Source organism: Curtobacterium poinsettiae (assembly GCF_025677645.1).
GTDB classification, from domain to species: domain Bacteria; phylum Actinomycetota; class Actinomycetes; order Actinomycetales; family Microbacteriaceae; genus Curtobacterium; species Curtobacterium poinsettiae_A.
In genome coordinates, this window is the sequence record NZ_CP106879.1 from 454,568 (window position 1) to 909,306 (window position 454,739).

The following is a 454,739-nucleotide window of genomic DNA, read 5'->3' on the forward strand; positions in this document are numbered from 1 at the left end:
GAAGACCATCCGCACGTCCTTCGTCAACGCCTCGCGCAAGGAGGTGTCCGACCTCACCCTGCCCGCCGGCTTCGAGACGCTCGACTGGGACGCGCTCGACTACCTCGGCTGGCGCGACCCGAAGATCGGCCGGCGTGCGTACGCCGTCGTGCCGACCCTGGACGGCGAGCTGATCGGCATCCTGTTCCGGCAGGCCGAGGCCTCGCCCCGTTCCCGCGCACAGTGCTCGTGGTGCCAGGACGTCAAGCTGCCGAACGACGTCGCCTTCTACAGCGCGAAGCGGTCGGGCCCGGCCGGCCGGAACGGCAACACGGTCGGCACCCTGGTCTGCCAGGACTTCCAGTGCTCGCGGAACGTCCGGAAGCTGCCGCCGCCGGCCTACGAGGGCTACGACGTCGAGGCCGCGCGCCTGCAGCGCATCGAGGACCTGCAGCTCCGCGCCGCGTCCTTCGCCGCCGAGGTCTGAGACGCGACCGACGACGGACGGGAGGCCCGTGACGGATCCGTCACGGGCCTCCCGTCCGTCAGGTGGTGCGTCTACCGGCCGATGGTCGACATGTCGGGGTAGCGGTCACCGGTCGGGACCGGCAGCGCCGACAGGCGCGACAGCTGGTCCGCGGTGAGGGTCAGGTCGGCTGCACCGACGTTCTCCTCGAGGCGGGAGACCCGCTTCGTGCCGGGGATCGGGACGATGTCGTCGCCCTGGGCCAGCAGCCAGGCGAGCGACACCTGTGCCGGGGTGGCCCCGGCTTCGGTCGCGATCTCCTTGACCGCGTCGACGATGCGCATGTTCTGCTCGAACGCCTCCTGCTGGAAGCGCGGGTTCGCCAGGCGGAAGTCGTCGGAGTCCAGGTCGGACGGCTTCGTGATGGCACCCGTCAGGAAGCCGCGGCCGAGCGGCGAGTAGGGGACCAGGCCGATGCCGAGCTCGCGCAGGGTGTCGAGCACGTCGCCCTCGGGGTCGCGCGTCCACAGCGAGTACTCGCTCTGCAGCGCGGTGATCGGGTGGACGGCGTGGGCCTTGCGGATGGTCTCGGCACCGGCCTCGGACAGTCCGATGTGCCGGATCTTGCCCTCCTGCACGAAGCCGGCCAGCTGGCCGATGACGTCTTCGATCGGGACGGCCGGGTCGACGCGGTGCTGGTAGTAGAGGTCGATGTGGTCGGTGCCGAGGCGACGGAGGGAGCCTTCGAGCGCCTCGCGGACGGACTCGGGCTGACTGGAGATCCCGCGCTGCTGCGTCGGCGTCTCCTCACCGGCCTCGTGGCGGTACAGGCCGAACTTGGTCGCGATGACGACGTCGTCGCGACGGCCCTCGAGCGCACGGCGCAGGAGTTCCTCGTTCGTGTAGGGGCCGTACGCCTCGGCGGTGTCGAACAGGGTGACGCCGAGGTCGATCGCGCGGTGGATGGTGCGGATCGACTCGTCGTCGTCGGTGCCGGCGCCGGTGTAGAAGGCGCTCATGCCCATGGTTCCGAGGCCGATCGGGCCGACCTCGAGGTCTGCGAGCTTGCGTGTCTGCATGCTGCAGGTCTACTCCCGGTCTCCGGGGCGGCGGGAGGCACTGGCTGTACCCGCCTCCGCACCGCTACGCTGCGGGGGACGGGGCAGACGCCCCGGGCTCGGGGGAGTGTCGTGGTCGTCATCTGGATCGTCATCGCCGTGGTCGTCGTCATCGGCGCCCTGCTCGTCGTGCTCGAGGTGCAGAACCGCCGTCGGCGGCGGGCGCTCGAGGAGCTCGACGACCTGTCGGGCCCGTGGGACGGCGCACGTGCCACCACCGACGCCGAAGCCGCGCACTCCGTGACCGAGGGGCTCGCCAAGTCCGCACACCCCGGCATCACGGGTGCCGGCGGCGGCTTCCCCGGCTGAAGCGACCGCGCCCACCGCGCCGCTGTTGTCGAGAGCGGCTGATCGTGCGTCGACGTCGCCCGCCGGCTTCGTGAGGTTCCTCCAAGGTGCTCGCACGAGTCCTCCGCGCACTGGTGTGATCGACCCGTGAACCTGTACTTCCGACTGCTCCTGCTGCAGCTCCGCACCCGCCTGCGCGCTCGGGTCGGGGGACGCCGCCGAGCGTCGCTCTGGGACGAGGTGCGGACGCCGTTCCGGGTGGTCCCGACCGACCTCGACCCGCTGCGGCACGTCAACAACGGCAAGTACCTGTCGATGCTCGACCTCGGTCGGCTCGACCTGATGCTCCGCTCCGGCTACTGGGCCGCGCTGTCCGAGCACGGCTGGTACCCCGTCGTGTCGGCGCAGACGATCACGTACAAGCGGTCGCTGACGCTCGGGCAGCGGTTCGAGCTCCGGACCCACGTGCTCGGGGTCGACGACCGTGCCGTGTACCTGGAGCAGACGTTCGTGCGACAGGGTGCCGTGATGGCCCGCGCCGTGGTGCAGGCCCGGTTCCTGCGGCGTTCCGGCGGGACGGTCCCGACCGCGGACCTGCTCGAGGCGGCGGGTGGGGCCGACCGCGACCTGACCGTGCCCGACTGGGTGCACGACTGGGCGAGCGCGACCCGGATCAGCAGCAGCGCGGCCTGAACGGTGCTGATCGGCGAGGTCGGCCGGTCCGGACCGACGTCGCCGGCCGGTCCTACGATGACCGCATGGACATCGTCGACCTGGTGCTGCCGGACACCGCCGCGTGGCGTGCCTGGCTCGACGACCACGAGCACGAACCCGACGGGGTGTGGCTCGTCCTGGCGAAGAAGGGCGTCACGGAGCCGACGACCCTGACGTACGACACGGCCCTCGACGAAGCCCTGTGCTCCGGCTGGATCGACGGGCAGCGGCGCGGACGCGACGACACCACCTACCGCCAGCGGTTCACCCCGCGCCGGAAGGCTTCGCTGTGGTCGCAGCGGAACCTCGGCCTGGTCGCCGCACTCGTCGCCGAGGGGCGGATGCGGGAGCGCGGGCACGCCGAGATCGAGCGCGCCAAGGCCGACGGCCGGTGGGACCGCGCCTACGCCGGGTCGGCCACCGCCACGGTGCCGGAGGACCTGCAGGCCGCGCTCGACGCCGCGCCCGCTGCCGCCGCGCTGTTCGCCGAGCTCGACGCCACGAACCGGTACGCCGTGCTGCACCGCATCACCACCGCCCCGAACGCCACGGTGCGGACGAACCGGCTCACCAAGCTCGTCGGCGGACTCGAACGCGGCGAGACCCCGTACCCGCGGCCCACCCGTCCGGAGACCCCTGCGAACCCGGGCAGCGGTCGGGGGACACCGACTCAGCGACCGGCAACGCACCGGGCGTAGACCGGGGTCATGACCACAGGCACTGACACCACGAACCGTCCGGCCGCGTCCTCCGGCACCTTCCGCATCGGCGGCGACCTCGAGGTCAACCGGCTCGGCTACGGCACCATGCAGCTCACCGGCCCCGGCGTCTGGGGACCGCCGAAGGACCACGACGAGGCGATCCGCGTCCTCAAGCGCGCGGTCGAGCTCGGCGTGAACTTCTTCGACACCGCCGACTCGTACGGCCCCTACGTTGCCGAGGAACTCCTCAAGGAGGCCCTGCACCCGTACGGCGACGACGTCGTCATCGCCACGAAGGCCGGCCTGACCCGCACCGGCCCGAACGTCTGGCCGCCCGTCGGCCGCCCGGAGTACCTCCGGCAAGAGGCCGAGATGAGCCTCCGCCGCCTGGGCCTCGAGCGCATCGACCTGTTCCAGCTGCACCGCATCGACCCGAAGGTCCCGCTCGAGGACCAGGTCGGCGAGCTGAAGAAGCTGCAGGACGAGGGCAAGATCCGCCACATCGGCCTGTCCGAGGTCTCCGTCGACGAGGTCAAGGCCGCGCAGGAGATCGCCACGATCGTCTCCGTGCAGAACCTCTACAACCTGCAGAAGCGTGATGCCGAGGAACTGCTCGACTGGTCCGAGGAGCAGGGCATCGGCTTCATCCCGTGGTTCCCCCTGGCCACCGGCGGGTTGACCGGCGACGACTCGCCGCTCACCGAGATCGCCGAGCGCAAGGGTGCCACCCCGGCGCAGCTCGCGCTCGCCTGGCTGCTCAAGCGCTCTCCGGTGATGCTGCCGATCCCCGGCACGTCGAGCGTCGCGCACCTGGAGGACAACCTGGCGGGTGCCACCGTCGAGCTGACCGACGACGAGTTCGAGGAGCTGGCGAAGCTGGGGCACTGACCCTCAGGACGCGACCGCGGGTCGCGAACGCGACGACCGGTCGGACGGGAGGCGCGGTGCCAGCTGGCACCGCGCCTCCCGTCTGTTCCCAGTCCTGTCCAGATCCGCGCTTGCGGAGGCATACCGGGTATGTGCATACTCAGTATGGCCACGGTGGCCCGGAGACAGGGGAAGTGTCATGAGCGTTCGGATGGGCGTACTCGCGCTGCTGGTGGGGGGACCCGGCTACGGGTACCAGCTCCGGGGGGAGTTCGAGCACCGCACGGGCGGGAGCTGGCCGCTGAACATCGGCCAGGTCTACACGACCCTGGACCGCCTGGAACGCGACGGCCTCGTGGCCCGCGGCGACGCCGACGACGACGGACACGTCGTCTACACGGCGACCGACGCGGGTCGCGCGGAGGTGGCGCGCTGGTTCAGCGAACCCGTGCCGGCCAAGCGCGGCCGCGACGAGCTGGCGATCAAGTTCGCCCTGGCCGTGACCGTGCCCGGGGTCGACGTCGCCCGGCTGGTGCAGGTGCAGCGCGGTGCCGCGATCCGGAACCTGCAGGACCTGACACGACTGAAGCGCACGACCGACCCGTCGACGGACCTGGCGTGGTCGCTCGTGCTCGAGTCGATGGTGTTCCAGGCCGAGGCCGAGGTGCGCTGGCTCGACCACGTGGAGTCGAGTGTCGCGCGGTACCGGCCGGACGAGCACCCTGCGGCGCCTGCCGGTGCCGACACGGCCGCTGCCGCTGCCTCTGCCGCTGCCCGGAGCGCACGGTGACCGCCGCCCCGCTCCTGCAGCTCGACGCCGTGAGCGTGCACTACGGCTCCGGTGCGAAGGCCGTCACGGCCCTGGCCGGCATCGACCTGCGGGTCGAGCGTGGCGAGATGGTGGCCGTGATGGGCACCTCCGGCTCGGGCAAGTCGACGCTGCTCGCCTGCGCCGGCACCCTGCTGCCGCCGACGAGCGGTGAGGTGCTGATCGACGGCGCCTTCGTGTCCGACCGTCCCGCCAGGGAGCTCGCAGCGCTGCGCCGCCGACTCATCGGGTTCGTGTTCCAGGACTTCAACCTGATCCCCTCGCTGACCGCGGTCGAGAACGTGGCACTGCCACTCGAGCTCGACGGGTGGAAGGCCTCGCAGGCCCGCCGTGCCGCGGAGCTCGCGCTCGACAACGTCGAGCTCTCGCACCGCGCCGACGCCTACCCCGACGACCTGTCGGGCGGGCAGCAGCAGCGCGTCGCGATCGCCCGTGGGGTGGTCGGCGAGCGCCGGCTCGTGCTCGCTGACGAACCGACCGGTGCCCTCGACTCGCAGACCGGCGAGGTCGTGCTCCGCATGCTCCGTCGGCACGTCGACGCCGGGGCCGGTGCGCTCCTGGTGACCCACGACGCCCGGCACGCGGCCTGGGCGGACCGGATCGTGTTCCTGCGCGACGGTCGGGTGGTGGACGAGACCGTGTACTCGGGCGTCGAGGCGGCGCTGACGGACCGGACCGCCTCGTGAGCCGGGGTCGGCGTGCCGGGACCGACCGGACGCCGTTCGCCCTGAGACCGGCGCTCCGTCTGGGGCGTCGACTGGCGTTCGCCAAGGCGGGCCGCGCGGCCCTGATCATCGCGCTCATCGGGATCCCGACCGCCGGGTTCGCCGCCGTCGCCGTCGTGGTGCAGTCGACGCAGGCCACGGTCACCGAGCGGCTGGACTACGACCTCGGCCAGGCATCGGCGCAGATGCGCGTGTCCGGCCCGGACCTGCCCGGCATGGTGCAGGACCCGGTGCAGTGGGAGTTCACGGACTCGGAGCGGAACAGCCCCGTCACGGAGTCGGACGAGGACTCGCCGTTCACGAACATCCTGGCCCACGTACCCGACGGCGCACTCTCGATCCCGGTGGGCAGCACGCCCGTCGTGCTCCAGGGGGAGAACGGCCCGGTCGGACTGACCGCTGTGGAGGGCAGTGTCTGGGACCCGTCGCTCGAGGGCCACTGGCACCTGCTCGACGGTTCCGCGCCGACCACGCGCAGTGGGCTCATGGTCACGCCGGCCACGCTCGCACGCCTGGGGGCGCGGATCGGCGACACGGTGGACCTGACCGACCCGGTCACCAAGCGCTTCACGATCACCGGCACGATGACGGACCTGGGGACGGACCCGGGGTCGCAGGGGGTGTTCCTGCCGTGGGGCACGACGCTCGCGACGACCGACACCACCGACGACGTCGGGCTCACCGACGTCACCGTGTACCTGCCGTCGGACGCCCCGACGTGGTCGGAGATCCGGCAGCTCAACGCGCACGGCATCGTCGTGCAGTCGCGTCCGGTCGTGCTCGACCCGCCGGACGCGCGGCTCCCCGGTGGCACCGCGAGTTCGACGCTCGGCTGGTACCTCGGCGCGATGGCACTGCTCGGTGTCTTCGCGATGTTCGAGGTCGCCCTGCTCGCCGGGGCCGCGTTCCTGGTCGGCACCCGGGCGGACACCCGCTCGTACGCCATCGTCACGAGCGTCGGTGGCGACAAGCGGTTCGTCCGCACGATCGTCGCCGGGTCGGGCCTGGTGCTCGGGCTCGTCGGCGCGGTCCTCGGGGTCGCGGCCGGCACCGGGATCGGCGTGCTCGCGTTCCGGCTGATCGACAACGGCAACGTGGCGTCGTTCCCCGGGTTGCACGTGCCGCCGCTCCTGCTGCTGTCCATCGCCGCCGCCGGGGTGCTCGCCGGACTCGTCTCCGCGCTCGTCGCCGCACGGTCGGCGACCCGCATCAACGTGCTCGCGGCGCTCCGGGGCTCGCTCCGTCCGGTGCCCGTCAGCCGGCCGGCCCGCCGTCGTCGGCGTGTCTGGGGGCCGCTGCTCGTGGTCCTCGGCGCCGTGATGACGCTGGCGTGCGGCGTCGGGGTGCTCATGCTCAACGACCGCCCGGTGCAGCAGGACCGGTGGGCCTGGGTCGTCGGTGCCGGCGTCGCGATCGGGCCGTGCCTGATGCAGCTCGGCATCGCCGTCTGCTCGCCGTGGCTGCTCGCCCTGGTCACCCGGCTCACCGCCCGCGCGGGGCTGTCCGCACGACTCGCCGCCCGCGACGCCCGCCGCAACCCGGTCCGCACGGTGCCGGTGCTCGCGAGCGTGATGAGCGTCGTGTTCGTGGCATCGGTCGTGATCACGTGGAGTGCGTCGAGCCACGCCCAGTACGTCCGCGGGTACGAGTACACGACGGCGGTGGGGGTGGCGACCGCCGAGGTGCTGACCGAGACGAAGGAGGGTGGGAGCACCGGCCGCCACGACGCGGAACTGGCGGCCCACGCCGCGAAGGTGGTGTCCGGGGTCTTCGACCAGGACCGCATCCGGGTGCTCGGTGTCGCGCAGGAGCAGCCGGGCGACACCCCATCGACCATCACGATCCCGCACCGCTGGAGCGCGTACGACTGCCCCGCGAACGACACGACGAGCTGCTCGTACTACCTGGACACCGCGAGCGCGTCGACGCCGCACATCTGGACGGGCACCGAGGACGACTACGCCGTGCTCACCGGACACCGCCCGTCAGCCGCCGTCCGGAGCGCGCTCGAGGACGGTCGGGCGGTGTCGCTCTGGCCCGAGTACGCCCACGACGGTGCGGTCCGGATCGACACCTTCCACGACCGGACCTGGGACAGCGAGCCCATCACCGAGCGGAGCCGCCCGACGGCCAGCGTCTCGATCCCCGCGGTGCTCGACGTGCAGACCCCGCGGATCCAGGTCGGCGTCTTCATGACGAAGGCGACCGCCGAACGGTACGGCGTCCCCGTGGTCGACGGCATGCTCGTCACGACGCTGCCCCACGACATCCAGCCGGCCCAGTGGGACGAGCTGAGCTCGGCGTGGCAGAGCTTCGGCGGGGACGACCGTGCGCGGTGGAGCGGCCCGACGTTCACCTACGAAGCCGGTCCGGTCGACAACGGGGCGATCATCCGGGCGATCGTGCTCGCACTGGCGGCCGCCGTCACCATCGGTGCGACGGCGGTCGCGATCGGGCTCGCCCGGTCCGACGGCCGGCGGGACGACGAGGTGCTCGACGCCGTCGGCGCCGCACCACGCCTGCGCCGAGGGGTGTCGACCTGGCAGGCGGCGATCCTGGCCACGGTCGGCTCGGTGATCGGGACGCTCCTCGGACTCCTGCCGATCCGCGCCCTGACCCTGCGGTTCACCGAGAGTCCGGTCGGGGTGAACCACATGCCGTTCGTGCCGGACTGGCCAGTGCTGGCCCTGCTCGCGATCGGCCTGCCCCTCGTGGTGACGGCCGGGGCGTGGCTGACGTCACGGGGTCGGCGACGCCCGGCCGTGCGACGGGCACGCTGACGCGCACGCTGCGCTTCGCGTCTCGCTCCGTGCGCTGCGCTTCGTGAGCAGAAGATGTCGGGTCGGCTGCTCGGACTCGACGTCTTCTGCTCACGAAGTGACCGGCGCCTTCGGGATCGGCACCTCGGCCAGCACGACCTCGTCGTCCATGGGGATCGGGCGTGCCCTGGTCCGCGCCGGAGCCGACCCCGACACGGCCGCGGAGCTCTTCACCGTGCTGCTCGGTGAGCTCCACCGGCAGCGGCTGCTCGGCCTGGCCGTCGCTCCCACGCGTGCCGAGGCGGCAGCGCGCGCGGCGCGCGTCGTCACCCTGTTCCGTCCGTGACCCCGGGACGGACTGGAGGCCCGTGGCGGCGTCGCCACGGGCCTCCAGTCCGTCAGGGAGTGCGCAGAAGGCGACGGGTCGCGTCTCCGGACCCGTCGCCTTCTGCTCACTCGATGCCGCTCACGCGAGCTCGGGCAGCGCCTCCGCGTAGGTGCGGAAGTCGCCGCGCTCCGTGTGGATCGCCCACAGGCGGTCGGCGATGGACTCCCCGGAGTGCTCGGGCTGCCCGTCGTCGATGCCGAAGGGGATGATGAGCTGGCCGACGTGGACGTCCTCGTCGCGGACGGCGTCGTGCAGCAGCTGCGCGTAGGCGCTCTCGGCCGCGAAGGCGACCGACGTGCCGGTGACCCGGGCGCCCGGTCGGACCGCGCTGCCGCCGTTGACGAACAGGATCGTGCCGTGGCCGATCGCACGCATGCCGGGCAGCACCTGGCGGACGGCGTTGACCGAGCCGTAGACCGAGAACTCGATCGGGCCGACCAGGTCGTCCGCGGTCGTCTCGAGCACCGGGCGCATGTACTCCTTGGCGGGGAGCGGGCTGTACTGCAGCACCTCGATGGGGCCGAGCTGCTCGGTGGCGCGCTCGAGTGCGGTGCGCAGGGAGTCCCCGTCACGGACGTTCGCGGCGAACCCGGCTGCGGTGTGGCCGCGCTCACGCAGTTCCGCGGCGAGGCCGTCCAGGCGGTCCTGGTTGCGGGAGATCAGGGCGACGGCGAAGCCCTCACGGGCGAAGCGCTCGGCGACGGCGAGGCCGAGGCCCTTGCCGGCCCCGACGATGGCGATGGTGGTCATGCGGTGTACTCCTCGTCGCTCACGTGCTCGAGCCAGGTGGTGGTCGTCGCCGGGTCGTCGGCGGCCTCGAGCATCGCGAGGTGTTCCATGTAGTCGGTGGGGGTCGCGCCGTGCCAGTGTTCCTCACCGGCCGGCGTGTAGACGGTCTGTCCAGCCTGCACCTCGATGACGCGGCCGTCCCGGGTGCCCATCCGCGCGACGCCCTCGGTGACGTGCAGGGTCTGACCCTTGGCGTGTGCGTGCCACGCGGTGCGGGCGCCGGGCAGGAACCGGACCTTGGCGACGGCCATCGTCTGACCGGGCTCCTTCGGCGAGGCGATGGCGTCGAGGTACACGTCGCCGGTGAACTGCTCGGGCGGGTTCTTGACGGTCGGCTGCTTCGGTTCGATCTGCATGTCGACGACGGTAGGCCGCCGTGCGCGCCGTCGGGAGGTGCCGACAGACCCCCTCAGGGGTTTCCCGAACGCAGCGTGTGTGATCGACCCACGACCCCGGGAGGATCATCGTGGACACACCCGTCGGAACGCCCCGCAGCCGCCGCCTCTGGTCGGTGGCAGGCCTCGCCGCCGTCGCCGCACTGGCCCTCACCGCCTGCACGAGCGGTGACGGAACCGAGCAGGACGGATCCGACCGGGGCGGCGGTTCGCCGTCCGCGCGTGCGACCGCGCCAGCCGACCTGTCGGCCGGTCAGGTGGCACTCGACGGCGACACCACCGACGTGGTCACCGGCCTGGAGGCCCCCTGGTCGGTGGTCCTGACGGGTGACGACGGCGACGCGCTGGTCAGCGAGCGCGACTCGGCCCGGGTGCTCGAGCTGCGGTCCGACGGCACCACCCGTCGGGTCGGCACCGTCGAGGGGGTCAGCCACGGCGGCGAGGGCGGCCTGCTCGGGCTCGCGCTGCACGACGACGACCTGTTCGTCTACTCCACGGCCGGCGACGGCAACCGGATCCAGCGGTACGAGCTGACGGGGAGCGCCGGATCATGGGGACTCGGCGAGGCGACGACGATCATCGACGGTCTGCCGAAGAACACGTTCCACGACGGCGGCCGGATCGCGTTCGGACCCGACGACATGCTCTACGCGAGCGTCGGGGACGCCGGCGCGAGCACGGACGCACAGGACGAGGACTCGCTCGCGGGCAAGATCCTGCGGCTCACCCCGGACGGCGACGTCCCCGCCGACAACCCGATCGACGGCTCGCCGGTGTGGAGCCTCGGGCACCGCAACGTGCAGGGCATGGGGTGGTCGTCGGACGGCACGATGTTCGCGTCCGAGTTCGGCGAGGACACGAACGACGAGCTCAACGTGATCGAGCCCGGGTCGAACTACGGCTGGCCCGAGGTCGAGGGCACCGGCGGCGAGGACCAGGGGTTCGTCGACCCGGTGCAACAGTGGTCCACCGACGAGGCGTCCCCGAGCGGCCTCGCCGTCGTCGACGACACGGTGTTCGTCGCGAACCTGCGGGGCGAGGTGCTCCGGGCGGTCCCCGCGGACGACCCCGGCACGGCGACCGAGTACTTCGCCGGTGACTTCGGTCGCATCCGCACGGTGCTCGAGGGCCCGTCGGACACGCTCTGGTTCGTCACGAACAACACCGACGGCCGCGGGACGCCGTCGAGCGGGGACGACCGGATCGTCTCCGTCCCGTTCACGCGCACGTGAGAGGGGTTCCCGCAGCCCCTCGCTCGTGCCGAACAGGGCGAAGTACCGTGACGGCATGAACCACCGCGACGAAGCGCGCGACTTCCTCTCCAGCCGTCGCGCACGCATCACCCCCGAGCAGGCCGGTGTCGAGACCTTCGGCACGCGCCGCCGCGTCAGCGGGCTGCGTCGCGAAGAGGTCGCACGCCTGGCCGGCGTCAGCATCGATTACTACACGCGGCTCGAGCGCGGCAACCTGCAGGGGGTGTCGGACAGCGTGCTCGACGCCATCGGCCGGGCCCTGCAGCTCGACCCCGCCGAGCAGGAGCACCTGCGCGACCTGTCGCAGCACCAGAACGAGACCCCGCGTCGCGCCGGTCGTGTCGTGCCCGTCGCTGCCGTCCGGCCCGAGCTGCAGTACCTGCTCGACGTCGTCACGGACGCCCCGGCGATGATCATCAACAACCGGCAGGACATCGTCGCCGCGAACGCGCTCGGCTTCGCGATGCACTCGGACCTGGTCGCGGCACCCGCGCGGCCGATGAACTTCTCGCGCTTCATCTTCCTCGACCCGCAGGCACGGAACTTCTACCAGGACTGGCAGCGGGCCGCGCACACGAACGTCGCGATCCTGCGCCGCGAAGCGGGCCGGACGCCGAACGACAAGGACCTCGCCGCGCTGATCGGCGAGCTGTCGATGCGGAGCGACGACTTCCGCGAGCTCTGGGCAGCGCACGACGTCCGACGCCACTACGCCGGCGTGAAGTCGTTCCGGCACAGCGTCGTGGGGCCGCTCGAACTGCACTTCCAGACGCTCGAACTCGCCGAGGACCCGGGGCTCGCCCTCACCATCTACCCGGCGACGCCGGGCAGTCCGACGGCCGACGCCCTGCGGGTGCTGGCCTCGTGGGCGGCGACCGAGGGCATCGCGGAGCGGGCGCGCCAGCTCGCCTGATGCGGTGGCCGTGTCGCACGCCGTGCCGGGTGTCCACAGTCACCAGAACGAAGGGTGCGATCAGCGCATGAACGACATCGAACCCCTGCGGACCGCCGCCCCCGCGAGCCCGCCCGGTCGCCTGCAGCGCCTGCGGTTCCGGCTGCGCGCCGAGCAGGAGATCCACGAGCTCACCCGTGACCGCGAACTCGAGGACCGGGTCCGAGCCGAGGCGGCCGTCCGGCTCGCGCCCGGGCCGTGGCACCTCGGGGAGCTGTTCCGGCGTCGGTGACGGCTGAGGGGTGAGGACAGCACCTGTCACGGTTCCGCGGTCGGCCCTAGCGTCGAGGACATGACGTTCGCCGACACCGACCCCGAGTTCACCCGGTACCACGCCGACTTCGTGGACGAGACCCTGCGGAACGCATCACTCAGCGAGCACGACCGCGCGGTCGTCCAGCTCGGTGCGACGATCGCGGCCGGGGCACCGACGGCGTTCCGTGACCTGCTGGAAGCGGCCCTCGACGGCCCGCTGTCACCCACCGAGGCGAAGGAGGTCGTGTACCAGGCGGTGGCCTACGTCGGGTCCGCACGCGTCGGCGACTTCCTCGCGATCGCCAACGCCGTGCTGGTCGCCCGCGGGGTCACCCTGCCGTTGCCCGGGCAGTCGACCACGACCCCGGCGGACCGACTCGAGCGCGGCCGAGCGGTGCAGGGCTCCGTCGTCGGTGCGGACCGCGTCGACGCGATGTACGAGAACGCCCCGGCGGACGCCGTGCACTTCCAGCGGTTCCTGTCCGGCAACTGCTTCGGGGACACCGTCGGCCGTGACGGGCTGTCGCTGCCCACCCGTGAACTCCTGACCTTCGCGCTGCTCGCGGCGCTCGGCGGTGCAGACGCCCAGGTGCAGGGGCACGTGGCGGGCAACCTGAACGTCGGGAACACCCGCCAGCAGATGCTGGACGTCCTGACCGTGCTCGTCCCGCTCATCGGCTACCCGCGCACGTTGAACGCCCTGGCCACCGTGGACGAGGGAGCACCCGCAGCATGACCACGGACCACTCGATGTCGACCGGCCGGACCCTGCTGTTCGCCGTCGCCGGGGGAGCAGCGGTCGGCAACCTGTACTGGTCACAACCGCTGCTCGACGACATCGCATCGTCGCTCGGCACCTCGGCGTCGCTCGCCGGGCTGCTCGTCACCCTGACCCAGGTCGGCTACGCCGTCGGCATCCTGCTCGTCGTGCCGCTCGGGGACGTCCTCGACCGCCGGCGCCTGATCCCCTGGGTGCTCGTCGCCTCCGCCGTCGCGCTGCTGCTCGCCGCGATCGCACCGACCTTCGCGACGCTCCTGGTCGCCCTGGCGCTGGTCGGGATCACCACGGTCGCCGGGCAGCTCCTCATCCCGCTGGCCGGGGACCTCGCCGACCCCGCGCAGCGCGGACGCGTGATCGGCACGATCGCGTCCGGGGTGCTCACCGGCATCCTGGTATCGCGGACGATCAGCGGTCTGGTCGCGGACGCGTTCGGGTGGCGCGCGATCTACGCGCTCGCCGCCGTCGTCGCGGTCGTCCTCGCCGTGCTGCTGCGGCGGGCCGTCCCGGAGCTCGAGGCCCGCGGCGGGGTGGCGTACCCACAGCTCATCCGCTCGGTGTTCCGTGCCGTCCGGACGCACCGGACCGTCCAGGTCACGCTGGTGATCAGCTCGTCGGTGTTCGCCGTGTTCACGATGTTCTGGACCGCACTGACGTTCCTGCTGAGCAGCGACCCCTACGACTTCTCCACCAGCAGCATCGGGCTGGTCGGCCTGGTGGGGCTCGCGGGCGCGGTCGCGGCGCAGCGCGTCGGGCGGCTGCACGACCGCGGGCTGTCGGTCCCGGTCACCGGGGGAGCGATCGTGCTCCTGCTCGTCTCCCTGGTCGTCGCCGGGATCGGTGCGCGCTCGATCGTCGTGGTGCTGCTCGCCGTGCTGCTGCTCGACGTCGCCGTGCAGGCCGCGAACGTGCTCAACCAGACCCGGCTCTTCTCGGTCGACCCTGCCGCGCGGAGCCGGCTCAACACCGCCTTCGTCACCTCGAACTTCATCGGTGGGGCGATCGGCTCCGCGCTGGCGTCGGTCCTGTGGAACGCCGGGGGCTGGACGGCGGTCACGATCGGCGCCGCGGTGCTGGCCGGGTTCGCCGCGACGGTCTGGGTCGTGCACCGGAACCGAGGGCTCGTGGTCGAGCCGGAGCGGGCCTGACCGCGGGGATCAGCGGAGCAGGGCGTTCGCGACCTCGAGGTCACCGTGGTCGACGAGCCAGCGCACGGCGTCCAGCACGGTCTCTTCTGCGGTGAACGCCGGTGCGTAGCCGAGCAGACGACTCGCCTTCTCGGTGCTGAAGACCTGGCTGCGGGACAGGTGCTCCCAGCTGGCGTCAGCGTGCTCTGGAGCCGTGGTCTCGCGGAACCGGTCCCACGTGACGGGGTCGAGCCGGGCCTCCTGGCCGAACCACGACGCTGCCAGGTGGGCGTACCCGCGTGCGGTGAGCGCTGTCGGAGCCGTGACGAAGAAGTCCTCGCCCGCTGCCGCTTCGCGGTGCTCGACCGCGAGCTGGAACGCCTGCGCGACGTCGTCGGCGTGCACGTGGGCCATCGTCTCGGCGCCGAGACCGGGGACCTCGAGCGGTTCGCCGGCGGACAGCTTCGTCAGCACCGAGGTGTCGAGGTTGCCGAGCGGACCGATCGGCGTCCAGCCCGGACCGCTGATGTGACCGGGGTGCAGCGACGTCGTGACCAAACCTCCTGACGCGGTTTCTTCCTTGAGCATCCGGGCGATGGCGTCCTTCTGGACGCCGTAGTCACCGAACGGCGCGGTCGCGTTCTGCTCGGTGATCGGCAGCACGTGCGAGACGCCGGCCCGCCAGATCGAGCCGCAGTGCACCAGGTGCGTGCCGGTGCCGCGGAGCGCGTCGACCAGCGCCGCGGCGGAGGACTCGGTGAAGCAGACCAGGTCGACAACGGCGTCGGCACCGAGCGCGGCGATGCGGCTGCCGAAGGTGCCGTCGCGGTCCTCCTGCTCGCGGTCGGCGGTGATCCGCTCGACCTGCTGCCACTCCGGGGCGTCGGCGTACGGGCTGCTCGTGCCGCGCGTGACGGCGACGACCCGGTGACCCGAGCGGACGAGACGGGGGACGAGGAACGAGCCGATGTGGCCGGTGGCTCCGATGACGACGATGTGCATGGGGCCACCGTAGGCCGAGGCGTGCAGATCGTGAGCAGGAATGGTCGAGTGCGGCGGTGCGACCCGACCGTTCCTGCTCACGAAGCGAGCCCGCGGCACGCTCAGTCGGCGGTGATGACCTGCACGGAGCCGGCGATGGTCGCGGCGTCCTCGGCGAGCGCGACGACCGGGTCGGGCAGGCCCGCGCCCCCGAGGGCCTTGCGCGCACCCCAGCCGACGAAGCTGCCGACGAGGGCACCGACGCCACCGAGGATCGCTCCCTCGATGCGCAGGTCGCGCTTGCCGGTGGTGCCGAGGGCGGCACCGGCGAGGGCACCGGACGCGACACGTCCGAGCAGCGCGGAGGGGGCGATGCGGTTCGGGGTCTTCGGCAGCTTGTCGCCGATGAGCTCACCGACGGCGGACGCCACGAGCAGCCCGCGCCCGACCGGGGTGCTGAAGACCTTCCACTGCTGCCACGAACCCTTCAGCGAGGACCGGTCGTGGTTCAGTGCGAGGACGGCGAGCGGGGTGGCGCTCCGGCCACCGCTCATGATGCCGAGGACCAGGGTGCGGACCAGGGTGTGCTGCTCGTGCTGCTTGCTCATCGTGACTCCTGTCGTGTTGCCCCTGACGGTACGCACGGTGACCTCGGGTGTTCCGAGCATCGCGGGCGACGATCCGACGTCCGACGTTCCCTGGGCACGGAGCCGACCCGAGTAGCGTCCGGCGCATGAGCAACGTCATCGTCCTCGGCGGCCACGGCAAGGTCGCACTCCTCGCCACCCGCATCCTGTCCGAGCGCGGACACACGGTCACGTCCGTCATCCGGAACGCCGACCAGTCCGACGAGATCCGGGCGCACGGCGGCGAACCGCAGGTCGCGGACATCCAGCAGCAGTCCCTGAACGACTTCGCCGAACTCGTCCGCGGGCACGACGCCGTGGTGTGGTCGGCCGGTGCCGGTGGCGGGTCCGTCGACCGGACCTGGGCCATCGACCGTGACGCCGCGGTGCTGTCGATCCAGGGGGCGAAGCAGGCCGGCGTCGACCGGTACGTGATGGTGTCGTGGTCCGGCTCGCAGCTCGACCACGGGATCCCGCAGGACCAGGACTTCTTCGCGTACGCGCAGTCGAAGATGATCGCCGACGCTGTGCTCCGCGACTCGGGGCTGCAGTGGACGATCGTCGCCCCGAGCACCCTGACGGACGACGAGCCGACCGGCTCCGTCGACTGGGACGGCTCGTCGACGCAGGTGCCGCGTGGTGACGTGGCGCACGTGGTCGCCGACGCGGTCGAGAACCCCGGCACGGCCGGCAACACCTTCCGGTTCAACACGGGGTCGACCCCGGTGGCGGAGTTCCTGCGCGCCGACGCCGTCTGACCTGGGCCGACAGACCCGCAGCCCCACAGACGAACGGGGTCGCAGCGGTCATCCCGCTGCGACCCCGTCGCTGCGTCAGTAGAGCGTCGAGATGCCCGTCATGTCCCCACGGCCGAGCGTGCGGCCCTCGAGCTCGCAGTAGCCACCGGACGGCTCCATGACCTGGCCGGTGCCGGTGGCGACGTGGTCGAGGCCGTACAGGTGGCCCCACTCGTGCGTGGCGACGACCTGGGTGTCGAAGCGCGCGCCCGAGCAGGTGGCCGTCGAACTCCACTTGAAGCCGGTGGCGTAGCGCTGGTCGGCCTCACGAGCGTTGCCGTTGCCGTCGAACCAGACGCACGTCACGCCGAGGGTTCCGGTCGGGAGCTTGCCCCAGCCCATCACGTTGTAGCCGTTGTTCCGCGAGCAGCCGCCCTGGTCGGTGAGGTTGGGCTTCTGGGTCGCGAGACGCAGGTAGTCGTTCTTCGCCGTCGACGTGACGGTGCGGTCACACGCCGAGATCGTGCCGTTCCAGGTGTTCGCCGCCTTGCGCAGGGCGTCCTTGGCGTACGAGGACTTCTGGTCGGTCTGGTTGTAGTACCACTTGACCGTGCTCAGCCAGGTGTAGCCGGACGCCTCGTACGCCGTGCTCGTGCACTTCGTGGTCGCAGCGGTCGTCGCGGCGGGGGCTGCCTGTGCCGTCGCGGCCTGGCTCTGCGCACGTTCCTGCTGGACGGCGGGGGCCGAACCGGTCCAGGCCTCGTCGACGCGGACGGCGACACCGGCGGAGCCGTTGTTCGCGATGAGGACGTCGGCGAGCTCGGGCGCCCCGGGGGCGGCCGAGCTGCTCGCCATGACGCTCTCACCCGGCGCGGGGAGCGCGAAGGTGCGGCCGTCGGGCGTCACGACCGTGCCGGAGGTCGCCGTGCAGCCGCTCTCGAGCGTCTGCACCGACAGGGTCCCGGGGGCGCAGCTCGTGCCGGCCCCCGGGGTCGCCGCCTGGGCGGGTGCTGCGGTGATGGTGAGACCGGCGAGGATCGCGACGATCGCCCCGGTGCTCAGCGCGTTCCTGACAGGACGCATGGTTCCCTTCCAGCGGCAGGCCACGTGCCCCCCGCTCCTGATCGGGGTCCATGCTCGCCGATGACCCCGCACCGGGTCCAGGACTGCGCTGCGGGGACACGCCCCCAGTCAGGGGCGACGCTCAGGCGAACTGCGCGGAGAAGCGCTCCGGTGCATCGGCGAGCGACGCCTTCACCATCCGGCTCCAGTCGTCGACCAGCACCTCGGCCGCGCCGCGCTCCACACCGTCGAGTGCCGCACGGGCCACGTCCGTCGGGTCCATCTTCGGGCCGTCGTAGTCGCCCATCATGTCGGTGTCGGCCGCGCCGAGGTGGAGCCCCTGCACGCTGATGCCCCGATCGGCGAGCTCCAGGCGGACGGCGTTCGTCATGTTCCACTCGGCCGCCTTCGCCGCGGCGTAGCCACCCGCACCGGGCGCCGCGAACCACGACAGGGCCGACAGCACGTTGACGATCGCGCCGCCGCCGTTCCGCTCGATCACCGGTGCGAAGGCGCGGATCATCGACAGGCTGCCCCAGAAGTGCGTGTCCATGGCCTTCCGGACGATGGCCAGGTCGTCGGTCACCAGGGATCCCTGCGTCGAGATGCCGGCGTTGTTCACGAGCAGGGTGACGTCGCCCGCGGCGGCGGCCACCGCGTCGACCGAGGCCTGGTCGGTGATGTCGAGGGGCAGCGCGACGACACCCTCGACGTCGACGAGTTCGGGGCGGCGTGCGGTCGCGTAGACCTTCGACGCCCCGCGCTCCAGCAGCTCCAGGGCGAAGCGGCGTCCGATGCCCCGGTTCGAGCCGGTGACGAGTGCGACCGATCCAGCGATGTCCATGGTGTCTCCTCCTGCCACGCGGGTGTCTCCCGCAGCGGCTCGGCTACGCTAAGACCTCACATCCATGTCAGGGGCAAGCCCGGATCGGAGCACACGTGCGCATCGGAGACCTCGCGGCGGAGACCGGCGTCAGCGTCCGCTCGCTGCGGTACTACGAGGAGCAGGGGCTGCTCACCGCGTCGCGCACCGCGAGCGGGCAGCGGGTCTACGCGGACGCAGCCGTCGAGCGGGTCCAGCTCGTGCAGCAGCTGTTCGCCGCCGGGCTGGCGAGCCGCACGATCGTGCAGCTGCTGCCCTGCGTCGATCGTGGGGAGTCGACGCCGGAATCGTTCGCGCTGCTCATCGCCGAGCGAGACCGGATCACCGCGCAGCTGGCCGAACTCCAGGCGGTCCGGGGGCGGCTCGACCAGGTCATCGCGATCACCGAGCACCCGACCGCCGAGCACTGCCCGGCGCTGCGTGACCGACCTGCGGAGCCGGTCGCGGCCTGAGACGGACACCGGGACGGACTGGAGGCCCGTGGCGGGTGCGCCACGGGCCTCCCGACCGTCAGGTGGTCGCGGACAGGGCCGCTGCCACGGCCCGTTCCTGTCGCGTGTGCGCGGCGAACGCGTCGGCGACCGGGTTGCGGCGACGGTCGAGGCCGCCGGCGCCGTCCTCGACGAGGTCGAAGAGGCCCATCGTGAGCAGGTGCTCCTGGCGTGGGGCGTCCGTGTGCCGCACGGTCCACTCGTACATGTCGAACAGCGGCCACCAATGTGCTTCTTCATCGAAAACCTGCCATCCGTCCGGCACGTCGGTGTGCGGACCTCGTCCATGCCGTATTTACACCGGTGTAAATGTGGACAGTAGCCGGTGCTCGACCGCCCGGTCAAGGGGTCGTGGGGGCCCGTCGTCACCGGGTCAGGCGGGGACCGAACGCAACGGTCCGGACGACGCCCGGACGACGAGTGCGTGGGGCGAGCGCAGCACCACCGGTGCCGCCGGGGCGCCCTCCTCGAGCTGGGCGACGAGCACGCCGACCGCCATCGCCGCGACGCGGTCCAGGTCGGCCGACACCGTCGTCAGCGCCGGGGTCGAGTACGCCGACTCCTCGATGTCGTCGAACCCGACGACCGCGACGTCGTCCGGCACGGTCCGGCCCGCGAGCTGCAGGGCACTCATCGCCCCGAGCGCCAGCGCGTCGTTGCAGCAGACGATCCCGTCGACCGGCACCCCGGCGTCGAGGAGCTGCCGTGCAGCCGCCGCCCCCTCGGCCCGGTGCCACAGCGCGGTCGGCACCACCCGCTCGGGTGCGAACGGCATGCCGTGGTCGTCGAGCGCCTCGCGGTAGCCCCCAGTCGCTCCTGCGCCGTACGCACGGGGCCGGACGGGTCGGAGCCGATGAACGCGATCGACCGGCGGCCGGCGTCGAGCAGGTGGGCGGTCGCGTCCCGCAGCGCGTCCGCGTTCGACATGGCGATGAACGGCACGGGGGCGTCCGGGATCGGCTCACCGAGCACGACCAGGGGGAACTTCACCTCGAGCGCGGCGGCGTCGCTCGGCCGGACGGTGAGCGGGCTGTAGATGATGCCGTCGATGGAGTGCTCGCGCATCCGGGTGATCGCGTCCGCCTCGCGCACGCCGCTCGCGGTCTGCTCGATCAGCACCGTGTAGCCCACGGCTCCGGCAGCGCGGATGACGGCGTCGGCGAGTTCGGCGAAGTACGCCTGCCGCAGTTCCGGCACCGCGAGCCCGAGCACCTTGGAGCGTCCGGCGCGGAAGTTCCGGGCCGAGACGTTGAGCTCGTAGCCGAGCTCGTCGACGGCGGCCATCACGCGGTCGCGCGTGCGGACGAGACGTGTTCGTAGCCGGACAGCACGTTCGAGACGGTCTTCTTCGAGACACCCGCCACGGCGGCGACGTCGCTCATCGTGGGCGGAGAGCGGTGCCCCTGCGCCATCGGGCGCCCCCTCTCACGTGCGGACTACGTTCGGCAGGAACCTACCGCACCCGCGTGGTCCGGACCGGACGGGAGGCCCGTGGCGGGCCCGCCACGGGCCTCCCGTCCGGTCGGTCGCCCGTCCAGGGCCCCGCTCAGTCCGCCAGGAACCGCAGGACCGCGAGCACCCGCCGGTTCTCGTTCGGCGTCGCCTCGAGCCCGAGCTTGGTGAAGACCGCGGTGACGTGCTTCTCGACGGTCCCGCCGGACAGGAACAGCGTGTCCGCGATCGCGGCGTTGGACCGGCCCTCGGCCATCAGGCGCAGCACGTCGGTCTCGCGGGCGGTGAGCGAGTCGAGCGGGCCGCTCGTGGCGCGCGGCGCCTGGACCAGTGCGGCCGCCACCTCGGGGTCGAGCACGACGTTGCCCGCGGCGACCTGGTGCAGCGAGTCGATGAAGGTGCCGACCTCGGCGACCTGGTCCTTGAGCAGGTACCCGACACCGACGGTGGCGACGTCGAGCAGCGCCCGCGCCCACTGCGCCTCGGCGTACTGCGAGAACAGGAGCACCCCGACGTCGGGCCGGACGTCCTTCACCCGCACGGCCGCGCGGACGCCCTCGTCGGTGTGGGTCGGCGGCATCCGGATGTCCATCACCACGACGTCGACCGCACCGTGCGCGACGGCGGCCACCGCGGCGTCGCCGTCCGACACCGGCACGACCTCGTGCCCGCGACCGCGCAGCAGGGACGTCAGCCCCTCGCGCACGATCGTGTTGTCGTCGGCGACGACGATCCTCACCGTTCGGCTCCGCTCGGCATGCGCATCCGGATGCGGGTCGGGCCGCCGGCGGGGCTGTCCACCTGCAGGTCGCCGTCCACGGCGCGCAGCCGTTCGAGCACCCCGGCCAGGCCGGTGCCGTGACCGTCGGGGGTGCCGAGCGCGACGTGGGCCCCGCCGTGGCCGTCGTCCTCGACCTCGACGAGCAGGTCGGTGCCGAGCATGCCGACCCGGACGGCGGTGGCCGAGGCTCCGGCGTGCTTCGACACGTTCGTCAGCAGCTCGAGCACCCCGAAGTACGCGATCCCCTCGACAACGCGGGACGGCCGGACGGGCAGGTCCACCGACAGCGCGACGGGGAACGGGGTCCGGGAGCACGCCGAGGTCAGCGCGGCCTCGAGCCCCTCGTCGAGGACGGGCGGGTGGATGCCGCGGGCCAGGGCGCGGAGCTCGACCAGCGCTTCTTTCGTCGACGCGTGTGCCCGGTCGACCAGCGCGGTGACCGCATCCGGGTCGGCGCCGGTCTGCAGGCGGTCGCGGGCGTCGCCCAGGGTCATCGCCAGGCCGACGAGCCGGGCCTGGGTGCCGTCGTGCAGCTCCCGCTCGATGCGGCGCAGGGTGGTGTCGGCGTCGAGCACGGCGGCGTCGCGCGAGGCCGTGACCTGGCGGAGCCGCAGGTCGCGGGCGGTGGCCCCGAGCAGAGCGCGGATGACCACACGCTGCAGTGCCGCGAGCCCGTGGTTCACCGCGGGCCAGAGGAACAGCACGATGAGCAGGCCGAGCACCGCGAACGCGACCTGCAGCGGCGGGGTGTCGACGTACACGCCGAGGAACTGCGCACCGCTGTGGAGCTCGCCGTCCGCGCCCCGCTGCGCCGGCAGGAAGTGCCCCCACGCCGCGTGGGTCATCGCGCCCAGACCGCTCACGAGCACAGCGGTCGAGACGGCGAACGTGGTGGTGGTCAGCACGAACCCCGCGAGCAGGTACGCGAACGCCCGCCAGGTGGGGCCGTCCGACAGTCGGGCGAACGCGGTGCCGAGCGGCGTCGAACCTGCACGGGGCGGTGCCGGGGCGACGACGACCTGCCCGAGCAGCGCGGCGGACATCCGGCGGGTGACCGCGGCGAACCAGTGCGACCCACCGAGCAGGAACGCGGCGACGACCAGGCCGACCCAGGTCAGCGACACCGGGATGCCGACGGCCGGCACCACGACGAACCAGGCCAGCGCAGCGATCGCGATCGGCAGGTGCGCGGCGTGGAACGCGAAGGCCCGCCAGGTGCTGCCGTCGGCGACGGCTCGGAACGGTCGGAACCGGGGGACGGTGGTGGGTGCGCCCGGGGTGGCGACGGCGGTGTACATGCGGACCTCTTCGTGTCGGTGACGAGCTTATTGCCCGACACCAGCCTCGCCGCGGGGGTCCGCCCGCACACCGGTGCTGCCCCCCGTCGTCGGTGGGGAAACCCCGCGATCATCGTCAGCAGGCTCCGGTCAGGACCCGGTCTGCTCGGTCGGTGCGGCCACGGGCTTCGACTGGCTCGACCCTCGTTGCCGCAGGGACACGGTGGCGATCACCATCACCGAGATGACCAGGAACTCCGACTGCCAGTTCTGCATCGACTCGAACCAGAACTGGCTCGTGCCCAGGTAGCCCCACGCCGTGACGACATTGCCGCCGTGTTCGAGCCGCTCCTCGTTGTAGGCCGCCGCACCACCGATCAGGTGCCCCACGACACTGCCGAGGAACAGCACCGCGAACAGGATCAGCAGGGAGTTCTCGTACAGCACGAGCACGATCCCGCCCCGGCGCACCGGCCACGGGGCCTTCGGGTCGTCGGCGTGCTCCCGGGGGTCCTCGTCCTGCGGGCTCTGTTCGTCCAGGGGCTCGGACTCGCTCGACCCCTTCTGGAACAGGAACACCGTGAACACGATGTACGCGCCCATCTGCAGGAACTCGCTCTCCCAGTTCTCGAAGGTGGCCTCGGCGAAGTCGCCGCTCGTCAGGAAGCCCCAGAGCGACACGGCCGCCTCGCCGTGCTGGAGTGCGTCCGCCGTGGACACCCGCCACCCGGCGAACACCATGCCGACGAAGCACACGACGAAGACGGCGACGTTCGCGAGGAGCAGGCCGTGCCGTCGCACACGCTGCCACCCACTCGATCCGTTGTGCAGGCCGAGGGTCACCGGGTCCTCCGTTCGTCGTGTCGAGCCCATCCTGGTCCGGTCGCCACGAACGCCTTCGCAGGAGCACCCGACCGGTCGCGCCGGTCCGTCAGCGACTCAGAGCGTGACGCCGGTGGCCGTCGCGAGCGCGTCGAGCAGTGCGGTGCGGAACCGCTGGTCGGCGACCGCCGGGTGCGGCTCCTGCCGCTCCCCGTGGAACCAGTAACCACCCGTCGCGGTTTGGTCCGGGTCGGTCGCGAGCATCTCCTGCGTGCGGTGTCCGAGCTCGAAGTCGTCCGGAGCGCCGGCCCCACCCATCTTGGTCGCCACCCAGCCCGGGTCGACGGCGTTGCTCAGCACGCCCGGGCGTCGGAGCGGCACCTCGGCGGCGAGTGCCGTCACGAACAGCTTCGTGTCGGAGTACGAGTTCGTCTCCGAAGCGCCGGTCCAGTCGACGGTGTCCAGGCGCGGACGGCCGCCCCGGTGCATCCCGCTGCTCAGGTACACGTGCCGCCCCGGCGAGCGCAGCAACGCGGTGAACAGGTACGGCGCCACGACGTTCACGGGCACCAGGGAACGGCCCGAGATCACGCCGGCGTTGTGCACGACGGCGTCGAGCGGGGTGCCGGCGTCGAGTTCCCGGGCGGTGGCGATCACGGCGTCGCGGTCCGCCAGGTCGGCGACGACGAGTTCGGCGCCGCGCTCCACCAGGTCGGCGACCGCCTCGGCGCGAGCCCGGTTGCGCGCGTGGACGACGACGTCGTGTCCGCTACGGAGCAGCGAGTCGGCGGTTCCCCGCCCGAGGCCGTCGGTGGATCCGGTGACGAGGATGCGTGCCATCCGCCCATCATGCGCCCGGCGGCTGCGGCGGGTCCGGCATGTGTACCGGCAACGAGCGGACGGGAGGCACGGTGCGTGCCCGCCACGGACCTCCCCGCTGTTCACAACCCCGTCACACCTCGGCGGCGGCCCGCAGTTCGAGCGCCACGGCGTTCAGGCCCACGATCAGCTCGTCCGCCCGGTCGGCGTACTCCGGAGCAGGCGCTCCCGCATCACGCGCCTTGCCGCTCGACCACGGTGCCCGGACCGGCGCGGCGACCGTCAGCAGGTCGTCGCGGTCCCATCCGTGATCGAGCAGCCCACGCGCATGGTCCATACGCTCCTGCACCCGCACCACGTGCGGATCGCCGTGCTCGCTGAGGAACGCGATGAGCCGGTCGCCGCGGACCACGTACCGCCGGAGCTGGTCACGTCGGTCCCGCGCGCTGTACCGGCCGCCGTGCAGCAGGTGTCGGCGCAGCCATCCCATGCCCCGATGATCCCACCGCCCCGTTCAGCCCGCTGGTCCTGTACGTTTCCTGTGTAGACATTCCCCGATCAGAGAGGACGCGGCGCCATGAGTGACGGCACGCCCCAGTACAACCAGCAGAACCCGAACCCCTACGCCGCCGGCGGCCAGCCCTACGGCGCTCCGATGCAGCCGTCGTCCGACCGCTTCAACGTCATGGCGATCGTCGGGTTCGTCCTGGCCTTCGTGGTGAACATCGCCGGCCTCGTGGTGTCCATCATCGCGCTCTCGCAGATCAAGAAGACCGGGGAGCGCGGCCGCGGCCTGGCCCTCGCCGGCGTCATCATCAGCGCCCTGTCGCTCGTGTTCGGCATCATCTGGATCATCTTCGTGGTCTCCGTCGTCGCGAACGCTCCGGCGGGCAGCACCGGCGGCTACTGACCGTCGTCAGCACCGCACCGGAGGCCCGTGGCAGCTCGCCACGGGCCTCCGGTCTGTCCGGGGTCCGTCCCGGACATCGGCCTCAGCCGATGACGCCGGTGTGCTCCAGCACGATGTTCAGACCGATCAGGATCAGGACGACGCCACCCGCGATCTCCGCCGGCTTGCCGAAGCGGGCACCGACACGGCGACCGACCAGGACCCCGACGAACGACAGCACCGCGGTCGTGATCCCGATGAGCAGCACCGCGCCGCCGATCGACACGGGCAGGAACGCCAGGGTGACGCCCACCGCCAGGGCATCGATGCTGGTCGCGACCGCCAGCACGAGGAGTTCGCGAACCGGCAGTCGATCGGTGTCCTGCTCGGTGTCCTCGTGCTTCGAGAACGCCTCCCACAGCATCTTCCCGCCGATCAGCGCGAGCAGCGCGAACGCGACCCAGTGGTCGAAGGCCGCGATGTACTGCGCGAACGCCGACCCGAGCAGCCAGCCGAGCAACGGCATCACCGCCTGGAACACCCCGAACGTCAGCGCGATCGCGATCGCGTGCCGCACGTCGAAGCGCTTCATGTGCAGGCCCTTGCCGAGGGCGACGGCGAAGGCGTCCGCGGAGACGCCGAGCGCGATGAGGAAGAGGGCCCAGAACGACATGGGAGCGGCGCCTTTCGAGACGGTCGGATGGAGACTCCGACGTCTCAGGACCTGACGATCCTGGCACGATCCAGGGGACGAAAAGGCCTGATCAGCGGGATTCGTCGCCCCGAATCCGCGGGTTGGTGGGCCCGGTCCGCCAACCCGGCCCACGTTCTCGACGTGACCAGGGGACGGACGGGAGGCCCGTGGCGGGGCCGCAATGCGCCTCCAGGCCGGCAGTCAGTGCGTCAGGAACCGGCGGCCGCGTGCGCAGCCACCTGACTGGCCGTCAGTTCGGTGCCGTACACGGCGGCGTACCGCATCGACCCGGTGAAGTACGGGTTGTTCGTGGAACCCGGCCAGCCGCTGACGACGTCGTAGCCGACACGGAAGTACCCGGTGAAGTTCTCGGGGCTCGTGAAGGCCGCGTTCGACGCGACGAGCTTGCCGTCGACGTACAGGCGCATGCCGTTCGTCGGCGACATCGTCGACACCGCGTGGTGCCACGCGCCGTCGTTGAGGGCCGTCGGCGAGGTGATGACCTGCGTGGTGCCGTTGTAGGAACCGAACGAGAGCTGCCCCGTGGTGGTGAGGTAGAGCTTCCGGTCGTGCTGCCCCGACGCGCCGGTCTGGCTGCTGCCGAAGCCGATGAGCATGCCGCCGGCGACCGTGGTGCGGAACCAGACCTCCTCGCTGAAGGTCGTGGGGTTGGCGTACGAGCGCGGGGTGGAGACGTAGCTCGTGGACCCGTTGAGCGCGTAGGCGCTCCCGCTGTCGCGCGGGCAGGCGTTCGGGCTCGGCGTGGTCGCGGTCATCGCGCCCTGGTAGGTGCCGTTCGCGCCACGACCCGACCAGTCGGTGGCCGTCTTCGATCCAGAAGCCTCGGTCAGGCGGTAGGCGAACAGGGCGTTCGCGGTGTCCGCGCCGACGGCACCCGTGCACGTGAAGTACGGGGCGGTCGCGGCCGTGTTCGCGCTGTTGGTCACGCGTGCGGTGTACGCCGAGCGGGTCGGTGCGAACTGGTTCAGCAGGACGACGACGGCCAGGGCGACCACGAGGAGGACGGCGACGACGCGACCGTCGCGCAGGCGGCGGATCACGAGGGGCGCACCGCCTCGACGCGGCCGACCGCCAGGCACGCCACGAGCGGCACGAGGCACACGGCGATCAGGGCGACCCAACCCAGGGGATCGAGGTCGATGTTCGACATGAGCTGGTAGTGCCCGTTCTTCGTCAGCTCGTGGATGACGACCTTGCCCATCTCGCCGTCGACCAGGTGGATGCTGTTGCCGCCGTGGGCGTCGACACGGACCGGGAAGATCCCGGACGAGATCACGGTGGCCTCGACGCCCGTCGGGCTCGAGGTGTTCGTGATCGTCGTCACGTTGACGAACGGCTTAAACACGAACGCCGCGTACGAGACGGTGAGGGCGCTGCCCGCGATCCGCAGGCACGTGCGGGTCACCCGGTCGGTGAACGCGCTGGTCAGGGTCAGGATGATCAGCGTGCCGATGAGCAGGATCGGGGCGGCACGGAGCAGCCAGCCGATGCGCGGGACCAGGAGCGCGGGGGTGCCGATCACGTCGGCCTGGGTGAGCGTCCACGGGTCCGTCGCGCCGTTGACGTCACCGCGGGTGTGGATCCCGCCGTCCGTGTCGATCGAGACGATGCGGTGCGTGTAGACGACGTCCGGGTTGGCGGAGGTCTCGAACGAGACGATGTCGCCGACACTGAGCGTGGCGACGTCCACCGGCAGGTCGAGCACGAGGGTGCCGACGGGGGCGGCTTCGCCCATCGAAGGCGTCTCGACGACGAACCAGCGGCCGCCGGCGGAGAGGAACAGGACCGCGGCGGCGAGGAGCACCGCGGCGATCGCGGCGACCGACCAGGCGAGGACCGTCTCGGAGCGGGTGACCTGACGGCCGCGGAGGACCGGGCGGTCGAGCATGCCGCTGAGCGGGATCGCTGCGGTCTGGCTCATGGGCGCTGCTCCGGGAGGTCGGGGTGGGGCGTTGGTGGGGCTGGTCTTGCTGGTCTTGCTGGTCGGGCTGGTCCTGCTGGTCTTGCTGGTCGAGCTGGTCCTGCTGGTCTTGCTGGTCGTGCTGGGGTGGCGACGCTCGGCCGGAGGGGGGTCGGCCGAGCGTCGCCGGTCTGGGGGAGGGGTGATGGGGGTCGGATCAGGCCGTGAAGGTCCAGGTCATCGGGACCGAGGCGGCGAGGCCCTGGTAGGTGTTGCCGGCCGAGGAGTCGAGGGTCACCGCGAAGTTGAACGGGACGCTTGCACCGGCGGCCGGGGCCTGCGGCATCGTGAAGGCCGACGCCGCCGCACCCTTGAAGCTGGCGAGGGTGCCGCTGAACACGGTGGTGGAGCCGGAGGTGATGACGAGGTTCATCTTGGCGCAGAGGTCGGTCGCGGTGCCGTTGGCCGAGCCGTTCGCGGACTGGGTGCACGTCGCGCCCGGGTTGAGCGTGAAGGTGCTGGCGTTCGCGGTGCCGGTGTTCTTGATCGAGATCGCGGTGTTGACCGTGTTGCCCGGGGTCATCGTCGTGCTGCCGCCGAACTTGTTGATCGTCGAGCAGGTCGCCGAGTTCGTCGAGACCGAGCCGCCGTCGGTGCTGAGGCAGGTGACGGTCGCGCCGGCGTTCTGCTCCTGCATGATCAGCGTGCCGCTGCCGGCGGTGTTGCTGCTGTTGGTGATGCTCGCGGCGAACCCGGAGAGGGTGCCGGTGAGGGAGAGGGAGAGCAGGACGGCGGCGAAGATACCCGCGAGGAGGGCCACGGGGGCGAAGCGGATCCGCTTCAGTGCGGAGGTGCGGAGCTTGGTGGACACGGGGTACCTCTTCGTTCGGTGGTGGTTGCAGGAGATCGGGGGGAGCAAGACGTTCGGGCTGTTTTGCTTCAATGGATAAGATAGTCAGTGGTTGATCAAGTTGGCCACTCGTATACTTGCCCCAGTACGGGGGACGCACTTGTCCCCCCGAGAACCGACAAGAAGGAAGACTCCGTGGCAGCAGCACGCAACGACGACGCGGCCGATCTCATGGCCGCGTTCGACGCCGTCGTGCGTGCGAACGCGAGCCTGGTGAGTCAGCTCAGCGCTCGCGCGGGCGTGCACGAGAACGCCCTCCGAGCCCTGGTGCTCATCAGCGACACCGGGTACTCCACGCCGACCGAGGTCGCCGGGTACCTGGGGCTGACCTCGGGCGCGGTGACGAACATGATCGACCGGATGAGCACCGCCGGCCTGCTCGAGCGCGCGCCGAACCCGGCCGATCGCCGAGGCTCGCTGCTGCGGCTGCTGCCCCCGGGCGATGTCGTCGTGTCGGACTACCAGGAGCGGTACGCAGCGATGCTGCGGGCCGTCGACGGGGCACACAAGGGCGAACTGCACGAGGTGCTCAACGACCTGGCGACGAGTCTGTACGAGCAGGCTGCCGCTACCTCCTGATCTCCCTGGTGTGGACCGCGCGTCGAGCTGGTGTGGATCGCGCGTCTACCCGGTGTGGATCGCGCGTCTACCCGGTGCGGATCGCGCGTCTACCCCGTGCGGATCGTCCGTTCCGCTGTCGGGGTGAGGCCGGCACGGCGTTCCCGATCCGTCCCGCGGGCACGCTCGTCCTCGAGTACCCGCACGACGGTGTCCCGGAGGGGTCGGGTCACCCCGCCGGCGTCCGTGAACGCCACCGCGGAGCGCTGCGCGAACCCGGCCTCCGACACCGGGATCCACAGGGGGAGTGATCGCGGTCCGGCCCAGTAGGCCACGTCGTGTGCAAGCAGGACGTCGTCGTCGACCGCGACCAGCTCGTCGTCGAAGCCGGTGACCTCGGCCACGCACCGGAAGAAGTCCTGCATCGGCGTCGGAGCGCCCACGGCGTTGACCGTGCCGACGAACCCGTCGCGCCCGGCACGGACGAGCCAGGCGGCGAGGTCCGCGACGTCGATCACCTGGACGAACCGCTCCGCCGTCGTCGGCACCAGCACCGGCCCACCGCGGTCGAAGCGTGCCGGCCAGTACCCGAACCGGTCACTGGGGTCGCCGGGCCCGACGATCAACCCCGGACGTGCGACGAGCAGCCGCGACCCGAGCCGGAGCCGTGTCGTGCGCTCGGCGAGGACCTTCGCGTCGGCGTACTCGGACGGGTCCGTCGGCTCCACCAGCCGGGCGGACTCGTCGGCGCCCGGTTCGTCGTTGTCGGCGTACACCGAGACCGTGGACACCAGGGTCCAGTGCGCAGTCCGGTCGGCGAGGGCGTCGAGCGCCGGGGCGACGAGCTCGGGAGCGTGGGCGAGTTCGATGACCTCGTCCCAGGCCCCGGTGGCTTGTTCGAACGCGCCGGGCAGGGCTCGATCCGCCTGGACGAAGCGCGCTCCCTCGGGGACACCGCCGGTGACGCCCCGGGCGAGGCAGGTGACGTCGGCACCCTCGGACAGGAGCTCGTCGACGATCGTTCGCCCGAGCCAACCGCTTCCGCCGAGTACCAGGACGCGTCGCACGCGCTGCGGCATCAGACGGGCTGGAGGGGCCGTCGTTCACCGTCGGGGAGCTCGACCCGGATGCGATCGCCCGGCCGGACCGTGCCCCCGGTGAGCACGACGCTCATCACGCCGCCCTTGCGCTCGACCGTGCCGTCCTCGGCGCGCCCCAGCACCGCACGCAGGAGTCCCGGCTCGAAGCCGTTGATCTGCTGGCACGGGTTCCGCAGGCCGGTGACCCGGACCGACGCGTCGTCACCGAGGTGCAGCACTGTCCCCTCGGGGAGCCCGAGCAGGTCGACGCCGCTCGTCGTCACGTTCTCGCCCATCTGGCCCGGTTCGACGTCGTACCCTGCCTCGGCGACCTCGTCGAACAGCTCGGCGTGCAGCAGGTGGACCTGGCGCAGGTTCGGCTGCGAGGGGTCACGGGCAACCCGGGAGCGGTGCTGCACGGTCGTGCCGGCGTGAGCATCACCTTCGATGCCCCACCCCGCCACGAGCGTCACCGCGTCGACCAACGGCTTGCTGAACCGGTGCTCATCGTCCTTGCTCACCGCGACCACGCGCGGCTGGTCCATGTCGTCCCCGCTCATGGGGCCGATTCTGCCCCATGGTCGCGGCCGCGCGAGTGCAGCGTCGGTCAGCGGGGCTCCCGCAGGCCTGTTCAGCGGCGCGTGCGGAGCGCGTTCGTGGCCCACAGCGAGACGGCGATGAGCACGGGCTGGAACAGCAGGCGGACGAAGCGCTTGGTGTCGGTGTCCAGACCGAACCCGTCGCGGTGGTGCATCCACTGCGCGATGTTGCCGGGGAAGACCGCCAGGAAGAACACCGCGACGACCCAGCCGACGGTCACCTGGCGCCGAGCCAGGAGCATCAGCGCAGCCCCGAGCGAGATCTCCACCACGCCGGAGGCGATCACCGTGGCATCCGTCGGCAGCGGCACGAACTTCGGCACCTGCGCCTGGAACTCCTCGCGCGCGACGGTCAGATGGCTGATGCCGGCCCACGTGAGCATCGCGCCGAACAGGATGCGGACGATGGTCCGGGGGCGGGTGGAGCGGACTGCGGGGGTGCGGGTTGCCATCGGGGTGGTGCCTTTCACGGTCGTGGTGGGATTCGGTGGATCGGGAGCCGAGGTCAGCGGCTGCGGAGGAGGCGGCGTCGGCGTGCGGCCTCGAAGGTGATCACGGCAGCTGCGGCACCGAGCGTCACGATCTGGGCGACCGGACGGCCGCGGGTCGAGGTGAGCAGTCGCAGCACGCCGGCGAGTGTGAGTGCGGCAGCACCGCCGGTCGTGCTCGTCACCGAGCCGTCTTCGCGGTCGATCACGAGCCGCGTGCCACCGAGGGCGGTCGCCACGACGGCGGACCCAGCGCCGACCAGATCGCTTCCTGGAGCAGGACGGAGTGCTTTGGTCGCGAGTCCGACCCCGGAGAGGACTTCGAGGCCGGGGATGCCAAGAGCGTGTGGGACACCCGGTTCGAATCCACGTCGCTGCATCTGCTGGGCTCGCGCGTGCAGCGGGGTGCGGCGAACCGTGGCGATGCCGTGCCCGGCGAGCAGGCCACCGGTGACGAGGTCGATCCAGCTGGTCAGTTTCACGTTGCGCTCCATTAGGTTGTGCACAACCTAACACGCCCCGACACCGGGAACCAGACCTCGGGTCCTCCCGGCGCGGGATCGGGTACGTCTAGGGCGACGGTCGGCGGCGAAGCGTTGTCGACGGCGGTTCGCCGAAGGTGCCCGCGTAGTACCCGGCGAACCGGCCGAGGTGCTGGAAACCCCAGGCTCGAGCGATCTCGCCCACGGTGGTGATGTCGGCGTCGGCGGCGCTCAACGCTGCGCGCACCCGGTACAAGCGGACTTCCCGAAGGAAGTGCATCGGCGATCGTCCAGCGTGGCGTTGGAACGACGACTGGAGGGACCGTACGGCCACTCCCGCTGCGGCGCACACATCCGTGATCGTGATCGAACGGTGCGCGTTCGCGACCATCCACTCTTGCGCCAACCGCATGGTCGCGGGTCCGGCCAGCAGCGGCATGTCCAGCGCCGGGAACGCGCGGAACGCGTCCGACACGGCCTCTGCGAGGACGACGTTGCTCGCCGAACGCGACGCCTGGTCGAGTGCCGGGTTGAGCAGTTGCGGAGCGACGGCAGTGATCGTCGTCCGCAAGCGTTGCAGCACCGCGGGATCGGTGATCGCTTCGAAGCGGAGAGGCGCCGGAACCGTCTGCGCTCGAGCGGCGGCGACTGCCTCGAGGAACGCGCCGTCGAAGCGGATCAGGTGCTGGGTGGTGGGGAGCGCGTCGAAGGTGAACTCGCGACCGCCCAGGAGGTGCGGTGACGGACGCACCGCACCCCCTGTCAGGGGCCCTGGGACACCAGGGCCTGCGAGGTCAGCTGCGGATGAACGCGAGGATGTCGGGGTTGATGACGTCCGCGTGCGTCGTCAGCATGCCGTGCGGGTAGCCCTCGTAGATCTTGAGCGTTGCGTCGCTGAGGAGTTCGGCCTGCTTCAGCGCTGCGTCCTGGTACGGCACGACCTGGTCGTCGTCGCCCTGCAGGACGAGGACGGGCACGGTGATGGCCTGGAGGTCCTCGGTCTGGTCCGTCTCGGAGAACGCCTTGATGCCCTCGTAGTGTGCGACGGCACTGCCCGTCATGCCCTGACGCCACCAGTTCGCGATGACCGGCTCCGACGGCGTCACGCCGTCACGGTTGAAGCCGTAGAAGGGGCCGGACGCGACAGCCTGGAAGAACTCGGCGCGGTTGGCGGCGAGTGCCTGGCGGAATCCGTCGAACACCGAGATGTCGGTGCCCTCGGGGTTCGCGTCGGTCTTCACCATCAGCGGCGGCACGGCGGACACGAGGACCGCCTTCGCGACCCGGTTCTGGGGCTGGCCGTACCGCGCGACGTAGCGAGCGACCTGGCCGCCACCGGTGGAGTGGCCGATGTGGACGGCGTCGTGCAGGTCGAGGTGCTCGACGACCGCGGACACGTCGCTGGCGTAGTGGTCCATGTCGTGGCCGGTGCCGATCTGCGACGAGCGGCCGTGACCGCGTCGGTCGGTCGCGATGACGCGGAAGCCCTCGGCCAGGAAGAACAGCATCTGCGCGTCCCAGTCGTCCGAGGACAGCGGCCAGCCGTGGTGGAAGACGATCGGCTGCGCGTCGGCGTTGCCCCAGTCCTTGAAGTAGATCTCTGCACCGTCATCGGTGGTCACGTAACCCATGGTTGCTCTCCTGTGCTGTTCTGCGGTTGTGGTGGTCGGTGGGTGGTCAGTCGAGTTCTGCGACGGCGTCGGTGATGAACGCCGCGACCTCGGTGGGGTGCGTCTGCATCACCAGGTGCGGTCCGTCGATCTCGATCACCTTGCGGACGCCCGCGCGCCGGTAGCCGAAGCGCTCGACGTCCGGGTTGATGGTGTGGTCGGCGCTGGAGACGATGCCCCAGGACGGCTTGGTCTTCCACGCCGCGACGGACGCGGGCTCGCCGAACGCGACGGCGGACAGCGGACGCTGCGACACCGCGAGGACCCTGGCCCGGTCGAGGTCGAGGCCACCCGCGAAGACGGCCGGGAAGGCGTCGACGGCCACGGAGACGTCGGTGCCGGGCTCGGCACCGTCGATGGGGTAGGGCGCGTAGACGAGGTTCTCGGCGAGGTCGCTGTCGGGGAACCCTCCCTGGAGGGCTCCGAGGCTCTCGCCCTCCTCGAGCGCGTACGCCGCGACGAAGACGAGCCCGACGACGTTCTCGGCGACGCCGGCGACGGTGAGGATCGCGCCGCCGTAGGAGTGCCCGGCGAGCAGGACCGGTCCGTCGATCTGCTCGACGAAGGACTTGATGTAGGCCGCGTCGCCGGACAAGCTGCGGTTGAACACCGGCGGGACGAGGACCCTGTGGCCCTGATCGAGCAGGAGCTTCGTGACGGGCGCCCAGCTGGCGGCGTCTGCGAAGGCTCCGTGGACGAGGACGATGGTCGGTGATCCGGTCACGGTGGGGTCCTTCCCGGTCCGTAGCCGCTGCTGCGGACCTTCGTCGGTGAAGGGAGGGTGTGCTCCCGTCCGAGACGGTAGGGGCGGGGACCAGCGGTGCACATCAGTCGTGATGACCGAGATGTGCTTCCGTGTGACCTAGTCGGTCGCCGGACGGTCAGTCGGTCGCCAGCTGGTCCGCTGTCGCTGCTGCGGCCTGCGGCCCCAGCACCGACGGCAGCTGCTGCCGGGTCGAGACGCCGAGTTTCTGGAACGCCGCGTACAGGTGGGCGCCGACCGTCCGGGGCGAGACGAAGAGGTGTTCGCCGATGGCGCGGTTGCTCAGGCCTCGGGCTGCGAGCGTGCAGACCCGGAGCTCCTGCGGGGTGAGCCGCTCGATGCTGTGTTGCCCGGTCATCGGTACGCGCTCGCCCGTCGCGCGGATGGCGTCCCGTGTCCGCTCTGCCCAGGTCCGAGCGGGCATCGCCTCGAACAGGTCCAGGGCGGCGTGCAGGACGGCACGCGCGGTGGTGCTGCGGTGCAGACGACGCAGACGACGACCGAGTCGCAGGAGCGCTCGGGCCTGCACGTACGGGATCGGCCAGCGCTCGTGCTGCAGGGTCGCCCAGGTGGCCTCGTGGGCGTCGTCGGGAAGGAGCGCGGTCCGGGCGTAGTCGACGGCGGCCCGCACCATGGGGGCATGCCATCGTGCGTGGAGTCGCTCGAGGTCCACCAACCGCTGCTCGGCATCCGCCCGGTTGCCGGACTCCAGCGCGGCGTCGACGTAGTCGTGGGAGGTCAGGACGGCGAAGGACGGGTTGAAGGCGTCGTCGTCGGCGTCGAACAGGCGTCGCAGGGGCCCGAGCGCGTCCGCTGCCCGGCCGGAGAGGAGGTGTGCCAACCCCGTCGCGCCGAGCAGCGTGGCGCGCATCGCACTCGAACGGAGCACCTGTGCGCCGGCCGCGGTCCCGCCGGCGATCCGCTCAGCGTCGGGGTGTTCGCCCTCGAGTGCGTCGAACCACGCGAGCGCACACCGCGCCGCTGCGGAGAACCCGGCGTCGCCGAGGTCACGGCCGAGTGATGCGGCTTGCTCCGCCAACACCCGTGCCCTGGCGACGTCCCCGGCCAGGTAGGTGGTCATGGAGGTCCCCATGAGCGCCTGCGGGAACGTCCGCAGTTCACCACGTGACCCCATGCTCGCGAGGGCACGATCGAGCAGGACACGGGCCGTGTCGATCTCGCCCACCAGGTTGAGCGCGTAGCCGAGGAGCCACGCCGATGCTTCGTCGTGGGCAGTCGGCGCCGCTGCCAGCGCGAGTTCCCGGACGCGATCGCCACGGGCGACCGGCTCGGTCCGGGCCGCGAGCAGCAGCGACCGCGGGTCGTCCTCGGGCAGCGCGAGGGCTTCGACGACGACGAGCATGGGGTCGCCCGGGTCCGCTTGGGCGGTGTGGTCCCAGGCGAGCGCGGCGAGGTGCAACAGTGCGTCGGTGGCGTGCTCGACGGCGCCGGCTGCCTGCATCTCGGAGACGGCGTGGAGCGCCGGACCGAGGTCGCCGACGGCCAGGCCGGTCCGCCCCGTGGGCAGGGTCTCGGCGATCCACGCGGCCCGCGCGGCGCGCAGCCGGTCGGGTGCCTCGTCGCGAGCTCGCTGCACCAGCAGCGACGCCTCGGACGTGCGGCCTGACAGTCCGGCGAGTTCCGCAGCGACGATGCGCCGTTCGACGCGGTTGACCACATCCGAGGTCAGTTCGGCGGCACGCTCGTAGGCGCGGCTCGCGACGAAGGTGTCCGACATCGCGGTCCGTCCCTCACCGAGCGCGGCGATCTCGTCGGCGAGTGCGTCGTCGTGTCCGGTGGCGAGTTCGGCGCGCCACCAGATGGTCCGCGCCGGGTCGTCCTGGTGTTCGAGCACGAGCGACCGCAGAACCGCGGTACGTTCCGACGGCGAAGCCGCCAGGAGGACCGCCGACTGCACGAGTGGGTGTCGGAACCGGATCGCTCGCGGTGGGACCCACTCGAGGAGCGACGACGCCGAGGCCTGCTCGGTCCAGGTCGGCGTCGGGAACCTGCCGATGGCACGGGCAGCGACGCGAGCCGCCTCCTCTGGGCTGGTGCCGCCGGACAGCGCCACGGCGAGTATCGCCAACCGGACGGACTGGTCCAGCTCCGCGTACCGAGCGGCGAACTCCTGCTCGACCCGGCCCACGACCGGGCGGTCCCGAGTGCGATCCGCCGTCGCGGCCGACCGACCGAGCTCGTGCAGTGCGAGCGGGTTGCCCTCGGCGCGCAGCACGAGGTCTCGACGAGCAGGCCCCGTGGGCGCTCCGGAGATCCCGTCGAGCAATTCGTCGGCAGCCGATTCGTCGAGTGGGCCGAGGTGCAGGCGTTGGATGCCCGGGGTCTCCACCATGTCAGAGTTCCGCGTCGTCATCAGGATCACGACCGGGTCCTCACCGACACGTCGAGCCATCATGCGGAGCGCCCACTCGGACGACGCGTCCATCCAGTGCAGGTCCTCGGCGACGACCAGGAGCGGACGTTCGGCCGCGGCATCGGAGAGCAACGTCAGCGCCGCGAGTCCTGCGAGCAGCGGCGAAGGCTGGACCCCAGTCACCACACCGAACGCGACGTCCAGAGCACGGCGCTGCGGTGCCGGCAGGTTCGTGATCCCGGCTCGCAACGGGTACAGGAGCATGTGCAGCGCGGCGTACGGTTCGGCCGCCTCGGCCAGGGTGCCGGTGGTCGTGATCGTCCGGACGCCGAGGCTGTTCGCGTACTGGAGCACATCGGCCACGAGCGACGACTTGCCGATCCCCGCTTCGCCGTCGATCACGAAGGCCGAACCACCACCAGCCACGTCACGGATCGCATGCCGGAGTGCTGCCGTCTCCCGCTCACGCCCGATGATGGGCTGCGCCATCGTCACGGTGTCAGTATGGCAGCGGTTCGGCAGTCGCAGTGTGCTGGTGATCGGCTCTGGCCACCGATCGTCCGGGAGTCACCTTCGGCACCCACGAACCCCGCTCGTGGTGCAGCCGGGTCCCGCGCTGCCCCGTCGGTCAGCGGTCTCGCTGTCGGAGTGTGTGGCTCGGCTGTTCGCCGAACCGTTCCGCGTAGGTCCGTGCGAACCGGCCGAGGTGGCGGAACTGCCATTTCCGGGCGATGTCCGCGACCTTCGTCGCGGCGCCGTCCTCGAGGTCGCTTCGAGCGCCGTCGAGACGAACGTTCCGCAGGTACTGCATCGGGGTGACCCCGTAGGTGCGCGCGAAGGCGCTTTGCAGACCGCGCATGCTCATGCCCGATGTGGCTACGAGGTCTTGGAGCGAGAGCGGAGTGGGCGCTTCGCGGTGGATCAGGTCCACGGCGCGGGCGAGTGGTGTGGTCGCGCCGTTCCGCGTGACCCGTACGCGGAAGGTGTCGATGATGGCGTCAGCGATTCGTGCGTTCAGTGCCGCCCGTGTGTCGCCCTCGACTGCGGCGTCGACCAGTTCGGGTGTGGTCTGGCGGAGCGTTTCCCGCAACCGTCGGAGCGCGTCGAGGTCATCGGCTTGTTCGTCGAACAGGAGCGGGCTTCGCAGGTAAATTCCGCGGCTGTTGAGACGTCGGTGGAGCAGACGGTCGGACAGGTGCAGCATCGAGATCTTGCGGGTGTCGGCGTCGAAGTCGTAGACGATGCTGCTCGAGAGGAACATCGGCCGTCCTGGGATGGCGGTGATGGTGTCGCCGGCTTCAGTGGTGATGGTCGCGATGCCATCCGCGATCCAGAACACGATGTGTTCGAGGCGTGGCCGCATGCGGCCTGTCCGGGTGCCGTCCACGACGGCCCCGCGCATCGACACGTCCGCATCGCCGGCGCTGATGTACTGGAACTGGTCGAGGGAACCCTCGACACCATCCGCGAGGCCGTACGTTTCTTCGAGCTCGGTGCCGCGGTGTTCACTGACCGCCACCACTCGCATCTTCCGGAACGTGGGCGGCCGTTCCGGGAGCGGCGTCGCCGTCACCACGTCATCGTGACATCCCGTGAGCCGGACCCCAAGTCCGAGGCGAGCAAGCGCTGCGGCATGCGGATACAACAGCGATCTGCAGTCCAGGACCGCGCAGTGCGGTGCAGCAGGGTCCTCAGCTGTGGACGACTGACTCGGTGTGGTTGCCCGCAACTGCGGACCGCTGCCGAAGAGCTGCTTCGGCCGTCCCGTTCGGGGCAACGGAGTCGTGCTGCAGTTTCGCCGCAGCCCCGGCGCGTTGAGCGGTAGCTGGACGAGTGGCTCGGCGGCCGTCAACACCTCGCCTACTGCGGCATGTCGACGAACCGCGAGAACATCCCGTGGAACGCCACGGTGATGGTGTCCGTCGGTCCGTTCCGGTGCTTCGCCACGATCAGGTCCGCCTCACCCTGACGCGGGTTGTCCTTCTCGTACGCCGACTCGCGGTGCAGCAGGATGACCATGTCGGCGTCCTGCTCGATGGAGCCGGACTCACGGAGGTCGGAGATCGCCGGCTTCTTGTCGGCACGCTGCTCGGGACCACGGTTCAGCTGCGACAGGGCGATGACGGGGACCTGGAGCTCCTTGGCCATCAGCTTCAGGGCACGCGAGAACTCGGAGACCTCTTGCTGGCGGCTCTCGACCTTCTTGCCCGAGGTCATCAGCTGCAGGTAGTCGATGACCACGAGCTTCAGGTTGTGCTGCTGCTTGAGTCGACGGCACTTGGCGCGGATCTCGACGAGCGTCATGTTGGGGGAGTCGTCGATGAAGAACGGGGCGTCGTTGATGCGGCCGCGGGTCTGGGCGATGGTGGTCCAGTCGCGGGAGTCCACGGTGCCCTTGCGCATGTTCTGCAACGGCACGCTGGTCTCGGCGGAGAGCAGACGCATCGCGATCTCGGCGCGACCCATCTCGAGCGAGAAGAACGCGGCGGTCTGGTCGTGCTTGATCGCGGCGGCGCGGCACAGGTCGAGCGCGAGGGTCGACTTCCCCAGGGCGGGGCGGGCGGCGACGATGATGAGCTGTCCGGGGTGGAAGCCGTTCGTCAGGCCGTCGAGCTGCGCGAACCCGGTCGGCACGCCGGTCATCTGGCCGTCGCGGCCCTTGGCGGCTTCGATCTCGTCGAGCGCGGCGGAGATGGCGTCGGTCAGCGGGACGTAGTCCTCCGTCTGCACACCACCGGCGACGTTGTAGACCTCGGCCTGCGCGCTGTTCACGAGGTCGGTGACCTCACCCTCCGACGCGTAGCCCATCTGCACGATGCGGGTGCCGGCGTCGACCAGGCGACGGAGGACGGCCTTCTCGGCGACGATGCCGGCGTAGTAACCGGCGTTCGCGGCGGTCGGCACCATGCTCGTGACACTGTGCAGGTACTCGGCGCCGCCGGCACGGGACAGCAGACCGGTCTTGGTCAGCTCGTCGGTGACGGCGATGACGTCGGTGGGCTCACCGTGCGAGTAGAGCGACAGGATCGCGTCGAAGATGACCTCGTGCTTGGGGACGTAGAAGTCCACACCGCGGGCGGTCTCGATGACGTCGGCGACGGCGTCCTTCGACAGGAGCATGCCGCCGATGGTCGACTGCTCCGCGAGCATGTCGTGCGGCGGGGTGCGTTCCATGCCGCGCTCCGCGTAGTCCTGCGGTGCGGGCTCAAGATGTGCGATCGGCACACGCTCTCCTCTGTTGACGACGCGGACCTGGACCGACGAGACAGCACCCACCGGCCGGAACCCGCACCCCTGTTCCTACCCCCGGCGACCGACATCCCCGAGTCGCTGGGCCAAGCTACGGCCCCGAAGTTATCCCCAACAAACGGCCCTGTGGATAACTCTGTGGACAGCCTGCGGAACACGCCGGACCACTGTGTGGAGAACTGTGGACGAGCCTGTGGAAAAAGGACCGTACGAACACACTTTCGACCGCTTGACCTGGGCTTTTCTGGTTCACACCGTGTGTGGAAAAGTGGGCTTCAAGTACCCCTTGAAGGTTGCGATTTGACACGTTTCCACTGTGTAAAACGACTTGACAAGCACCCCTCCTGTGGGGAGAGTTCTCGGCCCGTTCCCAGCCAGCGCGACCCTGTCTGAATCGTAACCAGCCAGCCCGAGTCGAGCCGCGCCTCCAGGCCCCCGACCATCTCGGCGACAGCCGTAGGACAAGCCGCGCGCGCGCTGCTGGAACGCAACGACGGGCGGGCCTCCCGGAGGAGACCCGCCCGTCGTGGAGCGGAACGTCAGTGCTACTTGGCAGCGACGACCTTGAGCGAGATCACGGCAGTGATGTCCTCGCGCAGGCGCACGGTGGCCTCGTGGTCACCGACGGTCTTGATGGTCGCGGGGACCTCGACCTTGCGCTTGTCGAGCGAGCCGACGCCCTGCGCCTGGACGGCGTCAGCGACGTCGCCCGGACGAACGGAGCCGAACAGACGACCGTCCTTGCCGGCCTTGACCGACAGGGTGATGGTCGCGTTCTCGAGCTTCATCTTGAGGTCCTGTGCCTCTTCGATGGTGGCGAGCTCGCGCGCGGTACGCGCTGCACGGATCGACTCGACCTGCTTCTCGCCGCCCTTGGACCACGCGACAGCGAAGCCCTGGGGGATGAGGTAGTTGCGGGCGTAGCCGTTCTTGACGTCGACGACGTCACCGGCGGAACCGAGGCCGGAGACCTCGTGGGTGAGGATGAGCTTCGACATGTGTCGACCTCCGATCAGCGGCCGGAGCCGGCGTAGGGGAGGAGCGCCATCTCACGGGCGTTCTTCACGGCACGGGCGATGAGGCGCTGCTCCTGGACGGAGACGCCGGTGATGCGACGGGCGCGGATCTTTCCACGCTCCGAGATGAACTTGCGAAGGGTCGCAACGTCCTTGTAGTCGATGACGCCGACCTTGATCGACTTCGCGGGAGCAGCGTTCTTGCCGCCCTTGCCGCGAGGCTTCCGGCGGTCGCCGGTGCTCTTTCCAGCCATAGTGATTTGTCCTTAGAAGAAAAGTTGTGTGTCCGTCGGAACCGGGAGGATCAGTCCGGAACTCGCAGTTGCCGCTGTGAGGCGGCGCTGCGTGCTCCGATCAGAACGGGGTCTCGTCGTCGAAGTTGCCACCGGGGGTGCTCCACACGTCGTTCGACTGTGCGTTGCCGCCACCCTGCTGGCCGCCCTGGGGAGACCAGGGCGCGTCCGACTGACCGCCACCGTTGTTGTTCCAGTTGCCGCCGCCGTTGCCCGCGGGGGCGTTGCCGCCACCGCCGACCTGGCCACGACCGCCGCCACTGCCACCCGCTGCGCGGGTGATCTGTGCGGTCGCGTAGCGGAGCGACGGGCCGATCTCGTCGACCTCGAGCTCGATGCTCGTGCGCTGCTGGCCCTCACGGTCCTGGTAGGAACGCTGACGCAGACGACCCTGCGCGATGACGCGCGAGCCCTTCGTCAGCGACCCCGCCACGTGCTCGGCGAACTCGCGCCACACACTCGCGCGGAGGAACAGCGCATCGCCGTCCTTCCACTCGTTCGCCTGACGGTCGAACGTGCGAGGGGTCGACGCGATGGTGAAGTTCGCCACGGCGAGCCCGTTCTGCGTGTAGCGCAGCTCGGGGTCCGCGGTGAGGTTGCCCACCACCGTGATGACGGTTTCGCCGGCCACGGGTTACTCGGCGCTCGCGGTCGCGGTTGCTGAGGCGTTGGCGGCCTTGCGGGCCGCGCGAGCCTCGTCACGCTGCTTCTGGGCGGCGACCTGCGCGATGCCCTCTTCAGCGCGGAGGACCTTCGTGCGGAGCACGGCCTCGGAGAGACCGAGCTGACGGTCGAGCTCCTTGGCGGCCTCGGGCGACGACGTGAAGTCGACGACGGCGTAGATGCCCTCGGACTTCTTCGCGATCTCGTAAGCGAGCCGGCGACGGCCCCAGACGTCCACGTTGTCGACGGTGCCACCCGCGTTGCGGATCACGGCCAGGAACTTGTCCAGGCTGGGAGCGACGGTGCGCTCATCGATCTCGGGGTCGAGGATCGCCATCAGTTCGTACTGGTGCATGCGGAACCCACCTCCTCTGGTCTCAGCGGCCCCGGGCGGTTCCCGGGGCAGGAGGGTTGATGCATGTGCCCCAGACCACGCAGGTGCGCGAGGGGCAACCTGGGTAGCCTACCGGACTGCCTGGAGGCGCGCCACCGGCCTGTGGAGAGCGGTCCCGCCCGTCAGGCGGTCGCGTCTCAGGCACTGGTGTCTCAGGCGCTGGCGTCGCCTCGGGCGCTCCACCACTCGCGCAGGCGCTCCTCGGCCGTCTCCGGTCCGAGGGGCCCTTCGTCCATCCGGGCCTCGAGCAGGAACCGGTAGGCCTCGCCCACGGCACGCCCCGGCGGGATGTCGAGGATCCGCATGATGTCGTCGCCCGTCAGGTCCGGACGGATCGACTCGAGCTCCTCCTGCTCGGACAGGGTCTTGATGCGGTCCTCGAGGTCGTCGTAGGCGAACGCCAGCCGATCGGCCTTGCGGCGGTTGCGGGTGGTGACGTCCGATCGGGTGAGCTCGTGGAGCCGTTCGAGCTGGGGTCCGGCGTCGCGGACGTAGCGGCGGACGGCGGAGTCGGTCCAGGCGCCCTCGGTGTACCCGAAGAAGCGCAGGTGCAGCTCGATCAGGCGGGACACCGCGGCGATGGTGTCGTTGTCGAAGCGGAGGGCGCGGAGGCGCTTCTTCGCCATCTTCGAGCCGACCAGGTCGTGGTGGTGGAAGCTCACGGCGCCGCCGGGCTCGAGCTTGCGCGTCGCCGGCTTGCCGATGTCGTGCAGCAGCGCCGCGAGCCGGAGCACGGTGTCCGGGGGATCCCCGGCGTGCCGCTCGGCCTCGTACCCGATGGCCTGCTCGAGCACGGTGAGCGAGTGCTCGTAGACGTCCTTGTGGTGGTGGTGTTCGTCGACCTCGAGCCGCATCTCGGGCAGCTCGGGCAGGAACCGCTCGGCGAGCCCGGTGTCGACGAGCAGCCGGAGGCCGGGGACCGGGTCGTCCGTGTTGAGCAGCTTGACCAGCTCGTCGCGGACCCGCTCGGCGGACACGATGTCGATCGACGCGACGAGCTCCTGCATCGCGGCCCGCACGTCGTCGTCGACGGTGAAGCCGAGCTGGGAGGTGAACCGTGCGGCGCGCATCATCCGCAGGGGGTCGTCGCGGAACGAGACGACCGCGGTCTGGGGCGTCCGGAGCCGCGCGGCGAGCAGGTCCTCGACCCCGCCGTGCACGTCGACGAGCTCGCGGGCCGGCAGTCGCAGGGCCATCGCGTTGACGGTGAAGTCGCGACGGAGCAGGTCGTCCTCGATGGTGTCGCCGAACGCGACCTCGGGCTTGCGGGTCTCGCCGTCGTAGACGTCACTGCGGTACGTGGTGATCTCGACCTGCTCGCCGGCGACCCGTGCGGCGATGGTGCCGAACTGCCGACCGACGTCCCAGGTGGCGCTCGCGATGGGTTCGACGATCCGCAGGATGTCGTCCGGCCGGGCGTCGGTGGTGAAGTCCAGATCGGTCACCGGACGGCCGAGGAACGCGTCACGGACGGGGCCGCCGACGAGGGCGAGTTCGTGTCCGGCGTCGGCGAAGGCCCGAGCGAGGAGGTCGACGGGCTCGGTGGTGGCGAGTGCGTCGAGTCGTTCGACGGCCTGGGCAACGGACTGCATGACGGTGCTCATCCTCCCAGATCGAGGCCCCGAGTTCTCCACGAGTCGCGCGCGCACGGGACCTGTTCATGGTCGCGCCTCATACACTCGTGCTCGGCCCGAACCGACCCCGTGGCCCGCTCCCCGTATGCAGATGCTCCGCACCACGCTCGCCGCAGCCGCGTCGACCCTCGTCGCGCTCGGCCTGGTCGTCGCGCCCGTCGCCACCGATCACGCCTCGGCCGCCGAGATGTCCGCAGCCAAGAGCCACGTCGCCGATCCGGCCGCTGCAGATACGGGCAAGGCGACCATCTCCATCGCCCCCGCGAACCGCGGCGTCGTCCAACGCGACCAGGACCTCACCCTGTCGGTCACCGTCACGAACGACACCGACGCAGCACTGCCGGCCGGTACCGCGGAGTTCGACATCTTCCGCTCGGTGAGCACGCGCGACGTCCTGGCGAGCTGGCTCAGCGACACCACCACGACGGGTTACCTCGGCGCCCCGATGGACTCCGTGGACATCCCGGCGATCCCAGCGCACCGTTCGATCACCATCGACTCGGTCGAGATCGTCTCCGGCAACGTGGCGCTCGGCGGGTACTCCTCGTTCGGTGCCCGGCGCATCGCGGCCGAGTACACGGCGGGCGACGCCTTCGCCGTCGACCGCTCCGCCATCACCTGGTACCCGGACTTCGAACAGGCCCCGGTCAGCGTCTCCGTCGCCATGCCGATCACCGTGCCGAAGTCGACCGACGGCATCCTCACCGCCCCCGTGCTGGCCGCGGCGACCTCGGTGGACGGCACGCTCACGCAGCAGCTCGACGCGGCCGAGGACCACAACGTCGCCGTGGCGGTGGACCCGAGGATCATCGCCTCGGTCCGGATCCTCGGCGACAACGCTCCGTCGAGCGCGATCACCTGGCTGCAGCGTCTCGAAGCACTGCGCAACGAGACCTTCGCGCTGTCCTACGCCGACGCCGACGTCACCGGCCTGCGCCAGGCCGGGTCCGACGGCATCCTGTCGCCGATCTCCCTCGACCAGTCCGTCAAGTCCGAGAACTTCCCGGGCGCCGAGACCCCGGCGCCGACTCCGACGGCCACACCGGGGCAGACCTCGTCACCGGCCCCCACCGCGGCCTCGAGCGACGGCACCACGGCCGACGACGGCGCCGACGAGGCGCAGGAGACCCTGCCGACCACGGAGTCCCTGCTCGACTTCCCGTACTCGATGGACTCGATCGCCTGGCCCACCGAGGGAACGGTGTCCTCCGCCGACCTGCCGGCCCTCGAGCGGGCCGGCACGAAGACCACCATCGTCTCGAGCGGCAACACCTCGGCCGGCGCGGACACCACCATCACCGCGTCCGAGAAGATCGGCGACGACCACGTGCTCGTCTCGGACCAGTCGATGTCGTCGATGCTCCGTCGAGCGGCGAACGCCACCGACCGGCAGACCTGGTCGTCGACGATGTCCGAGCTCACCGCGACGCTGGCCACCTCGGCCCGGGCAGCAACCGCCACGGGGCCGATCCTGCTCACCCTCGGGCGCGAGTGGCCGTCCGACTCCGCGCGGCTCAGCCAGGCGCTGGACGCCCTCGAGAGCACCGCCTGGGTCGCCCCGGCCGACCTCTCCACCGCTTCGAAGGCCGTCGCCGGGTCACTCACGCTCGCGAGCGCGTCCACCGGCGAGGCCCGCGTCGACCAGCTCCAGCGACTGGTCCGAGGGGAACAGGGGCTCTCCGCGTTCGCGACGATCCTCGGCGACCCGAACCAGCTGACCGCCCCGGCCCGGCTCCGTCTGCTCGCACTCGCCTCGAATGCGTGGCGCGACGACGACCAGGGACTCGCCGCCGCGGTCGAGGCGCGCACGGCCGCCTGGGCGAAGAGCACCACCGAGGTCGGGATCGTCGACTCGAGCAGCCTCACCCTGCTCGGCGACCGGTCGTCCCTGCCCGTGTCGATCCGCAACAGCTCCGCCTACCCGGTCACGGTGCACCTGTCCGTGCAGCCGTCCAACTCGGCGCTGCGGGTGGTCCGCAACGACATCGTGGTCGAGATCCAGCCCGACTCCTCCACCCGCGCCACCGTCCCCGTGCAGTCGGTCGCGAACGGCAAGGTCGAGCTGACGATGTCGCTCTCGAGCCCGACCGGCGTCGCCGTCGCCGAGCCCGCGACCGTCGAGCTGAACGTGCAGGCCCAGTGGGAGACGGTCATCACCGCGGTCGCCGCGATCGCCCTGATCGGCATCTTCGGCTTCGGCATCTTCCGCAGCATCCGCAAGCGCATCCGCCGCCGGAACGGCGAGATCGACGACGAGGACGACGACCCGAACCGCCCCCTGGCGGTCCAGCCGACGATCGGGGGCGCGCAGGCGGCGACCAACCAGCCTGGAGGCGCGGATCACCCCTCCGGAGCGGCCCCCGCACCCAGCGTGGCCGCGTCCACTGCCGGGCTGGCGACCGCAGCGCCGGGTGCAGCGCCGACCGCTGCGCCGCCCGCTGCGGTGCACCAGGACCCCCTGCAGGACGCCATCGCACGCGCCGGAGCCGAGCCGCGCCTCCCGTCCGACGCCACACGCAGCACCGTCGCGGACGACCGCGACCCCGAGGAGCCGACCATCAGCGCCAGCCAGCCCCAGCCCGACGTCGACGCCGAGCCGGTCGCCGAGCGCAGCCTCGGTCGGGCGAGCGCGATGCTCGCCGCCGGCACGATGCTGTCGCGCATCCTCGGCTTCGCGAAGACCTTCGTGCTGGCGTACGCGATCGGTCAGACGCAGTCACCGGCGGCGGATGCGTTCGCGGTCTCCAACCAGCTCCCGAACAACATCTACGCGCTGATCGCGGGTGGCCTGTTGTCCGCCGTGCTCATCCCGCAGATCGTCCGTGCGATGAAGCAGCACACCGACGGTGGCACGGCCTACGTCAACAAGATCGTGACGCTCGGCGGTTCCCTGTTCATCGTCATCGCCCTCGTGGCGACCCTGATCGCCCCGCTGCTCGTGCAGGTGTACGCGCAGACCGCTTCAGGCGAGGGCAAGGGGTTCACGCCCGGTCAGATCGACCTCGCGGTGGCGTTCGCGTTCTGGTGCCTTCCGCAGATCCTCTTCTACGCGATGTACTCCCTGCTCGGCGAGGTCCTGAACGCCAAGCAGGTGTTCGGCCCGTTCACGTGGGCGCCGCTCATCAACAACGTCATCTCGATCGCCGGGCTGGTGGTCTTCATCGCCATGTTCGGTGGCAGGGCCGCGAACTCCGGCGTCGACGACTGGACTCCGCTCAAGATCGCCGTCCTCGCCGGCAGTGCGACCCTGGGCGTGCTCGCTCAGGCCGCCTTCCTGCCGTTCTTCTGGCGCCGGGCTGGCCTGAGCTTCCGACCCGACTTCCGCTGGCGCGGCGTCGGCCTGAAGTCGACGGGCACGGCGGCCGGGTGGCTCTTCGCGATGATCCTCGTCACCCAGCTGGCGGGCATCGTGCAGTCGCGCGTCGCATCGCTCGGATCCGGTGCCGCGGGCAATGCGGTGCTCCAGAACGCGTGGCTGCTCTTCATGCTGCCGCACTCGATCATCACGGTCTCCATCGCGACCGCGTACTTCACACGGATGAGCCACGATGCCGAACGCGGCGACCTCGGCGCCGTCCGGAAGAACCTGTCGCTCTCGCTGCGGATCGTCGGACTGTTCACGGTCTTCGCCTCCATCGCACTGATGGTCGTCGCCGTTCCGTTCGGACGCATGTTCTCCAACACCTTCGACGGGGCACTGTCGATCGGCGCGGTCCTGCTGGCCTACATGCCGGGGCTCGTGCTCTTCAGCATGTTGTTCATCATCCAGCGCGTCTTCTGGGCGATGCACGACCACCGCACGCCGTTCCTCATGCAGTGCGTCCAGTCGGTGCTGTTCGTGATCGGCGCCCTCGCGGTCACCACGCTCCCGAACGAGGCGATCGGTGTCGCGATCGCAGCGTGCACCACACTCGCGGGCACCGCGCAGACGATCGTCGCCCTGGTCCTCGTCCGCAAGCGGCTCGGTGGCATCGAAGGACCGGTGGTCACCCGGTCGCACGTGCAGTTCGTCATCGCCGCGCTCATCGCGGGCGTCGCGGGACTCCTCGTCGTGAACTTCTTCGGGTCGTTCTCGGCGAGCGGCTTCGCGATGGCCGACTTCACCGGAGCGCTCATCACCCTCGTCCTCGCCGGCGCGGTGATGGCGGGCGTGTACTTCGGAGCCCTCGTCGTCGCGAAGAACGGCGAGATCGGCAACGCCGTCCGGATGCTCCGCAGCAAGCTCGGCCGCTGATCCCTGCCGGGCACCCACGCTCACGGGCCGTGTGGAATGCCACGCCGGTACGATGGGTTGACCCGGTCAGACGCAACGGAAGGGCAAACAGGCATGCGCCAGCTCATCATCATCGGTTCCGGCCCGGCCGGGTTCACCGCCGGCATCTACGCAGCGCGCGCAGAGCTCAAGCCGCTCATCGTCGCTTCCAGTGTCGAGACGGGCGGTGAACTCACCAAGACGACCGAGGTCGAGAACTTCCCCGGCTTCCCCGAGGGGATCCAGGGCCCTGACCTCATGATCAAGATGCAGGAACAGGCCGAGAAGTTCGGCGCCGAGGTCCTGTACGACGACGCCGTCTCCGTCGACCTCACCGGCAAGGTCAAGAAGGTCACGGTCGGCTCCGGTGAGACGTACGAGGCCCTCGCGGTGATCTACGCCACCGGCTCGGCGTACCGTCACCTCGGCCTCGCCGACGAAGAGCGCCTGTCCGGCCACGGTGTCTCGTGGTGCGCGACCTGCGACGGCTTCTTCTTCCGCCAGAAGAACATCGCCGTCGTCGGCGGTGGCGACTCCGCGATGGAAGAGGCGACGTTCCTCACCCGCTTCGCCGACAAGGTGACGGTCATCCACCGCAAGGACTCCCTGCGTGCATCGAAGATCATGCAGGACCGCGCGATGAACGACCCGAAGATCGAGTTCGCGTGGAACAAGGAGGTCACCGGCATCACGGGCGACTCCGCGGTCGAGGGCGTGACGCTCAAGGACACCGTGACGGGCGAGGAGTCCGAGCTCGCGCTGGACGGCCTGTTCATCGCGATCGGCAACGACCCGCGCACGCACCTGATCCACGGCCAGATCGACATCGCGCCCGAGGGCACGATCGCCGTCCAGGGTCGCTCGTCGAAGACCAACCTGCCGGGCGTCTTCGCCGCCGGTGACGTCATCGACCCGACCTACCGTCAGGCCATCACGGCTGCCGGTTCGGGCACGGTCGCCGCGCTCGACGCCGAGAAGTACCTCGCCGAGCTCGACGACGCACTGACGGACGAGGCCGAGGGCGTCGCCCCGGCGGAGCCCGCCATGGTCGACGTCATCGCCGCCCGGGCCTGACCCGCCTCGGAATACCACGACGGCTTCGCCGTTGTACCCCCTGAACGACTTCTCGAAGGAGCACACATGTCCAACGCCAAGGCTGTCACCGACGCCACCTTCTCGGACGAGGTCCTCAAGTCCGACAAGACGATCCTCGTCGACTTCTGGGCTGAGTGGTGTGGCCCGTGTCGCGCGGTCTCGCCGATCCTCGACCAGATCGCCGAAGAGCACGCCGGCAAGATCGAGATCGTGAAGCTCAACGTGGACGACAACCCCCAGTCGGCCATGAACTACCAGATCACGTCGATCCCGGCGATGAAGGTCTTCAAGGGCGGCGAGGTCGTCAAGACCGTCATCGGTGCCAAGCCGAAGCCCGCGCTCGAGGCCGATCTCGCCGAGTTCCTCGCGTAGGTCGCCCCACCTGAACGGCCCCGCTCTCCCCAGAGAGCGGGGCCGTTCTCGTCCGGAGCCACCGGATGACGATCGGCCCCGTCGCGGAACCCTGGTTCCCGGGGCCGATGTCGTAGTGTGGCGGGAATGTCCCACTGAACGGAGCACTCGATGACGAACGGCAACAGCCTCGACCCCTGGTACGACTCCTACGCCCAGCGCACCGCCGGGCTGAGCGCCTCCGAGGTCCGAGCCCTGTTCGCCGTCGCCTCGCGCCCCGAAGTGGTCTCGTTGGCTGGCGGCATGCCGTTCGTCTCCGCGCTCCCCAGAGAGCTCGTCACGGGCTCCCTGGACCGTGTCATGACCGAGCACTCCGCCATGGCGCTCCAGTACGGCGGCGGACAGGGCCTGCGGTCCCTCCGCGAGCACATCGTGGACGTCATGAGCCTCGAGGGCATCCGTGCCAGCGCCGAAGACGTCGTGGTCACCACGGGCTCGCAGCACGCCCTCGACCTCGTCACACGGCTGTTCATCGACCCGGGTGACGTCGTGCTCGCCGAGTCGCCGTCCTACGTCGGCGCGATCGGCGTCTTCCGGTCGTACCAGGCCGAGACGGTGCACGTGACGACGGACGAACTCGGACTCGTCCCCGAGGCGCTGCGCGAGGCGATCGCGAACCTCCGCACCCAGGGCAAGCGGATCAAGTTCCTCTACACGATCCCGAACTTCCACAACCCGGCCGGCGTCACGATGAGCCGCGAGCGCCGCATCGAGGTGCTCGACATCTGCCGGTCCAACAACATCCTCGTGCTCGAGGACAACCCGTACGGGCTCCTGTGGTTCGACGAGCCGGCGCCGCAGGCCATCCGATCGATCGACGAAGAGGGCGTGGTGTACCTCGGCTCCTTCTCGAAGACCCTCGCACCAGGGTTCCGCGTGGGCTGGGCGCTCGCGCCCCACGCCATCCGCGAGAAGCTCGTGCTCGCCAACGAATCGGCCGTGCTCGCGCCGAACTCCTTCGGCCAGTACGTCGTGAACGCGTACCTCGACGCCGCGGACTGGAAGGGCCAGGTCGACACCTTCCGAGGGATCTACGCCGAGCGCCGTGACGCCATGCTGTCGGCGCTGGGAGAGTTCCTGCCGGACCTGTCCTGGACGAAGCCGAACGGTGGCTTCTTCGTGTGGCTGACCCTGCCCGAGTCCCTCGACTCGAAGGGCATGCTGCCGCGCGCGGTCAAGGAACTCGTGGCCTACACGCCCGGCACCGCGTTCTACGCGGACGGACGCGGGGGCGGACACATCCGTCTGTCGTTCTGCTACCCGACCCCGGAGCAGATCCGGGTGGGGGTCAAGCGCCTGGCCAACGTCGTCAACGACGAACTCGAACTCATCGAGACCTTCGGCCCGACGACCCGACCGAACACCGTGGTCCGCCAGACGTCCACGGTCAGCGCACCGCCGCCGAACATCTCCTGATCAGCGCTTTTCCTCAGTGCTGCTCGCACAGCACCGCAGTTCCACACCGGAGGACCCCGCATGGCCGAGCTCACCCGTCGTCACGTCGTCGTCGTAGCCGGAGGCATCTCGCACGAGCGTGACGTCTCCCTCCGCTCCGGCCGCCGGGTCGCCGACTCACTGACCGGCTACGGCTGGCGGGTCGACCTGTGCGACGCCGACGCGATGCTGCTTCCGGCTCTCGCCGAATCACGCCCGGACGTCGTGTGGCCGGCACTGCACGGCGCCTCCGGTGAGGACGGAGCCCTGCGGGGCATCCTGGAGGCCGTGGACATCCCGTTCGTCGGCTCACGTTCGACGTCAGCCCGGTTGGCATGGGACAAGCCGACGGCGTCAGCGCTGGTCGCCCGCGCCGGCGTCCGCACCCCTCGTTCGGTGACACTCTCCCACGACGTCTTCCGTGAGCTCGGCGCCGTCGGGGTCCTCGCGGCCATCGCGACCGAGCACCCGGTGCCGCTCGCCGTGAAGCCGGCGCGAGGTGGGAGCGCACAGGGCGTGACCCTCGTCGACGACGTCAAGGACCTGCCCCGGGCCATGGTGACGGCGTACACGTACTGTGACGACGTCGTGGTCGAGCAGCTCATCCGTGGGACCGAGGTCGCCGTGGGCATCATCGACACTGGAGACGGCCCCGTGGCGCTCTCCGCCGTGGAGATCGTGCCGCGCAACGGCATCTACGGGTTCGAGGCGCGTTACAACGCGGGGGAGACGACCTTCTACACGCCCGCGCGACTGTCCGACGAGTTCGCCGGAGCAGCCGCGGAGGCAGCGGTCGCCGCGCACACAGCGCTCGGACTCCGGCATCTGTCCCGTGTCGACCTGATCATCGACGGGGCCGGGACGCCTTGGTTCCTCGAGGCGAATGTGCTTCCCGGCCTCACGGAGACGTCGCTGCTCCCGCAGGCGCTGTCGGCGTCCGGCTTCGATCTTGGCTGGACCTACGCCGAGCTCGCCGAGCAAGCGATTCGGGACCACCGAGTCTGAGCGGTCACCGCCCATGTTCCACGTGGAACATTGACACCCGGCATCCGTGCGCGCCGCGATTTCGGTGCGATGTTCCACGTGGAACGTCTCTCGGAGACAGTCGTCGTTCAGCGCCATGCAGTGGCCCTCGGCGCGGTCGGCGGACTCCGAGGTACCGGCACGGCGTCAGCAGACGATCCCAGCGTCTCGGCGTCGATCTCCCACGGCCGGACGCCCTTGTGCACAAGCGGGGAAGCTTCGACTCCGTCAACAGACACGCTGAGTCTGAACGTCGGTTCGCCCGATCTGCAGGAGCGGCCGGTGAAACGCGATTCCGCGAGGGTGAACTCACGGAACCACGGGTCGGAAACGCGGACGATGTCCCTGCCTCGCTGTCCTGAAGGGCGAGCCGATGGTGATCGTCACCACCACCTCACCGGGCGCTGACCACGCTCCACGTCGCAATCACGACGTCGGACACCCTGTGTTGCCACCAGAGCTGTCGGGATGAGTCCGACGGGCGCGAGCCGCAGCCCGGGCGTCCCGGGGCCGCACAGCGCCGCACAGCGCTGCGCTGAGGCTGCTCAGCCCTCGAGGTCCTCCACCCCGAGCTCGCCGAGGATCCGATTGAGGTCGTCGCCGTTCGCGAAGTCGATGGTGACAGAACTCTTGCGGGCACCGACTGCGATCTTCACACGCGTGTTGAGGCGATCGCCGAGCCGCTCAGCGAGATCGTTGAAGTGCGCCTGACGCTTCGACGGCTCGGGCTTCGGCTTCGCCGCGGGCGTCTTGGCTGACAGCTGCTGCGCGATCGCCTCAGCCGCGCGGACGGAAAGGTCCTCGTTGACGATCTTCTCGGCCAGGTACTCCATGGCCTCCGCGTCGGGTGCGGCGAGGATGGCCCGAGCGTGCCCGGCGGAGAGCACGCCTGCGGCCACACGCCGCTGGACGGGGGAGGGGAGTCGCAGGAGTCGGATCGTGTTCGTGATCTGCGGACGCGACCGTCCGATGCGCTGGCCGAGCTGCTCCTGCGTGATCCCGAAGTCCGCCAGGAGCTGCTGGTACGCCGACGCCTCTTCCAGGGGGTTGAGCTGTGCCCGGTGGAGGTTCTCCAGCAGCGCGTCGCGCAGCATCGCGTCGTCGGGGGTGTCCTTCACGATCGCCGGGATCGTGCTCAGGCCGAGTTCCTTCGTGGCACGCAGACGGCGTTCACCCATGATGAGCTCGTACTGGGGCTCGGTGCCCGTGGCGCCCGGGATCGGCCGGACGACGATCGGCTGCAGGACACCGATCTCACGGATCGAGTGGACGAGCTCTTGGAGCTCCTCCTCGCGGAACTCCTTCCGCGGCTGCTGGGCGTTCGGGATCACGTCCAGCGGATTGAGGTTGGCAAGTCGTGCACCGGGCACGGCTACCAGCTCGTCCGCGGTCGGAGCGGATGCCGGCGAACCACCGGTCGGGAAGAACACGTCGACGGGACGGTCCTGCTGATCGGTCGCGGTCGGGATCAGGGCGCCGATGCCTCGGCCGAGTCCGGTTCGCTTCGGTGCCATCAGTGCTTCGCTCCTCGTGCTGCGATCTCGGCGGCCGCTTCCAGGTAGGACAGCGACCCGGTGGAGTTCACGTCGTAGGCGACGACGCTCTGCCCGTAGCTCGGTGCTTCGCTCACGCGGACGGAGCGGGGGATCATCGCCTTGAGCACCTGGTCACCGAAGTGCTCACGGACGTCGTTCGCCACCTGGTTCGACAGGTTCGTGCGGCTGTCGTACATCGTCAGAAGAATCGTCGAGACGCGGAGGTTCGGATTGAGGTGGCGCTCGATCAGTTCGATGTTCCGTAGCAGCTGGCTCAGACCCTCGAGTGCGTAGTACTCGCACTGGATCGGGATGAGTACCTCTTGTGCGGCAACGAACGCGTTGATGGTCAACAAACCCAGCGACGGCGGGCAGTCGATGAACACGTAGTGGTAGGGCTCGTCCAGGGACTGCAGGTACATGTCGAGTGCAGTCCGGAGCCGCTGTTCTCGTGCCACCAGGGAGACGAGTTCGATCTCGGCGCCGGCGAGGTGAATCGTTGCCGGCACGCACCAGAGCGTGTCCGACTCGGGGGAGGCCTGCACGGTGTCGGCCATCGGAGCCTCGTCGACGATCACGTCGTAGATGCTCGCGACTTCCGCCTGGTGGTCCACGCCGAGTGCCGTCGAGGCATTGCCCTGCGGGTCCAGGTCGATCACCAGTACACGAGCACCACCGTGAGCGAGACCGGCGGCCAGGTTGACGGTCGTCGTCGTCTTGCCGACGCCACCCTTCTGGTTCGAGACGGTGATGATCCGTGTCTCAGCAGGCAGGGGGAACTGTTGCGTGGCGATCGCACGCCGGCGACGGTTCAGGTCGGCGATCTCGCGAGCGAGCGGTGTCGACGCGTCGTAGTCGGTCGATGAACTCAACGAGTGCCTCTTCCCCGGTTCGATGTTTCACGTGGAACGCGGAGCCACTGGCGGCCGGATGACCCGGCCCGAGCCGCAGCGTCAGTCAACTGTAGCCCGGAAGACGCGGGTGGTCTCCGCAACCACACCGTCTCCGAGCTCGAGTACCTCGACATCGGAGAGGCGCTTCCGGAGGATGACCTTCCGTGCCTTCTCGATCTCTTCGTCGACCCGCGCACCCTTCATCAGGATGAGCTGCCCACCCGAGCGGACCAGGGGAACGGTGAGGGGAATGAGCTTCGACAGCGCACTGACGGCCCGTGCGGTGACCTGGTCCACGACGACGTCGTCAGCCACGTCCTCAGCACGGCCGCGGAGCACGGTGACGTTCTGCAGGCCGAGACGGTCGGACTCGTTGCGAAGCCAATCCGTCCGTCGCTCCATCGGCTCGATGAGGACGAACTCAACGTCCGGCCGGGCGATCGCGAGCACGAGACCCGGCAACCCTGCCCCCGAGCCGACGTCTGCAACGCGACCACGGGCCTCCAGGAGCGGTGCCAGCAATGCAGAATTGAGGATGTGTCGTGTCCACAAGCGGGGAAGCTCGAGCGGGCCGATCAGGCCCAGCTCCTCACCCCGTCGCGCGAGTTCGTTCGTGAACGAGCGCGCGACCTCGATCCGGTCACCGAAGAGCCCTGCGGCCGCGATGGGCTCAGCCTCGAGCACCGGTGCAGCCTCCGTCGGGACGGGTGCCTCCGTCATCGGGTGACGACCGTGTGGCGGTCCCGACCCTCACCCTCGGACTCCGAGTGGAAGCCCTTCTCTGCGACCAGGTCGTGCACCAGCTTGCGCTCGTAGGACGACATCGGGGGCAGCGCAGCCGACGACGAACCGGCTTCGATGCGCTCGACGGCGGTGTCCACGAGCCGCTGCAGCTCGTCAGCACGGGCGTCCCGCGAGCCACCGACGTCGAGGATGAGCCGGCTGAACTCGCCGGTCTCCGCCTGCACGGCGATCCGGGTGAGCTCCTGCAACGCCGTCACGGTGTCCGGCTTCGACAGCACGCGGAGTGCTTCGCCGTCATCGGTGACCGACAGGTACACACGACCGGCGCGCTCCTCGATCTCGATGTCGCCGTCGAGGTCGCAGATGTCGAGGAGCTCCTCGATGTAGTCCGCCGCGATGTCCGCTTCGTCGCGGGCGTCCTCGGTCTCGGTGTCCATCGTCTCGGTGTCCGTCGCCTGGACGGCGGCTGCGGTGTCCTGCTCGGTCACTTACTTCTTCCCGTTCTTCTTCTGGCGCTGCTTGCCGACCGGCTGCTGACGCTGGGTGGTCACGCGCACGGGCTCGATCTCCGTCGCGCCGGCGCCGGCACCGGCCTCGGCGAGGACCGGGGTGGCGGTCCCGCGACGCTGTGCCTTCTTGGCCAGGCGGGCTTCACGGGCCAGTGCTGCTTCGGAGCCGGGCGTCGGCATGCTGCGGATGACGAAGTACTGCTGCGCCATCGTCCAGACGTTCGAGGCGAGCCAGTAGAACATGACGCCGAGGGGGAAGCTCAGGCCCGAGATCACGAAGACCAGCGGGAGGATGTACAGCATCATCTTCTGCTGGCGGTACATCGGAGACTCCTTGGTCTCCGGCGACATGTTCTTGGCGACGAGCTGCAGCTGCGTGATGAACTGCGACGCCGTCATCACGACGATCATGAAGCCCGCGATCGCACGGACCTCCCACCCGGAGGCGTTCGTGAACGTCTCGTGCAGGGGAGCACCGAACAGGGCCGCGTTGCCGAACGACGCCGCGAGGTCGTTCGTGAGCAGGCCGATGCCCGTCTTGTTGATCTGGGCCTCGTGCAGCACCGAGTACAGCGAGAAGAAGATCGGCATCTGCAGCAGCAGCGGCAGGCAGGAGCTGAGCGGGTTGGTCCCGGTCTCCTTGTAGAGCGCCATGGTCTCGCGGCTCATGGCCTCACGCGAGAACTGGTCCTTCTTGCCCTTGTACTTGTCCTGGATCTTCTTCAGCTGGGGCGCGACCTCGAGCATGCGGCGCTGCGACTTGATCTGCCGGACGAAGATCGGGATCAACGCCGCGCGGACGACGAACGTCAGGAAGATGATCGAGAGCACCCACGTGATGCCCTCGTTCGGGTCCATGCCGATGCTCTCGAAGATCCAGTGGAAGCCGACGAGGATGGCCGAGACCACCCATTTGAGCGGCCAGAGGACGAATCCGATGATGTCCATGGGGACGGCTACGCCTTTCGAGTGCGCTGGGGGAGCAGGACCGGCCGGGCCGTTCCGACCGCGGGGTGCGGCTGCTGCGGGATCGGCGCGAGGACGAACCCGAACCGGTTGACGACGAACGGGTGACGACGTTCCCTGACGTCGTCGATACCACCAGCAGCCCAGGGGTTGCAGCGGGCGATGCGCCAGGCGCCCATGGCGGATCCGCGCACGACGCCGTACTGCTGGATCGCCTCGAGGGCGTACCGGGAGCACGACGGGTGGTAGCGGCAGACGTTGCCGTACAGCGGGGAGATCACCGCACGGTAGGCCCGGAGCACGACGACGCACGCGTTGCGTGGGAGCAACGCGATGACCCAGGCAAGCCGGGTCCACAGAGTGCGGTTCATGCTGCCTTCTCCACCCCGCGCGCGAAGGAGCGCGTGACGTCTTCGAGCAGGGTAGGCCATCCGGCCTGCGATGCGGCTGGCAGTACACGGACCACCACGTCGAAGCCCTGAGGGCGCTCGACGAGCAGGTCGTGCGCGATCGCCTTGAGCCGCCGCCTGATCAGGTTCCGGGTCACGGCGTTCCCCACCGTCTTCGCGACGATGAAGCCGAACCGCGTCGGTCCGTTGCGGTCGGCCGGTTGACGGACCACGGAGACGACGACGTGCGCCGTGGCGCTCTTGCGACCACGACGCACGACGTTCCGGTAGTCATCCCCGCGCACGATGCGGTTGGCGCTGGCCAACACTGCGACGCCGGGGTCAGACCGATGACCGGATCAGGCGATGAGCCTGATCAGGCCGAGAGCTCGGTACGGCCCTTGGCGCGGCGCGCCGACAGGATGGCGCGGCCGGCACGCGTCCGCATGCGGAGGCGGAAGCCGTGCTTCTTGGCGCGGCGGCGGTTGTTCGGCTGGAAGGTGCGCTTGCTCATGATGTTCTCCACACGGCTGCTCGCGGCGAGCCGTCACGTATGTGTAGCCGTCCGGGTGTCGAACGACGCAGATGGGCGCGACCAAAGGGCCGCAGTCAACTGGTTAACGGTACGTGACAGCGGCGAGCAGGTCAAACCCCGCCCGGAACGGCCGCGCCGTCGCCGTCGGGTCTGACGTCCCTCGATCCCATTCTCCACATTGGGGACAACTTCCGTTCGGTGGGACGCGGTCCGGTCCTTTACAGTGGTGTGATCGATCCCCCCGATGGCCGGTACGACAGGGAAGTGCTCCTGTGCGACGGCTCGAGGTGGTCGTGGACAACACTGTGGACAACCCTGTGGGAACCTCCGCGGCAACGAGGCGTCGACGAAGCCCCCGGAGCCACCGACGATCCGCCGGCGACGACCTGGTCCCGAGTGCGGTCGCCGAGGACGCCACGGCACGTCCGACCCCGCAGGACGCACCCTCGTCCGGCAGCGAACGCACGACACGACCCCTGGAGACGAGCGCGACATGACGATGCCGGCCGACCCCGTCGAGGACCTCTGGTCATCCGTACTCGGACTCCTCGCCGAGGACCCCCGCATCACGCCGCAGCTCCACGGGTTCCTGAACCTGGTCGAGCCGAAGGGCGTGCTCGCCGGCACCCTGTACCTCGAGGTGCCGAACGACCTGACCCGGGGCATGCTCGAACAGCGCATCAGGATCCCGATCACCGAGGCGGTCGGTCGCATCGGTGACGACTCGGTCGCGAACTTCGCCATCACCGTCAACCCGGACATGGCATCGGAACCACGGGTGGACCCGAACGTCCCCGAGTACGCCGAGCCGGTGCAGGAAGCCGTCGAGCAGAGTGCCGCTCCGCGCCAGTACATCGAGGCGCCGTTCGTGCCGAGTCAGATCGACTCGCCCGGCACCAGCGGTCGGCCCGAGTCGCGACTCAACCCGAAGTACAACTTCGACAACTTCGTCATCGGCTCGTCGAACCGGTTCGCCCACGCCGCAGCGGTCGCCGTGGCCGAGGCACCCGCCAAGGCCTACAACCCGCTGTTCATCTACGGCGACTCCGGACTGGGCAAGACCCACCTGCTCCACGCCATCGGGCACTACGCCGAGAGCCTCTACCCGGGGATCCGCGTCCGGTACGTGTCGAGCGAGGAGTTCACGAACGACTTCATCAACTCGATCGCGAACAACCGCTCGAACCAGTTCCAGCAGCGGTACCGCGACATCGACATCCTGCTGATCGACGACATCCAGTTCCTGCAGGGGAAGGACTCCACCCAGGAGGCCTTCTTCCACACGTTCAACACCCTGCACGACCACAACAAGCAGGTCGTCATCACGTCGGACGTCGCGCCGAAGCACCTGACCGGGTTCGAGGACCGGATGCGGTCGCGCTTCGAGTGGGGCCTGATCACCGACGTACAGGCGCCCGAGCTCGAGACGCGCATCGCGATCCTCCGCAAGAAGGCTCAGTCCGACCACCTGCAGGTGCCCGACGACATCCTCGAGTTCATGGCGTCGAAGGTGTCGAGCAACATCCGCGAGCTCGAGGGCACCCTGATCCGGGTCACCGCGTTCGCGAGCCTCAACCGGACGGCCGTGGACATGGCCCTGGTGCAGACGGTCCTCAAGGACCTGATCACCCTCGACGAGGACAACGTCGTCGCGCCGACGGACATCATCAACCACACCGCGGAGTACTTCAAGCTCTCCGTCGACGACCTGTACGGGTCGTCCCGCTCCCAGGCGATCGCCACGGCACGACAGATCGCGATGTACCTGTGCCGTGAGCTGACGAGCCTGTCCCTGCCCAAGATCGGGCAGCTGTTCGGCAACCGCGACCACACCACGGTGATGTACGCGAACAAGAAGATCACCGAGCTGATGAAGGAGCGTCGGTCGATCTACAACCAGGTCACCGAGCTCACCAGCCGCATCAAGCAGGACCGCCGCTACCGCTGAGATCCGCCCGTTCCCGCCCGCATCCACCATCTGAGACGGTTCCATGGGCCGGAGTTCTCACAGTGTGGATAGCCTGTGGATAACTGTGGAGGACACGCCGCCGGGTTGTACACAGGTGGGGGGTCGCCTGTGGAGACTGGGGATGGAAGTGGATAGATGAGTTTCATTCATCCCGTTAACGCTCACACACCGCTCACAAGTCACAACCGTGTAGTTCCCTACTGCGGAGCGGGATGCACAGGGTTATCCACAGTGTGCACAGGCGTTAACACCATTACTCCTGGTTAACGATCAATCTCCGCGGGACAACCTTGTGGACGGCGGGATGACAAGAAATCCGGCCCCCGTCCGCCTGTGCCAGAATGGGGCGGCCGGACAGTCCAAGCCGATCGACAGGGGTTCCAGCTGTGAAGTTCGAGGTCAACCGGGACGTCTTCTCCGAAGCCGTCTCCTTCGCAGTGAAGCTCCTCCCGCAGCGCACGACCCTCCCGATCCTCTCGGGCGTCCTGATCCACGCCGACGGTGATCGCCTGACGCTCTCGTCGTTCGACTACGAGGTCTCGGCGCAGACGTCCATCTCGGCCCAGATCGACGAGCCGGGCACGGTCCTGGTCTCCGGTCGCCTGCTGAACGACATCGCGAGCCGGCTGCCGAACGCCCCCGTGTCGTTCACCACCGAGGACGCGAAGATCTCCGTCTCCTGCGGTTCGGCGCACTTCACGCTGCTGTCCATGCCGGTCGAGGAGTACCCGACGCTGCCCGAGATCGGCCCGCAGACCGGTGTCATCCCCGGCGACGCGTTCTCCGAAGCGGTGTCGCAGGTCGCGGTCGCGGCCAGCCGCGACGACGTCACCCCCGTCATCACCGGCGTGCAGCTCGAGGTCGGCGACAACGACCTCTCCCTGATCGCGACGGACCGCTACCGCGTCGCCGTCCGCACCATCGCGTGGGACTCCGGCCGGGTCGGTTCGGACCCGCTGCACGCGCTGGTCCCGGCCCGCACCCTGCAGGAAGTCGGCCGCACGTTCGGTTCCGCGTCCACGGTGTCGGTGTCGATCAGCGGCAACTCCGACCGCGAGCTCATCGCGTTCCACGCCGACGACAAGACCGTGACGTCGCTGCTCATCAAGGGCAACTACCCGCCGGTCCGCCGGCTCTTCCCCGAGACCGTCAACGACCACGCGGTGATCAACACCGCGGAGCTCGTCGAGGCGGTCCGACGGGTCTCCCTCGTCCTGGAGCGCGAAGCAGCGCTCCGGTTCTCCTTCACGGTCGACGGGCTCACGCTCGAGGCGATCGGATCCGAACAAGCGCAGGCGTCAGAGTCGATCAGTGCGTTGTTGACCGGCGAGGAAACGGTGGTCTCGTTGAAGCCCGCCTTCCTCCTGGACGGGCTGAACGCGGTGCACTCCGAGTTCGTCCGCATCTCCTTCACCAAGACGGAGAACCCCAACAAGCCGGGCCCGGTGCTGATCACCGGCCAGACTTCGCAAGAGGCCGCAGCGACCGATGGATACCGGTACCTGCTGCAGCCGAACCTGCTGCTGCGATAGGCGCAACAGGCAACCTGCGCTGGCGCACACCACCGGCAGCATCAGCGCGACGACGAACAGAAGAGGAAATCATGCACATCGGTCTTGTCGGCCTTGGTCGCATGGGCAACAACATGCGTGCCCGTCTCCGCAACGCAGGGATCGAGGTCACCGGGTACGACGCGAACCCCGCCGTCTCCGACGTCGCCGACCTCGGCGCCCTCGCCGCTGCCCTCCCGGAGGGCAAGCGACTCGTGTGGGTCATGGTCCCGCACGGCAAGATCACCGACGACGTGATCACCGACCTGGCCGGCGTCCTCGGCGAGGGCGACCTGGTGATCGACGGCGGCAACTCGAAGTGGCTGGACGACACCAAGCACGCCGAGCAGCTCGGTGCGCGCGGCATCCGCTACATGGACGTCGGCGTCTCCGGTGGTGTCTGGGGCAAGGACAACGGGTACGGCCTCATGGTCGGCGGTGACGCCGCGGACGTCGAGTTCGCGATGCCCGTCTTCGACGCGCTGCGCCCCGAGGGTCCCCGCGAAGAAGGCTTCTCGCACGCCGGCCCGATCGGCGCCGGTCACTACGCCAAGATGGTCCACAACGGCATCGAGTACGCGATCATGCAGGCGTACGGCGAGGGCTACGAGCTCCTCGAGGCGAAGGACATCATCACCGACGTCCCCGCCGTGTTCGCCGGTTGGCAGCGTGGCACGTCGTTCGTTCCTGGCTGCTCGACCTGATGGTGCTCGCGCTGAACGAGGACCCGAAGCTGGACGCGATCGAGGGCTACGTCGAGGACTCCGGCGAGGGCCGTTGGACCGTCGAAGAGGCCATCGAGCACGCGGTCCCGATGCCGACGATCTCGGCGTCGATCTTCGCGCGCTTTGTCTCGCGACAGGGCAGTGCTTCGCCGACGATGAAGGCCGTCGCAGCGCTCCGCAACCAGTTCGGCGGTCACGCCGTCAAGAAGTCCTAGGACTTCCCGGGGGAACCCGGACTCGGCCCGCGTGCACGTCGACCATCTCCAACTGACCGACTTCCGGAACTACCGGGAGGCGGACGTCGACCTCGCACGCGGGCCGAACCTGTTCGTCGGCCGCAACGGGCAGGGTAAGACCAACCTGGTCGAGGCCATCGGGTACCTCTCCACGCTCGGCTCGCACCGCGTCCCCACCGACGCGGCCCTCGTCCGTCAGGGGTGCGATGCCGCGATCGTCCGAGCACGGCTCTCCCACGAGGAACGCAGCATCCTCGCCGAGGTGCAGATCAACCGCACCGGCGCGAACCGAGCGCAGGTCAACCGGTCGGCGATCAAGCCGCGGGAGCTGCCGCGCTACTGCACGAGCGTGCTCTTCGCTCCGGAGGACCTGGCCCTCGTCCGCGGTGAACCGGCCGGGCGACGCCGGATGCTCGACGAGCTGCTCGGCCAGATCGCACCGCGGATGCAGGGCGTGCTCGCCGACTACGACCGCACGCTCCGGCAGCGGAACACCCTGCTGAAGTCGGCCCGCGCAACCGGCGCGAAGGCGAACGCCCTGTCGACGCTCGACGTCTGGGACGATCGGCTCGTCGGACTCGGCGCCGAGATCGTCGCGGCCCGCGACCACCTGACCCGGCGGCTCGCGCCCTTCGTGGCCGACGCCTACGCGACCGTCGCCGGCGAGCACCACGACGCCTCGATCTCCGGTGTCCTGTCGATCCGCGGCGGCGACCCCGAGTCCGCGGCGGCCACCGATCCGGTGCTCGGGACCCCGGACGAGCCCGTCACGGTCGCGTCGGCAGCCGAGGCGTTCGCGGCCGCCCTGGAGCGACGTCGCCGGGACGAACTCGACCGCGGACTCACCCTCGTCGGTCCGCACCGCGACGACGTGCTGTTCCAGCTCAACGGGTTACCTGCACGCGGGTACGCGAGTCACGGCGAGTCCTGGTCCTTCGCGCTGGCGATCCAGCTCGCAAGCGCCTCGATCCTGCGTGCGGAGTCGAACCTGGGCGACCCGATCATCATCCTCGACGACGTCTTCGCCGAGCTCGACGAATCACGGCGGGAGCGGCTCGCGAACGCTGTCGCCGACTACGAGCAGGTGCTCATCACGGCCGCGGTCTTCGGCGACGTGCCCCAGAAGCTGGCGGCGCACACGGTGCGGATCGAGGCGGGCACGATCGTGACCGACGAGGCGGACGCGACCCGGGCCTCCAGTCCGACGACGGACGTGACGGACGCGACGGAGCCGACGGACGCGACGGAGCCGACGGACGCGACGGAGCCGACGGACGCGACGGACCGGACTGCAGCGACGGACGCCGACGCCAAGGCGGACCCGACCGACGCCCCTGCCCCCACCGAAGCCGAAGCCGACGCCTGATGCCGAAGCCCCGCAAGCCCACCGAACCCTCGCAGGTGTACCGCCACCTGCGCGCGGTGTTCGGCGACCCGTCCAAGCGCGGCACCGATGCCCGCCGCCGCCGCGCCCGCGAGTTCGACGCCGACACCGTGCCGTACGGGCGCGGCCGCGAGCCGAAGGGCCTCGCGGACATCGTCGGATCGCTCGCCCAGGAGCTCGGTTGGACGGAACCCCTGGCCCGCTCCGAGCTCTTCGTCGACTGGCCGAGCGTCGTCGGTGAGGAACTGGCGAAGCACTCCCGCCCGGTCACCATCGACGACGGCGCGCTCGTCATCCGGTGCGATTCGACGGCCTGGGCGACCCAGCTCCGACTGATGCGCGCGACGGTCACGACGACCATCGCGGAACGGCACCCCGAAGCGGGGGTCCAATCGATCAGGGTTTCCGGCCCGGACGCCCCCACGTGGAAACGCGGCCCCAGGACGGTCCAGGGGCGCGGTCCTCGCGACACCTACGGTTGAGGCGACGAAATCATCCTGGAGTGCCAGAAAAGCCCGTCTGAGGGGCAGATGCGCCCTCGAAAGAGGGGGCTCTGCGGTAGACTGGGAGGTGCAGTGCGCGGGCGTTCCGCGCGCAGGCAGGAGCACGCTCGACATGGCAGCAGAATCTGAAGACGACCGGCAGAATCCGCTCGGTGCGGAGACCCCGCAGAGCGAACCGTCCTACGGCGCAGACCAGATTCAGGTGCTCGAGGGGCTGGAAGCCGTCCGCAAGCGCCCCGGTATGTACATCGGTTCGACCGGCCCGCGCGGACTGCACCACCTGGTCCAGGAGATCGTCGACAACTCGGTCGACGAAGCCCTCGCCGGGTACTGCGACACCATCGATGTGAGCATCCGCGAAGACGGTGGCGTCCGCGTCGTCGACAACGGCCGTGGCATCCCGGTCGACGTCCACGCGGCCGAGGGGGTCTCGACCCTCCAGGTCGTCCTCACCGTCCTGCACGCCGGCGGCAAGTTCGGCGGTGGCGGCTACGCCGTCTCCGGTGGTCTGCACGGCGTCGGTTCGTCCGTCGTGAACGCACTGAGCTCCGAACTCGACGTCGAGGTCCGTCGACAGGGCCACGTCTGGCGGCAGAGCTACACCGACGGCGTCCCCGTCGCGCCCGTCTCGAAGGACGAGGCGACCGACGAGACCGGTACGACGATCACGTTCTGGCCGAACGCCGAGATCTTCGAGTCCGTCGTCTTCGACTACGAGACCCTGCGCACGCGCTTCCAGCAGATGGCCTTCCTGAACAAGGGCCTGCGGATCAACCTGCGCGACGAGCGCACCCCGGAAGAAGGGGAAGAGGCCCGCAACGACACCTTCATGTACGAGCGTGGCCTCGCCGACTACGTCGAGTTCATCAACGCGCAGAAGAAGGCCGACCTCGTCCACCCCGACGTCATCGGCTTCGAGGCCGAGGACCCGGAGCGCAAGATCGCGCTCGAGGTCGCGATGCAGTGGAACACCTCCTACCAGGAGAGCGTCCACACCTTCGCGAACACGATCAACACGCACGAGGGCGGGACCCACGAAGAGGGCTTCCGCGCAGCGCTCACGACCCTCGTCAACCGCTACGCGCGCGAGGCGAAGATCATCAAGGAGAAGGACGACAACCTCACGGGTGACGACATCCGCGAAGGACTCACCGCCGTCATCTCCGTCAAGCTCGGCGAGCCGCAGTTCGAGGGGCAGACGAAGACCAAGCTCGGCAACACCGAGGCGAAGTCCTTCGTGCAGCGCGTCGTCGGCACCGAGCTGACCCACTGGTTCGAGAGCAACCCGACGCAGGCGCGCGACGTCGTCCGCAAGGCGATCCAGGCGTCGCAGGCGCGGCTCGCTGCCCGCAAGGCGCGCGAGACCACCCGCCGCAAGGGGCTGCTCGAGTCGGGCGGCATGCCCGGCAAGCTCAAGGACTGCCAGTCGAAGGACCCGACGGTGTCGGAGATCTTCATGGTCGAGGGTGACTCCGCCGGCGGTTCCGCCGTGCAGGGCCGCAACCCGATGACCCAGGCGATCCTGCCCCTGCGCGGCAAGATCCTGAACGTCGAGAAGGCCCGGCTCGACCGCGCCCTCGCCAACCAGGAGATCCAGTCGATGATCACGGCGTTCGGTGCCGGCATCGGTGAGGACTTCGACCCGGACAAGGCCCGCTACCACAAGATCGTGCTGATGGCCGATGCCGACGTGGACGGCCAGCACATCACGACGCTGCTGCTCACCCTGCTGTTCCGCTACATGCGTCCGCTCATCGAGCACGGCTACGTGTACCTCGCGCAGCCGCCGCTGTACCGCCTGAAGTGGTCGAACTCGGCGCACGAGTACGTCTTCAGTGACCGGGAGCGCGATGCCCTGATGCAGGCCGGTCTCGCCGCCGGCAAGCGCATCCCGAAGGACAACGGGATCCAGCGCTACAAGGGCCTCGGCGAGATGGACTACAAGGAGCTCTGGGACACCACGATGAACCCGGACACGCGCACGCTCCTGCAGGTCACGCTGGAGGACGCGGCAGCTGTGGACAGCGTCTTCTCGACGCTGATGGGCGAGGACGTCGACGCACGTCGCCAGTTCATCCAGCAGAACGCCAAGGACGTCCGCTTCCTCGACATCTAACGGCCAGGAGGCGCGGCGTGAGCCGCGTCGACCAGTCCTGACCACCTGTGGTCGCGCCCGGCGCGACCAACGGAACCACAGCCTCCAGGCTGTCCAGAAAGGGAACGAAGCCACATGGCTGACGACAACGAGAACGGCGCCGACGAGCTGCCCGAGATCGTCCACGGCGACAGCGGGGACATCGTCGTCTCCGGTGACCGCATCTCGCAGGTCGACCTGCAGCTCGAGATGCAGCGCTCGTACCTCGACTACGCGATGTCGGTCATCGTCGGTCGTGCCCTGCCGGAGGTCCGCGACGGCCTCAAGCCGGTGCACCGCCGTGTGATCTACGCCATGTTCGACGGCGGCTACCGCCCGGACCGGGCGTTCTCGAAGTGCTCCCGCGTCGTCGGTGACGTCATGGGTCAGTTCCACCCGCACGGTGACTCCGCGATCTACGACGCCCTGGTCCGCCTGGTGCAGCCGTGGTCGCTCCGGTACCCGCTCGCGCTCGGCCAGGGCAACTTCGGTTCGCCGGGCAACGACGGCGCCGCCGCCCCGCGGTACACCGAGACGAAGATGGCGCCGCTCGCGCTCGAGATGGTCCGCGACATCGACGAGGACACCGTCGACTTCCAGGACAACTACGACGGCCGCACCCAGGAGCCGGCGATCCTGCCGGCCCGGTTCCCGAACCTGCTCGTCAACGGGTCGGTCGGCATCGCGGTCGGCATGGCCACGAACATCCCGCCGCACAACCTGCGCGAGGTCGCCGAGGGCGCGAAGTGGGCACTCGACAACCCCGATGCCACCCGTGAGGAACTGCTCACCGCGCTCATGCAGCGCATCAAGGGCCCGGACTTCCCGACGGGTGCGCAGGTGCTCGGCACCAAGGGGATCCAGGACGCCTACCGCACCGGCCGTGGGTCGATCACCATGCGTGCCGTCGTCTCGGTGGAGGAGATCCAGGGTCGAACCTGCCTCGTCGTCACCGAGCTGCCGTACCAGGTCAACCCCGACAACCTGGCGATCAAGATCGCCGAGCTCGTCAAGGACGGCAAGCTCGCCGGTGTCGCCGACATCCGTGACGAGACCTCCGGTCGCACCGGGCAGCGCCTGGTCATCGTGCTGAAGCGCGATGCCGTCGCCAAGGTCGTCCTGAACAACCTGTACAAGCACACGCAGCTGCAGGAGAACTTCGGCGCGAACATGCTCGCCATCGTCGACGGGGTGCCCCGCACCCTGCCGCTCGACGGCTTCATCTCGGCGTGGGTCGCGCACCAGGTCGACGTCATCGTCCGCCGCACGCAGTTCCGTCTGCGCGAGGCCGAGAAGCGTGCCCACATCCTGCGCGGCTACCTGGCTGCGCTGGACGCCCTCGACGAGGTCATCGCGCTCATCCGTCGCTCGCCCGACGTCGAAGAGGCCCGCACCGGCCTGATGGACCTGCTGTCCGTCGACGAGATCCAGGCGCGCGCGATCCTCGAGCTGCAGCTCCGTCGTCTCGCCGCCCTCGAGCGGCAGAAGATCCACGACGAGGCCGAGGAACTCGAGCGCAAGATCGCCGACTTCCAGGACATCCTCGGTTCGGAGAGCCGTCAGCGCTCGATCATCCGTGACGAGCTGAGCGAGATCGTCGACCGCTTCGGCGACGACCGACGCACCGAGATCATGCTCGGCTACGACGGCGACATGTCGATGGAAGACCTGATCCCCGAAGAGGAGATGGTCGTCACCATCACCCGTGGTGGTTACGTCAAGCGCACGCGAAGCGACCAGTACCGCTCGCAGCACCGCGGCGGCCGGGGTGTCCGCGGTGCTCAGCTCCGCGCCGACGACATCGTCGAGCACTTCTTCGTCACGACGACGCACCACTGGCTCCTGTTCCTCACCGACCAGGGCCGGGTCTACCGCGCCAAGGCGTACGAGCTGCAGGAAGCCGGCCGCGACGCGAAGGGCCAGCACGTCGCGAACCTGCTCGCGATGCAGCCCGACGAGCAGATCCAGCAGGTGCTCGACATCCGCGACTACGAGGTCGCGCAGTACCTCGTGCTCGCGACCGAGCACGGCCTGGTGAAGAAGACCGCGCTCACCGAGTACGACACGAACCGCACCGGCGGCATCATCGCGATCAACCTGCGCGACGGCGACAAGCTCCGTCAGGCGCTGCTCGTCGACGAGCACGACGACCTGCTCCTGGTGTCCCGCCAGGGCATGTCGCTCCGGTTCACGGCGACGAACGACACCCTGCGCCCGATGGGTCGTTCGACCTCGGGTGTGAAGGGCATGTCCTTCCGCGACGGCGACTCGCTGCTCGCGGCCCGGGTCGTCTCCGATGACGGCTTCGTCTGGGTGATGACCGAGGGAGGCTACGCCAAGCGCACCGCGGTCGACCAGTACCGGGTGCAGGGCCGTGGTGGCCTGGGCATCAAGGTTGCCAAGTTGGCGGTCGACCGAGGCGATCTTGTGGGCGCTCTCATCGTCGGCGAGGACGACGAGGTGCTCGTCGTGCTGCAATCGGGCAAGGTGGTAAGGTCTGCCGTGGCCGAGGTCCCTGCCAAGGGCCGTGACACGATGGGCGTCGTCTTCGCGAGGTTCGCGGAGAACGACCGGATCATCGCGGTGGCCCGGAACACCGAGCGGAACCTGGACGACCAGGACGACGCCGAGATCGAGCCCGCGGGCCCGGTGGAGACGGTCAGCCCAGCCGAAGCGGCCCCGGATTCCACTGATCCCATCGACACCGAGCCCGTCGCAGACGAGGCCGGAGAGGACCAGTCAAGCAATGAGTAGTGTCGCCGAGAAGCTCCAGAAGAAGGCGAAGCGTCCCGTCGGCACCCGCCAGGTGCGGTTGCGACTGGTCTACGTCGACTTCTGGTCGATGGTGAAGCTGAGCTTCCTCATCGCCCTGGCCGGCAGCATCGTGATCGTGGTCGCCACGGCACTGGTGTGGGTCATCCTGAACCAGACGGGTGTGTTCACCCAGGTCGACGCCCTGTTGAAGGACGTGACCGGTCAGAACAGTTACTCGATCATGGACCAGTTCTCGCTGGGCCAGGTCCTCGGGTTCTCCATCGTCGTGGGCATCCTCAACGTGGTCGTCGGCACCGTGCTCGGCGCCATCGTGAGCGTGCTCTACAACCTCAGTGTTCGGATCACGGGCGGTCTGCTCGTGGGCTTCACGAACAACTGACACACCCGGGTCGGATGGGCCCACTGCTCGATTTCGTTCCGACGAGATCGTACGGTAGGCTTTCATCCGGTCTGAGGGGCTATAGCTCAGGCGGTTAGAGCGCTTCGCTGATAACGAAGAGGTCCAAGGTTCAAGTCCTTGTAGCCCCACCAGTTCTCCGGAACACCACGACAATTCCATCCCGTCACCGATCACCTCGGTGGCACTCGGGGCCTTAGCTCAGTTGGTAGAGCGCCTGCTTTGCAAGCAGGATGTCGGGAGTTCGATTCTCCCAGGCTCCACTCGCATCAGCCCCTGGTTGCCGACTTCGTCGTCTGCCCAGGGGCTTCGTTCTGTGCCCGTGCGCGCCGCCGCCCCTGCGGCGCGATCGTCGGGGGGGGCGTCGCCGTGTTCGTCTGCGCGCCTTCGGCGACGCGCCGCTCCGCGATTGCTGCGTCCGGCACTCGCCACGCCGCGTCATCTTCGTCGAGTGGTCACGACATGCCGCGTGCCGTTCGCCGAGGTGGCTGGAACTGTCGTCTGCGCGCTGTCCGGGCGACAGGTTGCGACCTCTCGGTCGCTGGCGGGGGGGCGCGTTGCGTGAGCGCGTGGCGGACGGGAGGCGCGGTGGCGGGCCGGCGCGTGCCTCCAGGCAGATGGATGGGTGCGTTCAGAGCAGGCGGCGGGCGGGTGCACGAACGTCAGGACCCGGGAACGACGAAGGGCCCCGGCGACAGCCGGGGCCCTTCGTACGAACCGGGAGGTCAGGCGGCGGGCTTCTCCGCCGTGTCAGCGTCGTCGGCGACCCAGAGGTCGTCGTCGGCGCGGAGCGTCTGGTACGCGGCGTACGCAGCACCGGCGACGGCGACGACGCCGACGATGATGAGTGCGACTCCGCCGAAGCCGAGACCCTTCTTCTGCTGCGACGGGACGTACTTCGCAGCAGCCTTCTTCGCGCTCTTGCTCTTCTTCTGCGCGTTCTTCACGATCTTCTTGACCCGGGGGTCCTTCGCGAGGTCGGTCACACTCAGCACCGAACCGGCGGTCGAGACGAGTCCGGGGACCACCTCGGACTGGAACTTGTGCGAAGCGCTCTGCGCTGCCGAGGTGGCAGCGTGCACGCCGGTCGCGAACGCGGGACGGATCCCGTTGTCGATTGCGTTCTGCACCCGGGGTGCGATGTCCTTGCGAGCTGCGTCCGCGGCGTTCGACCGGGCCTCGGCCAGGATCGCGTTCGCGTGCTCGAGGACCTTGCGCTGCTCGCCGAGGAGCGAGGCGGTCTGGCCCTTGAGCTTCTTGATCTGCTTCCGACGCTTTCGCGGGATCTCGATCGTCGTCATCTGGTACCTCCATCGGATCGGCGTGACCCCATCCTGCCACCACACTGCCTGACAGGTCACGGAACCGCAGCTGTGCAATCCGTCCGCGGTCAGGAGTACATGCGAGAATCGGAACATGTCTCTGCACACCGCTGTCGCAACGATCCACACCAACAAGGGCGACATCCGCGTCAACCTGTTCGGCAACCACGCACCGAAGACCGTCAAGAACTTCGTCGACCTCGCCACGGGCCAGCAGGAGTGGACCCATCCCGGCACGGGCAAGGTCTCGACCGACAAGCTCTACGACGGCGTGATCTTCCACCGCATCATCAAGGACTTCATGATCCAGGGCGGCGACCCGCTCGGCCAGGGCATCGGTGGCCCCGGGTACCGCTTCGACGACGAGATCTCCCCGGAGCTCACGTTCCAGAACCCCTACATCTTCGCCATGGCGAACGCCGGCATCCAGGGCGGCCGCGGCACCAACGGTTCGCAGTTCTTCATCACCACGGTGGCGACGCCGTGGCTGCAGGGCAAGCACACCATCTTCGGTGAGGTCGCCGACGACGAGTCCCGCGCGGTCGTCGACGCGATCGAGGGCGTCCCGACCGACGGTCGTGACAAGCCCGTCGAGGACGTCGTCATCCAGAGCATCGACGTCGAAGGCGTCTGACCCGCACGTGACCGACCAGGCGTACAACCCGAACAACACCTGCTACCGGCATCCGGACCGGCAGAGCTTCGTGCTCTGCCAGCGCTGTGGGCGGACGATCTGCCCGGAGTGCCAGACGCCGGCGGCAGTCGGGGTGCACTGCCCGGAGTGCGTGCGTGAACAGCGCGCACAGTTCGCAGCGAACCGCCGAGCGTCCGGAGCCCCCAGCGGGTTCACGGTCGCTCGGCGGCGTTTCGCCATGCTCGACCAGAAGGGCACGACCGTCATCGTGGCGATCACGGTGGCGATCTGGTTGCTCGACCAGGTCAGCGGGCGGTTCTTCACGAGCTTGCTCGCCTACAACTCGTTCCTGCTGCCGACGCAGCCCTGGCGTGTGGTGACCTCGCTGTTCGTGCACTCGGGCATCTTCCACATCCTGTTCAACATGTGGGCGCTCTGGATCTTCGGTCGCATGCTCGAGAACATGCTCGGTACCTGGCGGTTCGTGGCCCTGTACTTCATCACGGGGATCTTCGGGTCCATGCTCGTCACCTTCCTGGCGCCGGGGACGACCGTGCTGGGTGCTTCGGGTGCGATCTTCGGGCTGTTCGCCGCGTTCTTCGTGCTGCAGCGCAGCCTGGGGAACAACGCCGTGCAGCTCCTCGTGCTCATGGGACTGAACCTGGTCATCGGGTTCCTGCCCGGCGTCAACATCTCGTGGCAGGCGCACGTCGGCGGCATCATCGGCGGCTTCCTGATGGGCTTCGTCTTCGCACAGACGCGCAACATCCGGAAGCGTCCGCTGCAGATCGCGCTGATCATCGGCGCGGCGGTGCTCGGCATCGCGCTCACCGCCGTGGGGTACGCGGTCACGATCGGCTGACACCGCCACGACGCTCCCCGAACGCCCCGTCGCACTGCGGCGGGGCGTTCGTCGTTCCCAGGGCTGTCCGTGTCCTGCTCATCCACAGCTGTCCACAGCGCTGCTGCGGGTTATCCACAGGTGTGGAGAAGTCGGTGAGTTACACCAGTGTGATTATCCCCACTGTGGAATCGGTTGTGGATAACTCCGGGGTCGGGGTGTGGATGACGGTGTGGAGAGTGGGGAGAAGTGTGGACAACGGCCGGATCCTCGAGGATGTGCGTTCCCGGAACGCCCGCGCTTGTGGAGAACGACGACGCCCGCCGCACCTTGTGGTGCGACGGGCGTCGGGGGAACAGCGAGCTGGAGGTCAGCGCCACCGGGTGGTCATGAGGAAGCCGACGAACATGATGCCGAAGCCGACCACGATGTTCCACGAGCCGAGGCTCGGAACCGGCAGCGTGGCGTTCGAGATGTAGAAGACGATCACCCACACCAGACCGATGAGCATGAAGCCGAACATGACCGGCTTAAACCACACCGGGTTCGGGGCGTCCCCGGCGGTGTCGACCGAGTCAGCTCGGGTCGTCCGGGCGGGCTTGGTGCGGTCCTTGTCCTTGGCCATGGCCGGTATCCTACCGTGACCACGTGTGTGGATCGGGCCGCGTACCGCCGCACACATCCCCCACGAGTACGGTGAACCGCCATGACCAGGATCCTCGTCGTCGACAACTACGACAGCTTCGTCTACACGCTCAACGGGTACGTGCAGCAGCTCGGTGCCGAGACCGACGTCGTGCGCAACGACGCCTTCCCCGAGTCCGAGATCGCCGACCGCATCGCGGAGTACGACGGCGTCCTCCTGTCGCCCGGTCCCGGGACACCGGCCGCCGCCGGCGTCTCGATCCCCACGGTGCACGCGGCCATCGCTGCCGAGACCCCGCTGCTCGGCGTCTGCCTGGGGCACCAGGCCATCGCGGAGGCACTCGGTGCCACGGTCACGCACGCCGAGGAGCTCATGCACGGCAAGACCTCCGAGGTCGACCACGACGACAGCGCGCTCTTCGCCGGCGTCCCGCACCCCTTCACGGCCACGCGGTACCACTCGCTCGCGATCGTCGACGGCACCGTCCCCGACGAGCTCACCGTGACCGCACGGACCGAGGGCGGTGTCATCATGGGCGTCCAGCACCGCGCGCACCCCGTGTTCGGCGTGCAGTTCCACCCGGAGTCGGTCTTGACCGAGGGTGGCTACCGCATGGTGGGCAACTGGCTCGAGACCACCGGGCTGACCGGAGCCGCCGAGCGCGCCGCCGACCTCGGCCCGCTCATCGCGGCCCACCGCGCCTGACGAACGCACCCGGGCGGCAGACGCCGTCGTGTCATCGAGACGCCTCCGGATCCGGGGGCGTCTCGTGCGTTCCGGGGCGTCGTGCCGACACGACGGCATCTCCTGGGCACTGGACCGGGCCGTCTGCATGACCAGCGTTTGAAGGCGGCCGTGCGCCGGGCCTCCAGGCCGGCGTGGCCAACTGAGGACAGGCGGCGGCGAGCAGACGTGCCTGTCGGCACTGAGAACGGACTGGAGGCCCGTCACCCGTCCGTCAGGACGGTCGCGTCAGCAGAGCGGTCGGCTCAGCGGCCGTCGTCACCCTGGTCGTCACCGCGGTCGTCGTTCCCGTTGTTGCCGCCGCTGTCGTTGTTCGAGGTCGGGGCCTTCGACGGCGCCGCGGAGCGTGCGCAGTAGGTGAGCGTGACGGCACTGCCCTGGGCGACGTCACCGGCAGGGGTGTCCTGCTGGGTGACGAGTCCGCCGGTGCACGAGTACGACGGCGCGGGGTTCACGGTGAGCCCGAGCTGCTCGACCGTGGCCTTCGCCGCCGAGAACTGCTGCTGCGTGACGTCGGGCAGCTGCACCTTGCCGTTGGAGATCGTGAGGTTGATCACGATGCCCTTGGTGTGCAGGGAACCCGATTCCGGGTCGGAGCTCAGGACGGTGCCCTCGGGGACGTCGGCGGAGTAGTCGCTCGAGATCGCGCCGAGACGGAATCCGGCGTCGTCCAGGGACTGTTGCGCTGCCGCTTGCGATTGCCCGTTGAGCTCGGGCACGGGGACGCGTTCCGGCCCGAGCGAGACCACGACGTTGACGTTCTGGTTGCGTCCGACGTTCACCCCGGAGCCCGGGTCCGTCCGGATGACCGTGCCCTTGTCGACGCTGTCGGAGTTCTCCTCGACCTTGACGGGCTTGAGGGACTTCTTCTCGATGGCACTGGCCGCGGCGCTGTAGGTCGAGCCCGCGACGTTCGGCACGCTGACCGAGGACGACACCGGCGGCTTGCCCGGCTGGAGGTTCGCGACGAAGAACACCACGGCGACGATGACCGCGACGGTGAGCAGGATGCCGACCCAGATCCACGCGACCGGGGGGCGGTTCTGCGTCCGCTGCGGTCGGTGCTCGGCGGTGTCGTCGTCGAGCTCGCGGAACGCTGATGCGGCGTTGGTCGTGGTCCGGGGGTCGACGCCGAAGAGCACGGTCGAGGCGTCGTTCGCCGCGTTCTGCTGCTGCTTCTTCGTGGACGCGGGCACCCGGCCGGCTGCAGCCTGCTGCAGGTCCGAGCGGAACTCGGCCGCGTTCTGGAACCGGCGCGTGCGGTCCTTGACCAGGGCGTGCAGGGTCACGGCGTCGAGGGCCGGGGACACGTCGGGCGAGATCGTCGACGGTGCGACCGGCTGCTCGCTGACGTGCTGGTAGGCGACCGCCACCGGGGTGTCCCCGAGGAATGGTGCGCGACCGGTGAGGAGCTCGAAGAGCACGACACCGGTGGAGTAGAGGTCGGTGCGGGCGTCGACGGTCTCGCCGCGGGCCTGCTCCGGCGAGAAGTACGAGGCGGTGCCCAGGATCGACGTGGTCTGCGCGACCGTCGCCGAGGTGTCGGTGATGGCCCGGGCGATACCGAAGTCCATGACCTTGACCTGCCCACTGTGCGTCACCATGACGTTCGCGGGCTTGATGTCGCGGTGGACCACGCCGGCACGGTGCGAGTACTCGAGCGCGGTGAGGATGCCCTCGGTGATGCGCACGGCTTCGTCCGGGGCGACGGCGCCCTCGGCGATGATGTCGGAGAGCGGACGGCCCTCGACGTACTCCATCACGATGAAGGGGACCTGCACCTCGGCGCCCGACGGCTCGGACACCGTCTCTTCGCCGGCGTCGTACACGCGGACGACGGTGGGGTGCGCCATGCGTGCAGCGGCCTGGGCTTCCTGCCGGAACCGCGTGCGGAAGGCCGGGTCGTTGGCGAGGCTCGGCTTGAGGAGCTTCACCGCGACCTTGCGGCCGAGGCGGGTGTCGTTGCCGAGGTGCACGGTCGCCATGCCGCCCCGACCGATGACGTCACCGATCTCGTAGCGATTGGCGAGGAGCGTGATCCCCGCGGTCACACCTTCTGGCACGTACTCCTCCGTCTGTTCGTCCGGGCTAGTGTACGGCAGCACCACCTGGTGAGACGCTGGTCACGGAGCGGTCGACCGAACCGTTACCGAACGGTGTCGACAGTCCCCGTTCGGGGGGCGTTCACAGGTCGTCTTGCGGGGTCTCGGTGGGGTTGATCCCGTCGTCCGGGTTGGTCGTTTCCTGGTCCGTGGGCTCGGCCCACTCGACCTGGGCGCCGGGCGAGGAGGCGGAGACCACCGAGGAATCGGACTGCGGCGACTTGCAGGTCACCTTGTACGACAGGGTCACCTTGCCGTACTGGGCGCCGGCGACGGTCACCGCGGTGCCCGAGGTGGAACCGGAGCTGCTGCCGTTCGAGGGGACCGTGCCGTTGTCGATCGTGTACGTGTAGCTCACGTCCGAGTACCCGGCGGGGCAGCTCGTGTACGCGGGCCAGCTGAAGGTCACGCGCCCGGACTCGCTGACGGTCCCACCGGTGGCACGCTCGGGCGCCGGTGCGGTCAGCACGTCGCCGAACGCCTTGACGGTGACGAGCGTGCCGGGAGCCAGGCTGCCCTCGGGGCTGAGGGACTCGACAGTGCCGACCTGGTCGGACGACGTCGCGTTCGACCCGGCGACGACCTCGGCCTGCAGGCCCTGGGCGCGGAGCTGGTTCGCGACCTGCTCGGCGTTCTGCCCCTGGTAGTCGGCCGCCGAGACCGTGACGCGGGTCTCGGTCGGCTCGGGGGACGGGGTCTGCGTGGGCGTGCGGGTCGCCTTCGGCGTGCTCGAGGACTTCGTGGGCTCGGGTTCCGGGGCGTTGTTCGCGTTCAGGGCGTACGCGGCGCCGCCGGCGATGGCGAGCACGACGATGATGCCGACGACCCACCAGATCCAGGCGCGCTTCTTCTTCGGTTCCTCGGGCTCGTCGGAGACGGGCGAGCGGGGGGTACCCGGTCCGCCGGCCATCGCTCCGGACTGGGTGCCGATGAGTGCGGTCGCTGCGTCGTTCCCCTGGCCCTGGGGCGGGTTGAACGCGACGGTGCCGTTCTGCGCGATCGCGGGGACGGCCACGGTGGCCGCGGCGACGTCACCACGACGCAGCGCCTGTGCGGCGCGGGCGAGGTTCGCGGCCGTCGCGGGACGGTCGGCCGGCTTCTTCGCGATGCACGAGATGACCAGGGCCGAGACCGGCTCGGGGATGTCCCCGGGCAGCGGCGGCGGCTGCTCGTTGATGTGCGCCATCGCGATCGCGACCTGCGACTCACCCGTGAACGGACGACGACCCGCCAGGGCCTCGTACGCGACGATGCCGAGCGAGTAGATGTCGGTCGACGGCGAGGCGGGGTGGCCGCTCGCCTGCTCGGGCGACAGGTACTGCACCGTGCCCATCACCTGACCGGTCGCGGTGAGCGGGACCTGGTCGGCGATGCGGGCGATGCCGAAGTCGGTGATCTTGACGCGACCGTCGGGCGTGATGAGGAGGTTGCCGGGCTTGATGTCGCGGTGCACCAGGCCGACCGCGTGCGCGGCCTGCAGGGCGTTCGCGGTCTGCGCGACGATGTCGAGCACCTTGTCGACCGGGAGCGTGTGCTCACGCTCGATCATGGTCGACAAGGCCTCGCCGGGGACGAGCTCCATCACGAGGTAGGCACTGCCGTCCTCCTCGCCGTAGTCGAAGACGTTGGCGATGCCCTCGTGGTTGACGAGGGCGGCGTGCCGGGCCTCGGCGCGGAAGCGCTCGAGGAAGCCGGGGTCACCGAGGTACTCGTCCTTGAGGATCTTGAGTGCGACGGTCCGGCCGATGACGAGGTCGGTCGCCTGCCACACCTCGCCCATGCCGCCGATGGCGACCCGGGAGGAGAGCTGGTACCGCCCACCGAAGGTGAGTCCGCTGGTGGGTCTCATTTGTTCAGCACCGCCTCCATGACTTTCTTCGCGACCGGGGCCGCGACCGTGTTGCCGACTCCGGACTGCCCGAGCCCGCCGCCGTTGCCGACGACGACCGCGACGGCGACTTCCGGGTCCTTGGCGGGGGCGAACCCCGTGAACCAGAGCGTGTAGGGATCGCCGGTGCCACCTTCGGCCGTGCCGGTCTTGCCGGCAACGTCGACACCGTCGATCTTGGCATTGGTACCGGTCCCCGCGCTCACGACGCTCTGCATGGCCTCGGTGAGGTCAGCGGACTCGGAGGACGACAGCGGATCACTGTACTGCTTCGGGGAGAAGGACTCGACCGTCTTCAGGTCGCTGGTGGTGATCGAGTCGACGAGCGAGGGCTGCATGACCTTGCCGCCGTTCGCGATGCCGGCCGACACCATCGCCATCTGCAGCGGTGAGACCCGCACGCTCGCCTGGCCGAAGGCGCTCAGCATGAGCTGGGCCGTCGAGTCGACGTCGGGGTACTGGCTGGCGGTCGCCGCCATCGGGATCTCGATCGCGTCGCCGAAGCCGTACTTGTCGGCCATGCTCTTGATGGCGTCGTACCCGAGCTTCTGGCCGAGTTCGGCGAAGGGGATGTTGCACGAGTACTGGATGGCCGTGCGGAGCTTGACCTTGTCGCCGCCGCCGCAGGTGCCGCCCTCGGCGTTGTTGATGTACGAGCTCGTACCGGGCAGCTGCAGTCGCGACGGGTTCGGGAACGTGGAGTCGAGGTTGTACTTGCCACCCTCGAGCGCCGCCGACGCCACCACGAGCTTGAACACCGATCCGGGGGTGTACAGGTCGCCGCCGATGGCACGGTTCTGCAGCGGGGCGGTGTCGGCCCCGAGCAGCGCGTCGTACTGCCGCTTGACCTCGGCGGTGTCGTGCGAGGTGAGCGAGTTCGGGTCGTAGCTCGGCTTCGACACCATCGCGAGGATCTTGCCGGTCTTCGGCTGGATCGCGACGACGGCACCGCTGTTGGTGCCGAGCGCGTCGTACGCGGCCTGCTGCACGTCCGGGTCGATGGTCAGGTTGACGTTGTCGCCCTGGACGTCCTGGCCGGTGAGGATCGAGTTGAGGTTCTGGAAGAACGAGGCGTCCGAGTTGCCCGAGAGCACGGTGTTCTCCGCGCTCTCGATGCCGGTGTTGCCCTGCCCGATCGTGAAGTACCCGGTGACCGCGGAGTAGAGGTCGCCGTTCGTGTACTTCCGCTGGTACTGGTACTGGTCGTCCACCGGGGTCGACTCGGCGATCGGGCTGCCGTCGACGAGGATCGCGCCACGCTTGGTCGAGTAACTGTCCAAGATGGTTCGAGAGTTCCGGGAGTCGGCGCGCAACGAGTCGGCCGCGAAGAACTGGATCGACGTCGTCGACACGAAGAGTGCGACGAACATGAGCACGATGACGGTCGAGACACCGCGGAGCTGTCGGTTCATCGACGACGCTCCTTCCTGGTCGCGCGCGCAGACCGCCCGCTCGCGGCGGGGATCGCGCCCTGCTGGACGCGTTGTTCGGCTGGGATGGAATCGGTCAGGCGCAGCAGCATCGCGGCGATGATCCAGTTGGCGATGAGCGAGGAACCACCGGCTGCCATGAACGGCGTGGTCAGACCGGTCACCGGGATGATCCGGGTGATGCCGCCGACGACGACGAACACCTGCAGGGCGATGATGAAGCCGAAGCCGACACCGAGCAGCTTGCCGAAGTCGTCCTGCGCCATGAACCCGACGCGGATGCCCCGCGACGCGAACACGATGAAGAGTGCGAGGATCGCGAACACGCCGATCAGGCCGAGCTCTTCACCGAGCGACGCGACGATGTAGTCGGCGTTGGCGACCGGCGTGATGTACGGCCGGCCCTGCCCGAGCCCCGTGCCGGTGATCCCGCCGTTCGCGAACCCGAACAGGCCCTGCACGAGCTGGTAGCTCGCCTGGGTGTCGCGGCTGAAGACCTCTTGGTTGAACGGGTCGAGCCACTGTTCGAAGCGGCCGCGCACGTACTCCAGGACGCTCTGCGCGACCAGGGCGCCACCGATGAACAGCGTGAGACCGATCGCGACCCAGCTGATCCGTGCCGTGGCGACGTAGATCATCACGAGGAACAGGCCGAAGTAGAGCAGGGCGGTACCGAGGTCACGCTGGAACACGAGGACGGCCATCGCCGCGCCCCACATCACCAGGATCGGGCCGAGGTCGCGGGCGCGCGGGAACGTCATGCCGAGGAACTTCTTGCCGACGATCGACAGCGAGTCGCGTGCGGTGACGAGGTACCCGGCGAAGAACAGCGCCATGGTGATCTTCGCGAGCTCACCGGGCTGGAACGAGAACGGGCCGATCTTGATCCAGACCCGCGCACCACCGATGTTCGTGCCGATGCCCGGCAGCATCGGCAGGAGCAGCAGGACGATCGTCAGCGCCATGAAGATGTAGCGGTACCGCTGCAGGAACCGGTGGTTGCGGACGGCGACGAGCGTGATGATCGCCAGGACCATCGCGAGCATCGTCCAGACGATCTGCTTCACGCCGATGGCGTCCCAGCCGGACAGGCCGTTGTGGACGTCGATGCGGTAGATCTCGGCGATGCCGATGCCGTTCAGGACGAGCGCGATCGGCAGGATGAACGGGTCGGCGTTCTTGGCCACGACCCGCAGCACGACGTGCATGACCAGCGCGAGGCCGAGGATGCCACCGCCGACCCAGAGCACCGACTGGTCGAACAGTCGGCCCTTGGTGCCGAGCTGCACCAGCACCATCGCTCCCGCGCAGATGCCGCACGCGATGACGAGCAGGAAGAGCTCGAGGTTCCGCGCGCGTGCGGGCTCCCGGAGCTTGATCGTGATCGCCTGGGTGAAGGACTGGGCGGCCGTGGCGTTGCTCATCGCGGGCTCCGCGTCGGGCTCGGCGACGGCGAACGGGTCGGCGAGGGCGACGGTGACGAACTCGCGGCGCCGTCCCCCCCGGTGCCGGCCTGGTCCTCGCCGGTCGCGGCGGCCTTGCGCAGGCGGTCGACGATGTCACGGGCGTCGGTGAGCGACTGCGCGTTGATCGTCGAGCGGACGTTCTCGCGGGTGTAGTCCGGCAGCGACGAGACCGTGATGTCGGTGTCCTCGTACACGTCCGACAAGGCCAACGGACCGATCGACTGCTGCACGCCCTTGTAGATCGCGACGGTGCCGCGGTCGGTGCCGACGTAGTAGTGGTCCTGCGTGATCCGCCAGCCGACGAACACCGCGCCGACGAGCACGGCGACCGCGACCACGAGCGCGACGGTCCAGGACACCCGACGGCGGATGCGGCGCCGACGGTCCTCGGCGATGAGCTCGGCGAAGAACTGGTCGGACTCCGGCTCGAAGTGCGAGTCCTCGGGCGCGGTGGTGACCTTGAGCGGATGCAGCAGGATCGTGGGGAGGCGGATCGGCTTGCGGCCGGTCGACGCCTCGAAGGTGAGCGGTGCCGCGGCGGAGCCGACGGTGGTGGCCGCGTCGTCGTCGTCTTCGGGTTCGGTGTCCGTGACGTCCATCACCACGACGGTGACGTTGTCGGGGGCGCCGTGGTCCAGCGTCTCCTTCACCAGGCGCTGCGTGACCTGGTTGGCGTCCATGTTCGACGCCAGGGCGTGACGGATGCGCTCCTCGGCAAGGTACGAGGACAGGCCGTCGGAGCAGAGCAGCCAGCGGTCGCCCGGCTGGATGTCCATGATCGCCGTGTCGACCTCGGGTGCGGCGTCGACGTCGCCGAGCACGCGCATCAGCACGGAGCGACGCGGGTGGACCGCGGCTTCCTCCGGCGTGATCCGACCGCTGTCGACGAGCCGCTGGACGAAGGTGTGGTCGGACGTGATCTGCTGCAGCTCGCCGTCGCGGTGACGGTAGATGCGGGAGTCACCGATGTGCGCGATCGCGATCTGCTCGCCGACGCGGATCATCGCGGACACGGTGGTGCCCATGCCGGTGAGCTCCTGGTGCTCGAACACGGTCTCGGTGATCAGCTGGTTGGCGGCGATGAGTGCCGACTGCAGCGCGAACTCGGCGTCGTGCGCCGACGGGAACTCGCGGTCGACCTCGCGGATGCGTCGGATCGCGATCGCCGAGGCAACGTCACCGCCGGCGTGGCCGCCCATGCCGTCCGCCACCGCGAACAGGTGCGCCCCGGCGTAGCCGGAGTCCTGGTTGTTCGCGCGGATGCGCCCCACGTGGGACACAGCAGCGCTCAGCGTGCGAGCGGTCATGCCGGGTTACCGCCGCAGCTCGAACGTCGTCGTCCCGATCGTGATGGGCGTGCCCTCTGCCACGAGGACGGGAGCGCTCACCTTCTGACCGTTGACGAAGGTGCCGTTCGTGGACTCGAGGTCGGTGAGGAGCCAGCCGTCGGCGCGGAGGTCGAGGCGGGCGTGGTTGGTCGAGGTGTAGTCGTCACGGATCACGACGTTCGACTCGCTCGAACGTCCGATCGTGATGGGGCCGCCACCCAGCGGCATCTCCATGCCCTCGCGCGCGCCCTCGGTGATGACCAGGCGGGACGCGGCCGGCGAGGCGGGCCGCTGACCACCACTCGGTTGCCCGATCACATCGGTGAACGCACCGCTCGAGGCGGGCCCGGGGGCCGCGGCAGCGGGGACGGTGGGGGTGGTCGGTCCGGACGGCGCCGACTTGGGATCGGTCGGGATCGTGCGCACGCGCTGACCGAAGAGATCGCTGCGCAGGGCGAACACGATCACGAAGACGAACAGCCAGAGCACCGCGAGGAACGCGAAGCGCAGGACGAGCAGGGTCAGGCCTGTGGTCATCGAGCACCTCCGTCGTTCTCCGGGATCACCCGGAACACCATACGGGTACGACCGATCTCGATGGTGGAGTCCGGCTCCACGATCGCCTGCTGGAAGTGCTGACCGTTGAGTTTCGAGCCGTTCGTGGAGCCGAGATCGGTGGCCTGGGCGTGCTTACCGTCCCACAGCACCTCGACGTGCTTCCGGCTGGTCCCGGTGTCCGCGATGGTGATGTCGGCGTCGCTGCCGCGCCCGATCACCGTGCGCCCGCGGTGCAGTCGGTGTCGCTGCGAGCCGATGTCGAGCACCGGGATCCAGGCCACGTCGCGTTGGACGGTGGTGGAGTCGACCTGCAGGATGCCCGTCGAGAGCGTGCCGTCCTGCTGCAGCCGGATGGTGACCGGGCCGGAGAACGAGTAGTTCTGCGCGACGGCGTGTTGGTGCACCATCTGGGTCAGTTCGTCGATGAGTGGGCGACCGACGTCGTTCATGCGCGTGCAGTCCGGCGGCGCCAGGCGCACGGTGAACTCGTTCGGCACGAGGATGCGTTCCCGGGAGACCACCGCGGCCTTCGTGTCGAGCTCGCGCCGCAGGGCGCTCGAGATCTCGACGGGCTGCACCCCGGAGCGGAAGGTCTTGGCGAACGCGCCGTTGACGGCGCGTTCCAACCCTCGCTCGAAGTTGTCCAGCAGGCCCATGCGTCTCCCGTGTCGTCGGTCGTCAACCACTGCATGGTAGTGGTTGGCGTTGACACCCGTCTGTGCGTGGTAGTGTTTCGGGGCTGGCGCGAGTGGCGGAATTGGTAGACGCGCACGGTTCAGGTCCGTGTGCTGGAAACGGCGTGGGGGTTCAAGTCCCCCCTCGCGCACCAGGGGTTGTTAGGAAATACCACCTGATATGTCAGGAAAACCTAGCAACAAGAGAGGCCGCTGTCCGAAAGGGCAGCGGCCTCTTCTGTATCCCACGCTCGGCGGCCTGCGCCGACCCACGCGGGTCAGGCGTGTGGTGCCTCGTTGTTGTTGATGATGGTCTCCTCGATCAGTTGGTAGCCGCCGGCGATGAAGGTGGTCGCTTCCTCCTTTCGCGCGGGCGGGGTCCAGCGGTAGTCATCGAGGCGGTCCCGTCGACGGGTCTTCGGGGGTTCGATGATGTTGACCTGTTCCCACTTGTAGGTGTTGATCCGTCGGAGGTTGGCGGCGAAGATCAGCATGCTTGCGATGAGGAACTGCTTTGAGTGGCCTCGGAGGCGTCGTCGTCCTGCGACGCCGAGGGCGATCAAGCCTTCGTCCTTGATGAACGCGTTGGTCGACTCGATGAAGTTCCGGGCTCGTGAGTACAGCAGGTCCCACGCTTCGGTGCCGAAGCGGAGGTCTTGCAGGAACTTGGCGCCTGCGGTGGGTGGGAACACGACGGAGTGTTGGTTGCAGACCTGGCCTGGGTGGGAGACGGGGTTTGGGATCTCCCAGAGGTCTTTGCTGGCGTTGCGTTCTGCGTCTTTCGGTTTGTGCGCGCAGGTGACGGTGGCGTTGGGTCCGGCGGCGGGGCACATCATGGGCGTGTACCCGTCGGCGTCCGGCTTCTCTTTGCGGCGGAAGAGGTAGAGGGCGCGGCGGTCGATGCGCTTGAGGCGAGTTTCTTCGTCGATTCTCTTCTCGCGACTGTCGATGGTTGCTTCGATCAGCGCCTTGGGCATCGCGGGGCAGTAGAAGGCTCCTTCGATCTGGAGGGCTCCGGCGTGGTCGCCGTGGATCCCGAGCTGGTCGTCTCGGTAGTCGGTGACGATGCCCATCCCGAGTGCGCGTACGGGCAGCTGAAGGGTCTCGGGCTTGGCGTTGGCGAAGTAGCCGCGGTCTGCGATGACGAGGCCGCCCCTCATGTACTGCTCGTAGCGGGAGAACATGTTGGTGAGAGCTTTGAGGCCGTACGCGGGGGGTTCGAAGCTGGGGCGGGTCCAGGAGATCCCGAGGATGGGGCGGCAGAAGTCTTTCGTCTTGTTCTGTCCGGCGTTGCTGATCCTGGGGGTGTTGTCGGCCGGTGTGACGAGGTGCATCTCGTAGCCGAAGAAGGCGATGCGTGCCTTCTTGTCGTCGGTGGGCACCTCATGGTTCTGGTCGCGGCGGTACCAGGCAGCGTCGGTCTCGATACTGGCGTAGGAGCGGCTGTGGCCGCGCTTGCTGTAGACGGCGATGGCAGTGGCGTCCATCGTGACGTTGCCCTCCCACCCGTCGAGTATCGAGGGGTCGGCGAGGACAGGAGCACAGATCAGTTGGTTGCAGAGCCACTCGAGCTCGGTCTGCTTCTCAGCGAGCACGCTTGCGTCCTCAGCTCTGCGCGCTTCGTTCTGCTGCTGTTCCTCCTTCGTCATCCGACGGTGGTACTTCGCCGGCTTCGGGTCGATCGGCGTGAGCATGCGGCCAATCGAGTGCTGGACCCGGTCGTAGCACTGAGCGAGCGTCGGCTCGTCGGTGAGCTGAAGCAGATCTCGCGACGCCGGCTCGAGGCGTTCGAAGAGGATCTCCGCAACGACTGAGGCGTACATCGGCAGGCCTTCCACCGCGGCGGCGCAGAAGAGCGTGAGCGCTGCTGCGTCGGAAAGTAGCCGGGGTCGTCCTGAGCCGGTTTTGCGTTCCCGGTTGTGGTGCTCTTCGAACTTCTGAGGGATTCCGGCGCGGTGGAGGAGTGCGTCGATCATGACGATGCGGCTGTGTGGGATGAGGTGCTTCGATCCCGTGAGTCCGGGACCGTGGGCGTCGAGCGGGTTCTGCTCGTCGGGGGTGCGGCCGTTGATAGGGGAAGGGTCGTTTGGGTTGCGGTGGAGCATCAGCTGGTCCTTTCGTGTGTCGTCGTTCGCAGGACGTGTTGCGCCTCGGATGCGGTGACGGTTGGGAGGAACGGAATGAGGGGTTCGAGTGCGGCGCCGTGGGCGATGCCGTAGCTGCGCATGATTTCGGTGAGGGCGGGGAAGTGGGATGCACGGCGGCAGAACCAGGTGGCGCGCATCCGGTTGACTGTGGGGATGAGAACGCCCGCACGTGCGCGGGAGCGGATGTTTGTGAGGAACACCGTGATGTCTCGCGCAGTCGGGTAGGGGAGGAAGGTCTCGTCCTCGCGGTACTGCAGGACGAGCTCGCGAAGGTCCTCCTCGTAGGCGAGGTCGCACCAAATGAGTCGGTCAGGCAGGGAGATGGAGATGCCGTCGACGCCGTGATCGATGAGCGATGCGCGAGTGGTGCTGACCATGTCGACGGCGCGGAGGCCGAAACCGAAGCCCAGCACGCTGATCGCGGTTGCCTTGCGTCGGGTCTGAGGATGTGAACGGGAGCGCGCCCAAGAGAAGATCCGTGCCACTTCGGACTCGGTATAAGGCGGGGAGGGGCGAGGTGCGTGTGGTCCGCCGGTGCGGGCGGCGAGGTCGTTGCGATCGTGGTAGCGCTGCATGATGTCGTCGAAGCGGAGCCGCGAGGCCGCGACCCATGTCGCGGATCTGGTCTTCGCCCACTCCTTAAAGAAGGCCCGCACTCTGGCGTCCGTCAGGAGCGCGTCATCGGGGGCGGATCCGTCGATGAGCACGCACCAGTTGACGAAAGCGGCGACGAGGGCGAGGTATCGCTGCGCGATACCGGGGGTCTCCGGGGAGATCGTCAGCACGACGTGCCGAACGAAATCGGCGATGAGGGCCCACGTCCGGATTTGCCGTGCTGGCCGGTATCCGGCAATGCAGGCCACGACCTCGTCGCCGACCTCACCGCTGGCAGCAACCATGCGGTGCACCGCGGCGGATTAGTCGAGCCCTGGGGGAGGATGTTGCCCCCGGCGCGCCCCCCACCCGAGGCCTCGAGCCGGGAAGCACCCGGACGCAGATGTGACCCTCGTGCTTGGTGTGAGCAAAAGCAACCTCGGACGCAACTCGGCACAGGAGCCAGGCGTCAGCTCGCGGGTCCCCCATCGAAGGCGCCTTCGAGCTCCCGCCTAGGCCGTCGGTATCGAAAACGCTGTAGAACTCGGTCAGAAGACCAGCGCGTGCACTCGGGAGCGCTGGGTGGGATCCCAGCTGACCCGGGAAAATTACAGGCTTGTAGTTCATGGCAGTGACCGTACGGCTGTATAAAATCATGCAAGTCGCGTGTCTCGAACGCGGAAGAGCCCGCCACCTTGGAGGTGGCGGGCTCGGGTCGTGTCGACGGTGTCGTGTCAGCGGCGGCGCGGTGGGTCTCCGCGGTCAGCCTTCGCGGTGCGGATCCAGTGCGTGAGGGTGCCGAGGGGTACCCCGATCCGGCGTGCAAGTTCGCGCTGGGTCACCCCTGCTTCGTTGAGGTCAAGGATCATCTGTCGCAGCCGCTTCTGTTCGCTTTCGTTCCTCCGGATCGTGTACCGAACCTCTGCGATGAGGTCGTCGTCGAGGGGTTCGGGGCCGGTCGGCGCTGTGCTCGAGGCGGGGCTACGCATTTCGTGCCCCCCGGATGGGGGGAGGACGCTTTTCGGTTCGTGCGTGTGCGAATGGCAGCCGGGTGTGGTCGATGGAGAGCGACGCTCCTTGCCTGACTGTCCATGCGACCCCATGCATCTCACTGTACTTGCGGTTGCACATGTCGTTTGCGGCGCAATGCAGGGCGCTTGTTGTGGTCTTCTCGAAGCCTGTCATCACCATGTCATGCGTCCTTGTCCCGCCTTCGGTCTGAGGTTTGGCGGATCGTCCGGCGAGCGCGTGGCGATGCTAGAGCGCTCCGCCGACATCCGATCTGGGCTGAACCTGTTCAGGAGCTCGGGTATCGCAGCGCGCGTTCCGCTTCGAGAGTGGGTGTGGCGTCGATGAACCTCTCGAAGCGGCCCAGCGCGTCTAGGGATTCCAGGCCTGCCGCTGCAGTGAGGACCCGCAGGGGTGTCCGGGCATTCAGGTGACGCACGATCCACGTTGCACGCATCCGCTGGGACTGCGGTCGGATGCTGCTGGTCTGTGCGCCGCGGGTGATGAAGTTCGAGATCGCGTTGATGTACGTGTCGGACCTGCCCGGCCGGAACGCGAACGCATCGCCGTCGTACTGCGATTGCTCAGGCATCATCTGGGCGTACTCCTGGATCATTGGTACACGTCGGACCCGACCAGTCGTCAAATCGATATCGATGTGGTCGCCGTCTCTGTGTACGTCTCGGACGCGGATCGCGATGATTTCCTGCGCGGAGAGTCCGGCTCCAAGGCCGAGGGCGATGAGGACATGAGCATTCATGCGGCGCGCTGATGTCGTCTGCCCGCGTGCCCAGCTGATTGTGGAGAACAACTCGCGCTGCGAATACGGCTCAGACGGATTACTTGGAGGCATCGGTGGCAACCGCTTGTAGCCGGTGTTTACGAGATGCTCTGCGACCCGTAGTAGTAGCGATCGACGGTTCCCGCGGGCAGCTGCCGTGAGGTGGCCGCAACCGACCTGCGCGTAGTACGCGATGACGTTCCGATTGAACAGTCCTGGCACCTCGAGTGGCAGCGCAGCGCTCTGCCAGCCCCAGAGCGTGAACTCGCTGATGGCGTTGTAGAGCTCTCGCGTCTTGTAGGGCACTTGCGACTCGCTGCGTCCGACGACGTCGTAGACGAACTCCCGGATCACCGCCCACTGCGCGGGGTCGATACGCGCCTGGTAGGAGTGCTGTCGTGGTTCACGCTCTTCCATTTGCTCAAAGTAACGAGCGTCTGTAGTGTTGCTGTGGCAAAGCACGGCGTGTTCGTTGATTCGGTTGCTGTCGCGTTGGCCGCACCATCCCGGTGTCGCCCTCTACTGTTGGGCGTATGGGTCGACCGTCGCGCTTGGTGCCAGCGCAGCTCGCGGGTGACCCATGGCCTGAGGTACCTGCCGATGATCCCGTTGCGGAAGTGGCGCGCCTGTTCGTCATCAATGTCCGAACTGCCATGGACGGGCAGAGCATCCGCTCGGTGGCTGCGCGGGTTGGGATCGGCAACGTGACCCTGCTGACGGTGCTCGCTGGGAAGGCGTGGCCGGATCTTGCCACCATCGCCCGCCTCGAAGCCGGCCTCGGTCGCGAGCTATGGCCGCGGCAGCGCTAGTCTGCGCGCCGACGACGCCGTTCCTCTTCAACAGTCCGCTGCATCGCTGCGCGTTCTTTGAGCGTTCCGAGCGGCTTCGGCACGGACCACGCTGCTCCCGCGGCCAGGGCGATTGTCTGCAGCTCCGACCATGACGCCGGATCGCTCGCGTACATTCGTGAGCGCAACTTAACCCGCGCCATCGGCCTGCCGAGGTCGAAGCGGTCGCGATCATCAGCTAGCCGCCGGAGCGCGAGCATGAGATGTCTCCGGGGTGCTCCGACTCCGCTGACGTGCAGCACACGCTCGCGCGTTCGGAGGTCCATCAGTAGCCAGGCCACCGCAGCAGGCCGGCAGAGTCGAAGCGACAATCGCGTCGGTGACTCCCACGCCCAGATAGAACAGCGCGCAGGCAAAGACACCGCTACAGGCCAAGACAGCTCGGGGACGGCAACTCGCCTTTGAACCCGTAGCGGGATCTGCTTTCCTCGCGGCCGCACGCTCATAGTTACGAGCGTAACGGGTCGGGTGGCCCGATCATCTCGACGGTGGTCCCTTCGTTTGAGGGAACGCACCGTCCTGTCGCAGGTGGTCCTCGATCCCATGCTCAGATTGTTGGGGTCGAATGGTCCGACTTGGCGAGTGAGGGTGATCTGGCCGTCGCTGCGTTCGACGTGCCGTCGGAGCAGGCCTGCTTGCCGTCGGCGCTCGCGGTCTGGGCAGACCGGAGCAGGTGAATGCGATGGTGCGGTGCGTGTCGGCGGCGAGGCGTATCAGCGGTGCCACGCCGGCCCTAGGCCCACCAGGACCAAAGGAGCGCCAGGCTCGTCCTTGTTCGCGAACGGCCGTGACGGGTCCGACAACACCAGCTGCAGCTAACTCGTCGCTGCGCCCACGATCAGCCTGGTCCGTACCGAAGCGAGGACTCTTCCGTTGACTCTGATCTCGAGCTCCGTGCTGCCGACCGCGTCCAGCACACCGCCGGCGAACCTGGACATTGCTGAACGTTGCGGCATCGCCGCCCGACGGACGGACGAGCGCCTCGACCCTCCTCGAAGGTGAAGGCGATGGAGGCGCTCTCGTGGACCCACACGCACAGAGCGCGTCGATCTCCTCTCCGACTAGGGATTGTGGACCGTTGCTGCGCTCCGGCGGATCGGAACGACAAAGCGGTGCGGCAGGTCCGCTGCGAAGCTGCCGCACCGCTCTTGACGTGGTTACTGCTGGTGGGCGCGGACCGTTCCGAGCAGTCGCTGCAGCCTGGTTGAGCCGATCGATGCGACGAAGCTTCACGCGCTCGTGGACGGCCTTTCGCTCCACATCATCCTCAACCCGAAGGCCGACCTCAACGAGGCGCGGGCAGCACTCCACGCACACCTCGCTGAGCGAGTGGTATTGCCGATCCCCAACCTGATCAATCACGGCGTCGTAGACGCGCGGTGTCCAACCTCCGGTGCAGGTACGACAACGTGCTGAACAGATCAAGTGCATCGTCCTCACGCACCTCCCACTCTGTCCGTGTTGCATGCGCCGTCGGATTACGGAACGTGCCCATCACACCTTTCAACATGGTCGAGAAGCCGACATGTTCACTTGCTTCGGACTTCGTCTCAAAGTCGTTGATGCGAACCATCGGACGCCGTTCCTTGGTGGAGAACACCTCGTCGATGAGTTCCGCGCCGTCGGTCGTCGCACCCGTCATCATTCGAAGACGTGACGCCAGGCCCTTCGTCGCCTCAGACACGGCGTGGAAAGTGGACCTGCGGATCAGTTCCTCCCGGCAGTACCGGATGACCTCCTCGTGCACGTTCCTGCGCTGCAGCTCCCGGAGGAGCCGCCCCGTGAGCGCCTGCACCTCGTCCAACGTTTCCGCGGCCTTCGCTTTGCCGACCCGTCCATCGTCGCGGACTCGCAGACCAGCCAGGGCGAGAGCGGGATTGAGCAGCTCCCGAAGCTCCTCGAACCGTTCGGGTCGGCGAACGTAGTTACCGACGCCCATCGCCGTTGTGATGAACGCGATGACGCAGTTTCCCGCCTGATCCCGCGCCTGCTTCTGCTGGAGCGCTGTCGCCAGCCGGTGACGCTTGGTCAGCGTCGGCACCGGGTCGGGGATACCCGTTTGCGCTAGAGCTCGTCCGATCTCTGAACCCGAGAGGCCGAGCTCGGTGTCACCCAGGGCATCAGCGATCGCGATCACGATGTCGCGTCGGAACTGCGGGTGCATCACTGTGGCCACGGCCATAGTCTGCGGCAAGCAGCCAGCGCCGTACAGTCGAACCGTGACCGCAAAGAACCGGATCAGCGCTCAATCCCGAACCGACCTGTCGGAATGGCTCACCTCACTCGGCTACCACTGGGCTGGCGCCCAGAACGAGGACGCGTTCCTTGCTCGGTTGTACGACCTGCGGGATCTACCCACGACGGATAGTCGACGGTCGCAGTTCCCGACGGCAGCGGAGGACATCTGGCAGCACCGCGTCAACAACAGTGACTGGGACGACGACTGGGTCTTCACTGATCCGCGGTTCAACTTGCTGCACTGCCCCGATGAGAAGTTCCTGGCGTTCCTCACGGCGACAGTCCGGCCCGCCGCGCGGCAGGATGCAACAATCTCCGCAGAGATGGTCGCCGGATACAACGAAGTCTTAGTCCCGCTTGGATGGGAACTGTTCGAGCAGCGACGCGTGGGCGCCAACGTCTACTACGGAAGTCGCGAGATCGGCGGCGTCCACGATCCGCGCACCGTCATCGTTGCCGCTCCTGACGTGGTGGACCGGGCGGTCCTTGACCAGCAGCTCAAGCGTCTGCGACGGGACATCGACACCGACCCCGCCGCTGCAATCGCACACTGTAAGGAACTGCTCGAGTCCCAGGCCAAACTCGTTCTGCGCGGGTTCGAGGTGGATTACTCCGACCGTGACGACCTGCCGGCACTCTTCGGCGCAGCAGCGCGGGCGCTCGGCATCCACGCGAACTCGGTACCGGAAGACTCACGCGCGTCAGACGCGCTCAAGGGGATGCTGCGCAACCTGCAGTCTGTGGTGAGGAACGTCTCGGAGGCACGGAACGCAATGGGAACCGGGCACGGACGTGCGCACGCCAGTCCCGCTGAGCGTCGGCATGCCCGCCTGGTGTTCAACGCAACCGTGGCAGTGACGGAGTTCGTTGCGGACACGTGGGCAGCGCATCCAGGCGTTGCGTGATTCGCGCCGCGGTCATTCTCGTCCCACTTGCCTCGCCCACCGCTGAGGAACTTCTCTTACAAGTCGGTCAGGTCGGTCAGACGCCGTAGTCCACTTCCCACCGAAGCGTTTCAGCAATCTCCAACAGCTCATCCCGGATGGCGGGGTCCGTCAGCGACCTCGAGAACGATGGCAGCGTCGGCCACACTGGGGCAACTTCAGCGTGGGTGAACAGAGCCGCGCACGGCAGCCCGGTCTTCTTCGCCGAGTAGATGATGCCGTCCATGTCCGGCCATTGCAGGTGAGCGAGCCGGGCCCAGGCCCGTGTGACGTCCTTTCGTGCGGAGCTGAAGACCGCGGACGCCTTGTTCGCGTTGCCGAACGTTGTTCGCACATCGAGTAGCCGCAGCGGGCGAATCGGCTCCCACGCCACGGCGAGCCGCGTGCTGTCGTGCAGCGGGATGGTCCGGTTCGTCTGGAACACCTCACCGATCGCGGCGAGCATCGAGGAAGCGACGTACTGGACACCTTCAGGCTTCCCATCCTCTTCCGGGAGTTCCTGCGGGTCGAACCGCTGCCCGGAAGCGGGGCCGAAATGGCGCAGCTGATTCCAGTCGGGCCTGCCCTTCTGCTGCTTGTGGATTCTCCAGGCCGGTCCTGACCAGTTCTTCCAATGCTCGTCGTCAGCAGTGAGCACCGCAGGGGGGAGCGGGAGCTCCTCCTGCGCGTCGTCGTCCAGGGTCACCAAATGGCACCGAGGTCAGCAACAAGCGCAGCGACCGGCGCCGGGTCGCGCTCATCCAGCAGCCACTGCAGCGGCGACACGGGAGCGCCATCGATGAGCAGTTCGTCCTGCTCGGTTCGCATGAAGCCCTCCATGGACAGCGCTGTCGTGTCCGCAGGGATAGACGGCACCACCTTGTCCAAGCCACGCAGCGCCTGCACCTTTGCCGGAGCGTTCACTCGGCGGGTGCCCTTCTTGAACCGCACGCCCGCCGGCGCCGGATTCCCGACGTTGGAGGCCGTGACTTCACCAACGGTGGACCGCGCCGTACGGACGGTGGCCCCGTGTGCCCAGCGAGGCTGGGGGTGCGGGACGTCGACGAACTGCCAGTTCGGGATCCGGTTCTTGCCGTCCACCGCAACAGACCAGAGCTTGCCGTCGGCTATGCGGTGACGCACCGCTGACGCTCCGATACCGAGAGCGGTTGCAGCGTCATCCGTGGAAAGCGACGCCGCGAGAAGATGAGCTCGCTGTTCGGCGGGACCAACCTGCGCGCGGCGACGACCCTCACGGTGCGCCTCTTCCAGCTGCTCGGGCGTGAGGCCGGAAGCGCTATCAAGGAAAGCGCGCTCAGCCGCACTCAGCGGAGGAGTCGGAGCAGGCTCAGACGACACCGTGGAATCGAAGAGCCACTGAGCAAGTTGCTCCACGTCCATGTGCAGAGCGATCGCGGAGCGCTCGAGCTTCTCCCGCGCGGACACGCTGATGCCTGACGCTTCCTGCTCGGTTTTCGTGACCATGACACCACCTCTGTTCACGGTCAATCCTACGGTGCAGGTGGTGTGAACGGAATGGATCCCGCGGCCGCCCTGCCCCCAACTCAGGGAGGACACGGGGCCCTGGCCACCAGGGAGCGGGTAGGCCCATCTCTTCCTCGTGAACGCCTCATGCAACGTGCGGTCGCCGGCTTCATGGTGCTGACCGGATGCCGTCTCGATCGCCGATCCACGACCGGGCATCGGCGCTTGATTGACTGGCGCGATGACACTCGATGTCCGCAACGCAACGCCTGGTGACGCCTTGCAAATGACCGCGGTGCACAAACGCTCGCGTGAGGCCTACTACGCAGAAGCTCTCGATCCGGTCGACGCAGCTCACGATCGGTACCCGATGTGGGTCGACACGTTGACCCGGACCGACACCTGGTGTGTCGTCGCCGTGCAGGACGGCGACCTGGCCGGTTTCGTCGCCGCTCACCTCGTGGAGCGTGACGACTCGCCTGCTGAGCTGTTGAGCCTTTACGTCGACCCTGACCGGTTCGGTTCGGGCATCGGCAGTGTGCTTCACAACCGGTTCGTCGAGGTGGTGCCCTCGGGTACCGCCGAGCTTGAGGTGTGGGACGGGAACGACCGGGCCAAGAGCTTGCACTCGCACCGAGGCTGGCGACCAACTACACGAAGCAGGCCGGGCGTCGCCGGAATGCCCTTCGTCACCTGGACCCTCGACCTTCGCCCCAGCGTGCGACCGAACACCGTCCGATAGCCGATCGGCTACCGGACGCGGTAGCGAGCCGCCGATGGGGTGGCGGGTACTCTCTCGAAGCCGCTTATGTTAGGGATATGCCCTTTACTGGCCTTCACCGCGCGGCGGGAGCTGCTTCCGGGCCGCTCGCCGATTCGCTACTTGATGACGCCGTCGCCGCAGGCGCACGAGAATCAGTGGATCTTGATTGGAAGTCAGAGCTGCCGCCGATCAAGAACCTCTCTCAAAGCGACTTCCCGAAGGATGTTGCAGCGATGGCCAACGCTGGCGGGGGCGTGATTGTCTACGGCGTCCGTGAAGCGGATAAGGCTGCGACCGGGCGGGTACACGTTGCTGAGTTCCACGAACGGTACGAGAGCGCGCTTGTGAGTGCTGCAGTCACGGCGATCTCGCCGCCGGTACTCGGACTGCGCGTTCACAGCCTTGGGCAGGAGCCACGCGCGGTTGTTGTGGAAGTTCCGTCGAGCGTCGATGGACCGCACTTGATCTACCGCAACGACTTCTTCGGGGCTCCGCTCCGGAACGACTCCGACACCGTGTGGATGAGAGAGCGCGAAGTCGCGCGAATGTACCGCGCTCGCTTCGATGAGCAACGTCGCGCTATCGAGGCCCTCGGCGACCTCTTCGCCTACGAGGCAGATGGTCGCGACGTCGAGAATCGCGCATGGCTGGTGGCGGTTGGGCTGCCGCGCCGCGTGGACTCGTCGAAACGCATCTCACGCGATGACACAGTTCGGCTCATCGGGAGCGCAGAAAGCCTGTCGAACGGATGGACGAGGCGCGGGATGCACCCTTTGGCTTCGACCGATCGCTACAACGTGCGGCCCGGCCTGCGTCGATGGATCGCGCCGAACAGCGCGACAGGCAACGCTGCTTGGCGTGAGGCGTGGGTGAGCGTTCACCACAACGGCGCCGTGTCGGTCGCCGCAGCAGTCGGAGGGCACCGGAACGTCATGGGCGAGCACTCCCAACCCTGGGTGGTTGAGTCTGTCGCAGTAGAGAACGCCGTCTCGGACTTTCTGGCGTTGATACGAACGGTCGGCCTTCATCTGGGCGGAGATGAATATGACATCCGCATCGGAATCGAATCCCGCGGGCTGCAACCCCTCCGGTTGGCAACCATCGATTCGACTGGCTACCAGTTCATGGGTACGTCCACCGCACTCCACCGTTACGCGCCTGTCGACGCAACGATCCAGGTTGGAATCGACGATCGCTCGTACGAGCAGCAGCTCATTGATCTCGCAACCGACTGCATCAATCAGGGCGGCATCACATACCTGCAGTCCATATCGGAACCGGGCTAAGCATGTCGGTGATATGAGGGCTCCCCGTAGGTCCGGGGCACCGATGTCCGGTAGCCGATCGGCTATCGGACGGTCCGAGCGGCGGCCCACTCGCGATCGAGCATGGCGTACTGGTACCCGTCGACCCAGCCCAGGTCGGCGTGCCAGGAGTCCTCGATGCCGTGCTGCTCGCGTCGCATGCCGTTCTTCTCGAGGACGCGGGCTGAGGCGACGTTGTCGGCGTTGCAGCTCGCGGTGACGCGTCGAAGCCGGAGTACGTCGAACGCTGCGGTCAGGAGACCGTGCGCCAGGTCTGTTCCCAGTCCCCGTCCGGCGAGGTCGGGTTGCAGCATGTAGCCGATGACCCCTTGCGTGCCTTCGGGCATCCCTGGTTGTCCGAGGCCGTCGACAACGTCGAGGAACCCCAGGCCGGCGAGCTGGCCGTCCAGCTCCGCGATGCACGAAAAGTCGGTGTCGCTGTCGGGGATGCTCGCCCACTCTCGGGCGTAGGCGTCCGGATCGACGTGGGTGCGGAGCATGAACCGGTTGACGACCGGGTTGTTCCGCAGCGTGACGAGCTGGTCCGCGTCCTCGGGTTGAGGGTCGCGGAGGAGGAGAGCCCCGCTATGAGCGGGCCACGGAGAAGTGCGCACCCCGTCATCCTCGCAAGAGTCAGGCTCGGTGATCGATCGTCTTACGGGACGGTAGCCAAGTTCACGCAGACGGGTTGACTTGGCCCGGTTCGACGGGTACCAGGGGGCCAAATTGGCTGCCCACCGTAGCCCGCAACTGAATCTAGGGTCGAGCGATGACAACATGGGCGCATGTCGACTCCCTCGCTCCGCTTGTTGGGGGCGTTCCGCAGGGCACGCCAGCGCGCGCTAGGGCACATGCTCGATGCCGAACAGTCTGGCTTCGCCTGGGGGGAAGAGACGGTGACCGAGCTGCTCCTACTAGCGGCGGGCCCCGAGGTACGAGCCTTCCCGTTCAACAAGCGACAAGAAGGCGGCAAGGACGGCACTGGCGCTGACTGGCTGTGGTGGTGGATCGGCGACGGGGGTGTGTCCTTTGGCGCCCTGGTTCAAGCCAAGCGCCTGAAGAAGAAGCCCGGCGGACGGTGGGACCTGGACTTCGACTACAACGGGGGTAAGCAGTGGGCGTCGCTCATGAGGGCCGCCCAAGCCCTGCAGGTGGCGCCCACTTATGCCCTCTACATGGGGAGCCCTCGCTACCGACACCCGGTGGCTTGCACCAAACGTCAGCACCCCGAAGACTTCACCCTCTGCCTCCGGTGCATCAGGAAGACCGTTACGCTCCTGCCGGCACTTCTCTTGGCCCCGGGCAGCGCACTCGGCAGCGACCCGGCGTGGGCATATGACCTCGCAGTACCAATGGAAGACCTCGTAGACCCTCGCCGCTATGTAGCTGCGACGCCGTCCTATCCGGGTCTCGAACTGGGTCCGGATCTGGAGCGCTTCCTGTTCTCGGCACAGACGGGCCCAAAGCGGGTGGCAAAGGAGCTCGTCGAACAGATTCGCCGTGTACGCGCTAGCCAATACGGTCTCGCAACCGCTGACCCGGTGGATATGACGAGTGAGGAGTACACCCTCCCGACTCTTCCGGATGATCGCCTACACGTGGGTGAGCCGTACTTCCCCAACATCTTGCGCGGGCTGCGCAACTCGCCACCCGGCTACCTGCTCGAGCTGCTTGTAAACGATGATCCGGAGACGGTCAGCGAACTCGCGCTCGGGCTTGACGACGTGAGTCTTGCTGGCGTCGTCATCGTCGACCAACGGGACCGTTGACGCGCACGCATGCAGCAGACGGCCCGAAGAGCTACCGCCGGGCTCCCTGGCACCTTTGCAACTTGCTGGAACCGCCGCGTGAGCAGGAATTCAGGGTGTCTTCCTCCGGTGGTCGGGGTGAGGGCCTTTCCCCTTCATCGGCCCTCAGCTCTGCTGTCTCCTCGATCAGCCCTTCGCCCCGATGGGCGATCGGCTATCGCGACAGCTTGCGCAGCCATATACTGCTCGAATGGATGACATTCTCTCGCTTATCAATGAGCTCCCAGGCGTCGAAGAAGCATGGGAGGAGAGGCGCTTCAGGGTCTACCGGAATCGCCGTGCTCTGACTGTCACCGTGTCGGATCAGGGCCCTGTCGGTGGCTCGCATCGGTACTCGGCTACGGCGGAGGCCGACGACGACGTGACCGCGGTCAGCCACGGTAACCCTGAGGCGACCATCGAGGATGCCCTCGACGCCGTGCACTGGTGGGAATTTGACTGAACGCAGCAAGCTTCTCGTTGCTCGATGAGTTGTGGCTCCGAGGGGACATGCTGACGCACATGAAGGAACGCAGGCTGCGAAAGGAACTCGACCGGAATCGCCTCCTGGTTGAGGCCCTTGCCCGCGAGGTTGACCTGCGCCGAACATTCGTGGCGGAGCGACACACAGCCATGACCACGAAAGCATCCATCCTGGTTGCGTCAGCGAGCCTAATGACCGCCCTGCAGTCTGCTGGGCTGCATGGCGATCTGATCGGGTGGGCGATCGGCTTCTCTGCGGCAGCTGCGGTCTTCGGCGTGGGAGTTCTTGTCCCGCGGATCGGTCGAGAACCCGGTTTGGTTTCTATGGAGGAAAATTTCTGGGATGACGGCGAAGTGGCCGCCATCCGCAACATGACAGCGGACAAAAACCGGGTACTAGAGCAAGACGAGCGGGCACTGTTCTGGCGAGCTGCAGTCGTCATGCTAGGTTTCGCTTCACTAGCTGCATCGCTTGTGATCGCCGCAATAGCTTTCGTTTCTCATTGAACTATCACGATTGGATCGATGTTGGCAGACAAGAGCCCCAAGAAGCCACCGCCCGTCAAGCCGCCGAGCCAGACGCAGAGGGTCATCAAAAACAACCCCTCGACGTTCGGCAACAACCCTCCTCCTCAGCGTCCCGTGCCAAAGCAGGACAAGGGCTGATCGATACGGGATTGGCCAGCGGGCACTGTGACGGCGGGTGCCCGCGGCCGTCGGTCTGGGGCAATTTTTCACCACGACCTTTGGCCACACGAAGGCGGCCACCGCGCAAGAGGAGACGTTGCCTTTGTGGGACCGAAGGTCCGGGCGATGACATACCACGCTGACGGCAGACGTGATGAAGACTCTCGCGTTTGTCAGCTTCACGCGAGTAGCTTGGTTGGATGACGCGATACTTCGAATTCCCCACCGGCGGTGGTTCATGGGTCAAGGAAACTGTAGACAGGACCAACTCTGGCGACTTACTCACCCGTCGTCAATACACAGGTGACCCCAGGGTGGAGAGCGATCACGCACGCCTGGACAATGTTACTCAGTTCAACGCGGAGACCGAGGAATTGGCGACCCGAATGCGCCAGGGATTCGTCTTGGCTAATGGTCAAGTCGATTGGCAGAACTGGGAGCCCGTGTGACATCGCGGTGCAACGGGGAAGTGAGCCGGCGCACTATGCCGCAGTCTGTGATGCCGTAGTCATCAGGGACCGCGCGTTGCTTGCGCTGCCCTGCTGCTAGGGCACCGGTCGACGGCTTCGGCTGAAAGGTCCCGCCCGTACAATTCCGCGTGGCCGCGCGCTCCGTGTAGCTGACCGCATTGGGGCCGATCGGGGCCCGTACCTGGCCGCCGATGCGCGCGAGCTCGAAATTACCGGCTGAGCGCTCGAGCTACCCCCCCCGTCCACCCGGAGGGGGTCCCACGCTGTCCAGGTCAAACGGTGGCATCTCGTCACCCGGCATTGTCTACTGCGCACCCTAGGCCCGCGCTCCAGGTCGCCCTGTCGGTCCGACGGAAACTACAATCTCCCATCTGGCTCAGGAGCAACGTGGTGGCCGCCGCGACCCATGCCTTGACACTGTCAGATGCTCCGATTCTCGCCGACTCCGCTACTTCCCAACGACACCGTGAACTCCATGCAGCGCCCGCTTCACCGCACTGAGCTTGTCGGCTTCACGCGCAGCGGTCGTAGCGTCCACTAGCGCTTTCTCAACCTCCTCGAGCTCCGCAGACCCGAGCGCCTCGCGCGGCAAGGTTGGGACGGATCTCGTTCAGAGCGCTGAGGACCGCTGGGAAGTTCGCTTCGTGGTTGATCTGTTGCAACGAGTTACCGGCGCCAACAGCGAACTGGTTGACACCGCCGTGCACGACAATGCGAGGCTCCGCGAAACGGCGTGCAACCTGCCTCTTCTCGACGAGCTGCGCCTCCCAGTGATCATGTCCGTGCCCAAACGGGTCCTTGCTGAACTCGTAGCGATCTATCGTGTACTCGAACACACCATTCCGCGGATCGTCGCGTTCGACCACATCCCCTTCGTGAACGGGCGCCGCGGGCGGGAAGGTTGCGATGGCACCGGGCAGAAGCACCTCAATTTCAAACGCGAACTTCTTCGGATCAATAGGCCGAACGACTACGTCCTCGCCGCCCAATGGGCGTGGAAGCTGCTAGCTGCCCGGATGCCCGAAACGCGAGGAAGTTCATCACTAGATTCCATGACCGGAGTGCGTGTACAGCGTCCGACGCCGGCCAGCGTCCGATAGCCGGTCCTTTGACGGAAGCGCCGGCGAGGTCTGTCCTCGCGGCGACCTGATCAGTCTCAGATGGCTGGTCCGGAAGCCATTCCGGTGATGGGACGCTCTGCGAACGTCGGCGCCGGCTTCTACTGTCGCGAACATGGGTCGTCGTCGTTCGGATCGCTGGGTGCCCGGTTCGCCGTTCTCGCTTGAGGAGGATGCTCGCGGGACGGAGGTGCGTGAGTTGCCGGAGCCGTTGCCGGTGCATGCGTGGTTCCAGTTACCCGACCGGTTGATTCGTCGAAGTGACGCTCAGGCGTACCGCCTGACCCGAGATGCTGTGTGGGTCGAAGCTGGTCGCGGTGAGACCAAGCTGGCTGCCTGGGTCTGGCGCAGTTCGGTGAAGCACCGACGGCAGTTCGGTGTTACACCGACCTGATCCCCCGGTTTTCGTTAGTTCGGAAGGTTGTGGCGGAGGTCGTAGCCGGTGTCGGCGAGGAACTGCAGCCGGTTCCGCACCTCCTCGAGCGATGCCGCGTCGTCGGCGTTGCGGTAGTCGGCGCGGAGGAGCGTGTTGGCGGTGATGATGTCGTCGGTGCGGTCCGTGTAGCGGGCGGTGTCTGCGGTGAGGAAGATGGTCGGGTCGGCGGGCCGGATGAGTTCGGTGCCGGCGAAGCCGATCGTGTCGGGTTCGAAGCCGAGCGCGCCCATGTCGACCTCTTGCTCGGTGAACGCGACGACCCGGTACGGCATCTCGCGCTTGCTGATGGCGGGGTAGCCGGGCCGTTCGGAGATGGCGCGCCCGGAGATGCGACAGCCCGCACCTATGAGCCGTTCCGCCTGCTCGGCCAGCGGCAGGTCGGACGTCCATCGGGTCTTGACACCGCCTGGTCCGGGATAGCACGCGATCGCGAAGTCCACGAGACCACCCACAGCTCGGGACTCCCACCCGATGTCGGTGCGGTGCACGCGCTTCCCGAGGCGTGCGAGCCCGTCGTCCACCTGCCCGGGAGTCAGCCCTGCCCGCACCAGCCGGTCGAAGGTCGCGCCGTTGACGGCGAGCATGCGGGCTACGGCGAAGGTGACGTATATCGGTGCCGCGTCCTTCCACCGTTCCTTCGTCCCGAGGGCCTGCTCGCCGTCGATCCAGACGCGGCGCCGGTCAACGTCGACCAGCAGCACCGTCGCGGTCTGCTCCGCGAGCGCGATCTGTGACGCGGTGACAGTGCGTCGTGCCAGGAGGAGCAGTTCGGCGTCGTTCGGGTCCTCATCGCGGGGGCGTTGGGTGAGGGTTGGGAAGCGTGCGCGGCGGCCGTCGGCGAGGCGGATCGTGTCGTGCGACTCCACGACCGCGCGAAGCCCCGCGAGTTTCAGGACGGCGAGCGTGTTGGTGAGGTCGGTGGTGTCGCCGAGTCCGTACGGCATCGTGATCTGCGGCCTGCCGGAGTACGCGGCATTGACCCATTCGAGGCCAGGCATCATCAGCTGCGTTCTTCCGGGGTGTCGGGTTGGGTGAGGGCGATGAGCCAGCGGGTTTCCTTGAGGAATGGCTCCCATCCGGTGCGGGTATCACCGTGGGCTGGTTCGCAGATGTTCCCGGCGTCGGTGCTTCGGATGATGACCTGCCGCAGCTCGCTGCTGGGTGGGTCGCGGAAGAACACGTGCCCGTGCACGCCGGTGACGTCGTAGGCGACGTTGAGGAGGAACAGGTCGGGCCGGCGGTTCATGACCGCCACCGTCGTCCGCGGAACAGCGCGATGATCGTCGTCAATGGCCGTCCTTCTCGCATCCAGTCGAGCGGTGTCAGGACTCGGTCGTCGACGGTGAGGAAGTTCAGGGGTGTGGTCATGAACTCCGTCATCGCTGCTGCGTCGAGGAGCGGCTGCGGTGCTGCCGCGTAGAGGACGTCAAGGCCAGGCAGCAGCGACGACGGGTCGCCGAACTCGGGGAGTGCTGGCTTCACGAGTTGCCAGTCGGGGATGCGTTCTTCGCCGTCGAGGTCGAAGCTCGTCAGCCGGTTCGCTTCGAACAGCTCACCGACCTCGTCGATGCTGACCTGCAGGGCTGCAGCGACTTCGGGTTCGGTGAGGGTCGTGTTGAGGAGGTTCCGGCGGATGCGGGCTTGTGTGGTCTGCCACCAGTCCTCGGGAACGTCCGCCGGACCGACGGCGGATTGGTCGGGGGCGCGGGGGATCTGTCGGCCTTCGTCCGCGTACGCGGACAGTTGTTCGCGGGTGACTTCCCCGCGGGCGTACATCCACAGCTGCGACTGCCAGGGCATGTCGTCCGGGAACCCTTCCAGGTAGCCGGAGTGGATCACCGCTCGGACGGCTTTCTCCCGTCTGGCGATCTCGGAGGCGGGGATGAGGAGGGTCTGCACGATGCGGTTCGCTTCCCGCACCGCCGGCACGCTCAGATCCGACAAGACCGCGTTGGTCCTGTCGTAGAGCTCGTACCCGGGCTCGACATCCATGGAGCGGACGAGGATCTGCGCCAGGTGCGCGTCCGGATTCTCGGTGTCCTCGAGGAGCACGTGCCCCCAGAGGATCCGGTCGTTCGACAGGTGCAGTGACACCAGACGCATCATCAGCAACTACCTCCAGGGGGAAAGGGTGCGAGCAGGGCGGGTCAGAGCTGCGGAAAGTCCGCGGGGGTTCGACCGATGCGCTCGGGCGTGTAGTGAAGAAGGAACCGCATGATGTGGTCCGCTTCGACCATCGCCGGCACCGTCGGGTCCTGACCGTCTGGGTCGACGTTGGTGAGGCGGAACCAGGGCGGTTCGTCGGCGTGGTCGATGAGGACCGTCGCAGGCTTGTCGTCTGGGTGGTCGGGGTCGGTGAACATGACGGAGCCGAAGAACCGGGTGTCGTCGTAGGCCAACGTCAGCGACAGCAGCTGCGGTGTCATGAGTGGGCTTCCGTCAGTTGCTGTTGGGGTGCCAGCGGAGGTCGTGGGCGAGGTCGGATTGGAAGTGCAGCAGCTGCCGCAACCCGTTCACCGCGTCCGTGTTCGCGGCCACCCAGCTGTCCTCGTAGAGGACGTGCGCGGTGATGAAGTCGTCCGTGCAGCACCCCTCCGCGCTCGTGAGGACGGTGGTGTCCTGCGGGATGACGACCGACACCGTCGCCTCAGTCACTGTCGCGGGCTCGTAGCCGAGCGCTGCCATGTCCGGGTGTTGGGCGAAGAATGCCGTCAGCCGGTTCGGTGGGACGACGACGCCGGACTGCTGCGCCGCCCACCGGTCCGACATCACCCCACCCAGCGCAATGAGCTGGTCCGCTTGCTCGTCGATGGTGGTGTTGCGGCGCCAGCAGGTCCTGATTCCGCCGACACCGGGGTAGGCCGCCAAGGCCCAGTCGCAGAGGGCGGCCTGGTCGGCTGCTTCCCACCCGATCGGCGTGTGGAAGACGTTCGCCCCGAGCGCGGGCATCGAGGCGCGCACGTCGTCGAGTGGGATGCCGATGCGGTCCGCGATAGCGCGTGTGCCGCCGCCGTGGAGGGCGATGGTGCGGGCGATGGCGAACACGGTCCGCCACCCCGGTGTCGCGTCCCGCTCCATCGACGACCCGTGCACCTGCTTGCCGTTCGCCCAGACGCGTTGCCGTTTCCCGTTCACGAACACCAGGTCCGGGTACCGGCGGGCGAGCGAGAGCACGCCGCCTTCTGACCCGCCGGGCAGGACGATGAGGTCCTCGGTGCGTTCGGCCGGTGTGCCGTCGTCGTTGATCGTTGCGGTCGGGTTCGGGGTCGACAGGAACCCGGACCGGCCGTCCTCGAACCGGAGTCGGTCGAACGCCTCCACACGAGCGGGCATGCCAGCAGCCTCGAGCGCGACCAACGTCTGCGTGATGTCGATGGTCCATCCCAGTCCGAACGGCAACGACAGGATCGTCTGTTGGTGTCGGATGTCCTGCACCCACTGCCGGTCACTCATCAGGGCTGCCCCGGCTCGGCCTTGACGGCGGGCGCTCATCACGGCCGGCGAGCCTCGGGTCGTCATCTGAGAGCCGCTCGAGTCCGAGTCCGGACGCGTCGAGGATGGCGTTCTCGGACTCCTCGGTGGCGACGAACGACCCGATCTCCGCGTTGACCGCGACAAGAGTCCCTATTCGACTGCGCGCGTCCAACACCACCGCGGCGATCTCCTCGTCCGTGCAGTCAGACGTGAACTCGGGCTTCGATGGATGGAGGGCGGGGAACTCGAGCTGCTGCACCGGCGGATGCCACTTCACACCTATGCGGAGGACGCGGTCGTCGGCATCGTTGCGGTAGAACATCGACCCGAACGGGCGACCTTTGTCGAGGGTCAGGTCCGCACCATGAAGGGTCCAGCCGGTGGCCGCAAACCGCGGCTCCCACCGTTCGACGAGCAGGGCGCCGACCCCCATCCGGAGGCCCGGGATGAGCGCCTGGCCGTCGGCGACCTCTGTGTACAAAGCATCGGGCTGCAGCCGTGGCTCCTCACGCAGACGGGCGAGCGGGATACGACTTATCCCACGGATCGCGTCGAGCTGCCGTCTACGGCGAACTTCTGGGTCGTCATCTTCTGAAGGCGGCTCGCGCGTCTCCTGCATGCGCTCATTGTAACGAGCGGTGGTTTGGCTGTCTACCTCGCCTTCAATGGTCCGTGCAGCACGCCGTCACGGCGCTCCTTGCGGGATGTAGGCAAGGGCGATCAACGCGGCGATGCTCACTGCGGCGATCAGCCCGCAGGTCCACGCTGCCGCTTTTGCTCCCATGACTCCGCGGTGCCCGAAGGCGGCAGCTTCCCGCGCCGCGCGACGACCCAACAGGACACCGAACGGGAAGAACGGCACTGCAACCCATGACCAAAGCACTAACCGTCCCAGCCGTGCACGATGCTGCTGACCGGGTGCTCGTTCCAGCCGGTCGAGCCGTCGCTGGAGAACTAGCCGCACATCGTTGATGATAAACCCGCCTCGGCGGTCGCTCCTCCGCGCAGCGAGCCCCATCACAGCAAATGGGAGAGCGGCAACACAGACCCACATCCCAAGGAGCCCCCGAGCAAGATCGGTGGTCGTGGTCGTGGTCGCCGCGCCGTGCAGTTGCAACTGTGCCTGTAAGACCACGATGAGGAGTTCGCCGGCGAGGAGTATTCCGAACAGGACGAGGCCGATCAGCAGACCCGGTTGCCGATCGAAGAGTGCTTGCATGAACAGCAGCACCATCAGCCATGCGGTGGCAGTCACTAACACGATGATGCTGAACCGTCCGACAAGCTGAATGGTGTCGTGAGCGGGGAGGAACACGTCGCTGAGAGCCGTACACATCACCGGGGCGACGACAAAAGCAGCGAACCTCTGCGTCCAAACGGTTCGCCGTCGACTCGGCGGGGGAAAGCCGGTTCGCACGACATGGCGCAGCAACTGCTGCCGTCGATGCTGGAGGAGCTCCCGCACCGCCCCGGCCACCGGATACTGAAGTAGCACATGCGTCTCAGCGGCGATGAAGGCGAGAAATGTGCTTGTCAGGAGGGCGCCGACCACGCGCGTGACATCGAGATGCGGCAGACGTGCGTACCAGATCGTTGCCAGACACCCCAGGAGGACCGCGGCGAAGAGGGCTCCGGTCGCGAGGGCGCGGAGGAAGTTGCGTTGCACCACGCTTCGCGCGGTGGTCCGCAGGTCCGAGCCTTCTGCGGCGATGACGGACCTCGCCCCGAACTGCAAAGCGACGATGACACCGCCGAGGCCGGCGTAGACGCCGACGATGGTCGCACCGGAGAGAGGATGTACCTCGAACATTGGTTCGTTCTCGGTCGGATTCTGTGTCCCGAACAGAGCGGCAGCGAGCCAGAGGTAGAGCAAGAGCCCGACGGTGACGAGTGTGGCGCGAAGAACCAGTGATTGCACTGCTCGGCCGTACAGCCGGGATTCTCGAACGACCTGCGAGGCGATCAGTTCCCCCGGAGAAGGTTCTTCAATCGCGTCGATCGAGTTCGATTCCCGCGTCCACCACGGCATGGTTCCCCCTGAGCGTTCTCGGCAACCCCGATCAGTTGCGGACACCACCGTAGAAGAGGGCGCAGACAAAACCGGCGTATGCCACCGTGGGCCGGGGGGCTAGATTGCTGCGCATGCGTTCCGTTGAATACTCGCAAGCCGATGCGATCTGGCTCGTCGCCGGTGAGGAGCGGGCGGTGGACTGGGAGGGGTACCTGCAGCTGTTCAAGGACGAACTGCAGACGCTCGTCGCAAGCGACCTCCGCGACGGTCTCATCGCAGAAGCCGGGACGATGGAACCGAGTCACGCGAGGGCGTATGTCGTATCGGTGCCTCGTGGGTATGAAGAGGAGTACGGGCCGTACGAGCCGGTGCACTTCGAATGGGATGGCGTGAATCTCACCGTCGTCATGTTGCACACCGGCCCGTCCGACGGAATCCACGAGGACGTCTTCGTCGACCGGATACGGGAGCTGCTGCAGCCGTTCGTCGACTACTGCGACGGGACAGACCTGGACGTCGAGTTCGCGTACGAATGGGCTGGGGCCCTCGACTCTGCGGTGACGATCCGCTTCGCTGTGCCGATCGCAGATCGGAGCGTCGCGGACATCCTCAGCGACGGAATGGACGCGCTCCGACTCTGCCATGCCTTCTCCGCGAGAGCGATCACCCGCGAGAGCGTCGGGAACCTCGTCCGAGGTGGTGCGGCGCACCTACTCGTCGGACAGGAAGAAGGGAACTGGTTCGACGCAAAACAGATGCTCTACGAAGACACCCTCACTGGCCACATATCCCTAGCGCAGGACGTCGCACGATTCTGCAACGCCGAGGACGGCGGTCTCATCCTCATCGGAGCGAAAACCAAACCCATCCCCGGTGGGGAAGTGGTCAAACGAATACGCGGAGTCGAAGCGCCACTCGGGATCGACGCTCGCTACAGCGGCATCCTCGACCGGTACCTGTACCCGCTACCGGCGGGCGTGCGTATCAACAGCGTCCCGCTGCCCAACGGCAAGAGTGTCGTCGCCGTCGACGTCCCGCCGCAGCAGGAAACGCAAAAACCGTTCCTCGTCCATGGGGCCATCCGAGCGGATGGCGAAGTCGAGGGAGCGTTCATCAGCATCGTGCAGCGACGAGGTGAAGCGAGCGTGCCGATCACCGCCCCAATGATCCACGCCACACTCGCAGCCGGCCGTGCCCGGCTCCGAGGGGAAGATAGCCGCAGCAGCTGAGCGCCCTACTTCGACCATTTGCGCATGAACGCTGGAGCACGGGAAGAGTGCGAGGGCAGTCGTGCATCCCGCCACTTCCTCGGCGTTGTCCTGCCAACGAGGGAGTGACGGTGGCACCTTGAGCGGAGTGAAGCCAGCGTCAGTGGCGCTTCGGCGAGGCGCACCGAGCCGACGCGACGCTGCTGTTGAATGAGGGCGTATCAACTACAAGACCGGGGGAGAACGCCGTGTCCTACGAGCTGACCTATCCGCAGGACCAGGATCGGATGGGTCAGGGGACGGTCCTCGACGACGTTTACGCGTTGTGGAAGCGGCACTCCGCGACCCTCGGATTCTTACCGTTCACGGCATTCAACGACCGTGCCGCTGCCCGGCAACTCCTCGCAGCCCGCCGCGATGACATCGTCGTCGGGTACGTCCTATTCGACCTGCCGAGAACCGGGCAGATCATCCTCCGACATGTCTGTGTGGCGAAATCAGAGCGTGGTCGCAGCCTCGCACGCTTCATGACCGACCGGATCATCGCCGACCATCCCGAACGTCTCGAGATTGCAGCGGACTGTCGGGAAGACTATGGTCTGCATGGCTTCTGGACCAGGCTCGGGATGACGCCCCGAGCGGAACGACCGGGCCGGCGCCAACTTGGATCAGTCCTCACGAGGTGGCGGCGCTCGCTCGGCCAATTGGATCTCATCGAAGCAGCGCTCCTGGCATCGCCGTTACCGCTGGCGGTGCTCGACTCGAATGTAGTCACCGACCTGTGCAGCGCAGCCCACGTACATCGTGATCGTGTTCAGGAATCCGCCGGGTTGAACGCTTCGTGGCTGCAAGACCATCTCGTCTACGCGGTGTCAGGCCAACTCGACGAGGAGATTCGCCGCACTGCTGACGTTGCGCAGCGCGCCGCATTGCGAACCGGATCGCAGCACTGGGTGCGGCTACGAACGACCCGGCCCACCGATACCTCCCTTGAAGACGAGCTCCTTGAACGGCTCGGTCCCGCCGCAAAGCGAGACAAGTCGTTCGCTGACGACGTTCTGCACGTCGCCGACGCCATCCGCGCCGACGCTGCATACTTTGTCACCAACGACGACAACTTCATCGGCAGCACCGACGGATGGCTCCGAGCGGACTACGGCATTGAAGCCATCCGACCGCACGTGCTCATCGGCCGGATCCGCAGCAACATCGGACAGCCTTCCTTCATCCCGAGGCTGATCGACTCCGTCAACCTCGACTGGGTGACTCCGGAGCGCCTAGACGCTCAGACCACCCAGAACGCCTTCGCCGCGCATCGTGCCGGTGAACGTGGTCGCTCCCTCCTGCAGCGCCTTGCGGACGCGCGCAGCCATCCGCAGAGCACACGAGTGCAAATTCTCGTCAACGGCGGGTCGCCATGGGCTCTCCTCGCGGAGCGGCGCGACGGTGACGAACTCGTCGTACCGCTACTGCGTGTCGCCGCCGGTCCACAAGCATTGACCGTCGCGTTGCAGCTCGCCCGTCACCTGCGCCGCCTTGCCGTGAGGAGTGGTTGCGTGAGGGTGCGTGTCACCGACATCACTACCGACGCGACAACCGTCGGTGAAGCGCTCCGCGAAGATGGGTACACCATCGACGAAAACGCATTCGTCGTCAGTCCCGTCGGAGGAACGCAGTATCTGCCCGGACTAAGCGCGGTCGAAGTCAGCGACAGGGAACGACTGCACTATCCGTTGGCGGTCGTCGGTGCAGACATGCCCGTGGCAGTGGTGCCAATCCAGCCCCGATTCGCCGAAGGTCTCCTCGGATACGCTGCTGACACTCTGTTGCAGCTACGATCGACGGCCTTGGGTGTCCTCCGTCAACACGTGTACTTTCACAAGCCGTCAGGATCGCCGTTGACGGTCCCGTCGCGGCTGCTCTGGTACGTCACCGCCGACGACCTAGCCGTGACTCGTCGCCTCGTAGCTCGATCACGGATCATCGCTAGTGAGGTGCTACCAGCCGAGGAGGCACATGCCATCTACCGGGAGCTGGGCGTCCTGCCACTTCGAGAGATCCGCGCCGCGGCGAACGGTAACGGTGACGTGCATGTCATACGGTTCGAGGACACTGAACTGCTAGAACGGGAACTCAGCCGCCGGCAGGTGCTGCAGCTCAACCATGAGCACGGTATCAACGGCAACTTCCAGTCAGTCCGAGCCGTTCCATCCGCATACTTCGACGATGTGATGCGTCTACAAGAAACGGAGCACGGATGAGCGCCGACCGATGTGTCCTGCTGTCCGTCCGGCCCCAGTACGCACACGCCCTCCTCGCCGGTACCAAGACGGCCGAAGTGCGACGCCGGTTCCCTGACCTCGACGCCGGCACCATCCTCTTCGTGTACTCAAGCTCCCCAGAGCGGAAAGTCATCGGAACGCTCCGTCTGAAGGCAGTGCATCAGCTGCACCCCACGACGGTGTGGCAACGCTTCAAACGCATGATTGGCATCGACCAGGCATACCTCGACGACTACCTCCGAGGGGCATCCAATGCCGCAATAGTCGAGGTGGACGAACCGCAACAATGGTCCGAGACGGTGACCCTCCAACAACTGCGGGATCACCTCGGACTGGAACCCGCGCAAAGCTACCGGTACCTCGACCTGTGGACAGCCGAGCAGCTCGAGGAGATCAGAAGCCTGGACTCGGGTGTGACGAACACGACCAGCCCCGCGTGGACTGCGGCCTGACGCAACAGCTGCCCCAGGAAAGGCAGATCGCCCGACCAACATCACAACGCTCGCGGCAACGGCTGACCCCGGGATGGCGTCTAGCCGGCCAGGACCGCCGACCGCCCGTATCAACGCAGGCCGTCGCGTTCTTGCCGTGCCACACGCAGCCAGCTCGTCAGCGTTCCGAACGGAACACCAACACGGGCAGCAGCATCCCGCTGCGTCACCCCAGCATCAGTCAACGCCAACAGCTGCGCACGCGCCATCCGCGCATCCGACGCGCTCTGCCGCAGCAGGTACCGGACCTCCACGAAGCCCTCATCAACATCAGCCTTGTCCACAACGTCTCCAACCGACTACCGATACGGGATACTGATCGACAGCGGACTGCACCCGATGCGCCAAGCGACAAGGGTCTCGGGAGTCCAGAGGATTTCAGTGGAGCGAAGAGAGGATATGACTGTAACAGGTCAGAAAACTAGCCTGCAAACAGGCGCTGATCAGGTATTTTCCTAACAACCCACCAGGCGAGAACAGGAAAGGCCCCGGAGGAATCCGGGGCCTTTCCTGTTTCTCCGGGGTCTTCCTCGGAGTCGTCCGCGGTTCCTGGCTGTCAGGCCCGGTCGGCCTCCGTCGTGTGGTCGGCATCCGGCCTGGAGGCACGGCTCGGCCCCGACACGCCGGTTCCGTCGAACCCGTGGTCGGTTCTGCGGGCCTGCTGCGGAGCGAAGAACAGGCGCGCGCTGGGCAGGAAGAGCAGGACCGCGGCGACGACCGACAGCGCGATCGTCAGGACCGCGAGTTCGCCGCCGGTGACGCTCAGGAGCGCGCGGAAGGCCGCGACGACGACGAGCACGGTGCGCGCGACGCGGGAGCCCGCGGCCATCCGGAACACCGCCCACGTCACCAGGGCCCAGAGGACCAGGGCGACGATCCCGGCGAGGACCGGCGCCCGGCCGACCGCCGCGTCCGTCGCGAAGAACTGGAGCACCGTGGCGGCGACGCAAGCTGCCACCCACACCAGCCACAGCACGAAGGACACGGTGACCACCTGCGGTCGGTCCGGTCGTCGGAGGATGAACGTCCTGGTCATGCTGCACCGTCCTCTGCCGCTCCCTGGTGCGGCACGTCGAGCGTACCGAGCGGACGGGGTCCTGCCGAGGTGCCCGGCTACGGTGACCGGGTGACCGACGAACGCACCACCGTCCAGCGTCCCGGAGTGGACGTCCCCGACGACCGTGGGCGGACGGGCCTCGACGCCGTGGGCCGTGCCCTCGACCGCAACCCCGACGTCGTCGTGCGGGACGTCGAGGTGGTGTCGAACGGGTGGCACGTGCTCCGTCGTACGACCCTCGACGTCCGGCGCCGCGACGGTCGCTGGGACCGGCAGCAGCGCGAGACCTACGACCGCGGGAACGGCGCGACGGTGCTGCCGTACGACGCCGAGCGCGGCACCGTCCTGCTCACGCGGCAGTTCCGGTGGCCGGCGTACGTGAACGGACACCCGGACGGCATGTTGATCGAGGCCGCGGCGGGACTGCTCGACGAGGACGACCCCGAGACCGCGGTCCGGCGTGAAGCCGCCGAGGAGCTCGGCATCCGGCTCGGCGTGCTCGAGCACCTGGGCGACGTGTTCATGAGCCCCGGTTCGGTCACCGAGCGGGTCCACTTCTACCTCGGCGCGTACACGCCGGCTGACCGGGTCGAAGCCGGTGGCGGCGTCGAGGACGAGGGTGAGGACATCGAGGTGCTCGAGGTGCAGCTCGACGAGGCGCTCGCGATGGTGGCGGACGGTCGGATCGCCGACGGCAAGACGATCATGCTGCTGCAGTGGGTGGCACTGCGGTCGATGGCGCTGCGGCGGGTGTCACCGCGACAGGGCTGACCCGTCCAGGCCCACCGCTCGCGCGATCGTCGTGCGGACCAGGGCCTCGCGGGTCGGGCGGTCGAGGTAGTCGACCAGGGCGTACCCGTTGGTGGCGTCGACGAGCGCGAAGAGCAGGCGTCCGACGCCGTCCGGGTCGTCGGTGTGCAGCACACCCGCGCGGACCCCGTCGACGACGACCGTGGTCGCGAGGAGCTGCCAGTCGTCCATGACGTCCCGTGCCGCGGTCGCCAGTGCCGCGTTCGTGCGGCCGATGCTCCACGCGTCGGCCCACAGGGTGGCGACGTCGTCGCGGGCGGGATCGGCGATGCAGCCGAGCAGGGTGCGGAGGCCGGAGACGGGGTCGGGCGCAGCGGCGACGATCGCGCGGACCTCGGCGACCTCGGCGTCCGCGACGGTGCGGAACGTCTCGCCGACCAGGTCCTCCATGCTCGGGCGGTAGTGGGCGACGAGCGAGGGCGCGACCCCGATCACTGCGGCGACACCGCGGAGGGTGACGGCCGCGAGTCCCTCGGCGCGGGCGACGTCGATCGCGGCGGCGCTGATCTGCGCCTCGCGTTCGGCCGGACTCAGGCGCCGGCGGGCCGGTGTCGTCGGCATCGTCCCACGGTATCCGCGCGTCACGCGCCCTCGACCACGAAGGCCGCCCAGAGGTCGGCCCGCGTCGAGAAGACGGAGAGGTCACGGTCGAGGAGTCGACCGGCGTGCTCGACCCGGGCGCGGGCGGTGTGCCGGTGGATGCCGAGGACCCGTGCGGTGCGGTCGTACTCGCAGTCCTCCTGCAGCCAGGTCCGGACGGTGCCCGTGAGTTCGGTGCCGGCGGTGCGGTCGTGGTCGAGCAGGGGCGCGAGGAAGGCGCGGGCGACGGCACCGGCGTCCACGTCGACGTGGGCGAGGTGGGCGAGCACCCCCTCTCGGGCCAGGTCGCCGAACTCGGTGGTGCCCGGGCGTCCTTCACGGCGACGGTCGAGTGCCTGCACGGCCTCGGTGCGGGCGCGTCCGAACGACCGGTACGCGGCACCGTCGGACAGGCCGGCGCGCAGGTCGAAGCGGTCGACGAGTGCACCGACGATCCCGGTGTCGTCCGCGTTCACGCAGAGGAACACGGCGTCGTCGACCGCGAAGAACAGGCGCCCCGGACGGTCCTGCACCCAGAGTTCGAGCAGGTCCACCACGGTGTCGAGGTCGTGGTCGGGGACGTCGACGGCCGCGATCCGGACGGGTTCGGCGGGCAGTGGCCCCCACACCTCGCGGGACGTCGCCTGCACCACCTCGGGTTCGCCGACCGACAGCATGGTCAGGAGTCCGGTGCGCAGGAGTCCCCGGGCACGGGCGAGCTCGCGGTTCTGCTGCAGTGCGAGGCCGGCCAGGGCGATGACGGCCGTGACGACCTCGCGTCCGGCCCGGTCGAGGGCTCCGCCGTTCGCGATCGCGAGCACGCCGCTCAGGTGCCCGCCGCTGCCGAGCGTCTGCAGGGTGTACCCGACGCCCCGGTCCGTGGCGACCGGCAGGCTGGCCCGCTGCCCGGAGCGCAGCAGCCGCAGCGCCTCGGTCCGCAGGAGGTCGAGGTCGGCGGCGGGGAGACCGTCGGCGGGGTGTCCGCGGTCGAGCCGCCCGGAGACGTCGAACAGGCCGACCCACCCGTCGAGCTGCCGGGACAGCTCGGCGATGGTCGCGCCGAGTCCGTCCGGTCGCATCGCGGCGAGCGAGATGGCACGCTGCGCGGCGAGGGCCCAGGCGCCCCGCGCGTTGGCGTCCCGCGCGACCGCTTCGGCGTTGGCCTGCGCGACCGCGATGAAGGAGGTCTCGTAGGGCACCTCGAACAGCGGCAGTCCGTGCCGGGTGCAGGCGGCGACCAGGGCGTCGGGGGTGCCGGCGCGGACCACCTCGGTGCCGAAACCGAGCGCCACGACACCGCCGTCGACGAGCCGCCGGACGTAGGCCTCGGCGACGTCGTCACGCACCTCGGCCTCGGCGCCGAACTGCGTGCCGGTGGTGAGCAGCCCCTGACCCTCGGCGAGGAACGGGGTCGGGTCCTCGAGGTCCGAGCTGTGCAGCCAGGAGAGCGGGGCGTCGAGGGCGTGCTCGTCCGCGTCGGTGAGCGGGCGCAGGTGGAGTTCACGCCGGTGCAGCAGGGAGCGCAGCGTTGCGGGCATGCCGTCACCCTATCCACCGGGTCGATCCATCCGGGGGTCGATGTACGCCGTGGACAGTGGGAGGACACGGCGGTGACTCCTACCATCGCGGCATGTCCTCCACCGCAGCGTCCGCGACCCGAGCGACCACCGGCGGCCCGTCGCTGCCCCAGGAACGGCGGCTCGTCACCGCCGTGCCGGGTCCGCGATCGCAGGAGCTGCTCGCCCGGAAGGCCGGCGCCGTCGCGGCCGGGGTCGGCGTCGCCGTGCCCATCGCGGTCGTCGCGGCCGGTGGCGGCGTGGTGGTCGACGCCGACGGCAACTCGTTCGTCGACCTCGGGTCCGGGATCGCCGTGACCTCGGTGGGCAACGCCCACCCCGGCGTGGTCGCCGCCGTCACCGAACAGGTCGCCGCCTTCACGCACACGTGCTTCACCATCGCCGCCTACGACGGGTACGTCGCCGTCGCCGAGGCGCTCAACCGTCTGACCCCCGGCGACCACGAGAAGCGGACTGCCCTGTTCAACTCGGGTGCCGAGGCCGTCGAGAACGCCGTCAAGATCGCCCGGAAGCACACCGGTCGGCAGGCCGTCGTCGTCTTCGACCACGCCTACCACGGCCGCACGAACCTGACGATGGCGCTGACCGCGAAGAACCAGCCCTACAAGAACGGCTTCGGGCCGTTCGCACCCGAGGTCTACCGCGTCCCGATGTCGTACCCGTTCCACGACGGGCTGTCGGGCACAGAGGCGGCGAAGCGTGCGATCAGCCAGATCGAGAAGCAGGTCGGCGCCGAGAACACCGCCGCGGTCCTGATCGAACCGATCCAGGGTGAGGGCGGCTTCGTCGTCCCGGCACCGGGGTTCCTCACCGCACTGTCCGAGTGGACGACCGCCAACGGCGTCGTGTTCATCGCGGACGAGGTGCAGACCGGGTTCGCCCGCACCGGCGCGATGTTCGCCAGCGAGCACGAGGGGATCGTGCCCGACGTCGTCACGACCGCGAAGGGGATGGCGGGCGGACTCCCGTTGTCCGGTGTGACCGGGCGTGCGGCGATCATGGACTCGGCCCACGTCGGCGGCCTCGGCGGGACGTACGGCGGCAACCCGATCGCCTGCGCCGCAGCACTCGCGGCCATCGACGCCTTCGAGCACGACGGACTCGTCGAACGCGCCGGGGCCATCGGCACGGTCCTGCTCGACGCCCTGCGCAGCGCCCAGGCCGACGACCCCCGCATCGGCGACGTCCGCGGCCGCGGTGCCATGGTCGCGATGGAACTCGTCGACCCCGCCACCGGTGATCCCGACCCGGGCCTCACCGGACGGGTGGTGCGGTACGCGTTCGAGCACGGGGTCATCGCGCTCACGGCCGGCACGTACGGCAACGTCGTGCGCTTCCTGCCGCCGCTGTCGATCGACGACGACCTGCTCCGCGACGGCCTGACCGTCGTCCTCGACGGGCTGGCCGCGTCGTGAGCGCGACGATCCCCGCGACCGCGTGGCCCACCGTCCCCGACGCGACCGGACCAGCCGCCGAACAGGCGGTGCTCGACCGCGTCCCCACGGGCCTCCTGGTCGGCGGTGTCTGGCGGCCGGCGGCCGACGACGCGACCTTCGCCGTGGTCGACCCTGCGACCGGCGGAACACTCCTGCACATCGCCGACGCCTCACCCGAGGACGGCCGGAAGGCGCTCGACGCCGCCGTCGCCGCACGGCACGGGTGGGCGGCGACGCCGCCGCGGCAGCGCGCCGAGGTGCTGCGCCGCGCCTTCGACCTGCTGCAGGAGCGACGCGAGGAGTTCGCGCTCCTGATGACGCTGGAGATGGGCAAGCCCCTGGCCGAGGCCCGCGGCGAGGTCGCGTACGGCGGCGAGTTCCTCCGCTGGTTCTCGGAGGAAGCGGTCCGGATCGGCGGTTCGTACGGCACCAACCCGGAAGGGACCGGCCGCGCCACCGTCTCGCACAAGCCCGTCGGACCCGCGTTCCTGATCACGCCGTGGAACTTCCCGTTGGCGATGGCGACCCGCAAGATCGCACCGGCGCTCGCCGCCGGCTGCACCGTCGTCGTGAAGCCGGCCGAGCTGACGCCGCTGACCACCCTGCTGTTCGCCGACCTGCTCGTCGAGGCCGGTGTGCCCGCGGGCGTCGTCAACGTCGTCCCGACCACCCGGGCCGCCGCCGTCTCCGCGCCCGTGATCGCCGATCGCCGCCTGCGCAAGCTGTCCTTCACGGGGTCCACGCCGGTCGGACGCACGCTGCTCGGTCAGGCGGCACAGAACGTGCTCCGGACGAGCATGGAACTCGGGGGCAACGCCCCGTTCCTGGTGTTCGCCGACGCCGACCTCGACCTGGCGGTGGAGGGCGCCCTCGCCGCGAAGTTCCGGAACACCGGCCAGGCCTGCACCGCCGCGAACCGGTTCCTGGTGCACGAGGACGTCGCCGACGAGTTCACCCGCCGGGTCACCGAGCGGGTCGCCGCGATGCGGGTCGGCCGGGGGACCGAGGACGGCGTCACCATCGGGCCGCTCATCGACGCCCGCGCCGTGGACAAGGCCCACCGCCTGGTCACCGACGCGGTCGAGCGCGGAGCGACGGTCCGGACCGGCGGACACCCGGTCGACGGGCCCGGCACCTTCTACGCGCCGACGGTCCTGACCGACGTGCAGCCCGGCAGCGCGATCCTCGACGACGAGATCTTCGGGCCGGTGCTCGCGATCCGCACGTTCCACTCCGAGGACGAGGCCGTGGCCGCCGCGAACGACACCGAGTACGGTCTGGTCGGCTACGCGTTCACCGACGACCCGGCACGCGGGCAGCGCCTGATGGAGCGGCTCGAGACCGGCATGCTGGGGCTGAACACCGGGGTCGTGTCGAACGCCTCGGCACCGTTCGGCGGCGTGAAGCAGTCCGGCCTCGGTCGCGAGGGCGGCGGCGAGGGCATCGCCGAGTACCTCGAGACCATGTACACGCTGACCCCGGACCCGTTCCGGCACACCGACAGCACCACGACCGCACAAGGAGCAGCTCGATGATCGAGAAGGACGTCGTCGTCATCGGAGCCGGTGTCGCCGGTCTCACCGCCGCGAACCGCCTGCGGGCCGCAGGCCTGCGGGTCGCGGTGCTCGAGGCCCGCGACCGGGTGGGGGGCCGCACCTGGACGAACGACATCGACGGGGTGAGCCTGGAGATCGGCGGGCAGTGGGTCTCGCCCGACCAGACCGCACTGCTCGAGACCCTCGACGAGCTCGGCCTGCAGACGTACGACCGGTACCGCGAGGGCTCGAGTGTCTACATCGACGCGGACGGCACCCGGACCGAGTACACCGGCGACATCTTCCCGCTGCCCGAGGCCACGGCGAACGAGATCGAACGGCTCGTCGCCGTCGTCGACGAGTACGTCGCGAAGGTCGACCCGGCGCGCCCCTGGGAGACCCCGGACGCGGCCGCCCTCGACGAGGTCTCGTTCCGTGCCTGGCTGCACACGCTCAGCCCGGACCGTGTCGCCACCGACAACGTCGAGCTGTTCATCGCCGGCGCGATGCTCACGAAGCCCGCGCACGCGTTCTCGGCACTGCAGGCTCTGCTGATGGCGGCGTCCGCCGGGAGCTTCACCAACCTGGTCGACGCCGACTTCATCCTGGACAAGCGGGTCGTCGGCGGCATGCAGCAGGTGTCCGAGCGGCTCGCGGAGCGCCTCGGCGACGACGTGCACCTGAACGCCCCGGTCCGGACGCTGCGCTGGGGCGACGACGGGGTCGTCGCGCTCGCCGACGGCGGGATCGAGGTGCACGCCCGGCAGGCCCTCGTCGCGGTGCCGCCGCCCCTGTACTCGCGGATCTCGTACGAGCCTCCGTTGCCCCGACGCCAGCACCAGCTCCACCAGCACCTGTCGATGGGCTTCGTGATCAAGGTGCACGCCGTCTACGACCGTCCCTTCTGGCGTGCGGCGGGCCTGTCCGGCACCGCGTTCAGCCCGTACGAGGTCGTGCACGAGGCGTACGACAACACCTCGCACGGTTCCGAGCAGGGCACCCTGGTCGGGTTCGTCTCCGACCAGCACGCCGACGACCTGTTCGCGCTGTCCACCGAGGAACGGCGTGCCCGGGTGCTCGCCTCGCTGGCGCACTACTACGGCGACGAGGCCCTGTCGCCGGTCGTCTACTACGAGAGCGACTGGGGCACCGAGGAGTGGACGCGCGGCGCCTACGCCGCGAGCTTCGACCTGGGCGGGCTCGTCCGCTACGGCGCCGACCAGCGTGCCGCGGTCGGTCCGATCCGGTTCGCCTCGAGCGACCTGGCCGGGCAGGGCTACCAGCACGTCGACGGTGCCGTGCGCATCGGGCGCGAGGTCGCGGAGGAGATCCTCGCGGTCGTTCCGCAGACCACTACTGCGCGGTAACCGTATTGGTGGGTCACGGCTGGGTGCCGTGTCCAGGCGCTGACGTACCCAGGCGTTCGCGCGTACCGTCCGGGCCATGAGTGACGCAGCGAACGGGTCCAGCGACCCCAGCGAGGCCGAAGAGCAGTACACCGAGGACCTGCCAGACGGGTCGCCCACGGGCGACGCGACGGAGGACCCGCAGCAGGACAGCGACACCGACTCCGGCGGCGAGCCCGCCGACCCGCAGCAGTAGCGGCGACCGACGGACGGGAGGCGCGGTGCCAGCTGGCACCGTGCCTCCCGTCCGTCGTCACCCGGGTCCAGGGCGTCCGTCAGCCGATGCGGATCAGCTTCTTGTTCACGAACTCGTCGGCCCCCAGGGGGCCGAGCTCGCGGCCGAAGCCGCTGCCCTTGACGCCACCGAACGGCAGCTCCGGGCTGTCCGCGCCGACGATGTTCACGTAGACCATGCCGGCCTCGAGCCGGTCGGCGACCCGGAGTGCCTGGTCGGCGTCGGTGGTGAACAGGTACGAGCCGAGCCCGTACGGGGTGTCGTTGGCGAGTGCGACGGCGGCGTCCTCGTCGGCGACCCGGTACACGGCGGCGACGGGGCCGAAGAACTCCTCGCGGTAGGCGTCGTTGTCCGGCGAGACGTCCGTCAGGATCGTCGGCACGAAGGCGTTGCCCCGGCGATCGCCGCCGGTGACGACGGTCGCACCCTGCGCGACGGCGGATGCGAGCTGCTCCTGCAGCCGGTCCGCGGCGGTCGGTGACGACAGGGGGCCGAGTTCGGCACCCGGCACGGACGGATCGGTCGGCGAGACCGCCGACATCGCCGCGGTGAACTTCGCCAGGAACTCGTCGTACAGGCTGTCGACCACCAGGAAGCGCTTCGGGGCGTTGCAGACCTGCCCGTTGCCCTCGAGGCGGGTGGTGACGGCGGACTCGACGACGGCGTCCAGGTCGTCGGTGGACAGCACGATGAAGGGGTCCGATCCACCGAGCTCGAGCACGACCTTCGTGAGGTTCCGGCCCGCGATCTCGGCGACGGCGGCACCGGCGCGGGCGGACCCGGTCAGCGAGACGCCCTGCACGCGCGGGTCGGCGATGACGTCGGCGACCTGGTCGTTCGTCGCGAACACGTTCGTGTAGGCCCCGGCGGGGAAGCCGGCGTCGTGGAAGATCCGCTCGATGGCCAGGGCGGACTCCGGGCACTGCGGTGCGTGCTTGAGCAGGACGGTGTTGCCGATGACCAGGTTCGGGCCGGCGAACCGTGCGATCTGGTACGCGGGGAAGTTCCACGGCATGATGCCGAGCACGACGCCGATGGAGGCCTTGCGGATGAACGCGGACCCCGCGGACCCGTCCGCCAGGGTGATCGGCTGGTCGGCCAGGAACGCCTCCGCGTGGTCCGCGTAGTAGTCGTAGATGTCGGCGCAGAAGTCGACCTCGCCCTCGGCCTGGTCGATCGGCTTCGCCATCTCGCGCACGATCGTGGCGGCGAGTTCGGCGTGCCGCTCCCGGTACAGGTCCGCGACCCGGTGGAGCAGGGCTGCACGGTCGGCGACCGTCGTCGTCCGTGACCACTCGGTGTGCGCGCGGTCGGCGACTGCGACGGCGTCGTGCAGCTCGGCGTCCGTGATGGTCGGGTAGGTCTCGAGGGTCGTGCCGGTGGTGGGGTCGGTGACGGCGTACATGGCGTCCTCTCGTGGTGGCCGGTCAGGCCTGGTCGCTCTCGTGGTGGCCGGTCAGGCCTGGTCGGTCAGCTGCTTGTTCACACCGGTGACGGGCTGGTTCTCGTCGAAGCCCTTCGGTGCGACCCGGAAGCCCTTCGTGATGACGAGCAGGTAGACGAACCCGATCGCGGCCCACACTCCTCCTGCGATCAGGGCGTCGGCATGGAGCTGCGACCAGAGCACCCCGGTCAGGACCATCGCGAGGCCCGGCAGCACGATGTACTTCCAGCGGTCGCCCGCCGTGTGGCGACGGCCCTGCCGCACGGCGAAGTGCACGATGACCGTGGCGTTGACGAACGTGAACGCGACGAGGGCACCGAAGTTGATGTACGCGGCGACCGTGTCGAGCGAAAAGCTCATCGCCAGCAGGGTGACCGCGCCGACGAAGACGACGTTGAACACCGGGGTGTGCGTGCGGGGGTGCACGTAGCCGAAGACCCGCTTCGGCAGCACGTTGTTCCGGCCCATCACCATGAGCATGCGGGCGACGCTGGCGTGCGACGCGAGCCCCGAGGCGAGTGCGGCGACGAACCCGGCCGACACGAGGACCGCCTGGAACACCGGACCGCCGACGAGCAGGCCGATCTGGGGGAGCGGGTCGTCGGTGAACTCGCCGAACGGTGCGTTGGTGGGGAAGCGGAGCTGGGCGAAGTAGGCGGAGACCAGGAAGATCGCGCCACCGAGCAGGACCGTCAGCATGATGGCCTTCGGCATGATGCGGATCGACTTCGCCTCTTCCGTGTACATCGTCACGGCGTCGAAGCCGATGAACGAGAAGCACACCACCGTCGCACCGGTGAGCAGGGCCGACATCGTCACCCCGTCGTGCACGAAGGGCTCGGCGCTGACGATCGTGCCCGCACCGGCACCGTGGGTGAGCTCGATGACGGTGAAGACCACGAACGCGATCATCGCCAGGACCGCGCCGATGAGCAGCACCATGTTGAGGTTCGACGTCCCGCGCATCGACAGGCAGATGACCGTCGTCACGAACACCGTGTAGACGACGACGGTCACCCACGGCGGCAGGCCCGGGAACACCTGCTCCAGGTAGAGCCGGATGATCAGGGCGTTCACCATCGGCAGCAGCAGGTAGTCGAGCAGCGACGCCCAGCCGACCATGAAGCCGAGGTTCGGGTGCATCGACTCCCGGACGTACGTGTACGCCGAACCGGCGGCGGGGTAGACGCGCACCATCTTCCCGTAGCTGATCGCGGTGAGCGCCATGATGACCAGGGCGATGAGGTACGCGCTCGGCACCGCGCCGTCGGTCTGCCCGGACACGATGCCGAAGGTGTCGAACACGACCGTCGGGGTCATGTAGCCGAGGCCGAGTCCGACGATCGCCCAGAGCCCGAGGCTCCGCTTCAGCGACCCGCCGCGCACCGGTGCTGCCGGCGCGGTGACCGCGATCGGTGATGCCATGTGACTTCCCTGCTCTTCGGGGCCGGGCAGCGGTGCCCGGATCAGTTCGGAGCACCATACCGACGGGCCGGCAGTGGGTGGACCGGCCGCGGTGTACAGGCGATCAGGGCCCGCTGTACACCGCGGCGGTGGTTCAGGCCGCCGGTTGCTGCTGTGTGATGCAGTGCAGCCCACCACCCCGCGCGAACACCTGTCGCGCGTCGATCGAGCGGACCTGTCGGCCCGGGTACGCCTCGGCGAGGATGCCCCTGGCGCGGTCGTCAGTGACCGGGTCGCCGAACGCGCAGGCGATCACGGCGCCGTTCACCACGACGTGGTTCACGTAGTTCCAGTCCACCGGTCCACCGTCGTCGTCCGTCAGGGTCGACGGTGCCGGTAGTTCGACGATCGTCGCGTCCGTGGCCTGCTCGAGTGCCCGACGGATCTGCGGCATCACCAGGTGGTCCGGGTGGCCGGCATCCGGCTGGGCGTGCAGCAGGACCGTGCCCGGGTCGGCGAAGGTCGCCACCATGTCGACGTGGCCCCGGGTGCCGAAGCCGTCGTAGTCGCGCGTCAGGCCGCGGGGCAGCCAGACCACCCGCGTGGCACCGATCGTGCGGGCCAGCTCCAACTCGACGCGTTCCCGGTCGGCGTACGGGTTCCGGCGTGGGTCGAGCTGCACCGTCTCCGTCACGAGCACGGTGCCGGCACCGTCGACGTGGATCGCCCCGCCCTCGTTCACGAGCAACGAGCGGATCTGCCTGGCTCCCGCAGCATCGGCGACCGTGGCGGCGACCTCGGCGTCGCGCGTCCAGGTCGACCACGGGTTCGCGCCCCAGCCGTTGAAGACCCAGTCGACTGCGCCGAGCTCGCCGGTCACGTCGTCGACGACGAACGTCGGCCCGATGTCGCGCATCCAGAAGTCGTCCAGGGGCGCTTCGAGCACGTCCACCTGCTCCGACAGCAGCCGGCGGGCGTCGCTGCGCGCCACCGGGTCCACGACGATCGTGACGGGCTGGTGCTCGCTGATCGTGTTGGCCGTGGTCGCCCACGTCCGCCGCGCCGCCTCGGCGCTCGCCGCGTCGTCACCGAGCGTCAGGCCGGGGCGCGGGAACGCCATCCAGGTGCGTTCTTGCGGAGCCGTCTCGGGAGGCATCACCCACGTCATGCGCGTGCCTCCGGTCCGGCGTCGGTCGCCGCCACGGCCAGGGCCGCGTCGATCGCGTCGCGTGCGCCGTACGCGTGGTGTTCCTCGTCGACGGGTTCGACGAGTCCCGCGTACAGGTCGGGGCGCCGCGTGATGTAGAAGGGGAACAGCCGGAGCCACTCCGTCCGGGCCTCGAGGTCGAGGTCGGCCACGAGCACCGCGTCGGCGTCACGCGGTGCCTCGACGAGCACGCGGCCGAACGGGTCCGAGATGAAGGACGAGCCGTAGAACGTGATGTCGCCCTCGTCACCCCACCGGTTCGGCACGACCATGAACTGCCCGGCGGTGATGCCGTTCGCCACGATCACCCGCTGCCAGATCGGCGCGGTGTCGAAGTCGGGGAAGGTCGGTTCGGAGCCGATCGCCGTCGGGTACACGAGCACCTCGGACCCGGCGAGGCCGTAGGACCGGGCGACCTCGGGGAACCACTCGTCCCAGCACGTCGGCAGCCCGAGGCGCACGCCGAGTCCGGCGGGCTCGTACACCGGGAAGGCGTCGTCGTCCGTCCCCGGGCGGAAGTACGTGTCCTCGTGGTACCCGGCGCTGATCGGGATGTGGGTCTTCCGGGTCCGGCCGACCAGGGTGCCGTCGGGCGCGACGAGGATCGCCGTGTTGTACCCGCGCGGGTCGTCGGGCTGGTCGTCGTCATCCGGCCGCTCATAGAGGGAGGCGTGCACGAACACCCCGTGCTGGATCGCCTGGGCACGGGCGAAGGCGACGGTCGGACCGTCCTGCAGCGACTCGGCGAGGTCCTTCGGGGTCCCGCTCGCCGGGGAGTCGCCCGGGTAGCGGCGCAGCGTGAGTTCGGGCAGGAACACCGCGGTGGCTCCGTGCGCTGCGGCGGTCGCGATGCCGTCGGCGAGCTGGGCTCGGTGCTCGTGCGGGTCGGGGAGCCACCGCACCTGCACGAGGGCGACGCGGAGGGACCGGCGGGGTGCGCCGGTGTCGGCGTGCAGCGGCGACGGGAGCGAGGGTGCGGTGACGACGTCCATGCGCCATTGTTGATCACACGATCAACTATCGCAAGACCTCGGTTTCGAACCTCGAATATCAGTATGCTGGTCTCGGGTTCCGTATCGTCGCCGGGACGCGGGCCCGGGCAGAGAAGAAGCCCACCACTGCAGCAACAGTGGTGGGCTTCGATTTGTCCTCCGAGTGGAGAACGAGGGACGAACTGGGTCCCGAGCCTGAAACTCGGAGCCAGTGTAACGCGCTCGTCGAGCGAGTTGCATCCCTCGGCCTGCGCTTCTCGTGTCCGCCGGCGCTGACACGAAGGTGGTCCGATGTCGAACGACACCGAACCGCGTCGCGGCCGTCGAGTGCCGTGGTTGGGGATCGCGAGCTTGCTCGTGACCGTGGCCCGGTTCCTGCTCGAGCTGTGGCGCAAGGGCTGAGCCCCAGGGCACCCCGCGCATCTCGCGCGGGGTGCCCGTCGGGTCGTGTCGGGAGGGTCAGCTGATGATGTTGACCGCGCGCGAGATGACCAGTGCCAGCAGGATGAACCCGCTGAGCGCCTGGTAGGCCATGATCATCTTCGCTCGGACGGTCATCGGCATCGTGTCCGTCGGGCTGAACGCCATCATGTTCGTCATCGCCACGTAGAGGTAGTCGAGGTAGACCGGCCGCCAGTCCGCGGTCTTCGGGTCGGTCTCCTGCGGGAACTGGAAGTCTGCCTCGGCACTCGCCTACAGCTCGGGGCGACGCCGTGCCACCGGACCCCCGCGGTCGAGCTCCCAGTAGACGAGCCCGAACACGATGATCGTGCTCACCCAGACCTGCAGCGCGGTGAGCAGCACGGCCGCACCGTCCGCGTGCCCGCCGAGCAGCTCGGTGATGGTCCGGATGACGGTGAGCTGGCTGGCGACGGTGAGCAGGGCCGCGAGCGCGAACGACAGCCAGCGTGACCAGGTGGTCTCGCGCGTCAGACGCCGCGGGTTGAAGACGATGAGCGGAGCGAGCAGCAGGACGCCCAGGACGGGCACCACCCACGACGGGAAGAACAGCACCTCGTCCGGCAGGAACAGGCTCAGCGCCAGGTTCACCAGGACCGCGACGGCGACCGGTGCCCGGTGTTCGTGTCTCGGTCGGGTCCTCGTCGGGGTCACGGAGCGAGTGTCGCACGGGCCGACACCCGCGGGGGTGCGCTCAGGGCGTGGACAGCGGGTCGGCGAGCGAGAGCGGCTCGACCTGGGTGCCGAGCAACCGCCCGGCCGCCCGCAGCCCGGACAGCAGCGCCCCGTGCACCGTCGCCGGGTCGTCGCTCCACGTGGCCTCGCCGGCGAGCTGCACCCGGCCGGACGGGGTGCCGAGCAGGTCGTGGTCGTCGGGTGACGCCCCGACGTGCAGGTACGAGTACGAGCCCCGCGAGAACGGGTCCTCGGCCCACCGGGTGATCCGGAACGCCTCGGGTCGGGGGACGGACGGGCCGAACATCTTCCGCAGCGCTGCCACCCCCTCGTCGACGACCATGGCGTCCGGCAGGGTCTCGAGCCGACGGGCTCCGGCACCACCGACCAGGGCGGCGAGCACCGGCGCACCGGTCACCCGGGACATGTCGTACCAGGAGTGCCAGTCGACGCCGGCGGACCCCTGCTGCCGGATCACCCACGAGTCGCCCCAGAACCGTGTGGGGAACCGCAGGAACACCTTGTCGTAGGTGCCCATCCCGAGCCGGCCGAGCGCTCCGGTCACCGGCGCGGACAGGGGCGGGTCGAAGACCACGTCGCCGGCCTGCAGCACCCCGAGCGGCACGGTGACGACGACCTGCGGCGCGACGACGGTGGTGCCGTCGGCGAGCCCCACGGTGACGGCGTCGCCCGTTCGGGCAACCGACCGCACGACCGACGACAGCCGGACGTCGAGACCCTCGGCCAGCGCGCGGGCGTACTGGGCGTAGCCGCCGGGGAACACCACCTCGTCACCGGGGACGTGCTCCTCGTCGAGGCCGTGGGCGTCGAGGACGGTGACGGGTGCGCCGCAGAGGTCCTCCGAACGGTGGGCCGTGTACTCGCGGACCCGTGCGGCTCGGTCGCCCTGCCACCGCAGCGACCGCAGCACGGTGTCGACGGCGGCCGCGTAGGTCGAGGGCGGGGGCGCTTGCGCGACGACGGCGTCGAGGGCCGCGTCGACGGTGTGCAGGTCCGCCACGAACGCCGACGCGTCCTCGGCGGAGAGTGCGGCGCCGGACGGGCCGTGCCACGCGATCGGACGGCCGTCGAACTGGAAGCTCCCGACCGTGAACTCCACGGTGTCGATGCCGAACCGGGGCGCCAGGGCCCAGAGCGGGTTGCCGTCGACCCCGTGGATCCACGAGGCGCCGAGGTCGACCGGCACTCCGAGCGACGAATCGGTCCAGGTGCGCCCGCCGATCCGGTCGCGGGCCTCGAGCACGACGACCCGCTGCCCGCCGAGTGTGAGCGCCCGGGCGGCGGCGAGCCCGGCGACCCCCGCCCCGACGACCACGACGTCGGCGTCGAGACCAGCAGCCATCAGTGCCCTCCGGTCAGCGGTGCCATGAGCCGGGCCGCCAGACTCGGCCGTCCGGTCAGCGCTTCTTCGCGGTCGGCCAGGTCGGTCGCGACGAGTCCCGCGTTCGCCCCGAGGAACCGCAGCGGCTCGGGTTCCCAGTCGGGCGATCGGTGGTTCACCCACGGCAGGGCGGTCAGCGACGTCGACTCCCCGCGCACGAGGTCAGCGAGGGTCCGTCCGGCCAGGTTCGTCGTCGACAGGCCGTCGCCGACGTACCCGCCGGCGCTGCCGACGTGGCCGTCCCAGGTCACCGAGGCGCACCAGTCGCGCGGCACCCCGAGCGGTCCGCCCCACGTGTGGGTGACCGGGGCGTCCGCGACGACGGGGAACAGGTCGACCAGGGCGTTCCGCAGGTGCTCGAACACCCGCGGCACCCGGTCGTACCCCGGCGTGATCGAGGACCCCCAGTGGTAGCGGGCTCCGCGGCCGCCGAACCCCAGCCGGTCGTCGGCCGTCCGCTGCCCGTACACCAGCAGGTGCCGGTAGTCGGAGAACGTCTGCCCGTGCTCGAGCCCGATGCGATCCCACGCGGACGCCGGCAGCGGGGCCGTCGCGATCATGAGCGAGTACAGCGGCAGGATCCGCCGCTTCGTCTGCTCCAGCTGGGCGCCGTAGCCCTCGACCGCGATCACCACGGCGCCCGCCGTGACGGTGCCGCGCGCCGTGACCACACGCCCGCGATCCCAGGACGAGACGGGCGTGTGCTCCGCGATCCGGACGCCACGGGCCTCCAGGGCGGCCGCGAGGCCACGCACCAACGCGGCGGGCTGCACGCGCGCGCAGTCCGGGGTCCACGCGACACCCGCCGATCCGGCGGCGTCGCCCGCTCGAGCGGGTCGCCACGTCATGTCGTCGCCCCATGCCGCGGAGGACGCGACCTCGTCGTGGGCGGCGCGTTCCTGCACGGCGGAGCGTGCGTACAGGACGGTCCCGCCCTTCACGTAGTCGCAGTCGACCTCGGCTTCGGCCGCGGCGCGGCCGACCTCGTCGACGGTGTCGCGCATGGCGGCCCGCAGCGCCAGCGCAGCGTCTCGCCCGTGCTCCGCGGCGATCGCGGAGGCGGACCGCGGGAACAGCGCCGAGCACCAGCCGCCGTTCCGACCGGACGCGCCGAAGCCGGCGATCTCGCGTTCCAGGACGAGGATCTGGAGGCCCGGGTCGGCCTGGTGCAGGTACCAGGCGGTCCAGAGACCCGTCAGTCCACCGCCCACGATCACGACGTCGGCCGTCGTGTCGCCGTCGAGCGGCGGCCGGGGCGTCAGGTCGTCGCGTCCGGTGGACGCGAGCTGGTCGAGCCAGAACGAGACGCCCCGGTAGCCGCTCACGGTCAGATCTTCGTCCAGGCCTCGGACAGGACACTGCGCAGGATCGACGTCATCTCGCGGAACTCCGGCTGCCCGATGGTCAGCGGCGGTGCGAGCTGCACGACCGGGTCACCGCGGTCGTCGGCCCGGCAGTACAGCCCCGCGTCGAACAGCGCCTTCGACAGGAACCCGCGCAGGAGCCGCTCGGACTCGTCGTCGTCGAAGGTCGTCTTGGTGGCCTTGTCCTTGACGAGCTCGATGCCGTAGAAGTAGCCGTCACCGCGGACGTCCCCGACGATCGGCAGGTCGAGCAGGGTGTCGAGCTCGGCGCGGAAGAGCGGCGCGTTCTGCTGCACGTTGGCGAGCAGCCCCTCTTCCTCGAAGATGTCGAGGTTCTCCATCGCGACGGCGGCCGACACCGGGTGCCCGCCGAACGTGTAGCCGTGGTAGAAGGTCGTGTCCCCCTTGGCGAACGGCTCGAACAGCCGGTCGCTGATGATCGTCGCGCCGATCGGGGAGTACCCGGAGGTCATCGCCTTGGCGCACGTGATCATGTCGGGCACGAAGCCGTAGGTGTCGCAGGCGAACATCGTGCCGATCCGGCCGAAGGCGCAGATGACCTCGTCCGAAACGAGCAGCACGTCGTACTCGTCGCAGATCTCGCGCACCCGCTGGAAGTACCCCGGCGGCGGCGTGAAGCAGCCGCCGGAGTTCTGCACCGGCTCGAGGAACACCGCGGCGACGGTGTCGGGGCCCTCGAACTCGATCATCTCGCGGATCCGCTCCGCCGCCCAGAAGCCGAACTGCTCCTCGGTGCCCCCGGGGAAGCCCATCTCCTCGGCGCGGTAGGAGTTCGTGTTCGGGACCCGGAAGCCGCCGGGGGTCAGGGGCTCGAACATCTCCTTCATCGCCGGGATGCCGGTGATCGCCAGGGCGCCCTGCGGGGTGCCGTGGTAAGCGACCGCGCGGGAGATCACCTTGTGCTTCATCGGCTTGCCCTGGAGCTTCCAGTAGTACTTCGCGAGCTTGAAGGCGGTCTCCACCGCCTCGCCGCCGCCCGTGGAGTAGAAGACCTTGTTGAGGTCACCGGGGGCGTGCTCGGCCAGCCGGTCGGCGAGCTCGATCGCCGCGGGGTGCGCGTACGACCAGATCGGGAAGAAGCTCAGCGTCTCCGCCTGCTTCGCGGCCATCTCGGCCAGGCGCTTCCGCCCGTGCCCGGCGGCGACGACGAACAGGCCGGACAGCCCGTCGATGTACTCCTTGCCGTGGCTGTCGTAGACGTGGTGGCCCTCGCCGCGCACCATGATCGGCACGTCGGCGCCGGCCTGGTTCGCACCGTGCCGGGCGAAGTGCATCCACAGGTGGTCCCGGGACTTCCGCTGCAGGTCGGCGTCGTCGACCGGCGCGAACGGGTCGTAGGAGTGGAGGCGAGCGGCCGGGCCCGTCGTGGTCCGGCCTGTGGCCTGTTCGGAGATGGTCATCGCGTTCCCCAGTCGTAGAGCTGTTTGCGGAGTTGCAGGTAGACGAAGGTCTCGGTGCCGGCGACGCCCGGGATGGCCCGGATGGTGCCGTTGAGCAGTTCGATCAGGTCGTCGTCGTCCTCGCACACGACCTCGACCATCAGGTCGAAGCTGCCGGCGGTCATCACGAGGTAGTCGACCGCCGGCAGCTGTTCCAGGGCATCGGCGACGGTTCGGGTGTCGCCGCTGACCCGGATGCCGATCATCGCCTGGCGGTGGAAGCCCAGTTGCATCGGGTCGGTGACCGCGACGATCTGCATGACGCCGGTCTCGGTCAGCTTCTGCACGCGCTGTCGGACCGCCGCTTCACTGAGACCGACGGCCTTGCCGATCTCGCCGTACGGGCGGCGCCCGTCCGCCTGGAGTTGTTCGATGATCCGCTTCGAGGTGTCGTCGATCGGTCCCGGACGTCGTGGTGCTGCCGCCATGCCGGACAGCATGGCAGCGAGGTTCGGGGTGCGCAAGGGATTCCGTTGTGAACACCGTGTTTCGCGACGATTTCCGTTGTTACGGTTCTCCACAACCTCCGGATCCTTCTTCCGCGCCGCTGGAATCCGTGTCAGTATCACCGCCATGCTGGACGCACAGAGCACGGCGACGGCGGACACCGACACCCGGGTCCTGCGGAACTTCATCGGGGGTACCTCCGTCGAGTCGACCGCCGACACCACGTTCGACCTGGTCGACCCGACCGACGAGCACGTCTACGGCACGTCCCCGGTGTCCACCCCTGCCGACGTCGACGCCGCCTTCGGTGCGGCGGCGACCGCGTTCGAGACCTGGCGCCGCACCACCCCCGGCGAACGACAGCTCGCCCTGTTCCGGATCGCCGACGCGATGGAGCAGCGGGCGTCGGAGTTCGCCGACCTCGAGTCGCTCGACACCGGGAAGCCCCGCGCCACCCTGGTCGAGGACGAGATCCTGCTGTCCGTCGACCAGATCCGCTTCTTCGCCGGGGCCGCCCGGAACCTCGAGGGCCGGAGCGCGGGCGAGTACCTGGCCGACCACACGTCGTTCGTCCGGCGCGAGCCCATCGGTGTCGTCGCCCAGGTCACCCCGTGGAACTACCCGCTCAACATGGCGGTGTGGAAGTTCGCCCCGGCGCTCGCTGCGGGGAACACCACCGTGCTCAAGCCGAGCGACACGACACCCCTGTCGACGCTGCTGCTCGCCGAGGTCGCCGCGGAGTTCCTGCCGCCGGGGGTCCTGAACGTCGTCGTGGGGGACCGCACCACCGGTGCCGCGATGGTCGACAACCCCACCCCGCAGCTCGTGTCCATCACCGGGTCCGTCCGCGCCGGCACGGAAGTCGCCCGCGCCGCCGCCGGTGACCTCAAGCGCACCCACCTCGAGCTCGGCGGCAAGGCCCCCGTGATCGTGTTCGACGACGCGGACATCCCCGCCGCCGTCGCCGGCATCGTCGCCGCCGGGTTCTTCAACGCCGGACAGGACTGCACCGCGGCCACCCGGTTGCTCGTGCAGGACGGCATCCACGACGAGTTCGTGGCGGCGCTCGCAGAAGAAGCACGGCACAACGCGCGAACCGGGTCAGACGGTTACTTCGGTCCGGTGAACAACGCGAACCAGCTCGCCCAGGTCCGGTCGTTCCTCGACACGCTCCCCGACCACGCCACGATCGAGCTCGGCGGCGCACGACAGGGCGACCGCGGGTACTTCCACGAGGCCACGATCGTCTCCGGTCTGCGCCAGGACGACCGTGCCGTGCAGCAGGAGATCTTCGGTCCGGTGCAGACCGTGCAGCGGTTCTCGACGGAACAGCAGGCCCTGACGTGGGCGAACGACGTCGAGTACGGGCTCGCGAGCTCGGTGTGGACGACCGACCACTCCCGGGCGATGCGCTTCGCCCGCGACCTGGACTCCGGCTGCGTGTGGATCAACACGCACATCCCGATCGTCGCCGAGATGCCCCACGGCGGGTTCAAGCACAGCGGGTACGGCAAGGACCTGTCCCAGTACGGCTTCGACGACTACACCCGCATCAAGCACGTCATGTCCTACATCGGCTGAGGCCGACAACCCCTGGAGGCACCATGGCAACGACCGGAACGTTCGCCGAATCGGGAGCCGATCTGCGGCTCGACCAGATCACGAAGTCCTTCCCCGGCCACACCGCGGTGGACAGCCTCGACCTGACGGTGCCTGCCGGCTCGTTCTTCGCGCTGCTCGGTCCGTCGGGCTGCGGCAAGACGACGACCCTGCGGCTCGTCGCCGGGCTCGAGGAACCCACGAGCGGCACCATCACCATCGGCGGCCAGGACGTCACCGACACGAAGCCGTACCAGCGGCCCGTCAACACGGTGTTCCAGAACTACGCGCTGTTCCCGCACATGAGCGTGCTCGACAACGTCGCGTTCGGACTGAAGCGCCGCCGGATCCCGGACCCGATGACGAAGGCGAAGGAAGCGCTGCGGCTCGTCGAGCTCGAGGGGTCGGCGTCGAAGCGCCCCGCCCAGCTCTCCGGTGGCATGCAGCAGCGCGTCGCCCTGGCCCGAGCAATCGTGAACCGGCCGGCCCTGCTGCTGCTCGACGAACCGCTCGGCGCCCTCGACCTGAAGCTCCGCCACCAGATGCAGCTCGAGCTGAAGACGATCCAGGCCGAGGTCGGGCTCACGTTCCTGCACGTCACCCACGACCAGGAAGAGGCGATGACGATGGCCGATACGGTCGCCGTCATGAACGGCGGCCGGATCGAGCAGATGGGCAGCCCGCAGGACCTGTACGAGCTGCCGCGCACGGCGTTCGTCGCGAACTTCCTCGGCCAGTCGAACCTGCTCGAGGGCGAGGTCCGCGGCACCGATGCCGGCCTGCTCGTCGTCGCCACCGCGGCCGGGTCCATCGCGGTGCCCGCCGACCGTGCCGTCGCCACGACCGGTCGCGTCGTCGTCGGCGTCCGGCCCGAGAAGCTCAAGATCCGCACCGCGGAACCGGCCCCCGAGGCCGGACGGAACATCCTCGGCCCCGGTCGGGTCGTGGACGTCTCGTTCTCCGGCGTCAGCACCCAGTACCTGGTCGACGTGCCGGGCGCCGGGCGCGTCTCGGTGTTCGCGCAGAACTCGAAGGGCGGGCCGCGCATCGCGACCGGTACCGAGGTCTGGCTCACGTGGGGCGTCGACCACGGTTTCGGCCTGGAGGCGCACCCCGCGTCGGACGCGACCGTCACCACCCACAGCGCCCCGGGCCTCCAGGCCGTCCCCGCCACGGCGGGATCGCTCGCGTGACCGGCGCGGTGCCCGGTCCGGACCTGCTGCGCGGGCTGACGTCGGCCCGCGTGAGCCGACGCGGCCTGCTCGCCGGCGGCGGGGCCGCCGCGCTGGCCGCCCTGCTCACCGGTTGCAGCATCAAGGGCTCCGCCGCCGCCGGCGCCGAGGACACCGTCGACTGGGCGGCGTTCTGGAAGGACGCGAAGGCGACCGGCACCCTGAACTTCGCGAACTGGCCGCTGTACATCGACTCCGACCACGGCAAGTCCGAGTCCCTGGCGCTGTTCAAGGAGGAGACCGGGATCGCGGTCGACTACCAGGCGGTGATCCAGGACAACGCGACCTTCTACGCCACCGTCTCCCCGATCCTGCGGGCACACGGTGCGACCGGCTACGACCTCGTCGTCATGACGAACGGGTTCGAGCTGACCCAGATGATCAAGAACGGGTTCGTGTGCGAGCTCGACCACTCGCGGCTGCCGAACTTCGCCGCGAACGCCTCGGACTCCGTGAAGGACCCCATCTACGACCCGGGCAACAAGCACTCCGTCGTCTGGCAGACCGGGTTCACCGGGCTCGCCTACAACCCGAAGTACACCGGGCGGAAGATCACCTCGCTCAAGGACCTGCAGGACCCGGCCTTCCGGGGCCGCATCGGACTGATGAGCGACAACACCGAACTCGGGTCGCTCGGACTGCTCGCGCTCGGCATCGACCCGGAGACCTCGACGCCCGCGGACTGGCGGAAGGCCCAGGCGTGGCTGCGCGAACTGCGGCCGAGCGTCACCGGCTTCTACGACCAGAGCTACATCAACCGGTTGGAGAACGGCGACACCTGGATCACCCAGGCGTGGTCGGGCGACGTGTTCCAGGCGCAGCAGTCCGGGTTCCCCGACCTGGAGTTCGTCACGCCGGAAGAGGGGCAGATGACCTGGCACGACAACATGCTCATCCCACGGCAGGCCGCGAACCCGGTGTCGGCGCTCGAGTGGATGAACTTCTACTACACGCCGAAGGTCGCCGGGATCGTCGAGGACTGGGTGAACTACGTCTGCCCGGTGCCCGCGGCCGAGGACTACGTGCGCGACGAACTCGACGACGCCACCGTGGCGGACAGCCCGCTCGTGTTCCCCTCTGCGGACGTCCTGGAGCAGTCACACGAGTTCCGGGTGTTCGAGAACTACGACGAGTACTCGGAGTGGAACGGCATCTTCAACGCGGTGGTGCAGTCGTGAGCGCGGTCGGGGTGGCGCCGGGGCTCGGCCCCGGTGGTCCCGGTGGTTCCGCCGGTCCTTCCGGTTCCGCGCCGGTGCGGCGGGGACGCCGTCGGAGCACACCGTTCTTCCTGGCGCTCGTCGGCACCGCGTACCTCTGCGTGTTCTTCGTCATCCCGTTGGTGTCCGGGCTGATCGTCTCGCTCATGACCGGCAACCCGGACGACGGCTACACGTTCACCTGGAACTTCGGGATCTACGGCTCGCTGTTCGTCGACCCGCAGGTGCCGTACCTGACGTTCCTGCTCCGGTCGCTCTGGTACGGCGCCGCCGCCACGATCGCCTGCATCGTCGTCGGGTACCCGGTGGCGTACTTCATCGCGTTCCGGGTGTCGCCGCGGTGGAAGAACCCGCTGCTCATGCTCGTCTTCATCAGCTTCCTGGTGTCGTTCATCATCCGCACCGACATGTGGGCGTTCGTGCTCGCGTCGCAGGGCCCGGTCGTCACGACCCTGCAGGCGCTCGGGCTGGCCGGCAAGGACTTCCACATCCTCGGCACCGGCGGCGCGGTGATCTTCGGCGACGCCTACAACGACCTGGCCTTCATGGTGCTGCCGATCTACGCCGCCCTCGAGCGCATCGACCCACGACTCGGCGAGGCCGCGAACGACCTGTACGCCGGCAGGTTCCGGGCGTTCTGGCACACCACGCTGCCGCTGTCCCGCTCGGGCATCTTCGCCGGGGTGCTGCTCGTCTTCATCGACAGCGTCGGCGACCCGGTGAACTCGGCCCTGCTCGGGGGCACGAACACGTACACGATCGGTCAGGCGATCCAGGACGCCTACTCCGGCAACCAGCAGTACAACGTCGCCGCGGCCCTGTCGACCGTGCTCATGGTCGTGCTCGGCATCATCCTGTTCATCTACGCCCGCGTCTCCGGCACCGACGACCTCGAGGACCTCGTATGACCGCCGTCGCACCGTCCCGTTCCGCCGCCGCTCCGGCCTCGCCGGTGACCGGTCCCGTCGCCGGTCGTCCGCGTCGCCACGGTGTGAACCGTCGTGGGCCCTGGCTCGCCATCGTGTACTGGGTGACGATCGCGATCACCCTGGTGCCGATCGTCTACATGATCGTGTACTCGTTCAACGACGCCCCCACGAACCGGCTGTCGTTCGCCTGGAACGGTTTCACGACCTACTGGTACGCGAACCTGGTGAACGTGTCCGGGCTCGGGGCGGCGTTCGTCACGTCGGTGGTCGTCGCGTTCCTCGCCGCCATCATCTCCGTCGCGATCGGACTGCCCCTCGCGCTGGCGCTGGAGCGGTACCGGTTCCCGGGTCGCGGTGTCGTGAACACCGTCGTGTTCGCCGACATCGCGGCGCCGTCGATCGTCGTCGGTTCCGCGTCGCTCTCCTTCTTCCTGTCGGTGGGGCTCGGCACCGGGTTCCTGACCGTGCTCATCACGCACGTCGCGTTCGACGTCGCCTACGTGGTGGTCGTGCTGCGGGCCCGGATCGCGGGGACCTCGCGGGCGCTCGAGGAGGCCGCCGGTGACCTCGGGGCGACACCGTTCCAGGCCTTCCGGCTCGTCACCCTGCCGCTGCTGGCGCCGGGCATGCTCGCCGCGGGGCTGCTGGCGCTGGCGATGTCGATCGACGACTACGTGATCACCTCGTTCGTCGCCGGGCCGGCCGTCACCTTCCCGCTGTTCGTGTACGGCGCCGCGAAGGCCGGGATGCCGCCGCAGGTGCTGTGCTTCGGGACGCTCGTGTTCGCCGTGGGACTGCTCGTCGCGCTGCTGAACGGGGCGCTCAACCGGCGGTTGGCGCGCACGCGGGGGTAGGCGGCGGCCCGCGCGGTGCGGCTTTCGCGGGCTGGTGCGGGGTTGCGCGCGTGGTGCGTGCTCGTCGGGGCGCACGGTGCCGACGGCAGTTCAGTGGACGTGACCACCGGTGGACGGGCGTGTTACGGGCACGAGTCGGGCGGTGTGCCGCGATGCGCACCACGGCCGCCCCGCGTAGGTTCCAGCCATGAGTGCAGAGCTGACGCTCGGCGCCGAGGAAGAGCTGCACCTCATCGACCTCGAGTCCGGCCGACTTTCCGCGAAGGCCCCGCGCCTTCTGCCCAAACTGCCCACCGACCGCTTCGGCGCGGAGCTGCAGCGCACGACGATCGAGACGAACACCCCCGTGGTGCGGACCCTCGACGACCTGCGGCGGGTGATCGTCGACCTGCGCAGTGAGCTCAGCACCGCGATCGCGCCGGCCGGGGTCACCATCGCCGCCGTCGGTACCGCTCCGAGGTCGGAGTACGCCGACTTCGAACTGAGCTCCGGCGGTCGGTACGGCCGGATGCAGGAGCAGTACCGGATGCTCGTCGACGAACAGCTCATCTGCGGCCTGCAGGTGCACGTCGGGGTCAGTGACCGCGACCTGGCGGTCCTCATCGCCCAGCGGGTGGCGCCGGTGCTCCCGGTACTGCTCGCGCTGAGCGCGTCGAGTCCGTTCTGGAACGGGCAGGACACCGGGTACGCCTCGTTCCGGAGCATCATCTGGCAGCGGTGGCCGTCGGCCGGCAGCTTCGGTCCGGTGGAGGACGCCGCCGAGTACGACCGGGTGCTCGACGACCTGATCGCCTCGGGCGTGATCGCCGACAGGAAGATGGCCTACTTCGACGTGCGGCCGTCGTCGCACGCGCCGACGCTCGAGCTGCGGGTCTGCGACGCGACCCCGGTGGTGGACGACGCCGTGCTCATCGCCGGACTCTTCCGCGCCGCGGTGCGCAAGGCCGAGAAGTCGGTCGTGTCCGGCGCCGAATGGCACCCGCGCAGCGAACCCCTGCACCGTGCGGCGATGTGGCAGGCCGCCCGCTCCGGGTTGAGCGGGGAACTGGTCGGACTGGGGCAGCACCCCGAACGGCTGCCCGCCGAGGTCGCGGTGCGCCAGCTCGTGTCCCGGCTGCGCCCGGAGCTCGAGGAGCTCGGCGACTGGGGCACGGTGACGGAGCTGCTCGACGCGACCCTGGCCCGCGGCAACTCCACCGACCGGCAGCGCACCGCGTACGCCGAGCGCGGGGAGATGGACGACGTCGTCGCCCTGGTGGTGGAGGACACCGCGGGGCTGCCGTCCGGACGCGACGAGGACCCGGTGGTCCCGATCCCCGGGTACCGCGTCCGTGCCGGCGACGAGGCGGTCGGCCCCGGGGCGCGCCCCCGTCCGGCGTTCCGTGACCTGGCGGCCTTCTTCACCGGCTGGGACGCCGAGACCGCGATCGACCGCTGCACCGCCCGCGACGTCTGGACCCGCGAGCACCACGTCGGCTTCGTGGTCGACGGCGGCGCGCAGGAGTTCGGCTGCGACCTGGTGCCCCGGACGATCAGCGCGTACGAGTGGTCGCAGCTCGAGCGTGGCCTGGGGCAGCGGGCCCGCGCGATCGAACTGTTCCTGCGTGACGCGTACGGCGAGCGACGGATCGTGGCCGACGGCGTGCTGGACGCGGACCACTTCGTCGGCGCGACGGGCTGGGACCCGGACGCCACCCGGCTGCCGGCGACCGCCGTTCGTGCGCCGGTGCTCGGGTTCGACCTGGTGCGCAACGAGTTCGGCGGCTGGCGGGTGCTCGAGGACAACGTCCGCTCGCCCTCGGGCGTCGCGTACGGCATCGCCCTGCGCGAGCTGATGGACGACGTCGTGCCGGACGCCCCGCGGCCGGCGCACCTGCGCGACCCGCACGGCGTGATCGACCGGCTGCACCGGACCCTCTGCGCGAACACCACCGCGGTGACGGGCACGACCGACCCCGTGATCGCACTGGTCAGCGACGGCCCTGCCGCCGGCGCGTGGTTCGAGCACCGCAGGCTGGCCGACGGTGCCGGGATGCGCCTGGTGTCCGGGTCGGACCTGGACGTCCGTGACGGACACGTGGTCGACGTGACGACGGGTGACCTGCTCGACGGACTGTACCTGCGGATCGACCGCGACGTCAGTGCGCTGACGGCGGAGCACGCTCCCGACCTCGGTGCGCGGATCCTCGACGCGGCCGAGGCAGGACGCGTCTACCTGGCGAACGCGCCCGGCAACGCGCTGGTCGACGACAAGGCGATGTACGTCACCGTGCCGGACCTGATCTGGTACTACCTGGACGAGAAACCCCTGCTGGCATCGGTGCCGACGTACCGCACGAGCATCGAGGTCGAACGGCTGTCGGTCCTGGACCGCGTCGGGGAACTCGTCACGAAGCCGGTCGACGGCGAGGGCGGCCGCGGGGTCTTGATCGGACCGAGCGCCAGCGCCCCCGAGGTGGCCGAGCGACGCCGCGAGATCGCCGCGGACCCCGCCGGGTGGGTGGGGCAGGAGGTGGTGCAGCTGTCCTCGCACCCGACCATCGGACCGGCCGGTCTCGACCCGCGGCACGTGGACCTGCGGGCCTTCGTGTACGCGACGGGGACCGGACCGGATGACGTGCACCTGGCCGACGTCGCCCTGACGCGCGTCGCGCCCGAGGGCAGCATGGTCGTCAACTCGTCGCAGGGCGGCGGCGCGAAGGACACGTGGATCGTCGGGAACCCGGCGGACACCGAGGGAGAGCACTGATGTGTGGACTCGCGGGTGAGATCCGGTTCGACGGCCGAGCGCCGGACGTCGGGGCGGTCGCCCGGATGACCGGCTGCATGACGCACCGCGGCCCGGACGGCGACGGCCTGTGGGCTCGCGGCCCGGTCGCCCTCGGGCACCGACGGCTGTCCATCGTCGACCTGTCCACCGCGGGCGCGCAGCCGATGGTGCTGGCCGAGGCGGGGCTGACGATCGCCTACAACGGGATGGTCTACAACTACCGGCAGCTCCGCGACGAGCTGCACGGCAAGGGGCACCGGTTCGCGTCGACGTCGGACACCGAGGTCATCGCCCTGGCGTACGCCGAGTGGGGCACCGCGTTCGTCGACCACCTGATCGGGATGTTCGCCATCGCCATCTGGGAGCACGGCAGCGGCCGGCTGGTGCTGGCGCGGGACCGGCTCGGGATCAAGCCGCTCTACGTCGCACCCGTCCCGGGCGGGCTGCGGTTCGCTTCGTCCCTGCCGGCGATCCTGGCCGGCGACGCCGGCAGCGGAGGCAACGGCAGCGCGAGCGGCACCGGCACCAAGGAAGTCGACACGTCCATCGACCCCGTCGCCTTCGCCTCGTACATGAGCTTCCACTCGATCGTCCCCGCGCCCCGCACGATCCTGGCCGGCGTCGGCAAGCTCCCGCCCGCGACCGTCCGGGTGATCGAGCCCGACGGCACCGCGCACGACACCGTCTACTGGGAGCCCCGCTTCGAGCGTGACCCCGCCAGGGCCGACTGGTCCGAGCGCGACTGGGAGCAGGCGTTCATCGGCTCGCTCCGCACCGCGGTCGAGCGCCGGATGGTCGCCGACGTCCCCGTGGGCGTCCTGCTGTCCGGCGGGATCGACTCGTCGCTCGTCGTGGGGCTGCTCGCCGAGGCCGGGCAGCAGGACCTCGCCACGTTCAGCATCGGCTTCGAGGCGGCCGGCGGTGAGTCCGGCGACGAGTTCGAGTACTCCGACCAGGTCGCGGAGCACTTCGGCACCGACCACCACCGCATCCACATCCCCTCGTCGCGCCTGCTCGACGGCATCGACGGTGCGGTCGCCGCCATGAGCGAGCCGATGGTCAGCCACGACTGCGTCGCCTTCTACCTGCTGTCGCAGGAGGTCTCGCAGCACGTCAAGGTGGTGCAGTCCGGCCAGGGCGCCGACGAGGTGCTCGCCGGCTACGACTGGTACCCGCCGCTCGCCGACGTCCCCCGCGACCAGGCCGCCGAGGCCTACCGCTCCGTGTTCATGGACCGCCGCTGGCCGGCGCTGCAGGGCCTGCTCGGGGAGCGGTGGAAGAGCGACGACGACACCCCGTCGGCGTTCGTGGACCGCCAGTTCGCACGGCCGGGAGCAGAGACCAGCGTCGACGCCGCGCTCCGCAGCGACACCACGATCATGCTCGTCGACGACCCGGTGAAGCGCGTCGACAACATGACGATGGCGTGGGGCCTCGAGGCCCGCGTGCCGTTCCTGGACCACGAGTTCGTCGAGCTCGCTGCCGCGATCCCGCCGTCGATGAAACTCACCGACGGCGGGAAGGGCGTGATGAAGCGCGCCTCGCGCGGGATCGTGCCCGACGCCGTCATCGACCGCAGCAAGGGCTCGTTCCCGGTCCCCGCCATCCGGCAGCTCGAGGGCCCCTACCTGGAGCGCGTCCGCGACGCGCTGCACGCACCCGAGGCGCGGGAGCGCGGACTCTTCGACCCCGCCACCGTCGAGCGGATGCTGCAGGACCCGAACAGCACCAGGACCGCGATCGGCGCGAACGCGCTCTGGCAGCTCGGCCTGATCGAGATGTGGCTGCAGCAGCAGGGGGTGCGGTGACCGTGGGTTCCGTCCGGACTGGAGGCGCGCAGGGCGTCGCGTCGTCGGCCACCGTCGAGCCGTCGGTCACCACCAGGGCCGCGGCCGACCTGGGAGCGCAGCTCACCGCCGCCTGGGGATCGTGGGGACCGACCATGACCCGGAACGCCCGGCGCGTGGCGTTCGTGTCCGACCGGCACGGCACCCCCGAGGTCTTCGTGCAGGACGTCGTCGTCGACGGCGAGCCGCCGCAACCGGTGCGGATCGCGCTGTCCGACGACCCGGTGATCCGGGTGTCGTGGTCGTCCGACGGGGAGTGGCTCGCCGTCGCCATCGCGACCGACGGCGGCGTGAAGCAACAGGTCTGGGTGGTGCGGCCGGACGGCTCCGACGCCGCGCAGATCGCCGGCTCGCGGTACCAGCACGCCGAACTCGGACCGTGGAGCCGCAGCGGCCACCGGGTCGTCATCACCCTGCCCTCGACCGAAGCCGACCAGCCGGCTCGCTCGTACCTGGTCGACCCGGTCTCCGGCGACCGCGACGACCTGGCCGTGGGGGAGCTCATCCACATCCTCGACCTGTCGGTGGAGGAACGGCTCGTCGTGCTGAGCGACGGCCAGCGCGGCCAGGAGTTCGTCGTCGTGGTCGACCGGCTCACCGACGAGAGCCACGCCCTGTTCGCCGACGACCCCGACGGGTCCGCCGAGATCGCGTTCCTGCGACCCGCGCCCGCGAGCGAGACCAGCCCGCTCGTCGCCTACGTCGCCACCGAGGCCGGACTGCCCCGCCGCGGACTCGTCGCGCAGCCGGTCGGGCCGCACGGCTGGCGTGGCACACCCCGGCCGATCGTCGAACGCGACGACGCCGAGCTCGAGTACCTGGACGCCGACGACGCCGGCCGCACGCTGCTGCTCGTCTGGAACGTCGACGGGCGCAGCGAACTCGACCTCATCAACACCCACGACGCCTCGCGCACCCCGGTGCCGGACCTGCCCGGGTACGTCGTCACCGATCCCGTGCTCAGCCGCGACGGCCGGAGCGTGCTGCTCGCCGTCGAGGGGCCGACCCGGCCGCGCGAACTGTGGCGGCTCGACACGAACGCGCTGACCTGGAGCCGGGTCACCGACGTGCCGGCGCTGCCCGACGTGCAGCTGGTCGAGCCGACGCTCGAACGGTTCGCCGCCCGTGACGGACTGGAGCTGACCGGCTGGCTGTACCGGGCCGTGGAGCCGACCGCGTCGGTGGCGGGAGCCGACGTCGGAACGCATGTCGGGCCTCCCGGCCGCGCAGCGCTCGTCCACCTGCACGGCGGACCGGAGTCGCAGGAACGACCCACGTTCTCGCCGCAGCACCAGGCGCTCGCCGCCGCCGGGGTGACCGTGTTCGCGCCGAACATCCGTGGGTCCTCCGGGTACGGTCACGAGTTCGTGCACGCCGACGACCTGGCGCTGCGGTGGAACGCGCTCGCCGACGTCGTCGACTGCGCGCGGTTCCTGGTGACCAACGGGTACGCCGAACGGTCCCGGGTCGCGGTCGAGGGACGCTCGTACGGTGGGTACGCGACGCTCGCGTCGTTGGCGTTCACGCCCGACGTGTTCGCAGCCGGGGTCGCGGTGTGCGGGATGAGCGACTTCGCGACCTTCTACCGCGACACCGAACCGTGGATCGCGGCTGCTGCCGCCACGAAGTACGGCCACCCCGTCGAGGACGAAGCCCTGCTCGCGGCACTGTCGCCGATGCGCGCGATCGACGACGTCACGGCGCCGTTGCTCGTCGTGCACGGTGAGCTCGACACGAACGTGCCGATCGGTGAGGCGCACCAGGTGGTCGCGGCGCTGCGGGAGCGGTCGCACGACGTGGAGTACCTGGAGCTCGAGGGCGAGGGGCACGAGTACCGCCGGGCATCGTCGCAGGCGCTGCTCGTGCGGCGGATGGTGGAGTTCGTGGCGTCCCGGCTGGGGTGAGGCGGGGCGCGCTCGGTCTGGTGCGAGGTTCCGTACTCCGTGCGGTGCACGTGCGCTCGCACCGAGTACGGAACCTCGCACGGGCCGTGGGCCCCCTCGCACCGTGCGAGCCGCGGCACGGCGTCACCGGGTGCAACGATGTGTCGGCGGCGCTCGCCGCGGGCGGAGAATGGTGGGATGACGACGACTGCGCCGACCTCGACCGCGCTGCCCCGACCCGGAGAGGTCTTCGTGGCCTCGGCAGCGGACGTCGAGCAGGTCGTGCAACGCGCCACGAACCAGTACGCCTCGGGCGTCGTCGCGGACACCGCCGGGTGGGCGGACGGCGATCGCCGCCGGATCGAGGACCTCGGGTTCCGCGGCGGGGACTCCCGCGGCGAGGCGCTCCGGACCCTCGACCTGACCATCGCCGACGACGGCACCCCGACGCGCGTGCTCGACGCGCCCGCGATGGCCGCGCTGAACAGCCACCACGCGCGGTTCGCCGAGCGGCGCGGCGACGTGGTCCGCTACCAGACCGACGTGTCGGTGTGGACGGGGATTCCCGCGCAGCCCACCGCGCAGGACTGGGAGGACGTCCGGGCGCTGCTCGGGTCGGGCGGGATGCTCGGCGTCGGTGCGGCTGCCGTCCTGCCCGAGGGGTGGGAACTCGTCGAGGGTGCCGGCGGCGTGCAGCTGACCGGCGAGGCGATCGAGGGTGCGCCGGACGACGAAGCCGTCGTGCTGACGCCCGACGACGTGCCGGAGATGACCGCCCTGGTGGAGCGGACGAAGCCGGGGCCGTTCCTGCCGCGCACGATCGAGCTCGGCACGTACCTGGGCATCCGGCGGGACGGACGGCTCGTCGCGATGGCGGGGGAGCGCCTGCACCCGCCGGGGTGGACCGAGATCAGCGCGGTGTGCACGGACGAGACGTACCGGGGGCAGGGGTTCGGGCGTCGGTTGGTGCTCGCCGTCGCGCACGGGATCCGGGAGCGTGGGGAGACCCCGCTCATGCACGCGGCCGCCGGGAACACCGGGGCGATCGGGCTGTACCAGCACCTCGGCTTCCGACTGCGGGACCGTGGGGCGCCGCGGTTCGTGCGGGTGCCGTGAGCTGCGTCCGGGCCTGACGGGTCAGAACGCGGCGAGGGCATTTCGGAGCATGTCGTGGCCCTGGGCCTCGAAGCCCTCGTCGCCGACCGCGTAGGCCCAGGTCGCGGTGCCCACTGCTTCGCGGAGTTGCAGCCAGCGCCACGCGTCCGGGGTGCGTGGATCGTCGCCGTACCCGTCGAAGAACGCCGCTTCGAGCCCGGGATCGTGCTGCCAGTGCAGCACCGCGAGGCGGGTGAGGTCGAAGGACACGGGGCGCCAGCCGAAGCGGCCGAAGTCGATGACGCGCAGTCGGCCGCCGTCGACGATCCAGTTGCGCGGGTGGAAGTCGCCGTGGGTCGGGACGAGGGCCTGCGTCGCGTGGTCGGTCGGGAGTGCGCGTAGTGCCGCTCGTGCGCGGGCGACCACGTCGTCGGGGATCCGGTGCGGTGCGTCGAGGGCGGCCAGTGCCTTCGCCTGCTCGTGCTGCAGGAACGTCGGGTCGTGGCGGGTGTCCTGGTCGTGCAGCCGTCGGAGCAGTGCTCCGGCCTGTCGGTGGACGTCGGTGTCGTGCTCGTCCGGGGTGCCGAGGGCGAGGTGCCCGGGGACGCGTTCGAGCACGAGGACGCGGTGCTCCTCGTTCGCGGCGACGAGGGCACCGGCGTCCCCGCTGGCTCGGAGTGCGGCGGTGGCGGTGCGGTGTGCTTCGAGCTCGCGGGGGAAGTGCGTGTTGGTCTGGCTGGAGGCCTTCACGGTGAAGCCGTCGTCGCCAGCGCGGACGTGCAGGACCCTCGTGTCGAGGAGCCCCCACGACTCATCGGCCACGACGTTGGCGTCGGGAAGCGTCTGCTGGACGAACGCGATCTGGTCGACCTCGAGTCCGGTGTCCCCCCAGTGCATGGCTGCACGCTACCGTCCTGCTCCGCTGATCGTTCCGGGCCGGTCCTTATCGGTTCCGCCGTCGAACTTTCGACCCCCTCATGTGGGGGCGCAGGCATGAGAGAAGCTCCGTAACGTTCTGTTTGGTTGCACAGCACCGTCGCAGGGACTGGTGAGCTTGGGCAGCCCTAGAGGGGTTCTTTTCGCGTGTTCGCTGCGTCGTGGTCCGGTCGTGTTCGTGGAGTGATGCTGGCAGTGGTGACGTTGGTCGCCCTGCTGGGTTCGTTGCTGGTGGTGGTGTCGCAGCCGGCACCGGCGCAGGCTGCGGTGACCGGGACGGGCGGGCAGTACGTGCCGATGCCGTCCAACGCCCGCGTGTTGGGTGGTGCGACCGAGAAGGGCGTGTTCCGCACGGTGCAGGTCGCCGGAGTCGCCGGACTGCCGTCGTCCGGGATCGGCGCGGTGACGATGATGGTCACGATCGCCGACCCGTCGGGGTCGGGGCAGCTGCAGATGCGCGCCGACGCTGACGACACGACGACACTGATGATGATCTACAACTCTGGTGTCGGCGGGAACACGTCGAACACGGGCCTGCTCGCGGTGGCGGATGACGGCACGATCCAGGTGCGGACGGAGACGGCGCAGTCGAAGGTGATCATCGACGTCACCGGGTACTACACGTCGACGAAGAACGGTGTCTCGGCCGGTGGGTTCGTGGCGATGTCGCCCGCTCGCGTCCTGGACTCCCGCGGCGGGATCGGTGCCGCGCAGGGGCAGATCCCTGCAGGTTCGCAGCGCACCATCCAGGCGACCGGGTCGAATGGGATCCCGGCGGGTGCTGCGGCGGTCGCGGTGAACATCATCGTGATCAACCGTGAGGCCAAGGCCGGCTACGTCCGTCCCACGCCGACCGGTGAGACCCGCAGCACGGGGGTGCTGAACTACAACTCCAACGAGGGCCAGACGACGGCGATGAACGCGCAGGTCGCGTTGAACGCCGACGGGAAGTTCAGCATCGACACCGCCGCGGAGGGCGGGAAGATCGACCTCGTCGTCGACATCCAGGGCTACTTCCTCCAGTCGAACCCGGGTGGTGGCTTCACCCCGCTGAACGGCCGGCTCATCGACACCCGCAACAGTTCGAGCATCGCCTCGGGCGCATCGTTCACGGTCCAGGTCGGCGGGGTGCAGGGGGCTCCGACGGTCGAGGGGGGACTGTCCGCAGTCGCCGTGACGTTCACCGCGGTCAACGACAGCGGTGCTGACTCGTACGCGAAGATGTGGGCCGACGGTGCCGCGGAGCCGGAGTCGTCAGCGATCAGCAGCGACCGAACCTCGAAGGTCACGAACACGGTCGTCGCGCCGGTCGGTGCGAACGGGAAGATCCGCATCAAGAACATGGGCACGGCGGCGATGAACTACCTCGTGGACCTGCAGGGTGCCTACAACTCGCTGCCTGGTGGCCCGGGCAACACGAACCGGACCGGTCAGCGCACCTCGGCGACGACGCTGCCGTTCCCGATCACGGACCAGACCAACGCGTCCGTCGACGTCGGCACCGGCAACCTGCTCGTCACCACGACGGCGATGAGCCTGCCGGGTGTGACGCAGAACACCACGATCGGTGCCGCGTACAACTCCCGCAGCACCACCGTGGGGGATGCGAACACGATGGATGCGAACCGGTGGCAGTACGCCCTCGCCGGCGCGGGGGATCTCACCGCGAACGCCGACGGTGTCATCTACACCGACGCTGTCGGCACGGCGTGGCAGTTCCGTCCGTCGGGGGCGCAGGGTGCGTTCATCAGCCCGGCCGGTCTGCCGCAGACCCTGACCCGCGTCGACAACTCCACGACGCATGAGTACACGCTGAAGGGGTGGACGTCGAACTCGACCACGCACTTCAACCTCGCCGGCCAGCCGACGTCGATCGTGGACCGGAACCAGAACCAGATCAGCTTCAACTCCGACGAGCCCGGCTACACGCTGAAGTCCCTCGTCTCGACCGCCGGTGTGGCGGGGGCGCGGACGGCGAACTCGTCGTACGCGAGCGGTGTGCAGACGTTCTCGCAGACCAGCGGCTCGAGCTCGCGTTCGGTGTCGTGGACGAAGAACAGCACCGGCGACATCACCACGTACACGGACGCAACCGGCAAGAAGACCACGTTCGCCTACACCAGCGGGGACCTCACCTCGATCACGGCACCCGAGGGTGGGGTGACGGCGTTCACGTACGACTCATCCGACCGGGTCACCAAGGTCGAGCAGCGCAATACGACCGCCGGCTCGCCTGGGACCGCTGTGACGCGGTTCTCGTTCAAGGACGACACCACCACGTTGGTCGCTGACCCGCGGTCGGACCAGTCGGTCGCGGTGGCGGATGCGAAGTACACCAACTACACCCTCGACGGGAACGACCTCGTCACGAACGTCGTCGACGCCGCGAAGCGGGAACAGTCCCGCTCCTACAAGTCGACGAACAACGGCGTCGAGAACTCCACCGTCGGTGCCGGCGCGGGCGCATCCAAGACCGAGAACACCTACGGCGCCAACAACGAGCAGTCCCTGACCCAGACCCAGACCGGTTCGGGCACCAAGGGCACGGCGACCTACGGCTCCGGTGCTGCAACGGCGTACCTGCCGGCATCAACCACAGACAGCTCGGGCAACGAGACCAAGTACGAATACGACGGCCCCGGCAACCAGACCTCGACCGCCACGGGCGGCACCGGTCCGGAAGCGGCGAAGGCAGAGCTCGAGTACAACAAGAAGGGCACGGATCCGTACGCGTGGGGTGCGGTGAAGTCCGCGACTGCTCCCGGCGACGGGGATCGGAAGACGACGTATTCGTACGACACCCACGACCAGCTGCTGGCCATCACGGCGCCGGCGAACACGGTCGGGGAGCAGAAGTACTCCTACGACGACTTCGGCCGCGTGAAGAGCTACACCGACGGTGACGGCGGCGTCACGACGTACACGTACGACAACGACGACCGGCTCCTGACGACCGCGTTCGATGACGGCACCGCAACGGTGACGAACACCTACGACGGCAACGGCAACCAGCTGTCTGAGCAGTCCGCGACGGGCACCATCACCAACACGTACGACCAGCGGAACCGGCTCACCTCCACGGTGAACACCGCCGGCGGCAGCACCGTGTCCTACGGCTACGACCTCGCCGGCAACACCCACACCGTCACTGACGGCCACGGCACGGTCACGCACGACTACGACGTCGCCAACGTCCTGACTCGCACCACCTACCCGACCGCGAACGGCGGGACGGCGAAGCAGGTCTACAAGAACGACGACCACGGCCGCCGCACCGACACCTGGCTCGGCGCCGTCGAGAACACGGACCCCACCGAGGACCCGACGTCGTGGCAGGCGCACCAGACGATCACCTACGGGGTGTCCGACCACGTCACCGATGTTCGCGCCGTGAACGCCGATGACCCGTCCAAGCCCGTCGTGAGCCTGACGTACTGCTACATCACCGGGATCGACGCCGGGAGCGACTGCTCGGCGACGAACAGTGCGAACGCCACGGACAGGATCCAGTGGGTCAAGGACAACATCACCCAGCAGACCACCACGTACACGTATGACTCGAACAGCCGCCTCACCAAGGCAGCGCAGGCCGGCGGCGCGACGAACATCACGTGGGCGTACACCTACGACGCCGCCGGGAACCGGCTCACCGCCAAGCGCGGCGGCAACGTCACGAGCTCGCAGACGCTGACCTACAACACCGTCGGGCAGATCACGACCGATGGTTACGCGTACGACGGCGTTGGCAACATGGTGACGGCACCCGGGCAGACGTTCACCTACAACGGTGCGCAGCAGATGACGTCCTCCACGAAGGACGGTGTCACCACCCGCTATGAGTACGCCGGCGGCGACATGAACAAGCTGCTCTCGCAGGCCACCGACGGGGGAGCGGAGTACGACTACACGTATGGCACGTCCGACTCCAACGGTGTCCCCGTGGTGACCAGCCGCACCATCGCCGGCACCGGAACCGCGTCGGTCATCAGCGACCCTGGCACTGGGCAGCCGCTGGACCTGCAGACGACTGATGGCACCACGAGCATGTGGGTCATCGACGGCACCGGCAGCCCGGCCGCCGCGATCGCCGACACAGGCAAGACGGCCTACACCGTCTCGTACGACCCCTACGGCGTCGAAACCGTCAAGATCGGCGGCGAAAGCGCCCAGTGGCAGCAAAATCCCTACGGATTCAAGAGCGGCCTGCGCTCGTCCAGCACCGACAATGGCCTCACGAAATTCGGGTACCGGTGGCAGACCAGCGTCACTGGCGGGTGGATCGAACGCGACACCCTCGACGCACCCCTCGACTCTCGTAACGGGAACCGGTATGCCTATGCAGGGACCGATCCGCTCAATGCCTCCGACGCCTCCGGCAAGAGCGCTTACGACGATGTGTACGATCAGGCTTGCGGTCTCGGAGTCGGCACAACAGTAACCTTTGGTACTGGCATTACCGGGCTATTGGGCGGATTTGCGGTTTCCGCCGCAGCAGGAGTTGGCGGCCTTGCCTATGCGGGAGCATGCGCACTCGGCGGAATTCCTCGCAACATGCCTGATCTGTATGCCGACAACCCTGAACTACTCGTTGCTACAGCAGGCGGTTATTAAATGCGCAGGGGTTTACTAGTGGGCGTGATTGCGCTCTCATTTGGCTGGCTTGGCGCACTTGCGGCGCTCAGGCTGGAACAACGATCTGACATGGGAGCGTTGTGGGTCCCGGGGAGCGTGCTAGCCATATTGGCTATGCTGCTTCTGCGGGGTGAGGGGAATAGAGGTAAGCGAATAATCTCACGGCCCTTGGTTACAGTATCGGCAGCACTTTGTATCGTCGCTTTTGTTATGGTCTTCGTGCTTCCCAGCATTGCGGGCGTCTTTGGTGGTGTAGCAGGTGGGTCGCTCGGCATTCTTATTGGCCATCTGACCGGCATATCGAGGCAAGCCTCCGACCGAGCCGGTCGGGAGCATTCGGAAGCGAATTCCAGGTAGGCGAAGGTCGGCGTACGCCAGGGCCGGCTCACTCCGTGGCGGAGCTCCTACGCGGCGTGAAGCATCTGGCTGTCGAAAGGGCACAGTATGGCCCTAAAGAGGCTCTACTGGTGATGTCGGAACCGGTGAGGGCGCAGAAGCCTCGGTAGGGCATACCCGCAGGATCACACAGGAGGCGAAACGCTGTCCGATAGCCGGTTGTTCACCGCTACACGCCAACTGTCGCCCTCAGAGCGCTCCGTTGTCTTCTGCTGTCTGACCAGGGGCTTCCGGTATGACTGTCCCGCAAAAATTCCCGGTGAAGGGGCGCTGAATGCTTCACCGTTTCGTGCTCATCCTCGAGGTGCTCAGCAGTGGGCGTCGCGGGAGAGCGCGACGGATGTTGCGAGCAAGCAGCTCAAGGGGCTGAAGGCCCGTGATACCCCGAGCAAGTCTGCCGTCGGCCTGGACCTGCGGGCCAGTCGATCTCGCGGGAGTGGAGCCCCGGCGACGGCCCAGCGTGCCCCGGAGTCCTCGCACCGAGCCCGAGTCATGGATTCTCTAGGATCGACCCATGTCCACGACCATGCCCGGCTTCGGGACGGAGCGCATCACGCAGCTCGGCCTGCGCGACCGCGTCTACGACCGGGTGCTCGAGGTCCTGATGGGCCACGACGTCGAACCGGGCATGCGACTGTCGATCGACGGACTGGCGCGCTCCCTCGGGGTCTCGCCGACCCCGGTGCGCGAAGCCCTGGTGCAACTCGAACGTACGGGCCTGGTCACCCGCGAAGCGAACAAGGGGTACCGGGTCTCCCCGCCCCTGGCCGGCGACCAGCTCGAGGCCCTGTTCGACGCCCGGCTCATCGTGGAGAGCGGCGCGGTCGAACTCGCGGCCCGCGGCGACGTGGACGGTCTGCGCGAGCGACTGGTGGCAGCGCTCGACGAGCAGGCTGCGGTGGCCGCCGAGGTCGCGTCCGTCGGTGCTGCGCACGCTCCGGAAGAGCTGATGGCCCGCTTCTTCCGCAGCGACTGGCAGTTCCACCAGCTGATCTTCGACGCAACGCGGAACCCGTTCCTCGAGGAGATGTCCGAGATCATCACGACGCGCGTGCACCGCATGCGGCAGATCGTCGAGGGTGGCGGGGACGACACGGATCGTGCGGTCCAGGAACACCGGGCCATCCTGGAGGCGCTGGCTGCGGACCCGACGTCGGCCGTCGCCGCGATGCGGCTCCACATCGACGCCGTCCGGTTGCGTTCGCGCGCCGACGCGTCCCACACGAGCTGAGGCAGAGGGGTTGCGTTCCGGCGACGTACGAGTATCTTTCCTATAGGAAAGAGGTTCATCGCTGAACCACCACGACATGCAAGGGAGCATTCCGTGACCACTCCGCAGGACTGGGTCGACCAGGATTGGGACCCCACCACCTGGACGTCGGAGACCTGGCCGATCGCCGCGTGCCTGCACGGGTTCGCGCAGGTCACCCGCGACGGGACGGCCTTCCACGACGCCCCCGCCGAAGTGTGGGACGAGGTGTTCGGGCAGATCGAGGCCGTCGGCTTCTCGCTCGCCGAACTCGCCGACAGCCACATCCGGCCCGCAGATCTCGAAGCCTCGCGCCGCGACGAGCTGTTCGCCGTCGCGAAGTCGCACGGCATCGGCATCCCGTCCGTGCACCTGCAGCGCAAGAGCGTCATCCAGCCCGGGCACGAGGACGAGAACCTCGCCTACGCCCACCGCACCATCGACGCGGCGGCCGAGTGGGGCATGCAGGTGTTCTCGACGGGCCTGCACCAGCCGTTCACCGAGGCCCAGAAGCGTGCGCTCTGGTTCTGGACTGCGCCGGGTCCCAAGGACCCCGACGACCCGGAGGTCTGGAACGCCGCGGTCAAGCGACTGCGGGAGCTCGGCGAGCACGCTGCGAGCGTCGGGCTGCCGATGGCACTCGAGCTGTACGAGGACACGTACCTCGGCACCGCCGACAGCGCGGTCCGCCTGGTCGAGGACATCGGGCTCGACAACGTCGGCCTGAACGCGGACGTCGCGAACCTCATCCGCCTGCACCGGCCGATCGAGGACTGGCGGGAACTGTTCGCGAAGACCATGCCGCACACGAACTACCTGCACGTGAAGAACTACACGCGTGACGAGGCCGGCGACGGCAGCTGGGCGACGAGCGCTCCGAGCACCATGGAGACGGGCCTCATCAACTACCGCCAGGTCCTGCGCGACGCCGTCGCCGACGGGTTCCGCGGGATCGTCATGACCGAGCAGTACGGCGGGGACAGCCTCGGCGTCTGCGCCACCAACCAGCAGTACATCCGGTCCGTCCTCGCGACGACGACGCTCGACGCGACGGCGACCCCGACTGCAGCAACCAGCACCGAAGGAGCAATCCGATGAGCACCCTCGACATCGCCGTCGTCGGGTCCGGCTACATGGGCGGCGGGATCGCCCAGGTCCTCGCCCTCGCCGGCCACACCGTCCGGATCGCCGACGTCTCGGCCGAGATCGCCCAGCAGAACCTGGAGCGACTGCTCGGAGAGACCGAACAGTTCGTCGCCGACGGGCTGTTCCCCGAGGACGCCGTCGAACGGGTCCGCGCACACCTGAGCGCCGCAGAGTCGATCGAGGCCGCTGTCGCCGACGCGGACTTCATCGAGGAGGCCGTGCCGGAGAAGCTCGAGATCAAGCACGCGACGCTCCGCCGCATCAGCGAAGCCGCCCGCCCCGACGCCGTGATCGGCTCGAACACCTCGACGATCCTGATCGAGTCGCTGGCCGAGGCGGTCGTGGGCCCGGAGCGGTTCCTCGGCGTGCACTTCTCGAACCCGGCACCGTTCATCCCCGGCGTCGAGCTCATCCCGCACCCGACCACGAACGAGCACGCAATCGAGGTCGGCGAGACCGTCGTCGCCGCGACCGGCAAGCAGTCGGCGCGCGTGAAGGACTCGACCGGGTTCGTCCTGAACCGCCTGCAGTACGCGCTGTTCGAGGAGGCCACGAAGATCGCCGACGAGGGCATCGCGAGCCCCGACGACATCGACACCATCGTGCGGACCACGTTCGGGTTCCGCCTGCCGTTCTTCGGCCCGTTCGCGATCGCCGACATGGCCGGTCTCGACGTCTACGCGTTCTGCTTCGAGTCGCTGCAGACCCGCTGGCCCGAGCGCTTCGCCACCCCGCCGTCGCTGCAGCAGCACGTCGACGCCGGTGAGCTCGGCACGAAGTCCGGCGCCGGGTACCTCGAGGTGCCGGCCGACCGCACGCCGGAACTCGTCGCCTACCGGAACAAGGCCTACGTCGCGATGCAGAAGCTGCTCGACGAGCTCGGCCCGGCACCGATCCACTGAGCCCGGAGCACGAACGATGAGCACGCAGAACTCCCAGGGCTCCCAGGACCCCCAGACCCGCACCGTCGTCCTCACCGGGGCCGCCTCACCGCGGGGCATCGGCCGCGCCACCGCCCACCACCTGGCCGAGGCCGGGTGGGACGTCGCGATCATCGACCTCGACCAGACGGCGAGCGAACAGGTCGCAGCCGAGATCCGCGACCAGCACGGCGTCCGCGCGGTCGGCGTCGGGGCGAACGTCGCCGACGAGTCCGCCGTCCGTGCAGCGTTCGACACGATCGAGGCCGAACTCCGGCCCATCACCGCACTGGTGAACCTGGCCGGGGTCTCGTCCGCGCACGCCTACCTCGACCTGCCCGAGGGGGAGTGGCACCGGGTGTTGTCGATCAACCTCGACGGCGTGCACTTCGCCAGCCTGCGGGCGGCGGAGTCGATGGTGCGGTCCGGCTACGGGCGCATCGTGAACCTGTCGTCCGTCTCCGCCCAGCGCGGCGGCGGCACCTTCAGCAAGACCCCGTACACGGTGGCGAAGGCCGGCGTGATCGGCCTGACCCGCGGACTGGCGCGCGAGCTCGGCCCGCGCGGCGTCACCGTCAACGCCATCGCCCCCGGTCCGATCGACACCGACATCATGGGCGGCACCCTGTCCGAGGAGCGGAAGGCCGAGATGGCCGCCGACGGCGTGCTGCCGCGCATCGGCACCCCGCGGGACATCGCTGCAGCGATCGCGTACCTGATCAGCGAGGACGCCGGGTTCGTCACGGGCCAGACGCTCAACGTCGACGGCGGCCTGTACATGCACTAGGGCCAGCCGCCCACGGAACGCGCGCCGACCGTGCGACGCGATCCGTGCCTCCCGTCCGGACGACCGAACCGACCGCCGGACGCCAGAACGACCGCACCGTGCTCGCAAAGGAGCGAACCCGTGTCACTACCCCCTGCCCCCGCGCTCGGGTCGACGAACGACCCCGGCCTGAAATCCGCCATCGGCAAGGCGACCAAGCACCTCATGCCGATGCTCGTCATCCTGTACTTCGTCGCGTTCCTCGACCGCACGAACGTCGGTTTCGCCGAAGAGGCCCTGCGCGTCGACCGCGGCATCTCCGACGCCGCCTTCGCCCTGGGCGCCGGCATCTTCTTCATCGGCTACGCGATCTTCGAGATCCCGTCGAACCTGCTGCTCAAGCGGTTCGGTGCGCGCTTCTGGCTCGCCCGCATCGCCGTCACGTGGGGCATCGTCGCCGCACTGTTCGCCTTCACGACGAACGACACGATGTTCATCATCCTGCGGTTCATCCTGGGTGTGACCGAGGCCGGGTTGTTCCCGGGCGTGATCATGTACCTGTCCGAGTGGTTCCCGAACAAGGTGCGCGTGCGCATGTTCGCGATCTTCTACCTGGCGCAGCCGTTCTCGCAGATGATCGGCGCCCCGCTGTCCGGCGGCCTGATCAGCATCGGCGACCAGGTCACACCGTTCCACGGCTGGCAGGTCATGTTCGCCGGCGAGGGGATCCTCGCGGTGCTGGCGGGCATCGCGGCCCTGGTGTTCCTGACGAACAGCCCGCAGCAGGCGAAGTGGCTCGAACCGGGCGAGAAGGCGTCGCTCACCGCGGCCATGGAGCGCGAGGACACCGCCCGCAGCGAGGACGGCCCGAAGGGCATCTGGCGCGCGATGGCGAGCGGGCGCGTCTGGTACTTCACGATCATCTACTTCTGCCTGCAGGTCGCCGTGTACGGCACGACGTTCTACCTGCCGCAGCAGGTGTCCTCGCTGCTCGGGCAGGACGTCGGTTGGCAGGTCGGTCTGGTCTCCGCGATCCCGTGGCTCGTCGGACTCGTCGCCTGCTACCTGATCGGGTCGCGTGCGGACTCCGTCGGACGCCGTCGTCGCTGGGGCACCCTGTTCTACGTCACGACCGGCCTGTCGATCCTCGGCTCGGCGTGGGCGGGTGCGAACGGGCAGCCGGTGCTCGGCATCCTGTTCATCACCCTGGCCGTCGCGAGCTTCCTGGCCGTCGGCCCGATCACCTGGGCGTACCCGACGGCGTTCCTGACCGGTGCCGCAGCCGCCGCGGGCATCGGCCTGATCAACTCGCTCGGCAACCTCGGCGGGTTCGTCGCCCCGATCATGCGCACCGCGATCAACGAGGTGGTGCCCACCGACAGCGGTGCGTTCGGCATCGTCTCGCTCGGCGTCCTGGCGTTCGTCGCCGCGGTGATGATCTTCTGCACCAGGTTCTTCCGCGGGGCCAAGGCCGACGAACTGCTCGACACCTCGCACGTCCGCACCACCGACCCGAAGGGCAGCAAGCGATGACCAGACTGTTCAACGACCCGGCGGACTTCGCCGACGAGGCGACCGACGGCTTCGTCGCCGCGAACGAGCGGTGGGTGCGGAAGGTGCACGGCGGGGTCGCCCGTTCCACCACGAGCCCCGACGGCACCGTCGCGGTCGTGATCGGCGGGGGTTCGGGCCACTACCCCGCATTCGGCGGACTGGTCGGGCACGGCCTGGCCGCGGGTGCGGCGATGGGCAACCTGTTCGCCAGCCCGAGCGCCCAGCAGGTGGCCGGTGTCGCGCGGGCTGCCGAGCACGGCGGTGGTGTGCTGCTCAGCTACGGCAACTACGCCGGTGACGTCCTGAACTTCGACGCCGCGGCGCGCACGCTCGAGGCCGACGGCATCCCGGTCCGGACGGTCCGCGTCACCGACGACGTGACGAGTGCCCCGGCCGACGACCGCGCGAAGCGCCGCGGCATCGCGGGTGACCTCTGCGTCTTCAAGGTCGCCGGCGCCGCCGCCGAGCGCGGGGACGACCTCGACACGGTCACCGCCGTCGCCGAGCGGGCGAACGACCGGACGCGGAGCTTCGGCGTCGCCTTCTCCGGGTGCTCGCTGCCGGGTGCCGAGGAACCCCTGTTCACGGTGCCCGAGGGGCGGATGGCGATCGGCATGGGCATCCACGGCGAGCGTGGCATCGACGAGACGGACGTGCCCACCGCGGACGGCCTGGCCGAGCTGCTGGTGTGCCGGCTGCTCGACGAACTGCCCGACGGCGTGGCACTCGAGGGCCAGCGGGTGGTCCCGATCCTGAACGGTCTGGGCTCGGTCAAGTACGAGGAGCTCTTCGTCGTCTACCGCTCGGTGCAGCGGCGCCTGGCGGACGCCGGGGTCGTCATCGTGGAGCCCGAGGTCGGCGAACTCGTCACGAGCTTCGACATGGCCGGGGTCTCCCTGACGCTGTTCTGGCTCGACGACGAGCTCGAGGAACTGTGGGCAGCGCCAGCGGACACCCCCGCCTACCGCAAGGGCGGCGCGGTCGCCGAACAGCGCGTCGACCCGTCCACCGTGGCGGCGGACGCCGAGGGCGTGGGCATCGGCCCGGCGAGTGACGAGTCACGCGCGGTCGCCGAGCGGGTCGCCGCCGGGTTCGCCGCGGTCCGCGCCGTCCTCGACGAGCACGCCGACGAACTCGGTCGCATCGACGCCGTGGCCGGCGACGGCGACCACGGCATCGGGATGCAGCGCGGATCGCACGCCGCCGACGCCGCAGCCGCCGACGCGGTCACCCGCGGTGCCGGTGCCGGCACCATCCTGCTGGTCGCCGCGGACGCCTGGTCCGACAAGGCCGGCGGCACGTCCGGTGCGATCTGGGGTGCCGCCCTGGAGGCACTGGGTCGCGTGGTCGGGGACGACTCGCGTCCGTCGGGTGCCACCGTCGCGCAGGGGGTCCGCGCGGCCACCGAGGCCGTGCTCGCGTTCGGCGCCACCGTCGGTGACAAGACGATGGTGGACGCGCTGGTGCCGTTCGACGAGGTGCTCCGCACCCGGCTCGACGCCGGGGCTGCGCTCGCCGAGGCCTGGGGTGACGCCGTCCGTGCCGCCCGCGAAGCAGCGGACGCCACGGAGTCCCTCGTGCCGAGGATGGGTCGGGCGCGGACGCACGCCGACCAGGCCGTCGGCACCGCGGACCCCGGCGCACTGTCCTTCGCCCTCGTCGTGGAGACGGTCGCCCCGTGATCACCGTCGGGGTGTCGCTGAAGACGTACTTCTCGCACGCCCGGACGCTGTCGTGGGCGGCCGAGGTCACGGACATCGCCCGGCGACACCCGGCGGTGCGCTCGGGTGCTGCGTCGCTCTTCGTGGCGCCGACGTTCCCGGCCCTCGTCCCGGTGCGTGACCTGCTCGCCGGGTCGGGAGTGCTCCTCGCCGCGCAGGACCTGTCGTGGGCCGACGCGGGCGCGTTCACCGGCGAGGTCTCCGGCGCCGAACTGCGGGAGATCGGCGTCGACCTGGTCGAGATCGGGCACGCCGAACGGCGTTCCCTGTTCCACGAGGACGACGCGACGATCGCGGGGAAGGTGCACGCGGCGTTCCGCAACCACCTGCGTCCGCTGGTCTGCGTCGGGGAGCCGGACCGGGCCTCTCCCCACGAGCTCGGCCGTCACGCTGCTCCGCGAGCTCCGCAGCGCGCCGGAACCGGCTCGCGTGGGCCCAATCCGACCGAGGCCGTGGCGGCGGTGACCGCGCAGCTCGACCGGGCCGTCTCGACCGCCGTCGCGGACGGTCTCGCCGGACCCCTGACCGTCGCCTACGAACCGGTGTGGGCGATCGGCGCACCGGCCCCCGCACCGGACGACCACATCGTGGCGGTGCTCGCCGGGATCGATCAGCACCTCGCCACCCGGCCCGAGCTGCACGGCAGCACCGTCCTCTACGGGGGCAGCGCCGGACCCGGGCTGCTCACCCGGGGGCAGGGGCGGATCGGCGGGCTGTTCCTCGGACGGTTCGCCCACGACCCCGCCGCGGTCGAGGCGATCCTCGACGAGGTCGCGGCGCTCAACTGAGCTGGTCGCGGACCGGCCGTGGGGCGCGACCGAGCAGCTCGCCGAGCAGCGGATCGGTGCCGGCGAACAGGCCCCGCTCGGCGGCCTGGTACATGCCGAGCAGGAACGCGACCATGTGCGGGTCCTGCCCCGCTGCCAGCGCACGGGCACGCCACTCGTCCTCACCCAGGGCCTCGAACCCGATCGTCCGACCGGACACCTCGGACGCCTGCCGAGCCAGGTCGGCGAAGGTCGGCGCGTCCGGAGCGGTGAGCGTCACCGGCCCGTCGAACGGCTGGTCGGCGAGCAGGATCGCGGCGGCTGCCTCGGCGGCGTCCTCGCGGGCGGTCCACGACACCGGGCCGTCGACGGGGACGGAAACCGTGCCGGTCTCCTGCCACGGGCCCGTCATCCAGGCGGCGCTGTGCGCGTAGAAGCCGTTCCGCAGGCTCGTCCACGGCAGCCCGGAGTCGCGGAGCAGGTCCTCGGTGGCGGCGTGGTGCGCTGCGGGCACGAAGGGCGAACCGTGCGCGGCGCCCTGGTGGCTCGTGTACAGGACCCGGCCGACACCGGCGTCCACGGCTGCGTCGACCGCGGCACGGTGCAGCGCGACGGCGTCGGCGGCCGGGTCGCTCGACGAGACGAGCAGGAGCTGATCGGCGCCCGCGAAGGCTGCCGGCAGGGCCTCCGGTTCGGCGTAGTCGCCGCGGCGGACCTCGACACCGCGGTCGGCGAACCGCTGTGCTCGGGCCGGATCACGGGCCACCACCGCCAGGTCGGACGGCGCGAGGTGCTCGAGCAGGTGGTCGGCGGTGGCGCCGTTGAGGGCTCCGGTGGCCCCGGTGATGACGATCATGGCTTCTCCGTATCGATGGAAACAGCGCGTTGGTAGCGCTGGTAACACAGTGATAGCACAGATCCGTTATCGTTGTTCCGTGACCGAGCAGGGAAGCCAGCGCGACGAGACGCGTGCGCGCATCGTCGAGGTCGCCGGCAGCATGCTGCGCGAACGCGGTGCCGCGGCGGTGACCACGCGGGCGGTCGCGGACGGCGCAGGCGTCCAGGCACCGACCATCTACCGGCTGTTCGGCGACAAGGACGGTCTGCTCGAGGCGGTCGCCGAGCACGCGATGGCGACGTTCTCGGCGATGAAGGCCGACGCCGTCCGGGCTGCTCGTGACGAGGCGACCGACCCCGTCGAGGACCTGCGCACCGGTTGGTCGATGACGATCGGCTTCGGGCTGGCGAACCCCGACCTGTTCGTGCTGTTGAGCGACCCGGAGCGCGGCCGTCGGTCGGCAGCCGCCCGCGCCGGTACCGCGCTGCTCGCCGAACGCATCCGGCGGGTGGCCGAGGCCGGACGACTGGCCGTGCCGGAACACCGCGCGGTCGAGCTCGTGCACGCGGCCGGCACCGGTGCGGTGCTCGCGATCCTGGCCGCTCCGGCGGACGAGCGGGACCCGTCACTCGCCGATGACGTCCTCGACGCGGTGCTCGGGCGGATCCTCGTGCCGAGCCGGCCGACCAGGGACGACGGCGGCGCGGCCCCGGGTGGTCGCGGTCGGGGGACTGACGCCGTGACGAGCGCCGCGATCACGCTCCGTGCCGCAGCGCCCCGGCTCGATCGACTATCGGCAGCCGAGCGGACGATGCTCGCGGAGTGGCTCGACCGGATCGCCGCGGACTAGTCCTCGCGGGCGCCCGCCAGCCCGTGGTCGTGTGCGTAGACGACGAGCTGCACCCGGTCGCGCAGCGACAACTTGCCGAGGATGCTCGAGATCTGGGTCTTCACCGTCGACTCGGTGACGTACTCCCTGGTGGCGATCTCGGCGTTCGAGAGCCCACGGGACGCCCACCCGAACACGACGCGCTCCCGCTCGGTCAGGGTCGCGTACTCCGGCGGCTGCGGTGCGGGGGCCCGCGCCACGTCGGTGCCGAACAGCTGCGCGAGGTCGTTCGGTGCGATGACCGAGCTGCCCTCGTGCACGGCCCGCACCGCGGCGAACAGGAACGGCGGCGTGGTGTCCTTGAGCAGGAACCCGCTGGCGCCGAGCCGGATCGCGGTCGCCGCCGCAGGGTCGAGCCCGAAGGTGGTGAGCACGACGACGCGGGGCAGCGGGCCCGGGACGACGCCCGAGTAGAGCTGGCGGACGGTCTCCACGCCGTCCATGCCGGCCATCCGCATGTCGAGCAGCACCACGTCGGGGCGCACCTCGGGGATGAGCGCGAGCGCTTCGGCGCCGTCGGAGGCCTCACCGACCACGCGCATGTCGTCCTGGGCGTCGAGCACCACCCGGAGCCCGGCGCGGAACAGCGCCTGGTCGTCGGTGAGCAGGATCCTGATCGGTTCGGTCATCGGACGGGTCCCCCTTGGACGTCGAACGGGATGCGGGCGCGTGCCGTGAACACGTCGTCCAGCACGGCGGCGTCGAACGACCCACCGAGGGCGCCGAGGCGCGAGTCCATGCCGTCGATCCCGCGGCCCGAGCCGGCGGTGGTGCCGTCGCCGGCGACGTTCTCGACCTCGAGCACCAGGTCGGCGTTCCGCCAGGTCTCCCGCACGACGACCGGGTTGCCGGGGGCGCCGTGGCGCAGGGCGTTCGTGAGCATCTCCTGCAGCACACGACGGGCTGCCGTGCCGGTGTCCGGGCGCAGGGCCAGCGGGACCCCGCGCACCGTGCGGTCGACGTCGACCCCGGCGTCGCGGATGCCCTGCACGATCTCCTCGAGCGAGCCCGGGCCGGTCGCCTCGGCGGAGCCGTCGATGTGCCCGAGGACCTGCCGGACCTCGACCAGGGAGCTCCGGGCGGTGCTCGCGATGGTGGCGCTGACCGCTCGGATGCGCGCCTCGTCGTCGAGGAACGGCACCGAGTCGGCCTGCGCGATGATGACCGCGAGCGAGTGGCCGACGACGTCGTGCACGTCGCGGGCGATGTCGGCGCGGATGCGTTCGGACTCGGCGACGTCGATGGCGCGGGTGGCGGTGGCCTCGGCCTCGGTGGCGACGGCCTCGGCACGCGATGCTGCGGCCTCGGCGTCGGCACGGCGCTCCGACTCGCGGTCGCGGGAGCGGAAGGCCCGGACGGCGACCCCGCCCGCCCAGACCCCGAGCAGCGCGGTCACCGGGGCGGCCATCGCCAGGAACGCCTGGTCGCGCGGGCCGTTGATCAGCACCAGGAACCGGAAGCCGGTCGACGCCAGGTAGACCGTCGCACCCGCCCCGGCGACGACCGCGAGCACGCCGGAGACGACGACCTCGGTGCGGGTGCCCACGACGGCGGCGGTGCCGATCACGACGAACATCGCGAGGTCCACCAGCGACGGGCGCTCGCCGCCGCCGACCTGGACCACGCCGAGGACGACGACCATCGCCATCGCGGCGGACGGGGAGATGCGACGCAGGGCGATCGCCACAGAGGCCGACAGCACCGCGGCGAGGCTCGCGTGCTCGAGCTCGAGGTCGATGGGCAGCAGGAAGACGAACGCCGCCAGGACCGCCCAGGCCACGTCGACGACGATCGACCGGGTGGCGAGCGGCCGGAGGAACCTGCCCCGTTCGGTCACGAGAGCGATCCTCCCATGCCGTACCGGCGTCACGCGGGCGGCGTCATGGCCATGAGTGCGATGACGGTGGCGACCACGATCGCCGCGCAGAGCAGCAGGGTGGCGATCGTGTGCTTGGTCGAGGTCTGCATGCTCCCAGCCTGCGCAACCGGACGGCCGACGGCATCGGGCGGTCGACCGAAGGGCCTCGTCCTGCCGGGTGAAGCCGATCCGCGCGATCCGGCCACCTTGGACCGCCGCTCAGTACCCCCGGCGAACCATCGGCCGTGCAATCGCTCGATCGAGACGAAGGAGCACGAGTTGTACTTCCACAAGCAGGAACTCCAGTTCAAGTCGACACCCGACAAGCCGGATGCCGTGTATGCCCGCAAGCTGCAGGAGGTGCTCGGCGGCCAGTACGGAGAGATCTCCGTCGCGCTGCAGTACCAGTTCCAGGCCTGGAACATGCACATCCCCGGCAAGTACCGCGACATGGTGTTCGGCATCGGCGCCGAGGAGATGGGCCACGTCGAGATGCTCGCGACGATGATCGCGCAGCTGCTCGAGAAGTCCCCGCTCGGCATCACCGAGGACGCGCTGCAGGACGATCCCACGGTCGCCGCGATCGTCGGTGGTACCGACGTCCAGCACGCGATCGTCGCCGGTGCGGGTGCCCGTCCGGTGGACAGCAACGGCAACCCCTGGCAGGGCTCCTACATCACCGCCAGCGGCAACCTGCTCGCCGACTTCACGGCGAACGAGAACGCCGAGATGCAGGGTCGAGTGCAGGCCGCCCGGCTCTACCACATGACCGACGACCACGGCGTGCGGGACCTGCTGTCCTTCCTCATCGCCCGCGACACCATGCACCAGAACATGTGGGCGACCGCCGCTGCCGAGCTGCGCGAGAAGGGCGTCGAGGGCTTCCCCGTGCCGAGCAACTTCCCGCAGTCGAAGGAGAACCAGGAGGTCAACTACCAGTACCTCAACTTCTCCGACGGTGCCGAGGCGGGGAACGGCCCGTGGGCGAGCGGCCCCTCGTTCGACGGCAAGGGTGAGTACTCGTACCACGACGGCCCGACGACCTCGGTCCCGATGCCGCCGCCCACGCACCCCGACGTCCGGCTCTACGGCACCACCGAGCTGCCGAACGTCGTCGAGAAGACGGCCGGCCTGGTGCAGGACACGCTGAACAAGGAGTAGTCCCGACGGTCGCCCACGCGACCGACGGAACGACGGGAGGCCCGGCGCACGACGTGCACCGGGCCTCCTGTCCGTCAGGTGGTCACCGCACCGACGGGGCGGACCCGCCCACGGTCATCAGCGCCCCCGTCTCGGGTTCTTCGTCGCGTGGTGCCTCGAAGATGCCCGAGTAGGCGCGGACCGCGCTCCACCCCGCGATCAGCAGGGCCGTGCCGAGGACCGCCGCGACCCAGGGGGCCAGGAGTGACTGCTCGAAGAGCCGTGGCGCGGCGACCCAGGCCAGGAACGTGCCGGTCAGGCTGCCGGCGGCCCCGAGCAGCACGGCGGTGCGCCGGTCCAGGCTCGTCAGCGCGAGCGCCGCGGTGACGACGAGGACCGCCACCACCGCGTTCAGCAGGACGGACGTCATCGCTCAGCTCCTCACTCGGCGGCGGCGCCGGAACCGACCGCGAGCTGCTCGGATCCGCCACCGACGGTGACGGCGATCTTGCGCGGCTTCGCGGACTCCTTGACGGGGATCGTGACGCTCAGCACGCCGTTGTCGTACCCGGCGGTGATGCGCTCGGCGTCCAGGCCGTCGCCGAGCGTCAGCTGCCGGACGAACGTGCCGGGCTGGCGCTCGCGTGTGAGCCACTGCGACCCCTCGGGTGCTCCCAGGGTGCGCTCGGCGCGGATGGTCAGGACGGAGCCGTCCACGTCGATGTCGACGGAGCCCGGGTCGATGCCGGGCAGGTCGACGTCGAGGACGTAGTGGTCCCCGGTGCGGTACAGGTCCATCGGCATCGAGCGCGGGCCGGCGGCGGTGCCGAGGAGCGAACCCGCGAGTCGGTCGAGCTCGCGGAACGGGTCGAAGTTCATCGTCATCGGAATCAACTCCTTCGTGGTTCTCGTTGAGTCCCCTCGACTCAACTGCCACCGTTTTAGCACTCGACCCTGGTGAGTGCCAAAAGATCGCTCGGAGGACGCCGAGAACTCAGCCGAGCAGGGGCTCGAGCCGCGCGACCGCCGTCCGCAGGTGCACCAGGGCCTGGCCAGGGGACTCCACCCGGGCCGCGGGCGCGGACAACGTCAGCCCCGCCACGAGCTCACCGCGCTCGCCGCGGACGGGCAGGGCCAAGCAACCGAAGCCCCGCACGAAGGCGCCGACCTGCGACGCCGAGGCGCCGCCGCCGGCGTGCAGCCGCCCCATCGCACTCGACCCGGGTGCCGATCGCAGGGCGGTCGCGTCGAGGAGCGGGAAGTCCGGGTCGACGTCGACGTCGCAGATCCCGTCGGCGTCGTACCGGGCCAGGTGCACCCCGGCGCGGACCGCCGAGCGCACGTCGGACAGCACAGACCGGACGGCGCGGGGGAGTGGTGGGACCGACGGGGCCGTGGCCGGGGCGACGCCGGCGAGCTCCGAGACCTTGTGCCCGAGTGCGAAGCCGCGCAGGTCCGGCAGCCGCACCAGGTACTCGTCCTCCACGAGCAGCGTGATGAGCCGGTAGGTGGTCGCCCGCGGCATCCCGAGCGCGTCCGAGATCTGCTGAGCGGTGACGCCGGGCCCGGCGTGCGCGACCGCCTCGAGCACCGCGAGGGCGTTCTGGATCGCCTTCGGCTGCCGCGCGCGGAGACCGGGTTCGCTCACCGCACCCCCGTCCCGTGGCCGGGTCCGGCGGACGGCCGGGAGGCGCCCAGCAGGTCCGCCTCGACCGGCACGTCGTACACCGCCCGGCTCCGACCCCGTCGCCAGGGTCGCCGACGGGTCGCCACCAGGAACGCGACGACGACCGCGGTGACCACCCCGACGGCGAGGACGACGGCCGGCCACCGGGGCGACGCGGCCTCGACCCCGGCGTAGGTGAGCAGCACGGCGGTGAGCAGGACGCCGGTCGTCACCGCGGTGGTCGCCACCCCCGTCGTCAACTCGCCGATGCGTCGCAGGAACACCGGAGCCGCGAAGCACGTCATCGCGTACGCCGTCAGGTACCCGAGTGCCGCGACGACCAGTTCGGCCTCCATCAGGGACCACGTCGGGATGCCGGTGAGGAGCCCGAGGACCGGCAGCGCGGTCAGCACCGAGCACGCCAGCATCCCCGCGACGAAGGGTGTCCGGAACCGTGCTGACGCCCGCCCGAGCGCGGCCGGCAGCACCCCTTCACGGCCCATCGCGAACAGCACCCGGACGAGCGCCGTCGTCGAGGCGATCGCGCACGCGGCGAACGAGGCGGCGATCCCGAGGTCGAGCGCCCACCCGACCCACTGCATGCCGAAGGCCGTGGCGAGCTCGTTGACCGGCGACGCGCTCGTGGCGAGGTCGGTGCCGATCGCGGCGAACCCGGTCTGCTGGGCGGCAGCGCTCACGACGTAGAGCACGCCCGCGACCAGGACGGTCCACGAGATCGCGCGGGGGATCGCCTGGAACGGGCGCCGTGCCTCCACGCCGAGCACCGACGCGCTCTCGAACCCGACGAAGGCGGTGACCGCGAGCGCCGTGCCCACCGCGAAGGGTGCCGGCGCGGTCGGGCCGAGTGCGAGGGCGGACGTGTCGACGGGCTGCAGGCGTGCGACCAGGGCGACGATCAGCACGACGATGACGGCGACGGACAGGGTCTCGACGAGCAGGGTGAGGCGCGTCGACAACCGGACGCCGAGGGCGATGACGGCGAACACCGCGGCGCCCATGGCGGTGATCACCACGACCGTGACCAGGGAGCCGGTGCCGGCCGTCGGGACGAACCGGGACAGCAGGTAGTCGAGGTAGTAGCCGCTGCCGGTGAGCGAGAACATCGCGATGAACCCGTAGCCGAGCAGCAGTGCGGCGCCCGCGACCACACCGGCCACCGGCCCCAGGCCGAGCGAGACGTAGGTGTAGAGCGAGCCGGTGCCCGCCACGCGTCGGACGAACTGGTTCACGGTGCGTCCGACCAGGAACGACAGCGCCATCGCGGCGAGCAGGGACCACGTCGCGCCCTGCCCGGCGACGGTCGCGACGAGCACCGGGATCGTGGTGGCCGCCGCCGACGGTGCGACCGCGGACACCGACTGCGCCAGCACGTCGACCGGGCCGACGCTCCGCCGGGACAGTCCGTCGACGGGGGAGCGCGTGCCGATGCCCGGCACCCGTGGCGGGTCGGCGATGGCACGGTCGAGCGCGGTCATGCGGCAACGGTACGGGGGCTGCGTTGCCCCGGTGTCTCGGTCGTGTTTCGCGGTGGTCTCGGGCAAATGAGACGCCTCGCCCGGGCCGTCCCATTCGGGTGCGTGCGGGTTTCACACCCGTGGAACGGGGGCGCAACGGTGGCGCGGGACCGTGGTCCCACCCCGACCCAGTCACCCGAACCGGAAGGCCACGATGTCCAGCATCACGAAGGACCCCGCGTCACTCGGAGCCGTACCCGCACCGCAGCGGACCATGCGCGGCTCGCTCGGCGTCACCGCGATCGTGTTCATGGTCGTCGCGGCCGCCGCCCCGCTCACCGTCGTCGGCGGCGCCGCCCCGCTGGGCATGCTGCTCGGCAACGGCGTCGGGTTCCCGTCGCTCTACGCCGCGTCCGCCGTGATCCTGCTGCTGTTCTCGGTGGGGCTGGCGGCGATGACCCGGCACCTGCCACGACCCGGCGCCTTCTTCACGTTCGTGGGCCACGGGCTCGGTCGTCCGGCCGGTGCGGGGGCGGCCACCCTGGCGCTGCTGACCTACACGACGATCCAGGTCAGCGTGCACGGCTACATCGGGTACCTGCTCGGGGTGACCGTCACGGGCCTCGGCGGGCCGGACGTCCCCTGGTACGTGTGGTCCCTGGTCGTCGTGGCGCTCGTCGGGGTGCTCGGGTACCGGCACATCGACCTGTCCAGCAAGGTCCTCGGCGTCCTGCTCGTCGGTGAGGTCGGGATCGTGCTCGTCCTGGTGGCCGCGATCGTGTTCCGCGGCGGTGCCGACGGGCTCTCGCTCGCGCCGTTCGAACCGACCCACGTCATGTCCGGCTCGCCCGGCGTCGGCCTCATGTTCGCCATCGCGGCGTTCATCGGGTTCGAGGCCACCGCGATCTTCCGTGACGAGGCGAAGGACCCGGAGCGCACGATCCCACGGGCCACCTACACCGCCGTCATCGGCATCGGGGTGTTCTACACGCTGGCGTCGTGGGGACTCGTGATGGCCTGGGGTCCGGACGGCGTGCTCGCCGAGGCCGCGAAGGACCCGGGCGCCCTCATCCTCACCACGGCGGCGCGCTACATCGGCACCGCGGGTGAGGCCGTCCTGAACGTGCTGCTGCTCACGAGCATGTTCGCCTGCGTCCTGTCCTTCCACAACGTCATCACCCGGTACCAGCACTCGATGGCGAACGCCTCGCTCCTGCCCGGTCGTCTCGGCACCGTGCACCGCAAGCACGAGTCGCCGCACACCTCGAGCATCGTGCAGACGGTCACCGCCGCCGTGCTCATGGTCCTGTTCGCCGTCCTCGGCCTCGACCCGGTCCTGCAGGTCTTCAGCTGGTTCGCCGGTGTCGCCACCCTGGGCGTGGCGATCCTGATGGCCGCGACGAGCCTCGCCGTCATCGTCTACTTCCGTCGGAACCGCGCCGACCGCCGCATCTGGAACACCGTCATCGCCCCCGTCCTCGGGTTCGTCGGGCTCGTCGCCTCGGCCGTTCTGATCTGGGCGAACTTCCCGACGCTCGTCGGCAACGTCGACGGTTCCGGAGCGAGCGTCTTCGGTGTCGTCAGCACCGTGCTCACCGGCCTCGTCGTGGTCGTGCCCGCCGTCGGCGTGCTGCAGGCCGTGGTGCTGCGCCGGCGCGACCGCCGCCGCTACGACCAGATGCTCGATCGTCTCGCCAGCGACGGCTGACCGACCCACCCGACCCGCGCCTCCAGACCGAACCGAAGGAACCACCAGCATGACGCTCACCGATCCCGTCACCGCCACCACCCACCCGCTCGCGAACCTGAGCCCTGACGAGTTCACCACCGTCCGCGACGTCGTCACGGCGCAGCCGGACTGGACCGACACCACGCGCTTCGTCTACGTCGGCCTCGACGAGCCGCACAAGCAGCAGGTCCTGGCCTGGCAGGCCGGCGACGGCCCCCTGCCGGACCGCCGCGCCCGCGTGATGCTCCTCGACATGGCGACCGGACGTTCCACCGACGGCGTCGTCTCGATCACCGACCGGGCCGTCCTGTCCACCGACGTGCTCGACGGGTCCCGCGGACAGCTGCCCGTCCTCATCGAGGAGTTCGACGCCGTCGGCGAGATCGCGAACGCGGACGAGCGCTGGGTCGCCGCCCTGGCGAAGCGCGGCCTGACGCCGGACGAGGTGAAGTGCGTCCCGCTCTCGGCCGGGTACTACGACTACCCCGAGGAAGCGGGGCGCCGGATCCTCCGCGTGCTCGCCTTCCGCCAGGACCACCCCGCCGACCACGTCTGGGCGCACCCCGTGGACGGCCTGTCCGTGTACGTCGACGCCGCCAACCGCGCCGTGACCCGCATCGTGGACGTCGCGGAGATGCCCGTGCCCGCCACGTCCGGCAACTTCGACGACCCGGCGATGCAGGGCGAACCGCTCGACCTCAAGCCGATCGTCATCACGCAGCCCGAGGGGCCGTCGTTCTCGGTCGACGGCGAGTTCGTCGAGTGGGTGAACTGGCGGTTCCAGGTCGGGTTCGACGCCAGAGAGGGGCTCGTGCTCCGGCAGCTGTCGTGGCAGGACGGCGCGCGGCTGCGGCCGATCGTCTACCGGGCCTCGATCGACGAGATGCTCGTGCCCTACGGCGACCCGTCGCCGGTGCGGTTCTGGCAGAACTACTTCGACACCGGCGAGTACCTGTTCGGACGCTTCACCAACTCGCTCGAGCTCGGCTGCGACTGCGTCGGCGAGATCAAGTACTTCGACGCCGTCCTCGCCGACGAGCTCGGCAACCCGCAGACCATCCGCAACGGCATCTGCATGCACGAGGAGGACTTCGGCACGCTGTGGAAGCACGGGGACATCTACACCGGGTCGCAGGAGGTCCGGCGCTCACGTCGGCTGGTGATCTCGTTCTTCACCACCGTCGGCAACTACGACTACGGGTTCTACTGGTACCTGTACCTCGACGGCACGATCGAGTGCGAGGCGAAGCTCACCGGCGTCCTCTTCACCTCGTCGTACCCGGGTCGGACGGAGTCCGGTGCGGACTACCCGTACGCCTCCGAGGTCGCGCCCGGCCTCGGCGCCCCGTACCACCAGCACCTGTTCTCGGCACGGCTGGACATGATGGTCGACGGGCTGTCGAACGCGGTGGACGAAGTCGACGCCGTCCGGGTCCCCGTCGGCCCGGGCAACGAACACGGCAACGCGTTCACGAAGTCGGTCACCCGGCTGTCGTCCGAGTCGACCTCCGGCCGTCTCGCCGACGCGTCGAAGGCCCGGACGTGGTTCATCTCGAACACCGAGGAGCGCAACCACCTCGACCGCCCGACCGGGTACGTGCTGTACCCGCAGGACGCCCCGGTGCTGCTCGCGGACGACTCGTCGTCGGTGGCCGCACGCGCCGAGTTCGCGCGGAAGCACCTGTACGTGACGCAGTACGACCCGGCCGAGCGCTTCGCCGCCGGTGACTTCGTGCACCAGAACCCCGGCGGGGACGGCGTCGCCCGGTACGTGCAGGGTGACCGTCCGCTCGACGGCGAGGACATCGTGCTGTGGCACACCTTCGGTCCCACGCACTTCCCCCGGCCCGAGGACTGGCCCGTCATGCCCGTCGACTACGCCAAGTTCACGCTCAAGCCGTACGGGTTCTTCCCGCGGAACCCGGCCCTGAACGTGCCGGCGTCGATCGGGGCGGCGGCCGGGTCGCACTGCTCGCACCACGTCTCCGGCGCCGTCGAGGCCGCACACGACGCAGCTGAGCACCAGCACGACCACGGGCACGACCACGGGGACGGGCACTGACGTGACCGACCTGCTCGGGCTCGCGGCCATCGTGCCGGCGTCGGCCGGGGCCTGCTGCACGGTCGGGGCGTGGCGCCCCGGCCGTGCGGTCGACGTGGTCGCCGCGGTCGCGATGGTGGCGGCGATGGTCGACGGGGCGTTCGGACCCCGGGTCCTGCCGGGTGTCCTCTGGTTCCTGGTGCTGGCGTTCCTCGCCGTGGTGGTCGCCGGGGTGCACCGGTTGCAGTCCACGTCCGCCTGGAGGCGCGGGTCGGCTCAGCCGCCGGGCGCGGCTTCCGCACACGGCCGGTACGGGCGACTGCACGGTGCCCTGGGCCTGCTCGTGATGGGCGCGATGGGTGTCGGCATGGCGCACGACGCCGGCGCCGCGGGGATGCACCAGCACCTCGGGGTGGTCGCGGTGACGTGGCAGGTGGTGCTGGGCGGGTTGACCCTCGGGTACCTGGTGCTCACCGTCCACGTGCTCCGTGACGGCGTCCGGCGACGATCACGTGCACTGCCGCTGGTCGAGACCCTGGCGATGGGTGTCGCGGTCGCGGTGATGTCCGCGGCGATGGTCTGAGGCGCTTGCCGCACGCCGGGTGCCGCACCGGTGGTGGTCCGTCCTGCTCAGTGCGATGACCGCCCAGGTGGCGTCGGGGGCCTCGAGGTGGGGTTCTCGATTCCCTGTTCGCAGCGCTCGTCGAGCCGCGACGAGCGGCGCTCCTGCAGCTCCTCACGACCCTGACGGATGCCGCCGAACCCTTCGGCGCGCAAAACGTACACACTGCAAATGGTTCGTTGAACTGACCGTTCACTTTGTGAAAGAGTTCAGCCGTCCGCAGGGGACACACGGCAAGCAAGAAGGGCGGGACACGACATGCACAGCACGTACTCCGGGATGCCTCGGACGGCACGGATCGGTGGCAGCCACACGCGCGTCGGTCTCACCGACCCGGCGATCATCGACGCGTACGTCGAGCGTCGCATCCAGGACCCCTCGCTGCTCGCCGGTCGTTCCGAACCGTCCTACGCGGACTTCTTCACCACGCCTGCCGTTTAGCAAGGAGCGCATGACCCCATGCCGTTGACCGTCGTCCGTCGAGAGCACGTCCACCTCTACGCCCGCGAACCCGAGTCCCGGGTCGCGAAGACCGCCGTCGATGCGCTGCTGCGCCTGCAGCACGCCGAGGACCAGCAGATCGAGTCCGCCCGCATCGAGAGCGGCCTGTCGAAGAACGAGTTCCTCGCCGTCCGGTACCTGCTCCAGGCGCACCGGGACGGCCGGACGATGGGCCCGAAGGACCTCGCCGTGATGCTCGCCGTCTCGAACGCCTCGGTGACCAAGATCGTCGACGGGCTCGTGCAGAAGGGTCTGCTGTCCCGCACGGCGCACCCCACCGACCGCCGTGCGCAGGTGCTCGCCCCGACCGACCGGGCCGCCGAGAAGATCGACGCCTCGTACGCCCGCTTCCACGCGGCGGTCGTCGAGGTGCTCGAGCAACTCCCCGACGCGGACAACGCCGTCCTCGCCGACTCGCTCACGAAGATCGTCGACGCGCTCGCCGCGGGCACGCCCGCGCCGGTCGACGAGTACACGGTCGACGACCAGGACTGACGCGAGCGCGCCCGCCTGACGCGACCCGGCGGGGTGCGACGCGACCCGGACGCGGACGGGAGGCCCGTGGTGGGCCCGCCACGGGCCTCCCGTCCGACGGTGGCGAGAAAACCTTCCAGCGGTAAGTTGGGTGCATGACCCACCCCGCGGACGACGCCGACGCGGCCCAGCCGCGCCGCGGCGGGTACCGCAAGGGCGCCGAGCGGCGCACGCAGATCCTCGACGAGATGATCCGGATGGTCGCGGAGCAGGGGGTCGACGCATCGTCGCTCCGCTCGGTGGCCGAGGCCCTCGGGATCACGCACGCCGCACTCCGCCACTACTTCCCGAGTCGCGACGAACTGCTGCTCGCCGTCTACCGGGAGCACGAGGTGCGCGAGCAGGGCGCGCCCGACCGGATGAAGTCGGCCATCGGCGACATGCGCGAGAGCGCGTCGCGCAACCGGGCCGTGCCGGGGCTCGTGCAGCTGTACACGACGCTCGCGGCCGACGCCGTGCAGGAGGGCCACCCGGCGACACGCGACTTCATGCGCGAACGCTTCGCCCGGCTGCGCGCCGAACTCGCCGCACTGATCGAGGCGGACCAGGCGAGCGGCCGGATCCGCGCCGACCTGGACCCGGTCGACCTGGCGAGCCTGAGCATCGCGGCATCCGACGGACTGCAGGTCCAGTGGCTGCTCGACCCCGACGCCGTCGACGGCGAACGGGTGCTGCGGCTGCTCGAGCAGCTCGTCCCGCCGGTGCGCTGAGCGGCCAGGGGTACGCCCAGACCGCCGGTGGCACAGCGACCGGCCGGTAGAAGGGCAGCATGACCACTTCCACGCGCACCCCGCTCGGCGTCACGCTCGTCGACGGGGGCGCCAACGTCGCCCTGTTCTCGAGCACCGCCGAGCGGGTCGAGTTCTGCACCTTCGACGACGACGGCACCGAGCACCGCACCGAGCTCCGCAACCGCACCGGCTACACCTTCCACGACGTCGTTCCCGGCGTGACCGTCGGCACCCGCTACGGCTTCCGGGTGCACGGCGCGTGGGACCCGGCGAACGGCCTGCGCCACAACGGCGCGAAGCTCCTGCTCGACCCCTACGCCACCGCCGTCGACGGCACCTACGAGTGGGGCCAGGCCCTGTTCGGCCACGACATGGACGACCCCGAGCGCCTCGACGACACCGACTCGGCCAGCGCGATGCCCAAGTCGGTCGTCGCCGACCGGTCCTTCGACTGGGACGGTGACGCCCTGCTGCGGACCCCGCTCGCCGACACCGTCGTGTACGAGGTGCACGTCAAGGGCTTCACGAAGCAGCACCCGGACGTCCCCGAGGAGATCCGCGGCACCTACGCCGGCATGGCCCACCCGGCGGCCATCAAGCACCTGACCGACCTCGGCGTCACCGCGGTCGAGCTGCTGCCGACGCACCAGTTCGTGCAGGACTCGACGCTCCTCGACAAGGGCCTCCGCAACTACTGGGGCTACAACAGCATCGGCTTCTTCGCGCCGCACGACGAGTACTCGTCCTCCGGCACCGCCGGGCAGCAGGTCGCCGAGTTCAAGGAGATGGTGAAGGCCCTGCACGCCGCGGGGCTCGAGGTCATCATGGACGTCGTCTACAACCACACCGCCGAGGGCAACCACATGGGCCCGACGCTGTCGTTCAAGGGGATCGACAACCAGTCGTACTACCGGCTGGTCGAGGGTGACGAGGCGAACTACTTCGACACCACCGGCACCGGCAACAGCCTGAACGTCGGACACCCGGCTGCCCTCGGACTCATCATGGACTCGCTCCGCTACTGGGTCGAGGAGATGCACGTCGACGGCTTCCGGTTCGACCTGGCCACGACGCTCACCCGCCAGGACGGCGAGGCCGAGAAGCACTCCGCGTTCCTCGACATCATCCACCAGGACCCAGTGCTGCGCGAGGTCAAGATGATCGCCGAGCCGTGGGACACCGCCGGCTACCAGGTCGGTGGGTTCCCGGCCGACTGGTCCGAGTGGAACGGCAAGTACCGCGACGACCTCCGGGCCTTCTGGCGCGGCGACGAGGGCGCACTCGGCGACGCCGTGCAGCGGGTCCTGGGCAGCCCCGACGTCTACGAGGGCTCGCGGCGTTCCCCGCTGTGCTCGATCGACTTCGTGACCGCCCACGATGGTTTCACCCTGACCGACCTGACGATGTACGCCGACAAGCACAACGAGGCCAACGGCGAGGACAACAACGACGGCGAGAGCGACAACACCTCGTTCAACGGCGGCATCGAGGGCCCGACCGACGACGGCGCGGTGAACGACTACCGCGACCGGCAGCGTCGCAACTTCCTCGGCACCCTGCTGCTCTCCGCCGGCGTGCCGATGATCCTGGGTGGCGACGAGCTCGCCCGGTCACAGGGCGGCAACAACAACGCGTACTGCCAGGACGACGAGATCTCGTGGTTCGACTGGGCCGCCGCCGACCAGGACCTGCTCGCCTTCACCACGGCGGCCATCGCGTTCCGTCGGCAGCACCAGGCCCTGCGTCCGGAGTGGTTCCGCACCGCGCCGGGTGACTCGGAGTCGACGGTGACCGTGCTCCGTGCCGACGCCGCCGGGTTCGAGGACGGCGACTGGGCGGACGGCGGCAACCGGGCCGTGGCGCTCGTGCTGCACCAGGGCGACGACACCGTTGCCGTGCTGCTGAACGCGTCGGACACCACGGTGGAGTTCACGCTGCCGGAGCGTCCGGGTGGGGGCAGCTGGTCCCTCGGGCTGTCGAGCGACCCCGACCAGGCCGTGGTCGGCGACGCGGCGACGCTGCTCGTGCGCGACGCGTCCTTCACCGCGCTGGTCTGAGGGCTCGCGCGGGGCTCGTGCTGGGGTCGCGCGGCGCTCGCACGGGCTCGCCCGGCTTCGCTTGGTGAGCAGAAATGGTCGGGTTCCCGTTGGGGGACCCGACCATTCCTGCTCACGAAGTGGTGCTTGCGGCGCTCCTAGGCGTTCGCGCCCGCGGTCAGCACGGCTGCCGCGGGGTCGAAGTCCTCGGGCAGCGGCGGGACCGCGTCCACGGTCGACGTGATGTCGACGGCGGAACCCGACTCGGCGGCGTCGCGGATCCCGAGCAGGACGTCGAGCACGTGCAGTGCGACGGCGCCGGAGGCACGCTCGGGGCGGTCCTCGGCGATGGCGCGGGCGAGCTCGACGACACCGGTGCCACGGCCCCAGGTGGAGCCGACCGCCTCGAGCGTCTCCGGCTCGTCCTGCCCGTAGCGCCAGAGCTGTGACGAGCCCTCGAACGTGTTCGGGTCCGGCAGCGAGATCGTGCCGAGCGTGCCGTTGATCTCGACGAAGCCCATGCGCGGCAGGGCGTGCTGGAACGAGAACGTCGACTGGGCGGACTGCCCGCCGGCGAACTCGATCAGGGCGGCGTGGTGCGTCGGGACCTCGACCGGGAACGTCTCGCCGGCGCGGGGGCCGGACGCGATCGTGCGACGGTCGAGCGACTTCGACGAGACGGCCTGCACGCGCGAGGCGGTGCCGAACGCGTGCACCAGGGTCGTCACGTAGTACGGACCCATGTCGAACAGGGGGCCGGCACCGGTGGCGAACAGGAAGTCCGGGTTCGGGTGCCACGCCTCGGGTCCGGGGACGTGGAACAGCGTCGTCGCGGAGAGCGGCTCGCCGATGTCACCGCGGGCGATGGCCCGGAGCGCCGTCTGGATGCCCGCACCGAGCACGGTGTCCGGGGCGGTCGCGACGCGCAGGCCCTTGGCCTTCGCGGACTCGAGCACCGCGGCGGCCGACGCGTGGTCGGTCGCGATCGGCTTCTCGCTCCAGACGTGCTTGCCGGCGTCGATGATCTGCTGGTCGACCTCGGCGTGTGCGGCCGGGATCGTCAGGTTGATCACGATCGAGATGTCGTCGCGGGCCAGGAGCTCCTCGACCGATCCCGACGAGGCGACGCCGTACTCCGCCGCCTGGGCAGCGGCACGGTCGAGCAGCACGTCGGCGACGAAGCGGACCTCGACGTCGGCGAACTTGGTCAGGTTCTCGAGGTACTGGCTGGAGATGTTGCCGGCACCGATGATGCCGATCCCGACACGGCTCACTTGTCGTTGTCCTTGAGCCAGGTGAGGGACTCGGTGATGCCCTCGAAGACGTCGCCCGAGTAGGCGTCGAACTCGACCACGCGGATGGCCTGCGGTGCCGCGGCGAGGATGCCCGCCACGTCGACGTCGCCCTGGCCGGCGGGGGTCTGGTTCTCGAAGGCGCGCTGCAGCGCCTCGGGCACGATGAGGGCGCTCTCGGACGAGGGCAGCGCGGTGCGGATGTCACCGTCGACCTTGCCGTCCTTCACGTGGATCGCGACGACGCGGTCGCCCAGGCCCTTGAGGACGGCTGGGGCGTCGGCGCCACCGACGGTCGCCCAGAAGGTGTCGACCTCGAGGACGGTCTCCGGCGAGAGCTGCGACACGAACAGGTCGTAGACGGTGCGGCCGTCGACCTTGTTCGTGAACTCCCACTGGTGGTTGTGGTACCCGAACTGCAGGCCACGGCCGGCGGCCTCGGCGGTCAGCTCGTTGACGCGCTCGGCGATCTTCGCGACGTCGTCGGCGGTCTGCCAGCGGTCGGTCGGGATGAACGGGTCGATGACGGTGCGGATGCCGAGGCGCTCGGCGGCGTCCCAGATCGGCGCGGTGTCCTCGGCGTCGATCACGGCGACGTGGCCGGACGGAGCCTTGAGGCCGGTGGCCGCGAACGCACGCTCGAGGTCGGTCGCGCGCTCGACGAACGCGTAGGGCTCGACGTTCTCGTACCCGATCTCGGCGACACGGGCGATGGCCTTGTCGAGGTCTTCGGCGATGGCGTCGCGCAGCGAGTACAGCTGCACAGAAGTGGTGGGCATTGCAGAGGCTCCTTCGATCCTGTCTGGGTGTCGCGGCCCGTCGAGGAGCGATGCTCCGCGGCGAGATCGATCACGACGCTACCCCAAAAACCACCCGGTGTGTAGTTTTTGCTGCCCCGTGTGACGCGGCCCGGATGGCCCGCGCATCACGGCCCGGGACGCGGCCGGTGTTGCAGACAACACGTGTCGATGTATGCTCGCGTCGGAAAAACCTTGTCAGGCAAGGTTTTCATCGACTCAAGGAGGCGTCATGAGCACACCCGAACCCGGCAGCCCGGCACTGCTCAACCCGGAAGAGGGCATCACCCAGCCCGTCAGCACGGTGAAGGTGGGCATCGGCTACCAGATCGCCCTGTTCCTCGGGCAGTTCGGCCTCTTCGTCGCGCTCATGGCGCCCGTCTACGTGAGCATGCAGCTCAAGGCGCAGGCCCTGGTCGGCGACGACGCCGCGAACGTCATCGGCTCGGTGCTGCCGATCGGCGCATTCGGTGCGCTCATCATGAACCCCCTCGCGGGCGCCCTGTCCGACCGCACCCGCACGCGCTGGGGTCGTCGTCGCCCCTGGCTGCTCAGCGGTGTCGTGGTCTTCGCGATCGCCCTCGCCTGGATCGCCTACTCGCCCGACGTCCTCAACCTGACGCTGGCCTGGCTGCTCGCCCAGCTCGCCGCGAACGCCACCCTCGCCACCCTGCTCGCGAGCTTCGCGGACAACGTGCCGCAGCTGCAGCGCGGCCGGTCCTCGAGCATCATCGCGCTCGCGCAGAACATCGCCGTGCTCGCCGGCACCTACCTGTCGGTCTTCTTCGTCGCGAACCTGCCAGTGCTCTTCATCGCGCCGGGCATCCTGGCGATCATCCTGGTCGCCGTGTACGCCGTCGTCGCGCGCGACGACCTGCCGACCTACACGCTCAAGAAGTTCACGTTCCTGAACCTCGTCGCGTCGTTCTGGACGAACCCGGTCAAGAACCCGGACTTCGCGTTCGCCTGGTGGTCCCGCTTCCTCATCATCCTCGCGACGTTCATGTTCACGACGTACCGCCTGCTCTACATGCAGGAGCACATCGGCATCGAGAAGGCGAAGGACGCCACGGCTGCCGTCGCCTTCGGCGTCCTGCTCTACACGATCGCGCTCCTGGTCAGTGCGGCGCTGTCCGGCTGGGCCTCGGACAAGCTCGGTCGCCGCAAGGTGTTCGTCGGCGGCTCGACGGTGATGTTCGCGGTCGGGCTCGTCGCACTCGCGCACGCCGAGACGGTCACCGGCTTCTACGTCGCCGAGGTCATCATGGGCTTCGCGTACGGCATCTACTCCGCGATCGACACCGCCCTGGTGGTCGACGTGCTGCCGAACGCCGACCGGCCCGGCAAGGACCTCGGCGTCATCAACATCGCGAACGCGCTGCCGCAGTCGCTCGCTCCGGCGATCGCCCTGTTCTTCCTGAAGGTCGGGTCCGATGGAGCCGCCGACAACTACGAGCTCATGTGCTGGGCCGCCGGCGCGATCGCCCTCATCGGCGCACTCGTCGTGATCCCCATCAAGCGGGTGCGGTAGCGCCCGTCGCGCGACGCGACCGGAGGACGGACCGGCGCGGCACGCTCAGCGGGCCGCCACGGGCCTCCCGTCCGTCGTAGCGACCGGCCGCCGGGCCGGGCCGACGTCAGGGGGTGCCGGGGAAGGGCAGCTCCTGCCGGAGCGCCTCGGCGAGGCGGGAAGCGAAGCGGCGGACCGCCGTCACCTCGTCGGCGCTGAGTGCGTCGATGGTCGCGATCAACGGAGACTCGACGTGGCCGTAGGCGCGCGCGAGGTCCTGCTCGGCCGAGGCGGTCGCGGTGATGATGATGCCGCGCCGGTCCCGCGGATTCGGCTGCCGTTCGGCCCGCCCGTCGCGCACGAGCCGGTCGATGAGCTTCGTGATCCCGGCCGTCGAGAGTCGCAACACCCGCGCGAGCTGTGTCGCGTTCACCAGCCGTCCGTCACGGTGTGCGAGCACGAGGTGTCGCAGGGCGAGCGCATCGACGGGCAACATCCCCAGGGTGCGGAGCGCCTGCTCGTCGGCCTCGTGCACGCTGTCACTGAGCGCCTGCAGGCTCGCGAGTGCAGCGGCGCCTTCGGCGGTGCGCGGCTGCCGGCCGAACACGTCGGATCCGCGTCGCGGGTCGGCCTCATCGCTCATCGTTGCCCCGTTCTGTCCCAGCGTTCTGTGGACAAACGCCATGTTCCACCCCCTCCCTGAGAACCCAAACTGAGTGAGTAATCAGCCGAGCGAGACAAACGTGCTCTGCATGACGCCACCGAATCTCGGTGGCGGAGATCAGTAGGAGTCACCATGTCGAACACCGCAGGACGCCCCGTACGCAACGACTCGGTCGTGCGTGCCACGTGGAACGAGACCAAGTCCGCGCTCAAGACCACCGAGTTCTACGCTTGGCTGGTCGTGTCGATCGCGATCCTCGTCGCGGCAGCGGTTGTCGACAACGCGGACGAGGGCCACACCGGCTTCGGCGCCGACCAGGCCTGGCTGTACGTCGCCATCGTCACGGCCGCGTACATCGTCAGCCGTGGCATCGCGAAGTCCGGCGTGCGCAAGCCCGACTGGAACGACGACGACCGACGCAACGTCAACGGCCGCTCGAACTGACCCCCGAGCGCCAGGAGCACCCGGCTCCCTGAGCCGGAACGAGGCCGTCCCGATCCGTCGGGACGGCCTTCGTCACGTCCGCTCGCGTCGTCCCCGCACCGATACCGTGAACCCCATGCTCGCTCCCGCTCCCGCTCCCTTCGACACCCCCGCCGGCCGCATCGTCGGGACGGTCGACGGCGACGTGGTGCGGGTGCTCGGGATCCCGTACGCGCAGGCCGAACGGTTCGCCCCGCCGCAGCCGATGCCACCGTTCGAGGGTGAGCTGCATGCGTCGACCCCGTCGCCGGTCGCACCGCAGCCGCACGAGGAGTTCGTCGACCTGCTGCTCAACCCGATCCAGTGCATCGAGGTCGACGAGCACTGCCAGCGGCTCTCGATCACGCTGCCCGCCGACGCGCGGCCGGACGAGCAGTTGCCCGTCATGGTCTGGATCCACGGCGGCTCGTACGTCATCGGCGGCGGCGACCTGCCGATCTACGACGCCCGCGACCTGGTGACCGAGCAGCGCGTGATCGTGGTGTCGGTCACGTTCCGGCTCGGTGTGCTGGGGTTCCTCGGTGACGGCGAGACGATCCCGGCGAACCTCGGGCTCCTCGACCTGGTCGAGTCGCTGCGCTGGGTGCGCGCGAACATCGCTGCGTTCGGCGGCGACCCCGACCTGGTCACCGTCTTCGGGCAGTCGGCCGGCGGGGACGCGGCCGCGCACCTGATGATCAGTGCCGGTGCCGAAGGGCTCTTCCGCCGGGCGATCATCCAGAGCGCTCCGCTGGGGCTGTCCCGCCGTCGGGCACGGATGAACCGCGCGATGGTCCGGGCGGTCGGCACCGTGCACGCCGACACCCCGCTCGAGGACCTGCTCGACCGTCAGGCACTCGGTACCCGGGCCGCAGCGCCGTACGGGCTCGCCGCCGGCATGCCGTTCGGCACCCAGTACGGCTTCGCGCCGCTGCCCGCCGAGCGTGACCTCGACGCCGCGTGGAGCCGGGCCGCCCCCGAGGTCGACGTGCTGATCGGGTCCGGTTCGGACGAGGCCGGCATGTACGTGCCGCTCGTGCCCGGCCTGCGTCGGGTCACCCGGTCGCGGGTGCTGCGGTCGGCCCTGCGATGGTGGGTCGTGCGTCCGCTGTCCGACGTCATCTACGGGCGCGATGCCCGACGGTTCACCGAGCGGCACCGACGCGCCGGCGGCCGGGCGACCTCGTACCGACTGCACCGCGGTGTCACGAGCGCCCCGACCGGGGCCGTGCACATGAGCGACCTGCCGCTGCTGTTGGGAGGCCGCGAGGCCTGGGCCGGCACCCGCTTCGTCCCCGAACGCGACTGGCCCGAGGTCGAGCGCCGCGGCCGGGCCTTCCGGGCGATCTGGGCCGACTTCGCCCGCTCCGGCGAGGTCCGGGCGCCCGACGACGAGACGCTGACGTTCGACCGCGGCTGACCGGGAGCCGGTGACGGCGCCGCGCCCCCAGAACTGGCGGTCGCGGCCCGCTGACCGGCCCCGCACAATCGTCAGCATGCCCACGACCGATGTCGACCTCCGCGCACGCATCGTCGCCGGGGCGATCAGTGCCTACCGAGCCGGGGACTTCCACCGTGTCGGGCCCGACGAGGTCGCCGAGCACGCCGGGGTCACGGCCGACGAGTTCCACCGGGCATACCCGATGTGGGAACTCCTGGTGGTCGCGGTCATGGACAAGTGGAACAACGGCAGCCGACGCGAGCTCTGGCCGATCGCGGAGCGGGACGGCACGGTCGCCTACCTGCGTGCCCGGCTCGCCGCGGGCGTGGACGATCCGGCCCTCGTGCGCCTGCGGGTCGCCGTGCTCAGCGCCGCCTCGAATCCCGACCACCCCGCCGCCGGGTGGTTCCGCACGCAGTACATGCGGGCGTTCGAGGACGTCACCCTCGCCCTGGTCCGTGACGTCGTCGCCGGCCGGGAGTCCCGTGGTGCCTCGCCCCGGCACGCCGCCGAGCAGCTCATGGCGCTGTACGAGGGGCTCCAGCTGCAGTCCGTGATCCGCGACGACGGGGAGCCGCTCAGCGCCTTCGACCGGGCGGTCGCCCGGATGCGCGTGGGCTGGGCAGCGGCACGCGTCGACGCCTGATCCGGGTCGGGCGGGCAGGTCGGGTCCGGTCCGCATCAAGCGGGTCCGGGGCCGTGTGCGGCGAGCGGTCACGACTCCCCGCGCGTGCAGCGTCGCGTGGTCACGTTCCGTCGTCTGCGGGTGGCGGGGCCGACGGTCTGTGACCGCTCGGCGTGCGGGCCGCAGGGAGTCGTGACCGGTCGGCGGACTGGTGGAACGTCCGCCCCACCCCGGTCCACGGCCTGGAGGCCCGGCGCGGCTGGCAGACGTCGGTGCACCCACCTGGCATGGTCGGCCCATGGAGTACACGGACTACGACACCCGGCTCGCCGCCTACGGCGTGATCACGGACGGTGACCGCGTGCTCCTGGCGAAGCTGCGTCACCCCGACGCGGGCACGTGGACGCTGCCGGGCGGCGGGGTCGACTTCGACGAGACCGTGGAGCAGGCCGTCGTGCGCGAGATCCGCGAGGAGACCGGGTACGAGGCCCAGGCCGGTGCCCTGCTCGGGGTCCGGCACCACATCGTCCCCGCCGAACGCCGCATCCACGCCAACGGCCGGCCGATGAAGGCCGTGCAGGTGGTGTTCCGGGCGACCGTCACCGGGGGAGCCCTGCGCCACGAGCTCGACGGCTCGACCGACGAGTCGCGGTGGATCCCCGTCGCCGAGCTCCCGCACCACCGCCACGGCCTGCTCGTGCCGATCGCCCTCGGCTGGGCGGGTGCCCTGTCCCGCTGACCGCCTGCGTCACTCCTCGATGACGCTGAGGACGTTGCCCGACGGGTCGGTGAACCAGGCGATGAGCGGGCCGCCCTTCCGGTTCACACCCCGGTCGTCGGTCATCCCCTCGTACTGCAGGAACGCGACGCCCTTCGCGGTGAGCTCGTCCACCGCGGCGTCGATGTCCGGCACCGGGAAGTTCAGCACCGTGAAGGCCGCCGGTTCGTGACCCGGGCCCTTCGGGTAGACGAGCACCTGGTGTCCACCGCCGAGCTGCAGGAAGAGCATGCCGTGGTCCTCGGTGACCTCGACCCCCAGGACGTCCTCGTAGAACGCCTTCGCCTCGGGCACGTCGCGCACCGAGAACCCGCTGAACGCCTTCGTCGCATCGACCATGCGGCAAGTGAACCACCGCGGCCCGGCGTCGGTGCGCTCTGCGAGGATGAGGCCGTGAGCGACTCCGGCACGACCGTCGACCAGGCCCTCGAGCGCGCCGTCGAGCTGGCCCGTTCGAGCCGCCGCACCGTGCTCGGGATCGCCGGAGCGCCGGGTGCCGGCAAGTCCACGCTCGCCCGCCGCATCGTCACCGAAGTGGACGGACGCCTGGGTGCCGGCACGGCGGTGCAGGTCCCGATGGACGGCTTCCACCTGTCGAACGCGGCGCTCGACGCCCTCGGCCGGCACGACCGCAAGGGCGCGGCGGACACCTTCGACGCCGACGGGTACGTCGCGCTCGTCCGCCGACTCGTCACCGCCGACGAGGACGTCGTGTGGGCGCCGGACTTCGACCGTCGCGTGGACGAACCCGTGGCCGGCAGCATCGCGGTGCCCCGCGCGGCCCGACTCGTGGTGTCCGAGGGCAACTACCTGCTCGACGACACCGCACCGTGGTCGGCGCTGCCGGAGCTCTTCACCGAGACCTGGTTCTGCGCCGTCCCCGACGACGTGCGGCTCGACCGCCTGGTCGGCCGGCACATGCGGCACGGCCGCGACCACGACGCCGCCCGCGCGTGGGCGGTGGAGGTGGACGGCGTGAACGCCGCGAGGGTCGCACCCACGGTGATCCGGGCCTCCAGGACGGTGTGGACGTGACCACCGACCAACGCGACCGTCGACGACCACCAGACGACCCCGACAACGACGTGACCCCGACCACCACGACGCGACACCGACACGAGGAGCGACCATGACCATCGCCATCACCGGAGCGACCGGCAACATCGGGGGCGCCGTGAGCGCTGCGCTCGCCGCGGACGCCGTGCCGTTCCGGATGCTCGTGCGCGACGCCTCGCGTGCGCCGGAGCTTCCGGGCACCGAGGTCGCCGTCGCGACCTTCGCCGACGCCGACGCGAGCCGGACCGCCCTGCAGGGCGTCGAGGTGCTGCTCATGGTCTCGGCGGCCGAGGCCCAGGACCGCCTCGACCAGCACCGGGCGTTCGTCGCCGCGGCGGCCGACGCGGGCGTTCGGCACGTCGTCTACACGTCGTTCCTCGGCGCGGCTCCCGACGCGACCTTCACGCTCGGACGCGACCACTGGGCGACGGAGCAGGCGATCCGCGAGAGCGGGATGGCGTTCACGTTCCTGCGCGACAGCTTCTACCTGGACTTCGTCGAGGACCTGGTCGGCGAGGACGGCGTGATCCGCGGCCCGGCCGGCGACGGCGCCATGGCCGCGGTGGCCCGTGCCGACGTCGCCCGCGTCGCGACCGCGGTGCTGCACGACCCGGACGCGCACCGCGACCAGACGTACGAGCTGACCGGCCCCGAGGCGATCACCCTCGCCCAGGCGGCGGCGATCGTGTCCGAGGTCCGCGGCCGCACGGTCAGCTACCACCCGGAGACCCTCGACGAGGCGTACGCGTCACGTGCGCAGTGGAACCCGGAGCCGTGGCAGGCCGACGCCTGGGTGAGCACCTACACGGCCATCGCCGAGGGGGCGCTCGCGCACGTGTCGGGCGACGTCGAACGCATCACCGGACGCGCGCCGATGTCCCTGCGCGAGGTGCTCGCCGCGGGCTGACGCGTGCCGGTGGTGCGCACCGGGGCCGACCGACGGGCCGGGCAGCCCGCAGTGCCACACGGTCCACGTGATGCCGTCCGCCCGGCGCGGCTGCATCGGCAGACGTGCGTGCCGGGTGCCGTGGGACAGCGCTCGGCAGCCGCCGGCCAGCGCGGCGCGCAGGACCGGGTCGGTGCGGGGCGCGTGGGCCTGGACGACGAGGACGCGCAGCCCGTCGGCGATCCGGCGACGGATCTGGTGCGTCGTGAAGACGGGTACGGTGCCCGAGAACCCGCCGTCGGTCAGCACCGGCAGTCCGGTCGCGTCGATCACGGGTGCGGAGATGTGCCACGTGTCCGTCAGGAACAGCGGTTCGTCGTGCCGGTACCCCTCCAGGCGTCGCGCGGTCGCGACGAGCCGGCTGAGGGCACGTGGGTACGGGGTGGATCCGCCCCACGGGTCCGGGCTCGACGCGTGGAACACGTCCGGGCTGCCGGCCGGGATCGGCCAGCGCGCGGGCCACGGCCCGACCGACGCGTCGACGCCGCTGCCGTCGCGGGTCGCGTCGAGGGCCTGCAGGGAGAACGCGGCGGGTCCGGCGATGAGCGCGAGCCCGGCTGCGAGTGCGATGACCGTCCGGGAGGCCCGGTGCCGGCCCGGTCCGCGCGTCGCCTCCCAGCGGGGTCGCCACCACACCGCCACCAGCGTCGCGACGACGGCGACCGTCGAGACCGTGATCGCGGGCACGGCGAGCACGCTCGGCATCGCGGTGCCCCGCGCGAGGAACACCACCCAGCCGAGCTGTGCCGCAGCGAGGACGACCGGGAGCGCCCGGAGCCCTCGAGCCTGCGCCCGGACCAGTCCGACCGCACCGCGCCACCCGAGGGCGGCGAGCAGGGCGAGCTGCACGCCGATCGCCGCGACGTAGGCGGTGTGCGGCACCGCGGCCACCGAGAGCACGGCCGCGGCGGTGCCGAGCCACACGACCAGGACGGCCAGGGTGGCGGCTCCGGCACGGGTGTCGAACGCGTGCCCGAAGGGGGTGCCGACGGTGTCGTGGGGTGTGTGCGTCGACGACGGCGTGATCCTCCTCGCTCGCCGTCGGACCAGCACCACGGCCGCGACCACCACGCCGAACATCGCCGCGGGCAGGAGCCAGGCGACCTGTGACGCCAGGTGCGGTCCGAGCAGCTTGCCGAACCCGGCCGGACCACCGCGCCAGGTGTGCGGACCGAACGGCACGGCGAACGACCGGACGGACCCCGGTACCGCGCCCGGCAGGAACCGGTCGACGCCGTTGTACCCGAACACCATGGCGAGGGGACTGTCGTCGGTGGAGCCGTCCGCCCAGGGCCGCGAACCCGACGGCGTGAGCGCCAGCGCGGTCACCCACGACACCGACGCCACGACCGCGACGATCCCGAGCACCCCGGCGCGGACCACCCGGGTGCCGAACCGGAAGGGACGGCCGTCGTGCCGGGCCGAGGCCAGCAGGGTGCCGAGCAGCAGCGCCGGCAGCACGAACCAGGCCTGCACCATCTTCGCCTGGAACCCGACGCCGACCGCCAGGCCCGCGGCGACGAGCGGCCACCAGCGCCCGGTCAATGCCGCGTGCTGCCAGCACAGCAGGGCGACGGCCAGCGCGGCGGTGACCATGCCGTCCTCCATCGGGTGCGCGAACATCGACACGAAGACCGGCGTCGACCCGGCTGCTGCGGCCGCGACGAGGCCCGTCCCGACCCCGGCCCAGCGGAGTCCGACCAGGGAGCAGGCCCACAGGGTGACGAGCCCCTCGACGACCTGGGGGAACGCGAGCGCGGCGGTGGAGTGCCCGAACAGCCGGAGGCTCAGCGCCTGCGGGACCGCGAAGCCGCTGAGCTTGTCGAGGGTCACCGTCGCCGAGGGGTCGAACGCCCCCGAGAACAGCGCCGGCCACGACTCGGACATCGACCGCGCCGATGCCTGGTAGAAGCTGAAGTCCCCACCACGGCCCAGGTTCCAGGCGAGCAGCACGGTCGTGCCGGCCGCGATCACGAGCAGGGTGAGCCGTGCCGTGAGCGGCTGGTCCCGCCACCGGGCGGGTCGTCGGATGTCCACCCTCCGGACCTTGGCCGTCCGGGATGACGACCGGCCGGGACCGTGCCGCCAGCTGGCCGCGAAGCCGGTCCGCGCGCTGAGGGGTCGTGCGGGTGCGGCCCCCGTCGGTCAGCGCCTCGGGGGTCGAGCCGGAGCGGGGTCTCAGCCGGCGTTCGGCTTCGGGGTCAGGACGACGTCATCAGGAGACCCGCCGCGCGGCGAACGTCCCGACGACACCGAGGGTGAGCACCGCGACGAGCACGACGAGCAGCGGTGCCGTCCAGTTCCCCGTCGCACCGTGCAGGGCACCGGCGACGAGCGGCCCGGCCGAGCCGAGCAGGTACCCGCCGCCCTGCACGAACGCCGACATCCGGCGGGCGTCGGCGTCGCTCGAGACGATCCGCACGATCACGATGAAGATCACGGTGATGCCGCCGCCCTGCGCCGCACCGCCGAGCACCGACCACAGCAGCCAGAGCTGCGGGGCGAACAGCAGCCCGAGCGGCATCGCCAGCCACAGCGTGCCGACCAGGGCGATGATCGCCGCCGGACGCCACCGGGTCGCGAGCAGCGGGACACCGAGCGCCCCGACGACGGCCAGGATCTGGAACACCGACGAGCTCGCGCCCGACGACGCCTTCGAGAAGCCGATCTCGTCGTGCAGCAGCGTCGGGATCCACGCGGTGAGGGCGTAGTACGAGAACGCCTGGCCGCCGAACGCCAGCGTCAGGCCCCAGGTGATGAGCCGTCGTGCCGGCCGGATCGGTTCGGCGGCGGCGACCCGTGCGGCCTCGGCGGCGCGCGCGGTGCGGATCGCCCCGGTGTCCAGCACCTGGTCGATCGGACCGGTGATCGGCAGCGGTTCGTCGTGGTCGGACGGCACCGGGCGTCGCCAGGCCGCCCGTGCACCGACCGCGTAGGTCCAGGCAGCGGCGGCGATGAGCGCGAAGACCGCCCAGATCGCGATGGCGACCGGCCACCCCCACAGGGCCGCCAGGGGAGCGGTGCCGAGCGACGTGATCATCGACCCGACGTTGAGCGCCGACGTGTAGACGCCGGTGACCAGACCGACGCGCTCCGGCGAGGTGTCCCGTCGGATGACCACCGGGATCACCACGTTGCCGATCGTGATGCCGATGCCGATGACCGCGGTGCCGAGCAGCAGCGCCGCCGACGAGGGCATCGAGCGCACGACGGTGCCGGCGAGCACGATGACGAGCGACAGGGACACCGCGCGCTCGGGGTCGGCCTTCGCGATGACCCAGCTGGCGAACGGTGTCGCGAGCGCGAAGCAGAGCACCGGGATCGTCGTCAGCAGCCCGGCGATCGTCGCGGTCAGGCCGAGGTCGGCGCGGACGTCCCCGATGACCGGGGCGGTCGCGACGATCGGGCCGCGGAAGTTCAGTGCGATGAGGACGATGGCCGCGGGCAGCAGCCAGGCGGCACCGCGGAGGCTCCGGCGTGCGACGTCGTTCATGCGGACGGCGTCGCGGACGGCAGCAGGATCGGCAGCAGGTCGAGCGGGGTCGCGGCGCGGGCGATGGTGCCCTCGGCCTCGTCGGGGGAGCCGTAGCCCCACTCGGCGAAGACGACCGGGACGCCGTGCACGGTCGCGCCCTCGACGTCGTGCTTCCGGTCGCCGATCAGCACCGGGCGGCTGGTGTCGAAGCCGTGGGCCTCGAGGCGTCGCAGTGCCTCCTCGACGACGTCGGCCTTGCTCGACCGCACCTCGTCGTCGCTCGCACCCGTGATGATGTCGATGTCCCCGGTGAGGCCGTAGTGCTCGAGGATGTAGGTCGCCGGGGTCTCCGGCTTGCTCGTCGCCGTCGAGATCGGCAGCCCCGCCTGGTGCAGGGTGCGCAGCACCACGTCGATGTCCGGGAACATGGCGGAGTCGAGCGCCCCGTGCGAGAAGTAGTGCTCGCGGTAGACGGCGAGGGTGCGGTCGGCGAGCTCCTCGTCCATGCCCATCGCGACCCGGAACGTGTCCATGATCGGCGGGCCCACGAAGGACATCAGGGTGTCGTGGTCCGGCACCGGGACGCCGACGGTGCGGAAGGTGTGCGTCAGGCTCTCGAGGATGCCCGGCGCGGAGTCGCTGATGGTGCCGTCGAGGTCGAACAGGATGGCGGAGAACGGGCTGGTCATGTCCTGCCCACCCTAGCCGGGCCGTGGCGGCGACCATCCGGGATCCGGTCGGCCGCGGGGCGGGGGTGCGCCGTGCCTCCAGACCGGGGGTGGCGTGGTCCGCTCAGAACAGGCGGGTGTGACCGCCCTCGATGCCGCGCATCGCGTCGTAGTCGAGCACGAGGACGCGGATGCCGCGGTCCTCGGCGAGGGTGCGTGCCTGCGGTGCCACCGTCTGGGCCGCCAGCACGCCCTGCACCGGACGCAGGTGCGGGTCGCGGTTCATGAGCTCGAGGTACCGGGTGAGCTGCTCGACCGCGTCGATGTTGGCGTTGCGCTTCATCTCGACGGCGACGCTCGCGCCCGTGTCGTCACGCGCCAGGATGTCGACCGGCCCGATCGCCGTCATGTACTCGCGACGGACCAGGGTGTGGCCGTCGCCGAGCAGTTCGATCTGCTCGGCCAGGAGCTGCTGCAGGTGCGCCTCGACCCCGTCCTTCACCAGGCCCGGATCGACGCCCAGGTCGTGGGACTCGTCGGACACGACCTCGTACAGCGAGACGATGAGCTTGTCCTGCGTCTTCTTCTGGGTGACCGTCCACACCTGCGTGATGCCGGCGCCCGACTGCTCGTCGTCCGGCTCGGTGATCTCGATCGAGCAGGGCGGGCTCATCCAGTTCAGCGGCTTGTAGCTGCCGCCGTCGGAGTGCACGAGCAGGGAGCCGTCCGCCTTGAGCATGAGCAGGCGGGTCGCGAGCGGCAGGTGGGCGGAGAGCCGGCCCGCGTAGTCGACGGAGCACCGGGCGATGACGAGACGCACCCCGGAAGCCTAACCGGCGTGGTGTCGTGACCCGGACCGGGCGCGCGGGCTGTGCACCGCGCACGGATTCACATGCCCGTAACGACGTTCTGCACATGTACGGCGGTCCGACGCCGCCCTACCGTGGCTGACACCCCGATCGGCCCACGCCGACCCCCTCCCCGAGGAGCCACGATGGCCAGCGAGACCGCAGTGTCAGCACCACGAACCCCCCGTTCCGAGTCGGTCGCCGTCGACGACTACTCGCTCAGCCGAGTCCCGATGTCCGCGCGCTACGGCTGGTTCCAGGTCGCCGTGCAGCGCTTCGGGCAGATCTCGGCCCTGTCCCAGTTCCTGCTCGGTGCGACGCTCGGCTTCGGCATGAGCTTCTGGGATGCCTTCTGGGCGATCACCCTCGGCGCCGTGATCCTGGAGATCGTCTCGGTGCTCGTCGGCGTCATCGGTGTCAAGGAGGGCCTGAACACCTCGGTCATCGCCCGCTGGACCGGGTTCGGCAAGGCCGGCTCGGCGCTGGTCGGGCTGGCGATCGGGCTGAGCCTGATCGGCTGGTTCGGCATCCAGTCCGGCGTCTCGGCGGCCGGCCTCGTCGCGATCCTGCCGATCCTGCCCGCGTGGGCGTGGTCGCTCGTGTTCGGGCTGCTCGTCACCGCGATCGTCCTGCGCGGCTTCCACTCCATGCAGTGGCTGGCGAACGTCACCGTGCCGCTGTTCCTGGTGCTCGTCGGCTGGGCGGTCATCGTCGAGCTGAGCCGGCACTCGATCGCCGAGCTCGCCGCGCGTGCCCCGGCCGGTCCGGAGCTGAGCTTCGTCGCCGGCACCACCCTGGTGGCCGGCGGGTTCATCGTCGGTGCGGTGATCACGCCGGACATGACGCGCTTCAACCGGTCGGTCGGCGACGTCGTGAAGCAGACGCTGCTCGGCGTGACGCTCGGCGAGTACGTCATCGGCCTGGCCGGCGTCCTGCTCGCCCACGCCGTCGGCTCCGCGGACATCACCCGCGTGATCACCTCGAGCGTCGGCTGGGTCGGCATCCTCGTGATCCTGCTCGGCACGTTCAAGATCAACGACTGGAACATCTACAGCTCGAGCCTCGGCGTCACGAACTTCATCGACGCGGTGTTCGGCAAGCAGGTGAACCGCGGGCTCGTGACGCTCGTGATGGGCGTCGTCGGCTCGGTGCTCGCGGCGGTCGGGTTCCTCGGGGCCCTGACACCGTTCCTGTCCGTGCTCGGCGTCGTCTTCCCGCCCATCGCCGGGATCATGGTGGCCGAGTACTTCGTCGTGAAGCGCTGGCGCCGCGAGCTGAGCGACGCCGAGAACATCCCGGCGACCTCGCCCACCTGGGTGCCGGCCACCCTGGTCATCTGGGCGATCGCCTCGCTCGTCGGGTACTTCGTCGCCGTCGGCATCCCGTCGATCAACTCCGTGGTCATCGCCTTCGTGCTCTACGTCGTCGCCGGCAAGGTCGGGCTGATCCGCGGCGTCGGGGTCAGTCGGACCGAGGCCGCGCCGGCCCCGGCGTCGGCCCCAGCCACCCCTGCCGCCTGACGCAGGCTCCCCGAACGGCCGGTCGCGGCGTCGCGCACCTGATCCGCGTGACGGCGCGGCCGGTCCCCACGAACCACCAGCACCCACGAACCACCAGCACCCCCGAACGACCCCGCACCCGCTCCACCGCACCACCGAAGGGAACCCCCATGCGCATCGGCATCGACGTCGGCGGCACCAACACCGACGCCGTCCTGATGGACGGCAGCACCGTCCGAGCGGCGGTCAAGCGGTCCACCACCCCCGACGTCACCTCGGGCATCGTCGCCGCGCTCGACGGCCTGCGCGACCAGCACGCCTTCGGTGCCACGGACATCGACGGCGTGATGATCGGCACCACCCACTTCATCAACGCCCTGGTCGAGGCGCGCGGCCTCGCGCCGACCGCTGCGGTCCGCCTGGGCCTGCCGGCGACGGCGTCGTTGCCGCCGTTCACGGACTGGCCCGGGCACCTGGTGTCGGCCGTGCACGCGCAGCCGTTCCTCGCCCACGGCGGCCACGAGTTCGACGGCCGCGTCATCTCGGAGCTCGACCCCGAGGAACTCAAGCGGCACGCCGGAGCCATCGCGGCCGCGGGCATCCGGTCCGTCGCCATCTCGTCGGTGTTCTCCCCGATCAACGACGAGTTCGAGCAGCGCGCGCAGGAGATCATGGCCGCCGAGCTCGGGCCCGACGTGGCGTTCTCGCTGTCGTCCGAGATCGGTCGCATCGGCCTGCTCGAGCGCGAGAACGCGACGATCATCAACGCGGCGCTCCGTGAGCTCGCCGACCGCATCGTCGACGGCCTGTCCGGGTCGGTCACGGGCAGCGGCATCGACGCACCGCTGTTCCTGAGCCAGAACGACGGCACGCTGATGGACGTCGAGTACGCCCGTCGCTACCCGGTCGCGACGTTCGCGTCGGGCCCGACGAACTCGATGCGCGGCGCCGCGGTGCTGTCCGGCTTCGACACCTGTGCAGTCGTCGACGTCGGCGGCACGACGAGCGACGTCGGCGTCCTGACCGCGGGCTTCCCGCGGGAGGCCACCGGCGAGGTCGCCGTCGCCGGCATCCGCACGAACTTCCGGATGCCCGACGTGCTGTCCGTCGGCATCGGCGGCGGCTCCCGCATCCGCGAGGACGGCAGCGTCGTCGGACCGGACTCCGTCGGGTACCGCCTGACCGAGGAGGGTCTGGTCTTCGGCGGCACCACCCTGACCGCCACCGACGTGGCCGTCCGCGGTGGCCGTGGCGCGATCGGGGACCCGTCGCTCGTCGCCGGGGTGCCGGCCGAGGTCGCCGCCCGCGCGCTCGACGTCATCGCGGAGCGCGTCGCCGACATCGTCGAGCGGATGCGCACCTCGTCCGACCCGCTGCCCGTCGTGGCGGTCGGCGGCGGCTCGGTGCTGCTGCCGGACACCCTGCCCGGACTCGGCACCGTGCACCGCCCGGAGCACTACTCGGTCGCCAACGCCATCGGCGCGGCGATCGCGCAGGTCAGCGGCGAGGTCGACAAGGTCTACGCGATCAGCGACGGCCGCCGGTCGGCCGTGGTCGACGAGGCCCGGCAAGAGGCGGTCGACCGTGCCATCGCGGCCGGCGCCGACCCCGGCTCGGTCGACATCGTGGACTTCGACGAGGTCCCGATCCCGTACCTGCCGGGCAACGCGACGCGGATCCGCGCCAAGGCCGTCGGCGACCTGGCACTCGGGGCGCTGGTCCGATGAGCGCCACGCAGGCCGCGCCCCGCGCCGCCGCGCCCACAGCACCCCTCACCGCCATCGGCGCCGACTGCTCCGCCCTCGCCCGCGGCGCCGCGATCCTCGGCACCGGCGGCGGCGGTGACCCCTACATCGGACGCCTGCTCGCCGAGGCCGCCGTCCGCGCCCACGGCCCGGTCGACATCGTCCAGGTCGAGGACCTGCCCGACGACGCCGTGGTGCTCTCGGTCGCGATGATCGGCGCACCCACCGTGATGGTCGAGAAGCTGCCGTCCGCCGGCCAGTTCGCCGAGGCCATCCGCAGCCTCTCGGCGTTCCTCAACGTGACCCCCACCCACCTGGCCTGCATCGAGGTCGGCGGCGTGAACTCGACGACCCCGATCGTCGCCGCGGCCGAGCTCGGCCTGCCCCTGGTCGACGGTGACGGCATGGGCCGCGCCTTCCCCGAGGTGCAGATGGTGCTGCCGACCCTGTCCGGGGTCAGCGCGACACCGATGGCCCTGGCCGACGAAAAGGGCAACACCGTCGTCTTCGACACGGTGGACAACCGGTGGGCGGAGCGGCTCGCCCGCACGGCGACGGTCGAGATGGGCTGCTCCGCGATCACGGCGCAGTACGCCATGTCCGGCGCGCAGGTGAAGGAGTCGTTCGTCCGGGGCAGTCTGTCGCTGAGCGTCCGGCTCGGCGAGACGCTGGTCCGCGCACGCAGCGAGAACGCGGACCCCGTCACGGCGGTCACCGAGGTGCTCGGCGGCACGGTCGTGTTCGAGGGCAAGGTCGCCGACATCGAGCGCAAGACCGTCACCGGGTTCGCCCGTGGCACGGCCCGCATCGCCGGTTCCGGCAGCGACACCGGCCTGGAGGCGGTGCTCCGGTTCCAGAACGAGCACCTGCTGGTCGAGGTGGCCGGCCAGGTCCGCACCACGGCTCCCGACCTCATCATCACCCTGGACGCCGAGACCGGCGAGCCGATCACCACCGAGGCCCTGCGCTTCGGCGCCCGCATCCGGATCGTCACGGCACCGGCCGACGAGCGCTGGCACTCCCCGGACGGCCTGCGCCTGGCCGGCCCGCGGTACTTCGGCTACGACACCCCCGCGGTCCGCCACGACGGCACCACGAGCGCGGGCGAGACGAACACGGGAGCGAACCGATGAGCTGGATCCTCGACGTCGACGACCTGCCCGACCTGGCCCGCGGCGCCGCCCTGCTCGGCACCGGCGGAGGAGGCGACCCCACCATCGGGATGCTCCTGGTCCGTGCCGCGATCGAACAGCACGGCCCCGTCACGATCCTCGACCCGTCCGAGGTGCCCGACGACGCCCTCGTCATCCCGACCGCGCAGATGGGCGCACCGACCGTGGTGCTCGAACGCATCCCGGCCGGACCGGAACCCCTCGGCGCCCTCCGTCGGCTCGAAGCCCACCTGGGCCGGACGGCGACCGCGACGATGCCCATCGAGTGCGGCGGCATCAACTCGATGATCCCGCTGCTCGTCGGTGCCACCGGTGGCCTGCCCGTCGTCGACGCGGACGGCATGGGCCGCGCGTTCCCCGAGCTGCAGATGGAGACGTTCTCGGTCTACGGGGTCCCCGGCAGTCCACTGGCGATCAGCGACGAGAACGGCCACGGCGTCATCATCGAGACCGGCACGGACAACAAGAAGATGGAGTGGCTCGCCCGCGGGGTCACCATCCGGCTCGGCGGCGTCGCCTACATCGCCGAGTACGCCATGTCCGGCCGCCAGGTGAAGGAGACCGCCGTCCCACGCACGCTCTCCCTGGCACTCGCCGTCGGTCGGGCCATCCGAGTCGCCCGCGAAGCCCACCGCGACCCCATCGACGCGCTCGCCGAGGCCCTTGGCACGACGATCTACACGCACCTGCGCGAGCTGTTCGACGGCAAGGTCGTCGACGTCGAGCGCCGCACGGTCGACGGGTTCGCCCGCGGTCGTGCCACCGTGCAGGGGATCGACGGCTCCGAGCTCGAGCTCCGGTTCCAGAACGAGAACCTCGTAGCCCGGCGCGACGGGCAGCTCGTCGCCGTCGTGCCCGACCTGATCTGCGTCCTCGACGCCGAGACCGCCGAGCCGATCACCACCGAACGCCTGCGCTTCGGGCAGCGCGTCCGGGTCATCGGCATCTCGACCCCCGACCTGATGCGGACCCCGGAGGCGCTCGCCGTGTTCGGGCCGTCGTGCTTCGGGCTCGACGAACCGTTCGTCCCGGTCGAGGACCTGCACGAGCACGTCCGCCCGGCCGCCCCGGCCGCCCCGGCGGTCGGCTGACGAACGGCCGCGCGCCGACCCCTGCGCCCGGCCGACGCACCCGACCACAGCAGCAGAATGGACCCATGGACCAGGGTGAGCGGCGGGGCGGCGGCGTGACGGGCCTCCAGGCCGACGACGCGACCGTCTTCGGACGCGGCACCGCCCTGCTCGGCTGCGGTGGTGGCGGCCGCGTCGACCACATGGTCAGCGCACTCCGCTTCGCGCTCGGCGACCGCAGCGTGCCGGTCGTCGACCTCGACGACCCCGCGCTCGGCTCGGTGGTGGCCGTCGGGCTGATCGGGTCGACCACCGTGCTCGAGGAGAAGATGCCGAGCGGCGAGGAGCTGCCGGCCGCGCTCGCGGCGGTCGAACGCTGGACGGGCACCCGTGCCGACGCCGTCGTCGCCGCGCAGATCGGCGGCGTGACCGGACCAGCCGCGGCCCTCACCGCACACGCCGCCGGACTGCCGCTCGTCGACGCGGACCTGGTCGGCCGCGCGGTCCCGCGCATCGACCAGCTGTCGGTCTTCGTCGGCCCCACCACGACGGTCACGGCAGCGGCGGCCACCACGAGCGGCCTGCGGATCGTCGTCGACGCCCGGCACCCCCACGACGTCGAGACGGTCTGGCGCGAGGCCGTCTCGCACAGCGGTGGCTGGGCGGCCTTCGCGATCGGCCCGGTCCCGGTGGCGCTGCTGCGCGAGCGGGCCGTCGTCGGCAGCGTGCAGCGCGCCCTCCGGATCGGGCGTGCAGCGGGCGGCGCACGCGACGCGGCGGAACTCGCCGCGCTCACCGGCGGCCGGGTCGTCGCGCAGGGCCGGGTCATCGACGTGCAGCGCGAGGGGGACGCGCTCGCGTTCGTCCGCAGCAGCCTGGCCATCCGCGACGCCGACACCGGTGCGGTCGCCCGGGTCGAGGCGGGCAGCGAGTACGTGCACTGCCTGGTCGACGGCCTGCCGGTCGCCAGCACGCCGAGCGTGATCACCGTCGTCGACGCGCGCTCGCTCGCGCCGGTGGCGACCGACCGCACGCGGGTCGGCAACGAGCTCGCGGTGCTCGTGCTGCCGTCGGCACCGTGGTGGTGGGCGGACCCCGACCGCACCGCGCGCATGGGCCCGCGGGCGTTCGGCATCGACGCCGACGTCGTCCCCGAGGCCGTGGGCCAGGTGCTCGCGTGAACGCCGTCGGCGACCTGCTCCCGCTCCTGCCGGCCGGCACCCGCCTGCTCGTCGGCCCCGGCGGCACCGCGGTCCGGAGCGTCCGCGGGGTCGTGGGGACCCCCGACCAGGTCGGCCGGTCCCTGTCACAGGGCGACGACGTCGTCGTGCTGCTCACCCCGGTCGACCGCGCGGACGCGCGCTTCGACGTGCTGCTGCGCCGGGCGTCCGCGGTCGGCACCACCCTGCTCGTCGTCGACGGCGCCCTGGAACTCGGCCCCGGCACCACGACGCTCGCCGACCGGCTCGGCGTCGCCGTGCTCGCCACCCCGGACCCGTGGGCGACCTCGGTCCGCCTGCACGAACTCATCGGCACCGGGATGGGCCCGGCGGCCCGGGCCGCCCTCGACGCCTCCCGCGTCGCGCTCGACGCCGGCCCCGAACTCGACGACCTGTTCGCCCGGCTCGACCGGTCGCTCGGTCACCCGGTGCGGTTCCTCGACGCATCGGGCCTGGCGCTCCGCGGAGCGGCCGTCGACGACGCGGCCCGCGCCGTGCTCGTCCGCCGCGCCGGCACCAGCGATGTGCTGACCGCCGAGGGCATCGACGAGACGCTCGTGGCGATCCCGGTCGGCACCGGCATCGGACCGCGCGCCTGGCTCGCCGTCGGCCTGTCCGTGCCGATCGCCGCCGAACAGCAGGTGGTCGCGAGTGCCCTGCAGGTCGCCGCCGTCGCCGTCGGGCACCGGCTGCTGCTCACCCGGCTCGACGACGAGCGTGACGCCCGGTACCGGATGGCGATGCTCGACGAACTCCGCGCGGCCGACGGGGCGCCCACCCCGCAGCTCGTGCAGCGGACGATCGCCGCCGGGTGGCGGCTGGACGCCTGGCACGTCGGTGCGCGCGTGGTCGCGCGGCAGGGCGTCGACCTGGTCGCGCTCCGCCAGCAGGTCGACGCCGCGGTGCGCGCCGAGGGACTCGACGCGGTCGTCGTCGAACAGGCGGACGGCTGGGTGCTGTGGCTGTCGGAACCCGACGAACCCGGCCGGGAGGCAGTGGCCGACATCGCGGGTCGGCTGCGGCGCGCGCAGAACACGCTCCGCACCACCGTGGAGACCAACGTGGGCGTCGGCAGTCTGCAGGCGGGCCCTGCCGGGCTGGTCAGGACGCTCGGTGAGGCGGGCGACGCCGCCCGTCTGGCCGCCAGCCGTCCGGAGTCGGGGCACTTCGTGCACGTCGACCGGCTCGGGCTCGCGCAGCTGCTGCTCGCGTGGACGCAGACGGACACGTTCCTGCCGGCGTCGCGGCAGTTGCTCGCTCCGCTCGAACGCGGCGGCGGGGCGCTCCTGACGACGCTCGCCGCGTACCTGGACGCCGAGTCGTCGATCGCCGAGACCGCCGCGGTGCTCGGGGTCCACCGGAACACGGTGTCCGACCGCATCGCGCGGGTGGAGCGGCTGCTCGGGGTGGACCTGTCCGACCCGGAGACCCGGCTCGCCCTGCACCTGGCGACGCGGGCGCGGGCGGGGGAGGGCGACTGAGCGCGGGGTGTGTCAGCTGCGGCTGGTCTCGCTCGTCTTGTCGGTCTGGCTGGCCTTCTCGGTCTCGCGCTTCGTTGTCCCGCTCGTCGTGTCGGCCCCGCGGGCGGGCCGGGCGGCGGCACCGGTCTCGCGCGCCGCACCCGAGGCCAGGCCGGCCGCGATGATGAACACGAAGACGATCAGCAGCGCCCCGAGCAGGCCGATCTCCTCGCCGAGGAACCCGATCAGCGGCGGCCCGGCCAGGAACGCCACGTAGCCGATCGTCGCGACGGCGCTGACCTTGGCGGCCGCGGTGCGGGGGTCGTCGGCCGCGGCGGACATGCCCATCGGGAAGCCGAGGCTGGCACCGAGGCCCCAGAGCACGACGCCGACGATCGCGAGCGGCACGTTGTCGATGAAGATGAGCATGCCGAGGCCGACCACCGCGACGGCGGCGCTGATGCGCAGGATCGGTACGCGGCCGAACTTGTCGATCAGCGGGCTGCCGGCGACGCGGCCGGCGGTCATCGCAGCGAGGAACACCGTCAGCACGGCAGCACCGCCGGCGTTGTCGAGCCCGTGGCCGTCGATCATCGCGAGGGGCAGCCAGTCGTTCGCGGACCCCTCGGCCAGCGCCATGCCGAGCACGATCACGCCGATGAGCAGCGTCGAGGGCTGGGCCCAGACCTGCCAGCGGGTGAGCGGGGTCGCGACCGGGCTGGTGTCGGTCGAGACCGGCTCCTCGAAGCGGTGCTCGTCCTGGAACTTCGTGACGGCCACGAGCATGGCGGCGCTCGTGACGACCACGAGCACGATGAAGTGCCACGACACCGGGATCTCGAACCGCTCGGCCAGCGCACCGAGGCCGGCACCCGCGAGCGTGCCGAGGCTGAACGCGGCGTGGAACAGCGGCATGATCGTGCGTCCGCCGGCTTTCTCTGCCGCGGCGCCGGAGACGTTCATCGACACGTCGCACAGGCCGTTGCCGAAGCCGAACGCGATGAGCGCGATCCAGATGGCGGCGAAGCCCCACCCGAGCGTGACCGCGACCCCGGCGAAGACCATGCCGACCGCCAGGCACGCCGCGGCCACCTGCACGCCCCGACGGGCACCGAGCTTCGCGACGATGTGACCCGCGAAGGTCAGACCGCCGATGGAGCCGACGGCCATGCCGAGCACGAGCAGGCCCATCTCGAACGTGCTCGCCCCGAGGGAGTCGCGGACACTCGGGATCCGGCCGAGCCACGTCGCGATGTCGAGCCCGGACAGGGTGAACACCACGAACACCGCGATGATCCAGGCCCTGGTGGTCGGGACGGTGCGGGTGGACGGCGTCGTCATGGTGGTTCCCATCGTGCTGCGGTGCGCGTGGTGGTGCGCGTTCTGGTGCGGGTTCGTGCTGGTCATGCCGCTGTCGAATCGATTCGACTGCTTGTTCCGGCTACGCTAACGGGCGATGGACGAACCGGCAACAGCACCCGGCGCGTCGCCTCCCCGCAACGTCGCTGCTCGACGACCGCGCCCGACGCTCGCCGCGGTCGCCCGTGCCGCCGGCGTGGCGCCGTCGACGGCCTCACTCGCCTTCAGTGGTCTCGGCCCGGTGTCCGAGGACGCCAAGGCCCGCGTGCTCGCCGCCGCCGCCGACCTCGGGTACGGCGGCCCCGATCCCCGTGCCCGTTCGCTGCGCCGCGGTCGTTCCGGCGTCATCGGCGTCGTGATGGACGAGCGTCTGAGCGATGCCTTCCGTGATCCGGTCAACGTCCTGACGCTCGACGGCATCGCCGAGGTCGCGGGTGCCGCCGGTGCCTCACTGTTGCTCGTGCGGAGTCCGCTCGATGACGAGCAGGGTGCCGGCCCGCTGGTGGATGCCCCGATGGACGCCGTCGTGCTCGTCGGGTGCAACGTCCGGATCGACCCCGCCGTCGCCGTGCTGCGGCGTCGGCAGATCCCCGTCGTCGCGATCGAGGCGGACGAGATCGAGGGCGCTGTCCCCGTCCAGCTCGACAACCGCGATGCCTCACGCCGTGCCGCGGAGTACCTGCAGGGGCTCGGGCACCGGGACGTGACCGTCGTGACCCTGCCCCTCGATGCCGCACGCCGCCGTGGCCCGATCGACGCAGCCCGGCAGGCCGAGGGCATCGCCTTCACCACGCTCGAACGCCTGCGTGGTGTGCGCCAGGTCTACCCGGACGCCCTCGCGATCGAGACCGCAGGCAGCTCGGTGGAAGAGGGGCGTCTCGCCGGCACCGAGCTCTTCGCACCGGATGGCCCCCGCCCCACCGCCGTCATCGCCCAGAGTGACCTGATCGCTGTCGGGGTGATCTCGGCCGCACTCGATGCCGGACTCCGTGTCCCCGAGGACGTCAGCGTCGTCGGCTTCGACGGCATCACGGTGGACGACAGCCTGCTCCACCGCACCCCCATCCGGCGCCTGACCACCCTGGTGCAGCCCTTCGTGCAGAAGGGCCAGGCTGCAGCCCGTGCCGCCCTGGCCATGCTCGAGGGGGCGGAACCGCATCCGGCGTCGTTCACCTCGGAGTTGCGGGTGGGGGACACGACGGGGCCGCCGCCGGTTCCGGGTACCTGCTAACGAAGGCATCGCACCAGATGAGCGTGTGGCTTCGGAGTAGACCCTTGCACGGTCGTGCCATGGAAGCGCCTGGCGGACTCCAGAACGTCACTTCTCCGCCCCAGCGCGGATGTGACGCACGGGCATGCTCGATAACTACGCCACGTTGCCCCCGCTTCCTCGACGGAAGGTGTCTCGCAACGGAGCGCCCCGCGGCCCGTCGGTGACGCCCTCCAAGGCTGCTAGCAACATCGCCGGCTCCGGGGAGTGACGCTTCGCAGCCAGAGGATCACTCGAAGTCCTCGCGCGGGAAAGTTGAGAATCGGTTACCTTCAGTTCATGCTCTCCCACAACATCGCTAGTTTCGCCGGAGGGCTGAGCGCCAAGCTCGCCACTCGGTCACGACATGTCTGTACATTCTTCGGAGCCGGTACGTCTAAAGCATGCGGCTTACCAGATGTCGCTCTGCTTACGGAGAAAATCGTTGCTGGGCTGAAGGGTGAGCAGCGGGCAACGTTCACGCGGATGACGACGTCCCGTAATCTCGAGCAAGCGTTGAGTCGGCTCAGGCGAATTCAAGCTGTCGTCGAGGGAGACGACATCGTAGACGGGCTGACTAAGGATCAGGCGAGGGAACTTGATGTTGAAATTTGCAAACTCATCATCAGAGAACTTTCAGCGGCAGATACTCAGACGGTACCTGCACAAAAGCTAGCGGCTTGGGTTGCACGTGCTGACTACTCGCGCCCGGTCGAGATTTTCACGGTGAATTACGACTGTGTATTAGAGGCGGCTCTTGAGGCCGAGGGTGTTCCATACTTTGATGGCTTCGTCGGCACCTGGAAGGCCAGATTCCGGACTGACATGGTTGAGGCGTCATCTTCAGACCTAGGGACTCTGCTGCCGCCCTTTTTTGCTCGGTTGTGGAAACTTCATGGTTCGGTGAACTGGTCTTGGGACCAGGGACGACCTACCGGCGAGGTTCTACGATTGGGGACTACCGTTCCTGAGGATGAGATTGCAGCAATTTTCCCTTCGGATGCCAAGTATGAGGAATCCCGGCGTATGCCGTTTGTCGTTCTTCAGGACCGACTTCGACGTGCCCTCCATGAGCCGGAGACCCTCTTTCTTGTATCAGGCTACTCGTGGGCCGACGACCACCTCAACGAGCTTCTCTTTGAAGCTGCCGCACGTCGACCACGTTCGGAGATAGTAGTGTTTTGCTATTCGGACATTCCTGCGAACCTTGCAGAAAAGGCTGAGCAGACGCCGAATCTACAGGTGATCACCCAAGGCGAAGCCATTATCGGCGGACTTCGCGCCCCATGGGAAGGCCCCGATGAAGGAGTGACGCTGCCGCGGGACATCTGGGACGGAACTATCTGTGGTCTCGGAGATTTCGCCAATTTGGCGAGCTTCCTTTCGCGTAGCTCCTCGGCCTCTAGCTACGATAGTGCAGTCCAATCAGTCGGAGAATCAAGTGCCCGTTAAGGATGCAACGTATGTCGGCCGCGTGAGACATGTCCTTGGTTCGCAAGTGACTGTCGAATTAGACCCTGGGCTTGCTGGAATTGCCCCTATTTACAGAGGGCAGCTTCAGCAAATAGGTCAAATCGGTTCCCTTGTTCGCCTGCCACAGGGATTGGTTGATCTTATTGCGACGGTCACACTAGTCGGTATATCCGAACTGACCGCAGGCGCTGGCCCTCACGAACATTCGCCCGCAGGCGAGAGGTGGCTGCAGGTGCAGCTACTCGGCGAGGTGGACAGGGGCACGAGACAGTTTCGGCGCGGAGTCGGTTCTTATCCAGGTCTCGATGATCCCGTCCACTTCGCCCGAAGCGAGGAGCTTGTGTCGGTTTATCCTGATTCGTCGACGACGCATATCAGAATCGGACGTCTCTCTGCTGCCGACACGGTTCCTATCGCCCTCGATGTCGACAAGCTCGTCGTTCGACACTCTGCCGTCGTGGGTTCCACTGGGTCAGGTAAGACAAGTGCGGTCGCTTCACTTCTCCAGAAATTTACGAACGGGAAATGGCCGGCCGCGAACATCGTAGTTATCGACAGCCATGGGGAATATTCGCACGCGCTGGCCGACCATGCATCGGTGAAGTCCGTCCTCGGGAAACCAGAAGACCGCCTACATGTCCCATTTTGGGCGCTCCCCGCTGAAGACATTCTGCGAGCCTTTGTTGGATCGAATGCAGGTCAGACAACCCAAAAAGCATGGGCGACGCTAGTAGCGGAGGCGCGTCGCGATTTTGCCGATGCGGCAACTTGGTTGAGTCTTGATCCGCAGGCGATCACGGCAGATACGCCTGTACCATTCGATATTCGTGCAGTGTGGTTGCAACTAGATTCCGATAATCGAGAAACGCGTCGAACGAAGAGTGACCCCGATTCAGTCTGCTTGGAAGTGGCCGGAGACGCAAAAACGCTCACCGCGGCCGTATACACCCCACACGGGCCCGGGGGCGCCTCTCCGATGCAGGGACCCTCGTATGGTTGGCACGGGAGCACACCCGAACTTCTTCGCCTCGGGTTACTCGACCCTCGGCTCGCATTCATGTTGGAGCCAGCAGGGTCAATTGACGGTCCGGACCCACTCGTCGGCGCCATCGACTCTTGGATCGGAGGGAAACAACCTGTTTCGGTTCTTGACTTCAGCGGTGTACCTGACGCGGCCGCCGAGCTGGCTATCGGCGTCATTCTGAAGCTAATCTTCGATGTGGCTATACGGACCACCAATGGTAGTGACGGTATTGGTCGTCCTAGTCCGGTTCTTATCGTACTGGAAGAGGCTCATCGATATCTCGGCGACGTCGCTGCCCCGATTGCGCGAAACGCCGCGAATCGAATTGCGCGCGAGGGTCGCAAGTACGGCGTAGGACTTATGCTAGTAACGCAACGTCCATCGGATCTACCCGATACGGCCTTAGCGCAATGCGGAACTATCATCGCCCTTCGTTTGAGTAATAGCGCCGACCAAAGCAGGATTCGCACGGCACTACCGGACAGTGTGGCGGGGCTCTCGGAGACTCTTCCGTCGTTGAGGACAGGCGAAGCAATTATAAGTGGTGAAGCGCTCGTATTACCGACCCGGGCTGTTCTAGACCGCCCGAACCCGTTGCCTCTCGCTGAAGATCCGTCTCTCGCGCCGTGGCGAGATAATTTGGGAACTCGAAATGTTAGTAGCGCCTTAGCTAAGTGGCGCGGCGTCTATGAGGAGGAAGTAAAATGACTTTAGACTGGCGCCCAGTAGAATCCGTAAGGATTGTCGCCGAAGCATATGACCCGGACACAGAGACGATCTACGTAGAATTCCCTAAGGGTGGCGTCCAATGGTGGTACGCTGCATGCCCGCCGGATGTTTGGGAGCAGTTTACGGCAGATGGTCAATCCCGCGGTCAATTCATCCACCAGGTCTTGAATAATAAGCCGAACGGTCGTTTTGGTTGAATCGAGACCCCGGTGAGGTTTTAAGTTCACCCAGTCAGTAATTTTGCGGGAAGCGAGAGCTGCGCCAAAAGCTTTCTGCTCAGCGTTAAGTCGCTCGGCAGTCGGGCTGAGATAGGAGAGAGCTGGCGGTGGGCGCTCCGCAAGGGTGCTCCGCGCTCTCATGGTTGCCGAAGTGGAGCGGAACTTCACGCCACCGGCGTCGGTTTGGGGATGGGTGCCGCGGTCTCCGCGGAGGCCCGCGGACCGCGCATCCCGGCGATTTGCCCCCAGATCAGGGCTAGTCGGCATTGAATTGGGTCCCGGAGGCCTCTCGACAATGGATCATGAGCGAGACCCTAGGGAGGGGCACATGGGGATCTCGATCCGCAAGAGTGTGAAGGCGGGGCCGCTGCGGTTCAACCTGTCGAAGTCAGGCATCGGCGTCAGCGCCGGCTTGCCGGGGCTCCGTGTTGGTTCCGGACCCCGAGGGAACTACGTACGGGTTGGTTCCAGTGGAGCGATGTACCTGTCATCCGAACCCGCGCGTAGTAGCTCCAGAGTTGAGGCGCCCCCGGTCCCATCCGTGACGTGGAACCCAGCTGAAGTCCTCATGGACGACACCAGCGGGCTGTCCGCTCTCGAACTCCGACCCACTGGGGGTGACGACATCGTGCGGCAGCTCAACGAGGCTGCGAGACGGCCCCGCTGGGGCTGGATCGCTGCGATCGTCGCCTTCGTGATCGGGGCGGCACTCATGCCGTGGGGTCTCATTGTCTGGGCCCTCGCCATCCCCGGCTGCTGGTGGCTCTTCCTCCGTGACGGGCTGCGGAAGAACGTCGTCCTCTTCTACGACCTCGAGGGCAGCGCGGCTCTTTGGTTTGACCGCTTTGTCACCTCGTGGGATGCAACGTCGAGCAGCGACAAGCTGTGGCGAACCGTCCAGTCAGGCCAAGTCCAGACCACCTACCAGCACAAGGTCAACGCCGGCGTCGGGTCCATCGTCCAACGAGTCAACGCCGAGGCAAGGATCCAGCAGCCGAAGTACCTGTCCACGAACATCGACATCCCGACCATCCGGGCGGGAAAAGAGGTGCTCTATTTTCTGCCGGATCGGCTCCTGGTAGGTTCCGGCAAGCGCTACTCGGACGTCGGCTACCGGCACCTGACAGTGCAGCGCTCAGCGACCCGCTTCGTTGAACAACCCGGACACGTGCCGAAAGACACCCAGCTGATTGGCCAGACCTGGCAGTACGTCAACGTCAAGGGCGGCCCTGACCGGCGCTTCAAGAACAATCCAACCCTCCCCGTCGTGCAATACGGACAGCTCGACATCAGCACCGCGCAAGGCTTGTTCTGGAGCGTGCAGTCCTCACGTGTTTCCGCCCTCGATGAAGCTGGCTCACTCCTCGGGACCGCGCCTCGTTGACGCGAGTAGCTTGCTGCTGCGCGGACACAACTGCGCCAGTTCGGCGTAGCTGATGGCCGGCAGTAGTGAGTTGCAGCGGGTGTTGTGAACGTCCTTGGACTGGTACCTCCGCGTGATCAGGCGTAGCTCGGCTTAGCGCCGCCGCACCCCGAGCCCCACCACCGTGACCAGGTTCACCGCACTCCCCACCAAGAATCCCGTCGTCCCACCAGCGACCCCGGCGACCGGTCCGAGCACCGCCATGAGCCCAGCGCCGACGACGAACCCGGCGACCGAAGCCAGTGCGACCTGGCGTGAGCGTCCAGCGGCGAGCAGCAACGCCGCCGGCACGAGCCCGACGGTGAACACCCACACCGCGACCATCAGGTACCGCAGGTCGGCCACGGCAGCGGCACCCTCGGCGGGGTAGACGATCGGCAGGAACCATCCGGCGAGCAGGGCGACCAGGCCGAACACGACGGCGGAAGCAGCAGCGAACCCGACCACGAGCAGCAGCGCCCCACGAGATCGCAACGACCCACCATCGGTCCGGTGCGCGAACGCCGGCACGAGCACCTGGCCCAACGCCTGCCCGAGCATCGACGCCGGCGTCGCCAGGGTGAATGCGGCCGCGTAGACACCGGCGTCGTGCGCCGATGACGTCACCTGCGCCGAGATCATCGTCAACTGCAGCAACCCGTTCGAGGTCACCACCGCCAGCACGTTCCACGCTGCGAACCCGAGCACCCCGGCAGCGGGATCGCGCGATGCAGGGGCGAAGCCGTTGCCCCGCGGCCAGCACGCGATCGCGAACACCGTGTAGCCGACGGCCAGGGGCAGCAGCACGAAGGGCTCGAGGCGGGCGACGCACGCCACCACGAGCAACCCGAGCGCCAGCACGCTCGTCACCGAGTCCCACAGCGCGACCCGGGGCGCTCGGTCGTAGCCGAGCTGCGCGCCGCGGGCGTAGCAGTAGAGGCCGTAGCCGACGACGACCGCGGCACCACCGAGCACCATGCCGGGGCCGTTGCCCCAGGCCAGCGCGATCGGCACGGTGACCGCCGCGAGCACCACGCTCGACACCAGCATCGAGACCCCGAGCAGCCGGTTCACCGCGGCGTCCGAGCGCCGACCCCGCAGCGCGATCGCCAGGAACCGCGACGCGGTGTTGCCTGCGGCGTTGGGCCAGAGCAGCGCGACGAAGACCGAGAGCGACAGCAGGGCGGTGGTCTGCCCGAGGGCCTCGGTGCCGAACACCCGCCCGACGACGACGGTCACGAGCAGCTTCGCGACGCCCTGCACCCCGATGCCGACCGTGGCGAGCACGGCCGACGAAGCCACCGAGGACGACGGCGCCGCGGGAGAAGGCCCGGCAGCAGCGGGCCCGGCAGGAGATTCAGGCCCAGCAGGCGAAGACCCGCTCACCGCGCCAACGCCTGTTCCACCCAGCCGCGCCGGTGCGCCCGCACCCCGAGCGTCACCGCCCGGACCCCGATGTACCCGAGGGAGAACACCGCCCACAGCCCCGCGAGCGTCCCACCGGCCCACCACAGCAGCGGCAGGTACACGACCAGGTTCACGCCTCCGGCGATGGCCAGGTACCGCGCGTCCCCGGCACCGATCAGCACCCCGTCGAGCACGAAGACGTACCCGGCGACGGGCATCCCGACGGCGATGAGCACCAGCACGACGGGCAGGGCGTCCCGCACCGCCTGGGAGTCCGAGAACACCGGCCCGAGCACCCCGCTCACGGCCAGGGTCAGCACCCCGAGCAGCACACCGCCGGCGATCCCGAGCAGCACGAGCCGTCGCGTCACCAGTCGCACCCGCTCCGGGTCACGCCCGCCGAGCCCGTGGCCGACGAGCGCCTGCCCGGCGATGGCCAGGGCGTCGAGCGCGAACGCCAGCGTCGAGAACACGGTCAGTCCGACCTGGGTCGTCGCGAGTCCGGTGGTCCCGAGCCCGGCGGCGGCCCCGACGGTCGCGAGCATCGCGATCCGCAGCGACGCGGTCCGCAGGAACAGCCATGCTCCCGACCGCAGTGCCCGTGCGACGCCCGAGGCACCGGGTCGCAGCGGCGCCCCCGACGACCGAGCGGCCCGCACCGCGATGCGCACGTAGACGACGGCCATCGCCCACTGCACGATGACGGTGCCGGCGGCGGATCCCTCGACACCCCAGCCGGCGCCGTAGATCAGGACGGCGTTGAGCAGTCCGTTCGCGACGAACCCGACGGTCGCGACGACGAGCGGGGTCTTCGTGTCCTGCAGCCCACGCAGCAGTCCGGTCGAGGCGGTCACCACCAGGATGCCCGGCAGCCCGATCAGCGAGACGGTCAGGTACGCGGTCGCCGCGGCCGAGACCTCGGCCGAGGCGCCGAACAGGTCGACGAGCGGTCCGGCGAGCGGCCACCCGACCAGCGCCAGCAGCACCCCCAGCACGAGTGCGAGCCACATCCCGTCGATCCCGGCGTGCACGGCTCCCCGCCGGTCACCGCCGCCGAGTGCCCGCGCCACGGCCGGGGTCGTCGAGTACGCCAGGAACACCAGCAGCCCGGTCACCGTCGACAGCACGGCACTCGCGAGCCCGACGGCCGCCAGCGGCGTCGCCCCGAGGTGACCGACGAGCGCGGTGTCGGTGAGCAGGAACAGCGGCTCGACCACGAGCGCGCCGAGCGCCGGCACCGCCAGCCGCACGATGTCGCGGTCGACCGCGCGCCGTCCAGCGGTCACAGCGGGTCGGGTGGGTCGGTGCACCGACCCATTCTGTCGGCCATGCCGACCCGTCGTGGTCGGCGAGCGGTGTGGGCGCGACCCCGAGACGGACTGGAGGCCCGTGGCGGCGCCGCCACGGGCCTCCAGTCCGCCATCCCCAGGCCCTGATCGTGTCGCTATCGTGAGCGGGTGAAGCCGAGCAGACGCGAACGCCGTCTCCGCAACGTCCAGTCACTGATCCTCGTCGGGTCGATGTTCGGAGTGGTCGCCCTGGCAGGTCTTGCCGGCTGGCTCGGTGCCCCGCAGTGGGCGGTCCTGCCGTTCGTGAGCATCGGCTATCTCGTCTGCTGGCAGGTGACGCTCAGGGCGGTACGGCGTCGCCGAGCGCTGTGGAACGACCACGCCGAGCGCTCGCCCACCGGAACGGCGACCGAGACGGACGGGTGAATCGGGCACGGCGAACGCCCTCGTCCACGCCGCGGCGGAGCTGCGCGCTCGTCACTCGGGCAGGGTCAGGGACAGACCCATCCGCTCCCGAACGCCTCGTGCACGCGTCGGAGGGCTTCCGGGTTGCCCCACTCCTGCACGTGCGAGCAGTCGGCGTCCGCCCGGGCCGCGACGAGTCCCCAGTTGCCGACGTTCTGGTACGCGTAGTGGTCGCCCGACTCCGAGGTCGACGCGCCGCCGCCGCCCTGTTGCTCCGGCAGCTGGATCTGCTCGCCGTCGGGGAAGACGAGGGTCTGCCCGATCGGATCACAGGAGGGCAGTTCCTCGGTCCGCAGCGCCTGGACCTGCACCGGTGCCGCGGTCGAACAAGCCGACAGGGTGGCTTCGCCCGCGGTCAGCGTGAGGTACCCGTCTTCCTGGCCCTGATGGGTGCAGCTCGTGATCGACAGCGCAGCGACGAGGAGCAGCCCGGAGACGGCGGGTGTGCGGAGGTTCACGGGGACGAGTCTGCCGCTGATCTCGGTCGAGAGCCGATTCTGTAACGCTGGAGCCATGACCGGACACTCCAGAGTGTGAAGGACGAACAGGACGACAGCTCACTGTGGACACGGGCGGTCCACGATGACGGGGCTGCGTTCGCCGCGCTGTTCGACCGGCACCGACCGCGCATCTACCGGCGCGCGCTGACCTTGACGGCGAACGTGCACGACGCCGAGGACATCACGGCGGCGGCGTTCTACGAGCTCTGGCGCAAGCGCAAGAGCGTGACCCTCGTGGCGGGTTCCGTCGCGCCGTGGCTGCTGGTCACGACGGTCAACCTGACCCAGAACCACCGACGTGCAGCAGCCCGGTACCGGAAGCTCCTCGATGCGCTTCCACGAGACGAGTCCCTTGCTCCCGCCACGGATGCCGAGGACCTGGAGGCCCGCGAGCGGCTCAGGGCGACCATCCGCGGCCTCTCGCAGCAGGATGCAGCACTGCTGGTGCTCACCGGGGTCGAGGCGGTGCCGGTCTGGCAGGCAGCGCAGGCGGTCGGTCTCGAGCCACCGGCAGCGCGCGTGCGGCTGCACCGGATGCGCCAGCGCCTGCAACGTGACCTGCACGACCTCCGTCCCAGTGTCCGCAACGCACCGGAAGGCACCTCCTGATGACCAACGACATGCGCCCCGAAGCCGCTGCAGCCGTCCGCTCCGAGCTCGCGGCCATCGGTACCGGCCGGAGCGCCCTCCAGCGGCAGCAACGACGAGCACGCATCGCGATCTCCGTCGCTTCCGTCGCGGCGGTCGCGCTGACGACCAGCGCTGCCGCCCTGGTCGCAGCGGGACTGCCGGGGACCACGACGACCGCAGCCGTCGGGCACACGACCACTGCGACGCACACCGGCCCCGCCCGGATCGACATCGGTGCGGCGCCCGACGACGCCGGGGCCGTGATCGTCGACATCACGTGCCGCAACGACGTCGGCATGGTCCAGGTGCCCACCGTCGGGGGCGGCGCATCCGGTCTGAGTTGTCGGGACGAGGGGACCATGCGCGTCGTCGACGGGCGGTTGCCGAAGGACGGGACGACGACGTTCAGCATCGAGGCGTCCACGGGGACGACGTGGACGGCGACGCTGCAGTACGCCACCGCGGTCACGTCCGAGTGGGGGGTCAACGACAAGGGCCAGACCTACGGCGTGCCGAACGCCTCCGGTCACCCGGATCTCGTGCCGGGAACGGCGGACAACGGCCGCGAGGGCTGGGTCCTGTGGAGCGAGCCGGACGGCGGGAACGTCTACGAGTCCGACGGCACGACGGTGGTCGGGCACTGGACGGCGGGGGTCGCCGACGAGGTCCCGCTCGACCAGCGGTACGTCGACGACCTGAACGGCGTGCAGACCGCGACGCCGTCGCCCGGCTCGCCCCGTTGAACCGGGCACGAAGTGGGTGGGACCGGAGCGACCGTCTGGGGGGGCGTTCCGGTCCCACCCGCCCCGTGACGGACTGGAGGCCCGTGGCCGTGTCCGCCACGGGCCTCCAGTCCGGTGGTGCCACGTCGTCGGGCCGGACGCGCGTTCCGGGCGACCGCCCGCGTCAGTCGGTGCGCGGTTCGGCGGGGACGCCGCCGGTGGCGGCGTGGGCCGGGTCGGGGGCCTCGGTCGAGGGCTCGTCCGTGCCGCGGGCCCGACCGATCAGGTCCATCACGTGGTAGACGACGATCGCGGCGATCGTGCCGACGATGATGCCGCCGAAGCTGGCCTGGCCGAACCGGAACGTGAAGTCCGCGATGCCGATGATCAGGGCGATGCCCGCGGTCAACTGGTTCTTCGGCTTCGCGAAGTCGACGCGGTTCTCGACCCAGATGCGGATGCCGATGACGCCGATCAGGCCGTACAGGGCGGTGGTGGCGCCGCCGAGCACGCCGGCGGGGACGGAGGAGATGACGGCGCCGATCTTCGGCGACAGGCCGAGCAGGATCGCGGCGATGGCGGCGACCCAGTAGGCCGCCGTCGAGAAGACGCGGGTGGCGGCCATGACGCCGATGTTCTCGCCGTAGGTGGTGGTGGCGGAGCCGCCGCCGACGCCCGCGAGGACGGTCGAGACGCCGTCGGCCAGGAGTGCGCGACCGGTGAGCGGGGTGAGGTCACGGCCGGTGAGCTGTCCGACGCCCTTGACGTGACCGACGTTCTCGGCGACCAGTGCCAGGACGACCGGCACGAACGCCAGGTAGATCGCGAGCTGCGACGGGTCGAAGGCGGGAGCGGTGAACTCCGGCAGACCGATCCACGGTGCTGCGTCGACCTTCGAGAAGTCGACCTGGCCGCCGATGAGCGCCGCGACGTAGCCGACGAGCACACCGATGACGATCGACAGCCGGCCGATCAGGCCCTTGAACAGGACCGTGACCAGGATGATCGCCGCGAGGGTGATGAGCGCGATGACCGGGGCCGCCGTGAAATTGTCGCGGGCCGCCGGGGCCAGGTTGAAGCCGATCAGGGCGACGATCGCGCCGGACACCACCGGGGGCATCAGCCGGTCGATCCACCCGGCGCCGGCCAGGTGCACGACGAGCCCGACGATCGCCAGCAGCACGCCGACGACGATGATGCCGGACAGGGCGAGCGGGATGCCGCCGATCTTGGTCGCCGCGCCGATCGGGGCGATGAAGGCGAACGACGAGCCGAGGTAGCTCGGCAGGCGGTTGCCCGTGATGAGCAGGAACAGGATCGTGCCGATGCCGCTGAACAGCAGGGTCGTCGACGGCGGGAACCCGGTCAGCAGCGGCACCAGGAACGTGGCGCCGAACATCGCGACGACGTGCTGCACGCCGAGGCCGATCGTCCGGGGCCAGGTGAGCCGTTCATCGGGTGCCACGATCGTCGTCGCGGAGACGGTCTTGCCGTCTCCGTGCAGCTTCCACGGAAGTCCCATGCGATGACCGTACCGGCAGCCGTGTGCCGGTGACGACCCGGATCGGCCTGCCCCATGGGGTCGGTGGCTATCGTGGACCGCATGACCGACGTCGCACGTGCCTCCGGCATCCACACTGACGAACTCGACCCCGCGGTGCGCCCCCAGGACGACCTGTACCGCCACGTGAACGGGACCTGGATCGAGGCGACGCCGATCCCCGACGACAAGGCCCGGTACGGCTCCTTCACGGTGCTGGCCGAAGCCGCCGAGATCGCCGTGCGCGACATCATCGAGCGCTCGCAGCAGGCCGCCCCCGGCACCGAGGAGCGCAAGGTCGGTGACCTCTTCACCTCGTTCACCGACGAAGCGCGGCTCGAGGAGCTCGGCACCGCACCGATCGAGCACCTGCTCGCCGAGATCACCGCCATCGAGTCCGTGCCCGAGGTCATCGCCGCCGTCGGCCGCTTCGAGCGCCTCGGCCTGCCGAGCTTCCTGCAGCTCTTCGTCGACAACGACCCGGGCGACCCCGAGTCCTACGTCGTGTTCCTGGAGCAGTCCGGCCTCGGGCTGCCCGACGAGTCGTACTACCGCGAAGAGCGATTCGCCGACATCCGGACCAAGTACCGCGAGTTCGTCGCGGCGATGTTCCCGCTCGCCGGGTTCGACGACGGCGGGGCCCGCACCGAGCACGTCATCGCGCTCGAGACGGCGCTCGCCGCCCAGCACTGGGACAACGTGACCACCCGCGACAGCCAGAAGACCTACAACAAGCTGCCCTGGGCCGAGGTCGCCGCGCTCGCGAAGGGCGTCGACCTGCAGACCTGGTGGCAGGCCATCGACGCACCCGCCGGCGCCTTCGAGACCGTCGTGGTCCGCGAGCCCTCGTTCATCACGGGCCTGGCCGACCTGCTGAACGACCAGCCGCTCGAGGTCTGGAAGGACTGGCTGCGCTGGCAGGTCATCCGTGGCTCGGCCGCGTACCTGAACAGCGCGTTCTCGGCCACGAACTTCTCGTTCTACGGCACCGCACTCACCGGTGCGCCGAAGCAGCGCGAGCGCTGGAAGCGCGGCGTCTCGCTGGTCGAGGGTGCGATGGGGGAGGCCGTCGGCCGCATCTACGTGCAGGAGCACTTCGACGAGACGTCGAAGGCCAAGATGGACGACCTCGTCGCCAACCTGGTCGAGGCGTACCGGCAGAGCATCACGGCGCTCGACTGGATGACCGACGAGACCCGTGCCCGTGCGCTCGACAAGCTCGACAAGTTCACGCCGAAGATCGGCTACCCGGTGCGGTGGCGCGACTACTCGGCGCTGCCCGTCCGTGCCGACGACCTGGTCGCGAACGTCCGCGCCGTCGCCTCGTTCCAGGTCGACCGCGAGCTCGGCAAGATCGGCAAGCCGATCGACCGCGACGAGTGGTTCATGACCCCGCAGACGATCAACGCGTACTACAACCCCGGCTTCAACGAGATCGTGTTCCCGGCGGCGATCCTGCAGTTCCCGTTCTTCGACGCCGGTCGCGACGCCGCCGCGAACTACGGTGCGATCGGTGCCGTCATCGGCCACGAGATCGGCCACGGCTTCGACGACCAGGGGTCGCAGTACGACGGCGACGGCAAGCTCGAGAACTGGTGGACCGAGGCCGACCGCGCGGCGTTCGAGGAGCGCACGAAGGCCCTCATCGCCCAGTACGACGCCCTGGTGCCGACCGAGGTGCCCGACAGCCACGTGAACGGTGCCCTGACGATCGGCGAGAACATCGGTGACCTCGGTGGCCTGTCGATCGCGTGGAAGGCGTACCTGCTGTCGCTCGACGGCCAGGAGCCCCCGGTCGTCGACGGCCTCACCGGTGCGGAGCGCTTCTTGCTGAGCTGGGCACAGGCCTGGCGCATGGCGATCCGCCCGGAGGAGGCGGCTCGTCTGCTGAGCATCGACCCGCACTCGCCCAACGAGTTCCGCTGCAACCAGGTCGTGCGGAACATCGACGTCTGGTACGACACCTTCGGCGTGACCGAGCAGGACGCGATGTACCTCGACCCCGCCGAGCGCGTCGCGATCTGGTGATGACAGAGCCGGACGCGGCCCGGTCATCGCGCCGCCGGCGACCGGACGACCGCCCAGCAGGTGGCGGCCGCGGTCGTGGTCGGCACAGCGGCCGGTCCGACGACCGCTTCACCGCCACCACCGAGGCCCTCGGTGCTCTCGCGCTCGAGGGTGCCGGGGTCAGCGCCTCGGTGATCGACACCTCCAGCGGCAAGGCCCTGCTCGCGATCGACGACACCCTGGTGCAGCCGGTCGCGAGCCTGGGCCGGGTCCTGCTGCTGATCGAGGTCGCGGCGCAGCTGGAGGACGGCCGTCTGCACGGCGACCGCCTGCAGCGGATGGCACGGGACACCGCGACCGGTGCCGGCCTGTGGCAGTTCCTGCAGGAGCCGACCATGCAGGTACCCGACCTGGCGACCCTGGTCGGGGCCACCGCCGACGCCTGGGCCGTGAACGCGCTGCTGTCGACCGTGGGCATCGACGCCGTCCGGGAGCGCGCGGAGTCCCTGGGCATCGAGCGCACGGCGTTGATCGACCGCGTGCGGGACCGCCGCGGCCCGGACGACGCCCCCGACGCCTCCGTCGCGCCGACCGGGGAGCTGTCGTGGGTGATGCGCGGACTGGCGCTCGGCGAGGTCGTCGACGAGGCGGTGTCGAACCGGGTGCTCGGCTGGTTGTCCCTGGCGAGCGACCTGAACCTGGTCGCCGGGTCCTTCGGGCTCGACCCCCTGGCACACCGTGCGCTCGACCACGGGCTGCAGGTCGTTGCGGTCACCGGGTCGAGCACCGGCGTGCGGGCCGAGGCGGGGATCCTGAGGGGGCCCGGATCGTCGGTCAGCTACGCCGTGACGGTGACGTTCGACGACGCCTCGTTGCAGCGGCGGTTGGCCGTCGTCGAGGCGCTGCGGACCATGGGTACCGAGGTGCTCGAGGCCGTGCACGCTCCGGCGCGGCGCTGACCGCGCGCCCGGGCAACGCGCGAGGAGGATAGCCCTCCGACCGGTGCCCAGCGTCCGACGGGTACGAATCGGTGCGAGGCGCGACCTCCGCGCTCGGAAGGAAGTTCTTCGTGACCGAGATCACCGCCCACCACGGGCTCTTCAAGGACACCGACCTGCACGTCGACGACACCGGCGGCCCCGGGCGACCCGTCGTCCTCATCCACGGCTGGCCGCTGTCCGGCGAGTCGTGGAGCAAGCAGGTCCCCGCCTTCGCCGAGGCCGGCTACCGGGTCGTCACCTACGACCGCCGCGGGTTCGGTCGGAGCGACAAGCCGAAGACCGGCTACGACTACGACCACCTGACCGAGGACCTGCACACCGTCCTCACCGAGCTCGACCTGCAGGACGTCACGCTGGTCGGGTTCTCGATGGGCGGCGGCGAGGTCGCGCGCTACTTCACGAAGTACGGCACGGAACGGCTGCACAGCGTCGTCTTCGCTTCGGCCGTGCCGCCGTACCTGCTGCAGACCTCGGACAACCCGGACGGGCCGCTGCCGAAGGAGCAGGCCGCCGAGATGACCGCGGGCCTGACGAAGGACGAGGACGCCTTCTACGACCAGTTCACGACCGACTTCTTCTCGGTGGACGGCACCCTGGTCGTCTCCGAGGAGGACCGGCAGCAGGCGCTCGCCCTGGCGAAGCAGGCCTCGAAGCCGGCAGCGCTCGAGGCGATGGCGTCGTTCGCGAACACCGACTTCCGCGACGACCTGCCGAAGGTCACCGTGCCGACGCTCGTGATCCACGGTGACGGCGACGCAACCGTGCCGTTCGCGGGGTCCGGCGCCCGGACCCACGCCGCGATCGCGGGTTCCGAGCTGCACGTCGTCGCCGGCGGCCCGCACGGCGTCAACGTCAGCCACCCGGACGAGTGGAACCGCGTCGTCCTGCAGTTCCTGGCGAAGTAGCCACGCGACGACGGTGCCGCCGACCCCGGAGTCGGCGGCACCGCCGCGCCGCTACGACGTCGCCTGCCCCTCCGGCACGAACGCCTGCACGGACAGCAGCGAGGCATCGGCCGACGCGCACGCCTGGTAGTCCGTGTCCTTCACGAACAGGGACTGCTTCGAGCCGGGCGGGTACACGCGGAAGCCGTCCGGGGTCTGCGGCGAGCAGTCGCCCGCGGGGTAGTTCTCGGCCCGGACGATCTTGAGCGGGGCGACGGCGGTCTTGCCTGGAGCGAGTGTGACGGTCGGGTGCGGGGAACTCTTCTCCGCCACGGCCGCCGCTCCGATCTGCTTGCCGGTGCCACCCCCGACGAACGAGACCCCCGGCCACCCCTGCACCGTGCAGGTCGTCGACCCGGTGTTCTCGAGCACCAGGTGCACGATGACGCTGCCGGCGGCACCACCGCTGCCGGCCTCGATGCGTCCGGCGAGCGACGACGCCGCGCACCGGTCACCAGCAGACGAACCGGTGGCACCGGATCCGGAGGACGGTGCCGCCGAGGCGGACTCCTCGGACGACTGCGGCGTGGACGCCGACGCGGACGGCGACGGCGCGGGCGCCGTGACGGTCTCGGTGGCGGCGGGCTGCCCGTCCGAGGCGCACCCCGCCAGGGTCCCGACGGCGACGAGCCCGGTCACGACGAGCAGGAACTTCGATCGGCTGCTGCGTTGCATGGTGCACAGGCAACCACCGAACGCCGCATCCGGTTCGGTCGGCGTCCAGGGACCACGGGCACACTCCGAGGCAAGCAACCCGAGCAGCGGAGGTCGGACATGACGGGCAAGCACGAACAGGCACGAGGCGACGAGGGTCGCGCGGACGGGGTCGAACCCCGCGCCGGAGCCTTCACGGACAGCGAGATCCCGGGCGAGGAGCACGTCGAGTCGACGGAGCCCGTCGGCGAGTTCGTCTCGAGCGACATCCCCGGCGAGACGCGTCCGACCGGAACCGGACCCGACGGCGAGTACGTCGACTCGGACATCCCCGGCGAGGCCGAGCCGGCCCAGAACGGCGAGGTCGGGGAGTACACCGACACCGACAAGGCCTGACGAACCCGAGCGGAAGCGAGCCCATGCTCAAGGATGAGTAGTCATCCTTGAGCATGGGCTCCTCTGCGTCGTCGCTCTGCGCCTGACGGTCAGTCGATCAGCTCCGCCGCCACCAGGCGGCGGAGCGTCTCCACGCCAGCAGGCGGGCAGCGGTCCGCGTCGGCGGAGGTGACCCACTCGACCTCGTCCACCTCGGCCGAGGCGACGGGCGTGGCGGAGTCCAGCGGGCCTCCCGGCCGGACCAGGAAGAGCGTCATCGCGACCATGGTCCCCGGAGCCTGCCCGTGGGCGGGCTCGAGCACGACGCCGAACGGGTCGACGTCGTCGGCGGTGAGCCGCAGGCCGGTCTCCTCGTACGCTTCGCGCACGGCGGCCTCGACGTCGGTCTCGTGCGGCTCAGCCTTGCCGCCGGGCAGGTAGAGCACGTCGCGCGCCCGGGCGCGCACCATCAGGACACGTCGGTCACGCACCAGCAGCAGCGCACTCACGCGCAGCGTGGGTGGTTGCGAGCCTGTCTGGAGGCTCAGCTCGCGTCCGCCTGGTCGTCGCGGTCCGACGCGGTCGGGTCCAGTGCCGTGCGGTCGGCCAGCGGGACGACGGGCGACGGCAGCTCCGGCTCGGCCTCCGGCCGGACGCCGTACAGGGAGTCGATCGCCCCGACGAACTCCTCGCCGCGACCCGCGCGACCGAGCTCGCGAGCGCGGACCGAGGGACGGTGCAGCAGGACGCCGACCAGGTGCCGGAGCGCCCGCTCGGTGTGCTCGACGGACTCGCCGTCGGCGTCCGCGCGGCGCTTGGCCCGGTCGATCTCGTCGTCGAGGATGTCGAACACGTGCTTGCGGAACGCCACGAGCGCCGGGGTCGTCGACTGCTCCATCGCCTGGGCGCGGAACCGGGACACGGCGTCGTCGACCATCGCGCGGGCCTCGGACTCGGCGTTCAGCTCGGAGATCGGGGCGTGGATGCTGATCGTCTCGAGGTCGAGCAGTTCGACGCCGTCGACGCCGGCGGCTGCGGGGTCGACGTTGCGGGGGAGCCCGAGGTCGATGACGATGCGGCGCACCCCGTCGTCGAGGTCGGCCGGTGCGACGACCGGGACCTCGCTCGAGGTGCAGGTGATCAGGACGTCGCTCTCGCCGATGGCCTGGCGCAGGTCACGGGCGGCGACGAGGTCGTGCTTGGCGGCGAACCAGGGAGCGCGGCCCGAGGGTGAGAACACCTGGATGTTCGTGGCGCCACGGTCACGCAGGGCGGCGATGGTGGTGGCCGCGTAGCTGCCGGTGCCGACGAGCAGCACGCGGGTGCGGGCCCAGTCGGTGACCCGCGACGAGGCGAGCTCGAGGCCCAGGCGCACGAGCGACCGGCCGGCGGCGCCGATGCGGGTGCGGGTCTTGACGCCGCGCGAGGTGTGCGCAGCCTCTTGGAACAGGCGCTCGAGGTCCGAGGTGGTGGTGCCGTTCGACCGGGCGTCCTCGAGCGAGCGCCGGACCTGGCCGGAGATCTCGGTCTCGCCGACGACGACGGACTCGAGTCCGCTCGACACGGCGAACAGGTGCTGCACGACGTCCTTGCCGCCCAGCACGTTGACGGAGTCCAGGACCTCGGTGGCGTCCAGGTCGCTCGCGGCAGCCACGGCCTGCACGGTGGCGGAGACGGCGGAGTCGCTCTCGTCGCCCGCGATGTCGAGGTACGCCTCGAAGCGGTTGCAGGTCGCGAGGACCACTGCGCCGTCCAGGACGCCGGCATCCGTGACGAGTCGGCTGGCTGCCGCGGGTGCACCGATGCTCAGTCGCTCCAGGAGATCGAAGCTGGCGTTGCGATGCGACGCCGTGAGACAGATGAGCACGTAGTCAATGGTAACGCGCTCGATGGGAGAATCATCCGGTGACCGAAGCGACGACCACATCCCTCCCCGACTCCCACCCCCTGGCATCAGGGCGGACGAGTGGTTCCCGCCTGGTGCGGGCCCTGCGGGGTGACCGTCCGGAGACGCTCCCGGTCTGGTTCATGCGGCAGGCCGGACGGTCCCTGCCGGAGTACCGGGAGCTCCGGGTCGGCACAGCCATGCTCGACGCCTGTCTCGACCCGGAGATGGCGTCGGAGATCACCCTGCAGCCGGTCCGCCGGCACGGGGTCGACGCGGGCATCTTCTTCAGCGACATCGTCGTGCCGATCAAGCTCGCCGGTGTGGACGTCGAGATCGTCCCCGGTCGTGGCCCGGTGCTCTCGTCGCCGATCCGCACCCCCGCCGACGTCGACGCCCTCGAGCAGCTCGACCCCGCGGCCCTCGCCCCGATCGAGCAGGCCGTCCGGCGCACGGTCGAGCAGCTCGGCGACACCCCGCTGATCGGTTTCGCGGGGGCGCCGTTCACCCTCGCCGCCTACCTGGTCGAGGGCGGCCCGTCCAAGGACCACATCCGCGCCCGCACGCTCATGCACGCCGACCCCGAGACGTGGGCGCGGCTGCTCGCCTGGGCCGCCGAGGTGTCCGGGATGTTCCTCCGGGCACAGGTGCTCGCCGGGGCCTCGGCCGCGCAGCTCTTCGACTCGTGGGTCGGGTCGCTCTCCCGCGCCGACTACGTCCGCTCCGTCGCACCGCACTCCGCGCAGGCGATGTCGCACGTCGCCGAGCTCGGGGTGCCGCGCATCCACTTCGGTGTCGGCAGCGGCGAGGTCCTGGCCGACATGACGACCTTCGGCACGGACACCGTCGGCGTCGACGCGGTCGGGGTCGACTGGCGCCTGCCGCTCGACCAGGCGGTCCAGCGCGTCGGCACCGGTGTCAGCGTGCAGGGCAACATCGACCCGGCGATGCTCTCGGCGCCGTGGGGCGTCCTCGAAGCGCACGTCCGCGACGTCGTCCGTCGGGGCGGTGCCGCACGGGCCCACGTCGTGAACCTCGGCCACGGGGTCCCGCCCGAGACCGACCCGGACGTCCTGACCCGCGTGGTCGAGCTGGTCCACTCGCTCGGCGACGGCCGCGCGGACGACGGTGCAGCGCAGGACGGAGCCGGCGCGTGACCGACGTCGTCGTGGTCGGCGGCGGGATCGCCGGGCTCGTCACCGCCCGTGACCTCGCCAAGGGCGGCGCCCACGTGGTGCTCGTCGAGTCCTCGGGCGAGCTCGGGGGCATGATCCGGCGGCACACCGTCGGCGGGATCGACCTGGACATGGCGGCGGACTCGTTCGCCACCCGCACGGAGGCCGTCGGCCGCCTGGCGATCGAGCTCGGGCTCGGCAACGACGTCGTCGCCCCCGACCCGCGCGGCGCCTGGCTCATGACCCGCGACGGCCGGACCTCCCCGATCCCCGCGACCGGGCTCCTCGGCATCCCGAGCACCCCGATGGCCGCCGACGTGCTGGCCGTGGTCGGGCAGAAGGGCGGCCTGCGCGCCCAGATGGACTCGCTGCTGCCGGCACCGGTGGGTGCCAAGGCCTCCTCGCTCGGCGAACTCGTCCGCCGGCGCATGGGGGAGCGGGTGCTCGACGACCTCGTGGTGCCGATCGCCGGTGGCGTGCACTCCACCCACCCCGACCAGCTCGACCCCGACCGGGTGGCTCCGGGCCTGCGTGCCGCGCTGCTCCGCGAGGGGTCGCTCGCCCGGGCGGTCCTGTCACTCCGCGAACGCGCGGCCGCCGGCACCCCGGTGCAGGGGATCCGCGGTGGGACGGTGCGTCTGGTGGACGAGCTCGTCGCCGACATGGAGACCTACGGGGTGGACGTCCGGCTGCGCACCCGGGCGACCCGCATCGAGGCGCACGCGGTCGAGATCGTCGACGCCGACGGCACGACCGAACGGCTGCCGGCCCAGCACACCCTGTCCTCCGTCGCCGATCCGGAGCGCACCGCCGCCCCCGACCGGACGGGCATCCAGCTCGTCACGCTCGTCGTCGACCAGCCGGACCTCGACGCCGCCCCGCGTGGCACCGGGATGCTCGTGCACCCGGACGCGCAGGCGGTGTCGGCGAAGGCCCTCACACACGCGACGGTGAAGTGGCCGTGGCTGGCCGACGTTGCGGACGGACGCCACGTCCTGCGGCTGAGCTACGCGACCGCCGCGACGGACCCTGCGGGCGTCGCCACGAGCCTCCCGGTCGACCCGGCCGACCCCGTCGGCAGCCGCGCCCTGCAGGACGCGTCCACGCTGCTCGGCGTGCCGATCACGGCGGACCGCGTCAGCGGCGCCGCCCGTGTCGGCTGGTACGGACCGGACCTCGCCGCGGCCGGTCTGGCCGAGGGTGTCGTCGGCATCGGCGAGGCCTCGACCGGACGCGGCCTGGCGGGCATCATCGCCGCCGCTCGGAAGGCGGCCGACGAGATCCTCGCTTCCTGAGCGGACCCCGCAGCCCCTGAGGGCTACTGTTGGTGAGACCGCCGGACGTATTCCGTTCGGTGCATGACCACCGCACAACCAATGCACGGAGGAATCGCACATGCGCGGAAAGCTCCTGTTCGTCGCCGGCGCCGCACTCGGGTACGTCCTGGGATCGCGAGCCGGACGGGCGCGGTACGAGCAGATCAAGACCGTCAGCGGCAAGGTCTGGAACAGCAACGGCGTCCAGAAGGGCGTGCACGTCGCCGAGGACTTCATCGCCGACAAGACCCCGGACGTCGCCGAGTTCATCGGTGAGACGACCAAGAAGGCCGTCCGCAAGGTCGGCCAGAAGAAGGACACCACCACCTCATGACCGACACCCGCGATCGCAAGTCGCGTTCGCTGTTCGGCCTGGTCGGTGACGTCCCGAAGCTCGTCAAGGGCCTGGTCAAGGGCGAGATCGACCTGCTCAAGGCCGAGATGCTCGCGAAGGCGAAGATCTTCGGCCTCGCAGCCGGTCTGCTGGTCGGCGCGCTCGTCGTCGTGCTCTACGCGATCGGCGTCCTGCTGACAGCAGCCGTGATGGGCCTCGCGACCGTGATGCCGGCGTGGCTGGCCGCGCTGGTGGTGGCCGTGGTGATGCTGATCATCGCCGCGATCCTCGGTCTCGTCGGCTGGAAGCGCCTGAAGAAGGGCCTGCCGATCACGCCGAAGCGCACCATCGCCAGCGTCAAGGACGACATCAACGCGGTCAAGGGCCTCGGCAAGAAGCCGACCCCGCCGACGCAGTACGGCAGCCGCAAGCCGGACGTCGACGGCCGCTCCTGAGCGCCGACAGCCCCGACAGCCGCACCACCGACGGAGGAACCGTGACCGACCCGCACGACGATCTCGCTGCTCGCGTCGCCGCGACCCGCGCCCAGTTGTTCGACACCCTCGACGCGATCGAGGACAAGCTCAACGTCCCGAAGCAGATCGGGATCGCGGCGTCGAAGTTCAAGCGCGGCCTCGACGAGAAGCCGGTGCCCTACCTGGCCGGTCTCGCAGCCGGCGTGGCGGTGGTCGGGGGTATCGTCGTGATGGTGCTCCGACGGCGGTAGACCGCCCGAGCGCGGTCCACCGGATGCGGGGCGGCCAACACCCTGGCAACCGATAGGACAATGGATCCATGAGCTCCGACGCGCCCGCGCACGCGAACGACCACCCCCACACCGAACCCGCCGAGACCGTTCACCCGGACTCCGGGATCGACCCGAACCTGCTGACGGCCTACGCCCTCTGGGCAGTGTTCCGCCGGCCCCTCGGTCCGGTCCACCGCGTCGGCGACGACGCCGTGGCCGAACTCGACACCGTGATCGCCGGCGCCGCCGAGCGCGGGGTCACGATCCGCGGCTTCTACGACGTCTCGGCCTTCCGTGCCGATGCCGACGTCATGGTCTGGCTGCACGGCGACGACGCGCAGGCCATCCAGGCCGTGCTGCGCGAGATCCGTCGCACCGGCCTGTTCCAGGACGCCGAGCCGGTCTGGCACGTGATGGCGATGCACCGCGAGGCCGAGTTCAACAAGCGGCACACCCCCGCGTTCCTGCGCGGCAAGGACCCCGAGGCGTGGATCACGGTGTACCCGTTCGTCCGCTCCTACGAGTGGTACCTGCTGCCCGAGGAGGAGCGCTCGAAGATGCTCCGCGACCACGGCATCGCCGGCGCGAAGTACCGCCGCGTGCTCACGAACACCATCGCGACCTTCGCCCTGAGCGACTACGAGTGGATCCTGCCGCTCGAGAGCCCGGACCTCGTCGACCTCGTCGACCTGATGCGCGATCTCCGCTACACCGAAGCGCGCATGCACGTGCGCGAAGAGGTCCCCTTCTTCACGGGTCGTCGCGTGACGACCGCCGAACTCCCGGAGGTGCTGTCATGACCGACACCAGCATGATCACGAACGGCCAGGTCCTCGCCGCCACCCCCGCGGCGGCGTCCGGTCCCGAGCACGTCGAGACCCCGACCGCGTACGACGCGATCCTGCTCGCCGGCTTCGGTGGCCCCGAGGGCCAGGACGACGTCATCCCCTTCCTGCGCAACGTCACCCGCGGCCGCGGGATCCCGGACGAGCGTCTGGAAGAGGTGGCGCACCACTACCGCCACTTCGGCGGCGTGAGCCCGATCAACGCGCAGAACCGTGCGCTCAAGGCCGCACTCGAGGCCGAGTTGGCGTCGCGCGGCATCGACATGCCGGTCCTCTGGGGCAACCGCAACTGGGAGCCCTACCTGGAAGAAGCCTTCACCGAGGCGGCGGACAAGGGCTACACGAAGCTCGTCGCCATCGCCACGAGCGCGTACTCGTCGTTCTCGAGCTGCCGGCAGTACCGCGAGGACTACGCCCGCGTGCTCACCGAGACCGGTCTGATCGACACGATCCAGATCGACAAGGTCCGCCAGTTCTTCGACCACCCGGGCTTCGTCCGCCCGTTCATCGACGGCGTCCGCGACGGCATGGCCCGCGCGATCGCCGAGAACGAGGGCCTCGACGTCGCGACCGAGCTGCAGGTGCTCTTCTCGACGCACTCGATCCCGTCGTCCGACGCCGCCCGCTCCGGCCCCCACTACCGCGGGTTCGACGAGCACGGCGCGTACGAGGCGCAGCACCTGGCCGTCGGCGAGGTCGTCCTCGACCAGGCCTGGGCCGAGCTCCTCGAGCAGCCCGAGCACGCCCACCTGCAGGGCACGTCGAAGCCCGCCTGGAAGCTCGTCTACCAGTCGCGCTCCGGCCCCCCGACGCAGCCGTGGCTCGAGCCCGACATCAACGACTACATGAACGAGGACCTCAAGGGCGGCCCGACCCGTGCCGTGCTGATCGTCCCGCTCGGCTTCGTCAGCGACCACATGGAGGTCATGTGGGACCTCGACGAGGAAGCCACCGAGACCGCCGGTGAGCTCGGCTTCTGGTCGCTCCGCACGCAGACCCCCGGCATCGACCCGGCCTACGTGTCCGGTCTCGTCGACCTGGTGCTCGAGCGCGTCAACGGCACGCCCAAGGCCGAGCGCCCGCACATGACCGACATCGGCCCCTGGTACGACGTGTGCCGTCCGGGCTGCTGCGAGAACGTGCGAGCGGGGTTCAAGCCCGCCGCCGCGGGCGTCGCTCCGTGACCGACACGACCGCGGACGACCCCAGCGCCACCGGGCCCGACGGGCCGACCCCGATCCGGCTCGGCACCCGTGCCAGCCGGCTCGCGGTCGCGCAGTCGCAGGACGTTGCCGACCGCCTGGCGAAGGCGGCCGGTCGCCCCGTCGAACTCGTCACCGTCACGAGCGAGGGCGACACGAACCGTGCCTCGCTGGCGTCGCTCGGCGGCACCGGCGTCTTCGCCAGCGCGCTGCGTGAAGCCCTGGTCGCGGGCGAGGTCGACGTCCTCGTGCACTCGCTCAAGGACCTGCCGACCGCGCCGTACCCGGGCCTGACGATCGGTGCCGTGCCGAAGCGTGCCGACGCCCGTGACGTCCTCGTCGCCCGGAACGGCGCCACCGTCGACACCCTGCCCGAGGGCGCGAAGGTCGGCACCGGTTCGCCGCGCCGTGCCGCGCAGCTCCGTGCGCAGCGCCCGGACCTCGACGTCGTCGACATCCGCGGCAACATCGACACCCGCCTCGGTCGGGTGGACGACGACCTCGACGCCGTGGTGCTCGCGGCCGCGGGCCTCGGCCGCATCGACCGCCTGTCGGCCGCCACGGAACTGCTCGACCTCGGCTTCTGGCCGAGTGCTCCGGGACAGGGCGCGCTCGCGGTGGAGATCCGCTCGGACGAGACCGACCGGGGGCTGCTCGCCGCACTCCGCAAGATCGAGCACGCCCCCACCCGCTTGACGGTGACGGCCGAGCGCGAGGTCCTCGCCAAGCTCGAGGCCGGCTGCTCCGCCCCGATCGGTGCGACGGCCGTCGTGGACGCCGAGCTGCTGCTCGTGTCCGCGACCGTCTACCGTCCCGACGGCACCGAGTACCGCACCGCGTCGCACGCGGCCGTGCTCGACGGGTCGGCGCAGGACCGCCTCGACGAGGCGCTCGCGGTCGGCGGTCGCGTGGCGACCGAGCTGCTCGAGAACGGCGCTGCAGACCTCGCCGACCTGGCGACCACCGTCGCCGAGGACACCACGGACGGGCCGTACACCGCGGGTCCCGGACTCGCGACGCCGGCCGAGTAGGCGGTCACCACGGAACCCTCCACCACCGCGACGGACGAGGCGCGACCCCCGGTCGTCCTCGTCCCGCGTGGCGGTGCGTGGGGGGACCGGGTCGCCACGGCGGCGCGGGCCCGTGGGCTCGCCCCCGTCGTCGTCCCGCTCATCACGGACGCTCCGCCGTCCGACCCCGCCGCGCTCGACGCTGCGGTCCATCGACTGGTCGCCCAGGACACGGCCGGGAGGAACGGATCGCCGACGCACGTCGGTGACCGAACCCCTGTGGCTGGGTACGCCTGGGTGGTGGTGACCAGTGCGACGGCCGTGACGGTCTTGTCGGAACGCCTGGCGGGCCTCCCGGCCGGGGTCCGCGTCGCCGCGGTCGGCGAGCCGACCGCCCGTGCCGCGCGCGCTGCGGGCTGGATCGTCGACCTGGTGCCGGACGAGACGTCCGCCGCCGGCCTGGTGCAGGAGTTGCCGGACACCGACGGCACCGTGCTGTTCCCCCGCTCCGAGATCGCGGCACCCACGCTCGTCGACGGCCTGCGTGCCCGCGGCATCGACGTGGACGACGTGGTCGCGTACCGTACCGTGGGGACCGGCGACGAGCCGATCACCCTCGAGACGGCGCCGGCTGCGGTGCTCGTGACGAGCGGCAGCGTCGCCCGCGAGATCGCCCGCCGGATGACCCCGCTCGACCCCCGCACCATGGTGGCCTGCATCGGCCCCGGTACCGCGACCGACGCCCGTGCGGCCGGACTCCCCGTGCACGCGGTCGGACGAACCCGGTCCGCAGAAGCCCTGCTCGACGCCGTCGTCGAGGCACTGAACCCAACCACCCCCCACCAGGAAGGTCACCCGTGACTGGACGCTTCCCCCAGGTCCGACCCCGTCGGCTCCGCGCCACCCCCGCGATGCGACGACTCGTGGCCGAGACCCGGCTCCACCCCGCCGAGCTCGTGCTGCCGATGTTCATCCGCGAAGGTGCGACCGACGCCGTGGACATCTCGAGCATGCCGGGCGTGCAGCAGCACTCCCTCGACTCGTTCCGCCGCGCGCTGGTCGACGCCGCGTCGGTCGGTGTGGGTGGCGTGAACCTGTTCGGCGTCCCGACCACGAAGGACGCCACCGGCTCCGGCGCGACCGACCCGGACGGCATCCTCAACGTGGCGATCCGCGTCGCTCGGCAGGAGGTGGGGGATGCCCTCGTGGTGCAGTCCGACCTGTGCCTCGACGAGTTCACCGACCACGGGCACTGCGGCGTGCTGGCGGCCGACGGCTCCGTCGACAACGACGCCACGCTGCTGCGCTACCGCGACATGGCGGTCGCCCAGGCCGAGGCCGGCGCCGAGCTCGTCTGCATGAGCGGGATGATGGACGGCCAGATCGCCGCCGCACGTGACGCCCTCGACGGTGCCGGGCACAGCGGCACCGCGCTGCTCGCCTACGCCGCCAAGTACGCCTCGGCGTTCTACGGTCCCTTCCGCGAGGCCGTGTCGTCCTCGCTCGTCGGTGACCGCCGGACGTACCAGATCGACGCCGCGAACGGTCGGCAGGGGCTCCGCGAGGTCGCGCTCGACGTCGACGAGGGCGCCGACATCGTGATGGTGAAGCCCGCGATGAGCTACCTCGACGTGCTCGCCGAGACCGCGGCGACCTCGCCGGTCCCGGTCTGGGCGTACCAGATCTCCGGCGAGTACGCGATGATCACCGCAGCAGCGCAGAACGGGTGGATCGACCGCGACGCCGCCGCGATGGAGTCGCTCGTCGGCATCAAGCGCGCCGGAGCCGACGCGATCCTGACCTACTTCGCCGTCGACATCGCACGGAAGCTCAACGAGGAAGCGGGCCTCCGCACCTCGGGCAGCACCGCGGACGTTGCCGGCATCGCCTCGACCGGGAAGGCCCCCGAATGACCACGAACGACCAGCTCTTCGGCCGTGCCAAGAACGCGATCCCCGGTGGCGTGAACTCCCCGGTCCGCGCCTACGGGTCGGTCGGCGGTACCCCGCGCTTCCTGGTGTCCGCGAAGGGCGCCTACGTCACCGACGCCGAGGGCCGCGAGTACGTCGACCTCGTCGCGTCGTGGGGCCCCGCGATCCTCGGGCACGCCCACCCGGGCACGGTCGAGGCCGTGCAGCAGGCCGCCGCGCGCGGGCTGTCGTTCGGGGCGTCGACCCCGGGCGAGACCGAGCTGGCCGAACTCGTGAAGCAGCGGGTGTCGGTGGACGGCGACGGCCCGATCGAGAAGCTCCGCATGGTGTCGACCGGCACCGAGGCCACGATGACCGCGATCCGACTGGCCCGCGGCTACACCGGTCGCGACCTGCTCGTGAAGTTCGCCGGGCACTACCACGGGCACTCGGACTCCCTGCTGGCCGAGGCCGGCTCGGGCGTCGCGACCCTGGCCATGCCGGGCAGTGCGGGCATCACCGCCGAGACCGCCGCGCAGACCCTCGTGCTGCCGTACAACGACCTCGATGCCGTCCGACGCGCGTTCGACGAGCACTCCGAGCGCATCGCCGCCGTCATCGTCGAGTCCGCCGCCGCGAACATGGGTGTCCTGGCACCCGAGCGCGGCTTCAACCGTGCCCTGGCGCAGATCACGCAGTCGCACGGGGCCCTGCTCATCGTCGACGAGGTCCTCACCGGGTTCCGTGTCGGTGCTGCCGGCTGGTGGGGCCTCGAGGCGTCCAAGGTCGTGCCGGACGGCGCCGGGTGGAAGCCCGACCTCATCACGTTCGGCAAGGTCATCGGCGGCGGCATGCCTCTCGCCGCGCTCGGCGGGCGGCGCGAGGTCATGGACTTCCTCGCCCCGCTCGGGCCGGTGTACCAGGCCGGCACCCTGTCCGGGAACCCGCTGGCCGTCGCCGCCGGCACCGCGACGCTCCGCGCCGCCACCGCTGAGGTGTACGAGCACCTCGACCGCACGGCCTCGACGATCGCCACCGCGACGAGCGAAGCCCTGTCGGCCGAGGGTGTCGCCCACACCGTGCAGCACGCCGGCAACCTGTTCTCGTTCGCGTTCTCGGAGACCGCGCCGCGGAACTACGACGACGTGCGGGCGCAGGACGTGTTCCGCTACGCGCCGTTCTTCCACGCGATGCTCGACGCGGGGGTGACCCTGCCGCCGAGCGTCTTCGAGGCGTGGTTCGTCACGGCCGCACACGACGACCGCGCCGTCGGACGGATCCTCGACGCCCTGCCCGCGGCCGCGAAGGCTGCTGCCGCCGCGACCGCGTGACGGGCGCGGAGGCTGCCGCCGCGACCGCGTGACGGGCAGCGGGCCTCAGGAGCAGTCGGACTTCGTGAAGGTCGTGTCGACGGTCTTCGACGAGCCCTCGAACGCGTAGGTGTACCGCATGTCGACGTCCTCGTCGAGGAGCTTCTTCGTCTCACTGTTCGAGCAGAGGTTCGGCCCGACGGCGTCGCGGATGGCCCCCTCGGTGATCGACGCGGGGTCGACGTTCGCCGACACCGTGTAGTCGTAGTGGATCGCGGCGCCCTCGGCCTCGATCCCGGTCCACGTCGTGACGGAGTCGACCTGCTTGGGCAGGTCGCTCTGCTCGCGGATCTGCGCGACGGCCTTCGAGACCTTCTCTTCCGTGGAGTCGCTGAAGGCCGCGTTGAGGCCCTGGCGGACGAGGAACGCCACCACCACGGCGACGACGACGCCGAGCACCGAGATCAGGACGCGCTTGCCTCGGGAGGACGACGACTTGGGCGGGGGTGCGTACGGTGCGGCCCCGGCGGGGGCGGCCTGGGCGTAGGGCTGGCCTGCGAGCGGTTGCTGCGCGTAGGGCTGGCCTGCTGGCTGCTGCTGGGGCTGGCCGACGGGCTGCTGCGGGTACTGCTGGCCGTTGGGCTGGCCGGCGTCGGGCTGGCCGGCGTTGGACTGCGGCTCGGACCCCGGGTAGGGCGGCGGCGTGTTCGTCATGGTTCCCCCTGGTGACGGTCCGCGGCGTGACACCATCGTGCGGTGCCGGGTCCCTCCCCGACACGGGCCGCGGACACTGAACAGCCATTCAAGCACGCGTCAGGCGGATCGGCGCGCGGCCCAGCGCCCCTCTGCCCGCAGGATCGCGAGCGGGAAGTCGAACGCGTGTGACACCGCCGACGACGTGATGACCTCGTCCGAGGTGCCCTGGGCCACGACAGCGCCGTCGCGGAGCAGCATCGCGTGCGACGTCGAGGCCGGCAGGTCCTCCAGGTGGTGGGTCACCATCACGCTGCCCAGCTCGGGGTGCCGGTGCCGCAGCGCGTCGACGGTCTCGAGCAGGTGTTCCCGCGCGGCGACGTCAAGGCCGGTCGCCGGCTCGTCGAGCAGCAGCAGCTGGGGTTCGGACATCAAGGCTCGGGCGATGAGGGCGCGTCCCCGCTCACCCTGCGACAGCACCGGCCAGCGGGCGTCGCGTCGTGCGGTGAGCCCGACGTCGGCGATGTGCTGCTCTGCCAGGGCGACCTGCTTGGCCGAGGGGTCCCAGCGCATCATGAGGTCCGTCGTGCCGGTCAGCCCGGTGAGCACCGTCTCGAGCACGGTGAGCGGTGCGAGCATCCGGTGCCGGGGGTCGACGTGGCCGATGTGCTCGCGGAGTTCACGGACGTCGACGCGTCCGAGCCGGCGGCCCAGGACCTCGACCGTGCCCGCGGTGGGGTGCCCGGTGGCACCGAGGACGGCCAGCAACGTGGACTTGCCGGCACCGTTCGGTCCGAGCAGGGCCCAGTGCTCCCCGCGTCGGACGGTCAGGTCGACGTCGTGCAGCAGGTCGCGGCCGGAGCGCGTGACGCGGACCCCGGTGGCGTTGATCAGGACGTCATCGTGCGCGTCGGTCATGACCCCATCGTGCCCCACCGCGCCGTGACGTCGTCCACGTGGGCCCGCGCGATGTCGACGAAGAGCTCGGCGGCCGTCCGGGCGGCCACCGGTTCGCCGCTGCCCGCAGCCGCGTCGAGGGCGGACCAGAGCGCTCCGGCGTCCCACTGCCGGAACGCAGGGGCCTCGGGCAGCGCGTAGACGAGCCGGCCGATCGCGAGGCGCAGTGCTCCTCGTTCCCACCGGTTGCCCGAGTGCTCGGCGAAGAACCGGCTCAGGGCGAAGGCACTGTCCGTGTACCGGTGGTCGCGGACCTCGCCGTCGGTGCGGGCGCGCTCGACGAGGTCGTGGAACTCCTCGAGCGCGTCACCCTCGAGCGCCGGGAGCAGGCGCCGAGCAGCTGCCGTGAACAGCCCCGCGAGCAGCTCCATCGCGTCCCGCCACGCGGTGAGGGACGGTTCGGCGATCCGCACCATCCCGTGGTCGTCCTCGATCAGGGCGAGGTCGGCCAGGCTCCTCAGGGCTTCGGCCACCCTGGCCGGAGGCGAGCCGGTCCGCGCCACCAGGCTCTGGAACGCGTGCGTCGAGCCGACGGGGAGCGCGCCGGTGCGGATGTCCCGCAGGAGCGACCGCTCCGTCGCCGACCGACGGCGTTCGGAGGCGGACACGGCGAGGCCGGAGGGGTGTGGGATCCCGGCGTTCCGGCGTTGCACGTCGAAGAGCGCGGAGAGCTCGTGGACGGCCGTGTCCACGTCGTCGGCTGCACGGCCTGCGGCGACACGCTCGACCGCGGCGAGCCACGGGCCGAGTTGCGGGACGGTCCAGGGTTGGTTCGGGAACCTCGCCCATCGGAGTCGCTCGAACGCCTGCACGCCCAACGACCGGACCAGGCGGTTCGGGCAGTGCTCGAACCAGAACTGGGCCGTGGTCGCGAACGCCGCGCGGTACTCCGGCTGCCGGAGCGCCGCGAGTGACCGTGTGCTGGCGGCAGCGGTGCCCAGGCGTTGCACGAGGTCGTCCGACAGCACCGGCACGGTCGCCCGCATCGCCGGGCCCATCAGGGCGACCCAGAAGTCGTACCCGTCCGAGATGTCCTCGTCGGAGAGCCCGTCGTACTCCCACGACCCGTCGCTCCGGAGCGTGAACAGCCCGAGGTCCTGCAGGCGGGCGGCTGCGGCGCGCAGCCGTGCTCGGGGTGCCCCCTGCGTGACAGCGAGGTGGTCGACGTCGACCACGACGGCGTCCCCTGGACCGGAACGGACGTGGGCGAGCAGGGCGATGTACGCGTCGTCGTTCACCGACGCCCACGGATCACCCCACTCGCCGGTGACCACGGGTCAGCCGCGGTCGGCGCGGACCGCTTCGATGTGCTGCTCGAAGTTGCGCGTGAGGGCTCGTCCGGCCTCGGCGGCACCTTCGCCGTCGCGCTCGGTGAGCGCTTCGCGCAGGATCGAGAAGAACGCCTCGGACCCCCACTGCTCGAACGCCGGCGTGGGGTTGAGCGTGAAGCGGACCCGCTCCATGGCCCCGACGGCCGCGTTCTGCACCAGGGGGTTGCCGGAGTGCTGGACGCCGAACTCGATGATCTCGGTGAGCGCGCCACTGAAGCCGTAGTCCCGCACCTTGCGCATGCGGTCGGCCTTGTCGAGCAGCGCGGTGAGGGCTTCGACGTCCTCGTCGCTGTACTCGGGGACGCCCCAGCGCAGGCTGAGCTCGAAGAACCCGGCGGTCGCGCGGGTCGCGATGACCCAGTCCTCGAAGGTCGGGGTGGCGACGCGGGTGTACCGGTTCGCCTCCATCTCGACCAGGCCGATGTCGACGAGCTTCGCGATCGCCTCGCGGATCGGGGTGCGACTCACACCCAGCCACTGCACCAGCTCGTCGTCGTTCAGGCGCTCACCGTGCTGCAGCGTGCCGTCGCGCAGGGCCGCGAGCATCTTGTCGTAGACGACGTCACGCAGGAGCTTCCGGGGAGAGCTCTCCACGGTGGACTTGGGGACCGGCATGTCATCTCCTCGAGGACGAAATCGACACTCGAAATCCTAGCGTGTCAATATGCAAACGTTTGCTAAATCAACCGCTCGGGGAGCTTGCCCGATCAGCCCGCGACGGCGACGACCGTCCGACCGTGCACTCGCCCAGCGACGACCTCGGCACCCACCGCGATGGCTTGCTCGGGCGTGACCGTGCGGGTGACGTCGGCCAGGAGTGCTGCGTCGAGATCGGTCGCGAGCCGGTCCCACGCCCGACGTCGGAGCTCCAGCGGCGCGTCGACGGAGTTGATCCCGAGCAGCGACACCGACCGCAGGATGAACGGCAGCACGGTCGTCGGCAGCGCGGAGTCCTGCGCCAGCCCGCACGCCGTGACGGCACCACCCCACCGGGTCGATGCCAGCACGTTCGCCAGCGTGGCCCCGCCGACGCTGTCCACCGCTCCGGCCCAGGTGGCACGCTGCATCGGCTTGCCCGGCTCGGACAGGCTGGCGCGGTCGCCCACCTCGGTCGCGCCCAGGCGGCGGAGCGAGTCCGTGTTGGCCGCGCGACCGGTCGACGCCGTCACCCGGTACCCGCGGGCCACGAGGAGCGCGATCGCCACCGTGCCGACCCCGCCGGACGCCCCGGTCACGAGCACCGGTCCGTCGTCCGGTGCGACGAAGCGCTCGAGGGCGAGCACACTGAGCATCGCCGTGAACCCCGCCGTACCGATGGCCGCGGCGAACGAGTCGTCGATCGCCTCGGGCAGCACGACGAGCGACCCGGACGGCACCACGGCCTGCGTCGCCCAGCCCCCGTGCCGGGTCTCACCCAGGCCGGCGCCGTTCAGCACCACCCGGTCACCGATCGCGACCTCGTGCACACCCGGTCCGAGCCCCGACACCGTGCCGACCACGTCGATCCCCGGCACGAGCGGATCGAGCCGGGCGACGCCGGGGTTCCGCGCGACGGCCAGGCCGTCCTTGTAGTTGACGCTCGAGTACGTGACGTCGACGAGGGCCTCGCCCTCGGCCGGATCCGGCAGGTCGACGTCGGTGACGGTTGGCGGGGCTGCACTGGACACGAGGACGGCGCGGGTCATGCGCCGGACGCTACCCCGGGCCTCCCGGCGGCCTGCCCGTTCTTTCCCAGAACGCGCGCGATGCCTGGTGATTTCGGGCGTACCGGGGCGGCACAATCGACCAGGTACGCCCGATTCGACCTGGTACGCCCGAAACCGCCCAGTCCAGCCGCCCCAGCCCGCCCCAGCCAGCCCACTCAGCCGAACATGATGGCGGCCTCGTCGAACCGCGCCTGCGGCACCGTCTTGAGCTCGCCGAGCGCCTCCTCGAACGAGACGTGCTCGATCTCGGTGCCCCGGAGCGCCACCATCCGGCCCCAGCGCTCCTCGACCACGGAGTCGATCGCCGCCAGCCCGAGCCGGGTCGACAGCACCCGGTCGTAGGCGGTCGGCGTACCACCGCGCTGGATGTGCCCGAGGGTCGTGGCCCGCGTCTCGATGCCCGTCATCTCCTCGATGAGCGGCGCGAGGCGCTCGCCGATGCCGCCGAGCCGCGGCCGCCCGAAGGCGTCGAGCCCGCGCTCGGTGTGCGCGGTGTCCTCGTGGTCGGGGACGAAGCCCTCGGCCACCACCACGAGCGGTGCGCGACCGCGGTCGTACGCGGCCCGCACCCACTTCGCGATCTGTTCCATGCTCGTCTTCTGCTCGGGGATGAGGATCGCGTGCGCGCCCGCGGCCATGCCGGAGTGCAGCGCGATCCAGCCCACGTGCCGACCCATCACCTCGGCGACCATGCAGCGCGAGTGCGACTCGCCGGTGGTGCGCAGGCGGTCCATCGCCTCGGTCGCGATGGCGACGGCGGTGTCGAAGCCGAACGTGTAGTCGGTCGCGCCCAGGTCGTTGTCGACCGTCTTCGGCACACCCACGATCTTCAGGCCGGCGTCGGTCAGGCGCTTCGCGGCAGCCAGGGTGCCCTCGCCACCGATCGCGACGATGGCGTCGATGCCGTGCCGCTGCAGGGTCGCGGAGATGTTCTCGACCCCGCCGTTGGGCCCTTCGAACGGATTCGTGCGGCTCGTCCCGAGGATCGTGCCGCCCTGCTTCGCGATGCCCTGGATGTCCTTGCGGCCGAGCGGGACGATGTCGCCGTCGACCACCCCGCGCCACCCGTCACGGAAGCCGACGAAGTCGTGTCCGTAGATGGCGATGCCCTTCAGGACGATCGCGCGGATGACCGCGTTCAGGCCGGGGCAGTCGCCTCCGGAGGTGAGGATGCCGATGCGCATGGGAACTCCGTCGTCGGGTGGTGGGGATCAGTGCCCATCATGACTGACGGTGGTTCCGCATTACCATCCCCGTGTGTCCCTGCTCGCTTCCGCTTCGCCGCCTGCGGCCGCTGGTGCGTCCGGCGATGCGTCTCGCGTCGACACGGTGTACCGGCCTGGAGGCGCGGTGGACGTCGCGTCGACCCTACGGCCCCTGCAGCGCGGCTCCGGCGACCCGGCCTTCCAGGTGGTCGGCGGCGTCGTGTGGCTCGCGCTGCGCACGCCCTCCGGTCCCGCTTCCGTGGCGATCCGGCGGGCCGGCGACACGATCGCGGTGTCGGCGTGGGGCGACGGTGCTGCGTGGGCCGTTTCCCACGCTCCGGAGATGCTCGGTCGCGGCGACGACTGGGACGGGTTCGACGTCACGCGCCACGAGTTCCTCGCCGCCGCCCGCCACAAGCAGCCCGGGCTCCGGCTGCTCCGCACGAACACCGTGGTCGCGATGCTCGTGCCGGCGATCATGGAGCAGAAGGTGACCTCGCGCCAGGCGTGGGGGGCGTGGCGGTACCTGCTCCGTCGGCACGGCACCCCGGCGCCCGGTCCGGCACCCGCGGGCATGATGGTGCCGCCGGACGCTCCGACGTGGGCGCGGATCCCGAGCTGGGAGTGGCACCGTGCCGGCATCGAACCGGGGCGCTCGGCCACCGTGATGCGTGCCGTGAAGCTCGCGCCGGCACTCGAGCGGACCCTGGCCCACGGCCGCGGTGGCGAGGTCGTGTCCACGAAGCTGCAGACGATCCCCGGGGTCGGCCGGTGGACCGCCGCCGAGACCGCGCAGCGCTCCCACGGTGACCCGGATTCGCCGAGCGTGGGGGACTTCCACGTGCCGGCGCTCGTCGGGTGGGCACTCACGGGCGCCCCCGTGGACGACGACGGGATGCTCGAGCTGCTCGAACCCTGGCGCGGGCACCGGGAGCGTGTCGTGCGGTTGATCGGCGGCTCCGGGTTCCGGAAGCCGTCGTTCGGGCCGCGGATCACGATCCAGGACCACCGGGGCCACTGAGCGGCGGTCCGTGGAACACCGGTGTTCGCACCTTGAACACCCGCACGCGGGTGTTCAGCGCGTGGACACCGGTGTCTTGCGGGGTGTCAGGGGTGGCGGGTGCCCTCACCGGCCAGCACGGCGCGGTAGCCCTCACGGAACGTCGGGTACTGGGGCGTCCATCCCGTCGACCGGAGCAACGCGTTCGACAGGCGCTTGTCGCCGCCGGCCTGCCGCGCGTCACCGTCGCCCGTCGACGGCTCGGCGACGTGGAGTTCGTCGGCCAGGAACCGCAGCACGTCGTCCAGCCGGCTCGGCTCGTCGTCCGTCCCCAGGTAGAGCGGTGCCGGGTCGGGCAGGGCCGCCAGGCGCACGAGCGCGGCGGCGGCGTCGTCGCGGTGGATGCGGTTCGTGTGCGGTGAAGTGCCCGGCGCCAGCCGTGCGGATCCGGACCGGACCTGGTCGATGAGCCGCTCGCGGCCCGGACCGTAGACGCCCGACAGCCGGACCAGCACGGCGCCGGGGGCGCGCTCGCGCAGCAGGACCTCGGCCTCGACCAGGACCTCGGCGGTCGGGGTCGCCCCACGCGCGAGTGTCTCCTCGGTGACCTCGCTGCCGTCCGAGACGTCGTACACGGCGGTCGAGGACACGACGAGCACCCGGGGGTCGGCCTCCGAGGCGTCGATGCCGTCGAGCACGTTGCGCAGGCCGTCGACGTAGGTGGCGCGGTACTCGTCGACGTCGCGGCTGCCGGCGGCGAAGGCCACGACGACGACGCTCGTGTCGGCGGGGATCTCGGGGACCTCGTGGCGCAGGTCGACGCTCCGGCCGGTGATCGGTGCGGGGATCAGCTCGGCGCGGCGGCGGAGTCCGATCACGTGGTGGCCCTGGTCGGCGAAGCGCAGGCCGGCTTCGGTCCCGAGGTCGCCGCATCCGGCGATGACGGCTGTCGTGGAGTTCTGCACGGCTCGACCTTGGCACGGTCTCATGGTGGAAGGCGGGGAGCTTTGTGATAATTGTTCTCAACTGGGCGACCACCGTCCGGTCTTCCCGACAGGAGCTCCATGTCCGCTCGATCCCTGCGTCTCCTCCCCGCACTCGTCCTCGCGGGGCTCGTCCCGCTCGTCGGCGCCGCGATCGCCGTCCCCGCCTCGGCTGCACCCACCGTGACCCGGACCGCCCACCACAGCTGGCTCGTCACGGCCGATCCGACGGCGAAGCGCGTGTACGTCAACGACGCCGTGACGGGCCGGCGGACCGCCACCCTGAGCGGGATCGAGTTCGGCACCCACGCGGGCTCCGTGCAGCTCGGCCACGGGCGGATCGCGTTCATGGACGAGTCGAAGCCGCAGCTCGACGTCCTCGCCATCGGCCCCCGCGGCACGGCTCGCATTGCGCAGCACTACGCGATCCCGAACGGCGACGGCAGATGGGAGCGCGCCGGCTGGCTGTCCACCGACACCGCGCGGCGTCACCTGGCGGTCGGTTCCGACTTCGACGGCTCCGAGCGCCAGCGGGTCACGGTGATCGACCTGCGGCGGAAGACGGAGCGCACTGCTCGGATCGACACCTCGGCCGTGCAGCTCGCCACGACGGGCAAGCGCGGCACGGAAGAGGTGGAGACGTTCCTGGTCGGCAGCCCCCTGCGCCTGGTGGTCACCGCGGGCGGACGACTCGACGCCTACTCCGTCTCGGCGATCATGCAGGGCGCAACGCATCCGCGCCCGGTCGCGACCACGCCACTCGGCGCCTACCCGCACGGCCCGATCGTCAACGCCACCGGGACGGTGATCGGCTCCGACCTCGCCGCCGGCGTGCAGACCGTCCGGGTGACGCGGACCGGCTTCACGAGCTCCCGGTCCGTCGCCTACCCGAAGCCGAGCGAGCAGAGCTACCGACCCCGCATGGCACCGGACGGCACGACCGCGGTGGGCACGCAGGCCGGGACCACGGCCGCGGGCACCCCGTGGAACGCCGTCCCCGCCTACCTGACCACCTCGTCGACGTCGTCCAGCAGGATCAGCAGTGTCGACCTCGGCACCGGGTCCTTCACCCGGGTCGCCGTCACCGCCCGGTTCGCCGCCGTCGCGCTGACGTCGGGTACCGGGGACTCGCTCGTCCTGGTGCGGAAGCAGGCCGACGGTGTCTACTCCGGCCGCACGACCTCGGTCCCGCTCACGCCGTTGCGCAAGGGGCCCGTCGCCGCACAGTCGGCCGCCGGCACGTCGGTGCGGTTCACCGCGGCGACCGACGACGGCCGCAGCGTGTTCGTGACGCGGGGCGACGAGGGGAAGATCACCCAGATCGACACGACCGGTGCGAAGCCATCCGTGCTCCGCACCATCACGCTGCCCACGGCGCTCGCCGGGGGTGGGTACCTGACCACGGTCGACTCGACGGTGGCCCCGTACGACCTCAGCGGTCGCTGACCGGCCGACCGGTCGGCCGAACCGCTGACTGCCCGGCCGACCAGCCGCCGACCGCCCCTCGGGGTGGTCGGCGGCTAGGGTCCTGGTGTGATCGTCTGGTTGAACGGAACACACGGGGCGGGCAAGACCACGACGAGCCGACTGCTCCAGCCGCTGCTGCCCGGCTCGCGGATCCTCGATGCCGAGAAGGTCGGCGAGGTGCTGATGGACGTCACGCCGGGGCTGCCGGAGAGCGACAACTTTCAGCACTGGGACCCGTGGCGGCCGCTCGTGGTCGAGACCGCTCGCCGGGTGCACGACTACGTGGGCGGGCCGCTCATCATGCCGATGACGGTCCTGGTCGAGGCGTACTGGCGTGAGATCGCCGCGGGGCTCGATGCTCACGGAATCCCGGTCCGGCACTTCCTGCTGCACGTCGACGAGTCGACGCTCCGCGACCGGATCCAGAACGACCCGATCGTGGGGCCGTCCACGTTCCGGTTCGCGTACGTCGACGCCTACGCCGAGGCGGCGCGCGGCTGGCTGCACGCCGAGGCCGAGGTCATCGACGCGACCGACGTCCCTGCCACCGAGGTGGCCCGAGCCGTCGCGGACGCGGTGACGTCAGCGCGCTGACAGGACGAGCCTGTCCGCCGCACGCAGCCTCCGGGTTCGCCACCGCCCGGATCATGCCGGAGACTGGTGCGGGTCGCTCACGAAGCTGCCCGCCCCACCACCAGCAAGGAAGGCTCCGCATGCCCGAGCTCCCCGTCGTGTTCGAAGTCGGCTCGATGATCGCCCTGGTCGCGATCCTGCTCGCCGACCTGCTCATCGTCGCGCGTCGCCCGCACGTGCCGACGCTGCGCGAATCCGGCGTCTGGGTGGGCATCTACGTCGGGCTCGCACTGGTCTTCGCGGTGCTCATGCTGGTCTTCGCCGGTGGCGACTCCGCGGGGCAGTTCCTGGCGGGCTGGCTGACCGAGTACAGCCTGAGCATCGACAACCTGTTCGTGTTCGTCATCATCATGGCGCGCTTCTCGGTGCCGAAGAAGATCCAGCAGGAGGTGCTGCTGCTCGGCATCATCATCGCGCTCGTGCTCCGCGGGATCTTCATCCTGGTCGGCGCGCAGCTCATCGAGAACTTCTCGTGGATCTTCTACATCTTCGGCGCCTGGCTGATCTGGACGGCGATCCAGCAGCTCCGCGGCGAGGACGAGGACGACCAGAAGGACACCTTCATCGTCCGGCTGCTCCGCCGCCGGGTCCGACTCACCGACACGTACGACGGCATGAAGTTCCGCACCCACCACGACGGTGTCCGGCACTTCACGCCGCTGCTCATCGTGCTCATCGCGATCGGCACCACCGACCTGCTGTTCGCGCTCGACTCGATCCCGGCGATCTTCGGCATCACCGAGAGCCCCTTCATCGTGTTCACCGCGAACGTCTTCGCGCTGATGGGTCTGCGCCAGCTCTACTTCCTGCTGGGCGGACTGCTCGAGCGTCTCGTCTACCTGAAGTACGGCATCGCCGTGATCCTGGCCTTCATCGGTGTGAAGCTCGTCCTGCACGCGCTGCACGACAACGAGCTGCCGTTCCTGAACGGCGGCCACCACATCGAGTGGGCGCCGGAGATCAACACGTGGGTGTCCCTGCTGGTGATCGTCGCCGCGATGGCCGTGTCGACGCTGGCGAGCCTCGTCCGCATGCGCGGGGAGACCCCCGCGACCGACGACGGCGCCGTGACGAACACCGCGACCGACGGCGAAGCGGCGACCGACGACGACCGGGCCGACCAGGACCGATCCGACCAGGACCGATCCGACCAGGACCGCGCCCGCACCGCCGACTGAAACCCGTCTGAACGATCCGCCCGGCTACCTCGTCGTTCAGGGTATGGCACTCCGCAAACGAACCAAGGTCATCATCGGGATCTCCGCCGGCGTCGTCGTCGTGGCGGCAGCAGCCGTCATCGCCGGCCCGGTCATCTACGCGAACACCGTCAACGGCCAGGCCGCCGCAGCACCCTCGCTGTCGGCGTCCTCGTCCGGCACCCTCGACGCGAAGGACGCCGACGGCACCTGGACGAGCAAGAGCAGCTCGTACGCCGGGTACCGGGTGCACGAGGTCCTGCAGGGGAATGATGTGAACGTGGTCGGTCGCACGAAGGACGTCAAGGGCACCGCCGTCGTCGACGGTGGGTCCCTCACCAAGGCGTCCGTCACCGTGCAGGTCGGCAAGATCAGCACCCCCGAAGCCGCCCGCGACGAGTACTTCCGCTCCACCGCACTGCAGACCGACAAGTACCCGACCGCGACGTTCGAGCTCACGAAGCCCGTCGACGTCACGAAGGCGCTCGACGGCTCCACGCAGGACGTCACCCTGACCGGCACGATGGACCTGCACGGCGTCGAGAAGCCGGTCACCGCCGATGCGCAGGTCGCGGTCGGCGAGGGCGGCACCGTCCAGGTCGCCGGCACCGTGCCGATCACCTTCGCCGACTACGGCGTGAAGGCGCCGTCGCTCGGCTTCGTCACCGTGGACGGGAAGGGCTCCGTCGAGTTCTCCCTCGACCTCGGGAAGTGACCGTGACGAGTCGTTCCGCGGACGAGCTGCTCGCGACGCTGTACCGCGAGCACGGTGACGCGCTCACGCGGTACGTCCGGCACCTCACGCGGGACGGCTCGACGGTCGAGGACGTCGTGCAGGAGACGATGGTCCGCGCCTGGCAGCGTCCGGCCGTGCTCGAACGGGCACCCGACAGCGCGCGGGCGTGGCTCTTCACGGTGGCGCGCAACCTGGTGGTCGACGACGCACGGTCGGCCCGCAACCGCCGTGAGCACGGCACCGAGCACCAGGTCGAACGGATCGAGTCGGACAGCACGGACGCCGTGCTCGACCGGATCGTGGTCGCCGACGCACTCGCGTCGCTGACCCCGGACCACCGCCGCGTGGTGGTGGACGCGTACTGGCTCGGGCACACGGTGCCGGAGATCGCACGACGACACGACATCCCGGAGGGCACCGCCAAGTCGCGGCTGCACTACGGGCTGCGAGCCCTGCGGCTCGCACTGCAGGAACGAGGAGTGACCCGATGAGCGACGACAGGTACGCGGAGTGGGATGCGGCGTACGTCCTGGGGTCGCTCCCGGCCACTGAGCGGCTGGAGTACGAACGGCACCTTGAGACGTGCGACCGCTGCGCGGCCGCCGTCGCGGAGTTGGTCGGTCTGCCGGGGCTGCTCGGCAAGCTGCCGGCCGACCAGGCGATCGAGATCGCAGAACCAGACGGGAGGCCCGACACCCGTTCCGAGAGCGACCTCGCCTCCGTCGCGCACCGCGTCCGACACCGTCGCCGCCGTCGCCGGGTCTGGGTCGCCGCCACCACGGGGCTCGCGGTGGTCGCCGCCGTCCTGGGCGGGCTCGCGGTCGGTGCCGCCGGCGAGCGCACCACGGTGCAGGCCGGTGCCACTCCGACGGCAGCTGCCACCGCCGACCGCTACGACATGACCGGCGTGCAGGGACTCGACGTCCAGCTCGCCATCAGCGGCGAGCAGTGGGGCACCCGCTTCGACTGGGGGTGCTCGTACGGCGGCAAGGAGTGGTCGCCGGACGGGTCGATCCTCTACGACCTGGTGGTCGTCCGGACCGACGGCACGACGCAGACCGTGGGCTCGTGGACGGCTGCCGGTGCGGACGCCCGAGGACTGTCGGCGTCGACGGACATCCCGCGGGACGACATCGAGAGCGTGCAGGTCCGGCTGCGCGGTGAGCGCGGCGCGCTCGCCGTCGTCACGCTCTAACCGGCCTCGGCCTCGTCCGACGCATCGTCGGGGCCGATGGCGTCCTGGACGCGCGCGCTGACGGACCGCAGCGTCTCGGCGTCGGTCCCCACGGGCCTCCAGAACAGGTCCTCGAGCGCACCGGTGTGCGCGCGGATGCCGGCGAGCACCGCGCGACGGCCGTCCGCGGTCATCACCACCCAGCTGCCACGGGCGTCGCTCGGGCAGTCCGCCCGCTCGACCAGGCCGCGGGAGACCATCCGCGTGACCTGGTGGCTGACGCGCGACTTCTCCCAGCCGATCCCCGCGGCGATGTCCCGGACACGCAGACGGTGGTCGGGGTCACGGTGCAGGCCGATCAGGATCTCGAACTCGGGGACGGAGATGCCGGCGCCCGCCTGGACGGCCCGGTCGAGCGCCCGGTCGAGTCGTCGCCAGACGTCGTGGTACGCGTCCCAGGTGGCCCAGTCGCGGCCACCGTTGCCCTCCGTCGACATGCCGACCAGCGTATCCACCGGGCGGACGGTCGGACCGCGCAGCGACCCCTTTCATCCGCTCGGATGACTCCTGGCCGACGTACGGCGTGCTCCGAGGTCGCGTCGGACGTGCGGCATACGATCGGAGGATGCCGAGTGCTCGCCTCCAGGACACCACCGATGACGCCGTCGCGCTCGTGCGCCGGTGGCTGGCGGCGTCCGCCGGGGTGAAGCCCGACCCGGGTGCTGCGCGTCTGGCCGAGGTCCTGCGCGACGAGCAGGGCCTCGACTTCACCCGTGGGTTCGTGGACAAGGTCATCCGCCCCGAAGACCCCCGGGTGGCGGCACGCAACCTCGAGCAGCTGAGCCGTGACGTCCCCGACTTCCTCGCCTGGTACCTGCGCGGGGCGGTGACGCTCGGCGGTGGGTTCGCCACCATGGCGCCCTGGGCCGTGATCCCGACCGCGCGCCGGATCCTGCGCCGGATGACCGGGCACCTGGTCATCGACGCGAGCACGAGCAAGCTCGGCCCCGCCCTCGCCAAGGTCCGCGGTCCGGGGACGCGACTGAACGTCAACCTGCTCGGCGAAGCCGTCCTCGGCAGCGCCGAGAGCGACCGACGCCTGCAGGGCACCATGGACCTGCTCGCCCGCGACGACGTCGACCACGTGTCGATCAAGGTGAGCGCCGTCGTGCCGCAGACCTCGCCGTGGGCCTTCGACCAGACGGTCGAGCGCGTCGTCGACCGGCTCGTCCCGCTCTACCGCCTGGCCTCGGCACCGACGGCCGCCGGACGCCCCGCCAAGTTCATCAACCTCGACATCGAGGAGTACCGCGACCTCGACGTCACCATCGCCGTGTTCCGGGCGCTGCTCGACCGTGACGAGTTCGCCGACCTGCCGGCCGGCATCGTGCTGCAGGCCTACCTGCCCGACGCGGCGGGAGCACTCGACGCGCTGACCGAGTGGGCGCAGGAACGCCGGGCGCGCGGCGGTGCCCCGATCACGGTGCGGCTCGTCAAGGGCGCGAACCTCGCCATGGAGCACGTCGACGCGATCCTGCACGGGTGGCCCCTCGCCACGTGGGGCAGCAAGCGCGAGACCGACACGGCCTACCTCCGGATGCTCGACGCCGCACTGACGCCGGAGCGCACCGACGCCGTGCGGATCGGGGTCGCCGGACACAACCTGTTCGACCTCGCCACCGCGTGGGTGCTCGCGCAGCGCCGCGGGGTCACCGACGCGGTCGACGTCGAGATGCTGCTCGGCATGGCGTCCACCCACGCCCAGGCCGTCCGGGCCGACGTCGGGCAGATCCTGCTCTACACGCCCGTCGTGCAGCCGGACGAGTTCGACTCGGCCATCGCGTACCTGGCCCGTCGCCTGCAGGAGAGCGCGAGCCCCGAGAACTTCATCGCCGCCGCGTCCGACATCGACCACGACGCCAGCGTCTTCGAGCGGGAGCACAGCCGGTTCCTGGCGTCCGTCACCGCACTCGACGAGCCCGTCCCCGCCACCCACCGCACGCAGGACCGCCGTCGTGCGCTCGGCGAACCCGTCCTGCGCGACGCGTTCCGCAACGCCCCCGACACCGACCCGTCCATCGCCGCGAACCGGGCCTGGGCACTCGACGTCCTGCGCCGGGTGCCGCGCTCACAGCTCGGCGCGCAGACGATCCGCGGTGCGAAGGTCGCCGACCGCTCCAAGCTCGAGCGGATCATGGCACGGACCGCCCAGGCCGGCGTGAACTGGGGGCGGCAGGACCCGTCCGACCGTGCCGAGCTCCTCGACCTCATCGGGCACGAACTCGAGACCCGCCGCGCCGACCTGATCGAGGTGATGGCCGCCGAGACGGGCACGACCTTCGCCGAGGCCGACGCCGAGGTGACCGAGGCCGTCGACGCCGCCCACTACTACGCCGAGAGCGCCCGGCGCCTCGGTGACGTCGAGGGCGCGCAGTACGTGCCGCCGCGGCTGACCGTCGTCGTGCCGCCGTGGAGCTCCCCGGTCGCGATCCCCGCCGGTGGCGTGCTGGCGGCGCTCGCCGCGGGCAGCGGTGTCGTGCTCAAGCCCGCGCCCGAGGCGAAGCGCTCCGGTGCCGTGCTCGCCGACGTGCTCTGGGACGCCGGGGTGCCGCACTCGCTGCTGCAGCTCGTCGACCTGGCCGAGGACGAACTCGGCCGCGACCTCATCGGCCACCCCACGGTCGACCGCATCATCCTGACCGGCTCGTCCGACACCGCCCGTTCGTTCCGATGGTGGCGTGCCGGACTGCCGCTCACCGCCGGGACGAGCGGCAAGAACGCCATCGTCGTCACACCGAGCGCCGACCTCGACCTGGCGGTGCAGGACATCGTGCAGTCCGCCTTCGGGCACGCCGGACAGCAGTGCTCGGCGGCGTCCCTCCTGATCCTGGTCGGATCGGTGGGTGAGAGCGAGCGCTTCCAGCGGCAGCTCGTCGACGCGACCCGCACGCTCCGCGTCGCGTGGCCCGACGACCCCACGTCGCAGGTCGGCCCGCTCATCGCAGAACCGCAGGGCGGGCTCCGCCGCGGTCTGACCGAGCTCGGGCCGGGGGAGTCCTGGCTCGTGCAGCCCGAGGCGGTCGACGACTCCGGCCGGCTCTGGTCGCCGGGCATCCGCGACGGTGTCCGACCCGGCAGCGACTTCCACCAGACCGTGTACTCCGGCCCGGTGCTCGGCATCATGCGAGCCGAGACCCTCGAGCAGGCCATCGCCATCCAGAACGGCACCGACTTCGGGCTGACGGCGGGCATCCACTCGCTCGACGTCGACGAGGTGTCCGAGTGGCTCGCCCGCGTCCGCGCCGGCAACCTGTCCGTCAACCGCGGGATCACCGGTGCCGTCGTGGGACGTCAGCCGTTCGGCGGCTGGAAGGGTTCCTCGGTCGGCACCGGCACCAAGGCCGGCGGCCCCATGTACGTCGCGACCCTCGGCCGCTGGCTGCCCACGCCCCGGACCGTGCACAAGAGCATCCAGCTGCACGGCCTGCCCCCACGCGTCACCGCGGTGATCGAGGCCGCACGCAGCGGGCTGTCGTTCGAGGAGTTCGACCGCGTCCGCGCCGGGGCCCTGAGCGACGTGCGTGCACGAGAGACCCTCTTCCGGTCGCGGGACCTGTCCGGGCTCGTGGTGCAGCGGAACGTGCTGCGCCACCGACCCCAGTCCGTCATCGTGCGCCAGGCCGAGGACGCCTCGACCGTGGACCTCGTCCGCACGCTCGTCGCCGCGACCTCGGCACGTGCGCACATCCTGCTCAGCACGGCTCGGCCACTGCCCGGCCCGCTCACGCAGCTGCTGGCGGGGAACCGGTCGCCGCTCGACGTCGTCGACCACCTGGTGGAGTCCGACCAGGAGTTCCACGCCCGTGCGTCCTCGGGGGCCGTGTTCCAGGCGGACTGGTCCACCGATCAGGACGACCAGCCCGTCGACGCGCTCGAGGCCGTGTTGTCACAGGGGCAGGACCGGCCGGCGCACACGGCGTTCGGTGGTCCCGGAGCCCGGATCCGGTTGCTCGGCGGGGACCCCCTGGCCCTCGAAGAAGCCCTGGGTGCGAGCATCGACGTCGCGATCCATGACGCCCCCGTGGTCGAGGCCGGCGTGATCGAGATGCTGCCGTACCTGCGCGAGCAGTCGGTGTCGATCACAGCGCACCGGTTCGGCGACGTCGACAGCGACTTCTCCGGGCTGCGCGTCTAGGCGCGTGCGCGCTTCGCGCGCGTTCCGCTTCGTGCGTTCCGCTTCGTGAGCAGCAGAGGTCGGGTTCCCAGACGGGACCCGACCTCTTCTGCTCACGAAGTGACTCGAGGATCAGTCCTCGGCGTCACCCGCGTCTTCGTCCTCGACGCCGGTCTCGTCCATGCGGTCCCGCAGGTGGTCCGCCATCGCGCCGGCGCCCTCACCGGCGTGGTCGTGGTCGACCTGCTCGATCAGGCCCTGCAGCTTCTCGTGGTTCGTGGCATCGGTGGCACCGTCCATGACGGGCTCGGTCTGCTCGTTGTCGCTCATGCTCCGGACGCTACGCCGCGGTTGCTGCGGAACGGTAGTGGAGCTCGACCGCCCCGCCCTCGAACGGCGTCGTACCGACGAGCGCGAACACCGGGGTCGGGGCCGCCACCGGCAACAGCGGTGCGCCGGCGCCGAGCGCGACCGGCATCACGGTGACCCGCAGCTCGTCGAGGAGCCCCGCCTGCTGGTACTGCGCCGCGAGCAGCCCGCCGCCGACGACCCACACGTCACGGTCACCGGCCGCGCGCTCGAGGTCGGCCTGGTGGTCGCCGACCTCGCCGGAGACGAACCGCACGTCGACGCCGTCCGGCACCGGCAGCGTCCTCGAGGTGAACACCCACGTCGGCACGTCCGGGTAGGCCCAGGTGTCGTCGTGGGTCAGCAACCACTCGTACGTGGTCGACCCCATCGCGATCGCACCGACGCCCGCGAAGAACCGGTCGTGGTGCTCCTGGAACGGCTCGAAGCCGAACTGCAGCAGCCAGCCGAGGTCGTCGTCGGGTGCGGCCACGAACCCGTCGAGCGACGAGGCGACCGAGTAGATCGTGCTCATGTCGGGGGACGCTACCGAGCACCCCCGACAGGATCAGCGTCGGCGCTGCCCGCGACCGACCGCGGCGGCCTCGGCGACCGCCAGGACCGTCGCGATCCACAGCTGGTCGACGGCGAACCGACGGCGGTGGGGGTCGGCGACCGCGAGCGGCGCCATGGTCACACCGTGCAGCGCGTCGACGACGGCGCTCAGGGTGTGCGCGTTCCCGGTGCCGGAGCGCGTGACGAGCAGCGCCTGCGCCAGCTGCCGGACACCGAGCACGCCGTGCAGGACCGCCTGCTCCCGGCCGCGCAGGGCGCGACTCAGGTGCCACAGCCCGAGTCCGGCCCGACCGATCTCGACCAGCGAGGGCGCTGCCAGCCCGGATCCCCGGCGGCTCATCGTCGGCGTCCCGCGACGAGTGCGACGGCCCCGGCGGCACCGAGCACGGCCCCGATGATGCCGTTGCCGACCCGGCGGTGCTCCACCCACCAGGTCTGCGGCGACCAGGCGTGCGCCGACTCGTCGAAGACCCCGTGCGCACCGTGGTCGCCCGGCACCGGCTCGTACAGGTTGTCCCGCATCTCGAGGCCGTCCTTGTCCGGCGCCTGCTGCCCGTCGACCAGGGTCTTGGCGGCGTACCAGTCGGCGAAGCGTCCGCTGATCCGGTTGCCGAGGATCGTGTAGACCGTCGACTCGCCCACCCAGGTGCGGCTGCGCGGTCGTTCGGCCACGGCGGCGATGGCGCGGGCGCCAACCTCGGGCTGGTAGATCGGGGCGACCGGCTGTGGGTGGTGCGGCAGCTTCGACTTCACCCATTGGAACTGGGGCGTGTTGAGCGCCGGCATGTCCACGCGGGAGACCCGGACCTTGCTGCCCTGCTCGCGGAGCTCGGAGACGACGGACTCGGTGAACCCGACGATCGCGTGCTTCGCACCGCAGTACGCGGCCTGCAGGGGGATGCCGCGGAACCCGAGCGCCGACCCGACCTGGATGACGTGGCCACGGCCACGCGGGACCATCCGCGACAGTGCGGCCCGGGTCCCGTTCACGAACCCCAGGTACGTGACGTGCAGCGCCCGTTCGAAGTCCTCCGGCGCGGTGTCGAGGAACTTGCCGAACACGCCGACCATGACGCCGTTCACCCACAGGTCGATCGGTCCGAGCTCCCGCTCGATCCGGTCGGCAGCGGCCTCGACGGCCTGACGGTCGGACACGTCGACGGCGACGGCCATCCCCGGCGTCCGGCGGCCTCGACCTCGGCGGCCGCGGCGTCGACGCCCTCCTGACCGCGGGCCAGGACGGCCACGTCCCACCCCCGTGCGGCGAGCTCCCGGACGGTCGCCCGTCCCAGTCCTGCGGATCCACCGGTCACCACTGCCACTCGAGTCATGGCTCCCTTGTACCTGCGGTCGACCGTGCACCACTCAGCCGCTGTCCCCCGACGACCCGTGCCGCAGGGCGGTGGCCGAGCATGATGGTGGTGTGGACACGCGAGACGACCCCGTGGAACCCGAGCCGGACGCGGAGCCGCAGCCGCGCTGGATCCGCCGGACGCCGATCGTCCCCGAGCAGTGGTGGGGGCCGCCGACGGCTCTGGCCGCCGGGGCGATGGCGATCCTGGCGATCGGTATCTGGCTGCAGCGTTCCGCCCTGCCCGTCGTTATCCCGGCCTGTGCCGTCGGGCTGGTCGGTGCGTTCGTGCTCGCGGTCGCCGGACGGCGCGCGTACTGGTACCCGAGTCGCGCGGCGTCTTGGCGCTTGCACCGCACTCGGGTCCTCGTGTGGAACGCGGTCGGCGTCGCGTTGGCGGTGTTCGCCTTCGCGGTGGGCGCACGGACGATCCTGACCGCGTACGTGGTCGGCGCGACGGGCTTGTACACGATGCGGCGCGACGACCCGACGCGGTTCGAGCGGCGCGGTCGTGCGGTGGCGTCGGCGGCCGTCGCGGTGGTGGCGGCGGTGTACGCCGTCGTGGCGTTGACGGTCCCGGTCGTCGACGAAGCGCACGCATCGCTGTGGATCGGGTGGAGCATCCTGGTCGTCCCAGTTGCCGTCGTCGTCGCGGTGCTGAACTGGCGAGCCGCGTCGAGGACGCCTGGACCCGACGTCGACGGGGCAGGGGACGCCGGCGGTCTGCGACCGGCACCGGAGCCGCCGGGCAACGACCCGCTCAGCGCCCCCGACCGAACCGCGTCGTGACCCCCGGGGAGTAGAGCACCGAGTCCGGCTCGAGCTCCGTCAGCCCGAAGGGCAGCCCGGCCGCTCCGACCAGGTCGTCCCGCAGCGACACCACCGAAGCCCGGTGCAACGGCCACGACTCGTGCTCGTTCGGCCAGAACCGCGTCCGCCCGGCCCGGTGCACGTGCATGCCCCACCGCGCCGTCAGGAACGTCTCGAGCGGCCCCGGCTCGTCGAGCGCCTCGCCCACACGGACGTCGAGCATCGACCGCAGGTGGGTACCGTGGCGACGCATCGCGTACCCGACGCGGCCGTCACCGCTACGCGACTGGGCGACCGCCCACCGGTACGGCAGTCCGGTCGCGACGCGTGCGCCGATGGTCGGCAGGAGCTTGCCGGCGTCGAGCGACAGGAACACCACCCCGCGCTGCCCCTGTTCGTCGACCGTGTAGACGCGGACGTTCAGCTCGACGAAGTCGCCGATGCTCCCGGTCGAGAACGGCGGGAATCGCGTGTCCTCGAACCGGAACGCGATGAGGCCCACCCAGGTGGTCACCCCGTCGTCGGTGCCGTCGAGCGCCATCGTGTCGGGCCGCGTTCCGGCCGGCAGCAGCGGCGCCACCGCCGACACGTCGACGCGCCAGTGCACGAAGACGACGTCGAGCCAGTCCTGCGAGATCCAGGGGCGGCCCGGCAGGCCGGGGGCGACGGCCGGGAGGCCCGGGGTGCTCTGAGTTGGTCGGGTGTCGGTCACGATGTGGTCGCCTCCGGTTCGATGTGGGCTGCGACGGGTGCGTCGTCCCACCCCTGCTGCGGGGTGTCGCAGGTGCCGCGGAACACGTACTGCGAGGGTCGCTTGCGTTCGCTCGACGTCCAGTCGATGGCCGGCCGTCGTCGTTCCGGCGGCAGGTACCCGATCCGGTAGACGGCCATCAGCTCGAGCGACTCGGGCACACGGAGCAGTCCCTCGATCTCCTCCCACGCGCCGGGGGTCTCCATCGGGAAGGACACGAACTGGATCCCCAGGCCGAGCTCGGTCGTCGCGAGCCAGATGTTCTCCATCGCCGCGCCCATGCTGAACACCGAGTAGAAGCCGGACAGCTCCTCCTTCCGGTACTCGTGACGGTCGAGCATCACGCCGAGCAGCAGCGGTGACCCGGCGACGAGCTTCCGGTTCTCCTCACCCAGGGTCTGCGGCACCCGGAGCGTGTTCATGAGCAGTTGCCCGCGCTTCGTGAACACTTGCTTCGTGAACGGCCGCAGCGGCCCGGGGAGCTTGTCGAAGAGCATGCCGTCGCGTCGGGAGTCCATCTCGGCCTTGGAGAACCGGAAGTACGGCTTGTACCGCTCGAAGAACGTGCCCTCGGCCATGGTGCGGGTCATCGAGCTGCCGCTGATCTCGGCGACGCGGTCGATCGTCTGGCGTTCCTCGATCAGCACGAAGCGCCACGGCTGGCTGTTGAGCTGCGACGGCGCCCGGCCGGCGAGCTCCATGAGCAGCCGCTGGTGCTCGTCCGACACCGGATCGGGCAGGAACGGCCCGTTCGTCGTGCGTCGTCGTCGGATGGCCTCGAACAGCTCCACTGCTCACCTCTCTGATCGCCTGCGGGCGAGCACGGCCCCCAGGTAGGACGGTGCGGCGGCGACCGCGACCTTCCAGTGTGCTCCGGAGCGCGGGTCGGTGCGTGGAGCGACCGCCAGGGGCACGAGTGCCGGCAGCAGGAACAGCGCGGTCCGGTCGCGCGTCCACGCGGGGGTCGTCGCGGCGACGCCGGTCAGGGCCGCGGTCACGACGAACAGGCCGTGGTGCACGACGCGGAGCTTCTTCGTGCGGATCAGCCGCACGGCGACCGCGGTGCCCCACAGGCAGTTCGCGACGTAGGCGACGCTCGCAGCGGTGACCAGCTGCCGGGCCGGGCGCGATCCCGTGGGCGGTGATCCGGGCCTCCCGGCCGTCTTCCATCCCATGTCCGGGACGTTACGCGGTCTCTCGACTGACGAGCTTGGAGAGCACGATCGCGGAGCGGGTGTGGTCGACCTGGGGTGCGAGGCGGACCTTGTCGAGCGCCTCTTCGAGCGCGGACAGGTCCTTCGAGCGCATGTGCACGACGGCGTCGGCGCTGCCGGTGACCGTGCCGGCGTCGATGACCTCGGGAACGGTGTCGAGCAGGGCACGCAGCTCGTCCGGCGAGACGGTGCCGCGGCAGTACAGCTCGACCCAGGCTTCGGTGCCGCGGTCCTCGACGGCGGGGTCGACCTTGATCGTGAAGCCCTGGATGACGCCGTCACCGACCAGCCGGTCGACACGGCGCTTGACGGCCGAGGCCGAGAGTCCGACCACCGACCCGATGTCGCCGTAGCCGGCGCGGGCGTTGTCCCGGAGCTGATCCAGGATGCGGTGGTCGAGCGTATCCATTTGTCCCCATCGTACGCGGACTTGTTGCGAGGCCGGTGGGTCTCGCGCACGAAACGTGCGTCACCCGAACGGGTGTCACGGTCCCGCAGGCGGGGGACTGCACTCGTCGGACGGTTCATGCCAGACTTCTGAGTGGCGTCGACCTGGTCCGCTACGGCGAGTGAGCCTGCATCTCGCCGGAGCATCTCTTCAGTGGTGGTTCCTGGCAGGCTCGGACCCCGGTCCTCGGAGGACTGATGTCGAACACCGCACCCGCCACTCCCGCCGCTCCGGCCCGTGTCGCCACGAAGCGCACGATCCTGATGTGCAAGCCGGACTTCTACACCGTGAGCTACCGGATCAACCCGTGGATGCACCCGGAGGAGCCGACCGACACGTCGAAGGCCGTCGAGCAGTGGGAGTCGCTCGTCACCGTCTACGAGCAGCTCGGCTTCGACATCTCGTACATCGACCCCATCGACGGCCTGCCGGACATGGTCTACGCGGCCAACGGCGGGTTCGTCCTCGACGGCATCGCGTACGGCGCGAAGTTCCAGTACCCCGAGCGCCAGCCCGAGGGCCCGGCGTACATGGACTGGTTCCGCCAGGCCGGCCTGACCGTCGCAGAGCCGGAGCAGACCAACGAGGGCGAGGGTGACTTCCTGCTCATCGGGGACACCATCTTCGCCGGCACGGGCTTCCGGTCGGACAGCACCTCCCACGACGAGCTCGCGACGATCTACGGCCGCGAGGTCGTCACGCTCAAGCTCATCAACCCGAGCTTCTACCACCTCGACACCGCCATCGCCGTGCTCGACCCGGAGCCCGCGGCTGACGGTACGTCGAACATCGCCTACCTGGAGAGCGCCTTCGACGAGCCGTCGCTGGCGATCCTGCGCGAGCGCTTCCCCGACGCGATCATCGCGACCGAGGAGGACGCCGCGATCCTCGGTCTGAACTCGTACTCGGACGGGTACAACGTCGTGATCGCGTCGCGCGCGACCACGTTCGCGTCGCAGCTGCGTGAGAAGGGCTACAACCCGATCGGCGTCGACCTGTCCGAGCTGCTGCTCGGCGGTGGCGGTGTGAAGTGCTGCACGCTCGACCTGCACCCGGTCGGCACCGGCACCTCGGTCGCGCGTTCGCTCGGGGTCAGCTGATGTCGGCGGCAGCGTCGCTCGGGGTCAACACCGCGGCGGCGCTCGCCGTCGAGGACCGCGCCCTCGCGCACAACTACAGCCCGCTGCCCGTCGTCATCGCGTCGGGCGCCGGAGCGACCGTCACCGACGTCGACGGGAAGCAGTACCTGGACGGCCTCGCCGCGTACTCGGCGGTGAACTTCGGCCACGGCAACCCGCGGCTGCTCGACGCCGCACGGGCGCAACTCGACCGGGTGACGCTCACGAGCCGCGCGTTCGTGAACGACCAGCTCGGGCCGTTCGCCGCAGCACTGGCAGCGCTGACGGAGACCGAGATGGTCCTGCCGATGAACACCGGCGCCGAGGCCGTCGAGTCCGCGATCAAGGTGTCCCGCGCCTGGGGCTACCGCGTCAAGGGCGTGCCGTCCGAGCGGGCGACGATCATCGTCGCGTCCGGGAACTTCCACGGCCGCACCACGACGATCATCTCGTTCTCCGACGACCCCTCGGCCCATGACGACTTCGGGCCGTTCACGCCGGGCTTCCGCACGGTGCCGTACGGCGATGCCGCTGCCCTGCGCGAGGCGATGGACGAGACCGTCGTCGCCGTGCTGCTCGAGCCGATCCAGGGCGAGGGCGGCGTGGTCATCCCGCCGGCCTCGTACCTGTCGTCCGTCCGGGAGGTCTGCGACGAGTTCGGTGCGCTGTTCGTCGCCGACGAGATCCAGTCCGGCCTCGGGCGGACGGGCCACACCCTGGCCGTGCAACGCGTCGGCGTCCGGCCCGACCTCATCACGCTCGGCAAGGCACTCGGCGGTGGGATCGTGCCGGTGTCCGCGGTGGTGGGCTCGCGCGAGGTCCTCGGTGTCCTGCGCCCCGGCGAGCACGGATCGACCTTCGGCGGGAACCCGCTCGCCGCAGCCGTCGGCGCCGAGGTCGTGGCGATGCTCGGTGAGGGCACGTTCCAGCAGCGGGCCCTCGAGGGCGAACCGCTGCTGCGCGGCCTGCTCGACGACCTCCTCGGGCACGGCGTCGTGTCGCACCGCGTGGCCGGACTCTGGGCCGGCATCGACATCGACCCCGCGCTCGGTACCGGCAAGGCGATCGCGAAGGACCTCGCCGACCGCGGGCTCCTGGTGAAGGACACCCACGGGTCGACGATCCGCTTCGCGCCGCCCCTGGTCGTCACCGACGACGAGGTGCGCTTCGCGATCGGAACCCTGGCCGACGTCCTGGCGGCGCGCGCCTGATCTGATCCGCGGGACACCGGTGTTCGCGCGTTGAACCCCCGCATTCCGCGGTGCGGAGCGCGAACACCGGTGTCTTGCGTGCGCCGGGGCGCGTGGGCGGGGGCCGCGGGCGCCGGCGCCCGTCACCGAGTGCGGCTCACACCGCCCAGCGCGCCGCCAACTCGTCCATCAGGGCATCGAGCCGCTCGTCGACGACCTGCTCCTCGGGGTGCGCCTCGTACCAGGCGATGACCTCACGCACACCCTGCCGGTAGGTGGTGCGCGGCCGGTACCACGGCACGAGCGACCGGACCTTGCTGTTGTCGAACACCGAGCTGTTCGCCTTGTCGCCGAGCAGCGCCGCGCCCCACTCGGGGTCGACCGCGTTGATCGCGTCCGCCGGCACGTGCACGATCCGCAGGTCATCGACGCCCGCCGCCGCAGCGATCTCGTGCGCGATGGCGTTCCACGTCGGCGCCTCGTCGCTCGTGATCGTGAAGGGCTCGCCGATCGCCTCGGCACGGTCGAGCAGCCCCGTGAACGCGACCGCGAAGTCACGGCTGTGCGTCAGGGTCCACAACGAGGTGCCGTCGCCGGTGATGATGACCGGCTTCCCGGCACGCATCCGCGCGACCGCGGTCCAGCCGCCGGTCAGCGGCAGCTTCGTCTCGTCGTAGGTGTGCGACGGCCGCACGATCGTCACCGGGAAGTCCTGCTCCCGGTACGCCTCCATCAGCAGCTCCTCGCACGCGATCTTGTCGCGCGAGTACTGCCAGTACGGGTTCTTCAGCGGCGTCGACTCCGTGATCGGCAGGTGCGTCGCCGGCGTCTGGTACGCCGAGGCCGAGCTGATGAACACGTACTGCCGCGTCCGCCCGGCGAAGAAGTCGACGTCGGCCTGCACCTGGTCCGGTGTGAAGGCGATCCAGTTCACGACCACGTCGAAGCGCTGGTCGCCGAGTGCGTCCGCCAGTGCCCTGCGGTCCGACACGTCGGCCTGGAGGCGCGTCACGCCCTCCGGGATCGGCCTGCCCCCGGTGGTCCCCCGGTTGAGCACGGTCACGTCGAACCCCTGCTCGACGGCTTCCCGGACGCAGGCGGCGCTGATGACGCCGCTCCCGCCGATGAACAACACGCTCGCTCCGGTCATGGATGCTCCCTCGCTTCGATGCGGCGCAGCGTCGCGCCGTCGTCCCATGTGATCCTGCACCGTCCGAGCCGACTACCGTCACGGTTCGGGTCGCACCGACGCGCCCCACGACAGGAGTGACACGCACATGGAGTACCGCTACCTCGGCAACTCGGGCCTCAAGGTCTCCGAGATCACCTACGGCAACTGGCTCACCCACGCCTCCCAGGTCGAGAACGACGCGGCCATCGCCTGCGTCAAGGCGGCGTTGGAGGTCGGCATCTCGACGTTCGACACCGCCGACGTCTACGCCAACACCGGCGCGGAGACGGTCCTCGGTGAAGCGCTCAAGGGGGAGCGGCGCCAGTCCCTCGAGATCGCCACGAAGGTGTTCGGGCCGACCGGTCCGAAGGGCCACAACGACACCGGGCTGTCCCGCAAGCACATCCTCGAGTCGATCGACGGGTCGCTGCAGCGGCTGCAGACGGACTACGTCGACCTGTACCAGGCGCACCGCTACGACTACGAGACCCCGCTCGAAGAGACGATGCAGGCCTTCGCCGACATCGTGCGCCAGGGCAAGGTCCTGTACGTCGGCGTCAGCGAGTGGACCGCGGACCAGCTGCGGGCCGGTGCTGCGCTCGCGAAGGAGCTCGGTTTCCAGCTCATCTCGAACCAGCCGCAGTACTCGATGCTGTGGCGGGTCATCGAGGGCGAGGTCGTCCCCGCCTCGAAGGAACTCGGCATCTCGCAGATCGTCTGGTCCCCGATCGCCCAGGGTGTGCTCACCGGCAAGTACAAGCCGGGGCAGCCGCTGCCCGAGGGCTCCCGCGCGACCGACGACAAGGGCGGCGCGGACATGATCAAGCGGTTCATGCGTGACGAGGTGCTCTCCTCGGTGCAGGAGCTCGAGCCGATCGCGAAGGAGCTCGACCTGTCGATGGCGCAGCTCGCCGTCGCGTGGGTCCTGCAGAACGACAACGTCGCGAGCGCCATCATCGGGGCATCGCGCCCGGAGCAGGTCCACGACAACGCGGGGGCCGCCGGCGTCACGATCCCGGCGGAACTCATGTCGCGGATCGACGATGCCCTGGGTGCCGTGGTCGAGCGCGACCCCGCGAAGACGAACGACAGCAGCCCGAAGACCCGCGAGGCCTAGCCCCTCCGCAGAACACCGGTGTTCGCCCGTTGCACACGCGCCTGCCGCGGTTCGATGCGCGAACACCGGTGTTCTGCGAACGACGTCACACCGGCCGGACAACGGAAAAGGCCCCCTGCCGAAGCAGGGGGCCTTCACCGGTGGCTGGACACGGCATCGATCCGTGGACCTTTCGATTTTCAGTCGAACGCTCTACCAACTGAGCTATCCAGCCGTGGCGACCCTGACGGGACTTGAACCCGCGACCTCCGCCGTGACAGGGCGGCACGCTAACCAGCTGCGCTACAGGGCCATGTTGTGTTGTGGGTACTGCGTGTTGTGTCTTGCTGTGGTGTTGTTCAGTACTACTTGCTCGCTCACTCAAGGAGTGACCCCAACGGGATTCGAACCCGTGCTGCCGCCGTGAAAGGGCGGTGTCCTAGGCCACTAAACGATAGGGCCGCAAGCAGTGCATCGCGCTACCGATGGACAAGCATACGGACGCCCCCCGGGTTTCACAAATCCGACCCCGCCAACCGTGCATCCCCGGCGTGTCGCGGCGTCCGCGCACGGGTCTCCGATACTGCCGGTGCGAGCATCGTCGGCGGTCGCACCCCTCGTCCGAGGGGCTGTCGAGCCTGCAATCCGTGTTGTTACTGTTGCACCTGTTAACAGTGTTACGTGCGTGAGCCTTGCCGCGCTGTTACGAAATCGAGATACATGTCGACCTCCACTCCCTCCTCCCTCCGCTCCCGCAGCCGCCTGATCGCCGCCGCGGTCGCCGTCGCGCTCACGGCCGGCACGCTCGCGGCCATCGCCCCGACGTCGTCCGCCAGCGCCGCGAGCTACCCCAGCTGGGACGAGGTGCAGCAGGCGAAGTCCTCGACCAGCGCCCAGCAGGCCAAGGTCAGCGAGATCAAGTCGCTCATCTCGTCGCTGAAGAGCGAGGCGGCCGCCAAGCAGAAGGCCGCACAGGCCGCGGGCGAGGCGTACCAGGCCGCGCAGAACAAGTACGACGAGGCGACGCTCAAGCAGAAGAAGTTCCAGTCGCAGGCCGACGACGCCGAGCAGACCGCCGCGCGGTCCGAGGAGCAGGCCGGTCAGCTCGCCGCCCAGCTCGGTCGTACCAGCGGTGACGACGTGACGACGGACATCCTCACGCACCCGTCCGACTCCGGCGACCTGCTCTACGAGCTCGGTGCCATGTCGAAGCTCAGCGAGCAGTCCGAGGGCATCTACGCGCAGGCCTCGCAGGACCGCGGTGTGGCCCAGGGCCTCGCCGACAAGGCCGACCGAGCCAAGCAGGCCCTCGGGGACCTCGCCGACGCCGCACAGTCGAAGATGCAGCAGGCGCAGGGTGCCGCCGACGCCGCACAGACCGCGGTGGACGCCCAGAACGACAACGAGGCCCGGCTCGAGGCGCAGCTCACCGCGCTCACCTCGAAGCAGCGCGGCGTCGAGGCCGACTACCGCAAGGGCGTCGCCGCCGAGAAGGCACGCCAGGCCCGCCTCGCCGCAGCCGCCGCGAAGGCAGCAGCCGAGGCCGCGGCGACCAGCCAGGGCGGCACCGGTGGCGGCAGTGCCAACCCGGCGGGCTGGGTCCGACCCGCGGGCGGGTTCCAGACGAGCCCCTACGGCTACCGCGTCGACCCCTACACGCACGTCAGCGCCCTGCACGCCGGCGTCGACCTGGCCCCGGCCTGCTACGCCCCGATCTACGCGGCACACGACGGCACCGTCACCTTCGCCGGCAACGGCGGCGGCTACGGCAACGAGGTCATCCTCGACAACGGCGGCGGCATCTCCACCGCGTACGGCCACGTCGTCGACGGCGGGATCATGGTCACCGCCGGCCAGCACGTCACCGCGGGTCAGCAGATCGCCAAGATCGGCTCGACCGGCTGGTCGACCGGGTGCCACCTCCACTTCGAGACCCGGATCAACGGCGCCGCCGTCGACCCGGTCCCCTTCATGGCAGCGCGGGGGATCTCGGTATGAGCATCAGCGCCACCAGAAGGCGTCGACCCACGTCATGACCACCACCGCTCGCTCGTTCTCCTGCGGGATCGCGACCATCGCCGTGCTCGGCATCGGCCTGTCGGTCGTCATCGCCGGACCGGCCCAGGCCGCACCCTCTGGTCCGTCCTGGGACGACGTCAAGGCCGCCAAGTCCGACGCGGCCGACGCCCAGCAGACGGTCGACGAGCTGAGCGACCGGCTCGGCGCGCTGCAGGACGCCGCCGACCGGGCCGGTGTCGCCGAGCAGCAGGCCGGGCAGGCGTACGCCCTCGCGGCGTCGCAGCAGCAGGAGGCGAAGGACACCCTCACCGACCTGTCCGCGCAGTCGAAGCGCGCGAAGGACCGGGCGGACGACTCGGCGGGCCAGGTCGCCGGGCTCGTGGTCGAGCTGTCCCGAACGGGCGGCGGTGACCTGTCGACGACGATGCTCATGGACTCGTCGGACTCGAAGGACCTGCTCTACCGCGTCGGCACGATGTCGCACCTGTCCGAGCGCTCCGCGACGGTCCTGGCCGAGGCACGCGCTGACCAGAAGACCGTCGAGTCCCTCGCAGCGCAGCAGTCCGCGGCCGAGAAGGCCCTGAGCAAGGCGACCGAGACGACGAAGACCGCCTTCGCCACCGCGAACGACGTGTCCGCCGACGCCCAGGCTCGGGTGCAGGAGGAACAGGACCAGCAGGACGAGGTCCTGCGCCAGCTCGCGTACCTGAAGGGCACGAGCGTCGCGACGGAGACCGCGTACTGGAGTGCGCAGCAGGCGAAGGCAGCCGCGGCGGCCATCGCGAAGCAGACGCGCGATGCCGGCACCGGGAACGCCACCGGCGGCAGCAACGCGGGCGACACGGGCAGCACCGGCTCTGGCAGCGACGGCGGTACCTCTGGCGGAAGCACCACCGGGAACACCGGCGGCAGCGCCTCCGGCGGGACCTCCACCCCGGCCGTGCCGAGCACGCCGTCCAAGCCCAGCACCCCGTCGAACCCCGGCACCCCCGCGAAGCCGAGCACCCCGAGCAAGCCGAGCACGCCGAGCAAGCCGGCTCCCGCCCCAGCTCCCGCGCCCGCCCCTGCCCCCGCTCCGGCCCCGAGCAGCCCGTCGAAGGCCGCCGGCGCGATCTCCTACGCCCGTGGGCAGCTCGGCAAGGCGTACGTCCTCGGCGGTGCCGGCCCGAACACCTGGGACTGCTCCGGCCTCGTGATGATGGCCTACAGCTCGCAGGGCATCGCGACCGGTGGGCACAACGTGGTCTGGCAGTACAACTACTTCAAGTCGATCGGCCGCCTCGTCCCGCTGTCCCAGCGCCAGCCGGGCGACATCCTGTTCTACTCGTCGAACGGCACGGCCTCGGGGGCGTACCACGACTCGATCGTGACGAGCTACGGCACCATGGTCGAGGCCGCTCGCCCCGGCGTCGGCGTCGTCGAGCGCGCGATCTGGCTGCCGAACCAGCTCATGCCGTACGTCGCCCGCCCGAGCGGTTCCCTGTAGCCCGCTCCCGGTGTGCCCGTTCTTTCCCAGAGCGGCTGCGGGAGCAAGCGTGATCGGGCGTACCTGCACGGATCAGCGCACCCGGTACGCCCGTTTCCACCAGGCGCGCTCCCGCACGCCCCGCGTGCCCCCGCACGCCCTGCCCCCGCACGCGCCGCGCCGCGCAACAGCACCACCACAGAACGGCGCCCGCCCTCCGGATGGAGAGCGGGCGCCGTTCGTGGTCAGGGGATCGTCAGTGCGAGCCGGGCACGTACGCGGCCTGACCGGCCTGCACGATCCGCTCGGCCTCGGCGGCGTCGCCCCAGCCCTCGGCCTTGACCCACTTGTTCGGCTCGAGGTCCTTGTAGCGCTCGAAGAAGTGCGCGATCTCGGCCTTCGTCTGCTCCGGCACGTCCGAGATGTCCTGGATGTGCGCCCAGCGCGGGTCCTTGGCGGGGACGACGAGGACCTTCTCGTCGTTGCCGGCCTCGTCGCTCATCTTGAAGACGCCGACGGGGCGGACCTTGACGCCGACGCCGGGGAACGTCGGGAACTCGAGCAGCAGCAGCGCGTCCACGGGGTCACCGTCGTCGGCCAGGGTCTTCTCGAAGAACCCGTAGTCGGTGGGGTAGACGAACGAGGTGAACAGCACGCGGTCGAGGTAGACGCGACCGGTCTCGTGGTCCACCTCGTACTTGTTGCGGCTGCCCTTGGGGATCTCGACGACGACGTCGTACGCGGCCATGTTGCGCTCCTGTGTCTGCTTCGGGGACTGTCGTGTGTTGCGAAAGCGCGGCTAACGTTACCGGGTGAACTCTCCGCGTCCCCGGCTCGACCCCGCCGTCGCCGAGACCCGCCTGGCCGTCCGCGACCTGCTCGCCGCAGCCGTCGACGACGGTGTGGTCGCCGCAGGCGACCTGGTCCTCGTCGCCCTGAGCGGCGGACCGGACTCCCTCGCGCTGGCGTCGGCCACCGCGTTCGAAGCGGGCAAGCAGGGTCTGCGAGCCGGGGCAGTGGTCGTCGACCACGCGCTCCAGGCGGGCTCCGAGGCGGTCGCGAGCCGCGCCTCCCGGCAGGCATCCGAACTGGGACTCGAGCCGGTGACGGTCCGCAGGGTCACGGTCGGCTCCGACGGTGGCCCGGAAGGCGCCGCCCGGGAGGCCCGCCACGCGTCGATCGCCGAGGTCGCGGCCGCCACCGGGTCGCCCCTGGTGCTGCTGGGCCACACGCTGGACGACCAGGCTGAGACCGTGCTGCTCGGCCTGCTGCGCGGCAGCGGGCCGGACAGCCTGTCCGGCATGCAGCCGCTCGCCCGACGCGACGGCGGCCCGGCGTACGGCCGGCCGCTCCTGTCGGTCCGGCGCCACGCGACCCGGCAGGCGTGCGCCGCGGCGGGGCTCGCGCCGTGGCACGACCCGCAGAACGACGACCCCGCGTACGCACGGGTGCGGGTGCGGAACACCCTGCTCCCGGTGCTCGAGCGGGAGCTCGGCCCCGGGGTGCCCGAGGCCCTGGCCCGGACGGCCGACCAGCTGCGCGAGGACTCCGCGGCGCTCGACCACTTCGCCGAGGAGATCGCGGAGGACATCGCCGAGCACTCCGAAGCGGGCATCTCGCTGTCGGTCCGGGCGCTCGGGGCGAACCCGCCGGCGCTCCGGCAGCGACTCGTGCGCCTGGCGGTGGAGAGCGAGTTCGGGGTGACGCTGTCGCGCGTGCAGACGCTCGAGGTCTGCCGGCTGGTCACGGACTGGAGCGGACAGGGCCCGATCGACCTGCCGGGCGTCCGTGCCACGCGGACCGGCGACCGCATCGAGTTCAGCGCCGGTTAGGCTGGCGTGGTGGAACTCTCCGACGTCCAGGCAGACCTGTCCGAAGTGCTCTTCACCCCCGAGCAGATCGACGAGAAGCTCGCCGAGCTCGCGGCGGTCGTCGACGCCGACTACGCGGGCCGCGACCCGCTGCTCGTCGGGGTGCTCAAGGGTGCCGTCATGGTGATGGCGGACTTCTCGCGCCACCTGAAGATGCAGGCGCGGATGGACTGGATGGCGGTGTCGTCGTACGGCTCCGGCACGAAGTCGTCCGGCGTGGTGCGGATCCTGAAGGACCTCGACACCGACCTGCACGGCCGCGACGTCCTGATCGTCGAGGACATCATCGACTCCGGTCTCACCCTGTCGTGGCTCAAGCAGAACCTGCAGTCCCGTGGTGCCGCGAGCGTCGAGATCGTCGCCCTGCTGCGCAAGCCCGAGGCCGCCAAGGTCGAGGTCGACGTGAAGTACGTCGGCTTCGACATCCCCGACGCCTTCGTGGTCGGGTACGGCCTGGACTACGACGAGCGCTACCGCAACCTGCGCGGCGTCGGCGTCCTCGCTCCGCACGTCTACTCCTGACGCACGGACCGCTGCGCTCGGGTCGCACTCGGCCGACTCTGGCCCGGGGGTGAGTTCGCCCGCAGAGGACACCCATTCTCGCCACAGAATCGCGGCCGTATGCTGATCAGCACGCAACTTCGGCAGAGAAAGGTGTCGGGCACTCGCGCCCGGATCACATGAACTTGAAGCGCATCTTCCGCGGCCCGTACCTCTACGTGCTGATCGCGCTGGCGGGCATCTTCATCGGCTGGAGCGTCATCAGCCAGGGCAGCACGCAAGAGATCGACACCCAGAAGGGTCTCGAACAGCTGTCGGATGACAAGGTCTCGTCCGCGACCATCAACTCCACCGAGCAGCGGGTCGACCTCGTCCTGAAGGACGGCGACAAGCAGGAGCAGTTCTACTACTCCACGCCCCGTGGCGAAGAGGTCGTGCAGGCCGTCAACGACGCCAACCTGCCCGACGGCTACAACGACCGCGTCGCCCAGGGCAACTGGTTCCTGTCGCTGCTCGGCATCCTCCTGCCGTTCCTGATCATCGGTGCCCTCTTCTGGTTCTTGCTCTCGAGCGCCCAGGGCGGCGGCTCGAAGGTCATGCAGTTCGGCAAGTCGAAGGCCAAGATCAACAACAAGGAGAACCCGCAGGTGTCGTTCGCCGACGTCGCGGGTGCCGACGAGGCGATCGAGGAACTGCACGAGATCAAGGAGTTCCTCAAGGAGCCCGCGAAGTTCCAGGCCGTCGGGGCGAAGATCCCGAAGGGCGTGCTGCTCTACGGCCCTCCCGGAACCGGCAAGACCCTGCTCGCCCGCGCCGTCGCGGGTGAAGCCGGCGTGCCGTTCTACTCGATCTCCGGTTCGGACTTCGTCGAGATGTTCGTCGGTGTCGGTGCGAGCCGTGTCCGCGACCTCTTCGAGCAGGCCAAGGCGAACTCGCCGGCCATCGTCTTCATCGACGAGATCGACGCCGTCGGTCGGCACCGTGGTGCCGGCATCGGCGGTGGCAACGACGAGCGCGAGCAGACGCTGAACCAGCTCCTCGTCGAGATGGACGGCTTCGACGGCAAGACGAACGTCATCCTCATCGCCGCGACGAACCGTCCCGACGTGCTCGACCCCGCGCTCCTGCGTCCGGGCCGCTTCGACCGCCAGATCGGCGTCGACGCCCGGGGCTCGCCGGTCGCAAGCAGATCCTCGAGGTGCACGCGAAGGGCAAGCCGCTCGCCGCGAGCGTCGACCTCGAGCTGCTCGCCCGCAAGACGCCTGGCTTCACCGGCGCCGACCTGGCGAACGTCCTGAACGAGGCGGCCCTGCTGACCGCCCGCTCGAACGCGCAGCTCATCGACAACCGTGCCCTCGACGAGGCCGTCGACCGTGTGATGGCCGGCCCGCAGCGCCGGACCCGGATCATGTCCGACCAGGAACGCCTGATCACCGCGTACCACGAGGGCGGCCACGCCCTGGCGGCAGCGGCGATGCGGCACACCGACCCGGTCACCAAGATCACGATCCTGCCCCGCGGCCGTGCCCTCGGCTACACGATGGTGCTGCCGCTCGAGGACAAGTACTCGGTCACCCGCAACGAGCTCCTCGACCAGCTCACCTACGCCATGGGTGGTCGCGTCGCGGAGGAGATCGTGTTCCACGACCCGACCACGGGCGCCTCGAACGACATCGAGAAGGCCACCGGCACCGCCCGCAAGATGGTGACCGAGTACGGCATGAGCCAGGCCGTCGGGTCCGTCAAGCTCGGGTCCGGCTCGAGCGAGCCGTTCGTCGGCCGTGACATGAGCGGTGGCACCGGTCGCGACTACTCGGAGACCATCGCCCAGACGGTCGACGCCGAGACCCGCGCCCTGCTCGAGGCCGCGCACGACGAGGCCTACCAGGTGCTCAACGACAACCGCGACATCCTCGACCGCCTGGCCGGCGAGCTCCTCGAGAAGGAGACGCTCGACGCCCCGGAGCTCGTGGAGATCTTCAAGGACGTCCGCAAGCTGCCGGAGCGCCCGCAGTGGCTCTCCAGCGACAAGCGCCCGGTCAGCAACCTGCCCGCGATCGACGTGCCCGGCAAGGCCGCCTCGACCGCAGCGGACCCGTCGGACTCCGAGTCGACCTCGAAGACCCGTCGTCGCCCGTTCGGCAACCCGGGTATCGCCCCCGCGTAGGCCGGCATGACCGAGCTGCCGACGCGACGAGAGCGTCGACTCGCCGAGGTGAGTCGTGCCCGCGCCGCCGCCGCCGAACCGGCGACGGTCGCGATCGACCTCCGTGCACCCCAGCCGGTGCCGGAGGTCGTGACCGGCCGTCGCCGCGACCGCGGTGGCCCGGCCGGGGAACGCACCCGGGTGCTCGGCATCCTCAACGTCACCCCCGACTCGTTCAGCGACGGCGGGCTGCACCAGGCCTACGACGCCGCCGTGCAGCACGCACGTGACCTCGTCGCCGCCGGTGCGGACGTCATCGACGTCGGTGGGGAGTCCACCCGCCCCGGTTCCGAGCGGGTGCCCGTGGCGGTCGAGCAAGAACGTGTGCTGCCGGTCGTGCAGCAGCTCGTGGCCGAGGGGATCCCGGTCAGCGTCGACACCATGAACGCCGCGACTGCAGAGCGTGCCGTCGACCTCGGTGCCGCGATCGTCAACGACGTCTCCGGCGGCCTCGCCGACCCGGACATGGCCCGGGTCGTGGCGTCGACGGGCGTCGGGTTCGTCGTCATGCACTGGCGCGGCCACAGCGACCGGATGTACCGCAACGCCGAGTACACCCACGCGGTCGAAGAGGTCCGGCGCGAGGTCGAACTCCGGGTCGCCGAACTCATCGTGCTCGGCGTCCGGCAGGAGCAGGTCGTCATCGACCCGGGCCTCGGCTTCGCCAAGCACGGCGTGCAGAACTGGGAGATCCTGGCCGGCTACGAGCGCTTCGCCTCGATCGGGCTGCCGGTGCTCGTCGCCGCCTCGCGCAAGCGGTTCCTCGACGGTGTCGGGAGCCCGGAGGGCGCCCCGCCCAGGGAGCGCGACCTCGCCACCGCCGCCATCAGCCTGCTCGCCGCCGAACGCGGCGCGTGGGGTGTGCGCGTGCACGACCCGGCACCGACCCGTGCCGTGCTCGACGTCTGGGACGCCTGGAGGGCAGCTCGATCGTGAACGACACCATCCGCCTCACCGGGGTCCGCGCTCGCGGACACCACGGCGTCTTCGACCACGAGCGCGCGGACGGCCAGGACTTCGTCGTCGACGTCGCCGTGGAGCTCGACGCCCGCGCCGCCTCGAGCAGCGACGACCTCGACGCCACCGTGCACTACGGCGTCCTCGCCGAGCAGGTCGTCGCCGAGATCGAACGCGACCCGGTCGACCTGATCGAGACGCTCGCCGAGCGCATCGCCGCGGCCGTGCTCACCCACCGTGCCGCGTCGGCGACGGAGGTCACGGTGCACAAGCCGCAGGCCCCGATCACCGTGCCGTTCACCGACGTCTCGATCACCATCCGGCGCACCCGTGGCGCCACGGTGCCGGACGAGGAAGAAGCATGACGCACCGGGTCGTCGTCGCCCTCGGAGCGAACCTCGGCGACCGGGGGAGCACGCTCCGCGCCGCCGCCACCGCGATCGCCGCCCTGCCCGGAGTCGAGCCGGTGGCCTCGAGCCGCGAGGTCGAGTCCGTCGCCGTCACCCTCGACGGCCTCGACACGTCGAAGCCCCGCTACCGGAACGCCGTCGTGGTCGTCGACACCGACCTCGAGCCGCAGGCCTTCCTCGACGCCCTGCACGGCATCGAGGACGCGCACGGCCGCACGCGCGAGATCCGGTGGGGCGACCGCACCCTGGACCTCGACATCGTCGCGGTGGACGACCTGCGGATCGCCACGGACACCCTGGTCGTGCCGCACCCCCGGGCAGCGGAGCGCGCGTTCGTGCTCGCCCCGTGGCTCGACGCCGACCCCGCGGCCGTCCTGCCCGGTGCCGGACCGGTGGCCGACCTGCTCGCCGCCGTGGGGGACGACACCGAGCGCGTCGACGAGCCGCGCCTGTTCGCGGAGCCGGCACGGGCCTCCCGGCCGGCGGGGAGCGCGACCAGCGCATGAAGCCCACCCGCGCCTCCACGCTGATCAGCATCGCCGTCGTGACGGTGGTCGCCGGTTTCGCGCTCGACGCCGTCCTGGCGTCGCGCCAGCTGCCGACGTTCCTGTTCTCGGTCCCGCTCGGCATCACGCTCGCGTTCATCGGCGTCGCCGTCGTGCTCATGGCGCGCCCGGTGCGCCGACACGCTCGCGACGGCGCCGGACGCCAGCGGCCGGTCGACCCGCTCTACGCGACGCGGGTCGTCGTGCTCGCGAAGGCGTCCAGCATCTGCGGCACGCTGCTGGGCGGATTCGCCCTCGGCCTCGTGCTGTACCTGCTGACCCGTTCCGCGACGCCTTCGCTAGGCTCGACCCTGCCGAACGTGATCGCCGTCGGGGGCGGGATCGTCCTGACGGTCTGCGCACTCGTGGCGGAGCGCATGTGCATCGCACCTCCGGGTGACGACGACGACCGTGACGATCCCCGCAACGGCTCGACGACGGTGAACTGACCGAGCAACCCCAGGAGGCCCGCGATGCCGCGTGAACGACTCGACGAGCCCGGCCTCGGCCTCGGGGGGATCGCCTGGCAGCGGGTGTCCGCGAAGCTCGTGTGGACCGAACTCATCACCACGCTGGTGATCGGCGTCGTGCTCACCGCGGGCTGTGTGCTCATCGGGATCGTCACCGGCGGCTTCGGCTCCGGAGCCGGCACCGTGTGGCTCATCATCGGCATCGTGGTCGCGGTCACCACGGCGATCACCGCCGCGCTGACGCCCCGACGGGTCCGTGCCATCGGCTACGCGCTCCGCGACGACGACCTGGTCGTGCGCCGCGGGCTCATGTGGCAGCGCTTCACGGCGGTCCCGTACGGCCGGATGCAGCTCGTCGACGTCGCCCGTGGCCCGCTCGACCGGGCGCTCGGCATGAGCGAGCTGAAGTTCGTGACCGCCGCGGCCGCGACGAACGTCCGGATCCCGGGTGTCCCGGCAGCGGACGCCGACGAGCTGCGCGACCGCCTCGTCGAGCTCGCCGAGTCCCGTCGTGCCGGACTGTAGGGGTCGTCCGTGACCTTCCGACCGGGCACCCCGCCACCCGCTCCGCCCGCCCCGCCCAGCCGGGGCAACGCCGCCGCGGCGGCGCCCCTGACCGACGGCGAGTGGCACCGCCTGCACCCGCTCACCCCGCTGCTCAAGGGCGGGATCTTCCTCATCGTCATCCTCGGCTACGTGCTGAACAGCCTGCGCGACCAGCTCGTCGAGTTCTTCATCCCGGGCGAGCAGCAGGAGGACGGTGACCCGGTCCGGTACGTGTACGAGCACGGTGCCGTCGGCTGGGTCCTGCTCGGCATCGTGGTGCTGCTCCTGGTGCTGATCGGGCTGTTCTACCTGTCCTGGCGCATGCACGAGTTCCGTGTCACCGGCGAGATCGTCGAGGTGCGCTCGGGCGTGCTCTTCCGGAACCACCGCAAGGCCCGGCTCGACCGGATCCAGGGCATCAACATCCAGCGGCCGCTCGTGCCCCGGGTGTTCGGCACCGCCAAGCTCGAGATCGCACAGGCCGGCAACGACGCCAACGTGCAGCTCGCCTACCTCGGGGCCCGCGCCGCCGACGACCTGCGGCAGCGGATCCTGGTGCTCGCGTCCGGCGCGAAGGACGACGACGGCCACGGCGGTCCGTCGCGGCAGTCGCACGGAGCACTGCAGGACCGCGTCGACGAGATGTTCTCGCCCGAGCTCGACCCGGCAGCCGTGCACGCGACCCGCATCGTCAAGGTGCGTCCCGGTCGCCTCATCGCGTCGATGCTGCTGTCCGGCACGACGCTGTTCCTGGTGCTCGTCATCGCGGCGATGATCATCAGCGTCGCCGTCACCGGTGAGTACGGTCTGCTGTTCGGGCTGTTCCCCGCCGTGCTCGGTGCCGGCGGCTACTACGTCCGCAAGTTCTCCCGTTCGCTGCAGTACACGATCGCCGAGACGCGCGACGGCATCCGGATCGGCTTCGGGCTGGTCTCGACGTCGAACGAGACGCTGCCGCCCGGGCGCATCCACGCCGTCAGCGTCGCCCAGCCGCTGCTGTGGCGTCCGTTCGGCTGGTGGGACATCCGCATCAACCGTGCGACGAGCGCCGGCAACGGGGCGTCGAGCAACCAGCAGGTGTCCTCGATCGTGCTGCCCGTGGGCACCACGGCGGACGTCCGCGAGGTCCTCGACATCATCCTGCCCGGGCTCGTCGGCACCGTCGTCGCCGGCCCCGAGGCCTCGCAGGAAGCCCTGCGCGAAGGGGCTGCCGAAGCCGTCGACGTCGTCGACGACAGCCTGACCACCTCGGGCGACCGCGGCGGCTTCGTGCACTCCCCACGACGTGGCGCGTGGCTCCGTCCGTTCGCGTTCCGGCGCAACGGCTACCGGTTCGTGCAGGGGGCGGTGCTGCTGCGGCTCGGTGCCGTGTGGCGGTCGCTCGTCATCGTGCCGCTGCCCCGGGTGCAGAGCGTCAGGGTCGAGCAGGGCCCGCTCGAGCGTGCCCTGCGGCTCGCAGCCGTCCACGTCCACACCGTGGCCGGTCCGGTGGCGGCCCGGGTCGGCGCGCTCGACGCGCGGGACGCGCAGCGCCTGTGGTCGGAGACGACGCAGCGTGCCGTCGAAGCGGCCGCGGTCGACACGACCCACCGCTGGCGCGAACGGGAGGCCCGTCCCGCGGCCGCCACGCACGCTGCGGCCGACACCGAGCCCGGGTCCGGAGCCCCTGCCGCACCGACGGCGGACCACCGGTCCGCCACCGTCCCTCCCGGCTGGGGCGACGTCCCACCGACCGGAGCCGCACGATGAGGGCCGGGCGTCTCGGGGTCGGCATCGTCGGCGCCGGACGGGTCGGACCCGTCCTCGGAGCGGCCCTGGCGAACGCGGAGCACGCCGTCGTCGGGGTGACCGCCGTGTCCGAGGAGAGCCGTGACCGCGCCGAGGCGATGCTGCCCGGCGCCCCGGTGCTCGCGACGCCGGACCTGGTGGAGCGGAGCGAGCTCGTGCTGCTCGCGGTGCCGGACGACCAGCTCGCCTCGCTCGTGCAGGGTCTGGCGGACGCCGGGATCTGGCAGCCGGGGCAGCTCGTCGTGCACACCAGCCCGGACCACGGCGTCGGCATCCTCGCCCCGGCGATGGCAGCCGGTGCGATCCCGCTCGCGATCCACCCGGCGATGGCCTTCACGGGCACGAGCGTCGACCTGTCCCGGCTGCGCGACGCCTACTGCGCGGTGACCGCCCCGGCGCCCGTGCTGCCGATCGCCCAGGCGCTCGTGGTCGAGATGGGGGCCGAACCGTTCGTCGTGGCCGAGGGCGACCGGCCCGCCTACGCCGATGCGGTGCGGGCCGCCGTGAGCTTCTCGACCGCGATCGTCGACCATTCAGCCGGCACCCTGTCCGGCATCGGCGTCGAACACCCGGGTCGTGTCCTCGGTGCGCTCGTCCGCTCCGCCGTCGACAACGCGCTGACCGCCGCCGACGGGCAGTCGGCGCTCTAGCGGTTCGGGGGCGGGACCGCGGCGCGGGTAGCATTTCCCCCGACCCCCACGACCATCGGAGCCGCACCCGCATGACCGACGAGACCGTCACCCCCGACACCGCGATCGCCGACGCCGCCGCACTGGCCGAGCAGGAGACCAGCGAGCAGCGACAGGTCCGGCTCGACAAGCGGGCGAAGCTGCTGGAGTCGGGCATCGAGGCGTACCCCGCCGAGCTCCCCATCACCACGACGATCCCGGCCGTGCGCGAGCAGTACGCGCACCTGGAGACCGGCGAGGAGACCCAGGACGTCGTGGGCATCGCGGGTCGTGTGGTGTTCTCGCGCAACACCGGCAAGCTCTGCTTCGCGTCCCTGCAGTCGGGCGACGGCTCGCGCATCCAGGCGATGGTCTCCCTGGCCGAGGTGGGGGACGAGTCCCTCGCCCGCTGGAAGGAGTTCGTCGACCTGGGCGACCACGTGTTCGTGCACGGCCGGGTGATCTCCTCGCGCCGCGGCGAGCTGTCGATCATGGTCGACGACTGGGCGATCGCGGCGAAGGCGATCCTGCCGCTGCCGAACCTGCACAACGAGCTCAACGAGGAGACGCGGGTCCGCCAGCGCTACCTCGACCTGATCGTCCGCGACGAGGCCCGCGCCACCGTGCGCGCCCGCGCTGCCGTGATGGCCTCGCTGCGCCAGACCTTCACGGCGCACGAGTACCTCGAGGTCGAGACGCCGATGCTGCAGACCCAGCACGGCGGCGCCTCGGCCCGACCGTTCGTGACGCACTCGAACGCCTTCGACACCGAGCTGTTCCTGCGCATCGCACCCGAGCTGTTCCTGAAGCGCGCCGTCGTCGGCGGCATCGACCGGGTGTTCGAGATCAACCGCAACTTCCGGAACGAGGGCGCCGACTCGTCGCACTCGCCCGAGTTCGCGATGGTCGAGGCGTACCAGGCGTACGGCAACTACGAGCAGATGGCCGACCTGACGCAGGAGCTCGTGCAGAACGCGACCCGCGCGGTCACCGGCGGTGCGCTCGAGGTCACCCTGCCCGACGGCAGCACCTACGACCTGGGTGGCGAGTGGCCCCGCATCGACATGTACGGCTCGCTGTCCGAGGCCGCCGGGCGCGAGATCAGCCCGGAGACCCCGCTGTCCGAGCTGCAGGCGCTCGCCGGCGCCGAGGGTGTCGAGGTCGCCCACGCCACGCACGGCAAGTACGTCGAGGAGCTCTGGGAGCACTTCGTCATCGACTCGCTCGACCGCCCGACCTTCGTGATGAACTTCCCGGTCGACACCTCGCCGCTCACCCGGCAGCACCGAACCCGTCCGGGCGTCGTCGAGAAGTGGGACCTGTACGTCCGCGGCTTCGAGCTCGGCACGGCGTACTCCGAGCTCGTCGACCCGGTCGTGCAGCGGGAGCGGTTCGTCGAGCAGGCGAAGCTCGCGGCCGGTGGTGACCTCGAGGCGATGCGCGTCGACGAGGACTTCCTGCGGGCCCTGGAGCACGCGATGCCCCCGTCGGGCGGCATGGGCATGGGGATCGACCGCCTGCTCATGGCCATCACGGGTCTGGGCATCCGCGAGACGATCCTGTTCCCGCTCGTGAAGTAGCTCCCGGTCCACCGGGGTACGATGCTCGGGTGCCTGAAGGAGTCGTAAGCGGGATCGTCTTCGCCCTGACGCCGACCATCGTCGTCGGCCTGATCTTCTGGTTCGTGATGCGCGCGATCATGCGTGCCGACCGGACCGAGCGAGCCGCGTACGCCAAGGTCGAGGCCGAGGAGCGCGCCCGCTTCGAGCGTGAGCACGGTCGCCCCGCGCCGGCTCCGACGTCGGCCGAATAGTCGCAGCAGCACCCCGCGCGCTGCGCGGTGCGCACGGTGCTGCGCTGACTTCACCCGGCGTTCACCGCGCGGTGTGACGCTGTCGCACATGCCGACCTGCCCGGAACCCGTCGAGGACCTCGACGACCTCGACGTGGAGGACGCCTTCGGGCACCCGGTGTCCGGCACGTCCGGCCTGCCCGTGGGCGTCGACGGAACCGGCCGCGGGGCCGACGGCACAGCCCTCGACGACGAGGGCGACGTCGACGACCTCGACGTCTGAGCGCCGACGGACCGTCACGCACCGTTCACCTCGCCGACGCGTACCGGGGTGAGCATCGTCCGCATGGCAACCACCGCACATCCCTTCACGGGCCGCAGCCTCGTCGGTGACATCGAGAGCGAGTACGACGAGTTCGACCGAGACGCAGACCTCGAGGTCTCCAAGCGCCGGGACGGGTGGCTCGAACCCTCCTGGTGACCCCACCCGTTCGGTATTCGGGGTACGACGACCAGATCGCACTGATCCGGTCGGACGTACCCCTTTTGCATGTCCGGAGTGCGCAGTTACCCGGGGTACAGGGTTGGAAACGCTGGTGAAACACGCCTGCAACGCCGGAAACACGGCGTTATCCGCTTGATCCAGGGCCGATTGGGGGACCAAACTGTCGGAGGGCTGTACCCCGCGGGGGACGCTTTCGATGACGAAGCACGGAGAACCCTGAGAATCGCTCCGAACGATTTGTGGGGTACACCTCCGGGCCGCTTTACTCATCAGCACCCCCGGCAACGCCCCACGAAGCCATCACCGTCGAACGCAGGGAGAAACACCATGACGATCGCAACGGCTGCACCCAGCACCACCCGCCGCACCGCCACCAAGAAGGCATCGGCGTCGAAGACCGCGACCGCCGAGTCCGCCACCACCTCCCTCGATACCGAGGTCGAGGCCGACGAGCAGCTCGCCGGTGTCCGCGGTGCCTCGGTCGACCAGGTCGGCGACTACCTCCGTCACATCGGCCGTCTCTCGCTCCTCACCGCCGAGGAAGAAGCGCAGATCGCACGCCGCATCGAGGTCGGGCTCTTCGCCGAAGAGAAGCTCGCCACCGAGAAGGGTCTCGCGAAGACCCTGCAGCGTGAACTCCGCTGGCTCGTCCGCGACGGTGAGCGCGCCAAGGAGCGCATGATCACCTCGAACCTCCGCCTCGTCGTGAGCATCGCCAAGCGGTACTCGCAGCGCGGCCTGCCTTTCATGGACGTCATCCAGGAAGGCAACCTCGGCCTGGTCCGTGCGGTCGAGAAGTTCGACTTCACGCAGGGCTACAAGTTCTCGACCTACGCCACCTGGTGGATCCGCCAGGCAATCTCGCGTGGTCTCGCCGACAAGGCGCGCACGATCCGCATCCCGGTGCACACCGTCGAGCTCATCAACAAGATCTCGCGCACCGAGCGTGACCTGACCGTCGACCTCGGCCGCGCGCCGATGCCGGAGGAAGTGGCCGCCGAGCTGAGCATGAGCGTCGAGGAACTCGTCGACCTCAAGGGCCGCTCGCACGAGCCCGTCTCGATCCACACCGTGGTCGGCGACTCCGACGACAGCGAACTCGGTGACTTCATCGAGGACGAGGACGCCGCGAGCCCGAACGAGCTCACCGAGACGACGCTGCTGCACCGCGACATCCGCTCCATCGTCGCCGAGCTGCCCAGCGACGAGGCGAACGTCATCCGCATGCGCTACGGCCTGGACGACGACAAGCCGATGACCCTCGACGAGATCTCGAAGATCGTGCACACGACCCGCCAGGCCGTCAGCCGGGTGGAGTCGCGCGCCAAGCTGCGGCTGTTCGCCAAGGCGGTCTCGCAGGACATGCAGCTGTACCTGACCGACTAGGTCAGGGGACTTCGGCCGGCGCGTTCACCGTGCCGGCGCGGGGAACCGGGTCGTTCTGTGGGAAGACGATCCGGTGGGGTGATGGGACGGCCCGCTCGAGCACTGCTCGGGCGGGCCATTCACGTTCCCGGCGCCGGGACCGGGACCGGCGCCAGGACCGGGACCGGGTCGGGGCCAGGACCGTGGCCCGGTTCACCGGCCCCGCGGCGTCAGTCGTCGATCTCGCGCCGGAGCTTCTGCCGCAGGTCACTCGGGATGAGCTCGACCAACTGGTCGGGACGCACCGGCAGGTCGAGCAGGCTGAGCTTCACGCGTCCGGTCCGCCCGTGCCGCTCGGCGTCGAGGCGCACCACACTGCCGGCGTCCTTGCGGAGCCGCATGTCGATCTGCGCCCCGGTGGCCACCTCGCCGACGACGAGCCCGTCGACCTCGAGCGCGGCGCTCCTGGTGCCCTCGGCGATGTCGAACCGGTAGCGCTCCCGTGCGGCGAGCACCACCGAGCGGTCGATCCCGGCCATCGGCGCGACCGGCGTCACCACGGAGCCGGACAGTGCGGGGGAGAGCACCGGACCACCGGCGGCGTAGTTGTACGCGGTGGAGCCGGCGGGGGTGGCGGCCACGATGGCGTCGGCGCGGTAGTACCCGTACCCGAGGCCCCCGACGCTGAGGTCGGCCGACACCTGCCCGGCGCCCGGCCGCCGCACGATGGTCAGGTCGTTGAACGCCAGGTAGTCGGTGCGGGCACCACCCCAGGACAACCGGGCCTCGAGCGCGTGGTGCGGCTCGAGCTGGTACTCGCCGGCGGACAACCGCTCCAGAGCGCTCTCGAGCTCGGGCGGCTCGATCTCGACCAGGAACCCGACGTTGCCGTAGTTCACCCCGAGGACGGGCACCGGGCGCTTCGCCACGAGCCGCATCGCCCCGAGCATGGTGCCGTCGCCGCCGAGGGCCACGACCAGGTCGACGCGGTCGGTGAAGTCGTCGTCGTCGACCACGTCGACCCCGCCGCCGATGCGCTGGGCGTCCGCACGGCGGGCGAGCAGTTCGCCCTGGCCGGACGCGTTCCAGCGCTGCAGGGTCGTCACGGACTCCTGCACGTTCTTGGTCGGGTGGACGACGAGGCCGACGACGGGCTGCTCCATGAGCGGATCGTACCGAGCGGACCTCCGACGCGACCTCCCGTCCGTCTCGGCGTTCGTTCGCTGCGCACAAGACGCACCCTGGTCACGCCCACGGCGAACAGGGGCAGCCCCCGGGGGGAGCGCTGGTTACTCTCGAAGTACTTGGCCGGACTCACACGAGACCGGCACAGCGTCGGCTCCGCTCATCAGGGGCCAAGGGAGAGCACATGTTCGAGAGATTCACCGACCGGGCCCGTCGTGTTGTCGTCCTCGCTCAAGAAGAAGCGAAGATGCTCAACCACAACTACATCGGCACCGAGCACATCCTCCTCGGTCTCATCCACGAGGGCGAGGGCGTCGCCGCCAAGGCGCTGGAGTCGCTGGGCATCTCGCTCGACGCCGTGCGCGAGCAGGTCCAGGACATCATCGGGCAGGGCCAGCAGCAGCCGACCGGGCACATCCCGTTCACGCCGCGCGCCAAGAAGGTGCTCGAGCTGTCGCTGCGCGAGGCGCTGCAGCTCGGCCACAACTACATCGGCACGGAGCACATCCTGCTCGGCCTGATCCGCGAGGGCGAGGGTGTCGCAGCCCAGGTTCTCGTGAAGCTCGGCGCCGACCTGAACCGGGTGCGCCAGCAGGTCATCCAGCTCCTGTCCGGCTACCAGGGCAAGGAAGCGGTCGCCGTCGGCGGCGAGCAGCAGCAGAACGCGCAGCAGGGTTCGCAGGTCCTCGACCAGTTCGGTCGGAACCTCACCCAGGCCGCGCGCGACGGCAAGCTCGACCCCGTCATCGGGCGCGAGAAGGAGATGGAGCGGGTCATGCAGATCCTCTCCCGCCGTTCCAAGAACAACCCTGTCCTGATCGGCGAGCCCGGCGTCGGCAAGACCGCCGTCGTCGAGGGCCTCGCGCAGGCGATCGTCAAGGGCGACGTGCCCGAGACGCTGAAGGACAAGCAGCTCTACTCGCTCGACCTCGGGTCGCTCATCGCCGGGTCCCGCTACCGCGGTGACTTCGAGGAGCGCCTGAAGAAGGTCACGAAGGAGATCCGCACCCGCGGCGACATCATCGTCTTCATCGACGAGATCCACACGCTCGTCGGTGCCGGTGCAGCCGAGGGCGCGATCGACGCGGCCTCGATCCTCAAGCCGCTCCTGGCCCGCGGTGAGCTCCAGACCATCGGTGCCACCACGCTCGACGAGTACCGCAAGCACTTCGAGAAGGACGCCGCACTCGAGCGTCGCTTCCAGCCGGTGCAGGTCAACGAGCCGTCGCTGCCCCACGCGATCAACATCCTCAAGGGTCTGCGCGACAAGTACGAGGCGTTCCACAAGGTGTCCATCACCGACGGTGCGATCGTCGCCGCGGCGAACCTGGCGGACCGTTACGTGCAGGACCGCTTCCTTCCGGACAAGGCCATCGACCTGATCGACGAGGCCGGCGCTCGCCTGCGTCTGTCGATCCTGTCGGCACCGCCGGAGCTCCGCGAGTTCGACGAGAAGATCTCGACGGTCCGCGGGTCGAAGGAAGCCGCCATCGAGGAGCAGGACTTCGAGAAGGCCGCGAGCCTGCGCGACGAGGAGAAGAAGCTCCTCGGCGAGCGTCTCCGCCTCGAGAAGCAGTGGCGTGCGGGTGACGTCGCCGCGTCCGGCACCGTCGACGAGGGCATCATCGCCGAGGTCCTGGCCCAGGCCACGGGCATCCCGGTCTTCAAGCTCACCGAAGAGGAGACCTCGCGGCTCGTCTTCATGGAGAAGGCACTGCACGAGCGCGTCATCGGTCAGGAAGAGGCCATCTCGGCCCTGTCCAAGACCATCCGCCGTACCCGTGCCGGCCTGAAGGACCCGAACCGTCCCTCCGGCTCGTTCATCTTCGCCGGCCCCACGGGCGTCGGGAAGACCGAGCTCGCCAAGGCCCTCGCCGAGTTCCTGTTCGACGACGAGGGTGCGCTGATCTCCCTCGACATGTCGGAGTTCGGTGAGAAGCACACGGTCTCGCGACTCTTCGGTGCCCCTCCCGGGTTCGTCGGGTTCGAGGAGGGTGGCCAGCTCACCGAGAAGGTGCGCCGCAAGCCGTTCTCCGTGGTCCTGTTCGACGAGATCGAGAAGGCCCACCCGGACATCTTCAACTCGCTGCTGCAGGTGCTCGAGGAAGGCCGTCTCACCGACGGTCAGGGTCGCGTGGTCGACTTCAAGAACACCGTCATCATCATGACCACGAACCTCGGTTCGCAGGGCATCGCCGGTGGCCCGGTGGGCTTCCAGGTCGAGGGTGACTCGGCAGTCGGCTACGACCGCATGCGCGGCAAGGTGAACGAGGAGCTCAAGAAGCACTTCAAGCCCGAGTTCCTGAACCGTGTCGACGACACGATCGTGTTCCCGCAGCTGTCGCAGCCCGAGCTGCTGCAGATCGTGGACCTGTTCGTGAAGCGTCTGGCCGATCGCCTGCTCGACCGCGACATGACCGTCGAGCTCACGCTGCCGGCCAAGGAGCAGCTCATCAAGGTCGGGTTCGACCCGTCCCTCGGTGCTCGGCCCCTGCGTCGCGCGATGCAGCACGAGGTCGAGGACCAGCTGTCCGAGCACATCCTGCAGGGTGAGCTCAACGCGGGCGACCACGTGAAGGTCGACTTCGTCGACGGTGCGTTCCACTTCGAGACCGGGCGTCAGCCGGGCCGCGAAGAGGTCCTCGCCGGCGCAGCCGCGGTCGAGGCCGCGACCGACACGCCCCAGGGCGAGATCGAGTCCTAGGACCTGACACCCCACTGACAGGAGGCTCGGTGCCAGCTGGCACCGGGCCTCCTGTCCGTTCCCGGGTCGCGTTCAGATCCCGCATCACCGATCTGCGCGTCCTTGCGGTCACGGACCCCCGTCCGGGGGTACTGTGATGACAACGCGCGAGACGTTCCCCCCAACTCCTCGCGCGTCGCGCTCGATCGGTTCCCCCCAACGGATCGAGACGCAGCCGGCCCCGGTCTGTTCGCAGACCGGGGCCGTTGCACGTCCGGGGGAATGCCTGCAGCGCCGTGGTCGATGCCGCAGGCGGCGCTGGGTCAGGCGGCGTCGGGCAGCTGTGCGGCGAAGTCGCGGACGGCGCGCTCCCAGCGCTCCGGGTCCTCGTTCCACTCGAGCGTGTGCGGTGCCGTGCGGAACGTGACCGCGGTGGCGCCCTGCCGCGCGGCGACGGCGGCGACGTCGTCCGCCGCGACCAGGGCGTCGGCCTCGGAGTGGATCAGCAGCGTCGGCGTCGACGAGTCCTGCCACGTGGTCGTCGTCACGGGGGTCGGGGCCCCGGCGAGCCGCGACAGCACGTTCGTGGTCGCGATGCGGGCGGCCACGGTGCCGACGAACACGGGCAGGTGCGCGCCCCGGACGGCCCCGCGGAGTGCCGAGGCGACGTCGAGCAGGGGTGAGACCGCCACGAGGCCGTCGACACCGACCCGTGCGGCGGCGACGGAGCAGGCGAGCGCGCCGGCGGACCAGCCCTGCAGCACGACACGCTGTGCACCGCGTGCCCGGGCGGCTCGCACGGCGGCGACGATGCGGTCCGCCGCCGCGGGGTCGAGCGAGCGGAGCGGCAGGTCGGTGGTGTCGACGACCTCGGACGAGGCGCCGAGCGAACGCCAGACCCCGACACCGCGCAGGACCTGGCGCGGGCCGAGGGACTGCCCGTGCACGTGGACCACGTGGGTCGTGGCGGCCTCGGGCTCGGTGCCGGGCACGTCGTCCGGTCCGTCGTACCGCAGGGCGTCCCAGGCCCACTCACCGCTCGCCACGGGGGCGGTGACGCTGCGGCGGACGGTGTCACCGTCGCTGCCGGCCCCGGTCTCCGTGCTCGCGGTGAGGATCGCGCCGACCTGCACGCGGGCGTCGTCGCGCTGCAGGTCGTAGGTGCCCGGCAGGCGGGTGTCGCGGGTGGCGATCAGCTCGACCTCGGAGTCCGTGGCGCTGCGGACCGTGGCCGTCGCCGTGTACGGCGTCGGGAACAGCAGCCGCCGTGCGACGAAGGCACCGAGTCCGAGCGTGCCGACCGCTCCTGCCGCGGTGCCGAGTGCCGTGATGCGTGCGCCGGTCATGTGATCTCCTTGAGTCGTTCCGTGGTGAGCGTCGCAGCGGCCGGCACTGCCTGCCCGGCCTCGCGCGCGCGGTCCTCGATCTCGACGGACAGCCGGTGCTGCCGACTCCGCCACTGGCGACGCTGCCACACGATCGTGAAGTAGAGCCCGGTGTTGCCCGATGCCGTCTCGAGACGGCGGAGCTCCGGCTCGAGCGCACGGAACCGGCGTCGAGCGGCCCGCCAGTCGCGGAACTCCCGCACGGCGTCGGGCAGCACGCCGCCGGCGGCGCCGATGGCGAGCAGGACCATCGAGCCGAGGAACACCGGCGTGTAGAGCTTCGACAGGACGCCGACCGCGCCCTCCGCACCCGCGACGTGCACGGCGTCGAGGGCGATCGCGATGCCGGCGAGCAGCACGAGCCCCGCGGCACCGACGACGAAGAGCCAGTACAGGCGCCCGAGCCCGTCCCCGTTCCGGAACCCACGGAGCACGGCGACGGCGGACCGGGCGATGACGATGGCGATGTACGTCATCTCGACCGCGGAGTACAGCGCGGTCGGCAGTTGGTCCCCGTAGGCCACCATGAACTGCGCCGTCGGGGTCGGCGCGTCGATCAGGCCGAACAGCACGACGAGGGCGACGAGGACGAGGACGCAGCCGATGATCCGACCGGGGCGGAAGAGCTTGGCGGAGCGTGCAGCGGCCTCGACCGACTGCGCGAGGGCGAACATGCCGCACACCATCAGGCAGCGACCGATCAGGTCGGCGATGTTCGGCACGTGCGTCACACCGGCGAGGAACGTCGTCACGTCTGGCTGGTTGATCGTGAGTCCGACGGCGACGCAGCTGCAGCAGACCATCAGCCAGGTGACGCTGGCCGACTGCGTGCGCACCAGGAAGAGCCGGACGAGCAGGACCGCCAGGATCAGCCAGACCGGGATCGATCCCCAGACGTGCAGCGTCACCGCGTCACCGGAAGATCCCGGGCTGGCCATCGGGGTCGAGCAGCCCGATCCGCAGCGCGAGCTGGTCGGCGACGAGCTCGACGGTCTGTTCGTGCGGGGTGTCCAGCGAGCGGGTGAACGCTGTCCGGCCGGAGAGCAGCCCCGTGTAGGCCTGGTGGTCGCAGCCGGTGTCGTCCATGAACACGTGGGCGAGTTCGTGCAGCACACAGGCCACACGGGAGCGCTCGGACAGTCCGGGGCGGGTCTCGAGCAGTGCGTGGTCGGCGCGCTGGATGAGCCGCGCGGACAGGTCACCCGGCAGCTCCGTCGTGCGCACGTGGATCGGCTTGCCGAGCGCCGCCTCTGCCCGTGCGGTCAGCTCCGGCAGGGACAGCCGACGGGGGAGTCCGAGGCGCTGCACGCGGCGGCGGGCCGCGGTCTGCCGGCGCAGGGCGTCGAAGCGGTCGCGGTACCCGCTCACGGTGTGCTCCCCGACTCGTCGAGGCGGCGCAGGTGGTCGGTGAAGTCGCGGATCTCGTCCGCCGAGGCGAACTCGCCCAGACGCCGGGTGGCGAACGCGACGACCTCGCGCTTGCGGAGTTCGAGCACGAGCTCCAGCTGCGCCTGCACCCGCTCCGGCACGTCCGTGCTGCCGGCCGCGTCGGTCAGGTACTCCGCCGGGACGCCGAAGTAGGTCGCCAGAGCGGCCAGGAGTCGCTGGTCGCGGACGGCCGGACCGTTGCCACCGAGCATGTAGCCCCAGCGCGGTCGACTCATCGACGCACCCTGCGCCTCGATCTCTGCGGCGATCTCCTTGTACGGGGGACGCTGGCCCGAGTTCGCCTCGACGACGTCCATCAGGAGCTGCAGTTTGCGCGACAGTTCCCGACGGTGCGCGTCGTCGTCGTTGTACTCGATCACGTGACCCCACTCTCACATCTGTCTCAGACATGGTAAAACTGAACCAGCGCGTCGGCCGGTGTCACCACTCTGCCAGGCTCGCGCTCGCTCGTCAGGTCGGCATTTCGATGGGGGGATGCCGAACGGGGGGACGAACGGACGGGAGGCGCGGTGCCAGCTGGCACCGCGCCTCCCGTCCGTCGTGTGGTGCGGACTACGCCTGCACGTCGCCGCGCCAGCCCGGCTGGGTCGGTGCGTTCTCGACGCGCTCCTTGTAGTTCTGCAGGTCCTTCTTCACGGCGTGCCCGCCGACGCCCACGGCGGAGCCGAGCTTCTCGAGGAAGCCGGAGGGCTCCCAGTCGATCTGCACGGTGACGCGGGTCTCGGCGTCGGAGAGCTTGTGGAAGGTGACGACGCCGGCGTGGTCGGTCTCGCCGTCCTTGACGGTCCAGGCGACACGCTCGTCGGGGTGCTGCTCCGTGATGAGGGCTCGGAACTCGCGCTCCTGGCCGGCGATCTTCACGGTCCAGTCGGTGGTCTTGTCGTCCACCTGGACGATCTTCTCGACCTCGTCGAGGAAGTGCGGGAACTCCTCGAAACGGGTCCACTGGTCGTAGGCCTGGCGGACGGGGACGTTGACGTCGACGGTTTCGATGATCTGAGGCATGCACCGGACGGTAGGCCGATCGACCTGGGTGGCACTCAGCAGCGCTGTCCCCCTGCGGTACCGTCCGGGCGTCGTCGCGGACGGCGTGCGCGTCCGGCGTCGCGCAGTAGTGTGGGGCGGATGACAGAGCACGGGAAGCACGCGTTCCACGAACGCGACGACCACGGGATCCTCGTGCGCCCGGCGCTCGCCTCGGACGTCCCGCACATCCAGCGGCTCATCGCGCCCTACGTCGACCGGCGCATCCTGCTCGGCAAGGAGAACGTCGCGCTGTACGGCTCGATCCAGCAGTTCCGGATCGCTGAGGGGCCCGACGGCACCCCGATCGGGTGCGGCGCGCTCGCGGTGTTCTGGGACGACATCGCCGAGGTCCGCACCCTCGCCCTCGACGAGCAGTGGATCCACAAGCGCGTCGGGCACCGGATGCTCGAAGCGCTGGAGCACGACGCCCGTGAGCTCGGCGTCGCCCGGATCTTCTGCCTGACCTTCGAGGTCGACTTCTTCGCGAAGCACGGGTACCTGGAGATCGGCGAGAGCATGGTCTCACCGGACGTCTACGCCGAACTCGTCCGCTCGTCGGACGAAGGGGTCGCGGAGTTCCTCGACCTCGCGCGGGTCAAGCCGAACACCCTCGGCAACACCCGCATGCTGAAGAACCTCTGACGCTTTCTCGTGCCGCCCGGCGGGGTTGGCGTGCGTCTGCCGTGCCGTTGTCTACCCTGTGCGCATGTCGTCGTTGCGTCACCCCGTCGGGCCCGAGAAGCCGGTCGTCTACTGGCGTCGTCGGGCGCTCGTGCTCGGGGCGCTGCTGGTCGTCGTCCTGGTCGTGGTGCTCATCGTCGTCGGGCGGGGGAGCGGGGCGACTTCGGCGGCGCCGAGTGCGTCGGCCTCTGCCGGTGCCGGTTCCGGTGCGTCGTCTGCCGGGTCTGCCGGTTCCGGATCTGGGTCCTCGCGGTCTGCGGCGCCCAAGCCGGCGGCCTCCGCGTCGGCTTCTGCGTCGAAGCCCGCTGCTGCCGACGGCTCGACCTGTACGAAGGACCAGATCGTCCTGACCCCGGTGCTCGACAAGTCGGCCTACGGCCCCACTGAGGACCCGAAGATCGCGATGTCGATCAAGAACTCCGGCACGAACTCCTGCCACATGGACCTCGGGTCGGCGCAGCAGGTGCTGACGATCAGCTCGGGCCAGGAGCAGTACTGGTCGTCGAAGGACTGCCAGACCGGCGGCACGAACCAGGAGGTCACGATCAAGTCCGGTCAGACGCTCACGACCCCGGCGATCGCCTGGGACCGCACCCGCTCGTCCACGTCGACGTGCGACTCGTCACGGCCGGCGGTCACCGCGGGAGGCGCGAGCTACCACCTGCAGGTCGCCGTCGGGAACCTCGAGTCGAAGACCTCGGTGCAGTTCATCCTGCAGTAGCCGGGTCCGCGGTTCCGATCCGTTCCGGTTGTGCTGTGCCGATGAGGGGTGCCGGAAACAGCAACAGGCCCCGTCGTCCGAAGACGACGGGGCCTGTTCAAGCTGATGTGATCAGCCGAGGACGGTGATGTTCTCCGCCTGCGGGCCCTTGCGGCCCTCGGTGATGTCGAACTCCACCTTCTGGTTCTCCTCGAGCGACTTGTAGCCGTTGCCAGCAATCGCAGAGAAGTGCGCGAAGACGTCAGCGCTGCCGTCGTCCGGGGCGATGAAGCCGAAGCCCTTTTCGTTGTTGAACCACTTGACGGTACCGGTAGATGCCATGATGGCGTTTCCTTAGCTTTCTTGCTTCCGCCAAGGTGCAGATGCACCGACGGAGACCCCGACGTACGTCGACGGGGGTGATGCGCCACGCGGGCAGGTGCCGGCGGGACGGGTTCGGGGTCAGGCCTGTCGGCCAGTGACCCTGGGGCCCGGGTTGAGGGGCAAACCACCTCGCCCGGACGTTGAGCGCCGCCGAAGCGGTTCCATCAGGCTAGCGTGCTCTGGGCCGACTGGCTACCCGTGCGTCACGGAACGACGAAAATCTGGTGGAATTGAGCTGATGGCAGACAAGGAACAGCGCTTCCGGAGCGAACAGCTCGAGGAAGCCCTCGCGAAGCAGGACGTCGCTGCGGTGGCTTTCGCGCTCCGCCACGACATCGTGATCGTCCCCCGACTCGTCACCGGCAAGAAGGACATGCAGGTGCGGGTGTTCGGCCGTGAGGGGTCGGACAAGCGCATCCTGCTGCTGTTCTCGTCGGCGGACGCCTACACGGCGATGGTGCCGGACGAGAAGATCCGGCAGGTCATGGTCTACGACGGGCCGCGGCTCGAGGAGTTCCTGGCCGCCCACCTCGACATGCTCGAGGGCGTGTTCTTCGACATCGCCGGCCCGCACACCATGCAGGCCGCACCCGAGGACCTGCTGGCCGCTTTGCGCGCGTAGCGCCTCAGAACGCGCGGTCGAGCTCGCGTTCGCGCGGGGACTGCGTCATCGAGAACGCCACGCGCAGGGCCTCGCGCAGGTGCCCGGAGTCCGAACCGAGCACGGTCGTGAACCCGAGGCGGGTGGCCTCGTTCACGCGCTGCTTCGTGCCCGTGGCCGGACGGATCTCGCCGGCGAGACTGATCTCGCCGACGGCCGCGAGCGTGTGCGGGTACGGACGGTCTCGTGCGGCGCTCGCGAGGGCCAGTGCGATCGCCAGGTCGGCACCGGGCTCCGTGAGCTTCATGCCGCCCACCGTGGACACGTAGACGTCGGCGTCCGACAGCTTGAGGCCGGCCCGGCGTTCGAGGACCGCGAGCAGCATCGCGACACGGGAGGCATCGACACCGTTCACGACCCGGCGTGGCTGCGGTGCCGAGCTCGGGACGATGAGCGCCTGCACCTCGACCGGCAGCGCCCGACGCCCCTCGAGCGCGACGGTGACGCAGGTGCCGGACACCGGGGTCGCGTTCTTCGACATGAAGAGGCCGCTCGGGTCGGGGACCTCGTGGATGCCGTCGCCGCCCATGTCGAAGCACCCGACCTCGTCCGTGGGGCCGAAGCGGTTCTTGAGCGCCCGGACGAAGCGCAGGGCGGTCTGCCGGTCGCCCTCGAAGTGGCAGACGACGTCGACCAGGTGCTCGAGCAGCCGCGGGCCGGCGATCGTGCCGTCCTTCGTGACGTGGCCGACGATGAGGACGGGCAGGGCGCGGTCCTTCGCGATGCGGATCAGGGTCGAGGCGACCTCGCGTACCTGGGACGTGCCACCCGCGATGCCGTCGATCGAGCTCGACGAGATGGTCTGCACGGAGTCGGCGATGAGCAGGTCGGGCTGGACCTGGTCGATCTGGCCGATGATGACGCCGAGGTCGACCTCGCTCGCCAGGTACAGGTCGTCGTGCATCGCCCCGGTGCGTTCGGCGCGGAGTCGGACCTGGTCGACGGACTCTTCGGCGCTGACGTAGAGGACGCGCTTGCCCGAGGCTGCGGCTCGGGAGGCGACCTCGAGCAACAGGGTCGACTTGCCGACACCCGGCTCACCGCTCAGCAGGACCGCCGCACCCGGCACCACGCCGCCGCCGAGGACACGGTCGAACTCGCCGATGCCGGTCTGCCAGCGCTGCACAGAGGTGCCGCGGGCCTCGGTGATCGGTCGCGCGGCCCGGGCGCCGGTGACGGCGACCGCTGACGTGCCCCGGGTGCTCGCCGACGCCGCTGAGCTGTCTTCGACAGTGCCCCAGGTCTGGCATTCACCGCACCGGCCGACCCACTTGATGCTGGTCCAGCCGCACTCGGTGCAACGGTAGAGGGACTGCGGGCGCGCCATGTCGTCGAGGCTAGGCCGTACGGCCGACATCGCCGGCGTGGTCGTCCGGCCCGTCCGGTCCGCTTGGTTCGTCCGACTGGTCTCGTTCGTCGGGCAGCGCGATCGACCCCGTCATGCGGTGGCGGAGGCGCTCGACCGGCCCCGGCCCCTGGCGCGAGGCGTGGTCGAGTGCCTCGGCGCCGTCGGTGTCCTGCTCGGCGCGGGCGTTCGCCACCGCCCCGGCTTCGCGACCGAGGTTCTCGGCCTCGCGCGCGGACAGGTAGTGCCGGATCGCCGCCACGGTGTCGACCCGGGCGTCGACCGCCGGCTCGAACGCGCTCGCCCAGACCTCGTACCCGCGGTCGTTCGGGTGGAACAGGTCGCCGTAGCTGTTGAAGAAGGTCCGGCGGACCCCGACGCGCTTCGTGATGGTGTGCAGCGGCGCCACCGTCAGCCCGAACTCGTCGGCCACCCGGTGCACGATCTCGTTCGCCACCGCCACCTTGCGCTCCCGGTCCGGCACGAACATGCACGGCAGCTCGGCCACCACGGCGTGCGAGGGGACCGCGCCGTAGATCGCCCGGATGTTCCGCTCGAACTTGTCCGGATCGAAGTCGGCGATGTCGTTCGCCCCGATCGACACCGTGCAGACGTCGGGCGCGTAGTGCCGGAGCTTCGGCAGCTGATCACGCTTCGCGCCCCACGTGGTCGAGCCGGAGACGCTGAGGTTCACCACCCGCACCGACATGTGGGAACGGTGCCGGATGCGCCGCGCGAGCAGCCCCACGTAGCCACGCCCGGGTGCGGTCGCACCGACGCCCTGCGCTGCCGAGTCACCGATCGCGACGTAGAGCAGCTGCCCCTCGTGCTGCTGGCGTTCGCGCCACCAGTCGGCGTGGATCGGGAGCATGTCGACGACGCGTTGCGCCGCTGCCCGCTGGCCCTTCACGCCGGCGCGGGCACCGACGGCTGCGGCACCGACGACGCCGAGGCTGCCGATGACGGAGGTGAGGAGTGCGATGAGCGTGCGGGATCTCATGCCGTGGACGGTACGCCCGCCGGTCTTGCCGGAAGCGAGGAGGACCTGTGGGTGTGGGGGAGAGCCCTGCAGGTGACCGCCTGTGGAGGGCGAGCCGACCCGGGGTGTCATCACGGACCTCCCGGATCGTGTAAACTCTTTCCCGGTACCGTGTCCGAGCGGCCGAAGGATCATGTCTCGAAAACATGTGTGGGGGCAACTCCACCGTGGGTTCAAATCCCACCGGTACCGCCATCGGGTCGATTGCAGGTCTGGTCTCCAGCGTTTGCAGGTCTAACCCAACAGAAGAGCCCCCGGCGAAAGCCGGGGGCTCTTCTCGTTTCTCGTGGACGTTGGGTACCGGCTTTCGGCGCTCGCCGAGCGCCCCGAAGCCGTCTGCGTTCTTCTCGCGGTGCTTGCCGCTTGTTTCCGGCGCGCGGAAGCACCCCGGACGCTTCTGGCCCGTTTTCGGGCAGGGCGAAGCGTCGGGGTGTGCGGATGGTCGTGTTTGGTTCTGCCGGCGATGCCGGTGCGGCTCAGCCCGCTATGCGGGCACTGGCGGTAGCTCTAACGGTTCCCAAGGCGCGAGCTTCCGGGGCGGCGGGTTCCGCATGTACCGCGTTTCGCTGTTCCGGTCGCGGGCACGCAGGAGGTACTCGTCGAACTGTTTCCTCGGTTGCGGTGCACGGCCCGCAGCGACGCGCTGTTCCATCATGAGGGCGTCGTGTTCGAACTGGATGATGCGCCGCATGTTCGACGCGACGGCGAAGAGCGCGAGCGCGAACTGCTGCGCGGCGAGGCCGTGCATGGGTCGGGCCATCGTGTTCTCGAGGTTGTGGTCTTTCTGCAGCAGGTCGTTGGAGGACTCGCTACTGTTCCGGTCAGCCGGTATGTCTCGAACCATTCCTTGCTGCCGTAGCGGAGCTTCTGCCGCTGCTGCACGTGCGTTGTCGGCGTTTCGGACAAGACGGGTCGCTACCGGCGTCCAAGACTGATCTGGCCAGTCCTGCCCCTCGCGGGTTTGCGGCAAGACCCGGCATCGGCGCAATCGTGCGGGCGGAGCGCCTCGCCAGCTACTCCGGCCTACTCGCGCCGCACCACCGGTACGACCCACGTCCTGCACTCGTCGCGCCAGCCGGCGGGCTCCGGCCGGACGCCCCACGCGGACAGCAGCATCGTGACCTTCAGTTCGTCGTCCGGGTCGTGAATGTTGCCGCTGAACCCGATGAGGTCGCCGACCTTGTCGCCGGCGCCGGTTACGTCGGGATCGAGGCGCAAGCGGCCGCGAGCCCGCGCATCGGTCGGTTCGGGGGCTTCGAGTATGGTGCGACGTGGTTGTGCAGCGTCTTGTTGGCGGACTCGCTGCTGGCTCGGTCGGCCTACTCCGACGACTTCTTTCAGTGACGGGGCGAGGGCGAACAAACGCTGGGGTGGCGTGACTTGAGCTACTCATACGTGGCGTCATTCGATCCGGGTCGAAGGGCCGATTCGAGGCAGGGTTCGCACCGTTGATCTCGCACTCGGGAGATCTCGGACTGCAAATCTCGCCTCAGTGGACGAATCGTTCTATGGTTGGCTCTGCAACACGCTGTCCTGCGGAGTAGGGGGTGTCATGGCTGGGGAGCTGAAACTGGACGAGGGCGGGCTGTCGGGGCTCATACGGGAGTTGCAAGTTCATGCCGCGACGAGCGACGACCACGCATCGGAGGTTGACGCCGCACTCACCGCCGCCGTCGGCGCTGCGGTCTCGTCGCCGCTCACCGGCGCGCTGCAACGACTTGCCGACCGCTTTCACGGCCGCACCGATGATGTCGGTGAACGGATGACGAGCTTGAGCGCGTCCTTGACGACCGCCGCCCATGCCATCACCGCCACAGACAGCAGCCTGGCTGAATCGGCCCACGGATTAGACTGATGAGCATCCTCGCCGGCGCGCTGACCGCGGAGGACGTCACCGACGTCCCGGACGACGCCGATGGGCTCAGATCCGCTGCGCGACGGTTCACAGAAGCAGCCGACGGCATATTGGACGCAGCGACGAATGGCTCCCGCGCCTGGTCGGGACTTCCGGCCGTGTTCACCTCCGACGCACTGCAGCCCGCGCTGACGCCGCTGATGGACCCCGCAGTTGAGAAGGCGCAGCAGGTTCGCGCTGCGGCGGACGGGTTCGCGCAAGTCGCTTCCCGGGCGGCGAACAGCATCGCGGACCTCAAACACGACCACGACGTCCTCGTGCATCAGATCGAGCAGTTCCACGCTTCCGCGCCTGGACAGGTCACCGCCGAAGCCGCAAAGGAGGCCGAGAAGGGGAACATTCTCGGCGCCATAGGCACAGTGGTCACGAACTGGCGGCAGGTCCCAGAACTCGTCGGGCAGGAGTATGCGCTCCGCAGGCAGGCGCAGGCGCACAATGACAACGTCACGACGACCCTCGCGAGCATCGCCTCTGAGCTCGACGGCATCACCCCATCGGCCGTGAACGCGCACCCGGTTCACCTCGCATCTACGACCTCCTCGGAGGACGCATCCGGCGGCGGCAATTGGTTCGAGGACGCCTGGAACACCACGAAAGCAGTGGTCGGCATCGGCGGCGCTGTTCTAGGCGCGGAAGCGGATGCTGCCTGGCCGTACGTGCAGGACGCTGCCGGAGTGGCGGGGAACATCTTTGCGTCGATGGGGAACGCAATGGTGAACCATCCAGACGAAGTCATCGAGCTTCTCAGTGGTCTGGCATTGCTGGCCGGTGGGGCGGCGGTCGAGGGTGGTGGTGTCGCCCTCGACCTCACCGGCGTCGGGGCCGTGGCTGGGGTCCCGTTGAACGTTGCCGGTGCTGCGGTGATGGCTGCAGGGGCGGGGCTGGCTGCCTCGGGCGGGATCCCGCTCGGCGTGCACGCGATGACCGATGATCGGCTCACGCCGAACCGCACCGATCACGTGGACGCCTGGAAGAAAGAGCAGAACGAGAAACACTCGGGGCGGAGCAAGGACGGTACGTACCGGTCCCAGGGGAACAAGCAAGCTCACGCAGACGTCAAGGCCAAGGAGCGACAGGGTGTCGAGGAAGTCGCTGAGGACGCTGGCCTGCCCTACCGCACCGACCAGGTCAAAGCGCGAGTTAATGGCGCCCCGAACGGCCGGTTCTTCGACGGGCTGATGGAGAAGCCGGACGGGACGTGGGCAGGGATCGAGGTGAAGAGTGGCGGTGCGACGCGCAACGCCGAGCAGCGATCCTTTGATGGTCTGGTCAGCTACGAGAACCCGGCATACGCCACGATCGACGGGAAGCTCGTGAAGATCACATCCGTCATCCTCAAAAAAGTACCCTGACCCGGTTGCGGGCAGCGCGGCCCGGGGCTGAGCGACTTCCGCGCATACAGAACGTGACAACAGCGGAGACCACACATGTTCATCAACACCACCAACAGCGAGCGAGAAGCCCAGCTCACGGCGGACTTCCGACCGATCAAGGACCAGATCCGGCGGATGCTCGGTTTGCTGGACGGGCAGAGCGATGGCCGGTTCGCCTATGCCATTTGGTGGCTGCCGGACGACGCTGGATGGCCGGACGCTCCTGACTACGAGGCAGGCGAGTACGACCTGAACTACCTCCAGGCCGGCGGCACCGCTGAAAGAATGGGTGTTGACTTGCAGATCGCCGACGGCCGGCAGATGCGTCACTTCATCGTGGGCCGCGACCACGACATCGACGAGCTGCTGACGGACTCGGTGACCGTTGCGGGCACCGAACACGCACGCCACCCAGCCGAGGTGTTCGACGCCGACGAGGCCACCGAACTGTTCTTCCACTACTACGAGCACCGCGGCACCGTTCCCGACGGGTACGTCCTCCGCCCCCTCGACCTCTCCTGACTTTCGAAGCGGGTGCGGCCCGGTGCGCCGAGGGCCGTCACCTTGGCAGCACCTCTTTCAGCAAGCCGATGTCGAGTCGAATCTCAGCTCAGCAGGTTCCAGCGGAGGTCGTACCCCCGATTGCATGCTCGAGCTTCTCACCAATGACGGCCCCGAGGCAGCCGCAAGCCATCTGCGGGAACTCGACGAGTTGAACTCTGGGCGGCCGTAATCGTCGACCAGCGCACCGATTCCCATCCCCGATGCCCGCGAGAACGGCGGGCGCGTGGAGATGGACCCACGGTCCTCAGTCACTCACCGAAAGGGTGATCTCGGTGGCGAAGCGTGTGAACGTGGTGACGTCATCCTTCTGGGAAGCGATGCGGAAAACGCCCAGGAAGCGGCAGCACACAGAACCGAACACCGGATCTCGCTGGGTTCCCTGTTCAAGGATCAGCAACCCATCGTGATCGGGCGGACGCCCACGCAGAAGAGCCTCAGATCCCCGTCCAGACGGGGATCTGAGGCTCTTCTGCTCCTCGGCGTTGGACCCGGTGCGGTTCCGTGGTGGGCGACAGCAGCGAGTACGGCGGTGGTTCACGCAGGTGCCACCTCCGGTTCACGAGCCTGCGCCACGCTTCTGCTCTGTGTCACCGAGTCGCGTGACCACGCCCCGAGTGGAGAGAACGCCATGCGCCGGTTCCTGATCGCTGTTCCGAGACGTCGGGCCCGCACGGTGCTGGGGGTCCTGGCGGTGGCGTGCGCCGTGTCCTTGATCGCTCCGGCGGGAGCGTCCGGGGCGACATCGCGAACCGCGCCGCGTCCAGGGGCCTACGGGTACTTCGTGGACACCTACAAGACGAACACCCCTGCCGCCACGACGCCGGAGACGAACGCCGCGACCGGGGTGCTGTCGCAGTTCGGCAACCTGTGGCGCCCGGGATCGTCGTGGGACAACGGGGCCGCCACCGGCGCTGCAGCGCAGCGCATCCTGGACTCGAACATCGCGCAGGCAGCGCGGATCACGCAGACGCGCACGGATGCGCAGGGGCACGAGGCGTACCTGATCGACCGACGGAACCAGAACTACTCGGCCATCGCGGGCTTCGGCGATCTGTCCGACGCGGTGCGGACCGCGACGAACGCTGGTACCACGATCCCCGACGCGATCCCGGCGGACGCCACGACGAAGCAGTACGTCGACCAGGGCAACGCGAAGGGCTCGTGGGCGGACACCGATTCGGAACTCGGCGACGTCGTCCAGCTGGTGAACACGCTGCGTGGCGACTACTCCTCTGCCAGCAACGCGAAGAAGTACTACCAGTACCCGCGGCCGTACCGGCAGAGCCAGGACGTGCAGGTCCTGCCGCAGCTCGTCCCCGAGAAGTCCCCGACGCCCGCCACCGACGGCGGGTTCCCCAGCGGACACACCAACGCCGGCTACCTGGCGTCACTGGCATTCGCGTACGCGTACCCGGAGAACTACACCGAGCTCCTCACCAACGGCTCGGAGATCGGCAACAGTCGGATCGTCGCCGGGATGCACTCGCCGCTCGACGTCATGGGAGGACGAGTCCTGTCGACCGCGCTGGCAGCGGCGATCCTGAACGACCCTGCGAACACGCAGCTCGCGCAGCAGGCGCACCAGCAGGCGGAGAAGGTGCTCGCTGCCGCCACCCCGACCGCGGTCGATCGGTACGCGGACTACGCAGCGGACAAGAAGGACTACCGCAAGCGTCTGACCTACGGGTTCCCGCAGAGCGGTACGAAGACGATCCCCGCCACGGTGCCGAAGGGGGCCGAAGCGCTCCTGCGGACCCGCCTGCCGTACCTCAACGACGCCCAGATCCGAGAGGTGCTCCGGACGACCGCGCTGCCGTCCGGCTACCCCCTGCTGGACGACGCGGAAGGGTGGGGACGACTCGACCTCTTCTCGGCAGCGTCCGGCTACGGAGCGTTCGACAGTGCGGTGACGGTCTCGATGGACGCCGCCGACAAGGGCCTGAACGCCGCCGACACCTGGCGCAACGCCATCGGTGGAACCGGGTCGTTGACGAAGCGGGGGACCGGCACCCTCACCCTCGCCGGCTCGAGCCGCTACACCGGCGGCACCGTCGTCCGCGGTGGGACGCTGATCGCGGACTCCGCTGCCGCGCTCGGCACGGGCTCGGTGACGACCGTCTCCAGCACGCTCGCCGACGCCAGCACGAAGGTGATCCGGATCGGCGGCGACCTGACGCAGCGCTCGCACGCCGCACTGTCGCTGAGCGTCTCCGGGCCCCGTCCCGCCATGCGCGTCGCCGGCACGGCGTCGTTCGGCGGGACGCTGCGGGTGCACGTCGCCAAGGGCACGGCCGTGGCGAACGACGTGGTCCTGATCACGGCGGACCGGATCGCGAAGGGTTCGAGCTTCAGCAGGGTCCGCGTCGCCGGCCTGCCCGCCGGGTACAAGCCCGTGTTGGAGCGCCACGGCAACGAACTGCACCTCGTCAACGCCAACGCGACGAAGCACGGCCACGGGCACAGCCGGGGCCACGGCGCCGACTGAGGCGGAGCGCGCCATGTCGGCTCCGAGCGCGGTGATCGCGGGGGCCGGGCTCAGGCCACCCCGTCACCGAGGCCGAGCAGCAGCTTCCTGAGGAGCCCGGCCAACTGCTGCTCCTCGTCGCTGCTCAGCGCATCGAGGAGCTGCCGTTCGTTCTCGACGTGCCGGGCCAGTGCCGCGTCCACCACCGTCCGCCCGTGATCGGTCAACGTGACCAGCACGCTCCGCCGGTTGGTGGGGTCGGTCTCCCGCGTGACGTAGCCCTTCGCGACGAGCCGGTTCAAGCGGTTCGTGACGGCCCCGGAGGTCACCATCGTGGCGGCGAGCATCTGTCCGACGGCCAGCCGATGTGGTGATCCCGAACGTCGGAGGGTCGCGAGGAGGTCGAACTCACCCGGCAGCAGGTCGTGCTCAGCGAGGACGGCACCGACCTTCCGGTCGAGGATCGCTTCGGCGCGCCCGATGCGCCCGATGACGGCCATCGCGCGGACGTCGAGGTCTGGTCGTTCCCGGCCCCACTGCGCCAGGACTCGATCGACGGCATCCTCCATCGGACCACTCCTTCACGCTGAACTGTTTGACGCGAGCATACCGGGGCCATAATGTCTCAACATTGAGAAGTTCAGCATGAAGGAAACGAGGCTCCGGTGACCGATCGCTCGCTGTCCACGTCGGCGACGGCCGGCCTCACGCTCAGCGCGGCAGTGGCGCCGATCGTGTGGGGGTCGACCTACGTGGTCACCACCGAGCTCCTGCCCGCCGATCACCCGATGACGGCGAGTGTCCTCCGTGCGCTCCCCGCCGGCCTGCTGCTGCTCGCGCTCCGGCCGGGAGTCCCACCGCGGAGCTGGCGCCTCCGGACGTTCGTGCTCGGGATGCTCAACATCGGGTGCTTCTTCCCGCTGCTGTTCGTCGCGGCCGACCGGTTGCCGGGTGGCTTGGCGGCCATCGTCGGTGCGCTCCAGCCGCTCGTCGTCGTGGCCCTGACCTCGGCGCTGCGGTGGGGTCGGCCCGCGATCACCCACGTGGTGTGGGGAGTCGTGGCCCTGGTGGGCGTCGCGCTCGTCTCCCTCAGCGGAGGCGCGGTGTTCAACGTGCTCGGGCTCGGGGCGGCGGCACTCGGGACGGTGTCCATGGCACTGGGGCTCCTGCTCACTCGTCGGTGGGGCACCCCGGAGGGCACACACCCCCTGACCTCGACCGCATGGCAACTCATCGTCGGGGGCGTGGTGATCGCCCCGCTCATCCCGATCGTCGACAGCGGGCCGTGGCAGCCGACCGCCGCCGGGTACGCGGGGTACGCCTGGCTCACGCTCGTCGGTGGGGCGTTGGCCTACAGCGTCTGGTTCCGAGGCGCACGGGCTCTGCCGTCGGCCCGGATCGCGTTGTTGGGCGTCCTCAGTCCGTTGACCGCTGCGGTGCTCGGGTGGGTCGTCCTCGGCCAGGCGCTGTCGCCGCTGCAGATCGTCGGCTTCGTCGTCGCGCTCCTCGGTTCCCTGGGCGGGCAGCTCGGACGAGCGGGGTCTCGGGAGATTTCTCCCGAGTCGCTCAGCCGTAGATCGAGTCCGGGATCTCCGGGCAGGCGGTGACGAGCTCGTAGTACTGGGACTGCGGCAGATCGACCGACCGGTACGGCGACCACGCCCCGTCGCTGTCGACGAACTCCTGCTCGCTCGGGCCGCGCTCCACCGAGATGCCGTGGTCCTGCAGGCACTCCGTGAGCTCGCCCGTGGAGTAGCGGTAGAGCCACTCCAACTGGGACTCGTTGAAAGCCGTCTGGTGCTTCGCGGCCATGGGGTACTCGGCCCCGCACGTGTACTCAGCGACCGCGAACGCCTCGGACTGTTCCGCCGGGACTTGTCCGGAGGCGAGGCTCGCGTCGGGCATCGCCTTCGCCTGCGGGAACCCCTCGGCGGTCATGCACCGTTCCTGCGTCGGGGCCCAGTCGGCGTGCGAGACCGTCCGGACGCGGTCGACCGCCGGCCGCTCGAGCCCCGGATGGCGTGACTCGACCAGCTGCCATGCCTGGTCGGCACTCGCGTCGAGGATGGTCTCCGCTCGCGCTGCGCTCAGCGCATCGGGCTCCGGCCCGGAGGCAGCCCCAGGCGCGGCACATGCGGACAGCACGGTGACCACTGCGATGCAGACCACGCCCGCCGCTGCGGTGAGGAGCTGATGGTTTCGTCCCCGCAAGGTTCCCCCAAAGAATTGCGATCGGTTCGCTCACGTTAGGCGACTCCATGAGGATGCGCCGCACGGTGTTGATCCTGCGGAACAAGATTCCGGCAATCTTCATCATCTGGAAATCGATTTGTTACGTCGCGCTCGTCGTGCAGCGAGAACGGCGGTGCAACGCGCGCGTCCCTAGCGCGCAGATTTCACCTGGGTCAAGAGAAACGCGGAAGCAGCCTGTCACTGTCAGGGAGTGGATGCTTTGGCTGAGCAACTGCTGTCATTGCCTCACTGCGGGACGAGGAAGTGCCACACGGTCAGTCAACCGGCTTCTTCATCCCGCAGTTTTCCTGTTCAGAGTGGGGGTTCGGCAGGAGCGCCCTTGCCTGGCATCAAATGACTCAGGGGGGTCAGCATGGAAAACACCATCGCCGAGAAACTGAACTTCGACAGCGAACTCGCGACGGTCGCGCTCATCCGGGATGCCGTCGATTTTCCGATCACCGAACGTACAGTGATCGTGAACCTGGCGCAGACCGATGCATTCACCGGTACGACGCAGCTCGCTCCTCTTCCTCCGCTGAGTTCGACGATCCTCGTCAAAGGGGTCGTCACCGGCGAGCTCATCCTCGCCGTCGCGGCGGCATCCGAGGATGAACAGGAGCGGCGTGCGCGCGCCATCGGCTGGCACGACTTCTACGGTGAGGGCGGGCCGGTTCTGCTGAAGTCGCCGCAAGCCGTGATCGGAACGGTGCTCATCGACCGGCGCACGGTGCTCCACCAGCCGACACTTCCGTCGCGGCCCGAACGGTTCACGGTAAAGGCGAACCTGTGGTTCAGCCCGGCCGGCACGGACTGCGGCATCCACAACGTCCATCCGTTCATCGAAGTGCACACACAGATCAGCGGACTCGGGCGAATGCAGAAGTTCGACGAGAAGACCCATCGATCCCTGTACGAGGACCAGATGCTGAGTCCGGGCACCACGAACCCGATCCCGTTCTGTGCCGACGTCGAGGGCACCTTCACCTACCCGTGGCACCAGTACCGAGCCGACTCGGACTGTCTCTGGCTCGCACTCGAGTTCCACGCGGCCTGATCCAGCACCGCCCACCACCACCGACGCCGACCGCTTCGTCACCGGTTCGTCCGGCGTCCCCGAAACCAGGCAGGAGCTCCACCATGAAGACCATCGGCATCGTCTTCGGCACTCGCCCCGAAGCCGTCAAGTACGCACCGCTCATCCACGCACTCCGAGGCGACGAGCGTTTCCGCACCGTGCTCATCTCCACCGGTCAGCACCGGGAGATGCTCACCAGCACGCTCGACGAGTTCGGCATCACGCCGGACGTCGACCTCGCGGTCATGAAGGACGGGCAGAGCCTGTCCGAGGTCACGCACCGGATCCTCGAAGGTCTGTGCTCGGGGAACCACCTCGACGGCCTCGACGCAGTGCTCGTGCACGGAGACACCGCGACGACCCTCGCCGGCGCGCTCGCCGGACTGCACGCGCAGGTCCCCGTCATCCACGTCGAAGCGGGTCTCCGCTCCGGGAACAACTCGTCACCGTTCCCAGAGGAGGCGAACCGCAAGCTCGTCGGTCAGATCGCCGCGCTCCACCTCGCGCCGACACCGGGGAACCACGCGAACCTCATCCGAGAAGGAATCCGAGAGAGCGCGATCACGGTCACGGGCAACACCATCGTCGACGCTCTCGCCTGGGGGATGCAGAACCTCCGCTCCTACGGCGACCCCCGTCTCGAGGACCTCGACACGGATCCCCGACGCGTCATCCTCGCGACCACGCACCGCCGAGAGAGCCACGGACAGCCGATGCTCGAGATCGCTGAGGCCCTCGCGGACATCGCGACCCGCGACGACGTCCGCATCGTCGTGCCGTTGCACCTGAACCCGAAGGTCCGCTCGGTGCTGGTCCCGGTCCTGTCGGGCATCGACAACGTGGACCTCGTCGACCCGCTGCCGTACCTGTCGTTCTGCCGACTGCTCCGTCGGAGTGACGTCATCCTGTCGGACAGCTCGGGGGCTGAAGAAGAAGGCCCCGCCCTGGGGAAGCCGACGCTCGTGCTCCGTGAGGTCACGGAACGCAGCGAGTCGATCCTCACCGGCTCGTCCCGCCTCGTCAGCCGGCATCGTGGCCAGATCGTCGCTGAGGCGCAGCGCCTCCTGAACGACCCGGAGGCCTACGCGGAGATGTCGAACGCGATCAACCCGTACGGTGACGGACGCGCGACCGACCGGACCATCGCGGCCATCGCAAACTACTTCGGCATGGGGCCGGCCGTCATGCCCTTCGTCCCCGGCGCCGACGTGGTGCCCTCGCTCGCATGACCACGCCTTCGACGGCGAGGGTGCCCGCCGGTCTCGTCGCGCTCGCGATCGGTGGGTTCGGCATCGGCCTGACTGAGTTCGTCATCCTCGGATTGCTCCCCGAGGTCGCGACGGACTTCGCCGTGTCCATCCCCCAGGCGGGGTACCTCGTGTCCGGCTACGCCGTCAGCGTCGCATTCGGCGGTGTCTTCGTCACGGCGGTCACGGCGTCGATGCGACCGAAGACGGTGCTGTGCACCCTGATGGTGCTCTTCATCGTCGGCAACCTCGTCTCCGCCGTGGCGAGCGGGTTCGGAGTGATGCTCGTGGGCCGGATCATCGCGGCCCTGTGCCACGGCGCGTTCTTCGGGATCGGTTCGGTGCTCGCCGCCTCGCTCGTCCCGGCGGACCGACGGGCGCGAGCGATCTCGATCATGTTCCTCGGACTCACGATCGCCAACGTGCTCGGGGTTCCGCTCGGCACGTTCCTGGGACAGTCGTACGGCTGGCGGTCGACGTTCTGGACCATCACGGCGATCGGCATCATCGCGCTCCTCGGCCTGCTGGCGTTCATCCCGACACGGGCCGCGGAACAGCGACCGGCAGGACAGTTCCGCCGAGAGCTCTCGGCGTTCCGCAACGGGCAAGTGTGGCTGTCGATCCTCGTGACGGTCTTCGGCTTCGGTGCGATGTTCGGCACGTTCACCTACGTCGCACCGATCCTCACCGACGTCGCTGGTTTCCCTGACGCAGCGGTTCCGTGGATGCTCGTGCTGTTCGGTGGCGGACTGTTCGTCGGCAACATCGTCGGCGGACGCGCCGCGGACGTGCAGCTCGACCGGACGCTCCTCGTGCTGCTCGGCGCACTGATAGTCGTCCTCGTCGGCTTCGCGATCGTCGCGGGCACACCGTGGGCAGCAGGCCTCGCACTCTTCCTGCTCGGTGCCGTCGGCTTCGCGTCCGTACCGGGGATGCAGATGCGCGTCCTCGAGTTCGCCTCTGCGGCCCCGACCCTGGCATCGGGCGTCAACATCTCCGCCTTCAACGCGGGGAACGCCATCGGCGCCTGGTTGGGCGGTCTCACGATCACCGCTGGTCTGGGCTACCGGTCGCCGATCATCGTCGGCGCTGCGCTCGCCACCACGGCGCTCATCCTCATGATCGCGGCAGCGAGCGCGCATCGGCGCCGCTCCGCATCGTCTCCCACAGCGGCTCCACGCCCCGTCACCATCCCCTCCTGAACCGGAAGGCACACTCATGACACTCGAAGCACTCCGCCCCGCGTCGCCGGCCCTGGCGCTCACCCCGCCGTCGTTCGACTCGGAGACCGTCACCGACTTCCTCCGGGACGGCTACTGGCTCGAAGCAGCCGACGTCGACGGCGACGGCAACCTCGACCTCATCGGCTACGGCCTGACCGTCGGGGAGATCTACTGGTACAAGTCCCCAACGTGGGAGAAGCACCTCATCGTCGACCGGATCAAGGAACCGGTCGGTGCCGACACGGGCGACATCACCGGCAACGGGCTGCCCGACCTGGTCGTCTGCTACCAGCTGTACGGTCCGGGCGGAACCATCCACCACGCCGACGGCGGCGGCGGCAAGATCGACTGGCTGGAGAACCCCGGTGACCCGGCCACGGCCACCGAGAACTGGAAGCGACACTACGTCGGCCGGGCGACCGGCATGCATCGCCTCCGTGTCGGGCACTTCTCCCGGACCGACCGCGTCCAGATCATCGGGTTCCCGATCGTCGCGGTCGAGGACGTGCACGCGGTCCTCCCGGTGATGTTGTTCACCCAACCCGACGACCCCACTGCGGAATGGGACGCCGAAGTGATCAGCCGCACCGATTTCCGGATGATCCACGGCGTCGCCAGCAAACCCGGTCTCATCCCCGGTTCCGCTCTGGACACCATCCTGATGGCGTCCGACGAAGGCGTCACTTGGCTCTACTACGACGATGTGACCGGACGGTTCGCCTGGGAACACATCGGCGACGGTGAGTCGAGCCAGTTCGAGCAGACGACGTTCAAGGGCTCCGGCGACGTCGACGGGGGCCGGATCGGGGACGACCCCCTGGCATACGTCGCCGCGATCGAACCGTTCCACGGCAACACCGTCGCGGTGTACACGCGGACCACCGCCGACGCCACGGCGTCGACGTGGCAGCGGCACCTCCTCGACATCTACGGCGACCCGAACGAGAACGGTGAGGGCCCCGGTCACACGGTGATGTGTCGTGACTTCGACGGTGACGGCGACGACGAGTTCCTGATCGGCCTCCGCGGGCCGGATCCCTGGCAGGGCGCCTTCTACTACAAGGCAGTCGACTTGGAGAAGGGGCTGTTCGTGAAGTGGAAGGTGTCCAGCGAATCCATCGCCCGCATCGTCGCGGGTGACTTCGAAGGCCGCGGGATCGACGACTTCGCCACCATCTCGTACTCGGTGCCGCACTACTTCGTCGCGCCGAAGGCCGAGATCACCCTCCACCGCAACCGCACGCCCCAGGAAGGCTGAACCATGCAGGCGAAGACCAGCACCGAAGTACCTCCCCCGAAGAACAGGGTCGGCCGACGGGGGTTCCTGGTCGGCTCTGCCGGCACAGCCGCGGCCGGGGCGATGATGGCGCTCGAGAACGGCAACCCGCTCGGAGCGATGGCGTCCGAGACGAACCACGATGCGCGCACGGTGGCAGGAGCCACGATCACGGCGAGTGATTCCCGGTACCTGGACATGATGACGGGCAACAACGTCCGATTCGTCGCTCGGCCCGACTACATCCGGCTCATCGGTTCGGCGAAGGACGCGGAGAGTGCGGTCCGATCGGCAGTCCGCACCGGCAAGAAGCTCTCCGTCCGCAGCGGCGGCCACTGCTTCGCCGACTTCGTGTGCAACCCGGAGGTCGAGGTCATCCTTGACCTCTCCACGATGACGGACGTGTACTACGACCCCGCGATGCGCGCGTTCGCCGTCGAGCCCGGTGCACGGCTGCTGAACGTGTACGAGAAGCTCTTCAAGGGGTGGGGTGTCACGATCCCGGGAGGCATCTGTTACAGCGTCGGCGCTGGCGGCCACATCGCCGGTGGTGGGTACGGCCTGCTCACCCGTGCACACGGCCTGGTGGTCGATCACCTCCACGCGGTCGAGGTCGTGACCGTCGACGAGCACGGCACGGTCTCGACGCATGTGGCCACTCGTGAGTCCAAGGGGGCGCTCGGCGACCTCTGGTGGGCGCACACCGGCGGTGGTGGGGGGAACTTCGGCATCGTCACGAAGTACTGGTTCCGATCCCCCGGCGCGACGGGGACGAACCCGTCGGACCTGCTCGTGAAGGCACCGTCCCGCGTGCTCGTGAGTGCGCTGTCGTTCCCCTGGGACCAGGTGGACGAGACCGCCTTCCGACGGCTCATGACCAACTGGAACACCTGGCACGAACGGTACAAGGACCCCGGCACGCCGGAATCGAACCTGTCGAGCCTGTTCAACCTGAACCACCGGGCACACGGCAGCCTGGGGATGTTCACCCAGATCGACGCGGATGCGCCGGACGCCGCTGGTGTGCTGCATCGGTTCATCGCTGCCATCACCGCCGGCGTCGATGTCAGCTCGGAGCCGATGACCGCTCCCAGCGGTGAGCTCCCTGCGCTCCCGGACTTCTACGAGACCAAGCAGATCTCATGGATGCAGGCAACTCGGACGGTCGGCACGAACAATCCCACCATCACGAACCCGACCAGTCGTGGCGCGCACAAGAGCGCCTACTTCAAGAAGGGGTTCACGGACCGACAGCTCGGCGTCATGTGGAAACAGATGACGCGGACCGACTTCACCAACCCGGACACGATGATGGTCGTGTTCTCCTTCGGGGGCCAAGTGAACGCCGTCGCCGAGGACGCCACCGCGAACGCGCAACGCGACACGATCTTCAAGATCTGCCTGCAGACCTTCTGGCAGGACGAGAAAGACGACGCCTTCTACCTCGGCTGGGAACGGGAGACCTTCGAGGGGCTCTTCCCGGAGACCGGTGGTGCGCCGGTTCCCGGCGATCAGATGGACGGTTGCTACATCAACTACCCCGACGTCGACATGGCGGATCCGAAGCGCAACCGGTCGGGTGTGCCGTGGTCGACCTTGTACTACAAGGGCAACTACCCGCGGCTGCAGCGCGCGAAGCGACGATGGGACCCCGCCAATCACTTCACGCACAAGCTCGGTGTCGAGCTCCCGCCGAGGAAGGACGGGAACCGATGACCATCGACGCCCCCACCACGAAGCGGCCACCGAAGCTGCCGTCGCTCACCGGTCTGCGCTTCTTCGCTGCGCTGCTGGTCTTCGGGTTCCACATCACGCTGTCCGCGTCTCCGATACCGCCGAACGATCCGATCAACCTCTTCGCGGACGAGCGGGTCGCGGACACCGCCGAGAGGATCTTCGTCACCACGGGCTACATCGGCGTCTCGTTCTTCTTCGTCCTCAGCGGGTTCCTGCTCGCGTGGGCCGCGAAGCCCGGTGAACGGATGACGTCCTTCTGGCGGCGCCGACTCGTGAAGATCTTCCCGAACCACCTGGTGATGTGGGTGCTCGCCATGGTGTTGTTCGCCGCTTCGATCACGCCCGCACACGCAGTCGTCCTGAACTTCTTCCTGCTCAACTCGTACTCGCCCGACGGCGCCGTGAACGTCGCCGTGAACCCACCGTCCTGGACACTCTGCAGCGAGTTGTTGTTCTACATGCTCTTCCCGCTCATCATCATCGGGCTGCGGAAGATCCCGGGGAACCGGTTGTGGTTCTGGGCGGCGATGATGGTCGTCGGGATGATCCTGGTGCAGATCATCAACCTGACCGTCGTGCCGGACAGCCCGAGATCCGCGCTCACCCCCGTGTCCTCGTTCCAGTTCTGGTTCGGCTACATCTTCCCGCCGGCACGCCTGTTCGAGTTCATCCTCGGATCGCTCCTCGCCCGTATCGTCATGGAGCACCGCTGGCCCGCGGTGCGCATGTGGCAGGCACTGCTCGCGTGCGCCGCTGGCTACGCGCTCGCCAACGTGGTGCCCTTCGTGTGGACGTTCAACGTGGCGACGATCGTCCCCATCGCGATGCTCATCGCGACGGCGGCCAGCGGTGACGCGGCCGGTAGGTCGACCTTCCTGCGGTCTCGGCCGATGCAGTGGCTCGGTGACACGTCGTTCGGGTTCTACCTGTGTCAGGGCGTCGTCATCTTCTGGGTCCGCCAGATGATGCAGAACGAGACCTTCTCGACGCCGGTGGCGCTGTTGCTCATCGCGGCGTTCTTCGGTCTGACGATCCTCGGCGGCTGGGCGCTCTACGCGCTCGTCGAGAAACCCATGATGGATCGGTTCGCACGGCCCCGTCGGAAGTTGCTCCCGGCGCCCGAGCCGGCAGTGGCGACGCCGACGGTGTGAACAGCGAGAAGGCCCGACCCCAGCGGGGTCGGGCCTTCTCGCTGCGCGCTCAGCGCACAGCCGGAGCAGCGTTCGTGACCCGTTCCTCCACTCCGCGTCCGAGCAGCTCGAGCGCACCGGCTGCAGCTGATCCGGCGTCCGGCGTGTACATCAGGACGCGGTGGCCGGAGTCGTCCGGCGGTGTGAGCACTTCGAAGTTGAGGTCGAAGTCGCCGACCTCCGGATGGCGGAACGACTTCAGGCCGGACACGCAGTTCTCCACGGGGTGCTTCGCCCACAGCGTGCCGAACTCCGGGCTCTTCACGGTCAATTCGCCGACGAGCGCGGTCAGCTGCGTGTCTTCGGGGCTCTTCCCGCCGAGGACCCGGAGGGACGACACCGCCCGGACAGCTTCTTCCTGCCACCGCGTGTACAGCTCGCGGGTGTGGGCATCGAGGAAGAGCATGCGCGTCATGTTCGGCCGCTCGCCCATCCGCTCGGGGCTCTCGAAGTCGAGGTGCCCGGCGACCAGGCGGTGCCCGAGGCCGTTCCAGCCGAGTACTTCACTGCGTTTGCCGATGATGACCGCCGGCGTCGATGCCAGCGACGTGATCAGCCGGACGGTGCCCGCCCGGGCGTGGTCCGGCTTCGCGGCAGATCGCCGTTTCGGCGTCGAGTGCTCGGGACGCGCAAGGTTGAAGAGGTGTGCACGCTCGTCGGCATTCAGGTTGAGTGCACGGGCGATCGAAGCGATCACCGCCTCGGACGCGTTCGTGCTCAGACCCTGCTCGAGCCTCGAGTAGTAGGTCGGGCTGACACCGGCGAGCATGGCGAGCTCCTCGCGGCGGAGTCCCGGAACCCGGCGCACACCGTAGCCCTGCAGCCCGACGTCTTCGGGCTGCAGGGCGGCGCGACGGACGCGAAGGAAGTTCCCCAGTTCGTTCGGACCGTTCATCTGCTCATTCTGCTGCCGGATAGACCGATCTGTCCTGTCACTGTCAGTGACAGGCACGGCGGGGTGTGGCTGGTGGACCGGGTGGTGGCGATGGTTGGAACACGTCAGAACCCTGGCGAACCTGATCCACCGGGCACGAAGAGAGGCCACCGTGACCACTGAACACGCAACGGACGTCACGTCAACCACGTCGACGACGGGCGACGGCAGGGCGATGACGACGAAGCAGCGGGTCGCACTGACCGTGCTCCTCACCGCGAGCTTCACACTCGCCGTCGATTTCTCGATCCTCAACGTCGCACTGCCGACCATCGGGGCCGACGTGGGGTTCGCGATCGAGAACCTGCAGTGGATCGCGACGGCGTTCGCACTGTGCGCCGCCGGCTTCACCCTCCTGATGGGTCGAGTGGCCGACATCGCAGGTCGTCGCCGCATGTTCCTGATCGGGATGGTGCTGCTCGGCGCGGGCTCGTTGGCGGGCGGACTCGCGACGACTCCGGAACTCCTGCTCGTCGCCCGAGTCGCACAGGGCTTCGCCACCGCGATCGTCGTTCCCGCTGCCCTCGCGCTCCTGCTCAGCGCCTTCCCCGAAGGCGCCGCCCGGGACAAGGCGCTCGGGTTGAACGGCTCGCTGATGGCCGCCGGGTTCACCACCGGCGCGATCCTCGGCGGGCTGCTCACCGACCTGCTGTCCTGGCGATGGGCGTTCCTGATCAACGTCCCGGTCGCGGTCGCGGTGCTCGTCGTGGCACCGATGGTGCTGCAGGACAGTCGAGCCGCCCAGCGGACGCGCCTCGACGTCCCGGGCGCCATCACGGTCACGCTCGGCCTGCTCGCCCTGGTGTTCGGGCTGACCACCGCTGCTGAGACGTCCTGGATCGACCCGGTCGTGATCGTGTCGTTCGCCGCCGCAGTGGTGCTGCTCATCGCCTTCGCGTTCATCGAACGGCGTGCGTCGTTCCCCTTGGTGCCGCTCGGTGTCCTCCGGCGCTCCAGCGTGTCCTGGGGCAACATCGCCGGGATGCTCGCGTTCGTCACCGAGACCTCGTTGGTCTTCCTGCTGACGCTGTACCTGCAGAAGGTGCTCGGGTACACGCCACTGGCAGCGGGGCTGTCCTTCGCCGTGCTCGGCATCGGGACGGTCCTCGGTGGTCTCGTCGGTCCGCGGGTCATCGGCCGCTTCGGGAACAAGGCGGCCATCGTCGGGGGCTTCGTCGTCCAGGGGATCGCGACGCTCACGCTCGTGCTGATCTCCGACGACGCATCGTCGATCTGGCTGGTCCTCGCGGCCACGTTCGTCGGAGGAGTCGCGAACCTCGTCGTCATCGTCGGGTTCATGGTCACCGCGACGTCCGGGCTCCCGGAAGGCGAGCAGGGCATGGCGACGGGGCTCACGACCATGAGTCAGCAGGTCGGCATCACGATGGGCACCCCGATCATGAGCGCCGTCTTCACGGCGGTGGCCCTCGCGAGCACCGCGCCGCAGGCCGAGGCCGTGCTGACCGGCGTCACGACTGCGATCTGGGTGAACGGCGGGATCTGCATCGCCGCCGCCATCGCCGTCGCGCTCTTCCTCCGGGGGCGTGTCAAGACCGCCTGATGGGATCAGGCAGGCGGACGGCCTCGCGTACACCCCCTGTGCGCGAGGCCGCTGCACGCGGTCGGGCGCAGCGGTGACGACTCAGAACTGCCGGTTCGCCACATCCGCCCGGTACGACACGGTCAGCAGCTCCCGCAGCCGCTCCGCGGGCAACGGCGCTCCCGGATCCGCCAGGTAGTCCGCCGCGAACCCCTCGGCACTCGCCGCGTAGATCCCCGTGTACGCCCCGGACTCCGGCTCGAAGCGCCACGACTCGGCCAGGGTCCCGGCGTCCACGGTGTCGAACCCGAGCAGCTGCACGTGCTCGGCGACCACAGCCTTGGCCTGCTCGTCGTCGCCCGCGATCGGCAGTGCCGTGCGAGGCGTGGAGCCGGCGAGGTTCGGGATGTGGTGCGCGACGATGTTGTTGAACGCCTTGACCATCCGCGTGCCGGGCAGGAGCGTCTGCTCGTACTCCGCCGTGGTCGTCGCGAGGCTGTCGAGCTGCTCGATCCGGCCGTCGCGCCCGGGGTAGTAGTTGCCCGTCGACAGCACGGTCCGCCCGGCGAAGGCGTCGAGGTCGGGGGCGAGTGCCGGGTAGGCGGTGAGCGGGATCGCGAGGACGGGCACGTCGCCGAACTCGACGGCCTGACGCACGGTGCCGGCTGTGGCGCGCGGGCCGAGCTCGGCGACGAGGTCCTGCAACGACTCGGGGCCGCGCGAGTTCGCGATGAGGACGTCGAGGTCGGCGGCGACGGCCAGGCGTGCGATCGCGGTGCCGATGGCGCCGCTGCCGATGATGCCGATGCGGTTCATGTGGTGCCCTTCCAGAGAGGTGGATGTCAAGGGAGGATCGGGGCTTCCCAGCCGCGCCGCGACAGGGCGGAGAGCGCGGCGTACGACGAGTCGTCGGCCAGCGCGGCACCCCGGACCCAGCTGGTCGCCAACGCGGCGAGGAACAGGTCCCGCGCGCGGACGTCGGCGCGCGCACGGCCGGAACGCTGGGCGGCGCGGAGGAACTCGTCCGTGGTGGTGATGAACCCCTGGCACGTCAGGGCGAGCGGCGACGAGTCGGACGAGGCGGCGGCGCGGAGTGGTTCGGGCAGCCCGTCGAACGTGCCGGCCCACTCGGTGACCGCGTCGAGCCAGCCGTGCAGGGCGTCGCCGGTGTCCGCGGAGCCAACGCGCAGCGCTTCGCGACGGGCCACCAGGTGTTCGTCGCGCGCGGCGAGGAGCTCGGCGAGCAGGGCCTCACGTGTGGGGAAGTGCCGGTACAGGGTGCCGGCGCCGACGCCGGCCTGCTTGGCGATCGCGTCGAGCGAGCCGGTCACGCCGTGCTCGGCGAACGCGCGCTCGGCGACCCGCAGAATGTGGTCCCGGTTCCGCAGCGCGTCGGCGCGCGCGGGACGCGGGGAGTGCAGTGAACGCGGCGCGCGCCCGGCGGGAGCGGTCTGCTCGGGCATGGCGGGCCTCCAGGCTGTGGCGTCGAGAAACGGAGAAGCTCTCCGGGATCACCCGGGTACAGGAGACGCGCTCCGGTTCGACGCTCCAGCGCGACGCCCAGGCGTCAGGACTCCTCGGCAGCCTCCGCCGCGTCCGCCAGGTCGTCCCGCGAGTTCGCGTGGATCGGCTCGCTGTGCCCGAAGGTCTTGGCAGCCGCCCGCAGCCGCGCGACGAAGTCCCCGTCGTCGAGCTCCAGCTCGTCCTCGTCCGCGTCCTCGATGACGATCTCGCTCGCGGGTCCGATCAGGATCTTCGTGGTGGTCATCGTCCCGTCGTCGGCGACGGCCGGCACCTCCACGGTGTCGGCCCGGTCACCCCCGGCGAGGGCCGCGGCGTACTCGATCACGGCGTCGGCGACGTCGTCACCGACCAGGATCGTGGTGGCGTCGTAGTGGATGTGCTTCATCGCGGACTCCTTCCCGGACCCATACAAACGCGCGGCGCGGGAACCGGCTTCAGGATGACCGCTGTGCGCGGTGGTCCGGTTCCGGGGACTCCAGGGCGTTCCACACGTCGCCCCAGATCAGCTCGAAGTCGACGGGCCGGATGCGGTCGGCTCGGAGCGCCTGCTCCAGGATCGACAGCGCGTCCAGGGAGCCGGTGAGCAGGCGTTCGTCGCCGTGGACCTCGCGGCGGCCGTCGCCCAGGAACGTCGTCACGGTGACGGACCGCACCCGTGGTCGCAGCGCGCGGGTGGCGCGGGCGAGGACCGCGAAGCCGCCGCCGTAGACGAGCAGCGCGGTGGTCGTGCCGACGGCGGGGGCCGAGACGGCGAGTACCAGTGCGGCGAGGGCGACGACCGCCCCGACGGCCGGCCAGACGTGCCAGGCACGCAGCAGCAGGCGCTCGCCGGCGTTCGCGCCGGGCGGGAACACGACGAGGGTCCGCGAGCTCCACAGGGTCCGCCCGACGGGCCGGACCGTGTACCGGCCCCACAGGTGGGTGCCGTCGAGCAGCCGGGTGCGGACCGGCAGCGCCGTGGTCATCGATCGACCGGGGCGGGTTCCGCGCGCACCGGCGTGCGGTCGGCGCGGACCGGCGCGAGTTCCGCCCGGACCGGCTCGACGACGTCGCGGTGCCGGACGGTCGCCAGGCACGGGAAGCAGACCAGGTCGCCTTCGCGGACGTCGGCGGGCAACGGAGCCGGGAGGCGGTGGAACGGACCGTCGGCCTGACCGTCACAGCGGGTGACGACGTACATCGGGGAGAGGGGAGCGGTGCTCCGGCGTCCGATCAGGCGCACCTGGTCGAGCACGGCGCAGGTCGGCAGGACCGCGTCGAGTTCCAGGAGCACCACCCCGGTGCGCGGTCGCCGCACACGGGTGACCGCCGCGACGGCGACGCTCACGTCGCGAGGTGCCCAGCCGCGCGGGCGGTACCGGGGCGGGGACTGCTCGGCGGTGTGCACGGTCGGGGTGCCGGTGAGGTCGGCGAGCCGGACCATCGAGATCGCCGAGACCAGCAGGTCGTCGGTGGTCGCGACGGTGTGTGCCGGCCAGAGGAACGGGTCCATCGGATCGGGGAGCGACGCGCGGAGCGTCGGCATGATCGCAGTCAGTGTCACGACCACACGCTCTCGCGGGCTCGAACAGCGCGGAAGGCCTCCTGACGGAACCCCTACGGCCGGCGCCGGAGTCCTGACGGAGCGCTCACCGGCGGGTGGCCGAGCGCAGGGCTGCGGTCCACCCGAGCGAGATCACGCCGGCGCCGATCAGGGTCTTCACCACACCACCGAGGACGAACGGGTACAGCCCGTACTGCAGGGTCTGCTGCAGGTCGAGGCCGAGTGCCACCGCGAGCCAGGCCATCCCGGTGACGAAGGTGACGACGGTGCCGAGGGCGAAGGACAGCAGCGCGTTCCGCAGCGGGCGGTCGCCGAAGCGTTCGGCGACCCAGCCGACCAGGGCCGCGGCAGCGACGAAGCCGACGATGTACCCGCCGGAGGGGCCGACGAGCACGCCGACCCCGGCCGAACCGTCCGCGAAGACCGGCAGCCCGACGACACCGAGCAGCGCGTAGACGAGCATCGACAGGGCACCGCGACGGGCACCGAGGGCACTGCCGACGAGCAGCACGGCCAGGGTCTGCCCGGTGATCGGGACGGGCCAGATCGGCACGGACACCTGCGCGGCACCGGCGGTCAGCAGCGCGCCGCCGAGGACCAGGGCGGTGCTGACGACGGCGGTGCGGGGGAGCAGCGCGTCGGCGAGCGGACGGTGTGCGGCGGGGGTGATCGTGGTCATGGTGACTCCTTGCAGAGGGGAGAGGGAGGGTCAGACCGCGACGGCGGCCAGCAGGGACTCGGCGTCGCGCCGGGCCTCGGCCACGGCGGCGGTGTCGAGGCCGCACGCGCGCAGGCAGGTCGCGACGAGGGCGTCCCGGTCGGCGTCCTGCACGGGGCCGGAACGGCGGAGCTGGATGACGGTCTCGGTGATCTGGATGAGCACCGCACCGAGACGCGACGGCGCGACACCGGCGGCGACGTCCGGGGTGGCAGCGCGCGAGCCGAGGCGCCCGTAGGCCTCCTGCAGTTCGACCCGCTCCGCCCGGAACCCGTCGTAGCGCTCGCCCTGCACCTCGGGCAGCAGGTACAGCGTGCCGATGTTGTGCGGCGTGCGGGCGAGGGTGTCCACGTCGGCGACGACCAGCGCGGCGAGGGCACCGGCTGCCGAGGCCGACTCCGGCACGAGCTGCTCGAGCCCGCGCACCAGCTCGAGGCTCGGGCGCACCGAGGTCGTGAGCAGCTCGACGAGCATGTCGTCCTTGCCGGCGAAGTGGTAGTACAGCGAGGCCTGCCGGATCCCGACCCGTTCGGCGATCGCCCGGGTCGAGGTCGCGCTGATGCCGTTCTCGACGAACAGCGCGGCGGCGGCGTCGAGGATCTGGTCGCGCGGGCTCAGCGCGGAGTCGGCGTTCGGCACGACCCGCGGTCGGCCGGGGCGCACGGGCCGGTCGTCGGGGGACATGCCCCCATCCTGACAGCCGGTGTCCGTCACGACTGCTCCCGGTACGCGCGCCAACCGCCGTGGTGGGTGATGTCCTCGGCCCCCTGGACCGCGAACGGCTCGACCAGGAACCCGGTGACCTCGGTGCCGTCGTCGAGCGACACGGTGCCGATCGCCATCGGTGCCGGCAGAGCCGCGACGAAGGTGCCGAAGCCGGCGGCGGGCAGGCGCCAGACCTCCCCGACGATGCCCGAGCCCGAACCCGAGCCCGAACCCGAGTCCGACCCCGAACCCGGCGCAGCAGCGCCGGACGCGACCGGACCCACGCGGATCAACCCGGGCTTGGGCGGCACCGTGTCGAGGGCGTACAGCCGGTAGTCGGACGCGGTGCGGGCCTCCCGGACGAACGATCCGCCGGACGCGACCAGCTGCCCGTTCAGCGGCTGACCGCGCAGGTGCGCCCCGACGACCAGCAGGTCGACGGTCGGGGCGGCGAACGCCGCCGCCAACGCCGCCAGGCGCCGGTCACTGAACGCCGGGCCGGTGAGCATGACGCCGAACGGCAGGCCGTCGACGAAGCCTGCCGGCACGGCGAGCGACGCCATGTCGAGCAGGTTCGCGAAGTTCGTGTACCGACCCATCCGGCTGTTCGCGCCGATCGGGTCGGCCGCGACCTGTTCGAGCGTCGGGTGCCACGTCGTCGTCGGCGTGAGCAGTGCCGTGGTGCCCTCGAGTGCTGCGCGACCCGCTGCCCCGAACGCGTCGAGCCGTTCCTGGTCGGCGAAGAGCTCCGCGGCGGTCGGTCGTGCGCCACCGAGCACGATCGCGGCGACCGACGGGTCGAGGTCGGCACCGACCTCGTCGTGGTGGGCCTCGATGTGGGCGCCCACTGCTGCGTACCGCTCCGCGACGAACGCGCCGTCGTAGAGCAGCGACGCGGCGTCGAGCAGGGGTGCGATGTCGACCTCGACCACCTGGTGTCCGAGCGCACGGAACCGGTCGACGGCAGCGGCGAACGCCTCGGCCCAGCCGGGCGCGAGCCCCTCGAGCTGCGACGGCAGCGGCACCGCGATGCGCGGGACGGCGGGCAGGTCGGCGAGGGCGAGGTCGGGCCGCGCGAGCGGGTCGACGCCGTCCGGACCGGCCATCAGCTCCGCCGCCGTGCGCGCCAGGTCGAGCGACCGGGCGAACACCGTGACGCAGTCCTGCGAGCGACAGGCGGGGACGACCCCGGTGTTCGGCACGAGCCCCTTCGTCGGCTTCACCCCGACCAGGTTGCCGAGCGCGGCGGGCACCCGGCCGGACCCGGCGGTGTCGGTGCCGAGTGCGAAGTCGACGATGCCCAGGGCGACCGCCGTGGCGGAACCGCTCGACGAGCCGCCGGAGATCCGCGTCGGGTCCCAGGCGTTCCGGACCGCCCCGAAGGGCGAGCGGGTGCCGACCAGGCCGGTGGCGAACTGGTCGAGGTTCGTCTTGCCGACGACGACGGCGCCGGCGGCGCGGAGCCGGGCGACGGCGGTGGCGTCGGTGGCGGGGTCGTGGGCGTAGGAGCGGGCGGCTGCGGTGGTGGGCAGGCCGGCGACGTCGATGTTGTCCTTCACGGCGAACAGCAGGCCGGCCAGGGGCAGCGTCGGGTCGACGGCTTCGGCCTCGGCCAGCACGTCGGCACGGTCGCGCAGGGTGATCCAGACCTCCGGGCGGTCGACGGCGTCGATGCGGGCGAAGGCGTCGCGGACGCGGGTCGCGGCGGACGTCGTGGCGGCCGCGGTGGCGGCGGCGGCGCTCGCCACGGTGCTCGCCACGCCGCTCACGCTCCCGTTCACGCCGCCGCTCCGATCGCGGCGAGGACCTGGCCCGGCGCGACCTGGTCGCCCGGCTTGATGTACACCTCGAGCACGTGGCCCGGCACCGGTGCGTGCACCATCGACTCCATCTTCATCGCCTCCACGGCCAGCAGCTTCTGTCCTTCGTCCACCCGGTCGCCCGGTCGGACGTCCACCTGCCACACGGTCGAGGTGAAGGGGGCGTACACGGCGATCGACCCCTCCGGCACGGTCACGGCGTCGGCCACCACGGCGGCCGGTTCGTCACGGACGTCGAACTCGCCCGATGCCCGCCACCGCTCCTTCTCCTCGCCGAACGCCTGCGCCTGCTGCGCCCGGAAGTCCGCGATGGACCCGGCGTTGTCGGCGAGGAACCGGTTGTACGACGCGATCGAGAACTCGCCCTCGACGGTCTCGAACGAGCCCCGTCCGGCGTCCGTCTCGGCGCGCAGCTCGAGCAGCTCGTCGGCACCGACCGGGTACCACTCGATCCGGTCGAAGAACCGCAGCGCCCACGGGTGCTCCTGGAACAGCCCGCCGCGGCGGAACCGGTTCCAGATCTGCACGGTGCGGCCGACGAACTGGTAGCCGCCCGGACCCTCCATCCCGTAGATGCACAGGTACGCGCCGCCGATGCCGACGGAGTTCTCGGCGGTCCAGGTGCGGGCCGGGTTGTACTTCGTCGTGACCAGCCGGTGCCGGGGGTCGAGTGGGGTCGCGACCGGGGCGCCGAGGTACACGTCGCCGAGGCCGAGCACCAGGTAGCTCGCGTCGAACACGGTGCGGAAGACGTCGTCGACGCTCTCGAGCCCGTTGATGCGACGGATGAACTCGATGTTCCACGGCGTCCACGGGGCGTCGTTCCGCACGCCGTTCATGTACCGCTCGATCGCCAGCCGGGTGGCCGGGTCGTCCCACGACAGCGGCAGCTTGACGGTGCGCGACGGCACGACGAGCTGGTCGGTCGGCGGGATCTCGTCCTCGAGCTCGCGGAGCAGCCCTGCCACGTCGCGCGCCTTGAGCACGGACGCGTCGGTGTGGACCTGCAGGGAGCGGATGCCCGGCGTGATGTCGAGGATCCCCTTCGGCGTGTGCTCCTGCAGCTTCGTCATGAGCGCGTGCACGCGCATCCGCAGGGCGATGTCGAGGGTCATGTCGCCGTACTCGACGAGCACGTTGTCGTCGCCGTCGCGTCGGTACGCGACGCTCGGCCGCACGTCGGTCGCGTCCAGGCGGGCGATCACGCCGTCATCGCCGTCGCCTCCGGTGCTGCCGTCACTCCCGGTGCGTGGCACCGTCCTGGAGGCCCGGTGTACGTCGAGCGCGGCGGCGTCGGCTTCGCGGACGGGGACGAACCGGACCGTGTCACCCGGTCGGAGCTGGCCCAGCTTCCACAGGTCGCCGCTGGCGACCACGGCGGGGCAGACGAACCCGCCGAGCGACGGCCCGTCCGGTCCGAGGATGATCGGGGTGTCCCCGGTGAAGTCGATCGCACCGACCGCGTACGGGGTGTCGTGGATGTTCGACGGGTGCAGACCGGCCTCGCCGCCGTCGGTCCGCGCCCACTCCGGCCGCGGCCCGATGAGCCGGATGCCGGTGCGCGCCGAGTTGTGGTGCACGGCGTAGTCGGTGGCGTAGAAGACGTCGAGGTCGGCGCGGGTGAAGAAGTCCGGCGCCGCGTGCGGCCCCTCGGTGACGGCGATCTCCCACGCGTCGGTCAGCGCGGTGCGGCGGTCGGCCGGGGTCGGACCGCCCACCAGGCCCAGGCGGGTACCGGACGGGAACGCCGGGTGCGGGGCGTCCGAGTCCGGGGAGCCGGGGCGCAGGACGTCGCCGGCGAGCAGGGCCCGGCCGGCGTGGCCGCCGAAGCCACCGAGTGTGAACGTCGCGGTCGAGCCGAGGTAGGTCGGCACGTCGAAACCACCCCGGACCGCCAGGTAGGTGCGGAGGCCCGGACCGGGGGCCGTGCCGATCGCCAGGGTCTGGCCGGCGCCGACCTCGACCGGCTCCCACAGCGGCACGGGTTCGCCGTCGAGGGTGACCGGCACCGGCGCACCCGTGATCGCGACCACCGCGGCGGCCGAGAACCGGAGCGTCGGGCCCGTGGCGGTGACCTCGAGTGCGGGGGCGCCGTCCGGGTTGCCCACGGCGCGGTTCGCCTCCGCGAAGGACGCCGCGTCGAACGGGCCGCTCGGCGGGACGCCCACCTGCCAGTACCCGACCCGGCCGGGCAGGTCCTGGATCATCGTCATGGTGCCCGGCGCGACGACGTCGATGCGCGGGTCCGGATCCTCGGTCGCGTCGAGCGTCGAGGTGGAGTGCGTGGCGGTGCGGAGCTCGAGGTCGTCGGTCAGCGCACGGAGCAGCCCGGCGTTCGTGACGATGCCGTCGATGCGGGTGGCCGCGAGCCCGTCGCGCAGCAGGTCGAGGGCGTCGTCACGGGTCTCCCCGGTGGCGATCACCTTGGCGATCATCGGGTCGTAGAAGGCGGACACCTCGGAGCCCGTCTCGACCCAGCCGTCGACGCGGATGCCGGTGCGCTCGCCGGATGCCGTGGTCGCGCTCGGGAACACGGCCTGGGTGACGAGGCCGCTGGAGGGCAGCGAGCCCTTCGCCGGGTCCTCGGCGTAGACGCGGGCCTCGACGGCGTGGCCGTTCGGGGTCCAGGTGCGGTCGAACACGTCGGGGTCGATGCCGACCGCGCCGTCGCGGGCCAGGCGGAGCATGAGCTCGACGAGGTCGACGCCGAACACTTCCTCGGTGACCGGGTGCTCGACCTGCAGGCGGGTGTTCACCTCGAGGAACGACGCCTCTTCGCGCACCGGGTCGTAGACGAACTCGACGGTGCCGGCGCTGCGGTACCCGACGCTCTCGGCCAGGCGGCGGGCCGACGCGTGCAGCTCGGCGCGGACGTGCTCGGGGAGCGCCGGTGCCGGGGCTTCCTCGATGACCTTCTGGTTGCGGCGCTGCAGGGAGCAGTCGCGGTCGCCGATCACCGCGACGCGGCCCTCGCCGTCGCCGAAGAGCTGGACCTCGACGTGCCGTGCCGGCCGCACGAGCCGCTCGAGGAAGATGCCGGCTGACCCAAAGGCCGCGGTGGCCGTGCGGGTGACGCTCGTGTACGCCTCGCGGACCTCGTCGAGGGTGGAACACGCCTGCATGCCGATCCCGCCGCCACCCCCGGTGGCCTTGAGCATGACGGGCAGCCCGATGCGCTCGGCCTCGGCCACGGCGTCGTCGACGCTGGCGAGCAGCCCGGTGCCGGCGAGCATCGGGACCCCGGCGGCGGCGGCCAGCTCGCGGGCGGTGTGCTTCGCGCCGAACCGGACGATCTGGTCGGCGGTGGGCCCGACGAACCGGATGCCGGCGTCCTCGCAGGCCCGGGCGAAGTCGGTGTTCTCGGACAGGAACCCGTAGCCGGGGTGCACGAGTCCGGCGCCGGTGTCCTTCGCGGCCTGCACCACCGCGTCGATGCGCAGGTACGAGTCGCGCGCGGGTGCGGGACCGAGCCGGACGGCGACGTCGGCCTCGCGGACGTGGGGTGCCGCGCGGTCGGCGTCCGAGTAGACGGCGACGGTGCGCATGCCGAGCGCCTTCGCGGAGCGGATGATGCGACGGGCGATCTCACCGCGGTTCGCGACGAGGACGGTGTCGGTGCGGAGGGCAGGGGTCTGGTTCACGGTGGCGGTCCCGGTGGGGTCGGGCGCGGCGGTCACGGTTGGACCACGATCATGCGCAGCGGTGTGCAGGAGAAGTCGTTGCAGGGGTTGTTCATCTGCGGGCAGTTCGAGACGACGACGAGCACGTCCCGCTCGGCCCGGATCGCGACCCGCTTGCCGGGGGCGCTCATGCCGTCGACGATGCCGAGCGCGCCGTCGGCCTCGACCGGGACGTTCATGAACCAGTTGAGGTTCGAGACGATGTCGCGGGCACCGAGTCCGTGGCGGCCGGCCTCGGCGAGGAAGTTCTCGCGGCAGCCGTGCTGGTACTGGGTGTGGTGCCCGTACCGCAGGGTGTTCGACTCCTTCGAGCACGCGCCGCCGATGGTGTCCTGCCGGTCGATCTCGTTCGCGACGACGGTCATCAGCGGGTGGCCCTCGTTCGACATCAGGACGGTGCCGGTCCGGACGTACGCGTTGCCCTGTGCGGCGAGGGTGTCCGGCACGCTGTACCGCTCGTCGGGGTCGTGGGCGTCGTAGAGCAGGCAGTCGGCGCTCTGGTTGCCGCCGACGTCGACGATGGTGAGCACCTCGCCGGCGCGGACCACGGCGGACCACGGTGCGAGCGGGGCCACCCGGTCGTCGCGGACCACGGTGCCCGGCACCAGGGACTCGCTCCAGTCGAGGGCGACGTCCGGGTCGTGGACGGCTCCGACCGGGACGGTGGAGGTGGGGGAGTGGGTCGTCGTGTCGGTCATCACAGGCCTCGGGCTTCCGCGTGGTCGATCGAGTTCAGGTAGGCGCGCGTGAGCTCCGGCGTCGCGGTGAACCGCTCGTCGGCCGCGGTCGTCGGGGCCCCGCGCCAGGCGTGCACCCGCAGCGGTCCGACCAGGTAGTCCGGGCGCGGGTCGATCGGGTGCGCGACGTTGGCGACCAGCACGAGCAGCGGCAGCTCGGCGACGAGCGTGACGTGGGTGCCCGCGCCGGCCGAACCGGTGAAGGTCATCGCCCCGTCGGCGTCGATCCGCACGCCCTGGAAGAACGAGATGCTCGGCGGCAGGTCCCGCTTGGTGAGCCCGTGCTTCGCGGCGGCCTTCGCGAACAGCGACCGACCGCTCGGGGTGCGCCCCTCGGGTGCTGCGTCGCCGTACTTCCGCTCGTTCCAGGCGTCGGTCGAGGTGCCGCAGAACGCGTCGTGGTGCCCTGAGGTGTCCTCGAGGACGGTCGCGAGTGCCCTGCCGTCCCCGCTCAGCAGCGGCGAACCCTGGCCCAGGTACGCCTGCCACGGGATCTTCTGGGTGTCGGCGACGTTGAGCCGCTCCCATGGTTCGAGCGCGTTGAACACCAGGACGTTGGCGCAGGCTTCACCCGTCGGGTCGTCGAACCGCAGCCGTGACCCGCGGGCCAGCACCTTGTGCGTGTACCCGCCCGGCGCCACCGTCTCGGCCCAGACGAGCGCTGCGGGGTCGACGCCCTCGGGGGTGAACGGTGACGACGACGCCGGCAGGTACGGCATGTGGTCGGACTGCGAGCCGGCCTGGGCGCGTGCGTCGGATCGAGAGGCGAGCACGCTGTCGGTCTGGTGGAGGTCGCGCATGGGGTTCCTTCCGGATCAGGCTTCTGCGGGCACGGGGGTGGCGGCCGTGGTCGGCACCTCGGCCAGGGTGATCGGCCCGTGCGTGCGGTGCCGCCAGCGCGACCACGCCCAGCCGACGAGCAGCACGCCGCCGATGAACAGCAGGGCGCTGTACTGCAGCCACCACGAGGTGCCGGTCAGGTCGTAGATCTCCGGCCGGGGCCAGATGAGGTTGATCGCCATGCCGACCTGGAACGCCACGGCCAGGGCGTTGAGCGGGATGCCCCAGCGACCGAGGGTGAACAGTGGCTTGCCGTCCTCGTCCACCCCGGTCGGCAAGCCCGTGCGACGGAGCTTGATCCGCTGGACCAGCAGCGGCCCGGTGACCCCGAGGTAGGCCAGGTAGAGCATCGCGATGCACAGGCTCGACAGCGCGGTGAAGATCGCGGACTGCCCGATGTTGACGGCGAGGGCCAGCCCGGCGCCGACCCCGACGACGATCGACGCGGCGATCGGGGTGCCGGTGCGGGGCGAGACCCGGGCGAGGGTGCGGTGGAAGGGCAGCGCCTTCTCGCGGGCCATCGAGTAGACCATCCGGGCTCCGGCGGTCTGCACGGCGAGGGTGCAGGCGAAGACCGCGACGGCGACGGTGCAGAGCAGGAGCCGGCCGAAGACGTCGCCGAGGGTCGAGGTGATCACCCAGGCGAGCCCCTGCGTGGCGAGCTTGCCGTCGGTCAGGCTCGGGGCGGCGACGAGGGCGCCGATGATGAGCAGCCCACCACCGAGGCCGGAGACCGTGAGTGCCCGGACGATCGTCTTCGGGGTGGTCCGGCGCGGGTTGTGGGTCTCCTCGGCGAGCTCACCGGCCGAGTCGAATCCGACCATCACGTACGCGGCCATCAGCGAGGATGCCAGGAACGCCCACACGTACGGCTCGGTGCTCGTCGAGCCGGCGGTCGTGAACACCACGGAGGCGCTGCGGTGCGGCAGCAGGAACAGGGCGCCGATGAGCACGATCACGCCGATGATCTCGATGAGCACGCCGAAGCTCGTCACGCGGGCCATCAGCCGGACGCTCGTGATGTTCACGATCGTCGTCACGGCGAGCATCACCAGCCCGAGGGCCACCGCGTTCGCGGCACCGGTCGGCGACGCGACGGACGGGTCCGCGCCCGGACCGCCGACGACCTGGAACCCGTCCCAGATCGCGGGGAGCACGGCCTGCACGGCGATGGCCGCCACCGCGACGGTGAGGATCTGGCCGATGATCATCGTCCAGCCGGTGAACCACCCGAACCGGGCTCCGGCCAGGCGGCTCGACCACTGGAAGATCGCGCCCGAGATGGGCCAGCGGGCCGCGAGCTGCGCGAAGTTCAGCGCGACGAGCAGCTGGCCGCCGAAGACCAGCGGCCACGCCCAGAAGAACGCAGCACCGCCGAGCCCGAAGCCGAGTCCGAACAGCTGGAAGACCGTGGTGAGGATCGAGACGAAGGAGAAGCCCGCCGCGAAGGAGGAGAACGAGCCGACCCCGCGGTGGAGTTCCTGCTCGTAGCCGAGGCGGGCGAGCCCCTGGGTGTCGACGTCGGACGTGGCGCGCGGTGCGTGGAGCGGTGCTTGCGGAGAACGCATGACTGCAGACCTTTCGCGGAGTACCTGTCGGGTGACAGGTAGTGCGACAAGTGTCTTGCGGCCCTGTGTCGGCGCCGTTGCCCGTCTGTTTCGAGTGCGTGACGGCAGGCCCCGGCGTGTAAACGTTCCGAGTCGGCGGCCGGCTGTGGCGGCCCGCCGAGGACCACCTGCGGGCCTCAGGCGGTGGCGGGGGCGTGCTGTCCCGCCACCGGGAAGGGGCCCGGCGCGGTGTCGCCGCCGTACCGAGCCACGATCTCCGCGGCTGCCGACACGCTGCGCCCGATCGCGTCCTCGGGCACCCGCAGGAGTCGGAGGCAACCGCGGGTGACCGCCGTCGCGTACGCCTCGCGTTCCTCGGGACGCCCCCAGTACCGCTGCGAGACGACGGACTCGACGAGCCCGAACACGAGGTCGACGTCGTCCTGCTCGGACGGCGTCCTCGTCGAGCCGAGGTGGGCCAGCACCTCGGCTGCGAGGCGCTGGTAGCGATCCCGCAGCGAGGCGGCTCCGGCATCGTCGTCGCGGAGCGCCCGTGCGACCCCCGGCATCCGGAAGACGGCGACGATGTCGTCCGGCGTCGACAGCACCACCGACGTGTCGAACGACGAGAGGGCGGCGAGCCGGGTGACCGGGTCGATCTCCTGGTGGTCGAGCCAGTCCGCGAAGGCGACCGCGGGCGAGGTCGAGCGCGCGAGGAGCTCGAGCACGATGTCGTGCTTCTCGGCGAAGTGGTAGTACAGCGAGGCCTGCTTGATGCCCACCCGATCAGCGATCTGGCGGGTCGTCGTCTCCAGGTACCCCTGCGTGGCGAAGAGCTCCGCAGCGGCGTCCAGGATCTCAGCACGGGTCGTCCTGCCTGCTCGCCGCTCGCCGGTGGCCCGGGGGCGGCCGCGGGGTGCGCGTGGGCGGTCGGGCGCCTGGGTCGGTCCGTCGGATCGATCGGTCATGCGTCGTCGGCCCCTCCCACGATCGCCCCGGCCTGGACGACGAGCGAGATGCTACCGGGTGTCGTCAGGACGGTGAGGTCCGTGAGCGGGTCGCCGTCGACGAGCACGAGGTCGGCGCGTTTGCCGGCGGTCACGGTGCCGACGTCGTCGCCGACACCGCAGAGGTCCGCGGCGACCGACGTCCCGGCGGCGATGGCCAGCTCCGGCGAGAGTCCGACGTCGACGAGTCGCGCCAGCTCGGCGAGGTTCGTCCCGTGCGAGACGATGCCCGCGTCGGTGCCCATCGCGACCGGCACCCCGGCGGCGACCGCTGCGGCGATCCGTTCGGCCCCCTCGGCAGCGAGTCTGGCGCGTTTCCGGGCGGCCCACGGCGGCGCGTCGGCCGAGAGCGTCCGGAGGAGGGTCGACAGTGTCGGGACGAGAACGGTCCCGTGCTCGAGCATCGCCTCGATCGCCCGATCGTCGCTGAGGTAGCCGTGCTCGACGCTCCGGACGCCGGCGCGCGCCGCGGCCTCGACGCCGCGCGCCCCGATGGCGTGTGCGGCCACGCCGGCGAGCCCGTGCCGATCGACCTCCTGCACGACGGTCCGCATCTCTGCTTCCCTCAGGCCGCCGCCCTCCGGGTGGCTCCTCGGGCTGCCCACACCGCCGGTGGCGGCCACCTTGACCCAGTCGGCACCTTCTCGCACGACCTCTCGCGTCAGCCGCAGGAACGCATCCGGTCCGTCGCCGACGGCTCCGGCCCCGGGGCCGTCGTCCAGCGGGAGGCCGCCGATGGTGCGGGAGTCACCGTGGCCGCCGGTGACGCTCAGGATGCGGATCGCCACGAGGAGGCGCGGTCCGCTGACGACGCCGTGCTCGACCGCGTCGCGGAAGCCGGCGTCCGCGCCGGCGAGGTCGCGCACCGTCGTGACGCCTGCACGGAGCGTGGCGGCGAGGTGGGGGACCGCTCGGAGCGTCTTCGCACTCTCCGGCTCCGTGATGGCGTCGAGCGTCGTCGTCGTCGGGCTGGTCGTCAGGTGGACGTGGCAGTCGACGAAACCGGGCAGCAGTGTGCGTCCGCGTCCGTCGACGATCCGGAGTCGGTCGGCTCCCGCAGTGGCCGCGATGCTCGTCGAACCGGTGGGGGTCACCCCGGCGATCCGGTCGCCGGCGACCTCGACGTCGACGTGGTCGAGAGCCGAGCCGCCGGTCCCGTCCACGAGCCGGACGTCACGGACGAGCAGGGGCGGGTGGATCGAGGGCGGCGTCATGCTCCCATCCTGCACCAATACCTGTCGCTGACAGAATTCATCTCGCGGAAACACGGCGACACGTGTCGGAAACGGTCGGGACCTATTTTCGATCACTGACAGGTTCCGCCCCGCACCCGACCCGAGAGGTCTGTCCGATGGCCCTTTGCACCCCGCGCACCGTCACCCGTCCACTCACCGTCGCCGCGCTCCTGGCGAGCATCGCGCTCACGGTCAGCGCCTGCTCGACGACCGGTTCCGCTGCAGGGTCCTTCGACTCGACGGACACCTTCACCGCCGTCTACCTCGGGTCGTACTCGACGCCGCCGGACCCGGACATCAACTACGACGGCCCGGGTCTCAACATCATCGAGAACACCTACGAGGGCCTCGTGGCCTACCGCGACGGCGCCGACACCGCGGAGATCGTGCCGGAGCTCGCGACGAAGTGGTCGGTGTCCGACGACGGCCTGACCTACGACTTCACCCTGCGTCCCGACGTCACCTTCCACGACGGCACGCCGTTCACCGCGGAAGCGGTCGTCGACTCGTTCGAGCGCCGCACCGCCGTCGACGGTGGCCCCGCGTACATGGTCGCTGACGTCGCATCGGTGGAACCCGACGGTGACCACCGCGTCGCGGTGCACCTCAAGGCGAAGAACACGGCGTTCCTCGACTACCTCGCCTCGCCGTTCGGCGTGAAGATGATCAGCCCGACGGTCCTCGACGAACACGGCGGGAAGGACCACGCACAGGAGTACCTGACCACCCACGACGCCGGTACCGGGCCGTACGAGCTCTCGGAGGTCGACACCGGGTCGTCCTACGGGATGCGCGCCTACGACGACTACTGGGGAGACGCGCCGGCGATCCCGGACGTGACGTACCGGATCGCGGAGAACGCTTCGTCGGTGCAACTCGAACTCGAGCGCGGCGAGGTCGACGCGGTGCTCAACGTCACCTCGAAGACCGCCTACCAGCGCATGTCGGAGACCGAGGGCCTCGCCGCGTCCACGTTCCCGAACTTCACGACCCAGACCCTGTTCGTGAACCCGGCGTCGAAGGCGTTCCCCACCGTGGACGACCGTCACCGGCTCTTCAGCGCGATCAACACGGAATCGGTGATCGACGCCTCGATGGGGGACCTCGAGGAACCGACCTCCGAGCTGTTCCCCGCGGGCATGACCGACGCGTCGATCAGCGAGCAGGGCGTCACGCATGATCCGTCCGCGCTCGCCGCCATGGCCGACAGTGGTACCACCGAGGGCCGGACCATCCGGGTCGGGTACGCCGGCTCGAGCGGCGACGGCAAGGCGTTCGCGGACGAGCTCGTCGCCGAGTTCGGTGACGTCGGCCTCACGGCCGAGTCGGTCTCGTACGCCTCGGGGTCCGCCTACACGATGACGGACGACCTCGAGGCCGCTCCCGACCTCTTCGTGATGTCGGTCTTCCCCGACGCCGGGCACGTCGACGCGTGGGCTCGGATCCTCTACACCCCGAAGGGCGGCCTCGACCTCTTCGGCGCCGAGGTCCCCGGACTGACGGATGCCCTCGACGATGCGGTGGCCTCGGGTGACGACGACGCCTACGCGGCGATCGCTGCTGCGGTCAACGACTCCGGGTACTGGCTCTCGACCGGCTCGCTGAACAGCACCACGGTCGTCCGCGACGACGTCCGTGGGGTCGACGACGCGCAGAACGTCCTGGAGTACAACGTCCTGCACTTCGCCGCGCTGGACCGGGACTGACGGACGAGGGGCCTCGATCCGGCCCCTCGTCACAACACCGACCAGCAGCCGATCCGGAAGGGGTCATCGTGACCAGCACAGCAGCGTCCGCGCAGAGCACGACACCAGCCGATCCGCCCGATCCGCCCGACCCGGTCGTCCGCGTCGCCGACCTCCGCGTCGTCCTGCACCGTGACGGAGCGCCCGTCGAAGCGCTCCGGGGTGTCGACCTCGAGGTCGCGCCGGGCGAGGTACTCGGGCTCGTCGGCGAGTCCGGTTCGGGGAAGACCGTCCTCGGCCTCACCCTGATGGCGTTGCTCCCTGCGGCTGCTCGCCCGGTGGTGAGCGGCACGGTCCGGATCGCCGGCGAGGACATCGTCGGAACCACCGCCGAGCACGACCGTGTGGTCCGCAAGGAGCACATCGGTGCCGTGTTCCAGGACCCGATGACCTCGCTCGACCCCACCATGACGATCGGCGCCGCGCTCGCCGAGGTCGCCCGCAATCGTGCCCACGTGCTGGAGCTGCTCACCGACGTGGGCATCCCCGACCCGGCCGAGCGGCTCGGGGCGTACCCGCACAACCTGTCCGGCGGTCTCCGCCAACGGGTCATGATCGCGCTGGCGCTCGCGAGGAACCCCTCACTCATCATCGCCGACGAACCGACCACCGCACTCGACGTCACCGTGCAGGCCCAGATCCTCGCGCTCCTGCGCCGTCTCCGTGCCGAACGCGGGTGCTCGGTCGTCTTCGTCACCCACGATCTCGGCGTCGCGGCCGAACTCTGCGACCGCGTTGCGGTGATGTACCGAGGCGAGATCGTGGAGAGCGGGCCCACGGCGATGGTCCTCGAGAAGCCTCAGCACCCCTACACCCGGGGGCTCCTGGCCTCCCGCATCGACCTGGGCACCCCTCGGGACCGACCGGTGCCGTCCGCGCACGACGCGGACCGGGTGGACGACCTGCCCGCGCTCTGGCCGCAGGTCGTGCTGGGCGACACCGCCGTGGAACTCCGCGGTGTGGAACGGACCTTCCGCAGCGGACCGGTGTGGCGCCGGCGGTCGGTCGAAGCCGTCCGCGGCGTCGACCTCACTGTCCGGGCTGGTGAGTCCCTGGCGCTGGTCGGGGAGAGCGGCTGCGGCAAGTCCACGACCATGCGGATCATCGCGGGGCTGGACACCGCCAGCGCTGGGACGGTGTCCGTGTTCGGTTCCGGGCGTCCGCAGATGGTCTTCCAGGACGCCGGGGCCTCGCTCACGCCGTGGTTGTCGGTCGGCGAGATGCTCGCCGAACGCGTCCGCGCGGCGCGGCGCGGGGTCGCCGCCGGTGCGGTCGCGGAGGCGGTGCACGAGGTGCTCGACCGGGTGGGGCTCCCGCAGGACATCGCCCGGGTCCGCGCCACTGCGCTCTCCGGCGGGCAACGGCAACGGGTCGCGATCGCCCGAGCCGTCATCGTGCCGCCGTCGGTGCTCCTGTGCGACGAGCCGACGAGCGCCCTCGACGCTTCGCTCGCCTCCACCGTGCTGAACCTGCTCGGGCGGATCCGACGCGAGCTCGGGATGACCATGCTCTTCGTCACCCATGACCTCGCCGCCGCGCGGATCGTCTCGGACCGCATCGCTGTGATGCGACAGGGGCGGATCGTCGAGACCGGCGACGCTGATGACCTGTGCGCCGCCCCACGGCACGCCTACACCGCTGCGCTCCTCGCGGCGATCCCCGGCGATCGACTCTCGCTCGCCCGGACCGGGAAGGACCGCCCGTGACCGTCACCACCACCGCGTCGTTGCGACCGACCGACCGACGCTGGCAGCGCGTCACCGCCATCCGACGGCGCGGACGCACCGTCGACCTCGTGGCCATCAGCGCGCTGGGCGTCGTCGTGGTCGTCGCGCTCCTCGCTCCCGTGATCGCCCCCTACAGCCCGGTGCTGCGGTCCGGGACAGCGTTCCTCCCCCCGGGCTCGGCAGGGCACCTGCTCGGCACCGACGCGCTCGGCTACGACATGCTCTCGCGGGTGCTCCACGGCCTGCGCGCGAGCCTCGTCGCCGCGTTCATCGTGATCGCCAGCGGGGTCGTGTTCGGCACCGTGGTCGGGCTGCTCGCCGGTTCACTCGGGCGATGGGCCGACAACCTGCTCATGCGCTTCACCGACCTGTTCCTCGCGATGCCCGGACTCGTCATCGCCCTCGCCGTCGCGGCCGCGCTCGGCCGGGGGTACTGGAGCGCACTGCTCGGCATCGCGGTCGTCTGGTGGCCGATGTACGCGCGGCTCGTGCGAGGAGAGATCCGCGCGTGGGCTGCCCGCCCGCACCTCGAAGCCGCCGTCATCGGTGGGATCGGATGGTGGCGCAGGACCACACGGCATCTCCTGCCCGGCGTGACCTCGACCATCGTGGTCACCGCGAGCCTCGACATCGGCGGGCTCATCGTCGCGCTCTCCGCACTCTCCTTCCTGGGTCTCAGTTCGCCCGCTCCCGCACCGGAACTCGGTGCCATGGCGGCGCAGGGCGCCCAGTACCTGCTGGAGTACTGGTGGATCCCGGTGGTGCCGGGGCTCGCCGTGGCGGTCGTCTCGTTCCTGGCGAACCTCGCCGGGGACGGTGTCCGAGACCTGGTGAGCCGATGACCCGGAGCACCACGCGCCTCCCGGCCTGCATCCCGACGACCGTCGTCCGCTGCAGCGGACCCGAGCAAGGAACATCCGCATGACCGCCTTCGTGCTCCGCCGTACCGGCTCCATGCTGGGCGTCCTGGTCGCCCTCACCATCGTGTTGTTCTCCTTGCAGGAGCTCAGCGGCGTCGACCCCGCGCGTGCGTACGTCGGCGCGAACGCCTCCGCCGGAGCGGTCGACCGTGCCAGGGCGTCGCTCGGGCTCGACCAGCCTGCTCCGATCCGGTACCTCGCCTACCTCGGGGGGCTCCTCCACGGCGACCTGCAGAACTCCCTCCGCACACGGACACCGGTCGCGGAGGGGATCGCGACCGCCTTCCCCGCGACGCTCGAACTCGCGATGTGGACCCTCGCCATCGCCCTCCTGCTCGGTGCGGCGTTCGCGTTCCTGACACGGTCACCCGTTGGCGCGGTGCCGGTGTCGTCAGGATCGTCCTCCTGTCCGGTGCGGCGGCCCCGACCTTCCTGCTCGCATCCGTCGGCCTCCTGTTCCTCTACGGGAAGCTCGGACTCGTCCCCGCCAACGGCCGCTCCTCGTTCACGGAGTCCTCTCCCGGACCCACGGGGTTGCTCGTCGTCGACGCGGTCCTCGCCGGGCGGGTCGACGTCGCCGGTGACGCCGTCTGGCACCTCCTCCTCCCCGCAGCCTGCGCTGCGGTGTCGCCCGCGGTCGCGATCGGTCGGGTGCTGGTGGACGGCTTGCGGACGAACCTCGTCGCCGACCACGCGCGCACCGCGCGTTCCGCAGGGATGCGCGAGAGCGCCGTCCTCCTCCGGCACGCGCTCCGGAACGCCCTCGGTCCGACGCTGTCGATGATCGGACTGCAGGCCGGGATGCTCCTCGGTGGACTGGTCGTCGTCGAAAAGATCGTCGGTTGGCCCGGACTCGGGAGCTACCTGGACCGTTCGGTCCAGTCGAGCGACTTCCCGGGCATCGCGGGCGTCGCGCTGCTGCTCGGCGTCTCGTTCGTCGTCCTGAACACCGTCGTCGACCTGCTGCAGGTCGTCGTCGACCGCCGGCTGGCGCTCGCCTGAGGCCGTCGGCTGAAACCACCACGAGAGGAACCACCGTGAACGTCACCGGCAACACCGTGCTCATCGTCGTCGACATCCAGGGAGGGAACGTGCCGAAGGATGCCAACCGGACCGAGATCCCTTCCATGGAGGGCCGAGCGGACCGAGTGCCGCGCGTGACCGAGATCATCCGACGCTTCCGCGAGAACGACCTGCCCGTGGTCTTCATCCAGGAGGTGCACAAGCCCTCGCTCGTCGACATCGGCCGCGAGCTGGACGGGACGGAGGGGCCGCACTGTGTCGAGGGGTGGCCGGAGACGGAGCTCGCCGAGCACATCGATCCGCGGCCGGAGGAGTTCCTGATCAAGAAGCGCCGGTACTCGGCCTTCTTCGGGACCGAGCTCGAGATCGTGCTGAAGGCGTACAAGGCCGAGACCGTGGTGCTGGTCGGCGGTCTCACCGACGTCTGTGTGCACTACACGGCCGTCGATGCCCACCAGCACGACTACCGGTTCCGCGTCGTGACCGACGGCGTCGGCGGATCGACACAGCAAGCGCACGACAACGCGCTGGCGGCCATGCAGTACCTCCAGCGCGACGCGCTCGTCACGACGGCCGATGTGACCGCCTGGCTGGACGACGTCGAGGCCGACGCGCTCGAGCCGGTCCGGTGACCGACGGTACGGACCGGATCGCACACGGCACGGCACCCCGTGCGGGCTGATCCGGAGCATGCCCCCGTGCGGCCGGAGTCGGCGGGTACGCCGCTCTGGCCGCTCGCGATCGGGACGTTCGCGATCGGGTCGGGCGGCGGTGTCGTCGCCGGCCTCCTGCCCTCGATGGCCGTGGACCTCGACGTGGGCCTCGCGGAGGTCGGGCTGCTCGTCGCGGTCTACAGCGTCGTGTACGCGGTCGCCGCGCCGGCGGTGGCGTTGTTCGGGCACCGCATCCCGCGACGGAGCCTCATGCTGTGCTCGCTCGCGGCCTTCGGTCTCGCGAGCGTCGCGATGGCGCTCGTCGACTCGTACAGCGCAGCGGTCGTGGCGCGGGGGCTCGCGGCGGTGGCCGCTGGAGGGTTCACACCGACGGCGACGGTGCTCGCGTCGCAGGCAGTCTCGCCGGAGCGGCGTGGCCGGGCGGTCGCCACGGTCTTCGGTGGACTCACGACCGCCTCCGTGGTCGCAGCACCCATCGGCGCGCTGCTCGGACCTGCGGTCGGGTTCCGTGCCGTGTACGTCGGGATCGGGGTCACCGCCGTCCTGGCGGCTGTGGCGATCGCACTCCTGGTCGCCCGGCCGACCGGTCTTCCGATGGTGCAACGCGACGCGCCGACTGATGGACTCCTGACGGGTGTCGCTGTGTCGGGTGCCACGACGCCCGTTCTCGGACCGGACGAACGCCGGACGGACGCGCTCCGAAGGCCCGGGGGCGGCACGGCTGCGTTCGGGTGGGTCGCGGTGGTCCTGGCGGTCTCGATGACCGAGACCCTGGCCGCCTTCATCGTCCAGACCTACGCGGCTCCGCTCCTCGACGTCCTCGCCGGAGCGGCCGGGCCGACGCTGAGTGGCATCCTCGTCAGCTACGGGCTCGCCGGGGTGGTCGGCAACGTCGTCGGCGGTCGCCTCTCCGACCGGTTCGGGGCCGCGATCGTCCTGTGCGCGGCGCTCCTGGGAGCCGGTCTGTCGCTCGCTGTGCTGACCTGGGCAGGTGGGAACGCCGTCGGTGCCGGTGCGGTCTTCGCGGTGTGGGGCTTCTGCGCATGGGCGGCCAACTCGCCCCTGCAGACGCTGCTCCTCACGATGTCCGGGCGCTTCGCCCAGGTGGTCGTCGCCCTCAACTCGGCGGTCATCGCCCTCGGTACGGCTGCCGGCTCGGGGATCGGCGGGCTGCTCGTCGACGGCGGCCGGACCGCGGAGCTCGGCGCCTGGTCGGGGGCGGCGATGACGGTGAGCGTCGCACTCACCGTCGTCGTCATCGTGGGGCAGCGACGAGCAACTCTCCGCGGTCGGGGGATCACTCGACGTCGACGTCCCGCTTTCCGCGCCGGACGATGAGCGGGTCCGGCTTGCCGATGACGTCGGCGGCCTTGTCCGGGTAGTCGAACTGCGTCAGGAAGTACCGCATCGCGTTGAGCCGCGCGCGCTTCTTGTCGTTCGACCGCACGATCGTCCACGGCGCGTAGCGCTTGCTCGTCCGGGTGAACATCGCCGTCTTCGCCTCGGTGTAGTCCTCCCACCGGTCGAGTGACAGCAGGTCGATGTCGGACAGCTTCCACCGCCGCACGGGGTCGAGCTGGCGCATGGCGAACCGGGTCCGCTGCTCGCGACGGGTCACCGAGAACCAGAACTTCGTCAGGTGGATGCCGGAGTCGACGAGCATCCGCTCGAACTGCGGCACCTGGGTCATGAACGACTCGTACTCGTCGTCGCTGCAGAAGCCCATCACCCGTTCGACGCCGGCACGGTTGTACCAGGAGCGGTCGAACAGGACCATCTCACCGGCGGCCGGCAGGTGCTGCACGTACCGCTGGAAGTACCACTCACCGCGCTCGCGCTCGGTCGGCTTGCTCAGCGCCACGACCCGCGAGGTCCGGGGGTTGAGGTGCTCCGTGAACCGCTTGATCGTGCCGCCCTTGCCCGCGGCGTCACGCCCCTCGAAGAGCACGACGACCTTCTGGCCGGTGTCCTCGAGCCAGTACTGGCACTTCAGCAGCTCGATCTGCAGCAGGTACTTCTGGTACTCGTACTCGTCCCGCGGCAGGCGCTCCGAGTACGGGTAGTCGTCCTGCCAGGTGAGCACCGGGTTGCCGTGCGGGTCGATCAGCTCCGGGTCGGCCGTCTGACCGTCCGCGACGCTGTACCCCTCGGTCCGCAGCTGTTCGATGTACTCCCGCAACGGCTGCGAGTACGGCGCTGTGTCCACGGTGTCCTCCCTCTGCGAGCCGATCGGCTGTCGGCCCCAGGGCCATCCTGGCCCGGCCACCCGCACGACCGCCCCACGCCTCGCCCTGGACGCGACCCGATGACGGCCTGGAGGCGCGGTGCGGGCCCGCCCCGTGCCTCCCGACCGCATGTGGCCCTGCACAGGCATGATGGCTCCATGACGGACCAGGCCGAGATGATCCACCCCGAGATCGCACCGAGCGGAGACGGGTGCGTCGAGTGCGACGCGACCGGCTCGTGGTGGGTGCACCTGCGCCGCTGCGCGGCGTGCGGCCACGTCGGCTGCTGCGACGACTCCCTCAACACGCACGCGACGCGGCACTGGGAGGAGACCGGGCACGCGGTCATCCAGAGCTACGAGCCCGGCGAGACCTGGGCGTGGGACTACCGCGACGACACCCGCTTCGAGGGGCTCGAGCTCGCAGCGCCCACCAGCCACCCCGTGACGCAGGCAGTCCCCGGGCCGGCGGATCGCCTTCCCGGGGACTGGTTGGAACTGCTCGGCGGATCACGCTGATCCGCGGCGGTCGTCAGGTCAGACGGCCGCGGTCGCCTCGTCGCGGTGCGGGAGCTTCCAGCCCGGACGCACGAAGTGGCAGGTGTAGCCGTGCGGGTTCTTCTCGAGGTAGTCCTGGTGCTCGTCCTCGGCCTCCCAGAACGGGCCGGCCGCGGTGACCTCGGTGACGACCTTGCCGGGCCAGATGCCCGACGCGTCGACGTCCGCAATGGTGTCGAGCGCGACCTGCTTCTGCTCGTCCGAGGTGAAGAAGATCGCCGAACGGTAGCTGCGACCGATGTCGTTGCCCTGGCGGTCCTTCGTCGACGGGTCGTGGATCTGGAAGAAGAACTCCAGCAGGTCCCGGTACGAGATCTGGGACGGGTCGAAGACGATCTCGACCGACTCGGCGTGGTCGCCGTGGTTGCGGTACGTCGCGTTCGCCACGTCGCCGCCGGAGTAGCCGACGCGGGTGCTGACGATGCCGGGACGACGACGGAGGAGCTGCTGCGCTCCCCAGAAGCATCCGCCGGCGAGGATGGCGGTCTCGGTGGTGGTCATGGTGGCCTCCTGGGCTCTCGTGTCACTGGCTGCGACACCGTGTGGTGCAACCGGCAACAGGGACGATCTGTTCCCGTCGTCAGGTCCGCTGTGGGGCGCGGACCCACCCCGGGTGTGCGGTCGGTACGACTCGACCCTACGAGTCCGTGCTCCGTGTCGCCCCTGCGGTACGGTCAGGCCACATGAAGCGGTCATCCGTGCACGACGAGGGGCAGCGCCCGTGTGTTCGTGACGCCTCGCCGGAGCAGGTCGGATGACTGCACCTGATCCAGCTCGGTGGGTGTTGCACCCGAATCCGGTCTGGGCGGGCCGAGTCGACTTCGTCGCAGACGCGATGATCGCTGGAGATCCGACGAGTCCTCTGCGATTCGAGCAGCTCCTCTTCCGGGACCTCGGTGACGGCATCCACCAGCTCTGCTGCATCCCGTTCTTCACGTACGGCTGGTCGCTCGGTGATGGAGTGCGTCTCGAGGAGCGTGACGGAGTCGGTCCCACGCCGGCTGCAGTTCTCGAACGAAGCGCATTCTGGGTTCTCCGAGCTTTCGTTGAGAGCGATGACGCAGCCGCAGCACTCCTCGAGCTGTTGCAGCGGAATGACGCGCTCGTGGAAACGCGCGGGCGTCTGGTCGCGTTCGCGGTCGAGGGCGCCCAGAGGCTCGCTGCTGTTCGAGAAGAACTGGAAGCTCTGCAGCGTCCCGGCTTCCTGTCCTACGAGACCGGCTGGCTCTGACCCCGCTCGTTGCGGAAGGCTGCTCTCTCGTGTCGACTTTCATGGAGAAGCGCTTCCAGTGAGCCGGATCGACGCGATGGACTTCGGCTTCCACATCGAGTTCGCGCGTGCCTGAGGCGGCACGGCCGTTCTCGACCCGTCGGCGCGGTACGGTCAGGCTCACATGTGGCGGTCATCCATCGACGAAGTCCAGCGCCGTCCCCGTGGTTGGTGGCTGCTCGGACTCGCGTTCTGTTTCCTCGTCTTCCTCGAGGTGTTCGTGGCGATCGGCTCGCTGCCGGGGATGGTCGTCGCGCAACTTGAGCAGTACACGCCCTGCGCCTCCGACACGACGTTGCAGTGTTCGTACGCCGTCGGGGAGACCGCACAGTTCCTCGTGCCGGTCCTCGCACTCGTCGTCGCGATCACGACCTGGGTCATCGGGGGGTCCGGTGCTCCCACGGTGCGGCGACGGATGCTGATACCCACGATCGGCCTCGTGGTCATCGTCCTGATCTTCGTACTCGGCGTCGTCGCGATCAATCTGTCGATCCGATGATGGTCATCAACCAAACTCGCCGCCCCGCGCTCCCGAGGAGCTGATGCCGTTCACGCCAGCAGAAGCTGCCGAGCAGGCGGCGATCCTGGCCGACCTCCGCGCGCTGGGGTACGACTTCTCGAACCTGTCCGTCTTCGCCCAGGCCGGGATTCGTTACAAGGACGCGGTCCCCCTACTGATCGAGTGGCTGCGGAAGGCGCGGACGCCGGCGATGCAACAGGACCTCGCTCGGGCGTTGAGCAATCCATCCGCGAAGGGAACCGCGATGCCCGCACTGATCGAGGCGTTCCGGAACTTCCCTGACGAAGCGGGTACGCGCTGGGCGGTTGGGAACTCGATCGAGACCGCGTACGTGGACGCGTACTTCGATGACGTGGCGGCGCTCGCGCTGGATTCTCAGTACGGGCGTACCCGTCAGATGGTGGCCCTCGCGCTGGGGAAGTCGAAGCGGCCCGAAGCGGTCGATGTCCTCCTGCAACTCATGGACGACCACAACATCAGCGGGCATGCGGTGTTCGCACTGAGCAAGCGGCCGAACCCCCGAGCGCGCGAGGCCTTGGAGGAGAAGCTGACCGACGACCGCCCGTGGGTGCGGAAGAAGGCTGCGCTCGGGCTGCGGAAGATCGGGGTGGAGCCCGCCGTCTGACGGACCGGAGGCGCGGTGCCAGCTGGCACCGCGCCTCCCGTCCGGGGTGGGGCCGCGTCAGCTCGCGGTGTCCTCGAGCGCGTCGAGCGCGGCCACGTCCTCAGCGGCGAGGACGAAGTCGACGTCGGCGTTCTCGGCGATGCGCGACGGGGTGGTGGACTTCGGCAGCGGCAGGACGTCCTTCTCGAGCAGGTAGCGGATCGCGACCTGGGCGACGGTCTTGTCGTATTTCGCCGCGATCTCGGCGATCTGCTCGTTCTCGAGCAGTCCGCCGGTGGCGAGCGGGGAGTAGCCCTCGGTCAGGATGTCGTGCTCGCGGTCGAAGGCGGTCGTCTCGTCCTGGGTGTTGCCGATGAACCAGCGGATCTGGTTGGCGTGCGGGACGACGTCGGTGCGGCCGAGCAGGTCCTCGAGGTCGGCGACGGCGAAGTTCGAGACACCGATGCTCTTGGTGCGGCCGGCGTCGTAGAGCTCCTCGAAGACCTTCCACACCTCGACGTTGCCGTCGCGGTGGTCGGAGCCCATGTCGCTCCAGGGCCACGGCGCGTGGATCAGGTACAGGTCGACGTGTCCGAGGTTGAGGTTGTTGCTCGACTCCTCGAAGGCGTCGCGGGCGCCGGACGCCGTCTTGATCTCGGCCGGCAGCTTCGTGGTGATGAAGAGTTCGTCGCGGGGGATGCCGCTGTCGCGGACGGCTTCGCCGACGCTCGCCTCGTTGCCGTACGCCAGGGCGGTGTCGATGTGGCGGTAGCCGAGGTCGAGGGCGGTCTTCGTGGCGTCGTACGCGTCGGAGCCGGACGGGATCTGCCAGGTGCCGAAGCCGATCTTCGGGATGTGCAGACCGTTGGACAGGGTGAACGTGTCGATGAGTGCGGGCATGCAGCGGACAGTACGCGGTTCAGCCACGGTCACGGTGCGGAACGCGGGTGTTCTCGGGCTTGCGCGCACTCGGGGAGGAAGTGTCGGTACTCCTCCTTGCGGGCAGCGGTGCTCACTGCGCCGTCGAAGTCGGTCTCCGGAACAACCCCGACCGCGACGTCCCCGTGGCCACTCCCATCGCAGACGGCGACGATGACGCCGTCCGCTCCGTCGGCCTGAGACAGTGTCGCTGGGCGATGGAGCACCTGTGGAGACAGGTCGTACCAGACGAACGCGTCACCGTCCGGGACGAGGGCACCGGCTTCGGTGACCGTCATCCCGACCGTGACATCCACACGGGCCGGGTGACCTGCTGTGGAACATCCCGCCAGCAGCAAGGCGCCGACGGCAATGCTGACCGCGCTGATGCTCAGGCGCAGGGCGGACATGTTCAGCGGTACCGGATGATGTCGCACGTCACGCGTGCACTGCCCGGGTTGAAGGCGTACAACCAGCCGGAACGACCTGTGACGTAGTCCTTCCCAGCGCCGGTCATGTGCTTCTCGATCTCGTACTTGTAGCGGTTCCCGACCGGGTAGGCGACGAGCATCCGTCCCTTGGGGACACGCTGCCTGCTGCAGGTCACCGAGACGCTCTGTGTGCGGGAAGCACTGAAGTTGAGCTTGCCCGCGGCCCACTTCCTCGTCGCACCGAACTCCAGACCGATCGTTCGTGTTGCTGCGCGGCCCTTCGTGAGGCCGCAGTTCATCGAGGACGTGCGGGACCCGCAGGATGCGAGGATCTGCGAACCGGTGTGGTGGGACTTCTTCGACTTGCTGACCACCTTGTTGTAGTACCCCCACGCGGCTCGAGGTTCGCGCGGTTGCGTCGCTTCGGCTGCGGTACCGCTGGCGAGCAACAGGGAGATGGTGGTGGCAGCTACGAGGGCGCTCTTGACGGAAGTCTTCATGAACGTCGAGCTTGGCGGAGAACCGACAAAATATGTAGAACATCAAACTTTGGAGCGAAGTCGTTACCTGACCTCCGGCGCCAGGAAGGGCGTTCCGGGTTGCATGGCGCCCACCTCGAACGGACGGAAGGACGCCCGCATGCCCCTGAACCCCACCGTGCACGACCGGAAGACCGGTGTCACCCCGCCCGGAGGGTCCGGCGGCTTCGAGCTCGCCCTGCTCGACCGCGGCGCCGCCGTGCTGCAGACCTCGGCGCCGCTGCGGGGCTTCGACGTCTACGTGGTGGGGTTCCACTGCGTGAAGGGCGAGCCCGACGTGCAGATGGAGGCGCACCACTTCTGCAAGGTGGTGAACGCCGAGATGCTGCAGTGCGTGCTCTTCGACGGCAACACCGCCGACGCGAACCTGATCGGCATCGAGTACATCGTGTCCGAGCGGCTCTTCGACTCCCTGCCCGAGGACGAGCAGGCGTCGTGGCACCCGCACAACCACGAGGTGTTCTCCGGTGAACTCGTCGCTCCGGGCCTGCCGATCGCGGTCGAGACCGAGCTGATGGGGCACCTGGTGAACTCGTACGGCAAGACCTGGCACACCTGGCACAGCACCCCGATGGGTTCGCAGCCTGCACACGACCTGCCGGTCGGCGACCCGATGCTCATGTGGTCGTTCAACCGCGAGGGCGAGGTGGACAGCGCGCTGCAGCAGGACCGGAACCAGGCGATGCGCACCGATCCGGAACCGCGCAAGGAGTCGCGGGCGAAGTACCTCGACCGCGCCCACCCGCAGCGCGGTGTCGGCACGATGCGCGACGCCTTCACCGGCACCACCCCGACCCCGGGCGTCGTCGACGCGGACGACGGACGCCCCTGACGACGGACGGGAGGCCCGTGGCGGTGTCGCCACGGGCCTCCCGCCCGGTGTCTGCTGTGGTTCAGCGCGCGGTGCGCGTCCCGATCCGCGGCAGGACGAAGCCGAGCACGATCATCGCGACGGCCAGGAAGGCGTGCAGCACGTTGTCCGCGCTGTTCAGCGGCACGAAGTTCGCGCCACCGGCCATGCCCGCGGTGAAGAGCCCGTAGACGAAGAGCACCGCGTAGACGATGCCGCCGGCGACGAGGTACAGGCGTGCGGAGGCTGCACGGCGGGCGGCGAGCAGCCCGACGATGCCGAAGAGCAGGTGCACGATGTTGTGCAGGACGGACACCTGGAACAGGCCCAGGAGCAGGGCCATGGAGCCGTGGCCGGCCATGGACATCGAGCCCATGTTCATGGTGAGTCCGGGGATGAACCCGGCGATGCCGACGATCAGGAAGACGACACCGAAGACGAACGCGCCCCGCTGGGTCCACGTCGAACCGGAGGTGGTGCGTGCGGTTGCTGCGCTGCTGGTCATGATCAGCCCTCTTTTCTGTACGCGCCGCAGTGTGCGGCACACATGACATTCGGAGCGCTTCCCCGGACGGTTTGCAGGTCAGTGCTCGGCGGTCACGGCGGCGGTCACCGCGGTGGTCAATCCGCGCACCAGCAACGCCCGCGATCCGGCGGTCGCGGTGCTGTCCGGATCGCTCCACGCGGCGCGGGCGAGTCCGTCCACCAGGGTGATCACGGCGTCGGCGACCACGGGCACCGGCTCGGACGGCGCCGCTCCGTGCCGCGCGGTCCAGCGCTCGATCCCGGCGACCACGCCGTCGCGCCAGAGCCGACGTTCGGCGTCGAGCAGGTCCCCGTCGCCGTCCGGGGCGAGGGCCGTCGCGCTGAGGGCCTCGAGCACCCGGAACCGCTCGGGTTCGCGCCGCACCAGGTCGAGGTACGCCGAGATCCCCGCCTCGAGCGCGGCGGCGAGGTCGTCGTGCTCGTCGGCGGCCGCGAGCACCGGCGGCAGGACCGCACGCGCCTGCCGCTCGAGCAGCGCGACGACCAGGTTGCGCCGGGCCCCGAAGGCGTAGTGCACGACACCGTGGGCGACGCCGGCGCGAGCGGCGACGGCCCGGGTGGTGAGGCCGCGCAGGCCGTCGTCCCGCACGACCAGGGCGGCGGCGTCGAGCAGTTCCGCACGGCGGTCCTGTCGGCTGCGGTACCCGCGCGTCTGCTGCTGGTCGGTCATCACAGGAAGCGTACGGGGCGCGTGCAGGACCGGACGCGAGTATGAAATCGGCCGAGTGGCCAAATCAGTGATCACCCGAGGAGTCAGCATGGAGATCGTCGTCCGAGCAGCAGGACCCGCCGAACTCGAGGCGGCCGCGGCCGTCCTCGCCGAGGCCTTCGCCGACGACCCGGTCCTCGCCGAGTTCCGGCCGTCGCGACCCGGTGAGGACCGCCCCGCCGTGCTGACCGGGCTGTTCGCCGCGCTCATCCGGTCGGTGCCGATGCCCGCGCGACGGGTGGACGTCGCCACGATCGGTGACCGGGTGGTCGGCGCCGCCTTCTGGCAGGCACCCGGTCGGCAGCCCGGTGGCGTCCGGGCCTTCGTGCGGCAGGTGCCGGCGTTCCTCCGGGTCCTGGGGCTCGGCGGGGCGCTCCGCGCGGTCGCCCACCTGCGCCGCATGGAGCGCGCCCGACCGGCCACCCCGCACTGGTACCTCGCCGAGATCGGGGTGTCGGCGTCAGCGCGTGGTCGGGGCATCGGCGGACTGCTGCTCGGCCACGCACTCGAGCGCGCGGACCGGACGTCGGACGGTGCGTACCTGGAGTCCTCCACCCCGGTGAACCGCCGGCTGTACCGACGGCACGGGTTCGCGGACGGCGCGCCGATCGCGGGGTTCCGCGCGGCGACCCCGATCAGCATGTGGCGTCCGGCCGCCGGCTGATCCGACGCCGGGGGACACCGACCCTGTACCGGCGTGCACGAGCGCTGCCTACCGTCCACGGCACACCACGACGAGAGGAAACACCATGGCAAGTGGAGTCGCAGCAGTCTGGGTCCCGGTCAGCGACATGGAGCGCGCCGTCGCGTTCTACCGCGACACGCTCGGTCTCACCGTCAAGGACCAGTCCGACGACTGGAGCGAGATCGACGCCGGCGGCCTGATGATCGGCCTGAACGGGCGCGAGTCCGCCAGCCAGGCGAGCGAGGGCGGCGCCGTCGTGTCGTTCCAGCCGGACGGCAGCATCGAGGACGAGGTCGCCTCGCTCAAGGAGCGCGGCGCGGACATCCAGGGCGAGATCAGTGAGCACCCGTGGGGCAAGATCATCCCCTTCAAGGACAGCGAGGGCAACGACCTGCAGCTCTACTCGCCGCCGCAGGGCTGACCCGGACGGGTGCGGGACGCACCCGCGGACGGACGGGAGGCCCGTGGCGGCGCCGCCACGGGCCTCCCGTCGGTCTGCGGCCGGCTACGCGGACCCGCGCCAGACGACCTCCGTCGGCAACAGCAGACCGCGTGGACCGTCGTCGGTGCCGCCGATCTGCTCGAGGACCTGGTGCGCCGCCTGCTCGCCGAGCAGGCGCGCCGGCTGCCGCACCGTCGACAGCTGCGGGTCACACCGGAGCGCCCAGGCACTGTCGTCGAACCCGACCACGCCGACGTCACCCGGCACGCTCCGGCCGCTGCGCTGCAGGACGTCCATGGCACCGGCGGCGACCGCGTCCGACGCGGCGAACACTCCGTCGATGTCCGGGGCTCGCTCGAGCAGCTCGCGCATGCCCTCGGCGCCGGCGGTGTAGCTGAACAGGGGGTTCCGGGCGACGAGGTCGGGGTCGAAGCGCTCGCCGAGTGCCGCGGTGAACCCCGCCAGACGGTCCTGGCCGGAGTCGCGGTCGAGCCCGGACGCGAGCATCCCGATCCGGCGTCGACCGGTGTCGACCAGTCGCCGGGTGATCTGCTCGGCGGCGGCGCGGTTGTCGATGCCGATGTACGAGATGTTCGCGGCGTCGGACGGGTGCCCGACGAAGCACGCGGGCATGCCGATCTCCTCGATCGCGCCGGTGATCGGGTCGCCGTCACGGGCGGACAGCACGATGGCGCCGTCGACGAACCCGCCGCGCAGGTACTCGACCACGCGCTCGCTGTCGCGGGCGGAGTCGACCATGATCGTGACGAGCTGCTGGTCGGCATCGGACAGCACGGCGTTCGTGCCGATCAGGATGTTGCCGATGTTGGGGTCGTCGAGCACCACGACCGAGGGTTCGTGGACGATGAGCGCGATCGCCCCGGACCGCCGGGTGACCAGGCTGCGGGCGGCGGCGCTGCGCACGTAGCCGACACGTCGGACGGCGTCCTGCACGGCCTCGCGCGCCTTCGGGGACACGTACGGCTCGTCGTTGAGCACCCGTGAGACGGTGCCGCGCGACATCCCCGCTTCGTCGGCGACGTCCTGGATCGTGGCGCGCTGACGAGCGGATCGGACCTCGGACATGGGGCAACCATATCCGCCACTGAGGAGCCCTCGGAACGCCTCGCAGTTGACAGGGTGCAGCCGCTGGTGTTTGATCTGGGAGCGCTCCCAGAAACATCCGGCCCGATCGGTCGTGCGGACTGGGAGCGCTCCCAGAACACTGGGTGGCCTTCGCCGTCGAAGGGGTCGCACGCGACCGAGGCGGCCGGGGTCGCCCCGATCAGCGAGGATCCCCGTGACGACCACCACCCTGCCGACGACCGCCACCGGCGCGCTCGGCCTCGGCTCGACGGGCCTCGCGTTCGGGTGCGACTACAACCCCGAGCAGTGGGACCCCGAGGTGTGGGTCGAGGACGTCCGGCTCATGCGCGAGGCCGGCGTGAACCTCGTCGCGATCAACGTCTTCGGCTGGTCGCACGTCGAGCCGCGGCAGGGTGAGTACGACTTCGCCGCGCTCGACACCGTCATCGAGCTGCTGCACGGCGCGGGCATCGGGGTCGACCTCGGCACGGGTACCGCCTCGACGCCGCCGTGGCTCACCAGCCGGTACCCCGAGGTCCTGCCCGTCGTCGCCGACGGCACCACCCGCTGGCCCGGTGGCCGCCAGGCGTTCTGCCCGAGCTCCCCGGTCTACCGCGAGCACGCCCTCGCCCTGGTCCGTGCCACCGCCGAGCGCTACGGCGACCACCCCGCCGTGCGGCTCTGGCACGTGTCGAACGAGCTCGGCTGCCACAACGCGCACTGCTACTGCGACGTCTCCGCCCAGGCGTTCCGCGGTTGGCTGCAGGCCCGGTACGGCACGGTCGACGCACTCAACGCCGCCTGGGGCACCTCGTTCTGGAGCCAGCGCTACTCCGCGTGGGAGCAGGTGCTGCCGCCCCGCGCGACGCTGTCGTTCACGAACCCGGCGCAGACCATCGACTTCGACCGGTTCTCGTCCGACGAGCTCCTCGGTCACCACCGTGCCGAGGCCGCCGTCCTGCGCGAGCTGAGTGACAAGCCCGTCACGACGAACTTCATGGTCGCCGCGCACATCACGGCACTCGACTACTGGTCGTGGGCCGGCGACATGGACGTCATCGCGAACGACCACTACCTGGACCACCGCCTGCCCCGGCCGCACGTCGAGCTCGCCTTCGCCGCCGACACCACCCGTGGCCTGGCCGGCGGCGCCCCCTGGCTGCTCATGGAGCACTCGACGGGCGCCGTCAACTGGCAGCCGCACAACGTCGCGAAGGCCCCGGGCGAGATGCTCCGGAACACCGCGGCGCACATCGCCCGCGGCGCCGACGGGGTCTGCTTCTTCCAGTGGCGCGCATCCGTGCAGGGCAGCGAGAAGTTCCACTCCGCGCTGCTGCCGCACGCCGGAACCGAGTCGGGGACCTGGCACGACGTGGTCGCGCTCGGCGCCCTGGTCGAGCGGCTCGGCGAGCTGCGCGGCTCCCGCGTGGTCGCTGACGTCGCGCTCGTGTTCAGCTGGGAGAACCAGTGGGCGGCCGACCTGGAGGCCCACCCCAGCACCGCGCTCCGCTACCTGGAGCAGGTCCACGCCTTCCACGCCGCGCTCTGGGACCTCGGCGTGACCGTCGACGTCGTCGCCCCCGGGGCACCGCTCGACGGGTACGCGCTCGTCGTCGTCCCCGAGCTGTACCTGGTGCGCGACGAGCACGCGGCCGTCATCGCCGACCACGTCGCCGGCGGCGGGCACGCGATCGTCAGCTGCTTCAGCGGCATCGTCGACGAGCGCGACCGGGTCCGCACCGGCGGCTACCCCGGCGCCTTCCGTGACCTGCTCGGCGTGCGGGTGGACGAGTTCCTCCCGCTCGCCGCCGACGCCACGATCGCGCTGTCCGACGGCACGACCGGCAGCGTCTGGTCGGAGCCGGTCGAGCTGCGCGGTGCGACGAGCGTCGTCGACTACGCCGAGGGCTCGCTCGCCGGCCGCCCGGCCGTCACCCGCAACGAGCACGGCGCCGGGACCGCCTGGTACACGTCCACGGTGCTCGACACCGGTGCGCTGGGCGGGTTCGTCCACCGCGTCCTCGACGAGGCCGGGGTGCGCGCCGACCCCGCCGTCCGCCCCGGACTCGAGGTCATCCGACGCCGGGACGACACCCACGAGTGGGTCTTCCTGCTGAACCACTCCGACCACACCGTCGAGCACCACGAGGCCGGCCACGAGCTCGTCGCCGACCGCCCCGTCACCGGGACCACCGCGATCGCACCCGGCGGGACCCAGATCATCCGCACCGACAGGAACCGCTCATGACCACCACCGCACAGTCGCCCAGCGCGACCCGACGACGCCGGGGCGGCGGGTTCCGCTACCGCCGCGCCATCGCGATCTTCGTCCTGCCGTTCGCCGTCCTGTTCACGGCGTTCTACCTGGTCCCCATCCTCTACGCCGTGTGGGAGTCGCTGCAGAAGATCGAGCGGCAGGGCACGTTCGGTGCCCCGACGCAGGTCTTCGGCGGTCTGAGCCAGTACGCCCTGGTGTTCCAGGACGGCGAGTTCTGGAGCTCGGTGCTCCGCGTGCTGCTGTTCGGTGTCGTGCAGGTGCCGGTGATGCTCGGGCTCGCGCTCCTGTTCGCCCTGCTGCTGGACTCCCCGCTGCTGCGCGGCAAGCGGTTCTTCCGCCTGGCGTTCTTCGCGCCGTACGCGGTTCCCGGCGTCATCGCCGCGATCATGTGGGGCTACCTCTACGCCCCCGACCTGTCGCCGTTCTCCGCGGTGACCTCGCGGGTCGACCTGCTCGGCGGCAGCACCGTGCTGTGGGCCGTCGCCAACGTCGTGACCTGGGTCTACGTCGGCTACAACATGCTCATCATCTACTCGTCGCTCCTCGCGATCCCGGCCGAGGTGTACGAGGCGGCGAAGCTCGACGGTGCGTCCCAGCTCCGGATCGCCCTGTCGATCAAGATCCCGCTCGTGGTGCCGGCCATCGTCCTCACCGCGGTGTTCTCCGTCATCGGCACCCTGCAGCTGCTGACCGAGCCGACGGTGTTCCGACAGTTCACCTCGACCATCTCGTCGACGTTCACGCCGAACATGCTCGTCTACTCGACGTCCTCGGTGCCGAACTTCAACCTCGCCGCGGCGTTCTCGGTCGTCCTCGCCGTCGCCACGTTCGTCCTGTCGATCGGGTTCCTCCGACTGACCCAGCGGAAGGCCGCCGAATGACCGTCAACGCCCCGACCCAAGGTGACCTCGTCCGCGACGTCGGCCGACCGCTCGAGCCGAACCGGGCCTCCCGTCCGCACCAGCGCGGAGCGCGCGGTCCGCGGGAGAGCGTCATCTCGCGCAGCGCCGCGATGATCGTGATGGGGGTCTTCACCCTCTACTTCCTGCTGCCGATCTTCTGGCTGCTGGTCTCGTCCACCAAGACCGCCGCGAACTTCAACTCGACGTTCTCGTTGTGGTTCAGTGCCACCTCGGTGCAGGACTTCTTCGGCAACCTCGTCGAGTTGTTCACGCGCCAGGACGGCATCTACCTGCGCTGGCTGCTGAACAGCATCGCCTACGCCGGGGTCGCCGGCCTGCTCGGCACCGTGCTCTCCGCGATGTGCGGGTACGCGCTGGCCAAGTACCGGTTCCGCGGCCGCGAGGTCCTGTTCAACGTGTTCCTCGGCGGCGTGCTCGTGCCGGCGACCGCCCTGGCCCTGCCGCTGTTCCTCATCTTCAGCCAGGTCGACCTGACCGACACGTTCTGGTCGGTGTTCCTGCCGAGCATCGTCAGTCCGTTCGGTGTCTACCTGTCGCGGCTGTTCGCGGCGTCGAGCGTGCCGGACGAGATCATCGAGGCTGCCCGGATCGACGGCTCCGGCGAGGTCCGGACGTTCTTCACCGTGGCGGTCCGGCTCATGTCGCCCGCGCTCGTGACGATCTTCCTGTTCCAGTTCGTCGCCGTGTGGAACAACTTCTTCCTGCCGCTCGTGATGCTCCGCAACTCGTCGCTGTTCCCCGTCACCCTGGGCCTCTACACGTGGAACTCGAGCGTGAACCAGTACCCGGACCTGCGCACCCTCGTGCTCATCGGATCGTTCGTCTCGATCATCCCGCTGCTCATCGCCTTCCTGAGCCTGCAGCGCTTCTGGCGCTCCGGCCTCGGCTCCGGCGGCCTGAAGTAGCCCCTCGACCCGCACTCCTTCCCGCACCAGCTCTCCCCACACCACATCCGAACGGAAACAGCATGAAGACAACGAAGTTCCTCAGCGTCGCCGCGATCGCCGTGGCCGCCACCGTGGCCCTCGCCGGCTGCAGCACCGGCGGCAGCAGCAGCGGGGGCGGATCCGACACCGCGGCTGCCAGCTGCAAGCCCTCGGACGGCAAGGTCACCCTCGACTTCACGACCTGGGTGCCGAACATGGACAAGGTCGTCGCGATCTGGAACAAGGCCAACCCGGACATCCAGGTCAAGGTCTCGATCGTCGCGAACGGCAACAGCGGCACCTACCAGAACTTCTTCAACCAGCTGAAGGCCAAGCAGGCGCCGGACATCGGCCAGGTCGAGTACGACACCCTGCCGGCGTTCCGCGTGCAGGGTGGCCTCGAGGACATCGGCGCGTGCGCCGGCATCAGCGACGCGAAGAAGGACTTCTCCGACGGCCTGTGGAACCAGGTGACCTTCGGTGAGTCGAAGTCGGTCTACGCGGTGCCGCAGGACTCCGGTCCGATGGCGCTGTACTACCGCAAGGACCTGTTCGAGAAGGCCGGCCTCGACGCTCCGAAGACGTGGGAGGAGTACGCCGAGGACGCCGTGAAGATCAAGAAGCTCGGCGGGAACATCACCAACTTCGCCAAGGGTGACGTCAACCAGTTCGCCGGGCTCGTCTCGCAGGCCGGTGGCCAGTGGTTCGAGAACTCGGGCCAGGACTGGAAGGTCAACCTGAACGACGACGCGTCGAAGAAGGTCGCCGACTACTGGCAGGACCTGATCGACAAGAAGCTCGTCAACACCCTGCCGAGCTTCACCGACCAGTGGAACAGCGCCTACGACAGCGGCAAGGACTGGACCTGGGTCTCCGCGGTCTGGGGTGCGAACACCATCTCGAGCGGCGCACCGTCGACCTCGGGCAAGTGGGCCGTCGCGCCGATGCCGCAGTGGAAGTCCGGTGAGACCAAGTCGGCTGCCTGGGGCGGTTCGTCGAACGTCGTCTTCGCGGGCAGCGAGCACCCGGCCGAGGCATCGAAGTTCCTGGTCTGGCTGAACACCTCGACCGAGGCGCTCTCCGCACTGAACAAGGAGGCCAACCTGTACCCGGCCTCGACCACCGGCGCCGACCTGCCGGCGCTGACCGAGGGGCTCGACTTCTACGGTGGCCAGAAGATCTACGAGGAGTTCGCAACCGCGGCGAAGGACATCCAGCCCTTCACCTGGGGCCCGACGATGACGCAGACCTACTCGGACGTCTCCGACGGATTCGGGCAGGCCGCGTCCGGCTCGGGCACGTTGGCCGAGGCGCTCGAGTCCGGGCAGTCCAAGACCATCGCTGCGCTCAAGGCGCAGTCGATCCCGGTCGAGGGCTGACGGACGGCGGCTGACGTCGCGCGGTCCACGCGCTGACGACGGACAGGAGGCCCGTGGCGGGATCGCCACGGGCCTCCTGTCCGTCTCCGGGTCGTGTTCGGACGCCGTCGCGCGCTCGCAGCGCGCTCGTTCTCCTCGTCGCTACGCGACCGCGATCTCGTTGGGCACGCCCGGCAGTTCGTCGCTCGAGGCGATGACCTCACCGGTGGTCAGGTCGACGGCGTGGACCTTCTGCTCGGCGGGGTCGGTGACGTAGGCGACGTCACCCTCGACCTTCAGGGCCGGGTGGGCGTCCTGCCACTCGGCGGGGCCCTCCCACGCGTCGATCACCGGGTACGACTCCAGCTGTTCGCCGGTGGTCTCGTCGAAGGTGTGCAGGGCACCGTCGGAGCCGAGCACGACGGCCTCGTCACCGGGGCCGCGGGCCAGGTCGCGGAACGTGAAGCCGACGCCGTCGGGCATGTCCGCGACGGTGTACTCGCCCGAGGCGGCGTCGATCAGGGCGATCTGGTCGAGCAGGTACCCCTCGCTGTCGGGGTCGTCGTTGTAGTCGCCGACCGCGACGGACGAGTCCTCGGTGGTGAACAGGTTGCCGGTGCGGCCGTACTCGGTCGGGGCGTCGATCTTCTCGAACGCGCCGTCCTCGTAGACCAGCGCGCCGTCGGTGCACCCGAACACCGCGACCTCGCCCTTGACCGCACCCTCGCCGTGCACGTCGGGGCACTCCTCGGACCGGGCGGTCTCCTCGCCGTCGGCGTCCAGGGCGCGCACGCCGGAGCGGTGCTCCTCGGTACCGACGGTCGTCAGGAGCGTGCCGTCCTCGAGCTCGATCGCGACGCCGTGGTGGGCGGCCTCGGACTTCGTCGTCTCGACCTCGGGCAGGTCGGCGCCGTCGAGCTCGGTGTGGTCGAACGTCGTCACGTCGCCGGTGCCGTCGGCGAACAGGGCGGTGCGGTCGCCGTGGACGACCGCGTGGCCGCCGGTGTCGGCGGGGAAGACCGCGTCGGTCAGGGCGGGCTCGGCCTGGGTGTCGAGGACCCGGAAGCCCTCGGGCACGGTGACGAGCACGTGGCGTCCGTCACCGGCCGGGTTGACCCGGGTGAAGCCGTCGATCGCGTCGTCGGCCACCACCTGCAGGTCCTCGTCGAGGACGAGCAGGCCGCCGTCGTGGGTCAGGGTGATGCGGGTCCCGTCGGCCTTCGGGGTCGCACTGCTGTCGGACTCGGCGTCGGTGTTCGTGGCGCACCCGGTCAGGGCCAGGGCGGCCGCGCCGAGCAGGGCGGCGGGCCACACGGCCCGGAGCGTCTTCGTGTTCGTCATGTCGCTTACTGTATTGATTCTCATTCTCAATTACCAGTCGACAGGCCGTCGACGATGGCCTCGGTGTTCGAGCGCATCATGCCGAGGTAGGTGGCGGCGTCGCCGTCCTCGGTGAGTGACTCCGTCGCCAGCGGGCGGATCTCGACGTGCAGGTCGACCTCCTCCGCCAGCACCTCGGCCAGTCGCGCGGGCTGCGAGGCGTCGGCGAAGATCGTCCGCACTCCCGCCTCGTCGATCGCGTCGGCCAGGTCGCGCAGGTCGGCGGCGCTCGGGGAGGCCAGGGTGGTCCCGCTCGGGATCACCGCCCCGACGACCCGGAACCCGTAGTGGTCGGCCAGGTACCCGAACACGTGGTGGTTCGTCACGAGCGCCCGGCGTTCCTCGGGCACGGTCCGGAACGCGGTCGTCATCGTGTCGTCCAGGTCGCGGAGCTCGTCCAGGTAGGCATCGGTGCCGGTCGGCTCGATGCCGGCGTCGCGCAGGTCCCGGTCGAGGGCCTCGACCACGTCGACCATGCGGGCGGGGTCGGTCCAGAAGTGCGGGTCGGGGCCGCTGTCGTCCTCGGTGGTCCACTCCAGCGGGTCGAACGCGTCCCCAGCGGTGGAGACCGGCACGCCGTCCTCGGCCGCCGCTGCGACGTGACGGGCGACCCCTTCTTCGAGCCCGAGGCCGTTCTCGACCACCAGGTCGGCGCTCCGCAGTCGTGCGGCTTCCTGCGCGGAGACCTCGAACGAGTGGGGGTCGGCGCCCGGGGGCATCAGGACCATGACGTCGGCCTGGTCCCCGACGACTTCGCTGACGACGTCGCCGAGGATGTTCGTGGTCACCGCGACGAGGGGCCGGTCGGAGCCGGCGGTGGTGCACCCGGTGGCGACGAGGGCGACGATCGCGGCGACGAGGCTCGCGGTCAGGGCCCTGGTGCGGGTCACAGTCCGACCTCGGCGAAGGCGACGGGGGCGACGGGGAGCTCGATCGTGCGGGCGACCCGGGCGTCGTCGGCGAAGTCGATCTCGTGCACGGTGCCGTCCGCGGGGTCGGCCAGGTAGGCGCGCTGGGCGTCGAGCTGCAGCAGCGGTGCGGGGTCGTCGGGGTCGGCCTCGAGCAGCGGCTCGGTCGTGGCCACCGTCCCCGTCGAGGCGGTCACGGCGACCACCCGCCCGGAGTCGTCGACCCCGACCACGTGCTCGTCCTCGTCGTCCACCGCGGCCACGGCGCGCAGGGGTCGCTCGGTCGGCACGAGCCGCCACGAGCCCTCGCGCACGTCGAGCAGCCAGAAGCCGGTGTCGCCGGCCAGCCCGGCGACCGTGGGACGGCCAGCGCGTGCCGCGAACGCCGTCGGGCGCTCGGCGCCGTCGGGCAGGTCGACGAACGAGGGCTCGCCGGTGTCGTCCACCACGACCGCTCCGTCGGCGCAGCCCACGACGGCACCGGCGCGGGTGACGATCCCGCCTGCGGGGTCGGTGCAGGTCTGCGCGGTGTCGGCACCGTCGATCGCCTCGCCGTCCGTGCCGAGCACGCGGACCGTGTCGCCGTCGGCCGCCACGAGATGCTCGCCCATCGGCAGCAGGACGCTCGCGTCGATCCGTGCGGTCTCGTCGACCTCGCCCTGGCCCAGTGCCTCGCGGTCGAGCACGACAGCCTCGGCCCGGTCCGGCCAGGTGATCGTCGTCATGGTCTCGGACGAGTGCACCGCGACCCGGCCGCCCCCGTCGATGGTGCCGACGACCCGGGGCTCGGCGGCGTAGTAGTGCGTGTGGTCGCCGTGGTCGACCGTCCACGAGCCGCCGTCGACGATCGTCGTGCGGTCGCCGTCACTCGTCACGAGGAACCGGCCGTCGGTCGCCGAGTGCTCCGGGGCGTCCACGTCGTCGAGTTCGGTGGTCTCCTCGGTGAGCAGGTCGTGCAGCGCGGTCGCGCCGGTCGCCGACACGGCCAGGAGGCGCACCTGGGGTTCCTGGGACTCGCTCGCGCCCGCCACGTAGCCGTGGGGACGGGCGGTGCCGGTCGAGCTGTCGGCCGACGGGGTGCCCGTGGAACAGGCGCTGACGGTGAGGGCCAGGCCGGTGGCGAGGCCGATGGTGGACAGGAGGCGCGCGGGGGCGCGGCTGGTGGTCGAGTGCTTCATGCTCCCTCTCGAGACGGTGCGGCGGATCGTGGTGCTGCCGGTGCGGCCGCGCGCACCGGTGTGGGGATCGGGGTGCGCCGCAGGACGACGACGGCCAGGGCGCGCGAGACCACGACGCCGCCGACGGCGACCGCGGCGATGCTCGCGCCGGCGGCGGTGCCGGCGTGCCAGGAGACGAGCAGGCCGACGAGGACGGCGACGGCGCCGATGCCGGCGCCGAGGACCATCGTCGAGCCCACGTGCCGGGTCCACGCGCGGGCGGCGGCCGCCGGCGCGAGCAGCAGGCCCACGACGAGCAGGGTGCCGACCGCCCGGTACGAGGCGACGACCGCCAGGGTGACGAGTCCGATGAGCACGACCTCGGCCAGGCGTGGGTGCAGTCCGAGCGTCGTGGCCTTGCGGGTGTCGAACGCCAGCGCGGTGAAGGGGCGGTGGAACGCCACGGCGACGGCCAGGGCCACGGCTGCGGCGATCGCGAGGCCGCCGACGTCGGCCCGGGTGACGGCGAGGACGTCGCCGAACAGGATCGCGGTGACATCGGTGGCGAACGACCGCGAGGACGACACGATGATCACACCGAGCGCGAGCATCCCGACGAACAGCAGGCCGATCGAGGTGTCGTACGACAGTCGGGCACGACGACGCAGCGCACCGACGCCGAGCACCATCACGCCCGCGCTCACCGCGGCGCCGAGCACCGGCGGGATCCCGGTCAGGGTGGCGATCGCGACGCCGGGCAGCATGCCGTGCGAGAGCGCCTCACCCAGGAACGCCATGCCCCGGACCAGCACCCACGTGCCGACCACGGCGCAGAGGACCGCCGCCAGGGAGCCGCCGACCAGGGCGCGCACCATGAAGTCGACGGAGAACGGATCGGTCAGCCAGGTCACGGTCCGAGACGCTACATGAAAACGAGTATCGATACTGATAGCGTGCTCAGGTGCCTGCGACCGAGCCAACCGAGCCGACCGAGCCGACCGAGCCCCGAGCCGCCGTCCACCTGGACCGCGTGACGGCCGTCCTCGGGGACCGGACCGTCCTCGACGGTGTGGACGCGGTCTTCCCCGCCGGGGTCGTCACCGCGCTCACCGGGCCGAACGGATCCGGCAAGTCGACGCTGCTCGACGTGGTCGCGGACGTCGTGCGGCCGACCGCCGGGCGGGTGACGGGCCTCCCGTCCGACGGCGTCGCCTACGTGACCCAGTCCGTGCCGCCGACCACGCTCCCGCTCACCGTCCGCGCGGCCGTCACGATGGGGCGGTGGCGGCACCGCGCGTGGTGGCGCCACCTCGGACGCGCCGACCGGGCGATCGTCGACGCGCAGCTCGAGCGGATGGCGATCACGGACCTGGCGGATCGGCCCATCGAGGAACTGTCGGGCGGGCAGCGTCAGCGGACGCTCGTCGCGCTCGGGCTGGCACAGCGGGCCGGGGTGCTGCTGGTCGACGAACCGACCGCGGGGGTCGACGCCGAGTCGGCGGCGCTCGTGGTCGGAGCGCTCGCCGCCGAGGCGGCAGACGGCGTCGTGGTCGTGCACGCAGCCCACGACCCGGTCGCGATCGCCGCGGCCGACCGCATCGTCACCCTCACCTGACCGAGTCCGCAAAACACCGGTGTTCACCCGTTGAACCGCGGTCTGCGCGTGTTCAGTGCGCGAACACCGGTGTCTTGCGACCGATCCCGACCGGGGTCAGGGGCAGGCGACGGCCACCGGGCCGGTCGGCGTCGGCTCGGCCGCGACCGGCTCGACCACCGGCACGGCACTCGACTTCCGCAGCCCCATCGCGACGAGCACGACGGCGCCGACGATCGCGACCCCGCCGGCCAGCCAGAAGTCAGCAGCCAGACCGAACGACGACACCGCGGCACCGCCGAGCACCGAACCGGCGGCGATCGCGAGCTGGATCGTCGTGACGAACAGCGCGAGCCCGGTCTCGGACCCGGCCGGCGACGCCGTCGACATCCAGGTCTGCATCCCGAGCGGCAGCGCACCCCACACCAGGCCCCACACGACGAGCAGCACGAAGACCCCCACGACGGAGTGGGCGAGCAGCGGCAGCAGCACGACGGCCGCCGCGAGCACGAACTTCGACGCCCCGATGGTGGCGAGGACACTGCGGTCGAGCGTGAAGCCGGCGGCGAAGTTGCCGACGATGCCCGCGACGCCGAACACCAGCAGCGCGATCGTCACGGTGTCCGGGCCGACGCCGACGAGCTGCTGCAGGTACGGCGCGATGTAGGTGTACGCGGCGAACTGGGCCGCGAAGACGAAGGCTGCGGCGATGAGCCCGACCCGGGCGCGGGGCACGCGGAGCAGCGACCCGAGCGTGGCGAACCGCACCCGCTGCTGCGCGGGGATCCTCGGCAGCATCGCCAGCTGCAGGACGAGCGCGACGACACCGAGCGCCCCACCGATCACGAAGCCGAGACGCCAGCTGGCGAGCGACGACACCAGGGCGCCGAGCGGCAGGCTCACGACGGTCGCGACGGAGACGCCGGCCGTGATGAGCGAGGTCGCGCGGATCGTCAGCTCGGGCCGGACGAGTCGCCCGGCGATCCCGGCACCGATGGCCCAGAAGCCCCCGATGCCGACACCGAGCAGCATCCGTGCGATGAGCAGCACCCAGAACGACGGCGCGATCGCGGCGAGGCCGTCGGCGACCACGAGCAGCACGGTCAGGGACACGAGCACCACCCGGCGGTCGAGTCGCGAGGTCAGGACGGTGACCACCGGTGCCGCGACGGCTCCGACCAGTCCGGTGGCGACGACCATCAGGCCGGCGGTGCCGATGCCGACGTCCAGGTCGTCGGCGATGGCGGGGAGCAGTCCGATGGGCAGGAACTCGGACAGGACGAGCACGAACGACCCGAGTGCGACGGACGTGACGCTGAGCCACCCGCGGCGCGCTGCTGACGATGTCATGGGGGCGTCAAGCGGGTTCCGACGGCCGCCATTCCCGTGTGACGGTGAGCGGGTCAGGCGTCGAGCGCGCGCCGTGCGGCGGCGACGACCTCGGCGTCGGTGACGAAGTGCGCGGAACCGTCGTCCCCGGCGCCCATCGGCACCCCGGCGTGCGTGCTGTCCGCGGCCGGACGCTTGGCCGACAGGTGCACGGCGGCGGCACCGGTGGCGAGCAGCGCGCGGACGTCGGCGGGGGTGACCCCGGCGCCGGCCATCACCTGCACGGGCCCGGCGGCCTCGACCATGTGCGCGATCGTCTCGGCGCCGGCGACCGCGGTGGGGGCGGCACCCGAGGTCAGGACGCGGGTGAACCCGAGCGCCGCGAGCGAACCGGCAGCGGCGACGGGATCGGTCGCGTGGTCGATCGCCCGGTGCAGGGTGACCTCGGCGGTGGTGCTGACCGAGCGGGCGGCGTCCACGAAGCGGCGGAGGGCGTCCTCGTCCAGGGTCCGGTCGGGGCGCAGGGCACCGACCACGACGCCGGCGGCCCCGGAGCGCAGGACCGTGCGGACCTCGCGCACCATGAGCTCGACCTCGTCGGGGGAGTGCACGAACCCGCCCGGGCGGCAGCGGACCAGCGCGTGCGCCGGGATCCCGGTCTCGTGGGTCGTCTCGACCAGGGCCTGCGACGGGGTGAGCCCGCCGAGCTCGAGCCCGACGCAGAGTTCGACGCGGTCGGCGCCGCCGTCCCGCGCGGTGATCGCACCCGCCGGTGAGGTGACGGCGATCTCGAGTGCGGCGGTGGTGCTCATGCAGGGGCTCCGAGCGGTTCGTTGGAGGCGGGGACGATGCGGGCGCGGAGGTCCGGTGCCGTCGGGAACACTCGATCGTAGGGGAACATCGGCCGCTCGATCCTGTGGTGCCCGAGGCGCAGCAGGTCCTGGTCGACACCGCCCGGGGTGAGCGCGAGCATCCAGTCGGCGGACATGTCGAACAGCTCCGGTTCGAGGTACCCGATCTTCACGATGACGACGTCCGCCTGCCGCGGCGCCAGGTCGAGGTCGGTGAAGTCGTGCTCGTGGTGGTACGGCTTCCGCAGCTTCGTCAGGATCGCGAAGACGCTGCCGACCTGCAGCACGACCTCGGTCTCGGCGTCTCGGTCGCCGTGCTTGATCGCGTGCACCCGCCCGGTCATCGTGATCGGGCCGGCATGCACGTGGTCCACCGACGCTCCGGCGGTCACGGTGATCGTCGCACCGACGCCGGCGTCCACCGCCGCGGCGACCGCGGCCGGCCCGGGCACGCTCGCGTAGATGACGGTCGGGCCGGACGGGTCCTGGAACTCCGGGCGGGCGAGCACCTGCGTCAGCCCCCACGTCATGTCCCCGGAACCGCCCGCCGTGGGGTTGTCGCCCGAGTCCGAGACGAAGTACGGCTTCGCGGCGCCCGGGGCGAGCGCTGCGTCGAGGCACTCCTCGAACGTGCCGGTGGGGGCGACGAACACGAAGTCCTCGCGGACGTCCCAGAACGCCCGGGCGAGCCGTTCGGCACCGGCGGCGACGGCGGCCTCGTCCCATCCGGTGACGACGGTGACGGCCTGGTCGCGGGGCTGGTCCGCCCACGCGTACCCGACCCAGATCGCGGCGTCGAGCACGCCCTCGGTCTGCTCGACGAGCGGGACCTGCGCGTACAGGGACTTCGCCGGATCGAGGCGGGTCGAGGTCTGCTCGCCGGGCAGCAGGACGGGGATCGGGATCCAGGCCTTCACTGGTCGCTGCGCACCGACGGGTCGTTCGGTCAGCACGTCGACGAGGTTCCGGACGGCACGCTCCTTCGTCTCGAGGGTGTCCTCGTGCGGGGCCATCCGGTAGCAGGTGACCAGGTCGACCTGGTGGGCGAGCTCGCGCGTGACGTTGCCGTGCAGGTCCATCGACGCGGACACGATGACGTCGGGGCCGACGACCGCGCGGATGCGGCCGAGCAGGTCCGTCTCGGCGTCGTCGAGTCCCTCGACCACCATCGCGCCGTGGATGTCGTACCAGAGGCCGTCGACCGGACCCAGTGCACGCAACCGCTCCACGATCTCGTCGGCCAGCGCTTCGTACGATGCCCGATCGACGATCCCGCCGGGCAGTGCGTGCCCGATGAGCGCCCCGCGGAAGTCCGCCCGGTCGGCCATCGTCGCCAGGAACGGGTACCGGGCGACGGCCTCGTCGCCGCGGTCCGGGTGGAACGCGGGTGCGTGGGTCCGGGTCGGCGTGAACGTCGAGGTCTCGATGGCCAGGCCGGCGATGGCGATGACCGGGCGACGGGCACCAGCGGTGCTGGCGGGGGCGGCGGGGGTGACGGGACCGGTCTCAGACACGGACGCTCCTGTTCCTGGTGGTGGACTGGGGGATGGGTGCGGAGAGCTCCTCGAGCGAGGCGGCGAGACCCCGCTGCAGGGCGAACTGGCCGGCGCCGACGAGCCCGGCGTCGGCACCGAGCGACACCGGCTCGATGGCCAGGTGCTGGGTCATCAACGGGTGGCAGCTCTCGTAGAGCTGGCTGCGCACGGCGGCGATGAACGGGTCCAGGGTCGACAGGATGCCGCCCAGGTAGACGGCGTCCGGGTTGAAGAAGTTCACGTTGGCGGCGAGCACCTCGCCCAGGTACCCGCCCGCCATCCGCACGGCGCGGGTGGCTTCGGGGTGCGCGTCCGAGGCGAGCCGGACGACGTCGGCGGTCGAGGCGACGTCGACCCCCGCGTTCGACAGGATCCGGACCAGGGCGGCCCCGGACGCCACCGTCTCGAGGCAGCCGGTGTTGCCGCACGAGCACGGGGTGTCCCCGGCGGCGTCGATCCGCACGTGCGTGATGTCCCCGGCGGCCCCGGTCGACCCCCGGTAGAGCCGACCGTCGATGACGATGCCCGCGCCGATCGCCGAGCCGGCCTTGATCGTGATGGTCTGGCGTCGAGCCGGGTCCTGCACGGTCTGTTCACCCGCTGCCATGCAGTTCGCGTCGTTGTCGACGATCGCCGGCAGGCCGAACCGGTCGCTCAGCCACGCGGCGACGGGGAACCCGTTCCACCCCGGCATCCGGCTCGGCAGGTCCACGACGCCGGCGACGACGTCGACGGGCCCGGGCAGGCTGAGCCCGACGCCCCGCAGTCCCTCGCGACCACGGTCGTCGGCGAGCCGCTCGAGCAGCGCGGCCAGGCGCTGGAGCCCGGCGGTCGGACCGTCGGAGAGCGCGAACGGGACGTTCGCGACCGACTCGAGCGCGCCTCCCGGCAGGACCACGCCGATGCGCGCGTGTCCGCCACCGACGTCCGCGGCGACCGCGTACTCGTCGACGCCGCCGATGCGGAGCACCTTGCGGGGTCGCCCGCCGGTCGAGACGTCCGTGCCTTCCTCGGCGAGGATCCCGTGCTCCAGGAGCTGACCGACGACGTGCGAGACGGTCGAGGGGGCGGCTCCGAGCACCTTCGCGATCTCGGTCCGGCTGGCGGCCTGCCCCGATGCGACGAGCTCGAGGACGCGGGCACTGAGATCGGCCACGACTTTCTCCAATCCGGGCGGAACGGGAGTGGAACACCGGTCGGTGGTCCGTTATGCCGCGAGCCTACGGGGCGGATCGAGCGGTCCACCCTTTCGTCGGATCCGCAGTAACGCAGTTTTTACATCGAGATGTTTGTTTTTCCAATCGCTTTGGTCCTTGACTGTCCTCGTGCCGCTCGGCACCCGTGCTCCACCTCCCCGAAGTCCCTCGCACAAGGAGACACCGCATGTCCAAGCCCCGTCGCTGGGCGCTCCTCACCGGAGCTGCGATCGCCGTGAGCGCGCTGCTCGCCGGCTGTTCCGGAGGCGGCAACGCCTCGCAGGGATCGACCGACGAGATCGACTACGCGCTCCCCGCCAACTTCACGCCGAACTGGATCCTGCCGATCGGCACCGCCGCGCACCTCAACACGAACAACGGCTCCATCGCCCAGTCGCTGTACGAGCCGCTCGTCGCGTACGACGGCTCCACCGGCAAGATCGCGTGGAACAAGGCCGGCTCCGTCGCCACCGACGCGCAGTTCGCCGACGACGGCAAGAGCGTCACCATGACGCTCGGCGACCGGCACTGGTCGGACGGCGAGGCGATCACGAGCCGCGACGTCGGCTTCTGGTTCAACCTGATCAAGGCGAACAAGGACCAGTGGGGCTCGTACTCCAAGGGCAAGGCGCCGGACAACTGGACGTCGTTCAAGGCGCTCGATGACACGCACTTCACCATCACGTTCGACAAGGCCTACAACTCGGACTGGATGCTCGCCAACCAGCTGAGCCACATCATCCCGCTGCCCCAGCACGCCTGGGACAAGACCAGCGCGACCGCGAAGGTGACCGACGCCGACGAGACCACCGCCGGCGCGAAGCAGGTGTGGAAGTACCTCAACACCGCCGCCGGCAAGATCTCCGACTACGCCACGGACGACCTGTGGAAGACGATCTCCGGTCCCTACGGCGTCAAGACCTTCACCACGGCCGGCAAGGTCACGCTGACGGCCAACAAGAAGTACGACGGTGGTGAGAAGCCGTCGATCACGACGGTGAACCTGCTGCCCTTCACCACGGCCGACGCCGAGGTGAACGCCGTCCGCTCGGGCGAGGTCGACTACGGGTACATCAACGCGACCGACATGGACCAGGAGTCGTCCTTCACGGCGAAGGGCTACGAGGTCGAGCCGTGGACCGGCTGGGCGATCACGTACATGCCGTACAACTTCAACAACCCCGACATGGGTGCCGTCTTCAAGCAGCTGTACGCCCGTCAGGCCGTCCAGATGTCGATCGACCAGACGTCGCTGTCGAAGGTCGTCTTCAACGGCACCGCCACCTCGACCTACGGTCCGATCCCGCAGGCGCAGGAGTCCGACTACGTCTCCGACGTGCAGAAGTCGAACCCGTACCCGTTCAGCACCTCGAAGGCCAAGGACCTGCTGACCAGCCACGGCTGGGAGGAGCAGGGCGGCACGATGGTCTGCACCGACCCGGGCACGTCCGCCAGCCAGTGCGGCGAGGGTGTCGAGGAGGGCACGAAGTTCTCGATGCAGGTGCTGTCGCAGTCCGGTTCGACCGTGACCGACAACATGATGAGCGCGATCCAGTCCTCGCTCGCGAAGACCGGCATCGACTTCACCATCAAGACCGCGCCGGTGTCGAGCGTGCTGTCGCAGACCCCGACCTGCACCTCGGACGAAGCCAGCTGCGACTGGGACCTGTCGTTCTTCGGCACCGCGGGCAGCTGGTACTTCCCGGCCTACCCGACCGGTGAGTCGCTGTTCCAGACCGGCGGTTCGGCGAACTTCGGCAGCTACTCGAACAAGGAGGTCGACTCCCTGATCGACGCGACCACCACCTCGACCGACGCGACCGCCGTGCAGGACTACAGTGCCGCGGTCGCGAAGGACCTGCCGGTGATCTGGCTGCCGAGCCCCGACTACCAGATCTCGGTCGTCAAGAAGGGCCTGTCCGGGTTCGACCAGGACTCGCTCGCGAACTTCCACCCGGCCCAGTGGAAGTGGACCGAGTAGGTCGCTGACGCGACCACGGCCTGGAGGCGCGGTGCGGGCCCGACCCGCACCGCGCCTCCGCCCCGGCTCACGCAAGAACCGACCATCGGAAGCCGCATGACCACAGCTCTCTACCTCACCAGGCGCGTCCTGCAGGCGCTCGCGGTGATCCTCATCGTCACCGTCGTGGTGTTCTGCCTGCTCCACGCGCTGCCCGGCGGCCCCGCCCGCGGCGTGCTCGGCGTCTCCGCGACCCCGACGCAGATCGCCCAGTTCAACCAGGCGCAGGGGCTCGACCAGCCGCTGCCCGTGCAGTACCTGCGGTTCCTCGGCCGTCTGCTGACGGGCGACCTCGGCACCTCGTACACGCTCAACGAGCCGGTCTCGCAGCTCATCGCCGAGCGCCTGCCGAAGACCCTCGTGCTCACCGGCATCTCCGCGGTGCTCGGACTCGTCGTCGCGATCCCGGTCGGGATGCTCCAGGCGGCCCGCCGCAACGGCGCGGTCGACTACGCCGCCACCGCCCTGGCGTTCGTCTTCTACTCGACGCCCGCGTTCTTCCTGGGACTCGTCCTGATCATCGTCTTCAGCCAGCAGCTGCCGTGGCTGCCGTCCCAGGCCCCGAGCGGGAACACCCTCGCCGAGGTCTTCCAGGACCCAGCCGGGCTCGTGCTGCCCGTGGTGACCGGAGCCCTCGCGATGATCGCCGTGTTCAGCCGGTACATGCGCGCCTCGACGCTCGAGAACCTGCAGGAGGACTACGTCCGCACCGCCCGCGCCGGCGGCGCCTCGACGCCGACGATCCTGCGGCGGCACGTGTTCCGGAACTCGCTGACCCCGGTCGTGGCGATGCTCGGGTACTACCTGCCGGTGCTGTTCGGTGGCGCCCTGGTGACCGAGCAGCTGTTCAACTACCCCGGCATGGGGCTGCTGTTCTGGAACGCGGCACAGTCCTCCGACTACCCGACGCTGCTCGGCTGCGTGCTCGTCATCTCCATCGCGACCGTCATCGGCACCCTGCTCGCCGACGTCGCACAGTCCCTCATCGACCCGCGAGTGAAGGCGAGCCGCGCATGACCGCCGTCCAGATGGCCCCCGAAGCCCCGGGTGCCCCCGTCACCGTCGCGGCCACCGGGTTCCGGCTCGCCGCCCGCCGGTTCCGGAGCAACACCCTCGCCGTGATCGGCCTCGCCCTGATCGTCGTCATCGTGCTGTTCTGCTTCGTCGGCCCGTTCGTGTACCCGACCGACCAGACCCACACGCTGCTCGAGCAGGCCAACCAGGGCCCGAGCGCCGCGCACTGGCTCGGCACCGACGCCGTCGGCCACGACGTCCTCGGCCGCCTGATGTACGGCGGCAAGGTCTCCCTCATGGTGGGCATCGCCGCCGGGGTCCTGGCCACCGTCGTCGGGACCCTGTGGGGTTCCGTCGCCGGGTACGTCGGCGGCTGGGTCGACGCGCTGATGATGCGCGTCGTCGACGCCGGCATCGCGATCCCGGCCCTGTTCATCCTCCTCGTCATCTCGGCGATCACGAACCCGGGAGTGGGCGGCCTCATCGTCATCCTCGGCCTCGTGTCGTGGCTCGTGCCGTCCCGCCTGATCCGCGCCGAGACCCTGACGCTCAAGAACCGCGACTACGTCCTCACCCTGCGCGCGATCGGTGGCTCGCACGCCCGCGCGATCGGCAAGCACCTGCTGCCGAACTCGGTGTCGACGATCGTCGTCGCCGCGACGTTCCAGGTCGCCGACGCGATCCTGCTGGTCGCCTACGTCTCGTACCTCGGGCTCGGCGTGCAACCGCCCGCGACGGACTGGGGCGGCATGCTGTCGGCGGGTCTCACCGCCGCCTACTCCGGACGCTGGTGGCTCATCGTGCCGCCGGGTCTGGCCGTGATCCTGGTCGTCTGCGCGTTCAACGCGGTGGGCGACGGACTGCGGGACGCCTTCGACGTACGGGGACGCTGATGACGACCGAACCGATCCTGCGGACGACCGACCTCGGCGTCTCCTTCACCACCGAGTCCGGCACGGTCGACGCCGTGCGGGGGGTGTCGCTGTCGGTCGCCCCCGGCGAGACCCTCGCCCTGGTCGGCGAGTCCGGCTCCGGCAAGTCGACCGTCGCCCTCGCCGCGATGGGCCTGCTCTCCGGCAACGCGACGGCCTCGGGCAGCGCGGTCGTCGCCGGCCACCAGGTGGTCGGTGCCCCCGAACCCGCGCTCCGGGCACTGCGCGGATCGACCGTCTCGATGGTCTTCCAGGAGCCCGCGACCGCCCTCGACCCGCTCACCCGCGTCGGTGCGCAGATCGCCGAGGTGATCCGGAACCACCGTGACGTCTCCGCGTCCGCCGCAGCGGCCGAGGCCGTCGACCTGCTCCGTCGCGTCGGTATCCCCGACCCCGAGTCGCGCACCCGGTCGTTCCCGTTCCAGCTGTCGGGTGGGCAGCGTCAGCGCGTGGTCATCGCGATGGCGATCGCGAACGCGCCGAAGCTGCTCATCGCTGACGAACCGACCACGGCCCTCGACGTGACCGTGCAGGCCGAGATCCTCGAGCTCCTCCGAGCGCTCGCCGTCGAGACCGGCACCGGCGTGCTGCTCGTCACGCACAACATGGGTGTCGTCGCGGACTTCGCCGACCGGGTCGCGGTCATGCTCCAGGGCGAGATCGTCGAGACCGGCGGGGTCGAGGACGTCCTGCTCCGCCCCGAGCACGAGTACACCCGGCGGCTCCTCGCCGCGGTACCGCGGCTCGAGGTGGCGGGCGACCGCCCGTCGGCTCCCGTCACCGACGCGGAGACCGAGACGGCAGGGAGGCCCGGTGCGGCCCCGGCGGTCGACCTGCGGGACGTCTCGGTGACCTTCGGGCGCGGGGCGCGCGCCGTCCACGCGCTCGCAGGCATCGACATCGCGGTGCACGCCGGTGAGACCGTCGGCCTGGTCGGCGAGTCCGGCTCCGGCAAGTCGACCGCGGCCCGGGTGGCGCTCGGGCTGATCAAGCCGACGTCCGGCACGGTGTCGCTGTTCGGGCAGGACCTGCGGACCGCGAAGGGTCGTGACCGTCGTGCCCTCCGCTCCGGCATCGGCGTCGTGCTGCAGGACCCGGTGGCGTCCCTGGACGCCCGGATGTCGGTGGCCGAGTGCATCGCGGAACCCCTCGCCGTGCACCGTCGCGGGATGTCCTCCACTGACCGTCGTCGGCGCATCGACGAGGTGCTCGACGCGGTACGGCTGCCGCGGACCCTGGCATCCCGTGCCCCGCGCGAGCTCTCCGGCGGGCAGCGCCAGCGGGTCTCGCTCGCCCGGGCGCTGGTGCTCGAACCGCGGTTGCTCGTCGCCGACGAGCCGACCTCGGCGCTCGACGTCAGCGTGCAGGAGACCGTGCTCGAGGTCCTCGGTGAGCTGCAGGACGACCTCGGCTTCGCGTGCCTGTTCGTCTCGCACGACCTGGCCGTCGTGCAGCACTTCGCCGAGCGCGTCGTGGTGATGCGCCAGGGCGTCGTCGAGGAGCAGGGCACCACCGGCACGACGCTGCTGCACCCCACCACCGACTACACCCGGCGTCTGCTCGCCGCGGTGCCGGTGCCCGACCCCGTGCTGCAACGGCAGCGTCGGACGGAGCGCCTCGCCTCGCTCGCGGCGGTGACCGCGTGACCCGGGTCCTGGCCGGGGTCGACGTCGGCGGCACCAACACGAAGGTCGTCCTGACCACGCCCGACCTCGAGGTCATCGACCGCGTCGACCTGCCGACGCCCGCCCACGCGGGCGGGGCGGCGATCGTGACGGCCGCACTCGGGGCCGTGACGGGTCTGCTCGAGACGCACCGGGCCTCCTTGGCGGGTGTCGGGGTGGGCGCGGCCGGCGTCGTCGACCGGACCACGGGAACCGTCCTGGTCACCGGCAACTCGTTCACCGGCTGGGCCGGGTACGGCGTGACCCGGGCGGTGACGGACGCCCTCGGGGTCCCCGCGACCCTCGACAACGACGTGAACGCGTTCCTGCTCGGCGAGATCGCCACCGGCGCGGTCGTGGGGGAGTCCGATGTGCTCGGCATGACCCTCGGTACCGGTGTCGGCGGCGCGCTCGTGCTCGACGGACGGCTCTTCGCCGGCCCGCGCGGGGCCGCCGGTGAGATCGGCCACGTCCCCGGCTTCGGTGACGCCCGGTGCACCTGCGGGCAGACCGGGCACCTGGAGACCATCGCGGGCGCGCGCGGCATCGCCGACCGCTACGCCGAACGCTCCGGGCGGATGCTCTCGGCGCGGGACGTCGCCGTCGCCGCACGCGGCGGGGACGCCGACGCGGCCGCCGTCTTCGCCACCGCGGGGTGGGGTCTGGCCCGTGCCGCACTGCTGACCGCGGGGATCCTCGACGTCACGACCGTCCTGGTCGGCGGCGGGATCGCGCGGTCCTGGGACCTGCTCGAACCGGCCATCACGGCGGCGATCGCCGCGGAACCGCCGGTCAGCGGGGCGACGATCCGGCTCGCGCAGTCGACGCTCGGATCCGACGCCGTCGCACTCGGCGCGGCGGCGCAGGTGCGAGCGCGCGTGCTGGAGCCGGAGACCGCGTAGCGGGGGAGCGCCCGGTCAGGGCACCCAGACGACGATGCCGCGCAGGTCGTGGAGCACGGCGGCGAGCCCGGCGCGCAGACCACGGGCCGCGCGCTCCTCGGTGAAGGTGTCGGGGTCGTAGTGGCTCGACGGACCGAGGCCTTCGCCGCGGAACCCGCCGCCCGTCCAGTCCGCCGCCGTGACGTTCGACGTCGGCTCGGCGATCTCGGCACCGACGACCAGGAACTGCTGGTGGAGCGCGGTCGGTGAGACGGCCGCGAGCGGGTCGACCATGTGGTTGCCGACGGTGATGACCAGGTCGGGTTCGGCGTCGACGGCGCGCAGGACCGCGGCGATCCGGTCGTCGGGGCCCTTCGCCGAGACCGAGGTGACGGTGACGTCCTCGTCCGCGGCCCACGACTCGACGGCGTCGAGCAGGGTCCGGGTCGGAGCGTCGGCAGCGTCACCCGCGTCGGAGAGCAGCACGACGTCGTAGCCGGCGGGGGCGTGCACCCCGGACCACGAACCGGGCTCGGGGTGGATCGTGGCCTCGGGCGCCGGCGGCTGGTCGGGGTCGGAGAAGCCGGTGCCCAGGACCCCGGTCGAGGCGTGCGCCGACGTGGTCGCCGTCGGGCCGGTGCCGGTGCCGCCGGTGGCGCCGTTCGACGTCCCGGAGCAGCCGGCCAGCAGGGCAGTGCCGGCCGCGGCGAGGGCGACGGCGGTCAACAGGACGGTCGTCCGGGTGGCGGGGCGGATCACGGCACCATGCAAGCACGCCCGAGGGCTGCTCCGGGCCGGACGGGGGACCTGTCCAACACCCGTCCCGTTGCTGGTCACCGGTTGTTCACCTGCCGGTCGTCTGCGGGCCGGATCGTCTGCGCGTGCCCTCCGGAACCACCGCCGCGCTCCTGCGCGCCCGCCCTGCCCACTCCGCTCCCCTGTTCGCGCTCGTCGCACGGGTCGTCGCCGCGCTCGTGCTGCTCGGGGTGGTCGTGATCGGTGCGCTCGCGGGGGCGGCACCGGCGTCGGCGCACGGCTTCAGCTCGGTGGTCTACGCCGACGTCACGTCCACGAAGCCGACGGTCGTGCAGGCGAAGCTCGGGCTCGAGTACGACCTGATGCTCGTCTCGGTGGCGACGAGCGAGGACGACGACGCGCTGCACGAGCAGGGGCAGCAGGCCTGGGACGACGGGGACTTCCCGGGGATGGTGACGGCTGCCGAGGCGCACACCGACGCGATCGGGAAGTACGTGTTCGACCGGTTCCGGGTCACCGGAGCCGGCGGGCAGGCCTGCACGGGCACGCTCGACGACACCGTCACCGTCGACCTGCAGGACGAGGTGCCGTACGCCCACGTGACCGCGGACTTCGCCTGCCCGGAACCGTCGGAGACGCAGTCCGGGCACGTGGTGTCGTCGGAGCTCTTCCCCGACGACGAGACCTTCGTGCGCGACACCAAGACGATCGTCACCTACGACGTCGACGACCGGACGGGTTCGGCCACCCTCGATGCCTCGCAGCGCACGTTCTCGACCGAGCAGTCGGCGGGTGAGCGCTTCTGGGAGTTCTTCCGGCTCGGCGCCGAGCACCTGCTGACCGGGATCGACCACATCCTGTTCCTCGTGGCGCTCATCGCCGGGTCGCGTCGCCTGCGCGAGGTCGTCTACACGGCGTCCGCGTTCACGATCGCGCACTCGATCACGTTCATCCTCGCCGCCCTCGGTGTGGTCAGCCCGCCCGCGATCGTCGTCGAGCCGCTCATCGCCCTGTCGATCGCCGCGGTCGCCGGCTGGTACCTCTGGCGGCTCTGGCGTCGTCGATCGCGGGCCGACGAACTGGTGGTCGGCGAGCACGGGCACTTCTCGCTCGACCGCGCCGGGTGGACCCGCCTGGCCGTCGTCTTCGCGTTCGGCCTCATCCACGGCCTCGGGTTCGCCGGAGCCCTCGGCATCCACGAGGCGTTCTCGTGGCAGCTGCTCGTCTCGCTCCTGATCTTCAACGTCGGCATCGAGGCCGTGCAGCTCGCGATCATCGTCATCGTCTTCCCGCCGCTCTCGCTGCTGCGGCGGAAGGCGCACCGGGTGTCCCTCTGGGTGACGGGCGCCGTGACCGCCGGCGTGTTCGTGATGGGGATGATCTGGTTCGTCGAGCGGCTCGCGGCGGGCTGACGCTCGCCATGGAGCTGCTGGCAAGTCGCGTTCGTCCCGGAACAGCGACGAACCGTCACTCAGCGTTTACCAAGACGTTTTGCAGTGCATGCAGAGTCTTCCGTGCTGCACCATCCCACGTCTGAGAAACGGACCAACATGAGTCTCCTGTCCGGCGCCACTACCCGGCGCAGAACCACCACCCTCCGCGTCTGCGGAGCCGTCCTCGGGGCCGCGCTCATCGCCGGTGCCTCGATGGTCGGCACGAACGCCGCCACGGCTGCGACGAACACCCCCACCACCAACATCTCGACCGGTGGCCCGATCCACATCCTGCTCGGCGTCGGCGCGACCGAGAGCCAGCGCATCGCATCGTGGTACTTCCCCACGAACGTCGCGCAGTCGCTCGAGATCCAGAAGACCGCGTCCATGACCGACGGTGTCTTCACCGACGCCAAGCAGACGGTCGCCGCCTCGGAGGCCGCGAACACCGCAGCCGACACGAGCACGACCGACTCGAACACCAAGAGCATCCCGGGCATCGCCGCCGAATCGGGCTACATCAACGCGCACGCGACGATCTCGGCCCTCGAGCCGAACACGTCGTACACGTACCACGTCGGTGCGGCGGACGGCTCGGCTTGGTCCGCGTCGTACACCTTCACCACGAAGAGCTTCTCCGGCGACTTCGACTTCCTGTTCTTCGGTGACCCGCAGATCGGTTCGTCCGGCTTCACCGACGACGACGGTGCCGGCTGGGCGGACACGCTCAAGTACGCCACGTCGACCGAACCGGACGCCGAGCTCCTGGTCTCCGGTGGCGACCAGGTCGAGCACGCCAACAACGAGTACGAGTGGGGCGCGTTCGCGGACAGCAGCGACGTGCTGAAGCGCTACCCGTGGGCCTCGACCATCGGCAACCACGACGTGGGCGGCAAGGCCTACGAGCAGCACAACCAGGTGCCGAACTCCCTCAAGGTGCCGGACTTCTACCCGGGCGGCAACACCACCGCGAACTCGGGTGGCGACTACTGGTACATGTACAAGGGCGTCCTGTTCATCGACATCAACTCGAACGCCTACGCGGCCGGCTCCGACGCTGCCCACGTGAACTACGTGCGCGACGTCATCAACCGCTACGGCGACGACGCGAAGTGGACCACGCTGGTCTACCACCACTCGATCTACTCGCCGGCCGACCACGCGAACGATCGTGACAACCAGCAGCGCCGGTTCGACTTCACGCGTTCGTTCTCGGACATGGGTGTCGACCTCGTCCTGCAGGGTCACGACCACTCCTACTCGCGCAGCTACGCGATCAAGAACGGCAAGAAGGCCAACGTCAACGAGCAGCCCGCTGCTCCCGAGGTCTTCTCCGGCCCCGGCGGCGTCATCTACATGACGGCCAACTCGGCCTCCGGCTCGAAGTACTACGACCTCACCACCCCGGACGCCACCCAGGGCTACGACGCGGACCCGCTCGACCCCACCGGTCAGCGTCACTTCGCCAACTCGGTCGAGAACCAGGAGCACGTCCGCACCTTCGTGAAGGTCTCGGTCACCGACGACGAGCTCGCCGTCGAGAACATCCGCGCCAGCGACTGCACCACGCTCAACTCGGCGGTGCAGCACGGCAAGGTCGACAGCTGCGGCGTGACGCTCCAGCCGACGGCCACGGCCGACCCGGCGGCGATCGGTTCGACGGTCGACAAGTTCAACCTGCACGCCACGCTGCCGACGACGACCACGACGCTCACCGCGTCGGCCGCCGAGCAGACCTACCGCACCGCCAAGCCGGCCAAGGTCACCGCGACCATCGCCGGTGGCATCGGCACCCAGCAGGGCACGGTGACGTTCAAGGACGGCAGCAAGGTCCTCGGCACCGCCCCGGTCAAGGACGGTGCGGCCAGCATGACGCTGCCGAGCACCCTCGCCATCGGCAAGCACGCGGTCACGGCCTCGTTCGTCAACGCGGACCCGGTGTACTCGGGTACCGACTCGAAGACGGCGAAGGCCATGACGGTCACCGTCGAGAAGGCTCCGTCGCGCACCGCCATCAAGTACAGCGGCGGCAAGGCGACCGTCCAGGTGAAGGCCACCGGCTTCAGCGTCGACGGCACCGCCCGGATCTACCAGGGCGCGAAGCGCCTCGCCACCGTCACGGTTGAGGACGGTGTGGTCACCTCGAAGCTCCCGCTGAAGAAGGGCGCGCACAACCTGCACGCCGTCTTCGCCGGGACCTCGGAGCTCACCACGAGCACCAGCCCGACCATCACGGTCGTCGTCAAGTAGCACCCGTCACCAGCAAGGGCCCCGCGATCTCGATCGCGGGGCCCTTCGCCGTGTGGTCCGGGGGTGGGCGACCGGTCCTACCCGGGACCGGCGCCGCACCGGCTGACGGGAGACCCGAACTCCCTCCCCGTCCGCTGGTGAGCGGCCGGTCAACCTGGGGTGATGATGCGCCCGCAGCCCCGGGATCCGCCTGTGACCCGGGCGGATTCCCAGCCTTCGACCGAATGTCCTGACGTCTCTGTGTTTTTGCTGTGCAGAAGCGCATACTTCGAGTCTCCGAGAATGCGCGCTCGTCGCCGACGACCCCTCGCCTCTCCTGCAGGCAGAGGTTGGCCGTGCACACTCATCAAACTCGACGAGGCTCGATCCTCGTCATCTCGGCGGCTGCCGTCGCCGCGCTGATCACCCTCGGGACCGGTGGCGGAGCATCCGCCGCCACGGTCATCGACGGTCCGGTCAACCTCGGAACCGCATCGACCTACGGCGTCCTCGGCGCGAGCGCGGTCACGAACACCGGCCCGTCCGTGGTGAACGGCGACCTCGGCTTGTCGCCGGGCACGTCCATCACCGGCGTCGGCGGCGCACCGAACGGCACCGTCAACGGGACCACGCACCAGACCGACGCCGCAGCGGCGCAGGCCCAGCGCGACACCACCACCGCGTACGACGTCGCCGCGTCGCTCTCCCCGACCCAGACCGGTCTGACCGAGCTGAACGGCCTCTCGCTCTCACCCGGCGTGTACTCCGGCGGCGCCCTCGCCCTGGCGAACAACGGAGCGCTCACCCTGGCCGGCAGCGCGGACTCCGTGTGGGTGTTCCAGGCCGCGTCGACCCTGACCATCGGGTCCGCCAGCCAGATCGTGATCACCGGCGGTGCCAGCTCGTGCAACGTGTTCTGGCAGGTCGGCAGCTCCGCCACCGTCGGCACCGGCGCGCAGTTCCAGGGCACCGTCCTGGCGCAGCAGTCCGTGACCGCCACCACCGGCGCGACCGTGCAGGGCCGACTGCTGGCCCGCACCGGTGCGGTCACCCTCGACACGAACACGATCACGGCCTCCGCCGGCTGCCCGGCGCCGGGTACGCCGTCCGAGTCGCCGACGATCACCTCGGGCACCCCGTCCGACGGCACCGTCGACGTGCCCTACTCGTCCACCGTCACCGCGACCGGTACCCCGAACCCGACCTTCACCGCCACGGGCCTGCCTGACGGCCTGACGATCGACAGCACCACCGGCGTCATCTCCGGCACCCCGACCACCCCGGGCACCTCGACCGTGACGATCACCGCGTCGAACGGCACCAGCCCGGACGACACCCAGACGGTCACCATCACGGTCCGTGCTCCGGCACCGGTGCCCACCGCGACACCCACCCCGACGGCACCCGCAGTGGTGCCCACCGACACCCCGAGCGGCCCCGCGGCCCCTGGCGCCGGCGGTGGTGGGGGTGCTGGCGGCGGAACCGACCAGCCCACCGGTGAGCTCGCGTTCACCGGCTCGGACCCGACCGTCCCACTGAGCATCGCCGCCGCGCTGCTCGCCGCGGGCGCCACGCTGATGGTCCTGCTGCGCCGTCGCCGTCGCACCGTCGGCCGGATCTGAGGAACATTGCGAAGGACCCCGTGACCCAGGTCGCGGGGTCCTTCGCCGTCGCCCGCACCCAACGAGCCGTGCACACGTGGCGACGGCGCGCGGGTGCCGGAACACGGCTACGCTCCACTGCAACGGGGTCAGGGGTGGCCTCGCAAGGGGATCAGGGGTGGGCCATGACGGCTCGACGACGCACGGCGGTCGGCATCACGACCGTGTTGACACTGGTCGGAGTGCTCGTCGCACCGACCACCGCGGCCCTGGCCGCTCCGGACGACGGGGCACTCACCGTCATGCTCACCGATCCGGAGAAGCGCCCGCTGCCGATGGCGGGCGTGGTGGTCGACCTGCGGACCCCGGAGGGCACGACGACGGCGTCTGCCTCGAGCGACGCCCGCGGGCGGCTGACGTTCGACGCGGTGCCGTCCGGAACGTGGAGCCTGCACGGTGAGCGCGAGGGCTCGTACGGCTTCGACGACGTGCTCCCCGCCGAGCGGGCCGGCATCACGGTCAGCCCCGGTGCGAACGAGACCGTCGTCCTGGTCGTGCGTCGCGGCGCCTCGATCGGTGGGACCGCGCGCAACCCGTACGGCGCCGACCTGTCCGGCGCAGCCGTCGTCGTGCGCGGCTGGAACACCGGGACGGTGCGACGCACGGTCACCGCTCGCGACGGGCACTACTGGGTGCACGGCCTGCCGAGTGACGACTACAGCGTGCAGGTCAACGCGCACGACGAGACGCTCGACTCGTGGCCGGCACTGCGCGATCAGTCCTGGGGGTTCCACCGCGACCCGGGCTCCACCGCACCGCGCTCCTACGTCCGCGTCGCGCACCAGGCGGGCGGTCGCGCCGAGACCGTGCTGGACGACGTCGACGCGAGCTCGACCGTCGGGGTCACCCTGTCCGCCATCGTGAACCCCCAGCTCGACACCGACTTCACCGGGGCAACGGTCCACGTGTACGGCGAGTCGATCGGCAGCACCTTCGACACCCGGATGACCTCCTGGTCGCCGGGCCGGGGCGGCGTCTTCGGTGTGGTCCTGAGCCCCGGTCGGTACAAGGTCGAGGTGGTCGGCTGGTCGCCGAGCCAGAAGCGGTACGTCTCGTACTGGTACGGCGGCGAGGGCAACCGCCCGGTCGCCGACCGGGCGTCGTCGCACACCGCGGTCGTACGGGACGAGAGCCGGACCATCTCGTTCTGGAGCACGCGCTGATCCCGGAACACGACGCCCGAGAACCCGACGGCGCGCTCACCGGATGCGTCCTCGACGACGTGCCGGACCCGGCCGGCGGCGTCCGCCACACGATCCCGGGCCGGGGCCACTCCATGCCCCGCGCCGGGCCGTCGTACCCGTGAGGACCCTCAGGTACCGAGCCTCGACCTCATCCTCCAGGACGATCCGCGGCGAGCGGCGCGCTCCCTACTGTTGGCGACGGAGCGTGCGGTGGCGCACGCCCGTCGCACCAGGGGAGATCCGACGTGAGCCGTTCGCCGAGACGCCGTTCCACCATCGCGCTGCAGATCGCGTGTTCGACACTCATCGCCGGGGCGCTCGCCGTCTCCGGCACGATCGTGGCTCTGCCAGCGACGGCCGCGCCGGGCGACGGGTCCACCACCGCGACGGGGACGACCACGATCACGACCCCGGGCACGCCCGTCGCGCAGGGTGACGACTGGACGGTCACGCCGACCGACGGCGGGTACACCGTCGTCCTCACCCTCGCCGACCCGCTACCGCTCCGTGCGGCGGCCCCCGTCCTGCTCGTGGACGGTACCGACATCGGCGTCGCACAGACGAGCCTCGACCAGCGGCAGCTGACGGTCACCACGACCGACCCCGCCGTCGCCGATGCCCGCAGCGTCGAGCTCGGCTGGACGGGCGAAACCGACCTGCAGGGCAACCGGCAGGCCGCCACCGCGCCGCAGACGGTCGCGCCGAGCGAAGCCCCGGCGCCCCTGACCGACGACCCGGCGGCCGCAGGCCAGTACGCGGTGACCCGGGCCGACTACGACCTGGGCAACGAAGCCGAGACGATCAAGGGCTTCGGTCGCAAGGGCGAGATGCGTGCCGCGGTCTTCGTGCCGAAGGACGCCCCGGGCAAGCGTCCGGTCGTGGTGTTCCTGCACGGCCGCCACGAGGCCTGCTACGGCGGCACCGACAACCCGAAGGCGTGGCCGTGCGGGAAGGGACAGACGGACATCCCGAGCTACCTCGGCTACAACGCGGCGGCGACCGCGCTGGCGAGCCACGGCAACGTCGTCGTGTCGATCTCCGCGAACGCGATCAACGCCCTCGACGGCAGCTACTCGGACGACGGCGGAGCGGTGGCCCGCGGGCAGCTCGTCCTCGACCACCTCAGCCTGCTGCAGCGGGCGGACACCGGTCAGGAACCCCGGCTCTCGCCGCTGCTCACCGGCAAGCTCGACCTGCAGGACGTCGGCCTCATGGGTCACTCGCGCGGTGGCGACGGCGTGGTCCGCGCGGCCCTGCTCAACACGCAGCGCACGAACCCCTTCGGCATCCGTGCCGTCCTGCCCCTGGCGCCGACCGACTTCGGGCGCATGACCCTGCCGGACACCAACACGGCGGTCGTCCTGCCGTACTGCGACGGCGACGTGTCCGACCTGCAGGGACAGCACTTCTACGACGACTCCCGCACCGCCTTCGGGGACGACGTGCTGCGCTCCTCGGTCCTGGTGATGGGTGCGAACCACAACTTCTTCAACACGACGTGGACGCCGGGCAAGTACGCGAAGGCGTCGTCGGACGACTGGTACGACGAGTCCGACGCGGTCTGCGGGGCGAAGGCGAAGCGCACCACGCGGCTCTCGTCCGACCAGCAGTACGCCGTCGGCACGAGCCTGATCAGCGGCTTCTTCCGCCTGACGCTCGACGGTGAGCAGCAGTTCCTGCCGATGTTCGACGGCACCAACCGTCAGCCCGCCGCCCTGGGCACGGCCGACATCCGCGTGAGCGCGTCCCAGCCCGGCGCGAGTCGGCGCGACCTCGCCCTGTTCGACGTCGCGAACCCGGCGATCACCACGACCGGTGCCCTGACGGCGAAGACCTGCGCGAGCACCGACGACCTGCCCGCGAAGCAGATCCTGCCGGCGTGCGTCTCGATGACGTCCAACGCCCCGGACTACACCCCGGCGTACCTGGCGTCCTCGGTGCCGGCCACCCCCGCCCTGCACGTCTCGCCCACCAAGGCGGCGACCGGCGGCCAGGTGCACGTCCCGGTGGGTCCGGCGGCCGGTGACCTCACCGGGTTCCAGGCGCTGTCGCTCCGCCTCACCCCGGACGACACCGCGACGACGAACGCCGACGTCTCGATCACCCTCCGTGACGCGACGGGTGCCGTGGCGACCCGCCGCGTGTCCGACACCAGCCGTGCCGGACAGCTGCTCCCCGGTACCCGGATGGCCCCGCGCAAGACGATCCTGCAGCAGGCGCGCATCCCCCTCGACGCGTTCGCCGGCATCGACCTGACATCGGTGCGCGAGGTGACGATCGACGTCCCGCAGAAGAACGGCGGGGTCCTGCTGAGCGACCTGTCGCTCGTGCCGGCCGCGACCCTCGGTGCCCCGGCGGTCACGAAGCGTCCGGCCGCACGCATCGCGGACCGGTTCGTCGACGAGGGCCGCACCCGCACGGTGGTCCGGGCAGCGGTCGTGCTCTCCCGACCTGCAGAGCAGGCCACGACGGTGTACTTCGACCTCGACCAGGCGTACGACGGGCGCATCCGCCCGGCGGTGCAGCCCGTCACGTTCCAGCCCGGCGAGGTCTGCCGCGCGGTGGCCGTCTCGGTGAACGGTGACCGCACCCCGTCGTTCTCGCGGACGTCGGACTACGCGATGACCCTCAGCAACACCCGGGGCGGTTCGGTGATCGGTGACTCGGTCGGCACGATGCGCATCCGCGAGGACGACGGCGTGCGCAGCGTGAACGGACGGGCGACCGCGTCCGCTCCGGCGGTCGGCACCCCGGGTGACGCGTGTGCCGAGGCGCAGGCGTCCAGCACGGCCATCGCCGTGACGCCGACGAGCAGCCGGAAGGGTGCCAAGGTCGCGATCTCGGCGACGGGGTTCCGTGCCGGGGAGTCGGTCACCGTCAGCATCGACGGCGGTCGGGCCACCCGCACGACTGCCGACGCCGACGGCAAGGTCCGCCTGAAGATCACGAAGGCCGTGGCGGCGCTGGCACCGGGCACGCACGTCGTGCATGCCCGTGGCTACGGCTCGGACCAGCGGGCCCGGGGCACCTTCACGACGACGAAGTAGCCGTGCGCGATCCGGCACCGGTCATCGCGCGCGCCACCACGGGTGACGCGCGCGAGATCGGTGCGTTCCAGGCGCGCTGCTGGGAGCAGACGTACCGCGGAGTGGTGCCGGACGCCTTCCTCGACGGCACGGCTGCCGTCGACCGAGCCGCGCGCTGGGAGGCGCGGATCCGGACGCGCGCTCGGAGCGTGCTCGTCGCGCGGTCCCGTGACGGAACCCTGCTCGGTGTCACGAGCACCGCGCGATCAGCCGCGACGGTCAGCGATCTGCCGGCCTTGGAACTCGTCACGCTGTACGTCGACCGGCCCGCGCACGGCACCGGTGTGGCCGCCCGGCTCCTCGCGGCGGCCATCGGCGACGAGGACGCTCACCTGCTCGTCTTCGCGGCGAACACCCGTGCACGGCGGTTCTACGAGAAGCACGGGTTCGCACGGGAGGGTGCGAAGACGATCGACCCCGGGACAGGGCTCGACGAGGAACGGTGGGTCCGGAGACGTCCCGTGTGAACCCTCAGGACGCCCCGGCCGCGCGGAGGTCGGCGAGCGGGACGTCGTCGCGTGCCACGGCGGCGGCGACCTGGCTCAGCGAGCGCTGGGTGGCACGTGCGTAGCGACGGATCATGCCGAAGGCCTCCTCGACATCGACGCCGGCCGCACGCGCGAGGTACCCCTTCGCCTGCTCGATGGCGACCCGGCTGTCGAGCGCGCGTTGGAGCTGCTCGGCGGTGTGGGTCGCGTGCTCGAGGGTCCGCTGCTGCAACAGGCTGATCGTCGCGACGTCGGCGAGGGCCTGCGCAGCTCGGGCATCGGCACCGTTCAGCGCTCCCTCGGTCTCGCGGAACAGGTTCAGCGACCCGACCGTGGTGTCCCGCAGCCGGAGCGGGATGGCGTGGACCCCCGCGTAGCCGCGAGCCCGCGATGCCTCGGCGAACCGTGGCCAGTGCTGCCGCAGGTGGTCGGCGTCCTCCGAGGTCACCAACCGGCCGGTGGTCACGGCGGTGATGCACGGCCCCTCGCCGGCGTCGAGCTGGAGCAGGCCGATGAAGCTGCTGCGCTCGCTCGTCGACGCGACGACGTGCAGCTCGTCCTTCTGGTCGATCAGGTGGATGGCGCCCGCGGCGGCGTCGAACAGCTCGACGGCCCGGTCGACCAGCGTCTGCAGCACGTCGACGACGTCGTAGTCCGCCACCAGGCTGTCGGTGAGGGTCACGAACGTCTCGACCAGTCGTGCTTCGCGTACCTCGGTCATGTGGGGAACGGTCCTTCCGTCGAGCAGGCGGGACAACCGTAGCCGAGCAGCGGACACGCGGACCTGTGGCTTGCACCCGGGAGCGTGACGGCTCTAGCGTTGGACCAGCAGCCCCAGACCCCGGCCGCCGGAACGTTCCTCCATTCCGTTGACGACCAGGGAATCCATGACCACGCAGCACGCCGGTACCAGCCCGCAGCGGGAGACCAGCTCGAAACCCCTCTCCAGCGGCTTCCGGAAGACCGGCTCCTCGGCCGGAGCGCGGACCGGCGGCACCTCGTCGTACTCCGCACTGCTGGCGCAGGTGAAGGAAGCCGGGCTGCTCGAGCGCCGTCGGGGGTTCTACTGGGCGCTGTTCTCGGCGCTCGTCGTGGCGACGGCCGCCTGCTGGGTCGCGTTCGCGTTCCTGGGTGAGTCGTGGTTCCAGCTGATCGTGGCCGGTGCGCTGGGTGTGCTGTTCACGCAGTTCGCGTTCCTGTCGCACGAGGCTGCGCACCGTCAGGTGTTCGAGTCCCAGAAGTGGAACGACCGTGCGGGCCGCTGGCTCGGCACGTTCCTGGTGGGCCTCAGCTACTCGTGGTGGATGAACAAGCACACCCGCCACCACGGCAACCCGAACACCGTCGGCAAGGACCCGGACATCGCCCCCGACGCGATCCGGTTCCTGCCCGAGGACGCCGCCGCCGTCGGGAACGGGCCGCTCCGGGTGTTCGTGCAGTACCAGGGATGGTTGTTCTTCCCGTTGCTCACGCTCGAGGGCATCAACCTGCACCGGGCCGCCGTCATGTCGGTGCTCCGCGGGACGGGTGGGCGCAGAGACGTCCGGGGGCGGGTCCTCGAGGGCATCCTGCTGGTGGCGCGGTTCGCGATCTACCTGACGGTGGTGTTCTGGTTCCTGCCGTTCGGGATGGCGTGTGCGTTCCTCGGGGTGCAGCTGGCCGTGTTCGGCGTGATGATGGGCGCCTCGTTCGCCCCGAACCACAAGGGCATGCCGACGATCGCGCACGACGCGAAGGTCGACTTCTTCTCCCGCCAGGTGCGCACCTCGCGCAACATCCGTGGCGGCTGGTGGGTGTCGTTCCTGATGGGTGGGCTGAACTACCAGGTCGAGCACCACCTGTTCCCGTCGATGCCGCGGCCGGCGCTGAAGCAGGCCCGCCTGCTGGTGCGTGACCACTGCGACACCCTCGACGTGCCGTACACCGAGACCACGTTGCTGCGTTCCTACGGCATCGTCGTCCGGTACCTCAACCGCGTCGGACTCGCCGCCCGCGACCCCTTCGTCTGCCCCATGGTGACCGAGCTCCGGATCCACTGACACGCCCACCCCGCCCGACCCCACCCGCACGCACCACGCCCCACTGAAGGAACCACCACCGTGAAGACCGTCATCGTCCTCGTCGTCCTCTGGGCAGTCCTGTCCATCGTCGGGTTCGCCCTGAAGGGCCTGCTCTGGCTCGGCGTCATCGGCATCGTCCTGCTGCTCGGCACGATCGTCTTCGGGGCCGTCCGCCGAAGCGGCAACAAGGCCCGCAACGCCGGCCGGACCAACTAGTCCGCCACTGGCGAAGCGCACCAGCAGCAGGAATCCCCGCACCGACCGCATGCCGAACCTCCCGAACGAACCCCAGCAGCTCCGAGCGGCGGTGGTCGTGAACCCGACCAAGATCGAACAAGCCCGCCTCCGAGCGGTGCTCGGCGACGAAGAGCGCGCACACGGTTGGGCCGAGTCGCTCTGGTTCGAGACGAGTGCCGACGACGACGGGCGTGCTGCTGCGCGGGCCGCGCGCGACGCCCACCCGAGCGTCGTCCTCGTCGCGGGTGGTGACGGCACGCTCCGGGTCGTCGCCGCGGAGCTCCGCGGCACCGGGACGCCGGTGGCGCTCGTCCCCAGCGGCACCGGCAACCTGTTCGCTCGGAACCTCGGTCTGCCCCTCGGCGACCTGGTGCGCTCGGTCCGAGCGGGCTTCAGCGGGACGGACCGCCCGATCGACGTCGGACTGGCCGACCTGACCGACCCGGCGGGCACCACGACGTCGCATGCGTTCCTGGTGATGACCGGCATCGGGCTCGATGCGAGCATGGCCGCGGACACGAACGCGTGGGTGAAGAAGCGGTTCGGATGGGTCGCCTACTCGGATCCCATCGCACGGTCCGTGATCGGCAACCGGCAGATCCCCGTGCACTACGGGATCGACGACGGCCCGCTCCGCAGCATGAGCGCCCACACGATCATCGTCGGGAACTGCGGCACCCTGACCGCGGGCATCCTGCTGCTCCCCGCGGCCCGACCGGACGACGGCATCCTCGACGCCGTCGCGTTCCGGCCGACCGGGTGGTTCGGCTGGACCAAGGTCGGGTACGCGCTGACGCTCAACCGCTTCTTCGCGCGCACCCGGTTCGGACGGCTCCTCGCTCGCGTGTTGCCGACCTCACGCGCGCTCCGGTACACGCGGGCACGAACGCTGCGGCTGACCGTGGACACCCCGGAGCGCGTGCAGCTCGACGGCGATGCGTTCGGCGAGGTGGTCGCGGTGACGCTCACCACGCACCACCACGGACTGCTGCTCCGCACCGAGTCGCGACCGCGGGGCTCGGCCTGACCCGTCCCGACGGGGTCACACGTCGCGTCCGTCGAAGTGCGGACTGGTGCGACCCCTCGACCGGGGGTCAGGATGACGCATCAGTTGCACAGAGCAACTGGCAGGTGCTTCACCGACAGAGGAGTCGTCATGAAGAAGTCCATCGCAGCCGCGTTCGCCGCGGTCGCCGTCATCACCGCCGGCGTGTTCGCCGCTTCGCCCGCCTCCGCGCTGCCCGTCAGCACGAAGGTCGTCGGCGGCGAGAAGGCCCCCACCACCTCGTGGGCGGTGCAGCTCGAAGCCTCCGGCGGCAGCATCCCCTCCGGCTACGTCAGCAACTGCACCGGCGAGCAGCTCAACGCCTCGTGGATCCTGACCGCCCGGCACTGCATCGACGGCATCGGCGCGATGAACGTCTACCACTCCAACTCCACCGTCAACCGTGGCACGGCCGTCGCCGTCGACCGCGTCAGCGCCTCGCCGGCGGGTGACATCGCGCTCGTGCACCTGCGGACCGCGTACTCGCTGTCCACCTACGCGCCCCTCGACCTCACCGCGACGGCCAAGTCGAGCGGCACCGGCACCATCCAGGGCTACGGCCTGCGTGCGAACGCGACCCAGTCCGACGGCCTCTACCAGGCCACCGTCTCGCTCACCGGCGCGAGCACCGACGCCTTCGGCGGTCGTGCCCAGCACCTCACCGGCGTGACCGGTGCATCGAACCACGGTGACTCGGGCGGCCCGCTGCTCGTGAACGGCAAGGTCGTCGCCGTCTGCTCCACCGGCGACAGCGCCGACCCCGGCGCGAACACCAAGGCCGGCTCGAACTACGCCCTGCTGTCGCAGGCCTCGTCCTGGATCCGGACCACGGCCGGCGTCTGAACCACCTGACGGACGGGAGGCGCGGTGCGGGCCCGCACCGCGCCTCCAGTCCGTCCCGTCCACCTGCAGGGCGGTGCTCGCCTGTTCAGCGTCCGTCACCCACCAGCTGAGCGCCCGTGCGGGCGCGACGACGACAGTGGGGCCATGAGCCAGTACGAGAAGCGCGATCCGAACACCCTCTACCCGGCCCCGCCGTACCCGAAGCAGGAGCAGTCGCTGCCGGGTGCCGCGTGGAAGATGGACCCGAAGCCCGACCACGGCGAGGAGAGCTACGTCGGTCTCGGTCGGCTGAAGGGGTACCGCGGCATCGTCACCGGTGCCGACTCAGGCATCGGCCGTGCCGCCGCGATCGCGCTGTCGCGCGAGGGCGCCGACCTGGTGCTGTCCTACTTGCCCGACGAGCAGGAGGACGCGGAACAGGTCCGCGACCTGCTCGAGTCCGAGGGCCGTCGCGCCGTGCTGTTCCCCGGTGACATCGCCGACGAGCAGTACTGCATCGACCTGGTGCAGAAGGGCGTCGACGAGCTCGGCGGTCTCGACACGCTCGTCATGGTCGCCGGCCGCATGGACAGCAACGAGGACATCCTGACGCTCGACACGTCGATGTTCGACTCGACGTTCAAGACCAACATCTACTCGCTGTTCTGGCTGACGAAGGCCGCCGTGCCGCACCTCGAGCCGGGATCGACGATCGTGACGACCGGTTCGATCCAGGCGTCGACGCCCTCGCCGGACAAGATCGACTACGCCGTGTCGAAGGGTGCGATCAAGCTCTTCACCGAGGCCGTCGCGCAGCAGCTCGCGCCGAAGGGCATCCGTGGTGTGAACTCCGTGGCGCCGGGGCCGGTGTGGACGCCGCTGCAGCCGGGTTCCGACGATGCCGAGACGGTGTCGCACTTCGGTGAGAGCTCGCCGTTCGGCCGTCCGGGTCAGCCCGCCGAACTCGGTGCCGCCTACGTGCACCTGGTCAGCCCGGAGTCGAGCTACCAGTCCGGGTCGACCATCACGATCGCCGGTGGGACGCCGGCGTTCTGATCCGACGCTCTGGGGTTCTGGCGTTCTTGCATCCGAGGAAGGGGACCACGTGTCCGGAGTGACACACACCGTGCTGGTCGAGTGGGACGGGGAGGACCGGTCGTCCGAGGCCTCCGCCCTGTCGCGTGCGCACCTGCCACGGATCGAGGGGGTCGAGTCGGTGCAGTCCGGCACGAGCGTGAGCACCGAGGGGCTGGAGGGCGGGTTCCACTGGATGCTCGTCGTCCGGTTCCGCGATCGTGCCGCGCTCGCCGGGTACCTGCCGCACCCGGAGCACCGGCCGGTGGCCGAGTTCATCGGTGCGGCGAGTGCGCGGGTCGTCGTGTTCGACGTCGAGGACGCCGACTGATCGCTGCGTCGGAAGCTGTGTAACGCTCTGGTTGCGATGGCGGACGAGGGGTTCCGTCCCTCGTGGAGGCTCGACGTACGGTGGACCGGCCATCGCAACGGCGCGGGGGTCACCGGCCGGCGCTGCGGCTCTCCGGAGCCCGCGCCGGTCGGGTCCCCGCCTGCGGGCGGGGGCCGTTCGACATCCGCCGACGGAGGGAAACAGACGATGCCCGGCAACCCGGACCCGTTCGTCCACGACGACGCGAAGATCCTGCTCGGCGAGGCGGGAGCGGCGCACTGCGACGAATGCGGGGACGCCGTCCGGCTCGACCCGCGGATCGGCAGCTGGAGGACCGTGCGGCAACCCGGCCCCCAGCTCCCGCCGGATCGGAAGCCGCGGAGTTCGGCGGGGGCCGCGTGAACGGTGCGGCCCGGACCGCTGGGGTGACCCTCGGGCTCGTCGCAGCGATGGCGCTGACCGCCTGTTCCGGCTCGCCGGCTGCGACGCCGACCCGGACCGTGACTGCGACTGCGACCCCGGAGACGCCGTCTGACTCCGACACCCCGACCCCCGCTGCGACCCCGACCACGACGGACACGGCCTTCAGTCTGTCGGACCCCGCGACGTGGACCATCTCGACCGACGAGGTCGGACCGATCGCCCTCGGTGGTCCGGTGCAGGGCGAGATCGACGACCTGACAGCTGCCTACACGCGGAGTACGGATGCGTGCCCGGCCAGTCCGGAGACGACCTTCTGGGAGCGGTCCGACGCTCCCGGCCTCATCGTCATCCCACGCGACGGCAAGGTCGCCGGGGTGACCATCGGTGGGCTGGGGCCGGACCCGGTGACGACGAACTCGCCCGAGACCGACGCCGGGATCGGCATCGGAGCGCCCCTGACCGAGGTGCGCTCCGCGTACCCGGACCTGCGGTACACCGGCACCTACGGTGAGGAGCAGGGGCCGTACTCGATGTGGAGCGTGCAGGCCGACGGACACTTCATGACGTTCCAGCTCGGGACGGACGGCACCACCGTGGGTGCGATCTGGGTGGGACCGGTCGCGATGTTGCCGTACGAGTACTGCGCCTGACGCTGGCGAGGGGTGAACGCCGCTGCTGGCAGGATGACCGGCATGGCCAGCGCTGTCCGTCTCATCCGATCCGACGTCCTGAGCGACGCGGCGCAGTACGCGTACGCATCCACCGTGCCGGCTGGAACGCGGCTCGTGTTCCTCGCCGGGGCCTGCCCGCTTGCCCCGGACGGCTCGACTGTCGCGGTGGGTGACTACGCGGGCCAGGCGGTCAGGTGCATCGAGACGATGCAGGAGGCGCTGCGTGCTGCAGGAGCGTCCATCGAGGACGTCGTGAGCACCCGGGTGCTCGTGGCGTCCCCGCGGCAGGCCGACCTCGTCACCGCATGGCAGGTGGTGCGCGATGCCTTCGGCGCGCACGACGTGCCGAGTACCCTGCTCGGGGTCACGGTGCTCGGCTACGACGACCAGCTGGTCGAGATCGAAGCCGTCGCGGCCGTCGCCGATGGACAGGCCACGTGACGGCGCGAGGTGTCGAGGCTCCCGTACCCCGTGCTCCCGTGCACGCTCGCCTCAGAAGCCCGGACCCGCTTTCACCAGGGCGATGCCGACACCGACGAGCGCGAGGACGAGGCCGGCCACGAACGTCCGCGGGGACGGCTTCTCCCCGCGGAGCCTGGCCACGACGGGCCCGAGGAGGGCGAGCCGGACCACGAGGTACCCGATCGCGATGATCTCGGCCGCGAGCCCGGACGTCCCGGTCAGCCAGGCGTAGGCGAGGACGGCAGCCGGGAGGAGCCCGGAGGTGAGGACGGGCAGCGAGTCTCGCAACTCGGCGCGGACGGTCTCCGCGGTGAGGCGGTGATCGCTGCGCGCACGTCGGCCGACCGACTCGGCGAAGGTGTGTGCGAGGAAGGTCGAGAACGCGGTGGCGAGCACGTACCAGAGCCCCCGACCACTCTCGGCGGTGTCCGGGACCATCGGCGCGATCGTCCCGAGGATCACGATGTTGCCGTACACGAACGCGGTGATGCGGCTCGCGGCGTCCTCACGCGACAGGCGGTTCCGGCCCACGGAAGTCCGCTCGTGCGGGCTCAGTAGTACTCACCCTGCCGGTAGTCCCAACTCGTGAACGTGTCCGCGAGCAGCCCCATGATCCGGTCGACGTCGAGGCCCTTGCGGATGAGCGTCGGTGCGGGGACGACCGATCGGCGTCCGTCCTGCAGCGGGATCAGGGCTCCGGTGCTGTCGACCATCGACACCATGACGCCCTGCTCGTAGCGGGTCTCGGCGGTCTGCTCCGGCTGGATGGACGCGACGTAGTCGTCCGCCTCGACGATCACGTCGGCGCGCTCGGCGATGCGCTCGCCGATGCCGTCCACCACGCCACGGTTGCCGGTACCGGACGGATTGGCCGAGCTCGCGAAGGCGAACTTGCCGTGCTCGGTCCAGAGTTCGCGGGCGGCGAGCTCACCGGGAACGCCGAACTTGATGACGAAGCAGGACGTGCCACGGGTGTCCATCATGAGTTCGTCGGAGCCGTCCGCCGGCAGCGCCGCTCGCCCCTCCGCGCTCCAGGGCAGGATGCACCCGAGCAGGACGTCCTCGTCCCAGCACCGCTGGTACAGGGCGTCGATCTCGGGGGTGAGCTGCGCGATGCTCCGGAGCATCTCGAGCGAGCTCACGAGCACGACGCCCGGCTTGTTGCGGTTGCGTTCCTTCGCGTCGAACTTGCGCTCCAGACCCGCGCGGTCAGAGGCCATGAGGATGTAGCCGACCTTGGTCGGGACCACCGCCAGTCCGCCGTCGTGCAGGAGTGCGTCCACCGCACTGCGCGGCACGCCACCGTTCCAGCACACGCGGTTCATGCTGACCTGCGTCTCGTCGTTCATGCCCGTCCTCGTCCCGTTCTGGAGTCAGACGATCGTCTGACAGCGGGAGCCTATGGACGACGTCCGGGCCGGACAAGGGCGAAGGACGCGACCTGTGGGCCTTCTCCGAAGGGTTCAGGCGGGCTCGCAGCGAACGACCGCGGCTGGCCGGTGCTGAACCGTGCACAAACACTGAGCCGCGCACAACCAGAGCGCCCCCGCCCCGAGCGTCACTCCACCAACGACTGCGTCCCCACGACGATCGCCAGGGCCAGCCGCTCCGCGTCCACCGACCCGGGCTCGGCCGTGTACGCCAGGATCCGCAGGTCCTCCGGTCCGACGACCAGGGTGTCGCAGTCGAGCGTGATCAGCCCGACGTCCGGGTGGTCGATCACCTTCCGCCGGGCGGTCTCGCCGAGCGCGGTCGCGCCGGAGTCCCACAGCTCGACGAACCGCGGGCTCGCCGCGCGCAGCTGCCGCACGAGCTGCTGCAGCTGGCGGTCGAGCGGGTAGCGCGCCGCGGTCATCCGGAGCCCGGCCACCAGGTTCGCCTCGAACGCCGCCTGCTCCTCCGTTGTGTGCACGGCGCGGCTGCCCGAACCGACCAGGTGCCGCCACGCGGTGTTCCGGTCGTTCCCGCGCAGTGCCCCGATCGGCCCCATCAGTGCGTCGTACGGGGCGTTGGCGACGAGCAGGTTCCCCGCGGCGTCGAGCACCGCGACGGGGGTGTCCGCCAGGCGGTCGAGCAGTCGCTGCACGCTCGGCGGGATCCGCGACGGCACCACGTCGGCGCCGGGGACCGCGTGCCCGGCGAGCCGGTAGAGCAGCTCGCGGTCGGCATCGACGACCCGCAGCGCCCGCGCGAGCGCCTCGACGACCTGGGCGGACGGCGAGGTCGCCCGCCCCTGCTCGAGCCGGGTCAGGTAGTCGGCCGAGATCCCCGCGAGGCCGGCCAGTTCCTCTCGCCGCAGACCGGCCGCACGCCGACGCGGCCCGACGACCACGCCCGCCGCCTCGGGGGAGACGTGGTCGCGCAGCCGTCGCAGGGTGTGCCCGAAGTCCGTGTCCGCCATGCCCCCAGTCTGCGCGCGACGAGCGACCCGGTCCTGGCCCTGCCGGTCCTACGACAACGGGTCGACTCCCTGCGGTCGCCGCCGAGCACGACGCTGGACCCATGACAACGACACTCATCACCGGGGCCACCCGCGGCCTCGGCAAGGAAACCGCCCGTCAGCTCGTCGAGGCGGGCCACACCGTCTGGATCGGCGCCCGCGACGCCGACCAGGGCGCCGCGGTCGCCGCCGAGATCGGCGCACGCTCCGTGCAGCTCGACGTCCGCGACGACGACTCCGTCGCAGCGGCCTTCGCCCACGTCGATGCGAACGGCGGACTCGACGTGCTGGTCAACAACGCCGGCATCGCCGTGTGGGGGCAGGACGGCCCCCAGGCGCTCGACGTGTTCGACACGAACGCCGTCGGCACGATCCGCGCGACCGAGGCCGCGCTGCCGCTCCTGCGTCGCTCCGCGAACCCGATCGTGGTGAACCTGTCGAGCGCGCTCGGCTCCTTCACCGCCACCCACGACCCGTCGAAGCCCGCGTTCACCGTGCCGGCCGTGGTCTACGGCGCCTCCAAGGCGGCCGTCTCGATGCTGACGGTGCAGTACGCGAAGATCGCGCCCGAGGTGCACTTCGTCGCGATCGAGCCCGGTTACACGGCCACCGAGTTCGGGGGCATGCCGAACCCGCACGGTCGCCCCGTCGAGGTCAGCGCCGCGACGATCGCGGCCGCCGCGAGCGCGGGCCCGGAGGGCCCCACCGGCGTCTTCCTGGAGGACGGCCAGCCGCTCGGGTGGTGACGCCGTGACGGCCTGGAGGCCCGTGGCGGCGTCGCCACGGGCCTCCAGGCCGTCCTCCGGTCGCGTCTACAGCAGCTGGCGCGCGTTGGTCGACGCGAGGTCCAGCAGCTCGTCACCGCGACCCGACAGCACCGTGCGGATGGCGTAGAGCGTGAAGCCCTTCGCCTGCTCGAGGGTGACCGCCGGGGGCATGGAGAGTTCCTGGCGGTTCGCGCGGACCGACACGAGCGCGGGACCGTCGTGCGCGAGCGCGGCGGCCATGGCGTCCTCGAAGTCGTCGGACACGTCGACGTGGAACCCCTTGATGCCGATCGCCTCGGCGACGGCGGCGAAGTCCGGGTTCTGCAGCTCGGTGCCGTAGTTCACGAAGCCGGCGGCCTTCATCTCGAGTTCGACGAAGTTGAGCGACGAGTTGTCGAACACGACGATCTTCACCGGCAGCTTGTTCTGCACGATCGTGATGAGCTCACCGAGGAGCATCGTCAGGCCGCCGTCGCCGGCCAGGGCGATCACCTGCCGGTCCGGGAACGCGGTCTGCGCACCGATCGCCTGCGGGACGGCGTTCGCCATCGTGCCGTGCACGAACGAGCCGATCAGTCGGCGCTTGCCGTTCATCGTGAGGTAGCGCGAGGCCCAGACGACGGGCGAGCCGACGTCGGGGATGAAGACGGCGTCCTCGGCGGCGAGCCGGTCGAGCACCCGCGCGACGTACTGCGGGTGCAGCGGCTTCTTCCGGCCGGCCGGAACGGCCAGGTCGTCGAGCTTCTCGCGGGTCTTCCGGTAGTGCTTGAGCGAGTCCTCGAGGTGCTTCGTCGGGTGCGAGCCGGTCAGCAGCGGGATGAGTGCGAGGGCGGTGTCCTTGACGGTGCCGACCAGCCCGATGTCGACGGGGTGCCGCCGGCCGAGCTGCGAACCGCGGATGTCGACCTGCACGTGCTTCGCCTCGGCGGGGAAGAACTGCTGGTACGGGAAGTCCGTGCCGAGCATGAGCACGACGTCGGCGTCCTCCATGGCGCGGTACCCGGACGAGAAGCCGAGCAGTCCCGTCATGCCGACGTCGTAGGGGTTGTCGTACTCGATGTACTCCTTGCCGCGCAGCGCGTGCACGATCGGGGCCTGCAACCGCTCGGCCAGGGCGACGACCTCGTCGTGGGCGTCCGCGACGCCGGCTCCGGCCAGGATGGTGATCCGGTCGGCACCGTTCAGCAGGTCGGCGGTGCGCTGCAGCTCGGCCTCGCTCGGGACGATGCGCGGGGTGGCCCGCTCGATGCGGGTGACGCGGTCGTCCTTCGCCTCGGCGAGCAGCACGTCGCCGGGGATCACCAGGACCGCGACGCCGCGCTTCTCGATCGCCTCACGCATCGCGATCTCGAGCAGGCGGGGCATCTGCACCGGGTCGGCGACGTACTCGACGTAGACGGAGCACTCGCGGAACAGCTCCTGCGGGTGCGTCTCCTGGAAGTAGCCGGAGCCGATCTCCGCCGTGGGGATGTGGGCGGCGATCGCCAGCACCGGCACCCGCGAACGGTTCGCGTCGTACAGGCCGTTGACCAGGTGCAGGTTACCGGGGCCGCAGCTGCCGGCGCAGACGGCCAGGTCACCGGTCAGGGCGGCCTCGGCGCTGGCGGCGAACGCGGCCGCCTCTTCGTGACGGACGTGCTCCCACCGCATCGTCCCGTCCTTGCGCAGGGCGTCGGTGAAGCCGTTCAAGGAGTCCCCGGGCAGGCCGTAGACCCGGTGGACGTCGTTGGCGCGGAGGGTGGCGACGATGTTCTCGGCAACGGTTGGCATGCGTCCTGTCTACTCGCGACCGCTGCGCTGAACGCTTTCGGAGCATCGCGTGTCCCACTCGCGCCCTGATGCCCGGGTCGTGCTGCGACGATGGCAGGATGACCGACGCCGCGCCGCTCCTCCGTCCCCGCCGACGGGAGCCCGCCGCGTACGGGATCCTCGAGCCCTCGCCGTACCCGCTGGTCTCGGTGGCGATCGCCGTCATCGCGGTCGTCGTCATCACCATCGTCGGGTTCACGCTCGGCACCGTCGACCTCAGCCTGTCCAAGGCCCTGAACGCGCTGCACACCGGGTTCGTCGGGGCGTTCAGCACCGCGGTCTACCACGTGATCAGTCCGGCGCCGGCGATCGGGATCACGGTCGTCGTCGTCGCCGTGATCTGGTGGCGAACGCGGGACCTGCGTCCGGCCCTGGCGTTCGGCGGCACCATCGCGATCACGTGGGTGCCGTCCGCGATCGTCAAGGAGATCGTGCACCGCGCCCGACCCGACGTCGCCGTGCTGCCGCACCCGTTCCCCGTGCAGCCGGACCCCGGGTACCCGAGCGGGCACACGGTCTACATCACGGCGTTCGTCATCGCGCTGATCTGGCTGCTCCGCGAGACCCGGTGGCACCGGCTCGCCCTGACGCTCGGGGTCGTGGCCATCGTGATCGTCTTCTTCGCGGTGTCGATCGACGCGGTCCACTACCCGACCGACGCCGCTGCCTCGATCCTGTGGGCGCTCGCCGTGGCGCCGGGGGTGCGGGTGGTGTGGGTCGACTGGCTCATGCCGCGGGTGCCGTTCCTGCGGCCGGGGCGGGGCTGACGCCGGCGCTGCCGGGCGCTGCCGGGCCGGGTGGGCGCGGGTGGTCTGGTCGACGCGGAACGACACTGTCGATGTCGCGCGACGACGGTGTCGTTCCGCGTCAGCGGGCGGTGTCCTGCCAGGTCAGCGGAGCGTGCTGGTCCGGCCCCGCGCCGCGAGCAGCGCCACGACGGCCACCACGGCGGCGGCGAGCATCACGATCGCCAGCGGCGCCGCGGTGTCCGAGCCGCCGATGCTGACGAGCGGGGACACGAGCGCCGCGAGTCCGAACTGCAGGGCACCGAGCACGGCCGAGGCGCTACCGGCAGCTGACGGCACGGCACCGAGGGCGAGCGCCGTGGCGTTGCCGAGCACCAGACCGAGCGAGCCCACCGCGGTGAACAGCGGCACGGCGAGCCAGATGACCGGCGCCCCGGAGACGACGAGCAGCGCGAACGCGACGGTCGACGCGAGCACCAGCACGATGCCGAGCGACAGCACGCCGGTGACCGAACGGGTCGCGGTGAGCTTGGCGGACACGATGCTGACGCCCATCAGCGCCAGGGCGTTCAGCCCGAAGGCCAGGCCGTAGCCGACCGTGCCGAAGCCGATCATGTCCTGGTACAGGAACGGCGACGCGGAGATGTAGGCCATCATCACGGCGAACGCGAAGCCGAACACGGCGGTGTACCCGAGGAACGTGCGGGAGCGCAGGGCACGCATGGCCGAGCCGGAGCCACGGCGTTCCGCACGCAGCGCGTCGCGGTGTTCCTTCAGGTGGGTCTCGCGGACCACGGCGAGGACCGCGATGAGCATGACGACCGACAGGCCGAGCACGATCGAGAGCAGGCCGCGCCAGCCGATCGGGCCGGTGAGCAGGCCGCCGAGCAGCGGTGCGACGACCGGGGCGACCCCGCCGACGATCATCATGAGCGAGAACGCGCGGGCGGCGGACTTGCCGGTCGCCAGGTCGGAGATGACCGCACGGCTGATCACCATGCCGGCCGCACCGCCGAGGCCCTGCAGCAGGCGGGCCGCGATGAGCACGCCGATGTTCGGCGCGAGCACCGCGGCGATGCTGGCGAGCACGCACACCGCGGCACCGGCGATGAGCGGCGGCACGCGGCCGAACCGGTCGGACAGCGGGCCGAACACGAGCTGGCCCGCGGTCACGCCCACCAGGAACGCGGTCAGGGTGAGCTGGACGGCGGTGGCGCTCGCCCCGAGCTCGGTCGTCATCTGCGGGAACGCCGGCAGGTACAGGTCGGTGGCGAAGGGGGCGACGGCACTGAGCAGGCCGAGCACCAGGAGCAGCGCGGTCGTGATGCCCTGCTGCTTGGTCGTGGGTGTCGCGATCGTCGCGCGGATGGTTCCGGTGTCCGTGGTCATTGTTATGAAAGCATAACTCATCGCCGGAGATCGGTACAGTACGGACATGCACTCCGCCGTGTCCGACCACGTCCTCGCCGAGTTCGCGGACGTCCTGCTCCGGATCGCGCGCGACATCGACCCGCACGGCTCGGAGACCCTCGACATCGTGCCGCTCACCGGCACCGAGGCGCTCGTGATGCGCTGGATCAACCGCAACCCGGGCACCTCGCCCAGTGCCACCGCCGAGGCGACCGCCCTGCAGCGCAGCAACCTCAGCGTCGCACTCCGGTCGCTCGTTGCGAAGGGCATGGTCGAGCGGCGCCAGGACCCGGCGGACGCCCGGACCGTGCAGCTGCACTCGACCGCCCTGGCCCAGGAGAGCGTCGACCGTCTGTACCGGCACTGGTCCGGCAAGCTCCGTACGGCCCTCGGTGGCGACGAGCGGGGCGCGGTCGAGGCGCTGGAGCTGCTGCAGCGGATCGACGACGGACTGCGCGCGGGCTAGGCGACGGCTTCCTCGGCGGTGGCGGCGGCGGGGGTGTCTGCAGCGGTGGTGGCGGGGGTGTCGGCAGCGGTGGCGGCGGAGTCGTCGGCTGCGGCATCGTCCTCGATCGGCAGCAGGCGACGCGCGCCGTGCCCCTCGTCGCCGAGGGCGTCACCCGGGTTCACGACCGAGCACGCTCCGAGCGAGACGCACCCGCAGCCGATGCACTGCGTCATCTCCTGCTGCAGCCGCTCCAGCTCGAGCTGGCGGGCCCGTAGTCGTGCTCGCCACCGCTCGTTCAACCGGTTCCAGTCGCGCAGCGACGGCATGCGGTCGGCGGGCAGCGCCTCGAACTGCTCGGCGACCTCGCTGAGCGGGATGCCGAGGCGTTTGGCCACCTGGATGATGGCGATCCGCCGCTCGACGTGCCGCGGGTACATCCGCGTGCCGCCGTCGGTGCGCTCCGGGTGGATCAGGCCCTTGCGCTCGTAGAAGTGCAGGGCCGAAGCGGCGACGCCGGTACGGCGGACGATCTCGCCGATGGGCAGCAGATCGGTCGGCCGCGGCGCCGGGATCTCGACCATGGTGGAGATCCTACTGCTGGAACGACTCCCAGAGCAGGAACCCCGTGAACAGCACGAACGGCGTGCAGGCGACGACGTTCAGCCAGCGGTGCTCGACGATGACCGCGGCGAACTCCCGCAGGAACGCACTCGGGACGTAGTACGCCGCCGTGCGCGCGCCGACGACCTGGGCCGGTAGGCCGAGGCGACGGGACAGGGTCGCCGCCCGCAACACGTGGTAGTTGTTCGTGACCACGACCATCTGGCCGTCCCGGCCGGCGGCCGTCTGCACGTCCCGCGAGAACCGGAGGTTCTCGTGGGTGTTCCGCGACGCGGTCTCCGCCACGACGTCGTCCGGGTCGGCGCCGTGCGCCACCAGGTACTCGGCCATCGCGGTGCCCTCGGGGCGGGGTTCGTCGTCGCCCTGTCCGCCGGACGGCACGAGGAGCGGGCGGCGTCCGGCGGCCCGTTCGGCCCGGTAGACGCCGAGGGCCCGGTCGAGCCGGCTCTGCAGCAGGGGCGGGACCTCGCCGTGCACCAGCCCGGAGCCGAGGACCACGATCGTGTCGGGGACGATGCCGTGCCGGGTCCGCCCGTAGACCACGGAGTACAGGGCGAACGCGACCAGCGACAGCGCGAAGTACCCGCAGACGAACACCATCAGGACCGCGATCGCGATCTTCGTGCCGTCCCACAGCGTGAAGCCCTCGCCACTGCCCGAGACGAGCAGGGCGATGGCGATCGCCGGCAGCACGAACACCGCCGCGCCGGCAGCGAGCGACAGCAGGTTGCCGACGCTGCGTCCCTCGGCGCGGAGCATCTGCAGGCCGTTCGCGACCAGGGCGACGCCGAGCACCACCACGGCGAGCGGCACGAGCAGCAGCACCACGGCGACGAGCAGGCTGAACCCGGGGACCACCCTGGTCAGCACGGCCACGACCGTCGCGAGCCCGAACAGCACGGCCGCTGTCAGGAACACCCCGTTGCGGAGCATCCGCGGGTCCCGTCGTCGCCCCAGGACGTACAGCACCAGGAACAGCAGGGCGAAGACGGGAGCGGCGCCCAGCCCGAGCACCGTCAGCCGACCGCGCGACGGATCAGGTCAGCCACCCGTGCCTCGTCGGCCTCGGAGAACTCGGGACTGATCGCCCACGACGTCGGCCAGAACGTGCCGTCGTCGAGCGCGGCCGAGTCCTGGAACCCGAGTGTCGCGTACCGGGCCTTGAACTTCGCGGCGTCCTGGAAGAAGAACACCGCCTTGCCGTCCCGCGCGTAGGCGGGCATGCCGTACCAGAGCTTCGGCGCGAGCTCCGGCGCGACCTCGAGCGCGATGCGGTGGATGCGCTCCGCCAGGCCGCGGTCCGGCTGGGGCATCTCGGCGATCTTCGCCTCGACCGCAGCGGCGTCGGCCGCCGCCTTCTCAGCCTTGGTGCCCTTCGTGCCGCGGGCCCGCTTGACCTCTGCGGCGTGCTCCTGCATCGCCGCCCGCTCCTCGTCGGTGAAGGTGGTCTCGGTCTTCGTCGTCCGTGCCATCGTCGTCTCCTCGTGGTCTCGTGCACCCATCATGGGTCCGCGAAGCGAAGCATGCGAGGCCCGAGCCCGAACGAGTGCCAGGCTCGTCCCATGACCTACATCGCCAGTGACGACCGCTACGACTCGATAACGTACCGCCGGGCCGGCCACTCGGGCCTCGACCTGCCGCTGCTCTCCCTGGGGTACTGGCACAACTTCGGGGACGACATGCCCTTCGAGAACCAGCGCGCCATCAGCCGCCGGGCGTTCGACCTCGGGATCACCCACCACGACCTCGCGAACAACTACGGCCCGCCATACGGTGCCGCCGAGGTGAACTTCGGCCGCCTGATGCGCGAGGACTTCCGGCCCTACCGCGACGAGATGGTCATCTCGACGAAGGCCGGCTGGGACATGTGGCCGGGGCCGTACGGGCAGGGCGGTGGCTCGCGCAAGTACGTGCTCGCTTCGCTCGACCAGTCGCTGCAGCGGACGGGCCTGGACTACGTCGACGTCTTCTACTCGCACCGCCTCGACGCCTCGACCCCGCTCGAGGAGACGATGGGCGCGCTGCACACCGCGGTCCAGCAGGGCAAGGCGCTGTACGTCGGGATCTCGTCGTACGACGCCGAGCGCAGTCGGCAGGCAGCCGAGATCCTCCGCGACCTCGGCACCCCGCTCCTGATCCACCAGCCCTCGTACTCGATGCTCAACCGCTGGATCGAGACCGAGGGGCTGCTCGACACCGCCGGCGAGCTCGGCTTCGGCGTGATCGGCTTCACCGCTCTGGCGCAGGGGCTGCTGACCGGCAAGTACCTGAACGGTGTACCCGAGGACTCCCGCGCGGCAGCGGGCAAGTCCCTCGACGCGTCGAGCATCACCCCCGAGGTCGTCGAGCACCTCCGCGCCCTGAACGACGTCGCGGCCGCCCGCGGACAGTCCCTCGCGCAGCTCGCCCTCGCCTGGGGGCTCCGCGACGAGCGGGTGACCTCGCTCGTGATCGGTGCCTCGCGGGTGTCGCAGCTCGAGGACAACGTCGCCGCGCTGTCGAACACCTCGTTCACCGACGAGGAGCTCCGCGTCATCGACGAGCACTCGGTCGGCATCACCGACGTCGACCTGTGGGCGGGAGCCCGCGCGGGCGAGGTCTCCTGACCCGAGCGCCATGCCGGATCAGTCCCTCGGCCGGTCGCATCTCGTCGCTCTGCAGGTTGCGCCGACCGGTCACGACACGTCGCCGGTCGCGTGCCGTCCGGTCACGAACTGTCGGCTGGCGGCGCCGCAGGCGACGGTCTGCGACCGCACCGCGCACGGCCGACGGGGTGTCGTGACCGGTGCGGGGCCCTGGGCGCGCGGCGCGGCGGCCGGGAGGCACGGGGCACCCCGCCACGCGCCTCCCGTCCGTCGCCCCGTCACGTCGCGTCGCGTGGCCGGCCCCCGCGGGCCGGTCAGGACACGTCGCGGGTTGCGTGCCGTCCGGTCACGAACTGTCGGCTGGCGGCGCCGCAGCCGACGGTCTGTGACCGCACCACGGCTGACCGGCGGGACGGCGCCCGGAGCGAACTCCTCCGGTGCGCGGTGTCCGGTTGGTACCATCGACAGCGTTCGACAACACGCAGTGTGTATCTACCGGCCGCCGGCATCCCGGCGGACAACGGCGGCACCCGATGGGTCCGCCGCCACCGAACCGGGCGGGCCGAGAAGGCACAACCCCGATGCTCCAGACCCGCTCCACCGACGCCCCGCCCGCTCCGGACCGCTCACTCGTCTCCCTCGCCGGACGCTGGTACTTCCCCGTGGCGTTCATCGCCCGGCTCCCGTTCGCGATGATGGTGGTCGGCGTCCTGACCCTGGTCGTCGCCGCCCGTGACTCCGTCGCCCTCGGCGGCATCAACTCCGCCGCCGTCGGCATCGGCTCCGCGATCTTCGGCCCGATGGTCGGCGCCGCCGCGGACCGCTTCGGACAGCGGGCGGTGCTCGTGCCCGTCGGCCTGGTGAACGCGGCGCTGCTCGGGCTCTTCCCGTTCGTCGTCAGCGGCACCGCGCCCGACCTGGCCGTCCTCGCGGTCGCGTTCTGCATCGGCGCCTCGGCCCCGCAGGTCGCCCCGATGTCCCGCACCCGGCTCGTCGCGATCATCCGGCAGCGGATGGCCCCGGCGCGCCGCGAGAAGACCCTCAGCGGCACGATGGCCTACGAGTCGGCCGCAGACGAGACCGTGTTCATCATCGGCCCGTTCCTGGTCGGCATCCTCGCCAGCGCGATCGCCCCGTGGGTGGCCGTCGCCGGGGCCTCGGTCCTGACGTTCGTGTTCGTCACCGCGTTCGCGCTGCACCCGACCGGCAAGCTCGTGGTCGGCCAGCACGCGGAGCACACGCAGGCCCCCGCCCGGCAGCTCCTGCGTCCGCGACTGGTCGTCGTGGTCGTCGGCATCCTCGGCATCGGCCTGTTCTTCGGCTCGACGCTCACCTCGCTGACGGCGTTCATGGAGACCCACGGCGAAGCCTCGCAGGCCGGCCTGCTCTACGGCCTGATGGGCATCGGGTCCGCCGGCTTGGCACTCGGGTCGGCGGCGTTCCCCCGTGCCTTCGGCCTCGGCTGGCGCTGGCTCGTGTTCGGTGTCGTGCTCCTCGGCGGTGCGATCGCGTTCGCCAGCGCCGACTCCGTCGTCGCCGTGGGCGTCGTCCTCGCGATCATGGGCATCGGGATCGGCCCGACCCTGGTCGCCCAGTACAGCCTCGGCTCGGACCGGTCACCCGTCGGCCGCTCCGCCACCACCATGACGATCCTCGGGTCCGCCGTCATCGTCGGCCAGTCGATCGCGTCCGCCGTCACGGGTGACGTCGCCGAGCACCACGGCACCGCCGCCGCGATGCTGCTGCCGGCGGTCTCCGCCGCGATCGTCGTGGTCGCCGCGGTGTGCAACCTGCTGCTCCCGCGTCGGGTCGCGACCGCCTGACCGCGAACGTGGCCACCTGACGGACCGGAGGCCCGTGGCGACGCCGCCACGGGCCTCCGGTCCGTCAGATCGGTGCGTCAGGACTCCGTGTCGTCGACCAGCAGGTCCTCGTGCCGGTAGTCGTCGGCGCGCAGGCCGGCACGGGCGATCATGTGCGTCGACACCGGCACCAGGAACAGCTGGAACACCATGATCGGCAGCACGACCCAGAACGCCGTCCACGTCCACACCGCGACGACGATGGCGGCCAGCGCGAGCGCGAGCCCGAGCACCTGCGGCTTCGCCATCGCGTGCAGACGGACGAGCGGGTCCGGGAACCGGACGATACCGACCCCGGCACCGAGCGACAGCAGCGACCCGACGAGCAGCAGCCCGACGGCGATCCAGGCGCGGATGCCGGCGTCGTCGACGAACGACTCGATGATCTCGATCACGACTGGTCCTCCTCGGCGCGCTCGGGGGTGGTGACGGTCAGGCCCTCGTCGGACGGGTCCGCCGAGGGTGTGACGGCCCGGGCCACGGCGACCGTGGCGAAGACGCTCGTTGCCGAGATCACCACGAGCACGGGGATACCGGTCAGGTCCTGGCGGATGACCATCGCGGCCGCGATCACCACGAGCACGGTGGTCAGCACCATGTCGGAGCCGATCATGCGGTCGAGGATGGTCGGACCGCGCACGATGCGGAACACCGCGAGGGCGAACGTCACCCCGAGGAGCGCGAGCACGAGCGCGACGGCGATGCCCATCACGACGACGGCGGGGCTCACCGGGTCACCTCCGCCAGCGGCTCGGACAGCTCGGAGACGTCTTGCTTGGAGCCGAGTGCGCGGATGACCATGGCCTCGATCCGGAGTGCGACGCGGCGTTCGTCCTCGACCTGCTCCAGGCGCTCGGTGTCGAGCACGTGGAGCAGCAGACGACGGCGCCGCAGGTCCACGTCGGCGACGTACGAGCCGGGCACGAGCGAGATCGCGAGGGTGGCCAGGGTGAAGGTCATCTCCGATGTCGAGTGCAGTTGCACGAGCGTGATCGAGCTGCGCCGCACACCGCGGGGACGGAACGCGACCCACGCGACCCGGAAGGACGCCACGACGACGAGCCCGGACCACACCACCAGGAACCGCAGCACGTGCACGATCGAGAACCGTGCGGACAGCGGGACCGGCGGGAGCGGCAGTGCCTGGGTGACGAGGAGCGCCACGACGATGCCGCACAGCAGCGTCAGCGGGGTCCACGATCCCCAGAGCAGCGCCCACAGCACGGTGAGTCCCGCGACCAGGGGCACGTCGTAGCGCCACGCCAGCGCGATCCGCCGGGCGTTCGAGATGCGGCGGACGTCGGTCATCGCTCACCTCCGAGCACGGCCTGCACGTAACGGTCGGGCGACTCCAGCGACTCCGCTGCGCGGGTCGCGTAGCCGTAGAGCGGGCCGGCGACGACGGTCAGGGCGACGGAGCCGAGCACCGCGACGGTCGTCACGCCGACGAGCATGCGCGGCAGGCGCACCTTCTCGGGAGCCTCGCCGACCGCCTCGGTCGCGCCGGTGGTCGGACTGGAGGCGGTGGCCGCGTGCGGTGCGTCGGTGACCATCACCGAGCCTCCCGGGTGGTAGGTCTCGCCCGTCTCCTCGGAGACGGTGAGCGGAGCCGGTTCCGGCGACCGCAGGTGGGCGTGCGGTTCCGCGCTCGTCGCGTGCGGGGCGGCGGCCTCGGCCGCCGGCTTCGGCCGCCAGAAGGCCGCGTCCCAGACCCGCATGAGCGCGTACAGGGTGAGCAGCGACGTGACGACGCCGGCGCCGATGGTGACGTACGCCATCGGGGAGCCGTCCTCGGCGGCGGCGCGGAACAGGCCGAGCTTGCCGATGAAGCCGGAGAACGGCGGGATCCCGCCCAGGTTGAACGCGGGGATCAGGTACAGGGCGGCCAGCAGCGGTGCGGCCTTCAGCAGCCCGCCCAGCGACCGGGTCGAGGTCGTCCCGCCGACGCGTTCCATCAGACCGGACACCAGGAACAGCGTGGTCTGCACGACGATGTGGTGCACCGTGTAGAACACCGCTGCCGCCGTCCCCGCGACGGTGCCGAGTCCGACACCCATCACCATGAAGCCGATGTGGCTGATCAGCGTGAAGGACAGCAGCCGTTTGACGTCGGTCTGCGACACCGCGCCGAGCACGCCGACCACCATCGTCAGCGCGGCGACGACGAGCAGGACCTCGTTGAGTTGTGGTCGCGGGAAGATCACCGTCTCGAGCCGGATGATCGCGTAGATGCCGACCTTCGTCAGCAGGCCCGCGAAGACCGCGGTGACCGGTGCCGGGGCCGTCGGGTACGAGTCCGGCAGCCAGAACGCCAGCGGGAACACGGCCGCCTTGATGCCGAACCCGATCAGCAGCATCGTGTGCAGGAGCAGCTGGACGTGCTCCGGCAGGTCGGCGACGCGCTCGCTGATCTGGGCGATGTTCACCGTGCCGGTGGCACCGTAGACCAGGCCGATGGCGGCGAGGAAGATCGCCGACGCGATCAGGCTCGTGACGATGTACGTCGTGCCGGCCCGGACGCGCTGTTCGCTGCCGCCCAGCGTGATGAGCACGTAGCTCGCCACCAGGAGCATCTCGAACGCGACGTACAGGTTGAACAGGTCACCGGCGATGAACGAGTCGAGCACACCCGCGGCGAGCACCAGGTACGTCGGGTAGAAGATCGTGACCGGGGCGTCCTCGTCGTCGGCGGCCAGGCCCTGCCCGATCGAGAACAGCAGGACGAGCAGCAGGACGCTCGCACTGACGGTGAGCAGCAGGGCGCTCAGCCGGTCGACGACGAGCGAGATGCCGTACGGGGCGTCCCAGCCGCCGACCTGCACCACGATCGTGCCGTGCCGGTCGACCAGGACCATGAGCGTGGCGGCGACGGCCAGGGCCACGACGAGCACCACGACGGTGATCGCACGCTGGAGCTTCTGGTGCCGGAGGAGTCCGAGCGCGACCGCGGCACCGAGCAGCGGGACGAGGACGAGGAGCGGGACGAGCCAGGTCATCGGGTCGCCTCCTGTTCTGCGTCGGTGGTGGTCTCCGGGTCCTCGTCGGCCGGCTCGTCGCGGTCACGGCCGATGGCGGCGTCGGCCTCGTCGACCTCGACCTCGTCGGCGCGGGACAGCTGCCACGACCGGTGGATCAGGGCCAGCAGGAACGCGCTGACGGCGAAGGTGATCACGATCGCGGTCAGGGCGAACGCCTGGGGGAGCGGGTCGGTGATGCCCTCGGCGCTCCCGCCGATCGGCGGGTCGCCCGCGGCGCCGGACATCACCAGCAGCAGCAGGTTGAGCGAGTTGCCGAGCAGCAGGAAGCCCAGGAGCATCCGGGTCAGGGAGCGTTCGAGCAGCAGGTAGACGCCGCACGAGAACAGCACCGCCATGGCGATCACGAGGACGAGGGTGACGGTCATGTGGCGCTCCCTTCCGGGGTGGGGGCATCGAGGGCGTCGTTGACGGACCCCTCGGTGGTGTCGCGGGTCGGGGTCGAGGCGTCCTCGAGGCGCTGCCGGTCGACCTCGGCTCCGAGGCTGCGGAGGACGTCGAGCACCAGGCCGACGACGACCAGGTACACACCGATGTCGAAGAACGTGGCGGTGACGAACTCGACGTGTCCGAGGATCGGGACGGTGGCCTCGAAGAACTCGGAGTACAGGGCTTCGCGACCGAAGAACAGCGGCACGATCGCCGTGACGGCGGCCGTGGCGACCCCCAGCCCGAGCAGGCGACCGGCACGCACCGGGGCCGCCGCGCCGAGCTCGGCCGGGCCGCCGGCCAGGTAGCGGGCCGCGAGGGCGATGCCGGCGACCAGGCCCCCGGCGAACCCGCCACCGGCCGAGTTGTGCCCGGCGAACAGCAGGTAGAGCGAGAGCACGATGAGGCCGTGGAACAGCAGTCGGACGACCACGTCGAGCAGGGCCGAGCGGCCGGTCGGGATCGCGGCGCTCGTCGGCAGCCAGGCGCGGGGCTCGCCGTCGGTGCGCTCGCCGTTCGCGGTCAGGGTCTCCGGCAGGTCCCGCAGCCGGGGCAGGGTGTCCTCGCGCGAGTTCACGAAGATCAGGCTCGCGACGCCCGTGGCCGCGGCGACCACGACGGTGAGCTCACCGAGGGTGTCCCAGCCGCGCAGGTCGACGAGGGCGACGTTCACGACGTTGAGACCGTGCCCGAACGAGCTCGTCAGTGCGGGCAGGTCGGGCCAGAGGGGGCGCGCGGTGCGGGCCGAGGCGGCCACGACGACGACGATCGCCAGCGTCAGCCCCGCCAGCCCGGCGAAGAGCGCCCGGACGACCCGGAACCGCGACGGGTTGGTCGTGGCGATGCGCGGGGGCAGCCGTCGGAGGACCAGGACGAAGGCGATCAGGGTCACCGTCTCGACCACGAGCTGCGTCAGGGCGAGGTCGACGGCACCGTGCAGGACGAACAGCACCGAGAGGCCGTAGCCGGTGACGCCGACCAGGACCGCTGCGGCGAACCGGGTCTTCGCCGTGAGCACCGCGATGCCGGCGATCGACATCACGATCATCACCGGGATCTGACCCCACGAGTCGGCGAACCGGACGTGGAACTCCCACGGCCCGCCGAGCACCAGGTTGGCGAGCGCCCCGGCGACGAAGACCGACAGGATCACCGTCAGGTAGTAGGGGAGCGAGCCGCGCTGCAGGCTCGCGGTGAGTCCGGTCGCTCCACGGTCGAGCAGCCGCATGCCGTGCCGGTACGTGCCCGCGGCGCTCGGGAACCCCGCGAGCCGGTGCTGGAGCGCTTCGACCGGGCGGCGCAGGGCGAACAGCGCGAGGCCGCCGACCAGGGTGATGGCGGACAGGCCGAGTGCGGGTTCGAGGCCGTGCCAGAGCGCGAGGTGCGGGACCTCCTGGCTGCCGAGCGCTGCGGTCGTGGCAGCGGGCTCGATGCCGTGTGCGACCACCGGGGTGAGCAGACCGAGTGCGAGCCCGGCCAGTGCGAGCACCGAGGGCACGACGCCGAGGCCGTGCAGGGCGTGCGGCTCGGTCGTCGCGACGCCGGGCTTGCGGGCGAAGGCGCCCCACAGGAACCGCAGCGAGTAGGCCACGGTGAGCACCGATCCGACGGTCACACCGATCAGGGCGAACCAGGCCCAGCCGGCGTCGGAGCCGTGCAGGGACTCGGTGAACCCGGTCAGCACGGCTTCCTTCGCGACGAACCCGATCGTCGGCGGGATCCCGGCCATCGACAGCAGCGCGAGCACCGCGACGACCGCCAGCCACGGGCGGGCACGGCCGAGCCCGCTGAGGCGACCGAGGTCACGCGTGCCGGTGACGTGGTCGATCGCGCCGACGACCAGGAAGAGCGTCGACTTGAATGCGGCGTGCGCCACGAGGAGCGCGACCCCGCCGAGGGCGACCGCGGGGGCACCCCAGCCGGCGGCGAGCACGAGGAACCCGAGCTGGGCCACGGTGCCGTAGGCGAGCAGGAGCTTGAGGTCGGTCTGCCGCAGTGCCCGGTACCCGCCGACGAGCATCCCGGCGACACCGAGCAGCGTGATCGTCTCGCGCCAGCCGTCGAGCAGTGCGAACGCGGGCGCGAGCCGGGCCACCAGGTAGATGCCCGCCTTCACCATCGCGGCGGCGTGCAGGTACGCGCTGACCGGGGTCGGCGCGGCCATCGCGGCGGGGAGCCAGAAGTGGAAGGGCACGATCGCCGACTTCGTGAGCGCCCCGAGCAGCACGAGGACCACCGACACCGAGACGACCGTGCCGCTCGGGGGATCGGCGACGATCGCGGACAGCGAGGTCGTGCCCGCCGTGACCGAGAGCACCACGAGGCCCGCGAGCATCGCCAGACCACCGGCGGTGGTGACCACGAGGGCCTGCATGGCGGCGGCACGACTGGCACGCTTCGCGGCGTCGTGCCCGATGAGCAGGTAGGAGAAGACCGTCGTGGCCTCCCACAGGACGAACAGCACGATGACGTCGTCGGCGATCACGAGTCCGTACATCGAGCCGGCGAAGGCCGTCAGGACGCCGGCGAACCGCCCGAGCCCGGGTTCGTCCCGCTCGAAGTACGAGGCGCAGTAGACCAGCACCAACGCGCCGACGATCGACACCACGAGGGCGAGCACCCACGACAGGGCGTCCATCCGCAGCGTGACGTCGAGGTCGAGCTGGGGGACCCACCGGTGCCGTTCGACGACGCTGCCGTGGAGGGCCGCGTCCGTCTGCACCACCGTCAGCACGGCGGCCGCTGCGGGCGCGAGGGCCGCCACGTAGAACACGCGGCGTCCGAGGACGGGGGTCAGGGCTGGGACGATCAGGGCGACGATCGCGAACGCGACGAGGACGAGGACCATCGGGCACCTCCTCGGGGTCGGGCTGCAGTCCGGCTCACTGGGCCCTCACAGCCTACGAGGAGGGCGGTGTGGAGAACCTGTGCGGTCGGACAGCCGGGTGCTCAGGGGCGGCCGTACGCGCGAGCGGGGACCTGCGTCGCGAGCTTGCCGCCGGAGACGTCGAGCAGGGTGCCGGTGATGTACCCCGAGGCGTCGCTCGCCACGAAGACGAGCAGGTCGGCGACGTCGTCGGCGGTCTCCCACCGGCGCAGGGACAACGTGTCGAGCAGGCGGTCCTGTGCCTCGGTCGGCATCGTGGCGAACCCGTTCATCGCCGTCGGCACCATGCCCGGGGCGTACGCGTTGACCGTGATGCCCCACGGGCCCAGCTCGGACGCGAGCACCCGGGTGAACGAGACGACGGCGGCCTTCGACGCGGCGTAGGCGGCGCTCCCGACGCTCGGTACGATCGCGGCGAACGAGGCGGCGTTGACGATCCGACCGCGGCCGGCCGCCTGCATCACCGGAGCCACGGCCTGGCTCATCAGGAACGTGCCGCCGAGGTTGACGTCCATGCAACGGCGCCAGGCGTCCCACTCGAGTTCTGCGACCGTGCCCGTGACGTTGATGCCGGCGTTGTTCACCAGCACGTCGATCGTGCCGTGCCGCCGGACGACCTCGTCCACGGCGTCGCGCACCGACTGTGGGTCGGCGACGTTGCACACCACGTGGTCGAGCGGGAAGTCCGGTTCGAACGCCAGGTCGAGCGCGACGACGCGGCACCCCTCGGCGACGAAGCGGTCGGCGAGCGTGCGGCCGATCCCGCGCGCTGCGCCGGTCACGACCACCACGCGGTCGGTCAGGTCGAGGTGCATCGTTGCTCCCGTCGTCGGTGCCTTGTGTAGGCATACCATCCGAGCATGACGGATCAGCGTGTGCTCTGGGTCACGGGTGGGGGCAGCGGCATGGGGGCCGCGAGCGCCGAGGCAGCGGCGTGTGACGGCTGGACCGTGGTGCTCAGCGGGCGCCGTGCCGAGCGGCTCGAGCAGGTCGCACGCACGATCCGAGCCGCCGGGGGAACCGCGGACGTCCTGCCCCTCGACGCGAACGAGCCCGACGCCGTCGCAGCCGCGCGGGACACCGTGCTCGAGCGGCACGGGCGGCTCGACGGGCTCGTGCTGGCGGCCGGGCTCAACGCCCCGCGACGCCGGTGGGACGACCAGTCGCTCACCGACTTCCGCGCGATCGTGGACACGAACCTCACCGCCGTCGTCACGATGGTGGACGCCGCGCTGCCGGCTCTCCGCGCGGCCGGAGGCGTGGTCGTGGTCGTGTCGTCGTACGCCGGGTGGTCCTTCCAACCGGGCGCGGGTGTCGCGTACTCGGCGAGCAAGTCCGCGCTCGCGTCGGTCGCACGGACGCTCAACCAGCAGGAGGCCGCGCACGGCGTGCGCGCCACCCACCTGTGCCCGGGCGACGTGGCGACCGACTTCCTCGACCAGCGGCCAGAGGTCCCCGACGCGGCCGCCCGGCAGCGGATGCTCCGACCGGAGGACGTCGGGCGGACGGTCGCCTTCGTGCTCGGGGTGCCGGAGCACGTGCGCATCGACGAACTCGTGCTGTCGCCGGTCTCGCAGCGGTGACGAGCACCTTCGAACGGGTCCTCGACCAGATCGGTACCGCCGTCGTCTCCGGTGCCATCGCCGTGGGCAGCCGCCGGCGCATCGACGAGGCCTCGGCCGTGCGGGCGAACGTCTACCGCACGTGAGCGGAGTGCCCCGGACCTGCGAGGATGGACGCCGGCGCGCCCCTCCGGCGCCCGTGGAGGGTGAGTCGTGGACGCAGCACAGGACCTGGTCGTCCAGCTCGTCGGTACCCCGTGGGCGTTCTTCGTGGTCGGCCTCGTGCTCGCCCTGGGCAGCGTCGCGGTCTTCCTGCCCAGCCAGGCACTCGTCGTCGCGATCGGCACGCTCCTGGTGGGCGGTGACGGCGGTCTCCTGCCGGTCCTCTTCCTCGTCGTCGCGGCGTCGATCGGCATGGTCCTCGGCGACCTCGGGCTGTACCAGCTGGCGCGGTCGGTCGACCTCGGCTCCAGGTCGTGGTTCGCGCGTCCGAAGGTCCGCGCGGCACGGGACGCCATCGACGGCCGCTACCGTGCGGCTCCCGCGCGCATCGCGGTGCTCGGACGCTTCATCCCGATGGGCCGGTTGACGACGAACCTGGTGGGCGCGGACAGCGGGCTCGACCTCCGGCGGTTCCTGCTCAGCTGCGTGCTCGCCGACGTCGTGTGGGCCGCGTACTGCGTCGGCATCGCCTCGGCCCCCGGGCGTTGGAGCCGCGAGCAGCCCTTCCTCGTCACGACCCTCGCGGTCGTGGCGTCGATCCTGCTCGGCCTCGCGATCTCCGCGATCGAGAAGGCCGTCCGACGACGGAGCGAGGCTGCGTCCGCGGCCTGACGAACGTAGGCTGGGCACCCCGTTCGAAGGAGAACCCGTGCTGCTCGACGACCTCGTACCGAACCCCGACGCGATCGAGCGCATCGCCACCGGCAGTACCTGGGCCGAGGGGCCCTGCTGGATCCCGTCGACGCGCACGTTGCGGTGGTCCGACATCCCCGGCGACCGGATCCTGCAGTGGCACGCCGACTCCGGGGAGACCTCGGTGTACGCGGACGGTGTCGAGTTCACCAACGGCCGCACGCTCGACCGGGACGGCAGTGTCGTGCAGTGCTCGCATGGCCTGCGTCGGGTCGAGCGCGACCGGGACGGCGTCGTCACGACGATCGTCGACGCGTGGGACGGGGGTCGGTTCAACTCCCCGAACGACGTCGTGATCGCGCGGGACGGCGGCGTCTGGTTCACCGACCCCGCCTACGGCATCACCCAGCCGCGTGAGGGGCACCCGGGCGTGCGTGAGTACGGCGACCACTGGGTGTTCCGGTGCGGACCGGCGGGTGAGGACCTACGGCCCGTGGCGACCGACCTGGACGAGCCGAACGGGCTGGCCTTCGACCCGGACGAGCGGGTGCTGTACATCGCGAGTTCGTCCGGCGACGAGCCGGTCATCCGCGCCTACGACCGCCGAGGCGACCTGCTGAAGAACGGCCGGGTGTTCGCGCGGCTCGAGCCCGGAGAGGGTGCGCCGGACGGCATCCGGGTCGACGTGCACGGCAACGTCTGGTCGTCCTCCCACCGCGGCGTCGTCGTGTTCGACCCCGATGGTGGCCGGATCGGTACGGTCGCCGTGCCGGAGGTCACGTCGAACCTGTGCTTCGGCGGCGACGACGGTACGACGCTGTTCCTGACCGCGACGACGTCGGTGTACCGGATCGCCACGACGACGAGGGACGCTGCCGTATCCTGACTCGGCCATGCAGTGCGACTACTTCGACCGCGGGGTGTGCCGGTCCTGCACGCTCATGGGCCAGCCCTACGCCGACCAGGTCCTCGACAAGGAACTCCGCACGCGCGAACTCCTGCACGCCGCGGTCGAGGCCGCCGGGGGCCCTGGAGCGGTCTCCTGGTCGCCCGCGATCACGAGCCCGGAGTCGGGGTACCGGAACAAGGCGAAGATGGTCGTGGGCGGGTCCGTCCAGCACCCCACCGTCGGCATCCTCGACCACCGGCAGCGCGGGGTGGACCTCCGGCACTGCGGCATCTGCACGCCCGGCATCCGGCACGCGTTGCCCGTGCTGGCCGAGTTCGTCTCGACCGCCGGGCTGATCCCGTACGACGTCGCCGCGCGCCGGGGCGAGCTCAAGTACGTCCTGGTCACCGAGTCGCCCGACGGCGAGCTGATGATCCGGTTCGTGCTGCGTTCCGAGGGGCAGCTCCCGCGGCTCCGCCAGCACCTCGACGCCCTGCGTGCCGCACTGCCGAACGCGGTCGTGGTGACCGTCAACCTGCTGCCCGAGCACAAGGCCGTCACCGAAGGTGACCGCGAGGTCGTGCTGACCGAGCAGGAGACCCTGCCGATGCGGCTCGGCGGGATCACGATGCACCTGCGGCCGCAGAGCTTCTTCCAGACGAACACCGGCGTCGCGACCGAGCTGTACGCGCAGGCCTCGGCGTGGATCGACGAGCTCGACCCGGCATCGATGTGGGACCTGTACTGCGGCGTCGGCGGGTTCGCACTCCACGCTGCCCGTCCCGGCCGCGTGGTGACCGGCATCGAGACGAGCGCCGAGGCGATCCGTTCCGCGAAGCAGTCCGCTCGTGAGGCCGGCCTCGAAGGCCTCCGGTTCGCCGCAGACGACGCGACCGAGCACGCCGTCCGCGCCCGTCCGGACGCGGTGCCCGAGCTCGTCGTCGTGAACCCTCCGCGTCGCGGCATCGGAGAGCGCTTGTCGACCTGGCTCGAGGAGTCGGACGTCCAGCATGTCGTCTACTCGAGCTGCAACCCGGTGACCCTGGCGAAGGACCTCGCGCGCATGCCGTCGTTCCGACTGCGTCGCGCCCGGGTGCTCGACATGTTCCCGCAGACCGGCCATCTCGAGGCCGTGACCCTGTTGTCGCGGACGTGATCCGGGCCTCCCGGTCGTCATTGCCAGGGAATTGCCAAGGACACGTACCCGGGTACGGCTCGATCACCATGGCCATGGGGATCGAGCCGTTCAGGTTCCGGGGAGGGGTACATAGCATGCACGGGTAGAACCGTTTGTCTCGGTTTGATAACGGTCAAGAGTTTCCTATGGTTGCCGACCGAGGTGCCGCCGGCCCGATGACCACTGCCCCCGGTGGCGCACCCCCACAACTGACCGCGATCGGTCGGGGTGGGCAGTGGATCCCGCAGCAGATGCGGCTCGTGACCCCGGTGGAGCAATCACATGAAGAAGCTTTCCCGTACCCGCACCATCGTCGGCGGCCTGGCGTTCGCCGGCATCGCCGCGACCGGTGTCGGCCTCGCGGCAACCCCCGCGAACGCAGCGTCCGGTTCGACCTGGGACGCCCTCGCGCAGTGCGAGTCCGGCGGCAACTGGGCCATCAACACCGGCAACGGCTACTACGGCGGCCTGCAGTTCAACCTCGGTACCTGGCAGGCGAACGGTGGCGCGGGCAACCCCGCCGCCGCCAGCCGCGAGGCCCAGATCGCCGTCGCCGAGCGTGTCCTCGCCTCGCAGGGTTGGGGCGCATGGCCCGCCTGCTCGGCCCAGCTCGGGCTGAGCGGCACCAGCGGTGCAGCCCCCGCCGCGGCGGCTCCGGCCCCCGCACCGGCTCCGGCGCCCGCACAGCAGGCCGCCCCGCAGCCTGCTGCTCCGGCGCCCGCCGAGCAGGCCGCCCCGCAGCCGGCCGCGCCGAGCACGACCGAGTCGACGCCCGCCCCGGCAGCGACGACGCCGAGCAAGCCGGCCCCGGTGAAGACGAGCGGCAAGACGTACACGATCGCCTCGGGTGACACGCTCGACACGATCTCGACGAAGCTCGGGATCGAGGGTGGCTGGAAGCAGCTCTGGGCCGCGAACACGTCGACCATCGACGACGCGAACCTGATCTACGCCGGCCAGGAGCTCCAGCTCCCCGCCTGATCTCTCCGCAGACCGAACACGACGACGCCCCACGACCCCGAGTCGTGGGGCGTCGTCGTGCGTGCCGGGCTACTGCGGGTCGTCGGCGAGCCAGCCGGCGACGTCGTCGGACCGGAGCGCCTGGGACAGGGACCCGACCGCGAGCTCGTTCAGCGTCACGACCGACTGCCCGTCCGGTGACGTCCCGGAGCCCGCCGTCGGTACCGTGAAGGTCACGAGGTCATCGGCCCGGACCGTGCGGAGCGACCACCCGAGTTCGGCCATCCGAGTGAACGTGAACCCGGCGTCGACCGACAGGTGTGCGCTCGTCGCAGCGACGAAGTCCTGGATGCGCCCGGGGTTGGTGACGGTGCCGCGGGACAGCAGTCCGTCCACGACGCCGCGCATGAACGCCTGCTGGTTGCGGACCCGGGTGTGGTCGGCGTCGGCGAAGGCGTGGCGCTCCCGCACGAAGGCGAGTGCCTCGGCGCCGTCGAGCCGGTTCGTCCCCGCCACGAAGTCGTGGTGGGTGGTCGAGAAGGCCTGCGGGGACGTCACGGTCACGCCGCCGAGGGCATCGGTCATGTCCTCGAACCCGGTGAAGTCGATCTCGGCGACGTGGTCGACCCGGACGTCCAGGAGATGCTCGACGGTCTGCACCGTGAGGGGTACCCCGCCCCAGGCGTACGCGGCGTTCATCTTGGCGCGCCCGTGCCCGGGGACCTCGACCCAGGAGTCCCGCATGATCGACATCAGGTAGACGTGCTGACGATCGGCGGGCACGTGCGCCAGCATCAGGGTGTCCGAACGCCCGCCCGCCGCCGCGGGTCCACCGTCGGGGTTGCCCTGCGCCCGGGAGTCGGAACCGATGAGCAGGACGTTCTCGCCCGCCGTCGGCGTCGGCCGGGTACCGCTCGGGAACGGGTTGCTGATGGTCTCGCGTCCGGCGTCGAAGCTCCGAGCGAGACCGCCGACGAACGCACTCGCGACGACGGCGACGACCAGGGCGACGCCGACGAGCGAGCCGAGCGTCGCGATCAGCGCGACCAGGAACGGCCGCCGTCGCCGTCTGCTGCCGGCGGCGGCGTGCTGAGCGTGTGCAACGGCCGCGCGGGCGGCTCGGCGTTCGGACATTCGGGGCTCCTGTGGTCAGGTCGGCACGAACCGACCACGGGATACTACCGCATGTGGTATTTCAACGACAGTGTTTCAATCAGTCGCTGGCTTGGCGAGTAGCTCACCCAGCGCCGACCGGAGTGCGGGGTCCTCCGGCAGGACCTCGCGCTCGATGTGCCGCGCGGTCTCCCAGGCGGACCGGCCGGCGGCCGTCACGCTCACGATGCGGCGCCGACGATCGGCGGGGTGCGGAGCGCGCTCGACCAGGCCGTCCCGCTCCATCCGCTCGAGCGTGCGGGACATCGTCTGCGGCTGGACCCGGGCCGTGCGGGCGATGGTGTCGGCGCCGGTCGGACCGGTCCGGATCAGGATGTCGATCGCGACGACCGCGGCGTGCGAGAGCCCGATGGCGCGGAGGCGTTCGTCCCAGTCCCGCTCGACGGACCGTGCAGCCGCGGACAGCAGGCGCCCGAGGGGCCACTGCTCGCTCGTGTCCTGCATGCCGTGATTCTATGGTCGCCGAGCGCCCTCGACGGTCAAGTAGTCAGCATGCTGACGATCGGTGTACGCTCACCGACGTGTCCCGCTCCCTCCGCATCGTCCTCCCCGCGCTCGTCATCGTGGTCTGGCTCGGCATCGCCTCGGTCGGCGGTCCCTTCTTCGGCAAGATCTCCGAGGTCTCCACCAACGACCAGACCTCGTTCCTGCCCGCATCGGCCGACGCCACGAAGGTGCAGGAACGGTCCTCCGAGTTCCGCGACGAGTCGGGGGCGCCCGCGATCATCGTCCTCGAGCGCGACGGCGGCCTGACGTCGACCGACCTCGCCGACGCGAAGGCACTCGCCACGACGCTGTCCGACCGGGCCGACGTCGAGGCCGTCAGCCCGGTGATCCCGAGCGAGGACGGCGACGCGGTCGAGATCGTCGCCACGCTCACACAGGACGCCGAGACCGGGGACGCGGTCGAGGCCATCCGGTCAGACGTCGACGATGCGCTGCCGTCCGGTGTGAGCGGCCACGTCACCGGCCCGGCCGGGTTCACCGCGGACCTGACCGAGGCCTTCGCCGGCATCGACGGGCTGCTGCTCGGGGTGGCGCTCGCCGCGGTGTTCGTGATCCTGATCATCGTCTACCGATCACCCCTGCTGCCCGTCCTCGTGCTCGGTACCGCCACGTTCGCCCTGTGCGCCTCGATCCTCGTGGTCTGGTGGCTCGCCGAGGCCGACATCGTGACGGTCAACGGGCAGGTGCAGGGCATCCTGTCGATCCTGGTGATCGGTGCGGCGACGGACTACGCGCTCCTGTACACCTCGCGCTTCCGGGAGGCCCTGCGCGACCACCGCACGGGTTGGGACGCGACGAAGGCCGCCCTGCGGGGGAGCCTCGAGCCGATCCTGGCCTCGGGCGGCACGGTGATCGTCGGGGTCCTCTGCCTGCTGCTCTCCGACCTCAACTCGAACAAGGCGCTCGGCCCCGTCGCGGCCATCGGCATCGCCTTCAGCCTGCTCGCCGCCCTGACGCTCCTGCCCGCGCTGCTGCTCGCGTTCCGCCGCGCGGCGTTCTGGCCGCTGCGTCCCGCGTTCGGCAGCGCCCACCCCGAGCTCACCGGTCCGGACGCCCGTGGCATCTGGGCGCGCGTCGGCCGGCTCGTCGCCCGGCGGTCGCGAGTGGTGTGGATCGTCTGCACGGTCGGCCTGCTCGCGATGGGTGCCGGCCTGTTCGGACTCAAGGCGGACGGGGTGCCGCAGAGTGACCTCATCATCGGATCGTCGCAGGCGCGTGACGGGCAGGACGTGCTGGCCGACCACTTCCCGGGCGGCTCCGGCAGCCCCGCGCAGGTCATCGGCGCGGAGCGCGACCTCGACCAGCTCGTCGACGCGATCACCGCGGTGGACGGGGTCGACGGTGTCGTCGCCGCGGCGAAGGACAGCCCCGCCGGGACCGTCCCGGTGACCGGGGACGCCGCCGGCAGCAGCACGCCGACCGTCTCCCGCGGTGACGTCCTGCTCGAGGCGACCCTGTCCGACGCCGCCGACTCGGACGCCGCCGAGCAGACCGTCCGCGACCTCCGCACCGCCGTCGAACGGGTCGACCCGGGAGCGATCGTCGGTGGCGTCACCGCGACGGCGGTCGACACGAACGACACCGGCATCCGTGACCGCACGTTGATCATCCCCGTGGTGCTCGTGGTCATCCTGCTGATCCTGATGCTCCTGCTCCGCAGCATCGTCGCGCCGCTCGTCCTGATCGGCAGCGTGATCGTGTCCTTCGCGGCGGCCCTCGGTGTCGGAGCGCTCGTCTTCGACCACGTGTTCGACTTCCCGGGCGCGGACCCGAGCGTGCCGCTGTACTCGTTCGTGTTCCTGGTGGCACTCGGCGTCGACTACAACATCTTCCTCATGACACGAGTGCGCGAGGAAGCGCTGCGACACGGCCCACGCGAGGGTGTCCTGCGCGGACTCGGCGTGACCGGCGGGGTGATCACGTCGGCGGGCGTCGTGCTCGCCGCCACGTTCGCCGCCCTCGGCGTCATACCGATCCTGTTCCTCGTGCAGATCGCGTTCGTCGTCGCGTTCGGCGTCCTGCTCGACACGATCGTGGTCCGCTCGCTGCTCGTGCCGGCGCTGGCCTACGACCTCGGGCACCGCGCCTGGTGGCCGTCGCGCCTCTCGCGGACGAACCCTGACATGTGACACGCTGGGTCCATGCCAGTTCCCTCGACGCAGCCCGCTGCCGAGCGCAAGCTCCTCCGTGACACGGTGCAGGACAAGATCCGCGACGCCATCATGGACGGCACGCTCGAGCCCGGGGAACGGCTCAACGACGACGACCTGATCGCCTGGCTCGGGGTGTCCCGCACCCCGATCCGCGAAGCCCTCGCCGAACTCGCCCGGGCCGGGCTGATCGAGATGGCACCGAACCGCTACACCCGCGTCGCGGCGCCGACGAAGGGGGAACTCCTCGACGCGTACCGCACCCTCGGCGTGATCTACGGCGGCGTCGTGCGGCTCGCGGTGCCCCGGTTCACGGACGCCCAGCGCAGGAAGATCGTGAAGATGCTCGACGACGTGCACGCGCGGGTGAGCGCCGACGAGCAGGACCAGGTCGCGCGCGACGGAGCCGGCATCTACTCGATGTGGGCCGACGCGTGCGGCAACCCGTCGCTCGTGCAGCTCTGCAACTCGACGACCGACGGGCTCTCGTTCAAGCTCCGGGTGCCGGAGCTCGCCGAGCTCGTGCCGGCCGACGTGATCCTGCCCGAGCTCACGAAGCTCAAGGACGCCGTCGTCGCGAAGGACCCCATCGCTGCCGAACTCGCCATGGAGGCGATCCACCTGCTCCCGTCGCGCGACTAGCGTCACGAGCGCGACGGGGTGACGGACAGGAGGCCCGTGGCGGCGCCGCCGACACCGTTCCGTGATCCAGGTGGTGACGGCCACTCCGGGGCGACCTTCCAGGCGCATCCCATGTCCGTTCCCCGCGCGGCGGTTATGGTTTCCCGGTGAGCAACGAACCCGAGCAGACGACCGAGCCCGCACACCGCGGTGCCGCGACGCCGCGCCACGGGCGCCAGAAGCGACGCGCAGGCGTCGTGTTCCCGGCGGTCGCGGGGGTGCTCACCATGGCCCTCCTGCTGAGCGGTGGGTACGCGGCATTCGCCTACAACCGCCTCCAGAGCGGGGTCACGCGCATCGACGCGATCGCCGGCACGAAGAACGCGAAGGACGACGTCGACGGCAAGGCGCAGAACATCCTGCTCGTCGGCGACGACCACCGCCCGGACAACGCGACGCCGGAACAGCTCGCCGAACTCAGCACCGAAGAGGACGGCGGTGCCACGAACACCGACACGATGATCGTGCTGCACATCAACGCCGACGGCAGCCAGGCGACGATGATCTCGTTCCCCCGCGACTCGTACGTCGACATCCCGGACGTCGGCAAGGGCAAGCTCAACAGCGCCTTCTACTACGGCACCCTCAACGGCGGCGGAGACACCGGCGGTGCGAAGATGCTCATCAAGACCATCGAGAACCTGAGCGGTCTGCAGATCGACCACTACGTGCGCGTCTCGCTGCTCGGCTTCTACCAGGTGGTCAAGGAACTCGGGCCGGTGCAGGTCTGTCTGAAGCAGGCCACCAACGACCCGTACTCGGGCGTCAACCTGCCCGCGGGCAAGTCCTCGCTCAACGCCAAGGAGGCGCTGTCCTTCGTCCGACAGCGTCACGGCCTGCCGAACGGTGACCTCGACCGCAACGTGCGGCAGCAGTACTTCCTGTCGCAGGAAGCCCGGAAGGTCCTGTCGGCGGGGACGCTGCTCAACCCGGTGAAGATGAACAACATCCTCGGCGCCATCGGCGACTCGATCCAGACCGACACCGACCTGGTGTCCCTGGCCTCGCAGATGCGCAACCTGCGGCCGGGCAACATCCAGTCCGCCACGATCCCGACGCTGGGCACGCCGACCATCTACGTGAACGGCTCCGCCCTGTCGATCGTCGAGGTCGACACCGTCGGCCTGCCCGCCTTCGTGCAGGGCCTGGTCGGCGAGCCCGAGGCGTACACGAAGGCCGGCCGCGCGCAGCCGGCGAACACCTCGGTCACCGTGCTGAACGGCAGCGGGGTCGAGGGTGCCGCGACGGCTGCGGGCCAGGTCCTGACCGCCCGGGGGTTCCAGGTCGCCCCGGCCGGCTCCTCCGAGACGACCAAGACGACCCAGGTGCAGTACCCCGCCGGCCAGGAATCGCAGGCGAAGGCCATCGCCTCCGCGGTGCCCGGCGCCGTCGCCGTCCGCACCAACGCGGTCACCGGTGTCACGCTCGTGCTCGGGACCGACGGCAAGACCGCGAAGCCGATCGCGACCGAGCCGAGTGCCGGAGCATCGACGCCGTCGACCGGCGGTTCGAGCACCGGCTCGAAGCCGACGAAGCAGCCCGCGAAGGAGCCGACGCCCAAGTCGACCGACGTGCACAACTACGGGAACGACAGCACCTGCATCTACTGATGGGAACCCGCCGGGCAACCGGTCGGTAGGTTCACGGTGTGACCAGCGCCGCACGCCCGATCGTCCTGATGACCTACAACATCAAGAACCCGGACCCCGCGCACGACTGGCCGGCCCGCCTGCCGGTCGTGCTCGACCTGATCCGCCGACACGACCCCGACCTGCTGTGCGTGCAGGAGGCCTTCGCGCACCAGATGGACGACCTGAGTGTCGGCCTGCCGGACCACGCCGACGTCGGGCAGGGGCGCGAGGGCGGTGACGCCGGCGAGCACGCGGCCGTCTTCTACCGCCGCGACCGGTTCCGCCCGTCCGACGAGGGGTCGTTCTGGCTGTCGGACACCCCGGACGAGCCCGTCTCGAACACGTGGGGCAGCCTGTACCCGCGGATCGCGAACCACGCCCGGTTCCTCGACGCCGAGGGGCCCGCGTTCACCCTGCTCACCACGCACCTGGACCACGAGCCCGGTCCGCACGGCGACGAGGTCCGCGGCCGGAGTGCCGCGCTCATCGCCGAACGGCTGGCGGGCGCCACCGGCCCGGTCGTGTTCGCGGGGGACTGCAACGAACCCGCGGGCAGTGGGACGGCCTCGCGGGTGTTCGCCGAGGCCGGGTTCGCCGACGCCTGGCTCGCCGCGGGGGACCCCGCCGACCGCACTGCCACGTACAACGACTGGCAGCCACCCGTCGACTCGGGCGAGCGGATCGACTGGGTGCTCACCCGCGACGTCAGCGCCGTGGACCGCGTCGTCATCGACCACGACGGCCCCGAGACCTGGTTCGCCAGCGACCACTTCCCGGTGATCGCGACCCTGCGGGTCTGAGACACCTCAGCAGCTGCGCGCTCTGCTTGCTGTCAGCAGCTGCGCTGCGCGTGGACCGGCATCGGTGAACCGAGCACCGTGACCGTCGTCTCGTCCGTCAGGGCGGAGACGCCGTTGGTACCGGCGTCGTCGGAGTGCTTGCTCGACTCGTCGTCGTCGTCCTCGTCGTGCCGGTCCGCCCACCCCTCGCGGAGCAGGAGCTGCCAGGCGCGCGAGTCGTCCGAGCCGTAGGACACCCGCTCCGAGCGGGGGGCATCGGCGATCTCGTCCGCGATGTCGTCGCCCACCCGGACACCGCCCGGGCCGGTCAGCTCGATCTGTCGGCCGAGCACGCTGCGGACCGAGTCGCGCAGCACCCGGATCTCGACGGCGTTGCCGGCCGCCGCGTCGGTCGTCAGGGCTGCGACGCGGATGGCACCGCCCCAGGTGTAGGTGGTGCCCGCGGGGAAGCACGCCCCACCGTCGCCCTCGGCCGTCTGCGTGCGGGACGGTGTGCCGAGCAGACGGTTCAGGACGCTCACGGTCAGACCGGAATCGCGCATCGAGGACTCCACCACGGTGTCGTCGTCGTCCCGGAGCACGAGTGCCTCGGCGTCGAGCTCGATCGAGTCCACCCGTCGGAGTTCCGCCTTCGTCACGTGCACCGGAGCGGCGTCGTGCGAGGTCTCGGCGGCAACAGCCACGTCCGCCCCGAGCCCGGCGGTGCCGTCGAACGCGAGCGCACCGGCCGAGAAGGCCAGCACGGCGGCGCCGAGCGCCAGCAGGGTCCGAGGAGTCACCGTTCGACGGTAGGGCCTCGACCGGGACAGAACGACAGGTGTTACCGAATCGGAGCCTGCCCGTCACCGGACCGTGACAAACGAGGATCACGCACCTGCGGCCCTGGAGCGGCGCGGTCGACGGGCGCAGGCCGCTCCGCGCAACGGGGGACAGCCTCCTGGACGGCCCGCAGCGACCCCCTGCGTACCGTCGGCGGCATGACGGACCAGCAGAACGACCAGACCGGGCCTGACCAGTACGTGATGCAGGACCCCACGAAGATGTACGCCGACAAGAAGCCCGACGAGCAGTACCTCGAGGGTGCCGGCACCGACGCGGAGATGGCGCAGAACGTCCCCGCCGACCACGGTGAGGACACCTACCGCGGCTCGGGTCGTCTGACCGGCCGCAAGGCGCTCGTCACCGGTGGCGACTCCGGCATCGGTGCCGCCGTGGCCATCGCCTACGCCCGCGAGGGAGCGGACGTCGCGATCTCGTACCTGCCCGAGGAGCAGGAGGACGCCGACCGCATCGTCGGGCTCATCGAGGCAGCCGGACGCAAGGCCGTCGCGCTGCCGGGCGACATCACCTCGCTCGAGGTCTGCGAGCAGCTCGTGGCCGACGCGGTCGACCAGCTCGGGGGCCTCGACATCCTGGTGAACAACGCCGGCAAGCAGCAGAACGTCGACGACATCACCAAGATCTCCGACGAGGAGTTCGACGAGACCTTCAAGACGAACGCCTACGCGACGTTCCGGATCACGAAGGCCGCCGTGCCGCACCTGCAGCCCGGCTCCACCATCATCAACACGACGTCGATCCAGGCGTACGCCCCGTCGCCGCACCTGGTGCACTACGCGGCCACGAAGGCGACCGTGAACAACCTGGCGAAGGGCCTGGCGGCGCAGCTCGCGCCGAAGGGGATCCGCGTCAACGCGGTCGCACCCGGTCCGATCTGGACGCCGCTGCAGCCGGCCGGCGGCCAGCCGCCGGAGGCGCTGCCGAGCGCGGGCGAGCAGACCTACCTGGGCCGCTGGGGGCAGCCGGCCGAGCTCGCGCCGGCCTACGTGTTCCTGGCGAGCGGTGAGTCGTCGTACGTCGTGGGTGAGACGCTGCACGTCGACGGCGGGATGCCGACGCCGTAGGGCGCCTGTTCCCGACGGGGCTCTGACGGGAGGCGCGGTGCCGGTGGGTACCGCGCCTCCCGTCGTCCGTGCGGTCGGGTCGACGGCGCCTGGTCGCGTCGGCGGGTCCGCTTGCGGATCCGTCGTGGCGTCAGCAGCTGACCGAGCGCGCCATCCGCTCGAGGAGCTCGCGCGCCGACAGCGCAGCGGCCAGCTCGACCTCGACGGGGTTGATGCCGATCGCCCGCTCGAACGCACGACGGCGGGCCTGGTCGGCGATCGGCACCTCGGGCCGTTGGGGCAGCACGGCGATGGCCCGAGCCGCCGCCTCGAACGCACCGGTGGGGCGTCCGAGCTGCTCCCACATGGCCCGGACGTCGTGCGCCACCTGGTCGGGGTCGCCGCCGAACTCGAAGCCGGTCGAGGCCATGGTCGCGAGTCCCTGGGCAGTGGGGTCGTTCGGGGTCATGGCGGCATGGTCGCACGGGCGGCCGCGAACCGGCTCGACGTCGTGCTCTGTCCCCCCTTGTGCCGACACCCGTACCGGGGATTCTGGTGTCCCCCGTTCTGCGTTTGGATGGAGGTGCCCCGGACCCGGGGTGACACGGACAGGACGTCCGGGGACGACGGAGGGCACGATGCTCGAACACACCAGCGCCGACACGCAGGCCGCTGCGGCCGCGGCGGCCACGCTGCACCTGCGGATCACGATCGTGGGTGCCACCGTCGACCTGCTCCGGGACGTCCCCTTCCACGAGGCCCGGCCCGTGCAGGTCGCCGAGCGGATGGGCATCAGTGTCGCTGAGCTGGAGCAGCACTTCCCGTCGTGGGACGGCCTGGTCCTCGCCGCACTCGACCGCTGGAACGGTGCCCGGATGGACGAGGTCACGCACGAGGTCGGTGACGGCTCCACCGTGGACCTGCTCCGCGCCATCGTCGCCTCGAACGCCGAGGACCCGGCCCTGATGCGCCTGCTCGTCGCCCTGCTGTCGGTCGCGGGCAACCCGGCGCACCCGATGGCGACCTACCTGCGGTCGCGGTACCAGCTCTTCTTCGCGCAGATCAAGCGCGGCCTGGAGCACGACGTCGCGATCGGCCGTGCCCCGCACACGATGGACCCCCGCCGCGGCGCCGAGCAGCTCATCGCCCTGTACGAGGGACTGCAACTGCAGGCCCTGCTGCGCGCGGAGCTCGACCTCGTGGCGGCGTTCGACCGCGCGGTCGCCCGGCTCGAGCGCGGCTGGATGGAGCGGTACGAGCCGCAGGCCGCCCGCCGCCTGGCGATGTGGGACGACGACGACTCGGGCAGCTGGGAGATCTGACCGGCGGTTCGTCCGCGGAGCGCGTTCCCCGCGCCGTCGTGCAGCGCCCCGCGGGTACATCGGGAGTCGCAACCCGACGGAAGGAACCGACATGGCAGCACCGAACCCCATCCAGGTCCAGAAGTACCTGAGCGGCATCGACTACCCGGCGTCCAAGGACGACGTGGTCTCGACGGCCGAGCAGGAGGGCGCCCCGGACGACGTCCTCGAGGCGCTCCGCGCGATCCCGGACGGCGAGTACGACGCCCCGACCGCGGTGTCGAGCGCGGTGTCCGACGCCGGCTGAGCGCGGCACCTCCACTCGGTGAGCAGAAGAGGTCGCGTGCGTAAGTCGCACCCGACCTCTTCTGCTCACGGAGCGCGGCCCGGACCGATGCCGCTCACGAAGCTCCGCTCGAGCGCGACCCGCGCGGCACCGACCCGTCGCCGGGGTCGTACCCGGTGTCACGGATGACCCGCAGCGCCGTGGTGTCGTTGTGGACCGAGTGCACGACGACCCGGCGCGTCCGGCGGAGCGCTCGACGGGCACCGGGCGTCGCGAAGAGCCCGCCGAGCACCAGGCCCGCGCCGATCCCGAGTGCCACGGACACCGCCGCCACGAAGTCGAGCGCGGCGCTCGACGACCCGGACATGAAGTTCAGCAGGGCGTTCGACACGGCGACACCGGGCAGCAGTGCCCCGCAGAACGCCGGCACCGCGATCGCCGCCACGGCCGTGCGCATCCGGACGGCCGCGTAGGTCGAGAGCACCCCGAGCAGCACCGCCGCCAGGAACGTCGCCCCGAGCAGTGGCAGCCCGGCCTGCCGCAGCGACCACAGCCCGGCACCGGCGGCGACGGAGAACACCACGGCGACGGGGATCACGCGGGCGCTGGCCTGCTGCACGAAGCAGTTCGCGCCGGCCGACACCACGGTCAGCGACAGCGACGCCCAGAGCGGCAGCGTCTGCGTCACGATGCCGGTCGGGTCGACCTCGATCCGCAGCCAGTGCGTGATCGCGATCCCGGCCGGCACCCCGACGACGATCGCCGCGATGACCAGCCCGATGTAGAACGCGCGGGCCACCGCCATCGCCCGGAACCCCGAGATGGCGTCCTGCGCCCAGGTCACCAGGGACGGGTGCGGCAGCAGCAGCACCACGAGCGCTGCGACCATCGTCGCGGCACCGTTCGCGGTGAGCACGCCGGCCCAGATGGCCAGCGTGCCGATCGCCGAGGCCACCGCGCCCTGCGCACCGGACACGAAGAACTGCGGGTACCCCCGGTCGGTGAGCCAGCGCCCGGAGACGATGATCCCGAGCATCAGCACGAACGCCCCGAGTCCGGCACGCCACCCGCCTCCGGCCTGCACGGCGATCGAGATGCCGAGGACGGACAGGCCGACGTCGGACAGCCACATCGGCCACCGCGGCGGGAGTCGCAGCACGGCGACCAGTGCGCTCACCGCCGAGGTCATGTCGCGGTCGTCGTGGATCAGGTCGTCGACGATCTGGTTCGCCCGCGCGAGCTTGTCGAGGTCGGAGCCGTCCGAGCGCACGGTCCGGACCTTGACGAGCGGCGGGACGTCGGCCGGGGCGTACTGGATCGTCACCGAGCTGCCGGAGAAGTCGAGGTCGAGCGGCGCGAGGTTCCACTTCGTCGAGACCGCGACGACGGCCGTCTCGACGCTGCGGGTGTCGGCGCCGGAGGCGAGCATGACCTCGGCCAGGTCGAGGCAGAAGTCGACGATCTGGGTCGCCGTGTACTGGTCGCGCCCCTTGGCGTCGGGCTCGACGTGCTCGTAGATCGTCCCGCGCAGGCGGGCCCGTGCGTCGCGCAGGTCGTGCTGCGCGAGACTGCGGCGGCGTGGCCGGGGTGGGCGGCCCGGCTTGTGCGGGCCCGGGGGGTGCTGCTCGGCCATCACGCCATGGTGCCAGTCGACGGCGGCCGAGTCCGGACGTCCGCTGGACGCTCCGGATCAGCCCCGGCGGCGCGTGCTCAGACGACCGATGGCGAAGGCCGCGACGACCGCGCCCACCAGCACGAGGACCGGTCCCGCCGTCGCTTGCCAGGGGTGGCTCCCCGCGACGAAGGCGTAGTCGGCCTCCGGCGCGAAGGCGGCGAAGCCGAATGTGAAGGTCGGCGCCGTCAGCACGAACACGATCCCGACGACGACGGCCAGCAGGCCGAGCCAGAGGGCGACGAGGGTCGGGGTGGCGAGGAATCGGGGCACGGCACGCAGCGTAGGTGGACGACGGACGGGAGGCCCGGTGCCAGCCGGCACCGGGCCTCCCGTCCGTCACGTGGTGACGACTCCTGCGGTCTGCGCTTACTGCTCGAAGGTCGCGTGCAGGGTGATCTCGACGCCGGTCAGCGCCTTGCTCACGGGGCAGGTCGCCTTGGCGTCCTCGGCGGCCTTGAGGAACGCGGCCTCGTCGATGCCGGAGACCTCGCCGCTGACGGTCAGGACGATGCCGGTGAGGCGGAAGCCGCCCGCCGGGTCCGGGCCGAGCGAGACGTCGGCCTTGACGTCGAGGGCCTCGACCGTGCCGCCGGCCTCGCCGAGGACGGCGGAGAACTGCATGGCGTAGCAGGCCGAGTGTGCGGCGGCGATGAGCTCCTCGGGGCTCGTGGTGCCCCCGGCGTCCTCGGCGGCGCGCTTCGGGAACGAGACGTCGTACGTGCCGACCTTCGAGCTCGAGAGTTCGACCTGGCCGGAACCGTCGTCGAGGCCGCCGTTCCAGGCGGTGCGTGCGGTGCGAGTGGGCATGCCCGCTCCTTTCGTGTGGGGGAGCGGCCCCGAACGGGACCACCGCTCCTGAGTCAATCGGAGAACGATCGTTCTCGCAACCCGCTCACGGCGAAGACGCAGGTCTGCCCTACGATCTGGCACATGGGGGACACGACGTGACAGGCTTCCGCGAGTCCGTGCTCGAGCAGGGCCCGGCCGACGTGACGAACCCGGTGGTCGCCTGGCTCCGGTTCTGGACCCAGGGATGGCGGTTCCACGGGCGGGCGAGTCGCTCGGAGTTCTGGTGGGTGATCGCGCTCGAGCTCGCGCTGGTCGGGGCTGCGCTCTTGATCGTCGGTGTGCACGGGACCGGTGGCCGGTGGGAGCTGTACGTCGACCCGTTCGGAGCCGTCCCGTCGCCGCGGGTCTCGTTCCACGTGCTCGACCGTGGTCAGGACGGGTGGTTCGGCTGGGGAGCCGGCGACCGGGAGGTCTGGCCGGACGCGTGGGACCTGGTGCTGCTCGTCCCGACGATCCTGACCACCGTGCCCCGGTGGTCGCTGCTCGTGCGGCGACTGCACGACCGGGACCACACCGGCCTGTGGATCCTGCTCCTCGTGTTCACGGGGCCGATCGGATGGGTCGTGGTGACGGTGATGGTGGCACGGTCGTCGCGTCCCGGTGGCGCTCGGTTCGACCGCGGGCCGTTCGCCGGGCGGCGTGGCCTCGAGGCGAATGGGCGACACATGTCGTCTTCGACGACAGGTGTAGCGTGAAGGGCGATCAAAGGAGAACCCATGCGCGCCGTCGTGTTCGAGCAGTACCAGACCTTCCCGTCCCTGACCGAGGTCCCGAAGCCCGCACCCGGGCCGGGTGAGGTCCTGCTCAAGGTCGCCGGGGCCGGTGCCTGCCACTCCGACGTCGCCGTGTACCGCGAGTTCCAGCAGGGGCAGCCGGGAGCCCAGGCCCCCGCGTTCGTGCTCGGCCACGAGAACTCCGGATGGGTCGAGGCCGTCGGTGACGGGGTCACGGGCTTCACCGAGGGCGACGCCTACCTGGTCTACGGGCCGGTCGGCTGCGGGCACTGCTCGTACTGCTCGAAGGGTCAGGACACCTACTGCGAGAACGCGGCGACGAACCCGTACATGGGGATCGGTCTCGGGCGCGACGGCGGCATGGCGGAGTACGTGAGCGTCCCGGCGCGGAACCTCGTGCCGCTCGGTGACGCCGACCCGATCGCCGCCGCACCGCTCAGCGACGCCGCGCTCACGCCGTACCACGCGATCAAGAACTCCCTGCCGAACCTGGCCGGTGGCGGTCGCTTCGCGCTCGTCGTCGGCCTGGGCGGCCTCGGGCAGATCGCGGTGCAGATCCTCACGGCGCTCACCGGCGCCACGGTCATCGCGACCGACATGAAGCAGGACGCGATGGACCGCGCCGCCGCCCGCGGCGCGATCACCGTCCCCGGCGGCCCGGACCAGGCCGAGCGCATCCGCGAGATCACCGGCGGACGCGGCGTGGACGCGGCCTTCGACTTCGTCGGTGCCACCCCCACGATCACGGTCGCGCAGGCCTCGATGGCGGTCGGCGGCCGGTTCACCGTCGTCGGGATCGCCGGCGGCACCACCGAGTGGAACTTCTTCGCGACGCCGTACGAGTCGACGATCACGAACACGTACTGGGGCACCATCGAGGACCTGCACGAGGTCGTCGCGATGTACCGCGCCGGTCAGATCGTGCCCGACGTCGAGCGGTACGCGCTGTCCGACGCACTCGAGGCCTACCGGAAGCTCGAGGCCGGGGAGCTCTCGGGCCGCGCGGTGGTCGTCCCGACGCTCTAGACGCGCTGAGTGCACCTGGTCGCTCCGGGCGTACCTGGTCGAATCGGGCGTACCTGGTCGGAAGTTCTGACCAGGTACGCCCGATTCCGCTTTCCAGCGCGGGTGTTCTGGGAAGGAACGAGCGCCGGGGTCAGCGTCCCGCGGCGTAGCCCTGCGCGCCGCGGGGGTTCGCGGCAGCGCCGAGGACACCGGTGTCCGGGTCGCGGGTGACGCACGACAGCCGGCCGAGGCTCCAGTCACCGCCGCGGGTCACGACGTGTCCGCGGGCCTCGAGTGCCGCGATGACCTCGTCGCCCAGGCGGTCCTCGACGACCAGGCCCGCGGGCTCCCACGTGCGCGGCCAGAACGACCCCGGGAACGACGTCGTGTGCAGCGCGGGTGCGTCGATGGCCTGCTGCGGGGAGTACCCGCCGACGATCCAGCGCAGCAGGAACAGCAGCTGCCACTGGTCCTGCTGGTCACCGCCGGGGGAACCGAGCGCAGCCACCGGGTGCCCGTCGCGGAGCACCAGGGTCGGGGTCAGCGTGGTGCGGGGGCGCTCGCCGGGCCGCAGGGTCGACGCGGTGTCCGGTTCGAGCCACGTCATCTGCAGGCGCGTGCCGAGGCAGAACCCGAGCTCCGGGATCGTCGGTGACGACTGCAGCCACCCACCGGACGGGGTCGCGCTGACGATGTTGCCCCAGCGGTCCACGACGTCGATGTGGCAGGTGTCACCGCGGGTCTCGCCGTCCGGGGTCACGAACGGCTCGCCGCGGTCCTCGGGCGGAGCCGCCGGCGGGACCTCGGTGTCGGCTTCGGCGTCGCGGGCGACCTGCACGGTGGGTTCACCCACCCCGACCGACCCGGCGGAGTCGTACGAGGTCCGGACGGGTGGCATCGCGTGTTCGACCCCGGCGACCGTGCCGGGTCGGAGCTCCGCCGAAGCGCGCTCGCCGATCAGCACACGGCGCTCGTCGGCGTAGGCGTCGGAGAGCAGGACGTCCATCGGGACCTCGCCGTCGCCGTAGAACGCCTCGCGGTCGGCGAGTGCGAGCTTCTGCGCCTCGACGATCGTGTGCGCGCCGAGCTCGTTCGACGGGTCGAGCAGGGCGTCGTCGAGCGGTTCGAGCAGCCGTAGCGTCTGGAGCAGCGCCGGACCCTGGCCCCACGGCCCGGTCTTGGCGATCGTGCAGCCGCGGAACTCGGCGGTCGTCGCGGGTTCGTACGACGCCCGGAACGCCGCCAGGTCCGATGACCGGATGACCCCGGCGTGGTCGGTGCCCGACGCGTGCCGGTGCGGTTCGCGGACGAAGCGGTCGATCGCGTCGGCGACGGACCCCTCCGCCCACTCGGACCGGGCCGCGTCGATGCGGCCGGTCCGGCTGCCGGCACCGGCACCGGCGTCGACCAGCCGGTCGAGCACTGCGGCGAGTGCTTCGTTGCGCACCAGGTCCCCGGGGACCGGCACCGTGCCTCCCGGCAGCCACTGCGCGGCGGAGGTGGGCCAGTGCTGCTCGAACAGCTCGCGCACTGCGGTGATCGTCCGGACCACCGCAGGTGCGACCGGGTGGCCGTCACGGGCGTACCCGATCGCGGGGGCGAGGACGTCGGCCAGCTCCCAGGTGCCGTGGTCGCGGAGCAGGAGCAGCCAGGCGTCGACCGCGCCGGGGACGGTCGCGGCCAGCGCGCCAGAGCCGGGGACCAGGTCGAGGCCCTCGGCGCGGTAGTGCTCCGGGGTCGCGCCCTCGGGGGCGGGGCCCTGCCCGACCAGTACCGTCGGCACGGGGTTCGTGGCCGTCGCGAACACGGCCGTCAGGTCACCCCCGGGGCCGTTCAGGTGGGGCTCCACGACCTGCAGGACGAAGGCGCCGGCGACGGCGGCGTCGAAGGCGTTGCCGCCGCGCTCGAGCACCGACTGGGCGGTCGCCGTCGCGATCCAGTGCGTCGAGGCAGCCATGCCGAACGTGCCCTGCAGGTCCGGGCGGGTGGTCTGTGCTGCGGGCGGGACGAAGGCGGGGTTGGGCGTCGACATGGTCCCATCCTGTCCCGCGGCGATCGCTGCCGCGCTGTACACCCCCAGTCCAAGGGGTTGTGCACCCCGCGCAGAAAAGCGAACATCGTTCGGCGACTCGTGCAGGGCGAGCGCCGAACGACCGAGCGCTCGCACGGTCGGTTCCAGGGCAGGGGATCCATGACCACCACTCCGTCGACCGTCGCACGTGCGCGCCGACTCCCACGCATCGCCGGCGCCGTGACGGCCCTGGCCCTGGCGGCGGGGGCGCTCGTGGCGACAGCCGAACCGGCAGCGGCCTCTGCGGTCTGGGTCGGGTCGGCCCCGGCCGGCACCAAGCTCCTACCAGGCGACCAGGTCACGTCGCCGAACGGCCAGTTCAAGCTCATCATGCAGGGCGACGGCAACCTGGTCGAGTACGGCATCGGCAACCGTGTGCTGTGGGCGTCGAACACCGCCGGCAACTCCGGCGCGATCGCCGTGGTCGGCAAGAACCGCGCCCTCGACATCACGAAGAACGGCAAGCGTGTGGCCCGCTGGGCCTCGGCCGGCACCGTGAACTCGACCGCGCTGAAGGTGCGCGCCGACGGCACGATGGCGCTGCTCGCCGGCAAGACCGTCGTCGTGAGCTGGAACGGCTACCAGGACCGGGTCCCGTCGGGGAACACCATCCTGGGTGGGACCGTCCTGCGCTCCGACACCTCGAACACGCGCATCCTCAACATGCGCACCGACGGCAACCTGGTGCAGAAGGTCAGCGGTCGCGTCGTCTGGCAGTCGCGCACCGGCGGACACCCGGGCGCCTGGGCCGAGCTGCAGGCCAAGGGCAACTTCGTCATCTGGACGCGTGACGCGTCGCGCAAGAAGGTCGCGCTCTGGAGCTCGCGCACCAGCACCGCCGGGTCGGGCAACCTGCTCGTCCAGGTCGACGGCAACGTCGTGCTCTACGGCGCGAAGGACACCCGGGTCTGGTCGAGCCGACCGGTCACCGGCCTGGCCTGGCCCGTCAACGGTACGAAGATCACCGGACGGTACGGCGACGACCGCGGCGCCGGGCACGTGCCGCGCTACCACCAGGGCACCGACGCCCCCGTGCCGGTGGGGACACCCGTGTACGGCTCCGGGACGGGGACGGTCACCAAGACCATCGCGAACGACGCCGCGTACGGCAACTACATCGTCGTGACGTACGGCATGACGGCGGTGCTGACGGCGCACCTCAGCAAGATCGAGGTGAAGCAGGGGCAGATCGTGAAGCTCGGCACCGAGATCGCGAAGTCCGGCAACACCGGGCAGTCGACGGGGCCGCACGTGCACGTCGAGACGCGGCGGAACGGCACCCTCGTCGACCCGCTGAAGAACATGCACTTCCGCTGACGCGGGGCGCGTCGCGCGCGTTCTCGTCCCAAGCATGGAGTGAGCAGAAGAGGTCGAGTGGCTCGAGGTCACTCGGCCTTTTCTGCTCACTCGATGAAGGGCCTCGCACGGTGTCAGGCCGACAGTATCCCGGCTTGTCTATGATGCTTGCCTTGATGGATCAAGGGCAGTAGACATAGGCTGTGAAACGCCAAGCCGTGCTCAAGCGCCTGAAGATCGCGGCACGTTCGGCCGGCCTCGAGTACCGCGAAGTGGAACTCACGAACCACACCGGCGTCGTCGTCGGATCGACCCGGAGCACCGTCGGACGGCACTCCGAGATCGCCGACGGCACCGCTCGGGCGTTCTTCAAGCAGTTCGAGCAGGAGCTCGGGAAGGGGTGGTGGCGATGACCTACACGTCACGTGCGCATCGCGAGGGCAACTGGTGGATCGTGCAGAACGATCAGTTCCCCGGCGCGATCTCGCAGGTCCGTCGGCTCGACCTCGCTACCGATGCCCAGCGCGAAGCGATCGCCTTCGTGGCACAGGTCGATCAGGGCGACGTCACCGTGGTCATCCGCGCTGAGCTCGAACCAGCCCTGGCGCGCTCGCTCGAAGAGGCCACCGCGCTGCGTGCCGAGGCCGAGGTGAAGGAAGCCCGCGCGCTCTCCCTCCGCAGGGCGATCGCGGTCTCGTTGAAGGACGACGGCCTCACCCTTCGGGACATCGCGGTCGTCCTCGGCGTCTCGTACCAGCGGGTGCACCAGCTCGTGCACGAGGGTGAACCGACGGCGCTCGCTGCGTCGTAGCCCACAATCTCTCCAGTGCCCAGCCGGTGGCCCCACGAACGGGGGCGGGACAATCGGTCGATCGCTGACGGGTCGTCAACTAGCGTTGCAGCGATCACAGGGGAGGAACAATGGAGTTCGAAGAGCGTCTCGCCGCGTTGGCGACGAAGGTGCAGAACCAGCGCGAGGCCATCCAGACCGAAGAAGCGACGAAGAACGCTTTCGTCATGCCGTTCATCTCAACGATCCTCGGGTACGACGTGTTCAACCCGCTGGAAGTCGTGCCCGAGTTCACGGCGGACGTGGGCGTGAAGCGCGGCGAGAAGGTCGACTACGCGATCATGCGCGACGGCGAGGTGCAGATCCTCATCGAGTGCAAGAAGTCGACTGAGCCGCTGAAGATCGAGCACGCGTCGCAGTTGTTCCGGTACTTCTCCGTCACGAACGCCCGCATCGCGGTACTCACGAACGGCGAGGTCTACAACTTCTACACAGACCTCGATGCGCCGAACAAGATGGACGACCGTCCCTTCCTGGTCCTTGATCTCGCCGACATCGACGAGACACTGCTTCCGGAGCTCAGCAAGCTGACGAAGGACGTCTTCGACTTGGACTCCGTCATCAGCGCCGCTGAGGAGCTGAAGTACGTCGGGTCGATCAAGCGAGCCATCGCTGCACAGTTCCGCGAGCCGGAAGAAGACTTCGTGCGCCTCTTCACGACTCGCGTCTACGACGGTCGCTTCACCCAGGAGGCCCGTACCCAGTTCACGACCCTGGTCGCGAAGGCATCGAAGCAGTTCCTGAACGAGCAGGTCAACGATCGGTTGAAGACGGCGCTCGGCGCCTCGTACAGCGCTCCGGTCGGCGCCGAAGCCCCGGCTGAGGCGATGACGAGCGCGGCGGTGGCTGAGGACGACCTCGATCGCGACACCGAGATCGAGACCACGCTCGAGGAACTCGAGGGCTACCAGATCGTCAAGGCCATCGCCTGCAGCGAGGTCAAGCCCGACCGCATCGCCCACCGCGACCAGAAGTCGTACTTCGCCGTCCTGCTCGACGACAACAACCGCAAGCCCATTGCGCGCCTGTGGTTCAACGGCAAGAAGCAGAAGTACCTCGGGCTGTTCGATGAGAACAAGGTGGAGACGAAGCACCCGATCGAGAACCTCGATGACATCTACCTTCACGCTGCAGCGATCCGGGAAACTACTCAGCGATTCGCAAGCTGACGTTCGCTTCGTGAGCAGAGATGGTCGGGTCGCCTTCGGACACCCGACCATCCGTGCTCACCAAGCGCGGGTGACCTCGCACCGTGCGAGAGCACGCCCGCGCCGCGGATAGCCTGGGCGGGATGAGGAAGCGCGGCGGAACGATGCTCGTGTTGGTGGCGATCGGGGTGCTGGCGGGCGTGCTGTCCGGGCTGTTCGGTGTCGGCGGTGGGGTCATCGTGGTGCCGGCGCTCATGGCCTTCGCGCGGATGGACCAGCGTCGGGCCTCGGCCACCTCGCTCGTCGCGATCGCGCCCGCGGCCGTCGTCGGCGCGGTCACCTACGCCGTGCAGGGCGAGGTGCACTGGCTCGCCGCCCTGACCCTGGCGGTCGGCAGCGTCATCGGCGCCCCGCTCGGTGCCCGGCTGCTCCGTGCCCTGCCGCTCCGCGTGCTGCCGTGGATCTTCGTCGGGTTCATCGCCGTCGTGCTGGTGTCGTTGTTCACGACGGTGCCGACCCGCGGCGGCGAGGTGCACTTCGGGGTCGTCGAGGCGATCGTCCTGCTGCTGCTCGGGCTGCTGTCGGGGGTGCTGTCCGGGCTCGTCGGGGTCGGCGGCGGGGTCGTCATCGTTCCGGGGCTCGAGGTCGTGCTCGGCGCCGGAGACCTGCTGGCGAAGGGCACGTCGCTCCTGACGATGGTGCCGACGTCGGTGTCCGGGACGGTCGCGAACCTGCGGCGCCGCGCGGTCGACCTGCGGGTGGGACTGACGGTCGGCATCACCGCCGCGGTCTGCTCGCCGGGTGGTGCCGTGCTGGCGCGCCTGGTCGACCCGCAGGTCGGTACGTGGCTGTTCGCGGCGTTCCTGGTGGTCGTCGCGGTCATCGTGCTCAGCCGCGGACGTCGGCGGGCACCACAGAACGACGCGAGCGAGGGGGAGGTCGCGTGACGGGCCTCCCGGCAGGGCGCGACGCGGAGGCCGTGCTGGCGGCGTTCGCCCGCACCACCGGCGACGTCGCCGCGGCCCGCAGGGTCGCGCGACAGTTCCACGACCTCGACGAGGGGGAACGCTCGGCGCTGCTCTGGAGCGAGGACGACGGCGCGAAGCTCGTCGCCGTCCTGCTGCTCGTGCAGGCGATGCGTGCGCACCCCGACCCGGAGCTCACCGACGAGTACCTGTCGGCGGCGAAGGCCGAGCGGTTCGAGGACCCGGTGCTCGTCGACCTGGCGGCCGAGGAACTCGTCGGCGCCCCCTTGCTGGGCGCTTCGACCGGCCCGCTGTTCGCGCTGGCGAAGTCCGACGTGGCGATGGTCCGGCGGATCGCGGTCGTGGCGACCCTGGCGTTCGCGAAGCAGGGCGACGCCGAGGTGCCGCTCGGGATCGCCGGCCGTCTGGTCCGGGAGCGCAGCGAGACGGTCCAGTCGGCGCTCGGGCTGGTCCTGCGCGAGACGGGGAAGCGGGCGTCCGAGGCGGCGCTCGTGGCGTTCCTCGAGCAGAGCGGCCGGTTCCTCAGCCCGGCGGCCCGCCGGACGGCGACCGAGCACCTCCCGCCGGGGGAGCGCGACCGGCTGCGGGGCTGATCGGGGTCCCCCGGCCCCGCGTGCCGACGCGCGAGGGGGACGCGGGGCTGGGAGCGTCCACGGGGCGGGCGCGTACCGAGGAGGCGAACGCGAGTCGTGCCTCCAGGCAGGCTCGAAGCGACCACGAGAGGAACGCAACGTGCGCGCACTGACCTACCAGGGCACCGAGAAGGTGTCCGTCGAGACCGTCCCCGACCCGACCATCCAGGAGCCGACCGACGCGATCGTGCGGATCACCTCCACGGCGATCTGCGGCTCCGACCTGCACCTGTACCGCGTGCTCGGCCCGTACATCGACCGCGGCAACGTCCTCGGCCACGAGCCGATGGGCATCGTGGAAGAGGTCGGATCCGGCGTCACGAACCTGAAGGTCGGCGACCGTGTCGTCATCCCCTTCAACATCTCCTGCGGCCACTGCTGGATGTGCCAGCACGGCCTGCAGTCGCAGTGCGAGACCACCCAGGTGACCGAGTACGGCACCGGTGCGTCGCTGTTCGGCTACACGAAGATGTACGGCCAGGTCCCCGGTGGCCAGGCAGAGTACCTGCGCGTGCCGCACGCCGACTACGGCCCCATCGTCGTGCCGGACGACGGCACCCCCGACGACCGCTGGCTGTTCCTGAGCGACATCCTGCCGACCGCGTGGCAGGCCGTGCAGTACGCCCAGGTGCCCGAAGGCGGCACGCTCGCCGTGCTCGGCCTCGGCCCGGTCGGCCAGTTCGCCGCCCGGATCGGCAAGCACCTCGGCTACCGCGTGCTCGCCGTCGACCCCGAGCAGGTCCGCCGTGACCTGGGGGCGAAGCACGGCGCCGAGGTGTTCGACCTGACGAAGGACATGGTGCCCGAGCTCGTCGACCTGACCGACGGCCGCGGCCCCGACGGGGTCGTCGACGCCGTCGGCATGGAGGCCCACGGCAACCCGATGGCGGGCTTCGCGCAGCGCGCCGCCGGCCTGCTGCCCGACAAGCTCGCGCAGAAGGCGATCGAGACCGCCGGCGTCGACCGACTGGCGGCCGTGCACGCGGCCATCGACCTGGTCCGTCGTGGCGGCACCGTCTCGCTGAGCGGTGTCTACGGCGGCATGGCCGACCCGATGCCGATGATGACGCTGTTCGACAAGCAGATCACCATCCGCGAGGGCCAGTGCAACGTGAAGCGCTGGATCGACGACATCATGCCGCTCGTCTCCGACCCGTCGGACCCGCTCGGCACGCTCGACCTGACCACCCACCGCGTGTCGCTCGAGGATGCCCCGCACATGTACGAGGTCTTCCAGAAGAAGCAGGACGACTGCGTCAAGGTCGTGCTCGACCCCGCGATGGCCGCAGCCTGATGCGCGTCGTCGTCGTCGGCGCGACCGGCAACGTGGGGACGGCGGTGCTCCGTCGGCTCGCGGCCGTGCGCGCCGACGGCGACGGTGACGCTGCCGACGGTGCCGCCGCCGCTGGCGCCGCCGCCGGTGTCCAGATAGTCGGCGTCGCGCGGCGGCTGCCGGACCTGCGCGCGGAACCGTACGCCGCTGCCGTCTGGCACGCCGTGGACGTCGGCGACGCGGACGCCGTCGACCAGCTCACGGCCGTGTTCCAGGGCGCCGACGCCGTCATCCACCTGGCGTGGGCGCTCCAGCCGACGCACGACATCCCCGCGCAGCACCGCACGAACGTGACGGGGACGGCGAACGTCCTGGCGGCCGTCGCGCGCGCCGAGGTGCCCCAGATCGTCGTCTCGTCGTCGGTGGGTGCCTACCGCGGGGTGGACGTCGCCGGCAAGCACACCCCGGTGGACGAGACCTGGCCCGCCGACGGCATCCCGACGGCGACCTACTCGATCCACAAAGCCGCCAACGAGGCGGCGATGGACGCGTTCGAGACCGCCCACCCCTCCGTGACCGTCACCCGGCTGCGCCCGGGGCTGATCTTCCAGCGGGAGGCCGCCGCCGAGATCCGTGGGCTGTTCCTCGGACACCTGGTGCCGATGTCGATCGTGCGGTGGATCCGCTGGCTCGTGCTGCCGCTGCCGTACCCGTTCGTGTTCCAGGCCGTGCACGCCGACGACGTCGCCGACGCCTTCTGGCGTGCGGTCGACCGACGGGCAGCTGGAGCGTTCAACATCGCCGCGTCACCGGTGCTCAACCCGCCGCGACTGGCCCGGGCCTTCGGCATGCTCGGTGCCGTGCGGATCCCGCTGCGCCTGCTGCGCGGGATCGTGACGGTGACGTGGCGGCTGCGGTTGCAGCCGACGGATGCCGGGTGGATCGACATCGCGGCGGGCGTGCCGATCATGCGGACCGACCGCGCCCGGTCGGTGCTCGGATGGGAGGCCCGACACACCTCCGAAGAAGCGTTGCGTGCACTCGTGGCCGGGTTCGCGGACGGTGCGAACGTTCCGGGGTCGAGGCCGCTGCGCGGCTGAGCGGGCTGGCCGGGGTTGCGGGGACGCTCTGGGTGTACCGGGTGCTCTCGGGCGTACCGGGTTGTTTCGGGCGGACCGGGTCGGAAGTTCTGACCAGTTACGCCCATTTGGACATTGCATCGCGGGCGTTCTGGGAAGGAACGCCCGCTCGTGTTCCCCGTCACGCGCTACGCTTCGCTCGTCGTTGTGAGAAGGGGGAGTGCGATGGTGCTCAGTTGGTCCGCGTTCAGTGAGCTCGAGGGTCCGGGGGAGTCGGGGATGCCCGACCTGTTCGACGGTTGGTTCGGCATCGCGTTCGGGGTCGTCGCGGCGTTGGCGATCCTCACGACCCTGACGATCGTCATCCTCGCGCTCTACCGGGGCAAGCGGATGGCCGACCGTGGTCAGAACCCGCTCACCATGCAGGAGGACATCGCGTACCAGGCGATGCAGAGCCGCACGTTCGCACCGGACAAGCCGCTCGAACAGCGCCTCGCCGAGCTCGACGACCTGCACGCGCGCGGCGTGATCTCCGACGAGGAGCACCGCAGCGCCCGAGCCGAGGCCCTGCGCGGATGATGATCGCCTCCGAAGAAGTGCGCAATCCCCTGATCCCGCCGGTCTACGACCTCGTCTGGACCCTGCTGATGGTGCTCATCGTCATCGCGGTCATCGTCGCCGTGTGCATCGCGGTCGTCCGCAGCAGGCGTCCCCACGGCGCCCGCCGGAGCTCGCCGGAGCAGCGGCTCCTCGAACTCGACGAGCTGCACGCCCGCGGCGTCATCACCGACGACGAGCGCCGAGCCGCGCGGGCAGAGGCCCTGCGCGGCTAGCCTGGGCGGGTGCTGCTACCGACGGACCTGCTCGGGGTGTGGGACCTCGACCGCACCGTGCACGACCACCGTGCCGGGGCCGCGGGGACCGTCACCGGGACCACCAAATTGACCCGGGTCGGTGACGACGAGGTGCGCTGGGACGAGTCCGGCGTGATGACGTTCGACGGCCGGACGACGCCCGTGTCCCGGACCCTCGTCCTGCGGCGGACGAGTACCGGCGGCTGGACCGTGCACTTCTCCGACGGTCGGGTCTTCCACGACTGGGTGTGGGGCACGAGCGTCGCCCACGCCTGCGCTCCGGACGACTACACGGGGGCCTTCGACGGCGACGAAGACCGTTGGACGGTGCGGTGGGAAGCGCGCGGTCCGGCGAAGGACTACCGGCTGGACAGTGTCCTCACCCGACCACGGTCGTGAGCCGCGGGGTCGGCGGTCACCGCCAGACTGGGGGCATGGCACGCTCCTCCGGCACCGACGCCCCGCGCATCACCCTGACCGAACCGACGAACCTCGAGGACTGGGCGCCAGCTCCCGGTGACGTCCTGACGGGGGACCGCATCGAGGGCAAGCGCATCGACGTCCTCGACCTGGCGGGCGAGCGACTGCCCGACCTGGAGATCGAGGAGTGCGTCATCGACACGTTCCGGGGCGACGACGCGGACTTCCGTGGGCTCCGGGTCCGTGACTCGATCATCGACTCGCTCGACGCCCCGATCCTGCGGGCGTCGAGTAGTTCGTGGCGCGAGGTCCGGGTCGCCGGCGGCCGGGTCGGCTCGGCGGAGCTGTACGACTCCGGGCTGAACGGCGTCGAGTTCGTCGGCATGAAGTTCGGGTTCGTGAACCTGCGCGGCTCGACGATCACCGACGTGGTGTTCCGCGACTGCGTCATCGACGAGCTCGACATCGCCGACGCGAAGCTGCTGCGGGTGTCGTTCGACGGCAGCAGCCTCCGCGCCGCCGAGGGGTCGAACACTCGCATCGACCACGTGGACCTGCGCGGAGCGGACCTCGATCGGGTCGAGCGGCTCGAGGGGTTCCGCGGGGCCACGATCGGCGCGGACCAGCTGTACACGCTCGCGCCGCTGCTGGCCGCGCAGGCCGGCTACCGCGTCGACTGACGCACGCCGGGTTTCGCGCTCACCGACACTGCACGCCCGGCCGGCCCCGCGAACTGTCGCTCAGCCCGAAACAGTACCGACCCCGTCCAGCGCCGCCGCTAGGTCCGCCTGCACCAGGTCGCCGTGCACCGCCGCGCCCGTCTGGGTACCGGCAGCCGCCGACGCGATGACCGTCGCCATCGGGGCCGTCACGTTGCCGGCAGCGTAGACCCCACGAGCGACGGTCTGCCCGGCGGCGTCCACGGTCAGCGCGGTCGCGAACCGGTGGTGGCCCATGAACTGGTCGGTCGCGGCGAGGCCCAGCCCGGACAGGAAGCCCACCCGCGCCTCGGGCCGGCTCGCCGTGGCCAGGGCATCGAGCTCGACGAACGAACCGTCGCCGAGTCGGACCCCGGTCAGCCGGTCGCCGTCGGAGACCACTTCGGCGACCGGGCCCTCGACGACCGAGATGCCGCGGGCGGCCAAACCAGCCAGCGCGGTGTCGTCCATCAGCGCCGGATCGGTCAGGAACGCGGTCACCCGATCACTCAGCGCCCGGAACATGAGCGCGTGGTGTGCGGCGTTCGGTGTCGTGACGAGGACCCCGATCCGCTGGTCGCGGATCTCCCACCCGTGGCAGAACGGGCAGTGCACGACCCCGCGCCCCCACTGTTCGGCCAGGCCCGGGACCTCGGGCAGGACGTCCACGGCGCCGGAGGCGACGACCAGTCTGCGGGCCGTGACGACCGCGCCCGAGTCCAGCGTGACCGAGAAGCCGACCGGGTCGTGACCGTCACCGGTCGTGGCGGACGTGGCCACGACCCTCCCGGCCGTGACCTGGACACCGTAGGCGGCGACCTCGTCGCGACCGATGCGGATCAGTTCGGCGGGTGCGACGCCCTCGTGGCCGAGGTAGTTGTGCGCGCCGGCAGCCGGGGCGTTGCGGGGCTCGCCGGAGTCGACGACGAGCACCGAGCGCCGCGAACGGCCGAGGATCAGGGCGGCGGAGAGGCCGGCGGCCGAGCCGCCGATGACGATGACGTCGAAGTGTTCAGACATGCGCTGATCATGCGGCGGATCACGATTCAACAGCAACGTAGTTTGCCGGTGTGGCAACATGACCGTCATGGGACACGGCAGCCAGGACGCGACCGCCCCGCGCACGACGGCCGACGTCGTCGACGGGGTCGGCCCCCGATTGCGCGCCCTGCGCGCCCACCGCGACGTCACACTCGCCGCGCTGTCCCAGCAGACGGGGGTGTCGGTGAGCACCCTGTCGCGACTCGAGTCGGGCCAGCGGAAGCCGACGTTGGAACTGCTGCTGCCCCTCGCCCGGGCGTACCAGGTGCCCCTCGACGACCTGGTCGGCGCACCGCAGACCGGCGACCCGCGCGTGCACATGAAGCCCGAGGTGCACGGTGGCCGCGTCGTCGTGCCGCTGACGAAGCGGACCGGCGGGGTGCGCTCCTTCAAGCAGCTGTTCCCGCCGAACACCCCGGGCGGCGAGCCGTCGCTCAAGACCCACGAGGGCTACGAGTGGCTCTACGTGCTGTCCGGACGGCTCCGGCTGGTGCTGGGGGAGCACGACCTCGACCTCGGTCCCGGTGAGGTCGCCGAGTTCGACACCCACACCCCGCACTGGATGGGCAACGTGACCGAGTCCGTCACCGAGGTGCTGTGCCTGTTCGGGCCGCAGGGTGAGCGGGCGCACGTGCGGTCTCGACCCGCCCGGTGACCCGCTGCGTCAGTCCGTGAAGACGTTCGCCACGACGTCGTCGAGCAGATCGGTCGTCTCGACGTTCGACTGCTGGACGTGGATGCCGATGTCGCCCCGCGTGAAGTACGTGTCGCCATCCGTGACCGGGTACTGCGAGTTCTTCGAGACCTTCTGGCACAGGGACCCGTCGGACCCGTCGCCGCAGTCGTAGCCCTTCGCGCTGAGCTGGTCGAGTGCGTCGCGGGCTGCGGCCGGGTCGACGGCGTCGACCGCGATGGACAGGTACGAGACGTCGGCCTGCGGTTCCGCCCACACGCAGTACAGGCGCCCGCCGTCGCCCTGCAGCGCCGGGGTGAACGCGCTCTTCGGAATCGCGATCGGGTCGCCGACGACCGAGGGGTCGTTGAGCGGTGCCGATGCGAACGCGTTGTCCCACTTGCCAGGGGTGATCAGGTCGGTGCAGCTGGCCGGGACGGTGACGGTGTCATCGCTCGGGGCCCCGGTGTCGGTGGGGCTCGGCGCGGTCGTGGTGTCGGTCGGGGTCGGTGCCGTCGTCGGGTCGGCTGCGGTGGTCGCGGTGGCGCTGGCCGGTCCGGCCGGTCCGGCCTGCGCGCAGCCGGTCAGCGCGAGGCCCGCAGCCAGCAGGGCAGTGAGCGTGATCGTGTGGCGCATGGTTCCCCTTCATCCGGTCGCGTCAGGTCGTGACCGTCACTCACGAACGTACCGACCGGGGGTCGCGGTGGCAGCGACCGTCACCGATTCGTTGTCCCCCGACCCGGCCGGTCAGCGGCTGCGCCACCACCGCCGTGACCGCGACCGCAGCCGTCGTGCCCACCGGCGCACCGGGTTCGCCCGCCGGCCGTTCACACGGAACGTGTGGAAGGCGCGTCGCGTCCGCACCCAGACGGACGGGAGGCCCGACAACGGTCGCGCGGACACCTGCACCGCGAGCACGGGGTCGGCCACCACCCGCCACGCCGGGTCGAGCTGCATGCTCAGGTCGACGTCGTCGTGCACCTCGGCGTCGTCACGGTGCGCTCGCCCGCCGACCGCGGCCCAGGTCGACCGGCGCATCGCCATCGCGGACCCGAACAACGGCGGGTGCCCGAGCGCGCTCCACATCAGGACGAAGTACGGGCCCATGTACACGGCGTCCCACAGTCGTCGCACCACGGGGCCACCGCCCCGGGGTCGGCCCGGACCGGTGACCGCGACGACCTCGGGGTCTGCCAACAACCGGACCGCGTCGGCGATCCAGGACGGCGGTGGGACGGAGTCGGCGTCGAGCCGCACGACGACGTCGCCGGACGCACGGTCGTAGCCGCGCGCCGAGGCTCTGGCGATCCCGCGCACCGGCTCCGTGAGCACGACCGCCCCGGCGTCCCGGGCGATCGACGCGCTGTCGTCGGAGCTGCCGTTGTCGACCACGACGACCTCGTCGGCCGGCCGGGTCTGGGCCGCGAGGGCGGCGAGGCACCGCCGCAGGTGCACGGCATCGTCCCGCACGGGGATCACGACCGAGACACGGGGCATCCGTCGATCCAACCGGCTGTCGCCTGTGCGGATTGCCGGACCGCGTTTCCCGGCATTCCTGTGTTCTGGCTCAGAGCGAAGCGCGCACGTTCGGTGGCGACACACCCCGGTGCACGCCGGGGGTGACGACTACCGGAAGGCCGACCATGACCACGAACCCACCCGGGAACGACTCCGGGACGCCCATCCACGACCGCACCGCAGCCTCCGAGGGCCAGGAGGTCGCCCCCGGCGTGACCGTGCCGTCGTACGCCAGCGGTACCCCCGCCGCGCGACCCGCAGATCCCGGTGCGCCGCAGACCTACGACCCGTACGGCGACAGCGCCGCCGAGGTGCCGTTCGACGCACCCCTCGACGCCGTCCCGGCCGACGAGCAGCTCCCCGCCGTCCCGTCCGCCGCATCCGCCGGCAGCACCGGCAACGCCAGCGGCTCGGGCAGTGACTCGGGCAGCGGCTCGGGCAAGGCCGACGCGGCGAAGGGTGCCGCGCAGGACGTCGCCGGCGACGCCAAGGAGAAGGCCGCGAACGTCGCGGACACCGCCAAGGAGCAGGCATCGAAGGTCGCCTCCGAGGCGACCGACCACGCCAAGCAGCTCTACGGCCAGGCGTCCGAGAACCTCAAGCAGCAGGCCGGCGAGCAGCAGCAGCGCGCTGCCGGCGGACTCCGCTCCCTCGGCGAGCAGCTCGGTCGCATGGCCGAGAACGACGACGAGCAGGGCGTCGCCTCGAAGGTCGTCCGCGACTTGTCGGGCCGCGCGACCTCGGCCGCCGGGTTCCTCGAGAACCGCGACCCGGGCTCCCTGCTCGACGAGGTGAAGACCTTCGCCGCGAAGCGCCCCGGCACCTTCATCGCGATCGCCGCGGGCGCGGGCCTGCTGGCCGGACGCCTGACCAAGGCGCTCGCGACCGAGGTCAAGCACGAGAAGGAGGCCGGCGACGGCACCACCGGATCGGGGAGTGGCGTATGAGCCAGTCCTTCCCCGGCGCGGCACCCCTGGGCGAACCGACGCCCGAGGAGCGCGCTGCGACCACACCGCTCGGTGAGCTGCTGTCCGACGTGTCGCGTGACCTCTCCAGCCTGTTCCGGCAGGAGGTCGCCCTCGCGAAGGCCGAGCTGACCGACTCCGCGAAGAAGGCCGGCAAGGCGGGCGGGATGTTCGGGGGCGCCGGTCTCACCGCCGTGTTCGCCCTGCTGTTCCTGTCGATCGCCGCGTGGTGGGGCCTCGGTTACCTGATCGGCAACGCCTGGTCCGCCCTGATCATCGCGGTCGTCTACGCGATCGTCGCCGCGATCCTGGCCGTCCGCGGGCGCAAGGAGATCAAGGAGATCAAGGGCGCCCCGCAGACGGTCGAGACCGCCAAGGAAGTCCCCGAGACACTCAAGCCCAACACCGGGAGGAAGCCATGAGCACCCCAGACGAGATCCGCGCCGACATCGAGCGCACCCGCGGCGAACTCGGCTCCGACGTCGACGCCCTCGCCGACAAGGTCAGCCCGTCGTCCATCGCCCACCGCCAGAGCGAGAAGGTGAAGGGCCGGTTCCAGGACGTCCGTGAGTCCGTGATGGGCGCGGCCCAGTCGGCTCGCTCGAGCGCGTCCGGTTCCGCCTCGGGCGCGACCGGCCAGGCGAAGGACGTCGCGCAGAAGGGCGTCGAGAAGGCGAAGGGCAACCCCCTGGCCGTGGGCCTCATCGCGTTCGGTGCCGGTTGGCTCGTGTCGTCGCTCCTGCCCACCACGGACAAGGAAGAAGAACTCGCCGGTGAGCTGAAGGAGAAGGCTGCACCGCTCGTCGACGAGGTCAAGGAGCAGGCGAAGGACGTCGGCTCGCAGCTCGGCGACGTGGCGAAGGAGCACGCGCAGGACCTCAAGGGGACCGCGCAGGACGCCGCGCAGACGGTCAAGGACGAGGCGCAGGGGGCCGCGTCCGACGTCAAGGACAACGCGCAGGGCGCGGCGGACGACGTCCGCAGCAGCTGAGCGGAACCCGATGACGGACTGGAGGCCCGTGGCGACATCGCCACGGGCCTCCAGTCCGTCACGCGGTAGCGTTCCGGTCATGGATCCGATCGACGAGCTCGCAGCGGAGCTCCGACAGTCCATCGGCCGGGTCGTGCGTGCCGCACGACGCGAGGCGGACGCGCTGCCGGCCACGCACACCACCACCCTCGGGTTCCTGCACCGCGAGGGCCCCATGACGATCGCGGAACTCGCGCGACGGCGGGGCGTGAAGCACCAGGGGCAGTCCCGCACGGTCGGCGAACTGGCCGAGCTCGGCTACGTCGACCGGGCGGCGTCGGACACCGACCGCCGAGCGTCGGTCATCCGGATCACGGACGCCGGCCGGGCCGCGATGCAGCGGGACATGGACGCCCGCACGGACTGGCTGGCCGACGCGATCCGCGAGGAGACCGACGCCGAGGAGCGCGCCCTGCTGCGTCGCCTGCCCGAGCTGTTCGAGCGGGTCGCGCGTCGCGCTGACTGAGCGACCCCTCACCTTTCCGGCGGCCGCATAAGTACAACACTGCTGTACAGTTGTGCGCATGGAGCTGACGAAGTACAACCACGCCACCGTCGTCCTCGAGCAGGACGGCGTCACCCTCGTCATCGACCCCGGGGTGTTCACGCCCGAGGCCGTCGACCTCGTCCGCGGAGCCGCGGGCGTCCTCGTCACGCACGACCACCCCGACCACTTCGACATCGACGCCCTGCGCGCGGGACTCGCCGCGAACCCGGACCTCGTCGTCCGCGGTCCGGAGACCGTCGTCGAGCAGCTCGGCGAACACCACGGCCGGGTCGCAGCGGTGCAGGCCGGCGACACGATCACCGTCGGACCGTTCTCCGTCCGGGTCTTCGGCGAGCAGCACGCGGTCATCCACCCCGACATCCCCTCCACGGCGAACGTCGGCTACCTGGTGGACGACGCCGTGTTCCACCCGGGCGACGCGTACCTCGAGCCCGGCGTCCCGGTGCCGACCCTGCTCCTGCCGACGAGCGGGCCGTGGACGAACACCGCCCAGGCCGTCGACTACGTGCGAGCCGTGGCACCGGAGCGGGCCGTGCAGATCCACGAGGCGATGCTGAGTGAGCTCGGCCAGCAGTCCGCCGCGCGCTTCCTCGGCCCGGACGGTCTCGGGCCGGTGCCCGTCCTGATCCTGCCGGCGGGGGAGACGATCACCGTCTGACGGACGCGGGACGCCCCTGGGAGGCGATCCGGGCCTCCCGAGCAGCATGGACGGATGGCCGACGCACCCACCACAGCAGTCCTCTTCGACATCGACGGCACCCTCGCCGACTCGAACTACGCGCACATCGACGCATGGTGGCGGGCGTTCCTGGCGGCGGGGGAGTCCGTCGACGCCTGGCGGATCCACCGCGCGATCGGGATGGACTCGGCGAAGCTGCTCGAGACGCTGTTGCCGGACGCGTCCCAGGAGACCCGCGACACCGCGAAGCAGTTCCACACCGCCTACTACGCCGAGCAGATGCCACGGCTCCGGCTGTTGCCGGGCGCGCGCGAACTCCTGCAGGCCGTCGCCGAGGCCGGGCACGCCGTGGTCCTGGCGACCAGTGCGCCCGAGCACGAACTCGCCCGCCTGCGCGACCTGCTCGACGCGGGTGAGTGGGTCACCGCCGAGACCAGCTCCGAGGACGTCGAGCAGGCGAAGCCGGACCCCGGCATCATCCGGGTCGCGCTCGACAAGGCCGGGGTCTCCGCCGACGACGCCGTGATGGTCGGGGACGCCATGTGGGACGTCGAGTCCGCCGGCAAGGTGGGCGTGCCGTGCGTGGGCGTGATGACCGGCGGCATCGGCGGTGACGAGCTCCGCGGTGCCGGGGCGGCCGAGGTGTACGACGATGCGGCGGCCGTGCTCGCGGCGTTCCGAGCCGGCGAGGGCCCGATCGCGGCACTCGGGCAGCGCGCCTGACGGGCGGCGCCGGTCGCGCCTGACGGGCGGTGCCGGTCGCGCCTGACGGGCGGTGCCGGTCGCGCCTGACGGGCGGTGCCGGTCGCGCCTAACGGGCGGTGCCGGTCGCGCCCGACAGGCGGTGCCGGTCGCGCCCGACGGGCGCCTCGGTTTCCGCGTCGTCGGTCGCCCGTGCCAGGATCGACGTTCGTGATCACGATCGAACGCGTGTCCTGGGACGACCCCCGCAGCGTGGTGCTCCGCGCCCGCATGGACGACGAGATGCACGAACGCTACGGGTCGGCGAACGCCGGCGAGGACCCGGCGGTCACCGCCGAGCGGGGTCGTGCGCTGAGCGTCGACCCGTCGACCGTCGTCACGTCGGTCCTGGCCCTGGACGAGTCCGGTGAGCCGGTCGGGCACATCGCCGTCCGGCGTCTGGGTGACGAGGTCGAACTGAAGCGGCTCATCGTGCTGGCCTCGGCACGCGGCAAGGGCGCGGCCACCGCGCTGCTCGACGAGTGCGAGCGCGTCGGCCGTGAACTCGGTGCCCCGCGGCTCATCCTGCAGACCGGCGACAAGCAGCCCGACGCCGTGGCGCTCTACCGCAAGACCGGCTGGGACCAGATCGCGGTCTACGAGCCCTACGCGGCAACCATGCCATGGTCGTTCTGCTTCGAGAAGGCCCTGTAGCCCGACCCCGTCCCGTATTGCACTTTCGGCGGGAGAGTGCAATTCTTGCTCGGTGAGCACCACCGAACGCACCCGCGCGCTGCGCCGACGCATGATCGTCGAGGCACGTCGGGCGACGGTCGAACACGGGCTGCACGGCTTCACGATCGAGCAGCTCTGCGAGACCGTCGGGGTGTCGCGCCGCACGTTCTTCAACCACTTCGGGTCGAAGGACGACGCCGTGCTCGGCATCGAGCTCAACGCCGACGTCGAGGCGATCGACGCCTACGCCGCCGGCGGGATCGTCCCCGGCGACCTCGACCCGCTCGACTCGATCGTCGCGCTCGCGGTCGATCAGCTGCGACGCGTCGGCATCGACCGCGCGGACGAGGTCCTCGTCCGCGGCGTCTTCGAGCGGGAGCCCGCGCTCGTCGCGCGGTTCCTGTCCGCCACCGACGCGCAGCTCGGCCGCATCACCGCGGCGGTCCGCACCCGGTTCGGCTGGGACGACCCGGCCGACCGTCGCGCGCGCCTGGTGACCGAGGCGGCCGCGGCGCTCGCGAAGGTGACGGCGGAGACGTACTTCGACGACGCCTTCGACGAGACCACCGGGCCGACGTTCGACGCCCTGCTCACCGAGAACCTCCGCCTGCTCAGGGCGGTCACCACGACCGAACGGGAACACACCACATGAGCGCCACCGCGCCGGGCACCACCAAGCGTGCCCGCCCAGGCTCCGACGGCCCGCTGCTCCTCACGCAGCGTCGCATCTGGATCATCTTCTCCGCCCTGATCGCGGGGATGCTGCTCTCCAGCCTCGACCAGACCATCGTCTCCACCGCGATGCCCACCATCGTCGGCGAGCTCGGCGGCGTCGCCCACCAGGCCTGGCTGACCACCGGGTACCTGCTCGCCTCCACCATCGTGATGCCCGTCTACGGCAAGTTCGGCGACGTCCTCGGGCGCCGCAACCTGTTCCTCATCGCGATCGCGCTGTTCACCATCGCGTCGGCCGGTTGCGCGTTCGCCACGGACTTCACGCAGCTCGTGGCGTTCCGCGCCATGCAGGGGCTCGGCGGCGGCGGGCTGATGATCCTGTCGCAGGCGATCATCGCGGACATCGTGCCGGCCTCGCAGCGCGGCAAGTACCTCGGCCCGCTCGGTGCGATCTTCGGCCTGTCCGCCATCGGTGGCCCGCTGCTCGGTGGGTTCTTCGTGGACCACCTCACCTGGAACTGGGCGTTCTACATCAACATCCCGGTCGGCATCGCGGCGTTCTTCGTGGCGTGGTTCGCGCTGACCCTGCCGAACAAGAAGGCGACGAAGCGGATCGACGTCCTCGGCGTGCTGTTCATGTCCGCCGCGACCACGTGCCTGGTGTTCTTCTCGGAGTTCGGCGGCAGCAAGGACCACGGCTGGGATGCCCCCGAGACCTGGGCCTGGTTCGCCGGTCTCGTCGTCTCGGCAGCGCTCCTGGTGTTCGTCGAGTCCCGTGCCCAGGACCCGGTGCTCCCGCTGTCGTTCTTCCGCAACCGCACCTTCCTGCTGGCCACCGGCATCGGCCTCGTGCTCGGCATCGGCATGTTCGCCGCGATCGGCTTCGTCCCGACGTTCCTGCAGATGGCCTCGGGTACCTCGGCCGCCGTCTCCGGTCTGCTGATGCTGCCGATGATGGCCGGCCTGATCGGCACCTCGATCGCTTCGGGTGTCCTGATCACCAAGACCGGGCGCTACCGGATGTTCCCGATCGTCGGCACCGTCCTGGTGGCCATCGCGATGCTCGCGATGACCCAGCTGGCGGCGGACACCCCGATCTGGCTCATCTGCGCGTACCTGTTCGTCTTCGGTGCGGGGCTCGGCCTGATCATGCAGGTGGTCGTCCTCGTCGCGCAGAACGCCGTCCCCGCCGAGCAGGTCGGCACCGCGACCTCGACGAACAACTACTTCCGCGAGGTCGGCGCCTCCCTCGGCACCGCCGTCTTCGGCGCGCTCTTCACCGCGCGGCTCACCACGTCGCTGACCGACGTGTTCCGCGGTGCCGGTGGTTCGGCGACCGATGCGGCGTCGTCGGCGGGCAGCATCGACCCCGCGACGGTTGCGAAGCTGCCCGAGGCGGTGCAGGACGGCATCGTGAACGCGTACGCCGACTCGCTCGCACCGGTGTTCTGGTACCTGCTGCCGTTCATCGCGGTGGCGTTCCTGCTCGCCCTGTTCCTGCCGCAGATCACGCTGTCCGACACGGCCGGCATGGTCGCCCGTGGCGAGGCCGTCGGCGGCGACGAGGCCGACGAGCTCGAGCGCGCGCAGCGTGCTGCGCGTGCGGAGCACGCGGCGGCTCCGGAGGGTTCCGCACCGGGGCGGGACACCGACCGGTAGACCGACCGACCGACGGACGGGAGGCGCGGTGCCGGCTGGCACCGGGCCTCCCGTCCGTCGTCCGGTCACGACCACCGCGCGCCGCGGCCGGACTCTCGCGCTGGGCGACACCTCGCGCGTTCCAGCGCGCGTGAGCTGTCGCTGAGCGCGTGAGGTCGCGGTGACCCGGCGCTACGCGCCGGTGCTCGCGCGCGGCACGAGCCGCGTCGGCAGGGCTGCGGCCTCCGCGGCCGTGCCGTCGAGCATCGCGAGGAGCCGCAGCGCCGCAGCCCGGCCGAGGTCGGCGCCGGGCAGCGCCACGCTCGTCAGGGCCGGGGCGGTGACCGACGACGACGGCAGGTCGTCGAAGCCCGCGACCGCGAGCGCACCGGGGACGGCGATGCCGAGCGCGCCGGCGACCCGCAGCACTCCGTAGGCCAGGGTGTCCGCGGCTGCGACGACGGCGGTCACGTCGTCGTCCTGCCAGGCCTCGATGACGTGCTCGGTCGCCGAGGCCGCGGCCTCCACGGTCAGGTCGGCGCGGGCGGTGACCTCGGACACCGTGATGCCGGCGTCCGCGCAGGCCTGCTCGAACAGCTCGCGGCGCACGCCGAACGTCGCCGCCCGCGAGGTGCCGTCGAGGTAGCCCACGTGCCGGTGCCCCTGGGCGTGCAGGTGGGCGACGAGGTCGTGCACACCGATGGAGAGGTCGTAGTTGACGGCCTCGGGGCCTCCGGGGGCGTCGAGCAGCACCACGGGGACGCTCGCCGACATCGGCTCGTCGACGGCGGGGGCATCGACCAGGATGCCGGCCGGCCGCAGCCGTTCGAAGCGCCGGACGTCGGCCGCGACCGGCTGCGCGCCCCGCTCGGTGACGGAGAGCACGAGCTGGAACCGGTCGCCCAACGTGTCGCGGACGCCACGGATGACCTCCGCGAAGAACGGGTTCGACAGGTCGGGGGCGATGAACACGACGAGGTCACCGCTGCCACGGGCCAGGGAGCTGGCAGCGTGGTCGACGACGTAGCCGAGGTCCTCCACGGCGTCGCGGACCCGCGCGGCGATGGGGGCGGAGACCCGCCCGCGGTCCTTGCCGTTCACGACGAGGGAGACCGTGGCGATGCTCGTGCCGGCACGCTCGGCCACCATCGCAGCGGTCACACGACGGCTCGGGGCGGCGGGGGAGGGCACTCGTCGATGCTAGCGAGCGCGGTGGTCGAACTTGACGTCAAGCGCTTGACGTGTTTCGATGTCAAACGCTTGACGCGCCATGTCGCCAGCGCTCTGCCGGCCCGTGGATCCCCACCACGTCGAGCACTCACCTCGATTCCCCGAAGAAGTGGAGCGCCCAGCGTGCCCGATGCGACCCAGCCCGCCGCGAAGATCATCCTCGACTGCGACCCCGGCCACGACGACGCCGTGGCGCTCCTGCTCGCCCACGGCAGCCCGGCGATCGACCTGCTCGCGGTGACCACCGTCGTCGGCAACCAGACCCTGCCGAAGGTCACCCGCAACGCCCTGGCCGTCGCCCGCATCGCCGGCATCACCGGGGTGCCGTTCGCTGCCGGTGCCGCCCGCCCGCTGCTGCGCCAGATCGAGGTCGCGCCGGACATCCACGGCGAGAGCGGCCTGGACGGCCCGATGCTCCCCGAGCCGTCGTTCGACCTCGACGAGCGCCACGCCGTCGACCTGATCATCGACACCGTGATGGCGCACGAGCCCGGCACGGTCACCCTCGTGCCGACCGGCGGCCTGACGAACATCGCCCTCGCGGCCCGCAAGGAGCCCCGCATCGTCGAACGCGTCAAGCAGGTCGTGCTCATGGGCGGCGGCGTGCACGTCGGCAACTGGAGCCCGGTCGCCGAGTTCAACATCGTCATCGACCCTGAGGCCGCGGCCATCGTGTTCGAGGCCGGCTGGGACGTCGTGATGGTCGGCCTCGACCTGACGCACCAGGCCCTGGCCACCCCCGAGGTCGCCGCGCGCATCGCCGGCGTCGGCACCGCCCCCGCCGCGTTCGTCGGCGAGCTGCTCGACTTCTTCGGCCAGACCTACAAGGACGCCCAGGGCTTCGACGCCCCGCCGGTCCACGACCCCTGCGCCGTCGCCCACGTCATCGACCCCACGATCGTCCGTGCCGTGAAGGTCCCGATCCACGTCGAGACCCAGGGCGCGCTGACGCTCGGCATGACCGTCGCCGACTTCCGCGCCCCCGCACCCGAGGACTGCCGCACGAGCGCCGCGATGGAGCTCGACCACGGCCGCTTCTGGGACCTCGTCGTCGACGCCCTCGAGCGCATCGGGGAGACGGCCGACACCGGCTGGACCCCACGTGCCGCCGCCGACGCCGTCGAAGCCGGCATCACCACGACCCCGGAGCGCTGAACCCCCATGACCACCACCTCGACGAAGAAGTCGATCGGCGCCCTCACCGCCGCACTCCTCGCCGCGTGCATCGCGTTCCAGCTGAACGCGAGCATGCTGAGCCCCGCCCTCGTCACGATGGCGCGCGAGCTGCACACGGACGACGCCACCATCGGCCTGTCGCAGACCCTGTACTTCACCCTCGCGGCGCTGTTCTCGCTGTTCCTGCCGCGGTTGTCCGACATCGTCGGCCGCAAGCGCGTGCTGATCGGCATGCTCGCCGTGATGCTGGTCGGCAGCATCGTCGCCGCGCTCGCGGTGAACGTGCCGATGCTGTTCGCCGGTCGCATCATCCAGGGCGTCACCGGTCCGGTCGTCCCGATCTGTCTGCTCGTCCTGCGCAACGAGATCAGCGACCCGAAGCGCTACGGCGCCGCCCTCGGGCTGCTCACCGCGGTGAACGGTGGCATCGCGGGCGTCGACGCGCTGGCCGGCGGGTGGATCGCGACGAACTTCGGGTTCCGCGGGATCTTCTGGGTCATCGCCGTCGTCACCGTCCTCGCCCTGTTCCTGGTCGCCGTCTGGGGTGTCGAGTCGAAGCCCTCCGCCGGTACCCGGATGGACTGGGTCGGCGTCGTGCCCCTCGTGGTGAGCGTCGGTGCGCTGCTCACGGCGTTCAACGAGGCCGGCAAGATCGGCGCCGCGAACCCGGTGCTCGTGGTCGGTGGCGTCGTCGTCGCGCTCGTCGCCTTCGCCGTGTTCTGGGCCGTCGAGTCGCGGGTGCGGGAGCCGCTGGTCGAGACCCGGTTCCTCAAGCGCCGTGCCACCTGGGCGCTGCTGACGACGACGTTCCTGACCATGACCGGCGTCTTCGCCGTGGTCAACGGACTCGTCACGAGCCTCGCGCAGAACGGTGACGCCGGCTTCGGGATGGAGGCCGACCTGGCCTCGCTCGTGTTCCTCACCCCGTACGCGCTGGTCGGGTGGATCGTCGGACCCTTCGCCGGTCGCCTCGCCCCGACCATCGGGTACCGCGCCGTCCTGCGCGTCGGCCTGATCGGCAGCATCGTCTCGACCGTCCTGATGGCGCTCGTCGGGGTGCACTCGCTGCCCGTGCTGGTCACCGCGACCGTGCTGATCGGCATCACCTACGCCGGCATCGCGAACATCATCCTGAACGGCCTCGGCATCGTGCTGTCACCGGAGTCGAACCCCGGGTTCCTGCCCGGCCTGAACGCCGGTGCGTTCAACCTCGGCGCCGGGGTCAGCTTCGCCGTCCTGCCCGCGCTGCAGATCGCGCTCGGCGTCGGCGGTTCCGCGGGCACCGCCGGGTACTCCGGTGGCATGCTGCTCGGGGCCGCGATCACGACCGTCGCACTCGCTGTCTCGTTCCTCATCCCCCGTCCGGAGGGCGCCGAGACCGCGTCCGTCGCCCCGCAGAAGGAGACCGTCCGTTGACCGAGAGCATCGTCGTCGTCGGGTCGCTGAACGCGGACCTGGTGGTCCGCACCGCGCGCTTCCCCCAGCCCGGTGAGACCCTGCAGGGCTCCGACCTCGCGATCCTGCCCGGGGGCAAGTCCGCCAACCAGGCGGTGGCTGCCGGGAGGCTCGGGGGCACGGTGCGCATGATCGGTGCGGTCGGCGACGACGGGAACGGTGTGCTGCTCCGCGACTCCGTCGCGGCTGCGGGGGTCGACACGACGCACGTCGCGATCCGGGAGGGCGTCGCGACCGGCACCGCCGTCATCACGGTCGACGCCGCAGGCGAGAACACCATCGTGATCTCCGCCGGGGCGAACGGCACGCTCACGCCGGACGACGTGCCGGCCGACGTCTTCGCCGGCGCCGCGGTGCTGGGGCTCTGCCTCGAGGTGTCGATCGACGTCGTCCTCGCCGCCGCCCGGGCCGCGCACGCCGCCGGGGTCACGGTGCTCACGAACCTGTCGCCGTTCGGCGCCGTGCCGGCCGAGCTCCTCGAACTGACCGACGTGCTGCTGGTGAACGAGCACGAGGCCGCGGCGCTCGGTGACCACGGCGTCGCCCGGTCGATCGTCACCCGCGGCGGTGCCGGCTGCGTCGTGCACGACGGGGGCGCCGAGCCGGTGTCGATCGACGCCGTGCGGGTCGAGCCGGTGGACACCACGGGCTGCGGTGACGCCTTCATGGGGGCGGTGGCGCTGCGTCTGGCCGCGGGGGACACCCTCGTCGACGCCGCTCGGTTCGCGGTGGGGGTCGGGGCGTACGCCGCGACCGGGGCGGGCGCACAGGCCTCGTACCCGACCACCGCCGAGCTGGAGGCGTTCCTGCGGGCGGAGGACGGGCCTCCCGGCCGTTGAGCGCCGCCCCGGCCGCTAGCGTTGTGGTCATGCGCGTGGGAGTCCTCGACATCGGGTCCAACACCGGCCACCTGCTCGTGGTGGACGCCCACGGTGGCGCCGCGCCGCTGCCGGCGTCCTCGTTCAAGCAGCCGTTGCGGCTGGCCGAGCACCTGGACGACTCGGGCGCGGTGACGCAGCAGGGGATCGACGCCCTGACCACCTTCGTCGCCGACGCCGTTCGTGTCGCCGAGGAACGCGGTTGCGAGGACATGCTCGCATTCGCCACCTCGGCGGTGCGCGACGCCGGCAACTCCGAGTCCGTGCTCGCCCACGTTGAGGCTTCCACCGGGGTCGAACTGGCCGTCCTGTCCGGTTCCGATGAGGCCCGGCTGACGTTCCTGGCCGTGCGCCGGTGGTTCGGCTGGTCCGCCGGCCGCCTGGCGGTCTTCGACATCGGCGGTGGCTCGCTCGAGATCGCCGGCGGTGCCGACGAGGCGCCGGACGTCGCGTGGTCGATGCCGATCGGCGCCGCACGCCTGGCGCGCTCCTACTTCGCGGCCGGCACCCCGACCGAGGACGACGTCCGCCGCATCCGCCACGAGATCCGCGTGGAGATCGCCCGGGACGCCGGACGGCTGCTCCGCTCGGGCCGCCCGGACCGAGCGGTGGCGACGTCGAAGACGTTCCGGTCGATCGCCCGGATCTGCGGGGCCGCGCCGTCCGCCGCCGGACCGCTCGTGCCCCGCGCCCTCGACGGCGACGTGCTGCGGCAGCGGCTGCCGGAGCTGCTCACGATGTCGGTCGACGAACTCGCGGCGCTGCCGGGCGTCTCGGCGAGCCGCGCGCACCAGGTGGTGCCCGGGGCGCTCGTCGCCGAGGCGTGCCTGGACATCTTCGACCTGCCGGCCCTCGAGATCTGCCCGTGGGCGCTGCGCGAAGGCGTCATCCTGGAGCGGCTCGACCAGCTGTCGGTGCTCGGGAACCCGTAGCGGCCAGTCGGTCTAGCCGCGCGGCTGCCGGGCCCGCTGTCGTCGCTGCCTCGGCGGAGCGAGCAGCCACGGACGGATCAGCTTCGTCACGAACGGCAGCACCCAGAACGTCATGATCGGTGTGAGCACGACGGTCGTGATGAGCACCCGGGGCAGGATCGCGACGTGCGTGAACGCGGGGACGAGCCAGGCCGTCAGGTAGGTGAACGCGAGGTTCACCGGGAAGAAGCCGAGCCAGATGCTCACGGACTGTTTCCACCGCGGGGGAGCGCTCGAGGCCGGGGCGTCCTGCGGGACGTCGAACCAGCCCTCGATGCCGGTGCGCTTCTCGACGCGGGACTCCACCACCAGGTCACGGCCCAGGTCGAGCCAGCGCAGCCGGTCGTCGGAGTTCTCCCACGTGGCCAGGGAGTCGTGGTCGGCGAACCGGTAGAGCATGTGCCACTCGCGGGACAGGGCGGTGGACCGCACCCACCCCGAGCCGAGGAAGCCGGGGTAGCGGTTCGCCAGGTTCACCCCGGACTGCACCCAGCGGGTGACCTCGGGGATGCGATCGGGTTCGACCAGTCGGGTGACGGAGACGGTGACGGGCGGGCTGCGGTCTCGGATGACGACTGCAGGCTCCCAGGCTCTTGTGGAGTCATGCGACCAGTGTCCCGGACCCGTGTTTCCGGCTCGTGACACAGCTCGTCGGTCGTCGACGCGCCAGTGGGTAGGTTCGCGGTATGAGCGAGACCGAGCGCGGCCGGCACGAGACGCCGACGGAACGGTGGGACCGGAACTGGGTCGACATCCAGCAGGAGCTCCGGATCGTGCAGACCGGGACACAGATCCTCGCCGGGTTCCTGCTGACGTTGCCGTTCCAACAGCGCTTCACGAGCCTGTCCGACCGGCAGGAGACGGTCTACCTCGTGCTGGTCGTCCTCGCCGTCGTCGTGACCGTCGTGGCGCTGTCGGCCGTGGCGACGCACCGGCTGGTCTTCCGGCAGCGACAGAAGCACGACCTGGTCCGAGTCGGCAACGTCATCCTGCTCGCCGCACTCATCGCGAGCGCGTTGCTCTTCTCGGGGACGGTCTACTTCGTCTTCGACGTGGTGCTCGGTGGCGCCGGAGGCGTGATCGGCGGGGTCGCGGTCTTCGTGGGCACGGCGGCACTGTGGACCGCCCTGCCCTTCGGCCTGCGGCGGACCGAGCGTGACGCCGACGGAGCGAACGACCGGTCGTCGGCCGGCTGAACGAGTCCTCCGGCGGAGCGCACCGCTTGTCCAGCTCGATGGTCGACGGTGTCGGTGATGTCCGTCAACACCGCCGCCAACGCCGTCTCGGTCCCGCTGGGTCCGCCGATCGCCGCGCACGCCCTGCGGTACACCGCGATGTACGCGCCGAAGCCCTTCGCCGAGGCGCTGCTCGTGTACCGGGACAACGGCACGTACACGATCCTGTCCCCTGGTGAGGACCACCACGGCTGCTACGTCTCGGCGACCGATCCCGCCGAGGGGATGCGGCACGTCGCGTTCATGTCGTGGCCGTCCGCGGACTGGGGCCGGAACGTCGCGTCGCACACCCTGACCTTCGAGGCGGCGAGCGGTGCCTTCACCCAGGAGCTCCGGCTGCCGGGCGACCCGGTGCCGAGGGCACAGCACGGGTACGCGGTGCCCGTCGAGCACCCGGAGCGGATCGTCACCGGCGCCGGGTGGACCGCCCTGCGCGACGTGCACGCCGATGCGTTCACCGTGCTGGAACGGTTGGCGGGCGGCGGGTCGACAGCGGCCTGAGCCGTCAGCTCGCCTGCTTCTTGGCGGCCGGCTTCTTGGCAGGCGCCTTCTTCGCAGGGGCTTTCTTCGGCGCCGACTTCGCGGGAGCCTTCTCGGCCGTGCTCCCCGCAGCCTTCTCGGCGGGCGCCTTCTTCGCCGGCGCCTTCCTGCCCGAGCCGGACGTGCCCGAGGCGGGACCCGACGACGACCGTGAGGTCGACGACGAACGCGACCCCGATCCTCCTGTCCGCTTCTTGTCGACGGACGCACGCAGGGCGGCCATCAGGTCGAGCACGTCACCGCCCTCGTCGTCGTCCTCGTCGTCCTGCGCGCCGAAGGTCTTCTCGGTGTCGATGTCGTCGCCCGCCTCGAGCTTGGCGTCGATCAGCTGCTGCAGTTCCTCCTGGTAGGAGTCGGTGTAGCGGTCGGGGTCGAAGTCGGTGGACATGCTCTCGACGAGCGAGGACGACATCTTCAGCTCGTTGGCGCTGACCTTCACCGTCGTGTCGAGGGTCGTGAAGTCGGCGGCGCGGACCTCGTCGCCCCAGAGCAGCCCCTGCAGCAGGATGACCTCGTCGTGCACCCGGAGCACCCCGAGCCGGGTCTTCTGCCGCAGGGTGAACTGCACGATCGCCAGGCGGTCGGTCTTCGCCAGGGTCTCGCGCAGCAGCACGTACGCCTTCGGCGAGCGCGAGTCGGGCTCGAGGTAGTAGGTCTTCTCGAACATCATCGGGTCGACCTGCTCGACGGGCACGAACTCGAGCACCTCGACCTCGTGCGACTGCTCCTCGGGGAGCTGCTTGAAGTCGTCCGCTGTGAGCACCACGGTCTTGTCACCGTCGTCGTAGGCACGCTGGATGTCCGCGTACTCGACCTCGTGGCCGAACTCACACACCCGCTTGTACCGGATGCGGCCCTTGTCCTCGTCGTGGACCTGGTGCAGGGACACGTCGTGCGTCTCGGTGGCCGCGTAGACCTTGATGGGCACGTTGACGAGCCCGAACGCGATGGAGCCCTTCCAGATCGACCTCATGCGCACATGATGCCCGCCCGCACGCGTGCGTGCCCGGAGCCGTCGGTTCCTCCACAGGTCCGCCGTCCGGGGGATCGTTCCACGGATGTCCGGTTCGCTGGACCACCGCGAGGCCGGCGCGAGCACGATGGGCCCATGAGCCAGCTCGACAAGCAGGACCCGCGCGACCAGTTCCCCCGTCCGCCGTTCCCCGCGCAGACCCAGCAGGGGTCCGGGCTGGCGAGTGCGATGGACCCCGCCCCCGACCACGGCGAGACGAGCTACCTGGGCACCGGGCGGATGCGCGGGTACCGGGTGCTCGTCACGGGGGCGGACTCGGGCATCGGGCGCGCTGCGGCGATCGCGATGGCGAAGGAGGGCGCCGACGTCGCCCTGAACGCCCTGCCCGAGGAGCGCGAGGACCTCGAACAGGTCCGCGACGTCATCGGTGACCTCGGACGCAAGGCGGTGCTGCTCCCCGGCGACCTGACGGACGAGGCCTTCTGCGACGTCCTGGTGCAGGACGCCGTGAGCGAGCTCGGCGGCCTCGACGCGCTCGTGCTGGTCGCGGGTCACCAGCAGGTGCACGAGGACATCACCGTACAGAGCACAGCGGACTTCGACCGCACGATGAAGGTCAACCTGTACTCGCTGTTCTGGCTCGTCCGGGCTGCCGTCCCGCACATGGCGCCGGGCAGCTCGATCGTCACGACCAGCTCCGTGTCGGCGTACCAGCCGCAGGACCGCATGATCGACTACGCCGCGACGAAGGCCGCGATCATCACCTACACGAACGGGCTCGCGCGGCAGCTCGCGACCAAGGGCATCCGGGCCAACACGGTGGTGCCCGGGCCGGTGTGGACGCCACTGCAGCCGATCAGCTACCCGGGCGACGAGATCGCGGCGTACGGCCAGGACACCCCGTTCGGCCGTCCGGCCCAACCCGTCGAGCTCGGCAGCGCCTACGTCTACCTGGCCGGGCCCGAGTCGTCGTACACGTCCGGCACGACCCTGACGGTGGCGGGAGCGACCGGGGTGGCGCTGTGAGTCCCGCCTCGCGCAAGACCGTCGTCCTCGTCGGCGACCGGCGGCTCGCGCTCACGAACACCGACAAGGTGCTCTACCCCGAGACCGGCACCACGAAGGGTCGGGTGATCGAGTACTACGAGCGGGTCGCGCCGTGGATGATCCCGCACGTGAAGGACCGCCCCGTGACCCGGAAGCGCTGGGCCAACGGTGTCGAGGGCAAGGTCTTCTTCGAGAAGAACCTGCCCGACTCGGCACCCGACTGGGTGCGGCACCACACCATCCACCACTCAAAACACGACAACGAGTACCCGATCGTCGACGACCTGCCGACCCTGGTGTGGATGGCGCAGCAGGCCGCGCTCGAACTGCACGTCCCGCAGTGGCGGTTCGGCCCCCGCGGCGCGCGGCAGAACCCGGACCGGCTCGTCCTCGACCTCGACCCGGGCGAGGGCGTCGGGCTGCCCGAGTGCGTCGAGGTCGCCGTGGCCGCGCGCGAGATCCTGCACGGCATGGGACTCGACCCGTACCCGGTGACGTCCGGCTCCAAGGGCATCCACCTGTACGCGGCCCTGGACGGCAAGGCGACGACGGCGCAGGTCTCCGACGTCGCCCACGAGCTGGCCAAGGCCCTCGAGACGGACCTGCCGGACCTGGTGCTGTCGTCGATGAGCCGTGCCGAGCGGAAGGGCAAGGTCTTCGTCGACTGGTCGCAGAACAACGGCAACAAGACGACCATCGCCCCGTACTCGCTGCGCGGCCGCGAGCGGCCGACGGTCGCAGCACCCCGCACCTGGAAGGAACTCGAGGAACGCGGGCTCGCGCAGCTCACGTTGGACGAGGTCCTCGAACGCCTGGAGGCCCGTGGGGACTTCCTGCACCCGGTCGCCTCCGCCTCGCTGGCCGTCGGGCGCGACGACCACGGTCACTGGGACAGCGACCGGACCGAGCGCGCGAACGACGCCGAGCAGCCCGCACGTGACCGGCTCGCCGCCTACCGGGCGAAGCGGGACGCCTCGAAGACGCCGGAGCCCGTGCCCGAGGGTGCACCCACCGTGCGGAAGGACGGCACACCGACCTTCGTCATCCAGGAGCACCACGCCACCCGCGACCACTACGACTTCCGGCTCGAACACGACGGGGTGCTGGTGAGCTGGGCCCTGCCGAAGGGCGAGCCGACCGACCCCGGCAAGAACCACCTGGCCGTGCAGACCGAGGACCACCCGCTCGAGTACGGGGCGTTCGAGGGCACGATCCCGAAGGACGAGTACGGCGGCGGCACGGTCACCATCTGGGACGACGGCACCTACGAGCTCGAGAAGTGGCGCGAGGGGCAGGAGGTCATCGTCACACTGCACGGTCGGGCCGGCGGCGCTCGCCGCCTCGCGCTGTTGCACACCCGCGGCCGTGGCGGCGGGGACGAGAAGAACTGGCTCATCCACCGCACGAAGGAGCAACCCGAACGGCTGGCGGAGGGCGCCGGCTCTGCCGGGCCGGCGGTGGCGCGACGGGCGGACCGGCCGTCGGACGGGCACGGCGATGCGCACCGCGCCGGGCAGCGACGGATCAGCGGGGCCGCGGACGCCGAGACCCCGCCGTCGGAGCGCCGGACGATGCAGGCGACCCTGGCCAAGGGCGAGCCGCGGCTGGATCCGGCGGACTGGGCCTTCGAGATGAAGTGGGACGGGGTGCGCGCGCTGGCGACGGTCCGCGACGGGTCGGTGACCCTGCGCAGCCGCAACGACAACGACTTGACGGCCCAGTACCCCGAGCTGCAGGAACTGGGCGAGCGGGCCGGTGTGGACGGCGTGTTCGACGGTGAGATCGTGGCCGTCGACGATCGTGGCCGACCCTCGTTCCAGCTGCTCCAGAACCGCATGGGCCTGACGAAGGCACGCGAGGTCCGGAGCGCGCAGGAGACGACGCCCGTGCGGTTCCTGCTGTTCGACGTGCTCGAGGCGGACGGGCACGAGCTCACGCGGCTCGGCTACGACGCCCGGCGACAGGCACTCGAGACGGTCGTGGAACCCGGCGGTGCGATCGACGTGCCGCCGGCGGTGCAGGGCGACCTCGACGCGGTGCTGGCTGCATCGCGCGAGCAGGGACTCGAGGGCGTGGTCGCGAAGAAGCGGTCGTCGAAGTACGCCGAGGGCCGGCGGTCCGAGGCCTGGCTGAAGCTCAAGCACCACGCCACGCAGGAAGTCGTCGTCGGCGGCTGGAAACCGGGCAGCGGTCGGCGTGCCGGTGGGATCGGGTCGCTGCTGCTCGGGGTGCCCGGCCCCGACGGGCTGGAGTACGTCGGCAAGGTCGGCACCGGGTTCCGTGACCGTGACCTCGACGAGATCGCCGGTGTCCTCGCACCGCTGGAACGGAAGACCCCGCCGTTCGTCGACGTCCCACGGCCTGACGCGCGCGATGCGCACTGGGTCACACCGAAGCGCGTCGGTGAGGTCGAGTTCGCCGAGTGGACCGGCGACGGACGGCTCCGGCAGCCGTCCTGGCGTGGGTGGCGCGTGGACAAGGACCCGGATGACGTCGTGCGGGAGACCTGACCCGGGTCTCGCCTTCGGGCCCACATGCGTGCGCATCGGGTCCGCCGGTGGCGAACATCCGTCCCCCGTCCGGAGCCTGCGCGGGGGACAGTATCGGCACCGCTGACCACGAGCGGCCGTCGGCTGTTACGTTCGCCGGGACGAAGGGGGCTCCGAGGATGAACTCGAGCAAGTACCTGCCGCCCTACACGGCCGCAGAACGCGTCGCGATCACGGGGGACGACCTGTCGCAACGGACCGTCGAACCGAGCGGCGGCACCACGGAGACCGAGGTCCGGTACGCGGACTTCCTCGCCGACGAGGACGACGACTGACCGAGACGGCCCGGATGCCTGACCGGGACGGCCCGGACGCCTGACCGCTCGACGGGCCGACAGACCCGACGGCCCGCACGCTGGATCAGGGAGCGCACGGACCGTCGCCGGGGCACGTGACCAGCCGGTTCAGGGAGACCGACCACGCAGCCCCGCACCGGGCTCGCCGAAGCGCCACCGGTGGGTCCACTGGTGAGACGTGCCGAGTGAGCGGATCGTCACACGAGCGGCAAGAAGAATCGCCGGGCGACCTCGATGGTCGCCCGGCGATCTCGTCCGTGCGGGGGTCCTGTTCGATCCAGGACGGGGTCAGGCCGCCGGCGCGGGGCCGTCGGTGGGCACCGCGTGGTCGGCCACGGGTGCGTCTTCCTCGATGAGCTCGTCCTCTTCCGGTTCGACCACCTCGGCCGCGGCGGCCTTGGCCTCGTCGATGGACTCCTGGGAACGGCGGAGCAGGTCGTCGTCGTGTGCTGCCTGATCGGTCATGCCCAGCAACCTACGCGGGCGTCCCTGTGTCGGCGTCCCGACGGCGGGCACCGTGCGTCGGGTCGTGCCGGCCGGTGTGCGCTGGCTCGAAGTCCACCGCCGACGTCGGTGCGGGTGTCGAGGGCATCGCCGGAGCGGCTGGGGCGCCGAACGCATCAGCGGCGTCGAGCACCGCACGGGTGGCGGCGACAGCTGTCCTGAGCGCATCGCGGACGGGCATCGCACGGTGCGCCTGGGTCCGGACCTCGACGCCCCACGGCTCGGCGAACCCGAGTTCGCGCACGGTCCGGACGAAGCCGGGCAGGTCCCACGCTCCGGCACCGGGCAGGTACCGCGCCGTGCGGGACTCCTCGGCGAGGGTCATCCCGCTCGGGGTGTGCAGCAGTCCGTCGCTCAGCTCGACGGCCGCGAGGACCCCCGGTGCGACCCCCTGCCGGATCGACGCGAGGGTGGAACCGCCGCGGAGCGCGTGCATGGCGTCGATGAGCAGGCCGCCGTTCGGGTGCCCGGCGGCGACGACGAAACGGGAGGCCCGCTCGACCGTGGGCAGGTTCGACCACGGTTCCGGTTCGAGCACGAGCTGCGCTCCGACCGCCTCGGCCTGGTCGGCGAGCACGACCCAGTCGTCGGCCATCGTCGCGGGGGAGGCTCCGGGCAACGAGGTGTCGGCGCGCGCCACCACCTGCCAGGCGCTCAGCGTCGCCGCGGCCTCGAGCACGACCCCGCGGTCGGCGTCCTCGTCCCGGGTGCGGCTCGTGCACGTCCACCACCGGTCGAGTGGTCCGAGCTGGACCCAGACGATGCCGGCGGCGTCGAGCATGCGCCGCAGTTCGGCGAAGCCCGTCGTCGCGCGGACCTCGTGCAGGTCGTCGAGGGACAGCGACAGGCCGGCGAACCCGGCGGCGCCGACGGCGTGCACGCGGTCGCGGACGCTCTCGTCGCCCGCCCACGTCCAGGACGTGGCGAGCAGGTCGTGTTCCAGCACGGTCGTACCTCCGGCAGTCCCGAGGTGTCCGCGTCGCCCCGTCGCGATGCGCCGCCCCGTGTCCGCCGCGGGCCCCACCCGCGACGATGCCCAAGACTTACCCGTGCTGCCTGCGAACGCTCCCAGCCCGTCGACACATCGGCGACACGTGCTTCAGACGATCCGGGTCCGGACCTCGCCGACGCCGGCGATCGTGCCGCCGAGCACGGCGCCGCGTTCCAGCACGCCGACACCGTCAGGAGTACCGGTCAGCACGAGGTCGCCGGGCGCGAGCGCCACGGACCGTGACAGGGCCGCGATCGTCTCAGCGACCGACCAGATCTGGTCGGCCAGGTCGCCCGACTGCCGGAGTTCCCCGTCCACCGTCAGCTCGATCGCGCCGCTGGTCGGGTCGACCTCGGACGCCGGGGCGAGCGCCCCGATCGGTGCCGAGGCGTCGAAGCCCTTGGCCGTGTCCCACGGGCGCCCGAGTCGCTTCGCCTCGGCCTGCAGGTCGCGGCGGGTGAGGTCGATCCCGACGGCGTACCCCCAGACGTGTGCGAGGGCGTCGGCGACCGCGATGTCCGTGCCGCCGGTGCCGATCGCGACGACGAGCTCGACCTCGTGCTCCAGTTGCTGCGTCAGCGGCGGGTACGGGGTGTCGGCGCCGTCGACCACGACCGCGTCCGCCGGCTTGGTGAAGAAGAACGGCGGCTCGCGGTCCGGGTCGTGTCCCATCTCGCGGGCGTGCGCCGCGTAGTTCCGGCCGACGCAGAACACACGGCGGACGGGGAAACGCGCGCCCGTCGTCGTGGGCACGGTCGGGAGGCTCGGGGCCGGGATGACGAGTTCGGTCACGGTCCCAGCGTGGCAGGCCCGCCGGCCATCGGTTCAGCCTTCACCGAAGGACGCCTCGTCCTTGAGCTTCCGCGCCCGTGCGCGCTCCTGGCGTTCGCGCCATTCGATGCGCGCCTGACGGAGCTCTTCCTCGGCGCCCTTCGCCCGCATCATGGGCCCGTAGTGCGGGTCCGCCAGCAGTGCGGGTGTCGTCAGTTCGCGTCCGTCGAGCCAGCGCTTGAAGTCCTTGTCACTCAGCTTCGAGATCATCGTTCGCTCCTTCGATCGTCGCTGCGGTGAGGTCGTCGAGTGCCTGACCGCCCCAGCGGTCGTCCAACTGCGGGTCACCAGCGCAGCGGACATCGCACCGGCGGCCGCGCGTTGTCCTTCGTCGTCCGAGGTCGCCTGGTCGGCGACCCATGACCAACGCTGCCACCACAGGTCGCGGTGCACCGAGAACTCTGCATTTCGCCGTCCTGCGCGCCCGTCGAGCACCGAGCCGACGAGCGCACCCAGCGCGACGGACGCACTCCTGACCGACACGAGTGCGCTGATCCAGCCGATGTCCATGCCGGAACCCCGACAGCACGGAACCGGCCGCGCGGCCGGCGTGACTGGTCCTGTGGAGGGTGGCCTGGCCTCGAGGCCTGTGGAGGAGTGCCTCAGTTGCCGGGCGCGGCCGCCTCGGTCTCGCCCGCACCCGGGTCGCCACCGGTCCCGCCGCTGGCGGGCTCGTCCTGGGGCCAGCCCGCGAACTCCCAGCCCGCGAGCGACGGGTGGTCCTCGCCCTTCGTGTACGCGAACGTCCGTGCAGCGTCACGCGCCTCGGACAACTTCGTGAGCAGGTCGGCGTGCGCCTCGGCATCCACCCGCGTCAGGGCGTCGTGGGCCAGGGCGAAGCGGTCCATCTCGTTGCGCATGAGCATGTCGAACGGCGAGGTCGTCGTGCCCTGCTCGAGGAACCCGTGCACGTGCAGGTCGTCGTGTCCGTTCCGGCGGTACGTCAGCTGGTGCACGAGCGTCGGGTACCCGTGGAACGCGAAGACCGTGGGCGTGCCGGGCAGGAAGAGCGCGTCGTACTGCTCGTCCGGGATCGGGTGCTCGTGCTTGCGCGGGTCACCGAGCGCCAGCAGGTCGACGACGTTGAGCACGCGGACCCCGACGCCGGGCGCGTGCTTCCGGATGATGTCGGTGGCGGCGATCGCCTCGACCGTGGGGACGTCACCGGCGCAGGCGAGCACGACGTCGACCTTCCCGACGGCCTGCTCGGTGCCGGCGAAGTCCCACACGCCGAGTCCGGCCGCCGCGTGCGCGACCGCGTCGTCGAGGGACAGGAAGACCGGCTCCGGGTGCTTGCCCGCGACGATCACCTCGATGCGGTCCGTGGTCTCCATCGCGTGCGCGGCGACGGCGAGCAACGTGTTGGCGTCGGCCGGCAGCTTGATCCGGACGAGGTCCTGCTGCTTCGAGGCGACGACGTCGAGGAACCCGGGGTCCTGGTGGGAGAACCCGTTGTGGTCCTGTCGCCAGACGTGCGACGAGAGCAGGAGCGACAGGTTGGACACCGGCACACGCCAGTCGATGTCGGTCGAGGACTCCAGCCACTTGGCGTACTGCCCGACCATCGAGTCGATGATGTGGGCGAACGCCTCGTAGGTGTTGAGCATCCCGTGCCGACCGGAGAGCACGTAGCCCTCGAGCATCCCCTCGAGCAGGTGCTCGGACAGGACCTCGGTGACGCGTCCGCGTGCGGCGAGGTGCTCGTCGCCGGCGGCGCGCTGGGCCCGCCAGACGCGCGAGGTCACGTCGAACACGGCGTCGAGCTTGTTCGAGATCGTCTCGTCCGGGCCGAACAGCCGGAAGGTCGACGCGTTCTTCTCGATGAGTGCGGCGAGCCAGGGGCCGAGCGTGCCCGTGGCCGACGCCGTGGAACCCGCCTCGACCGCGTACGGCTCGAGCGGCGGCCGGTCGAGCGCGGTCCGCAGCCGACCGCCGTTGCCGTGCGGGGTGGCGCTCATCCGCTCGTCACCGGTCGGGCGGATCGTGGTCATGATGCCGATCGGGTGGCCGTCCTCGTCGAAGAGCTCCTCGGGGCGGTACGAGCGCATCCACTCCTCGAGCTGGGCACGGTGACCGTCGTCCTCGCGCACCGCGGGCAGCGGCACCTGGTGCGCGCGGAAGGTCCCCTCGACCTGCTCGCCGTCGACCTCCTTCGGCCCGGTCCAGCCCTTCGGGGTGCGCAGCACGATCATCGGCCAGCGTGGACGCAGGTCCGCGGCGCCGGCGGGCTGCCCGGCGGCGGCACGGGCGGCCTGGGCGCGGGCAGCGGCCTGGATGTCGTCGATGCCGGCGAGGGCGCGTCGCAGGGCACCGTCGAACAGGGCGTGGACCGCGTACGGGTCGTCGTCGACGCGGCGGGAGTCGACCACGATCGGGTCGTAGCCGAGCCCGCGGAAGTACGCGGTGAGGTCCTCGTCGGGGATGCGGGCCAGGACGGTCGGGTTCGCGATCTTCCATCCGTTGAGGTTGAGGATCGGCAGCACGGCACCGTCGGAGACCGGGTCGAGGAACGTGTGCGCCTGCCACGAACCGGCGAGCGGACCGGTCTCGGCCTCACCGTCGCCGACCACGCACGCGACGACGAGGTCCGGGTTGTCGAGCGCCGCACCGTATGCGTGCGACAGCGAGTAGCCGAGCTCACCGCCCTCGTTGATGGAGCCGGGGGTCTCCGGGGCGGCGTGCGAGGGGATGCCGCCGGGGAACGAGAACTGGCGGAAGAACCGCTGCAGGTCGACGTCCTGGTACAGCTCGTTCCACGTGCCGTCCAGCCAGGCGTTCGCGTTCATCGCGGGGCCGCCGTGCCCCGGGCCGCAGATGTACAGGAACTCGCGCCCGGTCTCCGTGATCAGCGCGTTGCAGTGCGCGTACACGAGGTTCAGTGCGGGGGAGGTGCCCCAGTGGCCGAGCAGCCGCGGCTTGACGTCGTCGGGTTCGATCGGCCGGGTGAGCAGCGGGTTGTCCAGCAGGTAGATCTGCCCGACCGTCAGGTAGTTGGCGGCGCGCCACCAGGCGTCGACCGCCCGGAGCCGGTCGGTGGTGGAGATGTGTGCTGGAGCCATGGGTACACGGTACGAAACTCCGGGCTGCGGCACCTCAGGAAAGTCGTCCCAAACCGTTCGGGCGGGGGTGCCGAATGACTTGCACAGGGCAAAAGCCCAGGGCGCTCTCCGGTCACAGTTGGCCGGGCTGCAGCTTGCTCACAGCAAGTGTGCACACAGCGTGCACGTTCGGCCACCGGCCGGAGCGCCTCCAGAGCAAAGGACTGATCACGATGCGTAAGAGCCTCAAGACCTCCATCACCCTCGCCACGACCGGCGCCCTCGTCCTCGGCGGTGCCGCGTTCGGGATCTCCTCCGCCCAGGCCGCGACCCCGAACGTGCACACGGTGTCCTCGTCGTCCGAGTCGAAGATCCCCGCACCCGTCGCCTCGGTCCCCGAGGTCCTCGGTGGTTCCACCGCCGTGAAGCTCGACTCCGGCTTCACCGACGCCCTCACCGCCCTGAAGCTCACCCCCGGCGTCTCCGGCGACGCAACCCTGGAAGACGGGTCGGTGTCGTTCCCGATCACCGCCGGGTCGGTCACCTACTGGTCCCCGGACGGCAACTACCGCCCCTACGTGCAGGGCCTGCTGAACCACGACGACTCGGGTCTGACCCTGAAGGCCGGTGACACCACCGTCACGCTGGAGAACTTCGTCGTGAACCCGGGCTCGTCCAAGCTCTACGGCGACGTCCTCGTCAACGGCAAGGTCGCCGCGGCCAACGCGTTCCTGTTCGAGCTGCACGGCGGCTCCCTCAAGCCCCTCCAGCTCGAGGGCGACAACGCCATCCTCACCGGCACCACCGTCCACATCTCCGAGGACGCCGCCGGCCTGCTGAACAAGACCTTCGGCACCGACGCAGTCAAGCGCGGCCTCCTCGTCGGCACCGCCACCATCACCGCCCAGATCAAGTAACACCCCGCACCACCCCAGTCGGCCCGGACCACGCAGCAGCGCGGTCCGGGCCGACTTGCGTTGCGCGTCGAGCGTCGAGCGTCGTGCGCCGTGCCGGCGGGCCGCCATCGTCGTCACGGGCTGGGCGACACCTCACGCGCTCACGTTCGCGAGAACTGTCGCTCAGCGCGAATTCCCGCCCCTCAGCGCCGCCGCCACCACCGCTCCGCGGCACCGCACCCCTCAGCGCCGCCGCCACCACCGCTCCGCGGCACCGCACCCCTCAGCGCCGCCGCCACCACCGCCGCGGCTTCGCCTCGAGACGCGCCTGTTCCGCAGCCCGCGCGGCCGAAACCATGCGCACCTCGCGGCGCTCCCGCCAGGCGAGCACTTCGGCCTCGACGTCGCGCATCGGCGTCACGACCGGCGGGCCGCCGAGCAGCTGCCGCCGGGCCTCCTTCACCCGCGCGTTGAAGTCCACCAGGACGTCCCGGACGTCGGACTCCAGTGACAGCGCGTCGAGAGCGTCGTCGAGTTCGGCGTCCTCGGTGCGGAGCGCCAGGGCCGGCGGCGCGATGCCCCGGATGTCCTCACGCTCGATCTTCGACTTGATCCACCAGTCCGGATCGTGCTGCCCGTCGAGGCCCGGCAGCGGCTTGCCGTGGTAGGGGTTGCCCTCGAAGACCCCCCGGCGCTCGGCCTCCTCGATCTGGGCCCGGGCGTGGGCGGCGACGTCGGCGGCCTTGAGCAGCCGACGTTCCTCACGTTCCGACCGCACCTCGTCCGGATCGAGCGACCCCCGCTCGATCTCCTGGTCGACGAGTTGCTGGTAGCGGTAGCGGGCGGCCCTGCGGAGCCGGTCCATCCGTGCATCGACGTCGTTCATCGTCAGACCATGATGCCCCGC

At 70.4% G+C, this 454,739-nt stretch carries 449 protein-coding genes, 7 tRNA genes and 6 pseudogenes (1 of these 462 cut by a window edge); 255 read left to right on the top strand and 207 right to left on the bottom strand.

Annotated features, from left to right (window positions below):
• Positions 1-466, top strand: the 3' portion of a protein-coding gene (locus OE229_RS02255; RefSeq protein ID WP_262139549.1) for an FBP domain-containing protein. The gene continues 17 nt to the left of window position 1, outside the view; only the last 466 of its 483 coding nucleotides appear in the window; its start codon lies off the left edge, out of view; its stop codon occupies positions 464-466.
• A 71-nt stretch (positions 467-537) separates the two neighbouring features.
• Here the strand turns inward: OE229_RS02255 and OE229_RS02260 are convergent, their stop codons facing one another.
• On the bottom strand, positions 538-1,524 hold the full coding sequence (locus OE229_RS02260; RefSeq protein ID WP_262139551.1) for an aldo/keto reductase: 987 nt from the start codon (positions 1,522-1,524) through the stop codon (positions 538-540).
• Positions 1,525-1,635: 111 nt separating this feature from the next.
• On the opposite strand from OE229_RS02260, the gene OE229_RS02265 reads away from it, so the two are divergent.
• The 8 genes from OE229_RS02265 to OE229_RS02300 all read left to right on the top strand — a co-directional run bounded on the left by OE229_RS02265 (position 1,636) and on the right by OE229_RS02300 (position 8,792).
• Positions 1,636-1,872 (top strand): hypothetical protein, encoded by a 237-nt coding sequence (locus OE229_RS02265; protein ID WP_259578763.1) that lies wholly within the window; start codon positions 1,636-1,638, stop codon positions 1,870-1,872.
• 126 nt (positions 1,873-1,998) lie between these two features.
• The gene (locus tag OE229_RS02270; RefSeq protein WP_209132450.1) at positions 1,999-2,544 is read left to right on the top strand and encodes an acyl-CoA thioesterase; all 546 of its coding nucleotides are present in this window, start codon (positions 1,999-2,001) and stop codon (positions 2,542-2,544) included.
• 65 nt (positions 2,545-2,609) lie between these two features.
• Entirely contained in the window at positions 2,610-3,263 is a 654-nt protein-coding gene (locus OE229_RS02275; protein ID WP_209132452.1) for a YdeI/OmpD-associated family protein, read from the top strand.
• A 9-nt stretch (positions 3,264-3,272) separates the two neighbouring features.
• Positions 3,273-4,154, top strand: coding sequence for an aldo/keto reductase (locus OE229_RS02280; RefSeq protein WP_182064476.1), 882 nt, complete (start codon positions 3,273-3,275; stop codon positions 4,152-4,154).
• A 178-nt stretch (positions 4,155-4,332) separates the two neighbouring features.
• A complete protein-coding gene (locus OE229_RS02285) occupies positions 4,333-4,923 on the top strand; it encodes a PadR family transcriptional regulator (protein WP_259578759.1) in 591 nt (196 codons plus the stop codon).
• Positions 4,920-5,648, top strand: a complete 729-nt coding sequence (locus tag OE229_RS02290; protein WP_111232581.1) for an ABC transporter ATP-binding protein — start codon at positions 4,920-4,922, stop codon at positions 5,646-5,648. Before OE229_RS02285 ends, OE229_RS02290 begins: the two co-directional genes overlap by 4 nt.
• Positions 5,645-8,467, top strand: a complete 2,823-nt coding sequence (locus OE229_RS02295; protein ID WP_262139555.1) for an ABC transporter permease — start codon at positions 5,645-5,647, stop codon at positions 8,465-8,467. The genes OE229_RS02290 and OE229_RS02295 overlap by 4 nt, the downstream gene beginning before the upstream one ends.
• Positions 8,468-8,564: 97 nt before the next feature.
• Entirely contained in the window at positions 8,565-8,792 is a 228-nt protein-coding gene (locus OE229_RS02300) for a hypothetical protein (RefSeq protein WP_182064479.1), read from the top strand.
• Positions 8,793-8,912: 120 nt separating this feature from the next.
• Here OE229_RS02300 and OE229_RS02305 read toward each other — a convergent pair whose 3' ends face one another.
• Complete coding sequence (locus OE229_RS02305) at positions 8,913-9,584, bottom strand: SDR family NAD(P)-dependent oxidoreductase (RefSeq protein ID WP_027466861.1); 672 nt, start codon at positions 9,582-9,584, stop codon at positions 8,913-8,915.
• Positions 9,581-9,979 carry a (R)-mandelonitrile lyase gene (locus OE229_RS02310; RefSeq protein WP_262139556.1) on the bottom strand — a complete coding sequence of 133 codons (399 nt, stop codon included), beginning with the start codon at positions 9,977-9,979 and terminating at the stop codon, positions 9,581-9,583. Before OE229_RS02310 ends, OE229_RS02305 begins: the two co-directional genes overlap by 4 nt.
• A gap of 110 nt (positions 9,980-10,089) precedes the next feature.
• Here OE229_RS02310 and OE229_RS02315 point away from each other — a divergent pair, with 110 nt between their 5' ends.
• The 5 genes from OE229_RS02315 to OE229_RS02335 all read left to right on the top strand — a co-directional run bounded on the left by OE229_RS02315 (position 10,090) and on the right by OE229_RS02335 (position 14,404).
• Positions 10,090-11,250 carry a PQQ-dependent sugar dehydrogenase gene (locus OE229_RS02315; protein ID WP_262139558.1) on the top strand — a complete coding sequence of 387 codons (1,161 nt, stop codon included), beginning with the start codon at positions 10,090-10,092 and terminating at the stop codon, positions 11,248-11,250.
• A gap of 55 nt (positions 11,251-11,305) precedes the next feature.
• On the top strand, positions 11,306-12,184 hold the full coding sequence (locus tag OE229_RS02320) for a helix-turn-helix transcriptional regulator (protein ID WP_259578750.1): 879 nt from the start codon (positions 11,306-11,308) through the stop codon (positions 12,182-12,184).
• A 67-nt stretch (positions 12,185-12,251) separates the two neighbouring features.
• Entirely contained in the window at positions 12,252-12,455 is a 204-nt protein-coding gene (locus OE229_RS02325; protein WP_182064482.1) for a hypothetical protein, read from the top strand.
• A gap of 60 nt (positions 12,456-12,515) precedes the next feature.
• Complete coding sequence (locus OE229_RS02330; RefSeq protein WP_262139559.1) at positions 12,516-13,214, top strand: carboxymuconolactone decarboxylase family protein; 699 nt, start codon at positions 12,516-12,518, stop codon at positions 13,212-13,214.
• Positions 13,211-14,404 carry an MFS transporter gene (locus tag OE229_RS02335; protein WP_262139561.1) on the top strand — a complete coding sequence of 398 codons (1,194 nt, stop codon included), beginning with the start codon at positions 13,211-13,213 and terminating at the stop codon, positions 14,402-14,404. Before OE229_RS02330 ends, OE229_RS02335 begins: the two co-directional genes overlap by 4 nt.
• Positions 14,405-14,413: 9 nt before the next feature.
• Here the strand turns inward: OE229_RS02335 and OE229_RS02340 are convergent, their stop codons facing one another.
• Both OE229_RS02340 and OE229_RS02345 read right to left on the bottom strand, forming a co-directional pair.
• Positions 14,414-15,385, bottom strand: a complete 972-nt coding sequence (locus OE229_RS02340; RefSeq protein ID WP_262139563.1) for an NAD-dependent epimerase/dehydratase family protein — start codon at positions 15,383-15,385, stop codon at positions 14,414-14,416.
• Between the two features lie 101 nt (positions 15,386-15,486).
• Entirely contained in the window at positions 15,487-15,972 is a 486-nt protein-coding gene (locus OE229_RS02345) for a DUF4126 family protein (RefSeq protein ID WP_209132466.1), read from the bottom strand.
• 125 nt (positions 15,973-16,097) lie between these two features.
• On the opposite strand from OE229_RS02345, the gene OE229_RS02350 reads away from it, so the two are divergent.
• Positions 16,098-16,748 (top strand): SDR family oxidoreductase, encoded by a 651-nt coding sequence (locus OE229_RS02350; protein ID WP_209132469.1) that lies wholly within the window; start codon positions 16,098-16,100, stop codon positions 16,746-16,748.
• 75 nt (positions 16,749-16,823) lie between these two features.
• Here OE229_RS02350 and OE229_RS02355 read toward each other — a convergent pair whose 3' ends face one another.
• A complete protein-coding gene (locus OE229_RS02355; protein ID WP_262139565.1) occupies positions 16,824-17,810 on the bottom strand; it encodes a matrixin family metalloprotease in 987 nt (328 codons plus the stop codon).
• A 121-nt stretch (positions 17,811-17,931) separates the two neighbouring features.
• Positions 17,932-18,633 carry an SDR family oxidoreductase gene (locus OE229_RS02360; RefSeq protein WP_262139566.1) on the bottom strand — a complete coding sequence of 234 codons (702 nt, stop codon included), beginning with the start codon at positions 18,631-18,633 and terminating at the stop codon, positions 17,932-17,934.
• A 95-nt stretch (positions 18,634-18,728) separates the two neighbouring features.
• Between OE229_RS02360 and OE229_RS02365 the strand changes: the two genes are divergently transcribed.
• Entirely contained in the window at positions 18,729-19,124 is a 396-nt protein-coding gene (locus OE229_RS02365; protein ID WP_262139567.1) for a MerR family transcriptional regulator, read from the top strand.
• Between the two features lie 58 nt (positions 19,125-19,182).
• Here OE229_RS02365 and OE229_RS02370 read toward each other — a convergent pair whose 3' ends face one another.
• The 8 genes and pseudogenes from OE229_RS02370 to OE229_RS02410 all read right to left on the bottom strand — a co-directional run bounded on the left by OE229_RS02370 (position 19,183) and on the right by OE229_RS02410 (position 24,804).
• On the bottom strand, positions 19,183-19,356 hold the full coding sequence (locus tag OE229_RS02370) for a hypothetical protein (protein WP_262139569.1): 174 nt from the start codon (positions 19,354-19,356) through the stop codon (positions 19,183-19,185).
• A 180-nt stretch (positions 19,357-19,536) separates the two neighbouring features.
• Positions 19,537-20,447, bottom strand: a pseudogene (locus tag OE229_RS18095) (LacI family DNA-binding transcriptional regulator).
• Positions 20,447-20,575: a LacI family DNA-binding transcriptional regulator gene (locus OE229_RS02385; protein WP_263344971.1), complete on the bottom strand. Its 129-nt coding sequence runs from the start codon at positions 20,573-20,575 to the stop codon at positions 20,447-20,449. The pseudogene OE229_RS18095 and the gene OE229_RS02385 overlap by 1 nt, the downstream one beginning before the upstream one ends.
• Positions 20,576-20,709: 134 nt before the next feature.
• Positions 20,710-21,354, bottom strand: a complete 645-nt coding sequence (locus OE229_RS02390; protein ID WP_027466877.1) for a response regulator transcription factor — start codon at positions 21,352-21,354, stop codon at positions 20,710-20,712.
• Positions 21,351-22,694 carry a sensor histidine kinase gene (locus OE229_RS02395; RefSeq protein WP_262139572.1) on the bottom strand — a complete coding sequence of 448 codons (1,344 nt, stop codon included), beginning with the start codon at positions 22,692-22,694 and terminating at the stop codon, positions 21,351-21,353. The genes OE229_RS02390 and OE229_RS02395 overlap by 4 nt, the downstream gene beginning before the upstream one ends.
• 129 nt (positions 22,695-22,823) lie before the next feature.
• A complete protein-coding gene (locus OE229_RS02400) occupies positions 22,824-23,516 on the bottom strand; it encodes a DUF6766 family protein (RefSeq protein ID WP_263344974.1) in 693 nt (230 codons plus the stop codon).
• A 96-nt stretch (positions 23,517-23,612) separates the two neighbouring features.
• A complete protein-coding gene (locus OE229_RS02405; protein ID WP_262139575.1) occupies positions 23,613-24,335 on the bottom strand; it encodes an SDR family NAD(P)-dependent oxidoreductase in 723 nt (240 codons plus the stop codon).
• Positions 24,336-24,447: 112 nt separating this feature from the next.
• A complete protein-coding gene (locus OE229_RS02410) occupies positions 24,448-24,804 on the bottom strand; it encodes a hypothetical protein (protein ID WP_262139576.1) in 357 nt (118 codons plus the stop codon).
• Between the two features lie 87 nt (positions 24,805-24,891).
• Between OE229_RS02410 and OE229_RS02415 the strand changes: the two genes are divergently transcribed.
• Positions 24,892-25,224, top strand: coding sequence for a DUF4190 domain-containing protein (locus tag OE229_RS02415; protein ID WP_182064491.1), 333 nt, complete (start codon positions 24,892-24,894; stop codon positions 25,222-25,224).
• Between the two features lie 82 nt (positions 25,225-25,306).
• Here OE229_RS02415 and OE229_RS02420 read toward each other — a convergent pair whose 3' ends face one another.
• The 4 genes from OE229_RS02420 to OE229_RS02435 all read right to left on the bottom strand — a co-directional run bounded on the left by OE229_RS02420 (position 25,307) and on the right by OE229_RS02435 (position 28,689).
• A complete protein-coding gene (locus OE229_RS02420; RefSeq protein ID WP_209132490.1) occupies positions 25,307-25,876 on the bottom strand; it encodes a manganese efflux pump MntP in 570 nt (189 codons plus the stop codon).
• 230 nt (positions 25,877-26,106) lie between these two features.
• Positions 26,107-26,958 carry a LamG domain-containing protein gene (locus OE229_RS02425; RefSeq protein ID WP_209132492.1) on the bottom strand — a complete coding sequence of 284 codons (852 nt, stop codon included), beginning with the start codon at positions 26,956-26,958 and terminating at the stop codon, positions 26,107-26,109.
• Positions 26,955-27,839, bottom strand: a complete 885-nt coding sequence (locus tag OE229_RS02430) for a S26 family signal peptidase (RefSeq protein ID WP_262139580.1) — start codon at positions 27,837-27,839, stop codon at positions 26,955-26,957. Before OE229_RS02430 ends, OE229_RS02425 begins: the two co-directional genes overlap by 4 nt.
• A gap of 196 nt (positions 27,840-28,035) precedes the next feature.
• A complete protein-coding gene (locus OE229_RS02435) occupies positions 28,036-28,689 on the bottom strand; it encodes a COG1361 family protein (RefSeq protein ID WP_182064495.1) in 654 nt (217 codons plus the stop codon).
• 174 nt (positions 28,690-28,863) lie between these two features.
• Between OE229_RS02435 and OE229_RS02440 the strand changes: the two genes are divergently transcribed.
• Positions 28,864-29,307 (top strand): MarR family winged helix-turn-helix transcriptional regulator, encoded by a 444-nt coding sequence (locus tag OE229_RS02440; protein WP_315973846.1) that lies wholly within the window; start codon positions 28,864-28,866, stop codon positions 29,305-29,307.
• Positions 29,308-29,396: 89 nt separating this feature from the next.
• On the opposite strand, the gene OE229_RS02445 is transcribed toward OE229_RS02440, so the two are convergent.
• The 15 genes from OE229_RS02445 to OE229_RS02515 form a co-directional block, all read right to left on the bottom strand.
• Positions 29,397-30,353, bottom strand: coding sequence for an NAD-dependent epimerase/dehydratase family protein (locus OE229_RS02445; protein WP_262139582.1), 957 nt, complete (start codon positions 30,351-30,353; stop codon positions 29,397-29,399).
• An 11-nt stretch (positions 30,354-30,364) separates the two neighbouring features.
• Positions 30,365-30,925 (bottom strand): MOSC domain-containing protein, encoded by a 561-nt coding sequence (locus OE229_RS02450; RefSeq protein WP_262139584.1) that lies wholly within the window; start codon positions 30,923-30,925, stop codon positions 30,365-30,367.
• A gap of 71 nt (positions 30,926-30,996) precedes the next feature.
• Positions 30,997-31,416: a DoxX family protein gene (locus tag OE229_RS02455; protein WP_182064498.1), complete on the bottom strand. Its 420-nt coding sequence runs from the start codon at positions 31,414-31,416 to the stop codon at positions 30,997-30,999.
• Between the two features lie 53 nt (positions 31,417-31,469).
• A complete protein-coding gene (locus tag OE229_RS02460; protein WP_262139586.1) occupies positions 31,470-31,934 on the bottom strand; it encodes a hypothetical protein in 465 nt (154 codons plus the stop codon).
• 88 nt (positions 31,935-32,022) lie between these two features.
• Positions 32,023-32,685 carry an AraC family transcriptional regulator gene (locus OE229_RS02465; protein ID WP_182064500.1) on the bottom strand — a complete coding sequence of 221 codons (663 nt, stop codon included), beginning with the start codon at positions 32,683-32,685 and terminating at the stop codon, positions 32,023-32,025.
• Between the two features lie 43 nt (positions 32,686-32,728).
• On the bottom strand, positions 32,729-33,565 hold the full coding sequence (locus OE229_RS02470) for an alpha/beta fold hydrolase (RefSeq protein WP_262139587.1): 837 nt from the start codon (positions 33,563-33,565) through the stop codon (positions 32,729-32,731).
• Between the two features lie 46 nt (positions 33,566-33,611).
• Positions 33,612-34,328, bottom strand: a complete 717-nt coding sequence (locus OE229_RS02475) for an alpha/beta fold hydrolase (RefSeq protein WP_182064502.1) — start codon at positions 34,326-34,328, stop codon at positions 33,612-33,614.
• 157 nt (positions 34,329-34,485) lie between these two features.
• Positions 34,486-37,230, bottom strand: coding sequence for a helix-turn-helix transcriptional regulator (locus OE229_RS02480; RefSeq protein ID WP_262140076.1), 2,745 nt, complete (start codon positions 37,228-37,230; stop codon positions 34,486-34,488).
• A 139-nt stretch (positions 37,231-37,369) separates the two neighbouring features.
• Positions 37,370-38,260: a helix-turn-helix transcriptional regulator gene (locus OE229_RS02485; RefSeq protein WP_262139589.1), complete on the bottom strand. Its 891-nt coding sequence runs from the start codon at positions 38,258-38,260 to the stop codon at positions 37,370-37,372.
• A gap of 341 nt (positions 38,261-38,601) precedes the next feature.
• On the bottom strand, positions 38,602-39,966 hold the full coding sequence (gene dnaB / locus OE229_RS02490) for a replicative DNA helicase (RefSeq protein ID WP_410007323.1): 1,365 nt from the start codon (positions 39,964-39,966) through the stop codon (positions 38,602-38,604).
• Between the two features lie 569 nt (positions 39,967-40,535).
• Complete coding sequence (rplI, locus tag OE229_RS02495; RefSeq protein ID WP_027466901.1) at positions 40,536-40,988, bottom strand: 50S ribosomal protein L9; 453 nt, start codon at positions 40,986-40,988, stop codon at positions 40,536-40,538.
• Between the two features lie 14 nt (positions 40,989-41,002).
• Positions 41,003-41,260, bottom strand: a complete 258-nt coding sequence (gene rpsR, locus OE229_RS02500) for a 30S ribosomal protein S18 (protein ID WP_017887834.1) — start codon at positions 41,258-41,260, stop codon at positions 41,003-41,005.
• 100 nt (positions 41,261-41,360) lie between these two features.
• A complete protein-coding gene (locus OE229_RS02505) occupies positions 41,361-41,930 on the bottom strand; it encodes a single-stranded DNA-binding protein (RefSeq protein ID WP_110862690.1) in 570 nt (189 codons plus the stop codon).
• 3 nt (positions 41,931-41,933) lie between these two features.
• Complete coding sequence (rpsF, locus tag OE229_RS02510; protein ID WP_027466903.1) at positions 41,934-42,317, bottom strand: 30S ribosomal protein S6; 384 nt, start codon at positions 42,315-42,317, stop codon at positions 41,934-41,936.
• 191 nt (positions 42,318-42,508) lie between these two features.
• Positions 42,509-43,948: a CCA tRNA nucleotidyltransferase gene (locus OE229_RS02515; protein ID WP_111057375.1), complete on the bottom strand. Its 1,440-nt coding sequence runs from the start codon at positions 43,946-43,948 to the stop codon at positions 42,509-42,511.
• A 127-nt stretch (positions 43,949-44,075) separates the two neighbouring features.
• On the opposite strand from OE229_RS02515, the gene OE229_RS02520 reads away from it, so the two are divergent.
• The 5 genes from OE229_RS02520 to OE229_RS02540 all read left to right on the top strand — a co-directional run bounded on the left by OE229_RS02520 (position 44,076) and on the right by OE229_RS02540 (position 52,187).
• Entirely contained in the window at positions 44,076-48,224 is a 4,149-nt protein-coding gene (locus OE229_RS02520) for a murein biosynthesis integral membrane protein MurJ (RefSeq protein ID WP_262139592.1), read from the top strand.
• Positions 48,225-48,317: 93 nt separating this feature from the next.
• Positions 48,318-49,316, top strand: a complete 999-nt coding sequence (trxB, locus tag OE229_RS02525; RefSeq protein WP_209132520.1) for a thioredoxin-disulfide reductase — start codon at positions 48,318-48,320, stop codon at positions 49,314-49,316.
• 66 nt (positions 49,317-49,382) lie between these two features.
• A complete protein-coding gene (trxA, locus tag OE229_RS02530; protein WP_017887828.1) occupies positions 49,383-49,709 on the top strand; it encodes a thioredoxin in 327 nt (108 codons plus the stop codon).
• 150 nt (positions 49,710-49,859) lie between these two features.
• The gene (locus OE229_RS02535) at positions 49,860-51,164 is read left to right on the top strand and encodes an aminotransferase-like domain-containing protein (protein WP_262139593.1); all 1,305 of its coding nucleotides are present in this window, start codon (positions 49,860-49,862) and stop codon (positions 51,162-51,164) included.
• A 60-nt stretch (positions 51,165-51,224) separates the two neighbouring features.
• Positions 51,225-52,187, top strand: coding sequence for a D-alanine--D-alanine ligase family protein (locus OE229_RS02540; protein WP_262139594.1), 963 nt, complete (start codon positions 51,225-51,227; stop codon positions 52,185-52,187).
• Positions 52,188-52,750: 563 nt separating this feature from the next.
• On the opposite strand, the gene OE229_RS02545 is transcribed toward OE229_RS02540, so the two are convergent.
• The 8 genes from OE229_RS02545 to rpmH form a co-directional block, all read right to left on the bottom strand.
• Positions 52,751-53,719: a ParB/RepB/Spo0J family partition protein gene (locus OE229_RS02545; protein ID WP_262139595.1), complete on the bottom strand. Its 969-nt coding sequence runs from the start codon at positions 53,717-53,719 to the stop codon at positions 52,751-52,753.
• Complete coding sequence (locus OE229_RS02550) at positions 53,719-54,612, bottom strand: ParA family protein (RefSeq protein WP_310809603.1); 894 nt, start codon at positions 54,610-54,612, stop codon at positions 53,719-53,721. The genes OE229_RS02545 and OE229_RS02550 overlap by 1 nt, the downstream gene beginning before the upstream one ends.
• A gap of 81 nt (positions 54,613-54,693) precedes the next feature.
• Positions 54,694-55,353 (bottom strand): 16S rRNA (guanine(527)-N(7))-methyltransferase RsmG, encoded by a 660-nt coding sequence (gene rsmG, locus OE229_RS02555; protein WP_182064133.1) that lies wholly within the window; start codon positions 55,351-55,353, stop codon positions 54,694-54,696.
• A complete protein-coding gene (locus OE229_RS02560) occupies positions 55,350-55,814 on the bottom strand; it encodes a Jag family protein (protein ID WP_247737362.1) in 465 nt (154 codons plus the stop codon). The genes rsmG and OE229_RS02560 overlap by 4 nt, the downstream gene beginning before the upstream one ends.
• A 51-nt stretch (positions 55,815-55,865) precedes the next feature.
• On the bottom strand, positions 55,866-56,834 hold the full coding sequence (gene yidC, locus OE229_RS02565; protein WP_182064135.1) for a membrane protein insertase YidC: 969 nt from the start codon (positions 56,832-56,834) through the stop codon (positions 55,866-55,868).
• Between the two features lie 8 nt (positions 56,835-56,842).
• Complete coding sequence (gene yidD / locus OE229_RS02570) at positions 56,843-57,223, bottom strand: membrane protein insertion efficiency factor YidD (RefSeq protein ID WP_182064136.1); 381 nt, start codon at positions 57,221-57,223, stop codon at positions 56,843-56,845.
• Entirely contained in the window at positions 57,220-57,570 is a 351-nt protein-coding gene (gene rnpA, locus OE229_RS02575) for a ribonuclease P protein component (RefSeq protein ID WP_182064137.1), read from the bottom strand. Before rnpA ends, yidD begins: the two co-directional genes overlap by 4 nt.
• A 47-nt stretch (positions 57,571-57,617) precedes the next feature.
• Positions 57,618-57,755 (bottom strand): 50S ribosomal protein L34, encoded by a 138-nt coding sequence (rpmH, locus tag OE229_RS02580; protein ID WP_022889115.1) that lies wholly within the window; start codon positions 57,753-57,755, stop codon positions 57,618-57,620.
• Positions 57,756-58,269: 514 nt separating this feature from the next.
• On the opposite strand from rpmH, the gene dnaA reads away from it, so the two are divergent.
• The 10 genes and pseudogenes from dnaA to OE229_RS02630 all read left to right on the top strand — a co-directional run bounded on the left by dnaA (position 58,270) and on the right by OE229_RS02630 (position 69,712).
• Positions 58,270-59,724, top strand: a complete 1,455-nt coding sequence (gene dnaA / locus OE229_RS02585) for a chromosomal replication initiator protein DnaA (protein ID WP_071404155.1) — start codon at positions 58,270-58,272, stop codon at positions 59,722-59,724.
• 407 nt (positions 59,725-60,131) lie between these two features.
• On the top strand, positions 60,132-61,277 hold the full coding sequence (gene dnaN / locus OE229_RS02590) for a DNA polymerase III subunit beta (RefSeq protein WP_027466916.1): 1,146 nt from the start codon (positions 60,132-60,134) through the stop codon (positions 61,275-61,277).
• Between the two features lie 71 nt (positions 61,278-61,348).
• Positions 61,349-62,235, top strand: a pseudogene (gene gnd, locus OE229_RS02595) (phosphogluconate dehydrogenase (NAD(+)-dependent, decarboxylating)).
• Between the two features lie 31 nt (positions 62,236-62,266).
• Positions 62,267-63,622 carry a DNA replication/repair protein RecF gene (gene recF / locus OE229_RS02600; protein WP_263344979.1) on the top strand — a complete coding sequence of 452 codons (1,356 nt, stop codon included), beginning with the start codon at positions 62,267-62,269 and terminating at the stop codon, positions 63,620-63,622.
• A complete protein-coding gene (locus OE229_RS02605; protein ID WP_182064140.1) occupies positions 63,622-64,122 on the top strand; it encodes a DciA family protein in 501 nt (166 codons plus the stop codon). The genes recF and OE229_RS02605 overlap by 1 nt, the downstream gene beginning before the upstream one ends.
• Before the next feature lie 133 nt (positions 64,123-64,255).
• Positions 64,256-66,259, top strand: a complete 2,004-nt coding sequence (gene gyrB, locus OE229_RS02610; RefSeq protein ID WP_182064141.1) for a DNA topoisomerase (ATP-hydrolyzing) subunit B — start codon at positions 64,256-64,258, stop codon at positions 66,257-66,259.
• A 114-nt stretch (positions 66,260-66,373) separates the two neighbouring features.
• The gene (gene gyrA, locus OE229_RS02615) at positions 66,374-69,031 is read left to right on the top strand and encodes a DNA gyrase subunit A (protein ID WP_182064142.1); all 2,658 of its coding nucleotides are present in this window, start codon (positions 66,374-66,376) and stop codon (positions 69,029-69,031) included.
• Entirely contained in the window at positions 69,024-69,431 is a 408-nt protein-coding gene (locus OE229_RS02620; RefSeq protein WP_027466922.1) for a DUF3566 domain-containing protein, read from the top strand. The genes gyrA and OE229_RS02620 overlap by 8 nt, the downstream gene beginning before the upstream one ends.
• Positions 69,432-69,506: 75 nt before the next feature.
• Positions 69,507-69,583 (top strand) — tRNA-Ile (locus OE229_RS02625).
• A 56-nt stretch (positions 69,584-69,639) separates the two neighbouring features.
• Positions 69,640-69,712: transfer RNA gene (locus OE229_RS02630), tRNA-Ala, on the top strand.
• 462 nt (positions 69,713-70,174) lie between these two features.
• Here OE229_RS02630 and OE229_RS02635 read toward each other — a convergent pair.
• Entirely contained in the window at positions 70,175-70,750 is a 576-nt protein-coding gene (locus OE229_RS02635; RefSeq protein ID WP_051597033.1) for a hypothetical protein, read from the bottom strand.
• Positions 70,751-70,865: 115 nt separating this feature from the next.
• Here OE229_RS02635 and OE229_RS02640 point away from each other — a divergent pair, with 115 nt between their 5' ends.
• Both OE229_RS02640 and OE229_RS02645 read left to right on the top strand, forming a co-directional pair.
• Positions 70,866-71,405, top strand: coding sequence for a peptidylprolyl isomerase (locus OE229_RS02640; RefSeq protein WP_027466924.1), 540 nt, complete (start codon positions 70,866-70,868; stop codon positions 71,403-71,405).
• Between the two features lie 7 nt (positions 71,406-71,412).
• Positions 71,413-72,267, top strand: a complete 855-nt coding sequence (locus OE229_RS02645; RefSeq protein WP_111028834.1) for a rhomboid family intramembrane serine protease — start codon at positions 71,413-71,415, stop codon at positions 72,265-72,267.
• 349 nt (positions 72,268-72,616) lie between these two features.
• Here the strand turns inward: OE229_RS02645 and OE229_RS02650 are convergent, their stop codons facing one another.
• Entirely contained in the window at positions 72,617-72,871 is a 255-nt protein-coding gene (locus tag OE229_RS02650; RefSeq protein WP_071404137.1) for a cell division protein CrgA, read from the bottom strand.
• An 81-nt stretch (positions 72,872-72,952) separates the two neighbouring features.
• Between OE229_RS02650 and OE229_RS02655 the strand changes: the two genes are divergently transcribed.
• A complete protein-coding gene (locus OE229_RS02655; RefSeq protein WP_182064144.1) occupies positions 72,953-73,597 on the top strand; it encodes an anthranilate synthase component II in 645 nt (214 codons plus the stop codon).
• Positions 73,598-73,881: 284 nt separating this feature from the next.
• On the opposite strand, the gene pknB is transcribed toward OE229_RS02655, so the two are convergent.
• From pknB to OE229_RS02690, 7 genes are all read right to left on the bottom strand, one after another.
• Complete coding sequence (pknB, locus tag OE229_RS02660; RefSeq protein ID WP_259578669.1) at positions 73,882-75,699, bottom strand: Stk1 family PASTA domain-containing Ser/Thr kinase; 1,818 nt, start codon at positions 75,697-75,699, stop codon at positions 73,882-73,884.
• A 121-nt stretch (positions 75,700-75,820) separates the two neighbouring features.
• Positions 75,821-77,587 carry a protein kinase domain-containing protein gene (locus tag OE229_RS02665; RefSeq protein ID WP_263344983.1) on the bottom strand — a complete coding sequence of 589 codons (1,767 nt, stop codon included), beginning with the start codon at positions 77,585-77,587 and terminating at the stop codon, positions 75,821-75,823.
• Positions 77,584-79,038, bottom strand: a complete 1,455-nt coding sequence (locus OE229_RS02670; RefSeq protein WP_110863675.1) for a peptidoglycan D,D-transpeptidase FtsI family protein — start codon at positions 79,036-79,038, stop codon at positions 77,584-77,586. Before OE229_RS02670 ends, OE229_RS02665 begins: the two co-directional genes overlap by 4 nt.
• Positions 79,035-80,480, bottom strand: a complete 1,446-nt coding sequence (locus OE229_RS02675) for an FtsW/RodA/SpoVE family cell cycle protein (RefSeq protein ID WP_071404142.1) — start codon at positions 80,478-80,480, stop codon at positions 79,035-79,037. Before OE229_RS02675 ends, OE229_RS02670 begins: the two co-directional genes overlap by 4 nt.
• Positions 80,477-81,829 (bottom strand): Stp1/IreP family PP2C-type Ser/Thr phosphatase, encoded by a 1,353-nt coding sequence (locus tag OE229_RS02680; protein WP_182064147.1) that lies wholly within the window; start codon positions 81,827-81,829, stop codon positions 80,477-80,479. Before OE229_RS02680 ends, OE229_RS02675 begins: the two co-directional genes overlap by 4 nt.
• A gap of 6 nt (positions 81,830-81,835) precedes the next feature.
• Entirely contained in the window at positions 81,836-82,387 is a 552-nt protein-coding gene (locus OE229_RS02685) for an FHA domain-containing protein FhaB/FipA (protein ID WP_262139599.1), read from the bottom strand.
• A complete protein-coding gene (locus OE229_RS02690) occupies positions 82,384-83,064 on the bottom strand; it encodes an FhaA domain-containing protein (RefSeq protein ID WP_017887797.1) in 681 nt (226 codons plus the stop codon). Before OE229_RS02690 ends, OE229_RS02685 begins: the two co-directional genes overlap by 4 nt.
• 86 nt (positions 83,065-83,150) lie before the next feature.
• Here OE229_RS02690 and OE229_RS02695 point away from each other — a divergent pair.
• Positions 83,151-83,237, top strand: a tRNA-Leu gene (locus tag OE229_RS02695).
• A gap of 123 nt (positions 83,238-83,360) precedes the next feature.
• On the opposite strand, the gene OE229_RS02700 is transcribed toward OE229_RS02695, so the two are convergent.
• The 4 genes from OE229_RS02700 to OE229_RS02710 all read right to left on the bottom strand — a co-directional run bounded on the left by OE229_RS02700 (position 83,361) and on the right by OE229_RS02710 (position 88,029).
• Complete coding sequence (locus OE229_RS02700) at positions 83,361-85,187, bottom strand: hypothetical protein (RefSeq protein WP_262139601.1); 1,827 nt, start codon at positions 85,185-85,187, stop codon at positions 83,361-83,363.
• Complete coding sequence (locus tag OE229_RS02705) at positions 85,187-86,128, bottom strand: hypothetical protein (RefSeq protein ID WP_262139602.1); 942 nt, start codon at positions 86,126-86,128, stop codon at positions 85,187-85,189. Before OE229_RS02705 ends, OE229_RS02700 begins: the two co-directional genes overlap by 1 nt.
• 429 nt (positions 86,129-86,557) lie before the next feature.
• Positions 86,558-86,926: a helix-turn-helix domain-containing protein gene (locus tag OE229_RS18100; protein WP_369076258.1), complete on the bottom strand. Its 369-nt coding sequence runs from the start codon at positions 86,924-86,926 to the stop codon at positions 86,558-86,560.
• A 194-nt stretch (positions 86,927-87,120) separates the two neighbouring features.
• On the bottom strand, positions 87,121-88,029 hold the full coding sequence (locus tag OE229_RS02710) for a site-specific integrase (RefSeq protein ID WP_262139603.1): 909 nt from the start codon (positions 88,027-88,029) through the stop codon (positions 87,121-87,123).
• A gap of 200 nt (positions 88,030-88,229) precedes the next feature.
• Between OE229_RS02710 and OE229_RS02715 the strand changes: the two genes are divergently transcribed.
• Both OE229_RS02715 and OE229_RS18105 read left to right on the top strand, forming a co-directional pair.
• Positions 88,230-88,421: a hypothetical protein gene (locus OE229_RS02715; protein ID WP_262139605.1), complete on the top strand. Its 192-nt coding sequence runs from the start codon at positions 88,230-88,232 to the stop codon at positions 88,419-88,421.
• A 1,251-nt stretch (positions 88,422-89,672) separates the two neighbouring features.
• Positions 89,673-89,876 (top strand): TetR family transcriptional regulator C-terminal domain-containing protein, encoded by a 204-nt coding sequence (locus tag OE229_RS18105; protein WP_369076262.1) that lies wholly within the window; start codon positions 89,673-89,675, stop codon positions 89,874-89,876.
• Here the strand turns inward: OE229_RS18105 and OE229_RS02720 are convergent.
• On the bottom strand, positions 89,815-90,636 hold the full coding sequence (locus tag OE229_RS02720) for a TIGR02391 family protein (protein ID WP_262139606.1): 822 nt from the start codon (positions 90,634-90,636) through the stop codon (positions 89,815-89,817). The genes OE229_RS18105 and OE229_RS02720 overlap by 62 nt on opposite strands.
• Positions 90,637-90,679: 43 nt before the next feature.
• Here OE229_RS02720 and OE229_RS02725 point away from each other — a divergent pair, with 43 nt between their 5' ends.
• Positions 90,680-91,603: an abortive infection family protein gene (locus tag OE229_RS02725; RefSeq protein WP_262139607.1), complete on the top strand. Its 924-nt coding sequence runs from the start codon at positions 90,680-90,682 to the stop codon at positions 91,601-91,603.
• Between the two features lie 76 nt (positions 91,604-91,679).
• Here OE229_RS02725 and OE229_RS02730 read toward each other — a convergent pair whose 3' ends face one another.
• Positions 91,680-92,327: an RES family NAD+ phosphorylase gene (locus OE229_RS02730; RefSeq protein WP_262139609.1), complete on the bottom strand. Its 648-nt coding sequence runs from the start codon at positions 92,325-92,327 to the stop codon at positions 91,680-91,682.
• On the bottom strand, positions 92,324-93,106 hold the full coding sequence (locus tag OE229_RS02735) for a hypothetical protein (protein ID WP_262139611.1): 783 nt from the start codon (positions 93,104-93,106) through the stop codon (positions 92,324-92,326). Before OE229_RS02735 ends, OE229_RS02730 begins: the two co-directional genes overlap by 4 nt.
• A 241-nt stretch (positions 93,107-93,347) precedes the next feature.
• Here OE229_RS02735 and OE229_RS02740 point away from each other — a divergent pair, with 241 nt between their 5' ends.
• Both OE229_RS02740 and OE229_RS02745 read left to right on the top strand, forming a co-directional pair.
• Positions 93,348-93,848: a GNAT family N-acetyltransferase gene (locus OE229_RS02740; protein ID WP_262139613.1), complete on the top strand. Its 501-nt coding sequence runs from the start codon at positions 93,348-93,350 to the stop codon at positions 93,846-93,848.
• 77 nt (positions 93,849-93,925) lie between these two features.
• A complete protein-coding gene (locus tag OE229_RS02745; protein WP_263344986.1) occupies positions 93,926-95,155 on the top strand; it encodes an AlbA family DNA-binding domain-containing protein in 1,230 nt (409 codons plus the stop codon).
• Between the two features lie 62 nt (positions 95,156-95,217).
• Here OE229_RS02745 and OE229_RS02750 read toward each other — a convergent pair whose 3' ends face one another.
• Positions 95,218-95,787: a GNAT family N-acetyltransferase gene (locus OE229_RS02750; protein ID WP_262139617.1), complete on the bottom strand. Its 570-nt coding sequence runs from the start codon at positions 95,785-95,787 to the stop codon at positions 95,218-95,220.
• A 237-nt stretch (positions 95,788-96,024) separates the two neighbouring features.
• On the opposite strand from OE229_RS02750, the gene OE229_RS02755 reads away from it, so the two are divergent.
• The 5 genes from OE229_RS02755 to OE229_RS02775 all read left to right on the top strand — a co-directional run bounded on the left by OE229_RS02755 (position 96,025) and on the right by OE229_RS02775 (position 99,700).
• Positions 96,025-96,942, top strand: coding sequence for a hypothetical protein (locus OE229_RS02755; RefSeq protein WP_262139618.1), 918 nt, complete (start codon positions 96,025-96,027; stop codon positions 96,940-96,942).
• 229 nt (positions 96,943-97,171) lie between these two features.
• On the top strand, positions 97,172-97,423 hold the full coding sequence (locus OE229_RS02760; RefSeq protein WP_262139620.1) for a hypothetical protein: 252 nt from the start codon (positions 97,172-97,174) through the stop codon (positions 97,421-97,423).
• Between the two features lie 59 nt (positions 97,424-97,482).
• Entirely contained in the window at positions 97,483-97,950 is a 468-nt protein-coding gene (locus tag OE229_RS02765; RefSeq protein ID WP_262139622.1) for a hypothetical protein, read from the top strand.
• Between the two features lie 380 nt (positions 97,951-98,330).
• Positions 98,331-98,579 (top strand): hypothetical protein, encoded by a 249-nt coding sequence (locus OE229_RS02770; protein WP_263344987.1) that lies wholly within the window; start codon positions 98,331-98,333, stop codon positions 98,577-98,579.
• A 665-nt stretch (positions 98,580-99,244) separates the two neighbouring features.
• A complete protein-coding gene (locus tag OE229_RS02775) occupies positions 99,245-99,700 on the top strand; it encodes a hypothetical protein (RefSeq protein WP_262139624.1) in 456 nt (151 codons plus the stop codon).
• Between the two features lie 426 nt (positions 99,701-100,126).
• On the opposite strand, the gene OE229_RS02780 is transcribed toward OE229_RS02775, so the two are convergent.
• The 7 genes from OE229_RS02780 to OE229_RS02810 form a co-directional block, all read right to left on the bottom strand.
• Positions 100,127-101,155: a hypothetical protein gene (locus tag OE229_RS02780; RefSeq protein ID WP_262139625.1), complete on the bottom strand. Its 1,029-nt coding sequence runs from the start codon at positions 101,153-101,155 to the stop codon at positions 100,127-100,129.
• Positions 101,155-101,400 (bottom strand): hypothetical protein, encoded by a 246-nt coding sequence (locus OE229_RS02785; protein WP_262139627.1) that lies wholly within the window; start codon positions 101,398-101,400, stop codon positions 101,155-101,157. The genes OE229_RS02780 and OE229_RS02785 overlap by 1 nt, the downstream gene beginning before the upstream one ends.
• Positions 101,397-102,260: an antitoxin VbhA family protein gene (locus tag OE229_RS02790; protein ID WP_263344989.1), complete on the bottom strand. Its 864-nt coding sequence runs from the start codon at positions 102,258-102,260 to the stop codon at positions 101,397-101,399. Before OE229_RS02790 ends, OE229_RS02785 begins: the two co-directional genes overlap by 4 nt.
• Before the next feature lie 41 nt (positions 102,261-102,301).
• Complete coding sequence (locus tag OE229_RS02795; RefSeq protein WP_262139630.1) at positions 102,302-102,580, bottom strand: hypothetical protein; 279 nt, start codon at positions 102,578-102,580, stop codon at positions 102,302-102,304.
• A gap of 13 nt (positions 102,581-102,593) precedes the next feature.
• Entirely contained in the window at positions 102,594-103,607 is a 1,014-nt protein-coding gene (locus OE229_RS02800) for a hypothetical protein (RefSeq protein ID WP_262139631.1), read from the bottom strand.
• Complete coding sequence (locus OE229_RS02805; RefSeq protein WP_262139633.1) at positions 103,600-104,247, bottom strand: hypothetical protein; 648 nt, start codon at positions 104,245-104,247, stop codon at positions 103,600-103,602. Before OE229_RS02805 ends, OE229_RS02800 begins: the two co-directional genes overlap by 8 nt.
• Positions 104,248-104,313: 66 nt before the next feature.
• Positions 104,314-105,657, bottom strand: coding sequence for a hypothetical protein (locus OE229_RS02810; protein ID WP_262139635.1), 1,344 nt, complete (start codon positions 105,655-105,657; stop codon positions 104,314-104,316).
• 113 nt (positions 105,658-105,770) lie between these two features.
• Between OE229_RS02810 and OE229_RS02815 the strand changes: the two genes are divergently transcribed.
• The 3 genes from OE229_RS02815 to OE229_RS02825 all read left to right on the top strand — a co-directional run bounded on the left by OE229_RS02815 (position 105,771) and on the right by OE229_RS02825 (position 109,581).
• Entirely contained in the window at positions 105,771-106,868 is a 1,098-nt protein-coding gene (locus tag OE229_RS02815) for an AlbA family DNA-binding domain-containing protein (RefSeq protein ID WP_262139636.1), read from the top strand.
• Positions 106,869-107,095: 227 nt separating this feature from the next.
• Complete coding sequence (locus tag OE229_RS02820; protein ID WP_263344992.1) at positions 107,096-109,108, top strand: PIN domain-containing protein; 2,013 nt, start codon at positions 107,096-107,098, stop codon at positions 109,106-109,108.
• Positions 109,105-109,581 (top strand): ASCH domain-containing protein, encoded by a 477-nt coding sequence (locus OE229_RS02825; RefSeq protein ID WP_262139640.1) that lies wholly within the window; start codon positions 109,105-109,107, stop codon positions 109,579-109,581. The genes OE229_RS02820 and OE229_RS02825 overlap by 4 nt, the downstream gene beginning before the upstream one ends.
• Before the next feature lie 110 nt (positions 109,582-109,691).
• On the opposite strand, the gene OE229_RS02830 is transcribed toward OE229_RS02825, so the two are convergent.
• Together OE229_RS02830 and OE229_RS02835 are read right to left on the bottom strand one after the other, a co-directional pair.
• The gene (locus OE229_RS02830; RefSeq protein WP_262139642.1) at positions 109,692-109,904 is read right to left on the bottom strand and encodes a helix-turn-helix domain-containing protein; all 213 of its coding nucleotides are present in this window, start codon (positions 109,902-109,904) and stop codon (positions 109,692-109,694) included.
• Positions 109,905-110,176: 272 nt separating this feature from the next.
• A complete protein-coding gene (locus OE229_RS02835; RefSeq protein WP_262139644.1) occupies positions 110,177-110,656 on the bottom strand; it encodes a hypothetical protein in 480 nt (159 codons plus the stop codon).
• Positions 110,657-110,746: 90 nt separating this feature from the next.
• On the opposite strand from OE229_RS02835, the gene OE229_RS02840 reads away from it, so the two are divergent.
• The gene (locus tag OE229_RS02840; protein ID WP_182064150.1) at positions 110,747-111,448 is read left to right on the top strand and encodes an NUDIX domain-containing protein; all 702 of its coding nucleotides are present in this window, start codon (positions 110,747-110,749) and stop codon (positions 111,446-111,448) included.
• Here the strand turns inward: OE229_RS02840 and OE229_RS02845 are convergent.
• Both OE229_RS02845 and OE229_RS02850 read right to left on the bottom strand, forming a co-directional pair.
• The gene (locus tag OE229_RS02845) at positions 111,431-112,048 is read right to left on the bottom strand and encodes a TetR/AcrR family transcriptional regulator (RefSeq protein WP_262139646.1); all 618 of its coding nucleotides are present in this window, start codon (positions 112,046-112,048) and stop codon (positions 111,431-111,433) included. The genes OE229_RS02840 and OE229_RS02845 overlap by 18 nt on opposite strands.
• Before the next feature lie 20 nt (positions 112,049-112,068).
• Positions 112,069-113,604, bottom strand: coding sequence for a PucR family transcriptional regulator (locus OE229_RS02850; RefSeq protein ID WP_182064152.1), 1,536 nt, complete (start codon positions 113,602-113,604; stop codon positions 112,069-112,071).
• A gap of 92 nt (positions 113,605-113,696) precedes the next feature.
• On the opposite strand from OE229_RS02850, the gene gabT reads away from it, so the two are divergent.
• From gabT to OE229_RS02870, 4 genes are all read left to right on the top strand, one after another.
• Entirely contained in the window at positions 113,697-115,058 is a 1,362-nt protein-coding gene (gene gabT, locus OE229_RS02855) for a 4-aminobutyrate--2-oxoglutarate transaminase (RefSeq protein ID WP_182064153.1), read from the top strand.
• Between the two features lie 68 nt (positions 115,059-115,126).
• Positions 115,127-116,614 (top strand): NAD-dependent succinate-semialdehyde dehydrogenase, encoded by a 1,488-nt coding sequence (locus tag OE229_RS02860; RefSeq protein WP_410007330.1) that lies wholly within the window; start codon positions 115,127-115,129, stop codon positions 116,612-116,614.
• A complete protein-coding gene (locus OE229_RS02865; protein ID WP_262139649.1) occupies positions 116,611-117,981 on the top strand; it encodes a flavin monoamine oxidase family protein in 1,371 nt (456 codons plus the stop codon). Before OE229_RS02860 ends, OE229_RS02865 begins: the two co-directional genes overlap by 4 nt.
• A 76-nt stretch (positions 117,982-118,057) precedes the next feature.
• Positions 118,058-118,216, top strand: a complete 159-nt coding sequence (locus OE229_RS02870) for a hypothetical protein (RefSeq protein WP_262139650.1) — start codon at positions 118,058-118,060, stop codon at positions 118,214-118,216.
• A gap of 79 nt (positions 118,217-118,295) precedes the next feature.
• Here the strand turns inward: OE229_RS02870 and OE229_RS02875 are convergent, their stop codons facing one another.
• The 10 genes from OE229_RS02875 to OE229_RS02920 form a co-directional block, all read right to left on the bottom strand.
• Positions 118,296-119,660 carry an NAD-dependent succinate-semialdehyde dehydrogenase gene (locus OE229_RS02875; RefSeq protein WP_262139651.1) on the bottom strand — a complete coding sequence of 455 codons (1,365 nt, stop codon included), beginning with the start codon at positions 119,658-119,660 and terminating at the stop codon, positions 118,296-118,298.
• Positions 119,661-119,711: 51 nt separating this feature from the next.
• The gene (locus OE229_RS02880; protein WP_182064156.1) at positions 119,712-121,124 is read right to left on the bottom strand and encodes an APC family permease; all 1,413 of its coding nucleotides are present in this window, start codon (positions 121,122-121,124) and stop codon (positions 119,712-119,714) included.
• Between the two features lie 133 nt (positions 121,125-121,257).
• Positions 121,258-122,271, bottom strand: a complete 1,014-nt coding sequence (locus OE229_RS02885) for an agmatine deiminase family protein (protein WP_263344994.1) — start codon at positions 122,269-122,271, stop codon at positions 121,258-121,260.
• The gene (locus OE229_RS02890; protein WP_262139654.1) at positions 122,268-123,302 is read right to left on the bottom strand and encodes a nitrilase-related carbon-nitrogen hydrolase; all 1,035 of its coding nucleotides are present in this window, start codon (positions 123,300-123,302) and stop codon (positions 122,268-122,270) included. Before OE229_RS02890 ends, OE229_RS02885 begins: the two co-directional genes overlap by 4 nt.
• A 459-nt stretch (positions 123,303-123,761) precedes the next feature.
• Positions 123,762-123,908, bottom strand: a complete 147-nt coding sequence (locus tag OE229_RS02895; protein ID WP_262139655.1) for a hypothetical protein — start codon at positions 123,906-123,908, stop codon at positions 123,762-123,764.
• Between the two features lie 87 nt (positions 123,909-123,995).
• Positions 123,996-124,415 (bottom strand): hypothetical protein, encoded by a 420-nt coding sequence (locus OE229_RS02900; protein ID WP_262139656.1) that lies wholly within the window; start codon positions 124,413-124,415, stop codon positions 123,996-123,998.
• 40 nt (positions 124,416-124,455) lie between these two features.
• Positions 124,456-125,799 carry a flavin monoamine oxidase family protein gene (locus OE229_RS02905; RefSeq protein WP_262139657.1) on the bottom strand — a complete coding sequence of 448 codons (1,344 nt, stop codon included), beginning with the start codon at positions 125,797-125,799 and terminating at the stop codon, positions 124,456-124,458.
• On the bottom strand, positions 125,799-127,163 hold the full coding sequence (locus OE229_RS02910) for an NAD(P)/FAD-dependent oxidoreductase (RefSeq protein ID WP_262139659.1): 1,365 nt from the start codon (positions 127,161-127,163) through the stop codon (positions 125,799-125,801). Before OE229_RS02910 ends, OE229_RS02905 begins: the two co-directional genes overlap by 1 nt.
• 2 nt (positions 127,164-127,165) lie before the next feature.
• Entirely contained in the window at positions 127,166-128,623 is a 1,458-nt protein-coding gene (locus tag OE229_RS02915; RefSeq protein ID WP_182064162.1) for an aspartate aminotransferase family protein, read from the bottom strand.
• Positions 128,620-129,102, bottom strand: coding sequence for an Lrp/AsnC family transcriptional regulator (locus tag OE229_RS02920; RefSeq protein WP_035809531.1), 483 nt, complete (start codon positions 129,100-129,102; stop codon positions 128,620-128,622). The genes OE229_RS02915 and OE229_RS02920 overlap by 4 nt, the downstream gene beginning before the upstream one ends.
• Positions 129,103-129,235: 133 nt before the next feature.
• On the opposite strand from OE229_RS02920, the gene OE229_RS02925 reads away from it, so the two are divergent.
• From OE229_RS02925 to OE229_RS02965, 9 genes are all read left to right on the top strand, one after another.
• Positions 129,236-130,690, top strand: a complete 1,455-nt coding sequence (locus OE229_RS02925) for a gamma-aminobutyraldehyde dehydrogenase (RefSeq protein ID WP_262139660.1) — start codon at positions 129,236-129,238, stop codon at positions 130,688-130,690.
• A gap of 23 nt (positions 130,691-130,713) precedes the next feature.
• Positions 130,714-131,901 carry an ABC transporter ATP-binding protein gene (locus tag OE229_RS02930; protein ID WP_259578647.1) on the top strand — a complete coding sequence of 396 codons (1,188 nt, stop codon included), beginning with the start codon at positions 130,714-130,716 and terminating at the stop codon, positions 131,899-131,901.
• Positions 131,898-133,118 carry an ABC transporter substrate-binding protein gene (locus OE229_RS02935; RefSeq protein WP_259578644.1) on the top strand — a complete coding sequence of 407 codons (1,221 nt, stop codon included), beginning with the start codon at positions 131,898-131,900 and terminating at the stop codon, positions 133,116-133,118. The genes OE229_RS02930 and OE229_RS02935 overlap by 4 nt, the downstream gene beginning before the upstream one ends.
• Positions 133,115-134,065: an ABC transporter permease gene (locus OE229_RS02940; RefSeq protein ID WP_259578642.1), complete on the top strand. Its 951-nt coding sequence runs from the start codon at positions 133,115-133,117 to the stop codon at positions 134,063-134,065. The genes OE229_RS02935 and OE229_RS02940 overlap by 4 nt, the downstream gene beginning before the upstream one ends.
• Positions 134,062-134,940 carry an ABC transporter permease gene (locus OE229_RS02945; RefSeq protein WP_209132562.1) on the top strand — a complete coding sequence of 293 codons (879 nt, stop codon included), beginning with the start codon at positions 134,062-134,064 and terminating at the stop codon, positions 134,938-134,940. Before OE229_RS02940 ends, OE229_RS02945 begins: the two co-directional genes overlap by 4 nt.
• A gap of 187 nt (positions 134,941-135,127) precedes the next feature.
• A complete protein-coding gene (locus tag OE229_RS02950) occupies positions 135,128-137,689 on the top strand; it encodes a carboxylate--amine ligase/circularly permuted type 2 ATP-grasp protein (RefSeq protein WP_262139661.1) in 2,562 nt (853 codons plus the stop codon).
• On the top strand, positions 137,689-139,518 hold the full coding sequence (locus OE229_RS02955) for an N-acetylglutaminylglutamine amidotransferase (protein ID WP_262139662.1): 1,830 nt from the start codon (positions 137,689-137,691) through the stop codon (positions 139,516-139,518). The genes OE229_RS02950 and OE229_RS02955 overlap by 1 nt, the downstream gene beginning before the upstream one ends.
• Positions 139,515-141,461 carry a S9 family peptidase gene (locus OE229_RS02960; protein WP_262139664.1) on the top strand — a complete coding sequence of 649 codons (1,947 nt, stop codon included), beginning with the start codon at positions 139,515-139,517 and terminating at the stop codon, positions 141,459-141,461. Before OE229_RS02955 ends, OE229_RS02960 begins: the two co-directional genes overlap by 4 nt.
• A gap of 177 nt (positions 141,462-141,638) precedes the next feature.
• Entirely contained in the window at positions 141,639-142,556 is a 918-nt protein-coding gene (locus OE229_RS02965; protein ID WP_262139666.1) for a GNAT family N-acetyltransferase, read from the top strand.
• A 21-nt stretch (positions 142,557-142,577) separates the two neighbouring features.
• Here the strand turns inward: OE229_RS02965 and OE229_RS02970 are convergent, their stop codons facing one another.
• A complete protein-coding gene (locus OE229_RS02970) occupies positions 142,578-143,432 on the bottom strand; it encodes an aminoglycoside phosphotransferase family protein (protein ID WP_262139668.1) in 855 nt (284 codons plus the stop codon).
• Positions 143,433-143,669: 237 nt separating this feature from the next.
• Between OE229_RS02970 and OE229_RS02975 the strand changes: the two genes are divergently transcribed.
• The 8 genes from OE229_RS02975 (at position 143,670) to OE229_RS03010 (ending at position 156,643) form a co-directional block, all read left to right on the top strand.
• Complete coding sequence (locus OE229_RS02975; protein ID WP_263344995.1) at positions 143,670-148,082, top strand: RHS repeat-associated core domain-containing protein; 4,413 nt, start codon at positions 143,670-143,672, stop codon at positions 148,080-148,082.
• A 931-nt stretch (positions 148,083-149,013) separates the two neighbouring features.
• On the top strand, positions 149,014-149,730 hold the full coding sequence (locus OE229_RS02980; protein ID WP_182064177.1) for a GntR family transcriptional regulator: 717 nt from the start codon (positions 149,014-149,016) through the stop codon (positions 149,728-149,730).
• A 93-nt stretch (positions 149,731-149,823) separates the two neighbouring features.
• On the top strand, positions 149,824-150,846 hold the full coding sequence (locus tag OE229_RS02985; RefSeq protein WP_262139672.1) for a sugar phosphate isomerase/epimerase family protein: 1,023 nt from the start codon (positions 149,824-149,826) through the stop codon (positions 150,844-150,846).
• A complete protein-coding gene (locus OE229_RS02990) occupies positions 150,843-151,796 on the top strand; it encodes a 3-hydroxyacyl-CoA dehydrogenase family protein (protein WP_262139674.1) in 954 nt (317 codons plus the stop codon). The genes OE229_RS02985 and OE229_RS02990 overlap by 4 nt, the downstream gene beginning before the upstream one ends.
• Before the next feature lie 16 nt (positions 151,797-151,812).
• A complete protein-coding gene (locus tag OE229_RS02995; protein WP_262139676.1) occupies positions 151,813-152,601 on the top strand; it encodes an SDR family NAD(P)-dependent oxidoreductase in 789 nt (262 codons plus the stop codon).
• Between the two features lie 120 nt (positions 152,602-152,721).
• Positions 152,722-154,113 (top strand): MFS transporter, encoded by a 1,392-nt coding sequence (locus OE229_RS03000; RefSeq protein ID WP_262139678.1) that lies wholly within the window; start codon positions 152,722-152,724, stop codon positions 154,111-154,113.
• Positions 154,110-155,816, top strand: coding sequence for a dihydroxyacetone kinase family protein (locus OE229_RS03005; protein WP_262139680.1), 1,707 nt, complete (start codon positions 154,110-154,112; stop codon positions 155,814-155,816). Before OE229_RS03000 ends, OE229_RS03005 begins: the two co-directional genes overlap by 4 nt.
• Positions 155,813-156,643, top strand: a complete 831-nt coding sequence (locus tag OE229_RS03010) for a triose-phosphate isomerase family protein (RefSeq protein ID WP_262139682.1) — start codon at positions 155,813-155,815, stop codon at positions 156,641-156,643. Before OE229_RS03005 ends, OE229_RS03010 begins: the two co-directional genes overlap by 4 nt.
• On the opposite strand, the gene OE229_RS03015 is transcribed toward OE229_RS03010, so the two are convergent.
• Complete coding sequence (locus OE229_RS03015) at positions 156,636-157,478, bottom strand: NmrA family NAD(P)-binding protein (protein ID WP_262139684.1); 843 nt, start codon at positions 157,476-157,478, stop codon at positions 156,636-156,638. The genes OE229_RS03010 and OE229_RS03015 overlap by 8 nt on opposite strands.
• A 79-nt stretch (positions 157,479-157,557) precedes the next feature.
• On the opposite strand from OE229_RS03015, the gene OE229_RS03020 reads away from it, so the two are divergent.
• Positions 157,558-158,310 carry a TetR/AcrR family transcriptional regulator gene (locus OE229_RS03020; protein WP_262139685.1) on the top strand — a complete coding sequence of 251 codons (753 nt, stop codon included), beginning with the start codon at positions 157,558-157,560 and terminating at the stop codon, positions 158,308-158,310.
• Here the strand turns inward: OE229_RS03020 and OE229_RS03025 are convergent.
• On the bottom strand, positions 158,307-158,978 hold the full coding sequence (locus OE229_RS03025) for a response regulator (protein WP_262139686.1): 672 nt from the start codon (positions 158,976-158,978) through the stop codon (positions 158,307-158,309). The two genes, OE229_RS03020 and OE229_RS03025, sit on opposite strands and share 4 nt — an antisense overlap.
• A complete protein-coding gene (locus OE229_RS03030; protein WP_259362632.1) occupies positions 158,975-160,186 on the bottom strand; it encodes a sensor histidine kinase in 1,212 nt (403 codons plus the stop codon). Before OE229_RS03030 ends, OE229_RS03025 begins: the two co-directional genes overlap by 4 nt.
• 300 nt (positions 160,187-160,486) lie before the next feature.
• On the opposite strand from OE229_RS03030, the gene OE229_RS03035 reads away from it, so the two are divergent.
• The gene (locus OE229_RS03035; protein WP_262139689.1) at positions 160,487-161,368 is read left to right on the top strand and encodes a manganese catalase; all 882 of its coding nucleotides are present in this window, start codon (positions 160,487-160,489) and stop codon (positions 161,366-161,368) included.
• 82 nt (positions 161,369-161,450) lie between these two features.
• On the opposite strand, the gene OE229_RS03040 is transcribed toward OE229_RS03035, so the two are convergent.
• The 4 genes from OE229_RS03040 to OE229_RS03055 form a co-directional block, all read right to left on the bottom strand.
• Entirely contained in the window at positions 161,451-161,777 is a 327-nt protein-coding gene (locus OE229_RS03040; RefSeq protein ID WP_182064188.1) for a hypothetical protein, read from the bottom strand.
• 11 nt (positions 161,778-161,788) lie between these two features.
• Positions 161,789-162,232 (bottom strand): Hsp20/alpha crystallin family protein, encoded by a 444-nt coding sequence (locus OE229_RS03045; protein ID WP_182064189.1) that lies wholly within the window; start codon positions 162,230-162,232, stop codon positions 161,789-161,791.
• Between the two features lie 109 nt (positions 162,233-162,341).
• Positions 162,342-162,995 carry a helix-turn-helix domain-containing protein gene (locus tag OE229_RS03050; RefSeq protein ID WP_259362633.1) on the bottom strand — a complete coding sequence of 218 codons (654 nt, stop codon included), beginning with the start codon at positions 162,993-162,995 and terminating at the stop codon, positions 162,342-162,344.
• Complete coding sequence (locus tag OE229_RS03055) at positions 162,992-164,509, bottom strand: APC family permease (protein ID WP_262139691.1); 1,518 nt, start codon at positions 164,507-164,509, stop codon at positions 162,992-162,994. The genes OE229_RS03050 and OE229_RS03055 overlap by 4 nt, the downstream gene beginning before the upstream one ends.
• A 193-nt stretch (positions 164,510-164,702) precedes the next feature.
• Between OE229_RS03055 and OE229_RS03060 the strand changes: the two genes are divergently transcribed.
• The 7 genes from OE229_RS03060 to glgX all read left to right on the top strand — a co-directional run bounded on the left by OE229_RS03060 (position 164,703) and on the right by glgX (position 172,703).
• On the top strand, positions 164,703-166,196 hold the full coding sequence (locus tag OE229_RS03060; protein WP_263344997.1) for an APC family permease: 1,494 nt from the start codon (positions 164,703-164,705) through the stop codon (positions 166,194-166,196).
• Positions 166,197-166,245: 49 nt separating this feature from the next.
• On the top strand, positions 166,246-168,279 hold the full coding sequence (locus OE229_RS03065) for a primary-amine oxidase (protein ID WP_262139695.1): 2,034 nt from the start codon (positions 166,246-166,248) through the stop codon (positions 168,277-168,279).
• A 1-nt stretch (position 168,280) separates the two neighbouring features.
• Entirely contained in the window at positions 168,281-168,841 is a 561-nt protein-coding gene (locus OE229_RS03070; RefSeq protein WP_262139696.1) for a hypothetical protein, read from the top strand.
• A 297-nt stretch (positions 168,842-169,138) separates the two neighbouring features.
• Positions 169,139-169,321 (top strand): hypothetical protein, encoded by a 183-nt coding sequence (locus OE229_RS03075; protein ID WP_071404431.1) that lies wholly within the window; start codon positions 169,139-169,141, stop codon positions 169,319-169,321.
• A gap of 18 nt (positions 169,322-169,339) precedes the next feature.
• On the top strand, positions 169,340-169,876 hold the full coding sequence (locus OE229_RS03080) for a MarR family winged helix-turn-helix transcriptional regulator (protein ID WP_182064196.1): 537 nt from the start codon (positions 169,340-169,342) through the stop codon (positions 169,874-169,876).
• Between the two features lie 134 nt (positions 169,877-170,010).
• Positions 170,011-170,625, top strand: a complete 615-nt coding sequence (locus tag OE229_RS03085; protein ID WP_071248778.1) for a TetR/AcrR family transcriptional regulator — start codon at positions 170,011-170,013, stop codon at positions 170,623-170,625.
• Between the two features lie 59 nt (positions 170,626-170,684).
• Positions 170,685-172,703, top strand: coding sequence for a glycogen debranching protein GlgX (gene glgX, locus OE229_RS03090; RefSeq protein WP_262139697.1), 2,019 nt, complete (start codon positions 170,685-170,687; stop codon positions 172,701-172,703).
• 137 nt (positions 172,704-172,840) lie between these two features.
• On the opposite strand, the gene OE229_RS03095 is transcribed toward glgX, so the two are convergent.
• The gene (locus OE229_RS03095; RefSeq protein ID WP_182064198.1) at positions 172,841-173,956 is read right to left on the bottom strand and encodes a Gfo/Idh/MocA family protein; all 1,116 of its coding nucleotides are present in this window, start codon (positions 173,954-173,956) and stop codon (positions 172,841-172,843) included.
• On the bottom strand, positions 173,953-174,753 hold the full coding sequence (locus OE229_RS03100) for a sugar phosphate isomerase/epimerase family protein (protein ID WP_182064199.1): 801 nt from the start codon (positions 174,751-174,753) through the stop codon (positions 173,953-173,955). The genes OE229_RS03095 and OE229_RS03100 overlap by 4 nt, the downstream gene beginning before the upstream one ends.
• Positions 174,754-175,003: 250 nt before the next feature.
• Here OE229_RS03100 and OE229_RS03105 point away from each other — a divergent pair, with 250 nt between their 5' ends.
• On the top strand, positions 175,004-176,302 hold the full coding sequence (locus OE229_RS03105; protein ID WP_262139698.1) for an MFS transporter: 1,299 nt from the start codon (positions 175,004-175,006) through the stop codon (positions 176,300-176,302).
• Between the two features lie 106 nt (positions 176,303-176,408).
• Here OE229_RS03105 and OE229_RS03110 read toward each other — a convergent pair whose 3' ends face one another.
• Positions 176,409-176,924 carry a MarR family winged helix-turn-helix transcriptional regulator gene (locus OE229_RS03110; RefSeq protein WP_182064201.1) on the bottom strand — a complete coding sequence of 172 codons (516 nt, stop codon included), beginning with the start codon at positions 176,922-176,924 and terminating at the stop codon, positions 176,409-176,411.
• Positions 176,925-177,077: 153 nt separating this feature from the next.
• Between OE229_RS03110 and OE229_RS03115 the strand changes: the two genes are divergently transcribed.
• From OE229_RS03115 to OE229_RS03130, 4 genes are all read left to right on the top strand, one after another.
• On the top strand, positions 177,078-177,389 hold the full coding sequence (locus OE229_RS03115; RefSeq protein ID WP_263345002.1) for a hypothetical protein: 312 nt from the start codon (positions 177,078-177,080) through the stop codon (positions 177,387-177,389).
• Between the two features lie 115 nt (positions 177,390-177,504).
• Positions 177,505-178,827 carry a carboxylesterase family protein gene (locus OE229_RS03120; protein ID WP_262139701.1) on the top strand — a complete coding sequence of 441 codons (1,323 nt, stop codon included), beginning with the start codon at positions 177,505-177,507 and terminating at the stop codon, positions 178,825-178,827.
• 76 nt (positions 178,828-178,903) lie between these two features.
• Entirely contained in the window at positions 178,904-179,494 is a 591-nt protein-coding gene (locus OE229_RS03125; RefSeq protein ID WP_209132600.1) for a TetR/AcrR family transcriptional regulator, read from the top strand.
• Positions 179,495-179,771: 277 nt separating this feature from the next.
• Entirely contained in the window at positions 179,772-180,212 is a 441-nt protein-coding gene (locus OE229_RS03130) for an NUDIX hydrolase (protein WP_182064205.1), read from the top strand.
• Positions 180,213-180,221: 9 nt separating this feature from the next.
• Here the strand turns inward: OE229_RS03130 and OE229_RS03135 are convergent, their stop codons facing one another.
• Positions 180,222-180,590, bottom strand: a complete 369-nt coding sequence (locus OE229_RS03135; protein WP_071248809.1) for a VOC family protein — start codon at positions 180,588-180,590, stop codon at positions 180,222-180,224.
• Positions 180,591-180,644: 54 nt separating this feature from the next.
• Between OE229_RS03135 and OE229_RS03140 the strand changes: the two genes are divergently transcribed.
• On the top strand, positions 180,645-181,286 hold the full coding sequence (locus tag OE229_RS03140; protein WP_262139704.1) for a nucleoside/nucleotide kinase family protein: 642 nt from the start codon (positions 180,645-180,647) through the stop codon (positions 181,284-181,286).
• Positions 181,287-181,380: 94 nt separating this feature from the next.
• Complete coding sequence (locus OE229_RS03145; protein ID WP_262139705.1) at positions 181,381-182,214, top strand: SDR family oxidoreductase; 834 nt, start codon at positions 181,381-181,383, stop codon at positions 182,212-182,214.
• A gap of 1,380 nt (positions 182,215-183,594) precedes the next feature.
• Here the strand turns inward: OE229_RS03145 and OE229_RS03150 are convergent.
• From OE229_RS03150 to nucS, 4 genes and pseudogenes are all read right to left on the bottom strand, one after another.
• Positions 183,595-184,140: pseudogene (locus OE229_RS03150) on the bottom strand (ArnT family glycosyltransferase); the annotation flags it as partial.
• Between the two features lie 328 nt (positions 184,141-184,468).
• The gene (locus tag OE229_RS03155) at positions 184,469-185,746 is read right to left on the bottom strand and encodes an MFS transporter (protein WP_209132609.1); all 1,278 of its coding nucleotides are present in this window, start codon (positions 185,744-185,746) and stop codon (positions 184,469-184,471) included.
• On the bottom strand, positions 185,743-186,417 hold the full coding sequence (locus OE229_RS03160; protein WP_182064210.1) for an HAD hydrolase-like protein: 675 nt from the start codon (positions 186,415-186,417) through the stop codon (positions 185,743-185,745). Before OE229_RS03160 ends, OE229_RS03155 begins: the two co-directional genes overlap by 4 nt.
• 103 nt (positions 186,418-186,520) lie before the next feature.
• A complete protein-coding gene (nucS, locus tag OE229_RS03165) occupies positions 186,521-187,216 on the bottom strand; it encodes an endonuclease NucS (protein WP_209132612.1) in 696 nt (231 codons plus the stop codon).
• 174 nt (positions 187,217-187,390) lie between these two features.
• Here nucS and OE229_RS03170 point away from each other — a divergent pair, with 174 nt between their 5' ends.
• From OE229_RS03170 to OE229_RS03195, 6 genes are all read left to right on the top strand, one after another.
• On the top strand, positions 187,391-188,764 hold the full coding sequence (locus OE229_RS03170) for a purine-cytosine permease family protein (RefSeq protein WP_262139706.1): 1,374 nt from the start codon (positions 187,391-187,393) through the stop codon (positions 188,762-188,764).
• A gap of 149 nt (positions 188,765-188,913) precedes the next feature.
• The gene (locus OE229_RS03175) at positions 188,914-190,470 is read left to right on the top strand and encodes a hydantoinase/oxoprolinase family protein (RefSeq protein ID WP_262139708.1); all 1,557 of its coding nucleotides are present in this window, start codon (positions 188,914-188,916) and stop codon (positions 190,468-190,470) included.
• On the top strand, positions 190,467-191,621 hold the full coding sequence (locus OE229_RS03180; RefSeq protein ID WP_262139709.1) for a DUF917 domain-containing protein: 1,155 nt from the start codon (positions 190,467-190,469) through the stop codon (positions 191,619-191,621). The genes OE229_RS03175 and OE229_RS03180 overlap by 4 nt, the downstream gene beginning before the upstream one ends.
• Complete coding sequence (locus tag OE229_RS03185; RefSeq protein WP_262139710.1) at positions 191,618-192,751, top strand: DUF917 domain-containing protein; 1,134 nt, start codon at positions 191,618-191,620, stop codon at positions 192,749-192,751. The genes OE229_RS03180 and OE229_RS03185 overlap by 4 nt, the downstream gene beginning before the upstream one ends.
• A gap of 65 nt (positions 192,752-192,816) precedes the next feature.
• Positions 192,817-193,911, top strand: coding sequence for a DUF917 domain-containing protein (locus OE229_RS03190; RefSeq protein ID WP_262139711.1), 1,095 nt, complete (start codon positions 192,817-192,819; stop codon positions 193,909-193,911).
• Positions 193,908-195,431 carry a helix-turn-helix domain-containing protein gene (locus OE229_RS03195; protein ID WP_262139712.1) on the top strand — a complete coding sequence of 508 codons (1,524 nt, stop codon included), beginning with the start codon at positions 193,908-193,910 and terminating at the stop codon, positions 195,429-195,431. Before OE229_RS03190 ends, OE229_RS03195 begins: the two co-directional genes overlap by 4 nt.
• 12 nt (positions 195,432-195,443) lie before the next feature.
• On the opposite strand, the gene OE229_RS03200 is transcribed toward OE229_RS03195, so the two are convergent.
• Positions 195,444-196,817 carry an MFS transporter gene (locus OE229_RS03200; protein ID WP_262139713.1) on the bottom strand — a complete coding sequence of 458 codons (1,374 nt, stop codon included), beginning with the start codon at positions 196,815-196,817 and terminating at the stop codon, positions 195,444-195,446.
• A 49-nt stretch (positions 196,818-196,866) separates the two neighbouring features.
• Between OE229_RS03200 and OE229_RS03205 the strand changes: the two genes are divergently transcribed.
• The 6 genes and pseudogenes from OE229_RS03205 to OE229_RS03215 all read left to right on the top strand — a co-directional run bounded on the left by OE229_RS03205 (position 196,867) and on the right by OE229_RS03215 (position 202,846).
• Positions 196,867-198,000, top strand: coding sequence for a substrate-binding domain-containing protein (locus OE229_RS03205; protein ID WP_263345006.1), 1,134 nt, complete (start codon positions 196,867-196,869; stop codon positions 197,998-198,000).
• Between the two features lie 318 nt (positions 198,001-198,318).
• Entirely contained in the window at positions 198,319-199,470 is a 1,152-nt protein-coding gene (locus tag OE229_RS03210; RefSeq protein ID WP_262139716.1) for an SIR2 family protein, read from the top strand.
• A 361-nt stretch (positions 199,471-199,831) separates the two neighbouring features.
• Positions 199,832-201,223, top strand: a complete 1,392-nt coding sequence (locus tag OE229_RS18110) for an ATP-binding protein (RefSeq protein ID WP_369076263.1) — start codon at positions 199,832-199,834, stop codon at positions 201,221-201,223.
• Positions 201,220-201,441, top strand: coding sequence for a KTSC domain-containing protein (locus tag OE229_RS18115; protein ID WP_369076259.1), 222 nt, complete (start codon positions 201,220-201,222; stop codon positions 201,439-201,441). The genes OE229_RS18110 and OE229_RS18115 overlap by 4 nt, the downstream gene beginning before the upstream one ends.
• Before the next feature lie 349 nt (positions 201,442-201,790).
• Positions 201,791-201,925: pseudogene (locus OE229_RS18120) on the top strand (DUF4236 domain-containing protein); the annotation flags it as partial.
• A 105-nt stretch (positions 201,926-202,030) separates the two neighbouring features.
• Positions 202,031-202,846: a hypothetical protein gene (locus tag OE229_RS03215; RefSeq protein WP_262139717.1), complete on the top strand. Its 816-nt coding sequence runs from the start codon at positions 202,031-202,033 to the stop codon at positions 202,844-202,846.
• 132 nt (positions 202,847-202,978) lie between these two features.
• Here the strand turns inward: OE229_RS03215 and OE229_RS03220 are convergent, their stop codons facing one another.
• Complete coding sequence (locus tag OE229_RS03220; protein WP_262139719.1) at positions 202,979-204,166, bottom strand: lipopolysaccharide biosynthesis protein; 1,188 nt, start codon at positions 204,164-204,166, stop codon at positions 202,979-202,981.
• Positions 204,167-204,246: 80 nt separating this feature from the next.
• Positions 204,247-205,581 carry an MATE family efflux transporter gene (locus OE229_RS03225; protein WP_410007324.1) on the bottom strand — a complete coding sequence of 445 codons (1,335 nt, stop codon included), beginning with the start codon at positions 205,579-205,581 and terminating at the stop codon, positions 204,247-204,249.
• Positions 205,582-205,728: 147 nt separating this feature from the next.
• Here OE229_RS03225 and OE229_RS03230 point away from each other — a divergent pair, with 147 nt between their 5' ends.
• Complete coding sequence (locus OE229_RS03230; protein WP_209132636.1) at positions 205,729-205,986, top strand: hypothetical protein; 258 nt, start codon at positions 205,729-205,731, stop codon at positions 205,984-205,986.
• 65 nt (positions 205,987-206,051) lie between these two features.
• On the opposite strand, the gene OE229_RS03235 is transcribed toward OE229_RS03230, so the two are convergent.
• Positions 206,052-206,483 (bottom strand): hypothetical protein, encoded by a 432-nt coding sequence (locus OE229_RS03235; protein WP_262139720.1) that lies wholly within the window; start codon positions 206,481-206,483, stop codon positions 206,052-206,054.
• A 75-nt stretch (positions 206,484-206,558) separates the two neighbouring features.
• On the opposite strand from OE229_RS03235, the gene OE229_RS03240 reads away from it, so the two are divergent.
• A complete protein-coding gene (locus OE229_RS03240; protein ID WP_262139722.1) occupies positions 206,559-207,134 on the top strand; it encodes an RNA polymerase sigma factor in 576 nt (191 codons plus the stop codon).
• The gene (locus OE229_RS03245) at positions 207,134-207,898 is read left to right on the top strand and encodes a hypothetical protein (protein ID WP_262139724.1); all 765 of its coding nucleotides are present in this window, start codon (positions 207,134-207,136) and stop codon (positions 207,896-207,898) included. Before OE229_RS03240 ends, OE229_RS03245 begins: the two co-directional genes overlap by 1 nt.
• Before the next feature lie 163 nt (positions 207,899-208,061).
• On the opposite strand, the gene OE229_RS03250 is transcribed toward OE229_RS03245, so the two are convergent.
• Positions 208,062-209,399: a uracil-xanthine permease family protein gene (locus OE229_RS03250; RefSeq protein ID WP_262139725.1), complete on the bottom strand. Its 1,338-nt coding sequence runs from the start codon at positions 209,397-209,399 to the stop codon at positions 208,062-208,064.
• A gap of 81 nt (positions 209,400-209,480) precedes the next feature.
• Between OE229_RS03250 and OE229_RS03255 the strand changes: the two genes are divergently transcribed.
• The 3 genes from OE229_RS03255 to OE229_RS03265 all read left to right on the top strand — a co-directional run bounded on the left by OE229_RS03255 (position 209,481) and on the right by OE229_RS03265 (position 213,330).
• Positions 209,481-211,445 carry a M13 family metallopeptidase gene (locus tag OE229_RS03255; RefSeq protein ID WP_262139726.1) on the top strand — a complete coding sequence of 655 codons (1,965 nt, stop codon included), beginning with the start codon at positions 209,481-209,483 and terminating at the stop codon, positions 211,443-211,445.
• Complete coding sequence (locus OE229_RS03260; RefSeq protein ID WP_182064224.1) at positions 211,445-212,383, top strand: serine hydrolase; 939 nt, start codon at positions 211,445-211,447, stop codon at positions 212,381-212,383. Before OE229_RS03255 ends, OE229_RS03260 begins: the two co-directional genes overlap by 1 nt.
• Before the next feature lie 110 nt (positions 212,384-212,493).
• Positions 212,494-213,330 carry an alpha/beta fold hydrolase gene (locus OE229_RS03265; protein WP_209132642.1) on the top strand — a complete coding sequence of 279 codons (837 nt, stop codon included), beginning with the start codon at positions 212,494-212,496 and terminating at the stop codon, positions 213,328-213,330.
• 51 nt (positions 213,331-213,381) lie between these two features.
• Here OE229_RS03265 and OE229_RS03270 read toward each other — a convergent pair whose 3' ends face one another.
• Positions 213,382-214,044, bottom strand: coding sequence for a DUF4232 domain-containing protein (locus tag OE229_RS03270; protein WP_259578555.1), 663 nt, complete (start codon positions 214,042-214,044; stop codon positions 213,382-213,384).
• Positions 214,045-214,143: 99 nt separating this feature from the next.
• Between OE229_RS03270 and OE229_RS03275 the strand changes: the two genes are divergently transcribed.
• Entirely contained in the window at positions 214,144-214,419 is a 276-nt protein-coding gene (locus OE229_RS03275; protein ID WP_071404469.1) for a hypothetical protein, read from the top strand.
• 89 nt (positions 214,420-214,508) lie between these two features.
• On the opposite strand, the gene OE229_RS03280 is transcribed toward OE229_RS03275, so the two are convergent.
• Together OE229_RS03280 and OE229_RS03285 are read right to left on the bottom strand one after the other, a co-directional pair.
• Positions 214,509-214,907, bottom strand: a complete 399-nt coding sequence (locus tag OE229_RS03280) for an NUDIX hydrolase (protein WP_083404464.1) — start codon at positions 214,905-214,907, stop codon at positions 214,509-214,511.
• Between the two features lie 35 nt (positions 214,908-214,942).
• Entirely contained in the window at positions 214,943-216,265 is a 1,323-nt protein-coding gene (locus tag OE229_RS03285; protein ID WP_209132649.1) for a glutamyl-tRNA reductase, read from the bottom strand.
• A 38-nt stretch (positions 216,266-216,303) separates the two neighbouring features.
• Here OE229_RS03285 and hemE point away from each other — a divergent pair, with 38 nt between their 5' ends.
• From hemE to hemL, 11 genes are all read left to right on the top strand, one after another.
• Positions 216,304-217,440 carry a uroporphyrinogen decarboxylase gene (gene hemE / locus OE229_RS03290; protein WP_182064231.1) on the top strand — a complete coding sequence of 379 codons (1,137 nt, stop codon included), beginning with the start codon at positions 216,304-216,306 and terminating at the stop codon, positions 217,438-217,440.
• On the top strand, positions 217,437-218,753 hold the full coding sequence (locus OE229_RS03295; protein WP_262139728.1) for a protoporphyrinogen/coproporphyrinogen oxidase: 1,317 nt from the start codon (positions 217,437-217,439) through the stop codon (positions 218,751-218,753). Before hemE ends, OE229_RS03295 begins: the two co-directional genes overlap by 4 nt.
• A gap of 100 nt (positions 218,754-218,853) precedes the next feature.
• Positions 218,854-219,108 (top strand): hypothetical protein, encoded by a 255-nt coding sequence (locus OE229_RS03300; protein WP_017887727.1) that lies wholly within the window; start codon positions 218,854-218,856, stop codon positions 219,106-219,108.
• A complete protein-coding gene (locus OE229_RS03305) occupies positions 219,105-219,563 on the top strand; it encodes a phage holin family protein (RefSeq protein ID WP_071248880.1) in 459 nt (152 codons plus the stop codon). The genes OE229_RS03300 and OE229_RS03305 overlap by 4 nt, the downstream gene beginning before the upstream one ends.
• A gap of 41 nt (positions 219,564-219,604) precedes the next feature.
• Complete coding sequence (locus tag OE229_RS03310; protein WP_027467026.1) at positions 219,605-219,835, top strand: DUF3618 domain-containing protein; 231 nt, start codon at positions 219,605-219,607, stop codon at positions 219,833-219,835.
• Between the two features lie 68 nt (positions 219,836-219,903).
• Positions 219,904-220,656 (top strand): hydrogen peroxide-dependent heme synthase, encoded by a 753-nt coding sequence (gene hemQ, locus OE229_RS03315; protein WP_247737316.1) that lies wholly within the window; start codon positions 219,904-219,906, stop codon positions 220,654-220,656.
• Complete coding sequence (locus OE229_RS03320) at positions 220,653-221,885, top strand: ferrochelatase (protein ID WP_262139731.1); 1,233 nt, start codon at positions 220,653-220,655, stop codon at positions 221,883-221,885. Before hemQ ends, OE229_RS03320 begins: the two co-directional genes overlap by 4 nt.
• Positions 221,882-222,934, top strand: coding sequence for a hydroxymethylbilane synthase (gene hemC / locus OE229_RS03325; RefSeq protein WP_182064233.1), 1,053 nt, complete (start codon positions 221,882-221,884; stop codon positions 222,932-222,934). Before OE229_RS03320 ends, hemC begins: the two co-directional genes overlap by 4 nt.
• A gap of 258 nt (positions 222,935-223,192) precedes the next feature.
• Positions 223,193-223,774, top strand: coding sequence for a uroporphyrinogen-III synthase (locus OE229_RS03330; RefSeq protein ID WP_262139732.1), 582 nt, complete (start codon positions 223,193-223,195; stop codon positions 223,772-223,774).
• Positions 223,771-224,826 carry a porphobilinogen synthase gene (gene hemB, locus OE229_RS03335; RefSeq protein WP_259362639.1) on the top strand — a complete coding sequence of 352 codons (1,056 nt, stop codon included), beginning with the start codon at positions 223,771-223,773 and terminating at the stop codon, positions 224,824-224,826. The genes OE229_RS03330 and hemB overlap by 4 nt, the downstream gene beginning before the upstream one ends.
• The gene (hemL, locus tag OE229_RS03340; protein ID WP_182064234.1) at positions 224,823-226,154 is read left to right on the top strand and encodes a glutamate-1-semialdehyde 2,1-aminomutase; all 1,332 of its coding nucleotides are present in this window, start codon (positions 224,823-224,825) and stop codon (positions 226,152-226,154) included. The genes hemB and hemL overlap by 4 nt, the downstream gene beginning before the upstream one ends.
• A 45-nt stretch (positions 226,155-226,199) precedes the next feature.
• Here hemL and OE229_RS03345 read toward each other — a convergent pair whose 3' ends face one another.
• The 6 genes from OE229_RS03345 to OE229_RS03370 form a co-directional block, all read right to left on the bottom strand.
• Positions 226,200-226,847: a hypothetical protein gene (locus tag OE229_RS03345; RefSeq protein ID WP_262139734.1), complete on the bottom strand. Its 648-nt coding sequence runs from the start codon at positions 226,845-226,847 to the stop codon at positions 226,200-226,202.
• A 99-nt stretch (positions 226,848-226,946) separates the two neighbouring features.
• A complete protein-coding gene (locus OE229_RS03350) occupies positions 226,947-227,744 on the bottom strand; it encodes an ABC transporter ATP-binding protein (protein WP_262139736.1) in 798 nt (265 codons plus the stop codon).
• Complete coding sequence (locus OE229_RS03355; RefSeq protein ID WP_262139737.1) at positions 227,741-229,057, bottom strand: hypothetical protein; 1,317 nt, start codon at positions 229,055-229,057, stop codon at positions 227,741-227,743. The genes OE229_RS03350 and OE229_RS03355 overlap by 4 nt, the downstream gene beginning before the upstream one ends.
• A gap of 3 nt (positions 229,058-229,060) precedes the next feature.
• Entirely contained in the window at positions 229,061-229,729 is a 669-nt protein-coding gene (locus OE229_RS03360) for a GntR family transcriptional regulator (protein WP_209132663.1), read from the bottom strand.
• 92 nt (positions 229,730-229,821) lie between these two features.
• Complete coding sequence (locus OE229_RS03365; RefSeq protein ID WP_262139738.1) at positions 229,822-230,799, bottom strand: acrylyl-CoA reductase family protein; 978 nt, start codon at positions 230,797-230,799, stop codon at positions 229,822-229,824.
• Positions 230,800-230,975: 176 nt separating this feature from the next.
• A complete protein-coding gene (locus OE229_RS03370) occupies positions 230,976-232,004 on the bottom strand; it encodes a 6-phosphofructokinase (protein ID WP_027467034.1) in 1,029 nt (342 codons plus the stop codon).
• A gap of 73 nt (positions 232,005-232,077) precedes the next feature.
• On the opposite strand from OE229_RS03370, the gene OE229_RS03375 reads away from it, so the two are divergent.
• Complete coding sequence (locus OE229_RS03375; RefSeq protein WP_209132667.1) at positions 232,078-233,046, top strand: DNA-3-methyladenine glycosylase family protein; 969 nt, start codon at positions 232,078-232,080, stop codon at positions 233,044-233,046.
• A gap of 86 nt (positions 233,047-233,132) precedes the next feature.
• Here the strand turns inward: OE229_RS03375 and OE229_RS03380 are convergent, their stop codons facing one another.
• Positions 233,133-233,990, bottom strand: coding sequence for an NAD-dependent epimerase/dehydratase family protein (locus OE229_RS03380; protein ID WP_262139740.1), 858 nt, complete (start codon positions 233,988-233,990; stop codon positions 233,133-233,135).
• 99 nt (positions 233,991-234,089) lie between these two features.
• Between OE229_RS03380 and OE229_RS03385 the strand changes: the two genes are divergently transcribed.
• From OE229_RS03385 to OE229_RS03410, 6 genes are all read left to right on the top strand, one after another.
• The gene (locus OE229_RS03385; RefSeq protein ID WP_262139741.1) at positions 234,090-235,454 is read left to right on the top strand and encodes a hypothetical protein; all 1,365 of its coding nucleotides are present in this window, start codon (positions 234,090-234,092) and stop codon (positions 235,452-235,454) included.
• A gap of 87 nt (positions 235,455-235,541) precedes the next feature.
• Entirely contained in the window at positions 235,542-236,069 is a 528-nt protein-coding gene (locus OE229_RS03390; RefSeq protein WP_262139743.1) for an AAA family ATPase, read from the top strand.
• 119 nt (positions 236,070-236,188) lie between these two features.
• On the top strand, positions 236,189-237,286 hold the full coding sequence (locus OE229_RS03395) for a TerC family protein (RefSeq protein ID WP_262139745.1): 1,098 nt from the start codon (positions 236,189-236,191) through the stop codon (positions 237,284-237,286).
• A gap of 43 nt (positions 237,287-237,329) precedes the next feature.
• Positions 237,330-238,019 carry a YceI family protein gene (locus OE229_RS03400; RefSeq protein WP_182064245.1) on the top strand — a complete coding sequence of 230 codons (690 nt, stop codon included), beginning with the start codon at positions 237,330-237,332 and terminating at the stop codon, positions 238,017-238,019.
• Positions 238,016-238,531 carry a sigma-70 family RNA polymerase sigma factor gene (locus OE229_RS03405; protein WP_071245305.1) on the top strand — a complete coding sequence of 172 codons (516 nt, stop codon included), beginning with the start codon at positions 238,016-238,018 and terminating at the stop codon, positions 238,529-238,531. Before OE229_RS03400 ends, OE229_RS03405 begins: the two co-directional genes overlap by 4 nt.
• Positions 238,528-239,235, top strand: coding sequence for an anti-sigma factor family protein (locus OE229_RS03410; protein ID WP_259578515.1), 708 nt, complete (start codon positions 238,528-238,530; stop codon positions 239,233-239,235). The genes OE229_RS03405 and OE229_RS03410 overlap by 4 nt, the downstream gene beginning before the upstream one ends.
• Here the strand turns inward: OE229_RS03410 and OE229_RS03415 are convergent.
• The gene (locus tag OE229_RS03415; RefSeq protein WP_262139747.1) at positions 239,232-239,711 is read right to left on the bottom strand and encodes a MarR family winged helix-turn-helix transcriptional regulator; all 480 of its coding nucleotides are present in this window, start codon (positions 239,709-239,711) and stop codon (positions 239,232-239,234) included. The two genes, OE229_RS03410 and OE229_RS03415, sit on opposite strands and share 4 nt — an antisense overlap.
• Before the next feature lie 128 nt (positions 239,712-239,839).
• Between OE229_RS03415 and OE229_RS03420 the strand changes: the two genes are divergently transcribed.
• A complete protein-coding gene (locus tag OE229_RS03420; protein ID WP_262139749.1) occupies positions 239,840-243,409 on the top strand; it encodes a bifunctional proline dehydrogenase/L-glutamate gamma-semialdehyde dehydrogenase in 3,570 nt (1,189 codons plus the stop codon).
• Positions 243,410-243,520: 111 nt separating this feature from the next.
• On the opposite strand, the gene OE229_RS03425 is transcribed toward OE229_RS03420, so the two are convergent.
• The 5 genes from OE229_RS03425 to OE229_RS03445 are packed head-to-tail and all read right to left on the bottom strand — an operon-like array spanning position 243,521 to position 245,643.
• Positions 243,521-243,718 carry a hypothetical protein gene (locus tag OE229_RS03425; protein ID WP_035809337.1) on the bottom strand — a complete coding sequence of 66 codons (198 nt, stop codon included), beginning with the start codon at positions 243,716-243,718 and terminating at the stop codon, positions 243,521-243,523.
• Positions 243,719-243,728: 10 nt separating this feature from the next.
• Positions 243,729-244,271 carry a dihydrofolate reductase family protein gene (locus OE229_RS03430; protein WP_262139751.1) on the bottom strand — a complete coding sequence of 181 codons (543 nt, stop codon included), beginning with the start codon at positions 244,269-244,271 and terminating at the stop codon, positions 243,729-243,731.
• 33 nt (positions 244,272-244,304) lie between these two features.
• Positions 244,305-244,652 carry a hypothetical protein gene (locus OE229_RS03435; RefSeq protein WP_262139753.1) on the bottom strand — a complete coding sequence of 116 codons (348 nt, stop codon included), beginning with the start codon at positions 244,650-244,652 and terminating at the stop codon, positions 244,305-244,307.
• On the bottom strand, positions 244,649-245,485 hold the full coding sequence (locus OE229_RS03440; RefSeq protein ID WP_263345014.1) for an SDR family oxidoreductase: 837 nt from the start codon (positions 245,483-245,485) through the stop codon (positions 244,649-244,651). Before OE229_RS03440 ends, OE229_RS03435 begins: the two co-directional genes overlap by 4 nt.
• The gene (locus OE229_RS03445) at positions 245,392-245,643 is read right to left on the bottom strand and encodes an SDR family NAD(P)-dependent oxidoreductase (RefSeq protein ID WP_263345015.1); all 252 of its coding nucleotides are present in this window, start codon (positions 245,641-245,643) and stop codon (positions 245,392-245,394) included. Before OE229_RS03445 ends, OE229_RS03440 begins: the two co-directional genes overlap by 94 nt.
• A gap of 92 nt (positions 245,644-245,735) precedes the next feature.
• On the opposite strand from OE229_RS03445, the gene OE229_RS03450 reads away from it, so the two are divergent.
• Positions 245,736-246,452: a hypothetical protein gene (locus tag OE229_RS03450; protein ID WP_262139754.1), complete on the top strand. Its 717-nt coding sequence runs from the start codon at positions 245,736-245,738 to the stop codon at positions 246,450-246,452.
• Here OE229_RS03450 and OE229_RS03455 read toward each other — a convergent pair.
• From OE229_RS03455 to OE229_RS03470, 4 genes are read right to left on the bottom strand one after another with little or no spacing between them, the layout of a single operon-like run.
• Positions 246,424-247,185 (bottom strand): YqjF family protein, encoded by a 762-nt coding sequence (locus tag OE229_RS03455; protein ID WP_209132687.1) that lies wholly within the window; start codon positions 247,183-247,185, stop codon positions 246,424-246,426. The genes OE229_RS03450 and OE229_RS03455 overlap by 29 nt on opposite strands.
• Complete coding sequence (locus OE229_RS03460) at positions 247,182-248,015, bottom strand: nitroreductase family protein (RefSeq protein WP_182064253.1); 834 nt, start codon at positions 248,013-248,015, stop codon at positions 247,182-247,184. Before OE229_RS03460 ends, OE229_RS03455 begins: the two co-directional genes overlap by 4 nt.
• Positions 248,016-248,018: 3 nt before the next feature.
• The gene (locus OE229_RS03465) at positions 248,019-248,399 is read right to left on the bottom strand and encodes a hypothetical protein (RefSeq protein ID WP_262139755.1); all 381 of its coding nucleotides are present in this window, start codon (positions 248,397-248,399) and stop codon (positions 248,019-248,021) included.
• Positions 248,400-248,409: 10 nt separating this feature from the next.
• Positions 248,410-248,847, bottom strand: a complete 438-nt coding sequence (locus OE229_RS03470; RefSeq protein ID WP_017887694.1) for an Lrp/AsnC family transcriptional regulator — start codon at positions 248,845-248,847, stop codon at positions 248,410-248,412.
• Between the two features lie 236 nt (positions 248,848-249,083).
• On the opposite strand from OE229_RS03470, the gene ddaH reads away from it, so the two are divergent.
• Both ddaH and rocD read left to right on the top strand, forming a co-directional pair.
• Positions 249,084-249,986, top strand: coding sequence for a dimethylargininase (gene ddaH, locus OE229_RS03475; RefSeq protein WP_262139756.1), 903 nt, complete (start codon positions 249,084-249,086; stop codon positions 249,984-249,986).
• Positions 249,986-251,215, top strand: coding sequence for an ornithine--oxo-acid transaminase (rocD, locus tag OE229_RS03480; RefSeq protein ID WP_209132691.1), 1,230 nt, complete (start codon positions 249,986-249,988; stop codon positions 251,213-251,215). Before ddaH ends, rocD begins: the two co-directional genes overlap by 1 nt.
• 136 nt (positions 251,216-251,351) lie before the next feature.
• Here rocD and OE229_RS03485 read toward each other — a convergent pair whose 3' ends face one another.
• Complete coding sequence (locus tag OE229_RS03485; RefSeq protein WP_209132692.1) at positions 251,352-252,344, bottom strand: NAD-dependent epimerase/dehydratase family protein; 993 nt, start codon at positions 252,342-252,344, stop codon at positions 251,352-251,354.
• Positions 252,345-252,471: 127 nt separating this feature from the next.
• Between OE229_RS03485 and OE229_RS03490 the strand changes: the two genes are divergently transcribed.
• Entirely contained in the window at positions 252,472-253,482 is a 1,011-nt protein-coding gene (locus tag OE229_RS03490; RefSeq protein ID WP_262139758.1) for an aldo/keto reductase family protein, read from the top strand.
• 141 nt (positions 253,483-253,623) lie between these two features.
• Here OE229_RS03490 and OE229_RS03495 read toward each other — a convergent pair.
• The 3 genes from OE229_RS03495 to OE229_RS03505 form a co-directional block, all read right to left on the bottom strand.
• Positions 253,624-253,696, bottom strand: a tRNA-Phe gene (locus tag OE229_RS03495).
• Between the two features lies 1 nt (position 253,697).
• A tRNA-Asp gene (locus tag OE229_RS03500) sits at positions 253,698-253,774 on the bottom strand.
• Positions 253,775-253,850: 76 nt separating this feature from the next.
• Positions 253,851-253,923: transfer RNA gene (locus tag OE229_RS03505), tRNA-Glu, on the bottom strand.
• 258 nt (positions 253,924-254,181) lie between these two features.
• On the opposite strand from OE229_RS03505, the gene OE229_RS03510 reads away from it, so the two are divergent.
• Positions 254,182-255,459, top strand: a complete 1,278-nt coding sequence (locus OE229_RS03510) for a M23 family metallopeptidase (protein WP_262139759.1) — start codon at positions 254,182-254,184, stop codon at positions 255,457-255,459.
• Positions 255,460-255,493: 34 nt separating this feature from the next.
• Positions 255,494-256,966, top strand: a complete 1,473-nt coding sequence (locus OE229_RS03515; RefSeq protein WP_182064261.1) for a C40 family peptidase — start codon at positions 255,494-255,496, stop codon at positions 256,964-256,966.
• Between the two features lie 235 nt (positions 256,967-257,201).
• Here the strand turns inward: OE229_RS03515 and OE229_RS03520 are convergent, their stop codons facing one another.
• Positions 257,202-257,693 carry an inorganic diphosphatase gene (locus OE229_RS03520; protein WP_027467055.1) on the bottom strand — a complete coding sequence of 164 codons (492 nt, stop codon included), beginning with the start codon at positions 257,691-257,693 and terminating at the stop codon, positions 257,202-257,204.
• A 64-nt stretch (positions 257,694-257,757) separates the two neighbouring features.
• On the opposite strand from OE229_RS03520, the gene tilS reads away from it, so the two are divergent.
• The 15 genes and pseudogenes from tilS (at position 257,758) to OE229_RS03595 (ending at position 270,590) form a co-directional block, all read left to right on the top strand.
• The gene (gene tilS, locus OE229_RS03525) at positions 257,758-258,777 is read left to right on the top strand and encodes a tRNA lysidine(34) synthetase TilS (protein WP_262139761.1); all 1,020 of its coding nucleotides are present in this window, start codon (positions 257,758-257,760) and stop codon (positions 258,775-258,777) included.
• Positions 258,778-258,786: 9 nt separating this feature from the next.
• Complete coding sequence (hpt, locus tag OE229_RS03530) at positions 258,787-259,338, top strand: hypoxanthine phosphoribosyltransferase (RefSeq protein WP_017887686.1); 552 nt, start codon at positions 258,787-258,789, stop codon at positions 259,336-259,338.
• Between the two features lie 158 nt (positions 259,339-259,496).
• Positions 259,497-261,484 (top strand): annotated as a pseudogene (gene ftsH, locus OE229_RS03535) (ATP-dependent zinc metalloprotease FtsH).
• A gap of 6 nt (positions 261,485-261,490) precedes the next feature.
• Positions 261,491-262,459, top strand: coding sequence for a dihydropteroate synthase (gene folP, locus OE229_RS03540; RefSeq protein ID WP_263345016.1), 969 nt, complete (start codon positions 261,491-261,493; stop codon positions 262,457-262,459).
• Positions 262,456-262,845: a dihydroneopterin aldolase gene (gene folB / locus OE229_RS03545; protein ID WP_262139762.1), complete on the top strand. Its 390-nt coding sequence runs from the start codon at positions 262,456-262,458 to the stop codon at positions 262,843-262,845. The genes folP and folB overlap by 4 nt, the downstream gene beginning before the upstream one ends.
• Entirely contained in the window at positions 262,842-263,396 is a 555-nt protein-coding gene (gene folK, locus OE229_RS03550; RefSeq protein WP_262139763.1) for a 2-amino-4-hydroxy-6-hydroxymethyldihydropteridine diphosphokinase, read from the top strand. Before folB ends, folK begins: the two co-directional genes overlap by 4 nt.
• A complete protein-coding gene (locus tag OE229_RS03555; RefSeq protein ID WP_182064267.1) occupies positions 263,393-263,884 on the top strand; it encodes a DUF3180 domain-containing protein in 492 nt (163 codons plus the stop codon). The genes folK and OE229_RS03555 overlap by 4 nt, the downstream gene beginning before the upstream one ends.
• Positions 263,885-263,908: 24 nt before the next feature.
• Positions 263,909-264,430, top strand: coding sequence for a PH domain-containing protein (locus tag OE229_RS03560; protein ID WP_262139764.1), 522 nt, complete (start codon positions 263,909-263,911; stop codon positions 264,428-264,430).
• A gap of 9 nt (positions 264,431-264,439) precedes the next feature.
• The gene (locus tag OE229_RS03565; RefSeq protein WP_262139765.1) at positions 264,440-266,200 is read left to right on the top strand and encodes a PH domain-containing protein; all 1,761 of its coding nucleotides are present in this window, start codon (positions 264,440-264,442) and stop codon (positions 266,198-266,200) included.
• On the top strand, positions 266,197-266,889 hold the full coding sequence (locus tag OE229_RS03570) for a Rossmann-like and DUF2520 domain-containing protein (RefSeq protein ID WP_262139767.1): 693 nt from the start codon (positions 266,197-266,199) through the stop codon (positions 266,887-266,889). The genes OE229_RS03565 and OE229_RS03570 overlap by 4 nt, the downstream gene beginning before the upstream one ends.
• 71 nt (positions 266,890-266,960) lie before the next feature.
• Positions 266,961-268,487 carry a lysine--tRNA ligase gene (gene lysS / locus OE229_RS03575; protein ID WP_262139769.1) on the top strand — a complete coding sequence of 509 codons (1,527 nt, stop codon included), beginning with the start codon at positions 266,961-266,963 and terminating at the stop codon, positions 268,485-268,487.
• A gap of 29 nt (positions 268,488-268,516) precedes the next feature.
• Positions 268,517-268,720 (top strand): hypothetical protein, encoded by a 204-nt coding sequence (locus OE229_RS03580; RefSeq protein WP_071245264.1) that lies wholly within the window; start codon positions 268,517-268,519, stop codon positions 268,718-268,720.
• Positions 268,721-268,808: 88 nt separating this feature from the next.
• Positions 268,809-268,982 (top strand): hypothetical protein, encoded by a 174-nt coding sequence (locus OE229_RS03585; RefSeq protein ID WP_182064271.1) that lies wholly within the window; start codon positions 268,809-268,811, stop codon positions 268,980-268,982.
• A gap of 63 nt (positions 268,983-269,045) precedes the next feature.
• Positions 269,046-269,180, top strand: a complete 135-nt coding sequence (locus OE229_RS03590) for a hypothetical protein (protein ID WP_258320880.1) — start codon at positions 269,046-269,048, stop codon at positions 269,178-269,180.
• Positions 269,181-269,531: 351 nt separating this feature from the next.
• Positions 269,532-270,590, top strand: a complete 1,059-nt coding sequence (locus OE229_RS03595; RefSeq protein WP_035809350.1) for a sigma-70 family RNA polymerase sigma factor — start codon at positions 269,532-269,534, stop codon at positions 270,588-270,590.
• A 209-nt stretch (positions 270,591-270,799) separates the two neighbouring features.
• Here OE229_RS03595 and OE229_RS03600 read toward each other — a convergent pair whose 3' ends face one another.
• Entirely contained in the window at positions 270,800-271,732 is a 933-nt protein-coding gene (locus OE229_RS03600) for an NAD(+)/NADH kinase (protein WP_027467066.1), read from the bottom strand.
• 206 nt (positions 271,733-271,938) lie between these two features.
• Between OE229_RS03600 and OE229_RS03605 the strand changes: the two genes are divergently transcribed.
• Complete coding sequence (locus tag OE229_RS03605; RefSeq protein ID WP_027467068.1) at positions 271,939-274,458, top strand: ATP-dependent Clp protease ATP-binding subunit; 2,520 nt, start codon at positions 271,939-271,941, stop codon at positions 274,456-274,458.
• A 302-nt stretch (positions 274,459-274,760) separates the two neighbouring features.
• On the opposite strand, the gene OE229_RS03610 is transcribed toward OE229_RS03605, so the two are convergent.
• The 5 genes from OE229_RS03610 to OE229_RS03630 form a co-directional block, all read right to left on the bottom strand.
• Positions 274,761-275,783 carry a hypothetical protein gene (locus OE229_RS03610; protein WP_209132710.1) on the bottom strand — a complete coding sequence of 341 codons (1,023 nt, stop codon included), beginning with the start codon at positions 275,781-275,783 and terminating at the stop codon, positions 274,761-274,763.
• Complete coding sequence (locus OE229_RS03615) at positions 275,780-276,730, bottom strand: hypothetical protein (RefSeq protein WP_262139772.1); 951 nt, start codon at positions 276,728-276,730, stop codon at positions 275,780-275,782. The genes OE229_RS03610 and OE229_RS03615 overlap by 4 nt, the downstream gene beginning before the upstream one ends.
• Before the next feature lie 4 nt (positions 276,731-276,734).
• The gene (locus OE229_RS03620) at positions 276,735-277,190 is read right to left on the bottom strand and encodes a hypothetical protein (protein WP_262139774.1); all 456 of its coding nucleotides are present in this window, start codon (positions 277,188-277,190) and stop codon (positions 276,735-276,737) included.
• Positions 277,187-277,630: a hypothetical protein gene (locus tag OE229_RS03625; protein WP_182064275.1), complete on the bottom strand. Its 444-nt coding sequence runs from the start codon at positions 277,628-277,630 to the stop codon at positions 277,187-277,189. Before OE229_RS03625 ends, OE229_RS03620 begins: the two co-directional genes overlap by 4 nt.
• 193 nt (positions 277,631-277,823) lie before the next feature.
• Positions 277,824-278,276: an SRPBCC family protein gene (locus tag OE229_RS03630; RefSeq protein WP_182064276.1), complete on the bottom strand. Its 453-nt coding sequence runs from the start codon at positions 278,274-278,276 to the stop codon at positions 277,824-277,826.
• Between the two features lie 120 nt (positions 278,277-278,396).
• Here OE229_RS03630 and OE229_RS03635 point away from each other — a divergent pair, with 120 nt between their 5' ends.
• Entirely contained in the window at positions 278,397-278,939 is a 543-nt protein-coding gene (locus OE229_RS03635; RefSeq protein ID WP_262139775.1) for an amino-acid N-acetyltransferase, read from the top strand.
• A gap of 64 nt (positions 278,940-279,003) precedes the next feature.
• Positions 279,004-279,699 carry a hypothetical protein gene (locus tag OE229_RS03640; RefSeq protein ID WP_262139777.1) on the top strand — a complete coding sequence of 232 codons (696 nt, stop codon included), beginning with the start codon at positions 279,004-279,006 and terminating at the stop codon, positions 279,697-279,699.
• A 111-nt stretch (positions 279,700-279,810) separates the two neighbouring features.
• Here the strand turns inward: OE229_RS03640 and cspE are convergent, their stop codons facing one another.
• A complete protein-coding gene (gene cspE, locus OE229_RS03645) occupies positions 279,811-280,020 on the bottom strand; it encodes a transcription antiterminator/RNA stability regulator CspE (protein WP_017887662.1) in 210 nt (69 codons plus the stop codon).
• Between the two features lie 280 nt (positions 280,021-280,300).
• Between cspE and OE229_RS03650 the strand changes: the two genes are divergently transcribed.
• On the top strand, positions 280,301-280,684 hold the full coding sequence (locus tag OE229_RS03650) for an SseB family protein (protein WP_182064278.1): 384 nt from the start codon (positions 280,301-280,303) through the stop codon (positions 280,682-280,684).
• Positions 280,685-280,688: 4 nt separating this feature from the next.
• On the opposite strand, the gene radA is transcribed toward OE229_RS03650, so the two are convergent.
• Both radA and OE229_RS03660 read right to left on the bottom strand, forming a co-directional pair.
• A complete protein-coding gene (gene radA / locus OE229_RS03655) occupies positions 280,689-282,050 on the bottom strand; it encodes a DNA repair protein RadA (protein WP_027467076.1) in 1,362 nt (453 codons plus the stop codon).
• Between the two features lie 10 nt (positions 282,051-282,060).
• Positions 282,061-283,068, bottom strand: coding sequence for an SGNH/GDSL hydrolase family protein (locus OE229_RS03660; RefSeq protein ID WP_262139778.1), 1,008 nt, complete (start codon positions 283,066-283,068; stop codon positions 282,061-282,063).
• A gap of 144 nt (positions 283,069-283,212) precedes the next feature.
• On the opposite strand from OE229_RS03660, the gene OE229_RS03665 reads away from it, so the two are divergent.
• A tRNA-Ser gene (locus tag OE229_RS03665) sits at positions 283,213-283,302 on the top strand.
• 289 nt (positions 283,303-283,591) lie between these two features.
• Here OE229_RS03665 and OE229_RS03670 read toward each other — a convergent pair.
• Both OE229_RS03670 and OE229_RS03675 read right to left on the bottom strand, forming a co-directional pair.
• Positions 283,592-283,855 carry a hypothetical protein gene (locus OE229_RS03670; RefSeq protein ID WP_262139780.1) on the bottom strand — a complete coding sequence of 88 codons (264 nt, stop codon included), beginning with the start codon at positions 283,853-283,855 and terminating at the stop codon, positions 283,592-283,594.
• A 275-nt stretch (positions 283,856-284,130) separates the two neighbouring features.
• Positions 284,131-284,325, bottom strand: coding sequence for a hypothetical protein (locus tag OE229_RS03675; protein ID WP_262139782.1), 195 nt, complete (start codon positions 284,323-284,325; stop codon positions 284,131-284,133).
• A 334-nt stretch (positions 284,326-284,659) separates the two neighbouring features.
• Between OE229_RS03675 and OE229_RS03680 the strand changes: the two genes are divergently transcribed.
• The 4 genes from OE229_RS03680 to OE229_RS18050 all read left to right on the top strand — a co-directional run bounded on the left by OE229_RS03680 (position 284,660) and on the right by OE229_RS18050 (position 289,444).
• Complete coding sequence (locus tag OE229_RS03680; RefSeq protein WP_259578456.1) at positions 284,660-284,962, top strand: hypothetical protein; 303 nt, start codon at positions 284,660-284,662, stop codon at positions 284,960-284,962.
• Complete coding sequence (locus tag OE229_RS03685; protein ID WP_262139784.1) at positions 284,962-286,374, top strand: hypothetical protein; 1,413 nt, start codon at positions 284,962-284,964, stop codon at positions 286,372-286,374. Before OE229_RS03680 ends, OE229_RS03685 begins: the two co-directional genes overlap by 1 nt.
• Before the next feature lie 75 nt (positions 286,375-286,449).
• A complete protein-coding gene (locus OE229_RS03690; RefSeq protein WP_259578454.1) occupies positions 286,450-286,917 on the top strand; it encodes a hypothetical protein in 468 nt (155 codons plus the stop codon).
• An 823-nt stretch (positions 286,918-287,740) separates the two neighbouring features.
• The gene (locus tag OE229_RS18050; RefSeq protein WP_315973847.1) at positions 287,741-289,444 is read left to right on the top strand and encodes an acid phosphatase; all 1,704 of its coding nucleotides are present in this window, start codon (positions 287,741-287,743) and stop codon (positions 289,442-289,444) included.
• Between the two features lie 50 nt (positions 289,445-289,494).
• Here the strand turns inward: OE229_RS18050 and OE229_RS03705 are convergent, their stop codons facing one another.
• Positions 289,495-289,992, bottom strand: a complete 498-nt coding sequence (locus OE229_RS03705; RefSeq protein ID WP_259578452.1) for a MarR family winged helix-turn-helix transcriptional regulator — start codon at positions 289,990-289,992, stop codon at positions 289,495-289,497.
• Positions 289,993-290,088: 96 nt separating this feature from the next.
• Between OE229_RS03705 and OE229_RS03710 the strand changes: the two genes are divergently transcribed.
• On the top strand, positions 290,089-291,030 hold the full coding sequence (locus OE229_RS03710; protein WP_262139785.1) for a DMT family transporter: 942 nt from the start codon (positions 290,089-290,091) through the stop codon (positions 291,028-291,030).
• Here the strand turns inward: OE229_RS03710 and OE229_RS03715 are convergent.
• Positions 290,990-291,592: a hypothetical protein gene (locus OE229_RS03715; protein WP_209132725.1), complete on the bottom strand. Its 603-nt coding sequence runs from the start codon at positions 291,590-291,592 to the stop codon at positions 290,990-290,992. The genes OE229_RS03710 and OE229_RS03715 overlap by 41 nt on opposite strands.
• A 436-nt stretch (positions 291,593-292,028) precedes the next feature.
• Between OE229_RS03715 and OE229_RS03720 the strand changes: the two genes are divergently transcribed.
• The 6 genes from OE229_RS03720 to OE229_RS03745 all read left to right on the top strand — a co-directional run bounded on the left by OE229_RS03720 (position 292,029) and on the right by OE229_RS03745 (position 299,367).
• On the top strand, positions 292,029-292,712 hold the full coding sequence (locus tag OE229_RS03720) for a hypothetical protein (RefSeq protein WP_182064285.1): 684 nt from the start codon (positions 292,029-292,031) through the stop codon (positions 292,710-292,712).
• An 83-nt stretch (positions 292,713-292,795) separates the two neighbouring features.
• On the top strand, positions 292,796-293,962 hold the full coding sequence (gene wecB, locus OE229_RS03725; RefSeq protein WP_262139788.1) for a non-hydrolyzing UDP-N-acetylglucosamine 2-epimerase: 1,167 nt from the start codon (positions 292,796-292,798) through the stop codon (positions 293,960-293,962).
• 20 nt (positions 293,963-293,982) lie between these two features.
• Entirely contained in the window at positions 293,983-295,182 is a 1,200-nt protein-coding gene (locus tag OE229_RS03730; protein WP_017887642.1) for an MFS transporter, read from the top strand.
• A 16-nt stretch (positions 295,183-295,198) separates the two neighbouring features.
• Positions 295,199-296,461, top strand: coding sequence for an FG-GAP repeat domain-containing protein (locus tag OE229_RS03735; RefSeq protein WP_262139790.1), 1,263 nt, complete (start codon positions 295,199-295,201; stop codon positions 296,459-296,461).
• A gap of 3 nt (positions 296,462-296,464) precedes the next feature.
• The gene (locus OE229_RS03740; protein WP_262139792.1) at positions 296,465-298,195 is read left to right on the top strand and encodes an FAD-dependent oxidoreductase; all 1,731 of its coding nucleotides are present in this window, start codon (positions 296,465-296,467) and stop codon (positions 298,193-298,195) included.
• Entirely contained in the window at positions 298,192-299,367 is a 1,176-nt protein-coding gene (locus tag OE229_RS03745; RefSeq protein WP_263345024.1) for an acyltransferase family protein, read from the top strand. Before OE229_RS03740 ends, OE229_RS03745 begins: the two co-directional genes overlap by 4 nt.
• Before the next feature lie 49 nt (positions 299,368-299,416).
• On the opposite strand, the gene OE229_RS03750 is transcribed toward OE229_RS03745, so the two are convergent.
• Positions 299,417-300,301 carry a helix-turn-helix domain-containing protein gene (locus OE229_RS03750; RefSeq protein WP_262139795.1) on the bottom strand — a complete coding sequence of 295 codons (885 nt, stop codon included), beginning with the start codon at positions 300,299-300,301 and terminating at the stop codon, positions 299,417-299,419.
• Positions 300,302-300,515: 214 nt separating this feature from the next.
• On the opposite strand from OE229_RS03750, the gene OE229_RS03755 reads away from it, so the two are divergent.
• On the top strand, positions 300,516-301,901 hold the full coding sequence (locus OE229_RS03755) for an MFS transporter (RefSeq protein WP_262140080.1): 1,386 nt from the start codon (positions 300,516-300,518) through the stop codon (positions 301,899-301,901).
• An 81-nt stretch (positions 301,902-301,982) separates the two neighbouring features.
• Here OE229_RS03755 and OE229_RS03760 read toward each other — a convergent pair whose 3' ends face one another.
• The 14 genes from OE229_RS03760 to OE229_RS03825 all read right to left on the bottom strand — a co-directional run bounded on the left by OE229_RS03760 (position 301,983) and on the right by OE229_RS03825 (position 317,215).
• The gene (locus OE229_RS03760; protein ID WP_262139797.1) at positions 301,983-302,696 is read right to left on the bottom strand and encodes an NADPH-dependent F420 reductase; all 714 of its coding nucleotides are present in this window, start codon (positions 302,694-302,696) and stop codon (positions 301,983-301,985) included.
• Between the two features lie 26 nt (positions 302,697-302,722).
• Positions 302,723-303,343 carry a TetR/AcrR family transcriptional regulator gene (locus OE229_RS03765; RefSeq protein ID WP_259578444.1) on the bottom strand — a complete coding sequence of 207 codons (621 nt, stop codon included), beginning with the start codon at positions 303,341-303,343 and terminating at the stop codon, positions 302,723-302,725.
• 104 nt (positions 303,344-303,447) lie between these two features.
• Positions 303,448-303,789, bottom strand: coding sequence for a hypothetical protein (locus OE229_RS03770; protein ID WP_209132731.1), 342 nt, complete (start codon positions 303,787-303,789; stop codon positions 303,448-303,450).
• A gap of 49 nt (positions 303,790-303,838) precedes the next feature.
• Positions 303,839-304,369, bottom strand: coding sequence for a DUF6611 family protein (locus OE229_RS03775; protein ID WP_262139799.1), 531 nt, complete (start codon positions 304,367-304,369; stop codon positions 303,839-303,841).
• Positions 304,366-304,947, bottom strand: coding sequence for a hypothetical protein (locus OE229_RS03780; protein ID WP_262139800.1), 582 nt, complete (start codon positions 304,945-304,947; stop codon positions 304,366-304,368). Before OE229_RS03780 ends, OE229_RS03775 begins: the two co-directional genes overlap by 4 nt.
• Before the next feature lie 85 nt (positions 304,948-305,032).
• Entirely contained in the window at positions 305,033-305,626 is a 594-nt protein-coding gene (locus OE229_RS03785; RefSeq protein WP_182064294.1) for a biotin transporter BioY, read from the bottom strand.
• 30 nt (positions 305,627-305,656) lie between these two features.
• Positions 305,657-306,349 (bottom strand): TetR/AcrR family transcriptional regulator, encoded by a 693-nt coding sequence (locus OE229_RS03790; protein ID WP_182064295.1) that lies wholly within the window; start codon positions 306,347-306,349, stop codon positions 305,657-305,659.
• 26 nt (positions 306,350-306,375) lie between these two features.
• Positions 306,376-308,130 (bottom strand): allophanate hydrolase, encoded by a 1,755-nt coding sequence (gene atzF, locus OE229_RS03795; RefSeq protein ID WP_262139802.1) that lies wholly within the window; start codon positions 308,128-308,130, stop codon positions 306,376-306,378.
• Positions 308,131-308,147: 17 nt separating this feature from the next.
• Entirely contained in the window at positions 308,148-311,867 is a 3,720-nt protein-coding gene (gene uca, locus OE229_RS03800; protein WP_262139804.1) for an urea carboxylase, read from the bottom strand.
• Positions 311,864-312,568 (bottom strand): urea amidolyase associated protein UAAP2, encoded by a 705-nt coding sequence (locus OE229_RS03805; protein WP_182064296.1) that lies wholly within the window; start codon positions 312,566-312,568, stop codon positions 311,864-311,866. Before OE229_RS03805 ends, uca begins: the two co-directional genes overlap by 4 nt.
• Positions 312,568-313,407 carry an urea amidolyase associated protein UAAP1 gene (locus tag OE229_RS03810; RefSeq protein WP_262139805.1) on the bottom strand — a complete coding sequence of 280 codons (840 nt, stop codon included), beginning with the start codon at positions 313,405-313,407 and terminating at the stop codon, positions 312,568-312,570. Before OE229_RS03810 ends, OE229_RS03805 begins: the two co-directional genes overlap by 1 nt.
• 15 nt (positions 313,408-313,422) lie before the next feature.
• Entirely contained in the window at positions 313,423-315,015 is a 1,593-nt protein-coding gene (locus tag OE229_RS03815; RefSeq protein ID WP_262139807.1) for an APC family permease, read from the bottom strand.
• A gap of 176 nt (positions 315,016-315,191) precedes the next feature.
• A complete protein-coding gene (locus OE229_RS03820; RefSeq protein WP_262139809.1) occupies positions 315,192-315,962 on the bottom strand; it encodes a TetR/AcrR family transcriptional regulator in 771 nt (256 codons plus the stop codon).
• Positions 315,959-317,215 carry a metal-dependent hydrolase family protein gene (locus OE229_RS03825; protein ID WP_262139810.1) on the bottom strand — a complete coding sequence of 419 codons (1,257 nt, stop codon included), beginning with the start codon at positions 317,213-317,215 and terminating at the stop codon, positions 315,959-315,961. The genes OE229_RS03820 and OE229_RS03825 overlap by 4 nt, the downstream gene beginning before the upstream one ends.
• A gap of 137 nt (positions 317,216-317,352) precedes the next feature.
• On the opposite strand from OE229_RS03825, the gene OE229_RS03830 reads away from it, so the two are divergent.
• The 7 genes and pseudogenes from OE229_RS03830 (at position 317,353) to OE229_RS03855 (ending at position 324,663) form a co-directional block, all read left to right on the top strand.
• Complete coding sequence (locus OE229_RS03830) at positions 317,353-318,942, top strand: ABC transporter substrate-binding protein (protein ID WP_262139812.1); 1,590 nt, start codon at positions 317,353-317,355, stop codon at positions 318,940-318,942.
• 68 nt (positions 318,943-319,010) lie between these two features.
• Positions 319,011-320,687 carry an ATP-binding cassette domain-containing protein gene (locus OE229_RS03835; protein ID WP_262139814.1) on the top strand — a complete coding sequence of 559 codons (1,677 nt, stop codon included), beginning with the start codon at positions 319,011-319,013 and terminating at the stop codon, positions 320,685-320,687.
• Positions 320,684-321,550 (top strand): ABC transporter permease, encoded by an 867-nt coding sequence (locus OE229_RS03840; protein ID WP_259578417.1) that lies wholly within the window; start codon positions 320,684-320,686, stop codon positions 321,548-321,550. The genes OE229_RS03835 and OE229_RS03840 overlap by 4 nt, the downstream gene beginning before the upstream one ends.
• 79 nt (positions 321,551-321,629) lie before the next feature.
• Positions 321,630-321,860: pseudogene (locus tag OE229_RS18125) on the top strand (ABC transporter permease); the annotation flags it as partial.
• A gap of 77 nt (positions 321,861-321,937) precedes the next feature.
• On the top strand, positions 321,938-322,630 hold the full coding sequence (locus OE229_RS03845) for an ABC transporter permease (RefSeq protein WP_263345031.1): 693 nt from the start codon (positions 321,938-321,940) through the stop codon (positions 322,628-322,630).
• 35 nt (positions 322,631-322,665) lie between these two features.
• Positions 322,666-323,283, top strand: coding sequence for a cysteine hydrolase family protein (locus OE229_RS03850; RefSeq protein WP_259578412.1), 618 nt, complete (start codon positions 322,666-322,668; stop codon positions 323,281-323,283).
• 66 nt (positions 323,284-323,349) lie between these two features.
• A complete protein-coding gene (locus OE229_RS03855; RefSeq protein WP_262139815.1) occupies positions 323,350-324,663 on the top strand; it encodes an MFS transporter in 1,314 nt (437 codons plus the stop codon).
• Here the strand turns inward: OE229_RS03855 and ppk2 are convergent.
• On the bottom strand, positions 324,623-325,531 hold the full coding sequence (gene ppk2 / locus OE229_RS03860; protein ID WP_027467245.1) for a polyphosphate kinase 2: 909 nt from the start codon (positions 325,529-325,531) through the stop codon (positions 324,623-324,625). The two genes, OE229_RS03855 and ppk2, sit on opposite strands and share 41 nt — an antisense overlap.
• Before the next feature lie 177 nt (positions 325,532-325,708).
• Here ppk2 and OE229_RS03865 point away from each other — a divergent pair, with 177 nt between their 5' ends.
• Positions 325,709-326,068 (top strand): UBP-type zinc finger domain-containing protein, encoded by a 360-nt coding sequence (locus tag OE229_RS03865; RefSeq protein ID WP_182064299.1) that lies wholly within the window; start codon positions 325,709-325,711, stop codon positions 326,066-326,068.
• Positions 326,069-326,086: 18 nt separating this feature from the next.
• On the opposite strand, the gene msrA is transcribed toward OE229_RS03865, so the two are convergent.
• Positions 326,087-326,608, bottom strand: a complete 522-nt coding sequence (msrA, locus tag OE229_RS03870) for a peptide-methionine (S)-S-oxide reductase MsrA (protein WP_263345032.1) — start codon at positions 326,606-326,608, stop codon at positions 326,087-326,089.
• A gap of 253 nt (positions 326,609-326,861) precedes the next feature.
• Here msrA and OE229_RS03875 point away from each other — a divergent pair, with 253 nt between their 5' ends.
• The 3 genes from OE229_RS03875 (at position 326,862) to OE229_RS03885 (ending at position 328,522) form a co-directional block, all read left to right on the top strand.
• Positions 326,862-327,338 carry a DUF4265 domain-containing protein gene (locus tag OE229_RS03875; RefSeq protein WP_182064300.1) on the top strand — a complete coding sequence of 159 codons (477 nt, stop codon included), beginning with the start codon at positions 326,862-326,864 and terminating at the stop codon, positions 327,336-327,338.
• Between the two features lie 163 nt (positions 327,339-327,501).
• A complete protein-coding gene (locus tag OE229_RS03880) occupies positions 327,502-327,876 on the top strand; it encodes a hypothetical protein (RefSeq protein ID WP_262139817.1) in 375 nt (124 codons plus the stop codon).
• Between the two features lie 43 nt (positions 327,877-327,919).
• Complete coding sequence (locus OE229_RS03885; protein WP_182064302.1) at positions 327,920-328,522, top strand: HEAT repeat domain-containing protein; 603 nt, start codon at positions 327,920-327,922, stop codon at positions 328,520-328,522.
• A 57-nt stretch (positions 328,523-328,579) separates the two neighbouring features.
• On the opposite strand, the gene OE229_RS03890 is transcribed toward OE229_RS03885, so the two are convergent.
• Genes OE229_RS03890 through OE229_RS03900 form a run of 3 tightly spaced genes read right to left on the bottom strand, consistent with a single transcriptional unit; the run spans position 328,580 to position 330,350 of the window.
• Positions 328,580-329,401: an aldo/keto reductase gene (locus OE229_RS03890; protein ID WP_262139818.1), complete on the bottom strand. Its 822-nt coding sequence runs from the start codon at positions 329,399-329,401 to the stop codon at positions 328,580-328,582.
• Between the two features lie 29 nt (positions 329,402-329,430).
• On the bottom strand, positions 329,431-329,829 hold the full coding sequence (locus OE229_RS03895; protein ID WP_182064304.1) for a hypothetical protein: 399 nt from the start codon (positions 329,827-329,829) through the stop codon (positions 329,431-329,433).
• Positions 329,830-329,831: 2 nt separating this feature from the next.
• Complete coding sequence (locus OE229_RS03900; protein WP_262139819.1) at positions 329,832-330,350, bottom strand: hypothetical protein; 519 nt, start codon at positions 330,348-330,350, stop codon at positions 329,832-329,834.
• 139 nt (positions 330,351-330,489) lie between these two features.
• Between OE229_RS03900 and OE229_RS03905 the strand changes: the two genes are divergently transcribed.
• Positions 330,490-331,221 (top strand): OBAP family protein, encoded by a 732-nt coding sequence (locus OE229_RS03905; RefSeq protein WP_262139820.1) that lies wholly within the window; start codon positions 330,490-330,492, stop codon positions 331,219-331,221.
• Positions 331,222-331,282: 61 nt separating this feature from the next.
• On the opposite strand, the gene OE229_RS03910 is transcribed toward OE229_RS03905, so the two are convergent.
• Both OE229_RS03910 and OE229_RS03915 read right to left on the bottom strand, forming a co-directional pair.
• Positions 331,283-331,744 carry a DUF4383 domain-containing protein gene (locus OE229_RS03910; protein WP_262139822.1) on the bottom strand — a complete coding sequence of 154 codons (462 nt, stop codon included), beginning with the start codon at positions 331,742-331,744 and terminating at the stop codon, positions 331,283-331,285.
• 78 nt (positions 331,745-331,822) lie between these two features.
• Positions 331,823-332,455 (bottom strand): TetR family transcriptional regulator, encoded by a 633-nt coding sequence (locus tag OE229_RS03915; RefSeq protein WP_262139823.1) that lies wholly within the window; start codon positions 332,453-332,455, stop codon positions 331,823-331,825.
• Between the two features lie 88 nt (positions 332,456-332,543).
• Here OE229_RS03915 and OE229_RS03920 point away from each other — a divergent pair, with 88 nt between their 5' ends.
• Complete coding sequence (locus tag OE229_RS03920) at positions 332,544-333,158, top strand: GNAT family N-acetyltransferase (protein ID WP_263345033.1); 615 nt, start codon at positions 332,544-332,546, stop codon at positions 333,156-333,158.
• An 85-nt stretch (positions 333,159-333,243) separates the two neighbouring features.
• Positions 333,244-333,600, top strand: a complete 357-nt coding sequence (locus OE229_RS03925; protein WP_259578385.1) for a VOC family protein — start codon at positions 333,244-333,246, stop codon at positions 333,598-333,600.
• Positions 333,601-333,684: 84 nt separating this feature from the next.
• Here OE229_RS03925 and OE229_RS03930 read toward each other — a convergent pair whose 3' ends face one another.
• The gene (locus OE229_RS03930) at positions 333,685-334,707 is read right to left on the bottom strand and encodes a LacI family DNA-binding transcriptional regulator (protein ID WP_071245173.1); all 1,023 of its coding nucleotides are present in this window, start codon (positions 334,705-334,707) and stop codon (positions 333,685-333,687) included.
• 214 nt (positions 334,708-334,921) lie between these two features.
• Between OE229_RS03930 and OE229_RS03935 the strand changes: the two genes are divergently transcribed.
• From OE229_RS03935 to OE229_RS03950, 4 genes are all read left to right on the top strand, one after another.
• On the top strand, positions 334,922-336,955 hold the full coding sequence (locus OE229_RS03935) for a beta-galactosidase (RefSeq protein ID WP_262139827.1): 2,034 nt from the start codon (positions 334,922-334,924) through the stop codon (positions 336,953-336,955).
• On the top strand, positions 336,952-337,866 hold the full coding sequence (locus OE229_RS03940) for a carbohydrate ABC transporter permease (RefSeq protein WP_027467229.1): 915 nt from the start codon (positions 336,952-336,954) through the stop codon (positions 337,864-337,866). The genes OE229_RS03935 and OE229_RS03940 overlap by 4 nt, the downstream gene beginning before the upstream one ends.
• Positions 337,863-338,813 (top strand): carbohydrate ABC transporter permease, encoded by a 951-nt coding sequence (locus tag OE229_RS03945; RefSeq protein ID WP_262139828.1) that lies wholly within the window; start codon positions 337,863-337,865, stop codon positions 338,811-338,813. The genes OE229_RS03940 and OE229_RS03945 overlap by 4 nt, the downstream gene beginning before the upstream one ends.
• A gap of 62 nt (positions 338,814-338,875) precedes the next feature.
• The gene (locus OE229_RS03950) at positions 338,876-340,213 is read left to right on the top strand and encodes an ABC transporter substrate-binding protein (RefSeq protein ID WP_259578381.1); all 1,338 of its coding nucleotides are present in this window, start codon (positions 338,876-338,878) and stop codon (positions 340,211-340,213) included.
• A 141-nt stretch (positions 340,214-340,354) separates the two neighbouring features.
• Here the strand turns inward: OE229_RS03950 and OE229_RS03955 are convergent, their stop codons facing one another.
• Genes OE229_RS03955 through aztB form a run of 4 tightly spaced genes read right to left on the bottom strand, consistent with a single transcriptional unit; the run spans position 340,355 to position 344,548 of the window.
• The gene (locus OE229_RS03955; protein WP_263345037.1) at positions 340,355-341,533 is read right to left on the bottom strand and encodes a hypothetical protein; all 1,179 of its coding nucleotides are present in this window, start codon (positions 341,531-341,533) and stop codon (positions 340,355-340,357) included.
• Between the two features lie 26 nt (positions 341,534-341,559).
• Positions 341,560-342,462 carry a metal ABC transporter substrate-binding protein gene (locus tag OE229_RS03960; protein WP_259362643.1) on the bottom strand — a complete coding sequence of 301 codons (903 nt, stop codon included), beginning with the start codon at positions 342,460-342,462 and terminating at the stop codon, positions 341,560-341,562.
• Positions 342,459-343,658 (bottom strand): ABC transporter, encoded by a 1,200-nt coding sequence (locus OE229_RS03965; protein ID WP_262139830.1) that lies wholly within the window; start codon positions 343,656-343,658, stop codon positions 342,459-342,461. Before OE229_RS03965 ends, OE229_RS03960 begins: the two co-directional genes overlap by 4 nt.
• The gene (aztB, locus tag OE229_RS03970) at positions 343,655-344,548 is read right to left on the bottom strand and encodes a zinc ABC transporter permease AztB (protein ID WP_182064314.1); all 894 of its coding nucleotides are present in this window, start codon (positions 344,546-344,548) and stop codon (positions 343,655-343,657) included. Before aztB ends, OE229_RS03965 begins: the two co-directional genes overlap by 4 nt.
• 50 nt (positions 344,549-344,598) lie before the next feature.
• Here aztB and OE229_RS03975 point away from each other — a divergent pair, with 50 nt between their 5' ends.
• Positions 344,599-345,252 carry an ATP-binding cassette domain-containing protein gene (locus tag OE229_RS03975; protein WP_262139833.1) on the top strand — a complete coding sequence of 218 codons (654 nt, stop codon included), beginning with the start codon at positions 344,599-344,601 and terminating at the stop codon, positions 345,250-345,252.
• Positions 345,253-345,348: 96 nt separating this feature from the next.
• Here the strand turns inward: OE229_RS03975 and OE229_RS03980 are convergent, their stop codons facing one another.
• From OE229_RS03980 to OE229_RS03995, 4 genes are read right to left on the bottom strand one after another with little or no spacing between them, the layout of a single operon-like run.
• A complete protein-coding gene (locus OE229_RS03980) occupies positions 345,349-346,581 on the bottom strand; it encodes an MFS transporter (protein ID WP_182064315.1) in 1,233 nt (410 codons plus the stop codon).
• 53 nt (positions 346,582-346,634) lie between these two features.
• The gene (locus OE229_RS03985) at positions 346,635-347,372 is read right to left on the bottom strand and encodes a copper homeostasis protein CutC (RefSeq protein ID WP_262139835.1); all 738 of its coding nucleotides are present in this window, start codon (positions 347,370-347,372) and stop codon (positions 346,635-346,637) included.
• Positions 347,369-348,925 carry a M81 family metallopeptidase gene (locus OE229_RS03990; protein WP_263345041.1) on the bottom strand — a complete coding sequence of 519 codons (1,557 nt, stop codon included), beginning with the start codon at positions 348,923-348,925 and terminating at the stop codon, positions 347,369-347,371. The genes OE229_RS03985 and OE229_RS03990 overlap by 4 nt, the downstream gene beginning before the upstream one ends.
• Positions 348,918-350,102: an ROK family protein gene (locus OE229_RS03995; RefSeq protein ID WP_262139839.1), complete on the bottom strand. Its 1,185-nt coding sequence runs from the start codon at positions 350,100-350,102 to the stop codon at positions 348,918-348,920. Before OE229_RS03995 ends, OE229_RS03990 begins: the two co-directional genes overlap by 8 nt.
• Before the next feature lie 227 nt (positions 350,103-350,329).
• Here OE229_RS03995 and OE229_RS04000 point away from each other — a divergent pair, with 227 nt between their 5' ends.
• The 5 genes from OE229_RS04000 (at position 350,330) to OE229_RS04020 (ending at position 356,674) form a co-directional block, all read left to right on the top strand.
• Positions 350,330-352,123 (top strand): peptide ABC transporter substrate-binding protein, encoded by a 1,794-nt coding sequence (locus OE229_RS04000; RefSeq protein ID WP_259578364.1) that lies wholly within the window; start codon positions 350,330-350,332, stop codon positions 352,121-352,123.
• A gap of 96 nt (positions 352,124-352,219) precedes the next feature.
• The gene (locus OE229_RS04005; protein ID WP_262139841.1) at positions 352,220-353,179 is read left to right on the top strand and encodes an ABC transporter permease; all 960 of its coding nucleotides are present in this window, start codon (positions 352,220-352,222) and stop codon (positions 353,177-353,179) included.
• On the top strand, positions 353,176-354,069 hold the full coding sequence (locus OE229_RS04010) for an ABC transporter permease (protein ID WP_111024068.1): 894 nt from the start codon (positions 353,176-353,178) through the stop codon (positions 354,067-354,069). Before OE229_RS04005 ends, OE229_RS04010 begins: the two co-directional genes overlap by 4 nt.
• Positions 354,069-355,754 (top strand): dipeptide ABC transporter ATP-binding protein, encoded by a 1,686-nt coding sequence (locus OE229_RS04015; protein ID WP_262139843.1) that lies wholly within the window; start codon positions 354,069-354,071, stop codon positions 355,752-355,754. Before OE229_RS04010 ends, OE229_RS04015 begins: the two co-directional genes overlap by 1 nt.
• On the top strand, positions 355,751-356,674 hold the full coding sequence (locus OE229_RS04020) for an ROK family protein (protein ID WP_182064321.1): 924 nt from the start codon (positions 355,751-355,753) through the stop codon (positions 356,672-356,674). The genes OE229_RS04015 and OE229_RS04020 overlap by 4 nt, the downstream gene beginning before the upstream one ends.
• Before the next feature lie 15 nt (positions 356,675-356,689).
• On the opposite strand, the gene OE229_RS04025 is transcribed toward OE229_RS04020, so the two are convergent.
• Positions 356,690-357,412, bottom strand: a complete 723-nt coding sequence (locus tag OE229_RS04025; RefSeq protein ID WP_262139845.1) for a type 1 periplasmic-binding domain-containing protein — start codon at positions 357,410-357,412, stop codon at positions 356,690-356,692.
• A gap of 122 nt (positions 357,413-357,534) precedes the next feature.
• Between OE229_RS04025 and OE229_RS04030 the strand changes: the two genes are divergently transcribed.
• The 6 genes from OE229_RS04030 (at position 357,535) to OE229_RS04055 (ending at position 367,469) form a co-directional block, all read left to right on the top strand.
• Positions 357,535-358,821, top strand: coding sequence for a HupE/UreJ family protein (locus tag OE229_RS04030; RefSeq protein WP_262139847.1), 1,287 nt, complete (start codon positions 357,535-357,537; stop codon positions 358,819-358,821).
• A 138-nt stretch (positions 358,822-358,959) separates the two neighbouring features.
• Positions 358,960-361,092 carry an Ig-like domain repeat protein gene (locus OE229_RS04035; RefSeq protein WP_262139848.1) on the top strand — a complete coding sequence of 711 codons (2,133 nt, stop codon included), beginning with the start codon at positions 358,960-358,962 and terminating at the stop codon, positions 361,090-361,092.
• A gap of 335 nt (positions 361,093-361,427) precedes the next feature.
• Positions 361,428-362,693: an ice-binding family protein gene (locus tag OE229_RS04040; protein ID WP_262139850.1), complete on the top strand. Its 1,266-nt coding sequence runs from the start codon at positions 361,428-361,430 to the stop codon at positions 362,691-362,693.
• Between the two features lie 164 nt (positions 362,694-362,857).
• Entirely contained in the window at positions 362,858-363,895 is a 1,038-nt protein-coding gene (locus OE229_RS04045) for a carboxypeptidase-like regulatory domain-containing protein (RefSeq protein WP_262139851.1), read from the top strand.
• Positions 363,896-364,161: 266 nt separating this feature from the next.
• A complete protein-coding gene (locus tag OE229_RS04050; protein ID WP_262139853.1) occupies positions 364,162-366,963 on the top strand; it encodes an alpha/beta hydrolase in 2,802 nt (933 codons plus the stop codon).
• A gap of 2 nt (positions 366,964-366,965) precedes the next feature.
• Entirely contained in the window at positions 366,966-367,469 is a 504-nt protein-coding gene (locus OE229_RS04055) for a GNAT family N-acetyltransferase (protein ID WP_262139855.1), read from the top strand.
• A gap of 4 nt (positions 367,470-367,473) precedes the next feature.
• Here the strand turns inward: OE229_RS04055 and OE229_RS04060 are convergent, their stop codons facing one another.
• Positions 367,474-368,211 (bottom strand): GAF and ANTAR domain-containing protein, encoded by a 738-nt coding sequence (locus OE229_RS04060; RefSeq protein ID WP_182064329.1) that lies wholly within the window; start codon positions 368,209-368,211, stop codon positions 367,474-367,476.
• Positions 368,212-368,377: 166 nt separating this feature from the next.
• Here OE229_RS04060 and OE229_RS04065 point away from each other — a divergent pair, with 166 nt between their 5' ends.
• From OE229_RS04065 to OE229_RS04105, 9 genes are all read left to right on the top strand, one after another.
• Positions 368,378-369,529, top strand: coding sequence for a fatty acid desaturase family protein (locus OE229_RS04065; RefSeq protein WP_262139857.1), 1,152 nt, complete (start codon positions 368,378-368,380; stop codon positions 369,527-369,529).
• A gap of 60 nt (positions 369,530-369,589) precedes the next feature.
• Positions 369,590-369,766 carry a hypothetical protein gene (locus tag OE229_RS04070; RefSeq protein WP_209132789.1) on the top strand — a complete coding sequence of 59 codons (177 nt, stop codon included), beginning with the start codon at positions 369,590-369,592 and terminating at the stop codon, positions 369,764-369,766.
• A 49-nt stretch (positions 369,767-369,815) separates the two neighbouring features.
• Positions 369,816-370,814, top strand: coding sequence for a diacylglycerol/lipid kinase family protein (locus OE229_RS04075; RefSeq protein WP_259578352.1), 999 nt, complete (start codon positions 369,816-369,818; stop codon positions 370,812-370,814).
• A gap of 129 nt (positions 370,815-370,943) precedes the next feature.
• Positions 370,944-371,675 (top strand): S1 family peptidase, encoded by a 732-nt coding sequence (locus OE229_RS04080; protein WP_259572797.1) that lies wholly within the window; start codon positions 370,944-370,946, stop codon positions 371,673-371,675.
• Between the two features lie 144 nt (positions 371,676-371,819).
• The gene (locus tag OE229_RS04085) at positions 371,820-372,710 is read left to right on the top strand and encodes an SDR family oxidoreductase (protein WP_263345048.1); all 891 of its coding nucleotides are present in this window, start codon (positions 371,820-371,822) and stop codon (positions 372,708-372,710) included.
• 49 nt (positions 372,711-372,759) lie between these two features.
• Positions 372,760-373,059 carry a Dabb family protein gene (locus OE229_RS04090; RefSeq protein ID WP_182066865.1) on the top strand — a complete coding sequence of 100 codons (300 nt, stop codon included), beginning with the start codon at positions 372,760-372,762 and terminating at the stop codon, positions 373,057-373,059.
• 207 nt (positions 373,060-373,266) lie between these two features.
• Positions 373,267-373,461, top strand: coding sequence for a hypothetical protein (locus OE229_RS04095; protein ID WP_262139859.1), 195 nt, complete (start codon positions 373,267-373,269; stop codon positions 373,459-373,461).
• A gap of 23 nt (positions 373,462-373,484) precedes the next feature.
• Entirely contained in the window at positions 373,485-374,132 is a 648-nt protein-coding gene (locus OE229_RS04100; RefSeq protein ID WP_262139861.1) for a hypothetical protein, read from the top strand.
• A gap of 42 nt (positions 374,133-374,174) precedes the next feature.
• Positions 374,175-374,594 carry a Rid family hydrolase gene (locus tag OE229_RS04105; RefSeq protein ID WP_262139863.1) on the top strand — a complete coding sequence of 140 codons (420 nt, stop codon included), beginning with the start codon at positions 374,175-374,177 and terminating at the stop codon, positions 374,592-374,594.
• A gap of 51 nt (positions 374,595-374,645) precedes the next feature.
• Here the strand turns inward: OE229_RS04105 and OE229_RS04110 are convergent, their stop codons facing one another.
• From OE229_RS04110 to OE229_RS04120, 3 genes are all read right to left on the bottom strand, one after another.
• Complete coding sequence (locus OE229_RS04110) at positions 374,646-375,146, bottom strand: hypothetical protein (protein ID WP_262139865.1); 501 nt, start codon at positions 375,144-375,146, stop codon at positions 374,646-374,648.
• A gap of 20 nt (positions 375,147-375,166) precedes the next feature.
• Positions 375,167-375,964, bottom strand: coding sequence for an L-threonylcarbamoyladenylate synthase (locus OE229_RS04115; RefSeq protein WP_263345051.1), 798 nt, complete (start codon positions 375,962-375,964; stop codon positions 375,167-375,169).
• 209 nt (positions 375,965-376,173) lie between these two features.
• Complete coding sequence (locus OE229_RS04120; protein WP_263345052.1) at positions 376,174-377,016, bottom strand: helix-turn-helix transcriptional regulator; 843 nt, start codon at positions 377,014-377,016, stop codon at positions 376,174-376,176.
• A 101-nt stretch (positions 377,017-377,117) separates the two neighbouring features.
• On the opposite strand from OE229_RS04120, the gene OE229_RS04125 reads away from it, so the two are divergent.
• The gene (locus OE229_RS04125; protein WP_182066870.1) at positions 377,118-377,801 is read left to right on the top strand and encodes an SDR family NAD(P)-dependent oxidoreductase; all 684 of its coding nucleotides are present in this window, start codon (positions 377,118-377,120) and stop codon (positions 377,799-377,801) included.
• A gap of 66 nt (positions 377,802-377,867) precedes the next feature.
• Here the strand turns inward: OE229_RS04125 and poxB are convergent, their stop codons facing one another.
• Entirely contained in the window at positions 377,868-379,592 is a 1,725-nt protein-coding gene (poxB, locus tag OE229_RS04130; protein WP_259578334.1) for a ubiquinone-dependent pyruvate dehydrogenase, read from the bottom strand.
• Between the two features lie 98 nt (positions 379,593-379,690).
• Between poxB and OE229_RS04135 the strand changes: the two genes are divergently transcribed.
• Positions 379,691-380,398 (top strand): phosphatase PAP2 family protein, encoded by a 708-nt coding sequence (locus OE229_RS04135; RefSeq protein WP_262139870.1) that lies wholly within the window; start codon positions 379,691-379,693, stop codon positions 380,396-380,398.
• Positions 380,399-380,521: 123 nt separating this feature from the next.
• Here the strand turns inward: OE229_RS04135 and OE229_RS04140 are convergent, their stop codons facing one another.
• Complete coding sequence (locus OE229_RS04140; protein WP_262139872.1) at positions 380,522-381,766, bottom strand: multidrug effflux MFS transporter; 1,245 nt, start codon at positions 381,764-381,766, stop codon at positions 380,522-380,524.
• Positions 381,767-381,812: 46 nt separating this feature from the next.
• On the opposite strand from OE229_RS04140, the gene OE229_RS04145 reads away from it, so the two are divergent.
• On the top strand, positions 381,813-382,253 hold the full coding sequence (locus OE229_RS04145; protein WP_216852147.1) for a MarR family winged helix-turn-helix transcriptional regulator: 441 nt from the start codon (positions 381,813-381,815) through the stop codon (positions 382,251-382,253).
• Here the strand turns inward: OE229_RS04145 and soxR are convergent.
• Genes soxR through OE229_RS04160 form a run of 3 tightly spaced genes read right to left on the bottom strand, consistent with a single transcriptional unit; the run spans position 382,250 to position 384,328 of the window.
• Complete coding sequence (gene soxR / locus OE229_RS04150; protein WP_262139875.1) at positions 382,250-382,816, bottom strand: redox-sensitive transcriptional activator SoxR; 567 nt, start codon at positions 382,814-382,816, stop codon at positions 382,250-382,252. The genes OE229_RS04145 and soxR overlap by 4 nt on opposite strands.
• Positions 382,817-382,826: 10 nt before the next feature.
• The gene (locus tag OE229_RS04155; RefSeq protein ID WP_262139877.1) at positions 382,827-383,870 is read right to left on the bottom strand and encodes a YdcF family protein; all 1,044 of its coding nucleotides are present in this window, start codon (positions 383,868-383,870) and stop codon (positions 382,827-382,829) included.
• A gap of 2 nt (positions 383,871-383,872) precedes the next feature.
• Positions 383,873-384,328, bottom strand: a complete 456-nt coding sequence (locus OE229_RS04160) for an iron chaperone (RefSeq protein WP_196783353.1) — start codon at positions 384,326-384,328, stop codon at positions 383,873-383,875.
• A 90-nt stretch (positions 384,329-384,418) separates the two neighbouring features.
• Here OE229_RS04160 and mgrA point away from each other — a divergent pair, with 90 nt between their 5' ends.
• Together mgrA and OE229_RS04170 are read left to right on the top strand one after the other, a co-directional pair.
• Positions 384,419-385,462, top strand: coding sequence for an L-glyceraldehyde 3-phosphate reductase (gene mgrA, locus OE229_RS04165; RefSeq protein ID WP_262139878.1), 1,044 nt, complete (start codon positions 384,419-384,421; stop codon positions 385,460-385,462).
• Between the two features lie 560 nt (positions 385,463-386,022).
• Positions 386,023-387,264 (top strand): MFS transporter, encoded by a 1,242-nt coding sequence (locus OE229_RS04170; RefSeq protein ID WP_262139880.1) that lies wholly within the window; start codon positions 386,023-386,025, stop codon positions 387,262-387,264.
• A gap of 77 nt (positions 387,265-387,341) precedes the next feature.
• Here OE229_RS04170 and mnhG read toward each other — a convergent pair whose 3' ends face one another.
• The 7 genes from mnhG to OE229_RS04205 all read right to left on the bottom strand — a co-directional run bounded on the left by mnhG (position 387,342) and on the right by OE229_RS04205 (position 394,469).
• Positions 387,342-387,698, bottom strand: coding sequence for a monovalent cation/H(+) antiporter subunit G (gene mnhG, locus OE229_RS04175; protein WP_111040073.1), 357 nt, complete (start codon positions 387,696-387,698; stop codon positions 387,342-387,344).
• On the bottom strand, positions 387,695-388,033 hold the full coding sequence (locus OE229_RS04180) for a sodium:proton antiporter (protein ID WP_182066876.1): 339 nt from the start codon (positions 388,031-388,033) through the stop codon (positions 387,695-387,697). The genes mnhG and OE229_RS04180 overlap by 4 nt, the downstream gene beginning before the upstream one ends.
• Positions 388,030-388,611, bottom strand: coding sequence for a Na+/H+ antiporter subunit E (locus tag OE229_RS04185; RefSeq protein WP_262139881.1), 582 nt, complete (start codon positions 388,609-388,611; stop codon positions 388,030-388,032). Before OE229_RS04185 ends, OE229_RS04180 begins: the two co-directional genes overlap by 4 nt.
• Complete coding sequence (locus OE229_RS04190) at positions 388,608-390,299, bottom strand: Na+/H+ antiporter subunit D (protein WP_182066877.1); 1,692 nt, start codon at positions 390,297-390,299, stop codon at positions 388,608-388,610. The genes OE229_RS04185 and OE229_RS04190 overlap by 4 nt, the downstream gene beginning before the upstream one ends.
• Entirely contained in the window at positions 390,296-390,706 is a 411-nt protein-coding gene (locus tag OE229_RS04195; RefSeq protein WP_173032340.1) for a Na(+)/H(+) antiporter subunit C, read from the bottom strand. Before OE229_RS04195 ends, OE229_RS04190 begins: the two co-directional genes overlap by 4 nt.
• Positions 390,703-393,615, bottom strand: coding sequence for a Na+/H+ antiporter subunit A (locus tag OE229_RS04200; protein ID WP_262139883.1), 2,913 nt, complete (start codon positions 393,613-393,615; stop codon positions 390,703-390,705). Before OE229_RS04200 ends, OE229_RS04195 begins: the two co-directional genes overlap by 4 nt.
• Before the next feature lie 101 nt (positions 393,616-393,716).
• Positions 393,717-394,469, bottom strand: coding sequence for an SDR family NAD(P)-dependent oxidoreductase (locus OE229_RS04205; protein WP_209132810.1), 753 nt, complete (start codon positions 394,467-394,469; stop codon positions 393,717-393,719).
• Between the two features lie 45 nt (positions 394,470-394,514).
• Here OE229_RS04205 and OE229_RS04210 point away from each other — a divergent pair, with 45 nt between their 5' ends.
• The 6 genes from OE229_RS04210 (at position 394,515) to OE229_RS18055 (ending at position 399,118) form a co-directional block, all read left to right on the top strand.
• Complete coding sequence (locus OE229_RS04210) at positions 394,515-395,237, top strand: SDR family oxidoreductase (RefSeq protein WP_262139885.1); 723 nt, start codon at positions 394,515-394,517, stop codon at positions 395,235-395,237.
• The gene (locus tag OE229_RS04215; protein ID WP_262139887.1) at positions 395,234-395,362 is read left to right on the top strand and encodes a hypothetical protein; all 129 of its coding nucleotides are present in this window, start codon (positions 395,234-395,236) and stop codon (positions 395,360-395,362) included. The genes OE229_RS04210 and OE229_RS04215 overlap by 4 nt, the downstream gene beginning before the upstream one ends.
• Positions 395,363-395,429: 67 nt before the next feature.
• Complete coding sequence (locus OE229_RS04220; RefSeq protein WP_262139889.1) at positions 395,430-396,050, top strand: DedA family protein; 621 nt, start codon at positions 395,430-395,432, stop codon at positions 396,048-396,050.
• Positions 396,051-396,090: 40 nt separating this feature from the next.
• On the top strand, positions 396,091-396,957 hold the full coding sequence (locus OE229_RS04225; protein ID WP_410007331.1) for an SMP-30/gluconolactonase/LRE family protein: 867 nt from the start codon (positions 396,091-396,093) through the stop codon (positions 396,955-396,957).
• A 7-nt stretch (positions 396,958-396,964) separates the two neighbouring features.
• On the top strand, positions 396,965-398,116 hold the full coding sequence (rlmC, locus tag OE229_RS04230; RefSeq protein WP_262139891.1) for a 23S rRNA (uracil(747)-C(5))-methyltransferase RlmC: 1,152 nt from the start codon (positions 396,965-396,967) through the stop codon (positions 398,114-398,116).
• A 303-nt stretch (positions 398,117-398,419) separates the two neighbouring features.
• Entirely contained in the window at positions 398,420-399,118 is a 699-nt protein-coding gene (locus OE229_RS18055; RefSeq protein WP_182066577.1) for a LysM peptidoglycan-binding domain-containing protein, read from the top strand.
• Positions 399,119-399,187: 69 nt separating this feature from the next.
• Here the strand turns inward: OE229_RS18055 and OE229_RS04245 are convergent, their stop codons facing one another.
• Together OE229_RS04245 and OE229_RS04250 are read right to left on the bottom strand one after the other, a co-directional pair.
• Positions 399,188-400,231, bottom strand: coding sequence for an LCP family protein (locus tag OE229_RS04245; protein WP_262139892.1), 1,044 nt, complete (start codon positions 400,229-400,231; stop codon positions 399,188-399,190).
• Positions 400,232-400,306: 75 nt separating this feature from the next.
• A complete protein-coding gene (locus OE229_RS04250) occupies positions 400,307-400,714 on the bottom strand; it encodes a MarR family winged helix-turn-helix transcriptional regulator (RefSeq protein ID WP_182066575.1) in 408 nt (135 codons plus the stop codon).
• A gap of 77 nt (positions 400,715-400,791) precedes the next feature.
• On the opposite strand from OE229_RS04250, the gene OE229_RS04255 reads away from it, so the two are divergent.
• From OE229_RS04255 to OE229_RS04270, 4 genes are all read left to right on the top strand, one after another.
• Positions 400,792-402,906: an MMPL family transporter gene (locus OE229_RS04255; protein WP_182066574.1), complete on the top strand. Its 2,115-nt coding sequence runs from the start codon at positions 400,792-400,794 to the stop codon at positions 402,904-402,906.
• Between the two features lie 12 nt (positions 402,907-402,918).
• Positions 402,919-403,569: a GntR family transcriptional regulator gene (locus OE229_RS04260; protein WP_182066573.1), complete on the top strand. Its 651-nt coding sequence runs from the start codon at positions 402,919-402,921 to the stop codon at positions 403,567-403,569.
• A gap of 146 nt (positions 403,570-403,715) precedes the next feature.
• A complete protein-coding gene (locus tag OE229_RS04265) occupies positions 403,716-405,218 on the top strand; it encodes an LCP family protein (RefSeq protein ID WP_262139893.1) in 1,503 nt (500 codons plus the stop codon).
• Between the two features lie 38 nt (positions 405,219-405,256).
• Positions 405,257-406,039, top strand: coding sequence for an endonuclease/exonuclease/phosphatase family protein (locus OE229_RS04270; protein WP_262139894.1), 783 nt, complete (start codon positions 405,257-405,259; stop codon positions 406,037-406,039).
• A 32-nt stretch (positions 406,040-406,071) separates the two neighbouring features.
• Here OE229_RS04270 and OE229_RS04275 read toward each other — a convergent pair whose 3' ends face one another.
• Positions 406,072-406,818, bottom strand: coding sequence for a hypothetical protein (locus OE229_RS04275; RefSeq protein ID WP_262139895.1), 747 nt, complete (start codon positions 406,816-406,818; stop codon positions 406,072-406,074).
• Between the two features lie 198 nt (positions 406,819-407,016).
• Here OE229_RS04275 and OE229_RS04280 point away from each other — a divergent pair, with 198 nt between their 5' ends.
• Positions 407,017-407,943 (top strand): SDR family oxidoreductase, encoded by a 927-nt coding sequence (locus OE229_RS04280; protein ID WP_182066569.1) that lies wholly within the window; start codon positions 407,017-407,019, stop codon positions 407,941-407,943.
• 130 nt (positions 407,944-408,073) lie between these two features.
• On the opposite strand, the gene OE229_RS04285 is transcribed toward OE229_RS04280, so the two are convergent.
• Positions 408,074-408,391, bottom strand: coding sequence for a hypothetical protein (locus OE229_RS04285; RefSeq protein WP_182066568.1), 318 nt, complete (start codon positions 408,389-408,391; stop codon positions 408,074-408,076).
• Between the two features lie 169 nt (positions 408,392-408,560).
• Between OE229_RS04285 and OE229_RS04290 the strand changes: the two genes are divergently transcribed.
• A complete protein-coding gene (locus OE229_RS04290) occupies positions 408,561-409,244 on the top strand; it encodes a TetR/AcrR family transcriptional regulator (protein WP_027467173.1) in 684 nt (227 codons plus the stop codon).
• A gap of 91 nt (positions 409,245-409,335) precedes the next feature.
• Positions 409,336-409,530: a DUF2795 domain-containing protein gene (locus tag OE229_RS04295; RefSeq protein ID WP_027467172.1), complete on the top strand. Its 195-nt coding sequence runs from the start codon at positions 409,336-409,338 to the stop codon at positions 409,528-409,530.
• 94 nt (positions 409,531-409,624) lie between these two features.
• On the opposite strand, the gene OE229_RS04300 is transcribed toward OE229_RS04295, so the two are convergent.
• The 3 genes from OE229_RS04300 to OE229_RS04310 form a co-directional block, all read right to left on the bottom strand.
• Positions 409,625-411,142 carry a threonine/serine exporter family protein gene (locus tag OE229_RS04300; RefSeq protein WP_262139897.1) on the bottom strand — a complete coding sequence of 506 codons (1,518 nt, stop codon included), beginning with the start codon at positions 411,140-411,142 and terminating at the stop codon, positions 409,625-409,627.
• Between the two features lie 57 nt (positions 411,143-411,199).
• Positions 411,200-411,454 carry a hypothetical protein gene (locus OE229_RS04305; protein ID WP_262139898.1) on the bottom strand — a complete coding sequence of 85 codons (255 nt, stop codon included), beginning with the start codon at positions 411,452-411,454 and terminating at the stop codon, positions 411,200-411,202.
• 96 nt (positions 411,455-411,550) lie between these two features.
• The gene (locus OE229_RS04310; RefSeq protein ID WP_182066564.1) at positions 411,551-411,991 is read right to left on the bottom strand and encodes an OsmC family peroxiredoxin; all 441 of its coding nucleotides are present in this window, start codon (positions 411,989-411,991) and stop codon (positions 411,551-411,553) included.
• 137 nt (positions 411,992-412,128) lie between these two features.
• Here OE229_RS04310 and OE229_RS04315 point away from each other — a divergent pair, with 137 nt between their 5' ends.
• Together OE229_RS04315 and OE229_RS04320 are read left to right on the top strand one after the other, a co-directional pair.
• Positions 412,129-412,728 carry a DUF805 domain-containing protein gene (locus tag OE229_RS04315; RefSeq protein ID WP_262139899.1) on the top strand — a complete coding sequence of 200 codons (600 nt, stop codon included), beginning with the start codon at positions 412,129-412,131 and terminating at the stop codon, positions 412,726-412,728.
• A gap of 21 nt (positions 412,729-412,749) precedes the next feature.
• Complete coding sequence (locus OE229_RS04320; protein WP_262139900.1) at positions 412,750-413,793, top strand: NAD(P)-dependent alcohol dehydrogenase; 1,044 nt, start codon at positions 412,750-412,752, stop codon at positions 413,791-413,793.
• Between the two features lie 130 nt (positions 413,794-413,923).
• Here the strand turns inward: OE229_RS04320 and OE229_RS04325 are convergent, their stop codons facing one another.
• Entirely contained in the window at positions 413,924-415,804 is a 1,881-nt protein-coding gene (locus OE229_RS04325; RefSeq protein ID WP_410007325.1) for a gamma-glutamyltransferase family protein, read from the bottom strand.
• Positions 415,805-415,963: 159 nt separating this feature from the next.
• Here OE229_RS04325 and OE229_RS18060 point away from each other — a divergent pair, with 159 nt between their 5' ends.
• The 12 genes from OE229_RS18060 (at position 415,964) to OE229_RS04385 (ending at position 425,061) form a co-directional block, all read left to right on the top strand.
• Positions 415,964-417,160 carry a peptidoglycan DD-metalloendopeptidase family protein gene (locus tag OE229_RS18060; protein ID WP_182066560.1) on the top strand — a complete coding sequence of 399 codons (1,197 nt, stop codon included), beginning with the start codon at positions 415,964-415,966 and terminating at the stop codon, positions 417,158-417,160.
• 182 nt (positions 417,161-417,342) lie between these two features.
• The gene (locus OE229_RS04335; protein WP_262139901.1) at positions 417,343-417,552 is read left to right on the top strand and encodes a ribonuclease PH; all 210 of its coding nucleotides are present in this window, start codon (positions 417,343-417,345) and stop codon (positions 417,550-417,552) included.
• The gene (locus tag OE229_RS04340; protein ID WP_262139903.1) at positions 417,549-417,950 is read left to right on the top strand and encodes a hypothetical protein; all 402 of its coding nucleotides are present in this window, start codon (positions 417,549-417,551) and stop codon (positions 417,948-417,950) included. The genes OE229_RS04335 and OE229_RS04340 overlap by 4 nt, the downstream gene beginning before the upstream one ends.
• A 110-nt stretch (positions 417,951-418,060) precedes the next feature.
• Positions 418,061-419,158 carry a type I restriction endonuclease gene (locus OE229_RS04345; RefSeq protein WP_262139905.1) on the top strand — a complete coding sequence of 366 codons (1,098 nt, stop codon included), beginning with the start codon at positions 418,061-418,063 and terminating at the stop codon, positions 419,156-419,158.
• 122 nt (positions 419,159-419,280) lie between these two features.
• On the top strand, positions 419,281-420,084 hold the full coding sequence (locus OE229_RS04350) for a sulfite exporter TauE/SafE family protein (protein WP_262139907.1): 804 nt from the start codon (positions 419,281-419,283) through the stop codon (positions 420,082-420,084).
• Positions 420,081-420,716, top strand: a complete 636-nt coding sequence (locus tag OE229_RS04355) for a DNA alkylation repair protein (RefSeq protein WP_262139909.1) — start codon at positions 420,081-420,083, stop codon at positions 420,714-420,716. Before OE229_RS04350 ends, OE229_RS04355 begins: the two co-directional genes overlap by 4 nt.
• Before the next feature lie 139 nt (positions 420,717-420,855).
• A complete protein-coding gene (locus OE229_RS04360; protein ID WP_262139911.1) occupies positions 420,856-422,049 on the top strand; it encodes a zinc-dependent alcohol dehydrogenase in 1,194 nt (397 codons plus the stop codon).
• Positions 422,049-423,128, top strand: coding sequence for an NAD-dependent epimerase/dehydratase family protein (locus OE229_RS04365; protein WP_259578287.1), 1,080 nt, complete (start codon positions 422,049-422,051; stop codon positions 423,126-423,128). Before OE229_RS04360 ends, OE229_RS04365 begins: the two co-directional genes overlap by 1 nt.
• Positions 423,129-423,332: 204 nt before the next feature.
• Positions 423,333-423,686, top strand: a complete 354-nt coding sequence (locus tag OE229_RS04370) for an SHOCT domain-containing protein (RefSeq protein WP_209132839.1) — start codon at positions 423,333-423,335, stop codon at positions 423,684-423,686.
• Positions 423,683-423,940 carry a hypothetical protein gene (locus tag OE229_RS04375; RefSeq protein ID WP_209132840.1) on the top strand — a complete coding sequence of 86 codons (258 nt, stop codon included), beginning with the start codon at positions 423,683-423,685 and terminating at the stop codon, positions 423,938-423,940. The genes OE229_RS04370 and OE229_RS04375 overlap by 4 nt, the downstream gene beginning before the upstream one ends.
• 9 nt (positions 423,941-423,949) lie before the next feature.
• The gene (locus OE229_RS04380) at positions 423,950-424,360 is read left to right on the top strand and encodes a DUF6314 family protein (protein WP_262139914.1); all 411 of its coding nucleotides are present in this window, start codon (positions 423,950-423,952) and stop codon (positions 424,358-424,360) included.
• A 35-nt stretch (positions 424,361-424,395) separates the two neighbouring features.
• Positions 424,396-425,061, top strand: a complete 666-nt coding sequence (locus OE229_RS04385; protein ID WP_262139916.1) for a pentapeptide repeat-containing protein — start codon at positions 424,396-424,398, stop codon at positions 425,059-425,061.
• Positions 425,062-425,121: 60 nt separating this feature from the next.
• Here OE229_RS04385 and OE229_RS04390 read toward each other — a convergent pair whose 3' ends face one another.
• A complete protein-coding gene (locus tag OE229_RS04390) occupies positions 425,122-426,099 on the bottom strand; it encodes an NAD(P)/FAD-dependent oxidoreductase (RefSeq protein WP_262139917.1) in 978 nt (325 codons plus the stop codon).
• A gap of 58 nt (positions 426,100-426,157) precedes the next feature.
• Here OE229_RS04390 and OE229_RS04395 point away from each other — a divergent pair, with 58 nt between their 5' ends.
• Positions 426,158-426,775: a helix-turn-helix domain-containing protein gene (locus tag OE229_RS04395; protein ID WP_262139918.1), complete on the top strand. Its 618-nt coding sequence runs from the start codon at positions 426,158-426,160 to the stop codon at positions 426,773-426,775.
• Positions 426,776-426,784: 9 nt separating this feature from the next.
• On the opposite strand, the gene OE229_RS04400 is transcribed toward OE229_RS04395, so the two are convergent.
• Entirely contained in the window at positions 426,785-427,429 is a 645-nt protein-coding gene (locus OE229_RS04400; protein WP_262139920.1) for a hypothetical protein, read from the bottom strand.
• Positions 427,430-427,540: 111 nt separating this feature from the next.
• The gene (locus OE229_RS04405) at positions 427,541-428,290 is read right to left on the bottom strand and encodes a glycosyltransferase family 2 protein (RefSeq protein ID WP_259578278.1); all 750 of its coding nucleotides are present in this window, start codon (positions 428,288-428,290) and stop codon (positions 427,541-427,543) included.
• A gap of 146 nt (positions 428,291-428,436) precedes the next feature.
• Here OE229_RS04405 and OE229_RS04410 point away from each other — a divergent pair, with 146 nt between their 5' ends.
• The 9 genes from OE229_RS04410 (at position 428,437) to OE229_RS04450 (ending at position 435,243) form a co-directional block, all read left to right on the top strand.
• Positions 428,437-429,258, top strand: a complete 822-nt coding sequence (locus OE229_RS04410; protein WP_262139922.1) for a hypothetical protein — start codon at positions 428,437-428,439, stop codon at positions 429,256-429,258.
• A complete protein-coding gene (locus tag OE229_RS04415) occupies positions 429,255-429,698 on the top strand; it encodes a phage holin family protein (RefSeq protein ID WP_259578275.1) in 444 nt (147 codons plus the stop codon). Before OE229_RS04410 ends, OE229_RS04415 begins: the two co-directional genes overlap by 4 nt.
• Positions 429,695-430,267, top strand: coding sequence for a DUF3618 domain-containing protein (locus tag OE229_RS04420; protein WP_259578274.1), 573 nt, complete (start codon positions 429,695-429,697; stop codon positions 430,265-430,267). Before OE229_RS04415 ends, OE229_RS04420 begins: the two co-directional genes overlap by 4 nt.
• A 79-nt stretch (positions 430,268-430,346) precedes the next feature.
• Positions 430,347-430,772: a MarR family winged helix-turn-helix transcriptional regulator gene (locus tag OE229_RS04425; RefSeq protein WP_262139924.1), complete on the top strand. Its 426-nt coding sequence runs from the start codon at positions 430,347-430,349 to the stop codon at positions 430,770-430,772.
• A gap of 58 nt (positions 430,773-430,830) precedes the next feature.
• Complete coding sequence (locus OE229_RS04430) at positions 430,831-431,472, top strand: MBL fold metallo-hydrolase (RefSeq protein ID WP_262139926.1); 642 nt, start codon at positions 430,831-430,833, stop codon at positions 431,470-431,472.
• Positions 431,473-431,526: 54 nt separating this feature from the next.
• On the top strand, positions 431,527-432,216 hold the full coding sequence (locus OE229_RS04435) for an HAD family hydrolase (RefSeq protein ID WP_111039777.1): 690 nt from the start codon (positions 431,527-431,529) through the stop codon (positions 432,214-432,216).
• A 189-nt stretch (positions 432,217-432,405) separates the two neighbouring features.
• A complete protein-coding gene (locus OE229_RS04440; RefSeq protein ID WP_262139928.1) occupies positions 432,406-432,888 on the top strand; it encodes a GNAT family N-acetyltransferase in 483 nt (160 codons plus the stop codon).
• A gap of 52 nt (positions 432,889-432,940) precedes the next feature.
• Entirely contained in the window at positions 432,941-433,561 is a 621-nt protein-coding gene (locus OE229_RS04445; protein ID WP_262139930.1) for a TetR/AcrR family transcriptional regulator, read from the top strand.
• Positions 433,558-435,243, top strand: a complete 1,686-nt coding sequence (locus OE229_RS04450; RefSeq protein ID WP_262139931.1) for an MDR family MFS transporter — start codon at positions 433,558-433,560, stop codon at positions 435,241-435,243. Before OE229_RS04445 ends, OE229_RS04450 begins: the two co-directional genes overlap by 4 nt.
• Before the next feature lie 171 nt (positions 435,244-435,414).
• Here the strand turns inward: OE229_RS04450 and OE229_RS04455 are convergent, their stop codons facing one another.
• Positions 435,415-436,413 (bottom strand): LacI family DNA-binding transcriptional regulator, encoded by a 999-nt coding sequence (locus OE229_RS04455; RefSeq protein WP_262139932.1) that lies wholly within the window; start codon positions 436,411-436,413, stop codon positions 435,415-435,417.
• Positions 436,414-436,575: 162 nt separating this feature from the next.
• Here OE229_RS04455 and uriH point away from each other — a divergent pair, with 162 nt between their 5' ends.
• The 4 genes from uriH to OE229_RS04475 are packed head-to-tail and all read left to right on the top strand — an operon-like array spanning position 436,576 to position 440,893.
• Positions 436,576-437,607 carry a uridine-preferring nucleoside hydrolase UriH gene (uriH, locus tag OE229_RS04460; RefSeq protein WP_209132861.1) on the top strand — a complete coding sequence of 344 codons (1,032 nt, stop codon included), beginning with the start codon at positions 436,576-436,578 and terminating at the stop codon, positions 437,605-437,607.
• Between the two features lie 6 nt (positions 437,608-437,613).
• Positions 437,614-439,044 (top strand): uridine transporter UriT, encoded by a 1,431-nt coding sequence (gene uriT, locus OE229_RS04465; protein ID WP_262139934.1) that lies wholly within the window; start codon positions 437,614-437,616, stop codon positions 439,042-439,044.
• The gene (locus tag OE229_RS04470; protein WP_262139936.1) at positions 439,041-439,922 is read left to right on the top strand and encodes a ribokinase; all 882 of its coding nucleotides are present in this window, start codon (positions 439,041-439,043) and stop codon (positions 439,920-439,922) included. The genes uriT and OE229_RS04470 overlap by 4 nt, the downstream gene beginning before the upstream one ends.
• Before the next feature lie 29 nt (positions 439,923-439,951).
• Positions 439,952-440,893, top strand: a complete 942-nt coding sequence (locus OE229_RS04475) for a Ppx/GppA family phosphatase (RefSeq protein ID WP_262139938.1) — start codon at positions 439,952-439,954, stop codon at positions 440,891-440,893.
• Between the two features lie 12 nt (positions 440,894-440,905).
• Here OE229_RS04475 and OE229_RS04480 read toward each other — a convergent pair whose 3' ends face one another.
• The gene (locus tag OE229_RS04480) at positions 440,906-441,502 is read right to left on the bottom strand and encodes an antibiotic biosynthesis monooxygenase (RefSeq protein ID WP_263345262.1); all 597 of its coding nucleotides are present in this window, start codon (positions 441,500-441,502) and stop codon (positions 440,906-440,908) included.
• 116 nt (positions 441,503-441,618) lie between these two features.
• Between OE229_RS04480 and OE229_RS04485 the strand changes: the two genes are divergently transcribed.
• Both OE229_RS04485 and OE229_RS04490 read left to right on the top strand, forming a co-directional pair.
• Entirely contained in the window at positions 441,619-442,128 is a 510-nt protein-coding gene (locus tag OE229_RS04485; protein WP_182067163.1) for a DUF6328 family protein, read from the top strand.
• Between the two features lie 57 nt (positions 442,129-442,185).
• Positions 442,186-442,668, top strand: a complete 483-nt coding sequence (locus tag OE229_RS04490) for a hypothetical protein (protein WP_262139939.1) — start codon at positions 442,186-442,188, stop codon at positions 442,666-442,668.
• 4 nt (positions 442,669-442,672) lie between these two features.
• On the opposite strand, the gene ku is transcribed toward OE229_RS04490, so the two are convergent.
• Positions 442,673-443,680, bottom strand: coding sequence for a non-homologous end joining protein Ku (gene ku, locus OE229_RS04495; RefSeq protein ID WP_262139941.1), 1,008 nt, complete (start codon positions 443,678-443,680; stop codon positions 442,673-442,675).
• Positions 443,681-443,815: 135 nt separating this feature from the next.
• Here ku and OE229_RS04500 point away from each other — a divergent pair, with 135 nt between their 5' ends.
• The 3 genes from OE229_RS04500 (at position 443,816) to OE229_RS04510 (ending at position 447,551) form a co-directional block, all read left to right on the top strand.
• Positions 443,816-444,706, top strand: coding sequence for an SDR family oxidoreductase (locus OE229_RS04500; RefSeq protein WP_262139943.1), 891 nt, complete (start codon positions 443,816-443,818; stop codon positions 444,704-444,706).
• The gene (locus OE229_RS04505; RefSeq protein ID WP_262139944.1) at positions 444,703-447,237 is read left to right on the top strand and encodes an ATP-dependent DNA ligase; all 2,535 of its coding nucleotides are present in this window, start codon (positions 444,703-444,705) and stop codon (positions 447,235-447,237) included. Before OE229_RS04500 ends, OE229_RS04505 begins: the two co-directional genes overlap by 4 nt.
• 158 nt (positions 447,238-447,395) lie before the next feature.
• On the top strand, positions 447,396-447,551 hold the full coding sequence (locus OE229_RS04510) for a hypothetical protein (RefSeq protein WP_182067168.1): 156 nt from the start codon (positions 447,396-447,398) through the stop codon (positions 447,549-447,551).
• 309 nt (positions 447,552-447,860) lie between these two features.
• Here OE229_RS04510 and OE229_RS04515 read toward each other — a convergent pair whose 3' ends face one another.
• The 5 genes from OE229_RS04515 to OE229_RS04535 all read right to left on the bottom strand — a co-directional run bounded on the left by OE229_RS04515 (position 447,861) and on the right by OE229_RS04535 (position 452,957).
• Positions 447,861-448,037 (bottom strand): hypothetical protein, encoded by a 177-nt coding sequence (locus tag OE229_RS04515; protein WP_155896953.1) that lies wholly within the window; start codon positions 448,035-448,037, stop codon positions 447,861-447,863.
• A gap of 10 nt (positions 448,038-448,047) precedes the next feature.
• Positions 448,048-449,022, bottom strand: a complete 975-nt coding sequence (locus tag OE229_RS04520) for a sugar phosphate isomerase/epimerase family protein (protein WP_262139945.1) — start codon at positions 449,020-449,022, stop codon at positions 448,048-448,050.
• Between the two features lie 153 nt (positions 449,023-449,175).
• Complete coding sequence (locus OE229_RS04525; RefSeq protein ID WP_209132872.1) at positions 449,176-449,859, bottom strand: fumarylacetoacetate hydrolase family protein; 684 nt, start codon at positions 449,857-449,859, stop codon at positions 449,176-449,178.
• A 33-nt stretch (positions 449,860-449,892) separates the two neighbouring features.
• Positions 449,893-450,408: a hypothetical protein gene (locus OE229_RS04530; protein WP_262127184.1), complete on the bottom strand. Its 516-nt coding sequence runs from the start codon at positions 450,406-450,408 to the stop codon at positions 449,893-449,895.
• Between the two features lie 92 nt (positions 450,409-450,500).
• A complete protein-coding gene (locus OE229_RS04535; protein WP_259578247.1) occupies positions 450,501-452,957 on the bottom strand; it encodes a phosphoketolase family protein in 2,457 nt (818 codons plus the stop codon).
• 212 nt (positions 452,958-453,169) lie between these two features.
• On the opposite strand from OE229_RS04535, the gene OE229_RS04540 reads away from it, so the two are divergent.
• Positions 453,170-453,853 carry a hypothetical protein gene (locus tag OE229_RS04540; protein WP_262127185.1) on the top strand — a complete coding sequence of 228 codons (684 nt, stop codon included), beginning with the start codon at positions 453,170-453,172 and terminating at the stop codon, positions 453,851-453,853.
• Positions 453,854-454,115: 262 nt separating this feature from the next.
• Here the strand turns inward: OE229_RS04540 and OE229_RS04545 are convergent, their stop codons facing one another.
• Positions 454,116-454,718 carry a DnaJ family domain-containing protein gene (locus OE229_RS04545; protein WP_262139946.1) on the bottom strand — a complete coding sequence of 201 codons (603 nt, stop codon included), beginning with the start codon at positions 454,716-454,718 and terminating at the stop codon, positions 454,116-454,118.
• Between the last annotated feature and the right edge of the window lie 21 nt (positions 454,719-454,739).

Excerpts from the sequence above, each read along its gene's own strand:
- OE229_RS02260 (WP_262139551.1), bottom strand. The coding sequence starts at position 1,524 with ATGCAGACACGCAAGCTCGCAGACCTCGAGGTCGGCCCGATCGGCCTC.
- OE229_RS02275 (WP_209132452.1), top strand. The coding sequence starts at position 2,610 with ATGGACATCGTCGACCTGGTGCTGCCGGACACCGCCGCGTGGCGTGCC.
- OE229_RS02280 (WP_182064476.1), top strand. The coding sequence starts at position 3,273 with ATGACCACAGGCACTGACACCACGAACCGTCCGGCCGCGTCCTCCGGC.
- OE229_RS02285 (WP_259578759.1), top strand. The coding sequence starts at position 4,333 with ATGAGCGTTCGGATGGGCGTACTCGCGCTGCTGGTGGGGGGACCCGGC.
- OE229_RS02305 (WP_027466861.1), bottom strand. The coding sequence starts at position 9,584 with ATGACCACCATCGCCATCGTCGGGGCCGGCAAGGGCCTCGGCCTCGCC.
- OE229_RS02310 (WP_262139556.1), bottom strand. The coding sequence starts at position 9,979 with ATGCAGATCGAACCGAAGCAGCCGACCGTCAAGAACCCGCCCGAGCAG.
- OE229_RS02320 (WP_259578750.1), top strand. The coding sequence starts at position 11,306 with ATGAACCACCGCGACGAAGCGCGCGACTTCCTCTCCAGCCGTCGCGCA.
- OE229_RS02325 (WP_182064482.1), top strand. The coding sequence starts at position 12,252 with ATGAACGACATCGAACCCCTGCGGACCGCCGCCCCCGCGAGCCCGCCC.
- OE229_RS02330 (WP_262139559.1), top strand. The coding sequence starts at position 12,516 with ATGACGTTCGCCGACACCGACCCCGAGTTCACCCGGTACCACGCCGAC.
- OE229_RS02335 (WP_262139561.1), top strand. The coding sequence starts at position 13,211 with ATGACCACGGACCACTCGATGTCGACCGGCCGGACCCTGCTGTTCGCC.
- OE229_RS02340 (WP_262139563.1), bottom strand. The coding sequence starts at position 15,385 with ATGCACATCGTCGTCATCGGAGCCACCGGCCACATCGGCTCGTTCCTC.
- OE229_RS02345 (WP_209132466.1), bottom strand. The coding sequence starts at position 15,972 with ATGAGCAAGCAGCACGAGCAGCACACCCTGGTCCGCACCCTGGTCCTC.
- OE229_RS02350 (WP_209132469.1), top strand. The coding sequence starts at position 16,098 with ATGAGCAACGTCATCGTCCTCGGCGGCCACGGCAAGGTCGCACTCCTC.
- OE229_RS02355 (WP_262139565.1), bottom strand. The coding sequence starts at position 17,810 with ATGCGTCCTGTCAGGAACGCGCTGAGCACCGGGGCGATCGTCGCGATC.
- OE229_RS02360 (WP_262139566.1), bottom strand. The coding sequence starts at position 18,633 with ATGGACATCGCTGGATCGGTCGCACTCGTCACCGGCTCGAACCGGGGC.
- OE229_RS02385 (WP_263344971.1), bottom strand. The coding sequence starts at position 20,575 with ATGGCGCAGGGGCACCGCTCTCCGCCCACGATGAGCGACGTCGCCGCC.
- OE229_RS02395 (WP_262139572.1), bottom strand. The coding sequence starts at position 22,694 with ATGTACACCGCCGTCGCCACCCCGGGCGCACCCACCACCGTCCCCCGG.
- OE229_RS02405 (WP_262139575.1), bottom strand. The coding sequence starts at position 24,335 with ATGGCACGCATCCTCGTCACCGGATCCACCGACGGCCTCGGGCGGGGA.
- OE229_RS02410 (WP_262139576.1), bottom strand. The coding sequence starts at position 24,804 with ATGGGATGGCTGCGCCGACACCTGCTGCACGGCGGCCGGTACAGCGCG.
- OE229_RS02415 (WP_182064491.1), top strand. The coding sequence starts at position 24,892 with ATGAGTGACGGCACGCCCCAGTACAACCAGCAGAACCCGAACCCCTAC.
- OE229_RS02420 (WP_209132490.1), bottom strand. The coding sequence starts at position 25,876 with ATGTCGTTCTGGGCCCTCTTCCTCATCGCGCTCGGCGTCTCCGCGGAC.
- OE229_RS02430 (WP_262139580.1), bottom strand. The coding sequence starts at position 27,839 with ATGAGCCAGACCGCAGCGATCCCGCTCAGCGGCATGCTCGACCGCCCG.
- OE229_RS02450 (WP_262139584.1), bottom strand. The coding sequence starts at position 30,925 with ATGAGCGGGGACGACATGGACCAGCCGCGCGTGGTCGCGGTGAGCAAG.
- OE229_RS02455 (WP_182064498.1), bottom strand. The coding sequence starts at position 31,416 with ATGGCAACCCGCACCCCCGCAGTCCGCTCCACCCGCCCCCGGACCATC.
- OE229_RS02470 (WP_262139587.1), bottom strand. The coding sequence starts at position 33,565 with ATGGGTTACGTGACCACCGATGACGGTGCAGAGATCTACTTCAAGGAC.
- OE229_RS02480 (WP_262140076.1), bottom strand. The coding sequence starts at position 37,230 with ATGGCGCAGCCCATCATCGGGCGTGAGCGGGAGACGGCAGCACTCCGG.
- rplI (WP_027466901.1), bottom strand. The coding sequence starts at position 40,988 with ATGTCGAAGCTCATCCTCACCCACGAGGTCTCCGGCCTCGGTTCCGCC.
- rpsR (WP_017887834.1), bottom strand. The coding sequence starts at position 41,260 with ATGGCTGGAAAGAGCACCGGCGACCGCCGGAAGCCTCGCGGCAAGGGC.
- rpsF (WP_027466903.1), bottom strand. The coding sequence starts at position 42,317 with ATGCACCAGTACGAACTGATGGCGATCCTCGACCCCGAGATCGATGAG.
- OE229_RS02515 (WP_111057375.1), bottom strand. The coding sequence starts at position 43,948 with ATGCAGTCCGTTGCCCAGGCCGTCGAACGACTCGACGCACTCGCCACC.
- OE229_RS02520 (WP_262139592.1), top strand. The coding sequence starts at position 44,076 with ATGCAGATGCTCCGCACCACGCTCGCCGCAGCCGCGTCGACCCTCGTC.
- trxB (WP_209132520.1), top strand. The coding sequence starts at position 48,318 with ATGCGCCAGCTCATCATCATCGGTTCCGGCCCGGCCGGGTTCACCGCC.
- trxA (WP_017887828.1), top strand. The coding sequence starts at position 49,383 with ATGTCCAACGCCAAGGCTGTCACCGACGCCACCTTCTCGGACGAGGTC.
- OE229_RS02535 (WP_262139593.1), top strand. The coding sequence starts at position 49,860 with ATGACGAACGGCAACAGCCTCGACCCCTGGTACGACTCCTACGCCCAG.
- OE229_RS02540 (WP_262139594.1), top strand. The coding sequence starts at position 51,225 with ATGGCCGAGCTCACCCGTCGTCACGTCGTCGTCGTAGCCGGAGGCATC.
- OE229_RS02545 (WP_262139595.1), bottom strand. The coding sequence starts at position 53,719 with ATGGCACCGAAGCGAACCGGACTCGGCCGAGGCATCGGCGCCCTGATC.
- rsmG (WP_182064133.1), bottom strand. The coding sequence starts at position 55,353 with ATGACGGAGGCACCCGTCCCGACGGAGGCTGCACCGGTGCTCGAGGCT.
- OE229_RS02560 (WP_247737362.1), bottom strand. The coding sequence starts at position 55,814 with ATGGACACCGAGACCGAGGACGCCCGCGACGAAGCGGACATCGCGGCG.
- yidC (WP_182064135.1), bottom strand. The coding sequence starts at position 56,834 with ATGGACATCATCGGATTCGTCCTCTGGCCGCTCAAATGGGTGGTCTCG.
- yidD (WP_182064136.1), bottom strand. The coding sequence starts at position 57,223 with ATGAACCGCACTCTGTGGACCCGGCTTGCCTGGGTCATCGCGTTGCTC.
- rpmH (WP_022889115.1), bottom strand. The coding sequence starts at position 57,755 with ATGAGCAAGCGCACCTTCCAGCCGAACAACCGCCGCCGCGCCAAGAAG.
- dnaA (WP_071404155.1), top strand. The coding sequence starts at position 58,270 with ATGACGATGCCGGCCGACCCCGTCGAGGACCTCTGGTCATCCGTACTC.
- OE229_RS02605 (WP_182064140.1), top strand. The coding sequence starts at position 63,622 with ATGCCGAAGCCCCGCAAGCCCACCGAACCCTCGCAGGTGTACCGCCAC.
- gyrB (WP_182064141.1), top strand. The coding sequence starts at position 64,256 with ATGGCAGCAGAATCTGAAGACGACCGGCAGAATCCGCTCGGTGCGGAG.
- gyrA (WP_182064142.1), top strand. The coding sequence starts at position 66,374 with ATGGCTGACGACAACGAGAACGGCGCCGACGAGCTGCCCGAGATCGTC.
- OE229_RS02620 (WP_027466922.1), top strand. The coding sequence starts at position 69,024 with ATGAGTAGTGTCGCCGAGAAGCTCCAGAAGAAGGCGAAGCGTCCCGTC.
- OE229_RS02635 (WP_051597033.1), bottom strand. The coding sequence starts at position 70,750 with ATGACGACGATCGAGATCCCGCGAAAGCGTCGGAAGCAGATCAAGAAG.
- OE229_RS02640 (WP_027466924.1), top strand. The coding sequence starts at position 70,866 with ATGTCTCTGCACACCGCTGTCGCAACGATCCACACCAACAAGGGCGAC.
- OE229_RS02650 (WP_071404137.1), bottom strand. The coding sequence starts at position 72,871 with ATGGCCAAGGACAAGGACCGCACCAAGCCCGCCCGGACGACCCGAGCT.
- OE229_RS02655 (WP_182064144.1), top strand. The coding sequence starts at position 72,953 with ATGACCAGGATCCTCGTCGTCGACAACTACGACAGCTTCGTCTACACG.
- OE229_RS02665 (WP_263344983.1), bottom strand. The coding sequence starts at position 77,587 with ATGAGACCCACCAGCGGACTCACCTTCGGTGGGCGGTACCAGCTCTCC.
- OE229_RS02670 (WP_110863675.1), bottom strand. The coding sequence starts at position 79,038 with ATGAACCGACAGCTCCGCGGTGTCTCGACCGTCATCGTGCTCATGTTC.
- OE229_RS02675 (WP_071404142.1), bottom strand. The coding sequence starts at position 80,480 with ATGAGCAACGCCACGGCCGCCCAGTCCTTCACCCAGGCGATCACGATC.
- OE229_RS02680 (WP_182064147.1), bottom strand. The coding sequence starts at position 81,829 with ATGACCGCTCGCACGCTGAGCGCTGCTGTGTCCCACGTGGGGCGCATC.
- OE229_RS02685 (WP_262139599.1), bottom strand. The coding sequence starts at position 82,387 with ATGACCACAGGCCTGACCCTGCTCGTCCTGCGCTTCGCGTTCCTCGCG.
- OE229_RS02690 (WP_017887797.1), bottom strand. The coding sequence starts at position 83,064 with ATGGGCCTGCTGGACAACTTCGAGCGAGGGTTGGAACGCGCCGTCAAC.
- OE229_RS02700 (WP_262139601.1), bottom strand. The coding sequence starts at position 85,187 with ATGCTCCACCGCAACCCAAACGACCCTTCCCCTATCAACGGCCGCACC.
- OE229_RS02705 (WP_262139602.1), bottom strand. The coding sequence starts at position 86,128 with ATGGTTGCTGCCAGCGGTGAGGTCGGCGACGAGGTCGTGGCCTGCATT.
- OE229_RS18100 (WP_369076258.1), bottom strand. The coding sequence starts at position 86,926 with ATGGGGTCGCATGGACAGTCAGGCAAGGAGCGTCGCTCTCCATCGACC.
- OE229_RS02710 (WP_262139603.1), bottom strand. The coding sequence starts at position 88,029 with ATGGAAGAGCGTGAACCACGACAGCACTCCTACCAGGCGCGTATCGAC.
- OE229_RS02735 (WP_262139611.1), bottom strand. The coding sequence starts at position 93,106 with ATGGTCACGAAAACCGAGCAGGAAGCGTCAGGCATCAGCGTGTCCGCG.
- OE229_RS02740 (WP_262139613.1), top strand. The coding sequence starts at position 93,348 with ATGACACTCGATGTCCGCAACGCAACGCCTGGTGACGCCTTGCAAATG.
- OE229_RS02745 (WP_263344986.1), top strand. The coding sequence starts at position 93,926 with ATGCCCTTTACTGGCCTTCACCGCGCGGCGGGAGCTGCTTCCGGGCCG.
- OE229_RS02755 (WP_262139618.1), top strand. The coding sequence starts at position 96,025 with ATGCTCGATGCCGAACAGTCTGGCTTCGCCTGGGGGGAAGAGACGGTG.
- OE229_RS02760 (WP_262139620.1), top strand. The coding sequence starts at position 97,172 with ATGGATGACATTCTCTCGCTTATCAATGAGCTCCCAGGCGTCGAAGAA.
- OE229_RS02765 (WP_262139622.1), top strand. The coding sequence starts at position 97,483 with ATGAAGGAACGCAGGCTGCGAAAGGAACTCGACCGGAATCGCCTCCTG.
- OE229_RS02770 (WP_263344987.1), top strand. The coding sequence starts at position 98,331 with ATGACGCGATACTTCGAATTCCCCACCGGCGGTGGTTCATGGGTCAAG.
- OE229_RS02780 (WP_262139625.1), bottom strand. The coding sequence starts at position 101,155 with ATGATGCCTGGCCTCGAATGGGTCAATGCCGCGTACTCCGGCAGGCCG.
- OE229_RS02785 (WP_262139627.1), bottom strand. The coding sequence starts at position 101,400 with ATGAACCGCCGGCCCGACCTGTTCCTCCTCAACGTCGCCTACGACGTC.
- OE229_RS02790 (WP_263344989.1), bottom strand. The coding sequence starts at position 102,260 with ATGATGCGTCTGGTGTCACTGCACCTGTCGAACGACCGGATCCTCTGG.
- OE229_RS02795 (WP_262139630.1), bottom strand. The coding sequence starts at position 102,580 with ATGACACCGCAGCTGCTGTCGCTGACGTTGGCCTACGACGACACCCGG.
- OE229_RS02800 (WP_262139631.1), bottom strand. The coding sequence starts at position 103,607 with ATGAGTGACCGGCAGTGGGTGCAGGACATCCGACACCAACAGACGATC.
- OE229_RS02805 (WP_262139633.1), bottom strand. The coding sequence starts at position 104,247 with ATGCAGGAGACGCGCGAGCCGCCTTCAGAAGATGACGACCCAGAAGTT.
- OE229_RS02810 (WP_262139635.1), bottom strand. The coding sequence starts at position 105,657 with ATGCCGTGGTGGACGCGGGAATCGAACTCGATCGACGCGATTGAAGAA.
- OE229_RS02815 (WP_262139636.1), top strand. The coding sequence starts at position 105,771 with ATGCGTTCCGTTGAATACTCGCAAGCCGATGCGATCTGGCTCGTCGCC.
- OE229_RS02825 (WP_262139640.1), top strand. The coding sequence starts at position 109,105 with ATGAGCGCCGACCGATGTGTCCTGCTGTCCGTCCGGCCCCAGTACGCA.
- OE229_RS02835 (WP_262139644.1), bottom strand. The coding sequence starts at position 110,656 with ATGACCAGGACGTTCATCCTCCGACGACCGGACCGACCGCAGGTGGTC.
- OE229_RS02845 (WP_262139646.1), bottom strand. The coding sequence starts at position 112,048 with ATGCCGACGACACCGGCCCGCCGGCGCCTGAGTCCGGCCGAACGCGAG.
- OE229_RS02850 (WP_182064152.1), bottom strand. The coding sequence starts at position 113,604 with ATGCCCGCAACGCTGCGCTCCCTGCTGCACCGGCGTGAACTCCACCTG.
- gabT (WP_182064153.1), top strand. The coding sequence starts at position 113,697 with ATGTCCTCCACCGCAGCGTCCGCGACCCGAGCGACCACCGGCGGCCCG.
- OE229_RS02865 (WP_262139649.1), top strand. The coding sequence starts at position 116,611 with ATGATCGAGAAGGACGTCGTCGTCATCGGAGCCGGTGTCGCCGGTCTC.
- OE229_RS02870 (WP_262139650.1), top strand. The coding sequence starts at position 118,058 with ATGAGTGACGCAGCGAACGGGTCCAGCGACCCCAGCGAGGCCGAAGAG.
- OE229_RS02875 (WP_262139651.1), bottom strand. The coding sequence starts at position 119,660 with ATGTACGCCGTCACCGACCCCACCACCGGCACGACCCTCGAGACCTAC.
- OE229_RS02880 (WP_182064156.1), bottom strand. The coding sequence starts at position 121,124 with ATGGCATCACCGATCGCGGTCACCGCGCCGGCAGCACCGGTGCGCGGC.
- OE229_RS02885 (WP_263344994.1), bottom strand. The coding sequence starts at position 122,271 with ATGACGTGGGTGATGCCTCCCGAGACGGCTCCGCAAGAACGCACCTGG.
- OE229_RS02890 (WP_262139654.1), bottom strand. The coding sequence starts at position 123,302 with ATGGACGTCGTCACCGCACCCTCGCTCCCGTCGCCGCTGCACGCCGAC.
- OE229_RS02905 (WP_262139657.1), bottom strand. The coding sequence starts at position 125,799 with ATGGCTGCTGGTCTCGACGCCGACGTCGTGGTCGTCGGGGCGGGGGTC.
- OE229_RS02915 (WP_182064162.1), bottom strand. The coding sequence starts at position 128,623 with ATGACCATCTCCGAACAGGCCACAGGCCGGACCACGACGGGCCCGGCC.
- OE229_RS02920 (WP_035809531.1), bottom strand. The coding sequence starts at position 129,102 with ATGCTGTCCGGCATGGCGGCAGCACCACGACGTCCGGGACCGATCGAC.
- OE229_RS02925 (WP_262139660.1), top strand. The coding sequence starts at position 129,236 with ATGCTGGACGCACAGAGCACGGCGACGGCGGACACCGACACCCGGGTC.
- OE229_RS02930 (WP_259578647.1), top strand. The coding sequence starts at position 130,714 with ATGGCAACGACCGGAACGTTCGCCGAATCGGGAGCCGATCTGCGGCTC.
- OE229_RS02945 (WP_209132562.1), top strand. The coding sequence starts at position 134,062 with ATGACCGCCGTCGCACCGTCCCGTTCCGCCGCCGCTCCGGCCTCGCCG.
- OE229_RS02950 (WP_262139661.1), top strand. The coding sequence starts at position 135,128 with ATGAGTGCAGAGCTGACGCTCGGCGCCGAGGAAGAGCTGCACCTCATC.
- OE229_RS02955 (WP_262139662.1), top strand. The coding sequence starts at position 137,689 with ATGTGTGGACTCGCGGGTGAGATCCGGTTCGACGGCCGAGCGCCGGAC.
- OE229_RS02965 (WP_262139666.1), top strand. The coding sequence starts at position 141,639 with ATGACGACGACTGCGCCGACCTCGACCGCGCTGCCCCGACCCGGAGAG.
- OE229_RS02970 (WP_262139668.1), bottom strand. The coding sequence starts at position 143,432 with ATGCACTGGGGGGACACCGGACTCGAGGTCGACCAGATCGCGTTCGTC.
- OE229_RS02980 (WP_182064177.1), top strand. The coding sequence starts at position 149,014 with ATGTCCACGACCATGCCCGGCTTCGGGACGGAGCGCATCACGCAGCTC.
- OE229_RS02990 (WP_262139674.1), top strand. The coding sequence starts at position 150,843 with ATGAGCACCCTCGACATCGCCGTCGTCGGGTCCGGCTACATGGGCGGC.
- OE229_RS02995 (WP_262139676.1), top strand. The coding sequence starts at position 151,813 with ATGAGCACGCAGAACTCCCAGGGCTCCCAGGACCCCCAGACCCGCACC.
- OE229_RS03005 (WP_262139680.1), top strand. The coding sequence starts at position 154,110 with ATGACCAGACTGTTCAACGACCCGGCGGACTTCGCCGACGAGGCGACC.
- OE229_RS03015 (WP_262139684.1), bottom strand. The coding sequence starts at position 157,478 with ATGATCGTCATCACCGGGGCCACCGGAGCCCTCAACGGCGCCACCGCC.
- OE229_RS03025 (WP_262139686.1), bottom strand. The coding sequence starts at position 158,978 with ATGACCGAACCGATCAGGATCCTGCTCACCGACGACCAGGCGCTGTTC.
- OE229_RS03040 (WP_182064188.1), bottom strand. The coding sequence starts at position 161,777 with ATGACGTCCGTCCTGCTGAACGCGGTGGTGGCGGTCCTCGTCGTCACC.
- OE229_RS03045 (WP_182064189.1), bottom strand. The coding sequence starts at position 162,232 with ATGACGATGAACTTCGACCCGTTCCGCGAGCTCGACCGACTCGCGGGT.
- OE229_RS03055 (WP_262139691.1), bottom strand. The coding sequence starts at position 164,509 with ATGACCGCGCTCGACCGTGCCATCGCCGACCCGCCACGGGTGCCGGGC.
- OE229_RS03060 (WP_263344997.1), top strand. The coding sequence starts at position 164,703 with ATGTCCAGCATCACGAAGGACCCCGCGTCACTCGGAGCCGTACCCGCA.
- OE229_RS03065 (WP_262139695.1), top strand. The coding sequence starts at position 166,246 with ATGACGCTCACCGATCCCGTCACCGCCACCACCCACCCGCTCGCGAAC.
- OE229_RS03075 (WP_071404431.1), top strand. The coding sequence starts at position 169,139 with ATGCACAGCACGTACTCCGGGATGCCTCGGACGGCACGGATCGGTGGC.
- OE229_RS03080 (WP_182064196.1), top strand. The coding sequence starts at position 169,340 with ATGCCGTTGACCGTCGTCCGTCGAGAGCACGTCCACCTCTACGCCCGC.
- OE229_RS03085 (WP_071248778.1), top strand. The coding sequence starts at position 170,011 with ATGACCCACCCCGCGGACGACGCCGACGCGGCCCAGCCGCGCCGCGGC.
- glgX (WP_262139697.1), top strand. The coding sequence starts at position 170,685 with ATGACCACTTCCACGCGCACCCCGCTCGGCGTCACGCTCGTCGACGGG.
- OE229_RS03100 (WP_182064199.1), bottom strand. The coding sequence starts at position 174,753 with ATGCCCACCACTTCTGTGCAGCTGTACTCGCTGCGCGACGCCATCGCC.
- OE229_RS03105 (WP_262139698.1), top strand. The coding sequence starts at position 175,004 with ATGAGCACACCCGAACCCGGCAGCCCGGCACTGCTCAACCCGGAAGAG.
- OE229_RS03110 (WP_182064201.1), bottom strand. The coding sequence starts at position 176,924 with ATGAGCGATGAGGCCGACCCGCGACGCGGATCCGACGTGTTCGGCCGG.
- OE229_RS03115 (WP_263345002.1), top strand. The coding sequence starts at position 177,078 with ATGTCGAACACCGCAGGACGCCCCGTACGCAACGACTCGGTCGTGCGT.
- OE229_RS03120 (WP_262139701.1), top strand. The coding sequence starts at position 177,505 with ATGCTCGCTCCCGCTCCCGCTCCCTTCGACACCCCCGCCGGCCGCATC.
- OE229_RS03125 (WP_209132600.1), top strand. The coding sequence starts at position 178,904 with ATGCCCACGACCGATGTCGACCTCCGCGCACGCATCGTCGCCGGGGCG.
- OE229_RS03130 (WP_182064205.1), top strand. The coding sequence starts at position 179,772 with ATGGAGTACACGGACTACGACACCCGGCTCGCCGCCTACGGCGTGATC.
- OE229_RS03135 (WP_071248809.1), bottom strand. The coding sequence starts at position 180,590 with ATGGTCGATGCGACGAAGGCGTTCAGCGGGTTCTCGGTGCGCGACGTG.
- OE229_RS03145 (WP_262139705.1), top strand. The coding sequence starts at position 181,381 with ATGACCATCGCCATCACCGGAGCGACCGGCAACATCGGGGGCGCCGTG.
- OE229_RS03155 (WP_209132609.1), bottom strand. The coding sequence starts at position 185,746 with ATGAACGACGTCGCACGCCGGAGCCTCCGCGGTGCCGCCTGGCTGCTG.
- OE229_RS03160 (WP_182064210.1), bottom strand. The coding sequence starts at position 186,417 with ATGACCAGCCCGTTCTCCGCCATCCTGTTCGACCTCGACGGCACCATC.
- OE229_RS03170 (WP_262139706.1), top strand. The coding sequence starts at position 187,391 with ATGGCCAGCGAGACCGCAGTGTCAGCACCACGAACCCCCCGTTCCGAG.
- OE229_RS03175 (WP_262139708.1), top strand. The coding sequence starts at position 188,914 with ATGCGCATCGGCATCGACGTCGGCGGCACCAACACCGACGCCGTCCTG.
- OE229_RS03180 (WP_262139709.1), top strand. The coding sequence starts at position 190,467 with ATGAGCGCCACGCAGGCCGCGCCCCGCGCCGCCGCGCCCACAGCACCC.
- OE229_RS03185 (WP_262139710.1), top strand. The coding sequence starts at position 191,618 with ATGAGCTGGATCCTCGACGTCGACGACCTGCCCGACCTGGCCCGCGGC.
- OE229_RS03190 (WP_262139711.1), top strand. The coding sequence starts at position 192,817 with ATGGACCAGGGTGAGCGGCGGGGCGGCGGCGTGACGGGCCTCCAGGCC.
- OE229_RS03200 (WP_262139713.1), bottom strand. The coding sequence starts at position 196,817 with ATGACCAGCACGAACCCGCACCAGAACGCGCACCACCACGCGCACCGC.
- OE229_RS03205 (WP_263345006.1), top strand. The coding sequence starts at position 196,867 with ATGGACGAACCGGCAACAGCACCCGGCGCGTCGCCTCCCCGCAACGTC.
- OE229_RS03210 (WP_262139716.1), top strand. The coding sequence starts at position 198,319 with ATGCTCTCCCACAACATCGCTAGTTTCGCCGGAGGGCTGAGCGCCAAG.
- OE229_RS18115 (WP_369076259.1), top strand. The coding sequence starts at position 201,220 with ATGACTTTAGACTGGCGCCCAGTAGAATCCGTAAGGATTGTCGCCGAA.
- OE229_RS03215 (WP_262139717.1), top strand. The coding sequence starts at position 202,031 with ATGGACGACACCAGCGGGCTGTCCGCTCTCGAACTCCGACCCACTGGG.
- OE229_RS03245 (WP_262139724.1), top strand. The coding sequence starts at position 207,134 with ATGACCAACGACATGCGCCCCGAAGCCGCTGCAGCCGTCCGCTCCGAG.
- OE229_RS03250 (WP_262139725.1), bottom strand. The coding sequence starts at position 209,399 with ATGGGACTTCCGTGGAAGCTGCACGGAGACGGCAAGACCGTCTCCGCG.
- OE229_RS03255 (WP_262139726.1), top strand. The coding sequence starts at position 209,481 with ATGACCGACGTCGCACGTGCCTCCGGCATCCACACTGACGAACTCGAC.
- OE229_RS03260 (WP_182064224.1), top strand. The coding sequence starts at position 211,445 with ATGACAGAGCCGGACGCGGCCCGGTCATCGCGCCGCCGGCGACCGGAC.
- OE229_RS03270 (WP_259578555.1), bottom strand. The coding sequence starts at position 214,044 with ATGCAACGCAGCAGCCGATCGAAGTTCCTGCTCGTCGTGACCGGGCTC.
- OE229_RS03275 (WP_071404469.1), top strand. The coding sequence starts at position 214,144 with ATGACGGGCAAGCACGAACAGGCACGAGGCGACGAGGGTCGCGCGGAC.
- OE229_RS03300 (WP_017887727.1), top strand. The coding sequence starts at position 218,854 with ATGCGCGGAAAGCTCCTGTTCGTCGCCGGCGCCGCACTCGGGTACGTC.
- OE229_RS03305 (WP_071248880.1), top strand. The coding sequence starts at position 219,105 with ATGACCGACACCCGCGATCGCAAGTCGCGTTCGCTGTTCGGCCTGGTC.
- hemQ (WP_247737316.1), top strand. The coding sequence starts at position 219,904 with ATGAGCTCCGACGCGCCCGCGCACGCGAACGACCACCCCCACACCGAA.
- OE229_RS03320 (WP_262139731.1), top strand. The coding sequence starts at position 220,653 with ATGACCGACACCAGCATGATCACGAACGGCCAGGTCCTCGCCGCCACC.
- hemL (WP_182064234.1), top strand. The coding sequence starts at position 224,823 with ATGACCACGAACGACCAGCTCTTCGGCCGTGCCAAGAACGCGATCCCC.
- OE229_RS03345 (WP_262139734.1), bottom strand. The coding sequence starts at position 226,847 with ATGACGAACACGCCGCCGCCCTACCCGGGGTCCGAGCCGCAGTCCAAC.
- OE229_RS03350 (WP_262139736.1), bottom strand. The coding sequence starts at position 227,744 with ATGACCGACGCGCACGATGACGTCCTGATCAACGCCACCGGGGTCCGC.
- OE229_RS03360 (WP_209132663.1), bottom strand. The coding sequence starts at position 229,729 with ATGCCGGTCCCCAAGTCCACCGTGGAGAGCTCTCCCCGGAAGCTCCTG.
- OE229_RS03365 (WP_262139738.1), bottom strand. The coding sequence starts at position 230,799 with ATGACCCGCGCCGTCCTCGTGTCCAGTGCAGCCCCGCCAACCGTCACC.
- OE229_RS03370 (WP_027467034.1), bottom strand. The coding sequence starts at position 232,004 with ATGCGCATCGGCATCCTCACCTCCGGAGGCGACTGCCCCGGCCTGAAC.
- OE229_RS03385 (WP_262139741.1), top strand. The coding sequence starts at position 234,090 with ATGTCCGCTCGATCCCTGCGTCTCCTCCCCGCACTCGTCCTCGCGGGG.
- OE229_RS03395 (WP_262139745.1), top strand. The coding sequence starts at position 236,189 with ATGCCCGAGCTCCCCGTCGTGTTCGAAGTCGGCTCGATGATCGCCCTG.
- OE229_RS03400 (WP_182064245.1), top strand. The coding sequence starts at position 237,330 with ATGGCACTCCGCAAACGAACCAAGGTCATCATCGGGATCTCCGCCGGC.
- OE229_RS03410 (WP_259578515.1), top strand. The coding sequence starts at position 238,528 with ATGAGCGACGACAGGTACGCGGAGTGGGATGCGGCGTACGTCCTGGGG.
- OE229_RS03415 (WP_262139747.1), bottom strand. The coding sequence starts at position 239,711 with ATGTCGACGGAGGGCAACGGTGGCCGCGACTGGGCCACCTGGGACGCG.
- OE229_RS03420 (WP_262139749.1), top strand. The coding sequence starts at position 239,840 with ATGCCGAGTGCTCGCCTCCAGGACACCACCGATGACGCCGTCGCGCTC.
- OE229_RS03425 (WP_035809337.1), bottom strand. The coding sequence starts at position 243,718 with ATGAGCGACAACGAGCAGACCGAGCCCGTCATGGACGGTGCCACCGAT.
- OE229_RS03430 (WP_262139751.1), bottom strand. The coding sequence starts at position 244,271 with ATGAGCACGATCTACTCGGTCGCCTCGTCGCTCGACGGGTTCGTGGCC.
- OE229_RS03435 (WP_262139753.1), bottom strand. The coding sequence starts at position 244,652 with ATGAGCCGCCGGGGATCCGGGCTGGCAGCGCCCTCGCTGGTCGAGATC.
- OE229_RS03440 (WP_263345014.1), bottom strand. The coding sequence starts at position 245,485 with ATGGCCGTCGCCGTCGACGTGTCCGACCGTCAGGCCGTCGAGGCCGCT.
- OE229_RS03445 (WP_263345015.1), bottom strand. The coding sequence starts at position 245,643 with ATGACTCGAGTGGCAGTGGTGACCGGTGGATCCGCAGGACTGGGACGG.
- OE229_RS03465 (WP_262139755.1), bottom strand. The coding sequence starts at position 248,399 with ATGGGATGGAAGACGGCCGGGAGGCCCGGATCACCGCCCACGGGATCG.
- OE229_RS03470 (WP_017887694.1), bottom strand. The coding sequence starts at position 248,847 with ATGGATACGCTCGACCACCGCATCCTGGATCAGCTCCGGGACAACGCC.
- ddaH (WP_262139756.1), top strand. The coding sequence starts at position 249,084 with ATGTCGAACACCGCACCCGCCACTCCCGCCGCTCCGGCCCGTGTCGCC.
- rocD (WP_209132691.1), top strand. The coding sequence starts at position 249,986 with ATGTCGGCGGCAGCGTCGCTCGGGGTCAACACCGCGGCGGCGCTCGCC.
- OE229_RS03485 (WP_209132692.1), bottom strand. The coding sequence starts at position 252,344 with ATGACCGGAGCGAGCGTGTTGTTCATCGGCGGGAGCGGCGTCATCAGC.
- OE229_RS03490 (WP_262139758.1), top strand. The coding sequence starts at position 252,472 with ATGGAGTACCGCTACCTCGGCAACTCGGGCCTCAAGGTCTCCGAGATC.
- OE229_RS03510 (WP_262139759.1), top strand. The coding sequence starts at position 254,182 with ATGTCGACCTCCACTCCCTCCTCCCTCCGCTCCCGCAGCCGCCTGATC.
- OE229_RS03515 (WP_182064261.1), top strand. The coding sequence starts at position 255,494 with ATGACCACCACCGCTCGCTCGTTCTCCTGCGGGATCGCGACCATCGCC.
- OE229_RS03520 (WP_027467055.1), bottom strand. The coding sequence starts at position 257,693 with ATGGCCGCGTACGACGTCGTCGTCGAGATCCCCAAGGGCAGCCGCAAC.
- folP (WP_263345016.1), top strand. The coding sequence starts at position 261,491 with ATGACCGAGCTGCCGACGCGACGAGAGCGTCGACTCGCCGAGGTGAGT.
- folK (WP_262139763.1), top strand. The coding sequence starts at position 262,842 with ATGACGCACCGGGTCGTCGTCGCCCTCGGAGCGAACCTCGGCGACCGG.
- OE229_RS03555 (WP_182064267.1), top strand. The coding sequence starts at position 263,393 with ATGAAGCCCACCCGCGCCTCCACGCTGATCAGCATCGCCGTCGTGACG.
- OE229_RS03560 (WP_262139764.1), top strand. The coding sequence starts at position 263,909 with ATGCCGCGTGAACGACTCGACGAGCCCGGCCTCGGCCTCGGGGGGATC.
- OE229_RS03570 (WP_262139767.1), top strand. The coding sequence starts at position 266,197 with ATGAGGGCCGGGCGTCTCGGGGTCGGCATCGTCGGCGCCGGACGGGTC.
- lysS (WP_262139769.1), top strand. The coding sequence starts at position 266,961 with ATGACCGACGAGACCGTCACCCCCGACACCGCGATCGCCGACGCCGCC.
- OE229_RS03585 (WP_182064271.1), top strand. The coding sequence starts at position 268,809 with ATGCCGACCTGCCCGGAACCCGTCGAGGACCTCGACGACCTCGACGTG.
- OE229_RS03590 (WP_258320880.1), top strand. The coding sequence starts at position 269,046 with ATGGCAACCACCGCACATCCCTTCACGGGCCGCAGCCTCGTCGGTGAC.
- OE229_RS03595 (WP_035809350.1), top strand. The coding sequence starts at position 269,532 with ATGACGATCGCAACGGCTGCACCCAGCACCACCCGCCGCACCGCCACC.
- OE229_RS03600 (WP_027467066.1), bottom strand. The coding sequence starts at position 271,732 with ATGGAGCAGCCCGTCGTCGGCCTCGTCGTCCACCCGACCAAGAACGTG.
- OE229_RS03605 (WP_027467068.1), top strand. The coding sequence starts at position 271,939 with ATGTTCGAGAGATTCACCGACCGGGCCCGTCGTGTTGTCGTCCTCGCT.
- OE229_RS03610 (WP_209132710.1), bottom strand. The coding sequence starts at position 275,783 with ATGACCGGCGCACGCATCACGGCACTCGGCACCGCGGCAGGAGCGGTC.
- OE229_RS03630 (WP_182064276.1), bottom strand. The coding sequence starts at position 278,276 with ATGCCTCAGATCATCGAAACCGTCGACGTCAACGTCCCCGTCCGCCAG.
- OE229_RS03635 (WP_262139775.1), top strand. The coding sequence starts at position 278,397 with ATGACAGAGCACGGGAAGCACGCGTTCCACGAACGCGACGACCACGGG.
- OE229_RS03640 (WP_262139777.1), top strand. The coding sequence starts at position 279,004 with ATGTCGTCGTTGCGTCACCCCGTCGGGCCCGAGAAGCCGGTCGTCTAC.
- cspE (WP_017887662.1), bottom strand. The coding sequence starts at position 280,020 with ATGGCATCTACCGGTACCGTCAAGTGGTTCAACAACGAAAAGGGCTTC.
- OE229_RS03650 (WP_182064278.1), top strand. The coding sequence starts at position 280,301 with ATGGCAGACAAGGAACAGCGCTTCCGGAGCGAACAGCTCGAGGAAGCC.
- radA (WP_027467076.1), bottom strand. The coding sequence starts at position 282,050 with ATGGCGCGCCCGCAGTCCCTCTACCGTTGCACCGAGTGCGGCTGGACC.
- OE229_RS03660 (WP_262139778.1), bottom strand. The coding sequence starts at position 283,068 with ATGAGATCCCGCACGCTCATCGCACTCCTCACCTCCGTCATCGGCAGC.
- OE229_RS03670 (WP_262139780.1), bottom strand. The coding sequence starts at position 283,855 with ATGCACGGCCTCGCCGCGCAGCAGTTCGCGCTCGCGCTCTTCGCCGTC.
- OE229_RS03680 (WP_259578456.1), top strand. The coding sequence starts at position 284,660 with ATGGCTGGGGAGCTGAAACTGGACGAGGGCGGGCTGTCGGGGCTCATA.
- OE229_RS03685 (WP_262139784.1), top strand. The coding sequence starts at position 284,962 with ATGAGCATCCTCGCCGGCGCGCTGACCGCGGAGGACGTCACCGACGTC.
- OE229_RS03690 (WP_259578454.1), top strand. The coding sequence starts at position 286,450 with ATGTTCATCAACACCACCAACAGCGAGCGAGAAGCCCAGCTCACGGCG.
- OE229_RS03705 (WP_259578452.1), bottom strand. The coding sequence starts at position 289,992 with ATGGAGGATGCCGTCGATCGAGTCCTGGCGCAGTGGGGCCGGGAACGA.
- OE229_RS03720 (WP_182064285.1), top strand. The coding sequence starts at position 292,029 with ATGGAAAACACCATCGCCGAGAAACTGAACTTCGACAGCGAACTCGCG.
- wecB (WP_262139788.1), top strand. The coding sequence starts at position 292,796 with ATGAAGACCATCGGCATCGTCTTCGGCACTCGCCCCGAAGCCGTCAAG.
- OE229_RS03735 (WP_262139790.1), top strand. The coding sequence starts at position 295,199 with ATGACACTCGAAGCACTCCGCCCCGCGTCGCCGGCCCTGGCGCTCACC.
- OE229_RS03740 (WP_262139792.1), top strand. The coding sequence starts at position 296,465 with ATGCAGGCGAAGACCAGCACCGAAGTACCTCCCCCGAAGAACAGGGTC.
- OE229_RS03745 (WP_263345024.1), top strand. The coding sequence starts at position 298,192 with ATGACCATCGACGCCCCCACCACGAAGCGGCCACCGAAGCTGCCGTCG.
- OE229_RS03750 (WP_262139795.1), bottom strand. The coding sequence starts at position 300,301 with ATGAACGGTCCGAACGAACTGGGGAACTTCCTTCGCGTCCGTCGCGCC.
- OE229_RS03755 (WP_262140080.1), top strand. The coding sequence starts at position 300,516 with ATGACGACGAAGCAGCGGGTCGCACTGACCGTGCTCCTCACCGCGAGC.
- OE229_RS03760 (WP_262139797.1), bottom strand. The coding sequence starts at position 302,696 with ATGAACCGCATCGGCATCATCGGCAGCGGCGCCATCGGCACCGCGATC.
- OE229_RS03765 (WP_259578444.1), bottom strand. The coding sequence starts at position 303,343 with ATGCCCGAGCAGACCGCTCCCGCCGGGCGCGCGCCGCGTTCACTGCAC.
- OE229_RS03770 (WP_209132731.1), bottom strand. The coding sequence starts at position 303,789 with ATGAAGCACATCCACTACGACGCCACCACGATCCTGGTCGGTGACGAC.
- OE229_RS03775 (WP_262139799.1), bottom strand. The coding sequence starts at position 304,369 with ATGACCACGGCGCTGCCGGTCCGCACCCGGCTGCTCGACGGCACCCAC.
- OE229_RS03785 (WP_182064294.1), bottom strand. The coding sequence starts at position 305,626 with ATGACCACGATCACCCCCGCCGCACACCGTCCGCTCGCCGACGCGCTG.
- OE229_RS03790 (WP_182064295.1), bottom strand. The coding sequence starts at position 306,349 with ATGTCCCCCGACGACCGGCCCGTGCGCCCCGGCCGACCGCGGGTCGTG.
- OE229_RS03805 (WP_182064296.1), bottom strand. The coding sequence starts at position 312,568 with ATGACCGACACGACGACCCACTCCCCCACCTCCACCGTCCCGGTCGGA.
- OE229_RS03810 (WP_262139805.1), bottom strand. The coding sequence starts at position 313,407 with ATGCGCGACCTCCACCAGACCGACAGCGTGCTCGCCTCTCGATCCGAC.
- OE229_RS03815 (WP_262139807.1), bottom strand. The coding sequence starts at position 315,015 with ATGCGTTCTCCGCAAGCACCGCTCCACGCACCGCGCGCCACGTCCGAC.
- OE229_RS03820 (WP_262139809.1), bottom strand. The coding sequence starts at position 315,962 with ATGACCGATCGATCCGACGGACCGACCCAGGCGCCCGACCGCCCACGC.
- OE229_RS03825 (WP_262139810.1), bottom strand. The coding sequence starts at position 317,215 with ATGACGCCGCCCTCGATCCACCCGCCCCTGCTCGTCCGTGACGTCCGG.
- OE229_RS03830 (WP_262139812.1), top strand. The coding sequence starts at position 317,353 with ATGGCCCTTTGCACCCCGCGCACCGTCACCCGTCCACTCACCGTCGCC.
- OE229_RS03865 (WP_182064299.1), top strand. The coding sequence starts at position 325,709 with ATGACGGACCAGGCCGAGATGATCCACCCCGAGATCGCACCGAGCGGA.
- msrA (WP_263345032.1), bottom strand. The coding sequence starts at position 326,608 with ATGACCACCACCGAGACCGCCATCCTCGCCGGCGGATGCTTCTGGGGA.
- OE229_RS03875 (WP_182064300.1), top strand. The coding sequence starts at position 326,862 with ATGACTGCACCTGATCCAGCTCGGTGGGTGTTGCACCCGAATCCGGTC.
- OE229_RS03880 (WP_262139817.1), top strand. The coding sequence starts at position 327,502 with ATGTGGCGGTCATCCATCGACGAAGTCCAGCGCCGTCCCCGTGGTTGG.
- OE229_RS03885 (WP_182064302.1), top strand. The coding sequence starts at position 327,920 with ATGCCGTTCACGCCAGCAGAAGCTGCCGAGCAGGCGGCGATCCTGGCC.
- OE229_RS03890 (WP_262139818.1), bottom strand. The coding sequence starts at position 329,401 with ATGCCCGCACTCATCGACACGTTCACCCTGTCCAACGGTCTGCACATC.
- OE229_RS03895 (WP_182064304.1), bottom strand. The coding sequence starts at position 329,829 with ATGTCCGCCCTGCGCCTGAGCATCAGCGCGGTCAGCATTGCCGTCGGC.
- OE229_RS03900 (WP_262139819.1), bottom strand. The coding sequence starts at position 330,350 with ATGAAGACTTCCGTCAAGAGCGCCCTCGTAGCTGCCACCACCATCTCC.
- OE229_RS03905 (WP_262139820.1), top strand. The coding sequence starts at position 330,490 with ATGCCCCTGAACCCCACCGTGCACGACCGGAAGACCGGTGTCACCCCG.
- OE229_RS03910 (WP_262139822.1), bottom strand. The coding sequence starts at position 331,744 with ATGACCAGCAGCGCAGCAACCGCACGCACCACCTCCGGTTCGACGTGG.
- OE229_RS03915 (WP_262139823.1), bottom strand. The coding sequence starts at position 332,455 with ATGACCGACCAGCAGCAGACGCGCGGGTACCGCAGCCGACAGGACCGC.
- OE229_RS03920 (WP_263345033.1), top strand. The coding sequence starts at position 332,544 with ATGGAGATCGTCGTCCGAGCAGCAGGACCCGCCGAACTCGAGGCGGCC.
- OE229_RS03925 (WP_259578385.1), top strand. The coding sequence starts at position 333,244 with ATGGCAAGTGGAGTCGCAGCAGTCTGGGTCCCGGTCAGCGACATGGAG.
- OE229_RS03930 (WP_071245173.1), bottom strand. The coding sequence starts at position 334,707 with ATGTCCGAGGTCCGATCCGCTCGTCAGCGCGCCACGATCCAGGACGTC.
- OE229_RS03940 (WP_027467229.1), top strand. The coding sequence starts at position 336,952 with ATGACCACCACCGCACAGTCGCCCAGCGCGACCCGACGACGCCGGGGC.
- OE229_RS03945 (WP_262139828.1), top strand. The coding sequence starts at position 337,863 with ATGACCGTCAACGCCCCGACCCAAGGTGACCTCGTCCGCGACGTCGGC.
- OE229_RS03950 (WP_259578381.1), top strand. The coding sequence starts at position 338,876 with ATGAAGACAACGAAGTTCCTCAGCGTCGCCGCGATCGCCGTGGCCGCC.
- OE229_RS03955 (WP_263345037.1), bottom strand. The coding sequence starts at position 341,533 with ATGACGAACACGAAGACGCTCCGGGCCGTGTGGCCCGCCGCCCTGCTC.
- OE229_RS03965 (WP_262139830.1), bottom strand. The coding sequence starts at position 343,658 with ATGAAGCACTCGACCACCAGCCGCGCCCCCGCGCGCCTCCTGTCCACC.
- OE229_RS03980 (WP_182064315.1), bottom strand. The coding sequence starts at position 346,581 with ATGACATCGTCAGCAGCGCGCCGCGGGTGGCTCAGCGTCACGTCCGTC.
- OE229_RS03985 (WP_262139835.1), bottom strand. The coding sequence starts at position 347,372 with ATGAGCACCACCGCCGCACTCGAGATCGCCGTCACCTCACCGGCGGGT.
- OE229_RS04000 (WP_259578364.1), top strand. The coding sequence starts at position 350,330 with ATGTCCAAGCCCCGTCGCTGGGCGCTCCTCACCGGAGCTGCGATCGCC.
- OE229_RS04005 (WP_262139841.1), top strand. The coding sequence starts at position 352,220 with ATGACCACAGCTCTCTACCTCACCAGGCGCGTCCTGCAGGCGCTCGCG.
- OE229_RS04010 (WP_111024068.1), top strand. The coding sequence starts at position 353,176 with ATGACCGCCGTCCAGATGGCCCCCGAAGCCCCGGGTGCCCCCGTCACC.
- OE229_RS04015 (WP_262139843.1), top strand. The coding sequence starts at position 354,069 with ATGACGACCGAACCGATCCTGCGGACGACCGACCTCGGCGTCTCCTTC.
- OE229_RS04035 (WP_262139848.1), top strand. The coding sequence starts at position 358,960 with ATGAGTCTCCTGTCCGGCGCCACTACCCGGCGCAGAACCACCACCCTC.
- OE229_RS04045 (WP_262139851.1), top strand. The coding sequence starts at position 362,858 with ATGACGGCTCGACGACGCACGGCGGTCGGCATCACGACCGTGTTGACA.
- OE229_RS04060 (WP_182064329.1), bottom strand. The coding sequence starts at position 368,211 with ATGACCGAGGTACGCGAAGCACGACTGGTCGAGACGTTCGTGACCCTC.
- OE229_RS04065 (WP_262139857.1), top strand. The coding sequence starts at position 368,378 with ATGACCACGCAGCACGCCGGTACCAGCCCGCAGCGGGAGACCAGCTCG.
- OE229_RS04075 (WP_259578352.1), top strand. The coding sequence starts at position 369,816 with ATGCCGAACCTCCCGAACGAACCCCAGCAGCTCCGAGCGGCGGTGGTC.
- OE229_RS04080 (WP_259572797.1), top strand. The coding sequence starts at position 370,944 with ATGAAGAAGTCCATCGCAGCCGCGTTCGCCGCGGTCGCCGTCATCACC.
- OE229_RS04085 (WP_263345048.1), top strand. The coding sequence starts at position 371,820 with ATGAGCCAGTACGAGAAGCGCGATCCGAACACCCTCTACCCGGCCCCG.
- OE229_RS04095 (WP_262139859.1), top strand. The coding sequence starts at position 373,267 with ATGCCCGGCAACCCGGACCCGTTCGTCCACGACGACGCGAAGATCCTG.
- OE229_RS04105 (WP_262139863.1), top strand. The coding sequence starts at position 374,175 with ATGGCCAGCGCTGTCCGTCTCATCCGATCCGACGTCCTGAGCGACGCG.
- OE229_RS04115 (WP_263345051.1), bottom strand. The coding sequence starts at position 375,964 with ATGAACGACGAGACGCAGGTCAGCATGAACCGCGTGTGCTGGAACGGT.
- OE229_RS04120 (WP_263345052.1), bottom strand. The coding sequence starts at position 377,016 with ATGGCGGACACGGACTTCGGGCACACCCTGCGACGGCTGCGCGACCAC.
- OE229_RS04125 (WP_182066870.1), top strand. The coding sequence starts at position 377,118 with ATGACAACGACACTCATCACCGGGGCCACCCGCGGCCTCGGCAAGGAA.
- poxB (WP_259578334.1), bottom strand. The coding sequence starts at position 379,592 with ATGCCAACCGTTGCCGAGAACATCGTCGCCACCCTCCGCGCCAACGAC.
- OE229_RS04135 (WP_262139870.1), top strand. The coding sequence starts at position 379,691 with ATGACCGACGCCGCGCCGCTCCTCCGTCCCCGCCGACGGGAGCCCGCC.
- OE229_RS04140 (WP_262139872.1), bottom strand. The coding sequence starts at position 381,766 with ATGACCACGGACACCGGAACCATCCGCGCGACGATCGCGACACCCACG.
- OE229_RS04145 (WP_216852147.1), top strand. The coding sequence starts at position 381,813 with ATGCACTCCGCCGTGTCCGACCACGTCCTCGCCGAGTTCGCGGACGTC.
- soxR (WP_262139875.1), bottom strand. The coding sequence starts at position 382,816 with ATGGTCGAGATCCCGGCGCCGCGGCCGACCGATCTGCTGCCCATCGGC.
- OE229_RS04160 (WP_196783353.1), bottom strand. The coding sequence starts at position 384,328 with ATGGCACGGACGACGAAGACCGAGACCACCTTCACCGACGAGGAGCGG.
- mgrA (WP_262139878.1), top strand. The coding sequence starts at position 384,419 with ATGACCTACATCGCCAGTGACGACCGCTACGACTCGATAACGTACCGC.
- OE229_RS04170 (WP_262139880.1), top strand. The coding sequence starts at position 386,023 with ATGCTCCAGACCCGCTCCACCGACGCCCCGCCCGCTCCGGACCGCTCA.
- OE229_RS04185 (WP_262139881.1), bottom strand. The coding sequence starts at position 388,611 with ATGACCGACGTCCGCCGCATCTCGAACGCCCGGCGGATCGCGCTGGCG.
- OE229_RS04190 (WP_182066877.1), bottom strand. The coding sequence starts at position 390,299 with ATGACCTGGCTCGTCCCGCTCCTCGTCCTCGTCCCGCTGCTCGGTGCC.
- OE229_RS04195 (WP_173032340.1), bottom strand. The coding sequence starts at position 390,706 with ATGACCGTCACCCTCGTCCTCGTGATCGCCATGGCGGTGCTGTTCTCG.
- OE229_RS04200 (WP_262139883.1), bottom strand. The coding sequence starts at position 393,615 with ATGGTCCTCGTCCTCGTCGCGTTCGCGATCGTCGCCCTGATCGTCCCA.
- OE229_RS04205 (WP_209132810.1), bottom strand. The coding sequence starts at position 394,469 with ATGCACCTCGACCTGACCGACCGCGTGGTGGTCGTGACCGGCGCAGCG.
- OE229_RS04210 (WP_262139885.1), top strand. The coding sequence starts at position 394,515 with ATGACGGATCAGCGTGTGCTCTGGGTCACGGGTGGGGGCAGCGGCATG.
- rlmC (WP_262139891.1), top strand. The coding sequence starts at position 396,965 with ATGCAGTGCGACTACTTCGACCGCGGGGTGTGCCGGTCCTGCACGCTC.
- OE229_RS18055 (WP_182066577.1), top strand. The coding sequence starts at position 398,420 with ATGAAGAAGCTTTCCCGTACCCGCACCATCGTCGGCGGCCTGGCGTTC.
- OE229_RS04245 (WP_262139892.1), bottom strand. The coding sequence starts at position 400,231 with ATGTCCGAACGCCGAGCCGCCCGCGCGGCCGTTGCACACGCTCAGCAC.
- OE229_RS04250 (WP_182066575.1), bottom strand. The coding sequence starts at position 400,714 with ATGCAGGACACGAGCGAGCAGTGGCCCCTCGGGCGCCTGCTGTCCGCG.
- OE229_RS04260 (WP_182066573.1), top strand. The coding sequence starts at position 402,919 with ATGCCAGTTCCCTCGACGCAGCCCGCTGCCGAGCGCAAGCTCCTCCGT.
- OE229_RS04280 (WP_182066569.1), top strand. The coding sequence starts at position 407,017 with ATGACGGACCAGCAGAACGACCAGACCGGGCCTGACCAGTACGTGATG.
- OE229_RS04285 (WP_182066568.1), bottom strand. The coding sequence starts at position 408,391 with ATGACCCCGAACGACCCCACTGCCCAGGGACTCGCGACCATGGCCTCG.
- OE229_RS04290 (WP_027467173.1), top strand. The coding sequence starts at position 408,561 with ATGCTCGAACACACCAGCGCCGACACGCAGGCCGCTGCGGCCGCGGCG.
- OE229_RS04295 (WP_027467172.1), top strand. The coding sequence starts at position 409,336 with ATGGCAGCACCGAACCCCATCCAGGTCCAGAAGTACCTGAGCGGCATC.
- OE229_RS04300 (WP_262139897.1), bottom strand. The coding sequence starts at position 411,142 with ATGGCCGAGCAGCACCCCCCGGGCCCGCACAAGCCGGGCCGCCCACCC.
- OE229_RS04310 (WP_182066564.1), bottom strand. The coding sequence starts at position 411,991 with ATGCCCACTCGCACCGCACGCACCGCCTGGAACGGCGGCCTCGACGAC.
- OE229_RS04320 (WP_262139900.1), top strand. The coding sequence starts at position 412,750 with ATGCGCGCCGTCGTGTTCGAGCAGTACCAGACCTTCCCGTCCCTGACC.
- OE229_RS04325 (WP_410007325.1), bottom strand. The coding sequence starts at position 415,804 with ATGTCGACGCCCAACCCCGCCTTCGTCCCGCCCGCAGCACAGACCACC.
- OE229_RS18060 (WP_182066560.1), top strand. The coding sequence starts at position 415,964 with ATGACCACCACTCCGTCGACCGTCGCACGTGCGCGCCGACTCCCACGC.
- OE229_RS04340 (WP_262139903.1), top strand. The coding sequence starts at position 417,549 with ATGACCTACACGTCACGTGCGCATCGCGAGGGCAACTGGTGGATCGTG.
- OE229_RS04345 (WP_262139905.1), top strand. The coding sequence starts at position 418,061 with ATGGAGTTCGAAGAGCGTCTCGCCGCGTTGGCGACGAAGGTGCAGAAC.
- OE229_RS04350 (WP_262139907.1), top strand. The coding sequence starts at position 419,281 with ATGAGGAAGCGCGGCGGAACGATGCTCGTGTTGGTGGCGATCGGGGTG.
- OE229_RS04365 (WP_259578287.1), top strand. The coding sequence starts at position 422,049 with ATGCGCGTCGTCGTCGTCGGCGCGACCGGCAACGTGGGGACGGCGGTG.
- OE229_RS04370 (WP_209132839.1), top strand. The coding sequence starts at position 423,333 with ATGGTGCTCAGTTGGTCCGCGTTCAGTGAGCTCGAGGGTCCGGGGGAG.
- OE229_RS04375 (WP_209132840.1), top strand. The coding sequence starts at position 423,683 with ATGATGATCGCCTCCGAAGAAGTGCGCAATCCCCTGATCCCGCCGGTC.
- OE229_RS04385 (WP_262139916.1), top strand. The coding sequence starts at position 424,396 with ATGGCACGCTCCTCCGGCACCGACGCCCCGCGCATCACCCTGACCGAA.
- OE229_RS04390 (WP_262139917.1), bottom strand. The coding sequence starts at position 426,099 with ATGTCTGAACACTTCGACGTCATCGTCATCGGCGGCTCGGCCGCCGGC.
- OE229_RS04395 (WP_262139918.1), top strand. The coding sequence starts at position 426,158 with ATGACCGTCATGGGACACGGCAGCCAGGACGCGACCGCCCCGCGCACG.
- OE229_RS04400 (WP_262139920.1), bottom strand. The coding sequence starts at position 427,429 with ATGCGCCACACGATCACGCTCACTGCCCTGCTGGCTGCGGGCCTCGCG.
- OE229_RS04405 (WP_259578278.1), bottom strand. The coding sequence starts at position 428,290 with ATGCCCCGTGTCTCGGTCGTGATCCCCGTGCGGGACGATGCCGTGCAC.
- OE229_RS04410 (WP_262139922.1), top strand. The coding sequence starts at position 428,437 with ATGACCACGAACCCACCCGGGAACGACTCCGGGACGCCCATCCACGAC.
- OE229_RS04415 (WP_259578275.1), top strand. The coding sequence starts at position 429,255 with ATGAGCCAGTCCTTCCCCGGCGCGGCACCCCTGGGCGAACCGACGCCC.
- OE229_RS04420 (WP_259578274.1), top strand. The coding sequence starts at position 429,695 with ATGAGCACCCCAGACGAGATCCGCGCCGACATCGAGCGCACCCGCGGC.
- OE229_RS04425 (WP_262139924.1), top strand. The coding sequence starts at position 430,347 with ATGGATCCGATCGACGAGCTCGCAGCGGAGCTCCGACAGTCCATCGGC.
- OE229_RS04430 (WP_262139926.1), top strand. The coding sequence starts at position 430,831 with ATGGAGCTGACGAAGTACAACCACGCCACCGTCGTCCTCGAGCAGGAC.
- OE229_RS04435 (WP_111039777.1), top strand. The coding sequence starts at position 431,527 with ATGGCCGACGCACCCACCACAGCAGTCCTCTTCGACATCGACGGCACC.
- OE229_RS04450 (WP_262139931.1), top strand. The coding sequence starts at position 433,558 with ATGAGCGCCACCGCGCCGGGCACCACCAAGCGTGCCCGCCCAGGCTCC.
- uriT (WP_262139934.1), top strand. The coding sequence starts at position 437,614 with ATGACCACCACCTCGACGAAGAAGTCGATCGGCGCCCTCACCGCCGCA.
- OE229_RS04475 (WP_262139938.1), top strand. The coding sequence starts at position 439,952 with ATGCGCGTGGGAGTCCTCGACATCGGGTCCAACACCGGCCACCTGCTC.
- OE229_RS04485 (WP_182067163.1), top strand. The coding sequence starts at position 441,619 with ATGAGCGAGACCGAGCGCGGCCGGCACGAGACGCCGACGGAACGGTGG.
- OE229_RS04490 (WP_262139939.1), top strand. The coding sequence starts at position 442,186 with ATGTCCGTCAACACCGCCGCCAACGCCGTCTCGGTCCCGCTGGGTCCG.
- ku (WP_262139941.1), bottom strand. The coding sequence starts at position 443,680 with ATGAGGTCGATCTGGAAGGGCTCCATCGCGTTCGGGCTCGTCAACGTG.
- OE229_RS04500 (WP_262139943.1), top strand. The coding sequence starts at position 443,816 with ATGAGCCAGCTCGACAAGCAGGACCCGCGCGACCAGTTCCCCCGTCCG.
- OE229_RS04510 (WP_182067168.1), top strand. The coding sequence starts at position 447,396 with ATGAACTCGAGCAAGTACCTGCCGCCCTACACGGCCGCAGAACGCGTC.
- OE229_RS04515 (WP_155896953.1), bottom strand. The coding sequence starts at position 448,037 with ATGACCGATCAGGCAGCACACGACGACGACCTGCTCCGCCGTTCCCAG.
- OE229_RS04530 (WP_262127184.1), bottom strand. The coding sequence starts at position 450,408 with ATGGACATCGGCTGGATCAGCGCACTCGTGTCGGTCAGGAGTGCGTCC.
- OE229_RS04535 (WP_259578247.1), bottom strand. The coding sequence starts at position 452,957 with ATGGCTCCAGCACACATCTCCACCACCGACCGGCTCCGGGCGGTCGAC.
- OE229_RS04540 (WP_262127185.1), top strand. The coding sequence starts at position 453,170 with ATGCGTAAGAGCCTCAAGACCTCCATCACCCTCGCCACGACCGGCGCC.
- OE229_RS04545 (WP_262139946.1), bottom strand. The coding sequence starts at position 454,718 with ATGAACGACGTCGATGCACGGATGGACCGGCTCCGCAGGGCCGCCCGC.